This is a genomic window from Burkholderia lata (genome assembly GCF_000012945.1).
Taxonomy (GTDB): Bacteria; Pseudomonadota; Gammaproteobacteria; order Burkholderiales; family Burkholderiaceae; genus Burkholderia; species Burkholderia lata.
The window spans coordinates 3,170,967-3,621,855 of record NC_007510.1; the positions used below are offsets into that span (position 1 = coordinate 3,170,967).

General features: G+C 67.1%; 418 protein-coding genes, 1 tRNA gene and 4 pseudogenes (2 of these 423 only partly in view). 200 read left to right on the plus strand and 223 right to left on the minus strand.

Features of this window, described 5'->3' with window-relative positions; all coding sequences use genetic code 11:
- Positions 1 to 846: the 3' portion of a DMT family transporter gene (locus tag BCEP18194_RS20355; RefSeq protein ID WP_011353139.1), read on the plus strand. It extends 90 nt beyond the left edge of the window; 846 of the gene's 936 nt are visible here — the last part of the coding sequence; its start codon lies beyond the left edge, outside the window; it ends in the stop codon at positions 844 to 846.
- Positions 847 to 946: 100 nt separating this feature from the next.
- Here the strand turns inward: BCEP18194_RS20355 and rsmA are convergent, their stop codons facing one another.
- From rsmA to BCEP18194_RS20375, 4 genes are read right to left on the minus strand one after another with little or no spacing between them, the layout of a single operon-like run.
- On the minus strand, positions 947 to 1,774 hold the full coding sequence (rsmA, locus tag BCEP18194_RS20360) for a 16S rRNA (adenine(1518)-N(6)/adenine(1519)-N(6))-dimethyltransferase RsmA (protein WP_011353140.1): 828 nt from the start codon (positions 1,772 to 1,774) through the stop codon (positions 947 to 949).
- 49 nt (positions 1,775 to 1,823) lie between these two features.
- On the minus strand, positions 1,824 to 2,813 hold the full coding sequence (gene pdxA, locus BCEP18194_RS20365) for a 4-hydroxythreonine-4-phosphate dehydrogenase PdxA (RefSeq protein WP_011353141.1): 990 nt from the start codon (positions 2,811 to 2,813) through the stop codon (positions 1,824 to 1,826).
- 11 nt (positions 2,814 to 2,824) lie between these two features.
- The gene (locus tag BCEP18194_RS20370) at positions 2,825 to 4,183 is read right to left on the minus strand and encodes a peptidylprolyl isomerase (RefSeq protein WP_011353142.1); all 1,359 of its coding nucleotides are present in this window, start codon (positions 4,181 to 4,183) and stop codon (positions 2,825 to 2,827) included.
- A 51-nt stretch (positions 4,184 to 4,234) separates the two neighbouring features.
- The gene (locus BCEP18194_RS20375) at positions 4,235 to 6,595 is read right to left on the minus strand and encodes an LPS-assembly protein LptD (protein ID WP_011353143.1); all 2,361 of its coding nucleotides are present in this window, start codon (positions 6,593 to 6,595) and stop codon (positions 4,235 to 4,237) included.
- 223 nt (positions 6,596 to 6,818) lie between these two features.
- Here BCEP18194_RS20375 and BCEP18194_RS20380 point away from each other — a divergent pair, with 223 nt between their 5' ends.
- Positions 6,819 to 7,868 carry an aminoglycoside phosphotransferase family protein gene (locus BCEP18194_RS20380; protein ID WP_011353144.1) on the plus strand — a complete coding sequence of 350 codons (1,050 nt, stop codon included), beginning with the start codon at positions 6,819 to 6,821 and terminating at the stop codon, positions 7,866 to 7,868.
- Positions 7,869 to 7,899: 31 nt separating this feature from the next.
- Positions 7,900 to 8,619 (plus strand): N-acetylmuramate alpha-1-phosphate uridylyltransferase MurU, encoded by a 720-nt coding sequence (gene murU / locus BCEP18194_RS20385; protein WP_011353145.1) that lies wholly within the window; start codon positions 7,900 to 7,902, stop codon positions 8,617 to 8,619.
- 198 nt (positions 8,620 to 8,817) lie between these two features.
- Here the strand turns inward: murU and BCEP18194_RS20390 are convergent, their stop codons facing one another.
- Positions 8,818 to 10,689, minus strand: coding sequence for an ABCB family ABC transporter ATP-binding protein/permease (locus BCEP18194_RS20390; protein WP_011353146.1), 1,872 nt, complete (start codon positions 10,687 to 10,689; stop codon positions 8,818 to 8,820).
- 175 nt (positions 10,690 to 10,864) lie between these two features.
- On the opposite strand from BCEP18194_RS20390, the gene BCEP18194_RS20395 reads away from it, so the two are divergent.
- A complete protein-coding gene (locus BCEP18194_RS20395; protein WP_041492954.1) occupies positions 10,865 to 11,260 on the plus strand; it encodes an acyl-CoA thioesterase in 396 nt (131 codons plus the stop codon).
- Positions 11,261 to 11,305: 45 nt separating this feature from the next.
- Here BCEP18194_RS20395 and BCEP18194_RS20400 read toward each other — a convergent pair whose 3' ends face one another.
- On the minus strand, positions 11,306 to 11,788 hold the full coding sequence (locus tag BCEP18194_RS20400) for a nitrate reductase associated protein (protein WP_011353148.1): 483 nt from the start codon (positions 11,786 to 11,788) through the stop codon (positions 11,306 to 11,308).
- 115 nt (positions 11,789 to 11,903) lie between these two features.
- On the opposite strand from BCEP18194_RS20400, the gene fdhD reads away from it, so the two are divergent.
- Complete coding sequence (gene fdhD, locus BCEP18194_RS20405; protein WP_423752839.1) at positions 11,904 to 12,746, plus strand: formate dehydrogenase accessory sulfurtransferase FdhD; 843 nt, start codon at positions 11,904 to 11,906, stop codon at positions 12,744 to 12,746.
- 51 nt (positions 12,747 to 12,797) lie between these two features.
- On the opposite strand, the gene BCEP18194_RS20410 is transcribed toward fdhD, so the two are convergent.
- From BCEP18194_RS20410 to BCEP18194_RS20495, 18 genes are all read right to left on the minus strand, one after another.
- Complete coding sequence (locus BCEP18194_RS20410) at positions 12,798 to 13,565, minus strand: enoyl-CoA hydratase (protein ID WP_011353150.1); 768 nt, start codon at positions 13,563 to 13,565, stop codon at positions 12,798 to 12,800.
- Positions 13,566 to 13,656: 91 nt separating this feature from the next.
- A complete protein-coding gene (locus BCEP18194_RS20415; RefSeq protein WP_011353151.1) occupies positions 13,657 to 14,856 on the minus strand; it encodes an acetyl-CoA C-acyltransferase in 1,200 nt (399 codons plus the stop codon).
- 27 nt (positions 14,857 to 14,883) lie between these two features.
- On the minus strand, positions 14,884 to 17,319 hold the full coding sequence (locus tag BCEP18194_RS20420) for a 3-hydroxyacyl-CoA dehydrogenase/enoyl-CoA hydratase family protein (protein ID WP_041492955.1): 2,436 nt from the start codon (positions 17,317 to 17,319) through the stop codon (positions 14,884 to 14,886).
- Positions 17,320 to 17,432: 113 nt separating this feature from the next.
- Positions 17,433 to 19,220 carry an acyl-CoA dehydrogenase C-terminal domain-containing protein gene (locus tag BCEP18194_RS20425; protein WP_041492956.1) on the minus strand — a complete coding sequence of 596 codons (1,788 nt, stop codon included), beginning with the start codon at positions 19,218 to 19,220 and terminating at the stop codon, positions 17,433 to 17,435.
- A gap of 58 nt (positions 19,221 to 19,278) precedes the next feature.
- Entirely contained in the window at positions 19,279 to 19,878 is a 600-nt protein-coding gene (locus tag BCEP18194_RS20430; protein ID WP_006751498.1) for a TetR/AcrR family transcriptional regulator, read from the minus strand.
- A 200-nt stretch (positions 19,879 to 20,078) separates the two neighbouring features.
- Entirely contained in the window at positions 20,079 to 21,353 is a 1,275-nt protein-coding gene (clsB, locus tag BCEP18194_RS20435; RefSeq protein ID WP_011353154.1) for a cardiolipin synthase ClsB, read from the minus strand.
- Positions 21,350 to 21,844 (minus strand): dihydroneopterin triphosphate diphosphatase, encoded by a 495-nt coding sequence (gene nudB / locus BCEP18194_RS20440; RefSeq protein WP_011353155.1) that lies wholly within the window; start codon positions 21,842 to 21,844, stop codon positions 21,350 to 21,352. Before nudB ends, clsB begins: the two co-directional genes overlap by 4 nt.
- A 159-nt stretch (positions 21,845 to 22,003) precedes the next feature.
- Entirely contained in the window at positions 22,004 to 23,806 is a 1,803-nt protein-coding gene (gene aspS, locus BCEP18194_RS20445; RefSeq protein ID WP_011353156.1) for an aspartate--tRNA ligase, read from the minus strand.
- Positions 23,807 to 23,873: 67 nt separating this feature from the next.
- Positions 23,874 to 24,524, minus strand: coding sequence for a DUF502 domain-containing protein (locus tag BCEP18194_RS20450; RefSeq protein ID WP_011353157.1), 651 nt, complete (start codon positions 24,522 to 24,524; stop codon positions 23,874 to 23,876).
- Between the two features lie 61 nt (positions 24,525 to 24,585).
- Entirely contained in the window at positions 24,586 to 24,933 is a 348-nt protein-coding gene (locus tag BCEP18194_RS20455) for an FmdB family zinc ribbon protein (RefSeq protein WP_011353158.1), read from the minus strand.
- 95 nt (positions 24,934 to 25,028) lie between these two features.
- Positions 25,029 to 25,661, minus strand: coding sequence for an SAM-dependent methyltransferase (locus BCEP18194_RS20460; protein ID WP_011353159.1), 633 nt, complete (start codon positions 25,659 to 25,661; stop codon positions 25,029 to 25,031).
- 17 nt (positions 25,662 to 25,678) lie between these two features.
- Positions 25,679 to 27,256 carry a ubiquinone biosynthesis regulatory protein kinase UbiB gene (ubiB, locus tag BCEP18194_RS20465; RefSeq protein WP_011353160.1) on the minus strand — a complete coding sequence of 526 codons (1,578 nt, stop codon included), beginning with the start codon at positions 27,254 to 27,256 and terminating at the stop codon, positions 25,679 to 25,681.
- 13 nt (positions 27,257 to 27,269) lie between these two features.
- Entirely contained in the window at positions 27,270 to 27,896 is a 627-nt protein-coding gene (locus BCEP18194_RS20470) for a ubiquinone biosynthesis accessory factor UbiJ (RefSeq protein ID WP_011353161.1), read from the minus strand.
- 163 nt (positions 27,897 to 28,059) lie between these two features.
- Positions 28,060 to 29,094 (minus strand): Tim44 domain-containing protein, encoded by a 1,035-nt coding sequence (locus BCEP18194_RS20475; RefSeq protein WP_011353162.1) that lies wholly within the window; start codon positions 29,092 to 29,094, stop codon positions 28,060 to 28,062.
- A 41-nt stretch (positions 29,095 to 29,135) separates the two neighbouring features.
- Complete coding sequence (gene ubiE / locus BCEP18194_RS20480; protein WP_011353163.1) at positions 29,136 to 29,867, minus strand: bifunctional demethylmenaquinone methyltransferase/2-methoxy-6-polyprenyl-1,4-benzoquinol methylase UbiE; 732 nt, start codon at positions 29,865 to 29,867, stop codon at positions 29,136 to 29,138.
- Between the two features lie 53 nt (positions 29,868 to 29,920).
- Positions 29,921 to 30,334 carry a gamma-butyrobetaine hydroxylase-like domain-containing protein gene (locus tag BCEP18194_RS20485; protein ID WP_011353164.1) on the minus strand — a complete coding sequence of 138 codons (414 nt, stop codon included), beginning with the start codon at positions 30,332 to 30,334 and terminating at the stop codon, positions 29,921 to 29,923.
- Positions 30,331 to 30,774, minus strand: coding sequence for an HIT family protein (locus BCEP18194_RS20490; protein ID WP_011353165.1), 444 nt, complete (start codon positions 30,772 to 30,774; stop codon positions 30,331 to 30,333). The genes BCEP18194_RS20485 and BCEP18194_RS20490 overlap by 4 nt, the downstream gene beginning before the upstream one ends.
- A gap of 85 nt (positions 30,775 to 30,859) precedes the next feature.
- Positions 30,860 to 34,885: a DUF3683 domain-containing protein gene (locus BCEP18194_RS20495; RefSeq protein WP_011353166.1), complete on the minus strand. Its 4,026-nt coding sequence runs from the start codon at positions 34,883 to 34,885 to the stop codon at positions 30,860 to 30,862.
- Between the two features lie 576 nt (positions 34,886 to 35,461).
- On the opposite strand from BCEP18194_RS20495, the gene ilvA reads away from it, so the two are divergent.
- The gene (ilvA, locus tag BCEP18194_RS20500) at positions 35,462 to 36,985 is read left to right on the plus strand and encodes a threonine ammonia-lyase, biosynthetic (RefSeq protein WP_011353168.1); all 1,524 of its coding nucleotides are present in this window, start codon (positions 35,462 to 35,464) and stop codon (positions 36,983 to 36,985) included.
- Between the two features lie 11 nt (positions 36,986 to 36,996).
- On the plus strand, positions 36,997 to 37,821 hold the full coding sequence (gene queF, locus BCEP18194_RS20505) for an NADPH-dependent 7-cyano-7-deazaguanine reductase QueF (protein ID WP_011353169.1): 825 nt from the start codon (positions 36,997 to 36,999) through the stop codon (positions 37,819 to 37,821).
- Positions 37,822 to 37,948: 127 nt separating this feature from the next.
- Here queF and BCEP18194_RS20510 read toward each other — a convergent pair whose 3' ends face one another.
- From BCEP18194_RS20510 to BCEP18194_RS20525, 4 genes are all read right to left on the minus strand, one after another.
- Entirely contained in the window at positions 37,949 to 38,368 is a 420-nt protein-coding gene (locus BCEP18194_RS20510) for a bleomycin resistance protein (RefSeq protein WP_011353170.1), read from the minus strand.
- Between the two features lie 175 nt (positions 38,369 to 38,543).
- Positions 38,544 to 38,930 (minus strand): RidA family protein, encoded by a 387-nt coding sequence (locus BCEP18194_RS20515; protein WP_011353171.1) that lies wholly within the window; start codon positions 38,928 to 38,930, stop codon positions 38,544 to 38,546.
- Between the two features lie 76 nt (positions 38,931 to 39,006).
- The gene (locus BCEP18194_RS20520) at positions 39,007 to 40,488 is read right to left on the minus strand and encodes an N-acyl-D-amino-acid deacylase family protein (protein ID WP_011353172.1); all 1,482 of its coding nucleotides are present in this window, start codon (positions 40,486 to 40,488) and stop codon (positions 39,007 to 39,009) included.
- 2 nt (positions 40,489 to 40,490) lie between these two features.
- Complete coding sequence (locus BCEP18194_RS20525; RefSeq protein ID WP_011353173.1) at positions 40,491 to 41,429, minus strand: MurR/RpiR family transcriptional regulator; 939 nt, start codon at positions 41,427 to 41,429, stop codon at positions 40,491 to 40,493.
- Between the two features lie 119 nt (positions 41,430 to 41,548).
- Between BCEP18194_RS20525 and BCEP18194_RS20530 the strand changes: the two genes are divergently transcribed.
- Together BCEP18194_RS20530 and BCEP18194_RS20535 are read left to right on the plus strand one after the other, a co-directional pair.
- Positions 41,549 to 42,829: an amino acid deaminase gene (locus BCEP18194_RS20530; protein WP_011353174.1), complete on the plus strand. Its 1,281-nt coding sequence runs from the start codon at positions 41,549 to 41,551 to the stop codon at positions 42,827 to 42,829.
- Positions 42,830 to 42,985: 156 nt separating this feature from the next.
- Positions 42,986 to 43,567 (plus strand): DJ-1/PfpI family protein, encoded by a 582-nt coding sequence (locus BCEP18194_RS20535; protein ID WP_011353175.1) that lies wholly within the window; start codon positions 42,986 to 42,988, stop codon positions 43,565 to 43,567.
- Between the two features lie 79 nt (positions 43,568 to 43,646).
- Here BCEP18194_RS20535 and BCEP18194_RS20540 read toward each other — a convergent pair whose 3' ends face one another.
- The gene (locus BCEP18194_RS20540) at positions 43,647 to 44,093 is read right to left on the minus strand and encodes a MarR family winged helix-turn-helix transcriptional regulator (RefSeq protein WP_011353176.1); all 447 of its coding nucleotides are present in this window, start codon (positions 44,091 to 44,093) and stop codon (positions 43,647 to 43,649) included.
- Positions 44,094 to 44,119: 26 nt separating this feature from the next.
- Positions 44,120 to 45,715: an MDR family MFS transporter gene (locus BCEP18194_RS20545; protein ID WP_011353177.1), complete on the minus strand. Its 1,596-nt coding sequence runs from the start codon at positions 45,713 to 45,715 to the stop codon at positions 44,120 to 44,122.
- A 107-nt stretch (positions 45,716 to 45,822) separates the two neighbouring features.
- Between BCEP18194_RS20545 and BCEP18194_RS20550 the strand changes: the two genes are divergently transcribed.
- On the plus strand, positions 45,823 to 46,665 hold the full coding sequence (locus tag BCEP18194_RS20550) for an EcsC family protein (protein ID WP_011353178.1): 843 nt from the start codon (positions 45,823 to 45,825) through the stop codon (positions 46,663 to 46,665).
- On the opposite strand, the gene BCEP18194_RS20555 is transcribed toward BCEP18194_RS20550, so the two are convergent.
- From BCEP18194_RS20555 to BCEP18194_RS20575, 6 genes and pseudogenes are all read right to left on the minus strand, one after another.
- Entirely contained in the window at positions 46,635 to 47,597 is a 963-nt protein-coding gene (locus BCEP18194_RS20555; protein WP_011353179.1) for an alpha/beta hydrolase, read from the minus strand. The genes BCEP18194_RS20550 and BCEP18194_RS20555 overlap by 31 nt on opposite strands.
- A 137-nt stretch (positions 47,598 to 47,734) precedes the next feature.
- Positions 47,735 to 47,914 (minus strand): annotated as a pseudogene (locus tag BCEP18194_RS39955) (zinc ribbon domain-containing protein); the annotation flags it as partial.
- A 17-nt stretch (positions 47,915 to 47,931) separates the two neighbouring features.
- A complete protein-coding gene (locus BCEP18194_RS20560) occupies positions 47,932 to 48,366 on the minus strand; it encodes a CHRD domain-containing protein (RefSeq protein WP_011353181.1) in 435 nt (144 codons plus the stop codon).
- 367 nt (positions 48,367 to 48,733) lie between these two features.
- Entirely contained in the window at positions 48,734 to 49,507 is a 774-nt protein-coding gene (locus tag BCEP18194_RS20565; RefSeq protein ID WP_011353182.1) for a class II aldolase/adducin family protein, read from the minus strand.
- Between the two features lie 149 nt (positions 49,508 to 49,656).
- On the minus strand, positions 49,657 to 51,282 hold the full coding sequence (locus BCEP18194_RS20570) for a phospholipase D family protein (protein WP_011353183.1): 1,626 nt from the start codon (positions 51,280 to 51,282) through the stop codon (positions 49,657 to 49,659).
- A gap of 225 nt (positions 51,283 to 51,507) precedes the next feature.
- Positions 51,508 to 52,224 carry a FadR/GntR family transcriptional regulator gene (locus BCEP18194_RS20575; RefSeq protein ID WP_011353184.1) on the minus strand — a complete coding sequence of 239 codons (717 nt, stop codon included), beginning with the start codon at positions 52,222 to 52,224 and terminating at the stop codon, positions 51,508 to 51,510.
- A gap of 134 nt (positions 52,225 to 52,358) precedes the next feature.
- Between BCEP18194_RS20575 and BCEP18194_RS20580 the strand changes: the two genes are divergently transcribed.
- From BCEP18194_RS20580 to BCEP18194_RS20595, 4 genes are read left to right on the plus strand one after another with little or no spacing between them, the layout of a single operon-like run.
- Entirely contained in the window at positions 52,359 to 53,159 is an 801-nt protein-coding gene (locus BCEP18194_RS20580) for a (Fe-S)-binding protein (protein WP_011353185.1), read from the plus strand.
- Positions 53,156 to 53,890: a LutC/YkgG family protein gene (locus BCEP18194_RS20585; RefSeq protein WP_011353186.1), complete on the plus strand. Its 735-nt coding sequence runs from the start codon at positions 53,156 to 53,158 to the stop codon at positions 53,888 to 53,890. The genes BCEP18194_RS20580 and BCEP18194_RS20585 overlap by 4 nt, the downstream gene beginning before the upstream one ends.
- The gene (locus BCEP18194_RS20590; RefSeq protein ID WP_011353187.1) at positions 53,887 to 55,332 is read left to right on the plus strand and encodes a LutB/LldF family L-lactate oxidation iron-sulfur protein; all 1,446 of its coding nucleotides are present in this window, start codon (positions 53,887 to 53,889) and stop codon (positions 55,330 to 55,332) included. The genes BCEP18194_RS20585 and BCEP18194_RS20590 overlap by 4 nt, the downstream gene beginning before the upstream one ends.
- Positions 55,333 to 55,382: 50 nt before the next feature.
- On the plus strand, positions 55,383 to 57,095 hold the full coding sequence (locus tag BCEP18194_RS20595; RefSeq protein ID WP_011353188.1) for a lactate permease LctP family transporter: 1,713 nt from the start codon (positions 55,383 to 55,385) through the stop codon (positions 57,093 to 57,095).
- Between the two features lie 100 nt (positions 57,096 to 57,195).
- On the opposite strand, the gene BCEP18194_RS20600 is transcribed toward BCEP18194_RS20595, so the two are convergent.
- The 5 genes from BCEP18194_RS20600 to BCEP18194_RS20620 all read right to left on the minus strand — a co-directional run bounded on the left by BCEP18194_RS20600 (position 57,196) and on the right by BCEP18194_RS20620 (position 61,532).
- Positions 57,196 to 57,957 (minus strand): M48 family metalloprotease, encoded by a 762-nt coding sequence (locus tag BCEP18194_RS20600; RefSeq protein WP_011353189.1) that lies wholly within the window; start codon positions 57,955 to 57,957, stop codon positions 57,196 to 57,198.
- A gap of 196 nt (positions 57,958 to 58,153) precedes the next feature.
- On the minus strand, positions 58,154 to 58,936 hold the full coding sequence (locus tag BCEP18194_RS20605; RefSeq protein WP_011353190.1) for a glycosyltransferase family 2 protein: 783 nt from the start codon (positions 58,934 to 58,936) through the stop codon (positions 58,154 to 58,156).
- Between the two features lie 125 nt (positions 58,937 to 59,061).
- A complete protein-coding gene (locus BCEP18194_RS20610; RefSeq protein ID WP_041492957.1) occupies positions 59,062 to 60,357 on the minus strand; it encodes an endoribonuclease L-PSP in 1,296 nt (431 codons plus the stop codon).
- An 87-nt stretch (positions 60,358 to 60,444) separates the two neighbouring features.
- Positions 60,445 to 61,161: a 3-oxoacyl-ACP reductase FabG gene (fabG, locus tag BCEP18194_RS20615; RefSeq protein ID WP_011353192.1), complete on the minus strand. Its 717-nt coding sequence runs from the start codon at positions 61,159 to 61,161 to the stop codon at positions 60,445 to 60,447.
- A gap of 110 nt (positions 61,162 to 61,271) precedes the next feature.
- A complete protein-coding gene (locus tag BCEP18194_RS20620; protein ID WP_041493123.1) occupies positions 61,272 to 61,532 on the minus strand; it encodes a phosphopantetheine-binding protein in 261 nt (86 codons plus the stop codon).
- Positions 61,533 to 62,104: 572 nt separating this feature from the next.
- On the opposite strand from BCEP18194_RS20620, the gene BCEP18194_RS20625 reads away from it, so the two are divergent.
- From BCEP18194_RS20625 to BCEP18194_RS20670, 10 genes are all read left to right on the plus strand, one after another.
- A complete protein-coding gene (locus BCEP18194_RS20625; RefSeq protein ID WP_011353194.1) occupies positions 62,105 to 62,758 on the plus strand; it encodes a membrane protein in 654 nt (217 codons plus the stop codon).
- Between the two features lie 63 nt (positions 62,759 to 62,821).
- Complete coding sequence (locus tag BCEP18194_RS20630) at positions 62,822 to 64,576, plus strand: acyl-CoA synthetase family protein (protein WP_011353195.1); 1,755 nt, start codon at positions 62,822 to 62,824, stop codon at positions 64,574 to 64,576.
- Positions 64,573 to 65,556: an acyl-CoA synthetase gene (locus BCEP18194_RS20635; protein WP_011353196.1), complete on the plus strand. Its 984-nt coding sequence runs from the start codon at positions 64,573 to 64,575 to the stop codon at positions 65,554 to 65,556. Before BCEP18194_RS20630 ends, BCEP18194_RS20635 begins: the two co-directional genes overlap by 4 nt.
- Positions 65,553 to 66,215 (plus strand): outer membrane lipoprotein carrier protein LolA, encoded by a 663-nt coding sequence (locus tag BCEP18194_RS20640; RefSeq protein WP_011353197.1) that lies wholly within the window; start codon positions 65,553 to 65,555, stop codon positions 66,213 to 66,215. The genes BCEP18194_RS20635 and BCEP18194_RS20640 overlap by 4 nt, the downstream gene beginning before the upstream one ends.
- The gene (locus BCEP18194_RS20645) at positions 66,215 to 68,686 is read left to right on the plus strand and encodes an MMPL family transporter (RefSeq protein ID WP_011353198.1); all 2,472 of its coding nucleotides are present in this window, start codon (positions 66,215 to 66,217) and stop codon (positions 68,684 to 68,686) included. The genes BCEP18194_RS20640 and BCEP18194_RS20645 overlap by 1 nt, the downstream gene beginning before the upstream one ends.
- Entirely contained in the window at positions 68,683 to 69,576 is an 894-nt protein-coding gene (locus BCEP18194_RS20650) for a polysaccharide deacetylase family protein (RefSeq protein WP_011353199.1), read from the plus strand. Before BCEP18194_RS20645 ends, BCEP18194_RS20650 begins: the two co-directional genes overlap by 4 nt.
- Before the next feature lie 63 nt (positions 69,577 to 69,639).
- Positions 69,640 to 70,851 carry a beta-ketoacyl-[acyl-carrier-protein] synthase family protein gene (locus BCEP18194_RS20655; protein ID WP_011353200.1) on the plus strand — a complete coding sequence of 404 codons (1,212 nt, stop codon included), beginning with the start codon at positions 69,640 to 69,642 and terminating at the stop codon, positions 70,849 to 70,851.
- Positions 70,852 to 70,859: 8 nt separating this feature from the next.
- Positions 70,860 to 71,675, plus strand: coding sequence for a beta-ketoacyl synthase chain length factor (locus BCEP18194_RS20660; RefSeq protein WP_011353201.1), 816 nt, complete (start codon positions 70,860 to 70,862; stop codon positions 71,673 to 71,675).
- The gene (locus tag BCEP18194_RS20665; protein WP_011353202.1) at positions 71,675 to 72,178 is read left to right on the plus strand and encodes a hotdog family protein; all 504 of its coding nucleotides are present in this window, start codon (positions 71,675 to 71,677) and stop codon (positions 72,176 to 72,178) included. The genes BCEP18194_RS20660 and BCEP18194_RS20665 overlap by 1 nt, the downstream gene beginning before the upstream one ends.
- Positions 72,162 to 72,509, plus strand: coding sequence for a hypothetical protein (locus BCEP18194_RS20670; RefSeq protein WP_011353203.1), 348 nt, complete (start codon positions 72,162 to 72,164; stop codon positions 72,507 to 72,509). The genes BCEP18194_RS20665 and BCEP18194_RS20670 overlap by 17 nt, the downstream gene beginning before the upstream one ends.
- Positions 72,510 to 72,596: 87 nt before the next feature.
- Here BCEP18194_RS20670 and BCEP18194_RS20675 read toward each other — a convergent pair whose 3' ends face one another.
- The 9 genes from BCEP18194_RS20675 to BCEP18194_RS20715 all read right to left on the minus strand — a co-directional run bounded on the left by BCEP18194_RS20675 (position 72,597) and on the right by BCEP18194_RS20715 (position 80,427).
- Positions 72,597 to 72,803, minus strand: a complete 207-nt coding sequence (locus BCEP18194_RS20675) for a hypothetical protein (protein WP_011353204.1) — start codon at positions 72,801 to 72,803, stop codon at positions 72,597 to 72,599.
- A gap of 108 nt (positions 72,804 to 72,911) precedes the next feature.
- Positions 72,912 to 73,655, minus strand: coding sequence for an acetoacetyl-CoA reductase (gene phbB / locus BCEP18194_RS20680; RefSeq protein WP_041492959.1), 744 nt, complete (start codon positions 73,653 to 73,655; stop codon positions 72,912 to 72,914).
- A gap of 216 nt (positions 73,656 to 73,871) precedes the next feature.
- Positions 73,872 to 75,053: an acetyl-CoA C-acetyltransferase gene (locus tag BCEP18194_RS20685; RefSeq protein ID WP_011353206.1), complete on the minus strand. Its 1,182-nt coding sequence runs from the start codon at positions 75,051 to 75,053 to the stop codon at positions 73,872 to 73,874.
- A gap of 297 nt (positions 75,054 to 75,350) precedes the next feature.
- Entirely contained in the window at positions 75,351 to 75,935 is a 585-nt protein-coding gene (phaP, locus tag BCEP18194_RS20690) for a TIGR01841 family phasin (protein ID WP_011353207.1), read from the minus strand.
- 502 nt (positions 75,936 to 76,437) lie between these two features.
- Positions 76,438 to 77,202: a ParA family protein gene (locus BCEP18194_RS20695; RefSeq protein ID WP_011353208.1), complete on the minus strand. Its 765-nt coding sequence runs from the start codon at positions 77,200 to 77,202 to the stop codon at positions 76,438 to 76,440.
- Positions 77,203 to 77,305: 103 nt separating this feature from the next.
- Positions 77,306 to 77,929, minus strand: a complete 624-nt coding sequence (locus BCEP18194_RS20700) for a DNA-3-methyladenine glycosylase (protein WP_011353209.1) — start codon at positions 77,927 to 77,929, stop codon at positions 77,306 to 77,308.
- Complete coding sequence (gene mug, locus BCEP18194_RS20705; protein WP_041492960.1) at positions 77,916 to 78,464, minus strand: G/U mismatch-specific DNA glycosylase; 549 nt, start codon at positions 78,462 to 78,464, stop codon at positions 77,916 to 77,918. The genes BCEP18194_RS20700 and mug overlap by 14 nt, the downstream gene beginning before the upstream one ends.
- Before the next feature lie 119 nt (positions 78,465 to 78,583).
- Positions 78,584 to 79,138: a single-stranded DNA-binding protein gene (locus BCEP18194_RS20710; RefSeq protein WP_011353211.1), complete on the minus strand. Its 555-nt coding sequence runs from the start codon at positions 79,136 to 79,138 to the stop codon at positions 78,584 to 78,586.
- A gap of 101 nt (positions 79,139 to 79,239) precedes the next feature.
- A complete protein-coding gene (locus tag BCEP18194_RS20715) occupies positions 79,240 to 80,427 on the minus strand; it encodes an MFS transporter (protein WP_011353212.1) in 1,188 nt (395 codons plus the stop codon).
- 264 nt (positions 80,428 to 80,691) lie between these two features.
- Here BCEP18194_RS20715 and uvrA point away from each other — a divergent pair, with 264 nt between their 5' ends.
- Both uvrA and BCEP18194_RS20725 read left to right on the plus strand, forming a co-directional pair.
- A complete protein-coding gene (gene uvrA, locus BCEP18194_RS20720; protein WP_011353213.1) occupies positions 80,692 to 83,577 on the plus strand; it encodes an excinuclease ABC subunit UvrA in 2,886 nt (961 codons plus the stop codon).
- Positions 83,578 to 83,829: 252 nt separating this feature from the next.
- Positions 83,830 to 84,915, plus strand: a complete 1,086-nt coding sequence (locus BCEP18194_RS20725) for an AI-2E family transporter (RefSeq protein WP_011353214.1) — start codon at positions 83,830 to 83,832, stop codon at positions 84,913 to 84,915.
- Between the two features lie 98 nt (positions 84,916 to 85,013).
- On the opposite strand, the gene purU is transcribed toward BCEP18194_RS20725, so the two are convergent.
- From purU to BCEP18194_RS20750, 5 genes are all read right to left on the minus strand, one after another.
- A complete protein-coding gene (gene purU / locus BCEP18194_RS20730; RefSeq protein WP_011353215.1) occupies positions 85,014 to 85,898 on the minus strand; it encodes a formyltetrahydrofolate deformylase in 885 nt (294 codons plus the stop codon).
- 73 nt (positions 85,899 to 85,971) lie between these two features.
- Complete coding sequence (locus BCEP18194_RS20735) at positions 85,972 to 86,838, minus strand: NUDIX hydrolase (RefSeq protein WP_011353216.1); 867 nt, start codon at positions 86,836 to 86,838, stop codon at positions 85,972 to 85,974.
- Between the two features lie 5 nt (positions 86,839 to 86,843).
- Positions 86,844 to 87,458 (minus strand): LysE family translocator, encoded by a 615-nt coding sequence (locus BCEP18194_RS20740; protein ID WP_011353217.1) that lies wholly within the window; start codon positions 87,456 to 87,458, stop codon positions 86,844 to 86,846.
- Between the two features lie 50 nt (positions 87,459 to 87,508).
- Positions 87,509 to 88,075 (minus strand): adenine phosphoribosyltransferase, encoded by a 567-nt coding sequence (locus BCEP18194_RS20745; RefSeq protein WP_011353218.1) that lies wholly within the window; start codon positions 88,073 to 88,075, stop codon positions 87,509 to 87,511.
- Positions 88,076 to 88,157: 82 nt separating this feature from the next.
- Entirely contained in the window at positions 88,158 to 90,164 is a 2,007-nt protein-coding gene (locus BCEP18194_RS20750) for a monovalent cation:proton antiporter family protein (protein ID WP_011353219.1), read from the minus strand.
- 125 nt (positions 90,165 to 90,289) lie between these two features.
- Here BCEP18194_RS20750 and kdsD point away from each other — a divergent pair, with 125 nt between their 5' ends.
- From kdsD to BCEP18194_RS20805, 11 genes are all read left to right on the plus strand, one after another.
- The gene (gene kdsD, locus BCEP18194_RS20755; RefSeq protein ID WP_011353220.1) at positions 90,290 to 91,273 is read left to right on the plus strand and encodes an arabinose 5-phosphate isomerase KdsD; all 984 of its coding nucleotides are present in this window, start codon (positions 90,290 to 90,292) and stop codon (positions 91,271 to 91,273) included.
- Positions 91,273 to 91,809: a KdsC family phosphatase gene (locus BCEP18194_RS20760; protein WP_011353221.1), complete on the plus strand. Its 537-nt coding sequence runs from the start codon at positions 91,273 to 91,275 to the stop codon at positions 91,807 to 91,809. The genes kdsD and BCEP18194_RS20760 overlap by 1 nt, the downstream gene beginning before the upstream one ends.
- Before the next feature lie 3 nt (positions 91,810 to 91,812).
- The gene (gene lptC / locus BCEP18194_RS20765) at positions 91,813 to 92,427 is read left to right on the plus strand and encodes an LPS export ABC transporter periplasmic protein LptC (protein ID WP_011353222.1); all 615 of its coding nucleotides are present in this window, start codon (positions 91,813 to 91,815) and stop codon (positions 92,425 to 92,427) included.
- A 20-nt stretch (positions 92,428 to 92,447) separates the two neighbouring features.
- Positions 92,448 to 93,113 carry a lipopolysaccharide transport periplasmic protein LptA gene (gene lptA, locus BCEP18194_RS20770; protein WP_011353223.1) on the plus strand — a complete coding sequence of 222 codons (666 nt, stop codon included), beginning with the start codon at positions 92,448 to 92,450 and terminating at the stop codon, positions 93,111 to 93,113.
- Positions 93,110 to 93,886 (plus strand): LPS export ABC transporter ATP-binding protein, encoded by a 777-nt coding sequence (lptB, locus tag BCEP18194_RS20775; RefSeq protein WP_011353224.1) that lies wholly within the window; start codon positions 93,110 to 93,112, stop codon positions 93,884 to 93,886. The genes lptA and lptB overlap by 4 nt, the downstream gene beginning before the upstream one ends.
- A gap of 159 nt (positions 93,887 to 94,045) precedes the next feature.
- The gene (locus BCEP18194_RS20780) at positions 94,046 to 95,551 is read left to right on the plus strand and encodes an RNA polymerase factor sigma-54 (protein WP_011353225.1); all 1,506 of its coding nucleotides are present in this window, start codon (positions 94,046 to 94,048) and stop codon (positions 95,549 to 95,551) included.
- 158 nt (positions 95,552 to 95,709) lie between these two features.
- On the plus strand, positions 95,710 to 96,069 hold the full coding sequence (gene hpf / locus BCEP18194_RS20785) for a ribosome hibernation-promoting factor, HPF/YfiA family (protein WP_006477786.1): 360 nt from the start codon (positions 95,710 to 95,712) through the stop codon (positions 96,067 to 96,069).
- A gap of 168 nt (positions 96,070 to 96,237) precedes the next feature.
- A complete protein-coding gene (locus tag BCEP18194_RS20790) occupies positions 96,238 to 96,777 on the plus strand; it encodes a PTS sugar transporter subunit IIA (RefSeq protein ID WP_011353226.1) in 540 nt (179 codons plus the stop codon).
- A 129-nt stretch (positions 96,778 to 96,906) separates the two neighbouring features.
- On the plus strand, positions 96,907 to 97,875 hold the full coding sequence (hprK, locus tag BCEP18194_RS20795; protein WP_011353227.1) for an HPr(Ser) kinase/phosphatase: 969 nt from the start codon (positions 96,907 to 96,909) through the stop codon (positions 97,873 to 97,875).
- 75 nt (positions 97,876 to 97,950) lie between these two features.
- Positions 97,951 to 98,859 carry an RNase adapter RapZ gene (rapZ, locus tag BCEP18194_RS20800; protein ID WP_041492961.1) on the plus strand — a complete coding sequence of 303 codons (909 nt, stop codon included), beginning with the start codon at positions 97,951 to 97,953 and terminating at the stop codon, positions 98,857 to 98,859.
- A gap of 27 nt (positions 98,860 to 98,886) precedes the next feature.
- On the plus strand, positions 98,887 to 99,522 hold the full coding sequence (locus BCEP18194_RS20805) for an LON peptidase substrate-binding domain-containing protein (RefSeq protein ID WP_011353229.1): 636 nt from the start codon (positions 98,887 to 98,889) through the stop codon (positions 99,520 to 99,522).
- Between the two features lie 216 nt (positions 99,523 to 99,738).
- Here the strand turns inward: BCEP18194_RS20805 and mutY are convergent, their stop codons facing one another.
- Together mutY and mutM are read right to left on the minus strand one after the other, a co-directional pair.
- Positions 99,739 to 100,845 (minus strand): A/G-specific adenine glycosylase, encoded by a 1,107-nt coding sequence (mutY, locus tag BCEP18194_RS20810; protein WP_011353230.1) that lies wholly within the window; start codon positions 100,843 to 100,845, stop codon positions 99,739 to 99,741.
- Positions 100,846 to 100,869: 24 nt separating this feature from the next.
- Positions 100,870 to 101,697 carry a bifunctional DNA-formamidopyrimidine glycosylase/DNA-(apurinic or apyrimidinic site) lyase gene (gene mutM, locus BCEP18194_RS20815; protein WP_011353231.1) on the minus strand — a complete coding sequence of 276 codons (828 nt, stop codon included), beginning with the start codon at positions 101,695 to 101,697 and terminating at the stop codon, positions 100,870 to 100,872.
- An 86-nt stretch (positions 101,698 to 101,783) separates the two neighbouring features.
- Here mutM and BCEP18194_RS20820 point away from each other — a divergent pair, with 86 nt between their 5' ends.
- The 8 genes from BCEP18194_RS20820 to hisC all read left to right on the plus strand — a co-directional run bounded on the left by BCEP18194_RS20820 (position 101,784) and on the right by hisC (position 108,945).
- Entirely contained in the window at positions 101,784 to 103,607 is a 1,824-nt protein-coding gene (locus BCEP18194_RS20820) for a tetratricopeptide repeat protein (RefSeq protein ID WP_011353232.1), read from the plus strand.
- Positions 103,607 to 104,227: a lipoprotein insertase outer membrane protein LolB gene (gene lolB, locus BCEP18194_RS20825; RefSeq protein ID WP_011353233.1), complete on the plus strand. Its 621-nt coding sequence runs from the start codon at positions 103,607 to 103,609 to the stop codon at positions 104,225 to 104,227. Before BCEP18194_RS20820 ends, lolB begins: the two co-directional genes overlap by 1 nt.
- Before the next feature lie 25 nt (positions 104,228 to 104,252).
- Entirely contained in the window at positions 104,253 to 105,134 is an 882-nt protein-coding gene (gene ispE / locus BCEP18194_RS20830) for a 4-(cytidine 5'-diphospho)-2-C-methyl-D-erythritol kinase (RefSeq protein ID WP_011353234.1), read from the plus strand.
- A gap of 55 nt (positions 105,135 to 105,189) precedes the next feature.
- A tRNA-Gln gene (locus BCEP18194_RS20835) sits at positions 105,190 to 105,266 on the plus strand.
- Between the two features lie 45 nt (positions 105,267 to 105,311).
- A complete protein-coding gene (locus tag BCEP18194_RS20840) occupies positions 105,312 to 106,274 on the plus strand; it encodes a ribose-phosphate pyrophosphokinase (RefSeq protein ID WP_011353235.1) in 963 nt (320 codons plus the stop codon).
- 161 nt (positions 106,275 to 106,435) lie between these two features.
- Positions 106,436 to 107,041, plus strand: a complete 606-nt coding sequence (locus BCEP18194_RS20845) for a 50S ribosomal protein L25/general stress protein Ctc (protein ID WP_011353236.1) — start codon at positions 106,436 to 106,438, stop codon at positions 107,039 to 107,041.
- A gap of 121 nt (positions 107,042 to 107,162) precedes the next feature.
- Entirely contained in the window at positions 107,163 to 107,762 is a 600-nt protein-coding gene (gene pth / locus BCEP18194_RS20850) for an aminoacyl-tRNA hydrolase (protein WP_006477776.1), read from the plus strand.
- 115 nt (positions 107,763 to 107,877) lie between these two features.
- Positions 107,878 to 108,945, plus strand: a complete 1,068-nt coding sequence (gene hisC / locus BCEP18194_RS20855; protein WP_011353237.1) for a histidinol-phosphate transaminase — start codon at positions 107,878 to 107,880, stop codon at positions 108,943 to 108,945.
- An 84-nt stretch (positions 108,946 to 109,029) separates the two neighbouring features.
- Here hisC and BCEP18194_RS20860 read toward each other — a convergent pair whose 3' ends face one another.
- The 3 genes from BCEP18194_RS20860 to rsmD form a co-directional block, all read right to left on the minus strand.
- Positions 109,030 to 109,296, minus strand: coding sequence for a YfhL family 4Fe-4S dicluster ferredoxin (locus BCEP18194_RS20860; protein WP_011353238.1), 267 nt, complete (start codon positions 109,294 to 109,296; stop codon positions 109,030 to 109,032).
- A 59-nt stretch (positions 109,297 to 109,355) separates the two neighbouring features.
- Positions 109,356 to 109,853, minus strand: coding sequence for a pantetheine-phosphate adenylyltransferase (gene coaD, locus BCEP18194_RS20865; protein ID WP_011353239.1), 498 nt, complete (start codon positions 109,851 to 109,853; stop codon positions 109,356 to 109,358).
- A gap of 111 nt (positions 109,854 to 109,964) precedes the next feature.
- Positions 109,965 to 110,579: a 16S rRNA (guanine(966)-N(2))-methyltransferase RsmD gene (rsmD, locus tag BCEP18194_RS20870; RefSeq protein ID WP_011353240.1), complete on the minus strand. Its 615-nt coding sequence runs from the start codon at positions 110,577 to 110,579 to the stop codon at positions 109,965 to 109,967.
- Positions 110,580 to 110,793: 214 nt separating this feature from the next.
- Here rsmD and ftsY point away from each other — a divergent pair, with 214 nt between their 5' ends.
- Positions 110,794 to 111,960, plus strand: a complete 1,167-nt coding sequence (gene ftsY, locus BCEP18194_RS20875) for a signal recognition particle-docking protein FtsY (RefSeq protein ID WP_011353241.1) — start codon at positions 110,794 to 110,796, stop codon at positions 111,958 to 111,960.
- 85 nt (positions 111,961 to 112,045) lie between these two features.
- On the opposite strand, the gene maiA is transcribed toward ftsY, so the two are convergent.
- Positions 112,046 to 112,690, minus strand: coding sequence for a maleylacetoacetate isomerase (gene maiA, locus BCEP18194_RS20880; RefSeq protein WP_011353242.1), 645 nt, complete (start codon positions 112,688 to 112,690; stop codon positions 112,046 to 112,048).
- A 194-nt stretch (positions 112,691 to 112,884) separates the two neighbouring features.
- Here maiA and ybiB point away from each other — a divergent pair, with 194 nt between their 5' ends.
- Together ybiB and leuA are read left to right on the plus strand one after the other, a co-directional pair.
- A complete protein-coding gene (gene ybiB / locus BCEP18194_RS20885) occupies positions 112,885 to 113,859 on the plus strand; it encodes a DNA-binding protein YbiB (protein ID WP_011353243.1) in 975 nt (324 codons plus the stop codon).
- Between the two features lie 380 nt (positions 113,860 to 114,239).
- Entirely contained in the window at positions 114,240 to 115,886 is a 1,647-nt protein-coding gene (leuA, locus tag BCEP18194_RS20890) for a 2-isopropylmalate synthase (RefSeq protein WP_011353244.1), read from the plus strand.
- A gap of 143 nt (positions 115,887 to 116,029) precedes the next feature.
- On the opposite strand, the gene BCEP18194_RS20895 is transcribed toward leuA, so the two are convergent.
- Together BCEP18194_RS20895 and pagL are read right to left on the minus strand one after the other, a co-directional pair.
- Positions 116,030 to 116,413: a nuclear transport factor 2 family protein gene (locus BCEP18194_RS20895; protein ID WP_011353245.1), complete on the minus strand. Its 384-nt coding sequence runs from the start codon at positions 116,411 to 116,413 to the stop codon at positions 116,030 to 116,032.
- 45 nt (positions 116,414 to 116,458) lie between these two features.
- Positions 116,459 to 117,028 (minus strand): lipid A 3-O-deacylase PagL, encoded by a 570-nt coding sequence (pagL, locus tag BCEP18194_RS20900; RefSeq protein WP_011353246.1) that lies wholly within the window; start codon positions 117,026 to 117,028, stop codon positions 116,459 to 116,461.
- 361 nt (positions 117,029 to 117,389) lie between these two features.
- Between pagL and rpoH the strand changes: the two genes are divergently transcribed.
- The 6 genes from rpoH to BCEP18194_RS20930 all read left to right on the plus strand — a co-directional run bounded on the left by rpoH (position 117,390) and on the right by BCEP18194_RS20930 (position 125,001).
- Positions 117,390 to 118,325: an RNA polymerase sigma factor RpoH gene (rpoH, locus tag BCEP18194_RS20905; protein WP_011353247.1), complete on the plus strand. Its 936-nt coding sequence runs from the start codon at positions 117,390 to 117,392 to the stop codon at positions 118,323 to 118,325.
- Positions 118,326 to 118,692: 367 nt separating this feature from the next.
- Positions 118,693 to 118,971 carry a cytochrome oxidase putative small subunit CydP gene (gene cydP / locus BCEP18194_RS20910; protein ID WP_011353248.1) on the plus strand — a complete coding sequence of 93 codons (279 nt, stop codon included), beginning with the start codon at positions 118,693 to 118,695 and terminating at the stop codon, positions 118,969 to 118,971.
- A complete protein-coding gene (locus BCEP18194_RS20915) occupies positions 118,961 to 120,541 on the plus strand; it encodes a cytochrome ubiquinol oxidase subunit I (RefSeq protein WP_011353249.1) in 1,581 nt (526 codons plus the stop codon). The genes cydP and BCEP18194_RS20915 overlap by 11 nt, the downstream gene beginning before the upstream one ends.
- Before the next feature lie 31 nt (positions 120,542 to 120,572).
- A complete protein-coding gene (gene cydB / locus BCEP18194_RS20920) occupies positions 120,573 to 121,709 on the plus strand; it encodes a cytochrome d ubiquinol oxidase subunit II (protein WP_011353250.1) in 1,137 nt (378 codons plus the stop codon).
- A gap of 61 nt (positions 121,710 to 121,770) precedes the next feature.
- Positions 121,771 to 121,887 carry a cytochrome bd-I oxidase subunit CydX gene (gene cydX / locus BCEP18194_RS38970; RefSeq protein WP_011353251.1) on the plus strand — a complete coding sequence of 39 codons (117 nt, stop codon included), beginning with the start codon at positions 121,771 to 121,773 and terminating at the stop codon, positions 121,885 to 121,887.
- 630 nt (positions 121,888 to 122,517) lie between these two features.
- On the plus strand, positions 122,518 to 125,001 hold the full coding sequence (locus BCEP18194_RS20930; RefSeq protein WP_011353252.1) for a family 20 glycosylhydrolase: 2,484 nt from the start codon (positions 122,518 to 122,520) through the stop codon (positions 124,999 to 125,001).
- Positions 125,002 to 125,155: 154 nt separating this feature from the next.
- On the opposite strand, the gene nagE is transcribed toward BCEP18194_RS20930, so the two are convergent.
- The 11 genes from nagE to BCEP18194_RS20985 all read right to left on the minus strand — a co-directional run bounded on the left by nagE (position 125,156) and on the right by BCEP18194_RS20985 (position 141,296).
- Complete coding sequence (gene nagE, locus BCEP18194_RS20935; RefSeq protein ID WP_011353253.1) at positions 125,156 to 126,925, minus strand: N-acetylglucosamine-specific PTS transporter subunit IIBC; 1,770 nt, start codon at positions 126,923 to 126,925, stop codon at positions 125,156 to 125,158.
- An 87-nt stretch (positions 126,926 to 127,012) separates the two neighbouring features.
- Positions 127,013 to 129,595, minus strand: a complete 2,583-nt coding sequence (ptsP, locus tag BCEP18194_RS20940; protein WP_011353254.1) for a phosphoenolpyruvate--protein phosphotransferase — start codon at positions 129,593 to 129,595, stop codon at positions 127,013 to 127,015.
- 15 nt (positions 129,596 to 129,610) lie between these two features.
- Entirely contained in the window at positions 129,611 to 130,618 is a 1,008-nt protein-coding gene (locus BCEP18194_RS20945; protein ID WP_011353255.1) for an SIS domain-containing protein, read from the minus strand.
- Positions 130,611 to 131,714, minus strand: coding sequence for an N-acetylglucosamine-6-phosphate deacetylase (nagA, locus tag BCEP18194_RS20950; protein ID WP_041492962.1), 1,104 nt, complete (start codon positions 131,712 to 131,714; stop codon positions 130,611 to 130,613). Before nagA ends, BCEP18194_RS20945 begins: the two co-directional genes overlap by 8 nt.
- Positions 131,715 to 131,812: 98 nt before the next feature.
- Complete coding sequence (locus tag BCEP18194_RS20955; RefSeq protein ID WP_011353257.1) at positions 131,813 to 132,547, minus strand: GntR family transcriptional regulator; 735 nt, start codon at positions 132,545 to 132,547, stop codon at positions 131,813 to 131,815.
- A 326-nt stretch (positions 132,548 to 132,873) separates the two neighbouring features.
- On the minus strand, positions 132,874 to 136,080 hold the full coding sequence (locus BCEP18194_RS20960) for an error-prone DNA polymerase (protein WP_011353258.1): 3,207 nt from the start codon (positions 136,078 to 136,080) through the stop codon (positions 132,874 to 132,876).
- A gap of 6 nt (positions 136,081 to 136,086) precedes the next feature.
- Positions 136,087 to 137,583 (minus strand): Y-family DNA polymerase, encoded by a 1,497-nt coding sequence (locus tag BCEP18194_RS20965; RefSeq protein ID WP_011353259.1) that lies wholly within the window; start codon positions 137,581 to 137,583, stop codon positions 136,087 to 136,089.
- The gene (gene imuA / locus BCEP18194_RS20970) at positions 137,516 to 138,223 is read right to left on the minus strand and encodes a translesion DNA synthesis-associated protein ImuA (RefSeq protein WP_011353260.1); all 708 of its coding nucleotides are present in this window, start codon (positions 138,221 to 138,223) and stop codon (positions 137,516 to 137,518) included. Before imuA ends, BCEP18194_RS20965 begins: the two co-directional genes overlap by 68 nt.
- A gap of 275 nt (positions 138,224 to 138,498) precedes the next feature.
- The gene (locus BCEP18194_RS20975) at positions 138,499 to 139,293 is read right to left on the minus strand and encodes an ABC transporter ATP-binding protein (protein WP_011353261.1); all 795 of its coding nucleotides are present in this window, start codon (positions 139,291 to 139,293) and stop codon (positions 138,499 to 138,501) included.
- Between the two features lies 1 nt (position 139,294).
- Positions 139,295 to 140,191: an ABC transporter permease gene (locus BCEP18194_RS20980; protein ID WP_011353262.1), complete on the minus strand. Its 897-nt coding sequence runs from the start codon at positions 140,189 to 140,191 to the stop codon at positions 139,295 to 139,297.
- A gap of 139 nt (positions 140,192 to 140,330) precedes the next feature.
- The gene (locus tag BCEP18194_RS20985) at positions 140,331 to 141,296 is read right to left on the minus strand and encodes an ABC transporter substrate-binding protein (RefSeq protein WP_011353263.1); all 966 of its coding nucleotides are present in this window, start codon (positions 141,294 to 141,296) and stop codon (positions 140,331 to 140,333) included.
- A 333-nt stretch (positions 141,297 to 141,629) separates the two neighbouring features.
- On the opposite strand from BCEP18194_RS20985, the gene BCEP18194_RS20990 reads away from it, so the two are divergent.
- Entirely contained in the window at positions 141,630 to 141,938 is a 309-nt protein-coding gene (locus BCEP18194_RS20990; protein WP_011353264.1) for a VF_A0006 family four-cysteine protein, read from the plus strand.
- A 111-nt stretch (positions 141,939 to 142,049) separates the two neighbouring features.
- Here BCEP18194_RS20990 and BCEP18194_RS20995 read toward each other — a convergent pair whose 3' ends face one another.
- Together BCEP18194_RS20995 and BCEP18194_RS21000 are read right to left on the minus strand one after the other, a co-directional pair.
- Positions 142,050 to 142,865, minus strand: coding sequence for a MetQ/NlpA family ABC transporter substrate-binding protein (locus BCEP18194_RS20995; RefSeq protein WP_011353265.1), 816 nt, complete (start codon positions 142,863 to 142,865; stop codon positions 142,050 to 142,052).
- Positions 142,866 to 143,077: 212 nt separating this feature from the next.
- The gene (locus BCEP18194_RS21000; protein ID WP_041493124.1) at positions 143,078 to 144,682 is read right to left on the minus strand and encodes a methyl-accepting chemotaxis protein; all 1,605 of its coding nucleotides are present in this window, start codon (positions 144,680 to 144,682) and stop codon (positions 143,078 to 143,080) included.
- 249 nt (positions 144,683 to 144,931) lie between these two features.
- Here BCEP18194_RS21000 and BCEP18194_RS21005 point away from each other — a divergent pair, with 249 nt between their 5' ends.
- On the plus strand, positions 144,932 to 145,222 hold the full coding sequence (locus BCEP18194_RS21005; RefSeq protein WP_011353267.1) for a YciI family protein: 291 nt from the start codon (positions 144,932 to 144,934) through the stop codon (positions 145,220 to 145,222).
- 171 nt (positions 145,223 to 145,393) lie between these two features.
- Here BCEP18194_RS21005 and BCEP18194_RS21010 read toward each other — a convergent pair whose 3' ends face one another.
- Genes BCEP18194_RS21010 through BCEP18194_RS21030 form a run of 5 tightly spaced genes read right to left on the minus strand, consistent with a single transcriptional unit; the run spans position 145,394 to position 149,475 of the window.
- Positions 145,394 to 146,011, minus strand: coding sequence for an SCO family protein (locus BCEP18194_RS21010; RefSeq protein ID WP_011353268.1), 618 nt, complete (start codon positions 146,009 to 146,011; stop codon positions 145,394 to 145,396).
- Positions 146,012 to 146,029: 18 nt separating this feature from the next.
- Entirely contained in the window at positions 146,030 to 146,932 is a 903-nt protein-coding gene (gene cyoE / locus BCEP18194_RS21015) for a heme o synthase (RefSeq protein ID WP_011353269.1), read from the minus strand.
- A gap of 8 nt (positions 146,933 to 146,940) precedes the next feature.
- Entirely contained in the window at positions 146,941 to 148,053 is a 1,113-nt protein-coding gene (locus tag BCEP18194_RS21020) for a COX15/CtaA family protein (RefSeq protein ID WP_011353270.1), read from the minus strand.
- Between the two features lie 24 nt (positions 148,054 to 148,077).
- Positions 148,078 to 148,704 carry an SCO family protein gene (locus tag BCEP18194_RS21025; protein WP_011353271.1) on the minus strand — a complete coding sequence of 209 codons (627 nt, stop codon included), beginning with the start codon at positions 148,702 to 148,704 and terminating at the stop codon, positions 148,078 to 148,080.
- A gap of 60 nt (positions 148,705 to 148,764) precedes the next feature.
- On the minus strand, positions 148,765 to 149,475 hold the full coding sequence (locus BCEP18194_RS21030) for an SURF1 family protein (RefSeq protein WP_041493125.1): 711 nt from the start codon (positions 149,473 to 149,475) through the stop codon (positions 148,765 to 148,767).
- A gap of 84 nt (positions 149,476 to 149,559) precedes the next feature.
- On the opposite strand from BCEP18194_RS21030, the gene BCEP18194_RS21035 reads away from it, so the two are divergent.
- Complete coding sequence (locus BCEP18194_RS21035) at positions 149,560 to 149,769, plus strand: twin transmembrane helix small protein (protein WP_011353273.1); 210 nt, start codon at positions 149,560 to 149,562, stop codon at positions 149,767 to 149,769.
- 171 nt (positions 149,770 to 149,940) lie between these two features.
- Here the strand turns inward: BCEP18194_RS21035 and BCEP18194_RS21040 are convergent, their stop codons facing one another.
- From BCEP18194_RS21040 to BCEP18194_RS21075, 8 genes are all read right to left on the minus strand, one after another.
- Positions 149,941 to 150,798, minus strand: a complete 858-nt coding sequence (locus BCEP18194_RS21040) for a cytochrome c oxidase subunit 3 (RefSeq protein ID WP_011353274.1) — start codon at positions 150,796 to 150,798, stop codon at positions 149,941 to 149,943.
- A gap of 141 nt (positions 150,799 to 150,939) precedes the next feature.
- Entirely contained in the window at positions 150,940 to 151,140 is a 201-nt protein-coding gene (locus tag BCEP18194_RS21045) for a DUF2970 domain-containing protein (protein WP_011353275.1), read from the minus strand.
- A gap of 16 nt (positions 151,141 to 151,156) precedes the next feature.
- Entirely contained in the window at positions 151,157 to 151,765 is a 609-nt protein-coding gene (locus tag BCEP18194_RS21050; RefSeq protein WP_011353276.1) for a cytochrome c oxidase assembly protein, read from the minus strand.
- Between the two features lie 35 nt (positions 151,766 to 151,800).
- Positions 151,801 to 151,941: a cytochrome oxidase small assembly protein gene (locus BCEP18194_RS41705; RefSeq protein ID WP_006760728.1), complete on the minus strand. Its 141-nt coding sequence runs from the start codon at positions 151,939 to 151,941 to the stop codon at positions 151,801 to 151,803.
- 80 nt (positions 151,942 to 152,021) lie between these two features.
- On the minus strand, positions 152,022 to 153,629 hold the full coding sequence (gene ctaD / locus BCEP18194_RS21060) for a cytochrome c oxidase subunit I (protein WP_011353277.1): 1,608 nt from the start codon (positions 153,627 to 153,629) through the stop codon (positions 152,022 to 152,024).
- Between the two features lie 43 nt (positions 153,630 to 153,672).
- Positions 153,673 to 155,268 carry a cytochrome c oxidase subunit II gene (coxB, locus tag BCEP18194_RS21065; protein ID WP_011353278.1) on the minus strand — a complete coding sequence of 532 codons (1,596 nt, stop codon included), beginning with the start codon at positions 155,266 to 155,268 and terminating at the stop codon, positions 153,673 to 153,675.
- 55 nt (positions 155,269 to 155,323) lie between these two features.
- Positions 155,324 to 155,848, minus strand: coding sequence for a DUF2244 domain-containing protein (locus BCEP18194_RS21070; protein ID WP_011353279.1), 525 nt, complete (start codon positions 155,846 to 155,848; stop codon positions 155,324 to 155,326).
- Between the two features lie 195 nt (positions 155,849 to 156,043).
- Positions 156,044 to 157,009, minus strand: coding sequence for a methyltransferase domain-containing protein (locus tag BCEP18194_RS21075; RefSeq protein ID WP_011353280.1), 966 nt, complete (start codon positions 157,007 to 157,009; stop codon positions 156,044 to 156,046).
- Positions 157,010 to 157,090: 81 nt separating this feature from the next.
- Here BCEP18194_RS21075 and BCEP18194_RS21080 point away from each other — a divergent pair, with 81 nt between their 5' ends.
- Positions 157,091 to 157,882 carry a ComF family protein gene (locus BCEP18194_RS21080; protein ID WP_011353281.1) on the plus strand — a complete coding sequence of 264 codons (792 nt, stop codon included), beginning with the start codon at positions 157,091 to 157,093 and terminating at the stop codon, positions 157,880 to 157,882.
- Positions 157,883 to 157,987: 105 nt separating this feature from the next.
- Positions 157,988 to 158,458: a tRNA (uridine(34)/cytosine(34)/5-carboxymethylaminomethyluridine(34)-2'-O)-methyltransferase TrmL gene (gene trmL, locus BCEP18194_RS21085; protein WP_011353282.1), complete on the plus strand. Its 471-nt coding sequence runs from the start codon at positions 157,988 to 157,990 to the stop codon at positions 158,456 to 158,458.
- A gap of 34 nt (positions 158,459 to 158,492) precedes the next feature.
- Here the strand turns inward: trmL and BCEP18194_RS21090 are convergent, their stop codons facing one another.
- The 5 genes from BCEP18194_RS21090 to BCEP18194_RS21110 all read right to left on the minus strand — a co-directional run bounded on the left by BCEP18194_RS21090 (position 158,493) and on the right by BCEP18194_RS21110 (position 161,407).
- Positions 158,493 to 159,017 carry an O-acetyl-ADP-ribose deacetylase gene (locus tag BCEP18194_RS21090; RefSeq protein ID WP_011353283.1) on the minus strand — a complete coding sequence of 175 codons (525 nt, stop codon included), beginning with the start codon at positions 159,015 to 159,017 and terminating at the stop codon, positions 158,493 to 158,495.
- A 93-nt stretch (positions 159,018 to 159,110) separates the two neighbouring features.
- The gene (locus BCEP18194_RS21095; protein ID WP_011353284.1) at positions 159,111 to 160,109 is read right to left on the minus strand and encodes an NAD(P)H-dependent glycerol-3-phosphate dehydrogenase; all 999 of its coding nucleotides are present in this window, start codon (positions 160,107 to 160,109) and stop codon (positions 159,111 to 159,113) included.
- A 28-nt stretch (positions 160,110 to 160,137) separates the two neighbouring features.
- The gene (gene secB / locus BCEP18194_RS21100) at positions 160,138 to 160,620 is read right to left on the minus strand and encodes a protein-export chaperone SecB (RefSeq protein ID WP_011353285.1); all 483 of its coding nucleotides are present in this window, start codon (positions 160,618 to 160,620) and stop codon (positions 160,138 to 160,140) included.
- A gap of 107 nt (positions 160,621 to 160,727) precedes the next feature.
- Positions 160,728 to 160,988, minus strand: a complete 261-nt coding sequence (gene grxC / locus BCEP18194_RS21105; RefSeq protein WP_039346228.1) for a glutaredoxin 3 — start codon at positions 160,986 to 160,988, stop codon at positions 160,728 to 160,730.
- Positions 160,985 to 161,407 carry a rhodanese-like domain-containing protein gene (locus BCEP18194_RS21110; RefSeq protein ID WP_011353287.1) on the minus strand — a complete coding sequence of 141 codons (423 nt, stop codon included), beginning with the start codon at positions 161,405 to 161,407 and terminating at the stop codon, positions 160,985 to 160,987. Before BCEP18194_RS21110 ends, grxC begins: the two co-directional genes overlap by 4 nt.
- A gap of 135 nt (positions 161,408 to 161,542) precedes the next feature.
- On the opposite strand from BCEP18194_RS21110, the gene gpmA reads away from it, so the two are divergent.
- The 3 genes from gpmA to BCEP18194_RS21125 all read left to right on the plus strand — a co-directional run bounded on the left by gpmA (position 161,543) and on the right by BCEP18194_RS21125 (position 164,967).
- On the plus strand, positions 161,543 to 162,289 hold the full coding sequence (gene gpmA, locus BCEP18194_RS21115; RefSeq protein ID WP_041492964.1) for a 2,3-diphosphoglycerate-dependent phosphoglycerate mutase: 747 nt from the start codon (positions 161,543 to 161,545) through the stop codon (positions 162,287 to 162,289).
- Positions 162,290 to 162,562: 273 nt separating this feature from the next.
- Positions 162,563 to 164,110 (plus strand): S41 family peptidase, encoded by a 1,548-nt coding sequence (locus BCEP18194_RS21120; protein ID WP_011353289.1) that lies wholly within the window; start codon positions 162,563 to 162,565, stop codon positions 164,108 to 164,110.
- Positions 164,111 to 164,214: 104 nt separating this feature from the next.
- Positions 164,215 to 164,967 (plus strand): HesA/MoeB/ThiF family protein, encoded by a 753-nt coding sequence (locus tag BCEP18194_RS21125; protein ID WP_041492965.1) that lies wholly within the window; start codon positions 164,215 to 164,217, stop codon positions 164,965 to 164,967.
- 72 nt (positions 164,968 to 165,039) lie between these two features.
- Here the strand turns inward: BCEP18194_RS21125 and ptsP (BCEP18194_RS21130) are convergent, their stop codons facing one another.
- From ptsP (BCEP18194_RS21130) to BCEP18194_RS21160, 7 genes are all read right to left on the minus strand, one after another.
- On the minus strand, positions 165,040 to 166,812 hold the full coding sequence (gene ptsP / locus BCEP18194_RS21130; protein ID WP_041493126.1) for a phosphoenolpyruvate--protein phosphotransferase: 1,773 nt from the start codon (positions 166,810 to 166,812) through the stop codon (positions 165,040 to 165,042).
- 201 nt (positions 166,813 to 167,013) lie between these two features.
- Positions 167,014 to 167,283 carry an HPr family phosphocarrier protein gene (locus BCEP18194_RS21135; RefSeq protein WP_011353292.1) on the minus strand — a complete coding sequence of 90 codons (270 nt, stop codon included), beginning with the start codon at positions 167,281 to 167,283 and terminating at the stop codon, positions 167,014 to 167,016.
- Positions 167,284 to 167,356: 73 nt separating this feature from the next.
- Positions 167,357 to 167,827, minus strand: a complete 471-nt coding sequence (locus BCEP18194_RS21140; protein WP_011353293.1) for a PTS sugar transporter subunit IIA — start codon at positions 167,825 to 167,827, stop codon at positions 167,357 to 167,359.
- 231 nt (positions 167,828 to 168,058) lie between these two features.
- The gene (gene gshB, locus BCEP18194_RS21145; RefSeq protein ID WP_011353294.1) at positions 168,059 to 169,015 is read right to left on the minus strand and encodes a glutathione synthase; all 957 of its coding nucleotides are present in this window, start codon (positions 169,013 to 169,015) and stop codon (positions 168,059 to 168,061) included.
- Between the two features lie 26 nt (positions 169,016 to 169,041).
- The gene (gene gshA, locus BCEP18194_RS21150; protein WP_011353295.1) at positions 169,042 to 170,331 is read right to left on the minus strand and encodes a glutamate--cysteine ligase; all 1,290 of its coding nucleotides are present in this window, start codon (positions 170,329 to 170,331) and stop codon (positions 169,042 to 169,044) included.
- 244 nt (positions 170,332 to 170,575) lie between these two features.
- Complete coding sequence (locus BCEP18194_RS21155; RefSeq protein WP_011353296.1) at positions 170,576 to 172,090, minus strand: ammonium transporter; 1,515 nt, start codon at positions 172,088 to 172,090, stop codon at positions 170,576 to 170,578.
- 37 nt (positions 172,091 to 172,127) lie between these two features.
- The gene (locus tag BCEP18194_RS21160; RefSeq protein ID WP_027789049.1) at positions 172,128 to 172,466 is read right to left on the minus strand and encodes a P-II family nitrogen regulator; all 339 of its coding nucleotides are present in this window, start codon (positions 172,464 to 172,466) and stop codon (positions 172,128 to 172,130) included.
- A 355-nt stretch (positions 172,467 to 172,821) separates the two neighbouring features.
- Between BCEP18194_RS21160 and BCEP18194_RS21165 the strand changes: the two genes are divergently transcribed.
- Both BCEP18194_RS21165 and BCEP18194_RS21170 read left to right on the plus strand, forming a co-directional pair.
- Positions 172,822 to 173,073: an accessory factor UbiK family protein gene (locus BCEP18194_RS21165; RefSeq protein WP_006489451.1), complete on the plus strand. Its 252-nt coding sequence runs from the start codon at positions 172,822 to 172,824 to the stop codon at positions 173,071 to 173,073.
- Positions 173,074 to 173,455: 382 nt separating this feature from the next.
- Positions 173,456 to 174,490 (plus strand): annotated as a pseudogene (locus tag BCEP18194_RS21170) (YifB family Mg chelatase-like AAA ATPase); the annotation flags it as partial.
- A gap of 215 nt (positions 174,491 to 174,705) precedes the next feature.
- Here BCEP18194_RS21170 and BCEP18194_RS39970 read toward each other — a convergent pair.
- On the minus strand, positions 174,706 to 174,951 hold the full coding sequence (locus BCEP18194_RS39970; RefSeq protein ID WP_081436641.1) for a helix-turn-helix domain-containing protein: 246 nt from the start codon (positions 174,949 to 174,951) through the stop codon (positions 174,706 to 174,708).
- Between the two features lie 88 nt (positions 174,952 to 175,039).
- On the opposite strand from BCEP18194_RS39970, the gene BCEP18194_RS39975 reads away from it, so the two are divergent.
- From BCEP18194_RS39975 to BCEP18194_RS21190, 7 genes are all read left to right on the plus strand, one after another.
- Positions 175,040 to 175,717 (plus strand): hypothetical protein, encoded by a 678-nt coding sequence (locus BCEP18194_RS39975; protein ID WP_011353300.1) that lies wholly within the window; start codon positions 175,040 to 175,042, stop codon positions 175,715 to 175,717.
- Positions 175,718 to 175,800: 83 nt separating this feature from the next.
- A complete protein-coding gene (locus BCEP18194_RS21175; RefSeq protein ID WP_011353301.1) occupies positions 175,801 to 176,484 on the plus strand; it encodes a hypothetical protein in 684 nt (227 codons plus the stop codon).
- 119 nt (positions 176,485 to 176,603) lie between these two features.
- Complete coding sequence (locus BCEP18194_RS21180) at positions 176,604 to 180,644, plus strand: helix-turn-helix domain-containing protein (RefSeq protein WP_244272907.1); 4,041 nt, start codon at positions 176,604 to 176,606, stop codon at positions 180,642 to 180,644.
- A gap of 172 nt (positions 180,645 to 180,816) precedes the next feature.
- Positions 180,817 to 184,155: a VPA1262 family protein gene (locus BCEP18194_RS21185; protein WP_011353303.1), complete on the plus strand. Its 3,339-nt coding sequence runs from the start codon at positions 180,817 to 180,819 to the stop codon at positions 184,153 to 184,155.
- Between the two features lie 447 nt (positions 184,156 to 184,602).
- Positions 184,603 to 185,277, plus strand: coding sequence for a hypothetical protein (locus BCEP18194_RS41245; RefSeq protein ID WP_011353304.1), 675 nt, complete (start codon positions 184,603 to 184,605; stop codon positions 185,275 to 185,277).
- A 25-nt stretch (positions 185,278 to 185,302) separates the two neighbouring features.
- Complete coding sequence (locus BCEP18194_RS41250) at positions 185,303 to 185,524, plus strand: hypothetical protein (RefSeq protein WP_157687197.1); 222 nt, start codon at positions 185,303 to 185,305, stop codon at positions 185,522 to 185,524.
- Positions 185,525 to 185,542: 18 nt separating this feature from the next.
- Complete coding sequence (locus tag BCEP18194_RS21190; RefSeq protein ID WP_157687198.1) at positions 185,543 to 187,111, plus strand: hypothetical protein; 1,569 nt, start codon at positions 185,543 to 185,545, stop codon at positions 187,109 to 187,111.
- 298 nt (positions 187,112 to 187,409) lie between these two features.
- Here the strand turns inward: BCEP18194_RS21190 and BCEP18194_RS38760 are convergent, their stop codons facing one another.
- The 6 genes from BCEP18194_RS38760 to BCEP18194_RS39980 all read right to left on the minus strand — a co-directional run bounded on the left by BCEP18194_RS38760 (position 187,410) and on the right by BCEP18194_RS39980 (position 193,610).
- The gene (locus BCEP18194_RS38760; protein WP_011353306.1) at positions 187,410 to 187,793 is read right to left on the minus strand and encodes a hypothetical protein; all 384 of its coding nucleotides are present in this window, start codon (positions 187,791 to 187,793) and stop codon (positions 187,410 to 187,412) included.
- Entirely contained in the window at positions 187,786 to 188,418 is a 633-nt protein-coding gene (locus BCEP18194_RS21200) for a DUF4145 domain-containing protein (protein ID WP_011353307.1), read from the minus strand. Before BCEP18194_RS21200 ends, BCEP18194_RS38760 begins: the two co-directional genes overlap by 8 nt.
- A gap of 218 nt (positions 188,419 to 188,636) precedes the next feature.
- On the minus strand, positions 188,637 to 188,966 hold the full coding sequence (locus BCEP18194_RS41255) for a hypothetical protein (protein ID WP_157687199.1): 330 nt from the start codon (positions 188,964 to 188,966) through the stop codon (positions 188,637 to 188,639).
- Positions 188,959 to 190,386 carry a site-specific integrase gene (locus BCEP18194_RS41260; protein WP_011353308.1) on the minus strand — a complete coding sequence of 476 codons (1,428 nt, stop codon included), beginning with the start codon at positions 190,384 to 190,386 and terminating at the stop codon, positions 188,959 to 188,961. Before BCEP18194_RS41260 ends, BCEP18194_RS41255 begins: the two co-directional genes overlap by 8 nt.
- 393 nt (positions 190,387 to 190,779) lie before the next feature.
- A complete protein-coding gene (locus BCEP18194_RS41265) occupies positions 190,780 to 192,420 on the minus strand; it encodes a tyrosine-type recombinase/integrase (RefSeq protein ID WP_157687200.1) in 1,641 nt (546 codons plus the stop codon).
- Between the two features lie 38 nt (positions 192,421 to 192,458).
- A complete protein-coding gene (locus BCEP18194_RS39980) occupies positions 192,459 to 193,610 on the minus strand; it encodes a tyrosine-type recombinase/integrase (protein WP_081436642.1) in 1,152 nt (383 codons plus the stop codon).
- An 89-nt stretch (positions 193,611 to 193,699) separates the two neighbouring features.
- Between BCEP18194_RS39980 and BCEP18194_RS21210 the strand changes: the two are divergent.
- Positions 193,700 to 194,299: pseudogene (locus BCEP18194_RS21210) on the plus strand (ATP-binding protein); the annotation flags it as partial.
- Between the two features lie 333 nt (positions 194,300 to 194,632).
- Here the strand turns inward: BCEP18194_RS21210 and BCEP18194_RS21215 are convergent.
- Positions 194,633 to 195,205 (minus strand): hypothetical protein, encoded by a 573-nt coding sequence (locus BCEP18194_RS21215; protein ID WP_011353312.1) that lies wholly within the window; start codon positions 195,203 to 195,205, stop codon positions 194,633 to 194,635.
- 160 nt (positions 195,206 to 195,365) lie between these two features.
- Here BCEP18194_RS21215 and BCEP18194_RS21220 point away from each other — a divergent pair, with 160 nt between their 5' ends.
- Positions 195,366 to 195,902 carry a TlpA disulfide reductase family protein gene (locus tag BCEP18194_RS21220; protein WP_041492969.1) on the plus strand — a complete coding sequence of 179 codons (537 nt, stop codon included), beginning with the start codon at positions 195,366 to 195,368 and terminating at the stop codon, positions 195,900 to 195,902.
- Between the two features lie 97 nt (positions 195,903 to 195,999).
- Here BCEP18194_RS21220 and BCEP18194_RS21225 read toward each other — a convergent pair whose 3' ends face one another.
- From BCEP18194_RS21225 to BCEP18194_RS21265, 9 genes are all read right to left on the minus strand, one after another.
- Positions 196,000 to 197,355, minus strand: coding sequence for a sigma-54-dependent transcriptional regulator (locus tag BCEP18194_RS21225; protein ID WP_011353314.1), 1,356 nt, complete (start codon positions 197,353 to 197,355; stop codon positions 196,000 to 196,002).
- Between the two features lie 95 nt (positions 197,356 to 197,450).
- On the minus strand, positions 197,451 to 199,460 hold the full coding sequence (locus BCEP18194_RS21230; RefSeq protein WP_011353315.1) for a sensor histidine kinase: 2,010 nt from the start codon (positions 199,458 to 199,460) through the stop codon (positions 197,451 to 197,453).
- A gap of 4 nt (positions 199,461 to 199,464) precedes the next feature.
- On the minus strand, positions 199,465 to 200,754 hold the full coding sequence (locus tag BCEP18194_RS21235) for a dicarboxylate/amino acid:cation symporter (RefSeq protein ID WP_011353316.1): 1,290 nt from the start codon (positions 200,752 to 200,754) through the stop codon (positions 199,465 to 199,467).
- Positions 200,755 to 201,112: 358 nt separating this feature from the next.
- On the minus strand, positions 201,113 to 202,807 hold the full coding sequence (locus BCEP18194_RS21240; RefSeq protein ID WP_011353317.1) for a cation acetate symporter: 1,695 nt from the start codon (positions 202,805 to 202,807) through the stop codon (positions 201,113 to 201,115).
- Between the two features lie 11 nt (positions 202,808 to 202,818).
- Positions 202,819 to 203,124, minus strand: coding sequence for a DUF485 domain-containing protein (locus BCEP18194_RS21245; RefSeq protein WP_011353318.1), 306 nt, complete (start codon positions 203,122 to 203,124; stop codon positions 202,819 to 202,821).
- 121 nt (positions 203,125 to 203,245) lie between these two features.
- Positions 203,246 to 204,451, minus strand: a complete 1,206-nt coding sequence (locus BCEP18194_RS21250) for a CaiB/BaiF CoA transferase family protein (RefSeq protein WP_011353319.1) — start codon at positions 204,449 to 204,451, stop codon at positions 203,246 to 203,248.
- 30 nt (positions 204,452 to 204,481) lie between these two features.
- Complete coding sequence (locus BCEP18194_RS21255) at positions 204,482 to 205,618, minus strand: acyl-CoA dehydrogenase family protein (protein WP_011353320.1); 1,137 nt, start codon at positions 205,616 to 205,618, stop codon at positions 204,482 to 204,484.
- Between the two features lie 14 nt (positions 205,619 to 205,632).
- On the minus strand, positions 205,633 to 206,841 hold the full coding sequence (locus BCEP18194_RS21260; protein WP_011353321.1) for an acyl-CoA dehydrogenase family protein: 1,209 nt from the start codon (positions 206,839 to 206,841) through the stop codon (positions 205,633 to 205,635).
- A gap of 29 nt (positions 206,842 to 206,870) precedes the next feature.
- Positions 206,871 to 209,003 (minus strand): 3-hydroxyacyl-CoA dehydrogenase NAD-binding domain-containing protein, encoded by a 2,133-nt coding sequence (locus BCEP18194_RS21265; protein WP_011353322.1) that lies wholly within the window; start codon positions 209,001 to 209,003, stop codon positions 206,871 to 206,873.
- A gap of 249 nt (positions 209,004 to 209,252) precedes the next feature.
- Here BCEP18194_RS21265 and BCEP18194_RS21270 point away from each other — a divergent pair, with 249 nt between their 5' ends.
- The 3 genes from BCEP18194_RS21270 to BCEP18194_RS38765 all read left to right on the plus strand — a co-directional run bounded on the left by BCEP18194_RS21270 (position 209,253) and on the right by BCEP18194_RS38765 (position 212,767).
- Positions 209,253 to 210,215, plus strand: coding sequence for a LysR family transcriptional regulator (locus BCEP18194_RS21270; protein ID WP_011353323.1), 963 nt, complete (start codon positions 209,253 to 209,255; stop codon positions 210,213 to 210,215).
- A gap of 72 nt (positions 210,216 to 210,287) precedes the next feature.
- Entirely contained in the window at positions 210,288 to 212,165 is a 1,878-nt protein-coding gene (gene ggt / locus BCEP18194_RS21275; protein ID WP_011353324.1) for a gamma-glutamyltransferase, read from the plus strand.
- A 5-nt stretch (positions 212,166 to 212,170) separates the two neighbouring features.
- A complete protein-coding gene (locus BCEP18194_RS38765) occupies positions 212,171 to 212,767 on the plus strand; it encodes a hypothetical protein (protein WP_011353325.1) in 597 nt (198 codons plus the stop codon).
- Positions 212,768 to 212,793: 26 nt separating this feature from the next.
- Here the strand turns inward: BCEP18194_RS38765 and BCEP18194_RS21285 are convergent, their stop codons facing one another.
- From BCEP18194_RS21285 to BCEP18194_RS21320, 8 genes are all read right to left on the minus strand, one after another.
- Positions 212,794 to 213,756: an ABC transporter permease subunit gene (locus BCEP18194_RS21285; RefSeq protein WP_011353326.1), complete on the minus strand. Its 963-nt coding sequence runs from the start codon at positions 213,754 to 213,756 to the stop codon at positions 212,794 to 212,796.
- Positions 213,756 to 214,553, minus strand: a complete 798-nt coding sequence (locus BCEP18194_RS21290) for a taurine ABC transporter ATP-binding protein (protein ID WP_011353327.1) — start codon at positions 214,551 to 214,553, stop codon at positions 213,756 to 213,758. The genes BCEP18194_RS21285 and BCEP18194_RS21290 overlap by 1 nt, the downstream gene beginning before the upstream one ends.
- A 28-nt stretch (positions 214,554 to 214,581) precedes the next feature.
- Entirely contained in the window at positions 214,582 to 215,598 is a 1,017-nt protein-coding gene (gene tauA / locus BCEP18194_RS21295) for a taurine ABC transporter substrate-binding protein (RefSeq protein WP_011353328.1), read from the minus strand.
- Between the two features lie 182 nt (positions 215,599 to 215,780).
- A complete protein-coding gene (locus BCEP18194_RS21300) occupies positions 215,781 to 217,106 on the minus strand; it encodes a type II toxin-antitoxin system HipA family toxin (protein WP_011353329.1) in 1,326 nt (441 codons plus the stop codon).
- A 7-nt stretch (positions 217,107 to 217,113) separates the two neighbouring features.
- Positions 217,114 to 217,482 (minus strand): helix-turn-helix domain-containing protein, encoded by a 369-nt coding sequence (locus BCEP18194_RS21305; protein WP_050781607.1) that lies wholly within the window; start codon positions 217,480 to 217,482, stop codon positions 217,114 to 217,116.
- Between the two features lie 334 nt (positions 217,483 to 217,816).
- Positions 217,817 to 218,809, minus strand: coding sequence for a lipoyl synthase (lipA, locus tag BCEP18194_RS21310; protein WP_011353331.1), 993 nt, complete (start codon positions 218,807 to 218,809; stop codon positions 217,817 to 217,819).
- Positions 218,802 to 219,560: a lipoyl(octanoyl) transferase LipB gene (lipB, locus tag BCEP18194_RS21315; RefSeq protein WP_011353332.1), complete on the minus strand. Its 759-nt coding sequence runs from the start codon at positions 219,558 to 219,560 to the stop codon at positions 218,802 to 218,804. Before lipB ends, lipA begins: the two co-directional genes overlap by 8 nt.
- Before the next feature lie 84 nt (positions 219,561 to 219,644).
- Positions 219,645 to 219,971, minus strand: a complete 327-nt coding sequence (locus BCEP18194_RS21320; RefSeq protein ID WP_011353333.1) for a DUF2917 domain-containing protein — start codon at positions 219,969 to 219,971, stop codon at positions 219,645 to 219,647.
- Positions 219,972 to 220,073: 102 nt separating this feature from the next.
- Between BCEP18194_RS21320 and BCEP18194_RS21325 the strand changes: the two genes are divergently transcribed.
- A complete protein-coding gene (locus tag BCEP18194_RS21325; RefSeq protein WP_011353334.1) occupies positions 220,074 to 221,060 on the plus strand; it encodes a transcriptional regulator GcvA in 987 nt (328 codons plus the stop codon).
- Here the strand turns inward: BCEP18194_RS21325 and BCEP18194_RS21330 are convergent.
- The 10 genes from BCEP18194_RS21330 to BCEP18194_RS21375 all read right to left on the minus strand — a co-directional run bounded on the left by BCEP18194_RS21330 (position 221,044) and on the right by BCEP18194_RS21375 (position 230,225).
- Entirely contained in the window at positions 221,044 to 221,352 is a 309-nt protein-coding gene (locus tag BCEP18194_RS21330; protein ID WP_011353335.1) for an HP0495 family protein, read from the minus strand. The genes BCEP18194_RS21325 and BCEP18194_RS21330 overlap by 17 nt on opposite strands.
- Positions 221,352 to 222,278: a D-amino acid aminotransferase gene (locus BCEP18194_RS21335; protein WP_011353336.1), complete on the minus strand. Its 927-nt coding sequence runs from the start codon at positions 222,276 to 222,278 to the stop codon at positions 221,352 to 221,354. The genes BCEP18194_RS21330 and BCEP18194_RS21335 overlap by 1 nt, the downstream gene beginning before the upstream one ends.
- A 48-nt stretch (positions 222,279 to 222,326) precedes the next feature.
- A complete protein-coding gene (locus BCEP18194_RS21340) occupies positions 222,327 to 223,640 on the minus strand; it encodes a D-alanyl-D-alanine carboxypeptidase family protein (protein ID WP_011353337.1) in 1,314 nt (437 codons plus the stop codon).
- Positions 223,641 to 224,127: 487 nt separating this feature from the next.
- Positions 224,128 to 224,772: an alpha/beta hydrolase gene (locus BCEP18194_RS21345; RefSeq protein ID WP_011353338.1), complete on the minus strand. Its 645-nt coding sequence runs from the start codon at positions 224,770 to 224,772 to the stop codon at positions 224,128 to 224,130.
- Between the two features lie 13 nt (positions 224,773 to 224,785).
- Positions 224,786 to 225,103 carry a (2Fe-2S) ferredoxin domain-containing protein gene (locus BCEP18194_RS21350; protein ID WP_011353339.1) on the minus strand — a complete coding sequence of 106 codons (318 nt, stop codon included), beginning with the start codon at positions 225,101 to 225,103 and terminating at the stop codon, positions 224,786 to 224,788.
- A gap of 305 nt (positions 225,104 to 225,408) precedes the next feature.
- Positions 225,409 to 226,560 carry a VanZ family protein gene (locus BCEP18194_RS21355; protein WP_011353340.1) on the minus strand — a complete coding sequence of 384 codons (1,152 nt, stop codon included), beginning with the start codon at positions 226,558 to 226,560 and terminating at the stop codon, positions 225,409 to 225,411.
- A gap of 19 nt (positions 226,561 to 226,579) precedes the next feature.
- Positions 226,580 to 227,218, minus strand: coding sequence for an ABC-type transport auxiliary lipoprotein family protein (locus tag BCEP18194_RS21360; protein ID WP_425128738.1), 639 nt, complete (start codon positions 227,216 to 227,218; stop codon positions 226,580 to 226,582).
- Between the two features lie 23 nt (positions 227,219 to 227,241).
- Complete coding sequence (locus tag BCEP18194_RS21365) at positions 227,242 to 228,171, minus strand: MlaD family protein (protein ID WP_011353342.1); 930 nt, start codon at positions 228,169 to 228,171, stop codon at positions 227,242 to 227,244.
- A gap of 18 nt (positions 228,172 to 228,189) precedes the next feature.
- A complete protein-coding gene (locus tag BCEP18194_RS21370; protein WP_011353343.1) occupies positions 228,190 to 229,104 on the minus strand; it encodes an ABC transporter ATP-binding protein in 915 nt (304 codons plus the stop codon).
- On the minus strand, positions 229,101 to 230,225 hold the full coding sequence (locus BCEP18194_RS21375; protein ID WP_011353344.1) for an MlaE family ABC transporter permease: 1,125 nt from the start codon (positions 230,223 to 230,225) through the stop codon (positions 229,101 to 229,103). The genes BCEP18194_RS21370 and BCEP18194_RS21375 overlap by 4 nt, the downstream gene beginning before the upstream one ends.
- A gap of 305 nt (positions 230,226 to 230,530) precedes the next feature.
- On the opposite strand from BCEP18194_RS21375, the gene BCEP18194_RS21380 reads away from it, so the two are divergent.
- The 6 genes from BCEP18194_RS21380 to BCEP18194_RS21405 all read left to right on the plus strand — a co-directional run bounded on the left by BCEP18194_RS21380 (position 230,531) and on the right by BCEP18194_RS21405 (position 236,484).
- Positions 230,531 to 232,600: a bifunctional 2',3'-cyclic-nucleotide 2'-phosphodiesterase/3'-nucleotidase gene (locus tag BCEP18194_RS21380; RefSeq protein ID WP_011353345.1), complete on the plus strand. Its 2,070-nt coding sequence runs from the start codon at positions 230,531 to 230,533 to the stop codon at positions 232,598 to 232,600.
- A gap of 8 nt (positions 232,601 to 232,608) precedes the next feature.
- Positions 232,609 to 233,454 carry a tetratricopeptide repeat protein gene (locus tag BCEP18194_RS21385; RefSeq protein ID WP_011353346.1) on the plus strand — a complete coding sequence of 282 codons (846 nt, stop codon included), beginning with the start codon at positions 232,609 to 232,611 and terminating at the stop codon, positions 233,452 to 233,454.
- 228 nt (positions 233,455 to 233,682) lie between these two features.
- Positions 233,683 to 234,222: a hypothetical protein gene (locus BCEP18194_RS21390; RefSeq protein ID WP_011353347.1), complete on the plus strand. Its 540-nt coding sequence runs from the start codon at positions 233,683 to 233,685 to the stop codon at positions 234,220 to 234,222.
- A gap of 110 nt (positions 234,223 to 234,332) precedes the next feature.
- Positions 234,333 to 235,253 (plus strand): biotin--[acetyl-CoA-carboxylase] ligase, encoded by a 921-nt coding sequence (locus tag BCEP18194_RS21395; protein WP_011353348.1) that lies wholly within the window; start codon positions 234,333 to 234,335, stop codon positions 235,251 to 235,253.
- Positions 235,250 to 236,050: a type III pantothenate kinase gene (locus BCEP18194_RS21400; protein WP_011353349.1), complete on the plus strand. Its 801-nt coding sequence runs from the start codon at positions 235,250 to 235,252 to the stop codon at positions 236,048 to 236,050. Before BCEP18194_RS21395 ends, BCEP18194_RS21400 begins: the two co-directional genes overlap by 4 nt.
- 191 nt (positions 236,051 to 236,241) lie before the next feature.
- Positions 236,242 to 236,484, plus strand: a complete 243-nt coding sequence (locus tag BCEP18194_RS21405) for a hypothetical protein (protein ID WP_011353350.1) — start codon at positions 236,242 to 236,244, stop codon at positions 236,482 to 236,484.
- Between the two features lie 16 nt (positions 236,485 to 236,500).
- Here BCEP18194_RS21405 and rfaE2 read toward each other — a convergent pair whose 3' ends face one another.
- From rfaE2 to BCEP18194_RS21435, 6 genes are all read right to left on the minus strand, one after another.
- Complete coding sequence (gene rfaE2, locus BCEP18194_RS21410) at positions 236,501 to 236,986, minus strand: D-glycero-beta-D-manno-heptose 1-phosphate adenylyltransferase (protein ID WP_011353351.1); 486 nt, start codon at positions 236,984 to 236,986, stop codon at positions 236,501 to 236,503.
- A gap of 150 nt (positions 236,987 to 237,136) precedes the next feature.
- On the minus strand, positions 237,137 to 238,015 hold the full coding sequence (locus BCEP18194_RS21415) for a diiron oxygenase (protein WP_011353352.1): 879 nt from the start codon (positions 238,013 to 238,015) through the stop codon (positions 237,137 to 237,139).
- Positions 238,016 to 238,482: 467 nt separating this feature from the next.
- Positions 238,483 to 239,709 (minus strand): patatin-like phospholipase family protein, encoded by a 1,227-nt coding sequence (locus BCEP18194_RS21420; protein ID WP_011353353.1) that lies wholly within the window; start codon positions 239,707 to 239,709, stop codon positions 238,483 to 238,485.
- A 24-nt stretch (positions 239,710 to 239,733) separates the two neighbouring features.
- Complete coding sequence (locus BCEP18194_RS21425) at positions 239,734 to 240,492, minus strand: PhaM family polyhydroxyalkanoate granule multifunctional regulatory protein (protein ID WP_011353354.1); 759 nt, start codon at positions 240,490 to 240,492, stop codon at positions 239,734 to 239,736.
- A gap of 88 nt (positions 240,493 to 240,580) precedes the next feature.
- Positions 240,581 to 241,408 (minus strand): enoyl-CoA hydratase/isomerase family protein, encoded by an 828-nt coding sequence (locus BCEP18194_RS21430; protein WP_011353355.1) that lies wholly within the window; start codon positions 241,406 to 241,408, stop codon positions 240,581 to 240,583.
- A 137-nt stretch (positions 241,409 to 241,545) separates the two neighbouring features.
- On the minus strand, positions 241,546 to 242,538 hold the full coding sequence (locus tag BCEP18194_RS21435; RefSeq protein WP_011353356.1) for a fumarylacetoacetate hydrolase family protein: 993 nt from the start codon (positions 242,536 to 242,538) through the stop codon (positions 241,546 to 241,548).
- Between the two features lie 155 nt (positions 242,539 to 242,693).
- Between BCEP18194_RS21435 and BCEP18194_RS21440 the strand changes: the two genes are divergently transcribed.
- The 5 genes from BCEP18194_RS21440 (at position 242,694) to metH (ending at position 249,496) form a co-directional block, all read left to right on the plus strand.
- Positions 242,694 to 243,560 (plus strand): IclR family transcriptional regulator, encoded by an 867-nt coding sequence (locus BCEP18194_RS21440; protein WP_011353357.1) that lies wholly within the window; start codon positions 242,694 to 242,696, stop codon positions 243,558 to 243,560.
- Positions 243,561 to 243,674: 114 nt separating this feature from the next.
- On the plus strand, positions 243,675 to 244,955 hold the full coding sequence (locus BCEP18194_RS21445; RefSeq protein WP_011353358.1) for a DUF3108 domain-containing protein: 1,281 nt from the start codon (positions 243,675 to 243,677) through the stop codon (positions 244,953 to 244,955).
- Positions 244,956 to 245,209: 254 nt separating this feature from the next.
- The gene (locus BCEP18194_RS21450; RefSeq protein WP_006477667.1) at positions 245,210 to 245,467 is read left to right on the plus strand and encodes a BTH_I0359 family protein; all 258 of its coding nucleotides are present in this window, start codon (positions 245,210 to 245,212) and stop codon (positions 245,465 to 245,467) included.
- Positions 245,468 to 245,668: 201 nt separating this feature from the next.
- Positions 245,669 to 246,736, plus strand: a complete 1,068-nt coding sequence (locus BCEP18194_RS21455; RefSeq protein ID WP_041492970.1) for a homocysteine S-methyltransferase family protein — start codon at positions 245,669 to 245,671, stop codon at positions 246,734 to 246,736.
- Positions 246,737 to 246,778: 42 nt separating this feature from the next.
- Positions 246,779 to 249,496: a methionine synthase gene (gene metH / locus BCEP18194_RS21460; protein WP_041492971.1), complete on the plus strand. Its 2,718-nt coding sequence runs from the start codon at positions 246,779 to 246,781 to the stop codon at positions 249,494 to 249,496.
- A gap of 115 nt (positions 249,497 to 249,611) precedes the next feature.
- On the opposite strand, the gene BCEP18194_RS21465 is transcribed toward metH, so the two are convergent.
- Positions 249,612 to 249,935 carry a DUF1840 domain-containing protein gene (locus tag BCEP18194_RS21465; RefSeq protein ID WP_011353361.1) on the minus strand — a complete coding sequence of 108 codons (324 nt, stop codon included), beginning with the start codon at positions 249,933 to 249,935 and terminating at the stop codon, positions 249,612 to 249,614.
- Between the two features lie 200 nt (positions 249,936 to 250,135).
- Here BCEP18194_RS21465 and argS point away from each other — a divergent pair, with 200 nt between their 5' ends.
- The 6 genes from argS to BCEP18194_RS21495 all read left to right on the plus strand — a co-directional run bounded on the left by argS (position 250,136) and on the right by BCEP18194_RS21495 (position 258,395).
- Complete coding sequence (gene argS / locus BCEP18194_RS21470) at positions 250,136 to 251,917, plus strand: arginine--tRNA ligase (RefSeq protein WP_011353362.1); 1,782 nt, start codon at positions 250,136 to 250,138, stop codon at positions 251,915 to 251,917.
- Between the two features lie 107 nt (positions 251,918 to 252,024).
- Entirely contained in the window at positions 252,025 to 252,930 is a 906-nt protein-coding gene (locus tag BCEP18194_RS21475; RefSeq protein ID WP_011353363.1) for an SPOR domain-containing protein, read from the plus strand.
- Positions 252,931 to 252,999: 69 nt separating this feature from the next.
- A complete protein-coding gene (locus tag BCEP18194_RS21480) occupies positions 253,000 to 253,638 on the plus strand; it encodes a thiol:disulfide interchange protein DsbA/DsbL (RefSeq protein WP_011353364.1) in 639 nt (212 codons plus the stop codon).
- 19 nt (positions 253,639 to 253,657) lie between these two features.
- Positions 253,658 to 254,431, plus strand: a complete 774-nt coding sequence (locus BCEP18194_RS21485) for an SDR family oxidoreductase (protein ID WP_011353365.1) — start codon at positions 253,658 to 253,660, stop codon at positions 254,429 to 254,431.
- A gap of 522 nt (positions 254,432 to 254,953) precedes the next feature.
- Positions 254,954 to 256,549, plus strand: coding sequence for an ABC transporter substrate-binding protein (locus BCEP18194_RS21490; RefSeq protein WP_011353366.1), 1,596 nt, complete (start codon positions 254,954 to 254,956; stop codon positions 256,547 to 256,549).
- Positions 256,550 to 256,748: 199 nt separating this feature from the next.
- Positions 256,749 to 258,395, plus strand: a complete 1,647-nt coding sequence (locus tag BCEP18194_RS21495) for an ABC-F family ATP-binding cassette domain-containing protein (RefSeq protein ID WP_011353367.1) — start codon at positions 256,749 to 256,751, stop codon at positions 258,393 to 258,395.
- Positions 258,396 to 258,411: 16 nt separating this feature from the next.
- Here the strand turns inward: BCEP18194_RS21495 and BCEP18194_RS21500 are convergent, their stop codons facing one another.
- Complete coding sequence (locus BCEP18194_RS21500; protein ID WP_011353368.1) at positions 258,412 to 259,491, minus strand: MBL fold metallo-hydrolase; 1,080 nt, start codon at positions 259,489 to 259,491, stop codon at positions 258,412 to 258,414.
- 303 nt (positions 259,492 to 259,794) lie between these two features.
- Here BCEP18194_RS21500 and aceK point away from each other — a divergent pair, with 303 nt between their 5' ends.
- The 9 genes from aceK (at position 259,795) to bioB (ending at position 270,105) form a co-directional block, all read left to right on the plus strand.
- Complete coding sequence (gene aceK, locus BCEP18194_RS21505; protein ID WP_041492972.1) at positions 259,795 to 261,612, plus strand: bifunctional isocitrate dehydrogenase kinase/phosphatase; 1,818 nt, start codon at positions 259,795 to 259,797, stop codon at positions 261,610 to 261,612.
- A 55-nt stretch (positions 261,613 to 261,667) separates the two neighbouring features.
- Positions 261,668 to 262,435, plus strand: a complete 768-nt coding sequence (can, locus tag BCEP18194_RS21510; RefSeq protein WP_011353370.1) for a carbonate dehydratase — start codon at positions 261,668 to 261,670, stop codon at positions 262,433 to 262,435.
- 111 nt (positions 262,436 to 262,546) lie between these two features.
- Positions 262,547 to 263,224, plus strand: coding sequence for an SDR family oxidoreductase (locus BCEP18194_RS21515; protein ID WP_011353371.1), 678 nt, complete (start codon positions 262,547 to 262,549; stop codon positions 263,222 to 263,224).
- Between the two features lie 37 nt (positions 263,225 to 263,261).
- A complete protein-coding gene (locus BCEP18194_RS21520; protein WP_011353372.1) occupies positions 263,262 to 263,699 on the plus strand; it encodes a YchJ family protein in 438 nt (145 codons plus the stop codon).
- A gap of 106 nt (positions 263,700 to 263,805) precedes the next feature.
- Positions 263,806 to 265,077: a dienelactone hydrolase family protein gene (locus BCEP18194_RS21525; protein WP_011353373.1), complete on the plus strand. Its 1,272-nt coding sequence runs from the start codon at positions 263,806 to 263,808 to the stop codon at positions 265,075 to 265,077.
- Positions 265,078 to 265,765: 688 nt separating this feature from the next.
- Entirely contained in the window at positions 265,766 to 267,112 is a 1,347-nt protein-coding gene (gene bioA, locus BCEP18194_RS21530; protein ID WP_011353375.1) for an adenosylmethionine--8-amino-7-oxononanoate transaminase, read from the plus strand.
- Positions 267,109 to 268,311, plus strand: a complete 1,203-nt coding sequence (gene bioF / locus BCEP18194_RS21535) for an 8-amino-7-oxononanoate synthase (RefSeq protein ID WP_011353376.1) — start codon at positions 267,109 to 267,111, stop codon at positions 268,309 to 268,311. The genes bioA and bioF overlap by 4 nt, the downstream gene beginning before the upstream one ends.
- Positions 268,308 to 269,027, plus strand: a complete 720-nt coding sequence (gene bioD, locus BCEP18194_RS21540) for a dethiobiotin synthase (protein ID WP_011353377.1) — start codon at positions 268,308 to 268,310, stop codon at positions 269,025 to 269,027. The genes bioF and bioD overlap by 4 nt, the downstream gene beginning before the upstream one ends.
- Before the next feature lie 55 nt (positions 269,028 to 269,082).
- A complete protein-coding gene (gene bioB, locus BCEP18194_RS21545; RefSeq protein ID WP_011353378.1) occupies positions 269,083 to 270,105 on the plus strand; it encodes a biotin synthase BioB in 1,023 nt (340 codons plus the stop codon).
- A gap of 79 nt (positions 270,106 to 270,184) precedes the next feature.
- On the opposite strand, the gene BCEP18194_RS21550 is transcribed toward bioB, so the two are convergent.
- On the minus strand, positions 270,185 to 271,102 hold the full coding sequence (locus tag BCEP18194_RS21550; protein WP_011353379.1) for a LysR family transcriptional regulator: 918 nt from the start codon (positions 271,100 to 271,102) through the stop codon (positions 270,185 to 270,187).
- 259 nt (positions 271,103 to 271,361) lie between these two features.
- Between BCEP18194_RS21550 and BCEP18194_RS21555 the strand changes: the two genes are divergently transcribed.
- The 6 genes from BCEP18194_RS21555 (at position 271,362) to BCEP18194_RS21580 (ending at position 277,305) form a co-directional block, all read left to right on the plus strand.
- Positions 271,362 to 272,144 carry a 5-oxoprolinase subunit PxpA gene (locus tag BCEP18194_RS21555; RefSeq protein WP_011353380.1) on the plus strand — a complete coding sequence of 261 codons (783 nt, stop codon included), beginning with the start codon at positions 271,362 to 271,364 and terminating at the stop codon, positions 272,142 to 272,144.
- A 16-nt stretch (positions 272,145 to 272,160) separates the two neighbouring features.
- Positions 272,161 to 272,403: an acetyl-CoA carboxylase gene (locus BCEP18194_RS21560; protein ID WP_011353381.1), complete on the plus strand. Its 243-nt coding sequence runs from the start codon at positions 272,161 to 272,163 to the stop codon at positions 272,401 to 272,403.
- A gap of 4 nt (positions 272,404 to 272,407) precedes the next feature.
- Complete coding sequence (locus BCEP18194_RS21565) at positions 272,408 to 273,871, plus strand: acetyl-CoA carboxylase biotin carboxylase subunit (protein ID WP_011353382.1); 1,464 nt, start codon at positions 272,408 to 272,410, stop codon at positions 273,869 to 273,871.
- Entirely contained in the window at positions 273,868 to 274,743 is an 876-nt protein-coding gene (locus tag BCEP18194_RS21570; protein ID WP_011353383.1) for a 5-oxoprolinase subunit B family protein, read from the plus strand. Before BCEP18194_RS21565 ends, BCEP18194_RS21570 begins: the two co-directional genes overlap by 4 nt.
- Positions 274,733 to 275,728, plus strand: a complete 996-nt coding sequence (locus tag BCEP18194_RS21575; protein WP_011353384.1) for a biotin-dependent carboxyltransferase family protein — start codon at positions 274,733 to 274,735, stop codon at positions 275,726 to 275,728. Before BCEP18194_RS21570 ends, BCEP18194_RS21575 begins: the two co-directional genes overlap by 11 nt.
- A 221-nt stretch (positions 275,729 to 275,949) precedes the next feature.
- The gene (locus BCEP18194_RS21580; RefSeq protein ID WP_011353385.1) at positions 275,950 to 277,305 is read left to right on the plus strand and encodes a purine-cytosine permease family protein; all 1,356 of its coding nucleotides are present in this window, start codon (positions 275,950 to 275,952) and stop codon (positions 277,303 to 277,305) included.
- Between the two features lie 25 nt (positions 277,306 to 277,330).
- Here BCEP18194_RS21580 and BCEP18194_RS21585 read toward each other — a convergent pair whose 3' ends face one another.
- From BCEP18194_RS21585 to BCEP18194_RS21605, 5 genes are all read right to left on the minus strand, one after another.
- Positions 277,331 to 278,419, minus strand: a complete 1,089-nt coding sequence (locus BCEP18194_RS21585; RefSeq protein WP_011353386.1) for a suppressor of fused domain protein — start codon at positions 278,417 to 278,419, stop codon at positions 277,331 to 277,333.
- Between the two features lie 77 nt (positions 278,420 to 278,496).
- Complete coding sequence (locus BCEP18194_RS21590; RefSeq protein ID WP_011353387.1) at positions 278,497 to 279,222, minus strand: copper homeostasis protein CutC; 726 nt, start codon at positions 279,220 to 279,222, stop codon at positions 278,497 to 278,499.
- Positions 279,223 to 279,342: 120 nt separating this feature from the next.
- Positions 279,343 to 279,747 carry a hypothetical protein gene (locus BCEP18194_RS21595; RefSeq protein ID WP_011353388.1) on the minus strand — a complete coding sequence of 135 codons (405 nt, stop codon included), beginning with the start codon at positions 279,745 to 279,747 and terminating at the stop codon, positions 279,343 to 279,345.
- Positions 279,744 to 280,127: a hypothetical protein gene (locus BCEP18194_RS21600; protein WP_041493131.1), complete on the minus strand. Its 384-nt coding sequence runs from the start codon at positions 280,125 to 280,127 to the stop codon at positions 279,744 to 279,746. Before BCEP18194_RS21600 ends, BCEP18194_RS21595 begins: the two co-directional genes overlap by 4 nt.
- Positions 280,128 to 280,283: 156 nt before the next feature.
- Entirely contained in the window at positions 280,284 to 281,570 is a 1,287-nt protein-coding gene (locus BCEP18194_RS21605) for a sensor domain-containing phosphodiesterase (protein WP_011353390.1), read from the minus strand.
- Between the two features lie 296 nt (positions 281,571 to 281,866).
- On the opposite strand from BCEP18194_RS21605, the gene BCEP18194_RS21610 reads away from it, so the two are divergent.
- Positions 281,867 to 283,534, plus strand: coding sequence for a Na+/H+ antiporter (locus BCEP18194_RS21610; RefSeq protein WP_011353391.1), 1,668 nt, complete (start codon positions 281,867 to 281,869; stop codon positions 283,532 to 283,534).
- A 92-nt stretch (positions 283,535 to 283,626) separates the two neighbouring features.
- Here the strand turns inward: BCEP18194_RS21610 and BCEP18194_RS21615 are convergent, their stop codons facing one another.
- Together BCEP18194_RS21615 and BCEP18194_RS21620 are read right to left on the minus strand one after the other, a co-directional pair.
- Positions 283,627 to 287,199, minus strand: coding sequence for an indolepyruvate ferredoxin oxidoreductase family protein (locus BCEP18194_RS21615; protein ID WP_011353392.1), 3,573 nt, complete (start codon positions 287,197 to 287,199; stop codon positions 283,627 to 283,629).
- A 2,179-nt stretch (positions 287,200 to 289,378) separates the two neighbouring features.
- The gene (locus BCEP18194_RS21620) at positions 289,379 to 289,936 is read right to left on the minus strand and encodes a sugar O-acetyltransferase (RefSeq protein WP_041492973.1); all 558 of its coding nucleotides are present in this window, start codon (positions 289,934 to 289,936) and stop codon (positions 289,379 to 289,381) included.
- A 370-nt stretch (positions 289,937 to 290,306) separates the two neighbouring features.
- Between BCEP18194_RS21620 and BCEP18194_RS21625 the strand changes: the two genes are divergently transcribed.
- The gene (locus BCEP18194_RS21625; protein WP_011353395.1) at positions 290,307 to 290,921 is read left to right on the plus strand and encodes a glutathione S-transferase family protein; all 615 of its coding nucleotides are present in this window, start codon (positions 290,307 to 290,309) and stop codon (positions 290,919 to 290,921) included.
- 51 nt (positions 290,922 to 290,972) lie between these two features.
- On the opposite strand, the gene BCEP18194_RS21630 is transcribed toward BCEP18194_RS21625, so the two are convergent.
- On the minus strand, positions 290,973 to 291,935 hold the full coding sequence (locus tag BCEP18194_RS21630; RefSeq protein WP_011353396.1) for an ion channel: 963 nt from the start codon (positions 291,933 to 291,935) through the stop codon (positions 290,973 to 290,975).
- Between the two features lie 179 nt (positions 291,936 to 292,114).
- Positions 292,115 to 293,134 (minus strand): sulfate ABC transporter substrate-binding protein, encoded by a 1,020-nt coding sequence (locus BCEP18194_RS21635; RefSeq protein WP_011353397.1) that lies wholly within the window; start codon positions 293,132 to 293,134, stop codon positions 292,115 to 292,117.
- Positions 293,135 to 293,586: 452 nt separating this feature from the next.
- Here BCEP18194_RS21635 and dapA point away from each other — a divergent pair, with 452 nt between their 5' ends.
- Positions 293,587 to 294,480 (plus strand): 4-hydroxy-tetrahydrodipicolinate synthase, encoded by an 894-nt coding sequence (dapA, locus tag BCEP18194_RS21645; protein WP_011353398.1) that lies wholly within the window; start codon positions 293,587 to 293,589, stop codon positions 294,478 to 294,480.
- Positions 294,481 to 294,501: 21 nt separating this feature from the next.
- Here the strand turns inward: dapA and BCEP18194_RS21650 are convergent, their stop codons facing one another.
- The 3 genes from BCEP18194_RS21650 to BCEP18194_RS21660 all read right to left on the minus strand — a co-directional run bounded on the left by BCEP18194_RS21650 (position 294,502) and on the right by BCEP18194_RS21660 (position 296,252).
- Entirely contained in the window at positions 294,502 to 294,882 is a 381-nt protein-coding gene (locus BCEP18194_RS21650; protein WP_011353399.1) for a type II toxin-antitoxin system VapC family toxin, read from the minus strand.
- A complete protein-coding gene (locus tag BCEP18194_RS21655) occupies positions 294,882 to 295,109 on the minus strand; it encodes a type II toxin-antitoxin system Phd/YefM family antitoxin (protein WP_041493132.1) in 228 nt (75 codons plus the stop codon). Before BCEP18194_RS21655 ends, BCEP18194_RS21650 begins: the two co-directional genes overlap by 1 nt.
- A 96-nt stretch (positions 295,110 to 295,205) precedes the next feature.
- Entirely contained in the window at positions 295,206 to 296,252 is a 1,047-nt protein-coding gene (locus tag BCEP18194_RS21660) for a LysR substrate-binding domain-containing protein (protein ID WP_011353401.1), read from the minus strand.
- Positions 296,253 to 296,358: 106 nt separating this feature from the next.
- Here BCEP18194_RS21660 and BCEP18194_RS21665 point away from each other — a divergent pair, with 106 nt between their 5' ends.
- Positions 296,359 to 297,633 (plus strand): MFS transporter, encoded by a 1,275-nt coding sequence (locus BCEP18194_RS21665; protein ID WP_011353402.1) that lies wholly within the window; start codon positions 296,359 to 296,361, stop codon positions 297,631 to 297,633.
- A 55-nt stretch (positions 297,634 to 297,688) separates the two neighbouring features.
- On the opposite strand, the gene BCEP18194_RS21670 is transcribed toward BCEP18194_RS21665, so the two are convergent.
- A complete protein-coding gene (locus tag BCEP18194_RS21670) occupies positions 297,689 to 298,327 on the minus strand; it encodes a glutathione S-transferase family protein (protein WP_011353403.1) in 639 nt (212 codons plus the stop codon).
- A 112-nt stretch (positions 298,328 to 298,439) separates the two neighbouring features.
- On the opposite strand from BCEP18194_RS21670, the gene BCEP18194_RS21675 reads away from it, so the two are divergent.
- The 3 genes from BCEP18194_RS21675 to BCEP18194_RS21685 all read left to right on the plus strand — a co-directional run bounded on the left by BCEP18194_RS21675 (position 298,440) and on the right by BCEP18194_RS21685 (position 302,089).
- Positions 298,440 to 299,360 (plus strand): LysR substrate-binding domain-containing protein, encoded by a 921-nt coding sequence (locus BCEP18194_RS21675; protein ID WP_011353404.1) that lies wholly within the window; start codon positions 298,440 to 298,442, stop codon positions 299,358 to 299,360.
- Positions 299,361 to 299,626: 266 nt separating this feature from the next.
- Positions 299,627 to 299,920, plus strand: coding sequence for a hypothetical protein (locus BCEP18194_RS21680; protein WP_041492974.1), 294 nt, complete (start codon positions 299,627 to 299,629; stop codon positions 299,918 to 299,920).
- Positions 299,921 to 299,968: 48 nt separating this feature from the next.
- A complete protein-coding gene (locus BCEP18194_RS21685) occupies positions 299,969 to 302,089 on the plus strand; it encodes a phosphocholine-specific phospholipase C (protein ID WP_011353406.1) in 2,121 nt (706 codons plus the stop codon).
- Positions 302,090 to 302,138: 49 nt separating this feature from the next.
- Here the strand turns inward: BCEP18194_RS21685 and BCEP18194_RS21690 are convergent, their stop codons facing one another.
- Positions 302,139 to 302,762: an RBBP9/YdeN family alpha/beta hydrolase gene (locus tag BCEP18194_RS21690; RefSeq protein ID WP_011353407.1), complete on the minus strand. Its 624-nt coding sequence runs from the start codon at positions 302,760 to 302,762 to the stop codon at positions 302,139 to 302,141.
- A 376-nt stretch (positions 302,763 to 303,138) separates the two neighbouring features.
- Between BCEP18194_RS21690 and BCEP18194_RS21695 the strand changes: the two genes are divergently transcribed.
- Genes BCEP18194_RS21695 through BCEP18194_RS21710 form a run of 4 tightly spaced genes read left to right on the plus strand, consistent with a single transcriptional unit; the run spans position 303,139 to position 305,781 of the window.
- The gene (locus BCEP18194_RS21695) at positions 303,139 to 304,080 is read left to right on the plus strand and encodes a 2-hydroxyacid dehydrogenase (protein ID WP_011353408.1); all 942 of its coding nucleotides are present in this window, start codon (positions 303,139 to 303,141) and stop codon (positions 304,078 to 304,080) included.
- 26 nt (positions 304,081 to 304,106) lie between these two features.
- A complete protein-coding gene (locus BCEP18194_RS21700) occupies positions 304,107 to 305,039 on the plus strand; it encodes a hydroxymethylglutaryl-CoA lyase (RefSeq protein ID WP_011353409.1) in 933 nt (310 codons plus the stop codon).
- 26 nt (positions 305,040 to 305,065) lie between these two features.
- The gene (locus BCEP18194_RS21705) at positions 305,066 to 305,572 is read left to right on the plus strand and encodes a YbaK/EbsC family protein (protein WP_041493133.1); all 507 of its coding nucleotides are present in this window, start codon (positions 305,066 to 305,068) and stop codon (positions 305,570 to 305,572) included.
- Positions 305,569 to 305,781 carry a DUF1289 domain-containing protein gene (locus tag BCEP18194_RS21710; RefSeq protein ID WP_011353411.1) on the plus strand — a complete coding sequence of 71 codons (213 nt, stop codon included), beginning with the start codon at positions 305,569 to 305,571 and terminating at the stop codon, positions 305,779 to 305,781. The genes BCEP18194_RS21705 and BCEP18194_RS21710 overlap by 4 nt, the downstream gene beginning before the upstream one ends.
- A 242-nt stretch (positions 305,782 to 306,023) precedes the next feature.
- On the opposite strand, the gene BCEP18194_RS21715 is transcribed toward BCEP18194_RS21710, so the two are convergent.
- On the minus strand, positions 306,024 to 306,926 hold the full coding sequence (locus BCEP18194_RS21715; RefSeq protein ID WP_011353412.1) for a DMT family transporter: 903 nt from the start codon (positions 306,924 to 306,926) through the stop codon (positions 306,024 to 306,026).
- Positions 306,927 to 307,038: 112 nt separating this feature from the next.
- On the opposite strand from BCEP18194_RS21715, the gene BCEP18194_RS21720 reads away from it, so the two are divergent.
- On the plus strand, positions 307,039 to 307,530 hold the full coding sequence (locus BCEP18194_RS21720) for an Lrp/AsnC family transcriptional regulator (RefSeq protein WP_011353413.1): 492 nt from the start codon (positions 307,039 to 307,041) through the stop codon (positions 307,528 to 307,530).
- A gap of 40 nt (positions 307,531 to 307,570) precedes the next feature.
- Here the strand turns inward: BCEP18194_RS21720 and BCEP18194_RS21725 are convergent, their stop codons facing one another.
- On the minus strand, positions 307,571 to 308,467 hold the full coding sequence (locus tag BCEP18194_RS21725; protein ID WP_011353414.1) for an alpha/beta fold hydrolase: 897 nt from the start codon (positions 308,465 to 308,467) through the stop codon (positions 307,571 to 307,573).
- Positions 308,468 to 308,733: 266 nt separating this feature from the next.
- On the opposite strand from BCEP18194_RS21725, the gene BCEP18194_RS21730 reads away from it, so the two are divergent.
- A complete protein-coding gene (locus BCEP18194_RS21730; RefSeq protein ID WP_011353415.1) occupies positions 308,734 to 309,693 on the plus strand; it encodes an NAD(P)H-dependent flavin oxidoreductase in 960 nt (319 codons plus the stop codon).
- Between the two features lie 115 nt (positions 309,694 to 309,808).
- Here BCEP18194_RS21730 and BCEP18194_RS21735 read toward each other — a convergent pair whose 3' ends face one another.
- The 3 genes from BCEP18194_RS21735 to BCEP18194_RS21745 all read right to left on the minus strand — a co-directional run bounded on the left by BCEP18194_RS21735 (position 309,809) and on the right by BCEP18194_RS21745 (position 312,857).
- Positions 309,809 to 310,771, minus strand: coding sequence for a LysR family transcriptional regulator (locus BCEP18194_RS21735; RefSeq protein WP_011353416.1), 963 nt, complete (start codon positions 310,769 to 310,771; stop codon positions 309,809 to 309,811).
- Between the two features lie 181 nt (positions 310,772 to 310,952).
- Positions 310,953 to 312,029, minus strand: a complete 1,077-nt coding sequence (locus BCEP18194_RS21740) for a porin (protein WP_011353417.1) — start codon at positions 312,027 to 312,029, stop codon at positions 310,953 to 310,955.
- 345 nt (positions 312,030 to 312,374) lie between these two features.
- Entirely contained in the window at positions 312,375 to 312,857 is a 483-nt protein-coding gene (locus tag BCEP18194_RS21745; RefSeq protein WP_011353418.1) for a hypothetical protein, read from the minus strand.
- Positions 312,858 to 313,203: 346 nt separating this feature from the next.
- Between BCEP18194_RS21745 and BCEP18194_RS21750 the strand changes: the two genes are divergently transcribed.
- The 6 genes from BCEP18194_RS21750 to BCEP18194_RS21775 all read left to right on the plus strand — a co-directional run bounded on the left by BCEP18194_RS21750 (position 313,204) and on the right by BCEP18194_RS21775 (position 320,280).
- Positions 313,204 to 314,235, plus strand: a complete 1,032-nt coding sequence (locus tag BCEP18194_RS21750) for a bile acid:sodium symporter family protein (protein WP_011353419.1) — start codon at positions 313,204 to 313,206, stop codon at positions 314,233 to 314,235.
- 318 nt (positions 314,236 to 314,553) lie between these two features.
- Positions 314,554 to 316,392, plus strand: a complete 1,839-nt coding sequence (locus BCEP18194_RS21755) for an EAL domain-containing protein (RefSeq protein WP_011353420.1) — start codon at positions 314,554 to 314,556, stop codon at positions 316,390 to 316,392.
- Between the two features lie 363 nt (positions 316,393 to 316,755).
- On the plus strand, positions 316,756 to 317,775 hold the full coding sequence (locus BCEP18194_RS21760; protein ID WP_011353421.1) for a LacI family DNA-binding transcriptional regulator: 1,020 nt from the start codon (positions 316,756 to 316,758) through the stop codon (positions 317,773 to 317,775).
- On the plus strand, positions 317,772 to 319,052 hold the full coding sequence (locus BCEP18194_RS21765) for an AGE family epimerase/isomerase (RefSeq protein WP_011353422.1): 1,281 nt from the start codon (positions 317,772 to 317,774) through the stop codon (positions 319,050 to 319,052). The genes BCEP18194_RS21760 and BCEP18194_RS21765 overlap by 4 nt, the downstream gene beginning before the upstream one ends.
- The gene (locus tag BCEP18194_RS21770; RefSeq protein ID WP_011353423.1) at positions 319,049 to 319,957 is read left to right on the plus strand and encodes a carbohydrate kinase family protein; all 909 of its coding nucleotides are present in this window, start codon (positions 319,049 to 319,051) and stop codon (positions 319,955 to 319,957) included. The genes BCEP18194_RS21765 and BCEP18194_RS21770 overlap by 4 nt, the downstream gene beginning before the upstream one ends.
- Positions 319,958 to 320,058: 101 nt before the next feature.
- On the plus strand, positions 320,059 to 320,280 hold the full coding sequence (locus BCEP18194_RS21775) for a hypothetical protein (RefSeq protein ID WP_011353424.1): 222 nt from the start codon (positions 320,059 to 320,061) through the stop codon (positions 320,278 to 320,280).
- Positions 320,281 to 320,618: 338 nt separating this feature from the next.
- Here BCEP18194_RS21775 and BCEP18194_RS21780 read toward each other — a convergent pair whose 3' ends face one another.
- Both BCEP18194_RS21780 and BCEP18194_RS21785 read right to left on the minus strand, forming a co-directional pair.
- Complete coding sequence (locus tag BCEP18194_RS21780; RefSeq protein ID WP_011353425.1) at positions 320,619 to 320,813, minus strand: DUF2905 domain-containing protein; 195 nt, start codon at positions 320,811 to 320,813, stop codon at positions 320,619 to 320,621.
- A gap of 10 nt (positions 320,814 to 320,823) precedes the next feature.
- The gene (locus BCEP18194_RS21785) at positions 320,824 to 322,017 is read right to left on the minus strand and encodes a class I SAM-dependent methyltransferase (RefSeq protein ID WP_011353426.1); all 1,194 of its coding nucleotides are present in this window, start codon (positions 322,015 to 322,017) and stop codon (positions 320,824 to 320,826) included.
- Between the two features lie 13 nt (positions 322,018 to 322,030).
- Between BCEP18194_RS21785 and BCEP18194_RS21790 the strand changes: the two genes are divergently transcribed.
- From BCEP18194_RS21790 to BCEP18194_RS21830, 9 genes are all read left to right on the plus strand, one after another.
- Positions 322,031 to 322,774 carry an SDR family oxidoreductase gene (locus tag BCEP18194_RS21790; protein ID WP_011353427.1) on the plus strand — a complete coding sequence of 248 codons (744 nt, stop codon included), beginning with the start codon at positions 322,031 to 322,033 and terminating at the stop codon, positions 322,772 to 322,774.
- 79 nt (positions 322,775 to 322,853) lie between these two features.
- Entirely contained in the window at positions 322,854 to 323,258 is a 405-nt protein-coding gene (locus BCEP18194_RS21795; RefSeq protein WP_041492975.1) for a dihydroneopterin aldolase, read from the plus strand.
- Positions 323,255 to 324,250 carry a tRNA 2-thiocytidine(32) synthetase TtcA gene (gene ttcA / locus BCEP18194_RS21800; protein WP_011353429.1) on the plus strand — a complete coding sequence of 332 codons (996 nt, stop codon included), beginning with the start codon at positions 323,255 to 323,257 and terminating at the stop codon, positions 324,248 to 324,250. Before BCEP18194_RS21795 ends, ttcA begins: the two co-directional genes overlap by 4 nt.
- A gap of 135 nt (positions 324,251 to 324,385) precedes the next feature.
- Positions 324,386 to 325,747 (plus strand): bifunctional UDP-N-acetylglucosamine diphosphorylase/glucosamine-1-phosphate N-acetyltransferase GlmU, encoded by a 1,362-nt coding sequence (gene glmU, locus BCEP18194_RS21805; RefSeq protein WP_011353430.1) that lies wholly within the window; start codon positions 324,386 to 324,388, stop codon positions 325,745 to 325,747.
- Between the two features lie 55 nt (positions 325,748 to 325,802).
- Positions 325,803 to 327,620: a glutamine--fructose-6-phosphate transaminase (isomerizing) gene (gene glmS / locus BCEP18194_RS21810; protein ID WP_011353431.1), complete on the plus strand. Its 1,818-nt coding sequence runs from the start codon at positions 325,803 to 325,805 to the stop codon at positions 327,618 to 327,620.
- A gap of 129 nt (positions 327,621 to 327,749) precedes the next feature.
- Positions 327,750 to 328,115: a type II toxin-antitoxin system RelE/ParE family toxin gene (locus BCEP18194_RS21815; RefSeq protein WP_011353432.1), complete on the plus strand. Its 366-nt coding sequence runs from the start codon at positions 327,750 to 327,752 to the stop codon at positions 328,113 to 328,115.
- Positions 328,108 to 328,428, plus strand: a complete 321-nt coding sequence (locus BCEP18194_RS21820; RefSeq protein ID WP_011353433.1) for a helix-turn-helix domain-containing protein — start codon at positions 328,108 to 328,110, stop codon at positions 328,426 to 328,428. The genes BCEP18194_RS21815 and BCEP18194_RS21820 overlap by 8 nt, the downstream gene beginning before the upstream one ends.
- Positions 328,429 to 328,495: 67 nt before the next feature.
- Positions 328,496 to 328,957 carry a hypothetical protein gene (locus BCEP18194_RS21825; RefSeq protein WP_041493134.1) on the plus strand — a complete coding sequence of 154 codons (462 nt, stop codon included), beginning with the start codon at positions 328,496 to 328,498 and terminating at the stop codon, positions 328,955 to 328,957.
- Positions 328,957 to 329,175: a hypothetical protein gene (locus BCEP18194_RS21830; RefSeq protein WP_011353435.1), complete on the plus strand. Its 219-nt coding sequence runs from the start codon at positions 328,957 to 328,959 to the stop codon at positions 329,173 to 329,175. Before BCEP18194_RS21825 ends, BCEP18194_RS21830 begins: the two co-directional genes overlap by 1 nt.
- Before the next feature lie 118 nt (positions 329,176 to 329,293).
- On the opposite strand, the gene BCEP18194_RS21835 is transcribed toward BCEP18194_RS21830, so the two are convergent.
- Together BCEP18194_RS21835 and BCEP18194_RS21840 are read right to left on the minus strand one after the other, a co-directional pair.
- On the minus strand, positions 329,294 to 330,130 hold the full coding sequence (locus BCEP18194_RS21835) for an FTR1 family iron permease (RefSeq protein ID WP_011353436.1): 837 nt from the start codon (positions 330,128 to 330,130) through the stop codon (positions 329,294 to 329,296).
- 12 nt (positions 330,131 to 330,142) lie between these two features.
- On the minus strand, positions 330,143 to 330,475 hold the full coding sequence (locus tag BCEP18194_RS21840) for a cupredoxin domain-containing protein (protein WP_011353437.1): 333 nt from the start codon (positions 330,473 to 330,475) through the stop codon (positions 330,143 to 330,145).
- A 349-nt stretch (positions 330,476 to 330,824) separates the two neighbouring features.
- Here BCEP18194_RS21840 and BCEP18194_RS21845 point away from each other — a divergent pair, with 349 nt between their 5' ends.
- Positions 330,825 to 331,025, plus strand: coding sequence for a heavy-metal-associated domain-containing protein (locus BCEP18194_RS21845; RefSeq protein ID WP_011353438.1), 201 nt, complete (start codon positions 330,825 to 330,827; stop codon positions 331,023 to 331,025).
- A 65-nt stretch (positions 331,026 to 331,090) separates the two neighbouring features.
- Here the strand turns inward: BCEP18194_RS21845 and BCEP18194_RS21850 are convergent, their stop codons facing one another.
- Together BCEP18194_RS21850 and BCEP18194_RS21855 are read right to left on the minus strand one after the other, a co-directional pair.
- The gene (locus BCEP18194_RS21850; protein WP_011353439.1) at positions 331,091 to 332,581 is read right to left on the minus strand and encodes an aldehyde dehydrogenase; all 1,491 of its coding nucleotides are present in this window, start codon (positions 332,579 to 332,581) and stop codon (positions 331,091 to 331,093) included.
- A 97-nt stretch (positions 332,582 to 332,678) separates the two neighbouring features.
- Complete coding sequence (locus BCEP18194_RS21855) at positions 332,679 to 333,230, minus strand: cupin domain-containing protein (protein ID WP_011353440.1); 552 nt, start codon at positions 333,228 to 333,230, stop codon at positions 332,679 to 332,681.
- Positions 333,231 to 333,685: 455 nt separating this feature from the next.
- Here BCEP18194_RS21855 and BCEP18194_RS42115 point away from each other — a divergent pair, with 455 nt between their 5' ends.
- From BCEP18194_RS42115 to BCEP18194_RS21910, 11 genes are all read left to right on the plus strand, one after another.
- Positions 333,686 to 333,871, plus strand: a complete 186-nt coding sequence (locus BCEP18194_RS42115; RefSeq protein WP_041492976.1) for a hypothetical protein — start codon at positions 333,686 to 333,688, stop codon at positions 333,869 to 333,871.
- Between the two features lie 283 nt (positions 333,872 to 334,154).
- The gene (locus BCEP18194_RS21865; RefSeq protein ID WP_011353442.1) at positions 334,155 to 334,943 is read left to right on the plus strand and encodes a gamma-glutamyl-gamma-aminobutyrate hydrolase family protein; all 789 of its coding nucleotides are present in this window, start codon (positions 334,155 to 334,157) and stop codon (positions 334,941 to 334,943) included.
- 27 nt (positions 334,944 to 334,970) lie between these two features.
- Entirely contained in the window at positions 334,971 to 336,308 is a 1,338-nt protein-coding gene (locus BCEP18194_RS21870) for a glutamine synthetase family protein (RefSeq protein ID WP_011353443.1), read from the plus strand.
- Between the two features lie 37 nt (positions 336,309 to 336,345).
- Positions 336,346 to 337,788 carry an aspartate aminotransferase family protein gene (locus tag BCEP18194_RS21875; protein WP_011353444.1) on the plus strand — a complete coding sequence of 481 codons (1,443 nt, stop codon included), beginning with the start codon at positions 336,346 to 336,348 and terminating at the stop codon, positions 337,786 to 337,788.
- A 61-nt stretch (positions 337,789 to 337,849) separates the two neighbouring features.
- The gene (locus BCEP18194_RS21880; protein WP_011353445.1) at positions 337,850 to 338,968 is read left to right on the plus strand and encodes a polyamine ABC transporter substrate-binding protein; all 1,119 of its coding nucleotides are present in this window, start codon (positions 337,850 to 337,852) and stop codon (positions 338,966 to 338,968) included.
- A 188-nt stretch (positions 338,969 to 339,156) separates the two neighbouring features.
- Positions 339,157 to 340,311: an ABC transporter ATP-binding protein gene (locus tag BCEP18194_RS21885; RefSeq protein WP_011353446.1), complete on the plus strand. Its 1,155-nt coding sequence runs from the start codon at positions 339,157 to 339,159 to the stop codon at positions 340,309 to 340,311.
- 10 nt (positions 340,312 to 340,321) lie between these two features.
- The gene (locus BCEP18194_RS21890; protein ID WP_011353447.1) at positions 340,322 to 341,308 is read left to right on the plus strand and encodes an ABC transporter permease subunit; all 987 of its coding nucleotides are present in this window, start codon (positions 340,322 to 340,324) and stop codon (positions 341,306 to 341,308) included.
- Positions 341,305 to 342,144 carry an ABC transporter permease subunit gene (locus BCEP18194_RS21895; protein ID WP_011353448.1) on the plus strand — a complete coding sequence of 280 codons (840 nt, stop codon included), beginning with the start codon at positions 341,305 to 341,307 and terminating at the stop codon, positions 342,142 to 342,144. The genes BCEP18194_RS21890 and BCEP18194_RS21895 overlap by 4 nt, the downstream gene beginning before the upstream one ends.
- A gap of 116 nt (positions 342,145 to 342,260) precedes the next feature.
- Positions 342,261 to 343,844, plus strand: coding sequence for a DUF3138 family protein (locus BCEP18194_RS21900; RefSeq protein ID WP_011353449.1), 1,584 nt, complete (start codon positions 342,261 to 342,263; stop codon positions 343,842 to 343,844).
- Positions 343,845 to 343,955: 111 nt separating this feature from the next.
- Positions 343,956 to 345,260: an NAD(P)/FAD-dependent oxidoreductase gene (locus tag BCEP18194_RS21905; RefSeq protein ID WP_011353450.1), complete on the plus strand. Its 1,305-nt coding sequence runs from the start codon at positions 343,956 to 343,958 to the stop codon at positions 345,258 to 345,260.
- Positions 345,261 to 345,284: 24 nt separating this feature from the next.
- Positions 345,285 to 346,586 carry an NAD(P)/FAD-dependent oxidoreductase gene (locus BCEP18194_RS21910; RefSeq protein WP_011353451.1) on the plus strand — a complete coding sequence of 434 codons (1,302 nt, stop codon included), beginning with the start codon at positions 345,285 to 345,287 and terminating at the stop codon, positions 346,584 to 346,586.
- Positions 346,587 to 346,662: 76 nt separating this feature from the next.
- Here BCEP18194_RS21910 and gor read toward each other — a convergent pair whose 3' ends face one another.
- From gor to BCEP18194_RS21940, 6 genes are all read right to left on the minus strand, one after another.
- Complete coding sequence (gor, locus tag BCEP18194_RS21915) at positions 346,663 to 348,021, minus strand: glutathione-disulfide reductase (protein WP_011353452.1); 1,359 nt, start codon at positions 348,019 to 348,021, stop codon at positions 346,663 to 346,665.
- 244 nt (positions 348,022 to 348,265) lie between these two features.
- Positions 348,266 to 348,493, minus strand: coding sequence for a hypothetical protein (locus BCEP18194_RS21920; RefSeq protein WP_011353453.1), 228 nt, complete (start codon positions 348,491 to 348,493; stop codon positions 348,266 to 348,268).
- A 375-nt stretch (positions 348,494 to 348,868) separates the two neighbouring features.
- Positions 348,869 to 349,990, minus strand: a complete 1,122-nt coding sequence (locus BCEP18194_RS21925) for a porin (RefSeq protein ID WP_011353454.1) — start codon at positions 349,988 to 349,990, stop codon at positions 348,869 to 348,871.
- Positions 349,991 to 350,345: 355 nt separating this feature from the next.
- A complete protein-coding gene (locus tag BCEP18194_RS21930; protein ID WP_011353455.1) occupies positions 350,346 to 351,044 on the minus strand; it encodes a YoaK family protein in 699 nt (232 codons plus the stop codon).
- Positions 351,045 to 351,101: 57 nt separating this feature from the next.
- Positions 351,102 to 351,629 (minus strand): chromate transporter, encoded by a 528-nt coding sequence (locus BCEP18194_RS21935; RefSeq protein WP_011353456.1) that lies wholly within the window; start codon positions 351,627 to 351,629, stop codon positions 351,102 to 351,104.
- Entirely contained in the window at positions 351,626 to 352,264 is a 639-nt protein-coding gene (locus tag BCEP18194_RS21940) for a chromate transporter (RefSeq protein ID WP_011353457.1), read from the minus strand. The genes BCEP18194_RS21935 and BCEP18194_RS21940 overlap by 4 nt, the downstream gene beginning before the upstream one ends.
- Before the next feature lie 96 nt (positions 352,265 to 352,360).
- On the opposite strand from BCEP18194_RS21940, the gene BCEP18194_RS21945 reads away from it, so the two are divergent.
- Positions 352,361 to 353,245 (plus strand): transcriptional regulator GcvA, encoded by an 885-nt coding sequence (locus tag BCEP18194_RS21945; protein ID WP_011353458.1) that lies wholly within the window; start codon positions 352,361 to 352,363, stop codon positions 353,243 to 353,245.
- Positions 353,246 to 353,303: 58 nt separating this feature from the next.
- On the opposite strand, the gene BCEP18194_RS21950 is transcribed toward BCEP18194_RS21945, so the two are convergent.
- The 13 genes from BCEP18194_RS21950 to flgB all read right to left on the minus strand — a co-directional run bounded on the left by BCEP18194_RS21950 (position 353,304) and on the right by flgB (position 366,852).
- The gene (locus tag BCEP18194_RS21950; RefSeq protein WP_011353459.1) at positions 353,304 to 354,611 is read right to left on the minus strand and encodes a solute carrier family 23 protein; all 1,308 of its coding nucleotides are present in this window, start codon (positions 354,609 to 354,611) and stop codon (positions 353,304 to 353,306) included.
- A gap of 291 nt (positions 354,612 to 354,902) precedes the next feature.
- Positions 354,903 to 356,144 carry a flagellar hook-associated protein FlgL gene (gene flgL / locus BCEP18194_RS21955; protein WP_011353460.1) on the minus strand — a complete coding sequence of 414 codons (1,242 nt, stop codon included), beginning with the start codon at positions 356,142 to 356,144 and terminating at the stop codon, positions 354,903 to 354,905.
- A gap of 22 nt (positions 356,145 to 356,166) precedes the next feature.
- Complete coding sequence (gene flgK, locus BCEP18194_RS21960) at positions 356,167 to 358,149, minus strand: flagellar hook-associated protein FlgK (RefSeq protein WP_011353461.1); 1,983 nt, start codon at positions 358,147 to 358,149, stop codon at positions 356,167 to 356,169.
- 197 nt (positions 358,150 to 358,346) lie between these two features.
- Positions 358,347 to 359,102 carry a flagellar brake protein gene (locus BCEP18194_RS21965; RefSeq protein ID WP_011353462.1) on the minus strand — a complete coding sequence of 252 codons (756 nt, stop codon included), beginning with the start codon at positions 359,100 to 359,102 and terminating at the stop codon, positions 358,347 to 358,349.
- 218 nt (positions 359,103 to 359,320) lie between these two features.
- On the minus strand, positions 359,321 to 360,304 hold the full coding sequence (flgJ, locus tag BCEP18194_RS21970) for a flagellar assembly peptidoglycan hydrolase FlgJ (protein WP_011353463.1): 984 nt from the start codon (positions 360,302 to 360,304) through the stop codon (positions 359,321 to 359,323).
- Positions 360,305 to 361,483: a flagellar basal body P-ring protein FlgI gene (locus BCEP18194_RS21975; RefSeq protein ID WP_011353464.1), complete on the minus strand. Its 1,179-nt coding sequence runs from the start codon at positions 361,481 to 361,483 to the stop codon at positions 360,305 to 360,307. It abuts the gene before it with no gap.
- Between the two features lie 5 nt (positions 361,484 to 361,488).
- Complete coding sequence (gene flgH / locus BCEP18194_RS21980; RefSeq protein ID WP_011353465.1) at positions 361,489 to 362,181, minus strand: flagellar basal body L-ring protein FlgH; 693 nt, start codon at positions 362,179 to 362,181, stop codon at positions 361,489 to 361,491.
- A 20-nt stretch (positions 362,182 to 362,201) separates the two neighbouring features.
- Positions 362,202 to 362,990 carry a flagellar basal-body rod protein FlgG gene (gene flgG, locus BCEP18194_RS21985; RefSeq protein ID WP_011353466.1) on the minus strand — a complete coding sequence of 263 codons (789 nt, stop codon included), beginning with the start codon at positions 362,988 to 362,990 and terminating at the stop codon, positions 362,202 to 362,204.
- Between the two features lie 34 nt (positions 362,991 to 363,024).
- Positions 363,025 to 363,783, minus strand: a complete 759-nt coding sequence (gene flgF, locus BCEP18194_RS21990; RefSeq protein ID WP_011353467.1) for a flagellar basal-body rod protein FlgF — start codon at positions 363,781 to 363,783, stop codon at positions 363,025 to 363,027.
- 19 nt (positions 363,784 to 363,802) lie between these two features.
- Complete coding sequence (flgE, locus tag BCEP18194_RS21995) at positions 363,803 to 365,044, minus strand: flagellar hook protein FlgE (protein WP_011353468.1); 1,242 nt, start codon at positions 365,042 to 365,044, stop codon at positions 363,803 to 363,805.
- 33 nt (positions 365,045 to 365,077) lie between these two features.
- Positions 365,078 to 365,833, minus strand: a complete 756-nt coding sequence (locus BCEP18194_RS22000) for a flagellar hook assembly protein FlgD (protein ID WP_011353469.1) — start codon at positions 365,831 to 365,833, stop codon at positions 365,078 to 365,080.
- Positions 365,834 to 365,897: 64 nt separating this feature from the next.
- Positions 365,898 to 366,323 (minus strand): flagellar basal body rod protein FlgC, encoded by a 426-nt coding sequence (flgC, locus tag BCEP18194_RS22005; protein WP_011353470.1) that lies wholly within the window; start codon positions 366,321 to 366,323, stop codon positions 365,898 to 365,900.
- A 40-nt stretch (positions 366,324 to 366,363) separates the two neighbouring features.
- Entirely contained in the window at positions 366,364 to 366,852 is a 489-nt protein-coding gene (flgB, locus tag BCEP18194_RS22010) for a flagellar basal body rod protein FlgB (RefSeq protein ID WP_011353471.1), read from the minus strand.
- A 204-nt stretch (positions 366,853 to 367,056) separates the two neighbouring features.
- On the opposite strand from flgB, the gene flgA reads away from it, so the two are divergent.
- From flgA to BCEP18194_RS22030, 4 genes are all read left to right on the plus strand, one after another.
- Complete coding sequence (flgA, locus tag BCEP18194_RS22015) at positions 367,057 to 368,322, plus strand: flagellar basal body P-ring formation chaperone FlgA (protein WP_041492977.1); 1,266 nt, start codon at positions 367,057 to 367,059, stop codon at positions 368,320 to 368,322.
- Between the two features lie 118 nt (positions 368,323 to 368,440).
- Entirely contained in the window at positions 368,441 to 368,770 is a 330-nt protein-coding gene (gene flgM, locus BCEP18194_RS22020; protein ID WP_011353473.1) for a flagellar biosynthesis anti-sigma factor FlgM, read from the plus strand.
- 74 nt (positions 368,771 to 368,844) lie between these two features.
- Complete coding sequence (locus BCEP18194_RS22025; protein WP_011353474.1) at positions 368,845 to 369,285, plus strand: flagella synthesis protein FlgN; 441 nt, start codon at positions 368,845 to 368,847, stop codon at positions 369,283 to 369,285.
- Between the two features lie 179 nt (positions 369,286 to 369,464).
- Positions 369,465 to 370,829: an SGNH/GDSL hydrolase family protein gene (locus BCEP18194_RS22030; protein WP_011353475.1), complete on the plus strand. Its 1,365-nt coding sequence runs from the start codon at positions 369,465 to 369,467 to the stop codon at positions 370,827 to 370,829.
- Between the two features lie 19 nt (positions 370,830 to 370,848).
- Here the strand turns inward: BCEP18194_RS22030 and BCEP18194_RS22035 are convergent, their stop codons facing one another.
- Positions 370,849 to 372,699, minus strand: a complete 1,851-nt coding sequence (locus tag BCEP18194_RS22035; protein ID WP_041492978.1) for a M24 family metallopeptidase — start codon at positions 372,697 to 372,699, stop codon at positions 370,849 to 370,851.
- A 426-nt stretch (positions 372,700 to 373,125) separates the two neighbouring features.
- Here BCEP18194_RS22035 and BCEP18194_RS22040 point away from each other — a divergent pair, with 426 nt between their 5' ends.
- Complete coding sequence (locus BCEP18194_RS22040; protein WP_041492979.1) at positions 373,126 to 373,911, plus strand: helix-turn-helix domain-containing protein; 786 nt, start codon at positions 373,126 to 373,128, stop codon at positions 373,909 to 373,911.
- 40 nt (positions 373,912 to 373,951) lie between these two features.
- Here the strand turns inward: BCEP18194_RS22040 and BCEP18194_RS22045 are convergent, their stop codons facing one another.
- The 4 genes from BCEP18194_RS22045 to BCEP18194_RS22060 all read right to left on the minus strand — a co-directional run bounded on the left by BCEP18194_RS22045 (position 373,952) and on the right by BCEP18194_RS22060 (position 379,143).
- Positions 373,952 to 375,193 carry a multifunctional CCA addition/repair protein gene (locus tag BCEP18194_RS22045; protein WP_011353478.1) on the minus strand — a complete coding sequence of 414 codons (1,242 nt, stop codon included), beginning with the start codon at positions 375,191 to 375,193 and terminating at the stop codon, positions 373,952 to 373,954.
- The gene (locus BCEP18194_RS22050; RefSeq protein ID WP_011353479.1) at positions 375,190 to 375,837 is read right to left on the minus strand and encodes a glutathione S-transferase family protein; all 648 of its coding nucleotides are present in this window, start codon (positions 375,835 to 375,837) and stop codon (positions 375,190 to 375,192) included. Before BCEP18194_RS22050 ends, BCEP18194_RS22045 begins: the two co-directional genes overlap by 4 nt.
- Before the next feature lie 47 nt (positions 375,838 to 375,884).
- Positions 375,885 to 376,844, minus strand: coding sequence for a complex I NDUFA9 subunit family protein (locus BCEP18194_RS22055; protein ID WP_011353480.1), 960 nt, complete (start codon positions 376,842 to 376,844; stop codon positions 375,885 to 375,887).
- A 346-nt stretch (positions 376,845 to 377,190) separates the two neighbouring features.
- Positions 377,191 to 379,143, minus strand: a complete 1,953-nt coding sequence (locus BCEP18194_RS22060) for a lytic transglycosylase domain-containing protein (RefSeq protein ID WP_041492980.1) — start codon at positions 379,141 to 379,143, stop codon at positions 377,191 to 377,193.
- An 8-nt stretch (positions 379,144 to 379,151) separates the two neighbouring features.
- Here BCEP18194_RS22060 and BCEP18194_RS22065 point away from each other — a divergent pair, with 8 nt between their 5' ends.
- Complete coding sequence (locus tag BCEP18194_RS22065) at positions 379,152 to 379,760, plus strand: 5-formyltetrahydrofolate cyclo-ligase (protein WP_011353482.1); 609 nt, start codon at positions 379,152 to 379,154, stop codon at positions 379,758 to 379,760.
- Positions 379,761 to 379,834: 74 nt separating this feature from the next.
- On the opposite strand, the gene BCEP18194_RS22070 is transcribed toward BCEP18194_RS22065, so the two are convergent.
- Positions 379,835 to 380,347, minus strand: a complete 513-nt coding sequence (locus BCEP18194_RS22070; protein ID WP_027788908.1) for a winged helix DNA-binding protein — start codon at positions 380,345 to 380,347, stop codon at positions 379,835 to 379,837.
- Between the two features lie 148 nt (positions 380,348 to 380,495).
- Here BCEP18194_RS22070 and pxpB point away from each other — a divergent pair, with 148 nt between their 5' ends.
- From pxpB to pxpA, 3 genes are all read left to right on the plus strand, one after another.
- Positions 380,496 to 381,152, plus strand: coding sequence for a 5-oxoprolinase subunit PxpB (gene pxpB, locus BCEP18194_RS22075; RefSeq protein WP_011353484.1), 657 nt, complete (start codon positions 380,496 to 380,498; stop codon positions 381,150 to 381,152).
- On the plus strand, positions 381,149 to 382,216 hold the full coding sequence (locus tag BCEP18194_RS22080) for a biotin-dependent carboxyltransferase family protein (protein ID WP_011353485.1): 1,068 nt from the start codon (positions 381,149 to 381,151) through the stop codon (positions 382,214 to 382,216). Before pxpB ends, BCEP18194_RS22080 begins: the two co-directional genes overlap by 4 nt.
- 73 nt (positions 382,217 to 382,289) lie before the next feature.
- Positions 382,290 to 383,054 carry a 5-oxoprolinase subunit PxpA gene (gene pxpA / locus BCEP18194_RS22085; protein WP_011353486.1) on the plus strand — a complete coding sequence of 255 codons (765 nt, stop codon included), beginning with the start codon at positions 382,290 to 382,292 and terminating at the stop codon, positions 383,052 to 383,054.
- 560 nt (positions 383,055 to 383,614) lie between these two features.
- Here the strand turns inward: pxpA and BCEP18194_RS22090 are convergent.
- The 10 genes from BCEP18194_RS22090 to BCEP18194_RS22135 all read right to left on the minus strand — a co-directional run bounded on the left by BCEP18194_RS22090 (position 383,615) and on the right by BCEP18194_RS22135 (position 395,042).
- Positions 383,615 to 384,760, minus strand: a complete 1,146-nt coding sequence (locus tag BCEP18194_RS22090; RefSeq protein ID WP_011353487.1) for a TraB/GumN family protein — start codon at positions 384,758 to 384,760, stop codon at positions 383,615 to 383,617.
- Entirely contained in the window at positions 384,753 to 385,769 is a 1,017-nt protein-coding gene (locus BCEP18194_RS22095; RefSeq protein ID WP_011353488.1) for a peptide ABC transporter ATP-binding protein, read from the minus strand. The genes BCEP18194_RS22090 and BCEP18194_RS22095 overlap by 8 nt, the downstream gene beginning before the upstream one ends.
- Positions 385,766 to 386,764 carry an ABC transporter ATP-binding protein gene (locus tag BCEP18194_RS22100; RefSeq protein ID WP_011353489.1) on the minus strand — a complete coding sequence of 333 codons (999 nt, stop codon included), beginning with the start codon at positions 386,762 to 386,764 and terminating at the stop codon, positions 385,766 to 385,768. Before BCEP18194_RS22100 ends, BCEP18194_RS22095 begins: the two co-directional genes overlap by 4 nt.
- A 2-nt stretch (positions 386,765 to 386,766) precedes the next feature.
- Entirely contained in the window at positions 386,767 to 387,684 is a 918-nt protein-coding gene (locus tag BCEP18194_RS22105) for an ABC transporter permease subunit (protein ID WP_011353490.1), read from the minus strand.
- Positions 387,685 to 387,688: 4 nt separating this feature from the next.
- Positions 387,689 to 388,699 (minus strand): ABC transporter permease subunit, encoded by a 1,011-nt coding sequence (locus BCEP18194_RS22110; protein WP_011353491.1) that lies wholly within the window; start codon positions 388,697 to 388,699, stop codon positions 387,689 to 387,691.
- A 117-nt stretch (positions 388,700 to 388,816) separates the two neighbouring features.
- Complete coding sequence (locus BCEP18194_RS22115; RefSeq protein ID WP_011353492.1) at positions 388,817 to 390,445, minus strand: ABC transporter substrate-binding protein; 1,629 nt, start codon at positions 390,443 to 390,445, stop codon at positions 388,817 to 388,819.
- Between the two features lie 335 nt (positions 390,446 to 390,780).
- Positions 390,781 to 392,088 carry an MFS transporter gene (locus BCEP18194_RS22120; RefSeq protein WP_011353493.1) on the minus strand — a complete coding sequence of 436 codons (1,308 nt, stop codon included), beginning with the start codon at positions 392,086 to 392,088 and terminating at the stop codon, positions 390,781 to 390,783.
- 191 nt (positions 392,089 to 392,279) lie between these two features.
- Positions 392,280 to 392,591, minus strand: a complete 312-nt coding sequence (locus BCEP18194_RS22125; RefSeq protein ID WP_011353494.1) for a high-potential iron-sulfur protein — start codon at positions 392,589 to 392,591, stop codon at positions 392,280 to 392,282.
- A gap of 183 nt (positions 392,592 to 392,774) precedes the next feature.
- On the minus strand, positions 392,775 to 393,884 hold the full coding sequence (locus BCEP18194_RS22130) for an NAD(P)/FAD-dependent oxidoreductase (RefSeq protein WP_041492981.1): 1,110 nt from the start codon (positions 393,882 to 393,884) through the stop codon (positions 392,775 to 392,777).
- Positions 393,885 to 394,061: 177 nt separating this feature from the next.
- Positions 394,062 to 395,042 carry an AAA family ATPase gene (locus BCEP18194_RS22135; RefSeq protein ID WP_011353496.1) on the minus strand — a complete coding sequence of 327 codons (981 nt, stop codon included), beginning with the start codon at positions 395,040 to 395,042 and terminating at the stop codon, positions 394,062 to 394,064.
- A 229-nt stretch (positions 395,043 to 395,271) separates the two neighbouring features.
- On the opposite strand from BCEP18194_RS22135, the gene BCEP18194_RS22140 reads away from it, so the two are divergent.
- The 10 genes and pseudogenes from BCEP18194_RS22140 (at position 395,272) to BCEP18194_RS22185 (ending at position 405,041) form a co-directional block, all read left to right on the plus strand.
- Positions 395,272 to 396,000: a nitroreductase gene (locus tag BCEP18194_RS22140; RefSeq protein WP_011353497.1), complete on the plus strand. Its 729-nt coding sequence runs from the start codon at positions 395,272 to 395,274 to the stop codon at positions 395,998 to 396,000.
- 146 nt (positions 396,001 to 396,146) lie between these two features.
- Entirely contained in the window at positions 396,147 to 396,635 is a 489-nt protein-coding gene (locus BCEP18194_RS22145) for a hypothetical protein (RefSeq protein ID WP_011353498.1), read from the plus strand.
- Between the two features lie 5 nt (positions 396,636 to 396,640).
- The gene (locus BCEP18194_RS22150) at positions 396,641 to 397,456 is read left to right on the plus strand and encodes an endonuclease/exonuclease/phosphatase family protein (RefSeq protein ID WP_011353499.1); all 816 of its coding nucleotides are present in this window, start codon (positions 396,641 to 396,643) and stop codon (positions 397,454 to 397,456) included.
- A 130-nt stretch (positions 397,457 to 397,586) separates the two neighbouring features.
- Positions 397,587 to 398,234 (plus strand): LysE family translocator, encoded by a 648-nt coding sequence (locus tag BCEP18194_RS22155; protein WP_011353500.1) that lies wholly within the window; start codon positions 397,587 to 397,589, stop codon positions 398,232 to 398,234.
- A gap of 235 nt (positions 398,235 to 398,469) precedes the next feature.
- Positions 398,470 to 399,240, plus strand: coding sequence for a ferredoxin--NADP reductase (locus BCEP18194_RS22160; protein WP_011353501.1), 771 nt, complete (start codon positions 398,470 to 398,472; stop codon positions 399,238 to 399,240).
- 415 nt (positions 399,241 to 399,655) lie between these two features.
- Positions 399,656 to 400,471: a quorum system sensor histidine kinase RqpS gene (rqpS, locus tag BCEP18194_RS22165; protein ID WP_011353502.1), complete on the plus strand. Its 816-nt coding sequence runs from the start codon at positions 399,656 to 399,658 to the stop codon at positions 400,469 to 400,471.
- A 7-nt stretch (positions 400,472 to 400,478) separates the two neighbouring features.
- Positions 400,479 to 401,132, plus strand: a pseudogene (locus BCEP18194_RS22170) (response regulator); the annotation flags it as partial.
- 223 nt (positions 401,133 to 401,355) lie between these two features.
- Positions 401,356 to 402,762, plus strand: a complete 1,407-nt coding sequence (locus tag BCEP18194_RS22175) for an amino acid permease (protein WP_011353504.1) — start codon at positions 401,356 to 401,358, stop codon at positions 402,760 to 402,762.
- A gap of 540 nt (positions 402,763 to 403,302) precedes the next feature.
- A complete protein-coding gene (locus BCEP18194_RS22180) occupies positions 403,303 to 403,806 on the plus strand; it encodes a hypothetical protein (RefSeq protein ID WP_011353505.1) in 504 nt (167 codons plus the stop codon).
- 209 nt (positions 403,807 to 404,015) lie between these two features.
- The gene (locus tag BCEP18194_RS22185) at positions 404,016 to 405,041 is read left to right on the plus strand and encodes an XdhC family protein (RefSeq protein WP_041493137.1); all 1,026 of its coding nucleotides are present in this window, start codon (positions 404,016 to 404,018) and stop codon (positions 405,039 to 405,041) included.
- Positions 405,042 to 405,151: 110 nt separating this feature from the next.
- Here BCEP18194_RS22185 and BCEP18194_RS22190 read toward each other — a convergent pair whose 3' ends face one another.
- Positions 405,152 to 405,886, minus strand: coding sequence for a PepSY-associated TM helix domain-containing protein (locus BCEP18194_RS22190; RefSeq protein WP_011353507.1), 735 nt, complete (start codon positions 405,884 to 405,886; stop codon positions 405,152 to 405,154).
- A 76-nt stretch (positions 405,887 to 405,962) separates the two neighbouring features.
- Between BCEP18194_RS22190 and BCEP18194_RS41270 the strand changes: the two genes are divergently transcribed.
- Positions 405,963 to 406,103, plus strand: coding sequence for a hypothetical protein (locus BCEP18194_RS41270; protein WP_157687202.1), 141 nt, complete (start codon positions 405,963 to 405,965; stop codon positions 406,101 to 406,103).
- A gap of 52 nt (positions 406,104 to 406,155) precedes the next feature.
- Here the strand turns inward: BCEP18194_RS41270 and BCEP18194_RS22195 are convergent, their stop codons facing one another.
- From BCEP18194_RS22195 to fliE, 5 genes are all read right to left on the minus strand, one after another.
- Positions 406,156 to 406,473 (minus strand): EscU/YscU/HrcU family type III secretion system export apparatus switch protein, encoded by a 318-nt coding sequence (locus tag BCEP18194_RS22195; RefSeq protein WP_011353508.1) that lies wholly within the window; start codon positions 406,471 to 406,473, stop codon positions 406,156 to 406,158.
- Entirely contained in the window at positions 406,470 to 407,825 is a 1,356-nt protein-coding gene (locus tag BCEP18194_RS22200; protein WP_011353509.1) for a flagellar hook-length control protein FliK, read from the minus strand. Before BCEP18194_RS22200 ends, BCEP18194_RS22195 begins: the two co-directional genes overlap by 4 nt.
- Before the next feature lie 130 nt (positions 407,826 to 407,955).
- A complete protein-coding gene (locus BCEP18194_RS22205) occupies positions 407,956 to 408,288 on the minus strand; it encodes a flagellar protein FliT (protein WP_011353510.1) in 333 nt (110 codons plus the stop codon).
- A complete protein-coding gene (gene fliS / locus BCEP18194_RS22210) occupies positions 408,285 to 408,719 on the minus strand; it encodes a flagellar export chaperone FliS (RefSeq protein WP_011353511.1) in 435 nt (144 codons plus the stop codon). The genes BCEP18194_RS22205 and fliS overlap by 4 nt, the downstream gene beginning before the upstream one ends.
- A gap of 195 nt (positions 408,720 to 408,914) precedes the next feature.
- Positions 408,915 to 409,259 (minus strand): flagellar hook-basal body complex protein FliE, encoded by a 345-nt coding sequence (gene fliE / locus BCEP18194_RS22215; protein WP_011353512.1) that lies wholly within the window; start codon positions 409,257 to 409,259, stop codon positions 408,915 to 408,917.
- 249 nt (positions 409,260 to 409,508) lie between these two features.
- Between fliE and fliF the strand changes: the two genes are divergently transcribed.
- The 6 genes from fliF to BCEP18194_RS22245 are packed head-to-tail and all read left to right on the plus strand — an operon-like array spanning position 409,509 to position 416,325.
- Complete coding sequence (gene fliF / locus BCEP18194_RS22220) at positions 409,509 to 411,272, plus strand: flagellar basal-body MS-ring/collar protein FliF (RefSeq protein ID WP_011353513.1); 1,764 nt, start codon at positions 409,509 to 409,511, stop codon at positions 411,270 to 411,272.
- The gene (fliG, locus tag BCEP18194_RS22225) at positions 411,262 to 412,257 is read left to right on the plus strand and encodes a flagellar motor switch protein FliG (protein ID WP_011353514.1); all 996 of its coding nucleotides are present in this window, start codon (positions 411,262 to 411,264) and stop codon (positions 412,255 to 412,257) included. The genes fliF and fliG overlap by 11 nt, the downstream gene beginning before the upstream one ends.
- Positions 412,250 to 412,933: a flagellar assembly protein FliH gene (gene fliH, locus BCEP18194_RS22230; protein ID WP_011353515.1), complete on the plus strand. Its 684-nt coding sequence runs from the start codon at positions 412,250 to 412,252 to the stop codon at positions 412,931 to 412,933. The genes fliG and fliH overlap by 8 nt, the downstream gene beginning before the upstream one ends.
- A 32-nt stretch (positions 412,934 to 412,965) precedes the next feature.
- Positions 412,966 to 414,486, plus strand: coding sequence for a flagellar protein export ATPase FliI (gene fliI / locus BCEP18194_RS22235; protein WP_425266338.1), 1,521 nt, complete (start codon positions 412,966 to 412,968; stop codon positions 414,484 to 414,486).
- A gap of 5 nt (positions 414,487 to 414,491) precedes the next feature.
- Positions 414,492 to 414,950 carry a flagellar export protein FliJ gene (gene fliJ, locus BCEP18194_RS22240; protein ID WP_011353517.1) on the plus strand — a complete coding sequence of 153 codons (459 nt, stop codon included), beginning with the start codon at positions 414,492 to 414,494 and terminating at the stop codon, positions 414,948 to 414,950.
- 31 nt (positions 414,951 to 414,981) lie between these two features.
- A complete protein-coding gene (locus tag BCEP18194_RS22245) occupies positions 414,982 to 416,325 on the plus strand; it encodes a flagellar hook-length control protein FliK (protein WP_011353518.1) in 1,344 nt (447 codons plus the stop codon).
- A gap of 27 nt (positions 416,326 to 416,352) precedes the next feature.
- Here BCEP18194_RS22245 and BCEP18194_RS22250 read toward each other — a convergent pair whose 3' ends face one another.
- Positions 416,353 to 417,993 (minus strand): GMC family oxidoreductase, encoded by a 1,641-nt coding sequence (locus BCEP18194_RS22250; protein WP_011353519.1) that lies wholly within the window; start codon positions 417,991 to 417,993, stop codon positions 416,353 to 416,355.
- 331 nt (positions 417,994 to 418,324) lie between these two features.
- Here BCEP18194_RS22250 and BCEP18194_RS40790 point away from each other — a divergent pair, with 331 nt between their 5' ends.
- Complete coding sequence (locus BCEP18194_RS40790; RefSeq protein WP_157687203.1) at positions 418,325 to 418,681, plus strand: hypothetical protein; 357 nt, start codon at positions 418,325 to 418,327, stop codon at positions 418,679 to 418,681.
- A 39-nt stretch (positions 418,682 to 418,720) separates the two neighbouring features.
- Positions 418,721 to 420,163, plus strand: a complete 1,443-nt coding sequence (locus tag BCEP18194_RS22260) for a coniferyl aldehyde dehydrogenase (RefSeq protein WP_011353521.1) — start codon at positions 418,721 to 418,723, stop codon at positions 420,161 to 420,163.
- A 79-nt stretch (positions 420,164 to 420,242) separates the two neighbouring features.
- Here BCEP18194_RS22260 and BCEP18194_RS22265 read toward each other — a convergent pair whose 3' ends face one another.
- Together BCEP18194_RS22265 and BCEP18194_RS22270 are read right to left on the minus strand one after the other, a co-directional pair.
- Positions 420,243 to 421,265 (minus strand): serine/threonine protein kinase, encoded by a 1,023-nt coding sequence (locus BCEP18194_RS22265; RefSeq protein WP_425266330.1) that lies wholly within the window; start codon positions 421,263 to 421,265, stop codon positions 420,243 to 420,245.
- A 58-nt stretch (positions 421,266 to 421,323) separates the two neighbouring features.
- Positions 421,324 to 421,536 carry a hypothetical protein gene (locus tag BCEP18194_RS22270; protein WP_011353523.1) on the minus strand — a complete coding sequence of 71 codons (213 nt, stop codon included), beginning with the start codon at positions 421,534 to 421,536 and terminating at the stop codon, positions 421,324 to 421,326.
- 796 nt (positions 421,537 to 422,332) lie between these two features.
- Between BCEP18194_RS22270 and BCEP18194_RS22275 the strand changes: the two genes are divergently transcribed.
- Entirely contained in the window at positions 422,333 to 423,214 is an 882-nt protein-coding gene (locus tag BCEP18194_RS22275; protein ID WP_011353525.1) for a DMT family transporter, read from the plus strand.
- Positions 423,215 to 423,516: 302 nt separating this feature from the next.
- On the plus strand, positions 423,517 to 423,702 hold the full coding sequence (locus tag BCEP18194_RS22280) for a hypothetical protein (protein ID WP_011353526.1): 186 nt from the start codon (positions 423,517 to 423,519) through the stop codon (positions 423,700 to 423,702).
- Positions 423,703 to 423,812: 110 nt separating this feature from the next.
- Here the strand turns inward: BCEP18194_RS22280 and mgrA are convergent, their stop codons facing one another.
- Entirely contained in the window at positions 423,813 to 424,856 is a 1,044-nt protein-coding gene (gene mgrA / locus BCEP18194_RS22285; protein WP_011353527.1) for an L-glyceraldehyde 3-phosphate reductase, read from the minus strand.
- Positions 424,857 to 425,049: 193 nt separating this feature from the next.
- Between mgrA and BCEP18194_RS22290 the strand changes: the two genes are divergently transcribed.
- Positions 425,050 to 425,256 carry a DUF3185 family protein gene (locus BCEP18194_RS22290; RefSeq protein WP_011353528.1) on the plus strand — a complete coding sequence of 69 codons (207 nt, stop codon included), beginning with the start codon at positions 425,050 to 425,052 and terminating at the stop codon, positions 425,254 to 425,256.
- A gap of 149 nt (positions 425,257 to 425,405) precedes the next feature.
- Here the strand turns inward: BCEP18194_RS22290 and BCEP18194_RS22295 are convergent, their stop codons facing one another.
- Positions 425,406 to 426,179 carry a phytanoyl-CoA dioxygenase family protein gene (locus BCEP18194_RS22295; RefSeq protein WP_041492983.1) on the minus strand — a complete coding sequence of 258 codons (774 nt, stop codon included), beginning with the start codon at positions 426,177 to 426,179 and terminating at the stop codon, positions 425,406 to 425,408.
- Between the two features lie 354 nt (positions 426,180 to 426,533).
- Here BCEP18194_RS22295 and BCEP18194_RS22300 point away from each other — a divergent pair, with 354 nt between their 5' ends.
- Entirely contained in the window at positions 426,534 to 426,875 is a 342-nt protein-coding gene (locus BCEP18194_RS22300) for a hypothetical protein (RefSeq protein WP_011353530.1), read from the plus strand.
- A gap of 130 nt (positions 426,876 to 427,005) precedes the next feature.
- On the opposite strand, the gene metK is transcribed toward BCEP18194_RS22300, so the two are convergent.
- Positions 427,006 to 428,193 (minus strand): methionine adenosyltransferase, encoded by a 1,188-nt coding sequence (gene metK, locus BCEP18194_RS22305; RefSeq protein ID WP_011353531.1) that lies wholly within the window; start codon positions 428,191 to 428,193, stop codon positions 427,006 to 427,008.
- A 265-nt stretch (positions 428,194 to 428,458) separates the two neighbouring features.
- On the opposite strand from metK, the gene BCEP18194_RS22310 reads away from it, so the two are divergent.
- Positions 428,459 to 429,343, plus strand: coding sequence for a lipid A biosynthesis lauroyl acyltransferase (locus BCEP18194_RS22310; protein ID WP_011353532.1), 885 nt, complete (start codon positions 428,459 to 428,461; stop codon positions 429,341 to 429,343).
- A gap of 21 nt (positions 429,344 to 429,364) precedes the next feature.
- Here the strand turns inward: BCEP18194_RS22310 and BCEP18194_RS22315 are convergent, their stop codons facing one another.
- On the minus strand, positions 429,365 to 429,667 hold the full coding sequence (locus BCEP18194_RS22315; protein ID WP_011353533.1) for a HigA family addiction module antitoxin: 303 nt from the start codon (positions 429,665 to 429,667) through the stop codon (positions 429,365 to 429,367).
- A gap of 13 nt (positions 429,668 to 429,680) precedes the next feature.
- Positions 429,681 to 429,959 (minus strand): type II toxin-antitoxin system RelE/ParE family toxin, encoded by a 279-nt coding sequence (locus tag BCEP18194_RS22320; protein WP_011353534.1) that lies wholly within the window; start codon positions 429,957 to 429,959, stop codon positions 429,681 to 429,683.
- 383 nt (positions 429,960 to 430,342) lie between these two features.
- Between BCEP18194_RS22320 and dapF the strand changes: the two genes are divergently transcribed.
- From dapF to BCEP18194_RS22365, 9 genes are all read left to right on the plus strand, one after another.
- Positions 430,343 to 431,212 (plus strand): diaminopimelate epimerase, encoded by an 870-nt coding sequence (gene dapF, locus BCEP18194_RS22325; RefSeq protein ID WP_011353535.1) that lies wholly within the window; start codon positions 430,343 to 430,345, stop codon positions 431,210 to 431,212.
- A 37-nt stretch (positions 431,213 to 431,249) separates the two neighbouring features.
- Positions 431,250 to 431,978 carry a DUF484 family protein gene (locus BCEP18194_RS22330; protein ID WP_011353536.1) on the plus strand — a complete coding sequence of 243 codons (729 nt, stop codon included), beginning with the start codon at positions 431,250 to 431,252 and terminating at the stop codon, positions 431,976 to 431,978.
- A gap of 14 nt (positions 431,979 to 431,992) precedes the next feature.
- Positions 431,993 to 432,913: a tyrosine recombinase XerC gene (xerC, locus tag BCEP18194_RS22335; protein WP_011353537.1), complete on the plus strand. Its 921-nt coding sequence runs from the start codon at positions 431,993 to 431,995 to the stop codon at positions 432,911 to 432,913.
- 76 nt (positions 432,914 to 432,989) lie between these two features.
- A complete protein-coding gene (locus tag BCEP18194_RS22340) occupies positions 432,990 to 434,204 on the plus strand; it encodes a class I SAM-dependent rRNA methyltransferase (protein ID WP_011353538.1) in 1,215 nt (404 codons plus the stop codon).
- Positions 434,205 to 434,404: 200 nt separating this feature from the next.
- Positions 434,405 to 435,484, plus strand: coding sequence for a CobW family GTP-binding protein (locus tag BCEP18194_RS22345; RefSeq protein WP_011353539.1), 1,080 nt, complete (start codon positions 434,405 to 434,407; stop codon positions 435,482 to 435,484).
- A 495-nt stretch (positions 435,485 to 435,979) separates the two neighbouring features.
- Positions 435,980 to 436,396, plus strand: a complete 417-nt coding sequence (dksA, locus tag BCEP18194_RS22350; RefSeq protein ID WP_006477498.1) for an RNA polymerase-binding protein DksA — start codon at positions 435,980 to 435,982, stop codon at positions 436,394 to 436,396.
- A 235-nt stretch (positions 436,397 to 436,631) separates the two neighbouring features.
- On the plus strand, positions 436,632 to 437,168 hold the full coding sequence (hslV, locus tag BCEP18194_RS22355; protein WP_011353540.1) for an ATP-dependent protease subunit HslV: 537 nt from the start codon (positions 436,632 to 436,634) through the stop codon (positions 437,166 to 437,168).
- A gap of 10 nt (positions 437,169 to 437,178) precedes the next feature.
- The gene (gene hslU, locus BCEP18194_RS22360) at positions 437,179 to 438,522 is read left to right on the plus strand and encodes an ATP-dependent protease ATPase subunit HslU (RefSeq protein ID WP_011353541.1); all 1,344 of its coding nucleotides are present in this window, start codon (positions 437,179 to 437,181) and stop codon (positions 438,520 to 438,522) included.
- A gap of 178 nt (positions 438,523 to 438,700) precedes the next feature.
- Positions 438,701 to 439,063, plus strand: coding sequence for a hypothetical protein (locus BCEP18194_RS22365; protein WP_011353542.1), 363 nt, complete (start codon positions 438,701 to 438,703; stop codon positions 439,061 to 439,063).
- Positions 439,064 to 439,073: 10 nt separating this feature from the next.
- Here BCEP18194_RS22365 and BCEP18194_RS22370 read toward each other — a convergent pair whose 3' ends face one another.
- From BCEP18194_RS22370 to BCEP18194_RS22380, 3 genes are all read right to left on the minus strand, one after another.
- Complete coding sequence (locus BCEP18194_RS22370) at positions 439,074 to 439,616, minus strand: response regulator transcription factor (protein ID WP_011353543.1); 543 nt, start codon at positions 439,614 to 439,616, stop codon at positions 439,074 to 439,076.
- Between the two features lie 13 nt (positions 439,617 to 439,629).
- Complete coding sequence (locus BCEP18194_RS22375; RefSeq protein WP_011353544.1) at positions 439,630 to 441,048, minus strand: ATP-binding protein; 1,419 nt, start codon at positions 441,046 to 441,048, stop codon at positions 439,630 to 439,632.
- Positions 441,049 to 441,140: 92 nt separating this feature from the next.
- Positions 441,141 to 441,365, minus strand: coding sequence for a cysteine-rich CWC family protein (locus BCEP18194_RS22380; RefSeq protein WP_041492984.1), 225 nt, complete (start codon positions 441,363 to 441,365; stop codon positions 441,141 to 441,143).
- A 318-nt stretch (positions 441,366 to 441,683) separates the two neighbouring features.
- Between BCEP18194_RS22380 and argB the strand changes: the two genes are divergently transcribed.
- From argB to BCEP18194_RS22415, 7 genes are all read left to right on the plus strand, one after another.
- Positions 441,684 to 442,583, plus strand: a complete 900-nt coding sequence (argB, locus tag BCEP18194_RS22385; protein ID WP_006490510.1) for an acetylglutamate kinase — start codon at positions 441,684 to 441,686, stop codon at positions 442,581 to 442,583.
- The gene (locus BCEP18194_RS22390) at positions 442,580 to 443,371 is read left to right on the plus strand and encodes a pyrimidine 5'-nucleotidase (protein ID WP_011353546.1); all 792 of its coding nucleotides are present in this window, start codon (positions 442,580 to 442,582) and stop codon (positions 443,369 to 443,371) included. The genes argB and BCEP18194_RS22390 overlap by 4 nt, the downstream gene beginning before the upstream one ends.
- Entirely contained in the window at positions 443,338 to 444,003 is a 666-nt protein-coding gene (gene slmA / locus BCEP18194_RS22395; RefSeq protein ID WP_011353547.1) for a nucleoid occlusion factor SlmA, read from the plus strand. Before BCEP18194_RS22390 ends, slmA begins: the two co-directional genes overlap by 34 nt.
- A gap of 267 nt (positions 444,004 to 444,270) precedes the next feature.
- Positions 444,271 to 445,416, plus strand: a complete 1,146-nt coding sequence (metX, locus tag BCEP18194_RS22400; protein ID WP_011353548.1) for a homoserine O-succinyltransferase MetX — start codon at positions 444,271 to 444,273, stop codon at positions 445,414 to 445,416.
- On the plus strand, positions 445,413 to 446,021 hold the full coding sequence (metW, locus tag BCEP18194_RS22405) for a methionine biosynthesis protein MetW (RefSeq protein WP_006755281.1): 609 nt from the start codon (positions 445,413 to 445,415) through the stop codon (positions 446,019 to 446,021). The genes metX and metW overlap by 4 nt, the downstream gene beginning before the upstream one ends.
- Positions 446,022 to 446,140: 119 nt before the next feature.
- On the plus strand, positions 446,141 to 447,562 hold the full coding sequence (locus tag BCEP18194_RS22410) for an AmpG family muropeptide MFS transporter (protein WP_011353549.1): 1,422 nt from the start codon (positions 446,141 to 446,143) through the stop codon (positions 447,560 to 447,562).
- A complete protein-coding gene (locus BCEP18194_RS22415) occupies positions 447,552 to 448,613 on the plus strand; it encodes a M48 family metallopeptidase (protein ID WP_011353550.1) in 1,062 nt (353 codons plus the stop codon). The genes BCEP18194_RS22410 and BCEP18194_RS22415 overlap by 11 nt, the downstream gene beginning before the upstream one ends.
- Positions 448,614 to 448,677: 64 nt before the next feature.
- Here the strand turns inward: BCEP18194_RS22415 and BCEP18194_RS22420 are convergent, their stop codons facing one another.
- The gene (locus tag BCEP18194_RS22420) at positions 448,678 to 449,634 is read right to left on the minus strand and encodes an AraC family transcriptional regulator (protein WP_011353551.1); all 957 of its coding nucleotides are present in this window, start codon (positions 449,632 to 449,634) and stop codon (positions 448,678 to 448,680) included.
- 227 nt (positions 449,635 to 449,861) lie between these two features.
- Between BCEP18194_RS22420 and BCEP18194_RS22425 the strand changes: the two genes are divergently transcribed.
- Positions 449,862 to 450,889, plus strand: partial view of an NAD(P)-dependent alcohol dehydrogenase gene (locus BCEP18194_RS22425; protein WP_011353552.1) — the 5' portion only. It continues 25 nt past the right edge of the window; only the first 1,028 of its 1,053 coding nucleotides appear in the window; it begins with the start codon at positions 449,862 to 449,864; its stop codon lies off the right edge, out of view.

Consider the following 450,889-nt stretch of genomic DNA (forward strand, 5'->3'; position numbering starts at 1 on the left):
CAGCAGGTCGCGATCAAGAGCACCAACGCCGCGATCGCGCCGATGTTCCAGGCCGGGCTGCGCTCGGTGATCGCGGCGGTGCTGCTATGGGGCTGGGCGCGCTCGCGCGGTACGCCGCTGTTCCAGGCGGACGGCACGTTCGGCGCGGGTCTCGCGGCCGGTGCATTGTTCGCCGGCGAATTCATCTGCGTGTTCTTCGGGCTGACGCTGACGAGTGCGTCACACATGGCGATCTTCCTGTACACGGCGCCGTGCTTCACCGCGCTCGGCCTGCACCTGTTCGCACCGGGCGAACGGCTGCAGCGCACGCAGTGGGCCGGCGTCGGCCTGGCATTCGCCGGCATCGCGCTCGCATTCGCGGACGGCTTCCTGAAACCGCGCGCACCCGGCGCATCGGTACTGGCCGGGCTCGCCGGCGACGCGCTCGGGATCCTCGGCGGCGCGATGTGGGCTGCGACGACGGTCGTCGTGCGCTCGACGGCGCTTGCGCGGGCGAGCGCGAGCAAGACGCTGTTCTACCAGCTCGCGGTATCGGCGGTCGTACTGGTCGCGCTTGCCGCACTGTTCGGCCAGGTGTCGTTCGCGCACGTCACGCCGGTCGCGGTGGCGAGCCTCGCGTACCAGTCGGTGATCGTCGCGTTCGTCAGCTACCTGTCGTGGTTCTGGCTGCTGACGCGCTACAGCGCGTCGCGGCTGTCCGTCTTCACGTTCCTGTCGCCGCTGTTCGGCGTTGCGTTCGGCGTGCTGCTGCTCGGCGAATCGGTCGGCTGGCGCTTCATGTCCGCGGCTGCGCTCGTGCTGACCGGCATCGCGCTCGTCAACGCGCCGACACGCCGGCGGGCATGACGACCCCGCGCAACACGCGCCCGTCCACGCAATAAAAAAGGCTGCCCCACGGGGCAGCCTCTTCCGCACATCCGCTCCGGCGCGGCGCGCGAGACTCGCCTTAGCCGGCCTTGCGCACCGCCGCGAGCGCCTGCGCGACGCCGACGTATTCGGCCACGCTCACATCCTCCGCGCGGCGCGCGAGATCGAAGCCGAGCGCGTCGAAATCAATCGTCTCGCGATAGTCGCCGAGCGTATTGCGCAGCATCTTGCGGCGCTGCGAGAACGCAGCGGTGACGACTTCGCCGAGCAGCACGGGATCGACGTCCGGCAGTTCGTGCGGCTCGTACGGAATCATCCGGACGATCGCCGAATCGACCTTCGGCGGCGGCTGGAACGATTCCGGCGGCACGTCGAGCATCTTCTCCATCACGTAGCGGTACTGCAGCATCACCGACAGCCGCGAAAACGCCTTCGTGCCCGGCTCCGCGACCATCCGTTCGACGACTTCGTTCTGCAGCATGAAGTGCTGGTCGATGACCGCATCGGCGAACGTCATCAGGTGAAACAGCAGCGGGCTGGAAATGTTGTACGGCAGGTTGCCGACGATCCGCAGCGACGGCTTGTCGCCGGGCGCCGCGAGCGACCGGAAGTCGAACGCGAGCGCGTCGCCCGCGTGCAGTTCGAGCAGCGCGCCGAAGCGTTGCTGCAGGCGCCCGATCAGGTCGCGGTCGAGCTCGACCGCATGCAGCGGCGACTCGGGCGTCGCGAGGCGCTCGATCAGCGGCTCGGTCAGTGCGCCGAGCCCGGGGCCGATCTCGACCATGCGCTGGCCGCGCGCGGGGCCGATCGTCGAGACGATCGAGTCGATCACGCCGTGATCGACGAGGAAGTTCTGCCCGAAGCGCTTGCGCGCGAAATGGCCTTGGTGCTGTCTGCTGTTCGACATCGACTGAGTAAAACGAAAAATACGACGAAAGAGGTAAAGCCGGGCCGCGTCAGGCCGTGCGGCGATGGCGCGCCATCGTGACGGCCGTGTCGAGCGCGGCGATCATGCTGCCCGGATCCGCGCGGCCCGTGCCGGCCAGATCGAGCGCCGTGCCGTGATCGACCGACGTCCGGATGATCGGCAGCCCGAGCGTCACGTTGATGCCCTCGCCGAACGTCGCATACTTCAGCACGGGCAGCCCCTGGTCATGGAACATCGCGAGCACGCAATCGGCATCGGCGAGATGGCGCGGCTGGAACAGCGTGTCGGCCGGATACGGGCCGCGCGCGTCGATGCCCTGCGCATTCGCGCGGGCCAGCGCCGGCGAGATCACGTCGATCTCCTCGCGGCCGAGATAACCGTTCTCGCCCGCGTGCGGGTTCAGGCCCGTCACGAGGATGCGCGGTGCGGCCAGGCCGAAGTCGCGCCGCAGATCGCGATCGATGATCGCAAGCGTCTCGACGAGCCCGTCGATCGTGAGTGCGGCCGACACGTCCTTCAATGGCAGGTGCGTGGTCGCGAGCGCGACGCGCAGCGGCTGGTGGCCGGTACCGGCCAGCATCATCACGACACGCGGCGTATGCGTGCGCTCCGCCAGGTATTCGGTATGGCCGGTGAACGGCACGCCCGCATCGTTGATCGTGCTCTTTTGCAGCGGCGCGGTGACGATCGCGTCGTACCGGCCTGCCAGTGCGCCGTCGATCGCCGCGTCGAGCAACCCGAGCACGTACGGGCCGTTCGCAGCGTCCAGCCGGCCCGCCTGCACAGGCACGGCGAGCGCGTGATGCGCGACCGACACCGGCCCGCTGCCGGCCAGCGTGGCCCGGTCGGCGCCGACGGCCGCCGCGCGCGCGTCGAGCAGCGCCGCATCGCCGAGCACGGTGAAATGTGCGTCGGGCCAGCGCTGCGCGGCATCACGCAGCGCCTGCACGGTCAGCTCCGGGCCGACCCCCGCGGGTTCGCCAGTCGTGATCGCGATCTGCAGCGCGGGCGTGGTCATCTGAAACTCGCTCAGTTCGCCGGACCGACGCCGCCGATCTTGTACTGCACGTACGACGAATCGCGCAGCTCGCGCAGCCAGTCGGCATACGCCTGCTCGGCCTTGCGCTGGCCGATCGCCTGACGCGCGATATCCATCTGCTGCTGCACCGAACCTTCCGCTTCGCGGCGGCTCAGCACCTGGATCAGGTGGTAACCGTACTCGGTACGGATCGGCTGGCTGATCTGGCCGTCCTGCAGGTTGTTCATCGCGCGCTCGAATTCCGGCACGGTCTCGCCCGGGCTGATCCAGCCGAGATCGCCGCCCTGCGACGCCGAACCGTCCTGCGAGTAGGTGCGCGCGAACTTCGCGAAATCGCCGCCGGCCTCGACCTGGTTGCGGATGTCGGCCAGTTGCTGGCGCGCCTGGCCTTCCGACTTGCCCTCACCCACGCGCAGCAGGATGTGGCGCACGTGCGTCTGGACGATCTTCGGTGCGGCGGCAGTCGCGCCCTGGCTCTGGCGGCGGTCGACGAGACGCACGATCTCGAAGCCGTCCGGCACGCGGATCAGCGTCGGGTTGACCTGGCCCGGGCGCAGCTTCGACGCGGCGTCGACGACGTCCGCCGGCAGCGCGCTCGGCGCCTTGAAGCCGAGGTCACCGCCCTTCTTCGCGTCGTTCGCTTCCGAATTGTTCTTCGCGAGCTTCTCGAAATCGGCGCCCGACTTCGCCTGCTGCAGCAACGCGTCAGCCTTCTTCTGCGCGGCTTCGATGTCGGCCTGCGGCGCGTTGGTCGGCGCCTTGATGAAGATGTGCTGGAAGCGCAGGTCCTGCTGCTGCGACGCGTTCGGCCCGCGCTGGCTCGCGATGTAGTTCGCGACTTCGGCGTCCGACACGGTGATCTTGCCGTCGACCTCGCGCTCGCGCAGCTTCGACAGCATCAGTTCGGTGCGCGCGTCGCTCGTGAAGACGCTCCAGGGCACGCCTTGCGCCTCGAGACGCCCGCGGTACTGCTCGAGCGTCATGCCGTTCGCCTGCGCGAGACGCTGCAGCGTGGACTGCACGGTCGCGTCGTCGATGCGGATCCCGTCGTCCTTGGCCTTCTGCACCTGGATACGTTCGAGCACCATCTGGTTCAGCACCTGCGCGCGCAACTGGTCGGTCGGCGGCACGGGGGCATTCTGCTGCTGCAGCCGGCGCGCGATCAGGCCGGCACGCTGGTCAAGTTCGCGGCCCGTGATCACGTCGTTGTTGACGACCGCGACGACTTCGTCGGCGAGCTGCGCACCTTGCGAACCGAGCGCCTGCGCCGCGGCCGGCGCGGCGGCGAGCAGCGCGGAGGCCGCAGCGAGGCTGGACACGACTGCCGCGAAACGAAGGGTTTTCTTCATTGCCACTGGAACTCCATTGAAATCGTGCTGACCGGTGCAGACAAGCCGGCGTTACTCGTAGTTGCTGAAGCGGGACATCGGCGGCGGCGGCGGCGGCAGCGGCGTGTAGCCCGGCACCCCGGCGCGGAATGCGGACACGAGGCCGTTATCGACGGTCGACAGGCCCTTGAGCGTCAGCTGCATCATGACTCGCGTCGACGAGTTCTGCTGTCCCGACGAATTGATGCCGTTCGCTGCCCGTTGCACCCCGACCCCGAGCGCCCAGCAGTCCGCGTCGTATTGTAAGCCGACCAGACCGTCGACTACGCGATCGCCCGCGAGGTCGTAGTTGAAGCGGCCGATCGCATACAGGCGGCGCGTGAGCGGCCATTGCGCGGAGATCAGGAACTGGTTGATCGGCTGGTTGTCGAGCGTGGTGTTCGATCGCGTGTAGCGGTAGCCGACGTTGATCACGCGGCGCTCGCCCGGGCTGTAGCCGAAACCGACGCTCGACTTCACGAGCTGGTTGTTGTTCTGGTTGTACTGGAACGCCGTCTCCGACATGAAGCCCGAGCCGAGCTTCAGCGCGGCGCCGACGATCAGGTCCGAGTGGCGCGCCTGCACGGCGGACTGCCCGGAATTCAGCGTGACGCGCTGATCGGCGAAGTAGTACTGCTGCGCGATCACGAAGCGCGCACGCTCGTCGCCGGTGCGCGGATCGATGAAGCGCGACGTCAGGCCGGCCGTGATCCGGTTCGCATCGGCGATCCGGTCGTTGCCGACGAACGTGTTCGGCTGGTAGATCTCCGCGAGGCCGAAGTCCGATTCCGCGGAGTCGAACAGCGGGGCGTTCGACTGGTCGCGATACGGCGTGTACACGTAGTACAGGCGCGGCTCGAGGGTCTGGATGAAGTCCTGGCCGAACAGGCGCACCGAGCGGTCGAAGATCAGCCCCGTATCGAAGCTCACGGTCGGGATCGACTCGGTGAAGCGCTTCGGGCTGTTCGGCGTGGTCGACGACAGGTAGTTCAGGTCGTACGACGCGAAGTGGTACTGGACCTTCGGCACGACGAAATAGCCGGGGCCGTACACGCCGTATGCGATATACGGATTGAAGACGATCCGGTCGCCTTCGGTCGCATCGGCCGTCGTGATGCGGAACCGCGAATAGTCGGCTTCCGCGCCGAAGTCGAAGCCGCCGACGTTGTACTTCGTGTACTTCACGTTCAACTGCGGCTCGCGGCTGTAAGGCGCGATCGACGGCGGCAGCGTCTGCCAGTGCTGGTAGCGCGCGAGCACCGACCACGGGCCGTTGTTGTACGTGAGGCCTGCTTCCTGCTGGTACAGCGTCTGCGTCCCGTTGACGAACTGGTTCGTCGACCCGAGGTCTTCCGGATACGTAGTGTCCGAGACCTTGTTGTAGTAGACGTAGCCGCCGAAGCCGCCGCCGAAGTTCTGCTGGTGCTGCCAGTAGATCGCGTAACGGTTGCGGTGCGCGAGCCGGTCATCCGGCAGGTAATTCGCCGTAAACGTGCCCGAATACGACGGCGACAGGTAGCGGAACGTCGCCTCGGTCATCACGCCGCGCCGCGAGATGATGCGTGGCGTGAGCGTCAGGTCGCGGTTCGGCGCGATGTTGAAGTAGTACGGCAGCGACAGTTCGAAGCCGTTGCTCGAGTTCATCGCGAACGTCGGCGGCAGCAGGCCGCTGCGCCGCTCGCCCGACAGCGGGAACGTCATCCACGGGCTCGCGAAGATCGGCACGCCCTGGAAGAACAGCACGCCGTTACGCGCGGTGCCTTCGTCGGCGCCCGTATCGAAGTCGAAGCGGCTGCCCTTGATGTACCACGCGGGGTTCGTCGAGCACTGGCACGCGGTGTAGGTGCCGTTGACGAACACCGAGCGCTCGTTGTCGACCATGTCGACGCGTTCCGCGCTGCCCGACCCGCCCGTCATGTTGAAGTGATACTTCGGCGCCGTCATGAAGCCCTGGTTCGCCTCGATCTTCAGGTGCGCCTCGGGGCCCGCGAACGACGTGCCGGAATTGTTGATCCTGACCTGGCCGTACGCATCGGCCATGTCGGTATCCTGATCGTAGTGGATCGCGTCGGCCTTCACGACCACGTCACCGCGCCGCAGTTCGGCCGAACCCTTCGCGGCAAGATCCTGCTCGGCCGTGCCGCTCGTGTGGTCGGCGATCACGAAGGCGGCGGGCTTCGCGCCGTCCTTCAGCGGGCGATCCTCGAGCTGGGGCGCGAGACGCAGATCCCACGGCGAGTCGAGCGGCTGCGGCTGCGCGGCCGCGCCCGACAGCTGCGCGTACGACACGGCCGGCACGAGGCCAGGCACGGCCAGGAGCGCGAGCGCGAGCCGCCGTTTGCGCGGCGCCCCGTCACCGGGGAAAACATTCGGGAATAGCGGTTTGGGCGGCATCTATCGTTTGGCGAATCGCCCCTTGTCAACCGCGCCGTCGCGGCACATTCGCGCGCGGCGGGCCGCACCGTCGCACCGCGACTGCGGCTGAGCGCAAACCGGGGAGGCGTTCGGGTGACGGCGCGACAGGCGGCGGGCCTGCACGGCGGAAAGCTGACGCGGGGCGCGTCAAAAAAGTCGTGGGGTATTATATGGCAAGACGTTCCCCCCTCCTCCGAGTTTCATGACGCCCCCATCCGCCGCATCCCAGCCCGACACCCGCCTCGAAGCGCTCACCGCGTGGCTGCACCCGCTCGCCGAACGCTATGCGCTCGACCTGTCGACCCTCGCGCCCGCATCGTCGGACGCCAGTTTCCGCCGCTATTTCCGTGTCGCATCGGCCACGAGCGCCGGCGGCACGCTGATCGCCGTCGACGCGCCGCCGCCCGAGAAGTGCCGCGAATTCGTCCAGGTCGCGCAACTGCTCGCCGCGGCCGGCGACCACGTGCCGGACGTGCTGGCCCACGATTTCGATGCAGGTTTCATGCTCGTGACCGATCTCGGCCGCACGTCGTACATCTCGGTGCTCGATCCGGCCGACCCGGCCGCCGCGAAGCCGCTGATGCGCGCGGCGCTCGACGCACTGATCCGCTTCCAGCTCACGTCGGCGCCCGACGTGCTGCCGCCGTTCGACGAGGCATTCCTGCGCCGCGAGATGGAGCTGATGCCCGAATGGTTCGTCGGCCGCCACCTCGGCAAGCCCGTCACCGACGCGATGCGCGGCACGCTCGACCGCACCTTCGCGCTGCTGGTCGCCAGCGCGCACGCGCAGCCGCAGGGTTTCATGCTGCGCGATTTCATGCCGCGCAACCTGATGGTGTGCGAGCCGAACCCGGGCATCCTCGACTTCCAGGACGCCGTCTACGGGCCGCTGACGTACGACGTCGTGTCGCTGCTGCGCGATGCCTTCATCAGCTGGGACGAGGAGTTCGAGCTCGACTGCTTCGCGTACTACTGGGAAAAGGCGAAAAAGGCCGGCCTGCCGGTCGACCCCGATTTCGGCGAGTTCTACCGCCAGCTCGAATGGATAGGGCTGCAGCGCCACATCAAGGTGCTCGGCCTGTTCGCGCGGATCAATTACCGCGACGGCAAGCCGCACTACCTGAACGACCTGCCGCGCTTCATCGCCTATGCGCGCAAGGTCGCGCTGCGCTACCGCCCGCTCGTGCCGTTCGCGAAGCTGCTCGACGAGCTCGAGGGCAGCGCGCCGGCCGACGTGGGCTACACCTTCTGATCGCTCCGACTCTCCTGACACCCGGCCGAACATGAGCACCACCCTGACCACGGCGATGATCTTCGCCGCCGGGCGCGGCGAACGGATGCGCCCGCTCACCGACACCCGCCCGAAGCCGCTGCTCGAAGCGGGCGGCAAGCCGCTGATCGTGTGGCAGATCGAAGCGCTCGCCCGCGCGGGCATCGAGACGATCGTGATCAACCACGCGTGGCTCGGCGAGCAGATCGAGGCTGCGCTCGGCGACGGCTCGCGCTGGGGCGTGCGGCTCGTGTATTCGGCCGAGGGCGAGGCACTGGAAACCGCGGGCGGCATCGCACAGGCGTTGCCGCTGCTCGAGCACGACGGGCAGCCGGCCGTGTTCGCGGCGGTCAGCGGCGACGTGTACTGCGCGTTCGACTACCGGTCGCTCGCACCGCGCGCCGCCCGGATGGCCGCGCTCGACGCACCGGCGATGCACCTCGTGATGGTGCCGAACCCGCCGTTCCACCCGGCCGGCGACTTCGCGCTCGGCGACGACGGCCGCCTTGCGCTCGACGGCGCCGCGCGCTTCACGTTCGGCAACATCGGCCTGTACGACACGCGGATGTTCCGCGATCTCGCGCCCGGCACGCGGCGCGCGCTGACGCCGTACTATCGCGCGGCGATCGAGGCCGGCCGCGCGAGCGGCGAACTGTATGAAGGAATCTGGGAGAACGTCGGCACGCCCGCGCAGCTCGGCGAGCTGGATGCGCGGCTGCGCGCCGTGAAGTGACCGGCTGACGGGTCGTCGGGCCGATCGATCAGACGGCTGGTGAGCTGACGGGCGGGTTGGCCGGCAAACCGGCCGGGTCGGCCTGGCTGATCAATAGGTTAGCCGGCCCCGAGCCTGCCCGCCCCTCCTGCCCGCCCGACTCCCGCGCATCAGGCACGCCGCCTTCCCGCTGCGCGCCCCCGTGCGCGGCACCGCCGCTCACGCGGCTTCCGCCTCTTCCCCGCCCGCCGCCGCACGCTGCTGCTGCAGCGCCCACATCTGTGCATACAACCCGTCGGCACGCACGAGTTCGTCGTGCGTGCCACGCTCGACGATCCGCCCGTGGTCCATCACGAGGATCTGCTGCGCATGCACGACCGTCGACAGCCGGTGCGCGATCACGAGCGTCGTGCGATGCCGCGCGATCTGGTCGAGTTCGTGCTGGATCGCGCGCTCCGAGCGCGAATCGAGCGCCGACGTCGCTTCGTCGAACAGCAGCACCGGCGGATCCTTCAACAGCGTGCGCGCGATCGCGACGCGCTGCTTCTCGCCGCCCGACAGCTTCAGCCCGCGCTCGCCGACCGGCGTGTCATAACCCTTCGGCAGGCTTTCGATGAAATCGTGGATGTGCGCGGCGCGTGCGGCCGCGATCACCTCGTCGCGAGTCGCGGTCGGCCGGCCGTACGCGATGTTGTAGTAGATCGAGTCGTTGAACAGCACGGTGTCCTGCGGGACGATCCCGATCGACGCGCGCAGCGAGTCCTGCCTGACGTCGCGGATATCCTGCCCGTCGATCCGGATCGCACCGCCCGCCTGCCGGTCGAGATCGTAGAAGCGGAACAGCAGCCGCGACAGCGTCGACTTCCCGGAGCCGCTGTGGCCAACCACCGCGGTCGTCGTGCCCGCGTCGATCGTGAACGACACGTCGTGCAGGATCTGCCGCGCCGGCTCGTACGCAAAATTCACGTGCTCGAAGCGCACCTGCGCGCCGGCCACCGCGAGCGGCTGCGCATCGGGCAGGTCGGCCACTTCCTTCGCGGCCGACAGCAGCCCGAACATCCGGTCCATGTCGGTGAGGCTCTGCTTCAGCTCGCGATAGACGACGCCGAGAAAGTTCAGCGGGATGTACAGCTGCAGCATGAACGTGTTGATCAGCACCAGATCGCCGAGCGTCAGCTTGCCCGCGAGCACGCCCTGCGTCGCGCGCCACAGGATGAACACGAGCCCCGTGCCGATGATCGCCTGCTGGCCGAAGTTCAGCACCGACAGCGAATTCTGCGAGCGAATCGCGGCCTTCCGGTAGCGCTTCAGGTTCTCGTCGTAGCGCTGCGCTTCCCACTCTTCGTTGCCGAAATACTTGACCGTCTCGTAGTTGATCAGCGAATCGATCGCCCGCGAATTCGCGCGCGAATCGAGCTCGTTCATCGTGCGACGGAAATGCGTGCGCCAGTTGGTGACTTTCACCGTGAACACGATGTACGTGACCAGCGCCGCGAACGTCACGTACGCGTAATAGGCCTCGTACTTGACCACGAAGAAGCCGAGCACGAGCCCGACCTCGACGAGCGTCGGCAGGATGCTATACAGCGAATACGAAATCAACTGCTGGATGCCGCGCGTGCCGCGCTCGATGTCGCGCGACATGCCGCCGGTCTGGCGCTCCAGGTGAAACCGCAGCGACAGCCCGTGCAGGTGCCGGAACACCTGCAGCGCGAGCTGGCGCACCGCGCTCTCGGTGACCTTCGAGAACAGGATCTCGCGCAGCTCGGTAAACAGGGAAGTGGACAGCCGCACGAGCGCATACGCGACGACCAGCAGCCCCACGCCGCCCGCAAGCACGATGCCGGCCGACTGTTCGGCGCGGCCGATCGCGGTGATCTGCTGGACGTAGGACAGGTGGTCGACGATGCGCTTCATCACGACCGGCACGCCGAGGTTCGCGACCTTCGCGCCGATCAGGCAGCCGAGGGCGAGCGCGACGCGCCATTTGTAGGTGGTCAGGTACGGCAGCAGCGACCGGATGGTCTGCCAGTCGTTGCGGGGCCCGGTTGAAGCCGGCGCGGGCTCACCGGAAGCAGGAAATCGGCGCATGGGGGGAAGGATCGGCGGCGGTGCCGGACGCGTGCGACGGCGGCCGGCTCGCTCACTTTCTCGTACAATTTGCGAACGTTGTATTGTCGCAGAAGCCGCTTCGCGCCGCTGCCGGCGCCCTCGCCGGCCGGCATGCGCGCGGCGGCGTATTTATTACAGGATGAAAGCCCCCGTCATGACCGATTCGACCCTCGAACTCCCGCAAAAGCAGCCCGCGCTGCGCGTCGTCCCGCAACCGCACGACGCGAACGTCCACGGCGACGTGTTCGGCGGCTGGATCATGTCGCAGGTCGACATCGCCGGCTCGATCCCCGCGAGCCAGCGCGCGAACGGTCGCGTCGCGACGGTCGCGGTCAACTCGTTCGTGTTCAAGCAGCCGGTGTTCGTCGGCGATCTGCTGAGCTTCTACGCGACCATCACGCGCACCGGCAATACGTCGATCACGGTCGACGTCGAGGTGTACGCGCAGCGCATGCGCCTGATGGGCGAAGTCGTAAAGGTCACCGAAGCGACGCTCACCTACGTCGCGACCGGCACCGACCGCAAGCCGCGGCAACTGCCACCGCTCTGACGGGCGAGCGCCGCACGGCGGCGCTTCCCCCTGCCTTCGGCCAGCTCAGTGCGTGGCCGTCAGCCCGAACTCCCGCATCGCGGGCAGGAAATCGTGGTTCAGCTTCGGCTTGCGCGACAGCTTCACCAGCACGTAGCGCTGGAACGGCGCGAGCCGCTGCCACTGCGCAAGCTCGGGCGCCATCAGCCCGGCCAGCGCGCTCTGCTGTACGAGCGACTCCGGCACGATGTCGGTGGCGCGCCAGGTCGGCTGCTCGTCCGGCTGGAACCACGATGGTTCCAGATCCGCGTGCGTGCGCAGCATTTCGAACAGCGCGTGATCGAAGTTGGGCTCGATCGCGGTGTCGTCGTCGGCCGGAAAGCGCGCGAGCAGCTTGCGGTCCTCGAGCGGCAGCAACTGCCACTGCTCCAGTGAAATCCGCAGACCAAAACGGTCGAGATTGAAACGCACGATCATCGGGATGTACGTGAAGTTTTCCGATGAATCGTGTTCGAAGGTGAATAGCAGTGGAGCGTCGCTGAGTCCCATGATCGTTACCTGACGTGGCGGATACCGGCGCGGCCGGCTTGCCTGAGGTATTTTAGAACCTCTGCGCGCGGGCGGCGGATACGATTGCCGCCGGCCTCGCGCCGAATCAACGGGAGTGCTCGTGAATCCGACCGAATCCGGTGACATGCGCGACGAACCGCGCGGCGCGATCGAACTGTCCGTGCGCCGCACGCGCGGCGGCGCCGTCGAAACCGCCCACGACTACGTGGGCCAGGAATGGCCCGTCGCGCTCGTCTTCAACGGCATCTCGCATGCGGTGATGATGTGTACGCCGTGCGACCTCGAAGCATTCGCGGTCGGTTTCGCGATCTCGGAAGGGATCGTCGCGCGCGGCAGCGACATCAAGGACATCGACGTGATCCTGCACGCCGACGCGCCGCTGCCACACGCGGAAGTCCACCTGGAAGTCGTCCAGCAGGCGTTCGCCGCGCTGAAGGATCGGCGCCGCGCGCTCGCGGGGCGCACCGGCTGCGGCGTATGCGGGATCGAAAGCATCGACCTGCTCGACCTCGCGCCCGAACGCGTGCCCGATACGGGCTTTCTTGCGCGCCTCGCACCCGACGCGCTGACGCGCGCCGCGCAGGCGCTGCCGGCCCACCAGGCGCTCACGCGGCTCACGGGCGGCCTGCATGCGGCTGCGTGGTGCGACGCAACAGGCGCGATCCGGATGGCGTTTGAAGATGTTGGCCGCCACAACGCACTCGACAAGCTGATCGGCTCGCTCGTGCTGTCGCGCGCCGACGCGACCGACGGCTTCGTGTTCCTGTCTAGCCGCGCGAGCTACGAGCTCGTGCGCAAGGCCGCACGGGTCGGCATCCCGCTGGTGGCAACCATCTCCGCGCCGTCGTCGCTCGCGATCGAGATCGCGAAAGCGGCCGGCTTGCGGCTCGTCAGCTTCTGCCGCGAAACCGGCCACGTCGACTACGGCACGGCCTGATCGCGCTCGCGGGAGTGCGCCGGCGGTCCGCCGCCGGCGTGCCCCGCTCCGTCAGTCGAACTGACGGAAATCCGGCTTGCGCTTCTCGAAGAACGCCGTCATCGCCTCGCGCGCTTCCGGTGCGCGCAGCATCGCGGCGAAGTGGCCCGCTTCCTCGGCCATCCGCGCCTGCGTCGCCACACCGCCCGTATCCTTGAGCAGCGCCTTCGTCACGCGCAGCGATGCCGCCGGCAGTGCCGCGAGCTTCGCCGCCTGCTTCGCCGCGAACGCGTCGAGCTCGGCCGCCGGCAGCACGCGGTTGACGATGCCGATCCGGTGCGCTTCCAGCGCGTCGAACGCCTCGCCGAGCAGCAGCTTCTCGGCCGCCACCTGATGGCCGGCCAGACGCGGCAGCAGCACGCTCGACGCAGCTTCCGGGCACAGCCCGAGCTGCGTGAACGGCAGCGAGAACGTCGCGGTGTCGGCCGCGTAGACCAGGTCGCAGTGCAGCAGCATCGTTACGCCGACGCCGATCGCCAGGCCCGGCACCGCAGCCACGATCGGCTTGCTCGCGCTGCTGATCCGCGCGAGAAACTGGAACACCGGCGCGGTGTCGTCCTTCGGCGGCGACTTCAGGAAATCCTCGAGATCGTTCCCCGCGGTGAAGTTGCCGTCGCCACCGCGCAGCAGGACCACGCGAACCGCCTTGTCTTCCTGCGCTTCGGCGAGTGCGTCGGCCATCGTCTGGTACATCGCCGCCGTCAGCGCGTTCTTCTTCGCCGGGCGCGCGATCGTGATCGTCATCACGCCATCGGCGCGTTCCACTTGAATTTCGGCCACAACCGTCTCCTTTGACTTTCCTCTATCGGAATGAAAAAACGGTGCGCGAGCTCGTGGCCCGCGCACCGTCGTCGCTCTTGTCCCGCTCCGCTTACAGGCGTTCGATGATGCCTGCGGCGCCCATGCCGGTGCCGACGCACATCGTGACCATCCCGTACTTCAGGTTACGGCGACGCAGGCCGTGCACGACGGTCGCCGCGCGGATCGCGCCGGTCGCGCCGAGCGGGTGGCCGAGTGCGATCGCGCCGCCCATCGGGTTGACCTTCGACGGGTCGAGGCCGAGATCGCGCATCACCGCCAGCGATTGCGCGGCGAACGCTTCGTTCAGCTCGATCCAGTCGAGATCGTCCTGCTTCAGGCCGGCGGCCTTCAGCGCGGCCGGAATCGCTTCCTTCGGACCGATGCCCATGATTTCCGGCGGCACGCCACGCACCGCGAAGCTCACGAAGCGCGCGAGCGGCGTCAGGTTGAATTCCTTGAGCACCTTCTCCGACACGACGAGCAGCGCGCCCGCGCCGTCCGACGTCTGCGAGCTGTTGCCGGCCGTGACCGAGCCCTTGTTCGCGAACACCGTGCGCAGCTTCGCGAGGCCTTCGATCGACGTATCCGCACGCGGACCTTCGTCGAGCGCGATCTCGCGCGTCTTCACGTCGACTTCACCCGTCGCGAGGTTCGGGAAACGCTCGGTGATCGTGTACGCGGCGATCTCGTCGTTGAACTCGCCAGCCTGCTGGGCGGCAAGCGCCTTGCGGTGCGACTCGACCGAGAACGCGTCCTGGTCTTCGCGGCTAACCTTCCATTGCTCCGCGACGCGCTCGGCCGTCAGGCCCATCCCGTACGCGATGCCGAAGTCTTCATTGCGATCGAAGATGTGCGGCGACATCGACGGCTTGTTGCCCATCATCGGCACCATGCTCATCGATTCGCAACCACCCGCGAAGATCGCGTCCGATTCGCCGACGCGAATGCGGTCGGCCGCCATGGCCAGCGCCGTGATGCCCGACGCGCAGAAGCGGTTGACCGTCACGCCGCCGACCGTCTGCGGCAGGCCTGCGAGCAGCGCACCCATCCGCGCGACGTTCAGGCCCTGCTCGGCTTCCGGAATCGCGCAACCGATGATCGCGTCTTCGATCAGCTTCGTGTCGAAGCCCGGCACCTGCGCCACCGCCGACTTCAGCGCGTGGACCAGCAGCTCGTCCGGGCGCGTGTTCTTGAAGACACCGCGCGGGGCCTTGCCGATCGGCGTGCGGCTGGCGGCGACGATGTATGCGTCTTGCAATTGTTTGCTCATTTGAGACTCCTTGCCTTATCCGCTCGCTCAGTTACGCACCGGCTTGCCGGTCTGCAACATGCCCATGATCCGTTCCTGCGTCTTCTGCGTGCCGAGCAGCTCGACGAACGCACGACGCTCCAGCGCGAGCAGCCACTGCTCGTCGACCAGGCTGCCGGCTTCGACGTCGCCGCCGCACACGGCTTCGGCGATGCGGCTCGCGATCAGGTAGTCGTGGTCGCTGATGAAGCGGCCGTCACGCATGTTGACGAGCGATGCCTTGATCGTCGCGATCGCCGAACGGCCTGCGACCGGCACGTCCTTCGCGCGCAGCGGTGCGCGATAGCCGGTTGCGGCCAGCGCACGCGCTTCCTTCTTCGCGGTGTCGAGCAGTTCGAATACGTTGAAGATGATCGTGTCGGACGGCTTCACGTAGCCCATCGCACGCGCATCGTGCGCGGACGCCGACACCTTCGCCATCGCCGCGTTCTCGAACGACTTCGTGACGAACTTCAGGATGTCGGTGGTCGCGTTCGCAGCCGTTGCGGCATCCGCTGCGCGCAGCGCCGCTTCCTTCAGGCCGCCGCCCGCCGGCACGAGGCCGACACCCACTTCGACGAGACCGATGTAGCTCTCGACGTGCACGACGCGCTTCGCGCTGTGCAGCATCAGCTCGCACCCGCCGCCGAGCGCGATGCCCGACACGGCCGCGACGACCGGCACGTTCGCGTACTTCACGCGCAGCATGCCTTCCTGGAACTTCTTCACGAACGGCTCGATGCCCTTCGCGCCGCCCATCATGAACGCGGGCATCGCCTCTTCGAGGTTCGCGCCGGCCGAGAACGGGCCGCCCGGCGTGCCGAGCTTCAGCGACGTCGGCTGCCAGATCACCACGCCCTTGTAGTCCTTCTCCGCGAGTTCGATTGCCTGCACGAGGCCGTCGATCACGCTCGGTCCGATCGTGTTCATCTTCGACTTGAACGACACGATCACGACGTCGTCTTCGCCCGCGCGGTCGTCGACCCATGCACGCACGGCGTCGGTCTCGAACAGCGTCTTGCCGTACGTCTTCGGATCGGCACCGGCTTCACCGAGCAGCGGCGCGCGGAATACCTGCTTGTCGTAGACCGCGAGGTCCGAACGCGGTACGAAGCGCTTCGCTGCCGGCGCCCACGAGCCTTCGGCCGTGTGCACGCCACCCTTTTCTGCAACCGCGCCCTCGAGCACCCATGACGGCAGCGGCACGTTTGCCAGTGCCTTGCCGGCCGCGATGTCTTCCTGCACCCACTCGGCGACCTGCTTCCAGCCGGCGGCCTGCCAGCCTTCGAACGGGCCTTCGTTCCAGCCGAAACCCCAGCGGATCGCGAGGTCGACGTCGCGCGCGTTGTCGGCGATCGATTCGAGATGCACGCCGATGTAGTGGAACACGTCGCGGAAGATCGACCACAGGAACTGCGCGTGCGGATGGTCCGTTTCACGCAGCAGCTTCAGGCGTTCCGCCGGCGGGCGCTTCAGGATGCGACCGACGGTTTCGTCCGCCTTCGCGCCCGAATCCACGTAGGTGCCCGTCTTCGCGTCGAGCACCTTGATCGCCTTGCCTTCCTTCTTGTAGAAACCGCCGCCCGTCTTCTGGCCGAGCGCGCCCTGCTTCACCAGTTCGGCGAGCACGGCAGGCGTCTGGTAGACCGGGAAGAACGGATCGTCGGCGAGGTTGTCCTGCATCGTCTTGATCACGTGCGCCATCGTGTCGAGGCCGACCACGTCCGCGGTGCGGAACGTCGCCGACTTCGCGCGGCCGAGGCGGCTGCCCGTCAGGTCGTCGACTTCGTCGAAGCGCAGGCCGAACTTGGCGGCTTCGGTGATCACGGCCAGGATCGAGAAGATGCCGACGCGGTTCGCGATGAAGTTCGGCGTGTCCTTCGCGCGCACGACACCCTTGCCGACGATGCTCGTCAGGAACGTCTCGAGCTGGTCGAGGATCTCCGGACGCGTATGCGCGGTCGGGATCAGTTCGACGAGGTGCATGTAGCGCGGCGGGTTGAAGAAGTGCACGCCGCAGAAGCGCGACTTCAGCTCGTCCGAGAAACCTTCGGACAGCTTCGTGATCGACAGGCCCGACGTGTTGGTCGCGAAGATCGCATTCGGCGCGATGTGCGGCGCGACCTTCTTGTACAGGTCGTGCTTCCAGTCCATCCGCTCGGCGATCGCTTCGATCACGACGTCGCACTCGGCGAGTTTCGCGATGTCGTCTTCGTAGTTCGCTGCTTCGAGGTACTTGGCGTCGTCCTTCACGCCGAACGGCGCGGGCGACAGCTTCTTCAGGCTCTCGATCGCCTTCAGCGCGATCGCGTTTTTCGGACCTTCCTTGGCCGGCAGGTCGAACAGCAGCACGGGCACGCGCGCGTTGATGAGGTGCGCGGCGATCTGCGCGCCCATCACGCCGGCGCCCAGCACGGCGACCTTGCGAATCAGGAAATTGCTCACGGGATGTCTCCGGATAGTGTCGTGCAGCGCGGGAGGTGTGGGCTGCACGGAGAAGTGAGTACCAGGAACCGTTGCGTTCGGGCGGCGCGCATCGCGCCCCGCCCGGACTCGCATCAGAACAGCGATTCGTCGACTTCCATCATCGTCTTCGAACCGGCGCGTGCGGCGCGGATCGTCGACGCCGTCTCGGGCAGCAGGCGCGCGAAGTAGAAGCGTGCCGTCGCGAGCTTCGACTTGTAGAACGGATCGCCCGACGCTTCGTTGTCGAGTGCGAGGCGCGCCATGCGCGCCCAGAAGTACGAGAACACCAGGTGACCGACGGTACGCAGGTACGGCACGGCCGCAGCGCCGACTTCGTCCGGGTTCTGCATCGCCTTCATGCCGATTTCCATCGTCAGCTTCTGCACCTTGTCGCCGATGTCGGCGAGCGGGTTGATGAACTCGGCCATTTCCGGCTTCACGCCTTCGGCTTCCGCGAATTCCGTGACGAGCTTGCCGAACTTCTTCAGCTTCGCACCCATGTCGCCGAGCACCTTGCGGCCCAGCAGGTCGAGCGACTGGATCGAGTTCGTGCCTTCGTAGATCATGTTGATCCGCGCGTCGCGCACGTACTGCTCCATGCCCCATTCGGAGATGAAGCCGTGGCCGCCGTAGATCTGCATCGCGTGGTTCGTGCACTCGAACGCGTTGTCGGTCAGGAACGCCTTGATGATCGGCGTGAGCAGCGCGACGAGGTCGGCCGCTTCCTTGCGCACCGCTTCATCGGCGTGCGACAGTTCCTTGTCGATCTGCAGCGCGGACCAGTACGTGAACGCGCGCGCGCCTTCCGCGTAGGCCTTCTGCGTGAGCAGCATGCGGCGCACGTCCGGGTGCACGATGATCGGGTCGGCCGGTTTGTCCGGTGCCTTCGGGCCCGTCAGCGAGCGCATCTGCAGGCGCTCCTTCGCATACGTCAGCGAGTTCTGGTACGCGACTTCCGTGAGGCCGAGGCCTTGCGCACCGACGCCGAGGCGGGCCGCGTTCATCATCACGAACATCGCGTTGAGGCCCTTGTTCGGCTCGCCGACCATCCAGCCCTTCGCGTTGTCGAGGTTCATCACGCAGGTCGAGTTGCCGTGGATGCCCATCTTGTGCTCGATCGAGCCGCACTTGATGCCGTTGCGCTCGCCCGGCGCGCCAGCCGCATCCGGAATGAACTTCGGCACGATGAACAGCGAGATCCCCTTCGTGCCTTGCGGCGCGTCCGGCAGGCGCGCGAGCACGAGGTGGATGATGTTCTCGGCCATGTCGTGCTCGCCGCTCGAGATGAAGATCTTCGTGCCGCTGATCGAGTACGAGCCGTCGCCGTTCGGTTCGGCCTTGGTGCGCAGGATGCCGAGGTCGGTGCCACAGTGCGGTTCGGTCAGGCACATCGTGCCCGTCCATTCGCCCGTCACGAGCTTCGGCAGGTAGGCTTTCTGCAGTTCCGGCGCGCCGTGCGCGTGCAGGCACTCGTAGGCGCCGTGCGACAGGCCCGGATACATCGTCCATGCCTGGTTCGCCGAGTTCATCATTTCGTAGAGCGCGTTGTTCACGAACGCGGGCAGGCCCTGGCCGCCGTAGTCCGGATCGCAGCCGAGCGCCGGCCAGCCGGCCTCGACGTACTGCTGGTAGGCCTCCTTGAAGCCGGTCGGGGTCTTCACGACGCCGTCGCCTTCATACGTGCAGCCTTCGCGGTCGCCGACCTGGTTCAGCGGGAACAGTACCTCGGAGCAGAACTTGCCCGCTTCCTCGAGGACCTGGTTGATCGTGTCGGCGTCGAGGTCCGCATGCTTGGGCATTTGCTTGACTTCGGCTTCGACGTTCAGAAGCTCGTGCAACACGAATTGCATGTCGCGCAGCGGCGCGGCGTACTGTCCCATGACTCTCTCCAAAGGTGGGCAAAACGGCTCGAGCTCCTGGCGGGCGGATCACGCTCCGCTAACGGCTCTCGCTCTGATACGAAACAATCGTCTTTTCCAGCGCGGCCCACGTGAGGCGCACGGCGTCCGGCGAATGCAGGAAGCGCGCGTCGTGATGCAGGCCGAGCGTGAAGCTGTACAACTCGAAGAGCATCAGGTCCGGATCGGTATCCGCACGCAGATGGCCTTCTTCCTTCGCCTGCGAAATGGCACGCAGCATCGCGGCACGCCAGGCCGTCACGCTTGCGATCAACTGCTCGCGCACGGGGCTGTCAGGCCGGTCGTCGTACTCGACGGCACCGCTGATGTAGATGCATCCGGTCGTTACCTCCTGGATGCGCTTCTCCGTCCAGCGGGCCAGCATCGCCCGAAGGCGCGGCAAGCCTCGCGGCTCGCGCAGGCTCGGAAAGAACACCTCGTTTTCGAAACGATGGTGATACTCGCGGACGACCTCGACCTGCAGGTCCTCACGCGATCCGAAGTGCGCGAACACACCGCTCTTGCTCATCTGCATGCGCTCGGCCAGCAGGCCGATCGTCAGCCCCTCCAGCCCGTCCCGGCTGGCGAGGTCCAAAGCAGCTTCAAGTATCGCGGCACGCGTCTGTTCGCCTTTTCGCATAGCTATTTCTGTAACCGTTCGGGGGTTCGAATAAAATCGAACGGCCGTACTATTATTGAGTGCAGCCGCTCGCGAAACAAGGAAATTATTAGAAACCGGTGTCTAACCGAGCCGCTATTTTGCGCGATTCCGGCGGGACCGGAGCGGCTTTTCCGCACGAACGTGCGGACAGATTTTTTGAAGCGAACGCTTAGTCTTCGTCAGTCGTAACCACCGACCGTCAGCGCCTTCATCACGAGACGATACGCCGTATAGGCAAGCCAGTTCAGCATGCGCTCGATACGCGGGCGCGCGGCGAATCGGGCGGGGTCGATTTCCCGGCCGTCGGCGAATGCGGCCGCGATCGCGTCGCGCAGTTCGTTCGTGACAGCATCGTAGCGCACCAGCACGACATTCGCTTCATTGTTCAGCATCAGGCTCAGCGCGTCCAGGTTCGACGAACCGACCGTCGCCCAATTGTCGTCGATCACGGCCACCTTGCCGTGCAGCATCGTCTTGTCGTATTCGGCCACGCGCACGCCTGCGCGCAGCAGCGCGTGATAGAGGAACGGCACGGCCGTATCGAGTGCCGCGAACTCCTTGCGGCCGATCAGGATCCGCACGTCGACGCCGCGTCGCGCGGCGCCCGTCAGCGCGCGGCGCAGCTTGCGGCCCGGCATGAAGTACGGATTAGCGAGCAGGATCCGCTGGCGCGCCTGGCCGATCGCCGCGAGATACGCCTTCTCGATCGCGCGGCGATTCACGACATTGTCGCGCGCGACGAACGCGACGCTCGGCTCCGTCACGACCCGCAGCGCGCCGGCCTTGATCCACCGATGGCTGCGCATCCAGCGCCGGAACATGTCGGGGAATGCTTCGCCGCCATGCAGCCCGGCCGCGTATTGCGCATACGGCTTGTGGCCGAACATGATCCGGTGCCACTGCAGTTCGAACGCGGCGCGCACGTCGGACACCGCGGGCCCCGCCATCTCGACCGCGAAATCCCAGCGTGGAAACGGCAGCGTCGTGCCGTTCTGCGCATAGTCGTCGATGATGTTGATGCCGCCGCAGAATGCGACCGCGTGATCGATCACCGCAAGCTTGCGATGCGTGCGCGAGAAGCCGAAGCGGCCGAACAGGAAACGGTTGTAGATGCAGTGCTCGACGCCGGCCGCGACCCACGTGTCGAACAGCGGCAGGCGTGCGGTGCCGATGCCGTCGGTGATCACGCGCACGCGCACGCCGCGCTGCGCCGCGCGGATCAGCGCGTCCGACACCGGCCGGCCGGCCGCGTCGTCGCAGAAGATGTAGGTTTCGAGCATCACCTGCTCGCGGGCGGCATCAATCCGCTCGATCAATGCCCGGAAGAACGCGCCGCCGCCTTCGCACAGCCGCACGGTATTGCCCGACGTGAAGGCGAGCCGCGACGCGGAACCGCGTTCCTGCAGGAACATCTGCCGCAATTGCGCGAAGCGCTTGCGGGCTTCCGCCGTCATGCGGACGAGCCGTGCGGCGCGCGCGAGAGTGCCACGCGGGCGGGCAGTTGCAGGATCGCTTCGGCGTTCGACGGCGAGAAGCAGCGCGCGGCCGCCTCGCGGAACGGCAGCCACGCATGGTCGACATGCTCGCGCGGCGACAGCGTCACGTCGACGCGATGCGGCACGCACAGGCCGAACCAGTGCTCGACGTTGCGCGTGACGCCCGGTGCGTAGCGGTGCAGGTATTGCGGATAGATCGCGTATTCGATCTTGTGGCGCCAGTCGACGAGCGCACTGGCCGGCACGTCCGGCGCGCCGGTCACGATGCCGGTTTCCTCGGCCACTTCGCGCGCGGCGGTGATCGCGAGCGGCTCGTCGAGCGCGTCCTTCGAGCCGGTCACCGATTGCCAGAAATCGGGCTGGTCGGCACGCTTGATCACGAGCACATCAAGGTCGGGCGTGTAGATCACGACAAGAACGGATTCGGGGATTTTCGGCGGCTTCGTCATCGTTGTTTCATGCAGCTCGGGGCCGCGCGCCGGGCATGTGCTCCGAACGGGCGGCAAGTGCTGCGACTGTACCGCAAAAAACGAAAAAGGCGCATCGCTGCGCCTTTTTCATGTGCGTCGTGTGCGCGCGAACGCACACACGACCGGATACGAAGCGCGTTACGCCTTCGGTTGCTCCGGCTGACGCAGACGGATGTGCAGTTCGCGCAGCTGACGCTCGTCGACCGGGCTCGGTGCTTGCGTGAGCAGATCCTGCGCACGTTGCGTCTTCGGGAATGCGATCACGTCGCGGATCGAATCGGCGCCGGCCATCATCGTGACGATGCGGTCGAGGCCGAATGCGATACCGCCGTGCGGCGGCGCGCCGTACTGCAGCGCGTCCAGCAGGAAGCCGAACTTCAGTTGCGCTTCTTCCGCACCGATCTTCAGCGCGCGGAACACCTTGCTCTGCACTTCCTCGCGGTGGATACGCACCGAGCCGCCGCCGATTTCCCAGCCGTTCAGCACCATGTCGTACGCCTTCGCGAGGCAACGGCCCGGGTCGGTCTCGAGGTACTCGAGGTGCTCGTCCTTCGGGCTCGTGAACGGGTGGTGCGCCGCGACGTAGCGTGCATCTTCGTCGTCGTATTCGAACATCGGGAAGTCGACGACCCACAGCGGCTTCCAGCCGGCATGGACGAGGCCGTTCGCCTTGCCGAATTCCGAATGGCCGATCTTCAGGCGCAGTGCGCCGAGGCTGTCGTTGACGACCTTCGCGCGGTCGGCCGCGAAGAAGATGATGTCGCCGTCTTCAGCGCCGGTGCGCTCGAGAATCGCCGCGATCGATGCGTCGTGCAGGTTCTTGACGATCGGGCTTTGCAGGCCGTCACGGCCCTTCGCCTTCTCGTTGACCTTGATCCATGCGAGGCCCTTCGCGCCGTAGATGCGCACGAATTCCGTGTAGCCGTCGATGTCGCCGCGCGACAGCTCGCTGCCCTTCGGCACGCGCAGTGCTGCGACACGGCCGTCCTTCGCGTTGGCCGGCGTGCTGAACACCTTGAAGTCGACGTCCTTCATCGCGTCGGTCAGCTCGGTGAATTCGAGCTGCACGCGCAGGTCCGGCTTGTCCGAACCGAAACGCGCCATCGCTTCCGAGTACGGCATCACCGGGAAGGTCGCGTCGAGTTCGACGTCGATCGTCGTCTTGAAGATGTGACGGATCATGTCTTCGAACAGGTCACGGATTTCCTGCTCGCCGAGGAACGACGTTTCGCAGTCGATCTGCGTGAATTCCGGCTGACGGTCGGCACGGAGGTCTTCGTCGCGGAAGCACTTGGTGATCTGGTAGTAACGGTCGAAGTTCGCGACCATCAGCAGCTGCTTGAACAGCTGCGGCGACTGCGGCAGCGCGAAGAACTGGCCCGCGTTCGTGCGCGACGGCACGAGGTAGTCGCGCGCGCCTTCCGGCGTGCTCTTGGTCAGCATCGGCGTTTCGATGTCGATGAAGCCCTGCTCGTCGAGGTACTTGCGCGCTTCGATCGCGACGCGGTAGCGCAGGCGCAGGTTGTGCTGCATCTGCGGACGGCGCAGGTCGAGCACGCGGTGCGTGAGACGCGTCGTTTCCGACAGGTTGTCGTCGTCGAGCTGGAACGGCGGCGTGACCGATGCGTTCAGCACGTTCAGTTCGTGGCACAGCACTTCGATCTTGCCGCTCTTCAGGCCGGCGTTGACCGTGCCTTCCGGACGGTTGCGCACGAGGCCCTTGATCTGCACGCAGAACTCGTTGCGCACGCCTTCGGCGGTCGCGAACATTTCCGCGCGATCCGGGTCGCACACCACCTGCACGAGGCCTTCACGATCGCGCAGGTCGATGAAGATCACACCGCCGTGATCGCGGCGGCGCTGCACCCAGCCGCACAGCGACACGGTTTGGCCCAGCAGGTGTTCGGTCACGAGACCGCAGTATTCAGTACGCATCGACATGATGTTTGCTTTCGTTCGGTTTGATCAACGGGCGCCGCAACGCGCGGCCCGGGCGATGATTCTTTACTTACAGCGGCGGCTCGACGGGGCGGCGTGCAGGCGCCGGAGCCGGCGCCGGGGGCGCCACCACGCCCATCGAGACGATGTACTTGAGCGCGGCATCGACCGACATGTCGAGTTCGATGACTTCGCTCTTCGGCAGCATCAGGAAGAAGCCCGACGTCGGGTTCGGCGTGGTCGGGATATAGACGCTCACGTACTCTTCCGTCAGATGATTCAGCACGTCGCCGCCCGGCGTGCCGGTCAGAAACGCGATCGTATACGAGCCGCGACGCGGGTATTCGATCAGCAGCGCCTTGCGGAACGCGTTGCCGCTGCTCGACAGCAGCGTGTCCGACACCTGCTTGACGCTCGTGTAGATCGGCCCGACGACCGGGATGTGACGCACGACGGCGTTCCACCACGTGACGAGCTTCTGGCCGATGAAGTTCCGCGTGGCCAGCCCGACGACGAAGATGAACGCGAGCGTCAGCACCGCGCCGATCCCCGGCAGATGGAAGCCGAGCATCCGCTCGGGCTGCCACGATTCGGGCAGCAGGAGCAGTGTCTGGTCCATCGTGCCGATGATGAGACCGAGCACCCACAGCGTGATCGCGAGCGGGACGAGAACCAGCAGGCCGGTCAGAAACACCGATTTCAGGGTCGTCTTTTTCATCATCTGCCGTCAATGAACCGCGCCGGCGGCGCGGGTTGGTCGCAGCCCGGCCGGGCCGCGACGGTCAACTGCTGGCGGCGGGCGCTGCAGCCGGGGCGGGCGCGGCGCTCGTCGTCGTGCTTTCGGAACTGCTCGATGCAGCCGGCGCAGCCGCAGCGGGCGCGGCTTCCGTCGCTGCAGCCGGGGCGGCGTCGCCCGACGCCGTCGCCGGCGCGCTGGTGCCGCCCGAACCGCCACGGAAATCGGTGACATACCAACCCGAACCCTTCAGCTGGAAGCCCGCAGCAGTGACCTGCTTGCGAAATGCATCCTTCCCGCATTCCGGGCACTGCGACAGCGGCGCGTCGCTCATCTTCTGGAGCACGTCCTTAGCGAAACCACACGCTTCGCATCGATAGGCGTAGATCGGCATGATATTTTTCCCGCGGAAACTGGAAACGGCTTGCAAAACCTTGAATTATAGCCGAAACCCTGCCGCGCTCCGGCAATGGCCGCGACACCCGCGCATCAGCGGCGACGCCACGTGAGCCAGCGCTCGTGTCCTTCGAACACCGCGAGTGAATCGGTCACGGGCAAATCCTCGATCAGCTCGAAGTGCGGCGTGAGCAGCGCATCGAGTTCGGCACGCTCGATTCCGAACGGCGGCCCCTTCGGTTTCGCCATCAGGAAGAAATAGCCGGCCAGCAATCCGTCAGCAGGCAGCAGCTCGGCCATGCGCGCCGCATAGTCGGCACGCATGGCCGGCGGCAGCGCGCACAGGAACGCGCGCTCGTACACCCACTGCACGTCGAACGGCGGCCGGTACGCAAAGAAATCGGCCTGCTCGACGACGCCCGCATGCGCGCCGAGCTGCGCCTTCGCGGCAGCCACCGCCTGCGCGGCGAAATCGATCGCACGCACGGGCCAGCCGGCTTCGGCCAGCCATCCGGCTTCCTGCGCACTGCCGCAGCCGGGAATCAGCACCGCGCACAGCTCGAGCCGGTGTGCGAACACGCTAAAACCCTCGGGCACGCCGCCGAATTCCCACGGCGTCACGCCACGCTCGAAACGCTCGTTCCAGAACGATGCGTTGCCGGGATCGCGCGTCGTGAAATCGGCGGCGGCCGGCGCATTCGGCTTCGGTTGTTTCGGATCGGACATCGCCGTACTCCTTTCAGTCAGGCGCCGTACGCGAGCAGGATCAGCACACGCGCAACGAGCGCCCCGACGCCAACGGCGAGACCGAAGATCAGCAGCGCCTGCAGCAGCCGGTTCGTCCGCTTCTGCTCGACGAGGATCTGGCGCATCAGGTCTTCGCTCGCGGCGCGCGGTGCATCATGGCGCGCGGCCATCGCATGGTGGATCAGGCGCGGCAATTGCGGCAGCGTCTTGCTCCACTGCGGCGCCTCGACCTTGAAGCGCTCGTACCAGCCGCGCAGGCCGATCTGCTCGGTCATCCAGCGCTCGAGGTACGGCTTCGCGGTCTTCCAGAGATCCAATTCAGGATCGAGCGAGCGGCCGAGGCCCTCGACGTTCAGCATCGTCTTCTGCAGCAGCACGAGCTGCGGCTGGATCTCGACGTTGAAGCGGCGCGACGTCGAGAACAGGCGCATCAGCACCTGGCCGAGCGAGATGTCCTTCAGCGCGCGGTCGAAATACGGCTCGCACACCGCGCGGATCGCGCTTTCGAGCTCCTCGACGCGCGTTTCGGGCGGCACCCAGCCCGATTCGAGGTGAAGCGTCGCGACGCGGTGATAGTCGCGCTTGAAGAACGCGAGGAAGTTCTGCGCGAGGTAGTTCTTGTCGAAATCGGACAGTGCGCCGACGATCCCGAAATCGAGCGCGACGTAGCGGCCGAACGTGTTCGGATCGAGGCTCACCTGGATGTTGCCCGGGTGCATGTCCGCGTGGAAGAAGCCGTCGCGGAACACCTGCGTGAAGAAGATCTCGACGCCTTCGCGCGCGAGCTTCTTGATGTCGACGCCGGCCGAACGCAGCGTCTCGACCTGGCTGATCGGCACGCCGGTCATGCGCTCCATCACGAGCACCTGCGACGTCGAGAAATCCCAGAACATCTCGGGCACGAGCAGCAGGTCGAGGCCCGCGAAGTTGCGGCGCAGCTGGCTGCCGTTGGCGGCCTCGCGCATCAGGTCGAGCTCGTCGTGCAGGTACTTGTCGAATTCGGCGACCACTTCGCGCGGCTTCAGGCGCCGGCCGTCGGCCCACATGCGCTCGGTCCAGATCGCGATGTCGCGCATCAGCGCGAGGTCGGAATCGATCACGGACAGCATGTTCGGGCGCAGCACCTTGACGGCGACGGCCTTGCCCGCGTGCTGGCCCTGCTTCAGCTTCGCGAAATGCACCTGCGCAATCGACGCGCTTGCGATCGGCTCACGCTCGAATTCGTCGAACAGCTCGTCGACCGGTGCACCGAGCGACTTCTCGATGATCCCGATCGCGACCGCCGAATCGAACGGCGGCACCTGGTCCTGCAGCTTCGCGAGTTCGTTCGCGAAATCGACCGACAGCAAGTCGCGGCGCGTGGACAGCACCTGGCCGAACTTCACGAAGATCGGGCCGAGACTTTCGAGCGCGTGACGCAGCCGCACGGCAGGCGGATCGGAATAACGGCGGCCGATCGTCGTGATCCGCAGCAGCAGCTTCACGCGCCGGTCGTCGATCCGGGACAGCATCACTTCGTCGAGACCAAAGCGGATGACGGTGTAGACAATCTTGATGAAACGGAAAATGCGCATGCCCTGCGGCCCCTCAGTGCGCGCCGCGCGGGCCGGAACCCGTGCGCGCGCCGATTTTTTGTTCGAGTCGCTCGACCCGCTTTTCGACCCGCGCGAGCGCATCGCGTGCGCGCGCCAGCTCGGCATCGAAGCCGCCGAGCGACGCGCGCCGGACGACTTGCGGGTTCTCGTCGAGCCAGTATTCGGCGACGGAATCGAGCACGTTGCGGCCGGTGCGTCGCGCGCGCGCACCGGCGTCGCGCACGACCGTCGCGATCCGGTACGCCGCCGCGTCGCCGACCAGCTTCGCGAGATCTTCTTCAGGTTCCCAGCGCAGGTGCTCGGCCAGCTTCGCGATCTGCGTCGCGAACTCCGCGTCGCCCTCGATCTTCACGTGCTTCATCACGGCCGCCTGGCCGCCCTGCAGGAACGCGGCGACGGTATCGCCGGCGAGCGCGATCGACACGTCGACCTGTTGCGCATCCTGCGCGTCGACGGCCGACAGATAGCCGTCGGGCTGCACCAGCAGCGTGAGCGTGACGGGTTGCACGTCGATCCGGGCAGTCTTGCCCGCATAGGGAATCAGGCGGTCGCGCGCCCACGATTCGCGGGCGAGCAGGTGATTGACAGCGGCAGCAAAAGGCTTGGCGGCAAAGGTCATCGGGCTGGGAAAGAAAAAACCCGCGCAGGCCGGGCGCCCACGCGGGTTTCTATTGTAACGTCGGATCGTCGGCAGACCGTGCCTGACCGCACACCCGGGCGGCAAGCGGTCGCAGTGCGGCGGCCGTTGCCCGGGTGCCGGCGGCGCGGGCCGCCGGTCACGCTCAGTGCGTGTTGATCTGCTGGATGCCCGCGAGCAGCCAGCCCTGACTGCCCGACTTCGACAGGTTCCACACCTCGTCGAACGGCGCAGCCGACGCATTCGCCGATTCGCGGATCAGGCCGTGGAAGCGCACGCTCGCCGACTGCTCGATGCCGCGATCCTCGATCGCGACCAGTTCCGCGTCGAGCTGCACGACGTCGGTCTGGTTCGACTCGTTGCCGCGCGAATCGAGGTCGATCTTGATCTCGGCGAACATTTCGGGCGTCGTGAACTCGCGGATGTCGGCCAGGTTGCCCTGGTCCCACGCGGCCTGCAGGCGCACGAAATAGACCTTTGAGCTGCGCAGGAACGCTTCGGTGTCGAAACCGGCCGGCACCTGGAGCGGTGCTGCCGCAGCAGCCGCTGCCGCGCCGGTGGCCGCGGCACCGCCGCCGAACACACCCTGCGCTTCGTTCGCGTAGCTGCTGCCGCTACCCGCATAGTTGCTGCCGGTGCCGCCCTGCTGGAACGACGGGCTTTGCGAGTAACCGCCCGACGACGACGCCGAACCGCCGACCGAGTATGCCGGCTCCTGCGGACGACGGCGGTTCATGAACTTGCGGATCAGCCAGATACCGACCGCCGCGAGCAGCGCGATCACGATGACGTTCGCCATCATGCTCGCAAATGCACCGCCCAGGCCGAAGTGCGACAGCAGCGCCGCGATACCGAGACCGGCCGCGAGGCCGGCGATCGGCCCGAGCCAGCGCGAGCGGTTGGGCTGCGCGGCCGGTGCGGGTGCGGCCGGATTCGCACGCTGCGCCTGCGACGGCGCGGCCTGCTGCATCGGCTGCTGCGCGGGCGGCGTGGCCTGGCGCTGCGTGACGGTGGAGTTCTGGCGGCCAATGCTGCGCCCGCCGCCCATGCGCTTGGCTTCGGCGTCGAGCGATGCGAACGTGCCGGCCGTGAGCAGGCCGACCATCAGCAACGTGCCGACCCGTCGAGCCCACGGCTTCGACGGCTTGCTACGGTTGAACAACGAACGCGATTCGAACATCAGTTTCTCCAGATGTAAGACAAATGTATGGAAAGAGCCCCTTAGTACTTGGCTCCCATGTGTAAAGCTACCACGCCACCTGACAAATTGTAATATTTGACGGCATCGAGGCCCGCTTGTTCCATCATCGTCTTCAGCGTGTCCTGATCGGGGTGCATCCGGATAGATTCAGCAAGATACCGATAACTTTCAGCATCTTTCGCGAACTTGTCGCCAAGCCACGGTAATACTTTGAAAGAATACAGATCGTACGCCTTTTTCAGCGGATCCCAGACTTTCGAGAATTCCAGCACCATCACGCGGCCGCCGGGCTTCGTCACACGGCGCATCTCGGCCAGAGCGGCATCCTTATGCGTCATGTTGCGCAGCCCGAACGCGACCGTGACCAGATCGAAGTAGTTGTCCGGAAAGGGAATTTTCTCCGCGTCGCACAGCAGCGACGGCGTCACGACACCCTTGTCGAGCAGCCGGTCGCGGCCGACGCGCAGCATCGATTCGTTGATGTCCGTGTGCCAGACCTCGCCCGTCGGCCCGGCCGCCTTCGCGAACGCCTTGGTCAGGTCGCCGGTGCCTGCCGCGAGGTCGAGTACCTTGAAGCCGGGGCGCACGTTCGCCTGCGCGATCGTGAACGCCTTCCACGCGCGGTGCATGCCCGCCGACATCAGGTCGTTCATCAGATCGTAGTTGCTCGCGACCGAATGGAACACACCCGCCACTTTCTTCGCTTTTTCGTTTTCCTCGACGCTTTCGAAGCCGAAGTGGGTTTTGCTCATCGCGTTGATCCTCAGTAAATGGCAAGACGGCGCCGAGCGGGCGCCGTCGAATTTCAGTGGCAGTGGCCGTGCGACGCGCTCGCCGCCTGCATCGGGGCGTCGCGCTCGACGCCCGCCGCCTTCAATTTGTCGAAATAGTCGCGCCATAGCGCGTCCTGCTGCGTGGCCAGTTCGTACAGCAGGTCCCACGAGTAGATGCCGGTCGAATGGCCGTCGGAAAACGTCGGCTGCAGCGCGTAGTTGCCGACACCCTCGAGCGCGGTGATCGTCACTTCGCGCTTGCCCGTCTGCAGCGTCTCCTGGCCGGGCCCGTGGCCGCGCACCTCGGCCGACGGCGAATACACGCGCATTAGCTCGAACGGAATCCGGAAACTGTCGCCGTTCGGGTACTGCAATTCGAGCACGCGCGACACCGCGTGCACGACGACGCCGGACGGAATCGGCGTCGTGGAAGTCAAACCGCTCATGGCTGCCTCGAATCGGTCATGCGTTGAATTTCCTCGCGAACCGCATTGTGCAGCAGCGAGGCCTGCGCTGCGCGCGAGCGCAGCAGCGCCTCGGACACGCTGCGCTGGCGCGGCGCCCATACGGGCTGCGGGAAGTGTGCGTCGTTGGAAAAGCGCGGGATCACGTGCCAGTGCACGTGCGGCACCATGTTGCCGAGGCTCGCGAGATTCACCTTGTTCGGCTGCATCACGCGGCGCACGGCCCGCTCGACCGCGTAGACCACGCGCATCAGATGTGCCCGGTCGGGCTCGCCGAGATCGGAGAATTCGGCCACATGCGCGCCCCAGATCACCCGGCAGAACCCCGGATACTCGTGCTCGCCCGTCGCGAGGACGACACGCACCGCTTCGTCCTGCCACAGCACCTCGCCGCCGTCTTCACGGCAAAACACGCATTCCATCGTCGCTCCCATGTGGACGGGCGCCGGCATTGCTGCGCCGGCGCCCGCTCATTCCTGGCCCGGTCGGGCGGTCGTCATGCCCGCATTAGACCAGCACGCGCTCGATCCCGCCATTGTTCGCACGTGCGACATAATCGGCCATCCAGTTCTCGCCGAGCACCTGGCGCGCGATTTCGACCACGATGTAGTCGGCTTCGAGGTTCGCGTCCTCGCCGTAGCGCGACAGGCCCTGCAGGCACGACGGGCAGCTCGTCAGGATCTTCACGTCCGGGCCGTTCGCGGCCGCAGCGGCCGGCGCCGGCGCGTTGCCGGCCACGACCGGGATGCTGCGCAGTTTCGCGGCACCCTTGCGGATCTCCTCTTCCTTGCGGAAGCGGACCTGCGTCGAAATGTCCGGGCGCGTGACCGCGAGCGTGCCCGATTCACCGCAGCAGCGCTCGTTCTTCTCGATCTTGTAGCCGTCCTTCTCCGCGCCCATCAGCTCGTTGACAAGCTTCACCGGGTCCATCGTCTTGATCGGCGTGTGGCACGGGTCGTGATACATGTAGCGCGTGCCCGTCACGCCATCGAGCTTCATCCCCTTCTCGAGCAGGAACTCGTGGATGTCGATGATCCGGCAGCCCGGGAAGATCTTGTCGAATTCGTAACCCGCGAGCTGGTCGTAGCAGGTGCCGCACGACACGACCACCGTCTTGATGTCGAGGTAGTTCAGCGTGTTCGCGACCCGGTGGAACAGCACGCGGTTGTCGGTGACGATCTTCTCGGCCTTGTCGTACTGGCCCGAGCCGCGCTGCGGGTAGCCGCAGCACAGGTAACCCGGCGGCAGCACGGTCTGCACGCCGGCTTCCCACAGCATCGCCTGCGTCGCGAGGCCGACCTGCGAGAACAGGCGCTCGGAGCCGCAGCCCGGGAAGTAGAACACCGCTTCCGAATCGACGGTGGTCGACTTCGGGTTGCGGATGATCGGCACGATCTTGTTGTCCTCGATGTCGAGCAGCGCGCGCGCCGTCTTCTTCGGCAGGTTGCCCGGCATCTTCTTGTTGACGAAGTGGATCACCTGCTCGACCACGGGCGGCTTGCCGACCGTCGCCGGCGGGTGCTGCGTCTGCTTCGTCACGACCTTCTTCAGCATGTCGTTCGCGAAGCGCTGCACCTTGTAGCCGGCGCCCATCATCACGCTGCGCGCGACGTTGATCGTCTGCGGGTTGGTCGCGTTCAGGAAGAACATGCCCGCCGCATTGCCGGCGTTGAACTTCTTCTTGCCCATCTTGCGCAACAGGTTGCGCATGTTCATCGTGACGTCGCCGAAGTCGATCTTCACCGGGCACGGCGTCGCGCACTTGTGGCATACCGTGCAGTGGTCGGCCACGTCGTTGAACTCGTCCCAGTGCTTGATCGACACGCCGCGGCGCGTCTGCTCTTCGTACAGGAACGCCTCGACCAGCAGCGAGGTTGCAAGGATCTTGTTGCGCGGGCTGTACAGCAGGTTCGCGCGCGGCACGTGCGTCGCGCACACCGGCTTGCACTTGCCGCAGCGCAGGCAGTCCTTCACCGAATCGGCGATCGCGCCGATGTCGGACTGCTTCATGATCAGCGACTCGTACCCCATCAACCCGAAGCTCGGCGTATAGGCGTTGCGCAGATCGGCGCCTTCGAGCAGCTTGCCCTTGTTGAAGCGGCCGTTCGGGTCGACGCGCTGCTTGTACGCGCGGAACTCGGCGATCTCGTCGTCGGTCAGGAACTCGAGCTTCGTGATGCCGATGCCGTGCTCGCCGGAAATCACGCCGTCGAGCGAACGCGCGAGCGTCATGATGCGTGCGACCGCCGCGTGGGCGTCCTGCAGCATCTCGTAGTTGTCGGAGTTGACCGGCAGGTTGGTGTGGACGTTGCCGTCACCCGCGTGCATGTGCAGCGCGACGAACACGCGGCCGCGCAGCACCTGCTTGTGGATCGCCTGCGCCTCGTCGAGGATCTGCTTGAACGCGCCGCCGTTGAAGATCGCACGCAGCTCGGCACGGATCTCCTGCTTCCACGAGATGCGCACCGTGCGGTCTTGCGTGATGTGGAACACGGTCGCGCCCGGCTGCTCGTCCGCGCGATCGGCGAACTTCTCGGCAAGCGCCTCGTAGCCGAGCTGCACCAGGTAATGCTGCGCCTCGCGCAGCGGCTGGTCGAGCCGGTCGCGCACGAATTCCCAGCGTGCCCGCACGCGCTTGAGCAGCTCCAGCGCCTGCTGGACCCGGTCTTCGAGCAGTTCGGCGCTCGGGATCTCGTTCGCGTCGTCGGTCTTGCCGAGCGGCAGGTTGCCGGCACGGAAAAAGGCTTCCAGCGCGTCGACGAGCTGCAGCTTGTTCTTCAGCGACAGCTCGATGTTGATCCGCTCGATGCCGTCGGTGTACTCGCCCATCCGGTTCAGCGGGATCACGACGTCTTCGTTGATCTTGAACGCGTTCGTGTGCTTCGCGATCGCGGCCGTACGGCTGCGGTCGAGCCAGAAGCGCTTGCGCGCCTCCGCGCTGACCGCGACGAAGCCTTCGCCGCTCTTGCCGTTCGCCATCCGGATCACTTCGGACGTGGCGTGCGCGACCGCATCGGCATCGTCACCGACGATGTCGCCGATCAGCACCATCTTGGGGAATGAATTGCGCTTGCTCTTGGTCGCGTAGCCGACCGCGCGCAGGTAGCGCTCGTCGAGGTGCTCGAGGCCTGCGAGGATCGCGCCGCCCTGCTTCGACGTTTCGAACAGGTAATCCTTGATCTCGACGATGCTCGGGATCGCTTCGCGCGCCTGGCCGAAGAATTCGAGGCAGACGGTGCGCGTGTGTGCGGGCATCTTGTGCAGCACCCAGCGCGCGGACGTGATGAGCCCGTCGCAGCCTTCTTTCTGCACGCCCGGCAGGCCGGCGAGAAACTTGTCGGTCACGTCCTTGCCGAGCCCTTCCTTGCGGAACCGGCGGCCTTCGATCTCGAGCATCTCGCTCTTCAGCAGCTTCTCGCCCGGCGCGTATGCGCCGTCGAACCACTTCAGCTCGAAACGCGCGACCGCGATGTCGTGGATCTTGCCCTGGTTGTGCTCGTGGCGCGTGACTTCGAGCCAGTTGCCGTCCGGGTCGACCATCCGCCACCAGGCCAGGTTGTCGAGCGCGGTGCCCCACAGCACGGCCTTCTTGCCGCCCGCGTTCATCGCGACGTTGCCGCCGATGCACGATGCGTCGAGCGAGGTCGGATCGACCGCGAACACGTAGCCGGCCGCTTCCGCCGCCTCGGTCACGCGGCGCGTGACGACGCCCGCGCCGGAGAAGATCGTCGGCACCTTGTGCGCGACGCCCGGCAGCTCGGTCAGCTCGACCGCGCCGAGCTGTTCGAGCTTCTCGGTGTTGATCACGGCGGAGAACGGCGTAAGCGGCACCGCGCCGCCCGTGTAGCCGGTGCCGCCGCCGCGCGGGATCACGGTCAGGCCGAGCTCGAAGCAGGCCTTGATGAGGCCGGCGATCTCGGCTTCGCTATCGGGGGTCAGCACGACGAACGGGTATTCGACGCGCCAGTCGGTCGCGTCGGTCACGTGCGACACGCGCGACAGCCCGTCGAAACGGATGTTGTCCTTCTGCGTGCAGCGGCCGAGCGCCTTGGTCGCGCGGCGGCGCAGGTCGGCCATTTTCTCGAATTCGTCGGCGAACTCGTTGACCGCGCGCTGCGCGGCGGTCTCGAGCATCTCGACACGCGACGCGCGTTCGCGGCCCGCGTCGTCGCGGTGCTCGGTGAGATCCGCGCTGCGGCGCTTGCCGATTTCGGTCAGGCGGTGGTTCAGCGCCTCGATCAGCAGCGCGCGGCGCTTCGGGTTGTCGAGCAGGTCGTCCTGCAGGTACGGATTGCGGCGCACGACCCAGATGTCGCCGAGCACTTCATACAGCATCCGTGCCGAGCGGCCCGTGCGGCGCTCGGCACGCAATTCGTCGAGCACCGACCACGCCTCTTCGCCGAGCAGGCGGATCACGATCTCGCGATCCGAGAAGGACGTGTAGTTGTAGGGAATCTCGCGCAAGCGGGGCGCGGGGTCAGAGGCGACGGCGGCGGCCGCGCCATGCGGATCGAAAACTTGTGGTGCGTTCATGTTCGGACGACTCGGAGGGCCGATACACCGTGCACGGGCGTCGGCAAGCGCGTGGGCGCAATCTTGGGGAAATCTGTTCTGTTACCAGGCGCGCGGCTGTCCTTCTTGGGGCCGGAGCGGGCGACTCGCCCCTCCTGGCCGGCGACAGGGCCTGGCGGCACTCGGAACGATCAGCACGATCGCGCGCGGCGCGCATGCCGTTCGGCCGCGGGGCTGGCTGCGCGCGGCGTCGGCTTCAACGGTGCGATCCGAGGGTGCCTCTGCATCTTCCGATCCTTGATTCAAAACGGAATTCTAACCCATGATCGGGCCATGCGTGACACGTCGGACAGGTCGTGGGGCTATCGCCGCGAGCCGCGCCAGGACTGGCTCGGCGCGATTTCACGCGACCATTCGCCGTCCGTCCGGTCGGTAACCATGCGGTTAAACCGGTAAAAAAGGGCCGTGCGAGCGCGCCGACGCCCCGCCCGCGCGGCCCGGCGGGCACGCGCTCGGCATGCCGCTTGCATGCAGGCGGACCCTTGGCGCTATCATTGATCTTTTACCGTCTGCTTTCCGCACTGCACGCGAACGCCCATGGCATCCCACGATTACCTGAAGAAAATCCTCACCGCGCGCGTCTACGACGTCGCGATCGAGACGGAACTCGAATCCGCCCGCATCCTGTCGGCCCGGCTGCGCAATGCGGTCTACCTGAAGCGCGAGGACAACCAGCCGGTGTTCTCGTTCAAGCTGCGCGGCGCATACAACAAGATGGCGCACATTCCGGCGGACGCGCTCGCGCGCGGCGTGATTACGGCATCGGCCGGCAACCACGCGCAGGGTGTCGCGTTCTCGGCGGCCCGGATGGGCGTGAAGGCCGTGATCGTCGTGCCCGTCACGACGCCGCAGGTGAAGGTCGATGCGGTGCGTGCGCACGGCGGCCCGAGCGTCGAGGTGATCCAGGCCGGCGAGTCGTACAGCGATGCGTATGCACACGCGGTCAAGGTGCAGGAAGAGCGCGGCCTCACGTTCGTCCACCCGTTCGACGATCCGTACGTGATCGCCGGCCAGGGCACGATCGCGATGGAAATCCTGCGCCAGCACCAGGGCCCGATCCATGCGATCTTCGTGCCGATCGGCGGCGGCGGGCTCGCGTCCGGCGTCGCGGCCTACGTGAAGGCGGTGCGCCCGGAGATCAAGGTGATCGGCGTGCAAGCCGAAGATTCGTGCGCGATGGCGCAGTCGCTGGAAGCCGGCAGGCGTGTCGAGCTGAGCGAGGTCGGCCTGTTCGCGGACGGTACCGCCGTGAAGCTGGTCGGCGAGGAAACCTTCCGCCTCTGCAGCGAATACCTCGACGGCGTCGTGACGGTGAACACCGACGCGCTGTGCGCGGCGATCAAGGACGTCTTCCAGGACACGCGCAGCGTGCTCGAGCCGTCCGGCGCGCTCGCGGTCGCGGGCGCGAAGCTCTACGCGGAACGCGAAGGCATCGAGAACCAGACGCTCGTCGCGGTCACGTCCGGCGCGAACATGAACTTCGACCGGATGCGCTTCGTCGCCGAGCGCGCGGAAGTGGGTGAAGCGCGCGAAGCCGTGTTCGCGGTCACGATCCCCGAAGAGCGCGGCAGCTTCAAGCGCTTCTGCTCGCTCGTCGGCGATCGCAACGTCACCGAGTTCAACTACCGGATCGCCGATGCGCAGGCCGCGCACATCTTCGTCGGCGTGCAGATCAAGCGTCGCGGCGAATCGGCCGAGATCGCCGCGAACTTCGAATCGCACGGCTTCAAGAGCGTCGACCTGACGCACGACGAGCTGTCGAAGGAACACATCCGCTACATGGTGGGCGGCCGCTCGCCGCTCGCGCTCGACGAGCGCCTGTTCCGCTTCGAATTCCCGGAGCGGCCGGGCGCGCTGATGAAGTTCCTGTCGTCGATGGCGCCGGACTGGAACATCAGCCTGTTCCACTACCGCAACCAGGGCGCGGACTACAGCTCGATCCTCGTCGGGCTGCAGGTGCCGCAGGCCGATCGCGCCGAATTCGAACGCTTCCTCGCGGCACTCGGCTATCCGTATGTCGAGGAGAGCGCCAACCCGGCTTACCGCCTCTTCCTGTCGTAAAGGCGTCACGCATGAATCCCGAACATTCCCCGCTCGGCAAGGCCACCGTCTACGCCGCCCAGTACGACGCGTCGCTGCTGTTCCCGATCCCGCGCGCCGGTGCGCGCGAGCAGCTCGGCATCACGTCGGCGCTGCCGTTCTTCGGCACCGACATCTGGAACGCCTACGAGCTGTCGTGGCTCAACGCGCGCGGCAAGCCGCAGATCGCGGTTGCGACGTTCTACGTGCCGGCCGAATCGCCGAACATCGTCGAATCGAAGTCGTTCAAGCTGTATCTCGGCTCGTTCGCGCAGACGACGTTCGACTCGATCGACGCGGTGCGCGATACGCTGAAGCGCGACGTGTCGGCCGCATGCGGCGCGACCGTCTCCGTGCAGCTCGTGTCGCCGCACGATTTCGGCAAGCTCGAAATGGAAGAGCTCGACGGGCTGTCGCTCGACCGGCTCGACCTCGACACCGACGTGTACGAACCCGATCCGTCGCTGCTGAAGGCCGCCGAGGACGAAGCGCCGGTCGAGGAGACGCTCGTATCCGACCTGCTGCGCTCGAACTGCCCGGTCACCGGCCAGCCCGACTGGGGCAGCGTGCAGATCCACTACGTCGGGCCGCAGATCGATCACGCGGGCCTGCTGCGCTACATCATCTCGTTCCGCAATCACACGGGCTTTCACGAGCAGTGCGTCGAGCGGATCTTCCTCGACATCCTGCACGCGTGCAAACCGGTGAAGCTCGCGGTGTATGCGCGCTATACGCGCCGCGGCGGCCTCGACATCAATCCGTTCCGCACCAACTACAACCAGCCGATGCCGGACAACGCGCGCAACGCGCGGCAGTAACGGCGGCGGGTAGCCGCCGCGTTGTGCAGTCGGCAACGCGCGGCAACGACCCCAGACAAAACAGCCCGGCCGGGTTCAACCGGCCGGGCTGTTTTTCATTGCGCGGAGCAGCGCGGACGGCCTGCACTCACCCGCTCACCGGCCGCTCCGGCAGGATCTCCACCAGGCGCAACAGGTAGCCGTCGGGATCCTGCACCAGCATCTCGACCTGGCCATGCTCGATCTCGTCTTCCCGATACCAGGACGTGCGCGGCTCGACGAACAGCGTCACGCCCGCGGCGCGAATCCTGTCGACGATGGGATCGAGCGCATCGACCTCGATCTGAAAATTGATCCCGCGCCCGAACGGCGGCTCCAGCGAGCCGGTCACCCAGCTCTCCGGGCTGTGCTGTTCGAGCATCAGTTGAGCGCCGCCGATCTCGAGATAGGCGAACCCGTCTTCCGGACGCTCGAAGCGAATCCGGAATCCGAGCACGTCGCGATAGAAGCGAATGCTTCCGGCAAGGTCCGAGCAAATCAGCTCCGGCACCAGCGCAGCCCATTCCATGCATGTCCTCCCCGTATGGTCATGCGGCACCTTACATGAACGAGCGGGATGCGTTGCGGCGGTTGCTGCCTCGGGCACACCGCCCGCCGCTCGACTGGCGTCCCGCACATGACAAAACGGGCCCGGCGCACGTGAATGCGCCGGGCCCGTTGCGTAGCGGTTCGCCGTTGCGGTGTTACTTCGCCGGCGCCTTGTACGCGATGCAGTCGACTTCGACCTTGCAGTCGATGACCATGCTCGACTGCACGCACGCGCGTGCCGGCGGATGCTCGCCGAAGTACGAAATGAACACCTTGTTGAACGACGCGAAATCGCGTGCGTCGTCGAGCCACACGCCGCAGCGCACGACGTGCTCGAGGCCGTAGCCGGCTTCCTTCAGGATCGCGATCACGTTCTCGATCGTCTGCTTCGACTGCGTGACGATGCCGCCTTCGACGACCTCGCCGTTCACCATCGGCGTCTGGCCCGACACGTACAGCCAGCCGTCAGCCTCGACCGCGCGTGCGAACGGCATCACCTGGCCGCCCGTCCCCTTCGCTTCGCCTACGCCATATCGCTTCATCGTTTCACTCCTTGTTTCGGTTACGGATGCGCGCACCGACAGCGGCACGCGCGGCAGATCGGAACAACCACCGCGTTCAGAACGCGGCGTCGGCACTCGCCGGCACGCGCTCGCCGCGCGCGACGAAGCCGCCGGCGCGCTCGCCGGTCGGCTGGCCGTTTTCATACGTAAGCACGCCGTTCACCCACACGGCATCGATCCCGTGCGCGGGCTGCTGCGGCTTCTCGAACGTCGCGGCGTCGATCACGCTCGCCGGGTCGAACAGCACGAGATCCGCGTGGTAGCCCACATGCACCTCGCCGCGCTTCGCGATCCCGTAGCGGCGCGCGGACAGCGACGTCATCTTGCGGATCGCCTCCTCGAGCGGCAGCAGGTTCGTGTCGCGCACATAGTGGCCGAGCACGCGCGGGAACGCGCCCCACAGCCGCGGGTGCGGCAGCGGATCGTTCGGCAGGCCGTCGGAGCCGACCATCGTCGCGGGATGCGACAGGATCCGGCGCACGTCGTCCTCGGACATGTTGTGGTAAACGGCGCCGGCCGGGCGGATGCGCTGCGCAGCCTCCTGCTCGGTCACGCCCCAGTCGGCCGCGATCGCCTTCAGCAGCTTGCCCGCCACTTCCGGGTGCGGCTCGGACCACGTGATCGTGATGTCGATGTCGCCTGTCACCTGCTTCAGGTCGAGCGTCGACGAGCTGCGGCTGTACGGATAGCAGTCGCAGCCGACCGGCTGGTAGCGGCGCGCACCTTCGAGCGATGCAAGCACCTCGGTGCTGCGCCCCCAGTTCGACGGGCCCGCGCACTTCAGGTGCGAGATCACGACCGGCACGCGCGCATGACGGCCGACCTGATACGCCTCTTCCATCGCATCGAGGATCGCGTCGAACTCGGTGCGCATGTGCGTCGTGTACAGCGCGTCCGCGTTCGCGAGCGGCTCGGCGAGTGCCATCACCTCTTCGGCCGGCGCCGCGAACGCGGAGCCGTACGCGAGGCCCGACGACAGGCCGAGCGCGCCGTTCGCGAGCGCCTCCTCGAGCTGCGCGCGCATGCCGGCAATCTCGCCGTCTGTCGCCGCGCGGTCGAGGCGGTCCATCTGGTTGTTGCGCAGCGCCGTATGGCCGACGAGCGCCGCGACGTTCACGGCTGGACGCGCATGGTTCACGGCCGCGACGTAGTCGGCGAAGGTCGGGTACTGGAACGCACCGCGCTCGCCGAGCAGGTTCATCGGGTCGGGCGGATCGCCCGCGAGCGTCACCGGCGACGCGCTGATCCCGCAGTTACCGACGATCACGGTCGTCACGCCCTGCGAGATCTTCGGGATCATCTCCGGTGCGCGGATCACGTGCGTGTCGTCGTGCGTGTGCACGTCGACGAAGCCCGGCGCGAGCGCGCGGCCGTTCGCATCGACGACGGTCTCGGCAAGCCAGTTCGACAGGTTGCCGATCGCCGCGATCACGCCGTTGCGGATCGCGACGTCGCGCGTGACGGGCGGCGCGCCGGTACCGTCGTAAAGCTGCGCGCCGACGATCAGCGTATCGGCGGCTTCGGGATGCGAATGCATGGTCAGTCTCCTACCGGTTGACGGTCTCCGCCGCCGCGATGCGCATCGAGCGCGTGCTTGATGCGACGCAGCGATTCTCGGCCCGCATCGCCGAGCCGCAATGCGACTCCGGTGACGAGCACGTCGATCGCCATCATCATCGCGTAACGCGATGTCGACGGCTTGTAAATGAAATCGGTTTCGAACGCGACGACCGGGATCAGGTGGTCGGCCAGCTTCGCGAGCGGCGACGCCGGCGCGGTAATCGCGATCAGCTTCGCGCCGTAGCGCTTCGCGAGCCGGCAGCTCTCGAGCAGCTCGGGCACGCGGCCGCTCACCGACAGCGCGACCACGACGGTGTCGCGCGACAGCGTCGCGGCCACCATTCGCTGCAGCACGCTGTCCTGATAGCTCGCGACCGGCCGGCCGAAACGCACCAGCCGGAAGCGCAGCTCGTCGGCAAGCGCGGTCGAGCCGCCGCCCTGGCCGTACACATAGGTCATCTTCGCGGCGGCGAGCAGGTCGGCCGCCGCCTCGAACGACGTATTGCGCAGCAACTGATGGTTGTGCGCGAGCGCCAGGCGGATCTCGTCGTAGACCATCGACGCGGGGCTCGGGTCGTCGGCCGGCGCGTCGTCGGACGGCACCAGGAAGCGCTGGCCGACGGCCGCCGCCTGCGCGACCAGCACCTTCAGTTCGCGCACGTCGCGGCAGCCGACCGCTTTCGCGAAACGCGTGACCGTCGCGACGCTGACCTCCGCGTCGCGTGCCAGCGCGCCGATGCTGGCATGCGCGGCGCGCGCCAGGTCGGCGAGGATGAACGCGGCGACCTTGCGCTCGGCTTCGCGCAGTTCGGGCGCGCATTCGGCGATCCGCGCGACGATGTCGAGGACCGGCGGTGCGGCCGGAGCCGGATGAAGCTCGGCCGCGAGCGGGACGGACGGAGTGGCGGGCGTATTCATCTGCGGAAAAAGGTGTGAAGCTCGATGTTACTAAATAACATCACCGCGCCGATGCTACTTTCTGTACCATCGGCGTGTCAACTTCAGTGCAATGCATAGTGATGATGGAGCGGGATGACATGAAAGTTACAAACTATCAGGAAGCAACGATCGATCCGTTCGGCAAGGGTCTCGGCAATCTGCCGAGCGCGAGCGTGCCGCTCGGCGACGCCGGCCGCCTCGAGTGGAACCTGCTTGCGGAAGACGTCAGCCTGCCGGCCGCCGTGCTTTACGAAGATCGCATCGAACACAACCTGAACTGGATGCAGGCCTTCGTCCAGAAGTACGGCGTCAAGTTTGCGCCGCACGGCAAGACGACGATGGCGCCGCAACTGTTCCGCCGCCAGCTCGACGCCGGTGCCTGGGGCATCACGCTCGCGACCGCGCACCAGACGCAGGCCGCGTATCACGGCGGCGTGCGGCGCGTGCTGCTCGCGAACCAGCTGGTCGGCCGCCAGAACATGACGATCATCGCCGGGCTGCTGTCCGATCCCGACTTCGAATTCTTCTGCCTCGTCGATTCGGCGGAGAGCGTCGACCAGCTCGGCAGCTTCTTCGGCGCACTGAAGAAGCCGCTGAACGTGCTGCTCGAGCTCGGCGTGCCGGGCGGCCGCGCGGGCGTACGCGATGCCGCGCAGCGCGAGGCCGTGCTGGCCGCGATCGCGCGCTATCCGGACACGCTGAAGCTGGCCGGTATCGAACTGTACGAAGGCGTGCTGAAGGAGGAAGGCGAGATCCGCACGTTCCTGCAGGAAGCGGTCGCGCTCACGCGCGAGCTCGCCGAAGCAGGCCGCTTCGCGCGCACGCCGGCGATCCTGTCCGGCGCCGGGTCGGCGTGGTACGACGTGGTCGCGGAAGAATTCGCGAAGGCGTCCAACGCCGGCTTCGCGGAAGTCGTGCTGCGTCCGGGCTGCTACCTGACGCACGATGTCGGCATCTACAAGAAGGCGCAGACCGACGTGTTCGCGCGCAACCCGATCGCACGCACGATGGGCGAAGGGCTGCTGCCCGCGCTGCAGCTGTGGGCCTACGTGCAGTCGGTGCCGGAGGCTGATCGCGCGATCGTCGCACTCGGCAAGCGCGACGCGGCGTTCGACGCGGGGCTGCCGGAGCCGGCGCGCCACTTTCGCCCGGGCCGCGACACCGCGCCGCGCGACGTCGCCGCCGCCGAAGGCTGGGCCGTCACCGGGATGATGGACCAGCACGCGTACCTGCAGATTCCGCCGGGCGCAGACGTGAAGGTCGGCGACATGGTCGCGTTCGACATCTCGCACCCGTGCCTGACGTTCGACAAGTGGCGCCAGGTGCTCGTGCTCGATCCGAAGTTCAGCGTAACGGAAGTCGTCGAAACCTTCTTCTGATACCCGTCGCGCGCCCCGCCCCGCCGCTCGTGCGGGGCGGCCGTCACGCGCGCTTCAAGCGGCCGGAGTACACTGCGCTTTCGTCCTCGGGGCCCCAGGCGGGCGTTGCACACGCCTGTCGCGCGGGTCCTCAATGCAGCTCCACTGGAGAAAGCCATGGCCGCGAAGAAGATCCTGTTCCTGACCGGCGATTTCGCCGAAGACTACGAAACGATGGTGCCGTTCCAGGCGCTGCAGGCCGTCGGCCACCACGTCGATGCAGTCTGCCCGGGCAAGCGCGCGGGCGACAAGATCAAGACCGCGATCCATGATTTCGAAGGCGACCAGACCTACACCGAGAAGCCCGGCCACCAGTTCACGCTGAACGCGGCGTTCGACGACGTCGACGCATCGCGCTACGACGCGCTCGCGATCGCGGGCGGCCGTGCCCCCGAATACCTGCGACTCGATCCGAAAGTGATCTCGCTCGTGCGCGAGTTCGCCGAAGCCGGCAAGCCGATCGCCGCGATCTGCCACGCGGCGCAACTGCTCGCGGCCGCCGACGTGATCCGCGGCAAGCGCATCTCGGCCTACCCGGCCTGCGCGCCCGAAGTGAAGCTCGCGGGCGGCGAATACGCGGACATCACGGTCGACGCGGCCGTGACCGACGCGCCGTTCGTCACCGCGCCCGCGTGGCCCGCGCATCCGGCCTGGCTCGCGCAGTTCCTCGCGCTGCTGGGCACGCGCATTGAGCTTTGAACCCGCGTTGAACCGCAAGTGAATTGAGATGAGATGAAGGGCCGGGCCGGCGGCGTATGCGCGCCGCCCTGCCCGTGCTTCAGCGCGCGACCGGCGCCGAGCCGACGTCCGCGATTCGCGACTCCAGCATCGCCAGCGCGCCCGACAGTGAATTCAGCACGTCGTCCGGCAATTGCGCCATCGTCTGTTCGAGAAACGCCTTGCGGCGCGGCAGGCACGCGTCGAACGCGGCGCGGCCGTCGTCCGTCAGCGTCACGTTGGTCACGCGATTGTCGCGAGCGTCGGATTCACGCTGGATCCAGCCGAGCGCGTCGAGCGACTTCAACTGGCGCGTGAGCGCGCCCGGATCGACGCGCAGCACTTCGACGAGCTTCTTCTGCGACGAATGCCCGCCCATCGTGTGCAATGCGACCATGATGCGCCAGCGCGGCATCGGTTGCCCGACGTGCGCCTCGAACGCGGTCATGAACGCGCGATACGTGCGTCCGAATTGCTGCAAGATCGCGACGCGGTCCTGTTCTTCCATGCGCTCAGTTCTACTCGTTCAATCGTTCAGTCGGCCGCGACATGCGGTTCGATCTTGTGCCGCAACGCGATCGGCGGCACGCGGCGGCACTGCCACACCGACACCACGGCGACGACAGCCGCCATCGCGACGCCCAGGTGAATCGCGCCGACGAGCGATTCGCGGGCCGCTTCCAGCAGCAGCGCGCCATTATGCCCGGCACGCGTCAGCTCCGCGACGAGACCGCCCTGCGCGGCGCGATCGATCAGGATCTGCGGATCGGCGAGCTGCGCATGCCACTGCATCGCATGATCGGCCGACAGCGCACTGCGCACGCCGCTCGAATACATCTGGTTGACGAGGGTGCCGGTCAGCGCGGTGCCGACCATCCCGCCGACCATCCGTAGCGACTGCAGCAGCGCGGTCGCGATGCCGAGATGCTCGCGGCCGGCCGTCTGCTGCGCGAAGACGGTGAGGTTCGGCAGCACGAAGCCGAGCCCGATGCCGCCCGCGACCATCAGCGCCATCAGCACCCACTTCGGCGTCGTGTGGGTCGACACGACGATGCCCGCGCAGGTGATCGCGAACAGCACGAAGCCGACGTGCAGCATCGCGTTCGGATTGCGGATGCGCGTGACGACCCGGCCGTTCATGATGCTGCCGATCGTGATGAACACGACGAGCGGCGTGATCACGAGCCCCGCTTCCTTCGGCGACATCCCGAACCCGCCCTGGAACAGCAGCGGCGCGTAGAACAACAGCGAGAACATCGAGAAGCCGGCGAGGATCGCCAGCACGAAGAGCGCCGACAGCGCGCGGTTGCCGAACATGTCGAACGGCAAAATCGGCTGCGCGCAACGCTTCTCCCAGCGCCACAGGCCGAAACCGGCCGCGACCGCGACGACGAGCAGCAGCGACGCCCAGCTCGCGACGCCGTACTTCGGCAGCCATTCGACGAACAGCTGCAGCGCGCCGAGCGACAGCGCGATCAGCAACGCGCCCGGCCAGTCGAGCCGCATCTTGCGATCGTGCGCGACGTGGCGCAGGTGCGGCAAGTAGCGCCACACGAACAGCAGCGACAGCAGGCCCACCGGCAGGTTCACATAGAACACCGAACGCCAGCCGAACGACTGGGTCAGCACGCCGCCGAGCGACGGGCCGACCGCGTTCGCGATGCCGAACGCGGAGCTCATCAGCACCTGCCAGCGCAGCCGCACGACGGAATCGGGGAACAGGTCGGGAATGCATGCGAACGCGGTGCCGACCAGCATCCCGCCGCCGATCCCCTGCAGCCCGCGCGCGAGCACGAGCATCAGCATGTCGTTCGCCATCCCGCACAGCACGGACGCGGCGGTGAACACGACGATCGACGCGATGACGAACGGCTTGCGGCCGTAATAGTCGCCGAGCCGGCCGAAGATCGGCACCGTGATCACGGAACTGAGCAGGTACGAGGTCGCGACCCATGCGTACAGGTCGAATCCGCGGAGCTCGGCGACGATGGTCGGCAGCGCGGTGCCGACGACGGTCTGGTCGAGCGCGACCAGCATGGTGACAAATGAGATCCCGATCATCGCCAGCAGCGATTCGCGGAATGGCAGGACTTGCCCGCTTGAATGGTGGGCGGCAGTATGGACGGCCATTTTTTGTTGGCGCAACTTTTGACGTGTCAAACAATCTCAAAATTCTAGCACGCCGGAGTAATCTAGGCTGACGACGGTCAAATCGAACCAGACCGCCAAGGAGAAAGATGGAACCGATTTCAATTACCCCCGCGACCACGCTGTCGCCGGAGGATCGGGACGCGCTGTGGCGCGCGAAGCAGGTGCTCGAAAGCCCGTCGCTGACGATGAAGCTGACGGGCATGCTCGGCGCGCCGGTCGAGAAAATGATTGCCCGGCTGCCGGATTTCGCGACCGGCAAGATCAACGATGCGACCCAGCTCGCGCTGCGCAAGTGCCTGAACATCGCGCTGCGCACGCTCGGCAAGCCACCCGCGCCCGACGCCGAGCCCGACAAGCCGAGCAACCTGCTGCACAAGCTCGCGGTCGCGACGACCGGCGCGGCGGGCGGTGCGTTCGGCTTTCTCGCGCTGCCGGTCGAATTGCCGGTCACGACCACGCTGATCTTCCGCTCGGTGTGCGACATCGCACGCAGCGAGGGCGAAGACCTGAGCTCGGTCGATACGCAGCTGCAATGCCTGGCCGTGCTCGGCATGGGCGGCAATCCGGACAAGCAGGAAGAGGACGCCGATCTCGGCTATTTCGTGCTGCGCGGCGCGCTCGCGCAGGCGATCTCGAAGGCATCGTCCGACATCACGACGAAGGGGATCGCCGCGCACAGCTCGGCGGCCGTGTTCAAGCTCGTGCAGACGGTGGCGTCGCGCTTCTCGGTGCAGGTGACCGAGCAGATGGCCGCGAAGTCGATTCCGGCGATCGGCGCCGTGCTCGGCGCGACCGTCAATACGCTGTTCATCGACCACTTCCAGCAGATGGCGCACGGCCACTTCACCGTGCGCCGGCTCGAGCGCAAGTATGGCTCGGTGGCCGTCAAGGCCGCCTATCAGGCGATCGACGCCTCGCCGGCCCGCTGAACCGCACGTTCGACCGCGACGCGGCGCAGGAACGCGGCCGCGCGGTCGAGCGCGTCGCGCGCTTCGGGCACCATCGGCGCGTACAGCTGCCACACGTGCGGCATGTCCGGCCACACCTCGATCTCCACCGCTACCCCGGCCGCCTTTGCCTTCTCGGCGACGCGGCGCGAATCGTCGAGCAGCACCTCGGTGCTGCCGACCTGGATATACAGCGGCGGCAGGCCCGCGAAATCCGCATAGAGCGGCGATGCGTACGGATTCGTGCCGGGCTCGTCGCCCAGGTACAGCTTCGCGGCCTTCGGCAGCGCCGCACCCGCGAACATCGGATCGGCGCCGTCGTTCGTGCGCAGCGTGGCGCCGGTGGCGGCCAGGTCGGTCCACGGCGAGAACAGGATCGCGCCGGCCGGCAGCGGCTCGCCGCGGTCGCGCAGCGCAACGAGCGTCGCAAGCGCAAGGCCGCCGCCCGCCGAATCGCCGCCGAGCACGATCGACTCGGGCGGCGTGCCGAGCGCCAGCAGTTGCCGGTACGCGGCCAGCGCATCGTCGAGCGCGGCCGGGAAGCGGTTTTCGGGCGCCAGCCGGTAGTCGAGCGAGAACGAGCGCACGCCCGCGCGCTTCGTCAGGCCGAACACGAGCGGACGGTGGGTCTTCGTCGAACAGAAGTAATAGCCGCCGCCGTGGAAGTACAGCAGCGTGCGGCCGGGCCCGCGGCCCGCGCCCGCGTCGGTGCGTTCGAGCCACTCGCCGCGCAGCGGCGCGTCGCCCGGGCCATAGCACTGGCGCAGCCGGTAGCCCGACGGCGCACGGCGCGGCACGACCATCCGCAGGTCGGTAAAGCGCCGTGCGCGGGCAGGATCCAGCACCTCGCGCGTGGTCTCGGGCCGGAACTGCCAGCGCAGCAGCCAGCAGGCGAACTTGCTTTGCCAACTCATCGGACGCACTCCGTAATCACAGTGTGACGATGGTACGTGCGAACGTTCCCGCACCGCTCGACAAGTGCCTCTACTTGACATCCTCCCGCGCCTGAAGGCTCGGGATTCCTACCGCGTTTGAAACGATGATGCTTGTCTCAGATCGCCTCGGCGGGTTCCTGCTTCACGGAGCGGCCCGACTGCACCGGCTCTCCACAGGCTGCAACGCGGTGCCCCCGCGCCAGTATGTTGATCGCACCGACCACATCGGCATGGCCCTCATGCCCGCACCCGACACAGCGGAATGCCGCCTGCGTCTGCCGATTTCCGGCGCTCACGGATCAAACGCCGGCACTCAGTTCGCCGGCATCACCTGGCCGCGGATCTCGCCGGACGGGTGGTCCTTCGTATGGACGTTGAAATACCACTTGCCGCCCATCAGGTCGGTGACCTGCGCGTCGGTGAGTTCCTTCGAACCGTTGATCGGGCTCGCCAGTTCGTCCTTCGGAATCGGCACCTGCACGCCGGCGTTCTGGCCGACCGGTGCGGGCCCGTGGAAGTGCGCGGCGGTGGCCGGCCCCGTGAGGTGTTCGTACGTGACCTTCCATTGCAGCATGTGGGTGGCCGTGTCGTAGGTCGCCTCGACGTCGCCCGAGCCCTTGGTCGCCGTCGGCGGCACTTCGCTCGACGGCTGGAGATTGGCGGACAGGCGCACCGTTTCGGCAGCGGCGCTGCCGGCGGCCAGCACGCCCGCGAGTAACGCGACCTGGAGCAAACGCAGCTTGAGCATGGACTCTCCTTGTACGACGTTGTACGCCGCCCGAGCGGGGGCGCCAGACATGATGGTAGTCGATCGCCGCCGCGCCGGGAGCCCACCGAACGGCCATGCAGCGAATCGCCGCATCGCGCCCGGCCGGCCCGCTCGCGCGGCGTGCGACGCGTCAGTCTGCGTCAACCTGGAATGGACCTTTGCAGCCCGGTGACTGAATCCGCGCGCAGCCTTTCGCTACACTTCGTCTCACAGTTGCTTGTTTCCTTCGTCCGAAGGAGTCTGCGAGTATTCACGCGGCCGCCCGGCCGCGTTTTTTTTGCGCACGCCCCAGTCGGGTCCGGTTCACACCGTATCAAGCATGACGAAGCGATCGCGCCGCGTCACATCACGCGCGATAGCCGGGATCGATGCAGTCGACGATACGCTGCAGCGCGTCGAACGCATCCTGCCCCGCGCCATGCTTCGGATCGAAATTCAGCGAATCGCGCACGCACCCTTCGAGCACGGGCGGCGCAATCGGCAACGCATCGCCGATCGCATGCGTGGCGATCTGCACCTCACACGCGCGATTGAGCAGCCACATCAGCGAGAACGTCTGCGCAAGTGTTGCGCCGATCGTCACGGGCCCATGGTTTCGCAACAGCAGCACGGGCCGCCCGCCGGCGCTCTCGACGATGCGCCGCCCCTCTTCGAGATGCACGGTGATGCCCTCGAAGTCGTGATACGCGATCTTCCCGTACAGCTGCGCCGAATAGAAGTTCGAGAACGACAGCCCGTCGCGCGAACAGCACACGGCCATCGTCGGTGTCGTGTGCACGTGCATCACGCAGTGCGCATCGGGCAGCGCCGCATGGATCGCGCTGTGGAACGTGAAGCCGGCCGGATTGATCGGCCAGTCGGAATGACCGATCACGTTGCCGTCGATGTCGATCTTCACAAGGTTCGACGCGCACACCTCGCGGTAATGGAGCCCGAACGGATTGATCAGGAAATGCCCGTCCTCGCCCGGCACGCGCAGCGAGATATGGTTGTAGATCAGCTCGGTCCAGCCGAGATGATCGAAGATGCGGTAAGCCGCCGCGAGCTGCACGCGCGCCTGCCATTCGGCTTCGGAGAAACGGGCGGGACGCGTGAACGGCTGGTTCGGGACACGTTGCATGGGGGAACTCCGGTTACGGGTGTGCGCGGCCCGCGTGGTACGGGCCGCCTGGCGGCACCGACTTGCGCGCCACATTAGTTGCGCGCACAACCATATCACCATTCCCCGCGCACCGGAAACGCGGGTTTAGCCGGAGCGCTTCCGTCCCCTTAAAGCTGGTCGTCGACCGGCAGCAGCATGAACATGCCGGTCATCAGGTTGCGCAGCAGCCCCGCATGCGGATCGACGTGATAGGTGGTCGGCCGGCCGTCGTCGATGCCCGTCCATTCGAGTTCGGGCGACCCGCCGTTCGCCGGCGTCACGAGACTCACGCGGTAGCTGTCGTCCGGCTGCGTCACGCGCGCGAAGATCGTCGCGACCTGCTGTGCGAGCGCCGGGCTGTGGATAACGAGCGCCAGTTCGGTATTCAGGTGCGCGGACCGCGGATCGAGGTTCATCGAGCCGATCACGAGGATCTTCCGGTCGATCACGTACGCCTTCGCATGCAGGCTCGCCCGCGAGCGCGACCCGAACAGGCGCGCGCGCTGCCGGCCCGGCTGGGCCTTGAACTCGTACAGCTCGACGCCGTGCTGCAGCAGCGGCACGCGATACGGCCCGTAGCCAGCCTGCACGGCGACCGCATCGGTCGCGGCGAGCGAATTGGTGAGAATCGCGACCCGCACGCCGCGTGCGGTCGTCTCGCCGAGGATCTTCACGCCCGCGTCGTGCGGCACGAAATACGGCGAGAACGCGAGGAATTCCTGCTGCGCGCCGCGCGTGAGCTCGACGAGGCGCTGCATCGGCGGGCTCACGTATGCGTCGGTCGGCCGCGCGACCTTGTCGGGCGCGTCGACCTTGAACTCGGCCGGCGCCCATACGAGCGCGAGCTCGTCGCGCGCAATCTGCTGCGCGAGCGGCGTCGCGTTCAGCGGCTTCGCGTTGTACGGTTCGGCGTTCTGGCGCCAATGGCTGCGCAGCTCGTCGCGCGTCGCGTCGAGGTCCTTCGGATCGAACGACTGGTGATTCAGCACACTCAGCGGATAGCTGCTCGCGCTCGACCAGTACGTGTCGAAGCTCGCCGAGACGTCGTTCGTCACGGGGCCGGCGGCCAGCACGTCGAGATCGCGGAACTGCAGCGTCGGGCTCGCGCTGAAGTATTCGTCGCCGAGATTGCGGCCGCCGACGATCGCGATCTGGTTGTCCGCGATCATCGCCTTGTTGTGCATCCGGCGCGTGAAGCTGTCGATGCGCGTGAAGAAGTTGGCCGTGCGCTCGACCATGCCGTGCTGCGTCGCGCCGAACGGGTTGAACACGCGGATCTCGATGTTCGGGTGCGTGTTCAGTGCGGCCATGATGCGATCGATGTCGCGGAAATTCAGGTCGTCGACCAGCATCCGCACGCGCACGCCGCGATCGGCCGCGTACAGCGCAGCGGCGAGCAGCAGCTTGCCGGTGGTGTCCTCGGTCGCGATGTAGTACTGCATGTCGAGCGTCTTCGTCGCGGCCCGTGCGAGCGCGATGCGCATCTGCAGCGCCTCGGCGCCTTCCGGCAGCAGCCGGAAACCGGACTGGCCCGGATGCGCGGCCTCGGGCGCGGCCAGCGCGTCGTGCAGCGGCGTCGCGGTATCGGGCGGCAACGCGTGGGAGACCGGGCGCTCGAGCGTCGTGGCGGGCGGATGCGTCGCGCAGGCGGCAACGAGCGACAGCAGTGCGCCGGCGGCCAGCGCACGGGCCGGGCGGCATGCGGCGCGCCACGACAGCGCGGCCGATGCGCGCCGGATCAAAGAGGTGAACACGGAAACTTCCTCGACTGGCGGAACAAAGGGCCCGCATGCGCCGCGACGCGCGGCTGGCGCGCGGTTCCGGCCGATTCTAGAGGGCGCCCGATGAACCGGTCAATCGCGCGGGGCAGCGCCGACGGCTTCGGACCGCGGACGGGAACCCGCCTGCCGGGCATCGATGCCTCGCCGCACCGGAGGTGCCCGCCGCACGGGCCACGCGTCGAAGCGGTCCGACCAATCTCAGGCTCCGTCGCCGCTGCGCTCGAAATGGCTGCGCACGTAGTCGATGTGCGTCTGCATCGCGGTGCGCGCCTCTTCGGGACGTTGTGCGCAGATGGCTTCGCACACGACGCGGTGCTGCAGCAACAGCAGCTCGGACGCCTGCTCGTCGTGCGTCGTCATGCCCGCCACGTTGATCGAGATGTGTTCGCGCAGCATCCCGATCACGCTCGTATGCAGGTGCAGGAACATCGTGTTGTGCGACGCGAGCGCGATCGCCTCGTGCAGCTTCGCGTCGGTCGCGGCTTCGACGGCCGCGGCGCCGTTCGCGTGCGCGGTTTCGAGCTCGCGCAGCAGCGTACGGATCCGGCGCCGGTCGTTCGTATCGGCGCGCAGCGCGGCGAAATAGGCGGTCGCGCCTTCGAGCACGCGGCGGAACTCGAGGATGTCGTCGCGCAGCGCCGGATGATCGGCAACCAGCTGGCCCCACGGTGACGCGATACCGGCACGCAACTGGTCGGTCACGTAGACGCCCGCGCCGCGCCGGCTCTGCAGCAGCCCGCGCGCGACGAGCCGCTGGGTCGCCTCGCGCACCGTATTGCGCGCGACGCCGTATTCCTGCGCGAGCACGCGCTCGGCCGGCAGACGCGCGCCGGCCGGCCAGGTGCCGTCGAGCAGCGCCGTCTCGATCTTGCGCATCACCACTTCGGTCCGGCCCCGTGCCGTCATCGCTGCCATCGTCGCGTCTCCCTGCGGAATGCGTGCCGCGCCGATTGGCCCAACCAATTTGAGCTACGGCGCCGTCGCGGGAATTATGCAGCGAAATCGTCGTCCCGCATCCGCATGCCGGGCCGTCGCATCTGGAGCGAGACATGAACGAAAGGCAGTACCCCGCCGCCGTCCCCGCGAACGTCTACCTGTTCGCGACTTGCCTGGTCGACCTGTTCGTCCCCGAAGCCGGGCTCGACGCGGTCCGCCTGCTGGAACGCGAAGGCCTGACCGTCCACTATCCGCGCGGCCAGAGCTGCTGCGGGCAGCCGGCCTACAGCAGCGGCAATCCCGACGAAGCGCGCCGCGTCGCGGCCGCGCAGCTCGACCTGTTCGCGCAACCGTGGCCCGTGATCGTGCCGTCCGGCTCGTGCGGCGGAATGATCCGGCACCATTGGCCGGCGCTGTTCGCCGACGATCCCGTCCACGGCCCCAAGGCCCGTGCGATTGCGGAACGGACCTACGAACTCACCGAATTCCTCGTGCACGTGCTCGACGTGCGGCTCGATGCGCTCGCCGCGCCGGCCGGCGCCGACGAGAGCGTGGTGCTGCACACGTCGTGCGCGGCTCGCCGCGAGATGGGTACCCGTGGCCACGGCGTCGCCCTCGTCGACGCACTGCCGGGCGTGACGCGCATCGAACACGAACGCGAATCCGAATGTTGCGGCTTCGGCGGCACGTTCTCGCTGAAACACCCGGACATCTCGGGCGCGATGGTGCGCGACAAGGTCGCGTCGGCCTGCGCGACGGGCTGCGACCGGCTCGTGTCCGCCGACTGCGGCTGCCTGCTGAACATCGGCCACGCGGCCGACAAGGCCGGCGCGCCGCTGCCGGTCGAGCACCTCGCCAGTTTCCTGTGGCGCCGCACGGCCGGCGCCGCATCGCTGCGCGGAGACAAGCAATGAGCGCGCGCGACGCAATCCTCCAGCGGCTGCGCGCCGCCGCCCCGGGTGTCGCGGCAGCGGCCGCCCCCACGCTCGACGCACGCATCGACACGCATTACGACACGCGCCGCGCGCAGAACGAGGCCGCGCACGATCCGCACACGCTTGCCCACACGATGCAGGCCGCGCTCACCGCGTCGCACGCGGAGGTCTGGTGCGCGACCGGCGACGAATGGCCCGCGCAACTCGCTGCACGGCTCGCCGACGCCGGCGTGCGCCGCCTGCTGCTCGACCCGGCTCGCGCCGAATCCGCGGCGCTCGCCCGCGCGCTGCCCGACACGGTCGCGCCCGTGCCGTTCGACCGGCCGATCGACGCGTGGAAGACCGAACTGTTCGACACGATCGACGCGGGCTTCACCGTCGCGCGCTCGGGAATCGCGGCCACCGGCACCGTCGTGCTCGCACCCGATGCCGGCACGCCGCGCACGGTGTCGCTGGTGCCGCCGCTGCATGTCGCGCTCGTTCATGCGAGCACGCTGCATCCGGACCTGCACGCGGCCGTGCACGCGGAGCGCTGGCACGCCGGCATGCCGACCAACCTCGTGCTGGTGTCGGGCCCGTCGAAGACCTCCGACATCCAGCAGACGCTCGCGTATGGCGCACACGGCCCACGCCGTCTGTGGGTCGTGATCGTCACCGATACGGCAGCCGCCCGCCCGGCCGCCACCGCCAGCGAGGACTTCCCGCGATGAGCGACCACACTGTGCAATTCGTCGCCCCCGGCGACTTCAAGGCCCGCGCGCGCGCCGCGCTCGACGATCCCGCGCTGCGCCAGAGCTTTCGTGGCGCGATGGACTTCCTGCAAGGCAAGCGTTCATCGCAATTCCCCGACGACACCGAATTGCAGCAACTGCGCGACCTCGGCGAAGCGGTGCGGCAGCATGCGCTCGCGCAGTTGCCCGCGCTGCTCGAACGGCTCGAGACGAAGCTCACCGAAGCCGGCGTGCACGTGCACTGGGCCGAGACGGCGGCCGACGCAAACGCGATCGTGCTCGGCATCGCGCAGGCGAAGAAGGCGCGCCGCGTGATCAAGGGCAAGTCGATGGCGAGCGAGGAAATCGAGCTGAACCATTACCTCGCGGAGCACGGCGTCGACTGCATCGAATCCGACATGGGCGAATTCATCGTGCAGCTCGCGGGCGAGAAGCCGTCGCACATCGTGATGCCGGCGATCCACAAGACGCGCGGCGACATCGCCGAGCTGTTCGAGGAACACATCCCCGGCACGCGCTACACGGAGGACGTCGACGAGCTGATCCAGACCGGCCGGCGCGCGCTGCGCCGCGCGTTCGCCGAGGCGGACATCGGCCTGTCGGGCGTGAACTTCGCGGCCGCCGACACGGGCACGCTGTGGCTGGTCGAAAACGAGGGCAACGGTCGCCTGTCGACGACGGTGCCCGACACGCACGTGGCGATCATGGGGATCGAGAAGGTCGTCGAGAAGCTCGAGCACATCGTGCCGCTGTCGAGCCTGCTCACACGCTCGGCCACCGGCCAGGCGATCACGACCTACTTCAACCTGATCTCGGGCCCGCGCCGCGACGGCGAACGCGACGGCCCGCGCGAGCTGCACCTCGTGCTGCTCGACAACGGCCGTACGCAGGCCTACGCGGACGAACAGCTGCGCGCGACGCTGCAGTGCATCCGCTGCGGCGCGTGCATGAACCACTGCCCCGTCTATACGCGCATCGGCGGCCACGCATACGGCACGACCTACCCGGGCCCGATCGGCAAGATCATCTCGCCGCACCTGCTCGGCCTCGACGCGACGGCCGACCTGCCGACCGCATCGACGCTGTGCGGCGCATGCGGCGAGGTGTGCCCGGTGCGAATTCCGATCCCGCAACTGCTCGTGCGGCTGCGCACCGAAGCGAACCGCAAGCCCGACGAACCCGTCGCGCATCCGCTGCGCGGCCAGGGCGCGAACTACAACCGCGCGGAAGACCTCGTGTGGCGCTTCTGGTCGGGCGCGTTCGCACATCCACGCGCGTACCGCGCGTTCCGCTGGACCGCAACCCGGCTGCGTGCGCTGACGCCCGCGAAACAGATGGGCTGGACGCAGCACCGCACGCCGCTCGAACCGGCGCCGCGCAGCCTGTCCGACCTGCTGCGCGCACGCGGCCAGCCCGAATAGCCGTTTCGTTTTTCAAGCCGTACCGACAAAAACCTATGGAGGAGACATCCATGCAGGCCTGGCATCAGATCTACACCCCGCTCGGCAGCCTCGGGCTGTCGGCGTTCGTCGCCGCAATCCCGATCATCTTCTTTTTCGTCGCGCTGGCCGCGCTGCGGCTCAAGGGCCACGTCGCGGCGGCGATCACGCTGCTGCTGTCGCTCGGCGTCGCGATCCTCGCGTACGGGATGCCCCTGCCGCAGGCGCTCGCGGCGGCCGGCTTCGGCGTCGCGTACGGCCTGTGGCCGATCGCGTGGATCATCGTCGCGGCCGTGTTCCTGTACAAGATCGTCGTGAAGACCGGCCAGTTCGACATCATTCGCGCGTCCGTGCTGTCGATCACCGACGACCAGCGCTTGCAGATGCTGCTGATCGGCTTCTCGTTCGGCGCGTTCCTCGAAGGCGCGGCCGGTTTCGGCGCGCCCGTCGCGATCACGGCCGCGCTGCTCGTCGGCCTCGGCTTCAAGCCGCTGCACGCGGCGGGATTGTGTCTGATTGCAAACACCGCGCCGGTCGCGTTCGGTGCGATGGGCATCCCGATCATCGTCGCCGGGCAGGTGACGGGCATCGACCCGTTCCATATCGGCGCGATGGCCGGCCGCCAGTTGCCGCTGCTGTCGCTCGCGGTGCCGTTCTGGCTCGTGTTCATGATGGACGGCCTGCGCGGCGTGCGACAGACCTGGCCGGCCGCGCTCGTCGCGGGCGGCAGCTTCGCGGTGACGCAGTACTTCACGTCGAACCACATCGGGCCCGAGCTGCCGGACATCACGTCGTCGCTCGTCAGCCTCGTCGCGCTCGCCGCGTTCCTGAAGGTCTGGCAGCCGCGCACCGCGAAGCAGACGGCCGACGGCTTCGTCGCGTCGGGCGGCGGCGCCGCGCTCGCGGGCTTCGGCGGCGCAAGCTCGGGCAACGGCTTCGGCACCGGCACGCGCCGGCAGGCGTCGCCGTACACGCTCGCGCAAACCGTGCGCGCGTGGTCGCCGTTCCTGATCCTGACGGCCGTCGTCACCGTGTGGAGCATTGCGCCGTTCAAGGCGCTGTTCGCTGCTCACGGTGCACTCGCGTCGACCGTATTGAAGTTCCATGTGGCGGGGCTCGACCAGCTCGTCGTGAAGACCGCGCCGATCGCCGTAACGCCGAAGGCGCTCGACGCGGTGCTGAAGATCGATCTCGTGTCGGCGGTGGGCAGCGCGATCCTCGTGACCGCGCTGATCTCGATGGCGCTGCTGCGGATGAAGCCGCGCGACGCGCTCGTCACGTTCGGCGAGACGCTGAGGGAGCTGACGCGCCCGATCCTGTCGATCGGCCTGGTGCTCGCGTTCGCGTTCGTCGCGAACTATTCGGGGATGTCGTCGACGCTCGCGCTGATGCTGGCTGCGACCGGCGCCGCGTTCCCGTTCTTCTCGCCGTTCCTCGGCTGGCTCGGCGTGTTCCTGACGGGCTCGGACACGTCGTCGAACGCGCTGTTCTGCTCGCTGCAGCAGGCCACGGCCCATCAGCTCGGCGTGCCCGAGACGCTCGCGGTGGCCGCGAACACGACCGGCGGCGTGACTGCGAAGATGATCTCGCCGCAATCGATCGCGGTCGCCTGCGCGGCGACGGGCCTCGTCGGCAAGGAGTCCGAGCTGTTCCGCTTCACGGTGCGGCACAGCCTGCTGTTCGCAGTGATCGTCGGGTTGATCACGCTCGCGCAGGCGTACGTGCTGCCAGGCATGGTGCCGTAAGCAGCGTACGCCCCAAAAACAAAACCCCACGCCCGGAAGAGCGTGGGGTTTTTCATTTCGCCGGTCGATCGCCCGCCGCGGCAGGCGCTCGGTTGCGCGATCAGCTGCCCTTCGCGATGCGATCTTCGATGTGCTGCGCACGGCTCGCCGACGACGGGTGCGAGCTCATCATCGAGCTCTGGCCGCCGTCGAGCTTCGCGAGCTTCTGGAACGCGGTGACGAGGCCCTTCTGGTTCATGCCCTTCTGCTTCATCAGGTCGAACGAGTAGTCGTCGGCCGCGCTTTCCTGCGTCTGCGAGAACTGCGCGTTGATGAACTTCTCGGTGATGTCGCCGAGCTGCGAGCTCGACAGTGCCGCCACGCCCGGCGATGCCGCGCCGGCCGCGGTGCGCGCCGCGCTGACCGCGTAGGCCGTCTGCATCGCCTTCTTCGAGTGACCCAGTGCAACGTGGCCCATTTCATGGCCGATCACGCCGCGCAGCTCGTCGTCGTTCATCTGGTCCATCAGGCCGCTGTACACGCGCACGCAGCCATTGCCCATCGCCCACGCGTTGACGTCCTTGGTCATGTAGACCTTGTAGTTGATCTTCTGGCCGTTCAGCGTCATGTCGCCGAAGCCCTTCATCACCTTCGTCAGGCGCTTCGCGTACGCGCTGTTCGCCGGCGCGATCTTCGATTCGGCGTCGCTCGACTTGCACGAGTCATTCGACAGTGCGGCGATGTCGGCATCCGACAGCGTCGCTGCCTTGTACAGGCTGGTCCCCGCCGACGTCAGGCTGTTCGCGTCAAGGCTCTGTACCCCGCCGCACGCGCTCAACAGAAACGCCACGCCACACGCTGCCACCGCTTTCTTGAGTTGCATCCCGGAATCCCTCGATAGTTGTATTTGGGAGCGGCGATTTTGCATAATCCGGCAGAAAATTACCAGATGTTTACATCCGATGACACGTTCATTACCGGTCGGATTGGAACGAAGCGGCACGCCATCGCGGGATTGACGACAAAAAGCAGCGCAATCGCCGCAACCGGGCGACGATCGGAATGGAAGGCGGGCCCGTTCAGGCGGTCTGGTCGTGGCGCCGCGTCAGCCGCCGCGCGACCAGCATCGGCAGCCGCACCGCGAAGCCGGTGAACAGGCGCAGGTGCATCCACGCGAGCAGTGCGTTGTCGCGGCCGTAATGGAAGTGCGAGACACCGCCCTCGTGCCGGCCGAAATAGCGCACCGGCGCGTCGATGCGGATCGGCCGCACGCCGGCCCAGCACAGCCGCACGGCCGCCTCGGGATCGAAGTCGAAGCCGCGCATCCACGGCTGGCGGCGCATGATCGCGGCCAGCGGCGCGACCGGATACACGCGAAACCCGTACAGCGAATCGCCGATCCCGGCCCACAGCGTCTCGAGGTCGGCCCATGCGTTCGACAGCCGGCGGCCCTGCACGCGCAACTGCGGCGCGCTCGCGTCGAACTTCGGCACGCCCAGCACCATCGCGTCGGGTGCGGCCTGCGACGTGCCCATGAACGCGGGAATCAGGTCGGCCGGATGCTGGCCGTCGGAGTCCATCGTCAACACATGCGTGAAGCCGCTCGCGGCCGCCGCGTCGAGCCCGGCGAGCACCGCGGCGCCCTTGCCGCGATTCTCCGGCAGCACGATCACGCGCAAGCCCGGGTCGCGCTCGGCCATCGCCTGCAACTGTTCGGCGCTGCCGTCGGTGCTGCCGTCGACGACGACCCACACCGGATTCCACTGCGCACGGGCATTGCGCACGGTCGTGTCGACCTTGGTGCCCGGGTTGTAGCTCGGAATCAGGACGAGATGGGTGGACGAGGCGTGCAGCTTGGACATGGAAACGGCCGATTGCGAAGACGGGGATCCTGACAAAAGTTTATGACTTGCCGGCGAACGCCGGCAGGCTTCGTCGACGTCGCCCGCGTGCGGGGCCGGTTGCTCGATCGTGAGGTTTTCTCGCTTCATGACAGCCACGCCTCCTCATGACCCGCGCTGGCCTCGATCTCGACCAGCAGGTCGTCGCGGCACACGTCCGCATGAACGACGAGCGGACGCACGCCGGGGCCGGCCGCCTCGCGCAGCACGCGCTCGATCGCGGCCAATGCCTCGGTATCGCCGGCATCGCGCACGTAGACGCGATAGCTCAGGTCGGCGAGCGAGAACGGGCCGTGCCCCTGGCGCGCGGCCTGCTCGAGCACGGCCGCGAGGTTCGCGACCGTCTCGCGCGTTTGCGCGACGACGTCGCCGTGATGCACGGTGCGGTGCCCGACGATGCTCGCGGTGCCCGATACGAACAGCACCGGCGCGGCGTCGCCCTCCGACCATGCGGCTGCGCGCGCGAACGTCGGCGCGCGCGGGCCGTACTCCGCCGGATAGTGATACGCGCTGACCTGGCGCGGGTTCTCGACCGGATCGGCCGGCGTACGGCTCGCGAGGAAGTGGATCGCGAGCGGCGCGGCCGGCGACGCATCGCCCGCGACCGGCACGACCGAACCGAGCGCGCATGCGGCCGGCACGCCGCCCGTCAGCGCGCGGCGGCACGCGTCGAACGCGTGCTGACGGCCGATATTGAACTGACGATAGCGCTCGATCCCGAACTGCACCGCGTTGATCGCCGGCACGGTATTCCAGATGCGCAGCGGATGCGGCATGCCGAGCGAATCGAGCACGTCGAACAGGGCGCGGTACGCGTCGTGCGTCGCGCGTTCGAGCGGTGTGCCGCCGTCGGGCGCTTCGTTCGCCTCATGTGCTTCTTCTTGCACGACGATGCTGCCGAACACGAGGCCCGCCGTTTCGCTGTACCGATAGTGCAGCGCGCCGCGCCGTTCGCTGCGCAGGTCGTGCGCATCGCATTGCCAGATTTCGCAGACGGCGTCGTCCGGCGCGATGCCGGCACCGAGCAGCGCCATCGGCACCGGCGCGATCGGCAGGCCGGGCACGACATCGGCCAGCATCCGTGCCGCCGCGTCCGCGTGCGATTCGTCCTGAAGGCAGGCCGCGCCGATGCACACCGCACCCAATGCGCCCGGAAACGCGCGCTCGAATCCGTCGCCACGACCACGCGCATCGTCCAGCAACGCGGCAAGCCGCGCATGGCTCATCCGGACGAGCCGCAGTGCGCGGTCGTCGCCGCGCGCGAGCGATTCGCCCGATCGCGATGCGGCCGGCCCGGCCGTCGTCCGTCCGCGCACGACCGGCTCGGCAGAGGACGACAGGGAACACGGGCGCCGTTCGGCGTCGACTGGATGCACGGACACTTCGATTTCCTCACTATGCGGCGCAGGCCGCGCAACATCGCGGCCTGCGCCGCGTTGCGTTACGTCACGCCGACGCTGCGCGCTTCGTCATGCGAGCCCGCCGTTGACGGACAGCACCTGCCCCGTCACATAGGCCGCGGCGTCGGATACCAGGTACGCGACCATCGCCGCGACTTCGTCGGGCCGGCCCGCGCGCTGCGCGGGCACGAGCTGCTTGATGCGTTCCGCGGGAAACGCCTGTTCGGCCATCGGCGATTCGATGATGCCGGGCGCGACCGCGTTCACGGTGATGCCGCGCGACGCGAGCTCCAGCGACAGCGACTTCGTCGCGCCGATCAGCCCCGCCTTCGCGGCCGCGTAGTTGACCTGCCCGCGATTGCCGGTCACGCCGGCCACCGACGCGATGTTGACGATCCGTCCGCGCCGCGTGCGGATCATCGGCAACAGCAGCGGCTGCGTGACGTTGAAGAAACCGTTGAGCGTCACGTCGAGCACGCTGTGCCACTGCCGGCGCGACATGCCGGCCATCGGCGCGTCGTCGTGAATGCCCGCGTTGTTGACGAGGATCTGCACCGGCGCATCGTCGATGAACGGCTGCAGCGCGGCGAGCGTCGCATCGGCGTCGGTCACGTCGAACGCGATCGCGTGCGCGGTGCCGCCGGCCGCGACGATCTGCTGCGCGACCGCCTCCGCCTGCGCGAGATGGCGGTTCGCATGCACCCACACTTCATGGCCGGCCTGCGCGAGCGCCGTGCAGATCGCCTGCCCGAGTGCGCCGCTGCCGCCCGTCACGAGCGCCCGCATCGAATTGCTCCGTTCATCGCGTTCCACCTTGATCGACGCGGCCGCGTATCGTCTGCCGATCGCGGCCGCGTGCCGTCATCATCTGCGCGCCGCGCCCGTGCGCGACGCCGTCACTTCGTGCGGTGCCCGGCGACGTACGCAGCCAGTGCACCGAGCGTCGCAAAAATCTTCTGGTTGTCCGGATTGTCCGAACGCAGCTCGAAGCCGTATTTCTTCGAGATCAGCAGGGCGATTTCCAGGATGTCGATGGAGTCGAGCCCGAAACCCTCGCCATACAGCGGGGTCTCGGCCGTCACTGTTTCGAGCGGGACGTCTTCGAGATTCAGTTCGCCGATGATCAGCGTGGCGAGCTCTTGTTCCAGTGCGTTCATCATGCGTGCGGGCAGGCGGCCCGTGGCAGCGGAAGGCGCCCGGAAACGGCAATCGCCATGCACGCCCGGCGCGTGCGAATCTCCGTCCCTTCGGCGTCTGCCGGCGTCCCCGCCTGCGTTATTTGGGGATCGTTTGTAAAAGTTACGCGGATTCTAGACGAAGGGGTATCGGGCCGTATACCGCCAATGGTTACAGACTGGCGAGCCCGCGCCGCGGCCGGTTTCGGGACCCGAATGCACGAGACGCTTGAGCCGCTTTGGATGGAAATGGACCGACCCCGAGAAACCGTTCGTCCGGCGCCATACAATCGGTTACAAAACCCGTTCGCGCCCGCCCCGAACACGCGGTGCCGCGGCCCTAAAATGAGCGTGCCCGACCACCGGCCCGGACCCGCGTCCCGGCCGCCATTCATATGATGTTTGACGGCCTGACCACCGCGTCCGGCCACGATCCGCCCGATGTCGCCAGTCATGCCGCGCCCGTCCTTCCGCTCCGTTCCGGTTCGCCCGTCCGTCCGCTGCCGCCCGGCCGCCGGTCGCGCGTTCGTGCGCCGCGTGTGCGGAGGCCGCCGATGAGCCGGCTGCTGCCCGTCGCGCGCGGCCTCGCCGCAGTCGGCGCCGTCGCGGCATACCAGGCCGGCGCGCACTACGCGGCCGCGACGCCCGGCGCGCACGGCTTCGGCCTCGCGATGGCGCTCGTGCCGCCGCTGCTGCTCGCGCTCGGCGCGGCGCTGCGCTCGCCGCATCGCGCGTGGCTCGTGCCGGCGTGGCTGCTTGCCGCCGCCGCGCTGTGGGCCACGCGCGTGCCGCTCGCCCGGCATTTCGAATGGGGCCTGTATCTGGAACACGCAAGTTTCAACCTCGCGATGGCGCTGCTGTTCGGCCGCACGCTCGCGGCCGGCCAGGTGCCGCTGTGCACGCGCTTCGCGACGATGATCCACGGCACGATCACGCCGGCCGTCGCGCGCTACACGCGGCGGATCACGCTCGCATGGACGCTGTTCTTCGTCGCGATCGCCGCCGTGTCGACGCTGCTGTTCGCGACCGCGCCGATCGTCACGTGGTCGACGTTCGCGAACTACCTGTCGCTGCCGCTCGTCGCCGTGATGTTCGCCGCCGAGCATGCGTGCCGGCGCTTCGCACTGCCGCACGAAGCGCGGCCGCGCATGGTCGATGCGGTGCGCGCGTATCGCGCGACGACCCACGCATCGCAGCCGTCACGATGAATTCACGGCCGGCGCGGCGCCGCCGTGCGGCGCACCGGCCTTCGCTCCCGTTTTGACCGATTTATGCCGACTCACCCGCTGGTTTTTCATTCGTCTCCGGACCAGACGATCGCCTGGCGCGACGGCGCGCCCGTCACCGTGCGCGCGTTCGTCGCCGACGTCGCACGCGTGGCCGCCGCGCTGCCCACCGGCGGCCACGTGTTCAACGTGTGCCGCGACCGCTACCGCTTCGCGGTCAGCCTGTGCGCCGCGCTCGTGGCCGGCAAGATCAGCCTGCTGCCGTCGACGCACACGCCGGAAATGGTCCGCCAGCTCGCCTCGTTCGCGCCCGACGCGTTCTGCCTGCACGACGCGCCCGACTGCGCGATCGACCTGCCGCGCTTCGCGTACCCCGATGCCGCCCCCGGCGCGCTCGCGAGCGATGCGCCGTTCGTCGTGCCGCAGATCGATGCGGCGCGGATCATGGCCTACGTGTTCACGTCCGGCTCGACCGGCGCGCCGGTGCCGCACCGCAAGACCTGGGGCTTCCTGGTCGGCTGCGTGCGCGCGGCGGCCGACCGCCTCGGGCTGCTCGACGGCCGCGCGGCCACGCTGATCGGCACGGTGCCCGCGCAGCACATGTACGGCTTCGAGTCGACGGTGCTGCTCGCGCTGATCGGCGGCCTCGCGTTCAGCAACCGCCAGCCGTTCTACCCGGTCGACATTCGCGACGAACTCGACGCGATCCCGCAGCCGCGCGTGCTCGTCACGTCGCCGATCCACCTGCGTGCGCTGCTGGCGGCCGGCCATGCGCTGCCACCCGCGGCGCTCGTGCTGTCGGCCACCGCGCCGCTGTCGGAAAAGCTCGCGTGCGAAGCCGAGGCCGCGCTCGACGCGCCGCTCGTCGAGATCTACGGCAGCACCGAAACCGGCCAGATCGCCACGCGCCGCACGTCGCAAGGCGCGACGTGGGCGTTGTTTCCGGATATCCGGCTCGACGCGCGCGACGACCCGGAGAGCGACGACGGCGAGCCAACGATCTGGGTGTCGGGCGGGCACGTCGAGGCGCCCGTGCCGATGGGCGATGCGCTCGAACTGCTCGGCGACGGCCGGTTCCTGCTGCACGGCCGCAAGGCCGACCTCGTCAACATCGCCGGCAAGCGCACGTCGCTCGCGTACCTGAACCATCAGCTCAATGCGATTCCGCAGGTGATCGACGGCGTGTTCTTCATGCCCGACGAAGCCGCGCCCGCACACGCCGACGCGGGCCTCGAACCGGTCACGCGTCTCGTCGCGCTGGTCGTCGCACCGACGCTCGCGGCAGCCGACCTGCAGCGCGCGCTGCGCGAGCGAATCGACCCCGCGTTCATGCCGCGCCCGCTCGTGTTCGTCGACGCGCTGCCGCGCAACGAAACGGGCAAGCTGCCGCGCGACGTGCTCGCCGCGCTCGTTGCGCAACATGCGCGCACCGCAGCCGCGCCGACGCCCGTATGCGACCCGGCCGGCACGCCCGCGCCTGCACCCGCGCTCGGGTTCACGATCCCCGCCGATCACCCCGCACTGCCAGGCCACTTCCCCGGCCATCCGGTCGTGCCGGGCGTCGTGCTGCTCGATCACGCGATCCAGGCGATCGGCACGGCGCTGAACCGCCCGCTGCACACGTGGCGGCTCGGGTCCGCGAAATTCCTGAGCCCGGTCGCCCCCGGCGAACCGCTCGATCTCGCCTACGACGCGGCCTCCAGCGGCGCGATCCGCTTCACGCTGCGCGCCGGGGCGCGTGAAGTTGCGAGCGGTGTGCTGTCCGCACCGCCGGCCGCGCAGGATGGCGCGCAGCCATGAAGCGCACCGCGTGGGCCGAACGCCAGGAGCGCAGCAATGCCGGCTTGCTGCGCGCGATGACGTGGATCTCGCTGCGCTTCGGCCGGCAGCGCGCGCGCGTCGTGCTGCACCTGATCGCGACGTATTTCGTGCTGTTCTCGCCGGTCGCATGCGCGGCATCGCGCGACTACCTGCGCCGCGTGCTCGGCCGCCCCGCGCGCTGGCGCGACGTGTACCGGCACGTGTTCACGTTCGCGGCAACGATCCACGATCGCATCTACCTGATGAACGGGCGCTTCGACCTGTTCGACATCCGGCTGCACGGCGAAACGCTCGTCGATGACGCACTCGCGGGCGGACGCGGCGCATTCCTGATGGGCGCGCACCTCGGCAGCTTCGAGGTCGTGCGCGCGATCGGCCGCACGCACCCGGACCTGCGCGTGGTCGTGACGATGTACGAGAAGAACGCGCGCAAGATCAATGCAACGCTCGCCGCGGTGAATCCCGCCGCGCAGCCGGAAGTGATTCCGCTCGGGCAGGTCGACTCGATGCTGAAGGTGCGCGAGCGCCTCGACGCGAACTGCATGGTCGGCATGCTCGCCGACCGCACGCTGCTCGACGACGCGGCCGCGTCGCTGCGGCGGCTGCCGCTGCTCGGCGCGCCGGCCGCGTTCCCGCTCGGGCCACTCTACATGGCCGCGATGTTGAAGCGTCCGGTGATCTTCATGACGGGCCTCTATCGCGACGGCAACCGCTACGATGTGCACTTCGAGACGCTCGCCGATTTCTCCGACGTGCGGCGCGACGCACGCGCGGCGGCCGTCGACGCGGCGCTCGCGCGCTACGTCGCGCTGCTCGACAAGTACTGCCGCGCGGCACCGTACAACTGGTTCAACTATTTCGATTTCTGGCAAGGCGGCGATGCCGCGACCGTGACCGCGCGCAGCGACGCGGCGCGCGCCGGTGCCGGCCTGTCCGCCACGAGGGATTCCGACGCATGACCGCCGTTCGCCGCCGCCTGCCCACGCTCCCGTCCGCGCTGCGTCGTGCCGTCCGCATGCTGGCCGTCGCCGTCGCCGTCGCGGCAACCCCCGCCGCGATCGCGCTGGCTGCCGCGCCCGTGCAGGCGGCCGATACGGTGCCCGCGTGGACGCTCGACCGGCTGATGTCGACGCTCGCACAGCACAAGTCGGGACGCGCGACGTTCACCGAGACGAAGTACCTATCGATCGCGACGCAGCCGGTCGAATCGTCAGGCGAACTTGTATTCGTCGCGCCCGATCATCTCGAGAAGCACACGCTGAGCCCGAAGCCCGAACACCTCGTCGTCGACGGCGACATGCTCACCGTCGAGCGCAACAACCGCAAGTACACGCTCGCGCTCGCACGCTATCCGGAACTCGGCGCGTTCATCGACAGCATCCGCGCGACGCTCGCCGGCAACCGCTTCGCGCTCGAACAGGTGTACAAGGTCGCGCTCGCCGGGCGCGGCGACGACTGGACGCTGACGCTCACGCCGCTCGACTCGCGGATGCTGAAGGTTGTCAGCACGATCACGCTCGACGGCACGCGCGACGTGTTGCGCAGCGTCGCGATCCGGCAGGCCGACGGCGACCGTTCGGTGATGCGCCTGCAACCCGTTCCGGCGAACGCCAACTGATGGACGAACGCACACGATCCTCACCCGTCGCCCACCGCCTGCACGCGCTGCGGCAGCGCGCGGTGCTCGTGTGGCTGCTTGTGCTCGTCGCGTGCGGCGTCGCGATCGGGCGTGCGCACTTCACGGCCGACCTGTCCGCGTTCCTGCCGAGTGCGCCGAGCGCCGGGCAGCGCGTGCTCGTCGACCAGTTGCGCGACGGCATCGTGTCGCGGCTGATCCTCGTCGCGATCGACGGCGGCGATGCCACCACGCGCGCCGCGCTGTCGCGACGCGTCGCCGGCACGCTGCACACTGATCCGCAGTTCGCGGCCGTTCACAACGGCGAAGCCGCGAACGACGCGCGCGATCGCCAGTTCATCTTCGATCACCGCTACCTGCTGAGCCCGGCCGTCACGCCGCAGCGCTTCAGCGCCGCCGGCCTGCATCAGGCGCTCGGCGACAGCCTCGACCTGCTGAGCTCGTCGGCCGGCCTCGTGGCCAAGGCGATGCTGCCGCGCGACCCGACCGGTGAAGTCGCCACGCTCGTCGACCAGTTCGACAGCGCGGCGGAACCGGCGAGCCGCGACGGCGTGTGGGCGTCGCGCGACGGCACGCGCGCGGTGCTCGTCGTGCAGACGGCCGCCGCCGGTTCCGATACCGACGCCCAGGCCCGCGCGATCGACACCGTGCGCCGCGCGTTCGCCACTGCGAAGCAGGCCATGCCGAATGCCGCCGCGACCACGCTCGCGATGACGGGGCCCGGTGTGTTCTCGGTCGACACGCGCGACACGATCCGGCACGACGTCGAACGGCTGTCGACGGCGAGCGTCGTGCTGATCGTCGCACTGCTGCTGACGCTGTACCGCTCGCCGCGCACGCTCGCGCTCGGGTTGCTGCCGGTGCTGACGGGTGTCGCGGCGGGCATCGCGGCGGTCAGCCTCGCGTTCGGCACGGTTCACGGGCTGACGCTCGGCTTCGGTACGACGCTGATCGGCGAAGCCGTCGACTATTCGATCTACCTGTTCGTGCAGTCGGCGCAGGCCGGCACGCGCGGCGCAGCGCGCCCGGCCGACGCGACGCGCGCATGGGTCGCCGCGTACTGGCCGACGATCCGGCTCGGCGTGCTGACGTCCGTGTGCGGTTTCGCGTCGATGCTGTTCTCCGGATTTCCGGGCCTCGTGCAGCTCGGGCTGTACTCGATCGTCGGGCTGACGGCCGCCGCGCTCGTCACGCGCTTCGTGCTGCCGCACCTGCGCGGCGAGCATGTCGCGATCCGCGACGTGTCACGCGTCGGCGCCGTGCTCGCGCGCGCAGCCGACGCCGCGCCGCGGCTGCGCTGGCCGCTCGCCGTGCTCGTGATCGCCGCGGGCGCGACGCTCGTGCTGCATCGCGACGGCCTGTGGAGCCGCGAACTCGCCGCGCTCAGCCCCGTGCCGGCGCAAGCGCAGGCGCTCGACGCACGGCTGCGCGCGGACGTCGGCGCACCCGACGTGCGCTACCTCGTCGTGATTGCCGCATCGACCGAACAGGCCGCGCTCGAAGGTGCCGAAAAAGTGGCCGCGCAATTGCAACCGCTCGTCGACCAGGGCGCGCTCGCCGGCTTCGAAAGCCCCGCGCGCTACCTGCCGAGCGACGCCGCGCAGCGCGCGCGCCGGGCGAGCCTGCCGGATACCGGCGCGCTCGCCGCGCGGATGCACGACGCCGTCGCGAACCAGCCGATCGCGGTCAAGCCCGACCTGTTCGCGCCGTTCATCACCGACGTCGGGGCTGCGCGCCACGCGCCGCTGCTCACGCGCGCGGACTTGCGCGGCACGTCGATGGCGCTCGCCGTCGATGCGCTGCTGACCGAACGCGACGGCCGCTGGAGCGCGATGCTGCCGCTGCGCGCGCCGGACGCCGCTCGCACCGCGCAACCGGCATCGAGTCTCGACGCGACGCCGATTCGCGCGGCCGTCGCGCGCGCGGGCGTGCCCGATGCGCTGTTCGTCGACATGAAGGCCGAAGCCGATCGCCTGTACGTGAGCTACGTGCACGAGGACATCCGGCTGTCGCTCGCGGGCTTCGCCGCGATCGCCGTGCTGCTGCTGATCGCGCTGCGCTCGCCGCGTCGCGTCGTGCGCGCGCTCGCGCCGCTCGTCGCGGCCGTGCTGGTCGTGACGGCCGGCTTCGCGCTCGCCGGCGTGCAACTGACGATCCTGCATCTCGTCGGGATGCTGCTGATCGTCGCGGTCGGCTCGAACTACGCGCTGTTCTTCTGCAAGCGCGACGACGCGCAGCCCGTCACGCCGTACACGCTCGTGTCGCTGCTGATCGCGAACCTCGCGACGGTCGCGGGCTTCGGGTTGCTGGCGCTGTCACACGTGCCGCTACTCGAAACCTTCGGGCTGACCGTCGGCCCGGGCGCGATGCTCGCGCTCGCGTTCGCGGCGATTCTTGCGCCGCGCGAGGCTGCGTCCGCAACCGGCAACCGTCATCAAGGAGGCCGCGCATGAGCGCGCCGTCGTCCGTTCCGTCGCGACAGCCCGGCGATGCGCGCCGCTGGAAGCCGACGCCGCTGATCGCGGGCACGGCCGCGCTGCATGCGGGCGCGGCCGCCGCCGTCGTCGCGCAGCCGGCCGCGTGGCCGTGGGCGGTCGGTGGCGTGGTCGCGTCCCATCTTGCGCTGACCGCCGCCGGCCTGTGGCCGCGCAGCACGCTGCTCGGCCCGAACTGGACGCACCTGCCACCGGGTGCGGGCCGCCGCATCGCGCTGACGATCGACGACGGCCCGGACCCGGACGTCACGCCGCGCGTGCTCGACCTGCTCGACCGTTACGATGCGCGCGCGACGTTCTTCTGCATCGGCGATCTCGCGCGCCGTCATCCGCGCTGGATCGAGGCGATCGTCGCGCGCGGTCACGCGATCGAAAACCACAGCCAGCGGCACCGGCACACATTCTCGCTGTCGGGGCCCGCCGCGCTGCGGCGCGAGATCGCGGCCGCGCAGCAGACGCTGACCGAGCTCACCGGCACGCGCCCGCTGTTCTTCCGCGCGCCGGCCGGCCTGCGCAACCCGTTTCTCGAACCGGTGCTGTGCGAACTCGGCCTGCAGCTGGCCAGCTGGACGCGGCGCGGTTTCGACACGCGCGCACGCGATGCCGCGACCGTCACGCGCCGCCTGCTGCACGGTCTCGCGGCACGCGACATCCTGCTCGTGCACGACGGCCATGCGGCGCGTGACGCGCGCGGTGAACCGGTCGTGCTCGACGTGCTGCAGGCGGTGCTGCGCGCGGCCGTCGATGCGCAACTGCACTGGACCACGCTGCGCGCGGCGCTCGCGCCGGAACCGCCCGGCGGGCCGGCCGAGCCGGCCGGCTCGGCCCACCCGTTTGATAAAATCTGACTTCGAGCGGCGCGCCTGCCAGCCCTGCTGCGGCGCCCGTTCCGGCCACCGGATGCGACCCTCGTGAAACCTCTCCTGCTCTCGCACTTCACCGCCACCAGCTGCATCGGCCGCGGCCTCGATGCGACCCTCGATGCGCTGCGCCACGCGCGCGGCGGGCTCCAGCCCTGCGACTTCGAGCATGCGGATCTCGACACGTGGATCGGCGCGGTGGACGGCGTCGATGCGCAGCCCGTGCGGGCCGACCTCGCCGACTTCGCGTGCCGCAACAACCGCCTCGCGCAGCTCGGCCTCACGCAGGACAACTTCGACGCACGCGTCGCGGCGGCTGTCGCGCGCTACGGTGCAGCGCGCGTCGGTGTGTTCATCGGCACGAGCACGGCCGGCATCCTCGAAACCGAGCACGCCTATCAGCGCCGCGATCCGGCAAGCGGCGCGCTGCCTGCCGACTTCCGCTACGCGCACACGCACAACCCGTATTCGCCGGCCGCATTCGTGCGCGCGTTTCTCGCGCTGCGCGGGCCGGCGATGGCGATCTCGTCCGCCTGCTCGTCCGGCGCGAAGGTGTTCGGCTCCGCGCGCCGCATGATCGAGGCAGGCTTGATCGACGCGGCCGTCGTCGGCGGCGTCGATTCGTTGTGCCTGACGACGCTGTACGGCTTCAATTCGCTCGAACTGCTGTCGCGCCAGCCGTGCCGTCCGTTCGACGTCGCGCGCGACGGTATCTCGATCGGCGAGGCCGCCGCGTTCGCGCTCGTCGAACGCGTGCCCGACTCGCCCGCCGCACTCGACGCCCACGCGATCCTGCTGCTCGGCATCGGCGAATCGAGCGACGCGCATCACATGTCGTCGCCGCATCCGGACGGGCTCGGCGCGCGCGTCGCGATCGAGCAGGCGCTCACGGCCGCCAGTCTCGGCGCGAACGATATCGACTACGTGAACCTGCACGGCACCGCGACGCCGAGCAACGACGCGGCCGAAAGCCGCGCGATCGGCGCGCTGTTTGCCAGCACGCCGTGCAGTTCGACGAAGGGCGCGACCGGCCATACGCTCGGCGCGGCGGGTGCGCTCGAGGCGGTCGTCGCCGCGCTCGCGCTGCGCGAGCAGTTCGTGCCGGCCGGCGTCAACACGACGCAACCCGACCCGGCACTCGCCGCCGACTACGTACTCGCAAGCCGCGATGCGCGCGTGCGTGCCGTCCTCTCCAATTCGTTCGGCTTCGGCGGCACGAATTGCAGCCTGATCCTCGGCCGCGCCGACCACGCACGCCGTTGAGGCCCGCCATGACACTCACCGCCTTCATCGAAAGCATCGGCCTGATCGGCCCCGGATTGACCGACTGGCCGCACGCGGCCGACGTGCTCGCGGGCCACGCACCGTATGCGCCCGCCCGCACCGAGCTGCCGCCGCCAGCCGGCCTGCCGTCGGCCGAGCGGCGCCGCACCGGCCCCGTCGTGCGCGTGGCGCTCGCGGCCGGCCACGAAGCGGTGGCCGCGAGCGGACGCGACGCCGCGACGCTCGCGACCGTGTTCAGCGCATCGGGCGGCGACGGCCAGAATTGCCACGCGATCTGCGAGACGCTCGCCGGTGACGATCGCCAGCTGTCGCCGACGCGCTTCCACAATTCCGTGCACAACGCACCGGCCGGCTACTGGAGCATCGCGACCCGCGCGATGGCGACGTCGAACGTGCTGTGCGCGCACGACGGCAGCTTTGCCGCGGGCCTGCTCGAAAGCCTGTGCCAGGTCGTGGTCGATCGCGTGCCGAGCCTGCTGATCGCGTACGACACCGACTATCCTGAACCGCTGCGCGCGGTGCGCCCGATCGGCGACGCATTCGGCGTGGCCCTCGTGCTCGCGCCCGAACCGAGCGAACGCGCGCTCGCCCGTATCGACGTGCAACTCACCGACGCGCCCGCCACGACGCTCGCGCATGCCGAGCTCGACACGCTGCGCGCCGGCAATCCGGCCGCGCGCGTGCTGCCGCTGCTCGACGCGCTCGCCGCACGGCGTTCGACGCGCGTCGTGCTCGATTACCTGGCCGACACACGCGTACAAGTCGACGTCGCGATGCCGGATACGTTCACGGAGCGCGCGTGATGACCGCGACGATCCCGCTCGCGCCGCCGCTCAACCACGCGTGGATCGCCTCGCACATTCCGCACGACGGCGCGATGTGCATGCTCGATACGGTCGACGCATGGGATGCCGACCGCATCCGCTGCACCGCGACGAGCCACCGCGATCCGCACAACCCGCTGCGCGCACACGACCGGCTCGCCTCCGTCTGCGGCATCGAATACGCGGCGCAGGCGATGGCCGTGCACGGCGCGCTGCTCGGTGCGCATGAAGCGCGCCCGCGCGTCGGCTACCTCGCGAGCGTGCGCAACGTCGACGCGTTCGTCGACCGGCTCGACACGTTCGCGCAGCCGCTCGTCGTCGAAGCGGAGCGCGTGAGCGGCGACGCCCGCTCGGTGCTGTACGGCTTCGCGCTGCGCTGTGGCGATCGCGTGCTGCTGTCCGGCCGCGCGGCGGTGATGCTGGATGCATCGACGTCCGGCGCGTTTCGCCCGGCGCCAGCCGGCGATGCGAATCCTCGATGAAGCCGCTTACTCAAGAGAAGGAAACCAGGTCGTGAAAGTTCGTCAGTTCATTGGCACCGCGCTCGTTCTGGCGCTGATCAGCCCGATCGCGCACGCGGACATGTCGGAAGTGAAGCAGGACATCAAGCGCGATTCGAAGGAAGCCGCGCACAAGACCGGCGAGGCGGCCCGCAGCTTCGGCCACGCAACCGCAAGCGCCGCGAAGGCGGTCGGGCACGGGGTCGCACACGCGTCGCGCGAAGGCTGGGATGCCACCAAGCGCACGACGAAGCGGATCTTCCACAAGAACGACTCGGGCGAGTCGGGTGGAAAGAGCGAAAAGAGCGATTGACCACGGGCATCGCGCGCATCGCCGGAGGCCTGCGCGCGATGCGTGACCGCTCGTCAATCGTGACGCATCACTGCCGCAATGCCGCCGTCAACGCGCGCCGCGCATGCGGCGTGCCGGCCTGGCCCGCACGCGCGCGAAGCACTTGCCGTACGCGACGAGCCAGCAATCGCGATGATCGAAGTTCCGCAGCAGACGCGCACGGCGCCGCTCGAGCCAGTAGAGCGAGACCGCCATCGTCAGCGCGACGGCCAGTGCCGTGCCGCCGATCGCGAGTCCCATCCAGGTGTCGCCCATGCCTTCTCCGGAATGCGAAGCCGAAGCGGCGCGTCTGCCGCCGCCCTGGCACTGGATATTGCGGAACGCGGCCCGCCACGTGCGCGCACGCCGCCGGGCCGCTGCGGGTCAGTGCATGTGCTGCCCGCCGTTGATCGCGATGTTGGAGCCCGTGACGAAGCCGGCCTCCTCCGAGCACAGGTAGGCCACCAGCGCCGCGACTTCCTCGGGCTTGCCGAGCCGGCCCGCCGGAATCTGCGGGAGGATCTTCGAGTCGAGGATGTCCTGCGGGATCGCCGTGACCATCTTCGTCGCGAGGTAGCCCGGCGACACCGTGTTCACCGTCACGCCCTTGCGCGCGATCTCGAGCGCGAGCGATTTCGTGAAACCGTGCATGCCGGCCTTCGCGGCCGCGTAGTTGGTCTGGCCGACCGAACCCTTCGAGCCGTTCACCGACGAGATGTTGACGATGCGGCCCCAGCCGCGCTCGACCATGCTTTCGCAGACCGGCTTCGTCATGTTGAACACGGAATCGAGGTTGGTGCGGATCACCGCGTCCCAGTTGACCTTGTCGAGCTTGCGCAGCGTCATGTCGCGCGTGATGCCCGCGTTGTTCACGAGAATGTCGACCGGGCCGACGTCCCGCGCGATCTTCTCGATGCATTGCTGGCACGAATCGTGATCGGCCACGTCCACCGGGTACGCGTGGAACTCGCGACCGGCCGCGTGCATCTCGGTCAGCCAGCGGTCCGCGCCGGTGTTGTTCGGCGAATACGTGACGACTACCCGGTGGCCCGCGTCGTTCAACCTGATGCTGACCGCTTCGCCGAGGCCGCCCATTCCACCAGTCACAACTGCAATTCGCTTAGTCATCCTATAAATTACCGACAAGAAAGTAATCGATGAAGGCGGGGCGACGGCATCGCTCAGGCTGCCGCCCCACCGCTTCGATGCGCAGCCGCCCGCGTCGCGGGCGCGGCACGCACCGGCACCTCGCGCTTGTTATTGACTGCTTGTCGTGCGCGAAATCCGCTTCGCCCGCGTGCGGCGCTGGCCGGCGCCGTACGCGGAATGTACGTCAGACCCTGCTCAGGCGCGCTCGACCGCGAGTGCGACGCCCATCCCGCCGCCGATACACAGCGACGCCAGCCCGCGCTTCGCATCGCGCTTGGCCATCTCGTGCAGCAGCGTCACCAGGATCCGGCAGCCCGACGCGCCGATCGGGTGGCCGATCGCGATCGCCCCGCCGTTCACGTTCACCTTCGACGTGTCCCAGCCCATCTGCTTGTGCACCGCCAGCGCCTGCGCCGCGAACGCCTCGTTGATCTCCATCAGGTCCAGGTCGCCCGGCGTCCAGCCCGCGCGCTCCAGGCACCGGCGCGAGGCCGGCACCGGGCCCATGCCCATCACGCTCGGATCCACGCCCGCGTTCGCATACGCCTTGATCCGCGCCAGCGGCGTCAGGCCGAGTGCCGCCGCCTTCTGCGCCGACATCACCAGCACCGCCGCCGCACCGTCGTTCAGCCCCGACGCGTTCGCCGCCGTCACCGAGCCGTCCTTCGAGAATGCCGGCTTCAGCCCGGACAGCGATTCCGCCGTCACGCCGTGACGCACGAATTCATCGGTGGCGAACTGCAGCGGCTCGCCCTTGCGTTGCGGAATCGCCACCGGCACGATCTCGTCGTTGAAGCGGCCGGCCTTCTGCGCGGCTTCCGCCTTGTTCTGCGACAGCGCCGCGAAGGCGTCCTGCTCTTCGCGCGTGATCCCGTACTCCTTCGCGACGTTCTCCGCCGTGATGCCCATGTGGTACTGGTTGTACACGTCCCACAGGCCGTCGACGATCATCGTGTCGACCAGCTTCGCGTCGCCCATGCGGAACCCGTCGCGCGAGCCCGGCAGCACGTGCGGCGACGCGCTCATGTTCTCCTGGCCGCCCGCGATCACGATCTCGGCATCCCCCGCGACAATCGCGTTCGCCGCCAGCATCACGGCCTTCAGGCCCGAGCCGCACACCTTGTTGATCGTCATCCCCGGCACTGCCGTCGGCAGCCCGGCCTTGATCAGCGACTGCCGTGCCGGGTTCTGCCCGGAACCGGCCGTCAGCACCTGGCCCATGATCACTTCGCTCACCTGCTCGGGCTTCACGCCCGCACGCTCCAGCACCGCGCGGATCACCGTCGCGCCCAGTTCGGGCGCCGCAATCTTCGCAAGCGAACCGCCGAATTTGCCGACCGCGGTCCGCGCGGCCGATACGATCACTACATCCGTCATGTCCAGTTCCTGCATCGAAATCAGTTCGTCGTTCTGACGCCGGCGCGAGCCGGCCTCGGCTGGCGATCGCGCATCTCGGGCCGTCGGGCGCGATGGCGGTCGCACGCCGCCGTACGGCGCGCGGCACCCGTTCGAACGGGCGGCACACCGATACGGCTCGCCGGTTCACCGGCGTCTTCCGGCAAACCGGACGTGCGCCGGACGCCACGCGGCACACGCGGCGTCTGGCGCCATCCGGCGCCGATCAATCGTGTCGCGCTCATGCGCGACACGTGCTTGCTTGGCTTGGCTACGCGATTACGCAGCCGATTCGCGTGCGGCCGCTGCGTCCTTGCGTGCGGCGGCAGCCGTTTGCTTCGCACCACGCGTTGCCGTTTCGCTGACCGCGTCGAAACCGCTCTGCGCGGCTTCGATCGCCTGGCCCGTCGCGGCGCGAACCGAATCGGCCGCGGCGGTCGCCGCCGACAGCGCCGAGTTCAGCGCGGCCACCACCGGCGCCGAGCCGGCCGGTGCGTGCTTCGACAGTTCGCCAAGCGCGTCCTTCAGGCGCTTGTCGTTCTGTTCGTATTGCGCTTGTGCGACCTTCGCCCATTCGGACTGCGTCGACACGGCGATGTCGAACAGATGGCGGCCGTACGACACGACCTTGCCGGCCGCTTCCTGCGGCGCGGCGACCTGCTGTGCGAAGCCCGCGGCCGGGTTGCTGCTGTTGAATGCGTTCTTCAGCTTGTCCTCGTATTCCTCGAGCGCCGTCCGGGCCGCTTGCAGGTTGAGTTCGACGACAGCCTCGAAACCTTGGATCGCCGGACGGGCGATCGCAAACCACGCGGCGATACCGGATTGATATTCGGCGTTGAGTTTTTCGGGGGCAAATACGGACATCGGGCACGCTCCTGTTAGCAATGCGAGAGACGACGTAAGGAAAATGGGAAGCCGGATCGACAGCAGACTTCCTTATTGACAACCCGTCACTTATTTGAGTACGGGAAGCTGAAGGAGCCCATTCTAGATCGATTAATTGTCAATTAAATGGCATTAATACTAGGTGTAAACCCTTAATCTAATCAGAAGTGACCGCTGGAACCCATGATGCGCCGACATCGCAGACGAGGCCGCGCATCACTCTGTCCCGCAATGCATTTTTACCTTTTTACAGGATACCGGGTCATGACGTCGCGCAACATTTACCAATCCATTATTCCGTTTATTAGAAAACCGGAGCACATTGAAAATGGAGTGGTCACTTATGTAATCGTTTTTTCTGGATTTATTATGAAATCGTTTTCGGGATTATTAATGACGGAATCAATGATCGGATGAATTGCGGGTCGCAATAAAAAACGGCCGCATGATGCGGCCGCGGGTTCGTCAGGCAGGCGCGGGATCAGCCGGCCAGTTCGCGATGCAGCGCGAGGAACTCCTGCGCGAGCTTGTGCCCGGGTTCCAGATGGATCACCGGTTTGGACTGCTGATGCGACTCGCGAATCTTCACCGACGCCGACAACCTCGACGCGAGCACCGGCAGCCCTTCTTCGACGAGTTCGTCGACCAGGCGCTGCGGCAGGCTCGCCCGCGGCTGGAACTGGTTGATCACGATCCCTTCCACCTCGAGCGCCGCGTTGTGGTCCTGCTGGATTTCCTTCACGTTCTCGAGCAGCGTGTACAGCGCGCGGCGCGAGAAATCGTCGCAGTCGAACGGGATCAGGCAGCGCTCGACCGCGATCAGCGCCGAGCGCGTATAGAAATTCAGCGCGGGCGGCGTGTCGATGTACACGGCGTCGTAGGTGTCGAGCTCGTTCAGCGCATCGCGCAGCTTGTAGATCTTGTAGCGCGACTCGAGCTTGCCGTGCAGCGTGTCGAGCTCCGGATGCGCAGGCATCACGTCGAGCCCTTCGAACGGGGTCGGATGAATGAACGACGCGACGTCGACCGGGCGGAAGTTGAAGGTCAGCGCGGTTTCGAAGAAATCGGCGACGCCCGGCTGCGCGTCGGGCGCGGCGTCGCCGAGCAGGTAGCGCGTCGAGTTCGCCTGCGCATCGAGGTCGATGACGAGCGTGCGCAGCCCTTCGCTCGCGCTGATCGCCGCCAGGTTGCAGACGATCGTCGATTTGCCCACGCCGCCCTTCTGGTTGAATACGACCCGCCGCATTGTGTCTCCTCGATCGAACACGTCGAAAAGACAAGCTTAGCCGGTCAATTGTGGCGGTCGCGTGACGCAGGTCGAATTGTGCGCATCTTGGCACGGGGCCGTATCAGCGGCGCGTCACCGGCCCCGACACATACCGGTTGCCCGGCACGCTCCACCGCCATGGCAGATCCGTGCCGACGCGAATGCCGATGCGCGGCCCGCCCGCCAGATCGGCGGGCGGCGCGCTGCCGTCGTCGACGATCGCGAACCCTTCGTGCGCGCCGATCAGGTCGACCCCATCCTGCGCGCCGCCGATCCCCATCGCCTGGGTCAGCCGCGCCGGCCCCCGGCACAGGTCGCGATCGCGCGTCTGCGGCGGCCGTGCCGCACGCATCCGTTCGAGCCCTTGCAGCGGCTCGAGCGCACGGATCAGCACGCCCGTTCCCGTGCCATCGGGGCCGCACACGCAGTTGCAGCACCAGTGCATGCCATAGGTGAAATAGACGTACAGGTGCCCCGGCGGCCCGAACATCGTCGCATTGCGCGGCGTCTTGCCGCGATAGGTATGCGCGGCCGGGTCGATCGCGCCGGCATAGGCTTCCACTTCGACGATCCGCCCGGCCCGGCCGTCCGCGGCCGCAAGGATCTTGTTCAGCAGTTGCGGCGCGACGTCGGTGGCGACGCGGTCGAAGAATGCGCGCGGCAGCACGGCGCCCGGCCACCGAGGCGCGGGGTCACCGCGCCGCATCCTGCCCCTCCGGTTGAAGACCGGAACCGGCCTTCACCTGCAGACGAAGCTGACGATATGCGTCGACGAGGTCGTCGAGACTGAACGCGAGATTTCGCCCGCTGGGATTGGGCAGCACCCAGACGCTCGATCCCTGCATCCGGGCCGGCTGCAATCCCCACTCGATTTCCCGCTGCCCGGAAAGCGCCGAGTACGCTGCCTTGCCGAGAAAAGCGACGAAGCGCGGCCCATAACGCGCCACCTTGTGCTCGAACTCGGCAGCCGCGGCGACGAATTCCGCGCGCGAAAGCTGGTCGGCGCTCGCGGTCGGCCGCTTCACCACCGCCGTCAGGCCGCAGCCATATTGAAGAATCGCGTGATCGTCCTGCGGCGAAATTTCCGCCGGCGTGAAGCCCGCGAGATGGATCACGCGCCAGAAGCGGTTGCTCCTCCCCGCGAAGTGATGGCCGGTGGCGGCCGCGGTCAGGCCGGGGTTGATCCCGCAGAAGAGCACGTCGAGTTGCGGCGCGATGAGGTCGGGAAGTTCGTCAGCCACGTTTTGCCTGGTGCGCAAGGAACATCGACGTAAACGAAACAAGGCCCGAAGACCCGGGCCAAGCAACTGGCTTGACTCGGACATTCGGGCCCATCGTGATGCGGATGCCGACTTGCCGATCAGAACGGGATATCGTCGTCCATCTCGTCGAAGCCGCCGCCTGCCGGTGCGCTCGGACGGCTTTGCGCGCCGCCGCCTGCACCGCCACGCGCTGCGCCGCCGGCACGACCACCGCCGCCACCGCCGCGCTCCATCTGCTCGCCACGGCCACCGCCGCCGCCACCACCGTAGCCGCCGCCGTAACCGCCTTCGTCACCGCCGCCACCGCCGCCGCCCGCACCGCGGCCGCCGAGCATCTGCATCTGGTCGGCGACGATTTCGGTCGAGTAACGATCCTGGCCGTCCTGGCCCTGCCACTTGCGCGTGCGGATGCGGCCTTCGATATAGACCGACGAACCCTTCTTCAGGTACTCGCTGACGATTTCCGCCAGACGGCCGAAGAACGCGACGCGGTGCCACTCGGTCATTTCCTTGAAATCGCCGCTCGCCTTGTCTTTATAGCGGTCGGTCGTTGCGAGACGGATGTTCGCAACCGCGTCGCCGCTCGGCAGGTAACGGACTTCAGGATCGGCGCCGAGATTGCCGACGAGGATGACCTTGTTGACGGATGCCATGTGTTTCTCCAGTAAATTCGATGCCGGGCCGCCCGCTCATGCTGTCGGTGCGGCCCGCCGGGCAAGCCGGCGAACGCCGCCGGTACCTGCCCGAAATGAGTTCAGGCCTTGCGCGGCGGCGCTTTCATGCTGGCCGCGATTATAAGCCACGCGGCAACGAGCCCCGAGCACGTGTAGAACACCGTATTGGCGCCCCCGTGCTTCAGCAGCCAGCCGCCCACGATGCCGCCGAGCGCGAGCCCGATCGACTGCGTGGTGTTGTAAACACCTGTGGCCGCGCCCTTGCGCGAACCGGGCGCGAGCTTCGATACGAGCGACGGCTGCGACGCTTCCAGGATGTTGAAACCGAGGAAGTAGACGAAAAGAACCGCTGCCACAATCAGGATGGTATGCGGCGCGCTGCCCAGCAGCAATTGGCCGATCAGGATAGCCAGGATGCCGCCAAGCAGCACCGGCTTCATCTTGCCCCGTTTTTCCGCGACGATGATCGCCGGGACCATCATCACGAACGCGAGCCCCATCACCGGCAGGTAGACCTTCCAGTGCGCGGCGACCGGCAGGCCGCCGTCAACGAGCAGGCGCGGTACGACAAGGAACAGCGCCGTCTGAGTCGCGTGCAGCACCAGCACGCCGAAGTTCAGGCGCAGCAGCTCGACGTTGTGCAGCACCTCGGCGAACGGCGCGGGCACGTGCACGGGCTTCGCTGCGTCGGGCACGATCCACAGCACGACGCCGATCGCGAGGATCGACAGCACGCCGACGATCGCGAACAGCCCGCTCATCCCGACCCAATGGAACACGATCGGCGCGCCCACGATCGCGACCGCGAACGACACGCCGATCGAGCCGCCGACCATCGCCATCGCCTTCGTGCGGTTCTGCTCGGAGGTCAGGTCGGCGATGAACGCGAGCACCGCGGACGACACCGCGCCCATCCCCTGGATCACGCGGCCGACGATGATCCACGTGATGTCATGCGCGGACGCGGCGACGAAGCTGCCGATCGCGAAGATCACGAGACCGGTGGCGATCACCGGCTTGCGGCCGAACTTGTCGGACGCCCAGCCGTAGAAGATATAGAACAGCGATTGCGTGACGCCGTAGGCCCCGAGCGCGATACCGACGAGCAGCACGTTGTCGCCGCCCGGGATGGTTTTCGCGTAGACCGAGAACACCGGCATGATCATGAACAGGCCGAGCATGCGCAGCGCGAAGATCGCCGCGAGCGACGTGGTCGCGCGCAATTCGGGCGCAGTCATGCGGGAAGACGTGGCAGACGGATTGGACATCGGGAATGAATTTCGAATGATCGGAATGACCGCCCGACACCGGGCGGCGGAAGATCAGGACCAGCGGCCCGGGAGGCTTGGCCGGCAACACGTCGGGGCAGGATTCAGGCAGCCCGCAGGCCGCCCGGAACCGCGCGGCGCGGCCGCTTTCCCGGCGCAGGCGCCATCTTGCTGCCACCTGCTGCTAAGGCTGGGGACCCCAAACGACGGCCTCGAAAAGCCGTTATAGTAGCAGGTTTGGTTCCCTCCATTTTCGCCAGGTTCATGGAACAGATCCGCATCCGTGGGGCTCGTACCCACAACCTGAAAAACGTCAATCTCGACCTGCCGCGCCACAAGCTGATCGTGATTACCGGGTTGTCCGGGTCGGGCAAGTCGTCGCTCGCGTTCGATACCCTTTATGCCGAGGGCCAGCGCCGCTACGTCGAAAGCCTGTCCGCGTATGCCCGCCAGTTCCTGCAGCTGATGGAGAAACCCGACGTCGACCTGATCGAAGGCCTGTCGCCGGCGATCTCGATCGAGCAGAAGGCGACGTCCCACAACCCGCGTTCGACCGTCGGCACGGTCACGGAAATCCACGACTACCTGCGACTTTTGTTCGCACGTGTCGGGACGCCGTACTGCCCCGACCACGACATCCCGCTGGAAGCGCAGAGCGTGTCGCAGATGGTCGACGCGGCGCTCGCGCTGCCCGAGGAAACCAAGCTGATGATCCTCGCGCCCGTCGTCGCCGATCGCAAGGGCGAGCATGCCGAGCTGTTCGAGGACATGCAGGCGCAGGGTTTCGTGCGCTTTCGCGTGCGCTCGGGCGGCGGCGCCGCGAACGAAGGCGTCGCGAAGATCTACGAGGTCGAGTCGCTGCCGAAGCTGAAGAAGAACGACAAGCACACGATCGACGTCGTCGTCGACCGCCTGAAGGTGCGCCCGGACATGAAGCAGCGCCTCGCCGAATCGTTCGAGACGGCACTGCGCCTCGCCGACGGCCGCGCGATCGCGCTCGAAATGGAGTCCGACCGCGAGTACCTGTTCAGCTCGAAGTTCGCGTGCCCGATCTGCTCGTACTCGCTGCAGGAGCTTGAGCCGCGCCTGTTCTCGTTCAACAACCCGATGGGCGCGTGCCCGGAATGCGACGGCCTCGGCCAGATCACGTTCTTCGACCCGAAGCGGGTCGTCGCGCACCCGTCGCTGTCGCTCGCCGCCGGCGCCGTGAAAGGCTGGGACCGCCGCAACCAGTTCTACTTCCAGATGCTGCAGAGTCTCGCGGCGTTCTACGAATTCGACATCGACGCCGCATTCGAGGATCTGCCGGAAAAGATCCGCAAGGTGCTGCTGTTCGGCTCGGGCAAGCAGACGATCCCGTTCTCGTACATCAACGAGCGCGGCCGCACGACGATCCGCGAGCACGTGTTCGAAGGGATCATCCCGAACCTCGAGCGCCGCTACCGCGAGACCGATTCGGTCGCGGTGCGAGAAGAGCTGTCGAAGTACCAGAACAACCAGCCGTGCCCGTCCTGCGACGGCACGCGCCTGCGCCGCGAAGCGCGCCACGTGCGGATCGGCACGGGCGACTACGCGCGCGGCATCTTTGAAATCAGCGGCTGGCCGCTGCGCGACGCGCTCGGCTATTTCGACGGCCTGTCGCTCGAAGGCGCGAAGCGCGAGATCGCCGACAAGGTGATCAAGGAAATCGTCGCGCGCCTTACCTTCCTGAACAACGTCGGCCTCGACTACCTGTCGCTCGAGCGCAGCGCCGAAACCCTGTCGGGCGGCGAGGCGCAGCGCATCCGGCTCGCGTCGCAGATCGGCTCGGGCCTCACGGGCGTGATGTACGTGCTCGACGAGCCGTCGATCGGCCTGCACCAGCGCGACAACGACCGCCTGATCTCGACCCTCAAGCATCTGCGCGACCTCGGCAACTCGGTGATCGTCGTCGAGCACGACGAGGACATGATCCGCACGGCCGACTACGTCGTCGACATGGGCCCGGGCGCCGGCGAGCACGGCGGCGTGATCGTGGCCGAAGGCACGCCGAAGCAGGTGCAGTCGAACCCGCAGTCGCTCACCGGCCAGTACCTGGTCGGCAAGCGCACGATCGAGTACCCGGACGAGCGGCTTGCCCCCGATCCCGAGCGGATGCTGCGCATCGTCGACGCGCACGGCAACAACCTGAAGCATGTCGATCTCGAGCTGCCGGTCGGCCTGCTGACCTGCATCACCGGTGTGTCGGGCTCCGGCAAGTCGACGCTGATCAACGACACGCTGTATCACGCGGTCGCGCGCCACCTGTACGGTTCGTCGGCCGAGCCGGCGCCGCACGAGGCGATCGAGGGCCTCGAGCACTTCGACAAGGTGATCAACGTCGACCAGTCGCCGATCGGCCGCACGCCGCGCTCGAACCCGGCCACCTACACGGGCCTGTTCACGCCGATCCGCGAGCTGTTCTCGGGCGTGCCGACCTCGAAGGAGCGCGGCTACGATCCGGGCCGCTTCTCGTTCAACGTGAAGGGCGGCCGCTGCGAATCGTGCCAGGGCGACGGCGTGCTGAAGGTCGAGATGCACTTCCTGCCGGACGTCTACGTGCCGTGCGACGTGTGCCACGGCAAGCGCTACAACCGCGAAACGCTCGAAGTGCAGTACAAGGGCAAGAACATCAGCGAAGTGCTCGACATGACCGTCGAGCATGCGTACGCGTTCTTCAGCGCGGTGCCGGTCATCGCGCGCAAGCTGAAGACGCTGCTCGACGTCGGTCTCGGCTACATCCGCCTCGGCCAGTCGGCCACGACGCTGTCGGGCGGCGAGGCGCAGCGCGTGAAGCTGTCGCTCGAACTCTCCAAGCGCGACACCGGCCGCACGCTGTACATCCTCGACGAGCCGACCACCGGCCTGCACTTCCACGACATCGCACTGCTGCTGGAAGTGATCCACCGGCTGCGCGACCAGGGCAACACGGTCGTGATCATCGAGCACAACCTCGACGTGATCAAGACGGCCGACTGGGTGATCGACCTCGGCCCCGAAGGCGGTGCCGGCGGCGGCCAGATCATCGCGCAGGGCACGCCCGAGCAGGTCGCGAAGACGAAGGCGAGCTTCACCGGCAAGTACCTCGCGCCGCTGCTCAAGCGCACGACCCGCAAGGTCGCGGCCGGCTGACGCGCCCCGCCTGACTCCCCTCCCGCGCGCGGCCGCCCGGCCGCGCGCGCCCTTCCGCACCGCGAATCCGGCCCCTTCTCGTTTTCCCTTCTGCGTTTACACCATGCGCCAAACGGCCCCGTTGCGGACCATAATGGCGGCTATACTTTACGGTCGTAAGGTTCGCCGTACGCACCAATCCGGTGCGGCGCCGGGCGAACACGGCTCTGCCGCGCATTCCGCGGCATGACACACGAACGACAGGAATCCACAATGGAGAAGCAACCAGACTCGTCTCGCGACGCGCAGAATCGCGAACCGCACCTGCGCAGCGTGCGGCTGACGAGCGATTTCAGCCTGCCGAAGCTGTCGGCACTCGAGATCGGCAGCTATGTGTTCGCGATCCTTGCCATGTGGCTCGTGATCGAGCTCAAGCTGCTCGGCGGGCTGCTGGCCGGCCTGCTCGTCTACCAGCTGATCCACACGATCGCCCCCGTGATCGAACGCCACACCACGAGCATGCGCGCGCGCTGGGTCGCCGTCGTGCTGCTGTCGATCGTGATCGTCGGCGCGCTGACCAGCCTGACGATCGGCATCATCGAACACTTCGAGCGCACGGTGCCGAACCTGCAAAGCCTGCTCGACCAGCTGATGCAGATCGTCGAGCAGACCCGCGCCCGTACGCCGGCCTGGATCGCGAACCTGCTGCCCGTCGACGTCGAGCAGATGAAGACGAAGGCGGCCGTGCTGATGCACTCGCACATGGACCAGCTCCAGCAAAGCGGCAAGAGCGTCGCGCGCGGCTTCGGCCACGTGCTGTTCGGGATGATCATCGGCGCGATGATCGCGATCGGCGTCGAGCACGGCAAGGTGCGCCGGCCGCTGTCCACGGCGCTCGTCACGCGCGTGTCGCGCTTCGCCGACGCATTCCGCCGGATCGTGTTCGCGCAGATCAAGATCTCGGCGATCAACGCGGTGTTCACGGGCATCTACCTGCTCGTCGCGCTGCCGATCTTCCACCAGCGGCTGCCGCTGTCGAAAACGCTCGTGCTCGTCACGTTCATCGTCGGCCTGCTGCCCGTGATCGGCAACCTGATCTCGAACACGCTGATCGTCGCCGTGTCGCTGTCGGTCAGCATGGGCACCGCGATCGCGTCGCTCGCGTTCCTCGTGATCATCCACAAGCTCGAATACTTCCTGAACGCGAAGATCATCGGCGGCCAGATCGAGTCGCGCGCATGGGAGCTGCTGCTCGCGATGCTGATCATGGAAGCCGCGTTCGGGCTGCCGGGCGTGATCGCCGCGCCGATCTTCTATGCGTACCTGAAGCGCGAGCTGTACCTGCTGCGGCTGATCTGAAGCAGCCCGCGCGTCAGAAGCAATAAAAAACGCCGTGCCCCGTGAAGGGCGCGGCGTTTTTGTTTGTGATTGCCAGCCGACGCCCGGCAATCAGCAAATCAGCGGAACACGACCGTCTTCGTCCCGTTCAGCACGACCCGGTGCTCGACGTGCCACTTCACTGCGCGCGCAAGCGTCACGCATTCGACGTCGCGGCCGATTGCGGTCAGCTGGTCGGGCGTCATGCTGTGGTCGACGCGCTCGACTTCCTGCTCGATGATCGGGCCTTCGTCGAGATCGGTCGTCACGTAGTGCGCGGTCGCACCGATCAGCTTCACGCCGCGATCGAACGCCTGATAGTACGGCTTCGCACCCTTGAAGCTCGGCAGGAACGAATGGTGGATGTTGATCGCGCGGCCGGCGAGCTGCTTGCACAGGTTCGGCGACAGGATCTGCATGTAGCGCGCGAGCACGACCAGATCGGCCTGGTGCTCGTCGATCACTTCCAGCACGCGCGCTTCCTGCGCGGCCTTCGCGGCATCGGACGAACCGCCGATCAGCGGGAAATGATGGAACGGGATGTTGTAGCTCGCGGCGAGCTGGTAGAACTCCTTGTGGTTCGACACGATCGCCGGGATCTCGATCGGCAGCTGGCCGGTGCGATAGCGGAACAGCAGGTCGTTCAGGCAGTGGCCGATCTTCGACACCATGATCACGACGCGCGGCTTCACGGCCGCGTCGTGCATTTCCCAGCGCATCGCGAACTGCTCGGCGAGCGGGGCGAACTCCCGGCGCAGCGTGTCGAGCGCCGTCGCGGCATCCGCGCCGCCGCCGTCCTGCTCGAAGTGCACGCGCATGAAGAATTCGCTGGTGCGGCTGTCGCCGAACTGCGCCGAGTCGAGGATGTTGTTGCTGCGCTCGAACAGGAAGCCCGAGACCGCGTGGACGATGCCGTGCCGGTCGGGGCACGACAGTTTCAAGATAAAGCTGTGATCGGTCGGCATGACCGCTACTCCCTTCGTTTCCGTATTCGTCAAATTGCCCGTTCGCGCCGCCAGGCTGCATGCGCGGCACGCGTCACGCGGCCGGTGCGAACAGTGCGTCGATGCCTGCCGCGTCGGCCGCCGGGATCCAGCGGTGGCGCAGCAGCGTGTCGAGCGTCGCGAGGCTTGCATCCATCGTCGCGCGGCCGGCGAGCAGCCAGCCGATCACCTCGGGCACGCCGGCCAGCAGGTGCTCGGCCACTTCGCCGTCCTGGTTGCGCGGCGCGAAGTCGCGCGGCAGCGGCAGGTCGTACACGAAGATCAGTTCGGACTGCGTGCCTTCTGGCAGCGAGCACAGCACCTGCACCGCGCGGCCCGCGATCGCGCGCGCGGCCAGTTCGGGCGGAATGCCGGCTTCTTCCCAGCACTCCTTCGCGAGCGTCTCGTGAACGCCCAAGCCCCAGCCGATCCCGCCCGCGACGACGTTGTCGAGCATGCCGGGGTCGGTTGCCTTGGTCTCGCTGCGGCGGCCGAGCCACATCTGCGGGACGGCCGCGGCGGACGGCTCGCCCGGCGCAACCGCATATTCTACGATGCCGTTCAGATGCACCGCGTAAGTCTGCGTACCGAAGAAGCGCGACGCGGCGCGCTCGATGTACGCGAGCGGCGGATCGTCGAAGCGGTTGCGGATCGCGTAGATCTCGTCGCGCCAGCCGGGAATCGCGCCTTCGGCCGCGAGCGCGCCGATCGCGCTCGCCAGCGCCATGCTGCGTGCGTCGACCGAGTCGTAGCGCGACGACAGCACGACGCGCGCGTCGGTCAGCTCGAACACGTCGGGCCAGCGGGCGAGCATCGCGACGTCCTCGCGGCGCACCCAGCCGACCGCCTGGCCGGCAATCTCGAAACGCAGGTGCGCGGCCGGATCGAAGCGACGCGCGGCCGCAATGCACGGAAACGTCATCGCGATCAGTCCTTCAGCGCGACGCGGATGCCGATCGCGATGAACGTCGCGCCGGCGATCCGGTCGAGCCACACGCCGGCCTTCGGGCGGCGCTTCAGCCACGCGCCGATCATGCCCGCGCCGACGCCGAACAGCGAGAAGACCACGGCCGTCTGCAGCATGAACAGCGCGCCGAGTTCGAACATCTGCAGCGTCACGCTCTGCGCGCCGTGCGGATCGACGAATTGCGGCAGGAACACGACGAAGAACAGCGTGACCTTCGGGTTCATCAGGTTGCCGATCACGCTCTGCCGGAAGATCGTGCCGAGCGGCTGCGGCGGACGCGCATGCGCATTCGCGAGGCCCTGGCTGCGCAGCGCCTTGATGCCGATCCACACGAGGTACGCGGCGCCCGCGAGCTTCAGGATCTCGAACGCGACCGGCGACGAACGCAGCACGGCCGCGACGCCGAGCGCCGCGAGCGTCGTGTGGAACAGGATCCCGGCCGTGAAGCCGAGCGCGGCGACGAAGCCGGCCGCGCGGCCCTGCGAGATGCCGCGTGCGAGCACCTGCAGGTTGTCGGGACCCGGCGCGAACGTGATCGCGATCGACGTGGCGAGAAACAGCATGAAGTTGGGCATCGTGACCTCGCTGCTAACGTGGAATCAGGTGGATTCAGGCCAGCCGGCGTTCAGTGGCCGGCGAATTCGGTGACGGTATAAACCGGCAGTCCCGCGTTGCGCAGCAGCGCCGAGCCGCCGAGATCGGGCAGGTCGATGATCGCCGCGCCTTCGACGACTTCCGCGCCGAGCCGCTGCAGCAGGTTGCGCCCCGCCATCATCGTGCCGCCGGTCGCGATCAGGTCGTCCATGATGATCACGCGGTCGCCGGGGCGGCATGCGTCTTCGTGGATCTCGACCGTCGCGCTGCCGTATTCGAGGTCGTACGATTCCGAGCGCGTCTTGTACGGCAGCTTGCCGACCTTGCGGATCGGCACGAAGCCGACGCTCAGCTCGTACGCGACGATCGGCGCGATGATGAAGCCGCGCGCATCGAGGCCCGCGACATAGTCGAGCTTCGCATCGACATAGCGCTCGACGAACAGGTCGACGAGGATGCGCAGCGCCTTCGGGCTCTGCAGCAGCGTCGTGATGTCGCGAAACATCACGCCCGGCTGCGGCCAGTCGGGCACCGTGCGGATCTGGCTGTGGATGAAGGCGACCGGATCGAGCGGTGCGCCCGACGACGAATGCGGCATGAAACTCTCCGAAAAAAACGGTGCGCGAAGATCGGGCACCGTTTCGAATAAATACGGGTCAGGTTATCAAACCAAGCACGGCTCAGGCAGCCGCGGCCGGCGGATCGCGCCGATGGCGCGACAGCCGCTCCTCCGCGAGCGCGAGCGCCTCGGGCAGCCCGCGCAGCACGACGATGTCGCTCGCGCGCAGCTTGGTTTGCGGATCGGGTTCGACGCCGCGGATGCCGTGCCGGCGGATCGCCGTGACTTCGAGCCCGAGTGCATACAGCCCCAGTTCTTCCAGCGAACGCCCGACCGCGTCCGCGCGCGCATCGACCGGCACCGATTGTAGCCGCACCTGCTCGTGGTCGTCGTCGTCCGCGTCGTCCGCGCCGCGGAAATAGCCGCGCAGCAGGCTGTAGCGTTCGTCGCGCATTTCCTCGACGCGCCGCACGACCTTGCGCATCGGCACGCCGACCAGCACCAGCGTGTGCGACGCGAGCATCAGGCTGCCTTCGACGATTTCCGGAATCACTTCGGTCGCGCCGGCCGCGAGCAGCTTCTCGAGATCGGCATCGTCGACGGTACGCACGATCGCGGGCAGCGTCGGCTCGAGTTCGTGCACGTGATGCAGCACGCGCAGCGCGGACGGCGTGTTCGCGTAGGTGATCGCCACCGCCGCCGCGCGGTGGATACCGGCCGCGAGCAGCGACTCGCGGCGCGCCGCGTCACCGAACACGACCGATTCGCCGGCCGCCCCGGCCGCGCTCACGCGATCGGGGTCGAGGTCGAGCGCGACGTACGGAATGCCTTCCTGTTCGAGCATCCGCGCCAGGTTCTGCCCTGCGCGGCCGTAGCCGCAAATGATCACGTGGCCGCGCTGCTTGAGGCTTTGCGTCGCGATCCGCGTCATCTGCAGCGACTGCTGCATCCATTCGGTCGACGACAGCCGCATCACGATCCGGTCGGCGTTCTGGATCAGGAACGGCGCCGCGAGCATCGACAGCAGCATCGACGCGAGGATCGCCTGCAACAGCGTCGAATCGACGAGATGCCGGTCGAGGATCAGGTTCAGCAGCACGAAGCCGAATTCGCCGGCCTGCGCGAGCCCGATGCCGGTACGCATCGCGACGCCCGGCGTCGCGCCGAACAGCCGCGCGAGCCCGGCGATCATCGTCCCCTTGAACAGGATCTGCCCGACGAAGAAACCGAGCACGAGGAACGGGTGCTCCCAGATCACGCGCGGATCGAGCAACATCCCGGTCGTCACGAAGAACAGGCCGAGCAGCACGTCGCGGAACGGCTTGATGTCCTCCTCCACCTGATGGCGGAACGGCGTCTCGGAGATCAGCATCCCCGCGATGAACGCGCCGAGCGCGAGCGACAGGCCGAAGCGGTCGGTGATGAACGCGGCGCCGAGCGTGACGAGCAGCAGGTTCAGCACGAACAGTTCCTGCGAGCGGCGCCGCGCGACGACGTTGAGCCAGCGCGTCATGAAGCGCTGGCCGATGACCAGCAGCAGCGTGAGCGCGATCACGATCTTGACGGCCGCGAAGCCGAGCGTGATCGCGAGGTCCTTCGACGATTCGGCGCCGAACGCGGCGATCACGATCAGCAGCGGCACCACCGCGAGATCCTGGAACAGCAGTACGCCGAAGATGTTGCGGCCGTGCTCGGTCTCGATCTCGAGCCGCTCGGCGAGCATCTTCGACACGATCGCCGTCGACGACATCGCGAGCGCGCCGCCGAGTGCAATGCTGCCCTGCCAAGTGATATGTACCCAGTGCTCGAACAGCATGCCGAGCACGAGCGCGAGCACGAGGGTCGCGACGACCTGCAGCAGCCCGAGCCCGAACACGAGCCGCTGCATCGCCCTCAGCTTCGCCAGCGAGAACTCGAGGCCGATCGAAAACATCAGGAACACCACGCCGAATTCCGCAAGGTGCTCGGCCCGCTCCAGATCTGCCGCGATGCCGAACGCATGCGGGCCGACCAGGATGCCGACGGTCAGGTAGCCGAGCATCGGCGGCAGGTTCAACGAGCGGAATACGACGACGCCCACCACTGAGGCCAGCAGCAGCAGCAGGGTCATTTCGAGCGGGGAAATCACGGGCGAAGCGTCCTCGTTCGTCGGGGCCACGGCAATGCGGGCGCGGGTGGTGGCGGTGGTCGGGCGACCTCGGACGAGTCCGAAGGCCCGGCGCGGCGAACAAACGCCTTTGCTATACTCCGCGCATGATAGCGAAAATCAATGATGACCGGGCGCTCGCGCTCGCCCGCGACGTGCTCGACATCGAGGCGGACGCCGTGCGCGCACTGCGCGACCAGCTCGACGGCGGCTTCGTCCAGGCCGTCGCGCTGCTGCTCGGCTGTCGCGGCCGCGTGGTGGTGTCCGGTATCGGCAAATCGGGGCATATCGCCCGCAAGATCGCGGCCACGCTGGCCAGCACCGGCACGCCGGCCTTCTTCGTCCACCCTGCCGAGGCCAGCCACGGCGACCTCGGGATGGTCACCTCCGACGACGTCTTCATCGGCATTTCCTATTCCGGCGAATCCGAAGAACTCGTGGCGATCCTGCCGCTCGTGAAGCGGATCGGCGCGAAGCTGATCGCGATCACGGGCCGCGCGGAATCGAGCCTCGGCACGCTCGCCGACGTGAACCTGAACGCCGCGGTCTCGAAAGAGGCCTGCCCGATGAACCTCGCGCCCACGGCGAGCACGACCGCCGCGCTCGCGCTCGGCGACGCGCTCGCCGTGGCGGTGCTCGACGCGCGCGGCTTCGGCTCGGAAGATTTCGCGCGCTCGCACCCGGGCGGCGCACTCGGCCGGCGCCTGCTCACCTACGTGCGCGACGTGATGCGCTCGGGCGACGACGTCCCGTCCGTCGGGCTCGACGCGACGCTGTCGGACGCGCTGTTCCAGATCACCGCGAAGCGCCTCGGCATGACGGCCGTGGTCGACGCCGACGGCAAGGTCGCGGGCATCTTCACCGATGGCGACCTGCGCCGCGTGCTCGCGCGCGACGGCGACTTCCGCACGCTGCCGATCACCGACGTGATGACGCGCGGCCCGCGCACGGTTGCACCGGATCACCTGGCGGTCGAGGCCGTGGAACTGATGGAGCGCCACCGGATCAACCAGATGCTGGTGGTCGATGCCGACGGCGTGCTGATCGGCGCGCTGAACATGCACGACCTGTTTTCGAAGAAGGTGATCTGATGAGCGCAGCGCTGACTGCGGCCGAGCGCGCGAGCCGCGTGAAGCTGATGATTTTCGACGTCGACGGCGTGCTGACCGACGGCGGCCTGCTGTTTACCGCGGCCGGCGACACGATGAAGTCGTTCAATTCGCTCGACGGCCACGGCGTGAAGCTGCTCGGCGAAGCCGGCATCGCGACCGCGATCATCACGGGCCGCCGCTCGGAGATCGTCGCGGCGCGCGCGAAGGAAATGAAGATCGCGCACCTGTTCCAGGGTGTCGAGAACAAGCTCACCGTGTTCACCGACCTGATCGCGTCGCTCGGCCTCACCGCCGACCAGTGCGGCTACATGGGCGACGACTGGCCCGACCTGCCCGTGATGCTGCGCTGCGGCTTCGCGACCGCCCCCGCGAACGCGCACCCTGAGGTGATCGCCCGCGCGCACTGGGTGGCCGAGGCTCGCGGCGGCCAAGGCGCCGTCCGCGAAGTCTGCGACGCGATCCTGCGTGCGCAGCGCCGCTACGACGCGCTGCTCGCGGCCGCCTGCGGAGCCTGACGGATGAACAAGCATTTCCGCTGGACCCAGCTGCTGCCGCTCGCCGCGGTCGCCGCGCTCGCAGGCATCACCTGGTGGCTGCTGCAGGCCACGCTGCCGCCGCCCGGCGAGGGCACCGTGCAGCCGAAGCGCCATACGCCCGACTATTTCGCGGACAACTTCTCGGTCACCGAGCTCGACCAGTCCGGCTCGACCCAGTACCGGCTGACGGCCGCGAATCTGATCCATTACGAAGACACCGAGGACAGCGACTTGACCGATCCGGCCATGCGCGCGTTCCAGCCCGGCAAGCCGGTCGTGACGACCACCTCGAAGCGCGGCACCGTCAACGGCGACGTGTCGATCGTCGACTTGTACGACGACGCGCGTATCCTGCGCGCGGCCGGCGGCGGCGATCCGCAGATGCAGGCCGATTCCCAGCATTTCCGGATCTTCGTCAATGACGATGTGATCCAGACCGAAAAGCCGGTTAAACTCCAACGCGGCCTGTCGCTCGTCAACGCGACCGACGGCATGAAGTACAACAACGTCACCCGGGTCATCGAGCTTTACGGCAACGTGCGCGGCACGATCGCCGCGGCGGGCACGTCCGGCGGCTCGAAAGGTCAACCCAAGTGACGCATCCCTCACGTGACTGCATGAACGAACCGTTCCCTCGACAGATTTCCGGCGGCGCTGCGCGCGCCGTCCGCGCCGCGCTTGCCGCGACGCTCGTGGCGCTCCCGCTGGTCGGGCTGGCGCCGCTCGCCCATGCCGAGAAGGCTGACCAGAGCAAGCCGATCAACGTCGAGGCAGACAACCTGACCTATGACGACCTGAAGCAGGTCACGGTCGCAACCGGCAACGTCGTGATCACGAAGGGCACGATCATCATCAAGGGCGATCGCGTCGAAGTGCGCCAGGACCCGGAAGGCTATCAGTACGCCACTTCGTTCGGCAGCGGCAAGAAGCACGCGACGTTCCGCCAGAAGCGCGAAGGCCTCGACGAGTACATCGACGGCGACGCCGAGCGCATCGACTACGACGGCAAGCAGGACCTGACCACGCTGACCACCGCCGCGACCGTGCGCCGCCTGCAGGGCACGACGACCATCGCAGATACCGTGCACGGCAGCGTGATCACGTACGACGGCCAGCGCGACTTCTACACCGCGAAGGGCGGCAAGGACGTCGCTGCGCCGGGCAACCCGAACGGCCGCGTGCGCGCGATGCTGTCGCCGAAGAACGGCGGCCCCGCGCCACTGAACGGCGCGCCGGCAAAGCTGTCGCCGTCGACCACGATCCAGGGGGCGCCGGGCCAATGAACGCGCTACCGAACCGCCAGCCGGCCGGCACGACGAGCTCGCTCGTCGTCCGCAACCTGAAGAAACGCTACGGCTCGCGCACGGTCGTCAAGGACGTGTCGCTCGACGTGAAGAGCGGCGAAGTCGTCGGCCTGCTCGGCCCGAACGGCGCCGGCAAGACCACGTCGTTCTACATGATCGTCGGCCTGGTGCCGCTCGACGCGGGCGAGATCTCGCTGAACGGCAGCTCGATCAGCCTGCTGCCGATCCACAAGCGCGCATCGCTCGGCCTGTCGTACCTGCCGCAGGAAGCATCCGTGTTCCGCAAGCTGACCGTCGAGGAAAACATCCGCGCGGTGCTCGAGCTGCAGCACGGCGAAGACGGCAAGCGGCTGTCGAAGGATGCAATCTCGTCGCGCGCCGAAGCACTGCTCGACGAGCTGCAGATCGGCCACCTGCGCGAGAACCCCGCACTGTCGCTGTCGGGTGGCGAACGGCGCCGGGTCGAAATCGCGCGCGCGCTGGCAACCAATCCGAACTTCATCCTGCTCGACGAACCGTTCGCCGGCGTCGACCCGATCGCGGTGCTCGAGATCCAGAAGATCGTCAAGTTCCTGAAGCAGCGCAACATCGGCGTGCTGATTACCGATCACAACGTCCGCGAAACGCTCGGCATCTGCGACCACGCCTACATCATCAGCGACGGCTCGGTGCTTGCCGCCGGTGCGCCGAGCGAAATCATCGAAAACGAAAGCGTGCGCCGCGTATACCTCGGCGAACACTTCCGGATGTAACTCTTCCTCGTGGCTGGCTGCACCCCGCCCGGCATCGCCGCGCGGGGCCGCGCCCCGCTTCGCGGCCATGCCCGCGACCGGGCGGCGCGCCGCGCGTAATCGCGGATGGCTCAACGCGCCTGGGTCGTGGCAAACTGCCGGTATGACTCCCTCCTTGCCATGAAAGCCAGCCTTCAACTCCGCCTGTCGCAACATCTGGCGCTGACGCCCCAGCTACAGCAGTCGATCCGGCTCCTGCAGTTGTCGACGCTCGAATTGCAACAGGAAGTCGCGATGGCCGTCGCGCAGAACCCGCTGCTCGAGAACGACGACGAATGGATCGCGAGCCCGCTGCGCGTCGCAGCGGACGGATCGTTGATCGCGCAGACGCCTCCCGCGCAGAACACCGAACCCGCTGCGACAAACAGCAGCAGTTCGTCGAGCGATCGCGCCGAGCGCGACGAGCCGGCCGGCGCGGACGAATACGACGGTTACGGCTCCGGCGACGGCAACGATGGCCCGCAGTGGAACCTCGACGAATTCGGGCGCTCGAGCGGCGCATCCGACGACGACGACCTCCCGCCGCTGCAAGTGCAGGAAGCGGCGACGTCGCTGCGCGACCACCTGTCCGCGCAGTTGCGCGTCACGCAGGCGAGCCCGCGCGATCGCGCGCTCGTGATGTTCCTGATCGAATCGCTCGACGACGACGGCTACCTGACGGCCACGCTCGACGAAGTGCTCGCCGACCTGCCGCCCGAGCTGGAGATCGATTGCGACGAACTGAACGCGGCGCTCGCGCTGCTGCACAGCTTCGACCCGGCCGGGGTCGGTGCCCGCTCGGCATCCGAATGCCTGAAGCTGCAGTTGCTGCGTCTCGATCCGTCCCCGACACGCACGCTCGCGCTCGAGATCGTGTCGCAGCATCTCGAACTGCTCGCCGCCCGCGACTTCACGCGGCTGCGCAAGCACCTGAAGGCGAACGACGATGCGCTGCGCGACGCGCACACGCTGATCCGTTCGCTGGAGCCGTTCCCCGGCGCCGCATACGGCAAGGCCGAGGCCGACTACGTCGTGCCCGACATCATGGTGAAGAAGGTCGGCCAGGGATGGCTCGCGGAGCTCAATCCGGAGGTCGTGCCGCGCCTGCGGATCAACAACCTCTACGCGAACATCCTGCGCAACAGCCGCGGTGATCCGTCGGCCGGTTCGCTCAAGCAACAGCTGCAGGAAGCACGCTGGCTGATCAAGAACATCCAGCAGCGATTCGACACGATCCTGCGTGTCGCGCAGGCCATTGTCGAGCGTCAAAAGAACTTCTTTGCGCACGGTGAAATTGCCATGCGCCCCTTGGTTTTGCGGGAAATAGCTGATACGCTGGGCCTACACGAGTCGACTGTCAGCCGTGTGACAACCGGGAAGTACATGCTGACCCCGTTCGGGACGCTTGAATTTAAGTACTTCTTCGGATCTCACGTCTCGACCGACACCGGTGGCGCCGCTTCGTCGACGGCCATCCGAGCCCTCATCAAGCAACTGATAGGAGCTGAAGACCCTAAATCGCCACTTTCGGACAGCCGCATTGCCGAGCTGCTGGCAGAACAAGGATTCGTGGTCGCGCGCCGCACGGTTGCGAAGTATCGCGAAGCCCTCAAGATCCCGGCAGTGAATCTGCGCAAGTCTCTTTAAGCCTGCTGCCTGCCCGGCGGCAGGCGTGTTCCGGCCACCGCGCATACGGGGAACAGGCCGGGCGACCTGTCCGCGATACACCGCCTCGTGCGGGTCGGGCAAGTCGACCGGAGCGCCGCCTCGATGCGGCCGGGTGGTCACTCGCTTGGAGAAGCACTATGAACCTGAAGATCAGTGGACATCATCTCGAAGTCACGCCTGCAATTCGCGAATACGTGATCACCAAGCTGGACCGGGTGCTACGGCATAGCGATCAGGTGATCGATGGCACTGTGATCCTCTCGGTCGACAACCACAAGGAAAAGGACAAGCAGCAGCGCGCGGAAATCAATCTGCACCTGAAGGGCAAGGACATCTTCGTCGAAAGCGCGAACGGTAACCTGTATGCAGCGATCGACCTGCTGATCGACAAGCTGGACCGCCAGGTCGTCAAGCACATGGAGCGCCTGCAAACGCACGCGCACGACCCGATCAAGCTTCAACCGTCGATCGACCAGATCGAACTGCCGCCGCAGTAACCTTCACCGCAACACATACGTCGCCCGGTTCGCCGGGCGTTTTTTTTGCGACTCCGCGCAGTGGTGCAACCGGTCCGTCCGCGCTGCGCCACGCACGCGGCTGTGCTCTATAATGTTCCGGTTATCGCCGGGGGGCGCGGGATGCGGTAGCTGCCTTGCAGGTTGCCTATGCCGAACGCCTTGATATCGCCGAACATGGATAATCAGTCTGCCGCCGCAAGGAGACCCCAGGCCGCCCAATCGCCTGCCAACATGAATCGCCTAGCCAAAATCCTGCCCATAGAGAACGTCGTCATCGACCTCTCAGTCACCAGCAAGAAACGCGTGTTCGAACAAGCCGGGCTGATGTTCGAGAATCAGAACGGCATCGCCCGCAGCACCGTCACGGACAACCTGTTCGCGCGCGAGCGCCTCGGCTCGACCGGGCTCGGCGAAGGCGTCGCGATTCCGCACGGGCGCATCAAGGGTCTCAAGCACCCGCTCGCCGCGTTCGTCCGGCTCGCCGATGCGATCCCGTTCGAAGCCCCCGACGGCCAGCCGGTCGGCCTCCTGATCTTCCTGCTCGTGCCCGAGCAAGCCACCCAGCAGCACCTCGAGATCCTGTCGGAAATCGCGCAACTGCTGTCCGATCGCGACGCGCGCGAGCGTCTGCACAACGAAACGGATATCGCCGAGTTGCATCGCCTGCTCACTCAGTGGCAACCTTGAGTTGATCCGGGCGGATTATTTTCCCGTACGCGGCGGCGCACGCCGCCGTTCAGGGCCGCCCGGCGCCGGCCCGGCATGGCGACGTCCGTCGCCGCGCGCACGCACCGGCCCATTGGAGTGACGAGAGTCATGGATACGTCCAGCATCAACGCCCAGAGCATCTTCGACGACAACGCGGCCACGCTGAAACTGAGCTGGCTGACGGGGCATGAAGGCTGGGAGCGCGGCTTTTCGGCCGACACCGTCGGCAATGCAACCTCGAGCGCCGACCTCGTCGGCCACTTGAACCTGATCCACCCGAACCGGATCCAGGTGCTCGGCGAAGCCGAAATCGACTACTACCAGCGGCAAACCGACGAAGACCGCTCGCGCCACATGGCCGAGCTGATCGCGCTCGAACCGCCGTTCCTCGTCGTCGCCGGCGGTGCCGCGGCCCCGCCCGAACTCGTGCTGCGCTGCACGCGCTCGTCCACCCCGCTGTTCACGACGCCGATGTCGGCCGCCGCGGTGATCGACAGCCTGCGGCTCTACATGTCGCGCATCCTCGCGCCGCGCGCGACGTTGCACGGCGTGTTCATCGACATCCTCGGGATGGGCGTGCTGCTGACCGGCGATTCGGGCCTCGGCAAGAGCGAGCTCGGCCTCGAGCTGATCAGCCGCGGCCACGGCCTCGTCGCCGACGACGCGGTCGATTTCGTCCGACTTGGCCCCGATTTCGTCGAAGGGCGCTGCCCGCCGCTGCTGCAGAACCTGCTCGAAGTGCGCGGCCTCGGCCTGCTCGACATCAAGACGATCTTCGGCGAAACCGCCGTGCGGCGGAAAATGAAGCTGAAGCTGATCGTCCAGCTCGTGCGGCGCCCCGACGGTGAATTCCAGCGCCTGCCACTCGAAAGCCAGACCGTCGACGTGCTCGGCTTGCCGATCAGCAAGGTCACGATCCAGGTTGCGGCCGGCCGCAACCTCGCGGTGCTCGTCGAGGCGGCCGTCCGGAACACGATCCTGCAGTTGCGCGGAATCGACACGTTGCGCGATTTCATGGATCGGCAACGACTCGCGATGCAAGATCCCGACAGTCAGTTCCCCGGCAAACTGGTGTAACCCGCACGCGCCGGCCACGCAACGCCGACGCGTCTGGCCGGTGCTATGATGAAACGTCAGGATTCACTGCTTCCCATGCGCATCGTCCTCATCACCGGCATCTCCGGCTCAGGCAAGTCCGTCGCGCTGAACGCGCTCGAGGACGCAGGCTATTACTGTGTCGACAACCTGCCGCCGCACGTGCTCCCCGAACTCGCCCGCTACCTCGCCGGAGAGGGCCAGCACCGGCTCGCGGTCGCGATCGACGCGCGCTCGAGCGCGTCGCTCGACGAAATGCCCGGCCTGATCCGCGACCTGTCGCGCGAGCACGACGTGCGCGTGCTGTTCCTCAACGCGAGCACCCAGGCGCTGATCCAGCGCTTCTCCGAAACGCGCCGCCGCCACCCGCTGTCCGGTTCGCTGTCGCACGATGCGGACGTCGGCCTGCTGTCGTCGCTCGAGGAAGCGATCGAGCGCGAACGCCACCTCGTCGCGCCGCTCGCCGAATTCGGCCACCAGATCGACACGAGCACGCTGCGCGCGAACGCGCTGCGTACGTGGGTCAAGCGCTTCATCGAGCAGAAGAACAACGACCTGATGGTGATGTTCGAATCGTTCGGCTTCAAGCGCGGCGTGCCGCTCGACGCCGACCTGATGTTCGACGTGCGCGCGCTGCCGAATCCGTACTACGACCACGAGTTGCGCCCGCTCACCGGGCTCGACCAGCCGGTTATTGCCTTTCTCGACGCACTGCCGATCGTCCACCAGATGATCGACGACATCCATGCGTTCCTGATGAAATGGCTGCCGCACTTCCGCGATGACAACCGCAGCTACCTGACCGTCGCCATCGGCTGCACGGGCGGGCAGCATCGGTCGGTGTTCATCGCGGAAACGCTCGCCGCGCGCCTTGCGCACGAGGCGAACGTGATCGTGCGGCATCGTGATGCGCCAGTGGATGTCGACGCGTCGTCGCGGCTCGTCTCCGAGGTCGACCGACCCTAGCGACACCCGCCCCTTCATCAGCGCGCCATGTCCTCCCTATCGACCACCCTGATCGACCTGCCGCTGTTTCCGCTGCACACGGTGCTGTTTCCGGGGGGCCTGCTCCCGCTCAAGGTGTTCGAGGCGCGCTATCTCGACATGTCCCGCGCGTGCCTGCGCGACAATGCACCGTTCGGCGTATGCCTGCTGAAGAGCGGGCCGGAAGTCGCGCAGGACGGCGCGGTGTCGGTGCCCGAAACCATCGGCTGCATGGCGCGCATCACCGAATGCGATACCGGTGAATTCGGCATGCTGTACCTGCAGGCGGTCGGCACGCAGCGTTTCGAGCTGCTGTCGTATCGCGTCGAAGGCAACGGGCTGCTGGTCGGCATCGCGGAGCCGCTGCCCGACGACATCCCGCTCGAAGGCGAGCAGACGCTCGCGCAATTCGGCTCGTGCGCCGAGGTGCTCGAGCGCATCATCGCCGCACTGAAGAAGACCGATCCGGAGAAAATGCCGTTCGGCGAACCGTTCCGCCTCGACGATCCGAGCTGGGTGTCGAACCGTCTCGCGGAACTGCTGCCGCTCGACCTGCGCGCGCGGCAGAAGCTGATGGAGTTTCCGGACGTCGGCGCGCGCATCGACGCCGTGCACCACGTGCTCGACCGGCACGGCTGGTTATAGGCGCCTCGGACCTTTCGCTTCCCGCGAGCCATCCGGGAGGGGGCGTCTCACGAGCGGCTTCCTTCCAAGCGAAAGACCGGGTCGGCGTTTTTCGGAGCGCCGCCCGGACAACCACGTCGCGCCAGGCCCCCAAGGGCCACTTCCGTCGGCGCGAAAAACCACGGGCGTCCGACGTTTCCTTGAAAGCGCGGCATGCGCCGCGCCCCTCCCCCTTCGTTACAGCAACGGCCCGCTCAGTGCATCGAGCAGCTTGCGCACGGGTGCCGGCACGCCATACGCGTCGAGCCGGCTCAGCGGCACCCAGGCGGTGTCCGCGTCCCGCGCGCCCTCAGGCAGGCCACCGCCGTCGGCCATGTCGCTCAGCCGCGGCTCGATCTCGAGCCGGAAATGCGTGAACGTGTGCGTGAGCGGCGCCAGCGGCACCGTGCCGCCACCGCCGAAGCCGCGCGCGAGTTCCGCGAGCGCGGCGTCGCCATCCGCCTGCGGCAGGCTCCACAGCCCGCCCCAGATACCGGTCGGCGGCCGCCGCTCGAGCAGCACGGCGTCACCGTCGCGCAGCACGAGCATCCAGGTCTTGCGGGTCGGCACGGCCTTCTTCGGCCGCGCGGCCGGCAGTTCGCGCTGGCGGCCCGTCGATTGCGCGACGCAGTCGCCCGCGAACGGGCAGCGCGCACAATCGGGCTTGCCGCGCACGCACAGCGTCGCGCCGAGATCCATCAGCCCCTGCGTATACGCGCTCACGTCGGCCGCGTTCGCGGCATCGGGCAACAGCGATTCGGCGAGCGCCCACATGTCGTTCTCGACGCGCTTCTCGCCCGGAAAGCCCTCGACGCCGAACACCCGTGCAAGCACGCGCTTCACGTTGCCGTCGAGAATCGTCGCGCGCGCGCCGTACGCAAACGACGCGATCGCCGCGGCCGTCGAACGGCCGATGCCCGGCAGTTCGGCCAGCGCGTCGGGCGTCGCGGGAAACGCACCGCCGTGCTCGGCAACGACGACCTGCGCGCAACGGTGCAGGTTGCGCGCGCGCGAGTAGTAGCCGAGCCCCGCCCACAGCGCCATCACGTCGTCGGTCGGCGCGGCCGCGAGCGCGGCGACGTCGGGGTAGCGCTCGAGAAAGCGCGTGTAGTACGGAATGACGGTCGACACCTGCGTCTGCTGCAGCATGATTTCCGACAGCCAGATCCGGTACGGATCACGGGTGTTCTGCCACGGCAGGTCGTGGCGGCCATGCTCGCGCTGCCACGCGACCAGGCGCGTGGCGAACGTGCGATGCAGCGGCGTGACGGGGAACGGAGCGGGGGCGATGCGGGGCGGCTTCAAGTTATCTAATCGTGGAAAAAGGTTTCAACGCTGGCAGGTCGGGCAGAAATAGGTCGACCGCTGGCCCTGTACGATCTGGCGGATCGGCGTGTTGCATACGCGGCATGGCTGGCCCGCACGGTCGTAGACGAAGCAGTCGAGCTGGAAATAGCCGCTTTCGCCGTTGCTGCCGACAAAATCGCGCAACGTGCTGCCACCGCGCTCGATCGCGTCGGCAAGCGTCGCGCGCACTGCGTCGGCCAGCCGCTCGTAGCGCGGCAGCGACACCTTGCCGGCGGCCGTCGTCGGCCGGATGCCGGCGCGAAACAGGCTCTCCGACGCATAGATGTTGCCGACGCCGACGACCATGTCGCCCGCGAGCAGCGCCTGCTTGACCGACACGGTGCGGCCGCGCGTGCGCGCGTGCAGCAGCGCGCCGGTGAACGCCGGCGAGAACGGCTCGACGCCGAGGCTCGCGAGGAGCGGATGCGCATGGACATCGCCCGCTTCGCGCGGGTGCCACAGCACCGCACCGAAGCGGCGCGGATCGCGGAACCGCAGCACGAATTCGTCGAAGATCCAGTCGATGTGGTCGTGCTTCGCGGCAACCGGCAGCCCGTCCGCGGGCAGCACGCGCAGCGTGCCCGTCATGCCGAGATGGACGATGAACCAGCCCGCGTCGACCTCGAACAGCAGGTACTTGCCGCGACGCTCGACGGCGAGCACCTCGCGCGCGCGCAACTGCTCGGCGAGCCCGGCCGGCACGGGCCAGCGCAGCATCTCGGTACGGACGTCGACACGCTCGACGCGGCGGCCCGCGACAAAGGGCTCGATGCCCCGGCGCGTGACTTCGACTTCTGGCAACTCTGGCATGTTTTGCGGGTCTGAGACTGGATTACCGATCGTGCGTGTATTGTAGCGAGCGCGTTACAATCGGTTGAAACATCGAACGGATTTCCATGACCCTGCCCTCGAAGCTGCTTCAGAAGCGCCCCGCCGCCGCGCGCGGCGCGCGCGCCTTCCCGGTCCGCCGTGCACTCGGCGCCGCGCTGTTTGCCGCCTGGACCCTCACCGCCTTCCCGGCCCACGCGCAGGATCCGGCATCGGACGGCGCGGAGTCGCAGGGCGCGTTCGAGCATGTGATGCCGGACGAGAAAAAGGATCTCCCCGGCGTTCCGCTGACGAGCCAGATCGTCTATCAGGTGCTCGCCGCCGAGGTCGCGCTGCAGCGTAACCAGCCCGCGCCGGCCTACCAGACCTACCTCGCGCTCGCTCGCGACACGCGCGATCCGCGCATGGCGCAACGTGCGACCGAGATCGCGCTCGGCGCGCAGAGCCCGGCCGACGCGTTGTCCGCCGCGAACCTGTGGCGCCAGTACGCACCGGATTCGAATCGCGCATCGCAGGTCGACGCCGCGCTGCTGGTGCTTGCCGGCAAGCCGGCCGACGCGCAGCCGATGCTCGCGCGCGAGCTGGCCCGGGCGACCGGCGAGACGCGCGGCCCGGCGATCCTCGCGCTGCAGGCGTTGCTGGTACGCGGCTCCGACCGCGTCGGCGGCCTCGCGGTGCTGAAGGACATGCTGAAGAACGACCTGAACCGGCCCGAAGCGCAGCTCGCGATCGCGCGCCAGCAGCTCGCGGTCGACGACAAGGACGGCGCCGCGCAGTCGCTGAAGCAGGCGCTGCAGATCCGCCCCGACTACCTGCCGGCGGCCCTGATGCTGTCGCAGATGGGGCCCGCGGAACGCGCGGCGGGCATCGCGTCGTTCGAGAAGTATGTTCAGCAGAATCCGAAGTCGCGCGACGCGCGGCTCGCGCTGTCGCAGCTGTATCTCGCCGACGATCGCCTCGACGACGCGCAGAAGCAGTTTGAGACGATGCGCAAGCTCGACTCGAAGGACCCGACGCCGCTGATGGCGCTCGCGCTGATCAAGATCCAGCAGAAGAAGCTCGACGAAGCAACGGTCTTCCTGAAGCAGTACGTGCAGCTCGGCGACAAGCAGCCGAACCTCGACGTCGGCCAGGGCTACATCTACCTCGCGCAGATCGCGATCGACCAGAACAACGACGCGCAGGCGTCGCAGTGGCTCGACAAGGTCGACCAGACGAGCCAGCACTACCTCCCCGCGCAGATCACGCGCGCGCAGCTGCTGCAGAAACAGGGCAAGACCGACGAGGCGCGCAAGGTGCTCGACGACCTGCCGATCACGGATCCGCGCGATGCGGCCGTGGTCGCACGCACCGACGCGTCGATCCTGTTCACCGCGAAGCGCTATCCGGAAGCCGAGGCACGGCTCGGGCAGGCGGTCCAGGACTTCCCCGACGATCCCGACCTGCGCTACGACTATGCGATGGCGGCCGAAAAGACCGGCCACTACACGACGATGGAAAAGCAGCTGCGCGAGCTGATCCGCACGCAGCCCGACAATCCGCAGGCGTACAACGCACTCGGCTATTCGCTCGCCGACCGCAACCAGCGGCTGCCCGAAGCCAGCAAGCTGATCGACAAGGCGATGACGCTCGCGCCGAACGACGCGTACATCATGGACAGCCTCGGCTGGGTGAAGTACCGGATGGGCGATACGGCCGGCGCGACGAAGGTGCTGCGACGCGCGTACGAACTGCAGCCGAACGCCGAAATCGGCGCGCACCTCGGCGAAGTGCTGTGGAAGAGCGGCGCGCAGGACGACGCGCGTTCCGCGTGGCGTGACGCGCAGAAGCTCGAGCCGGACAACGACACGCTCGTGCAGACGCTGAAACGCCTCCAGATCAACGGTCTCTGATGCAGATGTTCCCGACGTTTTCCCTGTCCTTCCGCGCGCAGCGCACGCTGGCCGCAGCCGGCGCGGCGCTCGCGCTCGCCGGCTGCGCGAGCACGCCGCCGTCGGCCAGCGCGCCGACCGGCGCGGCGCTGCAGACCGCCGCAACCCACGCTTACCACGGCCGCTTCGCGGTGCAGTACGACGACCGTCTCGGCAAGCAGCAGAACGTGTACGGCAACTTCGACTGGCAGGAGCACGGCGACGACGTGTCGCTGGAGCTGCGCAGCCCGCTCGGCCAGACGCTCGCGGTCGTGAAATCGACGCCGCAGGCGGCATCGCTCGAATTGCCGAACCGTCCGACGCAATATGCGCCGGACGTCGGCGACCTGATGCAGAAAACGCTCGGCTTCGAACTGCCGCTCGCGGGCCTGCGCTACTGGCTACTGCCGACAGCCGCGCCCGCCACGCCCGCGGAGACGGTGCGCGATCCGGCCGACGGTACGCGCGTCAAGCAGATCCGCCAGGACGGCTGGACGATCGACTACCTTGCCTACGCGGATGCCCCGGCCACGGGCGTCAAACGCGTCAACCTCGTGCGTGCGACACCGCCGCTCGACATCAAGCTAGTGCTCGATCAGTGAGCACCCGCCTAGCCCAGACCTACGCATGACCGATTCGACCCGCTCGCTGCGCAACTGCCTTGCGCCCGCGAAACTCAACCTGTTCCTGCACATCACCGGCCGCCGTCCGAACGGCTATCACGACCTGCAGAGCGTGTTCCAGTTGCTGAACTGGGGCGACACGCTGCACTTCACGCTGCGCGACGACGGTCGCGTTGCACGCGTCACCGACGTGCCCGGCGTGCCCGAGGAAAGCGATCTCGTCGTGCGCGCGGCCAACCTGTTGAAAGCGCATACGGGCACCGCGCACGGTGTCGACATCGAGATCGACAAGTGCCTGCCGATGGGAGCCGGCCTCGGCGGCGGCAGCTCCGACGCGGCCACGACGCTGCTCGCGCTGAACCGCCTGTGGCAACTCGACCTGCCGCGCGCCGAACTCCAGTCGCTCGCGGTAAAACTCGGTGCAGACGTCCCGTTTTTTATTTTTGGAAAAAATGCGTTCGCAGAGGGTATCGGAGAAGAATTAGCTGAGGTACAATTGCCGACTCGCTGGTTCTTGGTTGTAACGCCCCGCGTTCACGTCCCAACCGCTGAAATATTTTCAGATGAGTTGTTGACAAGAGATTCGAAGCGCGTCACAATTACGGACTTTCTTGCACAGCAAAACAGCGACGCGGGATGGCCAGATAGTTTCGGTCGGAACGATATGCAGCAAGTTGTGACAAGTAAGTACGCGGAAGTTGCGCAGGTGGTCAAATGGTTGTATGATGTGACCCCCGCGAGGATGACCGGCTCCGGAGCAAGCGTGTTTGCAGCGTTTCGCAGCAAGCATGAGGCAGAAGCGGCGCAAGCCAAGCTGCCCACCGGTTGGAACGGTGCAGTTGCCGAGAGCCTGAACGAGCATCCGCTCTTCGCTTTCGCGTCATGAAGTTTTACTTTGCCGAACGGCCTACACAAGTTCGGTGAAGTTATCAGTTAAGTGTAGGGGAGTCGCCAAGTTGGTCAAGGCACCGGATTTTGATTCCGGCATGCGAGGGTTCGAGTCCTTCCTCCCCTGCCAAAAATTTTTCCCGCATTTCCCGCCCAAGCCTGAAGCAGGTGCACGATGAGCAGCCACAGCCATGATGGCCTGATGGTCTTTACTGGCAACGCGAATCCCGCGCTCGCCCAGGAAGTCGTCAATATCCTTGGAATCCCCCTCGGCAAAGCAATGGTCAGCCGTTTCTCCGACGGCGAGATCCAGGTCGAGATCCAGGAAAACGTGCGCGGCAAGGACGTCTTCGTCCTGCAATCCACGTGCGCGCCGACGAACGACAACCTGATGGAACTGATGATCATGGTCGATGCGCTCAAGCGCGCATCCGCTGGCCGGATCACTGCTGCCATCCCCTACTTCGGCTACGCCCGTCAGGATCGCCGCCCGCGTTCGGCGCGTGTCGCGATCTCGGCGAAGGTCGTCGCGAACATGCTGGAAATCGCCGGCGTCGAGCGGATCATCACGATGGATCTGCACGCCGACCAGATTCAGGGCTTCTTCGACATCCCGGTCGACAACATCTACGCAACGCCGATCCTGCTGGGTGACCTGCGCAAGCAGAACTACTCGGATCTGCTCGTCGTGTCGCCGGACGTCGGCGGCGTGGTACGTGCCCGGGCACTCGCGAAACAGCTCAACTGCGATCTCGCGATCATCGACAAGCGTCGCCCGAAGGCGAACGTCTCCGAAGTGATGAACATCATCGGTGAAGTCGAAGGTCGCACCTGCGTGATCATGGACGACATGGTCGATACGGCAGGCACGCTCTGCAAGGCCGCGCAAGTGCTGAAGGAACGCGGCGCGAAGCAGGTCTTCGCGTACGCCACGCACCCGGTGCTGTCGGGTGGCGCTGGTGATCGAATCGCCGCATCGGCGCTCGACGAACTGGTCGTCACCGATACGATCCCGCTGTCCGCCGAATCGCTCGGCTGCTCGAAGATCCGTGCGTTGACGAGCGCGAGCCTGCTGGCCGAAACGTTCTCGCGGATCCGCCGCGGCGACTCGGTGATGTCGCTGTTCGCGGAATCCTGATCGCGAATCGACTGAACAAAGCATGCGCAGAAAGCGAAGCGGCAACGCTTCGCTTTTTGCACAATCGGACGGGATAGACGAAACCCCGGCCGTTTCATCGGGGGCCGCAGTTTGACGGCCCCGTTTTACTGCCTGGTCGCGGGCAGCTATTGGAGAATCACATGAAAGTCGTCGCTTTCGAGCGCCAAGAGCAAGGTACGGGTGCGAGCCGCCGCCTGCGCAACGCTGGTAAGACCACGGGTATCGTTTACGGTGGCGAAGCAGCCCCGCAAAAGATCGAACTCGATCACAACGCCCTGTGGCATGCCCTGAAGAAGGAAGCTTTCCACTCGTCGATCCTCGACCTCGAAGTGGCTGGCCAGTCGCAACAGGTTCTGCTGCGCGACGTGCAATACCACCCGTTCAAGCAACTGGTGCTGCACGTGGACTTCCAACGCGTTGACGCGAAGAAGAAGCTGCACACGAAGGCTCCGCTGCACTTCCTGAACGCTGAAATCAGCCCGGCCGTGAAGCTGTCGAGCGCGATCGTTTCGCACGTCGCGACGGAAATCGAAATCGAGTGCCTGCCGGCTGACCTGCCGGAGTTCCTCGAAGTCGACCTGTCGAAGATCGAAGCCGGTCAATCGCTGCACGCGAAGGACATCACGCTGCCGAAGGGCGTCGTGCTGGTCGCGCACGTCGACGCGGAAAACCCGGTTGTCGCATCGGCGACGGTCCCGGCTGGTGCCGTGTCGGACGCAGCAGAAGGCGAAACGCCGGCTGCCTAAGCGGGCTGCCTGCGCACCTCATCGATCCGTTTCACGAAACGGTCGACGCAACCCGCCGCGGCTTGCCCGGCGGGTTTTTCTTTTTCTGCGCCCAGGCGGCCGTTGCCGCCTTCGAAACGTCATGATCAAACTGATCGTCGGCCTCGGCAATCCCGGGGCGGAATACACCGCGACGCGCCACAACGCCGGCTTCTGGCTGATTGACCAGCTCGCCCGCGAAGCCGGCACGACGCTGCGCGACGAGCGTCGCTTCCATGGCTTCTACGCGAAAGCGCGCCTGCACGGCGAAGAAGTCCACCTGCTCGAGCCGCAAACCTACATGAACCGCTCCGGCCAGTCGGTCGTCGCGCTCGCGCAATTCTTCAAGATCCTGCCCGACCAGATCCTCGTCGCGCACGACGAGCTCGACCTGCCGCCCGGCACCGTGAAGCTGAAGCTCGGCGGCGGCAGCGGCGGCCACAACGGCCTGAAGGACATCACCGCGCACCTGTCGTCGCAACAGTACTGGCGGCTGCGGATCGGCATCGGCCATCCGCGCGACCTGATTCCGGAAAGCGCGCGCGCCGGCGCGAAGCCCGATGTCGCGAACTTCGTTTTGAAGCCGCCGCGCCGCGAAGAGCAGGACGTGATCGATGCGTCGATCGAACGCGCGCTCGCGGTGATGCCGATGGTCGTCAAGGGCGAACTCGACCGCGCGACGATGCAGTTGCATCGCAACTGACCGCATCGCACCGCTCCGGCGCATCGAGCCGTCCGGCGCCGCCGGGCGGCCCCGCCGGCCCCTCCCTGCGCGCACATGCGGTAATCTGGTCGCTTTGCCCGACAGGAGCCAAGCGGTGAGCCGTTACTGGAGCGACATCGTTCAGCAACTCGTGCCTTACGTGCCGGGCGAGCAGCCCGCGCTCGCACACCCCGTCAAGCTGAACACCAACGAGAATCCCTATCCGCCGTCACCGCGCGTCGTCGCGGCGATCGCGCGCGAACTCGGCGAGACCGGCGACACGCTGCGCCGCTATCCCGACCCGGTCGCGCGCGCGCTGCGCGAGACGGTCGCGACCCATCACCGCATCAAGCCCGAGCAGGTGTTCGTCGGCAACGGCTCCGACGAGGTGCTCGCGCACACGTTCCAGGCGCTGCTCAAGCACGACCGGCCGCTGCGCTTCCCCGACATCACCTACAGCTTCTATCCCACCTATGCGCGCCTGTACGGCGTCCAGACGTCGAACGTGCCGCTCGCGGACGATTTCTCGATCCGCGTGGACGACTATCTCGACGACGCCGGCGGCGTGCTGTTTCCGAACCCGAACGCGCCGACCGGGCGCGCACTGCCGCTCGCGGACGTCGAGCGGATCGTGGCCGCGAATCCGTCGTCGGTCGTCGTGATCGATGAAGCCTACGTCGACTTCGGCGCGCAGTCCGCGATTACGCTGATCGACCGCTACCCGAACCTGCTCGTCGTGCACACGACGTCGAAGGCGCGCTCGCTCGCGGGCATGCGCGTCGGCTTCGCGTTCGGCGAAGCAGCGCTGATCGACGCGCTGAACCGCGTGAAGGACAGCTTCAATTCGTACCCGCTCGACCGGCTCGCGCAGGTCGCCGCGCAGGCTGCGTACGAAGACACCGATTATTTCAACGCAACCTGCCGGCGCGTGATCGACAGCCGGACACGTCTCACGCATGCGCTCGACGCGCTCGACTTCAACATCGTGCCGTCGGCCGCGAATTTCGTGTTCGCGCGCCATCCCGCGCACGACGCAGGTGCGATTGCGGCAAAACTGAAGGAACGGGAAATTTTCGTGCGGCACTTCCGGCTGCCGCGGATCGACCAGCACCTGCGCATCACCGTCGGCACCGACGCCGAATGCGATGCGCTCGTCGCGGCGTTGCGCGAGCTGCTGGCCTGAAATGAACGAACCGGCGCCAGGCGGCGCCGGTCCGGATGCGTGACGTGCGTGCCGAAGAACCCGGGCACGCGCGCCACCGCGGGGTCACGACGCGTCGTCGCCCTTTACGGCGGTCAACGCGTGATACTTCTCCATCAATTGCGCGTGCGATTCGTCATGCTGCGGATCGCGCGGAATGCATTCGACCGGACACACCTGCTGGCACTGCGGTTCGTCGAAATGGCCGACGCACTCGGTGCACTTGTTCGGGTCGATCACGTAGATATCCGGGCCCATCGAAATCGCGCCGTTCGGGCACTCGGGCTCGCACACGTCGCAATTGATGCACTCGTCGGTAATCATCAAAGCCATACTGATCTCACTTCTTCAGGCCGGCGGCCGGCTTCGCAACGAAACCGGCCGGTGCCGCGTTACGCGACAGGGCCTCCCATCGCAGCGACTTTCTCGGTCAGCCACTTCTCGACGGACGGGAACACGAACTTGCTGACATCGCCGCCCAACTGCGCGATTTCGCGCACGATCGTCCCCGAGATGAACTGGTACTGATCGGACGGCGTCATGAACATCGTCTCGACGTCGGGCAGCAGGTAGCGGTTCATCCCCGCCATCTGGAACTCATATTCGAAATCGGACACGGCACGCAGGCCGCGCACGATCACGCGCGCATTGTTGGTGCGGACGAAATCCTTCAGGAGGCCGGTGAAACTCATCACCTTCACGTTCGGATAATGGCCGAGCACCTCGTTCGCAATCGTCAGACGTTCTTCCAGCGAGAAGAACGGCTTTTTCGCGCGGCTGTCGGCAACACCGACCACCAGCGTATCAAAAATGCTCGACGCACGCCGCACGAGGTCTTCGTGCCCGCGCGTCAGCGGATCGAACGTACCGGGATACACGGCGACTACCATGTCGCTCCTCCTGTCATCACGCAAACGGGATGGCAGCCGTGCGATGCGCACGCCGCTGCCGAGATGGGCATGCGTCGCCTTTGCGGCGCGCCGCCTCGTATGGAACGCGCATTATTCATCATTTTCGCGCCGCAGCAAATGATAGTGAACCGCACCGGCCTTGCCGTGCTTCACGACCTCCCAGCCGGCGAGCGCTTCGTGCGCGGCCGGATCGAGCTCCGCCCCCGTCTCGACGTACAGCGCGCCGCCTGCCGCGACGAGCGGCGCCGCCAGCGCAATCGCGCGCTCGAGGACGGCCAGCTCGTCGAACGGCGGATCGAGAAACACGACGTCGAACGCGCCCGGCGTGAGCCCGGCCGCGAGCCGCAACGCGTCCGCCTCCGCGACTTCGACCGCGCGCGCGCCGAGCTTGTCCTTGATTGCACGCAGCTGCTGCGCGGCACGCGGATGGCGCTCGACCATCACGACGCTTGCCGCGCCGCGCGACGCGGCCTCGAAGCCGAGCGCGCCGGTGCCTGCGAACAGGTCGAGGCAGCGCCAGCCTTCGAGATCCTGGCCGAGCCAGTTGAACAGCGTCTCGCGCACGCGATCGGGCGTCGGCCGCAGGCCATCGAGATCGAGCACCGCGAGCGGCGTGCGTTTCCAGTCACCGCCGATGATGCGGATCGTGTGCGGCTTGCCGCGGCCGGAAGGGGCCGCCGGGCGGCCGGGAGAGGAACGGGACATACGGAATATCGACGACGGAGGGACCGGGCGCGCGCGGGGGCGCACCGCTAAACAGGCGCACGTTACCACAGCGGCGGCGCACACTGACGCGAGCGCCCCGCCGCACTGATAAAATGCACGGTTTCGGCCGCCGTGCGCCGCGCCCGCGCGAACGCAGAACGGCCCGTCCGGTGCCCCGCCCTGGCGGCGGCCCGCCCTCTTCCCGACGTAGACCATGTTCAGCTTCTTCAAACGATTCAAGAAAACGCAGGAGCCCGATCCGGCGGAATCGCAATCGGCCGACGCGCAGCAAACGGACGAACCGTCCGATGTGCCCGCGGTCGAGGCTCCGCCTGCGCCCGACGTGCCGCAAGCGCCCGCGCAACCGGTCGCGCAACCGGCCGTGCCGGCCGTCGTGATGACGGTCACGCCGACCAACGACGGCCGCGACGAAGTCGTCGAGACGGTCGAAATCGTCCCGCCGCCGCTGCAAGACGCCTCCGCGAAGAAATCATGGCTCGCGCGCCTGAAAACGGGGCTCGCCAAGACGGGCTCGAGCATCACCGGCGTGTTCGTCAACACGAAGATCGACGAGGATCTGTACGAGGAGCTCGAAACCGCGCTGCTGATGTCCGACGCGGGCGTCGACGCGACCGAGTACCTGCTCGGCGCGCTGCGCGAGAAGGTGCGCACGGGCCGCCTGACCGACCCGCAGCAGGTGAAATCCGCACTGCACGACCTGCTCGTCGAGCTGCTGACGCCGCTCGAGAAATCGCTGATGCTCGGCCGCGCGCAGCCGCTCGTGATGATGATCACCGGCGTGAACGGTGCGGGCAAGACGACCAGCATCGGCAAGCTCGCGAAGCATCTGCAGAGCTTCGACCAATCGGTGCTGCTGGCCGCGGGCGACACGTTCCGCGCGGCCGCGCGCGAACAGCTGGCGGTCTGGGGCGAACGCAACAACGTGACGGTCGTGCAGCAGGAAAGCGGCGATCCGGCCGCGGTGATCTTCGACGCGGTCAGCGCCGCGCGCGCGCGCAAGATCGACGTGATGATGGCCGACACGGCCGGCCGCCTGCCGACGCAGCTCCACCTGATGGAAGAGCTGAAGAAGGTGAAGCGCGTGATCTCGAAGGCGCATGACGGCGCGCCGCACGAAGTGCTGCTGGTGATCGACGCGAACACCGGCCAGAACGCGCTCACGCAGGTCAAGGCATTCGACGACGCGCTCGGCCTCACCGGCCTCATCGTCACGAAGCTCGACGGCACCGCGAAGGGCGGGATTCTCGCCGCGATCGCGCGGCAGCGCCCGGTGCCGGTCTACTTCATCGGCGTCGGCGAGAAGGTCGAGGACCTGCAGCCGTTCAGCGCGGTCGAATTCGCGGACGCGCTGCTCGGCTGAACACCGCCGGCACGCATCGCACAGGGCGCCTTCGGGCGCCCTTTTTCATGCGCGCCCGGTCATGCAAGTCCCGGGCGCGCCGCGATCATTCGGCGTCGGGCTGCACGCCGGGTTCGGCGGCCTTGAACGCATCGAGCGTCGACGCATGGTCGACGATCCGCTGGATCGTCGGATAGCGCGTCGTGTCGATCGAGAAGCGGTTCGCATTGAACACCTGCGGCACGAGGCATATGTCGGCGAGCGTCGGCGTGTCGCCGAAGCACAGCTTGCCGGTGCGCGGATCGCTCGCGAGACGCGTCTCGAGCGTGTCGAAGCCCGCCTCGATCCAGTGCCGGTACCACGCGTTCTTCGCCTCCTCGGGCACCTGCAGCGTGTGCTTCAGGTACTTCAGCACGCGCAGGTTGTCGAGCGGATGGATTTCGCACGCGATCTGCAGCGCGACCGCGCGCACATACGCGCGATCGACCGGCTGCTTCGGCAGCAACGCCGGTTCCGGATGGGTTTCCTCGAGATATTCGATGATCGCGAGCGACTGCTGCAGCGTCGCGTCGCCGTCGATCAGTGTCGGCACGACCGCATCCGGATTCAGCGCGCGGTACGCGTCCTTCAGTTGCTCGCCGCCGTCGCGCAGCATGTGCACGGGGACATAGTCGAACGGCAGCTGCTTCAGGTTCAGGGCGATCCGCACGCGATACGACGCGGAACTGCGGAAATAGCTGTAAAGCTTCATGGGATGTCTCTCGTAGTCGTATTCGGCCGGCGACGGCACGGGCGCGGCGCAGCCGGCGCGCGCACCGCCGGGAACCAGAGTGTAGCGCGCCGCGCCGCGCGGCCTCGCTTGCGACGGCCGCGCCCGTGCGATACTCGGGGCATTCCTCACCGCTCACAGCGCGGCCCGATGCTGGCCGCCCGCCCCACGCCCCGATGACCGCTTCCCACGATCCCGCCGCCGTTCCGTTCCCGTGCGCCCGCTTCATCAAGGAGATCGGCCGCGGCCCGCACGGCGCACGCGCGCTGTCCGCCGAGGACACGTTCGAGCTCTACCGCGCGATGCTCGACGCACGCGTGTCGGACGTCGAACTCGGCGCGATCCTGATCGCCTATCGGCTGAAGGGTGAATCCGCCGACGAGCTGGCCGCGATGCTCGCCGCCGCGCAGGCATCGTTCGAGCCGGTGCACGTGCAGGACGCCGCGTTCCGCCCCGTGTCGATCCCGAGCTACAACGGCGCGCGCAAGCAGCCGAACCTCGTGCCGCTGCTCGCGCTCCTGCTCGCACGCGAAGGCGTGCCGGTGCTCGTGCATGGCGTCGAGCAGGATCCGGGCCGCGTGACGAGCGCCGAGATCTTCTCGGCGCTGTCGCTCGCGCCGTCGACGTCGCACGATGCGATCGAGGACACGCTCGCCGAGCGCCGCGTCGCGTTCGCGTCGATCGAGGTGCTGGCGCCGCGCATTGCCCACCTGCTGTCGATGCGCAGCGTGCTCGGCGTGCGCAACTCGACGCACACGCTCGTGAAGATCCTGCAGCCGTTCGCGCCGGCCGGCCTGCGGCTCGTCAACTACACGCACCCGCCGTACCGCGACAGCCTGGCGCAATTGTTCCGCGACCATCCGGACGCCGCGCTCGGCGGCGCGCTGCTGGCACGCGGCACCGAGGGCGAAGCCGTTGCCGACACGCGGCGCCAGGTACAGGTCGACTGGCTGCACGACGGCGTATGCGACACGTTGATCGAGGCCGAACGCTCGTCGACCGATACGCCGCCCGTTGCGCTGCCCGAATCGCGCGATGCGGCCACGACGGCCGCGTGGACCGACGCCGTCATGCGCGGCGAGGTGCCGGTGCCCGACACGGTCGCGCGGCAGGTCGCGACGATCGTGCAGATCGCCCGCATCGCACGCTGACGGCACGCTCGCGAACCGGCCCCGCTTGCAGGGCATTTGACACGCGAGCGCATCCTGGCATAGAGTGGCCCTCATGCGTTCCTTTCCGAACACCCTCCGAATTACCTCCGGCCGCCTAGCGCGGCCGCTATCGCTACGACTAGCCTAAGGCTTTCGTAGCGCCGTGTGCTGTCCGCACGGTCCCTCCCAGCAGTTCCTCGCAGTACCCCTCTCGTAGTTTTTACAACCCGAAGTCGTCAGCATTCGTCCGTCTATCCGTCGGCCGACTCGCGAAGATCATCCGCATCCGCAGCGCGTTCACGTGCCGCGGAGCGAGGCAGCGCCAACCGTCGCCCATGCCGCCCGTCTTCGCTCGCGACTTGAGACCCGAGGTCCAGAAGATGCAGCGCAATCCGCAAGACAAGTACCGTCCGTTCGAGCCCGTCCGCCTCAATGGCCGCAAATGGCCGTCGCGCACCATCGAGCGCGCACCCGTCTGGATGAGCACCGACCTGCGCGACGGCAACCAGTCGCTGATCGAGCCGATGAGCATCGAGCAGAAGCTCGAATTCTTCGAGATGCTGGTCGCGATCGGGTTCAAGGAGATCGAAGTCGGTTTTCCGTCGGCGTCGCAAACCGACTTCGATTTCGTCCGCAAGCTGATCGACGACAAGCGGATTCCCGACGACGTGACGATCGAAGTGCTCGTGCAGGCGCGCGAAGACCTGATCGCCCGCACGTTCGACGCGCTCGAAGGCGTGCCGCGCGCGATCGTGCACCTGTACAACGCAGTCTGCCCGTCGTTCCGCCGCATCGTGTTCGGGATGTCGAAGGCCGACGTGAAGGCGCTCGCGATCGACGGCACGCGCATCATCAAGGAACACTGCGCCGCGCGCCCCGACACGCAGTGGACCCTCCAGTACTCGCCGGAAACCTTCAGCATGACCGAGCTGACGTTCGCGCGCGAAATCTGCGACGCCGTCGCGCAGACCTGGCGCCCGACCCGCGATCACAAGATGATCGTCAACCTGCCGGCCACCGTCGAAGCCGCGGGCCCGAACGTATTCGCCGACCAGATCGAGTGGATGGACCGCAACCTCGCGTATCGCGACAGCATCGTGCTGTCCGTGCATCCGCACAACGATCGCGGCACCGCGGTCGCGGCAGCCGAACTCGCGCTGCTCGCGGGTGCCGACCGCATCGAAGGCTGCCTGTTCGGCAATGGCGAGCGCACCGGCAACGTCGATCTCGTCACGCTCGCGCTGAATCTCTACACGCAGGGCATCGATCCGGGCCTCGATTTCTCCGACATCGACGCCGTGCGCCGCGTCGTCGAGCGCTGCAACCAGATTCCGGTACATCCGCGCCATCCGTACGCGGGCGACCTCGTGTTCACCGCATTCTCGGGTTCGCACCAGGACGCGATCCGCAAGGGCTTCGCGCAGCAGCGCCCCGACGCGGCCTGGGAAGTGCCGTACCTGCCGATCGACCCGGCCGACCTCGGCCGCAGCTATGACGCGGTGATCCGCGTGAACAGCCAGTCCGGCAAGGGCGGCGCGACGTTCCTGCTCGAACGCGGGATGGGCTTCACGCCGACGCGCCGCGTGCAGATCGAATTCAGCCACGCGGTGCAGACGCTCGCCGACGCGTCCGGCGAGGAAGTGACGGGCGACGCGATCTGCGCGCTGTTCGCGCGCGAATTCTTCGATACCGACGGGCCGGCCACGCGCCACGGCAACGGCGCGCGCTGGCAGAACCGCGAGATCGCGGCAGCGCCCGTGGCCGATACGACGCCCGACGAGGCCGTGCGACGTTTGGCCGCGGCGTTCGCGGCGGCCGCCGGCGCGGCGATCGACGTCGCGTCGTGCGAACACGCCCGCACGACGGACGGGCGGATCGCGGTATCGGTCGGCTGCCGGGTCGGCGATGCGCCGCTGCGGCACGGCGTCGGCCTGCACGCCGATGCGGCGAGCGCCGCACTCGATGCCGTCGTCAGCGCGATCAACCGCTCGGCCTGGCACTGCGCGGATCATCGCGCGGCGGCCTGAGCGCCGGGCTCCGTTTCAGGGTTCAAACGTCAGCGAGCGGAGCGTGACCGCCCGTGCGCCGCGCGATCCGCGCCGCACGAGGCAGCAAAAAGCGGCCCAGAAGGCCGCTTCGGTCGGGACATGAAAAGGAGCGCCACGCGCGCTCATGTCTCGGTCGCGCACCGCGTCGCCTGCCACGCGAACAGGCTCCAGCGGCCCTGTTCGTGGGTGTGGACGGAGGTATAGGCAATCGGGAAGACCAGGCCGCCGTTGTTCGTTTCCATCTCGATCAACGCGCGCCCGGTGACGATGCAGGTTTCATCGCCGACGGGCAGCACGTCCTGCGACTGGATTTCGATCTGGCGATAGCGGCGGCGGCCGGCGACGATGGCGTCGATGAACTGCTGCTTGGTTTCGCGTTTGCCGTTGGTGTGCACGAAGAACACCTTGTCCGACAAAAGCGCGTCGAGCGCCTCGCCGTCCCCGTCCACCATCGCCCGGAACCGATCGCGCTCGAGCGCGCGGATCGCATCGACCACCTTCGCCATCGCCTGACTCCTCGGCAACGCGCACGCCGTGCGCGGGCATGCGGATCAGAAGTTGTACTGCAAGTAGAACTGGTGGAAATTTATACCAGGATTCGGCTCTTTGATACCCGCGTTAGACACATGTTCAAAACGGTAGCCGACCTGATACTGTTGCCGTTGGCCGAACTGCACGCCCACCCCCGCCGTCGGCGCGAACTGGAACGCGGTCCCCATCGAGAAGCGATCCGAAATCGTCGGGTGCGTCAGCAGCCTGACGCCGCCGCCGGCCTCGATGAACGGGCGGATCTCCCCGGCGCTCTTGATGAAGCGGAACATCGGCGTCACGCCGAATTCGCCAATGCTGCTGTGCACGTTGCCGCCCGTGTGCCAGTAGCCGGCGTGCCCTTCCACGACGAACGCGAAGTGCCAGCCGCCGATTTCCCACCAGTTCCAGCCCGGATCCCACACCACGCCGAGATCGGCCTTGTCGACCCCGTGGCGATCCGAAAAACCGCCGCCCGCCTGAATCCCCCATCGATCCGCGCATGCCGCACCCGATCCGCCCAGAAGGGACGCCGCCAGCATCGCGTGCAGCGCAAGCCGGCTGCGGGGCCGGCGATTCTTCTTATTGTTCATCTGTCACTCCAACTTTGTGGGTTGAATGGAGCCCGCCGCTTCGGCCGGCTCAAGCGAACTGAATGGTATGGTAAAGGACTTTTCGGATCGGCATCACAAAGCGAAATGGCTTCCTTCCAAAACGACAAAAATTGAAATCGTCTACTGATTACCATCAGAAACAACGGCTTACGGAACTTCGCCTCGCTCCCTCTGTCGCAGATTAGACTATCGACTCGACACGCTCGATAGAAAAAGTGGGAACTCCGATGCCCACGCAAGCTCTAAGGAATTAGCACTCGTCTTGCGGGAGTGCTAAGATGGCCCACGGAATTTCATTCAAGACCGGGGGTTTGTCCCTGATTCCAAAGGAGTTTTTTTAGTGAGCAACGCCCTGACCCTCCCGAACACCCTGAGCCCGACGCCGGCCAAGGCCGCATCGGCAGGCTCGCTGGCGCTCGCAGCTCAATCGATGTTGCCGGGCCAGCTTGGCAACATCGACGCGTATATCCAGGCCGTCAATCGCATTCCGCTGCTGACGGTCGAAGAGGAACGCCAGTACGCGACCGAATTCCGCGAAGGCAACAACCTCGACTCGGCACGCCGCCTCGTGCTGTCGCACCTGCGGCTCGTCGTGTCGATCTCGCGCAACTATCTCGGCTACGGCCTGCCGCACGGCGACTTGATCCAGGAAGGCAACATCGGCCTGATGAAGGCCGTGAAGCGCTTCGATCCGGCCCAGAACGTGCGTCTCGTGTCGTACGCGATCCACTGGATCAAGGCCGAGATTCACGAGTACATCCTGCGCAACTGGCGCACGGTGAAGGTCGCGACGACGAAGGCGCAGCGCAAGCTGTTCTTCAACCTGCGCAGCCACAAGAAGGGCCTGCAGGCGATGACGCCCGAGGAAATCGACGGCCTCGCGAAGGAACTCAACGTCAAGCGCGAAGACGTGACCGAAATGGAAACGCGCCTGTCGGGCGGCGACATCGCGCTCGAAGGGCAGGTCGAAGACGGCGAGGAGTCGTACGCGCCGATCGCCTACCTGGCCGACTCGCACAACGAGCCGACCGCCGTGCTCGCCGCGCGTCAGCGCGACACGCTGCAGACGGACGGCATCGCGCAAGCACTCGACGCACTCGACGCGCGCAGCCGCCGCATCATCGAGGCGCGCTGGCTGCACGTCGACGACGACGGCTCGGGCGGCTCGACGCTGCACGATCTCGCTGCCGAGTTCGGTGTGTCGGCGGAACGCATCCGCCAGATCGAAGCGAGCGCCATGAAAAAGATGCGCACTGCCCTCGCCGAATACGCGTAAATCGCTGCGATTTAGAGCGCTTCATCAAAAACCGCTGCCCGACCGGCAGCGGTTTTTTTTCGCCCGTATTTTCTCCTGCATTTCATTCGCTTCTCCGCTCGCTTCATCACTCGCTTCTGCGCCGATTAATTGACCTGATTCGTCAGGTAATACGCAGTTTGCGGGCCCCTTCCGCATAACCTTGATCTGCCTCAAGTTTCGGCCCGTGTTTCGCGACGGTCTGCCGCAGCGCAGCACTCGGCATCCGAAAGCCGTCCTTTTAAAATTGGCATGTCAGGCGCAAAAGGATTAAAACAGCTTCACGGCCGTCATAAATCCGACGTAAAGTCGCCCCAAATCAGACTTAAATCGATTCAGGATAATCGCCTTGATCTCGATCAATAAAGAGCCTGCGCCGCCTCCCCCGCGGCCGGCCGGTACGATCGGCTGGCGCGCACGCATCGCCGCGTGGGCACGCGGCCCGACCCTCGCTCGCGACATCACCCTGGTGCTGATCGTCAAGCTGATCCTCCTGATGTCGCTCAAATACGCATTCTTCAATCATCCGCAGGCCGAGCACATGTCGTTGCCGCCTGCCGCCGTCGCCGAGAAACTGCTTTCGGTACCGGCGCCTGCATCTACCGAGGGAGACCACCATGATAAGTAGTGAAGTCGTCGATCTGTCACGTCTGCAGTTCGGCATCACGGCGCTCTACCACTTCCTGTTCGTGCCGCTGACACTCGGCCTGTCCTGGCTGCTCGTCATCATGGAAGCGGTTTACGTGATGACCGGCAAACAGGTCTACAAGGACATGACCCAGTTCTGGGGCAAGCTGTTCGGCATCAACTTCGCGATGGGCGTGACCACCGGCATCACGCTCGAATTCCAGTTCGGCACGAACTGGTCGTACTACTCGCACTATGTCGGCGACATCTTCGGCGTGCCGCTCGCGGTCGAAGGCCTGATGGCGTTCTTCCTCGAATCGACGTTCGTCGGCCTGTTCTTCTTCGGCTGGAACCGCCTGTCGAAGGTCAAGCACCTGATGGTCACGTTCCTCGTCGCGCTCGGCTCGAACCTGTCCGCGCTGTGGATCCTCGTCGCGAACGGCTGGATGAACAACCCGGTCGGCGCCGAGTTCAACTACCAGACGATGCGCATGGAGATGACGAGCCTGTTCGACGTGCTGTTCAACCCGGTCGCGCAGGTGAAGTTCGTGCACACCGTGTCGGCCGGCTACGTGTCGGCGGCGATGTTCGTGCTCGGCGTGTCGTCGTGGTACCTGCTGAAGAAGCGCGACGTCGACTTCGCGCTGCGTTCGTTCGCGGTCGCGGCCGGCTTCGGCCTCGCGGCGACGCTCTGCGTGATCGTGCTCGGCGACGAATCGGGTTATACGACGGGCGAAGTGCAGAAGATGAAGCTCGCCGCGATCGAATCCGAATGGGAAACGCAGCCGGCACCCGCCTCGTTCACGCTGATCGGCATTCCGAACCAGGAAGAACAGCGCACCGACTACGCGATCAAGATCCCGTACGCGCTCGGCCTGATCGCGACGCGCTCGATCGACGAACCGGTGATCGGCCTGCGCGAGCTCGCGAAGCACAGCGAGGAGCACATCCAGAGCGGGATGGTCGCGTACGGCGCGCTGCAGAAGATCAAGCAGGGCGACACGAGCGACGCAACGCGCGCGCTGTTCGACCAGCACAAGCAGTATCTCGGCTACGGGCTGATGCTCAAGCAGTTCACGCCGAACGTGGTCGACGCGACGCCTGAGCAAATCAAGGCCGCCGCGAAGAAGACGATCCCGCCGGTCGCGCCCGTGTTCTTCTCGTTCCGGATCATGGTGGCTCTCGGCTTCCTGTTCGTCGCCACGTTCATTGCCGCGTTCTGGTTCTGCGCGCGCCGCGAGCTGCTGCAGGACAACCGCCGCTGGTTCCTCCGCTATGCGGTGTGGGCGATCCCGCTGCCGTGGATCGCGATCGAATTCGGCTGGATCGTCGCCGAGCTCGGCCGCCAGCCGTGGACGATCGCCGGCGTGCTGCCGACGCACCTGTCCGCGTCGAGCCTGCAGCCGAGCGACCTGTACCTGAGTCTCGCGGGCTTCATCCTGTTCTATACCGCGCTGTTCGTCATCGAGATCAAGCTGATGTTCAAGTACGCGCGCCTCGGCCCGTCGTCGCTGCATACCGGCCGCTATCACCACGAAATCGCGGCCGCCAGCGAGCGCGCCCCGGCGTGAGCACGCACCTGAAACGGAACAAGGAATCGCTATGGACTATGCAACTCTCAAGCTGATCTGGTGGCTGCTCGTCGGCGTGCTGCTGATCGGCTTCGCCGTCACCGACGGCTTCGACATGGGCGCGACCGCGCTGCTGCCGTTCCTCGGCAAGACCGACGAGGAACGCCGCATCATCGTCAACACCGTCGGCGCGACGTGGGAAGGCAACCAGGTGTGGCTGATCACGGCCGGCGGCGCGATGTTCGCGGCCTGGCCGCTCGTCTACGCGGCGTCGTTCTCCGGCTTCTACTTCGCGATGCTGCTCGTGCTGTTCGCGTTGTTCTTCCGGCCGGTGGGCTTCGACTACCGCAGCAAGCGGCCCGACCCGCGCTGGCGCGCGGGCTGGGACTGGGGCCTGTTCGTCGGCGGCTTCGTGCCGGCGCTCGTGTTCGGCGTCGCGTTCGGCAACCTGCTGCAAGGCGTGCCGTTCAAGTTCGACAGCGACCTGCGCGTGACCTACTACGGCAGCTTCTGGGCGCTGCTGAACCCGTTCGCGCTGCTGTGCGGGCTCGTCAGCCTCACGATGCTCGTCGCGCACGGCGCGGCCTTCATCAAGATGAAGACGGAAGGCGTGATCGCGCGCCGCGCGTCGGTCGCATTGCGGGCGGCGTCGTTCCTCGCGGTCGTGCTGTTCATCCTGGCCGGCGTGCTGGTCGCGTCTTATATCGGTGGCTTCCACATCACGCACGCCGCGCCGACCGACACCGTCGCGAACCCGCTGCTCAAGGACGTCGCCGCCGGCTCGGGCCTGTGGCTCGCGAACTACAGCGAATTCCCGTGGATGATCGCGGCGCCCGTCGTCGCGATCGCGGGTGGCCTGATCGCGCTGCTGCTCGCCGGTTCGAAGCAGGAGAAGACGGCGTTCTTCTGCACGGGCCTGATGATCACCGGCGTGATCCTGACTGCCGGCTTCTCGATGTTCCCGTTCATCATGCCGTCGTCGCTCGACCCGCGCAGCAGCCTGACCGTGTGGGATTCGACGTCGAGCCACATGACGCTGCAGGTGATGCTGTTCGCGGTGATCGTGTTCCTGCCGCTCATCCTGCTCTACACGAGCTGGGTGTATCGCGTGATGCGCGGCAAGGTCACGCGCGAAGTGCTCGAAGAGAACAAGCATTCGATGTATTGATGCTTTGAACCGGGCGGGGTGCGCACGCGCCCTCGCCCACCGTTTCGCAAGGAGTCGGATCATGTGGTATTTCAGCTGGATTCTCGGTATCGGCGTCGCGCTGTCGTTCGGCATCGTCAATGCGATGTGGCTCGAAGCGCGGCAGAAGACGCAGGAAGCACGCGTTCGCCACGACTGATGCGTGTGCGGCCGATCGCGCCGCTACCGTCCGGAAGGAACCTCGCCTCAGGCGAGGTTTTTTTTCGCCCCGGCCGGCCGGACAGGCCCGTCACATCGATGCCAATTTAGCGCCAGATTGATACCACTTGAATACCAATAAAAGGTTTCATAAGATCTTTGGACACGGCCGCAGACAGGCCGAATCCTTCTGGGTGGGGGAGACATGCGAATCCCGTATGAGGCGCGCGCGTGCGCGCTATCTCGTCGTCGGCGTGCGGCGGTCGGTTGTGCATCGCCGGCGAGCGTTGCCGTCATCGACCGCGTAGGTCACGCGCGCGCATTGGCCAACGGGCGCGCCGCCACGGCGTCGGCGTCGGCGTCAGCGTCGGCGTCAGCGTCAGCGTCGGCATCCGCAGCCGCAGCCGCAGCTGCCGTGCGCCGCCGATGAAGACGCGCACCCGCCCGCGCCGATCCGACCGGCACGCCTGCCCGCCACCCGTTCCGTAACACACGCGCCCGCGTGCCGACTGCGCGCAGGGCAGCCGCATCGCCCGCGCACCCTGTTGTCCCCGCAGCTCCGTTGAAAGACCCGCTCGCAGCGACGTCATCCCGTGACGCCGCTATGCCCCCTTTTTTCTCAGGAGTCCGCATGAACAGAACCTTGTCCACCCTGTTTGCCGGCCTGCTGATCGCGGCACTGTCGCCGGTCGCGCACGGCGCGCTGCCCGCGTCGAGCGCGGCGGCCGCGACGGCCGGCGCCGTCCGTCCACCCGTGCCGCCGGCCGATCTCGCGGCGCGGCTGTCGAACGGCCTCGCGCTGCGCGTCGCCGTCGACAACAATCACGCGGCCGCGGCCGGCGTGCCGTGCGCCGATCTCGGCGCCGACGGCGCGGCCTGCGCGACGGGCCGCCTGATCCTGCAGAACCGCGGCCACCAGGCGATCGCCGACGGCGGCTGGAAGCTCTACCTGCACAGCATCCGCCGCCTGCTGCGGATCGACCGCCCCGGCTTCGCGCTGCGGCGGCTCACCGGCGACCTGTACGAACTGACGCCGCAACCGGGCTCGGTGCGGCTGGCACCGGGCGAGCGCATCGAGCTGCCGTTCGTCGCCGAATACTGGTTGCTGCGGTACAGCGACGTGATCCCGCGCCCGTACGTGGTCGTCGATGGCGCGCCGCCCGCCGTGCTCCGCTACAACGACACCGACGACGAGCTGCGCTACGTCGAATCGCTGCCGGCCGACGCGCAGAACAACTCGACCGGCAATGCGCCGCCCGTGGCCGCACGACCCGATGCGAGCCGCGCGCTGCCGAGCGTGAAGCGCGAGCAGCCGCTGCCCGGCATGCTCGACCTGCGCGGCGTCGAGCTCGCGTTGCCCGATCTGCCGGACGCTCAAGTCGCGGCGCTGCGCGAGCGCGCGACGACACTCGGGCTCGACGGCGCGCGCGTGCCGGTGCGTGGTGCCGTCGCGCCGCGCCGGCTGCCGGCCGATATCGCGACGCCGGGCGGCTACCGGCTCGCGATCGGGCCGCGCGGCGTGCTGATCGAAGGCTACGATCGCGCCGGCCTCTACTACGGCGTACAGACGCTCTACTCGCTCGCCCCCGCCGGCGGCGGCCCGATCCCGGCGATGCTCGTCGAAGATGCACCGCGCTTCACGCATCGCGGGATGCACGTCGATCTCGCCCGTAACTTCAAGCACCCGGCGACGCTGCGCCGCCTGATCGACCAGATGAGCGCATACAAGCTCAATCGCCTGCACCTGCACCTGTCCGACGACGAGGGCTGGCGCATCGAGATTCCCGGCCTGCCCGAACTGACCGGGATCGGGGGACGCCGCTGCCACGATCCGAGCGAGACGCGCTGCCTGCTGCCGCAGCTCGGCTCCGGCCCCGACAACCGCTCGGGCGGAGGCTACCTGACGCGTGATGACTACGTGTCGCTGGTGCGCTACGCGGCCGCGCATTTCGTCGAGATCATCCCCGAGATCGACATGCCCGCGCATGCACGCGCGGCCGTCGTGACGATGGAAGCACGTTACCAGCGGCTGCATGCGGCCGGCCGCGAGCAGGAAGCGAACGCATACCGGCTGCTCGATCCGCAGGACACGTCGAACCTGACGACGGTGCAGTTCTACGACCGGCGCAGCGACCTGAACCCGTGCGTGCCGGGCGCGCTCAATTTCGCGTCGAAGGTGATCCGCGAGATCGCCGCGATGCATGCGGACGCGCAGGCGCCGCTGCACACCTGGCATTACGGCGGCGACGAGGCGAAGAACATCTTCCTCGGCGCGGGCTTCCAGCCGCTGAACGGTACCGATCCGAACAAGGGGCGCATCGATCTCGCCGCGCAGGACAAGCCGTGGGCGCGTTCGCCCGCGTGCACGGCACTGCTCCAGCGCGGCGAGATCAAGTCGATCGACGAGCTGCCGACGCGTTTCGCGCAACAGGTGAGCGCGGCGGTCAACGCGAACGGGATCGACACGATGGCCGCATGGCAGGACGGCATCAAGCATGCGAACGGGCCGCAGGACTTCAGCACGCGCCACGTGATGGTGTCGCTGTGGGACACGATCTTCTGGGGGGCATCGGATAGCGCACGCGACCTGAGCGGCAAGGGCTACCTGACGGTGCTGGCCCTGCCCGACTACCTGTATTTCGACTTCCCGTACACGCTCAACCCGCGCGAGCGCGGCTACTACTGGGGCTCGCACGCGACGGACGAGTACAAGGTGTTCTCGCTCGCGCCCGAGAACCTGCCGCAGAACGCCGAAGTGATGGGCGACCGTGACGGCAACACGTTCGAGGTGACGGGCACGGGCCCCGCGCCGCGCATCGAAGGCATGCAGGGGCAGGCGTGGGGCGAGGTGATGCGCAACGACACCTTCCTCGAGTACATGGCCTATCCGCGGCTGCTCGCGCTCGCCGAGCGCGCGTGGCACCGGGCCGACTGGGAGCTGCCGTATGCGGCCGGCGTGCGCTTCAAGCGCGGCGACACGCATCATGTCGACACGGCCGCGCTGCAGCGCGACTGGGCCGGCTTCGCGACGCTGCTCACGCAACGCGAACTGCCGAAGCTCGACCGGGCCGGCGTCGGCTACCGGAAGCCGACCTTCACGCTGACGAATCCGTGAACGGCTGAGCGACCAGGCGATGCGCGATGCAGGCGGGCGCATCGCACCCTCCATTGCCCGCACCAAAGAAAAACGGCTTGCGACGCATCGCAAGCCGTTTTCGTTTTGCCGGCCGGCCCGAACCCGCATTGCGGATCAGGCTGGCTTCATCGCATCAGGCCGGTTGTACGGCCGCCCCGCTGCCCGACGGCGGCAGGCGCGCGCCGAGCTGCTCGGCATAGCGTGCCGCCGCGTTGCCGCAGACGATGTGGAACGTGTCGAGCGACACCCACGCGACGTCGAGCGCACCGAGACGATCGCGATCGACCGCCGACGGATCGCGTACGACCACACGCAGGCGCGTGGTCGCAACCGCATCGAGCGACGCGACGTTGGTCGCGCCGCCGAACACCGCGAGCCAGCGCGTCGGCTCCGGATCGAGCGGGCCGGCGGCCGCGCCCGTGACGGGCTGCGCGGCGGCGGCCGTCGCCGTCGATGCTGCGCCTGCCGCACCGCTGCCGATGGCGGCACGCATCTCGTCGGCAATGATGTCGGCCTCGGGCCCGATGATCACCTGCACGCTGTTGCCGCCGCGCTTGAGCACGCCGCGCGCGCCGATCGATTTCAGTTCCGGCTCCGAAACCTTCTCCGGATCGACGACGGTCAGGCGCAGGCGCGTCGTGCACGCGTCGACGACCGACAGGTTGCCTGCCCCGCCGAGCGCGGCGATATAGCGCTGCGCGCGCGGTGCTGCGGCAACCGCAGCGGCGCCGGCAGCCGGCGCAACGAAGCCGCCCGATGCGTACGATTCAGCAGCCGCATCGGCCGATGCCGGCTCACGGCCCGGCGTGGCCATGTTGAACTTGCGGATGAAGAAGCGGAACAGCCCGTAGTACGCGGCGCCGTACGCGATGCCAAGCGGAATCGCGATCCAGCCCTTCGTCGACAGCCCGTAGTTCAGCACGTAGTCGATCGCACCGGCCGAGAACGTGAAGCCGAGCTTCACGCCGAGGATCTGGCAGATCGCGAGCGACAGCCCCGTCAGCACCGCGTGGATCACGTACAGCACCGGTGCGAGGAACATGAAGCTGAATTCGATCGGCTCGGTCACGCCGGTCAGGAACGACGTCAGCGCCATCGACAGCAGCAGGCCGCCGACCATCGCGCGGCGTTCCTTCGGCGCTTCGTGCAGCATCGCCAGACACGCCGCCGGCAGGCCGAACATCATGATCGGGAAGAAGCCGGCCATGAAGGTGCCCGCGGTCGGGTCGCCCGCGAAGAAGCGGTGCAGGTCGCCGTGCACGATCTCGCCGCCGGCGGGCGGCGTGAAGTTGCCGAACACGAACCATGCGAGCGAGTTGAGGATGTGGTGCAGGCCCGTGACGAGCAGCAGGCGGTTCAGGAAGCCGAACACGAACGCACCGATCGCGCCCGCCGTCGTCAGCCACTGGCCGGCCGCGTCGATCAGATGCTGGACCGGCTGCCAGACGTATCCGAACGCGATGCCGAGTATCACGCAGACCAGCCCCGTGATGATCGGTACGAACCGTTTGCCGCCGAAGAACGCGAGGTAGTCCGGCAGCTTGATGTCTTTATAGCGGTTGTACAGCAGGCCCGCGACCACACCCGCGATGATCCCGGACAGCACGCCCATGTTCAGCTTGGGATCGATGTCCTTCATGATCGCGGTTTCGATCAGGTAACCGATCGCGCCCGCGAGCGCCGCGACGCCGTTGTTGTCCTTCGCGAAACCGACCGCCACGCCGATCGCGAACAGCAGCGGCAGGTTGTCGAAAATCGCGCCGCCGGCGTCGGCGATCATCTTGATGTTGAACACGTCCGGCTGGCCGAGTCGCAGCAGGATGCCGGCAACCGGCAGTACCGCGATCGGTAGCATCAGTGCCCGGCCCAGGCCCTGTATTTTCAGAAACGGATTCCCGTTCATTCAGTCCTCCAATCCTTGTCTCGTCATTAATCGTCGTTGACCTAATTGCTTTCGTCTTGAAACCGGTCGCGAACCTGCCGTCGACGCTCAGTCGAGCGGCCAGACCTCGCGGCTTGCTGCCCTTACCGCCTGTGCCGAATCGAGCGCGAGCAGATCCTGCGCGCGCTGACGGCACAACTGGTAATCGAGACGGCGCACACGCGCCTTGATGCCCGGCACCGATACGGGGTCGACCGACAGCTCGGTCACGCCGAGGCCCACCAGCACCGGCACCGCGAGCGGATCGCCGCCGAGCGCGCCGCACACGCCCACCCACTTGCCGTGCTTCGCGGCGCCGCGCACCGCGATGTCGATCAGGCGCAGCACGGCCGGATGCAGGCCGTCGGATTGCGCAGCGAGATCGGCCTGGCAGCGGTCCATCGCGAGCGTGTATTGCGTCAGGTCGTTGGTGCCGATCGACAGGAAGTCCGCGTGCTGCGCGAGCTGGTCGGCCAGCAGCGCGGCCGACGGCACCTCGATCATCACGCCGACTTCGATCGGCTCGGTGCGGCCCTGCGCGCGGGCGAATTCGTCGATGCGCTTGCGCAGCCGCACGAGCTCACCCGCATCGGTGACCATCGGCAGCAGGATGCGCACCGCGCCGAGCGGCTTCACCGCGAGCAGGCCCTGCAATTGATCGTCGAGCAGATCGGGGCGCACCTGCGCGAGACGGATGCCGCGCAGGCCGAGCGCCGGGTTCGGTTCGGGCGGCAGCGTCAGGTAGTCGACTTCCTTGTCGGCGCCGACGTCGAGCGTGCGGATGATCGCCGTGCGGCCCTGCAACGCGTCGACGATCGACTGGTAGCTCTGCTGGTGTTCGACGACCGTCGGCGCGGCCTGGCGATGGATGAACATCAGCTCGGTGCGCAGCAGGCCGACTGCATCGGCGCCGTTGTCGACCGCGGTGTTCGCATCGTCGAGCGTCGCGATGTTCGCGGCGACCTCGATCGCGCGGCCGTCGACGGTCGAGGCGGCTTCACCGGCCAGTTGCCGGTTCGCCTCGCGCACGCCGTCCAGGCGCTGGCGCTCGTGCCGCGCGCGCTCGACGTCGAGCGCGGTCGGCGCGTGTTCGAGCCGGCCCGCGCTCGCATCGACGACAACCTGCGTGCCGTCCGGAATCGCGTACAGCGCATCGCCGACCGCAACCAGCGCCGGAATGCCGAGCTGCCGCGCGATGATCGCCGCGTGCGACGTCGCGCCGCCGCGCGCCATCACGAGCGCGGTCACGCGCTGGCGATCGAGCGACGACAGGTCGGACGGCGTGAATTCCTCGGCCGCGAGCACCGCTTCGTCGGGCAGCGCACGCGCGGCACCGTTCGTGTGGCCGAGCGCGCGCAGCACGCGCTTCTCGATGTCGCGCAGGTCGGCCGCACGTTCGGCGAGCAGCGCATCGTCAAGCTTCGACAGCGTGTCGATCTGCGTGCGGATCGTCGCGCGCCATGCGAAGCCCGCGCTCTTGCCGAGGCTGATCAGGTCGCGCGCCGCGTCGATCAGCGTCGGGTCTTCCAGCAGCACGCGGTGCACCGCGAAAATGCCTGCTTCGCCGACCGCGCCACGCGCCGATGCGTTGCGCACCGTTTCGTCGAGCTCGCCGTCGACGGCCTTCAGCGCCTGGTCGAGCTGGCGGCTTTCCGCAGCCGGCGTGCCGGAGGCCTGCTCGGGCGGCACGATTTCCGCATCGTCGAGACGCACCAGCGTGCCGACCGCGATGCCGGGCGCCGCGCACACGCCCGCGAGCGTGTTCGGGTCGATCGGCACGCCGACGTTGCGCGCGACCATCTGCGGCGCGGGCGACTTCAGCCGTGCCGGCTTTTCTTCGACTTCACCGTGCGCTTCGCGCAGCAGCTCGTGCTCGACTGCATCGACGGCCTGCTGCGCGTGCGCGCCACGGCCGACCAGTTCGACCGTCGCGCCTTCGCCGGCGCCGAGGCCGAGCAGGCCGACGACGCTCGCGATCGACGCCTTGCGGCCGTCGAACAGCACGTCGACGGTCGCGTCGAACCCGCGTACGGCTTCACGTGCCCGCGCGGCCGGCCGCGCATGCAGGCCGCCCGGTTGTGCCAGCACGATTTCACGGCGCACTTCGTTCTGCGCCGCCGCGCCGGTTTGTGCCGCCTGCACGGCCGCTTCGCCCTTGCCGCGCAACACGAGCAGCGGCGTCTCGCCGGCCGTCGCGAAGCCGCTCGCGCGATCGACAACCTCGAACGCATCCGAGTTCGCGATCGCGATCACCGACACGAGCGAATGCGCGCTGCGCGCCACCGCGTCCTGGTCGAACTCGATCAGCAGCGTGCCGGCCTCGACGCGTGCACCAGCCTCGACGTGCGCGATGAAGCCCTGCCCGTTCAGCTCGACCGTGTCGATGCCGATGTGCAGCAGCACTTCCGCGCCGTGCGGCGTCGTGATCGTCACGGCATGGCCCGTGCGCGCGAGATGCGACACGACGCCCGCGCACGGCGCGACGAGCCGGCCCGCGAGCGGGTCGATGCCGATGCCGTCGCCGAACATCCCGCCGGAGAACACCGGATCGGGCACGTCGGCCAGCGCGACGATCGGCCCCGTCAACGGGGCAAGCAGGACGATCTGATCGTGGGTGGGGCTCTTCAACTGGGACTCCTCGGCGCGTCTCATCGGCTGTCTCGGCTATCAGTGCGTTTCGGTGACTTTGTTCAGGTGGCGCGGCGTGTCGGGATTGCGGCCGCGCGCGACGGCGAGATCCGCCGCCATCACGTAGAACGAAAGAATGGCGGCGATCGGGTCGAGCGCCGAATGGGCGGACCGCGCAAGCGGCAGCGTCGCGCCGGGCGTGCCGGCGGGTGCCGCGAGCAGCACGGCGGCGCCGCGGGCGCGCATGTCTGCGGCGAGCTGCAGCAGGCCGGCCTGCTCGGGCCCCGGCGGCGCGAACACGAGCAGCGGATAGTCGCGGTCGATCAGCTCCATCGGGCCGTGACGGACTTCGGCGCTCGAGAACGCCTCGGCCTGGATGCCGGACGTTTCCTTCAGCTTCAGCGCGGCTTCCTGCGCGATCGCGAGGCCCAGGCCGCGGCCGATCACGATCATCCGTTCGACGCCCGCCAGCGCGGCAACGGCCTGCGACCAGTCGAGCTGGCCGGCCTGCGCGAGCACGTCGGGCAGGCCGCGCAGCGCGGTCATCAGCGCGGCGTCGCGCTGCCAGTACGCAACGATCTGCGCGGACAGCGACAGCATCGCGATATAGCTCTTGGTCGCGGCCACCGACAGTTCGGGGCCGGCGAGCAGCGGCAACTGATGCTCGCATGCGTCGGCGAGCGGCGACGGCAGCACGTTCACGGCGGCGACGGTGCGCGCGCCGGCTTCGCGCAGCGCGGCCATCGTATTGACGAGATCGGGGCTCTTGCCCGACTGGGAGAAGGCGATCGCGAGCTGGTCCTGCACCTTCAGCGGCGCCTGCTGCAGCGTCGCGACCGACATCGGCAGCGATGCGACCGGCACGCCGAGGCGGCTCATCGTCAGGCTCGCGAAATAGCTCGCGGCGTGATCCGAGCTGCCGCGCGCGACCGTCAGCGCGACGGCCGGCGGGTGATCGAGCAACTGGCCGGCGAGCGCTTCGACGCGCGTGGTGTCGGCGATCTGCGCGGCGACGACCTGGGCGGACTCGCGCGCTTCCTTAAGCATATTCGACAATCGATTCTCCTTCGACATAGGTCGCGGTGAGGTTCAGGTCGCGATCGAACACCGCGAGGTCGGCCCATGCGCCGCGCTCGAGGCGGCCGCGATCGGTGACGCCGAGGTAGTCGGCCGCGTAGCGCGACATCCGGTTCGACACGTCGGCGATCGGCAGGCCGAGCGACACGAGGTTGCGCAGCGCCTGGTCCATCGTCAGCGTGCTGCCGGCGAGCGTGCCGTCGGCGAGACGCACGCCGCCAAGGCACTTCGTCACGTGCTGGCTGCCGAGCCGGTATTCGCCGTCGGGCATGCCCGTTGCGGACGTGCTGTCGGTCACGACGTACAGGCGCGGGATCGCGCGCAGCGCCGCACGAATCGCGCCCGGGTGGACGTGCAGCAGGTCGGGGATGATTTCCGCGTATTCGGCGTGAGCAAGCGCCGCGCCCACCAGGCCCGGGTTGCGGTGATGCAGCGGCGACATCGCGTTGAACAGGTGCGTGAAACCGCATGCGCCGTGCTTGAGCGCGGCCACCGCGTCGTCGTAGGTCGCGAGCGAATGGCCGAGCTGCACGCGCACGCCGCGCGCGGCCATCTCGCCGATGATCTCGATGTGGCCGGCGATTTCCGGCGCGAGCGTGACGACGCGGATCGGCGCGATCGACAGGTACTTCAGCACTTCGTCGAGCACGGCCGACACGGCCGCGTCGGGCTGCGCGCCGAGCTTGCCGGGGTTGATGTACGGGCCTTCGAGATGCACGCCGAGCACGCGCGCGCCGCCCGGCGTGCGGGTGCGCGCGACGCTGCCGAGGTTGCCGACGACTTTCATCAGTTCGTCGCGCGGCGCGGTCATCGTCGTCGCGAGCAGGCTCGTCGTGCCGAATTGCGCGTGCGTGCGGGCGATCGTCTCGATCGCGTCGCCGCCTTCCATCACGTCGGCGCCACCACCACCGTGCACGTGCAGGTCGATGAAGCCGGGCAGGATGTAAGGCGCGTCGTTCTTCGCGGGATCGACGGGCTTGCCGTCGAGGGTCGTAATGCGGCCGTTCTCGCTATCGAGCGAACCGTGAATCCAGCCGTCGGGGGTAAGGATGTTTCCAGTCAGCATGACGTTCTCTTGATGATCTGGTGACGCGGGCATCCGCGTCGTGATTTGCAAATCCGTGTCGTTGCTTCACGCGTGTCGCGCGCGGGCAGTCTCGCGCGTCAGCGTTTCAGTTCGGCGACGAAGTCGTAGTAATCGTCGCGGCAATACGTTTCACTCATTTCGATCGCGCGCTGATCGGCGCCGTAGCCGATCCGCGTGATCACCAGCAGGGCCGAACCCGGCTTCACCGCCATCCATTTCGCGATCGCGTGGGTGGCGTTCGCCGCGCGAAAGTGCTGCAGCGCGCGCACGACGGTCATCCCGCGCGCTTCGAGGTATTCGTACAGCAACGCACCGAGCACCTGCGGATCGGGCACCACCGCGGCCGGCAGCGTCGAGTGCTCGACCGCCATCACGATGCCGTCCGCGCGGCGCAGCCGTTCGAGCCGCGCCACCGTCGCGCCGGGCGCGAGGCCGAGACGCGTGATCTCGTCGCGGTTTGCGGCGCGCAGCGTGCGCGACAGCCACACCGAATCGGGCACGAAGCCGCGCTGCTGCATCTTCGCGGTGAAGCCGACGAGACGCGACAGCGGATCGGCGACGCGTGGCGTGATGAAACTGCCCGCCCCGCGCGCCCGCTTGATCAGCCCCTGCTCGACCAGCAGCGCGAGTGCGCGACGGGCCGTGATCCGCGATACACCGACCGACACCGACAGTAGCCGCTCCGACGGGAGCGCCTCGCCGGCTCGCCACGCGCCGGCGTGGATCGCGCTCGCCAGGTTGCGGGCGAGCTGCAGATAGAGCGGCGTGTCGCTGAGGGGATCGGGCGCCAGTTCGGACCAGCCGGTTTCCATGTGCCTCCGGGTGTCGGACGACGACCTCGGGCCGTCGAAAGTGAGGGCATTATATAACCACCATAATACCAGTCAACGAACTGGTATTAGTGGTTCGGAAATCGCCGAAAGCCTTGCCCGGCAAGCGTTTTAGTCCTCACAAACCCTTTGTTTACAACGAAGTACGGGATAGGGATTTACCCGGATTGGTATGCAAGGGGACAGTTCCGGTACTCGGTTCAGCCAGGTTTTGGGCGCGAATATGAGACCTGAATAGGACCAGTTGAGCCGACTGGTATGCACGGACGGCGAGGCACCGCGCGTTCGGCGGCATGCGCCGGTTGCCGTCAGTGGAATTCGCGACTCGAGGTGCGCAGGCCGCCGAGCAGCGGCGTCAGATCCTCGAAGTGCTGCACGACGAGATGCCTCACGTCGCTCGCGACCTGCCACACGCCGGACGCGGCAAGCAGCCGCGAATCGAGGGTTTCGCGGCGCTGCCGCGCGAGCAGTTCGGGCCGGACGATCAGGTTCACGCAGCCCGTTTCGTCCTCGAGCGTCATGAACATCACGCCTTTCGCAGTGCCCGGCATCTGCCGCGCGGTCACGAGCCCGCACGCGCGTGCGAGCCGGCCGTCGGGGCGGTCGTGCAATTCGGCCGCGGACGACAGCCGCCGCGCGCGCAGCTCGGGCCGCAGCAGCGCGACGGGATGGCGGTCCAGCGTGAGGCCGGTGGTGTGATAGTCGGCGAGGATGTCGTCGGCTTCCGACGGCGCGCCGAGCGCGGGCTTCTCTGCTTCGTCGATCGGCGCGGTCGCGAGCAGGTCGCGTTCGGGGGCGGCTGCAACCGCTTGCCACAGCGCATCGCGACGATGGCCGGCGAGCGTTGCAAGCGCGTTCGCGGCGGCGAGCGCTTCGAGATCGCGGCGTTCGAGCTGCGCGCGGCGTGCGAGGGTGTCGACGGTGTCGAACGGGCCGGCCGCCGTGCGTGCGGCTTCGATGCGGCGTGCGGCGGCTTCGCCGAGCCCGCGCACGAGCGACAGGCCGAGCCGCACGGCCGGCTGGCCGTGCGGAGGCGGCTGGTCGGGCAGTGCTTCGAGCGAGGCGTCCCAGTTGCTTTGCGTCACGTCGATCGGCAGCACCTGCACGCCGTGACGCTTCGCGTCCTGCACGAGTTGCGACGGCGGGTAGAAACCCATCGGCTGGCTGTTCAGCAGCGCGGCGAGGAAAATTGCCGGTTCATGGCATTTGAGCCAGCTGCTGGCGTACGCGAGTTTCGCGAAGCTTGCTGCGTGGCTTTCAGGGAAACCGTAATCGCCGAAGCCCTTGATCTGTTCGAAGATCTGTTCGGCGAAGTCGGGCGGGTAATCGCGCTCGCGCATCCCGTCGACGATCTTGCGGTGATATTGCTCGAGATTGCCCTTGCGCTTCCACGCGGCCATCGCACGGCGCAGCTGGTCGGCTTCGCCCGGGGTGAAACCTGCCGCGATCATCGCGATCTGCATCACCTGCTCCTGGAAGATCGGCACGCCGTATGTACGTTCGAGCGCGGGCTTCAATTCCTCCTTCGGATAACTGACCTTTTCGATTCCCTGGCGCCGCTTCAGATAGGGGTGTACCGCCCCGCCCTGGATCGGCCCCGGCCGCACGATCGCCACCTCGATCACCAGGTCGTAGTAGGTCTGCGGGCGCAGGCGCGGCAGCATCGACATCTGCGCGCGTGATTCGATCTGAAACACGCCGACCGTGTCGGCACGACAGATCATGTCGTAGGTCGCCTTGTCATCCTGCGGAATGTGCTTCAGCGTGAACGGCTCGCCATCCGGCTCCGGCGGCCCGCGCCACGCGGTACGCATGTCGAATGCGCGATGCAGCGCCGACAGCATGCCGAGCGCGAGCACGTCGACCTTCATCAGCCCGAGCGCTTCGAGATCGTCCTTGTCCCACTGGATCACGCGCCGCCCGTCCATCGCCGCGTTCTCGACCGGCACGAGCCGCGTGAGCTTGCCGCGGCTGATCACGAAACCGCCCGAGTGCTGCGACAGGTGGCGCGGAAAATTCAGCAGCCGCGCGGCGAGCCGGGCCCACGCCAGGATGAGCGGCGTCTCGGGATCGAGTCCGATCGTCGAGAATTGCTGCAGCAGGTCGCGGCTGCCGTCGAACCAGCGGTGCGCTTTCGCGACGCGATCGACCAGCATCGGATCGACGCCGAGCGCCTTGCCGGTTTCGCGCAACACGCCACGCGGGCGATAAGTCGATACGGCGGCGGCGAGTGCTGCGCGGTTGTGTCCGTATTTTTCGTAGATATGCTGGATCACCTCTTCCCGGCGCTGATGCTCGAAGTCGACATCGATATCAGGCGGCTCACCACGTTCCGCGCTGATGAAGCGCTCGAACAGCATCGTGCTCTGCTCGGGATTCACCTCGGTGATGCCGAGGCAGAAGCAGACGACCGAGTTCGCCGCCGAGCCGCGACCCTGGCACAGGATGTTCTGGCTGCGCGCGTATTTGACGATGTCGTAGACGGTCAGGAAGAACGGTTCGTAGCTCAGTTGTGCGATCAGGTCGAGTTCATACCGGATCTGCTTCGACACCTTCTCCGGCACACCTTGCGGATAGCGCGTGGCCGCCCCGGCCATGGTTTCCTGTTCCAGATAGCTCGTCGGCGTGAGCCCCTTCGGCACGATCTCGTCGGGATACTCGTAGCGCAGCGTGTCCAGTTTGAAATCGCACGTATCGAGAATCGTGCAGGTCTCCTCGATCTCCGCCGGCGAATACAGATTCCCGATCCGGTTCCGCCCACGCAAATGCTGTTCCGCATTCGGCGCAAGCGCATACCCGCACTCGGAAACCGGCATGCCGACGCGAATCGCCGTCATCACGTCCTGCAGCTCCTTGCACGAGCGTCGGTGCATCGTCACGTCGCCGAGTGCGACGATGCGCACGCCACGCCGTTCGCCCGCAGCACGAATCTCCTCGCGCTGCGCACCGTCCAGCGCGCGCTGCAATTGCACGAGCCCGAGCCGTGCACGTTCGCCGAACGTCGTGCGGAACCACGCGACCTGCGCATCGAGTACGTCGGCACGCACCGGATACGTGGGCACGAGAATCGCGAAGCAGTCAGGGATGCCGCGCAAGTGCGCAAACTCGGCAGGCGGCGCCGACAGCATCCGCGACGTCAGCTGGTAAGTGCCCTTCGGCGCTGCCATCCGCCGCCACGAGATCAGCTCAGACAGGTTGCCGTAGCCCTCGCGGTTCTGCGCAAGCAACACGAGCCCGAACGCCCCGGGGCCCGGATCGTGGCCGGGCGCGACTTCATCCGGCGTGACGTCGAAATACGAACCGATGACGAGCGGCAGCCCTTTCGCCTTCGCCGCGACGTGCATGCGCGGTGCGCCCGCAAGCGAGCATTCGTCGGTGATCGCGATCCCGCGATAGCCGAGCTCGAACGCACGCTCGACCAGTTCCTCCGCATGCGACGCGCCATGCAGGAACGAAAAGTTCGAACGGCAGAACAACTCCGCGTAATCGGGCAGCCAGCTGAATTCCGCAACCATGACCGTTCACCCGAACAGACCGTGCAGGAACCAGCGCGGCTCGGCCTCGCTGCCCGCCCGCTCCTTGAACACCCAGTAGCACGCACCGGCCTCGTCCTGCGCGACGCAGTAATCACGCGCCGCGAGCTGACCGTCGAACCACCCGGCCTCGATCCGCTCCACCGACGACATCATCCTGAGCGGCGTATGAAATACCGGCCGCTCCCCGCGCATCAGCAACGGCAGCGGCTCCGCGAGCAACCACGCGGGCCTCGGCGGCACGGCCGGCGGCCCGGCAGCCGGCTTGCCGGCCTGCGCATCGAGCGGCAGCCAGCGGTTCGCCGCCTCGGGCCGGTGATCGGCGACGGGCGCCGCGCGTAGCACGTTGTCCGCGCCGAGCCGCGCGACCAGCAGCTCGAACAGCCGCGCACGCGTCTCGCGCGTGCCGCCCGGCTCGGGGAACAGATCGTCGGCCGGCGGCGCGACCGATTCGACCCGCGTGGCCTTCAGACGCACCGCAATCACCGCGGCCGGCAACTCGACGCGCGCGAGCCGCTCGCCGAGCAGCCGCATGAAATGCGCCTCGTCACGCACGGGCGACGCGAACGCGAGCTCGAGCGGCGTCGGCGGCACGGCCTGGCGGCCGCGCTCGTGTTCGAGATCGAACGTCATCGCGGCCAGCGACAGGTGCCGCGCGACCAGCCAGCCGCAGAGCTGCACGACGAGCCGCCGCGCCACGAACAACACGGCTTCCGCGTATTCGACACGCTCCTGCAATTCGAGCCGCACGTCGAACACCGGCGGCACCGCCATCCATGCAAGCGGCTCGACCTCATCGCCATACGCGCGATCGAGCGCGGCCAGCAACGCGGGACCGCAGCGGCGCTGCAGCCCCGCGCGCGGCAGGCCGCGCAGATCGGCGAGCGTGCGGCAACCGAGGCCGTCGAACCAGCCCGCATACGGACGCGCATCGGGCAGCAGCACGCACGGCAGCCTGTCGAGCGCGCGGACAAGCGAGGCCGGGCTCGCGACGCGGCGCCGGATGCGCGCACGAGCCGACACGCGCGCGAGCAGCCACGCGCCGCCCCCGGTCGGCGCGGCGGACAGACGCGCCGCATAGCCGAGCGCCGCGAGCGTCGCACGTACCTGGCGGCACAGCGACGGCAACCCGCCGAACAAGCGCAGGCTCGGGCCGACGTCGACGAGCAGCGTGGCTTCGTCGTCGAGCGCGACGCACGGCGAGAAGCGCAGCAACGCGAGCGTGACCGCGCGCAGCGCATCGGCCTCGCGCGCGGGATCGCGTTCGACGAGTTGCGTGTGCGGTGCGAGCGTGAGCACGCCGCCGCGCTTCATGCCCGCGCGCACGCCCTGCCGGCGCGCGGCCGTGTCGGCGATCAGCACGACACCCTGCTCGAGCACCGCACAGCCTGCGCCACCGGCCTCGCCCGCCTCGCCGTCAGACGGAAGCGCGACGCACACGTCGAGCGGCAGGCGCGGCAGATGGATGCCGAGCAAGACGCGCATAGCGGCTCTCCACGATGGGCGACGGCAGGTCGAGCACGAGCGGCTCGCTGCGGGCGGGGCCGCGACGCTTGACGATATCGAGCGACACGCCGCCCGGCACCGGGTACAGCGCGATGCGCAACACGGCCGGCGACGGCTGCCGCTCGGCCGACAGCGGGCGCAGCATCACGAACAGCGTGTCGCCCGTGCGCGCGGCCGCGAGATGCAGGCGCCGCAGTGCATCGGGCCGCGCGTCCTGCCACAGCAGCAGCGCGCCGCAACAGCCGGTCTTGAGCGCCTGCTCGGCAGCCCACAACGCATCCGTGTGGCTGCCGGCACGCAGCCACAGCAGCGCGTCGGCCGGCACGCCGAGACTGGCGAGCGCGGTCGCGTGCGGCGACTGCGGCGGCGCGACGAGCGCGAGTGGCCGCCGCGCGCTGACGGTGCGTGCGAGCGCGGGCGCGAGCAGCCGCATCTCGCCGCAGCCCGGCTGCGCGGCCAGCAGTTCGACGAGCCCGCCGACCGGCCAGCCGCCGCCCGGCAGCTCGGCGGATAGCGGCGCGAAGCCGGTCTCGATCGTGCGCGAACCGCCGCGCGCGAGCTGCGAGCCGCGCCACAGCGACGGATGAAGGGATTCGGGAGAAATGGAGGATGCGAGCATGATGCCACCCACAACTGTATGGATATACAGTATATGGCAATGCGCTCGCGTCGCACAGCACCGGTGCAAAACCGGTTTTCGTCAGAAGATAAACAGCCGGAAAGCCGGTGCGGCCGTCATGTTACGCCGCACCGGAGCGGGCGTGGCCGGATCGTGTCGCCCGAACGCGTGCCACCGCCATCGTGCCCGAATCGCCCGGCCGGGCCGGCACGCCAACCCGCAGGCAAACCGGCACGATGCAGCACCCCGCACCGCGCCGGCCCGCCTGCCGCCCGTCAGCCGAGCAGCAACGCGTCGTCGTCGAGCTGCTCGTGGCGCACCTTCTCGAACATCTGCAGCAGGTCCGGCACGTCGAGCCCCTTGCGCGCGTCGCCCGACACGTCGAGCACGACCTGCCCCTGATGCAGCATCACCGTGCGGTCGCCGTAGTCGAGCGCCTGCCGCATGCTGTGCGTGACCATCATCGTCGTCAGCTTGCTCTCGGCGACGATGCGCGCGGTCAGCTCCAGCACGAATGCGGCCGTCTTCGGGTCGAGCGCGGCCGTGTGCTCGTCGAGCAGCAGGATCCGCGACGGCCGCAGCGACGCCATCAACAGGCTCACCGCCTGCCGCTGGCCGCCCGACAGCAGCCCGATCCGGTCGGTCAGCCGGTTCTCGAGGCCGAGGTTCAGGAGCCGCAGCTTGTCGCGGAACAGCTCGCGCGACGGCCGGTCGAGCGCGGCCCGGAAGCCGCGCCGCGCACCGCGCGCCATCGCGAGCGCCATGTTCTCCTCGATCGTCAGCGCCTCGCAGGTGCCGGCCATCGGATCCTGGAACACGCGCGCGACGAGGTGCGCGCGATCCCACGCGGCCTTGCGCGTCACATCGGTGCCGTCGATCGAAATGCGTCCCGCATCGACGGCCTGGTCGCCGCTGACCGCATTGAGGAAGGTCGACTTGCCGGCGCCATTCGAGCCGATCACCGCGACGAACTGGCCGTCGGGGATCTCGAGCGACAGCCCGCGCAGCGCGCGCGTCTCGATCGGCGTGCCGGGATTGAACGTGAGTTTCAGGTCTTGTGCGGACAGCATGTCAGGCCCCTCCGTTCTTGCGCGCGAACAGTTTCTTGCGCGTCGCCGGCAGCACCAGCGCGATCGTGACGAGCGCGGCCGTCACGAGGTTCAGATCCTGCGCCTTCAGCCCGATGAATTCGCTGTTGAGCGCAAGCGCGATGAAGAAGCGATAGACGATCGCACCGAGCACGACGGCAAGCGTCGTCAGCACGAGCCGGCGCGCCGGCAGCAGCGTCTCGCCGATGATCACCGCGGCCAGCCCGATCACGATCGTGCCGATCCCCATCGAGATATCCGCGCCGCCCTGCGTCTGCGCGAACAGCGCGCCCGCGAGCGCGACGAGCGCGTTCGACAGCGCCATCCCGGCGAGCGTCGCGCGGCCGGTCGCGATGCCTTGCGCGCGCGCCATCCGCGGGTTCGCGCCGGTCGCGCGCATCGCGAGGCCGAGTTGCGACGAGAAGAACCAGTCGAGGCCGAGCTTCGCGACCACGACGACGATCGCGAGCAGCGCCGGGCGCAGCACGTAGTCGGGCATCCAGTCGGGCTGCAGCACGGTGAAGATGGTCGGCTCGGTGATGAGCGGCACGTTCGGCCGGCCCATGATCCGCAGGTTCACCGAATAGAGCGCGATCATCATCAGGATACTGGCGAGCAGATCCATGATCTTCAGGCGCACGTTGAGCCAGCCGGTGATGAAGCCGGCCACCGCGCCCGCGACGATCGCGATGCAGGTCGAACTGAACGGGTCGTAGCCGGCCGAGATCAGCGTCGCGGCGACGGCGCCGCCGAGCGGAAAGCTGCCGTCGACGGTGAGGTCGGGGAAATTGAGGATGCGAAACGAGATCAGCACCCCGAGGGCGACGAGACTGAAGATCAGGCCGATCTCCAGGGCGCCCAGTAACGAGAACAGAGACATGATGGGGAAATCCTGTTGCTTCCCGGCCGGACGTGTACGGCCGGGCGAAGCGAACGGGCGGCCCCGGGTGGGAGCCGCCCGTCCGGCGGTGTCGTTCAGGCCCGGATCGGGCCCGCAAGCGCGGCGGTCGGACCGCGGCTTACTTGATGACCGTCTTCGCGTCCTTGAGCAGATCCGGCGACAGCGTCACGCCCTGCTTCGCGGCCGCGCCCGTGTTCGCGAACAACTCGAGGTTGCTGCTCGTTTCCGACGCGATCGCGCCCGGCTTCTCACCCTTCAGGATGCGCGCGACGACCTTGCCCGTCTGGCGGCCGAGGTCGCCGTAGTTGATGCCGAGCGCCGCGATGCCGCCGCGCTTCACGCTGTCGGTGTCGCCGGCGACGAGCGGGATCTTCGCTTCGTTCGCGACCTTCACGAGCGCTTCGTACGCGGACACGACGTTGTTGTCGGTGTTCGTGTAGATCACGTCGACCTTGCCGATCAGGCTCTTCGCGGCCGGGCCGATGTCGACGGTACGCGGCGCGGCCGCTTCCTTCAGCGTCATCCCCTGCTTCGCGAGGATCTCCTTGAGCTCCTTCACGACGACGACCGAGTTCGCCTCGCCCGGGTTGTAGACCATGCCGACCGTCTTCGCATTCGGCACGACGCGCTTGATCAGCGCGACCTGGCGATCGAGCGGCAGCTTGTCCGACACGCCCGTCACGTTGGTGCCCGACGGGCCCCAGCCCTTCACGAGCTGCGCGGCGACCGGATCGGTCACGCCCGAATAGACGACCGGCACGCTCTTCGTCGATGCGACCACCGCCTGCGCGGCCGGTGTCGCGATCGCGACGATCACGTCGGGCTGGTCGCCGACGAACTTGCGCGCGATCTGCGCGGCCGTGCCAGTGTTGCCCTGCGCGCTCTGGTATTCCCACTTGAGCTTGTCGTCGCCGTAACCTTCCGCCTTCAGCTCGGCGCGCACGCCGTCGCGGATCGCATCGAGCGCCGGGTGGTCGACGATCGACAGCACCTTGACGGTCTGGGCGTGCGCGGCACCTGCCAGCGCGAGTGCGGCCACGCCGGCCGTGATCGAACGGATCGCGAAAGTCTTGAAACGCTTCATGGGTGTGTCTCCCCCGTATTGTGTCGGTTCTGGATGATGGATTCCCGCCGCCGTCAGGCGGGCGCCGCCATGCGTATGGCACGCTGGCGAACGGCCCGCGCACGCTCCGGGAAAGCGTGCAGCGGCGAACGCACGAGGATACCATTTCCGCAGACCACCGCCTGACTCTGCGCTTTCGCGTCACGCACCGGATCGCCGCGCCCGCCGAAGCCCGCGAGCGCCCGCGAAGCCCGGCCGGCGGCGGTTCCCGACGGCCCCGGCACAACGCGTCAGCCGCGCTCGCGGCTTTACGTTATGCTGTCGGCCGACCCAGTCCACTCCATCGGAGAGCACATGAAACGGGGAGTCCGAACCATCGCATTCGCGGCCGTCGCGCTGGTGCTGCCGGGTGCGGCGTTCGCGCTGACCGACGGCAGTGCGCAATACGACGACTGCATGCTCAATGCGCTGCGCGAAAGCCGCAACGGCGCGGCGGCCCAGTTGATCCAGCGCTCGTGCGACACGCTGTACCGCAACAACGCGATGCTGCTGCCGCGCGAGCGGCGCTTTCACGAGTGCGTGGTGCAGTCGCTGCCGGGCGTGCGCGACAACTATGCGATCCAGCAGATCATGTCGATCTGCTCGCGGCGCGGCGAGATGTGAGCCGGCGTTGAACGCGACACACCGCGCGACCGTCGATCGGCCGCGCCCATGAAAAAAGGGCCTGCGCGATGCAGGCCCTTTTCGTTCAGCGGGTCGACCGGTGTGCGGCGTTCAGAACGACGCGACCATCGAGCCCTTGAACTGCTTCTTGATGAATTCCTTCACTTCCGGCGACTGGTACGCCTTGACCAGCTTCTTCACCCACGGCTGGTCCTTGTCCTTCGCGCGCACGGCGATCAGGTTCGCGTACGGGCTCGTCAGCGATTCGAGCGCGATCGCGTCCTTGGTCGGCTGCAGGTTCGCGGCGAGCGCGTAGTTCGTGTTGACCACGGCTGCGTCGACGTCCGACAGCACACGCGGCAGTTGCGCGGCGTCGAGTTCGGAGATCTTCAGCTTCTTCGGGTTGTCGGCGATGTCGAGCACCGTCGCGTTGTTGCCGCCCGTGCCGGCGCCCGCCTTCAGCTTGATCAGGCCTTGCGTCTGCAGCAGCAGCAGCGCGCGGTTCTCGTTCGACGGATCGTTCGGCACCGCGAGCTTCGCGCCTTGCGGCAGGTCCTTCAGCGCCTTGAACTTCTTCGAGTACACGCCCATCGGCGAGATGTAGGTCAGGCCCGCGCTGACGATCTTGTAGCCGCGCTGCTTCACCTGGCTGTCGAGGTAGGGCTGGTGCTGGAAGCTGTTCGCGTCGAGGTCGCCCGAGTCGAGCGCCGCGTTCGGCTGCACGTAGTCGTTGAACTCGATGACCTTCACGGTCAGGCCTTCCTTCTCCTTCGCGACCTTCTGCACGAGCTGCCACACTTCCGAATCCGGGCCGGCAACGGTACCGACCTTGATCACCTTGTCTTCGGCGTGCGCGCCTGCCGACAGCGTCAGTGCTGCACCGGTGGCCAGCACGGAAAATACCTTCAGGAGACTGCGACGCTTCATCTGTTTCTCGCTTTCTTGCTTACTGGATGGCTGAAAATGGGGCGCGATACGGGTATGCCCCGACTCGCAGGAAGGGGCAAATGGTGTCACAGGATCGGCGGGAAGTGAAATACATCCCGCTCATATGGGTATGCACCGCAGCGGTGCTGGCGGCGCCTTCGCGGTTCGGCCGTTAGTTGCGTTTGCGCGAATCGCGCATCAGCCCGCATGCGTCACGCCACCGCTGCCCGGTCGGCCGCCCTCGTATCGAATACAGGCTCGCCCACCTGCCCGCCGACCCGGAACGCGCCGACCGCATCGCGCAGCCGCGCGGCCTGTTCCTGCAGCGACGCGGCAGCCGCGGCAGCCTCCTCGACGAGCGCCGCGTTCTGCTGCGTCACCTGGTCCATCTGCGTGACCGCGCGCCCGACCTGCGTGATGCCGCTCGCCTGCTCCTCGGATGCCGCCGCGATCTCGCCCATGATGTCGGTCACGCGTGCGACGGCCTGCAGGATCTCGCCCATCGTCGTGCCGGCCTGGCCGACCAGCGTCGACCCGTTGCGCACGCGCTCGACCGAATCGACGATCAGCTCGCGGATCTCCTTCGATGCCGTCGCGCTGCGCTGCGCGAGCGAGCGCACTTCGCCCGCGACCACCGCGAAGCCGCGGCCCTGCTCGCCGGCACGTGCGGCTTCGACCGCCGCGTTCAGCGCGAGGATGTTGGTCTGGAATGCGATGCCTTCGATCACGCCGATGATGTCGGCGATCTTGCGCGAACTGTCGTCGATCTCGCCCATCGTGCCGATCACGCGGTTCACGACGTCGCTCCCGGTGCGCGCGATCTCCGATGCGCTGTTCGCCAGCCCGCTCGCCTGCCGCGCGTTGTCGGCGTTCTGTTTCACCGTCGCGGTCAGCTGCTCCATGCTCGCGGCGGTTTCCTCCAGCGAAGCGGCCTGCTCCTCGGTGCGCTGCGACAGGTCGTCGTTGCCGGCCGAGATCTGGCGGCTCGCCGACGCGATCGATCCGGCCGACTGGCGAATCCCGCCGATCGTCGCCTGCAGCCGTGCCTGCATGTCGTGCATCGCGGCCATCATGCTCGTGCGATCGCCTGCGCGCACCGGCACCGGCTGCGTCAGGTCGCCCTGCGCGATGCGCGTCGCGAGCGCGGCCGCTTCGTCGGGCTCGCCGCCGAGGCTGCTGCGCACGTTGCGGATGATCACCAGCATCGCCGCGCTGATCACGAAGCCGATCACGAACACGACCGCGAGGTGGCCGAGCAGCGTCCGGTAATAGATGGTGTCGATGTCCTTCAGGAAGACGCCGCTCGAGATGTTCCAGTCCCACGGCGTAAAGCGCGTGACGTAGCTGATCTTCGGCACGGCGGTCTCGCTGTGCGGCAGGCGCCCGCGATACTCGGCGAAGCCGCTGCCGGTTTCCTTCGCGGCGTTCAGGATCGTGACGAACAGCGGCTTGCCGTCCGGGTCGAGATAGTCGCCGACCTGCGTGCCGACCAGCTTCGGCAGCGTCGGATGCATCAGCACGACCGGCTTCGAGTCCATCACGAACACGTAGCCCGAATCGCCGTAGCGCATCGCGGCCAGGCTCGCGAGCGCGTCGCGCTTCGCGTCGGCCTCGGGCAGCGTGCCGTTCTGCGCGAGCGCGTGATACGCCTTCACGATGCCGGCCGCCGAATCGACGAGATTCGCGATGCCGGCCTTGCGTTCGGCGAGCATCGTCGCGCGCGTCTCGTACGCGCTCCATGCGCCGACGCCCAGGAGACCGATCCATACCAGCGCAAGCGCGAGCCACAGCTTGCGGTTCAAACTCATTCTGCTCATCTGCGTGCCTTTGTCGATGTCGATGCGCACGCTGCGCGCGAACGGCCTGCCGCGCGCAAACGCTTGCCCATTTATTTACGGCATCGAGGCTTACAACTTGAATACGAGCGGGCACCGCGAACCGGCGCTCGACATGCCGACTGCGCACCGCCCCGCACCGCGCCTGCCGGCGCGACAGCCCGCATCCGCTGTGCTAAAAAGACCGGCTAGCCGGCACACGAAGAGCCGGCACCATTCCGGGGGCCACCCATGTACATCATCGACATTCATTACACCGCATCGCTCGAGCGCATCGACGACGCGCTCGAACGCCATCGCGCATTTCTGCAGCCGCAGTTCGACAAGGGCATCTTCATCGCAGCGGGGCCGAAGGTGCCGCGCGAAGGCGGCGTGATCCTCGCGGCCCGCATCGACCGCGACGAGCTGGACGCGATCCTGAAGACCGATCCGTTCGTCATCGAGGGGCTCGCCACGTATCGCGTGACGGAATTCCGGATCACGCGTGCCGCATCCGGCTTCAACGTACCCGCGCTGCCGTAACGCGACGCCTGCGCGACATCTGCGCGACATCTGCGCGACATCTGCGCGAGGCGCGCGCAGGCCGACACGCCGCCTGACGGGCGGCGCATGCCAACAACGAAGAGAGCGGGAAAGCGTGACGGCGCGTGGCGGCCGTCACGTGATCGCCGGGCGGGCGCCCGGCGGCTGCGGTCAGTCGACCAGCAGCTTCAGGTCGTGGACCCACGGGCCGGGGCCCTGGCCGTCGCGCACGAACAGGCGCAGCTTGCCGTCGCGGTCGAACACGTAGCTCGCGGCCGTGTGATCCATCGTGTAGCTGCCGGGCGTCTTGCCGGGCACCTTCGCGTAGTACACGCGGAAATCCTTCGTGACCTTCTTCAGTGCCGCTTCGTCGGCCGGCCGCAGGCCGATGAACGACGGATCGAACGCGGGCACGTACTGGCCGAGCAGCGCCGGCGTATCACGCTCCGGGTCGACAGTGACGAACAGCACCTGCACGCGCTTCGCGGCATCGGGCCCGAGCTGCTTCAGCGCTTCGGACAGCTCGGCCATCGTCGTCGGGCACACGTCCGGGCAGTGCGTATAGCCGAAGAACATCACGACGGCACGGCCCTTGAAGTCGGCGAGCGTGTGCACCTTGCCGGCCGTATCGGGCAGCGAGAAGTCGCTGCCGAACTGCGTGTTGCCGGTGATGTCGAGATTCTGGAATTTCGGCGCGTTGTCGCATCCGGCGAGCAGCAGTGCTGCCGTGAATGCGCATGCGAGCATCCAGCCTTGGCGCGCGCGGCGCCCGAACCGTGAGTGGAGCATTGCGTTCAAACCGTGCGGTTACACGCCGAGCAGCGGGCGTGCATAGTGATCGACGAGCAGCGCGGCGAACAGCAGCGACAGGTAGACGATCGAGTAGCGGAAGGCCTTGCGGGCGAGTTCGTCCGAATAGTCGCGATGGATCTTCCACGCATACGCGAGGAACACCGCGCCGAGCAGCACCGCGCTCGTCAGGTAGACGGCCCCGCTCATCCCGGAGATGAACGGCATCAGCGTGACCGCGAACAGGATCACCGTGTACAGCAGGATGTGCAGCCGCGTGAACTTCTCGCCGTGCGTGACGGGCAGCATCGGCAGCCCCGCGTTCTCGTAATCCTTGCGGCGATAGAGCGCGAGCACCCAGAAATGCGGCGGCGTCCACACGAAAATGATCAGCACGAGGATCCACGCGTCGCCCGGCACCGCGCCGGTGACCGCGGCCCAGCCGAGCGCCGGCGGCATCGCACCCGATGCGCCGCCGATCACGATGTTCTGCGGCGTCATCGGCTTGAGCAGCAGCGTGTAGATCACCGCATAGCCGACGAAGGTGGCGATCGTCAGCCACATCGTCAGCGGGTTCGTGAACGTATAGAGCGTCCATGCGCCGACGCTGCCGAGCACGGCCGAGAAGATCAGGATCTGCGGGGTCGTGATCTCGCCGCGCGCAGACGGGCGCCACGCGGTGCGACGCATCATCGCGTCGATCTTCTGTTCGACGAGGCAGTTGATCGCGAACGCGGCGCCGGCCAGCAGCCAGATGCCGACCGTACCGCCGATCAGCACGTGCCACGGCACCATGCCCGGCGTCGCGAGGAACATGCCGATCACCGCGCAGAACACCGCGAGCTGCGTGACACGCGGCTTCGTCAGCGCCATGTATTGCGAAAACCGGCTACCGGGCGATTGGGAGAGGGTGCTTTGCATGGGGGCGGTCACGCCGGGGCGACGTCGCGCGCAGGCTGCGCGACACGGCCGGGGCGGCTTGAAAGGATGCGAAAGTTTAACATGACGACGAGCAGCAGCAGGATCGCGGCCCCGCCGTTGTGCGCGACGGCGACCGGCAGCGGCCACTGCAGCACGATGTTGGTCAGGCCCGTCACGAACTGCAGCAGGACGACCAGCAGCACGCCGTTCGCGGGCCGCCGCAGCGATTCGAAGCGGCGCATTTTCAGCGCGAACGCGACCAGGTACGCGACCACGACGAACGCGAACGTGCGGTGCGTCCAGTGGATCGCGACCAGCGCGTCCTGCGTGATCGCGTCGCCGTCCTTCGTCATCCCGAGCGCGCGCCACAGGTGGAAGCCGTGCTGGAAGTCCATCGGCGGGATCCACTGGCCGTTGCAGGTCGGGAAGTCGGTGCACGCGAGCACCGCATAGTTGGTGCTCACCCAGCCGCCGAGCGCGATCTGCACGACCAGCAGCACGAGCGCCGCGAGCGCGGCCGCGCGATAGCGGCCGGCTTCGGGGTCATACGACGGCAGCGGCGTCTGCCGCGCCGCAAGCCAGCCGAGCGTGCCGAGCAGCGTGAGGCCGAGCAGCAGGTGGATCGTGACGATCACCGGTTGCAGCTTCATCGTGACCGTCCACGCGCCGAATGCGCCCTGCACGAGGATCAGCAGCAGCAGGCTCGTCGGCCACCACGGCGACACGTGCAGCGGGCGGCGGCGCAGCCGCGCGGTCCACGCGATCACGACCTGCGCGATGATCAGCACGCCGATCGCCATCGCGAAATAGCGGTGGATCATCTCGATCCACGCCTTCGACATGCTGACGGGGCCCGTCGGCATCGCCTGGTGCGCGGCCGTGATCGCGGCGTGCGCGATGAACGGCGACGACGTGCCGTAGCAGCCGGGCCAGTCCGGGCAGCCGAGCCCCGAATCGGTCAGCCGCGTGAAGCCGCCGAACATCACGAGGTCGAGCGTCAGGAAGGTGGTGATCCACACCAGCTTGCGAAACTTGTTGTCGTCGGCCTTCACCCATACGTACGACAGCGGCAGCAGCGCGATGCAGAAGCCGATCAGGCCGAGTTGCAGTAGATACGACATCGGTTCATTGCCTCTCGTGTTGCCTTAGCCGATGCTCGACCACTTCAGCAGCTTCGTCACGTCCGCCTTGATCTTGCCGGGATTCGGATCCTTCGGGAAACGCATCATCAGGTTGCCGTTCGGATCGACCATGTAGATGTGGTCGCTGTCCTTCGTGCCGGCGTCGGCCGGCAGCCACGCGGCCACCGCGGCCGGATCGGCGACGAGACGGCGCGTGTCCGGGTACGCGTCCAGCACCTTCTGCGGCATCGCACCCGCATCGCTGCGCAGCCACACCATCGTGAGCCGGTGCCGCTCGCCCGCCTGCGTGACGCGGATCTGGCGCATGAAATAGAGCTTCTTCGCGCAAGCTTCGTCGCACGCGCTGCTGTCGGTCATCACGAACAGCCACACGCCGCGCAGCGACGACAGCGGCACGGTCTTGCCGGTTTCGTCGGTCACCTGCAAATCTGCGGGGATCGGGCGCTGCGGCTCGATCAGCGTGCCGTAGTTGGTCGAGCCGCCCTTCGGCTTGATCACGTAATAGGTGAAGTACGACGCGATCATCGGTGCGGCGCACACGAGACCCAGCAGCACGAGCATCCAGCGGCCGCGCTTGCGGGCCGCGGGCGAGATCGGCGCAGCGGCCGGACCCTGACGGGAAGATTGCATGGACAAATCAGACCTCTCGAAACGAACCCGCGGCGCCGGCGCCGCGTCCTGGCATGGCGCTCACGCGCCGGCCGACTTCTTCGCCGCACGCCGCGCGGCGTACAGGCCGAAGCCGAGCGCGGCCGCCGCCATCGCCCACCACTGAAACATGTAACCGTAATTGCGCTCGACGCCGGTCGTCGCCGCCGGCCAGTCGCGCACGAGCTTGTCGCCGTCGTCGCTCGTCTGCTGGATCACGAACGGCTGCAGCGGCAGCCCCGTTTCCTTCGCATACGCGGCGACGTCCAGGTTCTGCCGGATCTTCTGGTGCGCCGCCGACCCGCCTTCACCGAGCTCGAACGCCCGCGACGCGTCGGCGCGCGCGATGCCCACGATCTCGACGTCGCCCGCGGGCGTCGCGAACGGCTCGATCGCCGTGCGATCGGAAATATTGCGCGGCAGCCAGCCGCGGTTCACGAGCACGACGCCGCCGCCCGTGAGTTTAAACGGCATCACGACGTAAAAACCCGGCTGGTCGTTATACGGCCGATTGTCGAGGAACACGGCCTGCTCGGGCAGGAAGCGGCCCGTTGCACGCACGCGATGAAACTCGATCGACGCGAGCGGCATCGGCTGCGCACCGACGTCGACGGGCACCGCCTGCTCGTAGCGCGCGATGCTCGCCTGCAGCGCTTCCTTCTGGTGCGCGCGGTCGCGCTGCCAGAAACCGAGACGGATCGTGACCGCGACGACGACGAGAATCAGCAGCGCAGGCAGCCAGCGTATCTTCATCATGCGGCCCGCCCGGCACATGCCTGAAAGCGAAGTGCGATAATTATCCTCTTCCTTTCGAATTGCCGTCGTCCGGTTCGTGTCATGCACATACTCGTTCCCATCGCCTTCGTCCTCATCATTGCCAGCATGGGCTCGGCGCTCTACTTCATGATGCACGACCGCGGCCACACGAAACGCATGGTCTGGTCGCTCGCCACCCGCGTCGGGCTGTCGGTGTCGCTGTTCCTGCTCATCCTGATCGCGAACTGGATGGGCTGGATCCATTCGACCGGCCTGCCGATCGGGCGTTGATCGATTTGCCGCCGCGGCTGCTGTGACATTTCGCCGCACGGCCACGGCACCAAGCAAAAGCGCCGCCTGACTGAGTCGCGGCGGCGCCCGGGTGGTGAAGACCGGCAGTCACGCTGCCCGGCCAACCCAATGAAAACGGCCCGCGCATTGCTGCGCGGGCCGTTGTTCCATTTACAGCCAGTAGACGACGACGTACAGGCCGAGCCAGACGACGTCGACGAAGTGCCAGTACCACGCGGCGCCTTCGAATGCGAAGTGGTGATCGGGCTTGAAGTGGCCGCGGATCATCCGCACCAGCACCACCGCGAGCATCGTGCCGCCGAGGAACACGTGGAAACCGTGGAAGCCGGTCAGCAGGAAGAACGTCGAACCGTACACGCCCGAGTTCAGCGTCAGGTTCAGTTCGTTGTACGCGTGGTAGTACTCGAAGCCCTGCAGGAACAGGAAGCAGATACCGAACGCGAGCGTCGCGGCCAGCCAGGCGATCGCCTTCTTGCGATGATCGTCACGCAGCGCGTGGTGCGAGATCGTCAGCGTCACGCCCGACGACAGCAGGAATGCGGTGTTCAGCGTCGGGATCGGCCACGGGCCCATCGTCTTGAAGTGACCGGCGAGCGCGGCGGGGCCTTCGTTCGGCCACACGGCGGAGAAATCCGGCCAGATCAGCTTGTAGTCGAGACTGCCGAGCTGGTGCAGCGCGATTTCACGTGCATAGAACAGTGCGCCGAAGAACGCGCCGAAGAACATCACTTCCGAGAAGATGAACCAGCTCATGCTCCAGCGGTACGACTTGTCGACGTTCTTGCCGTAGTGACCGCCTTCCGATTCGGCGATCGCGTCGCCGAACCAGTGATACAGCGTGAAGAGCAACCAAAGCAGGCCGAGCAGCGCCGTAAACGGCGCCCAGTCGTGACCGTTGATCCACAGCGCTGTCGATCCGAGCATGACCAGCAGGCCGATGGCCGCGCTGATCGGATGCTGCGACGGATGCGGCACGAAATAGTACGGGGTCTGGTTTTGACCGCTCATGCTTGATTCTCCACTTCAGTCCAATTTGTGTACCGGAAACCGCTCCGGCTTTATTTCTTGCGCGGCGTGACCACCACCGCTCCTTCCTGCACGCGGCGCCGTGACGCCGCGCACTGCATTCTTCCTTCGTGGCCGCGGGCTTCAGCCCACGACGGCACGCACGATCAGGATCAGCACGCCGATGAACACAGCGGCTGCCAGCAACGCGACGATCAGCACGTGCAGCGGATTCAGCTGCGTCGCGTCGGCCTCCAGGTCGCGCCGCTTGCGCACCCCGAAGAACGACCACAGCACGGCCTTCAGCGCCTGGCCGAACGACCCGCCCCGCTTGGTCTCCGTCATCGCCCCGCCTCCGTCGTCATGCGTCCGGCTTCGCCGCGCCCTGCGCCGCGGTCTTGCCCGGCGCGGGCGCCGGCGTGGCCGGCGTATTCAACTCGAAGAACGTGTACGACAGCGTGATCGTCTTCACGTCCTTCGGCAATTTCGGATCGATCACGAACACCACCGGCATCTTGCGCGATTCGTTCGCGGCCAGCGTCTGCTGCGTAAAGCAAAAGCACTCGATCTTCTTGAAGAACTCCGTCGCCTGCTTCGGCGCGTAGCTCGGAATCGCCTGGGCAACGACCGGCCTGCCCTGCCCGTTCGTCACGTCGTACACGATCGTCGTCAACTCACCCGGATGCACGTCGAGGCTGTTGTGCTCCGGCTTGAAACCAAGCGGGCCGCGCGCATTCGCATCGAACTCGACCGACACCGTGCGGCTGGTGTCGACCTGCGAATTCTTCACCTCGCGCTCGCTGACATCGCGCTGCACCAGGTTGTTGATGCCGGTGATCTGGCAGATCGCCCGATACATCGGGATCAGCGCGAAGCCGAAACCGAACATCAGCCCGGCCACGACGAAGAGCTTCACCAGCATCGAACGATTGAACGCGCGATCGACGGCGCCCTCTTCCGGCTTCGACATACGACAACTTCCTCGCTACTGCGTCTGTTGCTGCATCAGTGAGTGGACAGCCACCACTGCTTGATCACGACACCCACAAAAAAAACGGCGGCGATGACGAGCAGGATGAGGCCGAGCCGCTTGTTGCCCGCGCGGATCTGCTCGGGCGTTCGTCTTTCTTGTGGATTCCGGTTCATCTGAAACTTCGCTGAAATTTCAATTCGGCGCCCGCCGCGCCTGCCTGCGCGGCAGGCAGCGGCGGAACGCACTGTGAAACTTAATCGACGTGCGGCGGTTGCTCGAACGTGTGGAAGGGAGCCGGGCTCGGCACCGTCCACTCGAGGCCTTCCGCGCCATCCCACGGCTTGTCCGACGCCTTTTCCAGCTCGCCGCCGCCACGGTAGGCCGGCAGCGCGACCGCGAACAGGAAGTACACCTGCGCGAGGCCGAAGCCGAATGCGCCGATCGTCGCCACCTGGTTGAAGTCCGTGAACTGCGCCGGGTAGTCCGCATAGCGACGCGGCATGCCTGCGAGACCGACGAAGTGCATCGGGAAGAACGTCAGGTTGAAGAAGATCATCGACGCCCAGAAGTGGATCTTGCCGCGCGTCTCGTTGTACATCCAGCCCGTCCACTTCGGCGCCCAGTAGTACCAGCCCGAGAACAACGCGAACAATGAGCCGGCCACCAGCACGTAGTGGAAGTGCGCCACCACGAAGTAGGTACCGTGATACTGGATGTCGAGCGGCGCCATCGCGAGCATCAGGCCCGTGAGACCGCCGAACGTGAACACGAACAGGAAGCCGATCGCGAACAGCATCGGGGTTTCGAACGTCATCGAGCCGCGCCACATCGTCGCGAGCCAGTTGAACACCTTCACGCCCGTCGGCACCGCGATCAGCATCGTCGCGTACATGAAGAACAGCTGGCCGGTGACCGGCATGCCCGTGGCGAACATGTGGTGCGCCCAGACCATGAACGACAGGATTGCGATCGAAGCCGTCGCGTACACCATCGAGCTATAGCCGAACAGCGTCTTGCGTGCGAACGCCGGGATCACCTGCGACACGATCCCGAACGCCGGCAGAATCATGATGTACACCTCGGGGTGGCCGAAGAACCAGAAGATGTGCTGGTACATCACCGGATCGCCGCCGCCTGCCGCGTTGAAGAACGACGTGCCGAAGTGGCGGTCGAACAGCACCATCGTGATCGCGCCTGCCAGAACCGGCATCACCGCGATCAGCAGGTACGCCGTGATCAGCCACGTCCATGCGAACATCGGCATCTTCATCAGCGTCATGCCCGGTGCGCGCATGTTCAGGATCGTCACGACGATGTTGATCCCGCCCATGATCGACGATGCGCCCATGATGTGGACCGCGAAGATCGCGAAGTCCATGCCCGGGCCCATCTGCGTCGACAGCGGTGCGTAGAGCGTCCAGCCGGCGGCCGTCGCGCCACCCGGCGCGAAGAACGAACCGACCAGCAGCACGGCCGCAACCGGCAGCAGCCAGAAGCTGAAGTTGTTCATCCGCGCGAATGCCATGTCGGACGCGCCGATCTGCAGCGGAATCATCCAGTTCGCGAAGCCGACGAACGCCGGCATGATCGCGCCGAACACCATGATCAGGCCGTGCATCGTCGTGAGTTCGTTGAAGAACTCCGGACGCATGATCTGCAGGCCCGGCTCGAACAGCTCGGCCCGGATGGCGAGCGCCATCACGCCGCCCGACAGGAACATGATGAACGAGAACAACAGGTACAGCGTACCGATGTCCTTGTGGTTGGTGGCGAACAGCCAGCGCCGCCAGCCGTGCGGCATTTCGTGCGCGTGGTCGTCGTGCGCGTGGTCCGCGGCTACGTCGTGCCCGATGCTAGACATGAGAATCTCCTAATGCGAATACGTCGACTAACTCAGCGACACGTCAAGCCGCCGGGCCGATCTCGACACGCCGGGCTTCCTTCGCGTCAGCCCCGCCCGTGATCGTTTCCGGCTTTTTGAGAATAATGTGGTCTTCCGCCACGCCTGCTGCCTTCAGCGCGTCGCGCACGGCTTGTGCGCGATGCTTCGCCAGTTCGGCGTTTGCGTCGGCCGAGCCCGACTTGTCGGTAAAGCCCGACAGCGCGAGCTTCGCGTCCGGATGTGCCTTCGCATAGTCGGCCGCGGCGGCGATCGCCGCTTTCGCGTCGGCCGGCAGCACGCTCTTGCCCGTCTCGAAGTAGATCGTCGACAGTGCGGCCGATGCCGCTGCCGCCGGCTGCTCTGCACCCGACGCGGCTTGCGCCGGCGCCGAAGCGGCTTCCGCCGGTGCCGCTGCCGCTGCGCCCGCCGCGTCTTCCGGCATCTTGCCGTTACGCGCGTCGGCCACTTGCTTCGGCTGCAGCAGGTCGTTCTTGTGGTTGCCCCACGAATTGCGTTCGTACGTGATGACCGACGCGATGTCGAGATCCGACAGCGACGCCCACGACGGCATTGCACCCTTGCCGTGCAGCACGCGCTCGACGTGGCCGGCGATCGGGCCGTTCACGATCGGGCTGCCGTCCATGGCCGGGAAGGCGCCGAGGCCCTTGCCGCTCACCTGGTGGCAGGCCGCGCAGTTCGCCTTGTAGACTTCCTCGCCGTGCGCGACGAGTTCAGCCATCGTGTAGACCTTGTTCGGATCGACTGCGGCGCTGGCCAGCTTGGCCTTCTGCGCGGTGACCCACTTCGCGTAGTCGTCATCCGACAGGACTTCGACGACGACCGGCATGTACGCGTGTTCCTTGCCGCACAGCTCGGTACAGAAACCGCGGAACGTACCGACCTTGTCGGCCTTGAACCACGTGTCGCGCACGAAGCCGGGGATCGCATCCTGCTTCACGCCGAACGCGGGCACGTACCACGAGTGGACGACGTCGTTCGCGGTCGTGATGATGCGGATCTTCTTGTTGACCGGCACGACGAGCGGGTTGTCGACTTCCTGCAGATAGGTGTCGGTGATCGGCTTCTTGCCCATCACTTCGTCACGCGGGGTGCTGAGCGTCGACAGGAAGCCGATGCCCTCGCCCGGGCCCTTCACGTAGTCGTAGCCCCACTTCCACTGGTAGCCGGTAACCTTGATCGTGAGATCGGCGTTGGTCGTGTCCTTCATCGCGACGACGGCCTTCGTCGCCGGCAGCGCCATCAGCACGACGATGACGAACGGCACGATCGTCCAGATGATCTCGACGGTCGTGCTTTCATGGAAATTGGCGGCCTTGTGGCCCTTGGATTTGCGGTGCGCGAAGATCGAATAGAACATCACGCCGAACACGCCGACGAAGATCACCGTACACAGGATGAGCATCATCGTGTGGAGATCGTAGAGCTCCTCGGCGATCTTCGTGACAGGCGGCTGAAAGTTGATCTCGTTGACGCGGGGGCCGCCCGGGCTATCACCGACCGCCAGGGCGGCACCGGCAAAGAGCAATCCGCTGCATGCCAGCACGCCCGTGAGGGCTCGCTTGATTGTTTTCATAGCATCCTTACCCAAAATTTCCATTCAAACCCTCCCCCGTCGCAAGCTACCGGCCATATCCGCCGGTGCCCGCGCCTCGTCAGCCGCAGCGCCTGAGCGACACGCGCAGTTCGTCGGCGAACTGCGCACGCTTGTACTGCGCGAGATGCTGCCCGATTACGACGGTCTGCCCGCGCGATACCAGCCGAATCGGATCGCGTGGCGTCGCACCCGGCTCGACCCGCACCCAGCGCGGGTTGAATTCGATCTGCGTGAGCCGCTCCGCATCCATCCGCTCGATCACGAGCCGGTGCGGATACAGCCTGATGCGTTCGTAATCGACCGCATGGCGAGCATAGATCGCAAATGCGACACCCACAGCCAGCAACTCGATTCCGGTGAAGGGCATGACGAGCCAAGCCCCTTGCCACATCAGCAATGTCGCGATCACCAGCGAGAAACCCGCGAGCGACGCGTAAAACAGCACGAACTGGCGCGGCGACACCGAACAATTGCGTTTCATCAGCCAGTCTTCGAGGACCGGCTCGCCGTTCGTCGTCTCCGCCAAAACCCTCGCTGCTTCCATCGCCGCCTCACGCGAATGGCATGCGATGCATGCCTGCATCGGACTCGTCGCCCCGTATTGCGGGGACCCCGGGACGACAAGCTGACGCATTATAGGCGGGTTCAATGGCATCCACAAGCAAGCGACTATCGGCCCGCGAGCCAAGCGCGACAAGCTTTTCGGCCATTTTAGGCGCCAATTCGACCCCGCTTTGCGCCGCTAATTTCAGACATAACAAAACCCCTCTTTACCGCTTTACCGATTCTTCGGACGCCCCTTGCCGATGTCCTCGATGCGCACGATCCCATGCCCTTCGGCTGTCGTGCGCGGTACGGCCTTCCACGCGTGGCCGTAGATCACTTCGAACGTCAGCGGAATCGTGCCGTCCGCGCGCCGGCGGGCCTCCAGCGCATCGCCGAGCGCCGCGCGGAAGCGCCGTGTCGCGCGCTGCGGCGCCTCGCGGTCGAACGGATAGGCGCCCCAGCGGCGCACGTCGGCCAGCAGGGAGTCGGGGGATTTGTAGGTGACGGTCAGCACTTCCTGATCCATCACGGGAATCTCGAAGCCGCTCTCGACGAGCATGTCGCCGAGGTCGTGCATGTCGACGAAATCGATCACGCGCGCGGCGGGCGGCGCCATGCCGAGCGCCGCCTCGGCGTCCGCGCAGGCCGCGCGCAGTTCACGCAGCGTATCGGGGCCGAGCGTGCTGAACATCAGCAGCCCGTTCACGCGCAGCACGCGCTGCCATTCGGGCAACACCGCGTCCGGGCGCGAATGCCAGTGGAGGGCGAGATTCGACCAGATCAGGTCGAATGCGCCGCCGGGGAACGGCAGCGCGGCGAAATCGGCCTGCGCGACGCGCGGGCCGCGCTGGCCCAGGGCGCGGCCGAGCGAGGCCGGCAGCCAGCGGCGCCAGCTCGTCTGCTCGACCTCGCGCTGCCCCGCTCGTGCGAGCATCGCACCGGACAGATCGACGCCGAATACGGGCGCCTCCGGAAAGCGTGCGCGCAGCGCCGGCAGATCGTCGCCCGGGCCGCAACCCGCGTCCAGCACGGCTGCGGGGCTCACCTTGATGTATTCGAGGCGCTCGTTCATGCGCTGCGCGATCTCGCGCGGCAGGAACGCGACCGCATCGAACGTGGCGGCACGGCGGTCGAAAATCCGCCGCAGGCGCCTTGCGTCATTGGCCGGACGGCCGGTTGAAGTCGAAGCTGGGGACATGTCGGGCACACTGGCGAAGAGCCCGAAGTATACTCGCTCGCCCCGCGGGCTTCATTGAGGCGGGGTGTCAGGAGTGTTGCGATGATCCGCAGTTCCGCCCGACGCACGATGCGCGTCGCTTTGTCGCAGGTTCGCGCGCTGGGAGCGCGCGTCGCCGCGGTCGCGCTGCCGAATCGCTGCGCACTGTGCGGCAATATGTCACACGCCGTGGTGTGCGGCGCTTGCGATGCCGCGTACTGGAATGAAGCACGGCTGCGCTGCGACGTCTGCGCGCTGCCGCTGGGTATCGGGCAACCGCGCTCGCCCCGCGGCGCTCGCGCCGGCCGAGTTGCCGCGTACCGGTGCGACGCGTGCCGTGCAGCGCCGCCGCCGTTCGACGCGACGCTCGCGCTGGCGGATTACCGCGCGCCGCTCGACGGGCTCGCGCGCGGCCTGAAGTTTCACCGGCAACTCGCGCTCGGCACCGAATTCGCGGCACGGCTCGCCCGGTTGATCGACGATACGCCCGGCGCCGGCGGCTTCGACCTGGTGGCGCCGGTGCCGCTGTCGCACCGGCGGCTCGTCGCGCGCGGCTACAACCAGGCGTGGGCAATCGCCCGCCCGCTCGCGCGGCGGCTCGGCGTGCGCGCGGACGCGGCGCTGCTCGCGCGGGTCGCCGAGACCGCGCCGCAGTCGCGGCTCGACCGGCACGCGCGGCGCGACAACGTGATGGCGGCATTCGCGGTGGCGGGTGGCGTCGCCGGCCGCCACGTCGCGCTCGTCGACGACGTGATGACGTCCGGCGCGACGCTCGCGGCCGCCGCACACGCGCTGAAGGCGGCGGGCGCCGCGCGCGTGACGAATCTGGTTGCGCTGCGCACCGCCAGGGATTAATTAGATAGAGAGGCCAGCCGCCCGAACACGGCGGCGGCCGCCACGAACCGGCCGGCCGGGAACGCGCGCATTGCGCCGCCCCGGCCGGCCCAGCCAGACCGAAACATGTTCAACGTCGTCCTCGTCGCCCCCGAAATTCCGCCGAACACCGGCAACGTGATCCGCCTGTGCGCCAACACGGGCGCGCGCCTGCACCTGATCGAACCGCTCGGCTTCCCGCTCGACGACGCGCGGATGCGCCGCGCGGGCCTCGACTATCACGAGTATGCGCAGATGCGCGTGCACCGCGACTGGGACGCGTTCGTCGCGGCAGAAACGCCTGACCCCGCGCGGATGTTCGCGTTCACGACGCGCGGTTCGGGCCGCTTCCACGATCATGCGTTCCTGCCCGGCGACTGGTTCGTGTTCGGCTCGGAAACGCGCGGCCTGCCCGCCGAGCTGCTCGAGCGCTTCCCGAACGAACAGCGCGTGCGCCTGCCGATGCGGCCGGACAACCGCAGCCTGAACCTGTCGAACACGGTCGCGGTGGTCGTGTTCGAAGCGTGGCGCCAGGCCGGCTTCGAAGGCGGCGCATGACGCTTGCGCGGCGCATCCCGCACCGCGTGACGCGTCACGTCCGCGCGAGCCATGCGCGATACAGGTCGTAGATGTCGGGAGAAAAGCACGCGAACACCACGCGTGCGAGGTTCGGCGCCTGCGGCAGCATTTCGGCGACGGTGCCCACCGCGATCTCCACGGCCTCTTCAGCCGGATAGCGATAGATGCCGCAACTGATCGCCGGGAACGCGATCGATGTCGCCGCGACCTCTTCGGCCAGCTCGATCGCGCGCCGGTAGCACGACGCGAGCAGGTCGGCCTCGCCGCTCCCGCCGCCGTGCCACACCGGCCCGACCGCATGGATCACGTAGCGCGCCGGCAGCCCGTGGCCGCGCGTGAGCTTGGCGTCGCCTGTCTCGCAGCCGCCGAGCGTGCGGCATTCGGCAAGCAGGCCGGGGCCGGCCGCGCGATGGATCGCGCCGTCGACGCCGCCCCCGCCGAGCAGCGAGCCGTTCGCGGCGTTGACGATCGCATCGACATCGAGCGTCGTGATGTCGACGACCTGCGCATCGAGCGTGGTGGAATGGATCTGCAGCATGACAACCTCCCGGAACGCCGGAGACTGTTCAAGCGTAGCGCGCTTTGACGCCGCGCGCCCGACGCGAACACGGCGCCAGGCGGCGCCGGCGCCCTACTCGGCGCGCGCGTCGCGCCGCAGCAGGCCGCTGACGGCGTCGCGCGGCGCGATGCCGTCGAACAGCACGCCGCACACGGCTTCGGTGATCGGCATTTCGATCGACTGCGCGCGCGCGATGGCCAGCACGGCCTGCGCGCAGCGCACGCCTTCGGCCACGTGGCCGAGCGCGCCGAGGATGTCGTTCAGCGTGCGGCCGGCCGCCAGTTGCAGGCCGACCGTGCGGTTGCGCGACAGGTCGCCCGTGGCGGTGAGGATCAGGTCGCCCAGGCCCGTGAGGCCCGTGAAGGTTTCCGCACGGCCGCCGAGCGCGACGCCGAGGCGCGACATTTCGGCGAGGCCGCGCGTAATCAGCGCGGCGCGTGCGTTCAGCCCGAGACCGAGGCCGTCGGCGATGCCGGTCGCGATCGCGAGCACGTTCTTCACCGCGCCGCCGACCTCGACGCCGACCACGTCGTCGCCCGTATAGATCCGCATCGCGCCGTGATGGAACGCGGCGAGCGTGCGCTCGCGGCATTCGGCGGACGTGCTCGCCACCGTCAGCGCGACGGGCAGCGACTGCCCGACCTCGCGGGCGAAGCTCGGCCCCGACAGCACGCCGTTGCTGTGCTGTTCGGGCAGCTCGGCCGCGATCACCTGATGCGGCAGCAGATGCGTGTCGGCCTCGAAGCCCTTGCAGACCCAGACGACGTGCGCGGGCACGCAGCCTGCGTCGCGCATCGCGTGGCACAGCGTGCGCAGCCCGGCCACGGGCGCGGCGATCACGCACAGTGCGTCGTCCGCGGCGCCATGCGCGAGCGCGGCGCCGAGATCGGCGTCGTAGCGCAATGCGTCAGGCAGCGCGATGCCGTCCAGATAGCGGGAATTTTCGTGCCGGGCTTGCAGCCCGGCGATGAGCGCGGCGTCGCGCGCCCACAGAAGCGTATCGTGCCGCGCGGCCAGATGGCCCGCGAGCGCGGTGCCCCAGGCACCGGCGCCGAGAACGGCTACTTTCATACCCAGCACCGGTCCTCCGAGTAAAACGTCAGTTCAGCGTCGTGCCGTTCGGTGCGCCTGCTGCGGCACCGGCCTGCTGCTGAAGCTGCGCGAGGCGCTGTTCGTACAGCGCCTGGAAGTTGATTTCCGCCAGGTGGATCGGCGGGAAGCCCGCGCGCGTGATCGCGTCGGCGATGTTCGAACGCAGGTACGGGAACAGGATCGTCGGGCAAGCGATGCCGACGAGCGGGTCGAGTTGTTCGTCCGGAATGTTGCGGATGTCGAAAATGCCGGCCTGCTTCGCTTCGATCAGGAACGCGACCTTGTCCTTCACCTTCGCGGTGACGGTGCCCGACACGACGACTTCGAACACGCTTTCCGCGAGGCGGTCGGCCTTGACGTCGACTTCGACTTCAACCGACGGCATGTCCTGCTCGAGGAAGATCGCCGGCGAATTCGGCTGCTCGAGCGACATATCCTTCAGGTAGACGCGCTGGATGTTGAAGAACGGTTGGTTTTCGACGTCGGACATGGTGTATCCCTAAAAGTGGTGACGGGGCGGCCCGGCTTCGCGCCGGCCGCCACGGATGAATCCTGCGCGCCCAAGCCGCGGCGCGGCCGGCGGCCATTCTGCCCTAATCAGGCCGCTTGCAGAAGCGGTACGAGCCCGCCTTCGCGGTCGAGCTTCGACAGATCGTCGTAACCGCCGACGTGCGTGTCGCCGATATAGATCTGCGGCACCGTGCGGCGCCCCGTGCGCGTCATCATTTCGTCGCGGCGGGCCGGATCGCGGTCGATCAGCACCTTCTCGATCTGCTCGACACCGCGCAGCTTCAGCAGGCGCTCGGCCTGGATGCAATACGGACACACCTGCGTGCTGTACATCAAAACCTTGTTCACTTCGCCACTCCTTGTTTGACGACCGGCATCCCGGCCTGCTGCCAGGCGGCCACGCCGCCCTCGAGCACGTGCACCTCGGCGTAACCCGCCGCCTCGACCTCGCGCGCCGCCTTCTGCGACTGCTGGCCGTTCTGGCAGACGAGCAGCACCGGGGTGCTCTTGTTCTTCGCGACTTGCGCGATCTTCGTGCCGATCTCGCCCGCCGCGACCTGACGTGCCGACGGCAGGTGGCCGGCAGCGAAATCGGACGCGGCGCGCACGTCGATCACGACCGCGTTGCGGCGGTTGATGAGTTGCGTCGCCTCTGCGGCGGACAGGCCGCCACGGCCGCGGCGCAGCGCGGGCCAGGCCAGCAGGCCGCCGGATACCACCAGGATCGCGATAAGGGCCAGGTTGGTGTAATCGGTAAAGAACGTCACGGAATTCCGCCGGAAAAAGAGAAATCGGATGAGGACAATCCCGCCATTATAAAATAACCGTCTTGCGCGATGGCGGGCCCGGGTCGGGTCCTGCTCGACGCGCCACAGCTTCCTTCACTACCGACCGCAAGATCCATGTACAAACTCGTTCTCATCCGCCACGGCGAATCGACGTGGAACAAGGAAAACCGCTTCACCGGCTGGGTCGACGTCGACCTGACCGAACAGGGTCGCAACGAGGCCTACCAGGCCGGCGAATTGCTCAAGGAGGCCGGCTACACGTTCGACATCGCGTACACGTCGGTGCTCAAGCGCGCGATCCGCACGCTGTGGCACGTGCAGGACAAGATGGACCTGATGTACCTGCCGGTCGTCCACTCGTGGCGCCTGAACGAGCGCCACTACGGCGCGCTGTCGGGCCTGAACAAGGCGGAAACGGCCGCGAAGTTCGGCGACGACCAGGTGCTCGTGTGGCGCCGCAGCTACGACACGCCGCCGCCCGCGCTCGAGGCGACCGACGAACGCGCGCCGTTCAACGACCCGCGCTACGCGAAGGTGCCGCGCGAGCAACTGCCGCTCACCGAGTGCCTGAAGGACACGGTCGCGCGCGTGCTGCCGCTGTGGAACGAGTCGATCGCCCCGGCGGTCCGCGCCGGCAAGCAGGTGCTGATCGCCGCGCACGGCAACTCGCTGCGCGCGTTGATCAAGTACCTCGACGGCATCTCGGACAGCGACATCGTCGGCCTGAACATCCCGAACGGCGTGCCGCTCGTGTATGAGCTCGACGAAAACCTGAAGCCGATCAAGCACTATTACCTCGGCGACCAGGACGCGATCGCGCAGGCGCAAGCCGCCGTCGCGAAGCAGGGCAAGGCGGGCTGACGCCCGTCGGCCGGGTGAGCCGGGTGAGCCGCGTCCGGTGCGGCCCGCCCGGCCCCGGCCCTTGCCCGGCGCACCGCGCGAACCTTCGCGGCCCCGGCGCTGTCGAATCCGCTTTCGAACCCGCAGCGCGGGCGGCGGTGCCCCGCCGGGCCGGCTCCGGGCCCTTTTCGACGCTTTTCGCGCCGTTCCACTGAGTTATCGGACGAACAGTTATACTTGTCCGCTACATCATCCCCGCTACCGCCACGCGCTTCCCGACCGCACCAGATCTCTATGCGAATGAAATTGAAGAACATCGGCCTGATTGCCGCGGGCCTCGCCACGGGCGTGTTCGCCACGCTGCAGGTTTCCGCATCGGCCGAGCAGACCGCCACGGCGCCGCTTCCCCTCGACCAGCTCCGCCTGTTCGCGGAAGTCTTCGGACAGATCAAGCGCGAGTACGTCGAACCGGTCGACGACAAGAAGCTGCTGACGGCTGCGATCAAGGGCATGGTGTCGAGCCTCGACCCGCACTCGTCGTTCCTCGACAAGACCGACTATGACGAGCTGCAGGAGCAGACGAAGGGCCGCTTCGCGGGTCTCGGCATCGAGATCTCGCAGGAAGACGGCCTCGTCAAGGTGATCTCGCCGATCGAGGATACCCCCGCGTTCCGCGCCGGCATCCGTCCGGGCGACCTGATCACGCGCATCAACGACAAGCCGGTGCGCGGCATGACGCTCGACAAGGCCGTGAAGCAGATGCGCGGCGAGCCGGGCACCAAGGTCACGCTGACGATCTTCCGCAAGAGCGACGACCGCACGTTCCCGGTCACCGTCACGCGCGCGATCATCAAGGTCCAGAGCGTGAAGATGAAGATCCTCGATCCGGGCTACGCGTATGTCCGCATCACGAGCTTCCAGGAGCGCACGACGCCCGATCTCGCCCAGAAGCTGCAGGACATCGCACGCCAGCAGCCGAACCTGAAGGGCCTCGTCCTCGACCTGCGCAACAACGGCGGCGGCCTGCTGCAGAGCGCGGTCGGCGTGGCCGGCGCATTCCTGCCGCCCGACTCCGTCGTCGTGTCGACCAACGGCCAGATCGCCGATTCGAAGCAGGTCTACCGCGATACGTATGACAACTATCGCCTGCCGTCCTTCGACGGCGATCCGCTGAAGAACCTGCCGCCGGTCTTCAAGACCGTGCCGATGATCGTGCTGACGAACGCCTATTCGGCGTCCGCGTCGGAAATCGTCGCCGGTGCGCTGCAGGATTCGAAGCGCGCGCAGATCATGGGCAAGACGACGTTCGGCAAGGGTTCGGTGCAGACGGTCCGCCCGATGACGGCCGACACCGCGCTGCGCCTGACCACCGCGTACTACTACACGCCGAGCGGCCGTTCGATCCAGAACAAGGGCATCACGCCGGACGTGCCGGTCGATCAGTACGCGGACGGCGATCCGGACGACGTGCTCGTGACGCGCGAGGTCGACTACTCGAACCACCTGGCGAACACGCAGGATCCGAACGAGAAGAAGGAACAGGAAGACCGCGAGCAGCGCCGCATGGATCAGCTGCGCATTCTCGAAGAGCAGAACGACAAGAAGACGCCGGAGCAGCGCCAGAAGGATCGCGATCGCAAGCCGATCGAGTTCGGCAGCGCCGACGACTTCATGATGCAGCAGGCGCTCAACAAGCTCGAAGGCAAGCCGGTCCAGGAATCGAAGTCGCTGCTCGCCGAGAGCACGACGAAGAGCCCGGCCGGCAAGGCCACGGCCTCGAAGGCATCGGGCGCAAGCGCGAAGCCGGCAGCCGCACCGAAGCCCGCGTCAGCGCCGCAGTAAGCGCCGGCCGGCATCCGACGGGCCATCGCGGGAAGACCGCGATGGCCCGTTTTTCATGCGCGCCTAAAATAACGACACCTCCGCCGCCTCGCCCACGACTCCCCATGAACGACGATCAACTCCTTCGCTACTCCCGTCACATCCTCGTCGACGAAATCGGCATCGAGGCGCAGCAGCGCTTTCTCGATGCGCATGCGATCGTGGTCGGCGCGGGGGGCCTCGGCTCACCCGCCGCGATGTACCTCGCGGCATCAGGCGTCGGCACGATCACGCTCGTCGACGCCGATACGGTCGACCTCACGAACCTGCAGCGGCAGATCCTGCACGTGACGGCATCGGTCGGCCGCCACAAGGTCGAATCGGGGCGCGACGCGCTCGCCCAGCTGAACCCCGACGTGAAGGTGAACGCGGTCGCGGAGCGCGTCGACGACGCGTGGCTCGACGCGCACGTGCCGCATGCGACCGTCGTGCTCGACTGCACCGACAACTTCGCGACGCGGCATGCGATCAACCGCGCGTGCGTCGCGCACGGCGTGCCGCTCGTGTCGGGCGCCGCGCTGCGTTTCGACGGCCAGATCAGCACGTTCGATTTCCGCGACCCGGCCGCGCCCTGCTATGCGTGCGTGTTTCCGGAAGACCAGCCGTTCGAGGAAGTCGCGTGCGCGACGATGGGCGTGTTCGCGCCGACGGTCGGGATCATCGGCGCAATGCAGGCCGCCGAGGCGCTGCGCGTGATCGGCGAAATCGGCAAGACGCTCAACGGCCGGCTGATGATGCTCGATTCACTGCGGATGGAATGGACGACGATGAAAATCGCGCGCCAGGCCGACTGCCCCGTGTGCGGGGGCCGGCACTGACGCGCGACGGGCATGCGCCGGGCGGCGCATGCTTGGTGACACTTCGCTACGATTAGCGGCGCCGCCCGCGCGTCAAGCAGCCGCGTCCGCGCGCGGCTCCGCAACCGACAGGCGCTGCAACGCGGCCTGCACTTCCTCCGGCTCGAACGCGGCGAGCACGTCGGCCGTCGGCTTTTCGAGCGCCTTCAGGTGCGCACGCAGGATCTCCTGCTTCACGACGAGCAGCTGGCTCGGGTGCATCGAGAACTCGGTGAGCCCCATCCCGAGCAACAGGCGCGTGAGCGCCGGATCGCCGGCCATCTCCCCGCACACCGACACGGACACGCCCGCGCGCTTCGCTTCGCGCAGCGTATAGGCGATCAGGTGCAGCACCGCCGGGTGCAGCGGGTCGTACAGGTGCGCGACCGCGTTGTCCGCGCGATCGATCGCGAGCGTGTACTGGATCAGGTCGTTCGTGCCGATCGACAGGAAATCGAACCGCTTCAGGAACAGCGGCAGCGCGATCGCCGCGGCCGGAATCTCGATCATCGCGCCGAGGCGCACGTTCGGGTCGTACGCGAGCCCCGCGTCGTCGAGCTGGCGCTTCGCCTCGCGGATCAGGTCGAGCGTCTGGTCGATCTCCTGCGCGTGCGCGAGCATCGGGATCAGGATCTTCACCTGGCCGAACGCGGACGCGCGCAGGATCGCGCGCAACTGCGTGAGGAACATCTGCGGCTCGGACAGGCTCCAGCGGATCGCGCGCAGGCCGAGCGCCGGGTTCGGCGCCGTCTCGTAGCCTTCGTCGAGTGCCTCGAGCGGCTTGTCCGCGCCGACGTCGATCGTGCGGATCGTCACCGGCATGCCCTTCATCCACTCGACAGCCCGCTTGTACGCGGCGAACTGCTCCTCCTCTTCCGGCATCTCCTTCTGATGCATGAACAGGAACTCGGAACGGAACAGCCCGACGCCGACCGCGCCGGCGTCGACAGCCGCCTTCGCGTCGTCGGGCAGCTCGATATTCGCGTACAGCTCGATCTTGGTGCCGCACAACGTTTGCGTCGGCGAGAACTTCAAACGCTGCAGCTTGCGTTGCTCCAGCAGCTTCTCGGACTGCCGGTACGAATATTCCTCGAGGACGATCGGCGCCGGATCGACGATCACGATGCCCTGGTCGCCGTCGACGATGATCAGGTCGTCCTGGCGGATCAGCGCGCTCGCGTGCTGCACGCCGACCGCGGCCGGAATGCCGAGGCTGCGCGCGACGATCGCCGTATGCGACGTGCGCCCGCCGAGATCGGTGACGAACGCCTGGAACGACTGCGACTTGAACTGCATCATGTCGGCCGGCGCGATGTCGTGCGCGACGACGATCATCTCGTTCGTGCCGTTCCTGGCCGCGCGGTCCAGTGCCTGCGACGCCGACGGTGCACCGGCGAGCGCCTTCAGCACGCGCTCGACCACCTGCTCGATGTCGGCCTTGCGCTCGCGCAGGTATTCGTCCTCGATGTCGTCGAAGTGGCGCGTGAGCAGCTCGAGCTGCTCGGTCAGCGCCCATTCGACGTTGTAGCGACGCGTGCGGATCAGGTCGATGGTTTCCTGCACGAGCATCTCGTCGCTCAGGATCATCGCGTGGACGTCGATGAATGCACCGACTTCGCTCGGGGTGTCGTCGGTCAGGTCGGCGCGCAGCGCTTCGAGTTCGTGATGCACGACCTCGAGCGCCGTGCGGAAGCGCTCGACCTCCGCATCGATCTGGTTTGCCTCGACCAGGTAATGGGCGACGTCGAGCGCCGCCGGCGCGATCAGATACGCTCGCCCGATCGCGATACCACGTGAGACGGGAATGCCATGCAGCGTGAAGGACACGCGCACCTCCTCTGTACAAGTAAAGCCGCGGCACACTGCTGCGATGCGCTTATGACCCCGGTTAGCGATTATAAATTCCGCGACTCCCCGCTGACTGCATGCACCGCAGCATTGCGCATTCCGCATCAATGCTTCCGACGAAAAAAATGCCGCGGATTCCGCGGCATTCTGGCTGGAAACGGCAACGATCCCGCGTACGGATCACTGGCCTTCGCCGAACTTGTCGGCGATCAGCTTCAGCAGCGCGTCCATCGCTTCCTGCTCGTCGGACCCTTCGGTCTCGATCGTCACGGTGCTGCCGATGCCCGCCGCCAGCATCATCACGCCCATGATGCTCTTTGCATTGATCTTGCGCCCGTTGCGCGTCATCCAGACTTCCGACTGGAAGTTGCCGGCCAGTTGCGTAAGCTTGGCCGATGCGCGCGCATGGAGCCCCAATTTATTGACGATGGTGGTTTCTTGTTGAAGCATGATTCTCGGTCGGGTCGGTCGGGGCCGCCGGCGGCGCGCGTCGGCGGTGCTGTCTAAAACGGAAAACGGGAAATCAGTGCGATTCGGTGCGCGGCTGCGGTTCGGGCGGAATCGGCGCGCACTGGCCGCAGCCGGTTTCCGTCGGCGGCGGCGGCGTACCGGCCGACACCTCGTGGACGCCCTTCGCGCCGCCGGACAGCGCCTTGTCGACCAGCTTGTCGAGCGGCACGGTGCGGTAGCAAACGGCCCGCACGAGCATCGGCAGGTTCACGCCCGCGAGCACGCGCACGTTGTCGATCTTGGCCAGCTGGCCCGCGATGTTCGCGGGCGTCGCGCCGTACATGTCGGTCAGCACGACCACGCCGTTCTCTTCCTTGAGCCGCGCGAGTTCCGCGTGCGCGAACGCCATCACCTGGGTCGGATCGCTGTCCGCCGTCACGTCGATACAGCCGATGCGGGCGGGCACGCCGCCATAGATGTGCGCGATGCAGTCCCGCAGCGCGGTGGCGAGCGGAGCGTGCGCGATGATCAGGATCCCGGCCATGTCAGATCGCTCCCGGCCGCCCCTGGCGGGCCGACACCCCGCGGCGGGGCAATGAGCGTAGCGAGTGTGGGAAACGTTCCATGTTCAGCCTTGCAACAGTTTCGGCCCGACCGCCGGGCCTTTGGTGCGCGATCGCGGCACCGGGCAAGCGGGCATTGTAGCAGGCCGGTCGAACTGCTCCGGCGACGGGGGACCTGCGCGGCCGCCGCCGGGGTTGCGCGGGAAAGCGGCCTACGCGGCCGCACGCTCCAGCGCGTCGATGAACATCGCGGCGACGTCGAAGCCCGTCTGCTCCATGATCTCGCGGAAGCACGTCGGACTCGTGACGTTCACCTCAGTCAGCCAGTCGCCGATCGCATCGAGGCCGACCAGCAGCAACCCGCGTGCCGCAAGCACCGGCCCGAGCGTTTCGGCGATCTCGCGATCGCGCGCGGTCAGCGGCTGCGCAACGCCGAGCCCGCCCGCCGCCAGATTGCCGCGCACTTCGCTGCCCTGCGGAATCCGAGCGAGCGAAAACGGCACCGGCTCGCCGCCGATCAGCAGGATGCGCTTGTCGCCGGCCTTGATCTCGGGGATGAATTTCTGCGCCATCACCGAACGCGTGCCGTCGTGGCTCAGCATCTCGATGATCGAACCGAGGTTCATGCCGTCCGGCTTCACGCGGAACACGCCCATCCCGCCCATCCCGTCGAGCGGCTTCAGGATCACGTCGCCGTGCTCGGCGTGGAACGCGCGCAGCCGTTTCGCGTCGCGCGTGACCAGTGTCGGCGCGACGAACTGCGGAAACTCGCCGATCGCGAGCTTCTCCGAATGATCGCGGATCGACTGCGCCTTGTTGAACACGCGCGCGCCAGCACGCTCGGCCAGCTCCAGCAGCCAGGTCGACGTCACGTATTCCATGTCGAACGGCGGATCCTTGCGCATCAGCACCGCGCCGAACGATTCGAGGCGCCGTGCGTCGACCGGCCCGGCCTCGTACCACGTCTCGCGATGCAGGTCGTCCGGGTCGCCGACGAACGTGATGCGGCGCACGTCGGCCTCGACGGCCGAACCCGTCCACGCGAGGTGGTTCGGCTCGCACGCGTACACCGCGTGCCCGCGCCGCGCCGCCTCGGCCATCATCGCGTAGGTCGAATCCTTGTAGATCTTGAAGCGCTCGAGCGGGTCGGCGATAAAGAGAATGTCCATGAGGTCCTGTACTTGGCGAAGGTCCGTTACACCTGGATGGCTTCGGGATCGGTCTTTTCCAGTTCGATCGACGACGCGATCAGCGACAGCCGCGCGACGACGCCGTACATGTAGAAACGGTTCGGCGGCGCGGCACCCGGCTTCGCGCCCGCATCCGGCAGCGCGGTGTGCTCGAAGCCGAGCGGCACGTAGTGCATGCCGGGCGCGTTCAGGTTCTGGTCGCGCTCACGGCCGGCATGCGTGCGGTAGAAGCCGCCGACCACATAGCGGTCGATCATGTACACGACGGGTTCGGCGACTTCATCGCCGACGCGCTCGAACGTATACACGCCTTCCTGCACGATCACGTCGCGCACCGCGAGGCCGGCCTTCGACTCGGCCATCTGCGCGCGCTCGGCCTTCGACATGCGGCCGATCTCGGCCGCGTCGTGCACGGTCATCACGCCGCGCCCCGCCGTGCCCGCGTCGGCCTTGACGACCACGTACGGCTTTTCGCTGATCCCGTATTCGCGGTACTTGCGCGCGATCTTCTTCAGCACGCCGTCGATCGCGTCGGCGAGCGCCTGCTCGCCTTCATGCGCCTGCCAGTCGACGCCTTCCACGTGTGCGAAATACGGATTCACCATCCACGGATCGACGCCGACCATCTTCGCGAACTTCTTCGCGACGTCGTCGTAGCACGAGAAGTGCGTCGACTTGCGGCGCACGGCCCAGCCCGCATGCAGCGGCGGCAGCAGGTACTGCTCGTGCAGGTTTTCCAGCACGGCCGGGATGCCGGCCGACAGGTCGTTGTTCAGCAGGATCGAGCACGGATCGAAATTCTTCAGGCCGAGGCGGCGCTGCGAACGCTCGAGCGGTTCGAGCACGATCTTCTGGCCATCGGCCAGCGTGATCGGCGTCATGTCGGTGATGCTCGGGTCGAGCGAGCCGAAGCGCACGTTCAGGCCGGCCTGGCGCATGATCGTCGCGAGCCGTGCGACGTTCTCGAGGTAGAACGCGTTGCGGGTCGGCAGCTCGGGAATCACGAGCAGGTTCTTCGCGTCCGGGCAGATCTTCTCGATCGCGGCCATCGCGGCCTGCACGGCGAGCGGCAGCACTTCGGACGGCAGATTGTTGAATGCGCCGGGAAACAGGTTTGCGTCGACGGGCGCCAGCTTGAAGCCGGCGTTGCGCAGGTCCACCGAACAATAGAACGGCGGGGTATGTTCCTGCCATTCGAGCCTGAACCAGCGTTCGATCGCAGGCGTCGCGTCGAGGATCTTCTGCTCGAGTTCAAGCAGCGGACCGTTCAACGCCGTAACGAGGTGGGGAACCATGAATCACTCGCGAGCGGGAGAAGGAAGATTGTAGAGCAATTGCCCTGCCCATTTGGGGATTGTTCCCGGCTTCGCAAGGGTTTGGAGGAAGTTTTCGGCTATTGACCCGATAGCGCGAAGGGTTATGCGCTACGGCAGTGGGTGACAGGAGAAAAAAAGCCCGCCGGGTGGGGCGGGCCGAAGTCGCTGCGCTCATTCATGGCGGGCGCCGTCGTCGCGGCGGCCCGCCGGTCATTCTTGTGACTTATTCGACATGCTCGCCGTGCAGGACCACGTCGAGGCCTTCGCGCTCTTCTTCTTCCGACACGCGCAGGCCGATCGTGAGATCGATCAGCTTCAGCAGCACGAAGCTCAGCACGCCGCTGTAGACCAGCGTGATCAGCACGCCCTTGGCCTGCAGCAGCAGGCTGCCGTCGGCGCCGCCGATGTCCTTGACCGCGAACACGCCTGTCAGCAGCGCGCCGAGAATCCCGCCCACGCCGTGCACGCCGAATGCGTCGAGCGAATCGTCGTAGCCGAGCTTCGACTTGAGCCACGTCGCCGACCAGAAGCACACGACGCCGGCTGCGATGCCGATCACGAGTGCACCCGTCACGCCGACGAAGCCGGCTGCCGGCGTGATCGCGACGAGACCCGCGACCGCACCCGACACGATGCCGAGCACCGACGGCTTGCCGTGCGAGATCCACTCGGCGAACATCCAGCCGAGCGCCGCGCAGGCGGTCGCGACTTGCGTCGTCAGCATCGCGAAACCGGCACGGCCGTCGGCCGCGACTGCGGAACCCGCGTTGAAGCCGAACCAGCCGACCCACAGCATCGAGCCGCCGATCATCGTCAGCACGAGGTTGTGCGGCGCCATCGATTCACGACCGAAGCCGATGCGCTTGCCGAGCATCAGGCATGACACGAGGCCCGCGATACCGGCGTTGATGTGCACCACCGTGCCGCCCGCGAAGTCGAGCACGCCATCCGACGACAGCCAGCCGGTCGGCTCCCACACCATGTGCGCGATCGGCACATAGACGATCAGCGACCAGAGCGTCATGAACACGAGCATCGCCGAAAACTTCATCCGGTCGGCGAACGCGCCGCAGATCAGGGCCGGTGTGATGATCGCGAACGTCATCTGGTAGACGAAGTAGACCGATTCCGGAATCGTCGTCGCCAGGTGGCTGACGGTCAGCGTCGTCGCCTTGTCGCCCTTGACGTAGGTCATCCCGTGCAGGAACGCACGCGACAGGCCGCCAATGAAGCCGTTGCCCGGCGTGAACGCGAGGCTGTAGCCGACCACCGTCCACAGCACCGTGATCACCGCGGTGATCGCGAAGCTCTGCATCACCGTCGCGAGCACGTTCTTCTTGCGGACCATGCCGGCGTAGAACAGCGCGAGGCCGGGGATCGTCATGAACAGCACGAGCGCGGTGGAGGTCAGCATCCACGCGGTGTCGCCCGCACTGATCTTCGACGAATCGACCGTGAACGGCTCGGTCGGCGCGGCCGGTGCGGCCGGGGCCGAAGCGGCAGCGGCGGCCGATGCATCGGTGGCGCCCGAGGCCGGTGCGGCGGCAGCGGCCGTGGCGGATGCGTCGGTGGCAGCCGGTGCCGAAGCGGCCGGAGCGGCGGCAGCCGAAGCGTCGGAAGCCATTGCGGCGGGGGCGGACGCGGCCGCGGCGGACGCCGCGTCGTCGGCGAGCGCGGAGCCGACGCCGGCCGCGATCAGCGAGCCGGCCATCAGCAGGGACATCAGAAGTTTGCGCATCTTGGGTTTCCTCTTGTCGCTTGTCTTGTCTGTTCTGTTACAGCGCGTCTGCGCCGGTCTCCCCGGTGCGAATCCGGATTACCTGTTCGATCGCCGTGACGAAGATCTTGCCGTCGCCGATCTTGCCCGTGCGCGCGGCCCGCTCGATCGCCTCGACCGCCTGGTCGACGAGATCGTCGGACACGGCTGCCTCGATCTTCATCTTCGGCAGGAAATCGACCACGTATTCGGCGCCGCGGTACAGCTCGGTGTGCCCCTTCTGGCGTCCGAACCCTTTCACCTCCGTCACCGTGATGCCCGAGACGCCAAGCGCCGACAGCGCTTCGCGCGTCTCATCGAGCTTGAACGGCTTGATGATTGCGGTAATGAGTTTCATGAAGTCCTCTCGCTGGGTTGTCCCGTCGAATTGGTTGGAATGTTGTAACGGACTCTTCTCAGCAACTCGCATGCCATGTCGGTTCGCGCACCGTTTCAAAAGGCTTCATCAAGGGGTCGCATCCCGTGATGTAAGGTGCGGAAGCCCGGCCGAATGGCCAACGTGGCCCGGTTTGCTGGCGCGGCGAAAGGATCGTTGCTAGAGTGCACGCACGTCCCGGATCCCCGGGCCATTCACCCATGCGGGCGCCATGCCCGGAATTCGCGCCCAGGGCGCACCATTTCCGGTCATGCGTGCATCATGGGCACGTACGCAACTGAAGATGCACATTTTTTGTGCAAGGAAGGGGAATCACATGAAGCAACCCAGCGACGTTTTCAACGATCTGCAGTCGCGCGTCAGCGATCTGCTGAAAAACTCGCCGGCCAAGGACGTCGAGCGCAACGTGAAGGCCATGCTGTCGCAAGGCTTCTCGAAGCTCGATCTCGTCACGCGCGAGGAATTCGACACGCAGGCGCAGGTGCTCGCCCGCACCCGCGTGCGCCTCGAGGAACTCGAGAAACGCGTCGCGGAACTCGAGCAGAAGCTCGCCGCGCCGCAAGCCTGACGCCCTACCCGGCCACAAGGTCCGGGCGCGGGCCGCCTCGTGCGGCTCGCGCCCGCCGCCCTCGAAGCATTGAAGTACTGAAATCGTCCCCGCTCTTCGTCGGCCGTCGTTCTCCGCAGCACCCCGCTCTTCGCTGTTCATCGCTCTTCGCAGTCTCCCCGCTCTTCGTTGTCCCTCGCTCTTCGTTGTCCCTCGCTCTTCGCTGTCCGTCGCTCTTCGCAGTCTCCCCGCTCTTCGCTGCCCCTCGCTCTTCGCAGTCCGTCGTTCCGCTGTTCCTCGTTCTTTCCCCGCGCCACGCCGGCAAGCGCGCACCGATTCCTCCGATTCCCGCGGCATGCGGCCCCGAACGGCCGTCGTCCGTCTTGTTTACAGGAGCCTCGCCATGTCGCTCGCCGTGGTGCGCAGTCGCGCGCCCGCCTCCGGCCGTGCGCCGGACGTCACCGTCGAAGTCCATCTCGCCAACGGGCTGCCGTCGTTCTCGATCGTCGGCCTGCCCGATCTCGAAGTCCGCGAAAGCCGCGAGCGAGTCCGCGCCGCGCTGCAGAACTGCGGCTTCGAATTTCCCGTGCGCCGCATTACCGTCAACCTCGCGCCGGCCGACCTGCCGAAGGAGTCGGGGCGGTTCGACCTGCCGATCGCGCTCGGCATCCTCGCCGCGAACGGCCAGATCCCGGCCGGCGCGCTGGCCGGCCGCGAATTCGCGGGCGAACTGTCGCTGACGGGCGCACTGCGGCCGATGCGCGGCGCATTCGCGATGGCCTGTGGGGTCGCGCGGGACTGGCAGTCTGCGGAAAGTGGCGCGGCTTCCGGTTTCGGTTCCGGCACGCTCTCCGGTTCAGGCAGCGGTGGCCAACGGGCCGGCCCGGAGGCGGGCTCCGCCGCTGCGTCGAACACCCCCGAGCTGTACCTGCCGCTCGCCAGCGCCGCCGAGGCCGCGCTCGTGCCGGGCGTCACCGTATTCGGCGCGCCGGACCTGCCCGCGCTGTGCGCACACCTCACCGATGCGCCGGACGGGCAGCTCACGCCGGTCGCCGCGCCGTGCCTCGACGACCTGCCGATGCCGGCCGCCCCCGATCTCGCCGATGTGGTCGGCCAGCGCGGCGCCCGCCGCGCGCTGGAAGTCGCGGCCGCGGGCGGCCATCACATGCTGATGGTCGGGCCACCGGGCGCCGGCAAGTCGATGCTGGCCGCCCGGCTGCCGGGCCTCCTGCCGCCGCTGACCGACGACGAGGCGCTGACGTCGGCGGCGCTCCTCTCCGCGAGCCGCCTCGGCTTCTCGCCCGCGCAGTGGCGTCGGCGGCCGTTCCGCGCACCACATCACTCGTCGAGCGCCGCCGCGCTGGTCGGCGGCCGCAACCCGCCGCAACCAGGCGAGATCACGCTCGCGCACCTCGGCGTGCTGTTCCTCGACGAGCTGGAGGTTAGGTATTGAAATTGTTGTTTGTCCGCATGGATCTACCCTTCTTACGGTATCGAGGGGCGGCGAAGAGCCAGCCCACTATCACGCAGGGATAACATGGTCTCCGCACACGCCTGAGTAGCTACCCGTAACCGGGCAATCATCGATATGACGCAACGAAAGACAAGGACCAGCGAGTGTGGGCTATTGATCCACGGAAATCGCGCGGAAGTTCACAGGCCAGCGGCCCCCAACAGTTCCGAGGGACGGCAGGAAAGTGCGCGCGCAATTTTGAGCAGGTTCAGCAGCGTAACGTTACGCTCACCACGTTCGATTTTGCCCATATGACTTCGGTCAATGTTGGCAAGATGAGCAAGCGTTTCCTGAGAAATGTCGAGCTCTAGCCGACGAACGCGAATAGCCTTCCCCACTTCCTTAAGGTTCGCCTCCGTATCGCTTCGACCAGATACCCTTTCCATCGGGATATGGTCGATGTACCATGCCAGATTGGCCACGGCATTTACGACCCATTTTCGCCACTGGCCCATCACTTGGGATGACTGAGGTTTGATCAAACAAGACGAAGTGCGGTCGGCACTCGCGGATGTTCGAAGCGGGCTGGCCTATTTTGAGCGCGTGCTCGATACAGTCGATACGGGGAATGGACCAATTTCTCGCGGCCACATCGACCTGGTCGGCGCTCTCATGATCAGAGGCTCCGTGGACGTCTGGTACCGAGGTGAATACATAGCCGTTCCGTTTCGGCGGCTTTCGGAGTGGTTTAGAAACCCGATGACCATCACCGCGGAACGCCATCTAGTCGACGAGGCCACGATCCGTCGATGGGCGGACCGAGAAATCGATGAAAGCGGCGGAACGATGGACCTCCCCTGCAACCACCCAGGTTGCCGCCGAGTGCGTACCTTGGCCTTCTATGGCCCGCAAGAGATGCAAGCTGCAGAAGTCAAATCGGCCTCGGCAATGTGGTATTGCCACCGCCATCGACTACTGGCCTGGCAATCACAAAAGGCTCTTGGTGACGATCACGTCACGGCACTGAAGCGCGTGCATGATCTTCCTGGCTGCAGTCGCCAGCAGCTTGGCGCGAAAAAGAGTGACACCGACTTCCTTGTATCACTTGGTCTTCTATCAATGTCTACACATAACGCGCATATCGGGGGCCGATCACTCGCGTTCTACCTTACTGACGAAGGCCAGAGATATGTTCTAAAGTTTTCGACGTAATACATGCAGACACATCGATACATAGCTGGAAGTGATTACTCGACGGCTATTCGGCATCTCTGGCCGACCAGCACAGGAGAAAAATGGATAGCTTTGACCTGTCCGACCTCGATAACGTCTCGCTCGATGGTCTCGAATTTTGCCTACACGTATATCGCATATTCGAAGGTCTCAGACAGACTGAAGAGGGACGAGTTAAGCTCCGCATGCGCGCATCGGATGTCGAAAAGAAAATCCTGGAAGAACTACTGCCGATATGCAAGTTCGTGCAGGCTCGCTATCGTCCGGGACGATACATTTCGGTACGGTGGATAGACGGAAATCAGGCCTTCGATGCCGAGCTGGAGCAGCACGGAGACTATGTATCCAAAGGGCACCACCCGTCTCGAGTGTACCTAGAAGTAACCTGCGCCGTGCACAGCAACGACCATCTATGCAGAGAGCTAATCACGAAGAGTGGAGCTTGCTTCAGCCCCGACGGCGTAAAGCGCCGCAAGTCCGGCGAGATTGCCTCAGACCCAGTCGTCTACGCCGGCGTCGAGTACGCGCAGAGCTTCAGCAATATTGTTCTTGATCGGATATCGAAGAAGATCAAAAAAAACTACCCGCCTGGAACAATCCTGGTAATCCCGTGCACGCCCGGCAACCTCTGCTTCCAAGATGATTGGGACGCGCTTGTCAGCAGCGTCAAATGCCGACTCCCGACTCATTCGTTCGGCGAGATATTTATCTATGACACCACTCTCGAGCACATGACGTCGCTATGACTCGTCACACCCATGTGTCGTGCTGCCTCAAATCAACAATGCCTACCCTACACAAATACGCTTGACTAACCAGTATCAGCATTCTAGATTGATCTCATATTTTAAATATGAGGTTGGCATTGGGCGACGAACTAGTTCCGGAGCAGGTCAAAGCTGCTCGCGCACTTCTGGCTTGGTCTCAGCAGGAGTTAGCCAGAAAGGCCCGCGTCGCCACATCGACAATCGCGGACTTCGAGCGTGGGGTTCGTACGCCGGTAGCCAATAACGCCGAGGCCATCCGAAACGCCCTCGAAGCTGAAGGGCTTCAATTTGTTGCCGGCGGTGTTGTTGAAAAGAGCAGACTCCCGTCCTCCCCTCGAGCTGCGAGCCCGGGCGGATTGATGCGCTGGGTGAATGCAACAGACCTCTCCCAGTGGGGAGAGCGACGGGACGCGCAGGGCGCTATGCCGGAGCTGCTCCGCCGCTTGATTTTTGCGACGGTAGGGCCAGCCGCAGACGTCCGCTTCCCTTCGGACGAAAGCGTCCAGCACGGCGGATGGGACGGTCAGTGCATAAGCGATATCGGGGCGACCTATGTCCCAACCGGAAATTCAGCATGGGAAATCGGGACGCAACGCACAAGGATTAGCAAGAAAGCTGACGACGATTTCGAGAAGCGCACGAAGGACCCGCTCGGGCACGATCCTTCGCAAACGATCTTTGTCTTCGTAACGCCACAACGATTTCCCAAAAAGGATGACTGGATCGCGAAGCAAAAGGCACGCGGCGTGTGGAGAGATGTTGCGTTAATCGATGGCGACGATCTTGTGCATTGGCTAGAAATGTGTCCGGCAGTAGCACAATGGCTATCGATCAAGACAGGTCGTCGCCCCCAAGGACTGCGGACCCTGGAAGAAGTTTGGTCCGAATGGATCGGGGCGAGCACGATACCCATTACCACGGATGTGCTTCTTGCCGGACGTGATGAAGATCAGATCGCAGTACTTAGGTGGCTACGAGAACAGCCGCAGCTTCTTTCGCTGCAGGCAGACGACCCAGAAGAAGCAATGGCTTTCCTGTATGCCGCAATCAGTCCGCTGCCCGAGCACTACAAGTTGTGGCATTGGAGCCGCAGTGTTGTCGCTGAAAACAGTGATATAGCAAGGCAACTTGTCGGGCTCGGAACGCCGCTGAATATTGTCCTCTCCGATCCGGAACCCGGACTTGCGCAACGCCTGGTGGATGAGGGACATCACGTTTTCGCCGCATATGGCTCCAGCACAAGCAACCATTCAAGCGGCATGCGACGGCTCCGTCGGCCATGGAAATTCGATCTCAAACTGGCGCTTGTCCAAGCCGGCATAGAAGAGGAAAACGCCCACGCGTATGCACATGCAGCGGGGCGAAGTATTACTGTACTGCGGCGGTTGAAACCCGCCGCCCCGCACCAGCAGCTTGAATGGGCAAAAAAAGCTGACCCGGCACTGATCGCGGCCATGTTCGCCGGGGCATGGGTGGGAACGTCAACACAAGATCAAAAGGTACTCAGTGAACTGGCTGACCGCCCGTACGAGCAAATCGAGGAAGCCCTTATCCCGTTAGCGGCTTCGGCCGGCGGCCCGCTGGTTCGCTCGGGCGAACTCTGGAAAGTCGTGTCACTCCGCGATCTCTGGATGCAGCTCGGCAACAGGGTTACGCCAACCCAGCTAGACCGATTTGAACAGACCTTTCATAGGGTACTCGGTGCGGTCAATCCACGCTTCGCGACGCGCCCGAAGAGTATCTATTACGAAGCGGATGGCGAATTCGAGGAACAACCGTCTGCAGCGACCCGCAGTGGCCTGACGGAGGCAATGATCGCGATCGCCGTTCTTCCAGAGGGAGTTGCCTTCGCCCCCGATCTCCGGGGACGTGCCGACCGCGCAGTTCGCAAGCTCTTCGATAAGGCTGGGCCGTCCCTATGGTGGTCACTTTCCGGCGACTTCATAAATCTGGCCGAAGCTGCACCTAGCGCGTTCCTGGATGCCATAGAAGCGGGCCTCGATGGAAATGCCCCACCGATCATGTCCCTGTTCCGTAGCGATGAAGGGATGTTACATCCCACGGAATACCTGTCGAACTTGCTATGGGCATTGGAGATACTGGCTCGAAGTCCGGATTACCTCGCGAAATCCGCGCTGCTGCTCGCACGCCTCCATGAAATTGATCCGGGAGGAAAGTGGAACAACAGGCCTTTTGTTTCTCTTCGACGCATTTTTGTCAGTTGGTCTCCGCAGACGTACGCGACTCCCGCCGAGCGACTCAAGGTAATCGACACAATCACGCGACAACATCCGGCAGTCGGATGGTCACTCTTGCTGAAGCTGGCACCCAGTTTTCATGACGTGACGGAGCCTTCAGCGAAGCCCAAATGGCGCGATTTCACACCGGATAGGCGCGAAGAAATTACCGTGCAAGCACTCGGTGAAGCAGGCCGCAATATCGGCCAGCGTCTACTGCAGAACGTCGGAAATGATTTGGCGCGGTGGACTCAACTGCTGGATCACTGGCCGAATTTTGATTCCGAGTGGCGCAAACAGGCGACCGAACAATTGACCGTCATGGCCCGCGGACTTGACGACCCAAAAGAGATTGAGGCAATGCGCGACCAGCTACGGTCCTTACTGTCTCAACACCGCGCTTTTTCGGACGCGCAATGGGCAATGCGTGAAGATGATCTGAAGCCGCTGGACGCAGTTTTCGAGACGCTACAACCAGCCGGCACGCAGGAGCGCGTCCGATGGCTTTTCCGCCCCGGCGCGGCGACGTTGGGACCGAATGTTGACTGGAATCTCGAGCAAGCCGACTTGGCAAAAAAGCAGATTGAGGCGGCAAACCAGTTATTGGCTGAGTTGCCCGAGGACGATCTATTCGCTTTCGCGTCGACAGTTACGATGCGACACGCTCTCGGCATCGGGATCGCAAACGCTGATGCACAAAGTGAACTCAAGCATGCGTTGATGAAGAGAGGCATCTCCGCTGCTGAACCTTTAGAAGCAGAGGTCGGGCTGGGTATCTTCCAGGGGCTAATGACACAAGCCGGCACGGATGGAGCTTCCTGGACCCGGCGTTTGTGGCAGCAAGCCATAGCTGAAGGATGGGGACCGGAAGCCGAGGTCCGAATCGTTCGAGGACTTCCCGTAGAAAGATCAACATGGGAAGAGATAGACCATCGTGGCCTAACGTTGAGTGAGGCCTATTGGCGTTCATTGCCTGTGTACTGGATTCCTCGAGAAGCAGAGGCTGGTGACGTTGTCGAACGATTGCTGAAATGGGACCGTGCTGTTGACGCCATTAGTTGGCTATCCCAACATATTCAGACAAAGCCCGCTGGGCACTTGCTCATCGCAGCATTACGCGCGGCGACAAAACTCGCGCAGCCGCTTGAAGGAAACGCTGCAACAATGCTCAGCCATAACGTCGGAGTGATCCTTGACCATCTCGATACCGATCCAAGCGTAAGCGAGCAAGATATCGCCAGCCTCGAGTTTATCTATTTTGATGCACTGCGTTACTCACGGCGCTCCACGCGAACTCTTCACCGTGCCTTGGCCCGCGACCCAGAATTTTTTGTCTACCTGATCAAGCTGATTTTCCTTCCTGAAGAAGGAAGCGGCATTGTCGAGACGGATTCTGTCGATCCGGCAAAAGCGCAGGACTTGGCGAGTCACGCATATAACGTGCTCGATGAATGGTCGCATGTACCTGGCGCAGATGATCACGGAGAAGTCGACGGGGAGTCGCTGGAGCTTTGGATAAAACAGGCGCGCAAACTTCTCTCCGAAGCAGGACGCACAACCATCGGGGACCAGAAGATCGGTGAGATTCTGTCAGCGGCAAAGCGCAAAGCCGGCGACCCGTGGCCGCCCGAGCCAGTGTGTGCAGCCATCGAACTTGTCAGGAGCAAGGAATTGGAACGAGGCTTGGAACTCGGCGTGTATAACCGGCGTGGCGTAACGGTGCGAATGCCCCACGATGGAGGCGATCAGGAGCGTGCTCTCGCGCACCAATATCGGCGCGATGCCGGCGAGCTTCGTTTTGACTGGCCACGAACTGCGGCATGTCTGGAGCGAATAGCCGAAATGTACGAAGCCGATGCAAATCGGGAGGATATTGGGGCGGACCAAAGAGACTGGCTTTAATCCAGTTGAGCGAGCCGCATAATACAGGCAGGTCAAAAGCGCCGATTCCGCTCGGGCTGTTGACAATGAATTTCAGCAGTATGTATGCGCAACAATGCCACGAGATGAGACAACACTTCTCGAAGAACAACACAAGGCCGGTCGTCGCGGCCACTAGACCTACTGAAAAAACATGCATTTGAACGATATTCTTTCGGAAAAACGACTCGCACGTCTCTTCGACTCCGGAGAAGCGCCATGTATGGTCGAGATGTGGATCCTCCAGATAAAGTCTGTGGATGGTGTTACCACCCAGATGGTGTACGGGCGTATCTTGCCGTCCGACTTCGTGAACAATACGTGGAACACTCAGCGCGAGGATTCGTTCAAGCCTGTCGAGGAATTGTTCGAAGCACAGGTCAAACGCGTTACTACCTTTGTCGAATCGAATCGGGTACGTGACCTTCTGACACTTCTAGTCGAAGGTAAGTCCCTTGGCGACGCAAGCCAGAGCACCGGCATCAAACTCTCACAAGCAGCAGTCCGATTTGCCGGTGTCACGCTGAGCAGCGCGCTCGCGCTACGACCGGTAATGCACCTGCCGACCCGCGACTACTTCCTGTTCAGGACCAAGAGATTAAGTCAGGCGAGCAATGCAAGCATGGACAGCGCTGCCGTTACGTGTCTGTCAAAAGGTGAGATGTTTACCCTGGATGGCTATGCGCGACCTGAACTGGCCAAACTGGTAACCGACGCTCTGAAGGCTGGTACTGGACTTGACTTCTCAAGCGTGGACGCGTGGAGACTTGGCGACATCGAACTTGGAGTATTCCCCGCGCTGGATGACGCCGAACGGCAACTTGTGAAAGTTCAGACATCGCTAAAGTCTGATCCCCCGGGTGTACGGGTATCCATTGCAAAGGACCTGCTGCCAGGTGTTGCAGGTGATATTGAAATAGAGTTGCAGCTTCTCAACGACGACTGTGCATTTTACGTTAGCCGTACGAAAACGTCAGAGACCGGGCGGTGGCCACGGGAGGTTTGGCTCGATGTTCCTGCGCATCAAGTCGGCATGGTGGATGCACTCACCGTGCTGGTTGAGACGCGGGAACATGGCTCTGTCACGTCGTTTCGACGCTTTCATTGGGGCGCGCATCTGGTTCGGGAAGTAGGAGTGCAGATGCAAATGCAAGGCAATATCACTCGTGTCAATTTCGATTGGCTAAAAATAGCTTTGCATCGTTCACATACCGAGCGTCTCGAGGCAGCACAGACAATCTCTCGAAGCAATCACACATCACTCAACGTCGTAGGTGGCCGCAAGGCTGATCCATGGGTAACAGCCAATCGACTGGTAGCCGACGTAACATCGAAGCTCGTACCTCCCGCTTCAGAAGCACAATTTCTCGAACGGTATTCGGAGGGCGATAACACGGGACGGCTTGCGCTTGCAGAGTGGCTCAAGCGTCTCTTCGCGGTGCATCAAGACAAACATATCGTCTGGTTTGATCCGTTCATGGAGGATGTCGGGATCACGCTCATCAACAAGTATGGCTTCACGAACGGAAGCTACGTCATATTTACGCATGCTCTGAAACCGCAGACCATTGATAACTGGTACGAGCACATCCTGCACAGGAACGCGCACGGCCACATTGACGATGAGCCAGATACTCCGGTTGGCACCCGCGTCTCCCGACTGGTCTCCGCCTGTAAAGCCTGGAACCGTCAAATGAAGGGCGTTCGACTGCAGGTTGTAGGTCTTCCCGACGAAACGCTCCACGACCGGATGATAGTTATCAGAGATGTAAAAATGGAACCGGTGGTGGGATTCCATCTGTCGAACTCGATTCAGAAGGCGAACGAGAATTTCCCATTGCTCATCACGCCGATTCCCTTCGATGTGCTACGGCAAGTTTGCGACTACACCGACAGGATGTTGCAGCGTGTAGCCGAGCGCGCGTCCGACGTACCACACGAAGGCGTCGATGCAATGGTACTGTTCGATTCGAACGATGAGCCAAATATACGCGAGACAGGCTCGCATCCAGACCTTTTTTCCATGCAACGCGCTGGAGACGTACTTTCCTGGTGGACCGGGTACGACTCGCTGGCTCATTTGACTGGGAATACGCTACAAAATTTACTTCAAGGTCTTTCTTTGCTCGATGAAAGCGAGAGATTTCATACGGAGGCGTTTGATCATGTGCCGGAGAAATTCTGGTCGCACGGGCAGGATGTATCCGATTTCAATTCATGGTGGGACGCAATGGCAACCTTGCTGGCCCACTCACCAGCGGGGGTTTATGTTACGGAGTTGAGCACCAATCCGCCCGCGCCCAATGACGCACTAAGTAATTTGCTCGTGGAGTTCCTGCGCGTGGATCGTGCAGACGCAATTCAACCACTGCACAGCGGCCCGATTGCAGACACAATGAAGGAGATGCAAAGTTCGCACGAAGAGCTTCTGCGGACACATCGTTATCGCCATCATGCGTATCACGAGCGTTTCACCAGGCTTTCATGGGGCGACCAATACGCTTTGAAAGTGCTGTGGTACTTCGCACCCCAGGCGCTAGTGCGATGGATGGAGCAGCAGGCTGAGGGGCCTAACGACGATAATCGTCGACGCCAGTTATTGCTGTTCCAGGCGATATCGCACATCTCCCTCGGGACGGGGTTCGGTTGTTCGAATGCCCAGCTCGACGCGCTCCTGTCGAGCAGCAATCACTATGTCCAATGGCTGGGTTTCGTAGCACTGGAAACCCTTCTTCAGGACGACCACAAGTTACTCCCTCGGATCCAGGACGTCGGACATCTTTCTCAGGTTCAGAAGGCCTGCGTTCTGGGATGGCTTCTTGCACGAAGCGGCCGCGGCACAACGCCATTGCGGATTGCAATAATTGCCGAGTTGCATCAGATGCTTCCGCAGGAGATTGACAAGGGTGCACTGGATGCTCTTCTCGATTCGATGCGGAACCCTCTCGGCAGGATCTACGAAGCTAAACCATGGATTCTGGCCGACGTAATCGCTCCCTTGGTTGAAGCCGAAAGACTTTCTCCCGACGATGTTGCACAGGCATGGGTGGATGAGCTTTTTGCGTACTGGAAACAGTCCGAATCGCGTGGCACCCTGCTATTCGACGTTCAAAGCGAAGGTGTGTTTACTGAGCAAATTGCAGCGCTTCTGCTGTGCTGCTCGGCCTCCAAACAGAAGGAACTTCTGAAACGATTCTCAACCGAAGCGGACTCCATCCATCGGACGGTCACGCAAATTCTCGCGCACCAAGTGAATTACTCACGCACCCGCGACGAATATCACAAGGCAATGTGGATCGGAAGCCTAGTTCGTCTTATGTTCGCGAACGCAAGTGGCCCGATACCACGCGCTCAGATGGAAGAGATGGGGAAGATATATAAAAAAACAGCTGGCATTGTCGATCGGACAGATTGGTCCGAATCTAGTACAGTCGAGGGACCTTTGCTTCGGTATTGGAAAGTCGTTACGAATCTACTCGAATTTAAAAAATAGGTCTTTGTCCTGCCGCTATGACGGCAGAGCGATTAGGCTAGTTATGTAGTCCGTCAACGATGAACAAAAACATTGTTTTCACGGCAGGAGCATCCATATTGAAAAGGTATCTGCCGGCCAGAGCACCAGCGACCGGCCGCACGGCGAATTTTGAAAGGTACGGTTCTCGCCGGGACACGGGTGTGATTGGCCGTTGGCATGACCGCCATGCGCTCTGGCTTCTACACTTCGACACCGTAGCTGAGTTGGGACGTCCCGACTGTCTAACGCAAGCCAATTAGCACTCAATGGCCCGACTTGGGAGTATGTCGCGCAGAGGTCGGCCGATATAAACTAGGTCCCTGTACCGTCAGGGTTAGGGATACGCTGCAATTATCATTGATTGCATCGACCCGACGAGAGATACCAAATACAAGTCACTTTCATTAACGATGACGGGGTAACAGGATGTCGAACGAAATTCCACCAGAGACCGAAGAGGCATTGGACAGTAGAGAACCGGCCCACGCCGGCGCTCCGCCAATTGACAGCGCTTCGGGCGACGAGCCAGACACGCCCCCGGTCGACGTCGACGCCGACAGGGAGTGGAATTGGCCGCGTCGAGCAAAGGTGCAGGCTTGGCCGGACCTAATCCAGTGGGCGGCCGTGTCATTTTTTGTTTCAGTCGCCATAGTATGGGTGGCAGCAGGGATTTCCAGTTCGCTCACCTTGCAGCCCGATCAGTACGGAATCTTACTTGCCGTATTGTCTGCCATTACCGGACTTGTTGTCGGCGCGTTTGACGACAGACCGAAAAAAATCGAAGACATGGAGACTTACAATGACGAAGAGGCTAAAGCAATCGCGTTGACTGCAAAAGAGGACGGCAATTGGTGTGCCGCCGGAATGGCAGCCTTCGGTCTTCCTGCTCTCCTTGCTCGCATTTATGCACCAGCTGGTGGAAGTCACTATTGGAACGCGATCGGAGTCACAATGGCTACCTTCGTTGTTTTTTTTGGCGCGACGATTGCTGTCCGGACAACAAGGGCAGAGATCGCGCGTCAGAAAGCGAAGTTTGATGCTCACAATCTCGCGCTCCGGAAGCAGAATCCGCCGGCAAACAGCGGCCTGAATAAAACATAGTCTCGCCTGGCGGAAGCATTGTCCCATGGCAGTCGGCGAACGCGACGAACAGTTGGTGTTCAATGACGGGCCGGCGATCTGCACGACACGGTGGCCGGGTGAATTCTTCGTCGGATCGATCGCGCCGTCGTTCCCGACACCGGACCACCTCGCATTAAATCCATGCAGGATCGTTGAAGAACCCATATCTATGGAACTGGCAGCAGGGTTGCTGTTGCAACACAGCGCGGCCCGTAAAAGCGCCTAGGCCTAGGCCCGAGACGAAATGAAAAATCAGAGAGAGTCAGTCGTTCAGCTACCCACGAAGGTCGTTGCGCGGCGGATGGCGGAGGAAGATGCCAAGGTGCTTCGCCGTGCGCCCGTTTCGCCGTTGGACAAGTATCAGCAGTCGATCGCCCGCTGTGCGGACTGGAATATCCAGGAAATGCCGGTGATGACGTTGCCGCGCGGACTCACGGATTTTCTCAGCCTCGAGCTCCGGGACTGCGGGAACGCGCTGATTGAGGAGACACGGCAACTGAACAACGGCTTCGTCGGGGTTTCGATGTCCGAGGTGGTGGCCCTGATGGTCGCCGACTTCGAGCTTCACGATTTGCGTGAGCGAGTCCTCAAATGGACCGAGGAATCTATCTCGGAGGTGGTGTATCGATATCGGCGCCAGATTCAACGTTCGCCCTTCGACGCGTACATGCACCTGTCACACACGTTCCTCAGTGATATCGATACCCGCATTGCCCACGGTGAAGACCGGATGTACCAACGAGTCTGGGGTAGCGTGATTGATTGCATGGCCTATCTGATGATCGAGGCCTGCTTCATGAAGACCGGATACGCCTCGTTGGAATTCGACGATAGTCCGGCACATCGCACGAGTCTGATCGGGCCGATCGTCGCGAATCAGGGTGAGGCCCATGCGTTTGGTGGCATCCTGAACTTGTTCGGGGTTGAGCCGGCCGCGTATCTAAAAGAGGTAGTGCTAGCCCCTCTCGCGAAGGTACTCCGCAGCGACAGGTTCGCTGAATCTCGCGGCGATCTCAGGACGCGGCTGAATACGTACCTTGGCGACCTCTTGGAAGCGTGGCCCCGTCTCTGCGGGTCAGCGAGATCCTGGAGGTATATCTTCGCGATTCCCGGAACCGGCTGTTCGGCCGCATTCCGATTCATTGCGTCACAGGGAGTCGGAACGATTTACGTCTCCGACAGCGAAGAGAGTCTGCGCCGAGGCCTGGAAACGAACTTTTTTAGAGGTGCGTTCAACATCGGTCTTGACGGGGCGCTCAGTGTCATCCCGCATCCGTGGTTGACCGTCGATCGCATGCTCGACGAAAGAGATGCCCTGAGCGTCTCTGTGTGGTTTCTGGAGCAGGTTCACGGGAGGGTCGTAGAAGACTATCTGAAGATCCGACATGCCGAACCGGCTCATCCAGATAATGCGTCAGACCTCGACGAGTCCGCGCCCGAGTCAGACCAGATCGAAGCTGGTGAGATCGCGACCTACGCGGCTTGGCTTGACGAAGTACGCCGGGACGAGGGGGAAGATGGCCAACCATCGAGCGAGGGCGGGAGATCGGGCGACGACGCGGCGCAGATCACGATCCACGCCCTGCCTCAAATTCGCCAAAGCCGCTTCTTCAAGATCCTCAGGGCATGCGGCGTCGAGGTTGTGCAAGGGAAAGGATCAGAGAAGAAGCTGTTGAGAGCGGGAGCGCACCCATTTCGACTCGGCAGTCATTACGGTCCGAATCCAACGATCCCGTCCTTCCTAGCCTGCCAGATTCTCCGGCGCCTTGAGATCAGCCGTTCGGAGTGGGTCGCCGCGGTCAACGATCTCTAGATTGTGGCGACGGCCCGTGGCGCGGGGCAGATTGGCGCCCGGTCCCGGGCTCTCAACCATCCTGTCCGCGATGTGCCCAGGGGCGTAGTTGGCCAGCGGTCCAGATGGTGAGGGGGGCACGCTTAGCGGCATTGAAAAGGCCCACTCGACGAGTGGGCCTTTGAGAGGTGGGGCGGAATACATACTGCGGAACAACGTCCAGGCCTGTATGCCCCGCTCCCTGTTTTCTTTGGTAAAAACGAATCACTTGCCGCGCGGGCGAAGCGACATTGCGCGGATTCACGATGCGCTCGCTGGCTCATCCAACCGCGCCCGCCTCAAGGGCCTTTATGTAACGCAGCACGTCGTCGGCACGTCCGTTTGAGACGAGCTGTTCGGCGGTCTGGCCTTCAAAGATAGGCAACCGTTCGTTCCGAAGCCAACCAATAGTACTACATAGGTTACCCGAAATTTGGGTCGCCGCGCAGATGATAAGAAGCGCATCCCGCCTCCATTTCCTGGCATCCGCAGGGTAGGGCACGTGGTCAGCAGCCCAGCCAATCTGGCTCGGCAGCACCCTTCTCTGTACTGCCATGTCGGCCATCACGTACTCGCGAAAGATCGATGTGATGTTCTCGTCGTCCGCCTCTTTCACCGCTTGCAGGATCTGCTCGCGAAACCACGCCTCGTAATCGTCACTCATTGGCCATTGCCCCCTGACCGTCGCCCCCCGCTTTCCGGCGTCGATACTTTTCGTACTTTTCAGCTAGCGTGTAAACATAGTCGAAAATCGCCACCGTAAAGTCGATGATATCTTGAGCGTCTTCCTTCGTGGTTTCGACATCAGAGGCGTGCGCTCCGATATTGCGCTCGACGCGCAACGCATCGGCCCACTCGTGAAGACGCTGGTCAATAACACCCCTCGACTTCAGGTCGGCTAGCCCTTTTGCGAGCATTTGCGGTTTTCCGGTCTTTTCTTTGATGAGCCGCTCAAGTGCGCGCCCACACATAACTGCAGCAGCGGGATAAATTCCATGACTAAAGCATTTTTGGGCGGCGCTAACGTCACGCCTAGCGGCTGCTGGGACCGACGGCCCCAGGTCCGCCAGCGCAGGGACCGGCCACAACCGTTCCGCCGTATCCCATGCCCAATTTCCGAATTGATCTCTGAACAGCACCGTGGCGCCGAAGAGCGCCTGTTGGCAAGAAGGACACGCGACGAGGATGTACGCCCGATCCTCGGCGTCACCAACCCAAGAAGTCACCTCAGACTTCACGCGAACCTCGCACTGCGGGCAGTCGATAACGATTATCTGTTTTTCGCTCATCAGCTCCTCACTGGCCTCCACCGCGACCACACACACTCGACATTCGACTCAGCAGCCATGATGTCACGTTGCCGACGAATCTGACCCCGCCCCGAATTTCGTCGGTGGCGTCCAAGTGAGTGTCGTGGACCCCGCCAGAACTTACACCAGCTTCGAGAGCCGCCGCTGCGGTGCTCATTGTCGCTATCCTTCATGCATTTTCAGATTATTTATCACCTTTAAGCACCGCTCTCCAAGCCCACCAACCTTGACTTCAATTCAACACAAAGATACAAAAGCGCTCGGTTTTGCCGTTTAAGCATCTCATTTTCCGCCAAAACGCTTTGTAAATTTGGAGCAAGCTTTGGCGGCCTGGATTTTTGTGGTTGACGTAGAGATCTTACGCGACTAACAAAATCTGGATGATTTTCATAGAGACTAGCCCGACTAACCTTTGCCAATTTACAGACCTGTGATAGAGATATCGAGGCATCCCCTTCCGCGACAAGATACTCCAATGCAACCTCCGCACGAGTTATCGCAGGCAAGCGCATATCATCGTTACTCATGCTGCTCTCCATCATCGACAACTCCAAAACTGTTTGCGTTAATCTGACGAAGCAACATGGTAGAGCGCGCCAATCTCTGCTCCACGAAATGTCTCGTCTGATCCGGGAGAGATTTTTTTTGGAGAAATACTTCGTCCGCGCGAAATCGCGCTTCCCACCATGGCCTATGAGCCTCAGTTACCGCGAAGTTGCTGCATCGCGCACAGACATCTGGCGAGCGCTCAATCTCATTTGGCCCCGACTCATCCCCGTGGCACGCAGAGAGTTGCTCGACGTACACACAGTATCCCCAATGACATGGAGCCAATTTTATACCTTCGCCAATCATCTTTTCGACCAACGAGGCTAGTGACCGCTTACCGCGAAATGAATGATTCTCATAATACTTAGATTTCAAGGACATAAGTGACGCCCCCGCCTTACCACCCACTATATCGGCTGCAATCAGGTCCATCAAATGTAGCGCAAGATCCTCTTGATTTGCACGATCAAGGAGTTCATCAAGTTCAATGTCTACCCCAACGTAAAACTTGTCGGTAATTCCGCTATGGACATGTCCATAGTGTTGCGCCAGCGCCTCCAACGCTCGCTTGTCGCGGGTAACCGCAAACCGTGCGAATGTCTTTCTTCCCTGATGGGGATGTAGTCGCGCCCCTGTAGGAAGAGGATGCTCACGCCATGAGGATCGAGCAAAATTGCGTAAAAGAATCGCCGCATGGGCTTCGCTCATACGACGGAACGACTGTGCTCGACGCGGCAAGGATCCGTTACCGCCCGGCGATAAAAGCAACGCATTTCTTTGCTCGCCAAGAAATGCGAATATTTTCTCTGCCAATTGCAAAGATCTGCAAACCGGCGACGGCGCTATCCATTTATGGCCTCTTCCATTTGATTTCGCAACCGTTCCTTCAATATATATATATTTATACCCACCAGAATGCGTATGTTCAGTCAGACACCCACGTCTAAGGGTAACAAGCTCGCTTACGCGGAGCCCGCACAGGAATAACACCTGAACAACAATCGAGCCAAGCGTCAAACGCAGTGCCTCACGAACCACCTCATAGGTGGGGCGTCCCTGCAGTCTTGTCGCACTTAAGAGTTCACGAAATTCGGGGGTCTCGGCGAGCGCCGCGAGAAAACGATCCGTATCTCTTCGAAGAGCTGTTCTCGACTTGAACGCGGTCTCGTGATGTACCTTCCAAATTTGCTCCAGTATCGGAATAAGCATGGGACCAATCTGGTCGGCCCAGTTTATGGCATCCTCAATTAGTGGAACCGAGAATTTTTCCTGGAGTGGTGCCCATCTCGATAAGGGAGCCCCCGCATTTCGCCATTTTATGAAGGACTCGTGCATCATCGGATTGAAACGCAGACCGGTCCGACAGCGATCGCGAACCAACCACATATCGTTAAACATTGCACACCATGCCTGGACGGTTTTTTTGTGAGAACACCTCTCGGCCGCCCAACCACACCCCGCATGAAATTGTTCACTGACTCGGGAGTCAGATCGCTAAAGCGCCACAGACCGCGCTTAGACATCCATTTGACGAGCGTGCGAACCTTTGAGAATCGGTTATTTATCGAACGCGCGCCGATTCCGCCTAGACGCTCCTCTCTCCATGCAATGACAGCTTCAAGATATTCCTTTGCGTTGTCTCTGATCAATTGCCTTTGGTAAGCACTCGCGTCGCCATGAATGTCAAGGCTCTGCCAATTAATGATAACCGGCCCTTCTTGCAGCTTGTCGTTCTGCAAAAGCCAAGTTGAGCGATCAACTCTCTTGATTAGATCAGGTTTCCGCATATCGCTAGTCCACCCTAGGAAGAGGCCAGTGATTCCGCATGTGTGAGGCTGCATCCAAGATGACGGGGCTGACCTTCTGAATTAGCTCGTCCTGCAAAATCGATATCGTCGCCCCATACAAGAGATCAAAACGCCTTACCCATCCCTCAACTTCCGCCTCGGCACGCCTGTTCCGAAGTTGATCCAGCGAATCCAAGAGACGGGCAACGATCTTCGGGTCGTCAAGCGGCACTATTGCGCCTGGACACGTCGCACACTGTTGGAAATGCTCGCAGAGTTGTCCGCGGACGGATCCCGTCGCAAGTCCCGCAAGTGGATCTCGGCATAGAAAACCGAAAACTGTTTCCGAAGGGTTCTTCGAAATGCTGGTACGCTGATCGGTCGCGCTGGCTTGGAGCCTGCTGTTCATCGACATAGAAATCAGTTCGCCCTGAAAGCGATGGATGAGCTGGTCATGGACCTCGCGGAGTAGTGGCTCGTCTATATATCGCCTGGTTGTAGCGGTAGACCGATGATTTAGCCTCTCCTTAACGACACGCACATCGCCCGTCTCACGGAAAATTATGGTGGCACCCGTCTTTCTCAACTGCTTGAAGTCGAAGTGCTCGAGCTTGTGCTCTCGAATGAACTCGTCGAGCATGATATGAAAAAGTTGGATGCACGGAACCGCCGCTCGTCCATTGCAGTACGCCACAAATAATCTGTCTGAGAATCTTTCTCCCGACCACGGACGGAGTGGATCGTTGAGCGTCTTCAGTCGATTTATCAAATTTGGAGCAGACCATCGATGCGCGATTGGAAAGTCGGCTTTTTGTTCGCGCTGAGATCGAGGTTTTGACCAAACGACTGACGCAATGTCGGCACGTAGAGGGTGATCGCGGATGCAGTCGCAGCCAATGTCAAGAATGGCCATGGGGTTTCCGCTGGTCTGTGCCAGAATAGCAAGATAAAAGGGCAATATATCTCTTGCTGTTACGTGTAGCTGACTTATGATAGCTCGCACCCCGCCCAGCGCATCGACCTGTCTCGAGAACGCCTTACCCATTGCAATAACGTCACGTTTCTTCGGTATCCCGTTGCTCGTGAGCGCTACAAACCTACGCATAACCTCGCGACGAGCCTTGTCGCTGTCATCCTTGCAATCGTTGTCCAGCAGACTTCGCCCCGCCATGAGCCGTTGCTCGATCGCCGAGATCTCCTCATAGCACGCTTGCAGTACTTGCTTCATAGACTGCTCAGATAGAGCCGGTGATGGCTTCGGAGCACCTCGCTCGAAAGATCTCACATCAAGCCTAAAGCCCGAACTCACTATCCCTGGGTCAATTCTTGAGCTGGCAGTCACGATCGAAATGCCGACATTAAGAACGCTTTGTCTGGTGGCATTACATAGCGTGGTCTTTTCAAGCCAAATTCGGTAACGCAGGAGCATATCGGAAGGAAGTGGCATCTTCCTGTCCAAGCCTTCATCCTGCATAAACATGGACAGCTTCTTGCAGCAACGCCACACTTGTCTTTGCGTTTCGACCGCAAGATGACCACATTCAGTTTCGAACGCAACTCGAAGCGCCCGAGTCATCCGGTCAGAAAGATTCAGCTCTGAGAAATCGAGTAGCGTGCGAGAGTTTCCTTGGCGATCTTTGATCACGAAGGTGACTGGTGGGACATCGAGACTTGATCCATCGCTCACAATGTTCCTCCGTACAAAAAGTCCAGCGCTTCCTGAACCGCTGCCGAGTTGGCGTCCAACGCGCGAAGATAAATTTCTGTGGTTTCGATTGCCGTGTGTCCCAGCAGCATCTGGAGAGTTTTCAGAGGATTGATTGAGTCTCCGTTGTGCGCTCGCTCCTGAAGGTACTTGAGTGCCGTGACCGCATATGTATGCCGCAGGTGATGTAACGTTGCATCGATTCCCGCCGCATCTGCCGCTCGCCGAAATGCTGCCGAAAGTGCCGTTCGGTCGATTCTTCGGCCTCGTGCATTCAGAAAAATAAACGATTCATAGGTCGGTGCAGCTTTTGGTCTATCAGATAGCACGTACCAGCGCGTCTCGTCGATAAGCCGTGACGGCGCATACACTGTTACAGTTCGACCACCTTTTCTGACGAGATTAAGCTGCTCGATTGTCGACTTTTTCGCGGCGCCCAATGGCAAGTCCGATTTCCTGAGTCCGCACAATTCGAAGCGACGCAGTCCAGTGCAGACAGCCCATCGGAAAATCAGTCGATAGGGCTGAGGGGTACATGAAAGCAACGCGCGCAACTGCTCCGCTCCGAGTATCCGAGGCAACCTGCTTTCAGGGGCCCGAACGATCTGCCTCCGATGCGGCGCGTATGCTGCGAATCGACGGAACAGGCGACCACGATCTCGCCCGACAGCCCACTCGCCAAGTGGGCTCGGCATCTGTCGAGATAGCTGGCCCCACATATGAAATCGGACCGCTGTCATAGTCCGCAGATTCACCGTTGAGGCAGAGTAGCGGCGGTATTCGTCTGTCGAAGAACCGTGGATTAACTTGTTGCGGTAAAGCTTGACGTCTTGCTCCGTTGCGTCCTCCAAGCACTTCTGCACGCTCTGCAAATACTGCAACCACGCCACAATAGCTTCTCCATACGTGCGGACAGTGTCTCCTGTGACGCTGTTGCTATTTAGTGCCTGATCTAATGCGTAAAACGTTGCTGCCCAGTGTGGCAAACCATCTTCACCAACAATGATTGCCAGAGCTGGGAGGTCTTTGAACTGAAACGATGGGATCCCGCCGACACCAATCGCATCGACCAGTTCTGTCAAGCGGATTACTGCTTCACACGGATCACACAGCACCAAATGAATCTTCATTTTTCGGCGCCTCCAGGTCGTTCGCTCAGAACCTAAGGTTAATCGAGCTCGAAAAGTCGACGGAACGGACAGACAAAATACATAACCTAATCCCGGAATTCGACCGGCATGTGCTCGAGATGCTGCGCGAGCCGCTGGAGGCCGGCCGCATCACGATTTCACGCGCGGCCCAGCAAGCCGACTTTCCGGCCGCATGCCAGCTGATCGCCGCGATGAATCCGTGCCCGTGCGGCTGGCACGGCGATCCGTCGGGGCGCTGCCGCTGCTCGCCGGACGTCGCCGCGCGCTACCTGCGCAAGCTGTCGGGGCCGCTCGTCGACCGCATCGACATCCAGATCGACCTGCCCGCGCTGTCGCCGGCCGAGCTGGCGACGCGCGCGTCGGCGCCTGGCGAGCCGAGTGCCGCGGTCGCCGCGCGGGTTGCGCAGGCGCGTGCGCTGCAACTCGATCGGCAGGGCAAGACGAATCACATGCTGAGCGGCCGCGAGACGGACGACCTGTGCCGGCCGACCGACGAAGGCGAACGGCTGCTGCGCGAGGCCGGCGAGCGCTTCGGCTGGTCGGCGCGCGCGTATTACCGCGTGCTGAAGGTCGCGCGGACGATCGCCGACCTGGCCGGCGACCCGCTGCCGACGGCTGCGCAGATCGCCGAAGCGATCCGCTACCGGCGTGCGCTGACGGCGCTCTGAACGCCCTCGGAGGACAAAATCCGGCTGTCAAGACTTGACTTATGCACAATTTCACGAATCCGGCCCCGGATCGGGGCTCGGCGAGACCTTTGCGGCACGGAATCCGTATCTCGTTGTTTTAATTGATTTTTCTCAAAACGCGAGCGAGCGACCAAACGGGCCGGAAGGCCGTCCCGCGCGGCTTGGCGGGAAATCCGGGCAACTTTTCAACAAAGTTATCCACATGCGCTGTGGATAGTCGAAAAAACCCCGCAAAATCCGGCGACTAGCGTCGAAAGCTGCGAATGAACTTTCAGTTGTCACAGAGTGTCTGAGCGCCCTCTCCGGCCGCCGTCAGTCGAGTTTGAACGACCCGAAAAACTGGTCCAGCTGCTCCTGCGTCAGCGGCCCGTCGGCAATCACGACGGCCTGGTACGCGTGCCGGCCGCGCGCGGCGAGCCGTGCGACGATCGTCTTGTGCGTGCGATCGCCGCCGGCGGCCGCGCCCGCGATGCGCAGCTCGAGCCCGTTCACCGCGCCGCCGGCCGCGAGCGGCACGGGCACCGAAGCCGTCTGCGGCGCGCCTTCGAGGTTGCGGGACAGCCCGGCGCGCAGGAATTCGAGCGCCGCGCGGCGCGTGTCGTCACGGTCGTCCGGCAGCGTCAGCGTGCCGACCGCGAACACCGCGCCGTCCACGTGCGCAGCCTGCATCCGCATCGGCATCGACGCGCCGCCGATCGCCACCGGCTGCTCCTCGACGGTCGGCTTCGCCGGCAGGTCGATCGTGTAGCCGGCATCGTTGTGCAGCGTGCGCCAGTCGTACGACGGCGAGCACGCGGCCAGCACCGCGCTCAGGCACGCAAGCGCGGCGAAGTGTCGCAGCGGACGAAAAAGGGGGCGCAACGAAACGGTGACTTCCTTCGGCATGGCGTGGATCGGGCAGGCAAAACGGGCATTATCCGCTGAAGCTGAAATCCGGGATGCGTGGCCGCCGTCGGTACGCTTGCCGCATTCGCGCTAAAATGAGCGCCGAATTTCGATGTCCTTTGCATTGATCCGCGTCATCGACCGACTCCGAGAGCACCAGATGAACACCACGCCTCCCGTCCGGCGCAGCGCCGGCCCCGTCCGCTACATCGTCGCCGCCGTTGTCGTCGCGGCGATCGCCGTCGCCGGCTTCTTCGCGTTCAACGGCAAGTCCACCGTGCCGGACGCCACGTTCACGCTGCTGTCGGGCCAGAAGGTCTCGACTGCAGGCGACCTGAAAGGCAAGGTCTATCTCGTGAACTTCTGGGCGACGAGCTGCGCAACCTGCATGCAGGAAATGCCGCAGATGGTCGATACCTATAATCGTTTCAAGGGTCAGGGGCTGGAATTCGTCGCGGTCGCGATGAACTACGATCCGCCGATGTATGTCGCGAACTACGCGCAGACGCGCCAGCTGCCGTTCAAGGTCGCGCTCGACGACGGCAGCGTCGCGAAGCAGTTCGGCAACGTGCAGCTCACGCCGACGACCTTCGTCGTCGACAAGGACGGCAAGATCCTGAAGCGCTACGTCGGCGCACCGCAGTTCGCGGAACTCGACGCGCTGCTCAAGAAGGCACTCGGCAGCAACGCGGCCTGAGCGCCGCCCGATCCGGCTCGAAGGGCCGCGCGCCGCGCCCTTCCCCGCACGACGGACCGCACGACCGGGCAACCCGGTTCCGCGGTCCGTTTGCTTTTCAGCGCTCGGTTTCGCCTTTCGCCGACAGCCCGTAGCGCTTCATCTTCTCGTACAGCGTCGCCTTGCCGACATGCAGCCGGTCGGCCGTCGCGGCAACCGCGCCACCCGTCTGGTTCAGCGCCTCGGCGATCACCGCGCGCTCGAATTGCTCGATGCGCTCCTTCAGCGTCTGCTCGTTGTCGGCCTCGTCGCCGCTCGCGCCCGTCTCCTGCGGCATGTCGGCCACGCCGAGCACGAAGCGGTCGGCCGCGTTGCGCAGCTCGCGCACGTTGCCGGGCCAGTCGCGCTGCATCAGGCTCGCGCGCTGCCGGTCGGTCAGCACCGGCGCGGGCCGCGCGTAACGCACGGCCGCATCGAGCATGAAGTGCTCGAACAGCGGCACGATGTCCTCGCGGCGCTCGGCCAGCGGCGGCAGCGCGATCGTCACGACGTTGAGACGGTACAGCAGGTCGCGCCGGAACGTGCCGGCCGCGACGAGCTCGCTCATGTCGCCCTTCGCGGCCGCGACGACGCGGCAGTTCACGCGGATCGGCTGGTTCGAGCCGAGCCGCTCCAGCACGCCGTCCTGCAGCACGCGCAGCAGCTTCACCTGCAGCGCGAGCGGCATGCTTTCGATTTCGTCGAGGAACAGCGTGCCGCCCGACGCGTACTCGAGCTTGCCGACGCGGCGCTTCGCGGCGCCGGTGAACGCGCCGGGCTCGTAGCCGAACATCTCCGACTCGAACATCGGCTCGGGCAACGCGCCGCAATTCACCGCGATGAACGGCTTGTCGCGGCGCGGCGACAGCTCGTGCAGGCTGCGCGCGATCAGCTCCTTGCCGGCGCCGGTGTCGCCGTTGATCAGCACCGACGCATCGGTCGGCGCGACGTTCGCGATCAGCTTGCGTACCTGTTCGATCGCGGGGCTGCGGCCGATGATGCGCGGCGCGACGACGTTCTGCCCGGCCAGCTCGCGCCGCAGCGCGTGGTTCTCGAGCACGAGCTCGCGGCGCTCGAGCGCGCGGCGCACCGTCTCGATCAGGCGCTCGGCCGCGAACGGCTTTTCGATGAAGTCGTACGCGCCGTCGCGCATCGCCTGCACGGCCATCGAAATGTCGCCGTGCCCCGTGACAAGGATCACGGGCACGTCGGGCACGCGCTCGCGGCACTGCGCGAGCACGTCGAGCCCGCTCGCGCCGGGCAGCCGGATGTCGCTGACGATCGCGCCGGCGTTATCCGCGACGATCGCCTTCTCGGCCGCTTCAGCCGACTCGAAGCCGGCGACGTCGAACCCCGCCAGCTGAAGGCTCTGCACGCTTGCCCGGCGAACGAGCGCATCGTCTTCGATATAGATCACTTGCAGCCGGTTGGCCATCGTACTCACTTGCTCCTGACGGGCCGCGCGGCGGCAGCGCGCGCGGCGTCGTTGATACCGATCGTGCGCCGATCGGGCGGGTGGCGGGACGCCGCCTAGCGCGAATTCGCCGACTCGGACACGGAGTCCGGATGATGCGTGCGTGCGCGTCGCAGCGTCAAGACGAACAGCGCGCCGCCCGACGGCGCGTTGCGCGCTGTGAGCGCACCGCCCGCGTCGCTCGCGATCGACGACGAGATCGCAAGGCCGAGCCCAAGCCCGCGCCCCATTTCCTTCGTCGTGAAGAACGGCTCGAACAGGCGCGGCAGCAGGTCGGGCGCAATGCCGTAGCCGTTGTCGCGCACTTCGACCGCGAGCGTCGCCGCCGACACCGCGATGGTCACCTCGATCGCCGGCACCGCCACCCCGGCGACCGCATCGAGCGCGTTGCCAAGCAGGTTGATCAGCACCTGCTCGAGGCGCAGATCCTCGCAACGGGCGACGAGCTCGGGATAGTCGCGCGCCAGGTCGAGCGGCGCATCGTGCGCAGGCGACACGGTCGCGTCCTGCAGCGTCAGCGTGAGCGCGACGCCGCGCATGCGCTCGTCGAGCAGCGACAGCACGCTGCGCAGCGCGCGCACGACGAGCGCCTGCTCGTTGCGCGGCTTCGCGCGGCCGACGAACAGCTTCAGCTGGTTCGTGATCTTGCCCATCCGCTCGGTGAGCGCGGCGATCGCCTCGAGGTTTTCGCGCGCGGCCGCCTGCTCGCCGCGGTCGAGCAGCACGCGCGTGTTGTCCGAGAAGCTGCGCAGCGCCGCGAGCGGCTGGTTCAGTTCGTGTGTGATGCCGGCCGCCATCTGGCCGAGCGCGGCGAGCTTGCTCGCCTGGATCAGTTCGTCGTGCGCAGCGCGCAGCTCCTGCTCCGCGCGGATCCGGTCGCCGACTTCCTTCTGCAATTGCTCGTTCGCTTCCGACAGGTCGGCCGTGCGCTCCTCGACGCGCCGGTTCAGTTCCGCATACGCCTGCTGCAACAGCGCGCGGCCGCGGATCATTTCACGCACGCGCGCCCGGCGCATCCGCCAGTAGAACGCAAGCAGCGCGACCGACACGAAGCCGAAACCCGTGACGATCGTCGCGTTGCGCGCATCGGCGTCGACGGGTGCGATCGGCGCGAGCGTGACGAGCAGCCAGTCGGGCTCGCCGATCCGGCGCTTGCTCGCGAGGAAGCGCGGCGCGCGCAGGCCAGGGCCGAGGCGCACGATCTCCGCATCGGGGCCGCGCACCTGCTCGATGCGCAGCGGCAGCGGCGTGACCGGTTGCTGCGCATACTGGCGCGTCTCGTAGATCGACGCGGCGACGGGGCCCGTCAGCGGGCGCAGCGTGTGGTACTTCCAGGCGGGCACCGACGACAGGAACACGACGCCGTGGTCGTCCGCGACGACGAGCGGCTCGGACGCATCGGCGCCCTGGAACCATTCGAGGTTGAGCTTCACGACGACGACACCCGCGATCTTGCCGTCGCGCCACACCGGTTGCGAAATGTAGTAACCGGGATCGCGCGAAATCGTGCCGATCCCGAAGAAGCGGCCGACCTGGCCGTTCATCGCATCGAGGAAATACGGGCGGAAGCGGTATTCGATCCCGACGAAACTGTCGGGCGCGCGCCAGTTGCTGGCGGCGACGCACAGGCCGTCCGCGCCGATCACGTAGGTGACGGTCGCGTGCGCGTGTTCGTTGAGGTCTTCGAGATAGCGGTTGACGCGCGCGGTGTAGTCGGCGCGCTTCGGCTCGGCGAGCAGGTCCTGCACGTACGGATGGCTGCCGAGCAAATAGGGCAGCGATTCGTAGCGGTCGAGCGTGCTCTTCAGCGCGTTGGTGGTGCGGTCGACGCGCACCGCGGCGTTGCGCTGCAGCTCGGCAACGCCGCGCCGCCAGGTGATCGTCCACGTCAGCGTGCACGCCGCGGCGAGCGCGGCGGCAAGCACGACGAGAATGAGCAGACGGCGCGTCACGGTCGAGGCTTCCTGGCGATGCGGATCGCCTATTGTGTCATAGGCCTCCGCCTCCCTGCCCTGGCCGCCGCGGGCCGTGCGGCCGGCGGGCGGTGCCGCCGCCTGCTCCTTCATGACGTCAGACGCCGGCCGTCTCGGTCGTCGTGACCTCGCCGCCGCCGGTCAGCGCCTGGCGCAGCTTGTTGCGGTCGAGTTCCTTCTCCCAGGCCGACACGACGACCGTCGCGACGCCGTTGCCGACGATGTTGGTCAGCGCACGGCACTCGCTCATGAAGCGGTCGATACCGAGGATCAGCACCATGCCCGACAGCGGGATCGTCGGCACGACGGCCAGCGTCGCAGCGAGCGTGATGAAGCCCGCGCCCGTGACGCCGCTCGCACCCTTCGATGTCAGCATCGCGACGGCCAGCAGCGTGAGCTGCTGCATCCACGTCAGCTCGATGTTGGTCGCCTGCGCGATGAACAGCACGGCCATCGTCATGTAGATGTTGGTGCCGTCGAGGTTGAACGAATAGCCGGTCGGCACGACGAGGCCGACGACCGAACGCGAGCAGCCTGCCTTCTCGAGCTTTTCCATCAGTTGCGGCAGCGCGGCTTCCGACGAGCTCGTGCCGAGCACGATCAGCAGCTCTTCCTTGATGTACGACACGAAGCGGATGATCGAAAAGCCCGTGAAGCGCGCGATCGTGCCGAGCACGACGAGCACGAACACGACCGACGTCAGGTAGAACGTGCCGATCAGCTTGAGCAGCGGCACCAGCGAGCCGACGCCGTACTTGCCGATCGTGAACGCCATCGCGCCGAATGCGCCGATCGGTGCGAGCTTCGTGACGATGTGCACGATGCCGAACAGCACGCGCGTGAGGCCGTCGATAAAGTCGGTGACGACCTTGCCGCGCTCGCCGAGGTGCGCGAGCACGCTGCCGAACAGCAGTGCGATCAGCAGGATCTGCAGGATTTCACCCTGCGCGAACGCATCGACCATCGTGTTCGGGATGATGTGCATCAGGAAGTCGACCGTCGACTGCCCGTGCGCCTTCGCCGCGTACGACGCGACGGCCTTGCCGTCGAGCGTCGCCGGATCGATGTTGAAGCCGACGCCCGGACGCAGGATGTGCGTGGCCGCGAGGCCGAGCAGCAGCGCGAAGGTCGACACGATCTCGAAGTACAGCAGCGCCTTGCCGCCGACGCGGCCCACCTTCTTCATGTCCTCCATGCCGGCGATGCCGGTAACGACCGTACAGAAGATGATCGGGCCGATCACCATCTTGATCAGCTTGATGAAGCCGTCGCCGAGCGGCTTCATGTCGGTGGCGAGCGCCGGATAGTAGTGGCCGAGGATCACGCCGACGATGATGGCGAAGATCACCTGCACATAGAGCACTTTGTAGAAGGGTTTCTTCTTCACGATGGTTCCTGCAGAAGTAGATGAGCCGATTGAAACGGCGTCACGCGCGCGGACGAATGTCACAGGGGAAGATTCACTCGCCCGCGCGGCTGCCGTGCCGCAACAAGCGATGCCTCAGGACGTCCGGAGGGGGAGGAAGGCAGTGGTCATCGATTGTCTCCTTGCTTGCTGTAGTAGTTCGGCCGGGGGATGGCCGTGCCTTTTATATTGCAAGGTCGATGCCAGGTTCCCGGAACCCGTCAAACCTTTGTTTTCATTGTATTTCTCATAATGCGACAGGCAAGGAAATCCGGGATTCCGGATTTCCGGAAAATATCCGTCCGGCGATCCGGACGGACAAGCACATTCATCAGATGAATCAGTGCTGCACGGCGCGGCCGGCCAGCACGCCCGTCTGCGCGTAGAACTCCTGCTGCGCGAAGGCCTCGCGCTCGCGCCGCGCACGCTCGCCGCGATCCGCGAGCGAGCCGACGACGATCCCGATGAACGCAAGCGGCACCGACACGAGCGCCGGGTTGTCGAGGAACACCGGCGCGTGCGCGTGGTGCAGCACGTCGACCCACACCGACTTCGACAGCACCGTGAGCGTGACCGCCGACACAAGGCCGAGGCTGCCGCCGAGCACCGCGCCGCGCGTCGTCATCCCGCGCCAGAAGATCGACATCGCGAGCACCGGGAAATTGGCGCTCGCGGCCACCGCCGCGACGAGGCCGACCATGAACGCGACGTTCACGTGCTCGAACAGGATCGACAGCCCGATCGCGACCGCCGACAGCACGATCGTCGCCGCGCGCGAGATGCGCATCTCGACGCGTTCGTCGGGCTTGCCGCGCGCCCACATCTGCGCATACAGGTCGTGCGAGATCGTCGTCGCGCCGGCGAGCGTCAGGCCCGCGACCACCGCGAGGATCGTCGCGAACGTGACGGCCGCGATGAAGCCGTAGAACCAGTTCCCGCCGACCGCCTGCGCAAGCTTCACCGCGACCATGTTCGAGCCGCCGAGCAGGTCGTGCGTCAGGTTGAACGTGCCGTTCGCGCCGAGCTTGAAGAACTCCGGATGCTGCGCGAGCAGCACGATCGCCGAGAAGCCGATCACGAAGGTCAGCAGGTAGAAGTAGCCGATGAAGCCGGTCGCGTAGAGCACCGACTTGCGCGCCTCCTTCGCGTTCGGCACCGTGAAGAAGCGCATCAGGATGTGCGGGAAGCCGGCCGTGCCGAACATCAGCGCGATCCCGAGCGACAGCGCGTTGGCCGGATCGCGGATCAGCTTGCCCGGGCCCATGATCGACAGCGCGCCCGGATGCACGGCCACCGCGCGGCGGAACATCTCGTCGATGCTGAAGCCGAATTCGCCGAGCGCGAGCACGACGAGCAGCGTTGCGCCGCACAGCAGCAGCACGGCCTTGATCACCTGCACCCAGGTGGTCGCGGTCATCCCGCCGAAGAACACGTAGACGACCATCAGCACGCCGACGATCAGCTCGGCCGTGCCGTACGACAGCCCGAACAGCAGCTGGATCAGCTTGCCCGCGCCGACCATCTGCACGACGAGGTACAGCACGACGATGGTCAGCGAATTCGCGGACGTCAGCAGCCGGATCGGCCGCTGCGCGAAGCGGTACGCAACGACGTCGACGAACGTGAACTTGCCGAGGTTGCGCAGCGGTTCGGCGATCAGGAACATCACGAACGGCCAGCCGACCAGAAAGCCGATCGAGTAGATCAGCCCGTCGAAGCCGAACATGAACACCATCCCGGACAGCCCGAGGAACGACGCGGCCGACATGTAGTCGCCCGCGATCGCGAGCCCGTTCTGCAGCCCGGTGATGCCGCCGCCGGCCGTGTAGAAGTCGCGCGTCGAGCGTGTGCGCCGTGCGGCCCAGCGCGTGAGCGCGAGCGTCGCGAACACGAACGCGAAGAACATCCCGATCGCGACCGGGTTCAGTTCGACCTTGTCGGGCATCGGGCCCGCGACCGATACGGCATGCGCGGCGGAAGAAGCGAGAGCGAAGGGAACAGCAAGCGCGCCGGGCGCGATCGAGAGTCGTCGCATGTCGGCCTCCGTCACGAACGCTGCAGGATCGCGTCGACGCGGCGGTCGAACGCACGGTTCGCGCGCAGCACATAGCACGCGGTCAGGCTGATCGCGACCAGGATGATCGCGACGCCGGTGGCGATCCCGACCGTCGTCGTCGCGCCGCGGTACAGCGGCGCCGCGAGCACATGCGGCGCGAGCGCGACGAGCAGGATGAAGCCGTAGTACGTGGCGATCATCAGCGCCGTCAGCGTGAAGCTGAAGCGGCGCCGCGCACGCACGAGTTGCTGGTAGTCACGGCGCGCCGTGACCGATTCGATGACGGAAAGCTCCATGGTGTCTCCATTTCCTCCTCGTCATTGCGAGGGGTGTCTTGTGGATGGATGGCGCGTCTACCGATCCGCCCGCGCCGCGGCGGTGCAATGCGATGTGTCCTGCCCGTGTGTGGGCTTGCGTTCAGACCACGCGATCCGCCCGCAACCGCGCGACCTCGTCGGCCGACATCCCGAGCCAGCCGCCGAGCACCGCATCCGTATCGGCGCCGAGCACCGGCGGCGCACCACGCACCGGCAGCCGCGCGCCGTCGAACCGATACGGCGGCGCAAGCACGTCGACGCCACCCGCGACCGGATGCGGCTGCCGCGTGACGAGCCCCGCGCTCGTCGCGCGTTCCGACTTCAGCGCTTCGTGCAGCCCGAGCACTTCGCCGCACGGAATGCCCGCATCGGCGAGCGCCGCGAGCAACGTCGCGCGCGACCGGCGCGCGAGTTCGCCGCGAATCTCGGGCAGCAGTTCAGCGCGGTTTTCCGAACGGCCGAGGTTGGTCTTGTAGCGCGCGTCGGCCGCGAGATCGGGCCGCTCGATCGCGTCGCAAAAGCGCGCGAACTGCGTGTTGTTGCCGACCGTGATCACGAGCGGGCCGTCGGCCGCGTCGAACACGCCGTACGGCACGATCGACGGATGCGCGTTGCCGTAGCGCGGCGGGTCCTCGCCCATCAGCAGCGCGTCGAGCCCGTAGTACGCGGTGATCATCAGCCCGCAATCGAACAGCGCCATCTCGATGCGCCGCCCGCGCCCCGTCGCATGGCGCTCGTACAGCGCGGCGAGGATCGCCTGCGCCGAATACATGCCGGTGAACAGGTCGACCGCCGCGACGCCGAACTTCAGCGGCGGCTGGCCGGCCTCGCCGTTCAGCGCCATCAGCCCGGCCTCGCCCTGCACGACGAGGTCGTAGCCGGGCCGCGCGGCCTCGGCGCCCGAACGGTCGTAGCCGGAAATCGCGCAGTGCACGAGGCGCGGGTTCAACTCGGACAGCGCGTCGTAGCCGAGCCCGAGCTTTTCCGCGCCGCCGAACTTGAAGTTGTGAAGCACCACGTCGGCCTGCGCGGCCAGCTCGCGTGCGAGCCGCTGCCCTGCTTCGGTCTGCAGGTCGAGACAGATCGAGCGCTTGCTGCGGTTCACGCTGTTGAAGTAGGTCGTTTCGGTGTCGCCGATCCGCAGGCCCCAGTCGCGCGTGTCGTCGCCGCGCGCCGGATGCTCGACCTTGATCACTTCCGCGCCGAAGTCGGCGAGCACCATCGCGCACCACGGGCCCGCGAGCACGCGCGAGAAATCGAGCACCTTCACGCCGGCCAGCGGCAATGCGCGCGATTCGTTCGTCATCCTTGTCTCCTCCATTCGCGTGATTTGCTTTTACTGTTTCGACAGCGCGATGTAGCGCGCGAGATGGTGATCCTCGTCGCCGAGCTGGTGATCGATCATCACGAGGCGCTTCGCGTAGTGCGACAGCGGCAGCTCCCACGTCATCCCGATCCCGCCGTGCAACTGGATGCTCTCCTCGGCAACGAGCGTGCCGATCCGGCCGATCGTGACCTTCGCCGCCGCCAGCACGCGTTCGCGCACCGCGCGCGGCGCATCGAGCTGCGCGGCCGCGTTGATCACGGCCGAGCGCGCCTGCTCGACTTCGAGCAGCAGGTCGGACATCCGGTGCTGCAGCGCCTGGAAGCTGCCGATCGGCAAGCCGAACTGCTTGCGCGTGCGCAGGTAGTCGAGCGTGTACTCCTTCGCGACGTCCATCGCGCCGAGCGCCTCCGCCGACAGTGCGAGCAGCCCGTAGCCGAGCACGCGTTCGAGCAGCTCGGTGCCCGCTTCACCATCGTGCGCGCCGAGCGCGGCATCGGCCGGCAGCGCGACGCGCTCGAAGCGCACTTCGGCCGCGCGGCCGCCGTCGATCTTTTTGTAGTCGCGCAGCGACACGCCCGGCGCGTCGGCCGGCACGACGAACAGGCCGATGCCGGCCGCATCGTCGTCGTGACCCGACACACGCGCGCTGACGACGAAGAACGCTGCCTGAGCGGCCTGGTCGACAACACCCTTCGCGCCCGTCAGCACCCAGCCGTCGCTCGAGCGTTCGGCGCGCGTGCGCACGGTCGTCAGTTCGTAGTGCGAGCCCGGCTCGTCATGCGCGAACGCGGCGCTCGCGCTGCCGTCGATCAGCGCGGCCAGCCGGTCGCGATGCGCAGCGCCACCGGCGAGCGACAGCGCACGGCCCGCGAGCAGCGCGCCGAGGAACGGCTCGACGACGAGCCCGCGCCCAAGGCATTCGAACACCACGGCGATGTCGAAACCCGCGCCGCCGAACCCGCCGTCGGCTTCGGGAAACAGCGCGCCGACGGTGCCAAGTTCGGCAAAGCGCTGCCACATCGCGCGATCGAACCCTTCGGCCGACTGCGCGATGCGATCGCGCACCGGGAACGCGTACTGTTCGGCGATGAAGCGGTTCAACGTATCCGCCAGCATCCGGCGGTCTTCTGTGTGCTGGAAATCCATCGTCGCGTCCCTCGTTACAGCCCGAGCATCATCTTCGCGATGATGTTCTTCTGGATCTCGTTCGAGCCGCCGAAGATCGACAGCTTCCGGTTGTTGAAATACTGCTGCGCGGCGCTCGCGGCTTCGTCCGGGCCGACCGGCTCGCCGTCGTAGTCGCCGTCGAGTGCTTCCTCGACGAACGGCTGCGCGTACGGCCCCATCGCGCGGCGCATCAGCGCGGTGATCTCCTGGCGGATCTGCGTGCCGCGAATCTTCAGCATCGAGCTTTCCGCACCGGGCGCGCCGCCGCCCGCGACCGCGGCCAGCACGCGCAGGTTCGTCGTGCGCATGTTCTCGAGTTCGATCTCGACCCGCGCGACGCGCGCCGCGAAGAACGGATCGTCCGCGAGCGGCCGGCCGTTCTTCTTGACCTTCGCGGCCACCGCGCGCAGCCGGTCGAGCGCGGCCGTCGAGAAGCCGATTCCGGCGATGTTGGTGCGCTCGTACGTGAGCAAGTATTTCGCGTAGGTCCAGCCGCGGTTCTCTTCGCCGACGAGGTTGGCCGCCGGCACGCGCACGTCGGTGAAGAACACCTCGTTCACCTCGTGCTCGCCGTCGAGCGTGATGATCGGGCGCACTTCGACACCCGGCGTGTTCATGTCGATCAGCAGGAAGCTGATGCCTTCCTGCTTGCGCACGTCGGTCGCGGTGCGCACGAGGCAGAAGATCATGTTCGCGTAGTGGCCGAGCGTGGTCCACGTCTTCTGGCCGTTCACGAGGTAGTGCTCGCCTTGCGCGTCGATGCCGCGCACCGCGGTCGTCTTCACCGCCGCGAGGTCGGAACCGGCGCCTGGCTCCGAGTAGCCCTGGCACCACCAGTCGGTGCCGTCGAGGATGCGCGGCAGCCAGTGGCGCTGCTGCGCTTCGTTGCCGTACTTGATCAGCACGGGGCCGAGCATGTTCACGCCGAACGGCACGATGCGCGGCGCACCCGCGAGCGCGCATTCGTTGTCGAACAGGAACTTCTGCGCGACGCTCCAGCCAGGGCCGCCGTATTCGCGCGGCCAGTGGCTCGCGAGCCAGCCGCGCGCGTTGAGGATGGCATGCCATTCGCGCATGTCGTCGCGCGTGAGATGCAGGCCGCCCTTCACCTGGCGCGCGATGCGCGCGGGCAGTTCGGCTTGCAGGAAGCGCTGCACTTCCGTGCGGAAGGCTTCCTCTTCAGGAGTGAAATTGAGGTCCATCTTCGGTCCGTGGCGAATGCGGTGGGCGTTCAGTCGATGCGGTTCAGGCTCGCGAAATCCGCGCCGCGCGCGACGAGATCGACGAGCAGCGGCGACGGCTTCCAGAACAGCGGATCTTCCTTCGCGAACGTGCGGATATCGGCGAGCACGTTCGCGAGGCCGACCGTGTCCGCGTAATGCATCGGGCCGCCGCGATAACGCGGGAAGCCGTAGCCGTACAGGAACACCGCATCGACATCGAGCGGGCGCAGCGCGATCTTCTCGTGCACGACGTTCGCGCCTTCGTTGATCATCGCGGCGAGGTAGCGGCGCATGATCTCGTCGTCGGTGAACGTGCGCGGCGTGACGCCCTTCTTCGCGCGCTCCTCCGCGACGATCGTCTCGACTTCCGGGTCCGGCGTGCCGACCCGCGCGCCGTCCGGGTACAGGTAGTAGCCGCGCGCGGTCTTCTGGCCGAACCAGCCGCGCTCGCACAGCCGGTCGGAAATCTCCACGTAGCGCGCACGCGGGTCGCGCGTCGCCGCGCGGCGCTTGCGGGTCGCCCAGCCGATGTCGCCGCCCGCAAGGTCGACGACCTGGAACGGCCCCATCGGGAAGCCGAACTCGCGCACCGCACGATCGATCTGGTACGGCGACGCGCCGTCCTCCATCAGGTAGTCGGCCGCCGTGCGATAGACGGCGAGGATCCGGTTGCCGATGAAGCCGTCGCACACGCCCGCGCGCACCGGCGTCTTCTTCAGCTGCTTCGCGAGCGCGAACGCGGTCGCGACGACGTCCGCACTCACGCGCGCCGGCACGACGATCTCGAGCAGCTTCATCACGTTGGCCGGCGAGAAGAAATGCAGGCCGATCACGTCGGCCGGCCGGTCGATGCTCGCGGCCAGTTCGTCGATGTCGAGATACGACGTGTTGGTCGCAAGCACCGCGCCCGGCTTGCACACGCGCGCGAGTTCGGCGAACACGGCCTTCTTCACGGCCATGTCCTCGAACACGGCCTCGATCACGACGTCGGCCTGCGCGAGCGCGTCGTACGACGTGCCGCCCTTGAAGCGCGCGAGCCGCGCGGCGTGCGCGGCCGGTGTCATCCGCCCTTTCGCGACGAGGCCGTCGTATACCTTCTCGACGTGCGCACGGCCGCGCGCGAGCGATGCTTCGTCGCGTTCGATCATCGTCACCGGCAGCCCGGCATCGAGCGCCGAGACCGCGATACCCGCGCCCATCGTGCCGCCGCCGACCACGCCGATCCGCTCGACCGGCCGCGCGCTCGCGCGCCGCGATTCGGGCGCCTTGGCCGCTTCGCGCTCCGCGAAGAACGCGTGCACGAGGCCCGCGCGCTGCGGGCTGTCGATGCACTGCAGGAACAGGCTGCGCTCGAACGCCATCCCCGCGTCGAACGACTGCGTGAGCGCGGCCTCGACCGCGTCGACGATCTTCGCGGGCGAGAACAGGCCGCGCGATTTCTTCGGCAGCTCCGCACGCGCCGCATCGATCGCGGCCTGTGCGGCCGCGCGGTCGACGAGCCCCTGCGCATCACGCGTGCGGCGCACCGGTGCGCCGAGCGACACGAGCTCCTGCGCATAGGCGAGGCCCTCGGCGAGCGTGTCGTCGCTGTGCGCGACGCGGTCGACGAGGCCGAGCGCGAGCGCTTCGTCCGCGCTCACATGACGGCCCGTCAGCATCAGGTCGAGTGCGGCCTTCGCACCGATCAGGCGCGGCGCGCGCTGCGTGCCGCCCGCGCCAGGCAGCAGGCCGAGCGTGACTTCGGGCAGCCCGAGCTTCGCGCCGGGCACCGCGAGCCGGTAATGCGCGGCGAGCGCGACTTCGAGGCCGCCGCCGAGGGTCGCGCCGTGCAGCGCGACCACGACCGGCTTCGTGCCCGATTCGATCCGCTCGCACACGTCGGGCAGCGACGGCGGCACGATCGGCTTGCCGAATTCGCGGATGTCGGCACCCGCGATGAAATTGCGGCCGGCGCCGACGATCAGCACCGCGCGAATCGCGTCGTCGGCCTGCGCAACGTCGAGCGCGTCGGCGAGGCCGCGCCGCACATCGGCGGACAGCGCGTTGACGGGCGGATGGTCGATCGTGACGACGAGCACCTTGTCGCGCCGTTCGCGCGTGACGGTGCTGGCCGGGCTGGTGGGGGAAGCGGGTGAGTTCATCGTGTCTCCTTGACGCGGCAGCCGGTGCGTCGACGCCGGTTCGTGGCTCGCGGCCACGCAAGCGGCGCCGGGGCACCGGCCCCGGTCCCGCACGAAGCAGGACAAGATCCGGCCGTACGCCGGGCATGACCCGATTCTCGATTGATCGAGATTCATTGACAATTCCCTCCTGCTTTTACAAGCTGTCAAGTCTGACTTGACACTGAATGCTTCCGACCATTAAACGGGACGGATCAGGAGACGCGACGCATGGACCTGAACGCGCTGACGCTGCTCGTCGAGATCCTCGACGCCGGCAATCTCAGCAAGGCCGCGCAGCGGCTCAAGATGAGCCGCGCGAACGTCAGCTACCGGCTGAACCAGCTCGAGCGCTCGATCGGCCAGCAGCTCGTGCGGCGCACGACGCGGCGCATCGAGCCGACCGAGATCGGGCTGAAGCTGTACGAGCACGGCCGGCGCATCCGCAACGAACTGCTGGCCGCGCAGGAATCGGTGACGACGCTCGGCCAGGACCTGCAGGGCCGCGTGCGGCTGTCGGTGCCGAGCGGCTACGGGCAGATGGTGATGTCCGACTGGCTGCTTGCATTCAAGCGGCTGCATCCGGGCATCGTGCTCGACGTCGTGTTCGAGAACCGCGTGGAAGACCTGATGCGCGACGAGATCGACATCGCGGTGCGCGTGATGCCGGAGCCACCGCAGAACCTCGTCGCGCGCGACATGGGCGCGGTGCGCTACGTCGCGTGCGCATCGGCCGCCTTCGCGGCCGAGCACGGGATGCCGGCGAGCCTCGGCGCGTTGTCGGCCTCCCCCGTCGTGACCGCGACGGTCATGGGCCGGCAGCTCAGGATCGCCGCGTATCTCGGCGACGAGCGCCACGAGGTGCTGCTCGAGCCCACGCTGATTTCGGAGAACTTCCTGTTCCTGCGGCAGGCGATCCTCGGCGGGATCGGCGTCGGCATCGTGCCCGACTACGTGATGCAGGACGACATCCGGCGCGGCACGGTCGTCACGTCGCTCGACGCGTACCGGCTCAGCATCTTCGGCACGCACATGTACATGCTCTACATGCCGAACCGGCACCACACGCGTGCGACCTCGACGTTCATAGAGTTCATCCTCGAACAGGCCGGAAAGACCGGCCGGGGCGGGCCCGGCGCGATGCGTCAGGGTTTCCTGTCGGGTGACAAGCCGCCGGCCGCGCGGCGACAATAGCGCGCCCGGGGCGGGCAGCCGCGTTGCGCCGGCACCGTCGCCTCCTTCGAATTCACTGCTGCCGAGGGTTCAATGTTCGACCGGATTCGTCCGCATTCGCGCTCCTGGACGCTGCTCGCCGCCGTCGCGCTCGTCGCGTTCAACGCCGGCTGCACGTCCCCGTCCACGCCGCCGTCGGGTGCAGTGGTGCCCGTCGCCGCCGCATCGGGCGCCGCCGTGCCGCTGCCCGGCTTCCACGCGCCCGAGCTGTCGTCCGGCTGGACCGACAAGCCGGGCTGGACCTCGCAGCACTTCATGATCGCCGCCGCGAACCCGCTCGCGACGCAGGCCGGCTACGACATGCTGAAGGCGGGCGGCACCGCGATCGACGCGGCGATCGCGACGCAGATGGTGCTCGCGCTCGTCGAGCCGCAATCGTCGGGAATCGGCGGCGGCGCGTTCATGCTGTACTTCGACGGCAAGGCGACACAGGCCTACGACGGCCGCGAAACCGCACCGGCCGCCGCGACCGACCGCCTGTTCTACGGGCCGACCGGCCAGCCGATGAGCTTCTACGAAGGTGTCGTCGGCGGGCGCTCGGTCGGCACGCCGGGTGTGCTGCGCATGCTCGACGCCGCGCACCGCGCGCACGGCAAGCTGCCGTGGCGCCGGCTGTTCCAGCCGGCGATCCGGCTCGCCGAGCACGGCTTCACGATCAGCCCGCGGCTCGCGATGCTGATCGCGAACGACAAGTACCTGAAGAACGACCCGGCCGCGCGCGCGTACTTCTACAACCCGGACGGCACGCCGAAGGCGGCCGGCACGGTGCTGAAGAACCCCGCGCTCGCGACCGTGCTGCGCCAGGTCGCCGACCGCGGCGCGAACGCGTTCTACAGCGGCGCGATCGCGCGCGACATCGTCACGAAGGTGCGCAAGCACCCGACCAACCCGGGCCTGCTGTCGCTCCAGGATCTCGCGCGCTACAAGGCGAAGGTGCGCACGCCGCTGTGCGCCGACTACCGGCGCTCGGTCGTGTGCGGGATGCCGCCGCCGTCGTCGGGCGGCCTCGCGATCGCGCAGATGCTCGGCATCCTCGAAGCGATGCCCGACTGGCAGCAGATCGGCGCGCAGAAGCCGGTGCGCAACGACGTCGGCTTCGAGCCCACGCCGTTCGCCGCGCACCTGTTCAGCGAAGCCGGGCGCCTCGCGTATGCGGACCGCGCGCGCTACGTGGCCGATCCCGATTTCGTGCCGCTGCCGGGCGGCAGCTGGGCAAGCCTCACCGACAAGACCTATCTCGCGCAGCGCGCGCACCTGATCGGCGACAGCAGCATGGGCGTCGCGCAGGCCGGCACGCCGCAGGGCGCGACGCTCGCGATGGCCGACGACCGCAGCCCCGAGCTGCCGTCGACGTCCGACATCGCGATCGTCGACCGCTACGGCCAGGCGCTGTCGATGACAACGAGCATCGAGGACGCATTCGGTTCGCGGCTGATGGTACGCGGCTTCATGCTGAACAACCAGCTCACCGATTTCTCGTTCGTGTCGAACGACAACGGCCGGCCGGTCGCGAACCGCGTGCAGGCCGGCAAGCGGCCGCGCTCGGCGATGTCGCCGGAGCTCGTGTTCGACAAGAAGACGAAGCAGGTGACGATGGTCGTCGGCTCGGCCGGCGGCCCCGCGATCATCAATCACGTCGCGAAGACGCTCGTGGGCGTGCTCGACTGGGGGATGACGATGCAGCAGGCGATCGCGCTGCCGAACTTCGGTTCGATGAACGGGCCGACGCAACTCGAACGCGGCCGCGTGTCGGACGCGCTCGCCGATGGGCTGAAGGGCCGCGGGCACGACGTGCAGGTCGTCGAGATGAACTCGGGGCTGCAGGGGATCCAGCGGCTGAACGTGCAGGGGCAGACGGTGTGGTTCGGCGGGGCGGATCCGCGGCGGGAAGGGATGGCGATGGGGGATTGAGGGCGATGAGCGACAACTTTACCTATCTGGTCGATCCGGTGGTTTCGCTCGCGGAAGCCCCTGCCGCGGCGCAACGCATGATCGCGTGGCTGCAGGCGCATGAAATCGTCGGTGCGGCGACGCGGGTCGGCGACCTGTATCGCGACTGGTGCCGAACGTATGGACTCGATGGAACCGGCCTCACGGAACGCAACGAGACGGGTTATCCGCCCGGACCACGTTACACCCGTGCGTGCGATGCCCGTGCAGCCTTGCCACCGCCGGTTCCGAACTGGCTGACAGTGATCGTCGAGCGACGCATTTTCGATGCAGGCGGAAACGGTCTCGAGGTATTCTGCCCGTCATGCGAAGCGGAGCAGACGGCATTCGGCCAGGCGTGGAGCGATGCATTCACGCGCTGGTTCCACGGCGACGACGACGCGCCGCTCGTGTGCGCCGCATGTGGCCATCGGCAGCCCGTCACACAGTGGCGATACGACCCGCCATGGGCGTTCGGCCATCTCGGCTTCTGCTTCAAGAACTGGCTGCTGAGTGATGCGTTCATCGCCGAATTCGGCGCCGCATACGGTCGGCCGCTTTCCGTCGTCCATCAGCACATCTGAATACGCGGCCGACCACCGATCGCGCGTCAGCCCCGCCCCTTCCACGGCACGATCCGCCGCTCGACCCACCGCATCGCGAGATCGAACAGCCACGCGATTGCGCCGATGATCAGGATCCCCATCACGACGATGTCGGTACGCAGGAAGCTCGACGCGTTGAGCACCATCTGCCCGAGCCCGGCCGTCGCGGCGACCATCTCGGCCGCGACGAGCGTCGTCCAGCCGAAGCCGATCGCGATCCGCAGCCCGGTGAGGATCTCCGGCAGCGCAGCCGGCAGCACCACGTGTCGCACGATCTGCGCGAAGCTGCCGCCGAGCGAATACGCGGCGTTGATCTGCTCGACCGTCGCCGCGCGTACGCCGGCGCGCGCGGCCATCGCGATCGGCGCGAAGCACGCGAGGAAGATCACGACGAGCTTCGCCGTTTCATCGATGCCGAACCAGATCACGACGAGCGGCAGGTACGCGAGCGGCGGCAGCGGCCGGTAGAACTCCAGCAACGGATCGAGCACGCCGCGCGCAACGCGGCTCACACCCATCAGGATGCCGGCCGGCACGCCGATCGCGGTCGCGAGCAGGAACGCGCCGAACACGCGCGCGGCGCTCCATAGCAGGTGCTCGGATAAAGGCAGCCCACCCTGAATGCGACCATGCCAAGCGTCGACGAATGCCGCCCACACGGCTTCCGGCGAGGGCAAGAACAGCGGCGGCAGCCACTGGCGATGCGTGGCGACCCACCACAGCACGGCCAGCACCGCGACCGTCGCCGTGCTCAAGGCCGCCGTCTTCCCCTCCCCCGGCAACCGGTAGCGGCGCGACGACGGTGCACGACGTTCCGTCGCCCGAGTCCCCGTGCGATCGCCCTGCCCGAAACCTGCGGCCGTCCCGTCGGCCGCCCACGAATCCTGCGTGCTCATGCTGTCCTGCCTCTGCAAAGTGCTGATCCGACCGCGTCCGACCGACGCGCCCTGTCGCACGAGTTCGTGCATCACGCGGCCACCTCGGCCGCCTCGTCGCGATGCAGGTATGCGATCAGCCGCTCGCGCCACGCGATGAAATCCGGTGAAGACTTCACCGCACGCGCATCGCGCGATTCGACGTAGCGGCGTGCGAACGGCAACTCGAAAGTTTCCGCGATCCGGCCGGGGCCGGGCGTCATCACGACGAGACGCGTCGCGAGGAATAGCGCCTCCTCGACATCGTGCGTAATGAAGAACACCGTCTTGCCGGTGCGCGCCCACACGTCGAGCACGAGCGCCTGCATCGTGCCGCGCGTCATCGCGTCGAGCGCGCCCATCGGCTCGTCCATCAGCAGCACGCGCGGGTCGCTTGCGAGCGCGCGCGCGATGCCGACACGCTGCTGCATCCCGCCCGACAGCTCGTACACGCGCGCATGCGCATGACCGTCGAGCCCGACGAGTGCGAGCATCTCCCGCGCCCGTGCTTCGCGCTCGGCCTTCGACACGCGTGCGAAGCGCAGCCCGAGCGCGACGTTGTCGAGCACGTCGAGCCACGGCAGCAGCGCGTACTTCTGGAACACGACGCCGCGGTCGGCGCCGGGGCCCGTGACGGGCACGCCGTCGACGCACACCTCACCGGTCGTCGGCGCGACAAAGCCGGCCATGCAGTTCAGCAGCGTCGTCTTTCCACAGCCTGACGCGCCGAGCGCGACGACGAATTCACCGGCATCGATGCGCAGGTCGACGCACGCGAGCGCCTGTGTCGTCGGCCTGCCGCGCTCGCCTGGATAGGCAACCGATACCTGACGGACTTCCAGCGTGCTCATGCTCAGGACTCCGCGATGATCGCCGCGCTCAGCGCGCGGCCTTCTGCACGAACTGCGGATCGACGCCGGCCGAATAGTCGGCGAGCACCGTCTGGATCGTGCCTTGCGATTTGAGGAAGGTGGCAGTCGCCGCGAGCGACTTCGCAGCGCCCGACTGCGCGCCGCCACCGAGCCACGTCGGCGATGCCTGCTCGGCCGCCGTCGGGAATGCATAGAGCGCGAGGCTCGCCGGCACGTCCTGCGTGTTCGCGCCCGATACCTTCGCGACCGCCGCGACCTGCGGCGAGCCGACCTTCCACGCCGCCGCATGCGCACGGTAATCGGCATCGGCGGCGGCGAGCACCTTCACGAAGCGCGTGACGAACTCGGGGTTCTCGCGCGCGAACTTGCGGCTCACGACGAAGCCGTCGAACGTCGCCTTGCCACTTTCTTTCGCAACCTGGCCCGACGTCGTCAGCACGGTGCCCGACTGCTTGACCTTCGCGAGCACCGGATCCCAGATGTAGGTCGCGTCGATGTCGCCGCGCGCCCACGCCGCCGCGACTTCGGGCGGACGCAGGTTGACGATCTTCACGTCGTTCGGATTGACGCCCGCGGCCTGCAGCGCGACGAGCGTGTGGAAATGCGACGTCGACACGAACGGCACGCCGATCTTCCTGCCCTTCAGCGAGGCGACGTTCGTGACGCCCGAGCCGTTGCGCGCGACGAGCGCCTCGGCATCGTTGATGTTGTCGAGCACCCAGAACAGCGAGATGTCGAGCCCCTGCGACAGCCCGGCCGCGATCGGGCTCGAGCCGGCTTCGCCGAGCTGCACGGAGCCCGATGCGAGCGCGCGGATCACGTCGGCGCCGCTGTCGAGCTTGCGGAACGTGACCTTGTAACCGGTCGCCTTTTCGACTTCACCGCTCGCCTGCGCGTAGCGCCACGGCACCACCATGTCCTGGTACGCGATCACGACTTCGCGCGTTTCGGCGTGCGCCGCGCCGAGCGCGGCAAAGGCGGTCAGCGCGACGACGGCGCGGCGGATGAAGCTGAAACGGGACATGCGGCTCTCCTTCGGAATGCGGGCATTGCTGCGGGAGAGCCGACTATAGGAGCTTTGCGCGCGGCGGGAGCGAACTTATCCTGCGAAGCTATCGATGCCGTTTCAGCTTTGCTTTCCACGCTCGACCGGATTGCGCGTCCGGTCGGGTGGCGATTGTCGTGCCGGGACGCGGAACGCGTGTGTCAGCGTTCGCCTGTCCCGCGTCGCACCGGCCTGCCGAGATACCTGCGCGCTTGCTCGGTCTGCGGGTGCTCGAAAGCGTCTTCGAGATCGTCGAGCTCCCGTACCGTCAAACCGATATCCGCCAATTGACCGATGCGCCGCCAGCTCTGGACGGCATCGAACACGACGCCCAGCACGTCAAGCGCCTGTTCACGCGTCAACGAAAAATGACCGCAGGCATCGAGCAGCATGCCAATCGAATCGATCGGACCCGTATCCTCGGTTAGCCACGTCTTCGATTCGCGCAGCTTGCCGGGCATCGGATTGACGTCGAAGGCCGGTGCCAACCGCCATCGTCGATTGCCGTCATACAGGAAGCCGAGATTCTGCAGATGGTCGTCAGTGTTCGTGATAAGGAGGTTGAACACGAGACGCCGCCAGAGCTCGCGCGCATCATCGAGCGGCCGAGCGCCATGCTGGCGCATCGCATCGACGATCTCCGTATAGGCATGCTCATCGTCACGGGACGCCTGAAGCATCGATGCGGCCGACAGATACGGAATACGAAGATCGTCGCCGGTGCGGTCGAACCGGTCGATGAGCGCGACAGGCGTCTCGCCCACCATCACGCATCGTGCGCCCGCCGCATCGATACCGGCCGTGCGAGCGAGACGCAGTGCCAGCACCTCGGCTCGCGTTACGTTGATCGTATCCCCGATGCTGGGAAACTTGCCGATGGCGAGTCTGCCGTTCTCGTCCAGCACCGTGCATTTCGGGCGCATACCGCCCAGCGACGTACCCTTGCCCTGCAGATAGCGCAGATCGGCGGCCGTGTCGGTGCCCGCCTCGAGCGCGCGAGTGGCATCGGCGATCCGCTCGAGTTCGATGAAAGGCGGCGTGGTCCGCCGCCCGTCCTCCTCGGTCCGCAAATACCGGCCCGAACGACACAGCCTCAGTGCACCGACCCGGCTGAAGTCATCGACCGCACACAAATAATCCAGCTCGTTGAGTGGCCTGAGGTCGGGCTGGGTTCGACGCAGCTTGGCATGCGCGCGATCGATGACGCGCCTCCCCCATGCATCGGGCTCCGTATCGGCAAGCGCGAAGTGAAAGACCGAATCCACCGCGCGCGGTGCGCGACGCGTCTGATAGCCGGCGTGCAGCGGCAGGTCGGGCGAAATCTCGAAGTGATCGGGATGCGTCAACCAGCGCTCGTCATAGACGAACTGGGACAATTCGCGCCGCCCTTGGCTCACATACAGCAAGTGCCCGACCGGCAGCCCGGACGTACCGATGTGCAAGTCCAGTGCTTCGCTGACATCCGGCTTGATCGCTTTACCGTTCATTCGCTGCTCAAAATGCGTGGGGAGTCTTCTTGGACGTGCGAACCCGTCGGGGCAATTGCTCGTCCATCAGCGCGAGCCCGACGTCGTCCTGTGCGCTGTCGAGCAGATCGCTCAGCCGGTCGAGTTCGCCGAACACCTGAAGCACGCGCGCAAGCACATGCAACTGCATGCGCGGATCACCGGCCTCCAGTCGCTTGATCGTGCTGAGTCCCGCTCCGACACGCTCGGCCAACGCCTGCTGCGTCAACCCGCGCCGACGCCGGCCACGATTGATGTCGCCACCCAGTTTCTTGAGCGTACGCTGCACAATGACAGGCAAAGGTCGTTCAACCTTATGGTTCTCAACCGAGCCCTTATCCGATTTAATGGTTTCCATGAGACCCATTATAGGTCGACACTGCCAGATCTCAAGGCAAGCGATCATTAAGAGCTCCAATGAGAACCATTAACCGTTATAAGAGTTCTCATTCGACACCTTAAAGGGTACTCGTTGATGGGCAATACGCTACCGTACCCAACGCTGGCACCGTCGACAGCACAACTCTGGCGTGTTGCGTAGCCCGACACTTCGTCGTCGCATACATCATCGACGGCACCCTGCCGGCACACAATTCGGCCGTTCGGCTAGGCTCCGCGTCCGCACCAACAAAAAAGCCCGCATCGCTGCGGGCTTTTTTCGTGATCGCCGGAAGACGGCGAAGCAACGGCGCTCAGACCACCCCGGCCCCGTGCGCCTGCAGATCGGCGTGATAGCTCGACCGCACCATCGCGCCGACGGCCGCGTGCGTGAAGCCCATCTTGTACGCCTCTTCCTCGTACATCTTGAAGGTATCGGGATGCACGTACGCACGCACCGGCAGGTGGTGCTCGGACGGTTGCAGGTACTGGCCGATCGTCAGCATGTCGACGTCGTGCGCGCGCAGGTCGCGCATCACCTGCAGGATTTCCTCTTCGGTTTCGCCGAGGCCGACCATCAGGCCCGACTTCGTCGCGACGTCCGGATGCAGCGCCTTGAAGTCCTTCAGCAGCTTCAGCGAGTGCGCGTAGTCCGAACCCGGGCGCGCTTCCTTGTACAGGCGCGGCACCGTTTCGAGGTTGTGGTTCATCACGTCCGGCGGGGCGGCGTTCAGGATCGAGATCGCGCGGTCGAGACGGCCGCGGAAATCCGGCGTCAGGATCTCGATGCGCGTTTCCGGCGACTGCTCGCGCACTTCGCGGATGCACTCGACGAAGTGGCCGGCGCCGCCGTCACGCAGGTCGTCGCGGTCGACGCTCGTGATCACCACGTACTTGAGCTTCAGCGCGCCGATCGTGCGTGCGAGGTTCTTCGGCTCGTCCGGATCCAGCGGATCGGGACGGCCATGACCGACGTCGCAGAACGGGCAGCGGCGCGTGCACTTGTCGCCCATGATCATGAACGTCGCGGTGCCCTTGCCGAAGCATTCGCCGATGTTCGGGCAGCTCGCTTCCTCGCACACCGTATGCAGGTTGTGCTCACGCAGGATCGTCTTGATCTCGTTGAAGCGCGAGCTGCCGGTGGCCGCCTTCACGCGGATCCACTCGGGCTTCTTCAGCTTCTCGATCGGAATGACCTTGATCGGGATGCGCGCCGTCTTCGCCTGCGCCTTCTGCTTGGCGGTCGGATCGTAGGCAGGGGTCGCGGCCGAATCGGCCAGTGCGGGGGAAGCGGTAACGTCAGTCATTCGAATGTTGTTCCAGTGCCTGCGGCTTGTCGGCGGCCGCGGATGCGCCGTCGAGGTTGGCGATCAGACGGCGCACCAGCGTGTGGGCGACGTCGTTCCAGTCGGCGGCAACCTCGAGGCTCGCCATGTCGACAGTTTCCAGTCCGGCATAGCCGCACGGGTTGATCGCAAGAAACGGGCGCAGATCCATCTTCACGTTCAGGCTCAGCCCGTGATAGCTGCAGCCGTTGCGGATCTTCAGGCCGAGGGCCGCGATTTTCGCGCCCTCGTGCACGCCGGATGCCACGTAGATCCCGGGCGCACCCGCCTTGCGGACCGAAGCGAGATTATACGCCGCGAGGGTTTCGATCACGGCCTCCTCGATCTTCGTCACCAGCGTGCGCACCATCAGCTTGCGCCGGCGCAGGTCCAGCAGCAGGTACGCGACGATCTGGCCGGGGCCGTGATAAGTGATTTGCCCCCCGCGGTCGACCTTCACGAGCGGCACGCCGCTGTCGGCCACCAGCAGGTGGGACGGGTCGCCGGCCTGGCCGAGCGTGTAGACGGGCGGGTGCTCGACCAGCCAGATCTCGTCGCCGGTGTCGGCCGTGCGCGCGTCGGTGAACGCGCGCATCGCGTCGAAGCTCGCCTCGTAGGTCTCGACACCCCGCCAGCGCACGGTGACCGGCGGGGCCGGCTGATCCGGGGACCCGGCGGGCGATGCGGAAACGGCAACAGGCGTAGACACGATGGAAACCGGCGAAACGGACATGGGCGGTAGTTTACCGAAAACCCGTGGGTCTCGCCGGCCTTGGAGAGGGGACGGATCGCCGGTATCCGTCGGAGGAAATAGTGGTCAGACGGTGCGCCATCCGTCATGGAGCAGCGCGGTCACGCGTTCGCGCAGCCGTGCCAGCCCGCCGAGCGCGACTTCCCGGGGCGGCCGCGATACCGAGAACGCCACGCACGCGCCCTCGCGACCTTCCGCGCTGAGCCACAGCCGCTCGCCGCGGCGCAGCTTCAGCGTCTCGCCGTCGACCAGGAAGTAGTCGTCGACGTCGTTGCTGCGCGTCGCCCACACCGGCCCGCACTGCACCACCAGCCGCGTGCTGCGTTGTACCTTCATCGGCACGGTTTCGCCCGCGGGGATTTCGAACGTGATGCTTGAAGAAATTTCTTGCATGATCGACTCCGCCAATAAGTGCTTCGATGGCTACAATCGTAGTCACTTCAAGGCGTCTGACAAAACGACCAATTTTCACGTCGATGTGAGGAAAATTAGCAAATGGACCTCCGCCAGCTACCTGCGCTGAACGCGATTCGCGCGTTCGAAGCCGCCGCCCGTCACGAGAATTTCTCGCGCGCCGCCGACGAGCTGTACGTCACGCACGGCGCGGTCAGCCACCAGGTACGCGCGCTCGAGGAGGAGCTCGGCGTGCAGCTGTTCACGCGCAACGGCAAGCGGCTGTGCCTGACCGACGCCGGCATGCGCTACGCGCAGCAGATCCGCACCGCGCTGATGGTGATCGCCGATGCGACCCGCGACGTGCGCGCGAGCGACCGCGACCGACGGCTCGTGGTGTCGATGCTGTCGTCGTTCGCCGCGCGCTTCATCACGCCGCGCATCGGCACGTTCATCGAGCGGCATCCGGAAATCGACGTCGAGCTGCAGTCGACCAACTCGCTCACCGATTTCGCACGCGACGACGTCGACATCGCGATCCGCTTTGGTCAGGGCAACTATCCGGGGCTCCATGTCGAGCCGCTGTTCGACGAGGTGTTCTTTCCGGCGTGCGCGCCGACGCTCAATGGCGGCAAGCTGCCGCAAACGCCCGCCGATCTCGCGCACTACAACCTGCTGCGCTCGGACGACGAGCTGTGGCGGCCGTGGTTCGACGCGGCCGGGCTCAAGACGCTGACCGAGCCGAAACGGGGGATTCTGTACCAGGATTCGTCGAACCTGCTGCTGGCCGCGATCGACGGCCAGGGCATCGCGCTGGTGCGCCGCTCGCTCGCGGTGCACGACCTGCTCGACGGGCGCATCGTGCGCCTGTTCGACATCGACGGGCCGAGCCCGTGGCACTATTTTTTCGTGTGTCCGCCGCCGCTCCTGAACACGCCGCGCGTGCAGGCGTTCAGGACCTGGCTGCTTCAGGAAGTCGCCGAATACAAGCGGCTGTGCGACGAGCTGGACGCGCGGCGCGCGGCGGGGAAGACCCCCGCCGAGTGCGCGCAGGAAGGAGGCTGGAAAGCGCTTAGAGTACGACCTTGACCATCGGATGGCCGGTCAGTGCGCGGTAGATGTTGTCGAGCTGTTCCTGGCTCGTCGCCCGCACGGTGATCGTGAGGCCCGTGTAATTACCGCCGCTCGACGCGCGCTCCTCGATCTTCTCGACATCGATCTCGTTGTCGTGAACCGCGACGACCTTGAAGATCGTGTCCTTGAACTCGGGGTGCGCCTTGCCCATGATCTTGATCGGGAAATCGCACGGGAACTCCAGCAGCGACTCCTTCCGGGTATCGATCGCGCCGGTCACCTCGATGGTTTTGGTCGGTTCGCTCATCATTTGCTCCGGGTTAGGTCAAACTGTTCAAACTCGCGCGCTTTCGCGCGCTGGTACGCGTCATACAACGCCGCGAACACGGGGCCCGGCTTGCCGCCCTGCACGGGCAGATCGTCGAGCGACGTGACGGGCAGCACTTCCTTCGTGGCCGACGTGATCATGATTTCGTCGGCTGCGCGCAACTCCACTTCGCTGATCTCGCGTGCAACGAACGGAATCTTGCATTCGTCGGCCAGCTCCTCGATCAGCGCGTAGCGGATCCCCTCGAGGATCTTGTTGCTGCGCGGCGGCGCAAGCAGCTCGCCGTTCTTCACGATCCACACGTTCGACGACGAACCTTCCGTCAGGTTGCCGTCGCGCAGCTGCAGCGTCTCGAACGCATCGCGTTCGGCCGCATGCTGCGCCATCAGCACGTTGCCGAGCAGCGAGATCGACTTGATGTCGCAATGCAGCCAGCGACGATCCTCGGCCGTCACGCAGCGCACACCCTGCGCGCGTTCTTCGGCGGACGGCAGGCGCAGCGGGCTCGTCATCACGAACACCGTCGGCACCGCGTTCGCCGGGAACGCGTGGCCGCGCTTCGCGACACCGCGCGTCACCTGCAGGTAGACGAGCGCGTTGCCTTCGCCGAGCCCTTCGGCATTCGCCGCGACGACGCGCTCGATCAGCGCACGCCAGCCCGCGTCGTCGTGCGGGCTCGCGATGCCGATCTTCTTCAGGCTGCGCTCGAGCCGGGCCAGATGCTGCTCGATCCGGAACGGCACGTGCGCGCCGTCGTGCGCATAAACGGGGACGACTTCATACACGCCGTCGCCGAAGATGAACCCGCGGTCGAGCACCGGTACACGGGCTTCCGACAGCGGCACCATTTCCTCCTGCGACGACACGCTGAGGTAGACGATCGGTTCAAATTCGGCTTGGCTCATAGCTATGACAGATGGGGATGAAGTCGTAAAAACAAAGGCCCGTCGTGCTTACTTCTTCTTGCTGAACATCAGCAGGATCGAGTCCCAGATACGCCCGAAGATACCCGCTTCCGGCACGGCCTGCAGTGCCACAACCGGGAATTCGGACAGCGTCTTGCCGTCGGCGACGATCTTCACGGTGCCGACCTGCTGGCCTTCCGCGAGCGGCGCGATCAGCGGCGCATTGACGTCGACTTCCGTCTTGATCTTGTCGCCGAGGCCGCGCGGCACGGTCGCCCACTGGTCGCCCTTCACGCCGACCTGCACGGTGTTTTCCTTGCCCTTGTAGATGCGCGGCGTCGACATCGCCTGGCCGCCCTTGAACAGGCGCACCGAATCGAACGCGCTGTAGCCGTAGTTCAGCATCTTCATGCTGTCCTGCGTGCGCTCGCCTTCCTTCTGCTCGCCCATCATCACCGACACCAGGCGGCGCTGGCCGTCCACACCCGGGATCGCGCGCTTCGCCGACGCGATCAGGCAGTAGCCGGCCGCTTGCGTATGGCCCGTCTTCAGGCCGTCGACCGTCGGGTCGAGCCACAGCAGGCGGTTGCGGTTGCCCTGGCGGATGTTGTTGTACTTGAATTCCTTCTCCGAGAAGATGCTGTAGTACTGCGGAAAATCGCGGATCAGGTGCGCGGACAGCTTCGCGAGGTCGCCGGCCGTCGTGTAGTGGTTCGGGTCGGGCATGCCGTTCACGTCGGCGAAGTGCGTGCCCTTCATGCCGAGGCGCGCAGCCTCGTCGTTCATCAACGTGACGAACTGCCCTTCGCTGCCGCCCACGAGTTCGGCCAGCGCGATCGCGGCGTCGTTGCCCGACTGGATGATCATCCCGTACACGAGGTCGTGCACGGACACCGGCTTGTTCGCCTCGATGAACATGCGCGACTCGTCGCGGCCGACGCGGCGCACGGCCTCGCTCGGCGTGACGATCTGCTCCATCGAGATCTTCTTCTTGTCGAGCGCCTCGAACACGAGGTACGCGGTCATCAGCTTCGTCAGCGACGCGGGCTCGACGCGTTCATCGGCATTGCCCGACGCGAGCACCGTGTTGCTGGTCGCATCGACGAGCACCCACGAGCGCGCATTCACGCCCGGCGGCGGTACGGCGCCCGGCATGTAGGTCGCGGGCGCGCCGGTGAACTGCTCGGTGGCGGCCGGCGCCGCATGCGCGGCCTTGGCCTTGGCGGCCGGCTTCGCCTCGGCGACGACGATCGTCGACGCGAGCGCGACGGGCAGCATCACGCCGAGCGCGACGTTGCGCGCGGCGGTGCCGAAGGCGATGGAGGAAGCGAGGGACTTGAGGCCTTGGGGAGACAGACGCATGATCGATTCAGGCTGATGGCAGAAAGTGCGGTGCGAAACGCGCAGGGTTGAACGGCAAGGCGGCGGGCGTTTCGGGCACTCGCCCGAAATCGTCGGGCGACGCGAAACGCGCCGGTTGGACTCGTGCGGACGCGTTCGGTTCGCGGCCGTCGCGAGCGGGCGGACAGGCGGCGAAACGAGCGCCGCAATGGGCCCAGCCGGGCCGCGGGCGACGCGGAATCCGGCCATTATACGTGGCCGCGCAGGGCGTTTTCGCGAACCTGACGCCGGACAGTTGCACATCCGCATCGGGTGCAGGGTGACGGCAAGCTGCACGTCATCGCACGCGAAGGTGTGCGAAAGGCATGCGCAGGCGAGGTGGAAGTCGGATTGCGCCGCACGCTGCGGCGCGATGTCGCGCGGGGAGAACGCGCGTCCGGCGTGGGCCGGAGATCCTGTGTGAGAGGCGACGCGGGCTGCCGGCGTTACGCCGGCCCCCGCGCACTGGCTAGCGCCAGGCGTCGACGATGATGCGCTTCAGCACGTGCAGCTTGCGATGCAGGAAATGCTCGGCACCGGGGATCACGACGACCGGCAGCTCCTGCGGCCGCGCCCAGTCGTACACGGAAGCGATCGGCACCGTGTCGTCGGTTTCGCCGTGGATCACGAGCGTGTTCTCCGGCACGTCGGCCACCTGCCAGCGGCTCGCGGCCGTGCCGACGAACACCATCCGCTCGATCGTCTCGCCCGCGTCGCGCAACCGCTTCGCGACGTGCGACAGCACGAAGGTGCCGAACGAGAAGCCCGCGAGCACGAGCGGCAGGTCCGCATACGCGGGCTGCGCACGCATGTGCGCGAGCACCGCGAGCAGGTCGTCGGCCTCGCCGGTGCCGTTGTCGTGCACGCCATCGGTCGCGCCGACGCCGCGGAAGTTCGACCGGAACACGACGTAGTTCAACTGCACGAGCGTGCGCGCGAGGGTTTGCGCGACCTTGTTGTCCATCGTGCCGCCGAACAGCGGATGCGGATGCGCGACCAGCGCGATGCCGCGCGGCGCGGCGCCGCTTTCGCGCACGGCGTCGGGAAGGTCGACCGCGATTTCGATCTGCCCGACCGGGCCCGCGATCAGCGACTTCTGCGTATGAACGTTCATTCGGCCGGCCCGCTCAGATCTTCAGGCGGTCGACGACCTTGCCGTCGCGCAGGTGCGATTCGACGATCTCGTCGATGTCGGCCTGGTCGACGTACGTGTACCACGTGCCTTCCGGATACACGACCATCACGGGCCCTTCCTCGCAGCGGTCGAGGCAGCCGGCCTTGTTGATGCGAACCTTGCCGGGCCCCGCGAGGCCGAGTTCCTTCACGCGCTTTTTCGCGTATTCCTGCATGCTCTGCGCGTCGCATTGCGCGCAGCTCGGGCGCTCGGCGCCCGGTTCGCGCTGGTTCAGGCAGAAGAAGACGTGGTGCTGGTAGTAGGAATCCATGATGGTGACGAGCGGCCCGGCGCGAGGCCGTGCGGAAAGAGGGGTGGTTGCCGCTGCGCGGGGCAGCGGGCGTGTAGTGTTCGGTGCCAAGCGGCGCTTATGTGCTAGCGGATTCGTGCTCGGGGCAAGGCGCAAACCGCAGCGATGCCTGGTGGCATCGCGAGGATTTGCAACGCGGCCACGGGCGCGAAGGCGCCGCACATAAGTGCCGATTGGTGCCGAACACTGCACTCATGCGGACGATTATAGCGAGCGGCGCGCACGGCTGCCCGCGATACGGCCGCCGCGTGGCCCTGACCACCACGTCAGCGGCGCAACACGGCCGGCAGCCACGCATGCTCGACGCGCTGGCCGAGCCAGATCAGCGCCGCGTAGGGCCAGATCCACGCGAGCCAGCGCGCGAGGCTGTTGAAGTGCACGTAGCGGCCCTGCCGCCAGCCCGACAGCGTGAAGTCGAAGAACGGATTGACCGGCAGCAGGTTCACGAGCGCCACGCCGGCCAGCAGCGCGAGCGCCGCAAGCGTCGCGCGCCACGTCGCCGGCACGTGCAGCGCGACGAGCGCGGCCGCGAAGCCGAGCTCGATCCCGAGCCGCGCGCCGGGCGTCGCCCACACGACGACGAGGCCGGTGGCCGACTGCATGAACGTCGCGGCCGCCTTCAGCACGAGCGTCGCGGCGACGAGCGCGATCAGGAGCCGGATGCGCGGCGCGCGCGGCCGCATCGCGAGCGATGCGATCGTCAGCGCGGCGAACAGCATCAACCCGCCGAGCGCGGCCTCCCACCCGGAGTCGGACAGCCAGCCGTCGACGCGCTCCGGCCATTCGCCCACCCGCCACGCGGCCGGCAGCCACGCGAGCAGCGCGTCCTGCATCGACGCGTCGGCGCGCTCCCACAACGCAGCCGGCCAGTCGCCGATGCCGAACAGGAACGGCGACGGAAACAGGATCGCGAAGGGCCACAGCCCGGCGAGCAGCAACGGCGTCGCGCCGTCGTCCTCGAACCACGCGAAGCGCAGCCGGCGCAGCGCGCCGCGATCGAGCAGTGCACCGGTGGCCGGCGCGACGAGCGCCGCGCCCAGCAGCGCGCCGAGCGCGTTGGCCGCGAGATCGAGATTCGACGCGACGCGCGTCGGCAAGTAGGTTTGCAGCGCTTCCATCGAGCCCGACAACAGCACGCCGAGCCCGGCCGCGATCAGCGTCGCGGCCACGCCGCGCCAGCGCGGGTGCAACGCGAGCACGGCGAGCGCGCCGAACGGCAGGTAGCCGAGCACGTTCGTGACCACGTCGAAGGCGGTCACGTAGCGCTGCATCGGCGCGAACAGGTAGTCGAACGGCCCGATGCCGAGCGACACCCAGCCTTCGAACGGATACAGCGATGCGTAGACGATGAGTGCCGCGTAAGCGGCAAAGGCCTGCCGCGCGAGCGGCGATGCACGAGGGGTGCCGGTCGCGCTCATCGCGGCTGCGCGGCACGCGTCACGGCGTGCCCGCGTACGCCTGCATGCCGACCCACGCGGCGATCTGCGACACGAGCTGGTCGCTCGCCGTCGCGAGCGCGCGGGCGCCGCCCGCCGCGTCGGGCGTGCTCGACGGCGCGCGTGCAACGAACGTGCGCTGGCCGAGCACCTTGCCGTCGAGCGTCAGCGTCGCGCGCGCGGTGACGGCGCCGTGGCTCTGCGACTGGCCGTCGAACACCTGTTCGAATTCGTTCAGGTCGACCTTGAGCGTCGGCGCGCGCACGCCGTCGGACCCTTCGAGCACCGTGCCGCGCGACGACAGCGCGCCGCGCAGCCGCTGCGTGAGCAGTTGTGCGGGCGGCGCGGTCCAGCGGCTGTCGCGATAGACGGCCACGTGCTGCGCGTCCACGTACGCGAGGCGGTAGGCGAACTTGTCGGAGTCGAGCGCGTCGGGCGCGGCGACGTCGAGCACCTTCAGCGCGGGGCCCGGGCCCGCGGTCACGACCGACGTGGCCGGCCCGAGGTCATAGCGGACATTCGACAGCACCGCGCTGTTGCCGGCGCAGCCGGCCGCGAGCGACAGCGTCAGCACGGCAAGCGCGGCCGCGGCGGGACGCAGCGCGCGGTCAAGGATTCGTGGCATGGCGTGTTCCTGCATGATGTTTCCGGTTTCGATGGGTATCACTGCCCGGCCGTCGCACCCGGCCAGACGAAGCCCGGCTCGCCGGGCCCCGGCGCCGCGCCGGGCGAACCGAACAACAGACTGCGCGGATTGCGGCCAAGTTCACCGGCCACGTCCTTCAATTGCCGCGATGCGTCGCCGACGCTGCCGGCGAGCGCATTGAAGCGCGGCAGCGTGTCGTACTGCACGCGCGCGTTGAGCCCGTTCAGCGCGACGCCGATCTGCTCGGCGGCCGTGCCGGCCTTGTTCAGGTTCGACACGAGCGGCCCGTTCGGCTGCAGCAGCGTGTTCGCCGACGCCATCGCGCGGTTCACCTCGTGCATCGTTTCCGGCAGCGCGGTCACCGCCGGGCCGAGCTGCTTCGTCAGCGTGGTGGCGCCATCGGCCGCGTGCTGCAGGCTTTCGGCTGTCGCGCGCAACTGCTCGCGCATCTCGGGCGACATCAGCGCATTCGCGCTCTTCGCCGCCAGCTCGAGCTGCCGCAGCAGCACGTCGCCACGCTCCTGGATCTGGTCGAACAGGCTCGGCCGCATCGGGATCTGCGCGATCGCCTTGGTCGACGACGGCAGCGGCGCCAGGTCGCGGCCCGTGTCCTCGAGCTGCACGAACGCGATGCCCGTCACGCCCTGGAAGCCGAGGCTGCCGTAGGTCGACTGCGTGATCGGCGCGTCGTGGTCGACGAGGATCCGGATCCGGATCTGGCCCGGGTGCGAGCGATCGAAGCCGATCGACTGGACCTTGCCGACGTCGAGGCCGCGAAAGCGCACGGCCGCGTCCGGGAACAGCCCCGTCACGTTGGTGCGCGCGAGCAGGTCGTACGGCACGCGCACGGTGCGGTCGACGTTGAACCAGAACACGGTGCCCGCGATCGCGAGCGTCAGCGCGATCGTGAACAGGCCGGCCCAGAACGCATGTGATTTGTTTTCCATTCGCGGATTCCTTCGTGCCTACAGCTCGACGCTCGACAGCGCCGGTTCGAGGGCCGCCTTCGGCAGCTTCGCGCGCCGCTCGGGCGGCAGCGCCTGCAATGCGCGGCGCCCGCGCAGCCCCAGGAAATATTCGTGGATGAACGGATGGTCAACGTTCGCGGCCTCCTCGACCGGCGCCGCGACCAGCACCTTCCGGTCGGCCAGCACCGCGACGCGCGTCGACAGCGCGACCATCGTGTCGAGATCGTGCGTCACCATCACGACGGTCAGCCCGAGCGTGCGGTGCAGCGTCGCGATCAGCTCGACGAATTCGTCCGACGCCTGCGGATCGAGGCCGGCCGTCGGCTCGTCGAGGAACAGCAGCTCGGGCTCGAGCGCGATCGCGCGCGCGATGCCGACCCGCTTGACCATCCCGCCCGACAGCGCGGCCGGCATCTTCGACGCGTGCTTGCACGGCAGCCCGACCATCTCGAGCTTCAGCATCACGATGTCGTGCAGCAGATCCGGCGGCACGCGGCCGAGCTCGCGCAGCGGCTGCGCGACGTTGTCGAACACCGTCATCGACGAGAACAGCGCGCCCTGCTGGAACAGCATCCCGGAGCGCGTGCGCATCATCCGCGCGCTCGCGTCGTCGATGGTCGCCGTATCCTCGCCGAACACCTTGATCGTGCCCGAGGTCGGCCGCTCGAGGCCGAGGATCTGCCGCACGAGCGTGGTCTTGCCGGAGCCCGAGCCGCCGACGATCGACACGATCTCGCCGCGCCGCACATCGAAGTCGAGCTTCTGGTGAATGATGTTGCGCCCGTAGCGCTTGGTCAGGTTGCGCACCTCGATCACGAGGTCGTCGGCATCGGCCGACGCCGCCGGCCCGGTACCGACCGACCCGGCACCGATGGCCGCGGCGTGGGCGTCCGTTTCGTTCGATGCGTTCATCCGAGCCCCACGTTCTGGAACAGGATCGCGAACACCGCGTCGGCGAGGATCACGACCGTGATCGACGACACGACCGACGTGGTCGTGCCTTCGCCGAGGCTCTGCGAGTTCGCCTTGATCCGGAAACCGAAATGGCAGGCGACCAGCGCGATCAGCATGCCGAACACGATGCCCTTGCCGACGCCGATGTACAGGTTCGCGATCGGCACGACGCCCGGCAGCGAGCGCACGAAATAATTGACGTCGATGCCGAGCACGAGCTTCGCGGCGAGCGCGCCGCCCGTCAGCGCGACGATGTTGGTCCACATCACGAGCAGCGGCATCGCGATGCCGAGTGCGAGCACGCGCGGCAGGATCAGCCGCAGCCCGTGCGGGATGCCCATCACGCGCATCGCGTCGAGCTCCTCGGTCACGCGCATCACGCCGATCTGCGCGGTGATCGCCGAGCCCGAGCGGCCCGCGACGAGAATCGCCGACAGCACCGGGCCGAGCTCGCGGATCACCGACAGCCCGAGGATGTTCACGATGTAGCGGTTCGCGCCGAACATCTGCAGCTGCTGCGCGGACAGGTAGCTGAGCACGATGCCGATCAGGAACGCGACGAGCGCGGTGATCGGCAGCGCCTGCGCGCCGGCGCTGTAGATGTTCGCCGAGGTTTCCTTCCACGGCATCGTCTTCGGGCGGCGCAGCACCGACAGCGCATCGAGGATCACGAGGCCGAACATCGCGATGCCGCCCTGCAGGTGTTCGCCGAACCCGAAGATCGCCTGGCCGAGCCGCGTGACGGGATCGAAGCGCACCACGCGCTCGGGCGCCTCGCGCTCGCTGTCGAGCCGCTCGATGCGCTCGAAGATCGTGCGCTGCGTCACGCTCAACGCGACGCCGGGCGGCAGCTTGCGGCCCCACACGCGCCACAGCGCCTGGCCGCCGACGTGGTCGAGCCGCTCGATGCCGGACAGATCCCATTCGCTCACGCGCCCGGACGCGATGCTCGCGACACGACGCGCCACCGCGCCGCGATTGCGTGCAAGCGCGAGCGCGGTCCACTGGCCGTACAGCCGCACCGTCTGGCCCTGGCCGCCGGCGTCGACCGACAGGCCGGGAGGAGTCTCGAAGTCCAAGGGCAGGTTGTTTGCAAAAAGGTGACAGCGGCCATTGTAGCGAACCGCCCGGCGACGCGACGTGAGGATTTCCGTGGGGGCGCCGCGCTGGAGCGCCGGGCCGGAGACGCCTGGCCGAGTCGCCCGCCCCGGGGTGCGCGCGGGCGTCGTCGCCCCCTGCCCGCCGCCGGCTTCACCACCTTTCATTCTTCCGTCACGTTTCCTTTCGATACTCTCACGCGCCGCACATCAGGCCGTCGGCGCCCCGCGCCGCCATTCGTTGCGTACTCGCATTTCATAAAACAGAACACCGAACAGGACAACCGATGCGTCTCCCCCTGCTTTCCCGCCGTCGCGTGCCGGCCATCGCCGCGCTCGCCAGCCTCGCCTTCATCCTCGCCGCCTGTGGCGGCGACGACGTCACCTCGCCGCCGGTGACGCCGCCGGCAGCCCAGGCGCCTGTCGGCACGACGGCCACGCTCGCCCTGCTCGAGACGACCGACCTGCACACCAACGTGCTGTCGTATGACTATTTCAAGCTCGCCGCCGACAATTCGCTCGGCTTCGAGCGCGTGTCGACGCTGATTGCACAAGCGCGCAAGCAGTATCCGAACACGCTGCTGCTCGACAACGGCGACACGATCCAGGGCACGGCGCTGTCGGACTACCAGGCGCTCGTGAAGCCGGTCAGCTGCGACCAGACGCTCGCGATCTACAAGGTGATGAACGCCGCGAAATTCGACGGCGGCGGCATCGGCAACCACGAATTCAACTACGGGCTGCCGTACCTGTCGCAGGTGACCGGCAACACGTTCGAGGTCGACGGCCTGCCGGCGCCGGCCCAGCAGAAGAAGTGCGCGGGCCCGAACTTCCCGCAGGTGCTGGCGAACGTGATCAGCGCGAAGACCAACGCGCCGCTGTTCACGCCGTACACGATCCTGACCCGCACCGTGACCGCGACGACGCCGGACGGCAAGACGGTCAGCGCGCCCGTGAAGATCGGCATCATCGGCTTCACGCCGCCCGCGATCATGAACTGGGACAAGCGCTGGCTCGACGGCAAGGTCTACACGACCGGCCTGAAGGAAGCGGCCGAGAAGTACGTTCCGGAGATGCGCGCGAAGGGCGCCGATCTCGTCGTCGCGATCTCGCACGGCGGCCTCGACAATTCCGCGTATTCGCCGACGATGGAGAACGGCAGCTGGTGGCTGTCGAAGGTAACCGGCATCGACGCGATGCTGATCGGCCATTCGCACCAGGTGTTCCCGGACGCGAACAGCACCGTGTCGCAGTTCAACCTGCCGGGCGTCGACAAGGTCAAGGGCACCGTCAACGGCGTGCCGACCGTGATGGCCAACTACTGGGGCAAGCATCTCGGCGTGATCAAGCTCGGCCTGAAGTTCGACGGCAAGACGTGGAGCGTCGACAAGTCGCAGACGACCGTCGAGGCGCGCCCGATCCAGAACGCCGACAAGAGCTACGTCGCGGCCGATCCGTCGGTTTCCGCCGCCATCGCCGCCGAGCACCAGGCGACGATCGACTACGTGAAGACGCCGATCGGCTCGACCGACTACCGGATGAACTCGTACTTCGCCGATGTCGGCGATCCGGGTGCGATCCAGATCGTCAACGAAGCGCAGGCCGACTACGTGAAGACCTACGTGCAGGCGAACCTGCCGCAATACGCGTCGCTGCCGGTGCTGTCGGTCAGCGCTCCGTTCAAGAGCGGCTTCGGCGGCGGCACCGACTACACCGACGTCGCGCCGGGCGCACTCGCGATCAACAACGCGGCCGACCTGTACCTGTACCCGAACACCGTGTACGCGGTGAAGGTGAGCGGCGCCGACGTGAAGAACTGGCTCGAAACCGCGGCCAAGCGCTTCAACCGCATCGACCCGACCAAGGCGACCGTGCAGCCGCTCGTCAGCACGTTCCCCGGCTACAACTTCGACATGTTCACGTCGGCCGATCTCGCGTATGAAATCGACGTCACGCAGCCGGTCGGCAGCCGGATCAAGAACCTGACGTACAAGGGCGCGGCGATCGACCCGAACGCGCAGTTCATCGTCGCGACCAACAACTACCGCGCAAGCGGCGGCGGCAACTTCCCGGGCCTCGACGGCAGCAAGACGATCTTCGCGTCGCCGGATGCAAACCGCGACGTGCTGATCGCGTTCGTGAAGCAGCGCGGCAAGATCACGCGCACGGCCGACGGCGCGCAGCGCAGCTGGCGCTTCACGAAGCTCGCGAGCTCGGTCGCGCACGTGCAGTTCGCGTCCGCGCCGAACCGCCTCGGCGACGCGGCGGCGGCCGGCCTGACCGGCATCACGCAGGTCGTGGCCGACGACGGTTCGGGCAAGAACCTCGCCACCTACGAAATCGACCTCACGCAATGAGGCCCGCGATGCAACCGATCCGGACGATGCGGCCGGCCGAAACCGGCCTCGCCGCCGCCGCGCGGCGCCTGCTGCGCGCGAAACTCCCGCCGGCCGCGCTGCTCGCGGCGGCGGCCGTGACCGTCGCGGCCGTCGTCGCGGCAACCGGCCTGCGAGGCGCCGGCCCCGCGCCGAGCGCCGCGCAGCTCGACGAGTGGCAGGCGATGGTCACGCAGGCCACCGAGCCGCACGCGCTCGCGCAGTTGCGCACGCTGGCACGCCGCGGCTCGGGCGACGCGCAGGCGGCGCTCGGCATCGCGCTCGCCGACGCGCGCGAACCGGGGCTGCGCGACGAGGGGCGCGGCTGGCTGGAAACGGCCGCGGCGGCAGACGGCAAGGCCGACGCGCCGGCTGCCCGGCGTGCGCAGCTCGCGCTCGGCAAGGCGTTGCTGCTCGGCAGCAGCGACATGCCGAAGGACTACGCACGCGCCCGCACGCTGCTCGGCGAAGCGGCCGCGCAGGACGACCCGGCCGCTGCGTATTACCTCGGGCTGATCTATCGCAGCGGTTATGGCGTCGCCGCCGATCCCGTTCAGGCCGCGCACTGGTTCGACGTCGCGTCGCGCGCGGACATCCCGGCCGCGGACTTCATGCTCGCGAACGCGTACCGGGACGGCAGCGGCGTGCCGCGCGACGAGGCGCGCGCGCTGGCGCTGTATCGCCGCGCCGCCGAGCACGAGCTGCCGGAAGCCGTGCAGACGCTCGCAATGGCCTATCGCAACGGCGAGCTCGGGCTCAAGCCCGACGCGGACGAATTCCACGCGCAGTGGATCGAGACCGCGCATGCGCTGAAGCACCCGGTCGTCGCGCCGTAGCGGTTCGTCCGCGAGCAAGCGCACGCGCACGAACCGGCATCCCGCCGGCTGCATGACGCGCGTGCCCCGCCGCCCCGCGCATCGATCACCCGGCAACGGAATCGATCGCGGGGCGCGGGCGCGCACGCCGGTTGCCTTGCCGCCATCCGGCCGCTCCCAGCCGATCGTTCGGCGCGCGGCAATGCATTACCATGCAGCCTCACAATAAAACCTGAGAGAACTGCATCCATGTCCCATCGCCTTTCCAGGCTTGGCGCCGCTGCCGTCGGCGCCCTTGTCATTGCCGGCGCGCCGCTCACCGCACTCGCCGCATCGCCCGCCCAGCCCGACATCTTCAATGCCGCACTTTGCAAGCCGCCGTTCACGTCGGACCTGATGGACTCGATCTACAACACCGCCAAGGCGGCCGATCCGAAACCGGACGAGTCGATGCTGGGTGCCGCGGTCTATCGCCTGCCGGAGCCGATCCATCGCGACGGCTTCACGACGCAGCAGGTCGTGTTTGTCAGTACCGGAATCGGCGTGCTGGTGGACGGCGAGGTCGCCGACCAGCTCGCGAAACGCTACCAGCTCACCCTCGAGAAGGGCCACCTGCTGGGCGCGTCGTCCGTCGGCTATTCGCGCCGGCTGACGGTCCGTGGCCCGGGCGGTGCGCTGATCCTCGTGTCGGCCCGCCAGGGCCCGGCGCTGAAGGGCAAGACGCTGCTGGCCTGCGAAATGACGTCCGAGGAAGACATCAAGGCGCTGGAGCGGATGGAAAAGCATTGAGCGGTGCGGCGCCGCGGCGCCGCTCGCATGCGGGCGGCCGCGCGCCGCCCTCCCCGGTCGCGCGCGGCGCTCGACGCGCGCCATCGCCCCCTGTCGCTACAATAGGCGCCATGAACGCCCCCACCTCCTCCGACACGCCCGATTCCGGCGACGCGCACATCGCGCGCAACCGGCTCGAGGCGCACCTGGACGCCGCGCCGCGTGCGTGGCCGCTCGACATCGTCGCCGCCACCGGCTCGACCAACGCCGACGTCGCCACCCGGCTCAAGGCGCTGCCACGCAACGCGAACGCGCTGCCCGCGCCGCTCGTGCGCGTCGCGTTCGAGCAGACGGCCGGCCGCGGCCGGCAGGGCCGCCCGTGGTTCGCGCAGCCCGGCAATGCGCTGCTGTGCTCGGTCGGCTGCATCGTGCCGCGCCCCGTCGACGCGCTCGGCGGCCTCAGCATCGCGATCGGCGTTGCACTCGCCGAAGGGCTGGCCGCGCTGCCGCTCGACGCCCGCTCGCGCGTCGCGCTCAAATGGCCGAACGACCTGCTGCTGACGGCCACCGACGACGGCACGCCGCGTATCGTCGGCAAGCTCGCCGGGATCCTGATCGAAACCGCGTGGGCCAGCGCCGATGCCACCGCCGTCGTGATCGGCTTCGGCATCAACGTGCGCGGCGCGGAAGCCGTCGCCGCGCAGGTCGATGCGCTGCGTGCGCGCGAAGCGACGCTCGCGAGCGGGCTGCCGCCCGCCGCGCTGTCGATCGCGTGCGCATCCGCCAACCTCACCGATACGCTCGCCGCGTCGCTGAACGCGCTCACGCCCGCGCTCGCGCAGTTCGGCGCCGAAGGGCTCGCGCCGTTCCTGCCCCGTTGGCATGCGCTGCACGCGTACGCGGGACGCGAAGTCGTCCTGCTCGAACAGGGCGTCGAACGTGCGCGCGGCATCGCGACCGGCATCGATGCGACCGGCCAGCTGCTGCTCGATACGCCGGACGGCATGCAGGCCATCGCCGCCGGCGACGTGTCGCTGCGCGAAGCGCAATGAACGAGCCGCACCTGCTGATCGACGCCGGCAACAGCCGGATCAAGTGGGCGCTCGCCGATGCGCAGCGCACGCTCGTCGAGACGGGCGCGTTCGGCCACACCCGCGACGGCGGCGCCGATCCCGACTGGTCGACCCTGCCGCGTCCGCGCGGCGCGTGGATCTCGAACGTCGCGGGCGCCGACGTGGCCGCCCGGCTCGACACGCTGCTCGACGCCCGCTGGCCGGGCCTGCCGCGCACGACGATACGCTCGCGCCACACGCAATGCGGCGTGACGAACGGCTATACGACGCCCGACCAGCTCGGCAGCGACCGCTGGGCCGGCCTGATCGGCGCGCACGCGGCGTTTCCAGGCGAACACCTGCTGATCGCGACGTTCGGCACCGCGACGACGCTCGAAGCACTACGCGCGGACGGCCGCTTCACGGGTGGGCTGATCGCACCGGGCTGGGCGCTGATGATGCGCGCGCTCGGCACGCACACCGCGCAGTTGCCGACGCTGACCACCGACATCGCGAGCGGCCTGCTTGCTGGCGCGCAGGCCGAACCGTTCCAGGTCGACACGCCGCGCTCGCTGTCGGCCGGCTGCCTGTACGCGCAGGCCGGGCTGATCGAACGCGCGTGGCGCGATCTCGCCGACGCATGGCAGGCGCCCGTGCGGCTCGTGCTGGCCGGCGGCGCGGCGGACGACGTCGCGCGTGCGCTGACGCTCCCGCATACGCGTCACGATGCACTGATCCTGTCCGGGCTCGCGCTGATTGCCGCGGAAGCGGCGGCCGCAACGGCGGCGCAGGCGTGACGGAAAGCGCCGGCATCGCGCCGGCGCACGGCGACGCGAGCCCATGCGGGCCTGCGTCACGATGACGGTGAAGGGCCGCGCCACGACGGCGACCCGCACGCACGGTCAACGGCAGGAATGAAAAAGCCGGCGATGCGGCCGGCCCGATTGAATGACGTGAACCACGTCAATGACGACGAGGAGTATCGACGATGCTGCGCTGGCTGATCGCTGTTCTCTTTCTCGCCAACATGCTGGCGTTCGTGGTGGCGCGCGGCGTGTTCGGGCCGCTGCCGGCGGCCGGCCCGCGCGAACCCGGCGTGCTGGCGCGGCAGGTGCGGCCCGATGCGCTGCGCGTGACGCCGCTTGCGCAGGCCTCCGACCAGCCCGTCATCGGCGGCCCGATCGCGCCGCCGGCCGTCACGGCCGAGCCGCTCGCGGCGTCCGCGCCCTGACGGCGCCAGGCGGCGCTCAGGGCTGCTGCGCGCGTACCTTCTTCAGCAACGCGGTGGTCGAGCGATCGTGCTCGAACGGAATCGCCAGCGCGCGGCCACCCCAGCCACGCACCAATGCCGACTCCGGCAACGCATCCATGTCGTAGTCGCCGCCCTTCACGAGAATGTCCGGCCGGACGGCCTCGATCAGCGACACGGGCGTCTTTTCCTCGAACGTCACGACCCAGTCGACGCTTTCCAGCGCCGCGAGCAGCGCCGCGCGATCTTCCTGGCGATTGATCGGCCGGTCGTCGCCCTTGCCGAGCATGCGTACCGACGCGTCGCTGTTCACCCCGACGATCAGGCATGCGCCGAGCGCTTTCGCATCGGCGAGATACGTGACGTGGCCGCGATGCAGGATGTCGAATACGCCGTTGGTGAACACGACGGGTGACGGCAGCGACGCGCGCAGGGCGACGAGGGCATCACGGGTGATCAGCTTGCGTTCGAAGGTGGCGGACATGATGGAAGTCGGACGGAATGGGCAACGGCGCGCGCGGCGGCGGCGCCAGATAAAAAGCCCGCCGGACTGACCGGGCGGGCTTCATGCAACGGGTACGACATCGCGCGACGCGGCCGGCGCGATTCACGCCGGCTGCGGCACCAACCGGCCTCAGGCCGGCTGCGCGGCCGACGACGGGCCGCTTTCGGCCTGCAGGCGGCCGGTGACTTCCTTGCGGTAGCGGTTCAGCTCCTGCGCGGTCGCGAACGTGCGCTCGAACAGGATCGACAGGTTGTGCAGGATCCGCTCGACAACCTTCTTTTCCCACTCGCCGTCGAAACGGATCTGCTCGTCGAGCCAGCGCTCGAGCCATTCCGGATCGGGCAGGCGCGATTGCACGGTGTCGCGCGGGAACAGCGCCTGGTTCACGTGCAGGTTGGTCGGGTGCAGCGGCTTCTCGGTGCGGCGCGCCGACGCCATCAGCACGCCGATCTTCGCGAACGCGGCACGTGCGACGTCGCCGCAGTTGTTCAGCGCCTTCTTCATGTAGCGCAGGTATGCGCCGCCGTGGCGTGCTTCATCGCGCGAGATCGTTTCGTAGATCTGCTTGATGACCGGCTCGGTGTGCCAGTCGGCCGCGCAACGGTACCAGTGGTTCAGGCGGATCTCGCCGCAGAAGTGCAGCATCAGCGTCTCGAGCGGCGGCGCCGGGTCGAACTGGAAGCGCACCGCGTGCAGTTCCTCTTCGGTCGGCACCATTTCCGGCTTGAAGCGGCGCAGGTATTCCATCAGCACGAGCGAATGCTTCTGCTCTTCAAAGAACCACACGCTCATGAACGCGGAAAAGTCGCTGTCGTGCTGGTTGTCGCGCAGGAACATTTCCGTCGCGGGCAGCGCCGACCATTCGGTGATCGCGTTCATCTTGATCGTCTTCGCCTGCTCGTCGGTGAGCAGCGAAGCGTCGAACTTGTCCCACGGAATGTCCTTCTCCATGTCCCAGCGGACGGCTTCGAGCGATCGGTAAAGTTCCGGATAAAGCATCGTGTTCATGATGGTCCCACCCCTGTTCTGCGCAATGCGACTTCTCTAAACGTGACTGTTGCCGCGCAAGCACGCCCGAGCGCGCTTTTTGCAGCCAAGACTCTAATTTTACGCGGGAAACCGGCCCGCCGGACGGGGATTCCTCGTCCGGCAGCCGGGCGGCCGCGCCGCCGCTGTTGCAGCATGCCGCAGCCACGCTCCGCGAACGGAACCGGCTGCACGCTTGCCTGAGTGGGGGCCGGCGCTGGCCGGCTCGTTGGCGCGCCCGTCCCCTGCCCCAGGCGGGTTCCCCGAAAGGTCCCGTGCGGATGCCGGATCGGCGGGCTGCTCGATATGGTGTATACGGCGGCGGCCATGATATCACGCGTGCATGACGGTTCCGAGACGCCTGGCCGGTCGTGCGCCGCCAATCGCGGTGCGGCGATCGGTCGCGGCCGACCGTCGCGAAAACGCAACCTTACATTGCCCTGTACGCATCAGACCCGTATTTCGCCGGTCGCGAGACCGTCTTCCGGCGGCATGCCGGCAGCCGGCGCGCTGCCGCCGTCCGCCCGCGCAATCCAGCCGGCCAGCGTGTCGCGCTGCGCGCGCCCGTCGCGGTAGCCGAGCTCGATCAGTTCGCGCGTGAACGCCTCCTCGAACAGCAGGTAGCTCGCGAACGACGCGCCGGCCGGCTGGCTGCCGCCGATCGCGCCGAGCAGCCCGCGCATCGTCGCCGGCATCTGCTTCAGGTGCTTCGCGGCGATCAGCTCGATGCGCTCGGACGGCGCGATCGCGAGCACGTCGACGTGCCGCCAGCCGCTGTCCACCTCGACCTGGTGCGGCAGGTGCTCGATCATCCGGTTGATGTGCTCGATGCGCTCGATGTCCGAGCCGATCGAGTCGAGGAACACGCTCGCGAGCACCTGCTGGCCGATCTGCGCGAGCGTCGGGTAGCCGCGTACCAGCCCGGTGCCGTTCGCGGCCGGGATCTCGGGCCGCGGGTCGGCCGCGCCGACCACGACGATCCGGTCCGCGCCGAAGTGGATCGCCGGTGACAGCGGCGCGATCTGCCGGATCGACCCGTCACCGAAGTATTCGATCTGCCCGTCGAGCACGAGCGGGACGGCCGGGAACACGAACGGAATCGCCGACGACGCGAGCAGGTGCGACGCCGACAGGTCGACGAGCCGCGCGGTGCGCTGCGCGCGCCGCCATGCCTGGATCGGCTGGGCCGCCTGGTAGAACGTGAGGTGCCGCCCGCTCGAATAGCTGAGCGCCGTCACCGAAAGCGCGTGCAGCAGGCGCGCCTCGAGCATCTGTTCGATCCGGTGGAAACTCAGCTCGCGCTGCAGCAGGTGCGCGAGCGGCGCGTTGTCGAGCAACCCGCGCGGCGAGCGGCGGGCCGCCCAGCCGAAGGTCATCGCCGCGAGCCAGCGTGCGCCGGCGGCCGCGATGCCGAGCCAGTCGGTGCGATACACGTAGTCGGCGCGCAGCGGCTCCCAGAATTCGAGCAGGCGCCGCACGCCGTGGGAAAAATCGTCTGCATGGCTCGCGATCGACGTCGCGTTGATCGCGCCGGCCGACGAGCCGCACACGACCGCGAACGGCAGCGTGTGCCGCTGCGGATCGGCCTCGCGCGCGATCTCGGCCAGCGCCTTCAGCACGCCGACCTGATATGCGGCACGTGCGCCACCTCCCATCAGAACGAGCGCGAGCCGCATGATCGACCTGCTACCTGCGCCGCGTCACGTCGAGCGCTTCGGCGGACGGGTTTCGGGCGACGAAGCGGCTGCCGCGCGCGCCGCGGCCGAACCGGCCGCACCGGCCGACTTCGCGCGCTTCGTGGCGGGCTTGCGCGGCGCGGCGGCGGCCGGTGCCGGCTTCGCCGCGGGCTCCGGCTCCGGCTGCGCCGCCGCGTCCGCCGGCGCAGCGCCCGGCGCGGCGGGCTGCATGCCCGGCTGCGTCATCGCGAGGCTCGCGAGCTGGTTGAACTGCGACTGCAGCAGGTTCCACCAGCCGGAGGGATCGAAGGCCTGCTGCGCGGCGTCGCCCGCCGCCGCATCCGACGCGTCGGCATCCGGTGCCGGCGACGCGTCGCCCGACGCCTGTTTCGCCGCATGCGCGGCCGCGACGGCCGCTTCCTCGGCCGCCGACATCGAGCTCTGCGCGAACGCGCCGAACGCACGCAGCGTCGCGAGCGTCGCACGCTGCACCTCGAGCGCCTGGATCGCCGACTGCAGCATCCCGAGATTGAGCTTCAGCCACTGCTCGACGGCGCGCAGATCGGTGATCCGCTTGTCGAGCTCCTCGACGCTCGTGAGCGGCGCCATCATGTCGGACATGCTCGACAGCGACGGCGGCAGCCCTTGCGTGGCGCCCGGAAACGACGTCATCCCGCCGAACGGCGACATCCGCATCATGTCCCACATGCGGTCCATCATGTCGGCGGGCTTGAAGCCGGCAAAGCCGGCGAAAGGGTTGGAGCCGGAGGCATCGGTCGTCATACGGGCGTCCTGGTTGACTGGGTGAGAACGAGGCGGCCGCCATGCATCGCGCGAGCCGCGCCTGGATCGATCATAGCGCCAGCGCGTGTCAGAACGGCGCGTCGCCGGGGAACTCGGGCGGACGGCGCTCGCGCAGCGAGCGGATGCCTTCCTGCACGTCGGGCCCGGCAAACCCCATGAATTCGAGCGCGAGCGACGTATCGAAGGTCGGCCCGGCCGTGCGCAGCCAGTTGTTCAATGCGTACTTGGTCCAGCGGATCGCCGACTGCGAACCGTGCGCGAGCCGCTCGGCCACTTCGTAGGCCTTCGGCAGCAGGTCGGCCGGCTCGACCGCGAGCGATACCAGCCCGATCCGCTCGGCCTCCTCGCCGCTCACCGGCTCGCACAGCATCAGGTAGTACTTCGCCTTCGCCATCCCGCACAGCAGCGGCCACACGATCGCCGCGTGGTCGCCTGCCGCGACGCCGAGCCGCGTGTGGCCGTCGATGATGCGTGCATCCTTCGCGGCGATCGAGATGTCCGCGAGCAGCCCGGCGACGAGCCCCGCGCCGACGGCCGGGCCATGCATCGCCGAGACGATCGGCTTGCTGCAGTTGATCACGTTGTAGACGAGGTCGCGCGCCTCGCGCCACACGCGGGCGCGCACGTCGAAGTCGTTCGCCATGTCCTCGACGAGCGCGAGATCGCCGCCCGCCGAGAAGCCCTTGCCTTCGCCACGGATCACCGCGACGCGCGTGTCGGGATCGCGGTCGACGTCGCGCCAGATGTCGGCGAGCTCGCGATGCATGCGCGCGTTCGCGGTCGCGAGGCCGCTGCGGTTCGTGCCCTCGCCGCTCATCACGATGTCGAGCACGCCATGATCGCGGCGCGTCACCTTCAGTGCTTCGTAACCGCCGTACGCGGCGAGATTGGCCATGCGCTGCTCCTTGCTCGAGGCTCTCGCGCCCCTGAATCGAGTGTAGCCAAGCCCGCGCGGGCAAACATCAGGCGAAACCCGGCGCGCGGGCCGGGCCCGGGTTTCGCGAACGCGGAGCGCTACGCGCTCCGCGTGACTTACGCCGCGCCGTCCGGCGGGGCGACCGACTGCTCGATCGCACCGAAGATCGACTTGCCGGCCGTGTCGAACATCTCGATGCGCACGGTATCGCCGTAGCGCATGAATTCGGTCTGCGGCGCACCGTGCTCGATCGTCTCGAGGCAGCGCTTCTCGGCGATGCAGCAATAGCCGCGCTTCGCGTCCTTGTTCGACACCGTGCCCGAGCCGACGATCGAGCCGGCGCGCAGGTTGCGCGTCTTCGCCGCATGCGCGACCAGCTGGCCGAAGTGGAACACCATGTCGGTGCCCGCATCGGGCTGGCCGACCTTCTTGCCGTTCCAGTGGACGATCATCGGCCGGTGCACGCGGCCTTCGCGCCATTCGTCGCCGAGCTCGTCGGGCGTCACGGCGACCGGCGCGAACGCGGTAGCCGGCTTGCTCTGGAAGAAGCCAAAGCCCTTCGCGAGCTCGGCCGGAATCAGGTTGCGCAGCGACACGTCGTTCACGAGCGTGACGAGCCGCACGGCCTTCAGCGCTTCGTCGGGCGTCGCGCTCATCCGCACGTCGCCGGTGATCACCGCGACTTCCGCCTCGAAATCGACGCCCCATTCCTCGGACGGGCACACGACGTCGTCGCGGGCCCCGAGAAAATCGTCGCTGCCGCCCTGGTACATCAGCGGGTCGGTCCAGAATTCGGGCGGCATCTCCGCGCCGCGCGCGCGGCGCACGAGCTCGACGTGGTTCACGTACGCGGAGCCGTCGGCCCACTGGAACGCTCGCGGCAGCGGCGCCATGCAGTTGGCCGGATCGAACGTGAAGGCATTGCGCGCGCGGCCGTGGTTCAGCGCGTCGTACAGGTCGCGCAGCTGCGGCGCGTAGAACGCCCAGTCGTCGAGGACGCGCTGCAGCGTCGGCGCGATCGCGTCGGCGATCGCCGCGGTGTGCAGGTCGCGCGACACGACGATCAGCTGGCCGTCGCGCGTGCCGTCCTTCAGCGAAGCAAGTTTCATAAGGGGACTCTGGCGTTGTAGTGACGATGGAGGGAATCTATTTTACGATGGTGAATCCCTGCGGCGCGCCGCGATTGTGCGCGCCGTTTTCGCCCCGATTTTTCGGCCCGGTTTTTCAGCCCGACTTCTACCGCCTTTTCGCGCACCTGCCGCCCATGCCTGCCAGCCCGCTTCCCGACGACGATCTCGCCGACTCCGACACCGACGACGCCGCTTCCGGCGAGCACGGCGAGAAGGTCCGTTCCGGCATCCAGTCGATCGAGGTCGGCTTCCGCCTGCTCGACGTGCTGACGAGCGAGCCGCGCGCGATGATGCTGCGCGACCTCGCGCAGCGCGCGGGCATGAGTCCTGCGAAGGCGCACCGCTACCTGGTCAGCTTCTCGCGGCTCGGCGTGGTGTCGCAGGATCCCGTCTCGGGCCGCTACGAGCTCGGCGGCTTCGCGCTGCAGATGGGGCTTGCGCGGCTCGCGCGCGTCGACGGCGTGAAGCTCGCGCGGATCGCGCTGACCGAATTCCGCGACCGCCTCGACCAGACGGTCGGCATCGCCGTGTGGGGCAACCAGGGGCCGACGATCGTCCACTGGATGGAATCGAGCCACCCGGCGAAGGCGTCGCTGAAGCTCGGCGACGTGATGCCGCTGCTCGGCTCCGCGACGGGGCTGCTGTTCGCCGCGTACCTGCCGCGCAGCAAGACCGCCGCGATGCTCGAGCGCGAACTCGCCGATACGCGCCGCTCGCCGCACCACGGCGGCCCGCGCACGCTCGACGAGGTCGACGCGGTGCTCGCCGACGTGCGCCGGCACGAGGCCGCGCGCGTCGAGGGGATGCTGCTGCCGACGATCCACGCGTTCTGCATGCCCGTGTTCGATGCGGTCGGCGAACTCGCGCTCGCGATCGTCGCGCTCGGCCAGGAAGGCTCGTTCGACATTGCATGGGGCGGCGAGATCGACACCGCGCTGCGCGCATGCGCGCAGAAACTGTCTTACGAACTCGGCTATAGTCCCGACGCGCGCGACGCCTGACGCATCCGGTACCCACCCCGTCACGCAGCGCGAACGCGCGGCGCATTCGACAGTCCGATTCCTGTGGCGCGCGCGGCGCGCCCGACGTCATGCGAACGCCCCGATCCTGTTCCGATGCCCATGCAGCCTGCCGACACCCGCCCGAGTCACGCTTTGCCCCGCCACTGGCTGCGCGTGGGCATTGCGCTCGTCGTCGTGCTGGTGCTGCACGCGCTCGCCGCGTTCTGGCTGATGCGCAACCGCGAAGCGTTCACGCCGCCCCCACCCGCCGAAATCCCCGTGCAGATCGAGCTGCTGAAGCCGCAACCGATCGAGCGCCAGCCCGCGCCGCCTGCGCCGAAGCCGGTCGAGCAGCCGGCCGCGCCCGCCCCGGCGGCCCCGAAGGCCGCCGCACCGAAACCCGCGCCTGAGCCGGTCCTCACGTCGACGCAAACGGCCGAACACGGCGAGCCGCCGGCCGCCGCGTCCGCGGCGAGTGGCGTACCGGGCGCATCGGGCGCACATGCCGCGTCGGCTGCCGGCGCTGCCAGCGCCGCAACGCCGGGCCCCGCGACGAACGGCGTGAAGTTCAGCGCGCCGCCGTCCGGCGACCTGCAGTACGACACGTTCTACAACGGCATGCAGAACATGATCGGCACGATCCGCTGGCGCACCGACGGGCACACCTACGACCTGTCGGTGTCGATGCCCGTGCCGTTCGTCGGCCCGTTCACCTACCGCAGCGAAGGCCGCATCGACGCGTTCGGCGTCGCGCCCGACCGCTACGTCGAGAAGCGCGGCAAACGGCCGGAAGACATCGCGATCTTCAACCGCGAGATCCGGCAGGTCGTGTTCACGCGCACGCCGAACAACGCGCCGCTGCCCGACGGCGTGCAGGACCGCTTCAGCATGCTGATGCAGTTGTCGGGGCTCGTGCGCGGCAATCCGTCGGCGTACAAGCCGGGCGTCACGCAGCAGTTCTTCGTGATCGACAACAACAGCGGCGAGACCTGGCCGATCACCGTGATCGGCGACGAGCAGGTGCAGACGCAGGCCGGCATCATCGGTGCGCGGCACTTCATGCGCCTGCCGCGGCGCGACGGCGATACGCGCCGCATCGACATGTGGCTCGCGCCGTCGCTCGGCTGGCTGCCCGCGCGGCTCGTGCAGTCCGAACCGAACGGCGCGCAGATCGAGCTGTTGTGGCATGGCCGGCTCGCGGCGCCGGACGCGCCTTCCGATGAAGAACCGGCAGGCGGCGCAACGCATGCGCCCGCCGGTGCACCGACGCCTGATGCATCGGGCGCTCCCGCCGCGGAACCGGCACAACCCGCGCCGCCGGCCACCGTGCAACCGCCGGCACAACCGGCTGCACCGCCCACGCCTTCGCCTGTCACATCGCCTGTCACACAGTGAACTCACGTGCGCATGCACGCGATTCGGCAATTTCGACCGATTACAGATTTCCGTGAAATGGCCGATGACACTCTTTAACAACTATTTCAGTCCACCGGCAGACAATGGGAAACGTTTCATAGACATCGGCTTCTAACCGATACACCCCATGCAGACGGGAACGGGGTGTGCAGCGCAAGCCCCTTGAAACCGGCAAGGCTCGCCCCACCTAGGGGACAACAAGGCCAGATGCCACTGCGAAGAGGAGTGCCGCCATGCAAATGATCTACAACAGCCCCAACTACTGCGTCGTCGAATTCGCGCCGCAGGCCGGCCACCACCTGATGAATGCCGGCGGATATGAAATCGTCGACAAGAACGCGCAGCGCGAAATCTTCATCGACGGCGAACTTGCCGAACGATTCCGCGCGCACGTGAAACAGTTGATCGAGGATGAGCCATCGCTCGACGAGGTCGACGAATTCCTCGGACAATTCGACAGCCTGATGATGATGCCCGTCGTACTGCACTGACGACCCGCGGCCCGGCGCCTCGTGCGGCCGGGCCATTCGCCGCGCATCGACGCGGCGCCGCGAGCACTCCGATCATGCCCCCGCCCGGTTCGCCGGCGGGGGTTTTCATTTGGCGGCCCGGCCGGCGCGGCGCAAGGCCGGGCGGTGCCCATGCGCACCGGCTACAATGACGGCTTTCCCGTCTTCGCCGGTCTTTCGCCCATGTCTGCGACTCCTCTCGCCGCTTCCGTCCCGCTCGACGCGCCCTACACGCGCGGCGCCGCTCTGCCTGCGCTGCTGAAATCGCGCATCCTGATCCTCGACGGCGCGATGGGCACGATGATCCAGCGCTACAAGCTCGACGAAGCCGCGTATCGCGGCGAGCGCTTCAAGGATTTCCCGCGCGACATCAAGGGCAACAACGAGTTGCTGTCGATCACGCAGCCGCAGATCATCCGCGAGATCCACGACCAGTACTTCGCGGCCGGCGCCGACATCGTCGAGACCAACACGTTCGGCGCGACGACCGTCGCGCAATCCGACTACGAGATGGAAGATCTCGTCGTCGAGATGAACATCGAATCGGCGAAGCTCGCGCGCGAAGCGGCCGAGAAATACGCGACGCCGGAAAAGCCGCGCTTCGTCGCGGGCGCGATCGGGCCGACGCCGAAGACGGCCAGCATCTCGCCGGACGTCAACGACCCGGGCGCACGCAACGTCACGTTCGACGAGCTGCGCGCGTCGTACTACCAGCAGGCGAAGGCGCTGCTCGACGGCGGCGTCGACCTGTTCCTCGTCGAGACGATCTTCGACACGCTGAACGCGAAGGCCGCACTGTTCGCGCTCGACGAGCTGTTCGAAGACACCGGCGAGCGCCTGCCGATCATGATCTCGGGCACCGTCACCGATGCGTCGGGCCGGATTTTGTCGGGCCAGACGGTCGAGGCGTTCTGGAATTCGCTGCGTCATGCGAAGCCGCTCACGTTCGGCCTGAACTGCGCGCTCGGCGCGGCGCTGATGCGCCCGTACATCGCCGAGCTCGCGAAGCTGTGCGACACGTACGTGTCGTGCTACCCGAACGCGGGCCTGCCGAACCCGATGGCCGAGACGGGCTTCGACGAGACGCCGGACGTCACGTCGGGCCTCCTGAAGGAATTCGCGCAAGCCGGGCTCGTGAACCTCGCGGGCGGCTGCTGCGGCACGACGCCCGAACACATCGCCGAGATCGCGAAGGCGCTCGCCGACGTGAAGCCGCGCCGCTGGCCGAACCAGTACAGCGACAACGCCTGACCCGACCGCCCCACGTCCTTCATCACCAGAATCCGCACCGCCATGACCGATCACATGATGCGCCTCGCCGGCCTCGAGCCGTTCAACGTCACGCCCGGGACGCTCTTCATCAACGTCGGTGAACGCACCAACGTCACCGGCTCGAAGGCGTTCGCACGCATGATCCTCAACGGCCAGTTCGACGAGGCTCTCGCGGTCGCGCGCCAGCAGGTCGAGAACGGCGCGCAGGTGATCGACATCAACATGGACGAGGCGATGCTCGATTCGAAGGCGGCGATGGTGCGCTTCCTGAACCTGATCGCATCGGAGCCGGACATCGCGCGCGTGCCGATCATGATCGACTCGTCAAAGTGGGAAGTGATCGAGGCGGGCCTGAAGTGCGTGCAGGGCAAGGCGATCGTGAACTCGATCTCGCTGAAGGAAGGCGAGGACGCGTTCCGCCACCACGCGCACCTGATCCGCCGCTACGGCGCGGCGGCCGTCGTGATGGCGTTCGACGAAACCGGCCAGGCCGATACCTACGAGCGCAAGATCGAGATCTGCACGCGCTCGTACAACTTCCTCGTGAACGAAGTCGGCTTCCCGCCGGAAGACATCATCTTCGACCCGAACATCTTCGCGATCGCGACCGGCATCGAGGAGCACAACAACTACGCGGTCGACTTCATCGAGGCGACCCGCTGGATCAAGCAAAACCTGCCGCACGCGAAGATCAGCGGCGGCGTGTCGAACGTGTCGTTCTCGTTCCGCGGCAACGACCCGGTGCGCGAGGCGATCCACACCGTGTTCCTGTACCACGCGATCCAGGCGGGGATGGACATGGGCATCGTCAACGCGGGCCAGCTCGGCGTGTACGCCGACCTCGACCCGGAGCTGCGCGAGCGCGTCGAGGACGTGATCCTGAACCGCCGCGACGATTCGACCGACCGCCTGCTCGAAATCGCCGACAAGTTCAAGGCGGGCGGCGCGAAGAAGGAAGAGAACCTCGAGTGGCGCAACCAGCCGGTCGAGAAGCGGCTCTCGCATGCACTGGTGCACGGCATCACGAACTTCATCGTCGAGGATACCGAGGAAGTGCGCGCGAAGATCGACGCGGCCGGCGGCCGCCCGATCAACGTGATCGAAGGGCCGCTGATGGACGGGATGAACATCGTCGGCGACCTGTTCGGCCAGGGCAAGATGTTCCTGCCGCAGGTCGTGAAATCGGCGCGCGTGATGAAGCAGGCCGTCGCGCACCTGATTCCGTTCATCGAGGAAGAAAAGCGCCTGCTCGCGGAAGCGGGCGGCGACGTGCGCGCGAAGGGCAAGATCGTCATCGCGACCGTGAAGGGCGACGTGCACGACATCGGCAAGAACATCGTGTCGGTCGTGCTCCAGTGCAACAACTTCGAAGTCGTCAACATGGGCGTGATGGTCCCGTGCAACGAGATCCTCGCGAAGGCGAAGGTCGAGGGCGCGGACATCATCGGGCTGTCGGGCCTCATCACGCCGAGCCTCGAGGAAATGGCGTACGTCGCGTCCGAAATGCAGCGCGACGACTACTTCCGCGTGAAGAAGATTCCGCTGCTGATCGGCGGCGCGACGACCTCGCGCGTGCACACGGCCGTGAAGATCGCGCCGCACTACGAAGGCCCGGTGGTCTACGTGCCGGACGCGTCGCGCTCGGTATCGGTCGCCTCCAGCCTGCTGTCCGACGAAGGCGCGACGAAGTACCTCGACGAGCTGAAGTCCGACTACGAACGCATCCGCGACCAGCACGCGAACCGCAAGGCGCAGCCGATGGTCACGCTCGCCGAAGCGCGCGCGAACAAGACCAAGGTCGACTGGGCGGGCTACCAGCCGGTGAAGCCGAAGTTCATCGGCCGCCGCGTGTTCAAGAACTACGACCTGAACGAGCTCGCGCAGTACATCGACTGGGGCCCGTTCTTCCAGACCTGGGATCTCGCGGGCCCGTACCCTGCGATCCTGAACGACGAGATCGTCGGCGAATCGGCGCGGCGCGTGTTTTCCGACGCAAAATCGATGCTCGCGCGCCTGATCCAGGGCCGCTGGCTGACCGCGAGCGGCGTGATCTCGCTGCTGCCGGCGAATACCGTCAACGGCGACGACATCGAGATCTACAGCGACGAGTCGCGCTCGGAAGTGCTGCTCACGTGGCGCAACCTGCGCCAGCAGAGCGTGCGCCCGGTGGTCGACGGCGTAATGCGGCCGAACCGCTCGCTCGCCGACTTCATCGCGCCGAAGGAATCGGGCGTCGCCGACTACATCGGGATGTTCGCGGTGACGGCCGGCCTCGGCGTCGACGTGAAGGAAAAGCAGTTCGAAGCCGACCACGACGACTACAGCGCGATCATGCTGAAGGCGCTCGCCGACCGCTTCGCGGAAGCCTTCGCGGAAGCGATGCATGCGCGCGTGCGGCGCGAGCTGTGGGGCTACGCGAGCGGCGAAACGCTCGACAACGATGCGCTGATCGCCGAAAAGTACGCGGGCATCCGCCCGGCGCCCGGCTACCCGGCCTGCCCCGACCACCTCGTGAAGCGCGACATGTTCGACGTGCTGCGCGCGGACGAGATCGGCATGAGCGTGACCGATTCGCTGGCGATGCTGCCGGCCGCGAGCGTGTCGGGCTTCTATCTCGCGCATCCGGACAGCACGTACTTCTCGGTCGGCAAGATCGGGCAGGATCAGCTCGAGGACTATGCGCAGCGCATGGCGCTGTCGCTCGACGACGCGCGCCGCGCGCTTGCGCCGCAGCTGTAATCGGCCCTTCGACGGGCGCGCAGCCGCCCGCTATTGTCAGACAAAAGAAAAAGCCCGCTCGGAAGCGGGCTTTTTCCTACCTTTCGATCCTTTCGGACCGGCCGGGCAAGCAGGCTCAGAAGCCCCAGTGCACGTCGGCTTCGCCGGCTTTCGCTTCGCGCAGCATCGTGAGGAAGGGGGCGACGCGCTGTGCCAGGCTCGGCGGCACTTCGTGGTGCGCGTGGTCGGCTTCATCTTCGTGGAAATGGCCGGCGTGCTCGGCGCGTTCCTGCTTCGCCTGCGCAACGGCGCCTTCCAGCTTGGCGATCGCGTGGTCCAGCTCATCGTGCGTAATCACACCGCGCTCGCCCAGCTGCTTGCCGACGAGACCCAGCACATACACGGCGAAATCCTTCAGCACGTCGAGATCCTGTGCCGCCTTGCTCTTGAACGTAATCATGACAATTCCCTTTTCATCTTGTTGTGCCTGCGCGGCGCGGTTGGGGAACGCCGGCAGACCGGCGTCCGGCCTCGCGGACGCGGGCCGCCTGAGCGGCATATTAGCACCTGTTAAAATTCTGCGATCCCTGAAACGCGCGCTTAAAAAGCGCGCCGGCGGGCCGGCGTTTCCGGCCGCCACCAACGAAGCCTTCTACCAGCATGCTGCCAGCACACAAACAGACCCTCGAAGCCCTGCTCGCGGATAGCGTCAAGCAGGTCGCACACGCGCTGAAAGGCGCCGACGCCGCAACCGTCGCCCCCGTCATCACGCTGGAGCGCCCGAAGGTCGCCGCGCACGGCGACGTCGCGTGCAACGTCGCGATGCAGCTTGCGAAGCCGCTCGGCACGAACCCGCGCCAGCTCGCCGAGCAGATCGTCGCCGCCCTCACCGCCCAGCCGGGCGCGCAAGGCCTCGTCGAAGCCGCCGAGATCGCCGGCCCCGGCTTCATCAACCTGCGCCTGTCGGCCGCCGCGAAGCAGGCGGTGATCGCCGCCGTGTTCGACCAGGGCCGCGCGTTCGGCACGTCGGATCGCGAGAAAGGCAAGCAGGTGCTGCTCGAATTCGTGTCGGCGAACCCGACCGGCCCGCTGCACGTCGGCCACGGCCGCCAGGCCGCGCTCGGCGACGTGCTCGCGAACGTGATCGCGAGCCAGGGCTACGCGGTGCACCGCGAGTTCTACTACAACGACGCCGGTGTGCAGATCGGCAACCTCGCGATCTCGACGCAGGCGCGCGCACGCGGCCTGAAGCCGGGCGACGCGGGCTGGCCGGAAGCCGCGTACAACGGCGAATACATCGCCGACATCGCACGCGACTTCCTGAACGGCGAAACGGTCGCCGCGTCCGACGGCGAGCCGGTCAAGGGCACGGGCGACGTCGAGGATCTCGACGCGATCCGCAAGTTCGCGGTCACGTACCTGCGTCGCGAGCAGGACATGGACCTGCAGGCGTTCGGCGTGAAGTTCGACCAGTACTACCTCGAGTCGTCGCTGTACAGCGAAGGCCGTGTCGAGAAGACGGTCGACGCGCTGATCAAGGCCGGCATGACCTACGAGCAGGACGGCGCGCTGTGGCTGCGCACGACCGACGAAGGCGACGACAAGGATCGCGTGATGCGCAAGTCGGACGGCACGTACACGTACTTCGTGCCGGACGTCGCATACCACGTGACGAAGTGGGAGCGCGGCTTCACCAAGGTGATCAACATCCAGGGCTCGGACCACCACGGCACGATCGCGCGCGTGCGCGCCGGCCTGCAGGGCTTGCACATCGGGATCCCGAAGGGCTACCCCGACTACGTGCTGCACAAGATGGTCACCGTGATGCGCGAAGGCCAGGAAGTGAAGATCTCGAAGCGCGCGGGCAGCTACGTGACGGTGCGCGACCTGATCGAATGGTCGGGCGGCGCGGCGGCGGGCCAGGAAGCGGCGCCCGACCTGATCGACGAAGCGACCATCACGCGCGGCCGCGACGCGGTGCGGTTCTTCCTGATCTCGCGCAAGGCCGATACCGAGTTCGTGTTCGACATCGACCTCGCGCTGAAACAGAACGACGAAAACCCGGTCTATTACGTCCAGTACGCGCATGCGCGGATCTGCTCGGTGCTCAATGAGCTGAAATCGCGCTACAACGTCGACGTCGCGCAGCTGCCGGGCGCCGACCTGTCGCAGCTGACGAGCGCGCAAGCGGCGTCGCTGATGCAGAAGCTGGCCGAGTACCCGGACATGCTCACGCACGCGGCCAACGAGCTGGCACCGCACGCGGTCGCGTTCTACCTGCGCGACCTCGCTGGCGAATTCCACTCGTTCTACAATGCGGAGCGCGTGCTGGTCGACGACGAAGCGCCGCGCAATGCGCGCGCCGCACTCCTCGCCGCGACCCGGCAGGTGCTCGAGAATGGTCTGGCGGTGCTCGGCGTGTCCGCGCCCGCCAAGATGTAAGGCAGCAAGCGGCCCGAACCGGGCAGCGAATGGCTGCGGCTGGGCGCCTGCCGTCGGGTGCCCCAGCCGCAGCCTTTTCACGATTCTTTTTGCAGGTGACTCAAGCAATGGCACAACCACGCCGAACTTCGAAGCAATCGAAACAAGCCGGAGGGACATTTCTTGGAATCGTGCTGGGCCTGATCGTCGGCCTCGCGATCGCCGTGGTGGTGGCGCTCTACATCACGCGTTCCCCGTCGCCGTTCGTGTCGAAGGTCGCGCCGCCGCCGGCCGACAACGGCGCGAGCCAGCCGCAGCAGTTCGATCCGAACCGCGCGCTGCAGGGCAAGACGCCGGGCCAGCCGGTGCCGCAGGCCGCGCAGCCCGCGCCGCCGAACACCGCGCCCGGCCAGGCCGCGAACCAGACCCAGGGCGGCCTGCTGCCCGAACCGCAGATCGTCGAAGTGCCGCCGCAGGCCAACGGGTCGAGCGGGTCGAACAACACCGGCAGCTCGAACAACACGACCGCGTCGAACAATACGTCGTCGGGTAACGGCGTCGCCGTCGCACCGAAGCCGGCCGACACCACGCCGCCGCCGAAGAAGACGCAGCAAGCGCAGCAGCAACAGCAGCAAGGCGGCGAGGACGACCTCGCCCGCTTCGCCGCGCAGAAGCAGGCGCAGCAAGCCGCCGCGCAAAAGCAGCAACAACAGCAACTGGCCGCGAACACGCCGAAGCCGACCTCGTCGGCCACGGCCGCCGCGGCAGCGAAGCCGCCGACCGCGAACGACGCGAATACCGGCTACTTCCTGCAGGTGGGCGCGTACAAGACGGAAGGCGACGCGGAGCAGCAGCGCGCGCGCCTCGGCTTCCAGGGTTTCGAGTCGAAGGTGTCGAAGCGCGATGTCAGCGGCGTGACGTATTTCCGCGTGCGTGTCGGCCCGTTCTCGAAGTTCGAGGATATGAACTCGGCCCGCCAGCGCCTGTCCGATGCAGGTGTCGACACGGCGGTGATCCGTTTCACGAAGCAGTAAGCAACCGGCCGAGCCCACTCAGAACCCGTTACGTTTCGTAACCCGAGCAACTGATTCGACGTTCACAACATGAAAAAACTGCTTAGCACGCTCCTTCTGTCCCTGGGCCTGGCCGCCGGCCTCGCGCAGGCTTCGCCCGCCGCACCGGTCGCCGGCAAGGACTTCGAGGTGATGAAGTCGCCGCAGCCGGTGTCCGCGCCGGCCGGCAAGGTCGAGGTGATCGAGTTCTTCTGGTACGGCTGCCCGCACTGCTACGAATTCGAGCCGACGATCGAAGCCTGGGTGAAGAAGCAAGGCAACAACATCGACTTCAAGCGCGTCCCGGTCGCATTCCGTGACGATTTCGTCCCGCACTCGAAGCTGTTCTACGCGGTGTCCGCGCTCGGCATCTCCGAGAAGGTCACGCCGGCGATCTTCAATGCGATCCACAAGCAGAAGAACTATCTGCTGACGCCGCAGGCGCAGGCCGACTTCCTGGCCACGCAGGGCGTCGACAAGAAGCAGTTCATGGACGCGTACAACTCGTTCAGCGTGCAGGGCGAAGTGAACCAGTCGGCCAAGCTGCTGAAGGACTACGCGATCGACGGCGTGCCGACGGTCGTCGTCCAGGGCAAGTACAAGACGGGCCCCGCTTACGCGAACAGCATCCCGGGCACGGCCCAGGTGCTCGACTTCCTCGTGAAGCAGGTTCAGGACAAGAAGCTCTGATCCCCGCCCGCGCGCCGGCATGACTACTCCGCTGAAGGTCTTCATCACCGGCGCATCGAGCGGCCTCGGCCTCGCGATGGCCGAGGAATACGCCCGCCAGGGCGCCACGCTCGCACTCGTCGCGCGACGCACCGAGGCTCTCGATGCGTTCGCGCGGCGCTTCCCGAAGCTGTCCATCTCCGTCTATTCCGCCGACGTGCGCAACGCCGAAGCGCTCGCGACGGCCGCTGCGTCGTTCATCGCGACGCACGGCTGCCCCGACGTCGTGATCGCGAACGCAGGCATCAGCCAGGGCGCCGTCACGGGCCAGGGCGATCTCGCGACGTTTCGCGACGTGATGGACATCAACTACTACGGGATGGTCGCGACGTTCGAGCCGTTCGTCGCCCCGATGACGGCCACGCGCCACGGCACGCTGGTCGGTGTCGCGAGCGTCGCCGGCGTGCGCGGGCTGCCCGGCTCCGGTGCGTACAGCGCGTCGAAATCGGCCGCGATCAAGTATCTCGAAGCGCTGCGCGTCGAGCTGCGGCCCGCCGGCGTCGGCGTCGTGACGATCGCGCCCGGCTACATCCGTACGCCGATGACCGCGCACAACCCGTACCGGATGCCGTTCCTGATGGACGCCGACCGCTTCGCCGCGCGTGCGGCCCAGGCGATCGCGCGGCAGCACGCGTTCCGCGTGATTCCGTGGCAGATGGGCGTCGTCGCGAAGGTGCTGCACGTGCTGCCGCGCTGGCTGTACGACCGCCTGTTCGAGAAGGCGCCGCGCAAGCCGAAGGCGGGGGCGCACTGACGCTCCGGTGAGCACCGGCCCGCGCGAAGCTTCGCGGGCCGTCTCTCCGCTTCTCCGCCTTCCGCCTTCCGCCTTCCGCCTTCCGCCTTCCGCCTTCCGCCTTCCGCCTTCCGCCTTCCGCCCTCCGCACCGACACAGACGCAAACGCCAAGCCGCTTCGACGCGTCGATTCGCAGACCGCTCCCACGCCGCCTCTCCGCCCCTGTGCATCACCGAACCCGCCGGCCGTTTCGACATTTCGATTCGACACCCGCACCGCTCCTGCGCCGTCCCTGACGCGCCACCGTCCAGCGCCCCCCAAGCGCCAGCGTTCCTCCGCCCGCAGCCTCCCTCGCCGCCCCAACACCCGTTCCGTCGCGAACGCAGCCGTTTTTCGGCCAATTCACCGCGTTCAGGCGCCTTTTTTCACGCGTCTTGCGCTTTGACGGTATGCTATTCGCCAGCCGCGCCGGCCCTGTCCGCTTCCGGGCCGCGCCCGCATCCCGTCACCCAGCAAAAAACACAAGCCACGTGGGAGATCCTATGCAGGTCAAGCTGTTCGCCGCGGCCACGCTCGCCGCCGCCCTCGCCGCCCCCGGCCTCGCCGCCGCCAAGCCGCTCACCGTGTGCACGGAATCGAGCCCGGACGGCTTCGACGTCGTGCAGTACAACTCGCTCGTCACGACCAACGCATCGGCCGACGTGATCTTCAACACGCTCGTGTCGTACGACGAAGCCGCGAAGAAAGTCGTGCCCGCGCTCGCCGACAAATGGGACGCGAGCGCAGACGGCCTCACGTACACGTTCCACCTGCGCCCGAACGTCGCGTTCCAGACCACCGACTATTTCAAGCCGAGCCGCTCGCTCGACGCGGACGACGTCGTGTTCACGTTCTCGCGGATGCTCGACGATTCGAACCCGTGGCACAAGGTGGCCGGTGCAAGCGGCTTCCCGCACGCGCAGTCGATGAGCCTCGTGAAGCTCGTGAAGTCGGTCACGAAGGTCGACGACAGCACCGTGAAGTTCGTGCTGAACGAGCCGAACGCGACGTTCGTGCCGATCCTGACGATGGGCTTCGCGTCGATCTACTCGGCCGAATACGCGGACCAGTTGCTGAAGGCCGGCAAGCAGGCCGACCTGAACGCGAAGCCGGTCGGCACCGGCCCGTTCGTGCTGAAGAGCTACACGAAGGACGCGCTGATCCGCTACGACGCGAACCCGACCTACTGGGGCACGAAGCCGAAGGTCGACCGGCTGATCTACGCGATCACGCCCGACCCGTCGGTGCGCCTGCAGAAGGTGAAGGCCGGCGAATGCCAGATCGCGCTGTCACCGAAGCCGCAGGACGTGCTCGCCGCAAAGGGTGAAAGTGCGCTGAAGGTCGTGCAGACGCCCGCGTTCATGACCGCGTTCGTCGCGCTGAACACGCAGAAGAAGCCGCTCGACAACGACAAAGTGCGCGAAGCGCTGAACCTCGCGTTCGACCGCGCGACCTACCTGAAGGTCGTGTTCGACAACACCGCGACGGCCGCGAACAACCCGTATCCGCCGAACACGTGGAGCTACGCGAAGGACGTCGCGCCGTACGCATACGATCCTGCAAAGGCGAAGCAGCTGCTCGCGCAGGCCGGCTTCCCGAACGGCTTCTCGACGACGATCTGGACGCGCCCGACCGGCAGCGTGCTGAACCCGAACCCGAAGGTCGGCGCGGAGCTGCTGCAGGCCGACCTCGCGAAGATCGGCGTGAAGGCCGAGGTCAAGGTGATCGAATGGGGCGAGCTGATCAAGCAGGCGAAGCTCGGCCAGCATGACATGCTGTTCATGGGCTGGGCCGGCGACAACGGTGATCCGGACAACTACCTGTCGCCGCTGTTCAGCTGCAACGCGGTGAAGTCGGGCATCAACTTCGCGCGCTTCTGCGACACGCAGCTCGACAAGCTGATCGCCGACGGCAAATCGACCGCCGACCAGGCCAAGCGCGCGAAGCTGTATGAAGCCGCGCAGAAGATCATCCACGACCAGGCGCTGTGGATTCCGCTCGGCTACCCGACCGCGGCCGCGCTCACGCGCACAAACGTGAGCGGCTATCACGTGAGCCCGTTCGGGCGGCAGAACTTCACGTCCGTCGCGGTGCAGTAACGCGACCCTCGCGCGTGGCGCGCAAGCGACGGTGCGTCGGGCCGTCGCTTGCGGCCCGCGCGCCGCGCTTGCTACACTGCGCGCTCATTCCTCATACCGGACGCCAGCCAAAGTGAACAACTAAGCCTTCCCGAAATGTTTTCGCCGCCGTGCCACGCACGCCGCGCGCGAAGGTCTTCACGCATTTTTGGAGGTGCTTATGGCTGCTGCCACGCCCACCGGCGCGCTCGTCGCGCTTCATCACGTTTCCTTCCGCTTCGACGACGGCTTCACGCTGTTCGATTCGCTCGACCTTTCCATCGACCGCACGCCGACCGGCATCGTCGGCCGCAACGGCATCGGCAAGAGCCAGCTCGCGCAATTGATCGCGGGCCGCTGCGCGCCGAGCGCGGGGACGATCGACCGGCATACGTCGATCGTCTACGTCGCGCAGCAGCACGACGACGGCGACGCGTCGGCCGGCCCGCGAACCGTCGCGCAGATTGCCGCGCTCGATGTGCCGCTCGGCGCGCTCGCGCGTCTCGCCGACGGCCGCGCGGAACCGCACGACTTCGACCTGATCGGCGATCGCTGGGATCTCGTGGAACGGTTGCGCATCGCGCTCGACGCAGCCGGCCTGCACGACGTGCAACCCGACACGCCCGCGCAGGCCCTGAGCGGCGGGCAGCTCGCGCGCGTCGCGCTGATCGGCGCGCTGCTGTCCGGCGCGGGCCTGCTCGTGCTCGACGAACCGACCAACCATCTCGACGCGACTGGCCGCGCGTGGCTGCGCGCGGCGCTCGACGGCTGGCGCGGCGGCCTCATCATCGTGAGCCATGACCGTGCGCTGCTCGCCGACGTGCAGCGCATCGTCGAGCTGACACCGCAAGGCGTGCGCTCGTACGGCGGCAACTACGCGCTCTACCGCGCGCAGCGCGACGCGGAACAGGATGCCGCGCAGTCTGCGCTCGACAACGCGCGTGCCGAACGCGGACGCGTCAGGCGCAGGCTCGAACAGGAACACGACACGATCCAGCGACACGCGGCCGCGTCGCTGCGCGAGGCGAAAACGGCCAACTTGTCATCGATGGCAAAACAGAGCCGCAAGGGCGCGGCGCGCAGCATCATGGGCACGGTGCGGCGCCACCAGAATGAATTCAAGGCGACGCTCGACGAACGCGTGCAGGAAGCGGCCGCGCGCGTCGAAGCCGATGCGCCGGTGCTCGTGTCGCTGCCGGGTACCGAAGTCAGCGCACGTCGCCAGTTGTTCACGCTCGAAGGTGCGCAACTGCCGTGGCACATCGCAGGCAATGCCGATGCGATCACGTGGTCGGCGAGCGGCGCCGTGCGCATCGCGCTGACCGGCCCGAACGGCTGCGGCAAATCGACGTTGCTGCGGATGCTCGCGGGCGAGCTTGCGCCGCGTTCAGGCGCATGCACGACCCACGTGAGCGCCGCGTATCTCGACCAGCGGCTCGCGCTGCTCGATCCCGATCGTTCGATCGTCGAGCAACTGGGGCTGCTCGATACGCCGCTCGCCGAAGGCGACCTGCGCAGCCGGCTCGCGCTATTGCAGCTCGACGCGGTGCGCGCGACGCAGCCGGCACGGCAGTTGAGCGGCGGCGAACGGTTGAAGGCCGCGCTCGCGTGCGCGTTGTGGCGCGGCACGCCCGCGCAACTGCTGCTGCTCGACGAGCCGACCAATCACCTCGATCTCGAATCGGTGCGTGCGATCGAAGGTGCACTGACCGGCTTCCCCGGCGCGATCGTGGTCGCGTCGCACGACACCGCGTTTCTCGCGGCGCTCGACCCGACGCACACGATGCAATGGCATCGCGACGGGTGGCGCTACGAACCCGTCGCGTGAGGAAAACGAAGCGGTGTCAGCCGGCGGTACGGAACCGCAGCACGCCGTCGTCGCCCTGCTCGCGCACGAGTTCGCCCGCGAGCCACAGCAGGTTCAGGTGCGCGAGCGCCTCGCCGAGCGCGAACGTCATCTGGTGGATGTCGAGTTCGCGGCGGCGGAACATGATCGGCACGATGTCGGCCGCGCTCATCGGCTTTTCCGCGCACGCGACGCGCACTTCGGCCAGGCGCGCGTCGTGGTGTTCGCGCAGTTGCGTGATGCGCGTGCGCACGCCGCGGAACGGCTTGCCGTGCGACGGCAGCACCAGCGTATCGGGCGCCATCGTCTCGTAGCGGCCGAGCGACTGCAGGTACAACGCGAGCGGGTTCGCTTCCGGTTCGAGGTCGAACACGGACACGTTCGTCGAGATGCGCGGCAGCACCATGTCACCGGAGATCAGCACGCCGTCCGCTTCGCTGTGCAGCGCGCAATGTTCAGGCGAATGGCCGAAGCCGGTCACGACGCGCCACGTGCGCGTGCCGATCGTCACCGCGTCGCCCTCACGCAGGCGCCGGTAGCGCGGCGGCACGGCCGGCACGAGATCCGCGTAGTAGCTGCGGCGGTTGCGCAGCTTGTCGAGCGCGGCCGGATCGGTCAGCCCGTGGCGCGCGAAGTGATCGGCGGCCGCCGCGCCGCCCGCGTTCGAGCCGTTGCCGGCCGCCATCAGGCAGCCGAACATGTACTCGCCGAGCGTCATCCACAGCCGCACGTTCCAGCGGCCCTTGTCGCCGCCTTCGCACAGCCAGTTCGCGAGGCCGAAGTGATCGGGATGGCAGTGCGTGACGAGCACGCGCAGCACGGGCAGGCCGTCGAGATGCGTGTCGAAGATCTGCTCCCAGTGCGTGCGGATCGCCTCCGACGAGATCCCGCAATCGACGATCGTCCAGCCGGCCTGCCCGTCGATCTCGTCGCGCAGCAGCCAGAGGTTGATGTGATCGAGCGAGAACGGCAGCGGCATGCGCAGCCAGCGCACGCCGGGTGCGACCTCGAACGTGTCGCCCGCGGCGGGCAGCGTGTCGGCGAAGGGGTAGTCGAGTTGGTGTTCCAGTGCGTTCATCGGGGGGCGTCTCGTCGTTATCGGTGCGAATGCGCGCCGGCGGCAGGCCGCGGCGGGCGTTCCGTCGATTCTATCGCCGTCCCGAGGAACGCGTGCCCGGCGGCCAGCGCCCCGTCAAAAAAAGTTCGTGCCAGAATCGGTTCCGTACCCGTATCTTTACGCGAAGATGCACCGAACGGCCCCCAACGGCGGATAACCCGCCGCTTGCCGGCCGGCCGCGCATCGCCGCGAAGCCCTTGAACCGCCCGCTTGGGCGCTAAAATGGCGAGTGCTTACAGCCCCTCCCGAACGAGCCTGCACGCGATGAATCACTTCCCCAAACTGCTGTCTTCGCAGATCGGTTTCGACGTCGCGCAGACGATGCTCGAAAACTTCGACCGCCACTACCGGATCTTCCGCGAGGCGGCCGTCGAGGCGAAGACGCTGTACGAGCATGGCGACTGGCACGGGCTGCAGCGGCTCGCGCGCGAGCGGATCACGTCGTACGACGATCGCGTGAAGGAATGCGTCGAGGTGCTGGAAGACGAATACGACGCGGAAAACATCGACGACGAAGTGTGGCAGCAGATCAAGCTGCACTACATCGGCCTGCTCACGTCGCACCGCCAGCCCGAGTGCGCGGAGACCTTCTTCAATTCGGTGTGCTGCAAGATCCTGCACCGCTCGTACTTCAGCAACGATTTCATCTTCGTGCGCCCGGCGATCTCGACCGAGTATCTGGAGAACGACGAGCCGGCCGCGAAGCCGACCTACCGCGCGTACTATCCGGGCACCGACGGGCTCGCGACCACGCTCGAGCGGATCGTCACCAACTTCCAGCTCGAGCCGGCGTTCGACGATCTCCCGCGCGACATCGGGTGCGTGATGCAGGCGATCCACGACGAATTCGGCCACTTCGACGAAGCACCGAATTTCCAGATCCACGTGCTGTCGTCGCTGTTCTTCCGCAACAAGAGCGCGTACATCGTCGGCCGCATCATCAACGCCGACCGCGTGCTGCCGTTCGCGGTGCCGATCCGCCACGTGCGTCCGGGCGTGCTGTCGCTCGACACCGTGCTGCTGCGCCGCGACCAGCTGATGATCATCTTCGGCTTCTCGCACTCGTATTTCCTCGTCGACATGGGCGTGCCGTCCGCGTACGTCGACTTCCTGTGCACGATCATGCCCGGCAAGCCGAAGGCGGAGATCTACACGTCGGTCGGCCTGCAAAAGCAGGGCAAGAACCTGTTCTATCGCGATCTGCTGCACCACCTGTCGCATTCGAGCGACCGCTTCATCATCGCGCCCGGGATCAAGGGCCTCGTGATGCTCGTGTTCACGCTGCCGTCGTTCCCGTACGTGTTCAAGATCATCAAGGATCACTTCCCGCCGCCGAAGGAAACGACGCGCGCGCAGATCATGGAGAAGTACCAGCTCGTGAAGCGCCACGACCGCCTCGGGCGGATGGCCGACACGCTCGAATATTCGAGCGTCGCGCTGCCGATCGCGCGGCTCGACCACGCGCTCGTGCGCGAGCTGGAAAAGGAAGTGCCGTCGCTGCTCGAATACGAGGACGGCAATCTCGTGATCGAGCACCTGTACATCGAGCGCCGGATGACGCCGCTCAACCTGTACCTGCAGAACGGCTCCGACAGCGACGTCGAGCACGGCGTGAAGGAGTACGGCAACGCGGTGAAGGAGCTGATGAAGGCGAACATCTTCCCCGGCGACATGCTGTACAAGAACTTCGGCGTGACGCGCCACGGCCGCGTGGTGTTCTACGACTACGACGAAATCGAGTACCTGACCGACTGCAACGTGCGCCGCGTGCCGCCGCCGCGCAACGAGGAAGACGAGCTGTCCGGCGAACCGTGGTATACCGTCGGCCCGCACGACATCTTTCCGGAGACCTACGGGCCATTCCTGCTCGGCGACCCGCGCGTGCGCGACGTATTCATGAAGCATCACGCGGACTTTTTCGATCCCGCGCTGTGGCAAGCCAGCAAGGACAAGCTGATCCAGGGCGAATTGCCCGACTTTTACCCGTACGACACCGCGCTGCGCTTCTGCACGCGCTACCCCGCGCGCTTCGGCGCGACGGACCAGAACGATGGCGCAGGCGACGCGCAGCGCGCCGCCTGACGCCCGCTACACCGCACCGATTGCGACCTGATTTCCGCCAACGGAATCCACACCGATGAACACCCAAGACCATCCGCTTTCACACCTGTTCGACAACAACGACGCCTGGGTCAAGCACAAGCTCGAAGACGACCCGCAATTCTTCGCGCGTCTGGCCGACCAGCAGGCGCCGGAGTATCTGTGGATCGGCTGCTCGGATTCGCGCGTGCCCGCGAACGAGATCATCGGCCTGCCGCCGGGCGAAGTGTTCGTCCACCGCAATATCGCGAACGTGGTCGTGCACAGCGACCTGAACTGCCTGTCGGTGATCCAGTTCGCGGTCGACATCCTGCGCGTGAAGCACATCATGGTCGTCGGCCACTACGGCTGCTCGGGCGTGAACGCCGCGCTGCTCAACCGTCGCGTCGGCCTCGCCGACAACTGGCTGCATCACGTGCAGGACGTGCGCGAGCGCCACACGGCGCTGCTCGACGCATGGCCGGTGGGCGAAGCGCGCTATCGCCGCCTGATCGAGCTGAACGCGATCGAGCAGGTGGTCAACGTGTGCCGCACGACGATCGTCAACGACGCGTGGGCGCGCGGCCAGTCGCTCACCGTGCACGGGCTCGTGTACGGCGTGCACGACGGCCGGATGCGCAACCTCGGGATGGCCGTGTCGAACTTCGAAGCGCTCGACGAGACCTACACGCGTTGCGTGGCCGCACTCGTCGCCGGCGGCGAGCATGCGCCGGACAATGACATGATCGCGGCAGACGCCGCACGGCTCGAAGGCGTCGCGCAGGCTGTCGCCGCCACGCTGAAGCCGTGCGACGACGCGAAGTAACGCCACGGCCTGCACGGCGGCCGCTGCGCAGGCGTACAGTCGTGCCACCCCTCGAATGGATCTGATCCCGGCGCTGCCGCCACGGCGGCGCCAAGCAAAGGAGCGACGCGCATGAAAACCGCATTGATCGTCGGTGCATCGCGCGGCCTCGGCCGCGAATTCGTCCGCCAATACCGGCGCGACGGCTGGAACGTGATCGCCACCGCGCGCGACGACGCGTCGCTCGACGCGCTACGCGCGCTCGGTGCGCACGCGCATGCGCTCGACATCACGCAGCCCGAGCAGATCGCGGCGCTCGGCTGGAAACTCGACGGCGAGCGGCTCGATGCGGCCGTGCTGGTGTCGGGTGTGTACGGGCCGCGCACCGAGGGCGTCGAGACGGTCACCGCCGAGGATTTCGACGCGGTGATGCATACGAACGTGCGCGGGCCGATGCAATTGCTGCCGATCGTGCTGCCGCTGGTCGAGGACGCGCGCGGCGTGCTGGCCGTCGTGTCGAGCCGGATGGGCAGCATCGCCGAGGCGACCGGCACGACCGGCTGGCTGTACCGCGCGAGCAAGGCCGCGCTGAACGACGCGCTGCGCATCGCGTCGCTGCAGACGCGCCATGCCGCCTGTATCTCGCTCCATCCCGGCTGGGTGCGCACCGACATGGGCGGCGCGCAGGCCGCGATCGACCCGGAAACCAGCGTGACCGGCATGCGCCGCGTGATCGCCGAATCCGGCGCGGACGTGTCGCAGGCAAACGGCCGTTTCTTCCAGTACGACGGTATCGAGCTGAGCTGGTAGGCAGCCGACAACCTTGCGTCGTTAATTCCCGATTCGCATGATTTCGAACCGACCTGACGCGTGCCCGTGCGGCGGCGCGTCCCCCGCTCCCGCCGGCAAAGCGCCGGCGCCCCGCTATGCGGCCTGCTGCGGCCGCTTCATCGACGGCGGCGAAGCCGCACCGACCGCGCTCGAGTTGATGCGTTCGCGGTACAGCGCGTACGTGCTCGGCGCGACCGACTACCTGCGCGCGACCTGGGCCGCGCGCACCTGCCCGGCCGATCTCGACACCGACCCCGAAGCGCCCGACGCGCCGCGCTGGCTCGGCCTCGCGGTCAAACGCCACGCGCCGCTCGACGAACGGCACGCGGAGGTCGAATTCGTGGCCCGCTACAAGGTCGGCGGACGCGCTTACCGGCTCCACGAGACGAGCCGTTTCGAGCGCGACGAGCACGGTTTCTGGCGCTACGTCGACGGCGAAGTAAGTGAACGTTGACAAATAGTTGCTGTGTCAGACGCCGGGTAATTCCCGCATTGCACAACCCCATTTTGTCCGGCTACGATGACCTCGAATTGGTCATGTTGCATGGCAGGGCTTACGAATGGCGTTCAGCAAGGTATTGGTGGGATGGATGGCGGCGTGTGCGCTGTCGGCCGCTCAGGCCGGTACGCTGCCGAGCGCCAATACGGGGACGGGTGCCGGCGCCAGCGGGTCGCTCGCCCACGCCGAACGCTTCGACTACGGCAATTCGAACCTGCCGCAGGTCGCCGCCGACCTGAACGAACAGATCCTCCGCATTCCGGCCGACGCATCGGGCTCCGTCACGCTCGAGGCCACGCTCTTCAAGCCGAACGGCCCCGGCCCGTTCCCGCTCGTCGTCTTCAATCACGGCAAGAACACCGGCGATCTCCATCTGCAGCCGCGCAGCCGGCCGCTCGCGTTCGCGCGCGAATTCGTGCGCCGCGGCTATGCGGTGATCGCACCGAACCGCCAGGGCTTCGCGGGGTCGGACGGCACGTACCAGCAGGAAGGCTGCAACGTCGGCAAGAACGGCCTCGCGCAGGCGGCTGACGTCGACGCGACGGTGCGCTACATGTCGCGCCAGTCGTATGTCGATGCGTCGCGCATCGTCGTCGCCGGCACGTCGCACGGCGGCCTCGTGTCGGTCGCATACGGCACCGAAGCCGCACCGGGCGTGCGCGGCATCATCAACTTCTCCGGCGGGCTGCGCCAGGACCTCTGCGACGGCTGGCAGAAGAACCTCGTCGACGCGTTCGACCAGTACGGCGCACATACGGCCGTGCGGTCGCTGTGGCTGTACGGCGACAACGACTCGGTGTGGACGCCCGGGCTCGTCGCACAGATGCACGACGCGTACGTTTCGCACGGCACGCAGGCCCAGTTCATCGATTTCGGCCGCTACAAGGACGACGCGCACCGGCTGATCGTCGATCGCGACGGCGTGCCCGTGTGGTGGCCGGCCGTCAACGCGTTCCTCGCGCAGCTGAACCTGCCGACCTCGGTGCGCTACGCGGTCGCGAACCCGCACGAGCCGAAGGCGAGCGGCTATGCGTCGATCGACTCGGTCAACGCGGTGCCGTATGTCGACGAAGCCGGCCGCGAAGGCTATCGCCGCTTCCTGAACCAGCATCCGAGCCGCGCGTTCGCGGTCTCGTCGGAAGGCGCATGGTCATGGGCCGAAGGCGGCGACGACCCGATGGCGCTCGCGCTCGACAACTGCGCGAAGCAAGGCGCGGGGTCGTGCCGGCTGTATGCGGTCAACGACCGGGTCGTGTGGAACACGACGCAGACGGCCGACAACGACGACAGCAACGCACGCGACACCGATACGCCGGCACTGGCTTCGCGTTGACGAGCGGCGGCCTTCGCCGCCGTTTTTCGTTTTTCTCCCCTCACCCATCGCGCCGAGGCCATCGCAGCGCCTCACTCATCGCTTGCACTCGTAAAATCGAGCACAATCCGCATAACGCTCGCTTTTACGAGCATCCAGCTTGCGGAAGTCTGGCAACCGACCCGCGAGTGGAGACGTGTTTCGAGGAGCGCGGCGTGCCCGGCAAGGAAATCGACAAGATCACGCCGGCGTTCCGCCACATCGAGCACGTGTCCCACCCCACACTGCGCAAAGCGTTGCCCTGACCTGACCTCACCTTCCATCGGAGTCCGTCCCGGCGCCTTGCCATGCATGGCCCCCGTTGATCGGGCAACGCGAGACGCTGGATCTTTCGATCTCCCAGTGTCGCCACAAACCACCCATTTCATCATTCCCCATATTTCTGCGCCGTCACACCCCACCCGGCCCACGATTTTTTTCGGTTGGGGGGTCTCACTCGAACGTCGTCATCTGCGGTCATTTCGAGACATCTGAACCGTACCGTCCCGAGCCGCTCCGATCTGCGCGGAACTCCCGCCCGGCAAGGCTTTGCGGCGTTTGTAACCGGTAGTGCAACGGGTCGCGGAACACGCTAATCTCAGCGCGATTCGTGTCTCGCCGCGCGGCATCCCGTCGATGCCGCGCAGCCGTTTTATCCCCCGGAGCCGCCTTGAGTACGCCAGCCACCGACGACTGGGTCGCGCGCAGCCTGCGCGCGGTCTGGCATCCCTGCACCCAGATGAAGCATCACGAGCGCCTGCCGCTCATCCCCGTCGCGCGCGGCGCGGGCCTGTGGCTGTACGACCGTGACGGCCGCCGCTACTTCGATGCGATCAGCTCGTGGTGGGTCAACCTGTTCGGCCATGCGAACCCGGACATCAACGCGGCGCTGAAGGACCAGCTCGACACGCTCGAGCACGCGATGCTCGCCGGCTGCACGCACGAGCCCGCGATCGAGCTCGCGGAGCGGTTGCACACGCTCACCGCGCGCACGCTCGGCCATGCGTTCTTCGCATCGGACGGCGCATCGGCGGTCGAGATCGCGCTGAAGATGAGCTTCCATGCGTGGCGCAACCGTGGCCGCGCGAACAAGCAGGAATTCGTCTGCGTAGCGAACAGCTATCACGGCGAGACGATCGGCGCGCTCGGCGTGACCGACGTCGCACTGTTCAAGGACGCGTACGACCCGCTGATCCGCCATGCGCACGTGGTCGCGTCACCCGACGCGCGCGGCGCGCTGGCAGGCGAAACGGCCGCCGACGTCGCCGGCCGCGCGCTGGCCGACGTGCGACGCCTGTTCGTCGAACGCGGCGACCGGATCGCCGCGCTGATCGTCGAGCCGCTCGTGCAGTGCGCAGCCGGCATGGCGATGCACGATCCGTCGTACGTGCGCGGGCTGCGCGCGCTGTGCGACGAATTCGGCGTGCACCTGATCGCCGACGAGATCGCGGTTGGCTGCGGCCGCACCGGCACCTTCTTCGCGTGCGAGCAGGCCGGTGTCTGGCCCGATTTCATGTGCCTGTCGAAAGGCATCAGCGGCGGCTACTTGCCGCTGTCGCTCGTGCTCACGCGCGACGACGTGTTCAACGCGTTCTACGACGACGACACGACGCGCGGCTTCCTGCACTCGCATTCGTACACCGGCAACCCGCTCGCGTGCCGCGCGGCGGTCGCGACGCTCGACCTGTTCGAGCGCGACGACGTGATCGCGGCCAATGCCCGCAAGTCGGCGACGCTGCGTGCGGCGCTCGCGCCGCTCGATGCGCACCCGCAGGTACGCCACCTGCGCGAGCGCGGCACGCTGTTCGCATTCGACGTCGCGCTCGACGGCGACGGGGCGCGCGGCTTCTCGCGCCGCTTCTTCGAACGCGCGCTGGAACGCGAGCTGCTGCTGCGCCCGATCGGCACGACCGTGTACCTGATGCCGCCGTACGTGATGAGCGACGACGACATCGCGTGGCTCGCGCAAAGCACGCGCGACACGCTCGACGCAACGCTGGAGGACATCACCCGATGAGTCTGCTCGATACCCTGCAACGCGGCCTCGCCGATCTCGACGCGCAAGGGCTGCGCCGCGTGCGCCGCACCGCCGACACCGCGTGCGATGCGCACATGACCGTCGACGGTCGCGAGATCGTCGGCTTCGCAAGCAACGACTATCTCGGCCTCGCCGCGCATCCGGCACTCATCGCCGCGTTCGCCGAAGGCGCGCAGCGCTACGGCTCCGGCAGCGGCGGCTCGCACCTGCTCGGTGGTCATTCGCGCGCGCACGCGACGCTCGAAGATGAACTCGCGGCCTTCTCGGGCGGCTTCTCCGACGCACCGCGCGCGCTGTACTTCAGCACCGGCTACATGGCGAACCTCGCCGCGATGACGGCGCTCACCGGCAAGGCCGCGACGATCTTCTCCGACGCGCTGAACCACGCTTCGCTGATCGACGGCATGCGGCTGTCGCGCGCGAACGTCCAGGTCTATCCGCATGCGGACACGGCCGCGCTCGCCGCGTTGCTCGACGCATCGGATGCCGAAACGAAGCTGATCGTCAGCGACACCGTGTTCAGCATGGATGGCGACCTCGCCCCGCTCGCCGAACTCGTCGCGCTGGCCGAACGCCACGGCGCATGGCTCGTCGTCGACGACGCGCACGGCTTCGGCGTGCTCGGCCCGCAGGGCCGCGGCGCGCTCGCGGCCGCCGCGCTGCGCTCGCCGAACCTCGTGTACGTCGGCACGCTCGGCAAGGCCGCCGGCGTCGCAGGCGCATTCGTGATCGCGCACGAGACCGTGATCGAATGGATGATCCAGCGCGCGCGCAGCTACATCTTCACGACGGCCGCGCCGCCTGCCGTGGCGCACGCGGTATCCGCCAGCCTGAAAGTGATCGCGGGCGACGAAGGCGACGCGCGACGTGCGCATCTCGCCGCGCTGATCGAACGCACGCGCGCGCTGTTGCGCAACACGCGCTGGCAGCCGGTCGATTCGCACACGGCCGTGCAGCCGCTCGTGATCGGCAGCAACGACGCGACGCTCGCGGCGATGCGCTCGCTCGACGCGCATGGCCTGTGGGTGCCCGCGATCCGGCCGCCGACGGTGCCGGTCGGCACGTCGCGGCTGCGCGTGTCGCTGTCGGCCGCGCATTCGTTCGACGATCTCGCGCGGCTCGAAGCCGCGCTGATCGAAGCCAGCGAAGCGCAGGCCGTGCAGAAGGCCGCCGCATGACCGCTCCGCTCTCGCTGTTCGTCACCGGCACCGACACCGAAATCGGCAAGACCTTCGTGTCGGCCGCGCTGCTGCACGGCTTCGCGCGCCACGGCCTGCGCGCAGCCGCGCTGAAACCTGTCGCAGCCGGCGCGTATGAACGCGACGGCGTGTGGCGCAACGAAGATGCCGACCAGCTCGACGCGGCCGCGAACGTCGTGCTGCCGCCCGAGCTGCGCACGCCGTTCCTGCTGAAAGCACCGGCCGCGCCGCATATCGTCGCCGCGCAGGAAGGCGTGACGCTCGACATCGACACGATCGTCGCGTGCCATCGCGAAGCGCTGACGCGCGCGGATGTCGTCGTCGTCGAAGGCGCCGGCGGCTTCCGCGTACCGATGAACGACACGCAGGACCTGGCCGATCTCGCAGTCGCGCTCGGCGTGCCGGTCGTGCTCGTGGTCGGCGTGCGGCTCGGCTGCATCAACCACGCGCTGCTCACCGCCGATGCGATCGCCGCGCGCGGCCTCAAGCTCGCCGGCTGGGTCGCGAACCACGTCGACCCGGCGATGTCGTTCCCCGACGAGAACATCGCGACGATGCGCGACTGGCTCGCCCGCGAGCACGGCGCACCGCTGCTCGGCCGCATTCCGCACATGAGCCCGGCCGCCCCCGAATCCGCCGCGGCGATGCTCGACATCGCCGCGCTCGTCGAGACGCTGCGCACCGCGCAGCCTTGACCCAACAGAAACAGATCCCCCGATCCCTCATCCCCGACCAGGACAGGAAAACGATATGACCCAAGCCCAGACTGCCGCCACCGTGCAACCCGACGCGATTCCCGTGGCCGCTCCGGTCTCGCAGCGCTGGCGCGTCGCCGACGTCGTCGCGCTGTTCGAGCTGCCGTTCAACGACCTGCTGTTCCGCGCGCAGCAGGTGCACCGCGAGCACTTCGACGCGAACGCGGTGCAGCTGTCGACGCTGCTGTCGATCAAGACGGGCGGCTGCGAGGAAGATTGCGGCTACTGCTCGCAGTCGTCGCACCACGACACGGGCCTGAAGGCCGAGAAGCTGATGGACGTCGACGCGGTGCTCGATGCCGCGCGCGCGGCGAAGGCGAACGGCGCGAGCCGCTTCTGCATGGGCGCCGCGTGGCGCAACCCGAAGGAGCGCCACATGCCGGCGCTGACGGAGATGGTGCGCGGCGTGAAGGAACTCGGCCTCGAGACCTGCATGACGCTCGGCATGCTGGAAGACGAGCAGGCGCAGGAACTCGCGAGCGCGGGCCTCGACTACTACAACCACAACCTCGACACGTCGCCGGAGTTCTACGGCCAGGTGATCTCGACGCGCACCTACCAGGATCGCCTCGACACGCTCGACCGCGTGCGTGACGCGGGCATCAACGTGTGCTGCGGCGGCATCATCGGGATGGGCGAATCGCGCCGCGAACGCGCGGGCCTGATCTCGCAGCTCGCGAACCTGAACCCGTATCCGGATTCGGTGCCGATCAACAACCTCGTCGCGATCGAAGGCACGCCGCTCGAAGGCACCGCGCCGCTCGACCCGTTCGAATTCGTGCGCACGATCGCGGTGGCGCGGATCACGATGCCGAAGGCCGTCGTGCGCCTGTCGGCCGGCCGCGAGCAGCTCGACGACGGCCTGCAGGCGATGTGCTTCCTCGCCGGCGCGAACTCGATGTTCTACGGCGACCAGCTGCTGACGACGAGCAACCCGCAGTCGCAGAAGGACCGTGCGCTGTTCGAGCGCCTCGGCATCCGGTCGAGCGATGCGGACGCGATGTCGGCGAACGCGTAAGCGCCACGCACGGCGGATTCGTTCGCCGCATGAAAAAGCCGGGATACGTCCCGGCTTTTTTTACGTGTGCGCCGCGCACTCAGCCCGCCACGCCCAACGCGCGCGGCTCCATGAACGTGTGCCGGAAATAGTCGCGCACCGCGTGCATCGCGGGGCTCAACTCGATGTCCTTGCGCCAGGCGAGACCTACACTCATCGGCGGCACCGGGTCGCGCAGCACGATCGTCTCGATCCGCCGGCCCTCGAGCGACCACGGGCGGTACACCATGTCGGACAGGATCGCGACACCGCTGCCGTTCGCGACCATGCTGCGCACCGCCTCGACGGACGACGTGCGCAGGATCACGTTCGGCCGGTACGGCGTCTCGTTCCAGTAGCGCAGCGCCGTCTGCCCGGCCTCGTCGACCGTCAGCATCACGAACGGCTCGCGCGCGACTTCCGCGAACGTGACGCTCTCGTGCCTGAGCAGCGGGTGATGCGCACCGACCCACAGCCGCCGCACCGAATGGATCACCGGCTCCAGCACGAGCGCCGGATTCGACACGTTCGACGTGAGCAGCACGGCCATGTCGTAGCGGCCCGCGATCAGCCCTTCCTCGATCGACTCGCGGTTCAGCTCGTGCAGGTGGATCGTCAGCCGCGGGTACAGCGTGTTCAGGCGCAGCACGTGGTGCGGCAGGAAGTAGCCGAGCACCGTGTAGCTCGCGGCGATCGCGAGCGTGCCGGTCAGCGTGCTTTCGAGGTTCGGGATCCGCATCGCCTCGTCGACCGACGACAGGATCGTGTACGCGTGATTCAGGAAGCGCCGCCCCGTGTCGGTGAGCGTCACGCCCGACGGCGTGCGCAGAAAGAGCTGCGTGCCGAGGCTGTCCTCCAGTTCCTTGATCGCGCTCGTCACGGCCGACTGCGAAATCGTGAGCTGGATCGCGGCCTGCGAGATCTGGCCGAGCTCGGCGGTCGCGACGAAATACTTGAGCTGTCTGAGGGTCAGGGCCATGGTCGATGAGAAAACAGATGGGCACGCGATAAACATCATAACAACCGGGCGGCGCCCATCAACCTGACTGCGTGGAAACCCTGCCACCCCTGCTGCAACGGCCCTTGGCAGCCGCTCTCCGGGGTATCGAAAAAATCGATACGGCTGCATACAAAAATAGAACTTTTTTGACGCACCCCACGCGGCTAACCTGCGTTCAACACGGTTTCGGCATGCGCCACGACGCACGCGAACCGGAGAACCTGGAGGAGCACACCGTATGAGGAAGCACAGCGTCGACCTGAACTCCGACATGGGAGAGGGCTTCGGTCCGTGGACGATCGGCGACGGCGTCGACGAGCAGATCATGCCGCTCATCAGCTCGGCAAACATCGCCACCGGCTTTCACGCCGGCGATCCGAACATCATGGCGCGCACGGTGCAGCTCGCGCGCGACGCCGGCGTCGGCATCGGCGCGCACCCGGGCTTTCGCGATCTCGTCGGCTTCGGCCGCCGCACGATCGCCGAAACGCCGCAGGCGCTCGTCAACGACATCCTGTACCAGCTCGGCGCACTGCGCGAGTTCGCGCGCCTGAACGGCGTCACCCTGCAGCACGTGAAGCCGCACGGCGCGCTCTACATGCATGCAGCAGGCAACGAAGCGTTCTCACGGTTGCTGATCGAAACGCTGCAGCGCGTCGACCCGGGCCTGTGGCTGTACTGCATGGAAGCGTCGGTCACGTACCGCGTCGCCGTCGAATACGGGCAGCCGGTGATCCGCGAGTTCTACGCGGATCGCGACTACGACCGCAGCGGTTCGATCGTGTTCACGCGTCGCGTCGGCCGCCTCGATCCGCGCCAGGTCGCCGACAAGGTGCTGCGCGCGTGCATCGACGGCAAGGTGCGCACGATCGACGGCGACGACATCGACATCGACTTCGACTCGGTCTGCATCCACAGCGACACGCCGGGCGCGCTCGACCTCGTGCGCGAAACGCGCCACGCGCTGATCCGCGAAGGCATCCGGACCGCCGGGCCGCAACCGCTCGCCGCCCATCACTGATTCAAGGAGACCCACGATGGCATTGCACGATATCGTCAGCCCGCTGCCGGGCACCTTCTACCGGCGTCCGTCGCCCGATGCGGACTACTACGTCGCGGTCGACGCGATGGTTGCCGCCGGCGCGGTGGTCGGCCTCGTCGAGGTGATGAAGCAGTTCACCGAGATCGAAACCGATGCGGCCGGGCGCGTGGTCGAGCTGCTCGTCGAGGACGGCGAGCCGGTCGACGCGGGCCAGGTACTGATGCGGATCGAGGGGTGATGCGATGAAACCGGCAACTTCCCCCGACACGTTCTACCGCCCGTCGCGGATCCGGACCGTGCTGGTCGCGAACCGCGGCGAGATCGCGGTGCGTGTGATCCGCGCCGCGCGCGAGCTCGGCATGCGCGCGGTCACCGTGGTCAGCGACGCGGACCGCGACAGCCTCGCCGCGCGCATGGCCGACGACGCCATCCACATCGGCTCGTCGCACGCGGCGAAAAGCTACCTGAATCCCCCCGCGATCCTCGACGCCGCGCGGCAGTGCGGCGCGGACGCGATCCATCCCGGCTACGGCTTCCTGTCCGAAAACGCCGCATTCGCCGCGCAGGTCGAAGCGGCCGGCCTGATCTTCGTCGGCCCGGATTCGCAGGTGATCGCCACGATGGGCGACAAGGCCCGCGCACGCGAAACCGCGCGGCGCGCCAACGTGCCGACCGTGCCCGGCAGCGACGGCGTCGTGCAATCGCTCGACGAGGCACGGGACGTCGCCGCGCGCATCGGCTACCCGATCATGATCAAGGCAGCCGCCGGCGGCGGCGGGCGCGGCATCCGCGTCGCGCACGACGCCGCGCAGCTCGACGCCGAGCTGCCGCTCGCGCAGCGCGAGGCGCAGGCCGCGTTCGGCGACGGCGGCGTGTACCTCGAACGCTTCATCGCACGGGCGCGCCACATCGAGGTGCAGGTGCTCGGCGACGGCCGCAACGTCGTCCACCTGTTCGAGCGCGAATGCTCGCTGCAGCGGCGGCGCCAAAAAATCCTCGAGGAGGCGCCGTCGCCTTCGCTCACGCCCGCGCAACGCGACGCGCTGTGCGCGTCGGCCACACGCCTCGCGCAAGAAGTCGGCTATCGCAGCGCGGGCACGCTCGAATACCTGTTCGACGACGCACGCGGCGAGTTCTACTTTATCGAGATGAACACGCGCATCCAGGTCGAGCATCCGGTGACCGAAGCGATCACCGGCATCGATCTCGTGCGCGAGACGCTGCGCATCGCCGACGGCGAGCCGCTGCGCTTCGCGCAGCAGGACATCGCGATGCGCGGCGCGGCGCTCGAATGCCGGATCAACGCGGAAGATCCGCTGCAGGATTTCCGCCCGAACCCCGGCCGGATCGACGAACTCGTGTGGCCGACCGGCCCCGGCGTGCGCGTCGATTCGCTGCTCTACCCGGGCTACGTCGTGCCGCCGTTCTACGATTCGCTGCTCGCGAAGCTGATCGTGCACGACGAGAGCCGTGCGGCCGCGCTGCGGCGGATGGCCCGCGCGCTGGGCGAGCTGCACGTCGGCGGCCTGAAGACGACCGCGCCGCTGCACGTCGCGCTGCTCGCGGACGACGACGTGCGCGCCGGGCGCTATCACACGAATTTCCTCGAGGCGTGGATGCCGCGCTGGCGCGAAGCCGCCACCGCCGCCGCGCAACGACACGCAACCGACAATGCAGACGCCGTGCGCGTCGGGGAGGCGATGTGACGACCCGTTATACGTTCGGCGGCGACGAGTTCGTGTTCGTCGAAATCAGCGAATCGATGTCGCTCGATGCGTTCTTCAAGGGCACGGCAATCACGCGCGAACTACAGCGCCGCGCGGTGCCGGGCATCACCGAGATCTGTCCGGCGAATGCGTCGTACCAGGTGCGCTACGACCCGGACGTGATCGAGCCCGACGCGCTCGTCGCGCTGTTGAAGACGATCGAGGCCGAAGTCGGCGACGCGCCGCTCGAACTCGACACGCGCATCGTCGAGGTGCCGGTGCTCTACAACGACCCGTGGACGCACGAGACGCTGATGCGGTTCCGCGAACGCCATCAGGATCCGTCGTCGACCGATCTCGAATACGCGGCCCGCATCAACGGCAAGCGCGACGTCGACGCATTCATCGCCGCGCACTCGGGCTCGCCGTGGTTCGTGTCGATGGTCGGCTTCGTCGCGGGCCTGCCGTTCATGTACCAGATGGTCGAGCGCGAACGCCAGCTCGAAGTGCCGAAGTACCTGCGGCCGCGCACCGACACGCCGAAGCTGACGGTCGGCCACGGCGGCTGTTTCGGCTGCATCTACTCGGTGCGCGGCGCGGGCGGCTACCAGATGTTCGGCGTGACGCCGGCGCCGATCTTCGACCCCGCGCAGCGGCTCGACTACCTGCACGACTTCATGGTGTTCTTCCGGCCCGGCGACATCGTGAAATTCCAGCCGATCGATCGCGATGCGTACGACGCGGCAGTGGCGGCCGTCGAGGCCGGCACCTTCTCGCTGCGCGTGCGCCCGGTGAAATTCTCGCTCGACGCATTCCTGCGCGATCCCGATGCGGTCAACCGCTCTCTCGTCGAGGTGCTGCATGCAAACTGACGCGCACAACCTGATCGAAGTCGTGAAACCCGGCCTCGCGACGTCGGTCCAGGACATGGGCCGGCAAGGCTATTACCACGTCGGCATTCCGCCGTCGGGCTCGCTCGACCAGTACGCGTCGCGCGCGGCGAACCTGCTGGTCGGCAATCCCGAAGACGCGGCCGTGCTCGAATGCACGCTGCTCGGCCCCGAGCTGATGTTCCATACGGACGCGCTGATCGCCGTCACCGGCGCCGAGATGACACCGAAGATCGACGGTGTCGGACAGCGCTGCAACGTCGCGCTGTGGATCCGCGCGGGCAGCGTGCTGTCGTTCAATTACGTGAAGGCGGGCGCGCGCGCGTATCTCGCCGTCGCGGGCGGCATCGACGTGCCGGTCGTGCTCGGCAGCCGCTCGACCTACACGCTCGGCGCGATCGGCGGCCACGCGGGCCGGCGCCTGCAGAAAGGCGACCGGCTGCCGATCGGCATCCCCGTCGGCACGCACCGCGAAGGGCGCGAGCTGCCGGCGGCCGTGAGCCGGCCGCTCGACAACCAGGTCGAGCTGCGCGTGCTGACGGGCCTGTACCACTACCGGCTCACCGACGATTCGGCGCGCACCTTCTTCGACGACGAATGGACGGTCGCGCCCGAAGCCGACCGCATCGGCTACCGCTACAAGAACGGCCGCGCGCTGCAGTTCCGGCCGCGCGAGCAGCCGTTCGGCGCGGGCGCCGATCCGTCGAACATCGTCGATGCGTGCTACCCGATCGGCTCGATCCAGGTGCCGGCCGGGCTCGAGCCGATCATCCTGCACCGCGACGCGGTGTCGGGCGGCGGCTACGCGACGATCGGCACGGTCATCAGCGCCGACATGGACCTGATCGGCCAGATGCAGCCCAACCACCGTGCGCGCTTCGTGCGCGTGACGATGGCCGACGCGCTCGCCGCGCGCCGCGAGTATCAGCGGCGCCTCGCGCTGCTGCGCGCCGTGCTGCGGGACTGAGCACCGGGCGCCCGGCCCGCGTGCCGGGCGTCGTTCGCCACCACCCTTTTTTCGCTGTCGTTTCCCGCCCGCACGGCTGTGCGCCGCGCGGCGGGGACGCTTGCGCGCTGTTTCCGTTCCTGTCGAACCGGTTGCCCGCCCGACGTCGGGGCAACCCTGCGGATCGCATGTGCCGCGGCCGAGACGTCGTTCGCAGTTTCCGCTCATCAAGGAGCACGATCATGGCCAACCTGGCTCAGGGCCGCCCCGACGAGGATCTCGACCTGTCGACGCTCGCCGTTCCCGACCACGCGCGCATGCCGCCCTTTTCGCTGACGATGGCGTGGTGGGCCGTGTGCAGCGCGGTGTTCTACATCGTCGTGGGCGCCACGCTCGCGCTCACCTACGGCGCGCGCAACGCGCTGATCGGGATGGCGCTGTCGGTCGTGTCGTACGGCCTCGTCAACACGATCATCAGCCGCTATGCGATCCGCACGGGACTCTCGGTCGCGCTGTTCTCGCGCGTGCTGTTCGGCAGCGCCGGCGCGGCGCTCGCGACGCTGATCTTCTTCGCGACGGCGATCTACTACGCGGTGTTCGAAGGCTCGGTGATCGCGGTGGCCGCGCATCACCAGTTTCCCGGGCTCGACTACAAATGGGCCGCGCTGATCGTCGTCTGCTACAGCGTGCCGCTCGTGTTCGGCAGCGTGCAGCACTGGCTCGACAAGTTCAACGGCGTGCTGCTGCCGTTCTACCTGCTCGGGCTGCTCGCGGCGGTCGGGCTCGCGACGGCCGAATACGGGTATAACGCAGCGTGGCTCGATTTCGGGCCGACGGGAGCCGCACCGGCCGGCGGCTGGTGGCACTGCTTCGTCTACTACATGGGCGTGTGGGTGCTGATGATGTTCACGTTCGACTACGCGCGCTTCGGCCGCAAGGAGGACGCGGGTTATCACGGCCGCTTCAACTTCGGGATGCCGTTCTACCTCGTCACGTTTCTCGTCAACGGCGCCGCCGGCATCTATCTCGTCAGCACGATTCCAGGGCTCGGTACGCTCTCCGAAGTATCGGTCGTGCTCGCGCTGCTGAAGCTGATGAGCGTGTGGGGGCTGCTGTTCGTGTGGGTCACGCAATCCCGCATCAACACCGCGAACTACTACCTCGCGACCGTCAACATGCAGGCGTTCTTCCTGAAGCTGGCCGGCCTGCGCGCGCCGAAGTTCGTGTGGGCGCTCGTGGTCGGCGCGGTCGTCTATGCGCTGATGATGGCGGACATCTTCTCGCGGATCCTGCAGGCGCTCGCGTACCAGGGCATCTTCGTCGTCGCCTGGGTCGGCGTCGCGCTCGCGCACATCCTGTCCGACCGGTACGGGCAACTCGTCGGCGACGACGTCGAATGCCGCGACGCGCATGTGCCGACCTTCAACCCGGGCGGGCTGGCCGCCTGGTTCGCCGGCGCGTTCACGGGACTCGCGCTGAACCAGGCGACGGGGTTCGCCGCGTCGCTGTCGGCGCCCGCGACGTTCGTCGTGTCGTGGGTGGTCTATCGCGCGCTGCTGGGCACGGCCAAGCGGACCTGGTTCGTGCGCAATACGTGACGGGACGCCCGCGCGCCGCCGCGCCTCATCCGATCGTCTGCACCGCGTTGCCCTGCGCATCGCGGATCACGGTCTTCTCCACGCGCCAGCGCACGCCGTCGAGCCCGTCGACCGCATACTCGCCGGCGCGCGGCTGCAGCGTGCGCGCCAGCGCCTGCACCGTCGCGTCGGTGAGCTGCAGCGTCAGCGTGCCGTCCTCGTCGGTCACGCCGTTCGCGTCACCGTGCACGAAGCGCACCGCGACGTCGTGACCGACCAGGCGGAACGGCCGGTCGAACGGCAATCGCAGCGGCAGCAGCGTGACGAGTTCGTCGACCTGCCGCGCGCCGACGGTGATCTCGATCACGGGCGCGCGCAGCAGCCGCTTGCGCGTTTCCCATCCGAGCACGTCGGTGAACAGGTAGCCGCTCGACGAGCCGTCGCGCTGCGTCCCGGCGTCGACCGCGGCGCGCACGTCCGCGCGTTCGAGCAGCGACGTGCGACCGAGATCGGTCACCCATAGCGGCATATGCGGCAGCAGCGTGTCGAGCAGCGCGCGCGTGCGCCAGCGCTTCGCGGCACGCTCCTCGTCGAGCGTCAGCCCGACGATCTGCAGGAACGCCAGACTGCCGTGCGGCGTCTCGATCGCCGGCAGTTCCGGATCGAATGCGAAGCCCATCGAGCAGAGCTGCGTATCGGTATCGAGCGCGATCGGGCCGTTGGCCGTCATCCAGTGGCCGTCGTCGAACGCGTTGCCGCTCTGGAACACGTAGCGCGCGAGGTTCTGCAGGAAGCTGAACACCCAGTTCGGCGGTTCTTCGTCGGCGGCGCCGCACGCGACGCGCATCGTCAGCTCGAATCCGAAGCCGCTGACGGCCGGATCGTCCGACTCCTTCGCATACAGCTCGGAGAGCCCGTACGTGACGAAATGCCAGTGCGGCACGGGTTCCGCGCGCTTCCATACGCTGACGCCGTCGAGCGGGTCGCGGCCGCCGAGCCGCCACTTGAGCAGCGTGCCGTAGTGCTTCGGCTCCTGCCCCGGATAGAGGCGCGCCAGCGCGCCGTCGATCGCGTCCCAGCCTGGCGCGCTGTCGTCGGCTGCGCCGTCCTGCGGGTCGTGTGATGCGTCCGTCATGTGGCCCTCTCTCCCGGGTGGCGCCCCGGTGGGTGGTGTCGGTGCGTGCGGCGGCGGCCAGCAGGCCGCCGTATGCGTCACACGTGTGCCGCCGCGCCGTCGATCGATGCGCGCACGCGCTCGACGAGTTGTTGATCGACCGGCGCCAGCACCTCGCCGCGCGGCCGTACGCCCGAACCGAAATGCACCGCGCGCACGCCGGTGGCACGGACGAAATCGCCGACCGCGTCGACCGTGAGCCCCGAGCCGGCCAGCACCGTGCAGGTCGAGCCGGCCGCCTGCCGCACCAGCCGCGTGATCGTCGCGACCGCGTCGAGCACCGACGGATGGCCGCCCGACGTCAGCACCGACGTGACGGCCGGCACGCGCAGCAGCGCGTCGAATGCGGCGTTGAGGTCGCGCGACACGTCGAACGCACGGTGGAACGTCAGCGCGCGGCCGTCCGCCGCAGCCGCAATGCGGGACAGTGCGTCGAGATCGACGTCGCCGCGCGCGTCGAGCGCGCCGAACACGACGCCGTTCGCGCCGGCCGCGACGGCCGCGCGCACGTCGCGTTCGATCACGCGCAGATCGTCGGCGTCATAGACGAACGACCGGCTGTGCGGTCGCACGATCACGTTGACGGGAATCTGCACCGCGGCCACGACGGCTTCGATCAGGCCGACGCTCGGCGTCAGCCCGCCTTCGGTGATCGCGGTCACGAGTTCAAGGCGGTCGGCGCCCGCGCGGGCGGCGGCCTTCGCATCGCCGACGGTCGTGGCGATCACTTCGAGGAGAACGGAAGAGGCGGCGTTTCGGTTCATGGGCGGCCCGCGAATCGTCTGGACAATTCGCGCATCCTAGCCGAGCCGCGTGACGGACGCCAGCGTGCCGGCCGCCGCGCCGTCAGCCGCACGCCATCAGTCGCACTGTCGGTCGCGCTGTCAGCCGCGCCGCGCGAGCCACACGCCGACGAGCGCGGACAGGCCGGTCACCGCGACGCCGGGTGCGAACCGGAACATCCGCGCGTTCACGTCCACGCCCTGCTGCTGCAACACGTCGACGATCCCAGGCGCCAGCAGCAGCGTCACCCAGCCGATCATCCCGAACGCGGTGGTCGCGGTCGCGACGAGGAGCGCGATGCCCGCGCCGCGCGCGCGTGGCCGGAACGCGCCGGCAAACGCACCCACGGCCAGGAGCACGGCCGACAACCCGATCAGCACGGCGACGAACACGAGCATCGCCCCCGCATGGCCGAGTTTCATGAACGCCATCATCTGCGCGGTGATCACGCACATGCCCGCGATCGTGAACATCACGATCGCCAGCGCATTGCGCACGAAGCTCACGCGTTCGCCTGGAAATACGCGGTCGCGGGGCGCCGGAACATCAGGTAGACGAACAGCGCGAACAGCAGGACGCCCGGAATCAGCACCGCGTACATCGACGCCGGCATGTTGATGAACGAGAACGCGAAACTGAACACGGCCGTCGCGATGTAGGTCTTGCGCGACCATTCGCGGCCCTTGAGGATCGCGATGCCGACCACGACATTCACGACTTCGAGGATCACGCTGATGCCGAGCGTCGCCCAGACGGGCAGCAGGTATTGCGACAGCAGCGCCTGGGTGGTCGGCATGCCGATCGTGAAGGGCGTATAGATGCACGTGATCGCGTTGGTCACGATGATGATCCACGCGAGAATGGTCAGCGAAATCGGTCTTTTCATTGTGTTTTCCTTGTTATTCGCCGCCATGGTGGCCCCCGGGACGGCGCGCTCGCGGTCACGATGGCCGCAGTCGGGCCATTGTCGGGGAAGCGCACGGCGAACGCAACGGACGGCCCGCGCCGCTCGCGCCGTCCGCCGCCTGCGGTGCGCGCGGCGCTAGCCGGCGTCCGCTTCGTCGTCGCGCCAGTCGATATCGCCGCACAGCACGCGCTGCGCATCGCCGACCCGCACGGCCACCGACAGCGTCACGCACGGCTGCGCCTCGTTGATCGACAGGTACGGCCGCGTGACCTGCACGCGCCCCGGCTCGGCGATCGCCGAGCGGAAATACGGCCGGCGCAGCCAGTTCGCGCCCTGCGCGTCCGCCAGCGGCGAGAAGCGCGCCTCGGCGAGCGCGCGGTCGGCGCGCAGCACGACGTTGCGGCCCGACTGGCGGCCGTGCGCGTCGAGCAGGAAGCAGCGCGCGGCCGCGTCGAGCGCGAGGAAGTTCCAGCACACCTCGTCGAGCGGCTCGCCGGCCGCGAGACGCTCGGCCGCGCGTTCGAACGCGCGCAGGTACGGCGCGATCCGCTGCGCATCGCGCCGCTCGCGCGCGTCGGTCTGCTGCCGAAAACGCTCGGTCAGCTCGCCGATGCAGCCCGTCGCGGCCGCGCTGTCGGGCAGCCCCGGCGCCGGCCGGCCGAAGTAGTAGCCCTGTACGAAATCGGCCTCGCACGACAGCGCGATCTGCGCCTCGTGCTCGGTCTCGATGCCCTCGACGAGCACCAGCTTGCCGGCCTCGTGCAGCAGCGTCACGAGCCCGTGCAGGATCGCGGTGAGCCCGGTGCGGTGCGCTGCGTGCGACAGCATGATCCGGTCGAGCTTCACGATGTCCGGGTTCAGCTGCCAGATCCGCTCGAGGTTCGAGTGACCCGCGCCGAAATCGTCGAGCGCGATCAGGAAACCGTGCGTGCGGAATTCGCGCACGGCCTCGGCAAGCCGCTCGACGTCTTCCGCGCGCTGTTCGAGCACTTCGAGCACGATGCGGCGCGGCGGCATGCCGAGCCGCTTCAGGTTCGCGAGCAGCGCGGCCGCCTGGAACGGGTCGGTGAGCACGCCCGGATGGACGTTGAGGAACAGCCATTCGCGCTCCGCGCCGAGCAGCGCGAAGTTCTCGAGATGCAGCGCCTGCGCGAGCCGGTCGAGCTGCAGCAGCTCGCCCTGGCGCGCGGCTTCGCCGAACACGTCGAGCGGCGACACGGCGCGGTCGAGCGCATCGTGCGCGCGCAGCAGCGCCTCGTAGCCCACCGCACGCTGGTGCGACAGGCTGAATATCGGCTGGAACACGGTCGTGAGCGTCAGGTCGCGGTGCTGCGTCGCCAGACGTTCGAAGCCGGAACTCACCTCCCGCTCGAACCGGTACGGCGACGCGGCGGCCGGACGCTCCTGTTGCACGATCGTCATGCCTTCCTCCTGGTATTGCCTTCGAACGCGGCGCCCGACGAAGCGAGCGGCGCGTGCAATGTCATGGTTGGACCCTCGGTTGCCCGGTCGGCGCCGGACGGCTGACCAACATCAAGCAAGCTCCGTGCAAGGCTCGGACAATCCGTGCGCGGCGCAGGCCCACCGGGCTGCCGCACCATCTCGGCGCATCTCCGACGCACCATTTTCGTGCACACGCACCGGCCTCTCGAACGCACCCGTCACGCTGTCACGCTACACTCCGTACGATCGTTTCATTCCCCGTATTCGCCGTATCGATGGAAATCGTCTTCACCGTCCTGATCCTGCTGCTGACCGTCGCGCTGTCCGGCGCCGTCACGCGCATCCTGCCGTTCCAACTGCCGTTGCCGCTGATGCAGATCGCGTTCGGCGCGATGCTCGCGTGGCCGAAGCTGAACCTGCACGTCGCGTTCGATCCCGAAATCTTCATGCTGCTGTTCATTCCGCCGCTGCTGTTCGCGGACGGCTGGCGGATTCCGAAGCGCGAGCTGTACCTGCAGCGCCGCGCGATCCTGATGCTCGCATTCGGGCTCGTGTTCATGACGGTACTCGCAGTGGGCTACTTCGCGCACTGGCTGATACCCGAGTTGCCGCTGCCGATCGCGTTCGCGCTCGCGGCCGTGCTGTCACCGACCGACGCGGTCGCGCTGTCCGGCATCGCCGGCAAGGGCCGGATCCCGCCGCAACTGATGCACATCCTCGAAGGCGAGGCGCTGATGAACGACGCGTCGGGCCTCGTCGCACTGAAATTCGCGATCGCGGCCGCGCTGACGGGCATGTTCTCGCTGCGCGACGCGTCGGTCACGTTCGTGATCGTCGCCGCCGGCGGGCTCGCGACGGGCGCGATCGTGTCGTGGGCATTCAGCGCGCTGTCGACGCGCTTCCTGAACGCCGAGCAGGAAGGCGATCCGGCCCCCGGCATCGTGATGACGCTGCTCGTGCCGTTCGCGGCCTACCTGTTCGCCGAGCACCTCGACCTGTCGGGCGTGCTGGCGGCCGTGTCGGCCGGGATGATGATGAACTACACGAGCTTCTCGCGTAAAAGCACCGTCGCGTCGCGCGTACGCGCCGAAAGCACGTGGGCGATGATCGAGTTCGTGTTCAACGGCATGGTGTTCATCATGCTCGGGCTGCAGCTGCCGCACATCATCGGCCGCACGCTCGTCGACGCGCACCACACGAGCGACGCGCTCGTCGGCCGGATGGTCTTCAACGTCTGCGCGATGATGCTCGCGCTGTATGCGATCCGCTTCCTGTGGGTCTGGCTGCTGCGCTGGTTCGCGAGCCGTCGCGCCGCACGCCAGGGCCTCACGGGCACGATGGCCGGCGTGCGCACGATCGCGGTGATGACGGTCGGCGGCGTGCGCGGCGCGGTCACGCTCGCCGGCGTGCTGTCGATTCCGGTCGCGCTGTCCGACGGCGTGCCGCTGCCGGGCCGCGACACGGCGATCTTCGTTGCATCGGCCGTGATCCTCGGCTCGCTCATCGTCGCGGTGATCGGCCTGCCGCTGCTGCTGCGCGGCGTGCGTTCGTCGCGCAGCCCGCTCGGCGACGAGGAACGCGCCGCGCGCGCCGCCGCCGCTCAGGCCGCGATCCGCGCGATCGACTCGTCGCACGACGCGATCTCGGTCGATCTCGACGAATCGGGCGCCGCACGCTGCGCGGATATCTCCGCACGCGTGATGGACCAGTACCGCCGCCGCCTCGCGACGCTCGCCGAGGACGGCCCCACGCCGCGCGCGGAAGCGAAGCAGGCCGAAACGATGGAACTGCAGATGCGGATCGCGGCCGTGCGCGCGGAACGTTCCGCGCTTTATCGGCTGCGCAGCGAGAGCAAGATTTCCGACGAGACGCTGACGAAGCTGCTCCGCGAGATCGACCTGTCCGAGACCGCGCTGTCGACGCGCAAGAAAGGCATTCTCTGAAGGTCCGGCCGCTGCCTGTACGCAGCAGCTTGGACCCAACAAAAAACGGCGACGCTCAAGCGTCGCCGTTTTCACATCCGACCGCGTTCGCGTTACTTCGCGACGACGACCGGAATCCCCTTCAGCATTCCCGCGCCCTTCATCTCGTCGAGCGCGTGCTGCACGGCCGCGCTCGTCGCCGCTTCGATGCCGAGCTGCAGTGCCAGCTCGCGCTCCGCGCGCTTCACGCCGGCAAGATTGCGCACCTTCACGTGCCCGAAGCCGCGCACGCGGGCATGCAGGTCGGCCAGTTGCACGACCTGCGCCGCATTGCCGGCGGTCGTCGCGGCGAGCGCACGCGCGAGCGTCGTCTCGTAGTCGTCGGCGAGCGCACGCTCCATCCTGCGCTCGACGGTGCGGCCGAACGGATCGAGCCACGTGCCGCGCAGGCTGCGCACGCGCGCCAGCATGCCGAACACCGGCCACATCCACTGGCCGAACACGCGCTTCTTCGGCGCGCTGCCGTCGCTGCCGGCCTTCGCGACCGTCGGCGGCGCCAGGTTGAACTTCACGCGATAGGCCTGCCCCGGCACGCCTTCGAACTGCGCTTCAAGCGCCGTGCGGAACGCGTCGTCCGTGTACAGCCGCGCGACCTCGTATTCGTCCTTCACCGCGAGCAGCCGGTAGAACGTCGTCGCGACCGCGCGCGTCAGCGCTTCGTCGCCCTTCGCGCGCGCCGCGCTCACGAGCGCACGGTAGCGCTCGACGTAGCGTGCGCCGCCGTACGCGTCGAGACGCGCTTCGCGATCGGCGATCAGTTCGGCGAGCGTCTCCGGCGCGGCATGCGCGGCCACCGTGTGGCGCGCGTTCCACAACGCATCGAGGCCTGCCGCGTCGCCGGCCGCCATCCGGCCGATCGAGAACGCGAGCTTGTTCATCGGCACCGCGACGTTGTTCAGCTCGATCGCGCGCATCATCGCCGCGTGCGACACCGGCACGAGGCCGAGCTGCCACGCGTAGCCGAGCATGAGGATGTTCGCGCCGATCGAATCGCCGAGGAACTTCGCGGCGAGCGCCTGCGCGTCGCAGCTCGACAGGTAGCCGTCACCGGCCGCGTGGTGCATCTTCTCGAGCAGCGCATCCGCATGCAGGTTCGCGTCGGGGTTCTGCACGAACGACGCGTTCGGGATCCGGTGCGTGTTGACGACGATCCGCGAACGCTCGTGACGCACCGTCTGCAGCGCCTCGGCGCTCGCACCCACGACCATGTCGCACGCGAGCAGCACGTCGGCCTGCTGCGTGTCGATACGCACCTGGTTCAGCCAGCGGTCGCTCGACGCGATCCGCACGAACGACAGCACCGAGCCGCCCTTCTGCGCGAAGCCCATGAAGTCGAGCACCGACGCGCTCTTGCCTTCGAGGTGTGCAGCCATGCTGATCAGCGCGCCGACCGTCACGACGCCTGTGCCGCCGACGCCCGTCACGAGCATGTCGAACGGCGCCGCGTCGAGATGCGTGGCCGGCACCGGCAACGCGTCGACGCGCGCAGCGAGCGCGGCTTCGTCGAATGCGGCACCGGCGGCCTTCTTCAGCGCCGCGCCTTCGACCGTCACGAAGCTCGGGCAGAAGCCGTTCACGCACGAATAGTCCTTGTTGCACGACGACTGGTCGATGCGGCGCTTGCGGCCGAGCGGTGTTTCGAGCGGCTCGACCGACAGGCAGTTCGACTGCACGCCGCAATCGCCGCAGCCTTCGCACACCGCGTCGTTGATGAACAGGCGCTTGTCCGGGTCGGGGAATTCGCCTTTCTTGCGACGGCGGCGCTTCTCGGCCGCGCAGGTCTGGTCGTAGATCAGCACGGTGACGCCCGGCGTTTCGCGCAGCTCGCGCTGCACGGTGTCGAGTTCGCTGCGGTGATGGAACGTCGTGCCCGTCGGGAACTGGCCATGATGGCCGTCGTACTTCTCCGGTTCGTCGGACACAACGACGAAGCGCGACACGCCTTCCGCCTCGACCTGCCGCGCGATCTGCGGCACCGAGATGCTGCCGTCGACCGGCTGGCCGCCCGTCATCGCGACCGCGTCGTTGTAGAGGATCTTGTACGTGATGTTCGCTTTCGCGGCCACGGCCTGGCGGATCGCCAGGATGCCCGAGTGGAAGTAAGTGCCGTCGCCGAGGTTCTGGAACACGTGCTTCGTGTTGGTGAACATCGCGTGCGCGGCCCAGTCGACGCCCTCGCCGCCCATCTGGATCAGCCCCGTCGTGTCGCGCTCCATCCACGACGCCATGAAGTGGCAGCCGATGCCGGCCTGCGCGATCGAGCCTTCCGGCACCTTCGTCGACGTGTTGTGCGGGCAGCCCGAACAGAAATACGGCGTGCGCTTCACCGCATCGGCCTCGTTCGACAGGATCTGCGGCGCGACGAGATCGACCACGCGCTCGCGGCGGTCGAGCGCCGGCTTGTGGCGCGCGAGCCAGTCGGCGAACACCGGCAGGATGCGCGACGGGCGCAGCTCGCCGAGCTCGGACAGCAGGCAGGCGCCGGCGGCGTCATGCTTGCCGAGCACGCGCGGGCGCGCGCCTTCCGTGCGGTTGTACAGGTAGTCCTTGATCTGCTGCTCGATGACGGGGCCCTTCTCCTCGATCACGAGCACTTCGGCCAGCCCGTCGACGAAGGTTTCGACGCGGGTCATTTCGAGCGGATACGACAGGCCGACCTTGTAGATCCGTACGCCGGCCGCGTCGAGGTCGGCCACCGTCAGGTCGAGGCGGCGCAGCGCTTCCATCAGGTCGAGGTGCGCCTTGCCGCAGGTCACGATGCCGACGTTCGCCTGCGCGCTCGGCGCGATCCACTTGTCGATGCTGTTGGTGCGCGCGAAATGGCGCACCGCGTCGAGCTTCGCGGCGAGCCGTGCCTCGATCGTGAGGCTCGGCAGGTCGGGCCAGCGGTTGTGCAGGCCGCCCGCCGGCGGCGTGAAGCCTTCCGGCGCCGGCCACTGCGTCTGCAGCGCGTCGAGATCGACGGTCGAACCCGATTCGACCGTTTCCGAGATCGCCTTGAAACCGACCCATGCGCCCGAGTAGCGCGACAGCGCCCAGCCGTACAGGCCGAATTCGAGCATGTCGGCGATGTTCGCCGGGTTCACGACCGGCATGTGCCACGCGATCATCGCGAAGTCGCTCTGGTGCGGCATCGACGACGACACGCAGCCGTGGTCGTCGCCCGCGACGACGAGCACGCCGCCATGCGGCGACGAACCGTACGCGTTGCCATGCTTCAGCGCGTCGCCCGCGCGATCGACGCCCGGGCCCTTGCCGTACCACATCGCGTACACGCCCTCGACCGTGCGCTCGGGGTCGGCCTCGACGCGCTGCGTGCCGAGCACGGCCGTGCCGCCGAGTTCCTCGTTGATCGCGGGCAGGAAGCGCACGCCGCCGGCGTCGAGCAGTTTCTTCGCCTTCCACAGCTGCTGGTCGACCATGCCGAGCGGCGAACCGCGATAGCCGCTGACGAAGCCGGCCGTGTTCAGCCCCTGTTCGGTATCGACCGTGCGCTGCATCAGCAGCAGACGGACCAGCGCCTGCGTGCCGGTCAGGAAGATCCGGCCGCGCGTCGCGGTCAGGTTGTCGGTCAGGCGGTAGTCGGACAGGGCAGGCGTGCCGTCGACGGGCAGGCGGGCAGTCATGGGGGGATGTCTCCGGATTGTGCTGTTCTGGGCTGCTCGGCAGGGCGTCGGGTGACGCGTGACTGGCGGCAGCGAATGGCTCTATTTTTTCGTGCGCGGCCGAGAATGTTTTTTCTCATCTTGCTCGGATGGGTCCTGAGTGAGAAAAACTGCGCAGCTTTTTGCCGGGATTTGAGAGAGTTTTCGCGCATGGTGGCCGGACGGGATCGGCGACCTGTCGGGGCGGGCGGGTCGTTTGCCGGGAAAGCTCGCGGCCGTCCGACGGCGGCCGGGGTAGGCGGCAGCTGACGCTCGCGCCCCGCTGGACAAGGGTTTCAGCGGCTGGAGGCGGTCATCCTCACCGTTGAGTTGCACAGCGTTCCGATTGGTCGGTGGCGCGGGATGTCCACAATGCCGCGCCCTTCCCGCAGACCTGGCTCGCGCGCTCACCGTTCGATTGCACAGCGTTTCGAGTGGCCTGGGAGACAGGGTTTCCACATCGTTGTCGACATGCGTTTGGCGCTTGCCGCGACGCTCACCGTTCGAAATCACAGCGTGGCGAGTGGGTTTCAAGCGTGGATATCCACATTGACGGGGACGTATTGCGTCGATGGGAGGCTCGTCTTCAGCGCTCGAATGCTCGGGGGCGCGGGTGGGTTTGCTGGCTGGAAGGGTGAGCCGGAACGCGCATGCCGGGCAATCGCGGACTCGTACTCATCGTGGAAATACATTGAGTCGCGAGTGGGTTTGTCGGCCGGACAGGCACGCTGGCACATGCATGCCGGGCAATCGCGGGCTCGTGCTCATCGTGGAAATACATTGGGTCGCGAGTGGGTTTGTCGGCCTGACAGGCACGCCGGAACCCGCATGCTGAACAACCGCGGACTCACACTCACTGTGGAAATACACCAGGTCGCGAGTGAGTTCGTCGGCCGGACAGGCGCGCTGGTACACGCATGCGGCACAATCGCGGGCTCGCGCTTATCGTGGAAATACACTCGGTCGAGAGTGGGCTTATCGGCCGGACACGCACGCCGGAACCCGCATGCTGCGCAATCGCGGGCGTGCACCCACCGTTGAAACACACTGGGTCGCGAGCACGTTTATCGGCCGGACACACACGCCAGAACCCGCATGCGGCACAATCGCGGGCGGGCGCTCACCGTTGAAATACACAGGGCTTCGAGTGTCTGTAAAGGCGGTTATCCACGCCCGATCCGGCATTGCCGACCGGCCACGCGAGCACCCTCACCGTTGAAAACCACAGCCCTTCGAGTGATTCGGGACGCAGGATATCCACATGGATGAGCATCCGAGGAGCGATCTCTGATCCGCGCCCCGGAACGAGCAACCGGCCGGCAAGCCATGCTGGAAGCGGCTCACCGGCCGATCGGCACTCACCCTCACCATCGAAATGCACAGTGCGGCGATTCGTTTCGGCGGCCGGATATCCACAAGGAAGTTCGTGTTGTCCCCGTTCGCATGCTCGCGCGCGAGCCTGAGATACGCGACACGTCGGACGGCACCGGTGGCCGAATGATGGCATCCTGGCGCGCTGACCGCCGGTCGCGTGTTCACGCTCACCCTTGCGTTGCGCAGCGCTTCGAGCCGCTCGCGAACGCGGCGATGCGCAGCGAAATCTGCGTATTGCGGACCACATGCCCGCGCGCACCGTTAAAATGCACGGCCTTCCGGGTAGCTGCCGGAACCGGATCTCCACGTCGCGGCACACGCGCGGTTCGACCACGCTTGCGCGCGTTCGGCTAGAATGCGCGGCGCTCCGAACCACGGCAACGATCGGAAAACCGCGCCAGGACAGGCGCATCGCCCGATCGGACACCACCCCTCACCGTTGAATTCCACAGCATTTCGCCTCGTTCCAGGGCGAGTTGTCCACAACCCGCTTCATGCATTCCGCATCATCCGGTGACCCTCACCTGTGAAATGCACAGGGCGCCGAGTCGTTTCAGTGTGGGGATATCCACAACCGATCGCGCGGCGCGACCTTCGCCGGACCCTCGGCAGGGGCGGCTCACGCATCCGCCGGCGGCTATCGGGCAATCACCGGAAAACCCCGTCCAGACGGCCTCGGCGGCACGCTCACCATTCAAATGCACAGCGTTTCGAGTCGCCTCGATGGCGGGTTATCCACATCCGTCCGGCCTGGCTGCATCGAACGGACATGCGCCCGCGCGTTGCGTTACTCGTCGATCGACCGAATGACCGCTGCCGGATTGCCGCCGACCAACACGTTCGGTGGAACATCCCGCGTGACGACGGCACCGGCCGCGACCACCGAATTCTCGCCTACCGTCACACCGCCGATGATCGTCGCACCGGCGCCGATCCAGACGTTCCGTCCGATCACGATCGGCTTCGCGATAACGGCGTCATGCCGCCGCGAAGGCTCGACGGGATGGCCGGACGTGATGAGGCTGACGTTCGGCCCGATCATCACGTCGTCGCCGATCTCGAGCCCGCCGAGATCGTAGAACGTGCAGTTCTGGTTGACGAACACGTTGCGCCCGATTTTCATGCCGGTGCCGCCTGTCGCATGGAACGGCGGGATCAACACGAAGCCGTCGTCCACCTGCGTGCCGATCAGTTCTCCGAATAATGTGCGAACCTCGGCGGCATCGTCGAATGTCAGGCGATTGATCCGCACGGCGATCGACATCGCCCGCTTGACCTCGGCCACCATCGCCGCCGATTCCGGCGTTCTTCTCGGAATGATCGTGATGCGATCGTCGTTTGCCATGCGTGAGTTGTCTCCCATGATTTCCCTGTTTCGCGATGCATCGGCGCTTGCGGAAAGATGCCGGCGTTGCCGCAGGCGCGGGCGCTGCGGACTCCGTGATGTCGTGCAAGAAACGCCGGCTCACGCCGGAATCTCCACCTATTTATAACTAGTCTTCACATAACTAGTTATCGACATACATCATTACGCCATAAGGCTTTTCCCAGTTTTCTGCACGATGCACGCACGACACACAACGCATCCTGCCATCCCCGCAGATAGCCGCCCCTGGCCGAGCGCCCCTAGCCGGGCGCCCCTGTCCGAACCGCCGGCGCTCGGGTACGCTTGAGCATCCACCGGACCGACAGCTGCACCCAAACGCGGAGGCACGATGAAGCTCTACTACTGGCCGAAAACCCGGGCATTCCGGGCCTTGTGGATGCTTGAAGAACTCGGCGTGGTGTACGAACTCGTGCCGATCGACCTGCGTTCGCACGAACAGGGCAGCGACGCGTTCGTGCAGGTCAACCCGATGGCCAAGCTGCCCGCGCTCGACGACGGCAGCGTGCCGTTCGCCGAATCGGGCGCCGTGCTGCTCTATCTTGCCGACCGCTGCCCGGGTGCCGGGCTCGGCGTCGCGCCCGACGATCCGCTGCGCGGCCGCTTCCTCCAGTGGATGTTCTTCACGCCGACCTGCCTCGAACCGGCGATGGCCGAAAAATTCACCGGCGCGTCGGGCAATCCGGTCGCGTTCGGCTGGGGCAACATCACGCGCGTGCAGCGCGCACTTTCGCAAGCGCTCGCCCATAGTCCGTGGCTCGTCGGCGACCACTTCACCGCGGCCGACCTGCTGCTCGCCAGCACGCTGAAGATCGCGTTCGACGCGCATCTGCTGCCGCACGAAGGCGTGCTCGGAGACTACGTCGCGCGCGCCGAGGATCGCGACGCCTTCCGCCGCGCGGTCGCGATCGAACAGCGCGAAGCGTCGCGTCTGCTGCATGCGTGACGTATAGACGTGTAGCGCATGGGCGGCGCGACCAGCCGCCCGCGAGCGCATCTACGCGGCCGGGCCCGACGCCGCGGTCCCGGCATTGACCACCGCGCCCGGCGAGCCGCGCTCGTCGGTGTCGGCGTCGACCGGCACCACTTCATGAAAATGCGTGTAGTCGATGTGCGTGATGCCGTCTTCGTCGTGCATCAGGTCGACATAGCGGTGGCGCCAGCGGATCTCGCCATGCTCCCAGGAATGACGCGCCTGCATCACCTGCGCGGTCGTCTCGTCCGAGCCTTCGATCGTGATCAGCAACGATGCGTCGCGCGCGGCGAGCGACTCGGGCGTCTCGCCAAACAGCGCGCTCGATTCGTCGATCACGTGCATCAGATTCCAGCCGAGCAGGAAGATCGGATGCTCGCTGCGCACGAGCGGCAGGTCGTGGATCTTGCGCAGCGTGTAGCCCTCGTGCGTGCCTTCGACGCGCATCAGCCGCAGTTTCGCCTGCGCCTCCGCAATCACGTTCTGGCGCGCATTCGCGGCGCGCACCATCAGCGTCATCCTGCCGTCCAACGGCCGCACGATCGCGTAGCGCGCGAACAGGATCTTCGCCTGCGGCCGCGAAAACCGCGCGAATACGAGCCCCGTGGCCATCGCAATCCCCGACATCCCGACGAAGATCTCGAACGTAGCGACCAAGTGCGCATAGACGGTCTGCGGATGCATGTCGCCGTAGCCGACGGTCGCGAGTGTCTCGACGCTGAAGAAGAACGCGCCGCCGAAGCCGGCCGGCGACTGGTTTGCGATCGGCGTATGGCCGAGCAGGTAGAGCGTCGCAAAACCGCCGTTGAGCAGTAGAAACAGCGCGGCGAGCGACAGGAAGAATACGGGCCAGCTCACCGTCAGCGCGCGGTGATAGAGGTCGCGCCAGCCGAGCGGCGGCATCCCGTACGCGATGACCAGGCGCGTGCCCGACCAGATCTTGCGGCCACGGCCGCGGGAGGCTGGGGAGGACGAATCGACATTCATCGCGTGGTGCCGGAAGCAGGGAGGCGATGAGCGTAGCACGCGCGGCGGCGGCCGGGTATGCGTGCCGGTTCGGAATGGAAATCCTGCGCACCGCCGGCCGCGCGGCGCAAAAAAAACCGGCCGCGGAAGCGGCCGGCTGCGTCGTCAGCGTGAGGACCAGCGCGCCGTGCGCGCGGCGCTCACTTGCGGTCGACGATCACCTGGTCGAACGTGCCGCCGTCCGCGAAGTGCGTCTTCTGCGCGTTCGCCCAGCTGCCGAAGACCTGCTCGACGCTGAACGTCTTCAGCGGCTTGAATTCGGCCGCATGCTTCTTAAGCACGTTCGCGTCGCGCGGGCGCAGATGATGTTGCGCGATGATCTCCTGCGCTTCCGGCGTGTACAGGTAGTCGAGATACGCCTGCGCGACCTTGCGCGTGCCCTTCTTGTCGACGACCTTGTCGACGACGGCGACGGGCGGCTCCGCGAGGATGCTCGCCGACGGGTACACCGCGTCGAACTGCGCGCCCGATGCGCCGGTGTCCATCAGCGCGCCTTCGTTCTCGAACGTGACCAGCACGTCGCCGATGCCGCGCTGCGTGAACGTCGTCGTCGCGCCGCGGCCGCCGGAGTCGAGCACCGGCACGTTGCGGAAGATCGCCTTCTCGAAATCGATCGCCTGCTGGTCGGTCGCGCCCTTCTGCTTCTGGAAGCCCCACGCGGCGAGATACGCATAGCGGCCGTTGCCCGACGTCTTCGGGTTCGCGATGACCACCTGGACACCCGGCTTCGCGAGATCGCTCCAGTCCTTGATCGCCTTCGGGTTGCCCTTGCGCACGAGGAACACCATCGTGGTCGAGTACGGCGAGCTGTTGTCCGGGAAGCGCGCGCGCCAGTCCTTCGGCAGCAACTGGCCACGCTCGGCGAGCAGGTCGATGTCGTTCGGCTGGTTCATCGTCACGACGTCGGCCTGCAGCCCTTGCAGCACCGACAGCGCCTGCGCGCTCGACGCGCCGTGCGACTGCTTGATCGCGATCGTCTCGCCGGTCTTCTGCTTGTAGGCAGCGGCAAAACCCGCGTTGATGTCCTTGTACAGTTCGCGCGTCACGTCGTACGACACGTTCAGGATCGACGTATCCGCGTGCGCGGCCGTCGCCGCCACGACCAGCGCCGCCGCCGCGCCCGTGTGCAGCCAGCGACCGATCCCCTTCATGCTTGCCATCGTGATATGCCCCGTTTCCAGTGGTGGTGAATGTGCGTGACGGCACGCGTACGCGCTGTCATCGAAACGTAAGCGGGCATTCTAGCGGCCGTGCGCGGCGCCCTTTCCAATCAGTCGTGGAAAGCAAATCTCGAATCCTGCTAAACGGCAGCGGACGCTCGCGTGCGGATCGGATCCGGTGTTAAGATCGCCGCTCAACCCATTTCCCGGTTCCTCCATGTCCGCTGCCCTGCGCTCGCTTCCGATCCTCGCCGCCGTCGCGGCAGGTGCGCGCGCGGTCGGGCTGAAACTGAAAAAACGACTCCTCGACTGACGGGGACGTCGCGTCCCGTCAGGCGAATGCCGGACGGGATGCCCGCAGGTCGTTTCTTTCTCCTTGCTCGCACGCCTCGCTCCGGCTCTCCGCCGGCGGAACGGTTCCTTCCCACTCCGTTTCCACCATGAGGCTTTGCATGAACACACGTTTCGAAGGTATCTGGCTGCCGATCATCACGCCGTTCCACCACGGCGAAGTCGACCATGCCGCGCTCGCGCGACTCGCGCGCCACTATGCGGCCGCGGGCATCGCCGGTTTCGTCGCGGGCGCGACGACTGGTGAAGGCGTGCTGCTCGACGCGCGCGAACAGGACGCGGTGTTCGCGACGCTGCGCGACGCGGCGCCCGGGCTGCCGATCGTCGTCGGGCTGACCGCGAGCGCGACGCATTTCGCGGCCGCCCGCGCGCGCGAACTCGCGGCGTTGCGGCCCGACGGGCTGCTCGTCACGCCGCCCGTCTACGTGCGGCCGACGCAGGACGGCATCCGCCGCCACGTCGAGGCGATCGTCGACGCGGCCGACCTGCCGGTGCTCGTCTACAACATCCCGTACCGCACCGGCGTGAACGTCGAACTGGAGACGCTGCAGGCGCTTGCGCGCGACCCGCGCGTCGCGGGCATCAAGGAATGCGGCGGGTCGCTCGACCGGATGAGCCGGCTCGTGCACGACACGCCGCTCGCGATCCTGTCCGGCGACGACAACCAGAACTTCGCAGCGATGTGCACCGGTGCGCACGGCGCGATCGCGAGCAGCGCGCACGTGCTGCCCGAATGGCATGTGCGCATCCATGCACTGCTGCGCGACGGGCGGCTCGCCGATGCAAGGCGCCTGTCGGTCGCGCTGCAGCCGCTCGTCGCGGCGCTGTTCGCGGAGCCGAACCCGGCGCCGGTGAAGGCCGTGCTGGCCGCGCAAGGGTGGTGCGAGGACGGTTTGCGACTGCCGTTCGTGCCGGCGAGTGAAGGGTTGAGGGCGCGGCTGGCGGCCATTTGTGCGGAACTGGAAACGCCCACGCAAGCTGTCGCGGCAGCGTAGGATCTCGCTCCCGAAACTGTTTCAGACTGTCAGTATTCGGGACGCGCCATACTGCGCGAGGTGGCTGTCTGCCGTGACGAGCAGCAGCGGTTCACACCACGCTTGTGCAACGAGCAACCGGTCGAACGGGTCGCCATGATGGTGTGGCAGATGACGCACGGCGGCGCCATGCGTGGCCCTGACCGGTAGCTCGCGATACTTGCTCGTCTTGATCTCACCGACGAGCAGATCCACGTCGACGTCCAGCTTTCCCTTCCCGGCTTTGATCGCCATTTCCCAGATGCTCGCGCTGCTGACGAACACGACATCGGCGCAGGTGATCAGCCTGCGCGCACGTACGCTTAGTTTTGGATCATCACCCCACATCCACAGGAAGATGTGCGTATCGATCAACAACCGCATTACTTCCCTTCGAACTCGGCCAATTCTTCGGCGGAGAGGGGCGCATCGAAGTCGTCGGCAATCCATATCTGCCCCTTGAGGGCGCCGAACCGATGGATGGGTTCAAGCGGCACCAGCCGGACCGACTGTTTGCCGTCCTGCGCAATCACGACGCGTTCGCCCGCGATCGCGGCATCGAGCAGCCGCTGCAGATCGAGCGCGGCTTCGGGGACAGTGGCAACTTGCATGATGGGCTCCATTGAGTGAGCCACCATTGTCACGACCTTCGCTCCGTTCCTCCAATAGGCCGATTGTCCAGCCGAGCGCATACGTGTCGATCGATGTCACGCCGCCAGCGCCGCCCGCGCTCCCTCCGTCGCATCCTGCACCGCCTGCGTCACGATCCGCGCGAGCCGATCGACGGTCGGCGTCGCCGACGACGTGCGTCGCAGCAAAATCAGCGGCAAACTCGGCAGGGCCGGCAGCCCGCACGAAGCCGCATCGAGCACGCGCACCGACGCGGGCAGCCCGTACTGCGAGCGCACCGTCAGCCCGAGGCCGGCTGCCGCCGCGGCCCATAGCCCGGCGAGACTCGGTGTCGTGAACGCGACGCGCCACGGCACGCCTGCGCGATCGAGCGCGCCAGTCGCCGCGCCGAAGAACCGGCACGGCCGGTCGAACACGACGAGCGGCAGCGGCTCGCCCGGCACGCGCACCGCACGGCCGCCCGTTTCGTCCGCTCCGCCTTCCACGCGCTCCTCCGCACCGCCACCCGGCATGCCGAAGCCACCCGCTGCCCCGACCCACTGCATCGGCACCTGCGCGATCGCTTCGCTCTCGATCCCCGCGCGCGCCACCAGCGCCGCCGACGCCGGATCGCCCCACACCAGCGCGAGATCGAGCTGGTTCGCATCCAGCCGGTCGAGCAGGTCGGCATTGCGCGCCACGCGTGCCTCGATCCGCACCTTCGGATGTGCGCGCGCGAACCGCCCGAGCACATCGGGCAGGATCGCCTCGCCGAAATCCTCCTGCAGCCCGACGCGCACCCAGCCGTCGAGATTCATGCCGCGCACGGCCGCGGCCGCCTCGTCGTTCAGCTCGATCATCCGCCGCGCATAGCGCAGCATCGCGTCGCCAGCGTCGGTCAGCGCGAGCCCGCGCCCGGACTTCACGAACAGCGGCGTGCCGGCCTGCTCCTCGAGCTTGCGGATCTGCGCGCTCACCGCCGACGACGAGCGCGCGACGCGGTCGGCCGCCTTCGCAAAACTGCCGAGATCCACCCCCGCGACGAGACTGCGCAGCGCCGCCACGTCGAAGTTGGGCCGGGCCAGCGTGGCATCGGCCAGCGCGAGCGACTCGCCGTCGTCGCGCGGAATGTCTTGTCCTGACATATCAACCATCCTGTTTTATCGAACGATTCATCAAGAACTTTCCGATTTTCAGGATGAATGTAGGTGGCCAGACTGTCGATGTCAATTTCCAACCGGGCCTGCCGTCATGGATACCTCGTACGTCGCTTCCCCCTCCTCGCCAGCCCGCGATGCGCGCGGCCCGGCCCATCGCTGGCGCGTGCTGGCCGCCGGCGTCGCCGCGAACATGAGCTTCTCGGCCGCGGCGGCCGGCATTCCGACCACGGCCGTGTGGATGCGCACGGCCTATCACCTCGACAACGGCGCACTCGGCCTCGTGCTCGGCGCGCTCGGCTTCGGCGTCGCGCTGTCCGAGCTGCCGTGGGGGATGGCCGCCGACCGCTTCGGCGACCGCCGCGTGCTGCTCGCCGGGCTCGTCGCGACGGCCGCGATGTTCGCGCTGATGATGTGCACGATCGTGCCGACCGCACACGGCGTGCCGCCGCTGGCGCGGGTCGTCGTGGCGATGTGCTGTGTCGGCCTGCTCGGCGGCAGCGTGAACGGATCGAGCGGACGCGCGGTGATGCGCTGGTTCGGCGAGCGCGAACGCGGGCTCGCGATGAGCATCCGCCAGACGGCCGTGCCGCTCGGCGGCGGTGTCGGCGCGGCGCTGCTGCCGTCGCTCGCTTCGCACCTGGGCTTCGCCGCGGTCTTCGGCACGCTGATGCTGCTGTGCGCGGGATCGGCCGCGCTGACCTGGCGCTGGCTGCACGAACCGCCGCCCGCACCGGCCACCGTGGACGTCGCTGCAACACGTGCGCCCGAGCAACCGCATCGTGCGGCCCCGCGCACCCGCGGCCCGCTGACGAGCGGCCCGGTATGGCGCATCGTGCTCGGCATCGGCGCGCTGTGCACGCCGCAGTTCGCGGTGCTCACGTTCGCGACGGTGTTCCTGCACGACTTCGGCCGGCTCGGCCTTGCCGGCATCAGCGCGGCGATGGTCGTACTGCAGCTCGGCGCGATGGTGACGCGCGTCTGGAGCGGCCGCCATACCGACCGGCACGGCAACCGGCGCGCGTACCTGCGCCGTTCGGTGCTCGTCGCGGCCGGGTCGTTCGCGCTGCTCGCCGCGGCAACGGCCGGCAGCCCGCACGTGCCGCTCGCCGCGATCGTCGTGATGCTCGTGTTCGCCGGCATCTGCGTGTCGGCGTGGCACGGCGTCGCGTACACGGAGCTCGCGACGCTTGCGGGTGCGAACCACGCGGGCACCGCGCTCGGGATGGCGAACACGGTCTGCTATCTCGGGCTGTTCGCGACGCCGCTCGCGATCCCGCCGCTGCTCGCCGCAAGCACCTGGAGCGTCGTGTGGCTCGTGGCCGCGCTGATCGCGGGCGCCACCTATCCGCTGTTCGCCGCGCGCTAGCGGCCGTGCGTTGCCCGCGGGCATCGCGGCGCCCGCCGCGACGCCCAAGCTTGCGTCAGGCCGCTTCGCGCGCCAGCGCGCGTCGGGCGGCCGGTCGTTCGGCCTCGCGCTGCGCGTGGGCCGTCCACGCAGGATACCGCGTCATGTCGAGCCCGATCGCGACACCCCAGCGATACAGCACGAACAGGAACGGATCGACGATCGAATGCGCGCCCGGCTCGGCCCACGGGCGGCCGTCGGCGAGCGCTGCTTCGATCGTTTCGTTCGCGGCTTCGATCGTGCGTCGCCCGTGCGCGCTGACCTCACCGTGCAGGGCCGGATCGCCGATGAAGCGGCCCGGCCGCCACAGCGCGCCATAGCCGACGCCATGCACCCAGCCGACCAGCCAGGCGAGCCACTCGTGGCACCGAGCCTCGCGCAGCGGATCGCCGAGCGGCAGCAATTGCGCATCCGGGTAACGGCGCGCGAGATACGTGAGGATTGCGGGCGTTTCGGTCAGCACGTGCGGCTCGCCCGGAATCGCGAGTACCGGCACGCGCGCCTTCGCGTTGATCGCGAGATAGTGCGCTTCGAGGTTCTGCTGCTGCTGCACGGAGACGATCTCGACGTCGAACGGTGCGCCGGTTTCCTCCAGCGCGATGTGGGCGGCAAGCGAGCAGGCGCCTGGCGAAAGATAGAGACGATAGGCGTTCATGGTGGTGTGGCCCGACGGGGCTGTGGAAGACGGAACCGAGTGTAGGAACGCGTGCATGCCCGCCGCAAACGATGAATTGTCGTGCTCGGGCATTAGTGTTACTAATACCCGCATGCGACGCATCCACCTTCCTCCGCTGCAGACGCTGCGCGCGTTCGAGACCGCCGTGCGGCTGCAGAGCTTCACGCGTGCGGCCGACGAACTCGCGCTCACGCAAGGCGCCGTCAGCCAGCACATCCGCGCACTCGAGGCGCAGCTCGGCTATCCGCTCTTCACGCGCGAGCGTAACGGCGCGACGCCGACGCACGCCGCGCACGCGCTCGCACTGCAGGTGCGCCAGGGCCTCAGCGTGCTCGAGCGCGCGTTCGAGCCGGCACTCTCCGTACGCAGCCGCCCGCGCACCGGCGACGTCACGCTGAACGTCAGCGTGCTGCCGAGCGTCGCCGAGCGCTGGCTTGCGCCGCGCCTGCCGCGCTTCTCGGCCGCGCATCCGCACATCGCGATCGCGCTGCACCCGGACGTGGCGCTTGCGCCGCTGCGCAAGCGCGACCGCATCGACGTCGCGCTGCGCTACGGGCCCGGCACGTGGCCGGGCGTCGTCGCCGAGAAGCTGATGAACGAGACGATCTTTCCGGTGGCGAGCCCCACGTACCGCAATCGCGACGGCGTCGCGCCGCGCGCGCCGGCGGATCTCGTGCGCGCGACGCTGTTGCGCCATCCCGCGCAACCGTGGGAACCGTGGCTCCAGGCCGCGCGGCTCGACCTCACGGAATCCGCACGCGCGCCGCGTTTCACCGATGCAAATGCGCTGATCGACGCGACGCTGAAGGGGCGCGGCGTCGCACTCGCGCGCCGCTCGCTGATCGAGCCCGAACTCGCGAACGGCACGCTCGTGCGCGTATCGACGGTGCGCGTGACCGACGTGTATGCGCACTACGTCGTGTGGCGCCCGGGCCATCCACATGAAGCGGCGATCCGCACCTGGCTGGACTGGCTGCGCAGCGAGGTGCGGCGACGCACACCGCGTCGCTGAGGCCACGCGATCGGCCGCACACGTCCATCATGAACGGTCAAGCCACCGTGGACGCGCGCGTGCATTGCATCGCGCACCCGGGTAAAAGTGCCCGGCCCGCATCATCCACCGGGAAATATTGCATCCCTTCGACCGCGCGAAAGTACTTGGTCAGGATATCGAAAGCATTCCGCGATCACGTGCCGGTCGCAAACGATTCACCGAAACGTCGCATCGCATCGGCATACTCGAAAACGTTTCCCGATCAGCCTGCCAGGAGAGAAGTCATGCGTTGCGTTTCCGTCGTCGTCGTTCTTTGTGCCGCCGCTTTCGTCGCCGCCTGCAGTGACGACGCGCCGCACGACGCACACGCGACCGACGCTTCGCAGCAGGCCGGCGCATCGGCCGGCTCCGCCAGCGCATTCAACAACGACGCAGCCGCGAATTCCGCCGCGTCCGATGCCGCGCCGCTCGCGCCGCCCGTCGTGCACTACCCGCCCGATGACGACGACGACGCGAAGCCCGCGGCAAATGCTGCGAACGCAGCCGCGTCGAGTGTTGCAGCGTCGTCACCCGGCTGATCCCTCCGCTTCCGTCCCCCGACCGCAGCAGAACCGAGGTGAAATAACATGACGTCATCGAGCCGCCGCCGTTTCCTGCATACCGTCGCACAATCCGCGGGCGCCGCCGTCGCGCTCAATGCCTTCCCCGAATCGATCCGCCGCGCGCTCGCGATTCCCGCCGCGCGCGGCACCGGCACGATCCGCGATGTCGAGCACATCGTCGTGTTCATGCAGGAAAACCGCTCGTTCGATCATTACTTCGGACACCTGCGCGGCGTGCGCGGCTACAACGACCGCTTCCCGATCCCGCTGCCGAACGGCAAGCCGGTGTGGTACCAGCCGTCGAAGGCCGACCCGGGCAAGCCGGTGCTGCCGTTCCGGCTGAACACGCTGACGACGAGCGCGCAGTGCGTCGGCGACCTCGACCACTCGTGGTACAAGACGCACGCGGCGATCGACGGTGGCCGCTACGACCAGTGGCCCGCGAACAAGACCGACATGACGATGGGCTATCACGTGCGCGAGGACATCCCGTTCCACTACGCGCTCGCCGATGCGTTCACCGTGTGCGACAACTACTTCTGCTCGCTGCCGGGGCCGACGCACCCGAACCGCTCGTACCTGATGACGGGCACCGTCGACCCGACCGGCAAGTTCGGCGGCCCGCTGCTCGACAACAGCGACTATGTCGACGGCGACGGGCCGCCCGCCTACCAGCTGCTGTCGTGGACGACCTTTCCCGAGCGTCTCGAAGCACACGGCGTGTCGTGGCAGATCTACCAGCAGGGCACGACGGGCAACGATCCGTACAACGGCAACTACGGCACGAACGTGCTGCAGAACTTCGCGAACTTCATCAACGCGAAGCCCGGTTCGTCGCTGTACCAGCGCGCGCAGACGGTGCGCACACTCGACAACCTGAAGGACGACGTGATCAACGACCGGCTGCCGCAGGTGTCGTGGCTGTGCCCGCCCGCGGCGTTCTCCGAGCATCCGAAATACACGCCCGCGTACGGCGCGAACTACACGTCGCAGATCCTCGATGCGCTCACGTCGAACCCGGACGTATGGCGCAAGACCGTGCTGTTCATCATGTACGACGAGAACGACGGCTTCTTCGACCACGTCGTGCCGCCGCAGCCGCCGACGTCGGCCGCGCAGGGCGCATCGACCGTCACGACCGACGGCGAGCTGCACACGGTCGTGAACCCCGGTCGCGGCGGCAGCTACACGGCCGACGGCCTGCCGTACGGCCTCGGGCCGCGCGTGCCGATGACGGTCGTGTCGCCGTGGACGAAAGGCGGCTTCGTGTGCTCGCAGGTGTTCGACCACACGTCGGTGATCCGCTTCATCGGCGAGCGTTTCGGCATCGACGAACCGAACATCACGCCGTGGCGTCGCACGGTGTGCGGCGACCTCACCGCCGCCTTCGACTTCCGCTCGTCCGACGCATCGTTCCCGCCGCTGCCCGACACGAGCCAGTACCGCTCGATCGCCGACCAGCAGTGCACGTCGCAGCCCGCGCCGACGGTGCCCGCGACGCCGTCGCCGATCGACCCGCAGGAGCCCGGCGTGCGGCCGGCACGTGCGCTGCCGTACGAGTTGCACGTGAACGCAAGCATTGATGGCGGCACCAGGCTGCGCATCGAGTTCGCGAACCGCGGCAACCAGGGCGCGCATTTTCACGTGTATTCGACGAACCGCACCGACGGCCCGTGGCGCTATACGGTGGGCGCGCGCCGCGTGCTACATGCGGACTTCGACCTGACCGTGACGAACGGGGCATATACGTTCTCGGTGTACGGGCCGAACGGCTTCGTGCGCGTGTTCTCGGGCAACGTGTCGGCCCCGGCCGCGCCGCATCGCAACCCGGCGCAGCCGGAAGTGAAGGCCGGCTACGACGTCGCGAACGGCAACCTGTACCTGAAGCTGCGCAACCCTGGCGGGGCCCACGTCACGCTGACGCTGACCGACAACGCGTACGGTGCGCCTTCGCGGCAAGTCACGCTGCATGGCGGCGACGAGCGCGTCGAGCAGTGGGCGCTCGCGGCGAGCCACCAATGGTATGACGTGACGGTGAGCGACGGCGCGGCCGGTACCTTCTCGCGCCGTTTCGCGGGCCACGTCGAGAACGGCCGGCCGAGCTATTCGGATCCGGCGGCGGTACAGCCCGTCTCCGCGGCGTAAGCGCGACGGCGCGGTGTGGCACGGCACCCGCCGTGCCGCCCGCCCGGTGTCAGACCGCGTGCGCGAGCGCGCGGTCGACGAGTGCGGCTTCGAAGCCGTCGTCTGCGTCGCGAAAGCGCAGCGGTGCCGCGCAGTGGACGAGCGTGTCGATGAAGTACTTGGCGCGCGGCCACGGCCCGAAGCCGGCCGCGGTATTGATGTGTCCGGCGTCACCGAGGTTCACGAACGCGCTGCCCAGGTGCTGCGCGAGCGTGCGAGCGTCTCCGAGCGGCATCCACGGATCGGTCTCGCTACCGATCACGATCGACGGCACGGCGAGCCGGCGCGCGTCGAACGGCCCGGCAAACGTGAATTTCTTCGGACTGGCGGGCGCGACGAGCAGCACGCCCGCGACGTCGCCCGTATGCGGCCGCTGCGCGAGCGCATGCGCGGCCGCGAGGCAACCGAAGCTGTGCGCGGCCAGCACGAACGGGCCGCGTTCGCGGTCGAGCAAGGCGCGCACCGATTGCGCCCAGCGCGCGAGATCGGGCGCGTCCCAGTCGTCCTGCTCGACGCGCAGCGCGCGCGGGAACTGGCGTTCGAGCCAGGTCTGCCAGTGAGCGCCTTCGCTGCCGTGCAGGCCCGGAACGGTCACGAGCCGCGGCGGCCACGCCGATTTGCTGCATGCGCGCATGATTGCCCTCGCTTGCTTGAAGACGGGATTCGATTGTGGCGCGGCGCCCCCGGCGGCCGAACCAATATTTTGTGCTTTGCTTTTGCGTGGGGCGGCCATCCGGCGGACGGCGCCCCGGGGACGGCCATCCCCGGATCGCTACCCAAAGCGGCCGCCCACGCCCGTCTCCGGCCCCGCGCACCGGCGCGCGATGCGCCGCGAGACCGTAGAATGTGGGCTTCCCGTCAGCTTCACACGGAACCGGGGCCGGGCGTCGACGCGTCGGGCGCCCGGTCGTCAGGAGACGCCCGATGTCCGCTACGCCCGCCGGCGCGCTGCGCCCGGCCCCGCTCGCCGTTCCCGTGACGCGCCTCGCCGGCGCGCGCGCCGTCATCCAATGAAGATCCTGTTCCACTCCCCGCACCAGGAAGCCAGCGCGTGGCGCGACGAGATCGCGCATGCGCTGCCGGAAGCCGAATTGCGCGCGTGGCAGCCGGGCGACACGGCCGCCGCCGACTACGCGCTCGTCTGGCGCGCGCCGCGCGAATTCTTCGCCCCGCGCGACGGCCTGCGCGCGATCTTCAACCTCGGCGCCGGCGTCGACGCGCTGCTCGCGCTCGAGCACGCGCATCCGGGCACGCTGCCGCGGCACGTACCGCTCGTGCGGCTGGAAGATTCGGGCATGGCGCAGCAGATGGTCGAATACGTGGCGCACGCGGTGCTGCGCTACCTGCGCCGCTTCGACGAATACGAAGTGCTGCAGCGCGAGCGGCGCTGGCAGCCGCTCGAACCGCATGCGCGCGCACGCTTCACCGTCGCCGTGCTCGGCCTCGGCGTGCTCGGCGCGCAGGTCGCGCGCGCGCTCGCCGCGCTCGGCCTGCCCGTGCGCGGCTACAGCCGCAGCGCGAAGCAGCTCGACGGCGTCACGACCTTCGCCGGCGAAGGCGCATTCGATGCGTGCATCGACGGCGCAAAGGTGCTCGTCAACCTGCTGCCGAGCACGCCCGACACCGACGGCATCCTGTCGTCGCGCGCGTTCGCGCGGCTCGCGCCCGGTGCGTATGTCGTCAACGTCGCACGCGGCGCGCACCTCGTAGAAGCCGATCTGCTCGACGCACTCTCGAGCGGCCAGGTAGCCGCCGCGACGCTCGACGTGTTCCATCGCGAGCCGCTGCCGGAAGACCATCCGTTCTGGCACGCGCCGCGCATCACGATCACGCCGCACAGCTCGGCCGAGACGCTGCGCGACGAGGCCATCGCGCAGATCGCCGGCAAGATCCGCGCGCTCGAGCGCGGCGAGCGCGTCGGCGGCATCGTCGACTACGCACGCGGCTACTGAACCTACAAGCAAACCAGGAGACAACCATGACGTTCCCCACCGCCGTCAAGATCGTCGAAGTCGGCCCGCGCGACGGGCTGCAGAACGAGAAGACCTTCGTGCCGACCGACGTGAAGATCGCACTCGTCGACCGGCTGTCGCACGCCGGCTTCCGCAACGTCGAGGCCGCGTCGTTCGTGTCGCCGAAATGGGTGCCTCAGATGGCCGACGGCGCCGACGTGATGGCCGGCATCGAGCGCCGCGCGGGCACCGTATATTCGGTGCTCACGCCGAACCTGAAGGGCTTCGAGAATGCGGTCGCCGCGCGCGCCGACGAGGTCGTGATCTTCGGCGCGGCGAGCGAGGCGTTCTCGCAGCGGAACATCAACTGCAGCATCGCCGAAAGCATCGCGCGCTTCGAGCCCGTCGCGAAGGCGGCGAAGGATGCGGGTCTGCGGCTGCGCGGCAGCGTGTCGTGCACGCTCGGCTGCCCGTACCAGGGTGAAGTGCCGGTCGCATCGGTCGTCGACGTCGTCGAGCGCTTCGCGGCACTCGGCTGCGACGAGATCGACATCGCCGACACGATCGGCGTCGGTACGCCGAAGCGCACGCGCGAAGTGCTCGCGGCCGTCACGCGCGTGTTCCCGCGCGAACGCCTGTCGGGCCACTTCCACGACACCTACGGCCAGGCGCTCGCGAACATCTACGCGGCGCTGTTCGAAGGGATCGAGATCTTCCACGCGTCGGTCGCCGGCCTCGGCGGCTGCCCGTACGCGAAGGGTGCGACAGGCAACGTCGCGACCGAGGACGTGCTGTACCTGATGCAAGGCCTCGGCATCGACACCGGCATCGATCTCGCGGAGGTCGTCGCCGCCGGCGACTTCATCTCGAACGCGATCGGCCGCGCGAACGTGTCGCGCGCCGGTCGCGCACTGCTCGCCAAGGCGCAGAGCGCGGCCGACGCCGCGAATTGCGTATGACCCCGGTATTCGACGGATTCCTCAACATGACGACACCTGCTTCATTCGATTCCCTCCCCGATTCCGCGCGACGCGTCGCGCTGCTGCTGCGCGAGCGCGGCCATGCGAAAGGCATCGTGATGCTCGCCGACACCGGCAAGACGTCGGCCGAGGCCGCAGCCGGGCTAGGCTGCTCGGTCGCGCAGATCGCGAAGTCGATCCTGTTTCGCCGGCAGTCGGACGGCGTGCCGGTGCTCGTGATCGCGAGCGGCGTCAATCGCGTCGACGAGAAGAAGGTTGCCGCGCAAGTCGGTGCGGTCGGCCGCGCGGACGCGAAGTTCGTGCGCGACAACACCGGCTATGCGATCGGCGGCGTCTGCCCGATCGGCCACCTCGTCGAACCCGTCACGCTGATCGACGCCGACCTGCTCGAGCTCGACAGTCTGTGGGCGGCCGCCGGCCATCCGCACGCGGTGTTCAACCTGTCGCCGAACGAACTCGTGTCGCTGACGGGCGCGCCGGTCGCGGACGTCGCGTTGCGGGAGCCCGCATGAGCGACGTGCCGGTGACGGTGCCGGTCGGCACGGTCGCGTCGCCGTGCACCGATGTATGCCGGATCGATCCGCGCACCGACTGGTGCGCGGGTTGCCTGCGCACGCGCGACGAGATCAAGGGGTGGCGTGCGTCGGACGACGACGCGCGGCGCGCGCTGCTCGCGCGGCTCGATGCGCGGCGGCGTCTGCTGGCGAGAAGCGGCGCATAAAAAAAAGCCGTTCAGCCTGACGGGCGAACGGCATGAGATCGGAATCCTGTGAACGTGATCAACGTCACAGCCCGCATCATACGAGCGACGCGGCCGCATCGCATCGGGTGTTTCCCTACAACTTCTTACAGCATATTCCACGCGTGCGTGCGCACGGCTTCTGCTCGCAATACGCGTTCCCGAAATACGCCTTCGATGAACCGCTGCACCGCCCCGCCGCGGCGCCGAATCGTACGACCGTTTCAGTTGCCGACGGCCGCGCGACGGGCGGGCACGATGCGCCAGCCGAGATTCACGCCGGCCGCCGCGAGCAGGATCAGCAGCGCGCCGGCCACCTGCGTCCACGCGAGCGTCTGCCCGAACGCGACGTGATCGACGACGATTGCGACGACCGGATAGACGAACGACAGCGCGCCGGTCATCGCGGTCGGCAGCTTCTGGATCGCGCCGTACAGCAGCACATACATCAACCCCGTGTTCACGACGCCCAGCACGACGAGGTCGAGCCACTGCCCGGCGCTCGTCGGCAACGTGCCGAAGTGCGCGAACGGCGCGAGCAGCAGGACACCGAGGCCGGCCTGCAGCAGCGCGAGCAGGTGCGGCGGCGTGCCCTTCAGGTGCTTCGTGACGATCGACGAAATCGCATACAGAAAGGCGGCACCGAGCGACAGCGCGACACCTTCCAGATATTCGCCCGGCACCGCGAGCACGGCCGGCTCGACGCGCACCACCGCGACGAGCCCGACGAAGGCGAGCGCGAGCCACGCGACCGTCGACGCGGTAATCCGCTCGCGGAACACGATCGCGCCGAGCGCGACGAGCATGAACGGCTGCGTGTTGTAGACGGCGGTCGCCATCGAGATCGACGCACGCGAATAGGCGGCGAACAGCAGCAGCCAGTTCGCGACGATCGCGACGCTGCCGAGCGTCGCCAGCGCGAGCATCCGCGGCGAGAACAGCGCGCGGCGCAGGAACCCGAACGCCGCGCAGACGATCGCGAGCGTCGCGGCGCCGAACAGGCAGCGGAAGAACACGACGTTCGTCAGCGGCTGCTGCGAAGACATCACGAGCCAGCCGATCGTGCCGGACATCATCATCGCGACGACCATCTCGGCGGCGCCGCGGCGAATTTCATTCGAAGCCATCGTGAACTCCGTTCAGAAGAGTGGATGACTTCGATTCTAGAAACTTGCTTTCACGGCAACCACGGCTAAACTGAAGTGAATCGACCGATTCACCTTCGAAAGCAAAGCGATCATGCCGAAACGCCTTTCCCCGCCTGCCGTCGCGTCGCTCGACGCGACCGACCGCGCGATCCTCGCGGCGCTGGCCGACGACGCGCGCATCGCGACCAGCGAACTCGCCCGGCAGATCGGGCTGTCGGCGCCCGCGACGGCCGACCGCGTGCGGCGGCTCGAAGCGCAAGGCGTGATTGCCGCGTTCACCGTCGAGCTCGACCCGCGCGCGCTCGGCTACACGCTGCAGGCGATCGTCCGAGTCAAGCCGCTGCCCGGCCAGCTACATCTCGTCGAAGAGATGCTGCGACGGATTCCCGAATTCGTGGAGTGCGACAAGGTCACCGGCGACGACTGCTTCATCTGCCGGCTCTACCTGCGCACGATCGCGCACCTCGACGACATCCTGTCGAAAGTGACGGAGCGCGCCGAGACGAGCACCGCGATCGTGAAATCGACGCCGGTGCCGCGCCGGCTGCCGCCGCTCGTCGAAGACGACGGCGCGCACCGCTGACTGGCGGGTACACGCGCCGCCCGCGTGCCCGCGCGCAGCGTCACGCAGCCGCGTCGCGCGCCTCGAAGAAGGCCAACAGTTCGTCGATCAGCGCGACAGGCGCCTCTTCCGGAATGTAGTGCCCGCACTCGAGCGCACGACCGCTGACGTCGCGCGCAACGCGGCGCCATTCGTCGAGCGGATCGAAGCAACGGCCGACGATGCCGTGCTCGCCCCACAGCACGCGCAGCGGACACGCGACCTTGTTGCCACGCTCGAGATCCGCACGGTCGTGCTCGAGATCGATCGTCGCGGATGCGCGGTAGTCCTCGCACATCGCATGCACGGCGCCCGGCTGCGCGAGCGCGGCCCGGTACGCGGCGAGCGCCTCGGGCGCGAACGGCGCGAGCCCGGCGGACCGGTTGCCCATCACGCGCTCGATGTACGCATCGGTATGCGCGCCGACCAGCGTTTCGGGCAGCGGCTCTGGCTGGATCAGGAAGAACCAGTGGAAATACGCGGTCGCGAACGCGCGATCGGTTTTCTCGTACATCGCGAGCGTCGGTGCGATGTCGAGCAGCATCATCCGCTCGACGGCGTCCGCGTGATCGAGCGCCAGCCGGTGCGCGACCCGCGCGCCGCGATCGTGCGCGCACACATGGAAGTGCTCGAAGCCGAAATGCCGCATCACGGCGACCTGGTCGGCCGCCATCGCACGTTTCGAATACGGCGCATGCTGCGCGTCGCTCGGCGGCTTGCCCGACGCGCCGTAACCGCGCAGGTCGGTGGCAATCACCGTGAAATGATTCGCGAGCGTCGCGGCAACGCGATGCCAGATCATGTGGGTTTGCGGATGTCCGTGCAGCAACAGGAGCGGCGGACCCGCGCCTCCTTTGACACCGAAAATGTCGGTGTCCTGCACCGTCACGCGAAACGGTGCAAACGCCTCAAACGACATGGTTTGTTTCTCGTTGGTTTGTTATGGCGGCTATTTTAGGAGCGCTTGCGCCTCTGCACAGCGGGGCAACAGCCAGAATCCCTAGAAAGAGAACACTCACTCGATTGCCGGCACACCGCGCATTTTGTTAAGCTCGCGTAGAATCGCACGATCGTTCGTATTAATAAGAGCGACCTCGTTTCGCAGCTACACTCGAATCACCGTTCGACCGCAAAGCATGGCGTCGGCGCGACCGCGCGGCCGCCCCTGGAGACTGGAGACATCACATGGCATTGCCCACCGTCCTGCAGAACCTGACGCTGCCCGTCATCGCGTCGCCGATGTTCATCGTCAGCTACCCCGAACTCGTGCTCGCGCAATGCAAGGCGGGCATCGTCGGTTCGTTCCCCGCACTCAACGCCCGTCCGGCCGAACTGCTCGACGAGTGGCTCACGCAGATCCAGTCCGAACTCGCCGACCACCAGGCAAAAAATCCCGACGCGGTGATCGGCCCGATCGCGGTCAACCAGATCGTCCATCAGTCGAATGCGCGGCTCGAGCACGACGTGCGCGTGTGCGTCGAGCACAAGGTGCCGATCTTCATCACGAGCCTGCGCGCACCGGCGCGCGAGATCGTCGACGCGGTGCACAGCTACGGCGGCATCGTGCTGCACGACGTGATCAACCTGCGTCACGCGCAGAAGGCGCTCGAAGCCGGCGTCGACGGGCTGATCCTCGTCGCGGCCGGCGCAGGCGGCCATGCGGGCACGACGTCGCCGTTCGCGCTCGTCGGCGAAGTCCGCAAGGTCTTCGACGGCCCGATCGTGCTGTCCGGTGCGATCGCGAACGGCGGCTCGATCCTCGCGGCGCAGGCGATGGGCGCCGACTTCGCGTACATGGGCACGCGCTTCATCGCGACGCAGGAAGCGCACGCGATCGATGACTACAAGCACGCGATCGTGAACGCGAAATCGTCGGACATCATCTACACGAACCTCTTCACGGGCGTGCACGGCAACTACATCCGCGAGAGCATCGAGAAGGCCGGCCTCGATCCGGAGGCACTGCCGGAATCCGACAAGACCAAGATGAATTTCGGCAGCGACAAGACGAAGGCGTGGAAGGACATCTGGGGTGCAGGCCAGGGTGTCGGCCTGATGGACGACCTGCCGAGCGTCGGCGCACTCGTCGAGCGCCTGAAGCGCGAGTACGACGACGCGAAGGCGCGGCTCGGCATTCCGCGCTGACGAATGCGGCGGCCATCACGGCCGCCGCCGGCACGCATTCCGTCGGACCAAACAAAAAGCGCGAACCGCAGCGGTTCGCGCTTTTTTATTGCCCCACTGCCACGGGAAAGACGGCTCAGACCGCGCGCTTCATCCGCGTGATCGGCAGCACGCGCAGGCGCGATTCGATCGACGGGCACAGCGACTGCCCTTCGAAACGCGCCGCCAGGAAATCGACGAACGACCGCACCTTCGCGGACACGTGACGACGGCTCGCGTAGACCGCATAGATCGGCGCTTCGTGCGGCGGCACCGCATCGAGCAGCACCGGCACGAGCCGGCCGGACTCGATGTCGTCGCCGACCACCTCGGTGCCGAGCAGCGCGATGCCCGCGCCCGCGAGCACGGCCGCACGCAGCCCTTCGAGATGATTGACGATCAGGTTGCCGTTGAGGTTCACGCGCGACGCGGCGGCCGCGTCGATCACCAGCGAGTCGAGCATCGTCGAATTCGAGTCGCGCCGCAGGTAGTTGTGATGCGCGAGATCGGCGATCGTCGCGGGCGTGCCGTGCTTCTCGAGATACTCGGGCGACGCGACCAGCAGGATGTGCGCGGTCGCAATCTGCCGCGCAACCAGCGACGACGATTTCAATCCGTTCGGCGCCGCACGCACCGCGACGTCGTAGCCTTCCTCGATCAGGTCGACCACGCGATCGGACAGCGTCATGTCGACGGTCACGTCCGGGAACCGGCCCGCATAATCGGTGACGGCCTGCATCACGTGCCGCAGCCCGAATGCCGATAGCGACGTGACGCGCAGCCTGCCTTGCGGCACCACGCTCGCGGCGCCGACGGCCTGCCCGGCTTCGTCGAGTTCAGACAGCGCCTGCACGAGGCGCTCATAGTATTCGCGTCCTGCCTCGGTAGGGGCGACGCGTCGTGTCGTGCGATGCAGCAGCCGCGCACCGAGCTGCTGCTCGAGATGCATCACGTGCTTGCTCGCCATCGCAGCCGACATCTGCATGCGCTCGGCCGCGCCGACGAAGCTGCCCACTTCGACGACGTAGCGAAACACATTCATGCTGACGAGGGTATCCATCGAACTAGCTCGTAATGACGGGGGAATGGTCCAATTACGAGATAGGGTAACAAAGGCCGGGAAACAGAAAGGTCAAGAAAGGCAAAACGGCGCCGCGGGGTCGCGGCGCCGTTTGGGCGGGAAAACATGCAGTTCGGACGCGCTTTTCACGCGCGTCCGGCGCAGCGGTCGTGCGTGCGCGTCAGAACTTCGCGCGGATGCCGGCGCCGAACGTGTTGCCGGTCGACAGGCCGCTGATGTGGTCGTTCATGTACGCAGCGTAGACGTCCGTGCGCTTGGACAGCGGATAGTCGTAGCCGACGGCCCAGGTCTGGCGCGTCTGGTCGAGGCCGCCCGAATCGCGCGAGTACGCGTACGACGCCATCGCGTTGCCGACGCCGAGCGGCACCGACACGCCGCCCTGCGCGGTATTCACGTGCCAGCTGCCCGCGACCTGGTCATTCTTCGTATACATGTACTGGCCGAACAGCTTCACGTACTTCAGGTCGTAGGTCGCGCCGACTTGCGCGATGCCCTGGCTCTTCATGCCGGCCACCAGCGCGCTCAGGTCGCGCGGGCCGTTGTTGAAGTTCACGTACTGGTAGACCGCGGTCGCCGCGAACGGGCCGTTCGCATAGTTGAACTGCGCGCTCCACTTCTTCGAGCCGTTGTCGCCGGCCTGGTTGCCGAGCGCGTACATCGCGCCGAAATTCAGGCCACCGAACGACGGCGACGTGTACGACAGCGCGTTGTTCCAGCCCGAATCGCCGACGGCACCCTGGTCGCTCGGGTAGGTCGGGAACGTGCCGAGGCCGAGGAACACGTGGTACACCATCGGCGAGAAGGTGTACGAGTCGTAGAACGGGTTGAACAGGATCGTCGACAGGAACAGGTGCGTCGTCAGGCGGCCGGCCGTCACCGTGCCGTACGGCGAATCGATGCCGACGTATGCGTTGCGTGCGAAGAACGTGTCACCCTGGAAGCGGCCGAACTGGCCGTTCTGCGCGCGGAAGAAGCTTTCCAGCGTGAAGATCGCCTTGTAGCCGTTGCCGAGATCCTCGGCGCCGTGCAAACCCCAGTACGACGTCGACATCCCGCCGCCGCTCACGTTCCACGCGCGGTCTCCGCCCGGGAACTTGGTTGCGCCGACCCATTCGTCGACCTGACCGTAGAGCGACACGCTCGACTGTGCATGGACGGGAGCGGTAGCCGCCACGCAGGCAGCCGCGGCGATCAGCTTGACGGACGTGCGCGACGCACGGCGAGCGAATGCTTTCATTGGATCTCCAGATTTTGTCGAATTGTCGATAAGTGGCGCGAGCGTTGTTTTTTGGAGCCGAGTGCTTGCGTCGTATGGGGCGCAGCCATCTTTACGGATCATTCGTCCGGTCAAAATTGCGCACACTTATTGCTGGTATAGCGGCAGCATTAACTTCGCGGAATTGATACATGGCCGGGTACCCGCCGGCGGCCCCGCGTGAACGCGGTCGCGCGGCGGGACGGCAGCGTGGCACACGCGAGCCGGGCGCGAAAGATAGCGCAATGCGACGGGAAAATCAGCGGAAATCTGTGCGCGACTGTGGCGAATTCGCATCAGCCGGCGGAGGGACGAGCGCGCGGGCGCTCAGTTTCGGTAGAACGGGGAGAAAAACGGCGAGTGTGCAGGCTCTTCCTGCGAGCGGGGCGGCGGCATCGGACGTCCGCCGCGCTCCTCGTTGTAGCGTGCGACGTCGGCGCGGATCGACCCGGCGCGCAGCGGCACGTTGCCGCCGCCCGGCGGGCGCGGCACCTGGCGCACGTCGGCGCTGATCGGGCGATACGGGCTTTGCGCGGCGTAATGGCCATACGACGGCGTCGGCCGCAGCCCCCAGCGGGAACCGTAGCCGTTCACGCCGCCGGTGCGTGCACCGGCAGGGGGCGCCACGCGGCGCCAGACGGGGGCACCGCCAGCCGGCTGACCGTACGCGCGCATGTCGCCACCACCGAAGCCGTGGCCGCCGAACCCATGACCGCCGTGGGGCGGTTGCGCGAGCGCGAGCGGCATCAGCAGCGCGCCGAGCACGCCTGCCACCCATCGTCCGATCTTCCGTTTCACCCGTTCCGTCATCGTTCAGTGCCTGTCCACGCCCGCCGCCGGCTCCTTTCGGCCGACGCAAGGCTTTCAGCAGTAATTTATGAGCGGGCCGAAAGCGTGTCGAGCCAAAAAGTGTTATGTCGCCGGCATCGGTGTAACACCATGTTACTGCTAGGTTTTTTCACTTCTGCGGGCGACCGCGACAGAACATTCTTCTGCCGTTTTGCGCATGGCCGGGCCGGTGCCGTGAGCGCTGTTGCATGAGATTGAATCATCAATCGATTCCCACAATGAATTTGTGTAGTTAATCGCCAACCCGGACAATGGCGCCATCCGCGCGCGCGACGCGCATCTCCGTCGTTTCCGAATCGAGTTCCCGATGGCCCGTCCCCGTTTTCTTCCCGACAACTTCACGCTCGCGCTCGTCGGCACCGTCGTGCTCGCGAGCCTCCTGCCGTGCCGCGGCCCGGCCGCTCACGCGTTCAACTGGGCAACCAACATTGCCGTCGGCCTGCTGTTCTTCCTGCACGGCGCGAAGCTGTCGCGTGAAGCCGTCGTCGCGGGTGCGACGCACTGGCGGCTGCACGCGGTCGTGCTGCTCAGCACGTTCGCGCTGTTCCCGCTGCTCGGCCTTGCGCTGAAACCCGTGCTGCAGCCGCTCGTCACGCCGACGCTGTATGCGGGTGTGCTGTTCCTGTGCACGCTGCCGTCGACGGTCCAGTCGTCGATCGCGTTCACGTCGATCGCGAAGGGCAACGTGCCGGCCGCCGTGTGCGCGGCCTCCGCGTCGAGCCTGCTCGGGATCTTCGTCACGCCGGCGCTCGTCGGGCTGATGATCACGTCGCAGTCGGCGGCCGCCGCGTCGCCGTGGAGCACCGTCGGCAGCATCGTGATGCAGCTGCTCGTGCCGTTCATCGCCGGCCAGTTGCTGCGGCCCGTGATCGGCGGCTGGATCGACCGCAACCGCGGCGTGCTGCGCTTCGTCGACCAGGGCTCGATCCTGCTCGTCGTCTACGTCGCCTTCAGCGAGGCCGTCAACGAAGGCCTGTGGCACCAGATCCCGCCGCGCGCGCTCGGCGGCCTGCTCGTCGTCAACCTCGTGCTGCTCGCGATCGCGCTGTTGCTGACCGCGTTCGTCAGCAAGCGGCTCGGCTTCAACCGCGCCGACCAGATCACGATCATCTTCTGCGGGTCGAAGAAGAGCCTCGCGGCCGGCGTGCCGATGGCGAAGGTGATCTTCTCGGCGAACGCGGTCGGCGCGATCGTGCTGCCGCTGATGCTGTTCCACCAGATCCAGCTGATGGCGTGCGCGGCGCTCGCGCAGCGCTGGGGGGCGCGCGACATGAGCGGCGAGCACGACGAGGGCGACGCGACGTCGGCGCCCGGCGCGCTGAGCGCAGGCAAGCGCTGACGATCCAGGGCGACGGGACGGCCAGCGAGTGGTGCCGTCCCGGTGTTTCCGCTTTTCCGCTTTTCCGCTTTTCCGCTTTTCCGCTTTTCCGCTTTTCCGCTTTTCCGCCTTTTCGCCTTTTCGCCTTTTCGCCTTTTCGCCTTTTCGCCTTTTCGCCTTTTCGCCTTTCCGCCTTCCGCCTCCCCCCTTCCCAATACACACCGATGTGCCCCAGGCGCGATGCACCAGCAGCGCCCATCGCGTCACGAAATCTTCATTCAATTCTCCGCGAGCGATGCCGTTAAGTCGGGCGTCCTGTCGATTCGGCTGCCCTCGCCCATGCCCGCGCCCCACCCCGACTCCGCTGCCGCCAGCATCACGCGCCTGATCGCGGATCGCGCGCTCGCCGCCGTCTTCCAGCCGATCGTCGATCTCGGGTCGGGAACGGTCGTCGGATACGAGGGCCTGATACGCGGCCCGCGCGGCACCGACCTCGAGCCGCCCGTCGCGCTGTTCGCGCAGGCCGCGCGCGAAGGCGAAACCCTCGCGCTCGAACAGGCAGCCGCGCTCACCTGCCTCGACGCGTTCGCGGCACTCGGCTGCGACGGCAAGCTGTTCCTCAATTTCAGCGCCGGGACGATCCTGAAGCTCGCCAGCGAACGCGAGCGCGTACGCCAGCTCCTCGTCCGCGCGCGGATCGCCGCCGAGCGCATCGTGATCGAGCTGACCGAGCAGAACGCGATTCCCGACGTCGCCCACATCGGGCCGGCCGTCGCGTCGCTGCGCGACGCCGGCGTCCAGTTCGCGCTCGACGACTACGGCACCGCGAACGCGAGCATGAACCTGTGGCTGCGCCTGCATCCGGACGTCGTGAAGATCGACCGCTTCTTCATCCACGACATCGCCCGCGACCCGCTCAAGTTCGAAGCCGTGAAGGCGATGCAGCACTTCGCTCAGGCGAGCGGCGCGCAACTGATCGCGGAAGGCATCGAGAACGAATGCGACCTGATCGTCGTGCGCGACATGGGCATCTGCTGCGTTCAGGGCTTCCTGCTCGGCCGGCCGAACGCGCAGCCGTCGCGGGTCGTCGCACCGGCCGCGCGTGACGCGATCCGCGCGCCGCACATCGCGGTGTTTCCCGGCGCGACGCGCTCGGTGCGGCCGGCCGGCACGATCGCCGGGAAGATGCTGGTGCCGGCGCCGGCACTGCCGCGCGACGCGACCAGCAACGACGTGCTCGACCTGTTCAACCGGATGCCCGACCTGCACGCGGTCGCGCTCGTCGAACGCGGGCGGCCCGTCGCGCTCGTGAATCGCCGCGGCTTCATCGACCGCTTCGCGCTGCCGTACCACCGCGAGGTGTTCGGGAAGAAGCCGTGCCTGCAGTTCGCGAACGACGCGCCGCTGATGATCGACAACGCGACGACGTTCGAGCAGCTCGCGATGCTGCTCGCGAGCCACGACCAGCGCTATCTCGCGGACGGCTTCGTGATCACCGAACACGGCCGCTACGTCGGGCTTGGCACCGGCGAGAGCCTCGTGCGGGCGGTGACCGAGATGCGCATCGAGGCCGCGCGCTACGCGAATCCGCTGACGTTCCTGCCCGGCAACATCCCGATCAGCGCGCACATCGACCGCCTGCTCCAGCGCGACGCCGGCTTTCATGCGTGCTATGTCGACCTGAACCAGTTCAAGCCGTTCAACGACCAGTACGGCTACTGGCAGGGCGACGAGGTGCTGAAATTCGCGGCGACGGTGCTGGCCGGCGTGTGCGACCCGCAGCGCGACTTTCTCGGGCACGTCGGCGGCGACGATTTCCTCGTGCTGTTCCAGCGCGCCGACTGGCGCGAACGCGCCACCGACGCGATCGCGCGCTTCAACGACGGCGCGCAACTCTTCTACACGCAGGCCGACCGGCAGGCGGGCGGGCTGCACGGCGAAGACCGCCACGGCAACCCGGCGTTCTTCGGCTTCGTGACGATGGCGATCGGCGCGGTCGGCGTGCCGGCCGGCGCGCACGGCGCGAAGCGCTACGGCAGCGACGAGATCGCGTCGGTCGCGGCGCTCGCGAAGCGGCGCGCGAAACAGCAGCCGGATGGGCTCGCGGTCGTCGACCTCGATGCGGGGCGCGCCGCGCTGCGCCATCGCGGCGAGCCGTCGGCCGTGGCAATCCGCTGAACGGCGGGCGGCCGCCGTTTGCAGACACGGCGGCGCCCGGTGCGGCGGTGGCGCGCATTCGCCCGCCAGGCAGCGAGACCGTTAGTTGCCCATCAGCCTCCCGGCGGCCCGCGGAGGCAGTCGGGCACGGCTCCCGCGGACGCGTGGAGCCGGCCCGCTTGCCACCCACTTCCCGCTCGCCAGGCACCCGCACGTCCACCTTGCCTTTTTCGCGTTTTGTTTAGTATTTTTAGTAACGGTGTTTTCGCAGATTAGCGCTTAAAAACCGGGAATTCGCGGGTATTCCCCGGCTATCCGGCCCGAATTCCGCGATATGTTTTACTATACAATCGCTTTCACCCTAAACAAACCGGACCCCGAACGATGGGTACGACCATTCGCGATGTGGCGCGGGCGGCAGAGGTCTCGATCGGCACCGTCTCCCGCGCGCTGAAAAACCAGCCGGGCCTGTCCGAAGCGACGCGGGCGCGCATCGTCGAGATCGCGCAACGACTCGGCTACGATCCCGCGCAACTGCGGCCGCGCATCCGCCGGCTCACCTTCCTGCTGCACCGCCAGCACAACCGCTTTCCGGCCAGCCCGTTCTTCTCGCACGTGCTGCACGGCGTCGAGGACGCGTGCCGCGAGCGCGGCATCGTGCCGACGCTGCTCACGGTCGGGCCGAACGACGACGTGCTGCGCCAGATGCGCCCGCACGCGCCCGACGCGATCGCGGTGGCCGGCTTCATCGAGCCCGAGACGATCGAAGCGCTCGCCGCGACCGGCCGGCCGCTCGTGCTGATCGACCTGTGGGCGCCCGGGCTGCGTTCGGTGAATATCGACAACGCGACGGGCGCGGCGCTCGCGATGCGCCACCTGCTCGCCACCGGCCGCACGCGGATCGCGTTCATCGGCGGCTCGCCCGCGCACTACAGCATTGCGCAGCGCGCGATCGGCTACCGCCGCGCGTTCTTCGAAGCCGGGCGGCTGTTCGATCCCGCGTACGAAGTGACGATCGACGCGGGGCTCGATCCCGACACCGGTGCCTCGCGAGCGATGGAGCAGTTGCTCGACGCGCCGGGCCCGCGCCCGGAAGCCGTCTTCGCGTACAACGACGCGGCCGCGCTCGCCGCGCAGCGCGTGTGCACCGCGCGCGGGCTGCGCATTCCCGACGACATCGCGATCGTCGGCTTCGACAACATCCCGGCCGCCGCGCACGCAAGCCCGCCGCTCACGACGCTCGCGGTCGACAAGGAGGCGCTCGGCCGCCGCGGCGTCGAGCTGCTGCTCGCCGACTCGCCCGAGCGCACCGAGATTTCCCTGCCCGTCGAGCTGATCGTGCGGGCCAGCAGCCAGCCCGCCGGCTCCCCGGCACTCGATACCGCCACGGTCACCGAATCATGAACATGCCCCCGGTCCAACCCTGCACGGCCGCGCCGGCCACCCACACCCAAGCCGCGCCGTTCGTCGCGAGTTTCCGCGATCCGTCGTTCCTGTTGTCGCACATCGAGGACACGCTGCGCTTCTACGCCACGAACGCGTTCGACCCGACGGGCGGCTTCTACCACTACTTCCGCGACGACGGCAGCATCTACAACCGCACGTCGCGCCACCTCGTCAGCAGTTGCCGGTTCGTCTTCAACTACGCGATGGCGTACCGGCATTTCGGCGATCCGCGCCACCTGGAATACGCGCGCCACGGGCTGCGCTTCCTGCGCGACGCGCACTGGGACGACGAACTGCAGGGCTACGACTGGGAACTCGACTGGCGCGACGGCGCGAAACGCGCGACGCTCGACGGCACGCGCCACTGCTACGGGCTCGCGTTCGTGCTGCTCGCGGCCTCGCACGCGACGATGGCCGGCCTCGACGAGGCCCGCCCGCTGATCGCGGCCACCTTCGAGCTCGCCGAGCACCGCTTCTGGGATGCGGCCGCGGGCCTCTATGCGGACGACGCGACGCCGAACTGGATCGTGTCGTCGTACCGCGGCCAGAACGCCAACATGCACATGACGGAGGCGCTGCTCGCCGCGTACGAAGCGACCGGCCACCTCACGTACCTCGATCGCGCGGAAAAGCTCGCGTCCCACATCACGCAGCGCCAGGCCGCACTGTCGGGCGGGCTCGTGTGGGAGCACTACCATGCGGACTGGTCGGTCGACTGGGACTACAACAAGGAAGACAGTTCGAACATCTTCCGTCCGTGGGGCTTCCAGCCGGGGCACCAGACGGAATGGGCAAAGCTGCTGCTGATCCTGGAGCGGCACCGCCCGCTAGACTGGCTCGTGCCGCGCGCGGCCGAGCTGTTCGACGCCGCGCTCACGCACGCGTGGGACGCCGATCACGGCGGCCTGTACTACGGCTTCGGCCCCGACTTCACGATCTGCGACCACAACAAGTATTTCTGGGTGCAGGCGGAAACCTTCGCGGCGGCCGCGATGCTCGGCGCGCGCACCGGCAGCGAGCGTTTCTGGGACTGGTACGACGAGATCTGGCGCTATAGCTGGACGCACTTCGTCGATCACCGCTACGGCGCGTGGTACCGCATCCTCACCTGCGACAACCGCAAATACAGCGACGAGAAGAGCCCGGCCGGCAAGACCGACTATCACACGATGGGCGCGTGCTACGACGTGCTCGCGACCCTCGCGCGCGCGCAGCGCAGCGAGCCGACGCAATGAGTGGCGGCACGTTTCCGGCTTTCGTGTCGGCGGGCGACATCCTGACCGACATGGTGCGTGCGGGCGATGCGCAATGGACCTCGGTGCCGGGTGGCGCCGGCTGGAACGTCGCGCGCGCGGTTGCGCGGCTCGGCGTGCCGAGCGCGCTCGCGGGCTCGATCGGCGAAGACTGCTTCTCCGACGTGCTGTGGCACACGAGCGAAGCGGCCGGGCTCGACCTGCGTTTCCTGCAGCGCGTCGCGCGGCCGCCGCTGCTCGCGATCGTCCACGAGACCCGCCCGCCCGCGTACTTCTTCATCGGCGAAGCGAGCGCCGACCTCGCGTTCGATCCGGCGCAACTGCCGGCCGGCTGGACCGACCACGTGAAATGGGCGCATTTCGGCTGCATCAGCCTCGTGCGCGAGCCGCTCGCCGGCACGCTGGCCGCGCTCGCGGCCGACCTGCATGCGCGTGGCGTGAAGATCAGCTTCGACCCGAACGTCCGGAACCTGATGACGGCCGCGTTCCAGCCGACGCTCGCGAAGATGGCCGCGCTCGCCGACCTGATCAAGGTGTCCGACGAGGACCTGCGGCACCTGTTCGGCGGCGACGGCCCCGACGCGATCGGCGCGGTGCGCGCGCTGAACCCGCACGCGGCGGTGCTCGTCACGCGCGGCGCGCAGGCGGCGACGCTCTACGCGGACGGCGACGTGCATGAAGCCAGCCCGCCGCGCGTCGAGGTGGCCGACACCGTCGGCGCGGGCGACGCGTCGATCGGCGGCATGCTGTTCAGCCTGATGGCCGCGCCGCAGCGATCGTGGCGCGAGCATCTCGTGTTCGCGCTGGCGGCGGGCGCCGCCGCGTGCCGGCATACGGGCGCGCACGCGCCAACGCTCGACGAGGTCGTCGCACTGATCGAACGATGATGGAAAAGACGGCGACCGGGCACCGTTCGGTCACCGATAAGCCGCGCTGTACATGCTGCGCCGCAGTGCTACGATGAAGTGTCCTTTTGCGGGAGAGCACGATGGACACCAACACGTTCACGAAGGGCATCTACACGGCCAAGGCGCATACCCAGCATGCGGGCAACGGGCAGTTCCAGGGTTACGTGATCCTCGCGCGGGACGACGGGGACGACACCGAGAACACGCGCTACGACGTCCACTCGACGAGCCCCAGCGAGGAAGAAGCGTTCGACGAGGCAAAAGCGCTCGCGCACCGGATCCTCGGCGAAATCGAGCTGTAACGCGCCGCCATTCAGGCGCGGCTTAGGGCCTGTTCACGCTAATAACGGGCTTGCGCTGGCCACCAGAAGGGCCGAGCGCAAGGATTGCGACGAAGCGAATACTCAACGTATTCGCGAGGAGCATGACGCAGCGATCGGCCCTTCTGGTGGCCAGCCCCACAAATGAATTTTCCCGAACAGGGGAACGTGCCTTTCCGCCCGCATTGCGGCGTCGTTCGTCGCTTGTCCCCCAAGGGGACTTCCTTCGGGGCGTTTGGCACGGCCAAACGGCGCTCCTTACTTCTTGCACTGCGAGCGGAAAGGCACGTTCGCAAGCCCGTTATTAGCGTGAACAGGCCCTAAAGCAGCCGCGCCACCATCGACAGCAGCATCGTCAGCACCAGCGTCGACATGAACGGGAATGGGTAGCGTCGCCCACCGAGCGTCAGCGTGACGTCGCCCGGCATCCGCCCGATGCCGAGCTTGCCGAGCCACGGCCAGCAGCGCGTCAGGATCATCACCGCGACGAACGTCGTCATCAGCCAGCGCAGCATGTCGGCTCCGTCAGAGTGCGTGCGAGCGGTCGCCGCGCGCGAACGCGTCGAGCGTGCCGTCGATGCCGCGCGAGAACGCGATCACCTTGAACAGCTCGCCCATCTCGGCTTCGGAGATCAGCTTCTGCACCGCGTTCGCGGCCGGCAGGAATGCGCGGATGTCCGACGGATCGATCGCGGCCAGCGCGTCGGTGATGCCCGCGTTCAGCAGGAAGCGCGCCTGCGACGTGTAGCCGAGCAAATCAGCGCCAGTCGCGACGGCCGCATCGTAGATGCCGGTGAATTCGACGTGCGCGGTGATGTCCTGCAGCCCCGGGTACAGGAACGGATCGTCGTGCGCGTGGTGGCGGTAGTGGCACATCAGCGTACCGCGGTCGCGCTGCGGGTGGTAGTACTCGTGTGCGGGAAAGCCGTAGTCGACCAGCAGCACCGCGCCGCGCCCGAGCATCGTGCAGACGGTGCGCGTGAACGCCAGCGCGGCCTCGTGCGTCTCGGTCACGTAGCCGTCCGCCGCATCGTCAAGACCCGCGAGCACCGGTGGCAGGCCGGCCGGCGCCGCCGCACGGTCTTCGAACACGAACGCCTGCTGCGCGTCGAGCGCGACGCCGCGCTCCTGCCATCCGCCACCCGCCTTCGCGAACAGGCGCACGGGCATCGCATCGAGCACCTCGTTGCCGACGACGACGCCGTCGAACCGCTCGGGCAGCGCGTCGAGCCAGCGCACCTTCGCGGCGAGCACCGGTGCGGCGGCCGTGATCGTGTCGCGCTGCCGCTCGCGCAGCTCGCCGGACAGGTCGACGATCAGGTATTCGTCGAGTTCGGCGCCCAGCGCGTCGAGCGCCGCGAGCAACCCGGCCGCGAGCTTGCCGGTACCAGCGCCGAATTCCATCACGCCGCGCGTGCCGCTCGCCGCGAGCGCTTCCGCGACCGGTTGTGCGAGCGTCTGCGCGAACAGCGGCGACAGCTCGGGCGCGGTGACGAAGTCGCTGCCGTCGTCGGCGCGGCGCCCGAACTTGCGCGCGCCGCCGCTGTAATAGCCGAGGCCGGGCGCATACAGCGCGCGCTCCATGAAGCGGTCGAACGGCAGCCAGCCGCCAGCCGCCGCGATCTCGTCGCGCAGTTGCGTGGCGAGGGTTTCGGACTGCGCAAGCGCGTCAGGGCCGGGAGCAGGTAAACTAGCGGGTTCGTGAGCTTTCGGGTTCATCCCGGCATTGTAAATGACCGTTTCAGCCGATACGTCGACCCAGCGCGTGGCGCTCGTCACCGGTGCCCTGGGCAGCGCGGCCGACGCCGCGTCGATCGGCCGTGCGCTGGCGACGGGATTCGCCCGGCGCGGCTGGGACGTCGCGCTGCAGCGCAGCCACGGCACGCCGCATGCGGCGGCCGACGCACTTGTCGCCGAAGTCGCGGCGCTCGGCCGCCGCGCGGTCGTGCTCGACGCCGATCTGGCCCTGGAAGCCGACGCCGCCGGCCTCGTCGCCGCGTGCGGCGCAGCGCTCGGCCGGCCCGCGTGCGCGGTGTTCGTGAGCGCCAGCGCAGGCGCCGACGATGCGCACACGGTGGACGGCGCGTCGCTCGCCAGCGCCCTCGCGCGCAATGTGACGGCGCCGCTCGCGCTGGCCCGCGCGCTCGCCGATGCGACGCCCGACGCCGCGCGCGAGCACGAAGCGCTGCGCGCCTGCGCGATCCACGTGCTGGATCAGGCCCTGTTTCACCCTGCGCCGGCGCAGATGTCGCACGCGCTGATGCAGGCCGCGCTGAACCGCGCGACGTCGGCGCTGGCGCTGGCGCTCGCGCCGAAAGTGCGGGTCGCGGCGCTCGTGCGCGGCCACGCGCCGCACGCGGACGACATCGCGGCGGCCGCCTGTTATCTCGCGTGTGCGCCGGGCGTCACCGGCGCGACGCTGACCGTCGACGGCGGCGAGCACCTCGTGCCGCCCGCCGCCGGCCCGAATGAATGAACTGCGCGGAAAGGCGCGGCCTGACTGCCGCCACCCGCGCCGCTTTGCGTGTGCGCACGCCAATTTGACTGGAACGACCATGTTTTCCGCTCTCCTGCACCCCCGCCTCGCGGACTGCCGCAGGCTCTACCTGCGCGACTACGAAGTGCACATCAACATCGGTGCCTTCGAACACGAGAAGCGCGGCGAGCAGCGCGTCGTCATCAATGTCGACCTGTTCGTGCCGCTCGCGCTGTCGACTCCCGTCGACGACCGTCTGCATGAAATCGTCGACTACGATCTGATGAAGCAGAGCGTCGCGCAATGTCTGGCGCGCGGCCACATCCACCTGCAGGAAACGCTGTGCGACGCGATCGCCGCGCGCCTGCTGGCGCACGATGCCGTGCGCGCGGTACGCGTCTGTACCGAGAAACCGGACGCTTATCCGGACTGCGACGCCGTCGGCGTCGAAGTCTTTCGCATTAAGGACGAGGAGCGCGCATGAACGCCCCCCACATGAATGACACGACGGCCGATGCCGCCACCCTCGACGCGACCGCCGCCCCGGCCGGCCGCCCGGCGCTGACGCGCCGCGAACAGAAGGACGCGTACGAGAACAACAAGCTGTTCAAGCGGATCGTGCGCCAGGTCGGCCAGGCGATCGGCGACTTCAACATGATCGAGCAAGGCGACAAGGTGATGGTGTGCCTGTCGGGCGGCAAGGACAGCTATGCGATGCTCGACGTGCTGCTGCGCCTGCGCGAGCGCGCGCCGATCGATTTCGACATCGTCGCGGTGAACCTCGACCAGAAGCAGCCGGGCTTCCCCGAGCACGTGCTGCCGGAATACCTGAAGCAGGTCGGCGTGCCGTTCCACATCGAGAACCAGGACACCTACAGCATCGTCAAGCGGCTCGTGCCCGAGGGCAAGACGACCTGCTCGCTGTGCTCGCGGCTGCGCCGCGGGATCCTGTACCGCGTGGCCGGCGAGCTCGGCGCGACCAAGATCGCGCTCGGCCACCACCGCGACGACATCGTGCAGACGCTGCTGCTCAACATGTTCTACGGCGGCAAGCTGAAGGGAATGCCGCCGAAGCTGCAGTCGGACGACGGCAAGAACATCGTGATCCGCCCGCTCGCGTACGTGAAGGAAACCGATCTCGAGAAATACGCGGAGTTGCGCGAATTCCCGATCATCCCGTGCAACCTGTGCGGCAGCCAGCCGAACCTGAAGCGCGCGGAAATGAAGGCGCTGATCCGCGAATGGGACAAGCGCTTCCCGGGCCGTGTCGAGAACATGTTCAACGCGCTCGCGAAGGTCGTGCCGTCGCACCTGATGGATACGACGCTGTACCCGTTCCAGTCGCTGCGCGCGTCAGGCGTTGCCGATCCGCAGGGCGACATCGCGTTCGACGAGGAACCGTGCGCGTCGGGCGACGACACCGCGGCGCCGGGTGGCGCCCAACCGATCTCGATCGTCCAGTTCGACGACCTGTAAGCGGGGCCCGAACACCCGTCGGAACGGGGCCGCAAGGCCTCTTTCCGGCGCTGTCGCCCCGCCGCGACAGGCCCGGAACGGCGGGGGCCGCATGCTAAAATAGGCGGCTTCGAACTCCTCTGACAAGCTGGCGCCATGAATATCGTGATTTTGGCGGCAGGCACCGGCAAGCGCATGCGTTCCGCGCTGCCGAAAGTGCTCCATCCCCTGGCCGGCAGGCCGCTCCTCTCCCACGTCATCGACACCGCGCGCACGCTGCAGCCGTCCCGGCTCGTCGTCGTCGTCGGTCACGGCGCCGAGCAGGTTCAGGCAGCCGTCGCCGCCCCTGACGTCCAGTTTGCCGTGCAGGCCGAACAGTTGGGCACCGGCCACGCGGTGCGCCAGGCGCTGCCGCTCCTCGATCCCGCGCAACCGACGCTCGTGCTGTACGGCGACGTGCCGCTCACGCGCGCGTCGACGCTGCAGCGCCTCGTCGACGCCGCGCGCGAGGGCCGCTACGGGATTCTGACCGTCACACTCGACGATCCGACCGGCTATGGCCGCATCGTGCGCGACGCGGCCGGCTTCGTCACGCGCATCGTCGAACAGAAGGACGCGTCGCCCGAGCAGTTGAAGATCGCCGAGATCAACACCGGCATCATCGTCACGCCGACGGCACAGCTGTCGATGTGGCTCGGCGCGCTGAAGAACGAGAACGCGCAGGGCGAGTACTACCTGACCGACGTCGTCGAACTCGCGATCGAGGCCGGTTTCGAGGTCGTCACCGCGCAGCCCGACGAGGAATGGGAGACGCTCGGCGTGAACAGCAAGGCGCAGCTCGCCGAGCTCGAGCGCATCCACCAGCGCAATATCGCCGAAGCCCTGCTCGTCGACGGCGTCACGCTCGCCGATCCGGCGCGCCTCGACGTGCGCGGCACGCTGCGCTGCGGCCGCGACGTGTCGATCGACGTGAACTGCGTGTTCGAAGGCAACGTGACGCTCGCCGACAACGTGACGATCGGCGCGAACTGCGTGATCCGCAACGCGTCGGTCGGCGCCGGCACGCGCATCGACGCGTTCACGCACATCGACGGCGCCGAGCTCGGCGCGCACACCGTGATCGGCCCGTACGCGCGGCTGCGCCCCGGCGCGCAGCTCGCGGACGAAGCGCACGTCGGCAACTTCGTCGAGGTGAAGAACGCGGTGATCGGCCACGGCTCGAAGGCGAACCACCTGACGTACATCGGCGACGCCGACATCGGCGCGCGCGTGAACATCGGCGCCGGCACGATCACCTGCAACTACGACGGCGCGAACAAGTTCCGCACCGTGATCGAGGACGACGTGTTCGTCGGCTCCGACACGCAGCTCGTCGCGCCCGTGCGCGTCGGCCGTGGCGTGACGATCGCCGCCGGCACGACGATCTGGAAGGACGTAGCCGACGGCTTGCTCGCATTGAACGAGAAGACGCAGACCGCAAAGAGCGGCTACGTCCGCCCGGTCAAGAAGAAAAGCTGAACCTTTTGCGGGCGCCCTGGCGGCGTCTGCATCGACTTACAGGACTGACTCATTCATGTGCGGCATTGTCGGCGCAGTTGCGCAGCGTAATATCGTTCCGGTGCTGATCGAAGGATTGCGGCGCCTCGAATACCGTGGCTACGACTCGTGCGGCGTTGCCGTGCTCGAGCCGGGCGCACCGAAGCGCGCGCGCAGCGTCGCGCGCGTCGCCGATCTCGACGCGCAGGTGCGCGAATCGCACCTCGAAGGCACCACCGGCGTCGCGCACACCCGCTGGGCGACGCACGGCGCCCCCGTCACGCACAACGCGCACCCGATCTTCTCGTCGAACGCGCTCGCGCTCGTCCACAACGGCATCATCGAGAACTTCGAATCGCTGCGCGAAGCGCTGCGCGCGAAGGGCTACGAATTCGTGTCGCAGACCGACACCGAAGTGATCGCCCACCTCGTGCACAGCCTGTATCGCGGCAACCTGTTCGACGCGGTGCGCGAAGCGGTGGGCCAGCTGCACGGCGCGTACGCGATCGCCGTGATCCACAAGGACCAGCCGCACACCGTCGTCGGCGCGCGCCAGGGTTCGCCGCTCGTGGTCGGCCACGGCGACGGCGAGAACTTCCTCGCCTCCGACGCGCTCGCGCTCGCGGGCAGCACCGACCGCTTCACGTTCCTCGAGGAAGGCGACGTGTGCGAGCTGTCGCTCGACGGCGTGAAGATCGTCGACCGCGACGGCGCGCTCGCGCAGCGCGAGATCCGCGTGGTCAGCGCCTACGGCGGCGCAGTCGAACTCGGGCCGTATCGCCACTTCATGCAGAAGGAAATCTTCGAGCAGCCGCGCGCGATCAGCGACACCGTGCCGCAAACGGACGCGTTCGACGCGACGCTGTTCGGTGACGCCGCGCCCGCCGCGTTCGCGGAAATCGACAGCCTGCTGATCCTCGCGTGCGGCACGAGCTACTACTCGGGGTTGACCGCGAAATACTGGCTTGAATCGATCGCGAAGATCCCGACGCAGGTCGAGATCGCGAGCGAATACCGCTACCGCGAATCGGTGCCGAACCCGCGCCAGCTTGTGCTGGTAATCTCGCAATCGGGCGAGACGGCCGATACGCTCGCGGCGCTCAAGCACGCGCAGTCGCTCGGCCATACGCACACGCTGGCGGTCTGCAACGTCGCGACGAGCGCGATGGTGCGCCTCACCGAAATGCAGTTCCTGACGCACGCGGGCACCGAGATCGGCGTCGCATCGACGAAGGCGTTCACGACGCAGCTCGTCGCGCTGTTCGTGCTGGCGGCCACGCTCGGCAAGCTGCGCGGGCACGTCGATGCCGCGCAGGAAGCCGAATTCCTGAAGCAGCTGCGCCACCTGCCGGCCGCACTGAACAGCGTGCTCGCACTCGAGCCGCAGATCATCGCGTGGTCGGAGGAATTCGCACGCAAGGAAAACGCACTGTTCCTCGGCCGCGGGCTGCACTACCCGATCGCGCTCGAAGGCGCGTTGAAGCTGAAGGAAATCTCGTACATCCACGCCGAGGCCTATCCGGCCGGCGAACTGAAGCACGGGCCACTCGCGCTCGTCACGGAAGCGATGCCGGTCATCACGGTCGCGCCGAACGACACGCTGCTCGAGAAGCTGAAGTCGAACATGCAGGAAGTGCGTGCGCGCGGCGGTGAGTTGTACGTGTTCGCCGATGCCGATACGCAGATCGTCAACGACGACGGCCTGCACGTGATCCGGATGCCGGAGCATTACGGGCAACTGTCGCCGATCCTGCACGTCGTGCCGCTGCAATTGCTCGCGTATCACACCGCGTGCGCGCGCGGCACCGACGTCGACAAGCCGCGGAACCTCGCGAAATCGGTGACGGTGGAGTAAAACCGGTCGCCGGGATGGCCCCTGCCGGGCCGTCCCGGGCGCGTACCGGCGTGAAGCAGGCCATTCGGCCAGGTCGAAATATATACCACGTAGTGGTATATAATCCTGTGCAAACTCGAACGGCCCGACATGCCTGCTTCCGTACGACGCGTCTTCAAGACGAAGTGGTTTCACAAGGCAGCGAGAAAATCAGGCATCGCCGATGCCGAACTCTGCCGCGCGGCGCAGGAACTGGCACGCGGCCAGGGCATCGCGCTCGGCGGCAACGTCTGGAAAATGCGCCTGGACGGCAATCGGCAGCGCGGCATCGTGCTGAGCAAGGTCGGGCGGGCGTGGGTGTTCGTGTTCCTGTTCGCGAAGCGCGATCGGGACAACATCGACGCACGCGAACTGCGCGCCTTCAGAAAGCTCGCCGCGGATATCGGCTGCCGCAGCGACACCGAGATCGCGACGCTGATCGCACTGAAAGAGCTTGTGGAGATTTGCAATGGCTAAGAGTCGATTCAAGAGCGATGCGACGGAGGCGATCCACAGCGCCGCGTCGGGCCTCTATCGCGCCAAGCTGATCGACAAGAAGACGATGCGCGAGTACGACGATCTCTGCATCGAGGCCGCCCCGCAGTTCGATCCGGAAGCGATCGCCCGCATCCGCAAATCCGTCAACGTCAGCCAGAGCGTGTTCGCGCTCTACCTGAACACGACAGCGTCGACGATCCGCCAATGGGAACAGGGCGACAAGCGGCCAAGCGGCATCGCGGCCCGGATGCTCCAGATCGTCGAGAAGCATGGGCTCGAGGTGTTCTCCTGAGCCGCTGCCCCGAATGCGCATGCACGGCCGGCCGAACGCGGGTCGCAAGGAATATGACGGAGAGACAATGGTGAGACTGATTGGATGCGGTGTGCTGGCGCTGACGTTCGCGTCGACGGGCTGGGCCGCCGAGCATTATGTCGAGGTCTGGAACCCGCCCGAGGCGCGGCATCCGGCAGCTCATGCGCCGGATGCCCGTACCCCGGCCGCGCACACGGGTGCCGACGCGCGCGCTGGCAAGAGCGCCGAGAAGCACGCGAATGCGACGCCCAAAGCTGCCGTGAAGCCGCACAAGCGCCGCGTCGCGCAGGCCGTGAAAGCCGGTTCGCATCGTCCGCCCGCGGCCGAGACGCCGGCCGCCCCGCGCCCCGTCGCGCAGCCCGCACCGGGTCGCCTGACGGTGATGCAACCGGCTGCGCCCGATGCGCAGCACGCACTGAATTACTCCAACATCCCGCGTCAATACACGCCGGACGGCAACGTGCTGCAGGTCGGCACGCACGGCCGCTCCGCGGAGGTGACTCGATAATGGAAGCGCAAACCTACCACGGCTACCAGATCTGGGGCCACGCGATCCTGCAGCAGGACGAGATCCTGCAACCCGAGCGCTTCGCGGCGAGCGGCACGATCACGCAGAACAACAAGCTGGTCGAGGCATCCGGCGTGCTCGGCGTGTTCGACACCGAAGACGACGCGCGCGACGCGGGGCTCGAATGGGCTCGCGCCTGGATCGACAGCCACCGCTGAGCAGGCACGGCGTGCGCAATCGGCACGCCGTCGTCACCGCATTGCACGGGCCGGCCGCGAAACGCACATGAAAAAAGGGGCGTCATGGACGCCCCTTTTTTATTCGAACCCGGACCGCTCAGGCTGCAGGCCGTGGCGGGCGCACCGCCGCCTGCGGCCGGCCGACGAGCCGTGCCAGCCCGACAATCGCGGCCAGCGTCGCGAGATACGCGACGATCTGGATGCCCGCCGGTCGTGCGGTATAGCCGATCAGCGTATGCAGCGCCTTGCCGACGATGCTGGTTTCCTTGAGCAGCCACGACGTATCCCAGATCACATCGCCCCATGACGGCACGAGGCCGGCCGCGAGCAGGAAGCCGACGCACTGGCTTGCCATCCCTGCCGCGAGCAGCACGATCAGCCAGTTGGTGACGGAGAACAGGCGCTTCAGCGGAATCTGCAGCAGGCCCGCATACATCCCGTAGCCGAGCCCGGCGCCGCCCAGCACACCCAGCAACCCGCCGACGATCATCTGCGGCGTCTGCCCCGGATCGCCCGCCGCGATGCCGTACAGGAACAGCACGGCCTCGGAGCCTTCGCGCAGCACCGCGACACCCACCACGATCGCCAGCCCCGTCAGCGGCTTGCTGCCGGCCGCGACGGCACGCCCGACCTCGGTCATCTGCATCGCCATCTCGCGGCCGTGCCGGCTCATCCAGATGCTGTGCCACGCGAGCATCAGCGTCGCGACGAACATCACGCCCGCGTTGAAGACCTCCTGCCCCATGCCGGACGCCCACTGCGAAATCACGTCGGCGAACGCGGCGATCAGGCCGGCGCCGATCACGCCGCCCACCAGCCCGCTGCCGACCCACCAGCCGCGCCGCGGCACGCCCTTCGTGGCGGCCATCACGATCGACACCACCAGCGCGGCCTCGAGCACTTCACGAAAGACGATCAGGGCAGTAGACAACATGGCGATATGGCCTTACTTGACGGTCAGGTGCGTCTTCGACTGCGCTTCGTGATACTCGTCGTGGAATTCGTACGTGCCGGCCTTCAGCGGCCCGACCAGGATCTCCACCGACTTGCCGGCGGGCACGACCTTCTCCGCCTTGAAGTCGTCGCTCTCGAATTCGGCGGGCGTCGCGTCGAGGTTCTTCACGACGAACTTCACCTTCTTGCCGGCCGGGATCGTCACGCCGTCCGGCGAAAACTTGTGGTCCTTCAGGGTCAGGTTGACGACATCGTCGGCCGCGAAGGCGGACGTTGCCGATGCGCCCAGCAGTGCCAGCGCGAAGCCGAAAGCAAAACGGTTCATGTGGGTAACGAATTGAAATATCGAAGGGAGCTGATACTAAGATCGATTCGCATTTCCAACTCGCGTACCCTTACTGGCGGCATGGTGATCCCGCTTCATGGATCGCCGTCGCGCGTTGCCCGGCAAGGCATCCGCGCCGCTTGGCCCGGAACGTTGCGCCGTCAATCGGGAGAAGTTCCGAATGACGTCAACGGCCCGATCGCGATTCATCAGACTTCACGTTTACAACATGCTGTCGCCGCACCATGCCCACGACACCGATTTTCGGCGACACGCGTACGCTTGACCTTCCCACCGTGGCAAGCTTCATGCTGTCGATGCTTGTCAATCGTCAACTCAGGAGAACACGATGGAATTCGAAGTCCAGGACATGACCTGCGGCGGCTGCGCCAACGCCATCACGCGCGCGGTGACGGCCGCCGATCCCGCCGCGAAGCTCGACATCGACGTCGCGGCGAAGATCGTCAAGGTCGAATCGGCACAAGGCGCCGAGCGCGTGCAGTCGATCATCGAAGCCGCCGGCTTCCACCCCGCGCTGCGCGCCGCCTGACGCCCGCGCGCCGCGACCCGCGGGCACACCGCCGTAAGGCGCTGCGCCCGCGGCCCGGTTTCGCGTCAGCGCAGCCGGATCAGCGTCGACTTCAGCTCGGTGTACTTCTCGAGCGCATGCAGCGACTTGTCGCGGCCGTTGCCCGACTGCTTGTAGCCGCCGAACGGGAAGTTCATGTCGCCGCCCTCGTCGTAGCAGTTCACCCAGACGGTGCCCGCACGCAGCCGGCGCGACACGTCGTGCGCGGTCGTCAGGTTCGACGTCCACACGGCCGCGGCCAGCCCGTATTCGGTGTCGTTCGCGATCCGCACGGCCTCGTCGACATCGTCGAACACGATCACCGACAGCACGGGCCCGAAGATCTCCTCGCGTGCGATCTTCGCATCGGGCTTCACCTCAAACACGGTCGGCTCCACGTAGAAGCCACCCGTTTCCTCCTTCACGCGCGCACCACCCGTGACGAGCTTGCCTTCGCTGCGCCCGGCTTCGATATAGCCGAGCACGCGCTCGAGCTGGATGCCGTCGACGATCGCCCCCATCGACACCGACGGATCGAGCGGATTGCCGGGCACGTACGCGCGCGCGGCCGCGACGAGCTTCTCGATGAACGCATCCTTGATGTCGCGATGCACGAGCAGCCGCGAACCTGCCGTGCACATCTCGCCCATGTTGTAGAAGATCGCGCCGGCGGCTGTCTGTGCCGCGCGGTCGAGATCGGGACAATCGGCCAGCACGATGTTCGGCGACTTGCCGCCGAGTTCGAGCCACGCGCGCTTCAGGTTCGACTGCGCGGCGTACTGCATGATCAGCTTGCCGACCGCCGTCGAGCCCGTAAACGCGATGCAGTCGACGTCGCGATGCAGCGCGAGCAGCTTGCCCGGCTCGCCCGCACCCGGCACGACGTTGAACACGCCGGCCGGAATGCCCGCCTCGTAAGCGAGCTGCGCGACGCGGATCGCGGTGAGCGGCGATTTCTCCGACGGCTTCAGCACCACGCTGTTGCCGGCCGCGAGCGCCGGGCCGAATTTCCATGCGGCCATCAGGATCGGGAAATTCCACGGCACGACGGCGGCCACCACGCCGACCGGCTCGCGCGTGACGAGGCCGACGAGATGATGATCGGCCGGCGCAACCTCGCCGCCCACCTTGTCGATCGCTTCCGCAAACCATTCGACGCAATACGCGGCGCCCGGCACGTCGACCGTCGTCGTGTCGCCGATCGGCTTGCCGGCGTCGAGCGTTTCGAGCAGCGACAGCTCGTCGAGATGCTCGCGCATCAGCGCGGCCCAGCGCAGCAGCACGGCCTTGCGCGCACGCGGGTTCAGCCCGGCCCACACGCCCGCGTCGAACGCGCGGCGCGCGGCCGCGACGGCCGCGTTCACGTCGGCTTCGCCGCAGTCGGCGACCTTCGCGAGCACGCGGCCGTCGATCGGGCTCACGCAGTCGAACGTCTTGCCGCCGTGCGCGTCGCGCGACGCGCCGTCGATGAATGCGCGCCCTTCGATCTTGAGCGACGCCGCCTTGTCCTGCCAGTCAGCCAAAGTCAACTTGTTCATCAGGATGCCTCAGTTTTTTGGCATTCGCGATGCAGCACGCCGCTGCGCATGACGCGCAGCCGGCCGGCAGCGAATGCAGTGACGCGCGGTGGGAAGGTCAGAAGGTCGCCGGCGAATTGGCCGAGACGACCTCGCAGATCAGGTCCGCGCTGGGATTGCGAAAACGGTGCGGCAAACGGCTTTCGAAGTAGTAGCCGTCTCCGGGGTCGAGCAGCCACGTCGCGCCGTCGACGGTCAGCTCGAGCCGCCCCGACACGACGCCCCCGCCCTCGTGCCCCGCGTGCACGAGCATCTCGGGCCCCGTATCGGCCTGCGGCTGGTAGATCTCGCGCAGGATGCACATGTTGCGGTCCTTCATGCTCGCGCCGACCAGGTGAAACGCGAGCGTGTCGTTGCCGAGGTTCGGCATCTCGTCGCGACGCGACACGACCGTACGCGATTCGACGAGCTCGAACGTGAAGAACTCCGCGAGACTCATCGGGATGCATTCGAGCAATTTCTTCAGCGAGCCGACCGACGGGCTCACGCGGCCCTGTTCGATCAGCGAGATCGTGCCGTTGGTCACGCCGGCCCGCTTCGCGAGTTCGCGCTGCGACAGGCCATGCTTGTTGCGCACGAAACGCAGGCGCTCGGCGACTTCGGTGGACATCGATTCGGTTTCGGACACGATAAGTGCGATGACAAAGTGAAACGACGCGGTGGACAGCCGTTGAATATTCTAATCACTTTATGCCGCACATCAGCGGGGAAAACCCTGAAAGGCGTTCGAAATAATGAACACCGCGCACATTATTCCGTTTGCGAATCTTTTGTTCGCACTGCTCGGGAAAGCCCTGATGCAGCACCGTTAAAAAACATTTGACGCCGTTTTTGGCTCGTATATGCTGGCTCTCAGGTTAGCGTCATCAAGCTTTCATGGGCAGCAAAAAACGTTATCGCAACGCAAAAATTGATGCCCATCAATGTAAATAACGCGTAACCGGCGCCTTGATTATTTTAAACGCCCAGCGCGTCGAAACGGTCAGGTGTTCAATACTTTCAACAACCCAGTCGAGTGTAATCGTGAGAGTCCGTGGCCCTCTGGTGAGGTGGGATCGAGGCGATGTGCGAAGTTTGCGCAGCGCGGCGCCCGCTTCCGACGACGGCAGTTGCGGCTGGCATAGTCCTCGCCTGCTTCATCTGTCGATCTACACCATCCTGTCCCGTCGTTCCGTTCGGCGTCACAACGCCGTTTCCGCACGCGCATTCGTCGCCGTCGATACCGACGAAGTGGCGTCGCTGCTGCCGTAGCGCCTCTCCTTTCTTTACGTCGTTCGTTTCGCCTGCTGATTCGCCAACCGCATCGTCCGTGCGGTGACGGAACGCGTTCGCGCATTCGTTGCCGCGTCGCGTGTCGCAAAGAAACGAACGACGGCCTGATCGTCGCGCGCAGCGCGGATCGCCACGTCATCCCGTTGCGCCCATTCACCAGCGGCCCTGCGTCTCACGCAAGGCTGCGGGGTTGTTGCACGCCGGCGTTTCGCCACATCCGGCAAGACGGACGCAACAACCCTCCGGATAACTGATTGACGTCATGGAAAGAAGGAAACCCCTCGTCGGCATCACCGCCGACCACACGCAAATCGGCGCGCACGCGTCGCATACGGTCGGCGACAAATACGTCGCCGCGATCGTCGACGGCGCGCAAGCGTTCGCGATGGTGCTGCCCGCGCTCGGCGAGCGCCAGTCGGTCGACGACGTACTCGACACGGTCGACGGCCTGCTGTTTACCGGCAGCTACTCGAACGTCGAGCCGCACCTGTACGGCGGCGAACCGAGCGCACCGGGCACGAAGCACGACCCGGCCCGCGACGCGACCACGCTGCCGCTGCTGCGCGCGGCGATCGCCGCGGGCGTGCCCGTGCTGGCCGTCTGCCGCGGCTTCCAGGAGCTGAACGTCGTCTGCGGCGGCACGCTGCACCAGCGCGTGCATGAAGTGCCGGGCTTCGCCGACCACCGCGAGGACGACGACGCGCCGATGGATACGCAGTACGGCCCCGCGCACGTCGTGCGCCTCACGCCCGGCGGCAAGCTGCACGCGCTCGCCGGCGGCCGCGACGAAGTGCACGTGAACTCGCTGCACAAGCAGGGCATCGCGCAGCTCGGCTCCGGCCTCGCCGTCGAGGCCGTCGCGCCAGACGGGCTGATCGAAGCCGTGAGCGTCGTCGATGCACCGGCTTTCGCCCTCGCCGTCCAGTGGCATCCGGAATGGCGCCATGCGCAGGACCCGCTGTCGAGCGCGATCTTCCGCGCCTTCGGCGATGCCTGCCGCGCCCGCCGCGCCACCCGCACGCGTGCCACGGCCGCTGCCGCGCTCGCCTGAGCGCCGACCCAACCAACGAGAACAGACATGCATGACATCGAAGATTTTCTGAAGCAGCACCGGATCACTGAAGTCGAAGCGATCATTCCCGACATGGCCGGCATCGCGCGCGGCAAGATCACGCCGCGCAACAAGTTCACTTCCGGCGAATCGATGCGCCTGCCGCAGGCCGTGATGGTGCAGACCGTCACCGGCGAATACCCGGAAGACGGCTCGCTGACCGGCGTGACCGACCCCGACATGGTGTGCGTGCCCGACGCATCGACGATCCGCCTGATCCCGTGGGCCATCGACCCGACCGCGCAGGTCATCCACGACTGCGTGCACTTCGACGGCTCGCCGGTCGAGATCTCGCCGCGCTACGTGCTGCGCCGCGTGCTCGACCTGTACAAGGCGAAGGGCTGGAAGCCTGTCGTCGCGCCCGAGCTCGAGTTCTACCTGGTCGACATGAACAAGGATCCCGACCTGCCGCTGCGCCCGCCGGTCGGCCGTACGGGCCGCCCCGAAACGGGCCGCCAGTCGTATTCGATCGAGGCCGTCAACGAGTTCGACCCGCTGTTCGAGGACATCTACGAGTACTGCGAAGCGCAGAACCTCGACATCGACACGCTGATCCACGAAGTCGGCGCCGCGCAGATGGAGATCAACTTCATGCACGGCGACGCGCTGTCGCTGGCCGACCAGGTGTTCCTGTTCAAGCGCACGGTGCGTGAGGCCGCGCTGCGTCACAACATGTACGCGACGTTCATGGCCAAGCCGATGGAAGACGAACCGGGTTCGGCGATGCACGTGCACCAGAGCATCGTCGACGAGGAAACGGGCCAGAACCTGTTCACGTCGCAGGAAACCGGCGGCGCGACGTCGATGTTCTACAACTACCTCGCGGGGCTGCAGAAGTACACGCCGGCGCTGATGCCGATCTTCGCGCCGTACATCAACTCGTATCGCCGCCTGTCGCGCTTCATGGCCGCGCCGATCAACGTGCAGTGGGGCTACGACAACCGCACGGTCGGCTTCCGCATCCCGCACTCGGGCCCGTCGGCACGCCGCATCGAGAACCGCATTCCGGGCGTCGACTGCAATCCGTACCTCGCGCTCGCCGCGACGCTCGCGGCCGGCTATCTCGGCATGACCCAGCGCCTGGAGCCGACCGAGCCGCTCGTCAGCGACGGCTACGACCTGCCGTACCAGCTGCCGCGCAACCTCGAGGAAGGGCTGACGCTGATGGCCGCCTGCGAGCCGCTCGGCGAGATCCTCGGCCACAAGTTCCTGAAGGCGTATTTCGCGCTGAAGGAAACCGAATACGAAGCGTTCTTCCGCGTGATCAGCTCGTGGGAACGCCGCCATCTGCTGCTGCACGTCTGAGCGTGCACCCAACCGAATACGGAATCACGGAGGAAACATGACGTACCGCAACGAATCTGCCTGGATCCAGCCGGCCGCACCGAGCGCCACGGCCGCCGCACCGCGCGCGACGCAGGCGCGCACGACCGCCGAATACCGCGCGCTCGACGCCGCGCACCACATCCACCCGTTCTCGGACATGGGCGCGCTGAATCGCGCAGGCAGCCGCGTGATCGTGAAAGCCGACGGCGTCTACCTGTGGGACTCGGACGGCAACAAGGTGATCGACGGGATGGCCGGCCTCTGGTGCGTGAACGTCGGCTACGGCCGCAAGGAACTCGCCGACGCCGCGTATCGCCAGATCCAGGAACTGCCGTTCTACAACACGTTCTTCAAGACCACGCACCCGCCGGTGATCGAACTCTCCGCGATGCTCGCGGAAGTCACGCCGAAGGGCTTCAACCACTTCTTCTATTGCAACAGCGGCTCGGAAGGCAACGACACCGTGCTGCGCCTCGTGCACCAGTACTGGCGCGTGCAGGGCCAGCCGCAGAAGAAGTTCGTGATCTCGCGCAAGAACGGCTATCACGGCTCGACGATCGCCGGCGGCACGCTCGGCGGGATGGGCTACATGCACGAGCAGATGCCGTCGAAGGTCGAGAACATCGTGCACATCGACCAGCCGTATTTCTTCGGCGAAGCGGCCGCCGGCGAAACGCCGGAAGCATTCGGTCTTGCCCGCGCGCAGCAACTCGAAGCGAAGATCCTCGAACTCGGCGCGGAGAACGTCGCCGCGTTCATCGGCGAGCCGTTCCAGGGCGCGGGCGGCGTGATTTTCCCGCCGTCGACGTACTGGCCGGAAATCCAGCGGATCTGCCGCAAGTACGACATCCTGCTGGTGGCCGACGAAGTGATCGGCGGCTTCGGCCGTACCGGCGAATGGTTCGCACACCAGCATTTCGGCTTCGAGCCCGATCTCATCACGATGGCGAAGGGCCTCACGTCGGGTTACGTGCCGATGGGGGCCGTCGGCATTCACGAGCGCGTGGCGCGACCGATCATCGACAACGGTGAATTCAACCACGGCCTCACGTACTCGGGCCACCCGGTGGCGGCAGCCGTCGCGGTCGCGAACCTGAAGCTGCTGCGCGACGAAGGGATCGTCGAGCGCGTGAAGAACGACACGGGCCCGTACTTCCAGGCGCTGATGCGCGAAACCTTCGCGCGTCACCCGATCGTCGGCGAGGTGCACGGCCACGGCCTCGTCGCGAGCCTGCAGCTCGCCGAATCGCCGGCCGAACGCCGCCGCTTCGCGAACGGCGGCGACGTCGGCACGATCTGCCGCGATTTCTGCTTCAACGGCAACCTGATCATGCGTGCGACCGGCGACCGGATGCTGCTGTCGCCGCCGCTCGTGATCTCGCGGCCGGAAATTGATGAACTCGTATCGAAGGCGAAAAAAGCAGTCGATGCAACCGCCCAGCAATTGGGTATTTCGTAACGGTTTTGCCTATAGGCGTGCGGCGGGCGCCGCACGCCGCCATAACCAGGGGAATTCCACCATGCGTGCCTGCTTTCTTCGCCAAGCCTGTTCCGTTGCCGCCCTTGCCGCCGCGGCCGCGTTCACGTCGGTCGCCAGCCCGACGGCACACGCGGCCGACGAGCTGAATGTCTACAACTGGTCCGACTACATCGCACCGGACACGATCCCGAACTTCCAGAAGCAGACGGGCATCCACGTCAAGTACGACAACTACGACAGCGACGACACGCTTCAGGCGAAGCTGCTGGCCGGCAGTTCGGGCTACGACATCGTCGTGCCGACGTCGAACTACATGGCCAAGCAAATCCAGGCCGGCGTGTACCAGAAGCTCGACAAGTCGAAGCTGCCGAACCTCGCGAACCTCGACCCGCTGCTGATGAAGATGATCGCGGATGCCGATCCGGGCAACCAGTACGGCGTGCCCTGGGCGTACGGCACGGACGGCATCGGCTACAACGCGCAGGCAGTGAAGAAGGCACTCGGCGACAAGGCGCCGGTCGACAGCTGGGCACTCGTGTTCGACCCGGCCAACATGGAAAAGCTGAAGGGCTGCGGCGTATCGTTCCTCGACCAGGCCGTCGACGTGTTCGCCGCCACGCTGCAATACATGGGCAAGAACCCGAACAGCACGAATCCCGGCGACTACCAGGCTGCGTTCGAAGTCCTGAAGAAAGTCCGCCCGTACATCACCCAGTTCAACTCGTCCGGCTACATCAACGACCTCGCGAACAACGACGTGTGCGTCGCGCTCGGCTGGTCGGGCGACGTCGGCATCGCGCATCGCCGCTCGGCCGAAGCGAAGCGTTCGTACGACATCAAGTTCTCGAACCCGAAGGAAGGCGGCCTGCTGTGGTTCGACGTGATGGTGATCCCGAAGGATGCACCGCACCCCGAGGCCGCCCTGAAGTGGATCAACTACGTGTCCGATCCGAAGGTCAACGCGGCGATCACCAACACGGTGTTCTACCCGACCGCGAACAAGGCCGCACACCAGTTCGTCACGCCGGCCGTCGCGCAAGACCCGACCGTCTACCCGCCGGAAGACGTGCTGAAGAAGATGGTGCTGATGAAGCCGATGCCGGCCGACATCCTGCGCCTCCAGAACCGCCTGTGGGCCCAATTGAAGACCGGCCACTGATCGCCCAGCATTCCGGCGGTGCAGGCAACGCTTCACGCCTGCCCGCCTGAGATCCGCGGACCTCCGTCCGCCCGCGCGCGCCGCGCGCACTGTTCCATCCGGCACGAGCCGTCGTCCGTGAGTCGCATTGCGCGCCTCGCGCGGGGACGCTCACGCCTGCAATCCGTGAAGAACGAATGGTGAATCCCATGCAATCGATACCCTCTTCCGCTGCTGCACGACAGACCCAACCGGCCCCCGCGGCCCGTACGCAAAACGACGCTTTCGTGCGCATCGAAAACGTCGTGAAGAAATTCGGCGACAGCACCGCCGTCGACAACGTGAACCTGACGATCGCGAAGAACGAGCTGTTCGCGCTCCTCGGCAGCTCGGGCTGCGGCAAGTCGACGTTGCTGCGCATGCTCGCCGGTCTCGAGACGGCCACCTCCGGCAAGATCTTCGTCGACGGCGAAGATCTCGCGTCGCTGCCGCCGTATCGCCGCCCGGTGAACATGATGTTCCAGTCGTACGCGCTGTTCCCGCACATGACGGTCGAATCGAATGTCGCATTCGGCTTGAAGCAGGAAGGCACGCCGAAGAATGAGATCAAGGAGCGCGTGGCCGATGCGCTCGCACTCGTGCAGATGAGCAAGTACGCGCAGCGCAAGCCGCACCAGCTCTCCGGCGGCCAGCAGCAGCGCGTCGCGTTGGCCCGCTCGCTGGTGAAACGCCCGAAGCTCCTGCTGCTCGACGAGCCGATGTCCGCGCTCGACAAGAAGATCCGCCAGAAGACCCAGCTCGAACTCGTGAACATCATCGAGAAGGTCGACGTGACCTGCGTGATGGTCACGCACGACCAGGAGGAGGCGATGACGATGGCGAGCCGCCTCGCGGTGATGAGCGAAGGCAAGATCGTGCAGATCGGCGCGCCGGGCGAAGTCTACGAATTCCCGAACAGCCGCTTCTCGGCCGAATTCATCGGCTCGACCAACCTGTTCGAAGGGCGTGTGGTCGAGGACGAGCCGGATCACATCTTCGTCGAAAGCGACGACCTCGAAGCGCGCATGTACGTGAGCCACGGCATCACGGGCCCGCTCGGCATGCCGGTCGGCATCTCGGTGCGTCCGGAACGCATTCACGTGTCGCGCGAGAAACCGGGGTCGAAGCATAACTGGGCGCGCGGCGTCGTGACCGACATCGCGTACATGGGCAGCTACTCGCTGTATCACGTGCGCTTGCCGAGCGGCAAGACGGTGGTGTCGAACCTGTCGAGCTCGCACCTGATGACCGACAACGCACCGGCGTGGAACGACGACGTGTTCGTGTCGTGGTCGCCGGCCAGCGGCGTCGTGCTGACGCAGTGAGGACACCACGATGAGAACCTCCGCCTCCAATCCGTCCGCGCCGGTGCCGACCGGCGCCGCGAGCGCCGGCTCCGGTCGCGCCCGCCCGGGCCGCTTCTCGATGCTGCAGCGCTTCCTGCCGTCGGGCCGCAGCGTCGCGATCGGCGTGCCGTTCGTGTGGCTCGCCGTGTTCTTCGCGCTGCCGTTCGTGCTGGTGCTGAAGATCAGCTTCGCCGACCAGGTGATGGGCATCCCGCCGTACACGTCACTCGTCGAGTTCAAGGACGGCGTCGTGCACTTCGCGCTGCAGCTGTCGCACTACGCGTTCCTGCTGCAGGACGACCTGTACATCGCGACCTACCTCAGCTCGCTGAAGATGGCCGCCGTATCGACGGTGCTGTGTCTGCTGATCGGCTATCCGATGGCGTACTACATCGCGCGCTCGGAACCGAACCGCCGCAACGTGCTGATGATGGCCGTGATGCTGCCGTTCTGGACGTCGTTCCTGATCCGCGTGTACGCCTGGATCGGCATCCTGAAGGATGACGGCCTGCTGAACCACACGCTGATCGCGCTCGGCATCATCCACACGCCGCTGCGCCTTTACCACAGCGATGCAGGTGTCTACATCGGGATGGTCTATTCGTACCTGCCGTTCATGGTGATGCCGCTGTACGCGCACCTCGTGAAGATGGACCTCACGCTGCTCGAAGCCGCGTACGACCTCGGCGCGAAGCCGTGGGTCGCGTTCACGCGGATCACGCTGCCGCTGTCGAAGAACGGGATCATCGCCGGCAGCCTGCTGGTGTTCATCCCGGCAGTCGGCGAGTACGTGATTCCGGAACTGCTCGGCGGCGCCGACACGCTGATGATCGGCCGTGTGATGTGGGATGAATTCTTCAACAACATGGACTGGCCGATGGCGTCCGCGGTGACGGTCGCGATGGTGATGCTGCTGCTGGTGCCGATGGCGCTGTTCCAGTACTACCAGGTCAAGGAACTGGAGGACGCGAAATGATCAAGCCGAGCAAACCGCTGTCGACGGGCGTCCTCGCCTTCGGCTTCCTGTTCCTGTACATCCCGATCATCAGCCTGGTCGTGTACTCGTTCAACGAGTCGAAGCTGGTGACGGTGTGGTCGGGCTTCTCGCTGAAGTGGTACTCGGCGCTGCTGGACGACGATGAGCTGCTCACTGCCGCATGGCTGTCGCTGAAGATCGGTCTCTTGACCGCGACCGCGTCGGTCGTGATCGGCACGTGGGCCGGCTTCGTGCTCGCACGCTTCGGCCGCTTCAAGGGCTTCACGCTGTACACGGGGATGATCAACGCGCCGCTGGTGATTCCGGAAGTGATCCAGGGCATCTCGCTGCTGTTGCTGTTCGTTGCGCTGGAGCAGATGTTCGGCTGGCCGAAGGGACGCGGGATGGTGACGATCTGGATCGGTCACGTGATGCTGTGCGTGTCGTACGTGGCGATCATCGTGCAGTCGCGCGTGAAGGAGATGAACAAGTCGCTGGAAGAGGCGGCGCTGGATCTGGGGGCGACGCCGCTGAAGGTGTTCTTCGTGGTGACGCTGCCGCTGATCTCGCAGGCGCTGCTGTCGGGGTGGCTGCTGTCGTTCACGCTGTCGATCGACGACCTGGTGCTGTCGGCGTTCCTGTCCGGGCCGGGCTCGACGACGCTGCCGCTGGTGGTGTTCTCGCGCGTGCGGCTGGGGCTGAACCCGGAGATGAACGCACTGGCGACGCTGTTCATCACGGCGGTGACGATCGGCGTGATCGTCGTGAACCGGATGATGATCGCGCGCGAGCGGCGCCGCATCGCCGACATGAAGGCGGCGTTCGCGGTGGCGTGACGCCCGGCCTCCTGCTTCAACGATAACAAGCACTGCAGACAAGCAATACGCGCTGCCCCAGGGGGGGCGCGCGATTCGATTCCGATTTGACAGGCGCACGACAAGGAGAATCCGCAATGAAGAAGAAACTGATCTGCCTGCTGGTGGCCGGCGCGTTGCCGGGCATCGCGCTGGCCGGTTCCACATCCGCCGAGATCAAGGCGTTGCAGGCGCAGGTCGCCGCGCTGCAGAAGCAGATGAAGGCGATGCAGGCGCAACTGTCGGTGAAGGGCGGCACCGCGACCGCGCAGGCCGGCACGAAGGCCGGGGCCAGCGCCGGCGCGGCGCCGGTCGCCGTGGCCGTCGACCCGGGCTCGCCGGACTACGGCAAGGCGCAGGCCACGCTGACCAACGACGAGGTCGGCGAGATGAAGCAGCAGATCGCGAACCAGCAACTGAAGGTCGACTCGCTGACGGACGCGGCCAACACGGGCCCGCTCGCCGGCCTGTCGGTGACGGGCTACATCGACCCGACCTACATGTACAACCGCGCGGCCGGCACGTCGTCGTTCCTGTTCGCGAACCACGAGAACGCGTACAACTACTTCAACAGCACGTTCGGCGATCTGTACCTCGACATCAAGAAGACGTTCGGCGTCGGCCCGATGGCGCCGTCGGCGGAAATCACGCTGATGCCGAACCGCGGCAACGGCATCACGCTGCTGCAGAACTCGCGCGGCTCGATCACCGACAACCTGCTGAACACCGCGGTCATCAACGTGCCGATCACCGCCGAGACGACGCTCGTCGCCGGCTTGATCCCGAGCTTCGGCGGCTACGAGGTGCAGCAGTCGAACCAGATGCTCACGCTCACGCACAACCTGCTGTACGACTTCTCCGACCCGGGCAGCTACGTGGGTGCCGGGGCGAACTACACGAAGGGCAACTGGGCGTGGAAGTTCTTCGTCGGCAACGAGCAGTACCGCACGTACGGCTCGGTCACGACGACGGGCACCAATGCGCTCGGCGATCCGATCACCACCAGCAACAAGGTGCCGACCTTCACCGCGCGAGCCGACTACACGTGGTCAAGCGCACTCGACATCGGCGGGTCGTTCAACATCGGGCGCCAGACGCTCGCGAGCTCGATCGATTCGAACGGTGTCGTGCACTACGGCCCCGGCGCCAACGCACCGAGCGGCTACGGCACGTTCTTCTTCGCGGAAGCCGACGCGACCTACACGCTCGCCGACATCCAGTACAACGCGGAACTCGATTACGGCCAGCAACAGCATGCCGCATACAACGGCGGTCTCGCGCAGTGGTACGGCCTGTCGCTGCTCGCGCACCGCAAGTTCAACGCGCCGGTGGTCGGCCGCATGGGCGTGACGCTGCGCTACGATGCGCTCGTGAACAGCAAGAACGGTGGCGGCGGTGGCGGCATCGCGCTGAACGGCAACGGGATGGATCCGAACAACGGCTTCGGTATCGATGCGGACTGTCTCGCCACGTCGAAGGCGGGTGGCGGTCTCGGCTTCGACTGCAAGGGCGCGATCCGCCAGGATGTCGCGCTCGACCTGCTGTTCTATCCGACCCAGCAGATCACCGTGAAGGTCGAATACCGCCACGACTGGGCGAACAACAAGGTGTTCCTGCGCAACGACGGGTCGTATGGCAAGTCCAACGACCTGCTCGCGACGCAGTTCATCTATTCGTTCTGACGCAGCTCGCGCGGGACGCCGTGCCGCGCGCACGGCGTCCCGCGCCGTTTCTACCGGCCGGATGACGGTGCGCGATGCACCGCCGCCGGCTGCAACGAGGGAGTCGGATTCATGACGCAGTCTTTCACCCGCCGCGCCGATGCGCTCGCGCGCGACTCGTACTACGAAGCGACGGCCGTGCGCCCCGCCGTGGACGACCCCGTGCTCGACGGGACGATCGACGTCGACGTCTGCGTGATCGGCGCCGGCTTCGCGGGCCTGTCGACGGCGCTCGACTGCCGTGCTCGCGGGCTGTCGGTCGCGGTGATCGACGCACACCGCCCCGGCTGGGGCGCGTCGGGCCGCAACGGCGGCCAGGCGATCACCGGCTTCGCGAAGGACGAGGAGATCGAACGGCAGCTCGGCGCCGACGGCGCGCGCGCCGCGTGGTCGCTGTCGCTCGACGGCGTCGCGCTGATCGCCGAGCGGATCGCGCGCTACGGGATCGACTGCGATTTCACGCGCGGCTACCTGACGGTCGCGACGAAGCCGCGCCGCATCGACGACCTGCACGCATGGATGGACGCCGCAACCCAACGCTGGGGCCATCCGTCGCTGTCATGGCTCGACACGGGCGAGATCCGCTCGCGCATCGCGTCCACGCGCTATCTCGCGGGTGTCTACGATCCGCTGTCGGGCCACCTGCATCCGCTCAAGTACTGCCTCGGCCTTGCCGATGCCGCCCGGCGCGAAGGCGTCGCGCTGTACGCGCATACGCCCGCGCTCGACGTCGTGCGTGGTGCGCGGCCCGTCGTGCGCACGCCGTCGGGCGACGTGCGCTGCCGCTTCGTCGTGTCGTGCTGCAACGCGGGCCCCGGCGGCGTGCTGCCGGCCGCGACGGCCGCCCGCATCGCACCGATCGCGTCGTACATCATCGCGACCGAGCCGCTCGGCCAGGCGCGCGCCGACGCGCTGATCGCGCAGCGTGAAGCCGTGTGCGACAACAACTTCTTCCTCGACTATTTCCGGCTGTCGGCCGACCACCGGATGCTGTTCGGCGGCCGCGCGAATTCGGCCGGCGCGTCGCCCGCCACGCTCGCCGAAACGATCCGGCGCCGCATGGTCGGCGTGTTCCCGCAGCTCGGCGACGTGCGCGTCGACCACGCGTGGGGCGGCTTCGTCGACGTCACGCGCAACCGCGCACCGGATTTCGGCACGCTCGATCCGAACTTCTTCTACGTCCAGGGCTTCAGCGGCCACGGTGTCGCGCTCACCGGCATCGCCGGACGCGCGGTCGCCGGTGCGATCGCGGGCGACACGCGCGCGTTCGACCTGTTCGCACGTATGCGTCACCGGCGCTTTCCCGGCGGCGACGCCTGGCGGCAGCCCGCACTCGAGCTCGGGATGCTGTATCACCGCGTGCGCGAGCTATTCTGAGCCAACTCCTCCGTTATCCTGACCATGCAGACATTCGCCAACCAGCCGCACGTCGCGTCCTACTACGCGGCGACCGCCAACGATACGACTCGCCACGCGCCGCTCGCCGGCACGATCGATGCCGACGTGTGCGTGATCGGCGCGGGCCTCACGGGCCTGTCCGCCGCGCTCAACCTCGCCGAGCGCGGCCATTCGGTGACCGTGCTCGAAGCGTCGCGGGTCGGATGGGCGGCGAGCGGCCGCAACGGCGGCCAGCTGATCGGCGGGTTCGCGTGCGACATCGACACGTTCGGGCAATTCATGCCGGAAGGCGACGTGAAGCGCGTCTGGGACATGGGGCTCGAAACGCTGTCGCTCGTGAAGTCGCGCATCGCGCAGCACGACATCGACTGCGCGCTGGTGCCCGGCTACCTGACCGCCGCGAACACCGAGCGCGACGCCGATGCGCTGAAACGCTGGCGCGACGAAGCCGCGAAACGCTTCGGCTACGACCGCTTCCACTTCGTCGAAGCCGACGAACTCGGCGACTACGTGCAGTCCGAGCGCTATTGCGGCGGCCTGTACGACCCGGACAGCGGCCACCTCCATCCGCTCAACTACACGCTCGGCCTCGCCCGCGCGGCGATCGATGCGGGTGTGCGCATCCACGAGGACAGCTGCGTGACGCGCGTGCGCGACGTCGCGGGCGGCCATGTCGTCGAGACGAGCGGCGGCAACGTGCGCGCGCGCTTCGTCGTGCTCGCATGCAATACCTTCGTCGGCACGCTTGCGCCCGCGCTGTCGAAGAAGATCATGCCGGTCGGCACCTACGTGATCGCGACCGAGCCGCTCGGCGACGCGCGCGCCGCCGCGCTGATGCCCGCGCGCGCGGCGATCTGCGACAGCCGCTTCGTGCTCGACTATTTCCGGCCGGCGCCCGACTCGCGGCTCGTGTGGGGCGGCAAGGTCAGCTACTCGACGCGGGAGCCGCGCGATCTCGCCGCGGCGATGCGCGCGGACATGCTGAAGACGTTCCCGCAGCTCGCCGACGTGAAGGTCGACTACGCATGGGGCGGCTTCGTCGACATCACGATGAACCGCGCGCCGCACTTCGGCCGCATCGCGCCGACCATGTACTTCGCGCAGGGGTTCTCGGGGCACGGCGTGAACACGACCGCGCTCGCGGGCAAGCTGATCGCCGAGGCGATCAACGGACAGGCGAGCCGCTTCGACCTGTTCGACAAGATCCGCCATCGCGACTTCCCCGGCGGCGAGGCGCTGCGCACGCCGGCGCTGGTGCTCGCGATGAGCTGGTACCGGCTGCTCGACGCGTTCGGCGTGCATTGAGCGGCGGCCACATCAACGAGAAACGGCCGCGCCGACACGCAGCCGTTCCCTTGCCGCCGCGCGCGACGCGCTCCCGCTAGTCGGCCACCTTCTGCCGCATCGTCACGAACTCCTCGGCCGCGGTCGGGTGAATGCCGATCGTGTCGTCGAACTGCGCCTTCGTCGCGCCCGCGCGAATCGCGATCGCGATGCCCTGGATGATCTCGCCCGCATCGCGGCCGACCATGTGTGCACCGACCACGCGCTGGCTGTCGCGCGCAACGACGAGCTTCATCAGCGTGCGCTCGTCGCGGCCCGACAGCGTATGACGCAGCGCCTTGAACGACGTGCGGTAGATGTCGACGTCGCCGTCGTACAGGTCGCGCGCGGTCGACTCGGTGAGGCCGACCGTCGCGACTTCGGGTTGGCTGAACACCGCCGACGGCACCCATTCGTGATCGGCCGCGACGCGCGACCCGCCGAACAGCGTGCGGGCGAGCAACGCGCCGTCGCGCGTCGCGACCGGCGTGAGCTGCGGCCGCGACGTGACGTCGCCGATCGCATGGATCGACGGCACCGACGTCGCCGAATACGCATCGACGGCAATCGCGCCGCGCGCATCGAGCGCCACACCCGCCTGCTCGAGCCCGAGCCCGTCGACGTTCGGTACGCGCCCCGTCGCATAGAGCACCTGGTCGTACGGCCCGTGCCGCGCATCGCCGACGCGCACGCTCAGCGTGCCGTCGTCCGCGCGCTCGATCGACTCGACCACCGAGCGCGCGTGGATCGTGACGCCCTGCTTCGTCATCTCGTCGGTCAGGAACTGGCGCACGTCGTCGTCGAAGCCGCGCAGGATTTTCTCGCCGCGATAGAACAGGTCGACGTGGCTGCCGAAGCCGTTGAAGATGCCCGCGAACTCGACCGCGATATAGCCGCCGCCGACCACCGCGATACGTTTGGGCAGCGCGGCAAGCGACAGCGCCTCGCGCGACGTGATCGCGTGCTCGATGCCGGGCCGCGCGGGCATCGACGGACGCGAGCCGGTCGCGATCGCGATGTGGCGCGCGCGGATCGTGCGGTCGCCGATCGCGACCGTGTGCGCATCGACGAGCGTCGCGCGCCCCGCGTGCATCTCGACGCCCGATTGCCGCAGCAGGTTGATGTAGATGTCGCTCAGCCGGTTGATCTCGCGATCCTTCGCGGCGATCAGCGCGGGCCAGTCGAGCGTGCCGGCGCCGAAGCGCCAGCCGAAGCCCTTCGCGTCCTCGACTTCATGCGGGTAGTGCGATGCGTAGACGAGCAGCTTCTTCGGGATGCAGCCGCGCAGCACGCAGGTGCCGCCGATCTGCTCTTCTTCCGCTATGCCGACACGCGCGCCGTATGACGCGGACATGCGCGCAAGCCGCACGCCGCCCGAGCCGGCACCGATGACGAACAGGTCGTAGTCGAAATCCATCGCATTCCCTCATCGCAGTTCGGATGAAGGCACGATAGCAAGATTCCGGAATTCTTGCGGCGCACGGTGCCGCCCGGCGCGCGCCCAATAAAAAACGGCGAGAGACGTTGCCTCTCGCCGGTCAAACCGGCTGCCGGGTGTGTCATGCGTCACCGATCGACCGCATGCCCGACCTGCCGGCTGCGCGGCACCGGTCCGGCCGGGCGCGCGAAGGGCGCGCCCACGGCCGGACCAGCCGCCATGCTCATGCCTGCGACGTGTCGCTGCCGTCCGTCGCCTGCGTGTCGTCTGCCTGCTGCGGCTGCTCGTCCTTCTTCTTTTCGAGCATGCCTTCGATCGCTTCCGCACCCTTGAAGCCGGCGACGGCGGCTGCCGCCTTGGTCAGCAGGCCCGCATCCGGATCCAGCTTTTCCGCACCTTCGACAGCGGCGACTGCGCCAGCGATTTCACCCACGGTGTCCAGGATACCCATCGTCATCCCCTTTCAAGAAAATCGTGAGCGCATCGTCCCACGAAAAAAACCGGCGGACCGCAATTGTCATCACCGGATACACAAGTTACGCACCAGGCCGGCCGCACTCGCCGAGCGCAACCGGAACGACGCACGCGCGCGCCTGACGGCACGCAACGGGCGATGCACGCAGCGTAGCGGAAAGGCTTCGCGCGCACTGTAAAAGTATGTTCTGGATTGCCGACGGAACCCTTACGGCGCGGGGGTCTCGTGATGAAGCATTCGCCGAATAGTCGAATGCGCGTATGAAGGTCGCGCGACGAAAAAAAAGAGGCGCCTTGCGGCGCCCCTTCGATGCATGCCGGACGACTGCCGGCCCATGCGTTCCGACGTTCGTCAGAAGATATTGCGCAGGCCGATCGCGATGCCGGTCTGGTTGCTGCGGCCCGGCAGCTCGACGTTCGCCGCGCCGTTCGTCTTGTTGAAATCGACGGTGCCGTAGACTTCCGTGCGCTTGCTGAGTGCGTACTCGGCGATGCCGACGATCGCGTAGCGGTTGCCGCTCGCGAGCGTGCCGTTGGTGGTCATCGCATTGCGCATATGGTCGTAGTAGAACGCGCCCGTCAGCGTCAGCGGCGCGCTGACCTGCCAGCTCACGCCCGCGAACGGACCGTCGTCGATCCGGCCGGTGCCCTTCGCGACCGGAATCGACTGCTGCGCGAGCAGGCTGTCGACGAAGCCCGTGTCGTCCTTCGAGCGCAGGTAGCCCGCATAGATCTTCGCCTTGCTGAACGCATACACGACGTTCGCGTGGTAGATCGTCTGCTTGCGCGCCGAGTTGTCGCTGTTCTGCTGCGCGCCGGCTGCGATGCTGAGCGGGCCCATCACGTACGACAGCGACACGCCCCACGCATTGCCCTTGCCGAGCGAGCCCGGGATCTGGCCCGAGAAGCCGCCGGCGCCGGTCGATTCGTAGTTGGTGCCGGTCGAGTACATCGCCTTCGCGGTCAGGCCTTCGAACTTGCCCGTGTACTTGATCTGGTTGTCCGCATACAGGCCGCCGCCGAGTGCGACCGGCAGCCACGCGTTTTCGAGGTAGTTACCGACGGTCAGCGGATCGTAGGTGTCCGACAGCAGGTCGAACAGCGGCGTCTTCTGGCGGCCGAGGGTCACCGTGCCGTACGGGCTCTGCAGGCCGACGTACGCTGCGCGGTTGAACAGGCGGCCGCTGTCGGCGAATGCGCCGTTCTGCAGGTTCACGCCGCTCTCGAGGTTGAACACGGCCTTCAGGCCGCCGCCGAGATCTTCCGTGCCGTAGATGCCGAAGCGGCTGTTCGTGATCGCGCCGTTGGTCATCGACAGCAGGCCGTCGTTCTTGGCGTTGGCGTTGGTCAGGTAGCGGATGCTGGCGTCGGCGACGCCCCAGAGCGTGACCGAGCTTTGTGCGGCCGCGTACTGGCTGGCGAATGCGAGCGCGGCGCCCCCTGCGATGGCTGCGAGTCGGGTGGTCTGCTTCATGAGCTTTCCTTTTTGTAGGTGTCTCCATTCATGGCCGGCCGCGTGCGCAACCGGGTGGCGATCGCTCGCGTTCTTGGCGCGCGCGATGTGGGCTGAATCATATGACGAGTGCAATCGCTGAAAGAAATTGAAATGCGCGGTAACGGCGGAACTGTCGCCCGCGCACAACGCTGCGCGCGCGAGGCTTGCCCGGCGGGCGTCGGGCACCACATGGCAGCGCCCGCCTGCGCGGTTTACGGCATGTCGGGTCTGTAAGGATCGCGCGGCGAGTGCCGCGACACGGGCGCACGCGGGGGGCGCACGCGGGGGGCGCATGCGGGGGGCGCACGCGGGGGTGCGCCCGCAGGATGCGCGGTCAGGCCGCCGCCGGCCCGCCGTCGGCCGTGTGCCGACGCCACGCCCGTCGCACGATTTCCGCGAACGCGCCGACGAGCAGCAGCACGGCGCCCCACAGCGCGACCTCCGGCACGAGCCGCGTGACGAGGCCGCCGACCACCGCGCCGGCCAGGAAGCAGAAGCTGATCGTCGCGAGCAGTGCCGAGTCGTGCAGCGCGCCCGCGTCGTAGCGCGGGATCAGCCCGACGAACAGCTTCTGCGCGGCGCGCCGCAGGTTGCCGGTGGTCATCACCGACGTGTACGACAGTTCCTCGAGGTGGGTGAACGACAGCGTCTGCAGCGTCGCGACGAACGAGATGCCGGGAATCAGCCAGGCACTCGATGCGCCCACGAGGCCGCTCGCGGCGACGCCGAGAAAGGCGATCTCGACGAGCAGGCACGCGAACGCCGTGTGCTTCATCCAGCCGCGCTGCGCGGCGATGCCGAGCAGGTGCGCGACGAACACCGCGATCACGAAGCCGACGAGCGGCGGCACGTGATGCAGCGCGGCGGCCCATTCGCCGGCCGACAGGTTGATGCCGAGCAGCGCGACGTTGCCGGTCATCGTGTTCGCGAACACGTGGCCGTGGCCGACATACGTGTACGCATCGAGATAGCCGCCGGACAGCGTCAGCAACGCGGCGACAGTGAGATTGCGGCTGGCGCCGTCGAGATCCATCGAGCCTCCCGTGAAGAATCGCGCCAGTATGGCGCACGGGCGGTCAGTGTGCGCCGGTCACTGCCCGATACCCGTGAGCCCGATCAGCGCGCCGCCCGCGAGCAGCCACAGCGGATGAATGCGTGTGCGCCACGCGAGCACCGCGCACGCAGCCGTGATGCCCCACTGGATCGCCGTGCGGTTCGACGCCTCGGAAATCAGCACCGCGCTCGCCGCGACGAGCCCGGCGGTGACGGGCATCATCCCCTGCTGCACGTAGCGGCGCCACGGCCGGTCGCGAAAGCGCTCCCACGCATGCAGCGCGAGCACGGTGACGATCGACGACGGCCCGAACTTCGCGAGCGACGCGACCAGCAGCCCGCTCCAGCCGGCCACGTGCCAGCCGACCAGCGACACGATCATCATGTTCGGCCCGGGCGCGGCCTGGGCCAGCGCGAACAGCGAAGTGAACTCGTGCGCGCTCATCCAGTGATGGACATCGACGACCTGCCGCTGCATCTCCGGCAGGATCGTGTTGCCGCCGCCGAACGCGAGCAGCGACAACTGGCTGAAAATCGTCGCGATGGCGATCAGCGTGTCGTTCATGGCCGCCCCCCTTGCTGCGTGTCGCGCGCCGCGGCCGGCGCGGGCTGCGGCGTGCCCGCGTCGCGGCGCCGCGACGCAAGCCAGATGCTGACCGGTGTCAGCACGAGCATCGCGGTCAGCAGCGGGATGCGCAGCACCGCGATCGCGACGAACGCGAGCGCCGCGATGCCGGCCGCCGCCCGCGCGTGCCGCAGCGGCTTCAAGACCTTCACGGCCATCGCGACGAGCAGCCCGGCCGCCGCGGCCGCGAGCCCCGCGAACAGGTGCTGCACGCGCGGATCGTTCTGCGTCTTCGCGTACAGCACGCCGAGCGCGACGACGACGAGCGTCGGGCCCGCGATCAGCCCGAGAATGCCGGCGAACGCGCCGGCGACACCGCGAAAGCGCATGCCGACGGCCACCGACAGGTTGATCACGTTGCCGCCCGGCAGGAACTGGCACAGCCCGAGCAGATCGGTGAATTCGTCGGCGGAGAGCCACTTGCGCTCTTCGACGATGGTGCGCCGCGCGAACGGCAGCGCACCGCCGAACGACATGAGGCCCAGCGACAGGAAACCGGTGAACAGCTCGGCAAGGCCGACGCTGCGGGGGGATGTGGCCGGCGGCGGAGCGGCCGGCGGAGAAGCGGATTGCATGGGGTTCCTTATCAAACGGTGACCCGAGGTTACCGCCGTTCGGAATACCGGCAAAACGATTTTATCGGCGCGTCCTTGTGATCTAGAATCACAAGCATGGCACGCGATCTCCCACCCTTTTCCGCGCTTCGGGCCTTTGAAGCCGCGGCACGACATGAAAGCTTCAGCGCCGCCGGCGACGAGCTGCATGTGACTCACGGTGCCATCAGCCGGCAGATCGCCGGGTTCGAGGCCTGGCTCGGCAAGCCCGTGTTCCACCGCTATGGCAAGCGCGTGAAGCTCACCGACGAAGGCCGACGCTACCTGGACACCGTGCGCGCGGCATTCGACAGCATCGCGCTCGCGACCGAGCAGCTGCGCAACACGGGCGCGGCACGCGTGCTGCGCATCAATGCGCTGCCGACCTTCGCGATGAAATGGCTGCTGCCGCGCCTGTCGCGGTTCCAGCGTGACGTGCCGAACGTCGAGCTGAAGCTGTCGACGTCGAATGCGCCGCTCGACACGCTCGACGGCTTCGATGTCGCGATCCGCCGTGGCCCCGGCCACTGGCCGAACTGCACGAGCGGCCACTTCCTCGACGAAAGCGTGATCCCCGTCTGCAGCCCCGCGCTGCTCAAGCGCATGCCGATCGCGCGCGCGGACGATCTCGCGCGCCATGTGCTGCTGCATTCGGATACGCGGCCGGAAGGCTGGCGCGACTGGTTCGCGGCGGCCGGCGTGACGATGAAGGGGCGCAAGCGGCAGTCGTTCGACCACTTCTACCTGGCACTGCAGGCGGCCGTCGACGGCCTGGGCGTCGCGCTCGGCCCGTTGCCGCTGATCGACGATGAACTCGCGAGCGGCCGGCTGGTGATGCCGCTGGAGGGGCCGCGCATCGCGACGCGCAGCTACTGGTGGATCGCGCCGCGCGCGCCGGCCGACGATCCGCTCGTCGCGCAGTTCTGCGCGTGGCTGCAGACGCAGTCGAACGTCGGCGCGTAGCGCCGCGACGTTCGACGCCGAAGATGACACGGGCGGCACGACACCGCCCGCCGGAAGCTCAGACCACCGGGCCCGGTTCCTTTTCCTTACGCAGGATCGCGTACAGGATGATCGCGCCGAACGTCGCGGTGCCGATCCCGCCGAGCCCGAAGCCGCCGATCTTCAGCGAGAAGTCGCCGGCGCCGAGCACGAGCGTGACGGCTGCGACGATCAGGTTGCGGTTGTCGGAGAAGTCGACCTTGTTGACGACCCAGATCCGCGCGCCCGTCACCGCGATCAGCCCGAACACGACGATCGACACGCCGCCGAGCACGGGGCCCGGAATCGTCTGGATCACCGCGCCGAACTTCGGCGAGAAGCCGAGCACGATCGCGATCACCGCGGCGACCGCGAACACGAGCGTCGAGTAGATCCGCGTGACGGCCATCACGCCGATGTTCTCCGCGTAGGTCGTCACGCCCGTGCCGCCGACGCTGCCCGACACGATCGTCGCAAGCCCGTCGCCGATGAACGCGCGGCCCACGTAGCGATCGAGGCTGGTGCCCGTCATCGCGCTGACGGCCTTGATGTGGCCAAGGTTTTCCGCGACGAGGATCACCGCGATCGGCGCCAGCATCAGCATCGCGTGCGGATCGAACACCGGCGCGCGGAAGCTCGGCACCCCAAACCAGGCCGCATGCTCGACGATCGAGAAATCGATCGGCTTGCCGAGCGCCATCCCGTTGGTCACGACCGCGTAGATCGCGTAGGCGATCACCAGCCCGACGAGGATCAGCAGGCGCTGCACCATGCCGCGCGAGAACACCGCGACGCCGCCGACGCACAGCACCGTGACGAGCGCCATCACCGATTCGAAGGTCGACCCGGACACGCCCTTGACCGCGATCGGCGCCAGGTTCAGCCCGATCACCGCGACCACCGCGCCGGTCACGACGGGCGGCATCAGCGTCTCGATCCAGTTCGTGCCGATCGCCTGCACCAGCGCGCCGATCGCGACGTACACGACGCCGCACGCGATGATCCCGCCGAGCGCGACCGGGATGTTCGGGTTCGGGCCGCTGCCGCCGTAGCCGGTCACCGCGATCACGAGGCCGATGAACGCGAAGCTCGAGCCGAGATAGCTCGGCACGCGGCCGCCGACCAGCACGAAGAACAGCAGCGTGCCGATGCCCGACATGAAGATGCACAGGTTCGGGTCGAAGCCCATCAGCAGCGGCGCGAGCACGGTCGAGCCGAACATCGCGACGACGTGCTGCACGCCCATCGCGACCATCTGCGGCCACGCGAGGCGCTCGTCGGGGCCGACCACGCGCGAGGCCGCGCCGGTCGATTGCACCCGCCAGCGCGGGAAGTAGGAATCGGACATGGGGAAAAGGGCTCCTGTCAGTCGGTCGCCGGCTGCGGAGGATGCGCCGGTCTGGAATCTGGCGCGAGTTTACGGAGCGGAAATGGGGCTGGCAAGCGGGCTGATGGACGGGCTGAAAAGCGGGCCGCCGAGCGGGGCCGCGAGCACGATGCGCGGCTTGCGGCGTGTGTGAAACGGGGCACGATGGCGCGCCCCGGTGAAGCGCCTGCCCGCGCGGGGAAATACGCGTGCAGCGACCGACGCCGGCGGCGATGCAAGCGTGCGCTCACATCGCAGCCGGCGCGGCGACCATCAGGGGTTGATGTACTGGAACAGCGACAGGTTCTGCAGCTGCGCGTACGCCTTCTGCGAGCCCGTCAGCGCGTTCTGCATCTGCAGGAACTGGCTGATCGTCGACACCATGTTGGTGCTCGTCAGGTCGGACAGGTTGCTGGTGACCTGAAGCGACGCAGTCTGGTTGACGGCCTGCATCGCCTTGACTTCCTGCTCGCGGCCACCGACCGATGCCTGAATCGTCGTGACGTTGCGCAGCGTGTTGCCAAGCTTGGTCGAGCCGGTCATCAGCGCGTTCTTCAGCGTCGCAGCCGCCACCGGGTTGCCCGTCACGGGCGTCTTCAGCGCCGCGACCATCGCGTCGAGCGTCGAGAACACGTCCGAGCCGCCGCTCGCTTGCGGCGCCGGCTCAACAGCAAATTTGTCGCCGGCGGCCGGCGTGCCCGACACCGCCACGGTCATGCCGCTGCCGAGCGAGATCGCCGAGCCCGACGAATAGGCCTGCGCCGGCGTAGTGGTTGGCGGGCTGACCGAGTTGTCGGTCACGGTGTAGGTCGGCGCGGCGGCCGTGCCGCCAAATGTGATCGAGAACTGATGGCCGTTCGTCGCGATCGACGGGTTCGTCACCGTGACCGCGCCGATCGTGCCGGTGCCCGTGTTGCCCGCGCGGGCCGACGGCACCGGCGAGCTGCCGATCGCCGGCACCGACATGAAGACGGCCGCGCCCGTGTCGCCCTGCGACACGGTGCTCGAATCGGTGATCTGCACCTGGCGCGTGCCGGTGTCGCCGACATAGGCAACGCTGCCGCTCGGCGTCGTCGAAAACGGCGCCGCCGAATTCTTCGTGCCGGCGAACAGGTAGTTGCCCGCGCCGTCGTTGGTGTTCGCGAGCGTCATCAACTGGTCGCGGTAACCCTGCAGCTGCGTTGCGAGCGCCGAGCGGTCGCTGTCGGACATCGAACCGTCGCCGGCGCGCACGAGCAGCGACTGCGTGTTCGTCAGCACGGTGCTCACGTTCTGCAGCGTCTGGTCCTCGGCCTGCAGTGACGCGAGCGCCGCGTTCTGGTTGGTCGCGTACTGCGACAGCGTCGCCGACGCCATCGACAGCTGCACGGCCTGCGCCGCGCCCGCCGGGTTGTCCGCCGCCGTCTGCAAGCTCACGCCACTCGAGATCTGTTGATACAGCTGCGCAAGCTGGGCCTGCTGATCGTTCATTTGTGAAACGTTCAGCTGGAAGAACTGGGCGCTGGAAATCCGCATCGCTTCTATCCCTCGAATCCGGTCAATTGAACAGGCCGAGCACGGTCTGGAACAGCGTCGCCGCCGTCTGGATCACCTTCGCGTTCGCCTGGTAGAACTGCTGGTACTGCATCAGGTTGGCCGCTTCCTCGTTGGTGCTCACGCCCGACACCGACTGCTGCGCCTCGGTGATCTGGCCGATCAGCCCGGTCTGCGCGGCGCTCGACGATTTCAGCTGGGTCGTCGTGTTGCCGATGCCGTTCACGTAGCTCGCATACGCGCCCGTGAGCGTCGTCGTGCCGTTGCCGAACGCCTTCGCGTTGACCAGCTTCGACAGCGCGAGCGCGTTGGAGCCGTCGCTGGTGCCGCCCGCATACGGCCCGATCGTGAACGAGTCGCCGGTCGCCGGTGCGCCGGACAGCGTGACGCTCACGCCGTTGAGCGCGCCCGCGGCCGTTCCCGACATCGTCATCGTCGCGCCGGCCGCCGGATCGTACGGGACGGTGTCCGTCGGGTTGTTGATCGTGACCGACGTCGGCGGCGTGGTGCCGATCGTCACCGTGGTGCCGACCGGGAACCCCGTCAAAGTCTTCGCCGTCGCGTCATAGGTCAGCTTGGTCGTCGGCACTTGATAGCCCGAGGTGACGCCGCCCAGCGTGATCTTGCCCGTGCCGGTGTTGGTGCTCGCCGCCGACGTGACCGCCGGCGAGGCTGCCGCGATCGCCAACGCGCTCGTCGTGGCGAGGCCGAAGCCGTTCAGCGCGCCGCGCGTCGGCAGCACGGTGAACTTGTCACCGGCACTCATCGAGCCCGACGGGATCGAGAAATTCAGCCCGCCGAGCGAAACCGGCATCGGCCCCGCCTTCTGGTCGACCACCGCGCCGCTCGCGCGGTCGGTCAGCGTATAGTTCGCGCCGTCGAAGGACAGCGTGTAGTCGCTCGTCGTCGGCTGCGACGCGTTCGCGAACGACACGGACAGCGACGCGTTGCCGGTATTGCCCTGGTTCGCGTACACGGTCGGCGACGGCGTCGTGAACAGGTTGCCGCCCTTGTTGCCCGACAGGTCGATGCCGAGCGCGTTCTGCGCGTTGACCTGCGCGGCGAAGCTGGTCGCGATCGCGCCGAGCTGAGCCTGCGCGGGGTCGAGCGTCTGGCTGCGGAACGCGAGCAGGCCGCCGAGCGTGCCGCCCGACAGCGACGAATCGGGCAACGGCTGGTTCGGCCCCTGCGGCTTCGCGCCGGCGATCCCCTGCGACACGACGGTCAGTTCGCTCGGATCCGACGGCGACGTGACGGCCGCAAGCTGGTAGCTCTTGTCGGCGACGACGAGCGGTTGGCCACCCGACATGAACACGCTGTAACCGCTGTCGTTGCGCACGACCTGGATACCGGTCAGGCCCGACAGGTTCGACACCGCGAGGTCGCGCTGGTCCAGCAGCTGGTTCGGCGGCTGCCCTTGGCTGCTCGCCGCTGCGATCTGCTGGTTCAGCTGCGCGATCTGCGCGGTGTACGTGTTGATCTGCGACACGGTGCTGGTGAGCTGCGTGTTCACGCTCTGGCGCAGCGCGTCGTACTGCTGGCCGGCCGCGTTGAGCTGGTTGGCCAGCGTCTGCGCGTTGCTGATCGCGGTCTGTCGCACCGACGGGTCGGACGCGTTGTTCGCGACGTTCTGCAGCCCGGTGAAGTAGCTCGTGATCCCGGTCGAGATCCCCGCCGTCGGGCTGCCGATGTAGTTGTTCAGCTGCGCGACGAGCGTGTACCACGTCGACAGCGCACCGCCCTGCGTCTGCGCGGTGTTCAGCTGGTCGCTCAGGTACTGGCTGTACTGCCGCTGCACGGTGACGGTGTTCACGCCTTGCGGCATGTAACCGCTGCCCGAGTATTGGCTGCTCGCTTCCGCATACACGGGCCGCTGGACCGAATAGCCGGGCGTCGCCGCGTTGCTGATGTTGTTGCCGGTCGTCGTGAGGCCCCAGAGCGCGGCATTCAGGCCGCTGACGCCGAGGTTCATGAGTGTGTTGGACATGCGCGATCCTGATGAGCCGACCGCACGTCGCGGCCGCCGGGTTGCGTGACTCCCGGTATAACGGCCGCCAATCGAAAAAATTGAGGAAAAAATGCACGTGCGACGCACACTCGCGCGTCGCCGGTTCAAGCGTGCGGCCGAGGGTGCCGCAAACGCCGTGCGGGCCGCCCCGGGCGGGGCCGGCCGCCGCTTGCGCGTCAGGCCCGCGCGAGCGAGCGGCGCTTCATTTCGAGCTGCGTGATCAGCCGCTGCAGCGTGTTTTCCGCGCTGCCCGGCAGCGACATGTAGCGGAAGCCGAGCTGGTAGCGTCGCGACCCGTTCGGCATCTGCGTCGAACGCTGCGACACGAGCTGCAGGTCGAGCGACAGCTTGCCGTGGCCGGTCAACTCGAGCTCGACGTCGGGCAGCGTCGTGCCGACCTCGAGCGCCTCGACGCGTTCGTCGGCCGTGCGCAGCCCCACGCCGCCGAGCGACAGGTTATGCACTTCGAACAAGAAGCTCTCGCCGTCCGGCAGCTTGCCGCGGCACAGGAACGGATCGACGATCGGCGCATCGACGCGGAAATACTCGCGACGCTGGATGCACATCAGCACGTCGGGGAAATCGGCGACGAACGCGGGCAGCCCCTCGTAGCGCGTCTCGCGCGGCGTGCCCGTGGAGAATTCGACCCGCACGCCCTCCGGCGCGGCCGCGAACGTGCAGTGCGACGCGCCGAGGATGCTGGCGTTCTGCTCGGATAGCGCACCCCAGTCGAACGTGAACGTCCGCGCGCCGACATCCACCTCGAGCAGGCGCGTGACAAGCTGGCCACCCGGGTACTGGACGGTCAGGAAATCGCCGCGATTGACGAGGTTGCGCAGCTGCACGCCGATTTCCAGCGGATTGCGGCGGGCATAGTCGGGCCCGGAGTGGCCTGCATCCAGGCTGGGGTCCGTCGACGTTTCGATATTCATGGCTAGCCGGTCTTTCTTGTCATGGGCGCCCGGGCAACCGGTGCGCAATAAAACCGGGCCAGAACGGGGGCCCGGTCGCAGGTCTCTCACACTTAGCGGCAGTGCTGACCGAAAGTTTAGATCGAATTGGGGATTTTTTTCGCGCAAACGTTGAAACCGCGCGCGGCGGGCTGCCGGGCGCGGTCCAGAGGGTACAACGGCGGTCGCCGGCGGGCCGGTCAGCCGATCTGCTGCATGATCGAAATCAGCTTCTTCGCGTAGTTCGGGTCGGTCGCGTAGCCGGCCTTCTGCATCCCGTGCGCGAAGCCTTCGACGCTGCGGCTCGCGCTCAGCACGCCCGAGTAGCGCGGGTTGTTCTTCAGCAGGTTCGCGTAATCGGTCATCGCGTGCTCGTACGAATCGTACGCACGGAATTTCGCGACCACGCGGCGCGGCGTGCCGTTCACGTACTCCGTGGTCAGCGCCGACACCGTGCGACCGGTCCAGCCCTTGGTCGCCTTGATGCCGAACACGTTGTAGCTCGTCGAACCGTCGCCCGCGCGGATCTCGCGCTTGCCCCAGCCCGATTCGAGCGCGGCCTGGCCGACGATGAAGCGCGCCGGAATGCCGGTCGACGCGCTAGCCGCCTGCGCGGGGCCCGCGAGCCGGTCGACGAACGCGTCGGCGTCCTGCACGCCGCTCGCGCCCTTCAGCGGCGGCGTCAGCGCGCTGCCGGCCGAGTAGCCGCGCGTGCCGGCGAGCCCGCCGTTGTTGGCCGAGTTCGCGTAGGCCTTCGCCATCGCGTTCATCGCGGCGAGGCCACCTTCGTTACCGGACGCGCCGAAGCCGTCCGCGCCCAGGCCGGCCGCGCCGACGTCGGCCGCCGTGTCGCTGCCCGCGCCCTGCCCCGCATTGCGCAGCAGCTGCTTCATCAGCGCGTCGGCGACACCGATCCCGCGCGTCGACATCTGCTGCGCGAGCTGCTGGTCGAGCATCGACGTGTACATCTTCGACGTATGCGAATCGAACAGCCCGCCGTCGGGCGACGCGTCGCGCATGCTCTTGAGCATCATCTGCGTGAACATCGCGTCGAACTGGCCGGCGACCGCCTTCGCGCCGGCCTGCGGCGACTGCTTCGCCTGCGCGCGCAGGGCGTCGAAACCCTGCACGTCGAGCGCAAAGCGCTGCGTGAGGTCGTTCGCGTTCGGGAGACTGGCTGCCATTTAGATGATCTCCAGGTCGGCGCGCAGCGCGCCGGCGGCCTTCATCGCCTGCAGGATCGACATCAGGTCCGCGGGCGTTGCGCCGAGCGTGTTCAGCGCCTTCACGACGTCGGCGAGATTCGCGCCGGCCGTCACCATCTTCAACGCGCCGTTGTCCTGCTTGAGCTGGATCTGCGACTGCTGCGCCACCACCGTCTGCCCGTTCGAGAACGGCCCCGGCTGCGACACCACCGGTTGCGTGTTGACGACGACCGACAGGTTGCCGTGCGCGACCGCGCAGCTCTGCAGCGTGACCATCTGGTTCATCACGATCGAGCCGGTGCGCGCGTTCAGGATCACCTTCGCCGCGGCCTTGTCCGGGCTGACGTCGAGGTTCTGCAGCCGCGCCATGAACGCGACCTGCTGCGCCGAATCGGCCGGCGCGGTGAGCTGGATGGTGCGGCCGTCGAGCGCCGTCGCGGTGCCCGGGCCGAAGCTCGAATTGACCGCGGACACGATCCGCTGCGCGGTGCCGTAGTCCATGTCGTTCAGTTGCAGCTGCAGCACGCCGTTCATCTGTGCGATCGCGTTCGGCACGCCGCGCTCGACGATCGCGCCGCCGACGATCCGGCCGGCCGCGAGCTGGTTCACCTGCACGCGGCTGCCGTTCGCGCTGGCGCCCGCGCCGCCGACCGCCATGTTGCCCTGCGCGAGCGCGTAGACCTGGCCGTCCGCGCCTTTCAGCGGCGTCAGCAGCAGCGTGCCGCCGCGCAGGCTCTTCGCGTTGCCGAGCGACGACACGGTGACGTCGAGCGCCTCGCCCGGCCGCGCGAACGGCGGCAGCGTGCCGGTCACCATCACGGCCGCGACGTTCTTCAGCTGCATGTTGCTCAGCTGCGACGCGCCGCCGTTGGCGGAACCGTTGTTGATCGAGATGCCGAGGTTCGCGAGCATGTTCGCGAGCGTCTGCGTCGTGAACGGCGTCTGCATCGTCTGGTCGCCCGTGCCGTCGAGGCCGACGACGAGGCCATAGCCGATCAGCGGGTTGTCGCGCACGCCCTGGATCTGCGCGAGATCCTTCAGGCGTTCCGCGTGCGCGGGCGTCGCGCCGAACACGCAGGCCAGGGCCATGAACGCGACGGCGAGCCGCGCGGCGGCATGCGCGCGGGCCGACAGGCGGTCGAGAAGCGTCTTCTGCATCGTCATCACCACGGCGCGATGTTGAGGAAGAAGCGCTGCAGCCAGCCCATCGTCTCGGCTTCGTTGATGTAGCCCTTCGCAGAATATTCGATCTTCGCGTCGGCCACCTGCGTCGAGTAGACGGAGTTCGCGCCCGAGATCGTGTTCGGGTTGACGACACCCGAGAAGCGCACGAATTCGTTGCCCTGGTTGATCAGCATCTGCTTCTCGCCGCTGACCACGAGGTTGCCGTTCGGCAGCACGTTGGTGACGGTCACCGTGATCGTGCCGTTGAACGTGTTCGCCGCGCTCGCGCCGCCGGTCGCCGCGAACTTGTTGTTGCCGGTCGCCGACAGGTTCGCCTTCGCGAACAGTCCGCCGAGGAAGCCGGCCGTCGGCACGTTGAAGTCGGTGTTGCCTTGCCGGTTCGTGTTCGCGCCCGACGACTTGGTCGCGTTGATGTTCTCCGCGATCATGATCGTCAGGATGTCGCCGACGTTGCGTGGACGCTGATCCTCGAAGAGCGGCCGCCCCGCATAACCGGGGTTGTAGATCGAGCCGGGCGCCTGCATCGACATCGGCGTCGGCGGCTGCGCCGTCATCGGCTGCTGGATGATCGGATCGCGCGGAATCTGCGCGCAACCGGCGGCGAACGCCGCCACCGCGACCGCGCATGCGGCGCGGACGGTGGCTGACGGGAGGAGGCGAACCTGCTTCATGGCGACGACGGATGTTCCGGTTAGCTCTTCATCTGCGTGACGGTCTGCAGCATCTGGTCGGACGTCGTCACGGCCTTGCTGTTGATCTCGTAGGCACGCTGCGTCTGGATCATGTTGACGAGCTCCTGCACGACGTTCACGTTCGACGATTCGACGTAGTTCTGGCTGAGCGTGCCCGCGCCGTTCAGGCCCGGCTGCGACACGTTCGGCGCACCCGACGACGTCGTCTCGGAGAACAGGTTCTCGCCGCGCGCTTCGAGACCGGCCGGGTTGATGAAGGTCGCGACCTGCAGCGAGCCGATCTGCACCGAATTGGTCGAGCCCGCCTGCGTGACCGTCACGACACCGTCCTTGCCGATCGTCAGCGAGGTCGCATTCTGCGGAATCGTGATCGCCGGCAGGACCTGGTAGCCGCTCGACGTGACGAGCTGGCCCTGCGCGTTGGTCTGGAACGAGCCATCGCGCGTGTAGGCGTTCGTGCCGTCCGGCATCAGCACCTGGAAGAAGCCCGCGCCGTTGATCGCGACGTCCTTCGAGTTGCCGGTCTGCGTGAGGCCGCCCTGCGTGTACAGGCGCTCGGTCGCGACCTGCTGCACGCCGGTGCCGAGCTGCAGGCCCGACGGCAGTTCCGTCTGCTGCGTCGAGTTCGCGCCCGGCTGGCGGATGGTCTGGTACAGCAGATCCTCGAACACCGCGCGCGACGCCTTGAAGCCGTTCGTGCTGGTGTTCGCGAGGTTGTTCGAAATCACGTCCATCTGCGCCTGCTGCGCATTCATGCCGGTGGCGGCGATGTAGAGCGAACGGTTCACTTGTCAGTTCTCCTGCGTAGGCTGGCGCGGGCGCTCAGCTGAAATTGAGCAGCTGGTTCGCCGACTGCTCGTTCTGGTCGGCCGTCTGGATCAGCTTCGACTGAAGCTGGAACGCGCGCGCGTTGTCGATCATCGCGACCATCGCGGTCACCGGGTTGACGTTGCTGCCTTCGAGCGAATTCGGCGTGACGACCACGTTCGGGTCGGCATCGGCCGGATTGCCGTCGGCGGTGCGGAACAGCCCGTCGTTGCCGCGCGTGAGCGTGGCCGGATCGGGATTCACGAGCTTCATCTGGTCGACGATCGCGACCGCCGTCGGCGGGTCGCCCGGCATCAGTGCGGAAATCGTGCCGTCCTTGCCGATCGTCACTTCCGCGTTCGGCGGCACCGAGATCGGGCCGCCGTTGCCGACCACCGGCAGGTTGCTCGCGTTGACGAGCTGGCCGTTCTCGTCGACGTGCAGGTTGCCGGCGCGCGTGTACGCCTCGCTGCCGTCGGCCGCCTGCACCGACAGCCAGCCCGCGCCCTGCACGGCGACGTCGAGCGGGTTGCCGGTGCGCGTGATCGGACCCGGCGCGTAGTCGGCGCCGGGCGTCGACGCGAGCACGTAGGTGCGCGTCGTCGTCGGGTCGCTCGTGCTGCCGTCGCCGAAATTCATCGGCACCGCGCGATACGTCGCGAGCTGCGCGCGAAAGCCCGTCGTCGACGCGTTCGCGAGGTTGTTCGCGACGATCGCCTGCTGGTCGAGCGACTGCGACGCACCCGTCATCGCCGTGTAGATCAGTCGGTCCATGGCTGCTCGTTGTCCGCGCTTACAGGTTGATGATCGTCTGGTCGACGGCCTGCTGCGTCTTGATCGTCTGCGCGTTCGCCTGGTAGTTGCGCTGCGCGGTGATCAGGTTGACGAGCTGCGACGTGAGGTCGACGTTCGAGTTTTCCAGCGCGCTGCCCTGCAGCTTGCCGTGGTTCGTGCTGCCCGGCGCCGAGATCTGCGGCACGCCCGACGCGGCGCTTTCCGCGTACTGGTTGCCGCCGAGGTTCACCAGCCCGTTCGGGTTGTTGAAGTTGGCGAGCGCGATCTCACCGAGCACGGCGGTCTGGCCGTTCGAGTAGTTGCCGGTCAGCTTGCCGTCGGCGCCGATCGTGTAGGTCGTCAGCGTGCCGCTCGCGTAGCCGTCCTGCGCGAGGTTGTTCACGCCGTCCTTGCCGCCGTACTGCGTCGTGCCGGTCAGGTCGAGCGTGAGGCTCTGCGGCGTCGCCGAGCCGTCGGTGTTCGGCACCGTGAACTGGAACTGGCCGACCGACGTGGTCGGCGTGGCCGGCGTGCCCGTCGTCGTGCTCTTGATCGCGCCCGACGAGTCGAACGTGACCGTGCCGAGATCCGTCGTGGAGCCGCCCTGCACGCCCGCGTACGCTTCCCACGTGCCGGCCGCCGACTTCACGAAGTACATGTTGACCGCCTGCGAACCGCCGAGCGAGTCGTACACCTGGATCGACGTCGAGTAGTTGTAGGTCGTGTTGTCGGTCGCGCTGAACGGCGTCTTGGTCGGCGTCGTGTCCTGCGAATTCAGGTTGAACTGCGCGGAGATCTTGGTCGTCGCGGTCGGCGCGATGTTGGTCGTCGGCGCCTGCAGCGGCACGGTCTGCGCGGTGTTGATCACGCCGCCCGCGTTGGCCGCATAGCCCATCAGGTTACGGCCTTGCGAGTCGACGATGAAGCCGTTCTTGTCGCGCTGGAACGTGCCGTCGCGCGAGTAGGTCGTCACGCCGTTGTTCGACATCTGGAAGAAGCCGTTGCCGTTGATCGCGACGTCGAGCGACGAGCTCGTCGTGTTGATCGTGCCCTGGCCGAAGTTCTGCTGCACCGCGTTCAGCGACGTGCCGATACCGATCTGCGTGTTGGTCGACGTCGCGACCGAGTTCGCATACATGTCGGCGAACTGCGCGGTGCTCGACTTGAAGCCGACCGTGTTCGCGTTCGCGATGTTGTTGCCGATCACGTCGAGCGCGTTCGATGCACCCGCGAGGCCGCTCAGACCCTGTTGATAACCCATTTCGGTCTCCGTTTCGAGATTGCTCGATCAGTATCAGTTGGAGGTGGTGCCGCTGCCGGACGAATTCGACGCGGACGACGTGGTGTTCGGGAAAATCGACGCAACCTGGGTCAGCCCCACGGTCGTGCCGTTCGACAGCACGAGCCCCGCCGTGCCGTCCGCCTGCTTGATCACGCTCTGCACGGTCGACGCCGCGAGCGTCGTGGCCGGCTGCGGCGTGCCGTTGCTGTCGGTGTACGACGCGCTGACGGTGTACTTGCCGTCCGGCAGTGCGTTGCCCGCCGCGTCGGTCGGCGTCCAGTTGAACGGCACGGTGCCGGCCGACTGCGCGCCCGCGTTGATCGTGTTCACCACGGTGCCCGCCGCGTTCTTCACGGTGATCGTCAGGTTCGACACTGAACTCGCGAGCGACACGCCGAACGGCGACGCCGCGCCGCTCTTCACCGCGACCGCGTTGCCCGGTGCGAGCACGTTCGTGCCGATCAGCAGCGCGGCCTGCGTCTGCTGGCCGGCCGTGAGCTGCGTCGACAGCGACGTGAGCGACGTGTTCAGCTGCGCGATGCCGCTCACCGTGTTGATCTGCGCGAGCTGCGACGTCATCTGCGAGCTGTCGACCGGGCTGGTCGGGTCCTGGTTCTGCAACTGCGTGACGAGCAGCTTCAGGAACGTCGCCTGCAGGTCGCTCGCCGACGTGCCGTTGGTCGACACTTTGTTGGTGTTCATCGTGTCGGTCGGCAGGTTCGACACGTTCGTGCCGTTGCTGCCGATCGTCGTGTTGGAGGAAGTCATCCTGGGTGGCCTTCTGTCGGGACTGTCGGAACTGTCGAGTCTGTAAGGTCGGTCGACGCGCGGCTTACGAGCCGATCGTCAGCGTCTTGAGCATCAGCGTCTTCGCGGTGTTCAGCGTCTCGACGTTGGCCTGGTACGAGCGCGACGCCGAGATCATGTTCACCATCTCCTGCACCGGATCGACGTTCGGCATCTGCACGTAGCCGTTCGAATCGGCAGCCGGGTTCGACGGGTCGTAGGTCGACTTCATCGGCGACGGGTCATCCATCACCTTCGTCACGCGCACGCCGCCCACGCCCTGGCCGGACGCGGTGCGTGCGCCGCCGATCGGGTCGGTCGCGAACACGACCTGCTTGGCCTTGTACGGCTTGCCGTCCGGGCCGGTTGCGCTATCGGCGTTCGCGAGGTTCGACGCGGTGACGTTCAGGCGCTGCGACTGCGCGGACAGCGCCGAGCCGGCGACGCCGAAGATGTTCATCAACGAGGGCATGGAAGCTCCTTTTGCTCGGATTCGGCGGCGGTACGCGCCGTCACTGGTTCGACGTGATCGCGGCGATCATCGCCTTGATCTGCTGGGTCATCACGGTCATCCCGGTCTGGTAGTGCAGCGCGTTGTTCGCGAACTGCACGCGCTCGACGTCGAGATCGACCGTGTTGCCGTCGAGCGCCGGCTGCAGCGGCATCCGGTATTGCGCACGGCCGTAGTCGTCCGACGGGCCGCCCGTCGGGATCAGCTTCGCGGTGCCGGCCATGTGGCCCGCCGCCGTCGACACCATCGACATCCCGCTCGTCACGCCGGCCGGCTGCGCCATCGGCAGTTGCGCCGCGTTGCTCGGCGCGAGGCCGCCGCCCGTCTGCTTCAGCGAGCGCGCGAGCGTCGACGCGAAATCGACGTCGCGGGCCTGGTAGCCGGGCGTGTCGGAGTTCGCGATGTTCGACGACAGCAGTTCCTGCCGGTAGGCGCGTACGTCCAGCGCCTGTCGGCCGAACGCGAATTCCGCATCGAGTTTGTCCAGCATGTGTGCGTCTCTCCGTATGAAGCGCTGCACGCCCCTCGCGCCGGATGGCGACTCGAGAGGCTTTTTTCCATGACAGCGATGGTAGGCGTCGGACGCAACCGGCAATCGGGCGAATAACGCGGCAAAGGCCCCCTCTATTCATCGTTTGCGCGACCGCCCCGCTCCCTAGAATGCGAAGCGGAGCAACGGATCGGGGATACAGCGATGACTGGCAGCGCACTTCGCGGAAGGAACGGGCGGCTCACGCACGTCCGGCGTGCGTTTGCGCTCGCCGCGGCGCTGTGGATCGCCGCCCCGGCCGCGCACGCGGACGACGGGATGATCGTGATTCCGGGGCGCGGCGAGACGGCCGAAACCGCGCTCGCGCACGCCAATGCGGCGAGCGGCGGGAATGCGGCGATGGCGCCGGGTTCGGTTGTGGCGCCCGACGCCGGGCGCGCGGCGAGCAGCACGGGCGCCGCTGCCGGCGCGTCCGGCACCGGCTACGCGGCGCAACCCGCGGGCACGATGGTCGTGACGACCGTCCCGCCGCCGGCTGCCGTACCCGCCCCTGCGCCGGCCCCGGCGCCTCGCCCCGTCTACGCGACCGCCCGCATGAACGCCGGAACCGGAACCGGATATGGCGCGCCGCGCGCCGCCGATCCGAACGCGATCGCGACGGTCGTCGCCGGCACGGCCGAGCCCGCATCGAATCCCGCACGACCGACCCCGCAGCAGGCCATGGCCGCGCGCCTGGCGGCGGCCCGCGCCGCGTCCGCCGCGCCGGCGCCGCGCGCCGTACCGGTTTCCGCGAGCCCGGCCCCGGCGGCCAATGCCGCCAACGCGGCCCAGCCGGCGACGCCGCCCGGCCAGCAGGATCCCGAGTCGATCCGCCGCGCGGCCCTCGCGTTCCTGCAGCAACAGGTCGCGGGCCTGCCCGGCAAGACCACCGCGACCGTCACGACCGCGTTTCCGCGCGGGCTCGCCGCGTGCACGACGCTCGAACCGTTCATGCCGACCGGCGCACGCCTGTGGGGCCGCACGACGGTCGGCGTGCGCTGCGCGGGCGAGCGGCCGTGGACCGTCTACCTGCAGGCGAAAGTCACCGTGCAGGCCACCTACTACGTCGCCGCGCGCCAGATCGCGCCCGGCGAGCCGCTTTCCGCGGCCGACCTGGTCGCCCGCGACGGCGACCTGACGGTGCTGCCGCTCGCGGTGATCACCGATCCGGCGCAGGCGATCGGCGCGACCGCGCTCGCGCGCATCTCGGCCGGGCTGCCGCTGCGGCAGGACATGCTGAAGAGCGCGGCGTCGGTGTCGGCCGGCCAGACGGTGCGGGTGGTCGCGGCCGGGCCCGGCTTCACGATTTCGGCCGAGGGCAGCGCGCTGGCGAATGCGGCGCCCGGCCAGTCGGTGCGGGTGCGGATGGCGGCGGGCCAGATCGTCACGGCGATCGTCAAGGACGCCGGCACCGTGGAAATTCCGCTGTAGGGGCGGATCCCGCCCCAAGAATGTAAAGAATTGTTTATTCGGGGCATTTCGGGCTCGCGATGCTAAAGTTCGGGCCGACCCGGCCGTTATCTGGGTCAAACCGAACAGGAAACCCATCGTGAAGATCGATTCCACTCCGAACCCGAGCCCCCTGGCGCCGACCGGCAACGGCGCGACCCGTGCGCAATCCGGCGCGGCTTCGTCTTCGTCCGCGCAGGCGGCCGACGGCGGGTCGACCGGCGGCGACCCGAGCGTGAACCTGTCGGGTCTGTCCGGCCAGCTGCGCTCGGTATCCGCGTCCGGCAACGGCGATATCGACACGGGCCTGGTCCAGTCGATCAAGGACGCGCTGAACAACGGCACGCTGACGATCGACGCGAACAAGATCGCCGACGGCGTATTGAATACCGCCCGAGAGCTGCTGCAGCAGCAGCGCCCGGGCAACTGAAGCGGGCCTCGCGGGGCCCGCCCCCCCCCCCGGTTTGCCGGCGCTACCCGCGCCGGCGCGACGAGCATGACGCGATGAGAGAAGAGCTGCTGGCCACGGTCAACGACGAACACGCGACGGTCGAGGCGTTCGCGTCCCTGCTCGCGTACGAGGAAAAGGCGCTGACGATGGCGCAGCCGCTCGAGATGCTGCCCGGGATCGTCGAAAAGAAAACCGAGCTGATCGACCGGCTCGCACAGCTCGAACGCACGCGCGACACGCAGCTTTCCGCCCTCGGCTTTCCGTCCGGCAAGAAGGGAATGGACCAGGCCGCCGAGCGCGATGCCCGCCTCGCCGGCCGCTGGCAGTTGCTGCAGCAGTCCGCCGAACGCGCGCGCCAGGCCAATGCGAACAACGGGATGCTGATCCGGATCCGGATGGACTACAACGAGCGCGCGCTCGCGGTCCTGCGCTCGGCGCCCGCGCCGGCCGGCATCTACGGCGCCGACGGCCGCGTGTCGGCTCTCACGCGCTGAAGCACTCACTGACTGACTGATCGGCGGCAGCGCCGCCACCGCACGTTCCGCCTCTCGCCGCCCTGCGCGGCATCTCACGTTTCGACAGACCGGGCCCGAGCCCGGCACTCACGGTCCCTTCCGATACACGGCCGCGCAGCCGCGCCGTCGTCCCGTCACAACAATCAGAAGAGGGCCGCATGCCATATTTCCGCATTCCGTTTTCACACCGCGTCGCCGCCGTGTCCGCCGTCGCGGCGCTGGGCACCGCCTTGACGCTCCCCGTCGCACAGGCCGCCGGCCCCGCGCCGCTGCCCACGCCGACGGGCGACATGTCGCTGTCGCCGGCCGGCCCCGACATCGTGCCGCCGGCCGCCTCGAGCGCGCCGGGCACGCCGGGCACGACACAGCGCGCGTCGCGCCGCGGGTCCGACACCTACACGTACCTGCGCTGCTGGTACCGGATCGACGCGGATCCGCTGAAGCCGGCCTCGACCTACGAATGGGCGCGCAACCCCGCCGGCGGCGACTGGTATCGCGTGTCCGGCTACTGGTGGGCGGACGGCATCAGGCAGTGGAAGAACATGTTCTACAGCACGACGTCGCAGGACGCGCTCGCCGACGTGTGCCGCAAGACGCTGGCCGCGAAAGGCATCAAGACCGACCTCGTGCAGGCGGTCGCGGCCAACAACGCGCTGTCGTTCAACTACACGGTGTGGACCATCGATGCCGCGCAGCAGGACGCGCGCGTCAACAAGCTGATCGTGTTCGGCGACAGCCTGTCCGACACGCAGAACATGTTCAACGCGAGCCAGTGGAAGCTGCCGAACGGCACGAGCTGGCAGGCGGGACGCTTCAGCAACGGCCCGGTGTGGGCCGAATATCTCGCGAACACGCTGCGGCTGCCGTTCTACAACTGGGCTATCGGTGGCGCGGCGACCGACCAGTATCTCGTCGTGCCGGGCCTCGTGCAGCAGATCGACTCGTGGCGCGAATACATGGATCGCGCGCCCGACTACCGGCCCGCCAACACGCTGTTCGCGGTGTTCGCAGGCGGCAACGATCTGGTGAACTACGGGCGCTCGCCCGAGCAGGCGGCGAATGCGGTGCGCGACAGCCTCGAGCGGCTCGCCGCGGCCGGCGCGACGCGGATCATGCTCGTCACGCTGCCGGACGTGTCGCGCGCGCCGGTGTTCGCGACCCGCACCGACACCGCGAGCGTCGCCGCGCAGGTGAAGGACTACAACCAGCGCCTCGCCGACGCGGCCGCCGCGCTGCGCGCCCGCTACGGCGCGACGCTGCGGCTCGAGGTGTTCGATGCGTACGCGCTGTTCGACGACCTGCTGAGCCACCCGGCCCAGTACGGCTTCGACGACGCGAAGCGTGCATGCCTCGACATCCCGAAACCGTCGTCGCTCACCTACCTGAGCGCGCAGACGCCGCGCGCGGACTGCCGCGATCCGGCGCGCTTCGTGTTCTGGGACACGCTGCACCCGACCACGCGCACGCACGCGTGGCTCGCCGAGCGGATCGCGCCGTTCGTGCGTGCGCGCCTGCTGAACTGACCGGCGCGGGCGGCGGTGCTTACAGCAGCGGACACGCGGTGACCTGCGTGCCGCGTTCGACGCACAGCCGCTCGTAGTCGCGCAGGTACGCGCGCTCGTCGTCGTCGAGCAGGTCGAGATCGATCAGGTCCCAGTCGTAGCCGACCGTCACGATGTTCTCGAACGTGACGGTATCCGGCTGCGCGTCGTCCCGGTGGATGATCACGATGTTCTCGATCCGCACGCCGCCCTTGCCCGGCACGTAGATGCCCGGCTCGACCGAAATCACCGCATTCGGCACGAGCCCGTACTTCGCGCCCGGCGCGAACCGGACGCCGCCCTCGTGTACGTGAATCCCGACGCCGTGCCCGGTGCCGTGGCCGAAATCGTGGCCGTGGTCGCGGCACACCTGCCGCACGAGCGCATCGACGTCGCCGCCCTTGGCGGTGCTCGGGAAGCGCGTGACGAGCCCCTTGATGCAGGCCTTCAGCGCGACCGTGTAGATCTCGCGCTGCCACGGCTGCGCGACCGTATCCGGGTCGGTCCGGCGCAGCACCACGCGCGTGCAATCCGTCGCGAAGCCGGCTTCGTAATAGGCGCCGCTGTCGAGCAGCACGAGTTCGCCTTCCGTCAGCTCGACGTCGGCGCTCGCCGCCGTGTAGTGCGCGAACGCGCTGTTCGCGCCGTTCGCCGCGATCGACGGAAACGTCAGCGCCACCGCCGAGCGTGCGCCGTATGCGTCGTTGATCGTGCGCGCCAGGTCGTATTCGGTGTGGCGCGTGCCCGGCTCGCCGGCCTTCGCCCAGCGCATCGTCTCGGCGATCGCCGCGGAGCTGCGCGCGAACGCGTCGCGAAACCGGTCGAGCACCGCCGGCGTCTTGCCGGCCCGCATCGCCTCGACCGGGTTGAAGTCGGCATGCTGCGCCTGAGGCCACACCCGCTTCACCGCGTCGACGAGCGCGCAGTTCACCGATTCGTAGCCGTAGCACACGTGCTCGACGTCGAACTGGGCGAGAAAGCGCTCGAGCGCCGCGACATCGCGCCGGATCACGTGCAGCGCCGGATACGACGCGAGCGTGACTTCGCAGCGGTCGCAGCCTTCCGGCAGGAACAACGCCACCTGCTGGCCGACCGTGAACAGGAAGCCGAGGTGCGACGACGCATTCGGGATGTGATAGCCGCGGCTGTTCAGCAGATACGCGAGGTCGTCCGACGCGCAGGAGAAAAACGCCGTCTTGCCGTCCGGCGCGCCGGTATGCGCGGCGAGCTGGCGGTTCAGCGTGTCGAGGTTCTGCGCGACGCTCAGGCCGGTCGCCGATTCCGGCACTTCGAAGATCGGCCGCTCGACGACCCAGCCCGGCAACGCGATCGCGCGATCGATTTCCCGGTCGGCGAGGCTCGTCCAGTCGAGCGATGCGGCCTGCGTCTGTTCGAACAGGCGATCGCGCTGCCCGACGCTGATCCGCAGCGCATCGTAGCCGACCCGTGCGAGCCGGCTGCCGTGCGCGACCAGCCAGTCGGCCATCGCCTGCCAGATCGTCACGTTCATCCCGAGCTTCTCGATGCGCACGCGCGCCGGATCGCACTGCTGCTCGGCCTGCAGGTGATAGCGGCCATCGACGAACAGGACGAACGGGGGCAGATCGAGCGCCTGCGCGGTCGCCGCGCTCAGGAAGATCCCGCAGCCGGCCGAGCCGTCGAAACCCGACACCGCGTAGCGCGGATTGTTGGCGAGCGGCAGGTACTCGGTCACGTATTCGTCCTGCGACGTGACCAGCACCGCGTCGAGCCGCGCGGTATCGAGCAGGCGCGACAAACCAGCCTGCGTGTCGGCGACGGACGCGTCGTACGGGGGAAGGCCGGAGAAGCTGTATTTCAGTCGATCGATCATCGGAAGCCCGTTATGCATTGTTGTCGGCGGCCGGCGGTGACGCGGCGGGGAGCAAGCCCGAGGCAGGCCTGACACGGCACGGCGCCGCTGCACGGTCGGCGCTCGACCCCGCATGGCGCCGGGCCGCCGTTCCGTTCCGGCGGCAGGCCCTTGAAAAATTTTCGTCCCACTTAACTTTGTTTGATGCGCGCAGCAGAATCTAGAGCACGCCGAAATTGAGGTCAAGATAAAATTTTCGTAGGGCTAAAATCGGCGTGACGCCTGCGCATCCTGGCACAACGTGAATTCGCCCGGCGACACCGCGCGGTACAATGCGCCGGCATCGCCGTCCCGACGGCCGTGCTTCGTGCGATGCGCGGAATCCCCTGTCCGGCGACTGCACCGCCCGTCCGCTCGCCTCCCGACTCGTTGCCACGAAAGAGATTCATGGATTCAGACCTCATGCGTATCGGCCAGCGCATTCGCCGCCTGCGCCGGGAAGCGAAGAAGACGCTGCTGGAAGTCGCGACCGAAGCGAAGCTGTCGGTCGGATTCCTGTCCCAGGTCGAGCGCCACCTCACGGGCATCTCGCTGTCATCGCTCGTCAACGTCGCGAAGGCGCTCGACGTGCCGCTCAGCGCGCTGATCGACCAGCCGCGCCAGGCCCAGCCCGATTCTCACGAGGGCCGCCGCAAGCCGTACGCGCTCGACGCCAGGTCGCAGTGGTACGAACGCCTGTCCACCACGTTCGACGGCAGCCAGATCAACGCGCTCAAGGTGCAGATGATGGAAGGCTACCGCTCGGAATGGGTCGCGCACGGCGGCGACGAATTCGTGTACGTGCTGGCCGGCCGGATCTGCTACACGGTCGGCAAGAAGGATTACCCGCTGTCGCCCGGCGACTCGCTGCACTTCGACGCGCGCAAGCGGCATCGGGTCGCCAACGTGGGCGACGGGCCGGCCGAGGTGATCGCGGTCGGCACGCTGCCGCTGTTCGACGACCGTGGCGCCGGATTCGTGTCCGCGACGATGGACCTCCGGAAACCCGCGCCCGTCGCGCGTGCGACGCCGGCCGAGCCGCGCGCGGGCCGCCGCGGGCCGGCGCCCAAGCGGGCGGAGCGCGATCGCGACGCCGGCCCGGCAGGAAAGGAAAAGAAGGCAGCAGCCAAGCCGCGCGCATCCGCCGGCAAACGTCCGGCGGCCGCCAAGCCGGCGCGCAAGAAGAAGTCGTAACGGTTATCGGGAGGCAGGCGCGGGATGCGCGCCCTTCCCCCTATTCGCCGATCTCGAGCGCCTGCGCGACGGCCTCGATCCGTGCGCGATGCACGGCTTCCTTGATCTTCTCCGTATCGTTGCCGATGCCGCGCGCGATTGCACCGGCATCGACGCTGCGCGCGGCCGCGAGCGCGACGCGCAGCCGCTCGGCCTGCGGATACGGCTGCGCGTCGAGCCCAAGCCGCCCGCGCGCATCCGATTCGCACGCCTGCAGCATCTCGGCGAAACGCGCCGGCTTGCGCAGCGCGTCGCTGCGCTCGAACAGCCGCACCAGCGCGGCCGCGCCCATCTCCATCACGCGATGCAGGTTGCCGTGCTCGCGCGCGACCACCAGCGCGAGATCGCGGCATTCGTTCGGCACGCGCAACCGCTCGCACAACGGCTTGAGCAGGTCGACGCTGCGCCCCTCGTGGCCGACGTGGCGCGGCAGCACGTCGGCCGGCGTCGTCGCCTTGCCGAGATCGTGCGTGAGCGCCGCGAAGCGCACCGGCAGCGAATACCCCTGCTTCGCCGCATAGTCGACGACCATCATCACGTGCACGCCCGTGTCGACCTCCGGGTGGTAGTCGGCGCGCTGCGGCACGCCCCACAACGCATCGACTTCCGGCAGGATGCGCGCGAGCGCACCGCACTCGCGCAGCACCGCGAACATCCGCGACGGCTTCGCTTCCATCAGCCCGCGCGCGATTTCCTGCCACACGCGCTCGGGCACGAGCGCGTCGACCTCGCCCGCGTCGACCATCCGCCGCATCAGCGCGAGCGTTTCGTCCGCGACCGTGAAATCCGCGAACCGCGCGGCGAAGCGCGCGATACGCAGGATCCGCACCGGGTCCTCGACGAACGCATCGCTCACATGCCGGAACACGCGCGCGCGCAAATCGGCCTGCCCGTCGAACGGATCGATCACCGGCCCGACCAGCTCGCCCTCCGGGCTCACCTCGCGCGCCATCGCGTTGACCGTCAGGTCGCGCCGCGCGAGATCCTCGTCGAGCGTCACGTCCGGCGCGTAATGGAACTGGAAGCCGTGATAGCCGGCCGCCGTCTTGCGCTCGGTGCGCGCCAGCGCGTACTCCTCCTGCGTGCGCGGATGCAGGAACACCGGGAAATCCTTGCCGACCGGCCGGAAACCCTGCGCGGCCATCTGCTCGGGGGTCGCGCCCACCACCACGTAGTCGCGGTCCTGCACGGGCACGCCGAGCAATTCGTCGCGGATCGCGCCGCCTACTGCGTAGATATTCATGGCGTCGGCTCGTACTCGGCGATCACGTTCGTTTCGCGGCGCGCGGCGTCGATCCAGCGCTGCACGGCCGGCAGCGCCGTCACGCGGGCCGCATAGCCGGCCGCTTCCGGCGACAGGCCCGGCGCATACGTGTTGAAGCGCATCACGACCGGCGCGTACATCGCATCGGCGATACCGAATTCGCCGAACAGGAACGGCCCGCCCGACGCCTCGAGACACTCGCTCCACAGCGCATCGATGCGCGCGACATCGGCGAGCGCGTCGGGCGTCGCACCGCGTCCCGGCATCGACGCGCGCACGTTCATGCCCATCTGCGTGCGCAGCGCCGCGAAGCCCGAATGCATCTCGGCCGCGACGCAACGCGCATGCGCGCGCTCGAGCGGATCGGCTGGCCACATCGGGAATTGCGGATAGCGTTCGGCGAGCGTTTCGGCGATCGCGAGCGAATCCCAGATCGCGACGCCGTGGTCGTCGACCAGGCACGGCACCTTGCCGGTCGGCGAATACTCGCGGATGCGTGCGGCCGTGTCATCGTGGCGCAGTTCGATGGCGATCTCGTCGAACGGGATGCCGAAATGCGCGAGCAGCAGCCACGGGCGCATCGACCACGACGAGTAGTTCTTGTCTCCAATGACGAGTTTCATGGCGGTATTCCGGAAAACGCGAAGGTGAAAAGGAGGACGCTGCCGGCCTAGCGGCGCGAGCGGAACCAGTCGAACCGGGACCGCTGCGCGGTATTGCCGAGATACGCGGGCGCGATGCTTTCGAGGCTCGCGGGCGAGATCCCGAGCTCCGGCGCGAGCGGCCCCGACAGCACGTTCGGCACCGACATCGTCGCGAGATTGTCGCGCGTGAGCACGGGCTCGCCGGGCAGGCATTCGAACACGCTTGCCTGCAGCCGCGCGAGCGCGTCGGGCAGCCGCACGATGCGTGCCTGCCGGCCGACCAGCGTGCCGCAATAGCGCACCAGCTGCTCGAGCGTGTAGACGGTCGGGCCGCCGAGTTCGTAGGTCTTGCCGTGTGAGGCCGCGAGATCGAGCGTGTTGACGAACGCGCGCACGACATCGCCGACGAACACCGGCTGGAAGCGCGCGTCGGGCATCGCGAGCGGCAGCACCGGCACCGAGCGCTGCAGATTCGCGAACGTGTTGAGGAACGCGTCGCCGGGGCCGAACACGACCGACGGGCGGAAGATCGTCAGCGCGAGCGAATCGGTCGCCGCGATCGCATGCAGCGCGGCCTCGCCGTCGCCCTTCGAGCGCTGGTACATGCTCGCGCCGTGCGAATCGGCGCCGAGCGCGCTCATGTGCAGCACGCGCCGCACGCCCACCTCGGTGCAGGCGGTCGCGAGCGCGGCCGGCAGCGTGACGTGCGCGCGTTCGAAGCCGGGCCCGTACGGCGTGCCGCGGCCGCCGTGCAGCACGCCGACCAGGTTGATCGCCGCGTGCGCACCGGCGACGAAGCGCGCGAGCGTGCGCGTGTCGAGCGCTTCGAGCTCGACGACTTCGACCGGCAGCATCTGCAGGTGACGCGCGTGGTCGCGCCGGCGCGTGCCGATCCGTACCTGCTTGCCGGATTCGATCAGCGCATTGACGAGCCGGCTGCCGATGAAGCCGGTGCCGCCCAGCAGCGCGACGGTCTGGCGATCCATGATTCGAGACCTCTAAGGGGCTGTTCACGCTAATAACGGGCTTGCGAACGAGCCTTGCCGGCTGCAGTGCAAGAAGTAAGGAGCGCCGTTTGGCCGAGCCAAACAAGCGACGCGCGACGCCGCAATGCGGCCGGCAAGGCTCGTTCCCCTGTTTGGAAAAAAACGTTCGCGGGGCTGGCCGCCAGAAGGGCCGAGCGCTGCGTCATGCTCCTTGCGAATACGTCGAGTATTCGCTTCGTCGCAATCCTTGCGCTCGGCCCTTCTGGCGGCCAGCGCAAGCCCGTTATTAGCGTGAACAGCCCCTTAAACACTGCCGCGTCTCGCGCGGCAGTGTGAAGATTGCGTATCAGGGCGAGATCATGCCTAGACGTTTCTTCAACGACTGCGGTTTGCCCTCGAAGAGCGCCGCGTAATAGACGGTGTTCGACAGCACGTTCTTCACGTAGTCGCGCGTCTCGTTGAACGGAATCGTTTCTGCGAAGATCGCGCCTTCGACCGGCTGCGTCAACACCTGGCGCCACTGGCGCGGCCGGCCCGGGCCCGCGTTGTAGCCGGCCGTGGCGAGCACCGGCGAGCTGTCGAAGTTGTTGTAGATGTCCGCCAGATACCAGGTGCCGAGCTGGATATTGGTATCGATGTCGTGCATCTGCGCACGCGAGATCGTGCCCATGCCGAGCTTCTTCGCGACCATCTGCGCGGTGGCCGGCATCAGCTGCATCAGGCCGCCCGCGCCCACCGACGAACGCGCGCTGATGATGAAGCGCGATTCCTGGCGGATCAGCCCGTACGCCCACTCGATGTCGAGGCCCGTCGATTGCGCATAGCGCTCGACGATATTGCGGTACGGCGACGGGTAGCGCAGCGTGAAGTCGTGCTCGGCCTTCGTGCGGTCGGCCGTGTTGACCGTGCGGTCGAGCAGCTCGACGCGCTTGCCGTATTCGGCTGCGGCCAGCAGCTGGCGATCGGTCATCCCGCGCAGCGGCCAGTTCCATTCGCGGTTGCCTTCGAGGCGCAGGTTCAGCGCGTAGAAACGCTGCGCGAGCGCGAAGCCCGGAATCTTGCTCATCGCGTCGATCTCGGCGTCGCTCACCTTCGTGCGCGGCGGGATCGTCGTGCGCTGGCCGAGCTCTTCGCCGGCGAGCTGCCCGTAGAAGTTGAACTGGCCCGCGACCTGCTCGAATTCCTGGTTCGCCTGCAGCGTGTCGCCGCTCTGCTTGAGCGCGCGCGCATGCCAGTAGATCCAGGCCGGATCGTCGCGCAGCGACGGCGGCATCTGCTCGATCGACCAGCGCACCATCGGCCAGTTGCCGGCGAGCAGCGCGGCGCGCGTGCGCCATTCGTAGCCCGGGTTCGACAGCGGCGCATTCGTGGATTTCGCGTACCAGACCGATGCGAGCGGCGAGCGCTTGATCGCGCCCTGGTAGCCGATCGCGCCCCACGCGATCGCCTGTTCCTGCTTGGTCAGCGAGGCGGCGACCGACGTCAGCATCCCGGCTGCCGCGTCCGGATCGTTGCGCGCCATGCGGCTGAGCGCGATCAGCGCGAGCTGGTGCGAGGTCGCGTCGGGGCCGACGCCGCGCGCGAGGTACAGCGGCGGCGCACTCGTCGCCTGGTCGAAGCCGACCGGGCGCGGGCCGAGCGCATCGACGATCTTGCCGCCGAGCGTCGTGTAGTTCTGCTCGTACGCGAGACGCGCCTGCTGCCACACGTCGTCGCTCGTGAACTGCTGGTTGACCGTCAGCGCGGTGATCAGGTCGACGCACGCGTCGCCGTAATTCTTCGGCTCGACGAGCAGCGCACGTGCCGCATCCGCGACGTTCTCGCCGCGCGCCGCGCGCGATTCGAGCGCATAGCACTTGACCTGCGTGTCGTCGTCGAGCACGAAGCGCTTGTACTGGTCGTCGAAGTTGCGCCAGTCGTGGCGCGCGCCGAGCACGAGCAGGTAGTCGTTGCGCAGGCGGTCGGCGATCGCCTGGCCGTCGTAGCGCTGCAGGAACGACTGCACGGGCGCGTCCGGCGCGTCCACGCGCGCGCGGCCCGTCGAATCGAACAACTGCGGCTTGATCTGGAAATACTCGACGTAGGACGGTACCGGATAGTTCGGGATCATCGACGCGAGCTGCGCGGCTTTCGCAGCGTCGTTGCGACGCGCGGCTTCACGAAGCTGCACGAAGGTCTGGTCGTCCCCGGAGACCGTATCGTCGTTCGGTGCGGCGCACGCAGCCGTGCCCGCGACGAGCGCGGTGGCCGAAAGCGTCAGCGCGACCGCGCGATATACTCGGAAAAGGCTGTTCGACATCGTTTTGAATGGAGCACGAAGTGAGCGAAAGCATAGCACGCAACCCTGTGCCAAACCCGAAGGTTGCGCTACGCAAAACGCTGTCCGGCGCGCGCCGCGACGCCGCGTCGCAACCCGCCGCGAACGCCGCGCTCGACGCACGGCTGCGCACGCTGCTCGAACGGCTCGCGCCGCGCACGGTCGGGTTCTACTGGCCGCTGCCGGGCGAATTCGATGCACGCGAGGCAGTGCTCGCGTGGTGTGCGGCCGGTGCCGGCCGGCAGGCCGCGCTGCCCGTGATCGACGAGCGGCACACGCCGCTCGAGTTCCATGCGTGGGACGCGCACACGCCGATGCGCGAAGGTCATCACCGGATTCCGGAACCGGCGTCGGGAATCGTCGTCGTGCCCGACCTGTTATTGATTCCCTGTGTGGGATTCGACCTGGAGCGCTACCGGCTCGGCTACGGCGGCGGCTACTACGACCGCACGCTGGCCGCATGGCCGGGCACCGAGCTGCCCGTGACGGTCGGCATCGCCTACGATGCGTGCCGCGTCGACGCACTGCCGGCCGAAGCGCACGATCTCGCGCTGCGCTGGATCGTGACCGACGCCGCGCTGTACCCGGCCGCCGGATGATGCGGCGGGCGGCGCCGCATCCGTCGTCGCACGCCCGTCAGCGCCCCGCCTCGCGCCACCTGCGGCGCAACCGTTTACAGCGATGCCGCCGCGCGCGCAGCCGTGTCGTACAGGCCCGATGCGTTGCGCAGCAACTGCGCCGCGTCGCCGATCTGCTCGTTGGTGAGCCCGCTGTCCTTCAGCGTCTCGATCAGGCAGTGCTCGCGCACCTCGCGGTACTTCAGGCACAGGTCGCGGCCCGCGTCGGTCGCGAAGAAGAACACTTCCTTGCCGTTCTTCTCGCTTTTCACATAGCCGCGGGCGATCAGTTTTTTCAGCGCATAGGTCGCGACGTGCGTATCCTCGATATTGAGCACGAAGCAGATGTCGGCGAGCTTCTTCTTGCGTTCGCGATGGCTGACGTGATGCAGCAGCGACACCTCGACCGCCGTCATGTCCTTCGCGCCGGCCGCCGACATGCAGCGCACCATCCACCGGTTGAAAGCATTGCCTGCCATGATGAGCCCGTATTCGAGCTCCGACAGCTCCGCGCTCGAATCGGAAACGAGGTGTTCGGATGACACGATCTTGGTCGCAGGACGCTTCATGGAAAGGCGGAGCAAGCCGGATGACAGGGTGTGCCGAGTGTACGCCAGAAGCCTCGACATACGGGCTAGGCGAAAACGCTTATTGGGAAGTTGTCGATATTTTATTGACAATGTGCGCTAACATTGCCGTCCGAACCGTGCCAGTCCGATGACGCAACCCCGCATTTATCCGCTCGGCGATGCCGCCCTCGTCTGCGAGGTGCCGCCGCCCGCCACGCTCGATTGCCAGCGCCGCGTCTGGGCCGTTGCCGAGGCCGCGCGCGCGTGGCCCGACGTGATCGACGTCGTGCCCGGCATGAACAACCTGACGATCGTGTTCGACGCGCTCGCCACGACGGCCGAGTCGCTCACGCCGGCGCTGCGCGACGCGTGGGAGACGGCCGACGTCGAGCACGCGGACGGCCGCGAGGTCGAGATCCCGGTCGAATACGGTGGCGCCGCCGGCCCCGACCTGCCGGCCGTCGCCGCGCATACCGGCCTGTCGGCCGACGAGGTCGTCGCGCGCCACGCGGCCGGCGCCTACGTCGTGTTCTTCGTCGGCTTCCAGCCGGGTTTCGCGTATCTCGGCGGGCTCGACACCGCACTGCACACGCCGCGCCGCGCGGCGCCGCGCCTCGAGGTGCCGGCCGGCTCGGTCGGCATCGGCGGGGCGCAGACGGGCATCTATCCGGCCACGTCGCCCGGCGGCTGGCAACTGATCGGCCGCACGTCGCACGTGCTGTTCGATCCGGCGCGGCCGCAGCCGACGCTGCTGCTGCCCGGCGACCGCGTGCGCTTCACCATTGCGGGAGTCGACGCACGATGACCCAGAGCAACGTACCGGCCACCATCGAGGTGGTGCGGGCCGGCCCGCTGACCACCGTGCAGGATCTCGGGCGCCGCGGCACGCGCCATCTCGGCGTCGCGCAGGGTGGCGCGCTCGACGGCCTCGCGCTCGAAGTCGGCAACCGGCTGGTCGGCAACCGCCCCGATGCGGCGGCCGTCGAGATCACGATCGGCCCGGCCGCTTTCCGCTTCCCGCGCGCGACCCGCATCGCGATCACCGGCACCGAGTTCGGTGCAACGCTCGACGGCCAGCGCGTATATTCATGGTGGAGCCTGCCGGTCGAGGCCGGGCAAACGCTCGTGCTGCCCGCCGCGAAACGCGGGATGCGCGGCTACCTGTGCATCGCCGGCGGCATCGACGTGCTGCCGATGCTCGGCTCGCGCAGCACCGATCTCGCATCGCGCTTCGGGGGCCTCGGCGGCCGCGCGCTGCGCGACGGCGATCGCCTCCCGGTCGGCGTGCTTCCGGCCGGGATGGGTTGCCTCGCGGCCGACGCGCCCGAATTCGGTGTCAAGGCGCCCGCGTGGTGCGCATTCGTGCGCGTCGACGAGCCGCCGCGCCGTCACCGCCCCGCGCACGCGCCGTGGGCGATGCCCGTGCGCGTGCTGCCGGGCCCCGACTACGCGTCGTTCGCCGCCGATTCGCAGCAAGCGTTCTGGGATGAAGAATGGCTGGTCACGGCAAACAGCAACCGCATGGGCTACCGGCTCGCCGGCGTCGAGCTCGCGCGCGAGCGGCCGGCCGAACTGCTGTCGCACGCGGTGCTGCCCGGCACGATCCAGGTGCCGCCGAACGGCCAGCCGATCGTGCTGATGCACGACGCGCAGACCACCGGCGGCTACCCGAAGATCGGCACGGTGATCCGCGCGGATCTGTGGAAACTCGCGCAGGCGCGGCTCAACCTGCCGATCCGCTTCGTGCGCACGACGCCCGATGCCGCGCGCGCCGCGCTGGCCGCGGAACGTGCGTATCTGCGGCAGATCGACGTGGCGATCGACATGCGCGAGGAAGCGCGCCGCCGCGCCCAGTCGCGTGCGGCATGACAATAGCGGTAGCAGTACCGAAGGCAGTAGCAGTAGAGAAGACGGGCCACGCAATCAGTGGACGAGGAACATCATGCAAATCGATCTGAATGCCGATCTCGGCGAAGGATGCGGTTCGGACGAGGCGCTGCTCGACCTCGTGACGTCCGCGAACATCGCATGCGGGTGGCATGCGGGCGGTGCGAACGCGATGCGCGACTGCGTGCGCTGGGCCGTGCAAAAAGGCGTGGCGATCGGCGCGCACCCGAGCTTTCACGATCCGGAGAATTTCGGCCGCAAGGAAATGCAGCTGCCGGCCAGCGACATCTACGCGGGCGTGCTGTACCAGCTCGGCGCGCTGTCTGCGATCGCACAGGCCGAAGGCGGGCGCATCGCGCACGTGAAACCGCACGGTGCGTTGTACAACCAGGCCGCGCGCGACCCGATGATCGCCGATGCGGTGGTGTCCGCGATCCGCGATTTCGATCCGTCGCTCGCGGTGTTCGGGCTCGCGAACAGCGTGTTCGTCGCGGCCGCGCGGCACGCGGGGCTCGCCGCGGTGGAGGAAGTGTTCGCCGATCGCGGCTACCGCGCCGATGGCTCGCTCGTGCCGCGCAACCAGCCCGGCGCACTGATCGACGACGAGGACACGATGATCGCGCGCACGCTGGACATGGTGCGCAGCCGGCAGGTGCGTGCGATCGGCGGCGAATGGGTGATGCTCAATGCGCAGACCGTCTGCCTGCACGGTGACGGGCCGCATGCGCTGGTATTCGCGAAACGGATTCGCGCCGCGCTCGAGGCGGTGGGCGTCGACGTGGTTGCGCCCGGCATGCTGCAGGCCGACGAACGCGCCTGATTCGCCGGTCGCGCCAGCGGATCCACATTCGGTCGTACAAAAGAAAAAAGCGCCCTCGTGGCGCTTTTCCGTTGGCGCAATCGCTGCGGCTTTGCCGTCTGTCGATTCGCCCCCCGAAACCGTCTTGCGACGGTGGCCGGAAAAATCTTCCGGATTAAAAAACGTCCGCCGCCGCCCGATTACTGCCTTTCCCCGGTGGGACGACGGAACGTCGCTTTATCTCGCAAGTCGGCCTGCATGCCTAGTTGTTGTCCGACGATGATTGGCCCCGCCGTACATGCAGACACTTCCGCGGCCGGCACGTGCATCACGTGCCGGCAACGCGCTAACCCCGCGCTTTATTTTCTGCTACCCCGTAGAACTTTTTCTATTCTTTTCATTTTTTCAACTTGTGGATCGAAGAATAGATATTGGCAGATCGGGATGTCAATCGTTTGAAACGCTATTTTCTGACGATTCGAGGGTTTTCCTTATCGAATCGCGTGCCCATACAGGCGTTTAAGGCGCTCGCACAACGTCAATCAAACAGGGGAGGATCGGTTCGGGCGAGGTGACGGCGATCAGTTCGCGTCGACCCTGTAACCTTGTTGACGCAACAATTCGAGCACGCCGCGCGGGCCACCCAGGTGCAGCGCGCCGATCGCGACGAACAGCGGCCGGTTCGGCGCGGCGATTGCCGTCATTCGTGCAACGAAGCGGCGGTTGCGCTCGTACACGATCTTGTTGTCGATCGCGTCCGACAGCGCCTTCGAACGCGCGAGTCGTTCGCTCTTCGCGACCGCCCATGCCGAGATCGCATCGGCGTCGCCAATTCGCCACAGTCGGTGCAGCGCCTTGATGTCGTCGGCGTTCTGCGCGGGGGTCTGCACCATGTCCTGCGCGAGCATCTCGCGCTGCTCGGCGAGCGTCAGCCCGGTGAACGCGCGCATCTGTTCGGCGAGCGTCTCGAGCCCGATCACGCGGCCGCCCTTCTTCTTCAGGAACACGTTCTGTAGCTGCGCCTCGGTGCCGTACTCGGTCTGCAGGCCGGCCGACAGCGAATCGTAGGTCTCGACGACGAGCGCCGCGAGCCACGGCCGCATCTTGCGGATCTCGGTGAGCGCGGCCGGGTTACCGCGCAGACGCGCCGCGAGCCGCTGCCACAGCGGCTCGGGCAGCAGGCGCTGCAGGCACGGGTAGCGGCAGACGCCGTACTTCGACACGTCGTCCTGCGATTCGAGCAGGTCGTCGGGCGACAGCTCGAGCGCCAGTGTGGGCGACGCGGCGAGCGCCGCGAGGATGCGCGGCCGGAACGGCTGCGCGCTCGGGTAATCGGACGGGTCGCCCGTGTGCAGCGTGCCGAGCACGTACAGCGTGACCTTGCCCTTGGTTGCAACGTAGAACGGCATGCGCGCGGGCTGCACGCGCACGGTGCCGCGCGACACCGTGCCGTCCGACACGGCGGGCGCGTGAAAGCCCGGCAGGCTCATGCCGGGCGGCGGGACTTGCGACGGATGGATCGGTGAAGTGGCCGGCGCGCGCCCTTCGGCGCGCGCGGATTCGACAGGAACCACGAGGCTGGCCGCCACGCACGCGCCGGCCAGCGCCGCGCCCGTGACGGTACGCACGCTCCAGCGCCGCGCGTAGCGGTACGCGCGCATCACGCGCGCGCTGCTTGCCCCCGCACGGCGCACGCCGGACGCGCGCGCCGCCAACGCTTCAGGCATTCGCCTCCCCTACCTCCTCGGCCCGATGGCAGGCCACGCGCCGGCCGTCGACCTCGCGCAGCTGCGGCTCCTCCGCCCGGCAGCGCTCGACCGCATACGGGCAACGCTGGTGGAACGCGCAGCCCGACGGCGGATTGAGCGGCGACGGCAGTTCGCCCTGCAGCTTGATCTGCACGCGGCGGTCTTCCTCGAAGATCGCCGGCGTCGCCGACATCAGCGCGCGCGTGTACGGATGGCGCGGCCGTGCGTAGATCGTTGCCTTGTCGCCGAGCTCGGCGACGCTGCCGAAGTACATCACCATCACGTCGTCGGCGACGTGCTCGACCACCGACAGGTTGTGCGAGATGAACACGTAGCTCGTCTTGAACTGCTCCTGCAGATCCATGAACAGGTTCAGGATCTGCGCCTGGATCGACACGTCGAGCGCGGACACCGGCTCGTCGGCGACGACGATGCGCGGATCGAGGATCATCGCGCGCGCGATCGCGACACGCTGGCGCTGGCCGCCCGAGAACATGTGCGGATAGCGCTTCGCGTGCTCGGGCCGCAGGCCGACCGTGCGCATGATCTGCGCGATGCGCTGCGCGCGTTCGGCGGCCGTCAGGTTCGCGTTGATCTCGAGCGGTTCGGACAGCGTCTGCTCGACGGTCTTGCGCGGGTTGAGCGACGCGAACGGGTTCTGGAACACCATCTGCACGCGGCGGCGCAGGTCGGCAACCGTCTCGCGGCTGGCGCCGGCCACGTTCTTGCCGTCGATCGTCAGGCTGCCCGAGGTGGGCGTCTCGATCATCGTGAGCTGGCGCGCGAGCGTCGACTTCCCGCAGCCCGATTCGCCGACGACGGCGAGCGTCTTGCCGCGCTTCAGCGAGAACGACACGCCGTTCAGCGCCTTCACCGTGCCCTGACCGAACATCCCGCGCTTCACCGAGTAGTGTTTCGCGAGGCCGTCGGCCACCAGCACGGCTTCCTCGTCGTTCGACACGCGAGGCGTTTGATTGACTGCATTCATCGTGCACCTCCCGTCAGGTCGAGGTTGGAAACGTTGAGCGGCTTGATGCAGCGTGCGCGCATCGCCTCATTGCCGGACACCAGCGTGTCGAGCGCCGGCCGCGCCTTGAAGCAGTCGTCGACGACGTACTTGCAGCGCGGCGCGAACAGGCACCCGGACGGGCGATCATCGCGGCCCGGCACCATGCCGGGCAATGCGGCAAGGCGACGCGCCCCCTTATTGTGCTCGGGAATCGCCGCGAGCAGCGCTTCGGTGTACGGATGATGCGGCGCGCGGAAGATGTCGGGCACGCTGTTCGTCTCGATCACCTCGCCCGCGTACATCACCGCCACGCGCTGCGCGACCTCCGACACCACGGCCAGGTCGTGCGAGATCAGCACGAGCGCCATCCCGCGCTCCTTCTGCAGCTTCACGAGCAGGTCCATGATCTGCGCCTGGATCGTCACGTCGAGCGCGGTGGTCGGCTCGTCGGCGATCAGGAGCTTCGGGTTGCACGCCACCGCCATCGCGATCATCACGCGCTGGTTCATCCCGCCCGACATCTGGTGCGGGAACGACGTAATGCGGTTCTTCGCATCGGGAATGCCGACCTGGTCGAGCAGTTCGAGCGCGCGCCGGTGCAGCGCGTCGCCGCGCAAGCCCTCGTGCAGCTTCAGCACTTCCTTGATCTGATAGCCGACCGTGTAGCTCGGGTTCAGGCTCGTCAGCGCGTCCTGGAACACCATCGCGATGTCCTTGCCGACGATCTTGCGGCGCGCCTTCGGCGACGCCTTCAGCAGGTCGACGCCGTTGAACGTAACCTCATCGGCCGTCACCTTGCCCGGCGCATCGATCAGGCCCATCAGCGCCATCATCGTCACGCTCTTGCCCGAGCCCGATTCGCCGACGACGCCCACCACCTCGCCCGGAGCGATCGACAGGTTGATCCGGTCGACGGCAGGCAGGCCGTTGAAATTCACCGCGAGATTGCGGATGGTCAGAAGATCTTGGCTCATGATTAGGCCATCCGTTTCAGTTTGGGGTCGAGCGCGTCACGCAGCCCGTCGCCGAGCAGGTTGATCGCGAGCACCGAAATCAGGATCGACAGGCCCGGCATCGTCACGATCCACCACGCGTTGTCGATGTAGTCGCGCGCGGACGCCAGCATCGCGCCCCACTCGGCGGTCGGCGGTTGCACGCCGAGGCCGAGGAAGCCGAGCGCGGCCGCGTCGAGGATCGCCGACGAGAAGCCGAGCGTCGCCTGCACGATCAGCGGCGCCGTGCAGTTCGGCAGCACCTGCGAGAACATCAGGCGCAGCGTGCCGGCACCGGCCACGCGCGACGCCGTCACGTATTCCTTCTGCAGCTCGCCGAGCGCCGATGCGCGCGTGAGACGCACATAGGCCGGCAGCGCGACGATCGCGATCGCGAACATCGTGTTGGTGAGGCCCGGGCCGATGATCGCGACGACCGCGACCGCGAGCAGCAGCGACGGCAGCGCGAGCAGCACGTCCATGATGCGCATCACCGGCGTGTCGGCCCACTTCTGGAAGAACGCGGCGACGAGCCCGAGCACGATGCCGGGGATCAGCGCGAGCACGACCGACACGAAGCCGATCCAGAACGACATCCGCGCGCCGTACATCAGGCGCGAAAGGATGTCGCGGCCCGCTTCGTCGGTGCCGAGGATGAATTTCCAGTTGCCGCCGTCGAGCCACGCGGGCGGGATTTTCACGAAATCGCGGTATTGCTCGGCCGGGCTGTGCGGCGCGAGCAGCGGCGCGAGCAGCGCGATCAGGATCAGCACGAGCACGACGATGCCGGCGCCGACGGCGCCGCGGTTGCGCGAGAAGTTGGCCCAGAACTCGCGCAGCGCGAGCGCACGGCCGCCGGCCGGCGCGGATTCGGTCGGCAGGGTATTTTGCAGATTGCTCATGGGATTACCTCGTGTGGCGGATGCGCGGATTCAGCACGCCGTACAGCAGGTCGACGACCAGGTTCACGACGATCACGAGCGTCGCGATCAACAGGATGCCGCCCTGGACGACCGGATAGTCGCGGCGGCCGATCGCATCGATCAGCCACTTGCCGACACCGGGCCACGAAAAGAGCGTCTCGGTCAGCACGGCGCCCGCGAGCAGCGTGCCGATCTGCAGGCCGATCACGGTGACGACCGGGATCAGCGCATTGCGCAGCGCATGCACGACGACCACGCGCGCGGGCGACAGCCCCTTCGCGCGTGCGGTGCGGATGTAGTCCTCGCGCAGCACTTCGAGCATCGACGAGCGCGTCATCCGCGCGATCACCGCGAGCGGGATCGTGCCGAGCACGATCGCGGGCAGGATCAGGTGGCTGACCGCCGACTTGAACGAGCCTTCATCCGGCGCGAGCAGCGCGTCGATCAGCATGAAGCCCGTCGGGTGCGGGAAGTCGTATTCGACGGCGATGCGCCCCGACACGGGCGTCCAGCCGAGGTACGACGAAAACACCATGATGAGGATCAGCCCCCACCAGAAGATCGGCATCGAGTAGCCGGTGAGCGCGGTGCCCATCACGCCATGGTCGACGACCGAGCCGCGCCGCAACGCGGCGATCACGCCGGCCGGCAGCCCGACCGCGAGCGCGAACACGAGTGCGCACAGCGACAGCTCGACGGTCGCCGGGAAGCGCGCGAAGAACTCGCCCGCGACGCTCGTGTTGGTAATGATCGACGTGCCGAGGTCGCCATGCAGCGCCCGGCCGATGTAGTGGAGGTACTGCATGGGCAGCGGCTGGTCGAGCCCGAGGCGTTTCATCGCCTCCGCATGCATCGCGGGATCGACGCCGCGCTCGCCCATCATCACTTCGATGGGGTCGCCCGGTATCAGGTGAATCAGCGCAAACGCCAGGATGGTGATACCGATGAAAGTCGGGATCACCATGCCCACGCGGCGCAACACGAATGTGAACATGATGCGTCTCGTATTTTCTTGTGGGAAATGTGCGACCGGCGACGGGAAGCTTTTGGCCTCCCGCCGCCGGATGAATTAGCCGGTCTCGGTCTTCGTAGACAGCTTACGCCGGGCGTGTTACTTCACGCTAACACCGTCGAAGCGGGCATAGCCGAGCGGCTCGATACGCATGTCGACCACGGTCTTGCGCACCGGCTGGTAGACCGTCGAGTTCGCGATCGGCGAGAACGGCAGCTGTTGCGCGAAGATCTGCTGAGCCTGCGTGTAGAGCTTCGTCCGCGCGTCCTGGCCCGTCGTCGTGCGGCCCTTCTGGACCAGATCGTCGAACGGCTTGTAGCACCAGTGCGAAAAGTTGTTGCCCTTGATCGCGTCGCAGCCGAGCAGCGTGCCGAGCCAGTTGTCCGGATCGCCGTTGTCGCCCGTCCAGCCGATCAGCATCGTGTCCTGCTCGCCCGCGTGCGCGCGCTTGATGTACTCGCCCCATTCATACGTGACGATCTTCGCCTTCACGCCGATCTTCGCCCAGTCGGCCTGGATCATCTCGGCCATCAGGCGGGCGTTCGGGTTGTACGCGCGCTGCACCGGCATCGCCCACAGCGTGATCTCGAAACCGTTCGGGAAGCCGGCCTTCGCGAGCAGCGCCTTCGCCTTCGCGGTGTCGTTCGGCGCCATCTTCAGGTTCTTGTCGTACGACCATTGGGTCGGCGGCATCGGCGCGGTAGCAGCCTGGCCGGCACCCTGGTAGACGGACTCGAGGATCGCCTTCTTGTTGATCGCCATGTCGAGTGCCTGACGCACCTCGAGCTTGTCGACCGGCTTGTGCTCGACGTTGTACGCGAGGTAGCCGAGGTTGAAGCCTGCCTGCGACGGCATGTCGACGTTCGGATCTGCCTTCAGCGTCGCGATGTCGGCCGGACGCGGATAGCTCATCACCTGGCATTCGTTGCGCTTGACCTTCTGCACGCGCACGCCCGGATCGGGCGTGATCGAGAAGATCAGCTTCGAGAGCTTCACTTCGCCCTTCTTCCAGTAATCAGGATTGCCGTCGAACCGGATCGTCGCATCCTTCGTGTAGCTGCGGAAGATGAACGGGCCCGTGCCGACCGGCTTCTGGTTGATGTCGGCGGCCTTGCCTGCCTTCATCAGCTGGTCGCCGTATTCGGCCGACAGGATCGACGCGAATTCCATCGCCATGTTCTGGATGAACGGCGCATTCGGCTCGGCGAGCGTGAACTTCACGGTGTACGGATCGACCTTCTCGACCTTCGTGATCAGCTTGTCGAGGCCCATGTCGGTGAAGTACGGGAACGACACCGGGTACGCCTTGCGGAACGCCTGGTTCGGGTCGAGCATGCGCTGGAACGTGAACAGCACGTCGTCCGCGTTGAATTCACGCGTCGGCTTGAAGAAGTCGGTCGTGTGGAACTTCACACCATGGCGCAGGTGGAACGTGTACACCTTGCCGTCCGGCGACACGTCCCATTTCTCGGCGAGGCCCGGCTCGACCTTCGTGCCGCCGCGCTCGAATTCGACGAGGCGGTTGTAGACGGTGAACGTGGCGGCGGTGAAATCGACGCCGGTCGTAAACTGCGCGGAATCGAAACCCGCCGGGCTGCCTTCTGAGCAGTAGACGAGCGTTTTGTTCGGGATCTGTGCGAATGCAGAACCCGCGACGCCGAGCGATGCCGCTGCCACGCCTGCAATGGCGGTAACACGCAGGGTGTGCAACAGACGGTTGTATTCCATGTTTCCTCCAGGTCTCCAGATCGGAACCGGCCCGCCCGGGGCCGGTGTACGCGGATATTACTTGAGCTAACGATGTGGCAACAAGCTGGAGAAAAAACTCTTCTAGATGCCCCGCCGGGTTTTTGCCGATGTTTAGTGTGGGTAAAAAATGCGACAACGCGCGCGAGCGACAATTCCGTTCATTTCGCGCAAGTTTCGTTCGACGACTAAACAATTCGGGCGCGAACACGAAGGTTCGACGCACCGTTTTCCCGCGTTCTGCAGCACATCATTGCGTTTTGCGAAACGATCCGGTGATCGTCTTTAAATCGTCATGTCGTCGCGTCGTCGCATCGTCACGCCGGCGCGTCGAGGTCGGCACTGCGCGCGGGCACGAACGCGACCGCGACGATCGACAGCGCAATCCCGGCCATCACATAGTAGGTCGGTGCGAGCGGCGTGCCCGTGACCTTGATCAGCCACGTGACGATGAACTGCCCGAAGCCGCCGAACAGCATCACCGCGACGTTGTACGCGATCGACAGTCCGGTCGAGCGCACGTTGGCCGGAAACAGCTCGGCGATCATCGCGCCGAACGGCCCGTAGTAGCCCGCGAGCGTGACCGACAGCACGGCCTGCACCGCGATCAGCCGCGCGATGCTCGGCGCCGCGTCGAGCCACGCGAACAGCGGATACATCAGCACGAGCGTCAGCACCAGCGACCACAGCGACAGCCCTTTGCGGCCGATGCGATCCGACCACGCGCCCGCGATCGGCGACAGCACCATCAGCAGCAGGTTGCCGACGATCACCGCGTAGAACGATTCCGCGTAGGGCAGCTTCAGCTGCTTCACCGCGAAGGTCGGCAGATAGCTGATCAGCACGTAGATCGTCACCGTCAGCGCGATCACCGAGCCGAGCCCGCACAGCACCTCGCGCGGGTGGCGCGTGAACACTTCGCCGAGCGTCGCGCGGCGCGCGCTTTGCTGCGCATGCAGGAACGCTTCGGAATCGGCGAGATGGCGGCGGATGTAGAAGCCGATCGGGCCGATCACGAGCCCGAGGATGAACGGCACGCGCCAGCCCCAGCTGCGCAGCGCATCGTGCGACAGCCCGCGCGTGACGGCCGCGCCGACGAGCGCGCCGATCAGCAGCGCGGCCGCCTGGCTCGCCATCTGCCAGCTGCCGTAGAAGCCGCGTTTCGAGAATGGCGCGGCCTCGATCAGCAGCGCCGTCGCACTGCCGAATTCGCCGCCCGCGGAGAAGCCCTGCAGCAGGCGGCCGAGCACGATCAGGATCGGGCCGCCGATGCCGATCGCCGCATACGGCGGCGCGACCGCGAGCAGGAAGATGCCGGCCGTCATCAGGAGGATCACGAGCGACAGCGCGGCCTTGCGGCCCGCGCGATCCGCGTACAGCCCGAACACGATGCCGCCGATCGGGCGCATGAAGAACGCGACGCCGAACGTCGCGGTGGTCAGCAGCAGCGACGAGTATTCGCTGGAGGTCGGGAAGAACAGCTCGGCGATCACGACCGTCATGAAGCCGAACACCGTGAAGTCGTACCACTCGAGCGCGTTGCCGATCACGGCGGCCGCGACCGCGCGCCGGTTCAGCGCACGCTCGGGCCGGATCGTTTTCGTTGAATTCGCAATCGTCGCCATGCGTGCCTCGTCCTCGTCAGTACGCCGTGTCGGGCTGCGCGGCGCGCGGGGTGCCCGCGGCGCGCTGGTTTGCAGCGAGTGTAGAAAGCGACGGAACCGATTTCAAGCAATAAAAAACGCCCGCCGTCTTTCGACGGCGGGCGTTTTGCGGTTTTCGCCACAATGCGGCATCGCACGATGCCGCACGGGCCTCAACCCATCTTCGAGAAGGCGCTGCACCAGCCCTTCGCCGACACCTGCTTGCCGGGGAAGGCGCCGCACGGGCCCGAGGCCGAGCCCTTCTTGCCTTGATACAGCATGCAGGCCGCGCAATCCTGGCCTGCTGCGTATTTCGGATACTTCGTCTTGTCGACCTTCGTGGCATCGGCCTTGTAGCCGAGTGCCGTCGCGGTCGGGTCGCTTTCCGTGAGCATCGGCGCATCGGCCAGCGCTTCACGCGACAGCGCCAGCGCGGACACGGCACCAATGCTCGTAATCAGGAAACTCCGACGGGATGTTTTCATGGGGGACTCGCTCCAACGTTATCGGTTTGAAAGCTGTTCTGGCGACAGCCGTTCGACAGAATAACGCTCATGCGAATAAATGTGCGCGCCGAAATTCCAGAGATAAGGAATTTCACACAGCCGCCACACGGCCGATACGCGCCCGCCACGGTTCCACCACACCCCCGCCACACACGCGCCGCGTCAGTGGTAAGCCGCCATGTCGCCCACGCGCTGCGCGAGCGCGAGCGACGCGGTGAGCCCCGGCGACTCGATGCCGAACAGGTTCACGAGCCCGCGCACGCCATGCTGCGCGGCGCCCTGCACGATGAAATCGGCCGGCGGCTCGCCGGGCCCCGCGACCTTCGGCCGGATGCCCGCGTACGCCGGCTGCAGCGCGTCGTCGGGCAGGCCCGGCCAGAATGCGCGAATCGACGCGTAGAACGCGGTCGCGCGCGCGGGATCGACTTCGTAGCGCAACGCATCGACCCATTCGACGTCCGGGCCGAAGCGCGCCTGCCCGCCGAGATCGAGCGTCAGGTGCACGCCGAGCCCCGCGCGGTCGGGCATCGGGTAGATCAGGTGCGAGAACGGTGCACGCCCCGACAGGCTGAAATAGTTGCCGCGCGCGAGATACAGCGGCGGCACCCAGCGCGGGTCGAGGCCGCGCGTGCGGCGCGCCAGCGCCTGTGCGCCGAGGCCCGCGCTGTTGATCACGCAGGCGGCCTCGATCTCGGTCGGCGCGTCGCCGCCCGTGCGCACGACGAAGCGGCCGCCGCGCAGCACGTCGATCGATTCGACCGGGGATTTCAGCGCACACACCGCGCCGTCGCGCTCCGCGTCGCCGAGCAGCGCGAGCATCAGCTGGTGGCTGTCGACGATGCCGGTGGACGGCGAGAACAGCGCCTCGACGCACTCGAGCGCAGGCTCGAGCGTCTGCGCTTCGGCGCGCGTGAGCGGCATCAGGTCGAGCACGCCGTTTTCGGTCGCGCGTACGGCAATCGCCTTCAACTGCTTCACCTGCGCGGCGCTCGTGGCGACGAGCAACTTGCCGGCACGCCGGTGCGGCACGTGACGCGTCTCGCAGAATTCGTACAGCAGGTCGCGCCCGTGCACGCACGACATCGCCTTCAGCGACCCGCGCGGATAGTAGAGCCCCGCATGGATCACTTCGCTGTTGCGCGAACTCGTACCGGTGCCGATCGCATCGGCAGCCTCGAGCACGAGCGTTTCACGCCCGCGCGCGGCCAGTTCGCGCGCAATCGCAAGACCGACGACACCCGCGCCGATCACGACACAATCCATCTGCTCCATGACGTTTCGCGCCGCTAGCGCGTCGAGGGGAGAGAAGAGAATTGTACGTCCCGGTTCACCCGCTTGCCGAAGGTCGTGCAGCGTATCGCGACGACGCCGTGCATGACGCGCGACGCACGGCACGATTCGCGGCACTGCACGGCGCGCACGCCGCCGAGGCGTGCGCGCGCCGCTCGTTCAGAAACCGATCGGCCGGCGCTTCGCGGCGCCCTCGTCGGCCCGGATGTCGCGCGGCCCGATCGCATCGCGGCCGTCGAGCCGCGCGGCACCGAATGCGTGCAGCAGCGCGCGGCGCATCGTGCGCGGCGCGGTCGCGGCCAGCACGTCGAGCGCGTCGTCGCCGAGAATGTCCGGGAAGCGCCGCCCCCACGCATGCGACGTGCGGATCTCGTCGTAGATCGTCTGCGCAATCCGGCGCGCGCCGGCCGCATCGGGCGGCTCGATTTCGTACACGTTCATCCGGTTGAGCAGCGGCTCCGGAATCGCGTGCGCGTCGTTCGCGGTCGCGATCCAGATCACGTTGCCCGCATCGATCGGCACTTCCGCGAATTCGTCGATGAATGCGCGCGCGGTGTCGTGCTCGAGCAACGCGTACAGCGCGCCGAGCGGATCGTATTGCGCATCGCTGCCGGCCTTGTCGATCTCGTCGACCGCGATCACTGGGTTCGCGTAGCTGCCGTTCACGAGCGCATCGAACACCTTGCCGGGCTTCGCGTTCTTCCATTGCGACGACGCACCCGACAGGATCCAGCCGGCCGTCAGCGAACTCATCGGCACGTAGTGGTACGCGGTGCCGAGCAGTTGCGCGAGCGCCTTCGCGAAGTGCGTCTTGCCGATGCCCGGGGGCCCGAGCAGCAGGATCGGCATCAGTTCGAGCCGGTCGTCCGTTTCGAGGCACAGTGCGACCTGCTTGCGCACGTCGTCGAGCGGCTCGGCGAAATTGGGTAATGCCTCGCCGAGCGCGTCGAACGACGGCATCCGGTTCGGCTTCACGCAGAAGCGCAGATTGCCCGTCTTGAGCATCCTCTCGTAGGTGGCGCGCAGTGCGTCGCTCGCGCTCTCGTTCAGGTCACTCAGCGCCGTCTCGACCTGCTCGAGGTCGTACACCGTGCTGAAGGACGCCACCGCCAGTTCCTGTTTCACCATCGCCGTCGTCATACCAACCTCGCTGCCGCTTGCTGTCACACGACCATCAGACCCTTACGATTTCAGTGTAGCGATCCCGCATTCCCGCGCAAGCAAGCAGCCGCGTGCGTCTGCTGCTAACACCCGCGCGCACTGCACGCCGGCGCACCGCGGCGTATGATCGTCGGTTCACCCACCCGCCGCACCGGCCTGGCCGACGGCGCCCGCGCGGCGCGTCGGACCCCGTCCCGAAGGTATGCCGATGTCCGTCCCCACTGCTGTCCCGCGCGTCGATGCCGATGCGACCGGTGCCGTCGACACCGTCGACGCGGCGCTCACGTCGCGCCGCGCGATCCGCGCATTCCTGCCGACGCCCGTGCCGCGCGACACACTCGAGGCGATCCTCGAAGCCGCGAGCCGCGCGCCGTCGGGCACCAACATCCAGCCGTGGCGCGTGTACGTCGCGACGGGCGCGACGCGCGATGCGCTGGCCGCCGCGCTCACCGCGGCCCACGACGATCCCGCGCGCGACGAGAAATACGTCGCCGAATACGACTACTACCCGCGCGAATGGGTGTCGCCGTATATCGACCGGCGCCGCAAGGTCGGCTGGGACCTGTACGGCCTGTTGAACATCGGCCGCGACGAGAAGGCGCGCATGCATGCGCAGCACGCGCGCAACTTCCGCTTCTTCGATGCGCCGGTCGCGCTGTTCTTCACGCTCGACCGCGTGATGACCTACGGTGCCTGGCTCGACTGCGGGATGTTCCTGCAGGGCGTGATGACGGCCGCGCGCGCACGCGGGCTCGATACCTGCCCGCAGGCCGCGTTCGTGCCGTTTCACCGGATCGTCACCGAACACCTCGGCATTCCCGCCAACGAGCAGCTGGTCTGCGGGATGTCGCTCGGCCATGCGGACCCCGACGCGATCGAGAACCGCCTCGTCACCGAGCGCGCGCCGGTCGCCGAGTTCACGCGCTTTTTCGCTTGAAAACGCATGGCGCGGCCCTACCTTTCGGACAGGACCGCATCTTGCGGCGAACCTGCCGCGGCGCGTCCCGTCACATCGCGATCGAAATCGATCGGGCGTAAGATGTGCGTCCGTTCCCCGCTATTCCGCGTTTCCGGAGACGTTTCATGCTGAAACACGGCCTGGCCGTCCTGCTCGCGAGCATCGCGCTCGCCGCCCATGCGCAGAGCCCCGCACCGGCCTCCGTCGCGTGGGAGATCCAGGTGGTACGCGACGGTCAGACCATCGACACGTTCCAGCAGCGCACCACCGTGGGTCAGACCCGTACCGATACCCATCGCTATCCGTCCGCCGTGCCGGTCGGCTGCGGCAATGCCGCGCGCGTCGTGCCGACCGAGCGTTCGCGCTCGGTGACGGTCGCGCCGCTCACCGTCGATGCCAGTGCGAACACGGTGTCGCTCGCGCTCGACGTGCAGGAAACGATCGACGACGAGGGCGCGAAGCCGGCCGATCCGTGCCTGCCCGCGTCGCCGCGGCAAATCGTCGCGAGCCACCCCGGCCTGACGGTCGGCGGCGACGCGTGGACCGACTGGACGCTCGTCGAACAGCATCCGCACCTCGTGTACCGCGTGCGTGCGCACGTCGCGAAGGATTGAGCGTCATGTCCGCCGACGCCCTGTCCCTGCCGTTCGCCGAACCGCACGCCGCCCCCGACGAACTCACCGCGGTGAGCTGGAACCTGCACAAGGGCCGCTCGCCGCTCGGCTTCACCGCGTGGAACGCGATGCGCAACTGGATGCAGTCGACGCACGCCGACGTGTATTTCCTGCAGGAAGCGATGGCGCGCCGCATGCCGCGCCCCGTGCTCGCGCCCGGCTTCGGCGCGCCGATGGACGATGCGGTCGACGACGTCTGGCACTGCCAGGCCACCGAGATCGCGCATGCCCTCGACTGGCAGATCGCGCTCGGGCCGAACGTGTTCAAGCCGTCGTGGCGGCACGGCAATGCGATCCTGTCACCGCATCCGCTCGACCTCGGCGGCCGCTGGGACATCTCCGCGCACCGCTTCGAGCGGCGCGGGCTGCTGGTCGCGCGCGCGACGCTCGCGGGCGCCCGCCCGGTCACGCTGCTGTGCGCGCACCTCGCGCTCACGCGCGCCGCGCGGCTGCGCCAGATGCACTGGATCGCGCACTGGATCGTGCGCAACGCAGGCGACGGCCCGCTGATGCTCGCCGGCGACTTCAACGACTGGCGCAACGATTCGGTCGCGCTGTTCGGCGAGATCGGGTTGTCCGAGGTCGCGACGCTGCTCGGCGAATCGGGCCGCACATTCCCCGCGTTCTCGCCGGCGCTCGCGCTCGACAAGATGTTCGTGCGCGGGCTGACGCCGCTCGAATGGCGCGCGCCGTCCGGCGAGGCCGCGTGGCTGTCGGACCACCTGCCGTACATCGCGCGCCTGCGCCTCGATCCGCAATAACGTTCCCGATCCCGGCCGGATATCAACCGGATATCAACCGGATTGCGCGCCGCCAAAGCGCGGCCGCGCGGCGCGCGCTACATTAACGCCTTGCCCATTCCGCTCCGCCCCGCCGCCGGGCCGCGCCGCCATGACCTACCTGCCGATCCTGCTGCAAATCGCCGTCGTCTATCTCGTCGCGGCGATCACCCCCGGCCCGAATTTCTTCATGATTTCGCAACTGTCGCTCGCGGGCAGGCGCAGCCTCGGTGCCGCGTCGGCGCTCGGCGTCGGCACCGCGTCGATCGCGTGGGCGACGCTCGCGATGCTCGGCCTCGCGGCCGTGCTGCACCAGGTCGAATGGCTGTACGAGGCGATCCGGATCGGCGGTGCCGTGTACCTCGTGTATTTCGGCTTCAAGCTGCTGCGGGCGGGCGTGCGCCGCGACACGGCGCCGGCCGACGCGCCCGACGAACGTGCGCCGCTGGCCGCGCCGCACGCGCGCGACTACCTGCGCGCGTATCGCAGCGGCCTGTTCACCTGCCTGACGAACCCGAAATCGTGCGCGTTCTGGACCAGCGTGTTCGCGGCGATGCTGCCCGCGCACGTGCCGCTGTGGTTCAACGGCGCGGTGCTGGTGACGATCGGCGTGCTGTCGGCCGGCTGGTATTCGTGCGTCGCGTACCTGTTCGCGAGCCCGCGCGCGCAACGCGGCTATCGGCGCGTGCGACGCCCGCTCGACGCACTGTGCGGCGTGGCGCTCGTCGGCCTCGGCGCGAAACTCGCGGCCGAGCGCTGAAAAACTGAAAGCTTATTGAAATAATTCGTTGCGCCAAATCCGCGCGGCCACGGGGGTCAAGCCCGCGATCCGCGTCAACAGGGTAAAATAACGAGTTCCTCAATCGTCTGTCATCGAGAAGGCGCGTGTCCGACGCGCCGGCCGGCCGATCCGCGATCAGGCCGTCGCACTCGGTTTTTTTGCCCGTTTTTGGGCCCGTTACTCGCGTTCGCTACGCGCGTCCGTTTTCAAAGCCATGAGCAAATACGACACCGCCACCGTCCAATCCGTCCATCACTGGACCGACACGCTGTTCAGCTTCACCTGCACCCGTGAGGCGAGCCTGCGCTTCAACAACGGCGAATTCACGATGGTCGGCCTCGAGGTCGACGGCAAGCCGCTCGCGCGTGCCTACTCGATCGTCAGCCCGAACTACGAAGAGCATCTCGAATTCTTCAGCATCAAGGTCCAGAACGGCCCGCTGACGTCGCGCCTGCAGCACCTGAAGGTGGGCGACACGGTGCTGATCGGCAAGAAGCCGACGGGCACGCTGGTCGCCGACAACCTGCTGCCGGGCAAGACGCTGTGGATGCTGTCGACGGGCACGGGCCTCGCGCCGTTCATGTCGATCATCCGCGATCCGGACATCTACGAACGCTTCGACAAGGTGATCCTGACGCACACGTGCCGCCTGAAGGGCGAGCTCGCGTACATGGACTTCATCAAGCACGACCTGCCGGGCCACGAGTACCTGGGCGACATCATCAAGGAAAAGCTCGTCTACTACCCGACGGTCACGCGCGAAGCGTTCGACAACGAAGGCCGGATCACCGACCTGATCGCAACGGGCAAGCTGTTCACGGACCTCGACGTCCCGCCGTTCTCGCCGGAAAACGACCGCGTGATGCTGTGCGGCAGCACCGCGATGCTGAAGGACACGACCGACCTGCTGAAGCAGGCCGGCCTCGTCGAAGGCAAGAACAGCGCACCGGGCCACTACGTGATCGAGCGCGCGTTCGTGGACTGATCGATCCCCAAATTTGCGCGTCATCAAGAACCGGAGCGAAAGCTCCGGTTTTTTTTCATCCCTACTTGGCGAATTCGTAACAAATTGGGATCATCCCATCTCAAATAGTTACATTTGGATACGTCATCGTCCGGTGCTCGGGTGTCAGTGTTTTTCCTACAACACCTTCATTCCGATTATTCACATTTACCCTTAAATGTCCGCCCGACATGACCTTTTCAGAAATTTTGAGATATTATTCGCCGCGCGTGGTTGCCGTTCGGATGAGAGTGGAAGGGTCGGATGCAAGTGTTACAAGACGTAACTTTTGTTACCTCGGCAGGGGGCGATTCTCTGGCGGCGACCGTCATCAAAACGGCCGCCGTTCCACGCAGCCAGCCGGTGTCTGAACCGCTTTCTGACAGCAGGGAGAGTCATGGATACGTCGCTTAGCGCGCCTTTGGGCGCCCACGCCCCGTTCCCGTCGCAACAGCTCGTGCCGGGCTGCGTCGCGACTCCGCCCATTGCCGACGCCGCGTCGAAACGCGGTGCCTCCGCCGCGCGGATCGCAGCGCTGTCTGCCCAGTTGCTCGCCGCCGACGAAGCGGCCCGCCGCCACCTGGCAGGCGAGCTGCACGACGGACTCGGTGCCGAACTGACCGCTGCTCGTTTCGCGCTCGCAAACGTTCAAACGTGGCTACCGGCCGATGCGCCGGAGGGTTGCCTGCGCGCGCTGGCGCTTGCGCAGCAGGCACTCGACTCCGCGACCGACGCGAATCGCCGGCTGATCGACGAACGCGACACGCCGGCGCTCGACGCGGGCCTGGTCGGCGCGCTGTCGTCGTGGGCCGACACCCATGCGGCACGCACCGGCCTGCGCACAAGCTTCGTCTGTGCGGCCGACGCACGCCTGACGCAGATCGCCGGCGCCAGCGCGCTCGCGGTGTTCCGCGTCGCGCAGGAAGCGTTGTCGAACGTCGCGAAGCATGCCCGCGCGACGTCGGTCGACGTGCGGATCGCCACCGACGGCACGCACCTGTCACTGATTGTCTCCGACGATGGGACCGGTTTCTCCCGAAGCCGTCGCACCGGCTACGGTCTCGCCGGCATGCGCGCCCGCTGCGAGGCGTTCGCCGGCAGCTTCGAGACGGCCACGCCGGACGCCGGCCACGGCACGCGCGTCACCGCCCGCTTCGCTTGGGATTCGCTGCTCGCGGTGCCCGTCGCGGCCCGCCGCGCGTCGCTTTCGTGAGGTCGTCATGAGCCTGAACATCCTGCTCGTGGACGATCACGCGATCGTCCGGCAAGGGATCCGCCAGTTGCTGATCGACCGTGGCGTCGCACGCGACGTCACCGAGGCCGAGAACGGCGGCGACGCCGTGGCCGCCGTCGACAAGCAGGAATTCGACGTGATCCTGCTCGACATCTCGCTGCCGGACACGAACGGCATCGAAGTGCTCAAGCGCCTCAAGCGCAAGCTGCCGCGCACGCCGGTGCTGATGTTCTCGATGTACCGCGAGGATCAGTACGCGGTGCGCGCGCTGAAGGCCGGCGCCGCCGGCTATCTGTCGAAGACGGTCAACGCCGCGCAGATGATCGGCGCGATCCAGCAGGTCGCGGCCGGCCGCAAGTACGTGAGCCCCGCGATGGCCGAGGCGCTCGCCGAATACGTGTCGTTCGAGAACGAGCCGCTGCCGCACGAGAAGCTGTCCGATCGCGAATACCAGACGCTCTGCATGCTCGCGTCGGGCAAGCGGCTCACCGACATCGCGAACACGCTGTCGCTGTCCGTGAAGACGGTGAGCGTGTACCGGTCGCGGCTGCTCGAGAAGATGCGGCTGTCGAACAACGCGGAGCTCACGTTCTACGTGATGAGCAACCGGCTCGTCGACATGGCGCCCACGGCCGGCGCCGGATCTTCCCGCCCGACTCACCCGGTTCACCCGATCCCGCGACGCGGCGCATGCCGCGCCGCCGCCCGCGGCCGCCCGCCCGATGCGCAAGCGCTTGTTTTATCGGACGATTTTGTGACGCACCGCTGCGCTGCAGCGGGTCTTGTGCGCCAAATCGGCTAAAATTACGGGTTTTCACTCAGTCAGCGCTACCGCGCCTGCGCGCGCTGGCGATTCATCCGCAATGTCTCTCTTCCGCAAGAAAAACGTCGATCGCATGATCGCCGGCGCGCATGCCGCCGGGCTCAAGAAAGCGCTCGGCGCGATCGACCTCACCTTCCTCGGCATCGGCGCAATCATCGGCACCGGCATCTTCGTGCTGACCGGGACCGGCGCCGTGCAGGCCGGCCCTGCACTGATGCTGTCGTTCGTGATCGCCGCGATCGCGTGCGGCCTCGCCGCGCTGTCGTACGCGGAGTTCGCGTCGACGATCCCCGTCGCCGGCTCGATCTACACGTATTCGTACGCCACCCTCGGCGAGCTCGTCGCGTGGATCATCGGCTGGGACCTGATGCTCGAATACGGCCTCGCGTCGTCGGCCGTGTCGGTCGGCTGGTCGGGCTACCTGCAGTCCCTGCTGCAGGGCTTCGGGCTGACGCTGCCCACCGTGCTGACGGCCGCGCCCGGCGCGGTGCCGGGTGTCGTCACGTGGTTCAACCTGCCCGCGTTCCTCGTGATGATCGTGATCACGACGCTGCTGTCGATCGGCATCCGCGAGTCGACCCGCATCAACAACATCATGGTGTTCATCAAGGTGTCGGTCGTGCTGCTCGTGATCGCGGTCGGCGTGTTCCACGTGACGCCCGCGAACTGGAAGCCGTTCATGCCGCACGGCTGGAACGGCGTGTTCGGCGCGGCGGCCGTGATGTTCTTCGCGTTCATCGGCTTCGACGCAGTGTCGTCGGCGGCCGAGGAAGTGAAGAATCCGAAGCGCGACCTGCCGATCGGCATCATCGCGTCGCTCGCGGTGTGCGCGGTGCTGTACGTGACGGTCGCCGCGGTCGCGACCGGCATCGTGCCGTCGGCCCAGTACGCGAACATCTCGCACCCGATCTCGTACGCGCTGCAGAAGGCCGGCGAGACGTGGGTCGCCGGCTTCATCGATCTCGGCGCGGTGCTCGGCATGCTGACCGTGATCCTCGTGATGAGCTACGGCCAGACGCGCGTGATCTTCGCGATGTCGCGCGACGGGCTGCTGCCGGCGGCGCTGTCGCGCGTGCACCCGCGCTACGCGACGCCGTTCCTGACGACCTGGCTCGTCGGCCTGTTCTTCGGGCTGATCGCCGCGCTCGTGCCGCTCAACGTGCTCGCCGAGCTGATCAACATCGGCACGCTCGCCGCGTTCTCGATGGTGTCGATCGCGGTGCTCGTGCTGCGTCGCACGCACCCCGACCTGCCGCGTGCGTTCCGCTGCCCCGGCGTGCCCGTGGTGCCGATCCTCGCGGTCGCGTCGTGCCTGTTCCTGATGCTGAACCTGCAGCCCATCACGTGGGCCGCGTTCGGCATCTGGCTCGTGATCGGCCTCGTGATCTACTTCCTGTACTCGCGTCACCACTCGAAGCTCGCGCACGGTCACCACGACGCGCACTGAGCGCCGCCGTGCCGCACGCGGCACGGTGCGCACCCGCGGGGCCGGATACCGGCCCCGCACCCTCCCTGCCTTCACCCGCCCCGCCGCCACGTTGCTTTTCCTGCAACGATCCGCGCGTCAATTCCCGTTCCCGCCGTTCATTTTCCGAATGCCGATATATTCGATTCGGATCGCCATATTAATCGATTAAAAATGTAATTCAATTGAATTGAATATGAATAGAAGAAAATAATCACGCGACCGGCATTGAACTCTTGCATTCGCCAACCTAGTATTCAGGTCGGCCGATCGCATACGCCCGCCCCGCTTGGACCAGACGGGGCACAAGCCGCAGCAGGAGCGCGGCGGGATGCAATCGATTTCATCGAAGCGCCTTTTTATAAAACACAAATTCATCGCGCATTCATAAAAGAATTTTCAGCATCTTTTTAATTAAAATCATTACGACCGGATAATCCGGTCGAGGGTATTTTATTGCCTCCATCCGGAGGCATGTCGCTGCACCTGTCCGAAGTTCAACAAGAACCAGAGAGGTCTGTCATGAGCAATACATTGGTCAACGTCACGGCGAAGGTCGAAATCAGCGCGGCCAACCAGACGATCGCGGGGCTCAGGGATTATCAAAGCAAGAACTGGGCGATCGGACTGAACGGGGATACGCTGGCGCCGGACGGTTTCCTGACGTTCTTCACCGAGCGCAACCTGCCGTTCAGCTACTACGTTCGTGCGCGTGGCGTGTCGGTCGGCGAACCGAGCGCATACCAGGCGAACATCGAGACGCTGACGCAGCGCATCGCCGCGATTCGCGCATCGGAAACGAACCAGGTCCAGGCGACGATCCGCGAACTCGAGCTGTACAAGTCGCGGAACTGGGCAATCGGCCTGAACGGCACAACGCTGCAACCGGACAATTTCCTGCCGTTCTTCGGCACCCGCTCCGTGCCGTTCGAGTACTACGTGCGCAGCGGCGGCGTCGAGCTCGGCTCGCCGAACGCGTACGACAACAACATCCGCAACCTGACGCAGTACCTGGGCTCGCTCTGATGTAGCGACCCGCCGGGCGGAGGCGTCCGCCCGGCGACCTGCCGGCGGCCCGCCACAGGCCGCCTTGCCCGCCTTCCACGCCGCTCCGCTTGTCCCTTCCCCGTTTTGCGCGTTCCCCGTCGCCTGCACGCTTGCCGTGGCCGGTTCATAATCGCGCCATCAAACGGCGGCCCGCATCGGCGATGTCGCCCGGCAACAGGAAGAAGATGATGGAAAGCGTCGATCTCGATGTATTGAAATCCAGCGCGCGCTGGCTCGACGAAGGGCGCCGCGTGCTGCTCGTGACGGTCGTGAAGACGTGGGGCTCGTCGCCCCGCCCCGAAGGCGCAATGCTCGCGGTGCGCGAAGACGGGCTCGTGGTCGGTTCCGTGTCCGGCGGATGTATCGAGGACGACCTGATCGCCCGTGTGCACGCAAGCGGGATCGCGGCCGACGCGCGCCCGGAAGCGCTCAAGTACGGCGTGACGGCCGAGGAAGCGCATCGCTTCGGGCTGCCGTGCGGCGGCACGATCCAGCTCGTGCTCGAGCCGCTCACGCGCGACAGCGGGATTGCCGCGCTGTGCGCGGAAGTCGAGGCCGGCCGCCTCGTTACGCGCACGATGACGCTCGCGACCGGCCGCGCATCGCTGTCGCCCGCGCAGGCGGCCGACGGGCTCGCGTTCGACGGCGAACGGCTCGTGACGATCCACGGGCCGCGCTACCGGATGCTCGTAATCGGCGCCGGCCAGTTGTCGCGCTATCTGTGCCAGATCGCGGTCGGGCTCGACTACCAGGTGACGGTGTGCGATCCGCGCGAGGAATACACGGATGCGTGGGACGTGCCGGGCACGCGCGTCGTGCACACGATGCCCGACGATACGGTGCTCGACATGAACCTCGATGCGCGTTCGGCCGTGATCGCGCTCACGCACGATCCGAAGCTCGACGATCTCGCGCTGATGGAGGCGCTGAAGACGCCCGCGTTCTACGTGGGCGCGCTCGGCTCGCGGCGCAACAACGCAGCGCGGCGCGAGCGGCTGCGCGAATTCGACCTGAACGAAGCGGAACTGGGCCGGCTGCACGGGCCGGCCGGCATCTACATCGGCAGCCGGACGCCGCCGGAAATCGCGATCTCGATCCTCGCCGAGATCACCGCCGCGAAGAACAACGTGTCGCTGCCGACGATCCTGCAGGTCGAGGGCGCGAAGGCCGCGCGCGAGATCGCGGCGAACAGCGGCGCGGCCTGCGGCCTCTGATCGCGATCGACGCCGGCGCACGGTCGCGCCGGGTATGCGTCCGCGACGGGCGAAGCGGACGAAACCAGTGAAACGACACGCGCCGGCGCCAGGCCGGCGCGGGTCGCCGATCAGGTCAGGCCGGCGGCAAGCGCCGCGGCAATCGAACCGACCACCAGCACGACGCCGACCGTGCGGCGCTTGTTCAGCTCGGTCCACAGCAGCACGCCGGTCAGCGACAGCAGGATCAGCGAGCCCGCGATCGTGTCCATCAGCAGCACCCAGCCGAGATTCATCCCGACGCCGCGATGCAGGTTGTTCAGCGTCGTCAGGAACGTGTTGCCCGTGCGCTTCACCGCGACGTAGCCGTTGCCGACCCAGTATTCGGCCTGCAGGTTCTGGTGCGGGCCGAACAGGCCCATCTGCCAGTGCTCCGGCTGCATCACGTGTTTATCGCCCCACGCGACGGGCTGCGCGGGCTCCTTGCGCATGCGGCCCGGCTTGCCGTCGAAATGCAGTTCGTGCTGCAGCCACTTCGTCATCGCGGCGGGCGTCTTCGGCGCCGGATCCGGCAGTGCGATCTGCATCTCCTCGACCTGCGGCTCGCCGGTCGAAATCTTCAGCGGCGGCGCGCGGTGGTTGAGCAGCACGCCCGTCACGCCGAACAGCAGCCCGAGCACCGCGCCCCACAGCCCGACCCAGCCATGCACCTTGCGCAGCCACTTGATGAAGGTCGCGCGGCGCGAACGCTGGCGGCGCGCCGCCAGTTCGTCGTCGCCCAGCGGGCGGGCCGCCGGGTGCAGCACGGTGACGCCCGCGCGGGAAGTACCCGTCTGGGGCGGATTGATCGTTTCGGGCGCGTTCACGCGAGAGTTTCCATTCGTTCAAAACAACGGGCGGCGCGCAAAGCGTGCGCGCCGCCCGAGCAGCATGAAAATGAGAATGGATATCATTACACAAATTAATTGCCGGCTCAATCTGCCCGGTTACGTGGCGGCCAGCCCGACAACAGGGGAAAATCAGACGAAGCAAGCACGTTGCGGCGTGATGCCGGCCGATAAAAGAAGAATATCGACAGAATGACCTTGCAAGGTCAAGACGGCATTTCGTAAGAAATCGCGCAGTGTCGGCCCGTTCAGCGCAGCGGCGGCAGCGGAAAGCGCGGTGCGGCGTCGTCCGGCGCGGGCTCGGTCCGGTCGAGCGAGTACAGCCACGCGAGCAGATCCGCGACCGCCTGGTAGAGCTGCGGCGGAATCCGGTCGTCGAGGTCGACCTGCATCAGCAGCGACACCATCTCCGGCGCCGTATGCACGTACAAGCCGGCGTCGTGCGCACGCGCGACGATCATCTCGGCGAGCGCGCCGTAGCCCTTCGCGACCACGCGCGGCGCCGCATCGCCGCCCTTCGGATCGTAGACGAGCGCGGCCGCGCGCTTGCGGGACGTCATGCTCATGACAGCGCCTCGTCGTCGGTATCGGGCGCACGTGTCGCCGGGCCGCTGGCCGCCGCCGACGCCGAACCGCGCGCATACGCGGCGGCGGCCGCCTGGGCCGCAAACAGGTCGAAGCCGTCCGGGCCGTCATCGACCGCGCGGATCGACAGCCCGCCCACCTTGAGCCCCGACACTTCGAGCCGCTGCCGCAACGCCGCCTCGTGCCGCGTGAGACGGTCAGCACCCGCCTGGTTCGCACGCAGCCGCGCGACGAGCTGCGTGCCGTTCAGCACCAGCTCCGCGTCGACCGTGCCGAGCGACGGCAACGTCAGCGTGAGGCGCGTGCGCCAGGCAATGCCGTCGCCCGTGTCGACGTCGCTGCGCGGCGCACGGTTGCCCTGATCGTCGGGTTCGATCGTCCAGTCGAGCCGCGCGCCGGGCCATGCCTCGCCCGCCCAGCGAAACTGGTCGGTCGCGAGCGCGTCGAGCTGCTGCCTGACGAGCGGCACGGCGGCCGGATGCACGGTCGCCAGCGTCTGCGCCTGCGAATCGGACGACGCGGTAGCCAGCTCGGCCCGCGCGGGCGTCCAGCGTGTATCGGCACGCTCGCCGAGCGGATCGGCCGTATCGGGCGGCAGCGACGCGCCCTGCCGCGTGACTGCCGGCAACGCCTGCGCAGGATCGCGAGCCGACGCGCCGCCCTGGGCCGGCGTGCCCGGCTGCGCCGTTGCCCGCGCGGCCGCCGGCAAAGACGGGCGCTGCGCGAGCAGCTCGTCGAGCAGGTCGGTCGAGCCGTGCTGTGCGGCGTCCGGATCGGCCGGCGCGAGCGCGGCCGCGAGGCGCGCCTGCGGCTCGCGCATCAGCGCCGCGAGCGGACGCTGGCCGGCCAGCCACTGCGCGAGATGGGATTCGTAGAAAAGGCCGCTTTCGCTCACCGCCTGGGCGAGCGCTGCGCGCAGCGCCGCGACCGGCAAAGTCGCAGCCGCTTCGCGCGCCGCAGCAGCCGACGACGCAGCAGCGGAAGCCGGCGTGGAAGACGCAGCAAGATTGGAAGCGGCCGGCGCAGCCGTGTCGGTCAGCAGCACGGTGGGGTCGGCCAGCAGCGGCGCGCGCCCGGCAATGGCCGGCGTCGAGTCGCCGCCCACGCGCGAAATCGCGTCGAGCACGCGCCCGACATCGGATAGCGCAGTCTGGGTGGAAGCGGGCGGCGCAGCAGGCGGGCTGCCGGCCGAAGGCGTGGACGACGCGCCGGTGCCCGGCGTGCCGACCTGCGAGGTCGCGCCGCCGCCGGCGGGCGCCGACACGGTGCCGGTCAGCAAGCTGTCGAGGCGGCTCGCCAGCAGCGCGGCCGCAACGGAGTCGATACCGGTCATGATCGGAGCCTGCTTATCTCAGCCACATCGTTGCGAATCCGGGAACGGCACATTGGTGCCGCCCGCGGGAACTGCGCGCCTGCCACAGCGGATTCGTGCGCTCCCGCGCCCGTTTCCCCGGAAACGGGCCCTACCCGCGCGCGCGGTAGAGATCGGTCAATACCTTGGTCGAGCGCCGCGCCTCGAACAGCGCGGACAGCCGCGCGACGTCCGGGCTCGCGAGATCGCGAATCGCGGCGTCGTCGGCCAGGATGCGGCGGATCAGGTCGAGCTTGCGGCCGAGATCCGATTCGTCGAGCACGACGCCCGGATCGGCTTCCTTCAGCCCGTCGACCAACCGCATGAATTCGGCCTGCAACCCCGGCAACGCGCTCCAGTCGGCGCTGCGGGCGGCGCCCAGCATTCGGCCCGACACGGCGGCGAGCGCCTCGTAACGTTCGAAGTATTCGGCCTTGCGATTCATCGTGATGCTTCCACTGCCTGTTGCGCGGCCATCCGCGCGACTTCCGGGGCGATCCCCGTCCATGCTTCCTCGAGCGTCGCGAGCAGCCCGTCGACTTCGACCAGCATCGCGTCGCTCGCCTGAGCATTCGCTTCGAGCAGACGCCGGCCGATATACGCATACAGCGCGTCCAGCCGCTCGGCGATCTCGCCGCCCGCGTCGAGGTTCAGCGACGCCTTCAGCCCGCTGTCGACGATCCGGATCGCCTTGCCGATCGCTTCGCCGCGCGCGGACACATTGCCCTGCTGCAAATGCAGGCGCGCCAGCGCAATCGCCTGCCGCGCGCCCTGGTACAGCATCGCGATCAACCGGTGCGGGGAGGCGCCCATCACCCCCGTCTCGACGCCGACACGCGCGTACGCACTGGCTCCAGCGTGCCCTGGGGAAAACATGCGCTTCTCCTTGTTATGCCTTGGCTATACGGGAACCGCGGCCGTGCATCGCACGACGCGGCCTTCACCGGAGTTATCGGAAGGGATTTGGAAAGCTTTAGGCAAGCGGAGCGTGCCGCCTGGCGCAGAAGGGCCGGTCCGCAGACCCGCCCGGATGGCCGTCCACGGACAGCTTTCCCCGCATAGCCGCCCTTATCACACCGACATCTGCATGATGTCGTTGTAAGCGCTCACTAGCTTGTTGCGGACCTGGAGCCCGAACTGGAAGCCGATGTTGGCTTTCTGCATGTCGACCATCACGTCGTTCAGCGACACGTTCGGCGCGCCGACCTCGAACGCCTGCGCCTCGCCGAGCGCGTGCTGCTGGTCGCCGCTGATCTTGTCGAGCGACGCCTTCATCGCGCTGGCGAACGTGCTGGCCGTCGCCGCGCCCGAGCCGGCCAGTGCCGCCGTCGGGCTCGCGACGCCGCCGGACGCCTGCGCGGCCATCGACTGCATCTGTTGCAACACCGAACCGATTCCGCTGACGTTCGCCGTCATGCTGTCCCCGAAACTGAGAGAAGAGACCCGGACGCACCGGGAGATCCGCCGGCGCCGCACCACGCGCGCCATGCCGGATTCCGAAAAAGGATAGCAGCGTGACGCGCGTCAAAGCCGAGAAAGTACGGGGGAAACCCCGCTCTTTTCGGTCGATCGGAGTACGGCCCGGGTCACGATAATCGCATCGTGTCATTGTCCGCCCGCTCGTCCGAGCGAGCTCAGTCGTCCCGCTCCGGAGAAACTCGACGCATGGATTCGCAGGCCAACTCGCTGATCAACCCAGACGCCCGCGCGGGCCTCGCCAGCCCGGCGCCCGGCGCCGCCGCGGCCGCCGCGTTGCCGGGCGCGGGTGGCGCAGGCGCGGACTTCGGGCTTGGCGGCTTCGCGGAACGCATCCCCGGCATCTCGCGGATGAAGGGCAACCCGAAGCTGCCGTTCCTGATCGCCGTCGCATTCGCGGTCGCCGTCATCACCGCGCTCGTGCTGTGGAGCCGTGCGCCCGACTACCGCGTGCTGTACAGCAACCTGTCGGATCGCGACGGCGGCGCAATCATTGCCGCGCTCCAGCAGGCAAACGTTCCCTACAAGTTCGCCGATGCCGGCGGCGCGATCCTCGTGCCGTCGAACCAGGTGCATGAAACGCGCCTGAAGCTCGCCGCGATGGGGCTGCCGAAAGGCGGCTCGGTCGGCTTCGAGCTGATGGACAACCAGAAATTCGGCATCAGCCAGTTCGCCGAGCAGATCAACTACCAGCGCGCGCTCGAAGGCGAGCTGCAGCGCACCATCGAATCGATCAACGCCGTGCGCGGCGCGCGCGTGCATCTCGCGATCCCGAAACCGTCGGTGTTCGTGCGCGACAAGGAAGCGCCGAGCGCGTCGGTGTTCGTCGACCTCTACCCGGGCCGCGTGCTCGACGAGGGCCAGGTTCAGGCAATCACGCGGATGGTGTCGTCCGGCGTGCCCGACATGCCCGCGAAGAACGTGACGATCGTCGACCAGGACGGCAACCTGCTGACCCAGACCGCGTCGGCATCCGGCCTCGACGCGAGCCAGCTCAAGTATGTACAGCAGGTCGAGCACAACACGCAGAAGCGCATCGACGCGATCCTCGCGCCGATCTTCGGCACGGGCAACGCGCGCTCGCAGGTCAGCGCGGACCTCGATTTCTCGAAGATCGAGCAGACGTCGGAAAGCTACGGCCCGAACGGCAATCCGCAGCAATCCGCGATCCGCAGCCAGCAGACCAGCAGCGCGACCGAACTCGCGCAGGGCGGCGCGTCGGGCGTGCCGGGCGCGCTGTCGAACACGCCGCCGCAACCGGCTTCCGCGCCGATCGTCGCCGGCAACGGCCAGAACGCGCCGCAGACAACCCCGGTGAGCGACCGCAAGGACCAGACGACCAACTACGAAGTCGACAAGACGATCCGCCATCTCGAGCAGCCGATGGGCAGCGTGAAGCGGCTGTCGGTCGCGGTCGTCGTCAACTACCAGCCGGTCGCCGACGCGAAGGGCCACGTGACGATGCAGCCGCTGCCGCCCGCGAAGCTCGCGCAGGTCGAACAGCTCGTGAAGGATGCGATGGGCTACGACGAGAAGCGCGGCGACTCGGTGAACGTCGTGAACAGCGCGTTCTCGACCGTGAGCGACCCGTACGCCGACCTGCCGTGGTGGCGCCAGCCGGACATGATCGCGATGGCGAAGGAAGCGGCGAAGTGGCTCGGCATCGCTGCGGCCGCCGCGGCGCTCTACTTCATGTTCGTGCGCCCGGCGATGCGCCGTGCGTTCCCGCCGCCCGAGCCGGTCGCACCGGCGCTCGCGGCACCGGAAGATTCCGTCGCGCTCGACGGCCTGCCGGGACCGGAGAAGTCCGAGGAGCCCGACGCGCTGCTGCTCGGGTTCGAAAGCGAAAAGAACCGTTACGAACGCAACCTCGACTACGCGCGCACGATCGCCCGCCAGGATCCGAAGATCGTCGCCACCGTCGTGAAGAACTGGGTGTCCGATGAACGCTGAAGGCTTGACCAAGAGCGCGCTCCTGCTGATGTCGATCGGCGAGGAAGAGGCCGCGCAGGTATTCAAGTTCCTCGCGCCGCGCGAGGTCCAGAAGATCGGCGCCGCGATGGCCGCGCTGAAGAACGTCACGCGCGAGCAGGTCGAGGACGTGCTGCACGAATTCGCGAAGGAAGCGGAGCAGCACACCGCGCTGTCGCTCGATTCGAGCGACTACATCCGCTCGGTGCTGACGAAGGCACTCGGCGAGGACAAGGCCGGCGTGCTGATCGACCGCATCCTGCAGGGCAGCGACACGAGCGGCATCGAGGGCCTGAAGTGGATGGACTCGGGCGCCGTGGCCGAACTGATCAAGAACGAGCATCCGCAGATCATCGCGACGATCCTCGTGCACCTCGACCGCGACCAGGCATCCGAAATCGCGTCGTGCTTCACCGAGCGGCTGCGTAACGACGTGATCCTGCGGATCGCGACGCTCGACGGCATCCAGCCGGCCGCGCTGCGCGAACTCGACGACGTGCTGACGGGCCTGCTGTCCGGCAGCGACAACCTGAAGCGCAGCCCGATGGGCGGCATCCGCACCGCGGCCGAGATCCTGAACTTCATGACGAGCGTGCATGAGGAAGGCGTGCTCGAAAGCGTCCGCCAGTACGACGCCGAACTCGCGCAGAAGATCATCGACCAGATGTTCGTGTTCGAGAACCTGCTCGACCTCGAGGATCGCGCGATCCAGATGGTGCTCAAGGAAGTCGAGTCGGAAACGCTGATCATCGCGCTGAAGGGCGCGCCGCCGGCACTGCGCCAGAAGTTCCTCGCGAACATGTCGCAGCGCGCGGCCGAACTGCTCGCCGAGGATCTCGACGCGCGCGGCCCGGTACGCGTGTCCGACGTCGAGACGCAGCAGCGCCGCATCCTGCAGATCGTGCGCAACCTGGCCGAGAGCGGCGCGATCGCGATCGGCGGCAAGGCGGAAGACGCATATGTCTGATTCGGCGAGCGATCGCGCGGGCACCCTCACCGCGTACCAGCGGTGGGAGATGGCGTCGTTCGACCCGCCGCCGCCCCCGCCGCCGCCCGACGACGCGGCAGCGGCCGCCGCCGCGCTCGCCGAGGAACTGCAACGCGTGCGCGACGCCGCGCACGCCGAAGGCCATGCGGCCGGCCACGTCGAAGGCCAGGCGCTCGGCTACCAGGCCGGCTTCGACCAGGGCCGTGAACAGGGTTTCGAGGCTGGCCAGGCCGACGCACGCGAACAGGCCGCGCAGCTTGCGGCACTTGCCGCGTCGTTCCGCGAGGCCGTGTCGACCGTCGAACACGATCTGGCCGCCGACATCGCGCAGCTCGCCCTCGACATTGCGCAGCAGGTCGTGCGCCAGCACGTGAAGCACGATCCGGCTGCGCTGGTTGCCGCCGTGCGCGACGTGCTCGCGGCCGAACCCGCGCTGTCCGGCGCGCCGCATCTCGCGGTGAATCCGGCCGACCTGCCCGTCGTCGAAGCCTATTTGCAGGACGATCTCGATACGCTCGGCTGGAACGTGCGCACCGACGCGTCGATCGAGCGCGGCGGCTGCCGCGCGCACGCCGCGACCGGCGAGGTCGACGCGACGCTGCCCACGCGCTGGCAGCGCGTCGCCGCCGCGATCGGCAAGGTGAGCACGTGGTGACGCGGCCGCCCGAGGCGCTCGCGCACGACGGCATGACGCCGCTGGAGCGTGAGCTCGCGCTCGCGTCGTTCGGCCCGGAGCACCACACCGCTCACGACACCGCACAAGACACGACTCCGCACATCGCCGCTGCCGCGTCCGACGCGGCCGGCGCCACGCCGCGCGCACCCAACAACCCGCATCTCGCGCACTGGCGCACCCACCTGAACGGGCTCACAGCGCGCAGCCGCCGCGCGCTGCCGCTGCGGCCGTGCGGGCGTCTCACGCGCGCGGCCGGCCTCGTGCTCGAGGCGATCGGGCTGCGCCTGTCGGTCGGCGCCGAATGCACGATCGAATTGCCGCCCGGCAGCACGCTGCCGCACGCGGAGGCCGAAGTCGTCGGCTTCGCCGGCGACCGCCTGTTCCTGATGCCGACCACCGACGTCGCCGGCGTGCTGCCCGGCGCGCGCGTGTGGCCGCGCGAAAGCGCGCCCGTCGCCGATCCGCTCGCGGGCGCGAAGCGGCTGCCGGTCGGCTGGGAGATGCTCGGGCGCGTCGTCGACGCGTCGGGCCGCCCGCTCGACGGCCTCGGCCCGCTCGCGTCGAAGGTCGACGCGCCGCTGTCGGCGCCGTCGATCAACCCGCTCGAGCGCGAACCGATCCACCACGTGCTCGACGTCGGCGTGCGCGCGATCAACGCGCTGCTCACCGTCGGCCGCGGGCAGCGGATGGGCCTGTTCGCGGGCTCGGGCGTCGGCAAGTCGGTGCTGCTCGGCACGATGGCGCGCTATACGAGCGCGGAAGTGATCGTGATCGGGCTGATCGGCGAACGCGGCCGCGAAGTGAAGGAATTCATCGAACAGATCCTCGGCGAGGACGGGCTCGCGCGCTCGGTCGTCGTCGCGGCGCCGGCCGACGTGTCGCCGCTGCTGCGGATGCAGGGCGCGGCCTACGCGACGTCGCTCGCCGAGTATTTCCGCGACCAGGGCAAGCACGTGCTGCTGCTGATGGATTCGCTTACACGCTACGCGATGGCGCAGCGCGAGATCGCGCTGGCGATCGGCGAGCCGCCCGCGACCAAGGGCTACCCGCCGTCGGTGTTCGCGAAGCTGCCCGCGCTCGTCGAGCGCACCGGCAACGGGCCGGAAGGCGGCGGCTCGATCACCGCGTTCTACACGGTGCTGACCGAAGGCGACGACCAGCAGGACCCGATCGCCGATTCGGCGCGCGCGATCCTCGACGGCCACGTCGTGCTGTCACGCGCGCTCGCCGAGGCCGGCCACTATCCGGCGATCGACATCGAGGCATCGATCAGCCGCGCGATGACCGCGCTGATCGACGAAACGCACCTCGACCATGTCCGGCAGTTCAAGCAGATGCTGTCGCGCTACCAGCGCAACCGCGACCTGATCGCGGTCGGCGCGTACGCGCCCGGCCGCGACGCGCAGCTCGACCGCGCGATCGCGCTCTATCCGCGCATCGAGGCGTTCCTGCAGCAGGGCTTTCGCGAATGCGCGCCGTTCGCGTCGAGCCTCGCCGGGCTCGATGCACTGTTCGACGCTTACGGAGGCTGATCCCGATGGCACACGGCTTTCCCCTTCAGTTGCTGCTCGACCGCGCGCAGGAGGATCTCGACTCCGCCACGAAGCAGCTCGGCACTGCGCAGCGCGACCGCACCGCGGCCGCCGAGCAGCTCGACGCGCTGCTGCGCTACCGTGACGAATACCACGCGCGCTTCTCGCAATCCGCGCAGCACGGGATGCCGGCCGGCAACTGGCGCAATTTCCAGGCGTTCATCGACACGCTCGACGCCGCGATCGCGCAACAGCGCAGCGTGCTGGCCGCGGCCGAAGTCCGCATCGACGAAGCTCGCCCCAACTGGCAAAACAAGAAACGCACCGTCGGCTCGTTTGAAATCCTGCAGGCGCGCGGCATCGCGCAGGAAGCCAAGCGCGACGCCCGGCGCGAACAGCGCGACGCCGACGAACACGCCGCGAAGATCCTGCGCATGCGGGCCGACGCGGCCCGTTCGTCGTAACCGACCACCGCATTCGAACGAGAGAACCGACATGCCTCCCCTGCCCCTGCTCGGCGCGCTGCTCGACACCGCCGGCACCGCACTCAAGGCCGCCCGCGGCTCGGGTTCGTCCAGCGCCGCCGGCAACGATGCCGCGAGCGCGACGACCGCCGTGCCGTTCGCGCAGACGCTGAAGCAAAGCGTCATCACCCGTCACGATGCGTCGAATTCCCGCGTGCCGGATGCGTCGACGAAACAGGCTTCGTCGAAGCCGGCCGCCGGCACGAAGCCGTCCGATGACGACGACACGACCGACGATACGACCACGAACGCCGCCACCAACCCCGACGCCGCCGCGCTCGCGGCCGCCGCGGCGGTGCAGGCGCAACTGCAGGCGCGCACGGACAACGCGACGCCGACCGATGCGGCAGCCGCCGCGGCCGCGGCGCAAAAGGCGGCCGTGTCCGGCCAGCCCGATGCCACGGCTACGCTGGCGGATCACGCGGCCAAGGATGCGGCCGCGGCCACCCAGGCCACGCCGGCAACGAGCCGCGATGCGCTGCAGGACGCGCTCGCCAAGCTGACGGGCGGCTCGGGCGCGATCGCGATGCCCGCGACCGGTACGACGGCATCGACACCCGCCTCGACCGCAGCGACCGGCACCGCCGCGCCGCTGACACCGAAGGTGCCGACCTTCGACCGCACGCTCGCCGACGCGAAGGGCGCGCTCGCCACCCAGCAAACACCGGCGCAAGCCACCGCACAGGCACTGCAGGCCAACGCGAACGCGCAGTCGGGCGAGCAGCACGCGCTCGCGGCAGCCGGCGACGCAATGGATCCGGCCGCCAGCGCGACGCTCGCGGCCGGCGCCACGGCTGCGGCCGCGGCCCAGGCGAACCTGCAGCTGTCGCCGGCCGCAGGGGCGATCGCCGCCGCGAACGCGCACGTGCTCGCGCCGCACATCAGCACCCCGGACTGGACGGACGCGTTGAGCCAGAAGGTCGTGTTCCTGTCGAACGCGCACCAGCAGAGCGCCGAACTGACGCTCAATCCGGCCGATCTCGGGCCGCTGCAGGTCGTGCTGCGCGTCGCGGACAACAACGCGCATGCGCTGTTCGTATCGCAGCACGCGCAGGTGCGCGAAGCGGTCGAAGCCGCGCTGCCGAAGCTGCGCGAGGCAATGGAAGCGGGCGGGCTCGGGCTCGGGAGCGCGACCGTCAGCGACGGCGGCTTCGCTTCGCAGCAGCAGAACCCGCAACAATCCTTCGCCGGCGGCCAGTCGGCGCGGCGCGGGAGCGGCGGATCGTCAGCCGTCGATGCACCGGTCGGCGCTGCGCAATCCGCACCGGCCGCCGCGAGCGTGAGCCGCGCCGGCCTCGTCGATACGTTTGCCTGAGCATGGCCGCCGCCGTGCGCGCGCCGCTCAGCGGCCGTGCACCGCAGCGGCTGCCTCGCCGCGCGGCGCCGCGCCCTTGCGCGTGGCGACGATGAAGTCCGCCGCGCGTTCGCCGATCATCACCGACGGCGCATTCGTGTTCCCGCCGACCAACGTCGGCATCACCGACGCATCCACCACGCGCAACCCTTCGACGCCGCGCACGCGCAGTTGCGGATCGACGACCGCGCGCGCATCCGAACCCATCCGGCAGGTGCCGACCGGGTGGTAGATCGTGTCGGCGTGCTCGACGATCGTCTTGCGCAGCTCCGCTTCGCTCTGGTCGGCCCGCGTGTACAGCTCGCGCCCGCCCTGCGACGCGAGCGGCGCCTGCGACAGGATCGTGCGCATCGCCTGCGTGCCGCGCACGAGCAGGTCGAGATCCCGCGAATCGCTGAAGAAGCGCGGATCGATCAGCGGTGCGTCGCGCGCATCGCCGCTCGCGAGCGCCACCGTGCCGCGGCTGAACGGCCGCAGCGCGCACACGTGCAGCGAATAGCCGAAGCCCCAGTGCATCTTGCGGTTGTGGTCGTCCACGAGCGCCGTGCAGAAATGCAGTTGCAGGTCGGGACGCTCGAGCGACGGATCGCTCTTGATGAAGCCGCCGGCCTCCGCGACGTTGCTCGTCATCATCCCGGTGCGGCTCGAGAAATAGCGCGCGAGCGCGGGCGTCATCTTCGCGATCCCGCGCAGGCACACACCGACCAGTTCCGATGAATTCACGCGCGTATTGATGATGAAATCGATATGGTCGATCAGGTTCGTGCCGACGTCCGGCGCATCCTGCACGACCGCGATCCCGTGCCGGCGCAGCTGCTCCGCCGGCCCGATCCCCGAACACATCAGCAGTTGCGGCGAATTGAACGCGCCGGCCGACAGGATCACTTCCGCGCGCGCGTCGAGCGTCTCGACGCGCCCGTTGCGCGCAACCGCGACGCCGGCCGCGCGCTTGCCGTCGAACCTGACCCGCAGCACCGTCGCATCGGTGATCACGTGCAGGTTCGGTCGGTTGCGGCCGTAGATGTACGCGCGGGCGACGCTGCAGCGCGAGCCGTCGCGATGCGTCACCTGATAGAAACCGACGCCTTCCTGCGTCGCGCCGTTGAAGTCGTCGTTCAGCGGATAGCCGGCCGCATGCGCGGCCTGGATGAATCGTTCGGAGAACGGATTGCGAAAGCGCAGATCCGACACCGTGAGCGGGCCGTCTGCACCGTGCCACGCATCGGCACCGCGCGCGTTGCCTTCCGCCCGGCGGAAATACGGCAGCACGTCCTGCCAGCCCCAGCCGGTCGCGCCGAGCTGCGCCCATTCGTCGTAGTCTCCCGGGTGGCCGCGCGTGTAGATCATCGCGTTGATCGCGCTCGAGCCGCCCATCCCGCGCCCGCGCGGCTGGTAGCCGCGCCGCCCGCCGAGGCCCGGCTGCGGCACCGTCTCGTAGCCGTAGTTCGTACCGAGCTTGAACGGCACCAGCGCCGCGATGCCGACCGGCATGTTGACGAGCAGGTTGCGCTCCGTATGCGAACCGGCTTCGATCAGCGCGATCGTCGCATCGGGGCAGGCATCGGCGAGACGGCCTGCCAGGCTCGACCCGCCCGAACCGCCGCCGACGATGATGTAGTCGTATTGCATGTCACGTCTCCGTCGTGTCATGGAAGGCGCCCGGCACCGCCGCGCGACCGCGTCCCCTCTTGTAATTCGGGCATTGTAGGAATGGCCGTCGCACGCGCGGCGCGCGGATTCAAGAGCGATTCCTCTAAACGCCCGCGTGAACTAAATTTAAGATGTATCGATTCGCTTTGCGCGACGCGCCGGCCACCAGAAGCCGATCCGTCGTGAAACGGGAGTGACGACGATGCAGCGCCAGGTTCTGCAGGCCGCGTGCCGACCGGGTTGTCCGGATGCGATGCGCGCAGCCCGCATTTCATTTCAAACGGCTGCCCGCATGGAGAGGCTCGACGTCATGCGCGCAGTCGGTCGAAATCGAACGGCACGTGTCGTCGCCGACCGTTTGGACGGTTTCTCGTCGCAGCTGCACGATGCGCTGCGGCACGATCTGGCGTACACGTCGCGCCGCGCTGTGTCGGTGCACCAGCAGGCGCTCGCGGCGCAGCGATGCGTGCCGGTCGGCAGCCACATCGCGCCGCACGCGCATGCGCCAACAAGCGGTTTCCGGATGCGCACACCGTCGCGTGGATGCGACGCCCGCTGCACGCTTCAACCGTTTTTCGAGCACACGTCGCATCCGGCCCCGCGCCGCGCGACACGCACCACCCCGATCCGCGTCGCCGCGCTCGCCGAGCGTGCGCGTGCGGCGTGACGGCCGGCCGACCAGCCAGGCCCAACTGGAGGAGACGACATGAAGAACGACCTGCCCGAACTGGCCCCGCAAGCCCTGCCGTCGGTGGATGCACTGACGGCGCTGCTGCGCGACCAGCGCGCGGCCTACCTGCGCGCGCCGTATCCGGCATGGGAAACGCGCGTGCAGCACCTGCGTGCGCTGCGCACGATGCTGATCGACCATGCGGACGCGCTCGCCGAAGCGATCAGTGCCGATTTCGGTCATCGCGCGAAGCAGGAAGTGCTGCTGTCGGAAATCTGGATGGCGAAGGAAGAGATCGACGACGCGCTCAAGCACGGCAAGCGCTGGATGAAACCGATCCGCAAACCGATGAACAAGTGGCTGCGCCCGGCGCGCGCAAAGGTGATTCCGCAGCCGCTCGGCGTGATCGGCATCGTCGTGCCGTGGAACTATCCGGTGCTGCTCGCGGCCGGCCCGCTGATCTGCGCGCTCGCGGCCGGCAACCGCGCGATCATCAAGATGTCCGAACTGACGCCGCGCACGTCGGCGCTGTTCGAGCAGCTCATTGCCAAGACCTTCACGCGCGACCACGTCGCGGTCGTGAACGGCGATGCGGAAGTGGGCGCCGCGTTCAGCGGGCTGCCGTTCGATCACCTGCTGTTCACCGGCTCGACGCATGTCGGCCGCCACGTGATGCGCGCGGCTGCCGACAACCTCACGCCCGTCACGCTCGAACTCGGCGGCAAGTCGCCGGCGATCGTCGGCCCGAACGCACGCTTCGATGCGGCCGTCGACGCGATCGTCGCGGGCAAGACACTGAACGCCGGCCAGACCTGCATCGCACCCGACTACGTGCTGCTGCCGCGCGGGATGGAAGCCGCGTTCATCGAGCGCGCGCGCGCACGCTTCGCGAAGATGTATCCCGACCTGTCGGCCAACGGCGACTACACGACGATCGTGTCGCCGCGCCACTACGCGCGGCTGCAGCAGCTCGCGAGCGACGCGCAGTCGGCCGGCGCGCAGCTGCATCCGCTGTCCGACGCGCAATCCGATCCCGCATCGCGTCGCTTCGTGCCGTGCGCGGTCACGCAGGTGCCGGCTGCATCACAACTGATGCAGGAGGAAATCTTCGGGCCGCTGCTGCCGCTCGTGCCGTACGAACGGCTCGACGAAGCGATCGCATACGTGAATGCGCGCCCGCGTCCGCTTGCGCTCTACCTGTTCGACGAGGACGGCGGCACGATCGACCGCGTGATGCGCGAAACGATCTCGGGCGGCGTGTCGATCAACGAAACGCTGATGCACATCGCGTGCGGCAGCTTGCCGTTCGGCGGGGTCGGGGCGAGCGGCATGGGTGCGTATCACGGCTACGATGGCTTCGTGACGTTCTCGAAGATGAAGCCGGTGCTCACGCAGCCGCGCCTGAATGCACGCAACCTGCTCGCGCCGCCGTACGGCAAGCGCTTCGCCGCGCTGATCAAGCTGATGCTGAAGTTCTGAGCCAAACGGGAAACGGGCCGCGCGCATCGCGCCGCGGCCCGCACCGGCATGCCGCGCGGCGAGGATGCCGCGCGCGCCGTCACACGGGCCAGAGCGGCCCTTCCTGCATCGCGCCGATCTGCTCGCGCAACTCGAGCACGCGCGCTTCCCAGTAACGATGCGTGTTGAACCACGGGAACGCGGCCGGAAACGCGGGATCGTCCCAGCGCCGCGCGAGCCATGCCGCGTAGTGGATCAGCCGCAGCGTGCGCAGCGCTTCGACGAGATGCAGCTCGCGCGGCTCGAATTCGCAGAAATCCTCGTAGCCGGCCAGCAGGTCCGCCAGCGCACGCGACGCGCCTTCGCGATCGCCCGGCAGCAGCAGCCACAGATCCTGGATCGCGGGCGCCATCCGGCTGTCGTCGAAGTCGACGAAGTGCGGGCCGGCATCGGTCCACAGCACGTTGCTCGGATGACAATCGCCGTGCGTGCGCAGCAGGCGGATCTCGCCCGCCCGCTCGAACGCGGCCTCGACGCCTTCGAGCGCGAGCGTCACGGCCGTCTCGTACGCGGGCCGCACATCGTCCGGAATGAAATCGTGCGCGAGCAGGTAGTCGCGCGGCTCGTAGCCGAACGTCCTGATGTCGAGCACGGGGCGCGCGACATACGGCTGCGTCGCGCCGACCGCATGGATCCGGCCGATGAAGCGGCCGAGCCATTCGAGCGTGTCGCTGCGATCGAGATCGGGCGCGCGGCCGCCGCGCCGCTCGAAGATCGAGAAGCGGAAGCCGTCGAACGCGTGCAGCGTGCGGCCGTCGAATGTGCGCGCGGGCACCGCCGGAATCTCGCGCGCGGCGAGTTCGGCGACGAACGCGTGCTCTTCGAGGATCGCTTCGTCCGACCAGCGCGCCGGACGGTAGAACTTCGCGACGACCGGCGGGCCGTCTTCGATGCCGACCTGATAGACGCGGTTTTCGTAGCTGTTGAGCGCGAGCAGGCGCCCGTCGGTGCGCAGGCCAGCCGGAATCAGCACGCTGTCGAGCGCGTCGAGCACGCACTCGGGCGTGAGTCCGGCGAACGGCGGGCCGGCGGGAGAAGCGGGAGCGGAAGTGACGTCTTTCATGCCCCGCATTGTGCCGCCAGCCGGGCCGAAAGACGAGCGCCCGGTGCGGTGGTTGCGCTTAGTGAAGCGCCGCGCCGGCCGGCAGCACGGATTCGCCGGTGTCGATCAGGTCCTCGAGAAAGAACGGCTCGGTGTTGAGTTCCTTGGACTCGCCCGGTACGCCCGCGTACCAGGTCACCATGGCCATGTCGCCCAGGACGCGCTGGACGATGCCGCGCGCGCCCTTCGGCACCGCGATATGGGTAGTGCAGACAATCGACCCGACATGCATGATGGTTCCCCACTCTTGAATCTTGAAACCCGGCCCGCTGGAGGCCGGCAAATGCACGATCCGCGCGCTCTCGACGGAGCGTTGCGCGTAATCCCATTGTTCACGGTTTATCGAAGCACGAAAAGAAGAAGAAGCAGGCGAAGTGCCGCGAATTCGTCGAATGTCTCCAATCAACCACTGCACCGGGGTAGACGCTTGCCCGCCCGGTTACCCCCATCATACCCTGTCGAATGTGACTGCCCGCCGAATCCCCGGCATCACCGCGGCACACGCGTGACGGACGCCACGCGCGCATCGTGGGTCCGGCCCCGGGTCGCCACGCACATTCGCGCGACTGCGGTTGACGAACCACGTTGCACCGTCATCGCCCTCCCCCTGCATCGAACGCGGCCCGCGCAGCGATGGTTGCGCACGCATCGCCTTCGCTCTTCGCCCTTCGTCATGCAATGCCGCCGGCAGGTGTTGCGTCCGATGCCGGCCTTGCGGTACCTTTGATGCTCATTCGCGTTCAAGCGCATTCCGACACGATGCATCCGTTCACGTCCGCCCTTGCAAAATCCCGGCCGCAGTTCGACTCGCGGCCGCAGGCGTGCGCGCATCCGTCGGTCCTTCCTCCTCCTGTCGCACCGCCGCTCGTCGGCGCCGCGCCGCCCCCTCCGGCGGCACGCGCCGGCTGACCAGCCGGCTCCGTTTCGTCTTCCATTCGCCCGCAGGCCTGCATTCGTGCGTCGTGACGCACGGCGTGTTGCTGCGCGCGCGAATGGAACATTTCGATCCGTTCGACAGGTGGATTCACATGGTTTCGTTCAAACGCGCGCTCGCCGCGCATGGCGCGACGTCGCTCTTCGTGTTGCTGTGGAGCAGCGGTGCGATCTTCGCTGAACTCGGTCTGCGTCACGCATCCGCGTTCGTCTTTCTCACCGCACGTTTCGCACTGGCATCGCTCGTGCTGCTCGGGCTGGCCTTCCTGCGCAAACGCTGGCTGCCGCCGCGCGGCGAGCGGCGCATGGCCGCGCTGACCGGCTTGCTGATGATGGGCGGCTATTCGATCTTCTACCTGCTCGCGCTCGAACGCGGGATCGCACCGGGCGTGCTCGCGACGATCCTCGGCGTGCAGCCGATCCTCACGCTCGCGATCGTCGAGCGGCGCTGGCAGCCCGTGCGCATCGCGGGGCTCGCGCTGTCGCTGGCCGGCCTCGCGCTCGTCGTGTTCCGCGGCACAGGCGACGGCGGCCTGTCGCTCGTGGGCATCGCGTGCGCGCTCATCGCGCTCGTCGCGCTGACCGCCGGCTCGCTGCTGCAAAAGCGCGTGCGTGCGGCGCCCGCCGACGTGCTGCCGCTGCAGAATGCGATCGGCCTCGCGCTGTGCGTGGCGATCGTGCCGTTCCGGCCGGTGTCGTTCGACATGAGCTGGGCATTCGTGATCCCGCTGCTGTGGCTCGGCATCGTGATTTCGGTGATCGCGCAACTGCTGTTCTACCGGTTGATGCAGCGTGGCGATCTCGTCAACGTGACGAGCCTGTTCTATCTCGTGCCCGTCGTCACCACGCTGATGGATGCCGTGTGGCTCGGCAACCGGCCCGAGCCGCTCGCGCTCGCCGGCATGGGCGCGATCATCGCGGGGCTCGCACTCGTGTTCCGCGCACCGGCCGCCCGCGTGCAACCCGACCGCGCGTGAGCGGGCGTGCCGCCGCGCCCGCGGGTACGGCGGCACGCATCGGACACATACGACGAATCCGCAAAAATCGAAAGGCACGGGAAAGATACGTGCAAGGCGTTCGTCGAACTTGCGGGAAAAATGCGCGATTCGCCGGGCTTTCCGCTGATTTTTAATGGTTCGGATAGCGAAAAGCGTCGTCGTTTGCCTATACTCGAATTGACCGCCCCGCTCGCAATCGGGTCGGACCAATACTAGAAACACCCGGCATGGGGCCGGAGCACGCGCGCAAGCGCCCACTCCGGTCGACCTTGGAGACACGCATGACGACCTACTTCACGATCGGCGACTTCATCCTGTTGATTCCGATGGCGCTGGCCGGAGCGCTATTTCTCGGCGCGGTGCCGTGCGCAACCGAATTCCGCCACAACCTGCTACGCGTGCTCGGCGTCATCCTTGGCGTCGGCGTCGCGGTGTTGCTTGTCGAAGGCCTGCCTGCGCTGATCTAGCGGCGCACCACCCGTGCGTGGCGTGCATCGCTGCATTGCAGCGATGCGATGTGCTGCGCGCAGGCCATTGATACGGCACGCGATGTTTCGCATGCCGTATCGACCGCCGGTCAGATCGCCTGATCGGTGGACGGCTTTTCCCACAAATTGATGCCGCCTTCCGTCGCGTGACGATCGATCTCCGCGAGTTCTTCCGCCGAGAATTCGAGGTTCTTCAGCGCGCCGACGTTCTCACGCACCTGTTCCGCCCGGCTTGCGCCGATCAGCGCGGACGTCACGCGGCCGTTGCGCAACACCCATGCGAGCGCCATCTGCGCGAGGCTCTGCCCGCGCCGCTCGGCGATCGCGTTGAGCTTGCGCACGTGGTCGAGGTTGTCCGCGCTCAGGTGATCCTGCTTCAGCGAGCCGCCGCCCGGCTTGTTCACACGCGCGTCGGCCGGCACGCCGTTCAGGTACTTCGACGTGAGCAGCCCCTGCGCGAGCGGCGTGAACGCAATGCTGCCCGTGCCGATCTCGTCGAGCGTGCCGAGCAGTTCGGTTTCGACCCAGCGGTTCAGCAGGTTGTACGACGGCTGGTGGATCAGCAGCGGCACCTTGTACTGCGCGAGCAGCTCGGCCATCTCGCGCGTCTTCGCCGCCGAGTACGACGAAATGCCGATGTAGAGCGCCTTGCCTTGCTGCACGGCCGACGCGAGCGCGCCCGCCGTTTCCTCGAGCGGAGTATGCGCGTCGAAGCGGTGCGAATAGAAGATGTCGACGTAGTCGAGCCCCATCCGCTGCAGGCTCTGGTCGAGGCTCGCGAGCACGTACTTGCGCGACCCGCCGCCGCTGCCGTACGGCCCCGGCCACATGTCCCAGCCGGCCTTCGTCGAGATCAGCAGCTCGTCGCGATACGGCCGGAAATCTTCCTTCAGCAGCCGGCCGAAGTTGGTTTCCGCGCTGCCGTACGGCGGCCCGTAGTTGTTCGCGAGATCGAAGTGGTTGATGCCGAGGTCGAACGCGGTGCGCAGAATGTCGCGCTGCGTCGAGATCGGCGTCGAGTCGCCGAAGTTGTGCCACAGGCCGAGCGACAGCGCGGGCAGTTTGAGCCCGGATTTGCCGCAGGTGCGGTATTGCATGCCGGCATAACGTTCGGAAGCTGCTTCGTAGGCCATGAGTCGGTTCCGTCAGGACATCGGGAGAGGAGACGCGCGCCGGCCGCGCATGCGGCGCGGCGGCGGCGAAGGAGTCATACGACGACTATGGTAGCGAAAGCGGCCGGAACGCGCTCGGCGGCACGGCGATGGACGCAGCCGCGGTCGTCGCCTACACTGCGGCGTCTCGAATCACCGTTTCAGCGAGGTTGGTATGTCCCGGGTCATCTCGGTTGCGCTGCTCGTCGGCGGCGTCGTGCTGCTGTATTTCGGCGGCCAGTCGTTCCATTCGATCAACGACAACGTGTCGCGCTTCTTCACCGGCTCGCCTGCAACGAAGACGATCCTGCTGATCGTGGGCGGCGCCGTCGCGTCGTTCATCGGCCTGATCGGCCTCGCGATGCCGGGCGGCAAGCGCTGAGCGCGCAGCCGCGCGATGCGCACATGGCCCGCGTCATACGTTCGGGCCACACCAAACGAAACGGGCGGCCAGGCCGCCCGTTGCTTCAAACGCCCGCGATGCGCCGCATCGCGTGATCGCGGCGGTGTCACCGCCCGTCCGATCCGAACCTAGAACTGCACTTCCGGCCTCGACGCCGAGCGCGTGCCCGGCACCGGCCGGTTGCTCGCGCCGTGGTACGTGTACACGAGCGAAAACTTCACCTGGTCGGAACGGTTCTGCCCGGCCGAATGCAGCGTGTTGCTGTGGAAGAACACGACGTCGCCCGTCTGCAGCGACGGGCACGTGGCCGCGTCGATCATCTTCTTGTTCGCCGGCAGGTCGCTGCGGAAGAACTTCGCATCGTCGAATGCTTCTGGCCCGAATTCGGCCGTATGCGACCCCGGTACGAGCCACAGTGCGCCGTTCTCGTTCGTTTCCGGCCCGAGCGCGAGCCACACCGACACCATGTCCGGGCGCTCGAACGACCAGTAGCGGAAATCGCGATGCCAGCCGGTCAGGCTGCCGTACGCGGGGTGCTTCGTCATCATGCAGTTGTGATGCGCGCGCGACAGCACCGGTTCTTCACCGAAATACGCACGCATCCACGCACCGATTTCAGGTGCGATCGCACGCTCGGCGAAGGCCGGATCGCGCGAGTACGCATCGAGCAGCCGCCGCACCGTATGCCCGCCCGGCGCATGCTTGGACTCGGGTGCGCCCGGGTAGCGCAGGTCCGCCTCGAACTCGATCGGCTCGGCCGCCTCCCGCAACTGGCGCTCCGCGATCTGTCTGAGCGCGGCGCATTGTTCCTCGCCGACGAGGCCACGCGCGACGACAAAGCCGCGCTCGCGCAATTCCGCGACTTGCGCGCGGATCGATTCCGACTGCAATGGAGACGACATGGGATGCCAGACGCTTATTGTGTGAATGTGACACGATTGTAAATCGGCGCCGGATGCCGCGAACAGCACCATTGTCGTGCGCAGGGGCATGCCAATCGCGGATTTGATCCGGCTCAAGGGAACTGTTCGCCGCGGCGCTGGCCTCACCGACAGGCGGTATGCGGCACACGCCTTGTGGCACAAGGGTTTATCGCGACTTTTGCCCGTCATGAATCCCCTGTAGCCTGTCGCGGCCTGTCAATTCTGGCGGGCGCGGCGCGCAGCGAGTTTCGGTAAGATCCGTTGCGCCATCCGAGGCCGTTCATACCAGTGCGCTCTCAAGGGCGCCATCCATACAAGCGAAGCATCGTTCACATGCCATTCCGTCTGACTTCCCGTCTCAGCCGCGCTGCGAAGCGCGTTGTGCCGCCCGCTCCTGCCCGCTCGCTGCGCCATCACCGCGCACGCACGCAGGCGCTGGCCGAGCGTACGCCCGCACATAGCCGGCTGGACGGTATCCGTGCGTGGTTCCACGCATTTTTCTCGATGATGAGCGCGCAGGCGTTCTCGCGCCGTGCGGGCCTGCGCTCGCTGCTGCAGAAGCCGTCGTCGCTGCGCGCGCTTGCGCTGCGCCGCGCGCTCGGCCCGCAGCGCCGCGTCAACCGCCCGCGCCGCCTCGCGGCCAGCAACGGCTGGTTCGGGTTCGGCGCGCGCTGAGCACACGCCGGCGGGCACCGCACGCGACGATCGCCGTCGCGCTGCCGCCCGCCGGTCCGATTGCCACGACGATCGGAACCCATAAAAAACCCCGGCTTTGCCGGGGTTTTTCATTTGCAGCGAACGACGCTTACGCGACGCGTGCCGTCGGCTCGACGCCGGCCGCTTCGGCCAGGGCGAGCGCCTTGTCGGTCGCTTCCCACGAGAATTCCGGCTCTTCGCGGCCGAAGTGGCCGTAAGCAGCGGTCTTCTCGTAGATCGGGCGCAGCAGGTCGAGCATCTTGATGATGCCCTTCGGACGCAGGTCGAAATGCTCGCGCACGAGCTTCGTGATCACCGCATCCGACACGCGGCCCGTGCCGAACGTGTTGACCATCACTGAGGTCGGCTCGGCAACGCCGATCGCGTACGACACCTGGATCAGCGCGCGCGACGCGAGGCCGGCGGCGACGATGTTCTTCGCGACGTAGCGGCCTGCGTATGCAGCCGAACGGTCGACCTTCGACGGATCCTTGCCCGAGAACGCGCCGCCGCCGTGCGGTGCGGCACCGCCGTACGTATCGACGATGATCTTGCGGCCGGTCAGGCCGCAGTCGCCCTGCGGGCCGCCGATCACGAACCGGCCGGTCGGGTTCACCAGGAACTTGATGTCACCCTTGATCAGGTCGGCCGGCAGCGTCGGCTTGATGATTTCCTCGATCACGGCTTCGCGCAGCGCCGGCAGCTCGATGTCCGGTGCGTGCTGCGTCGACAGCACGACGGTGTCGATCGAATGCGGCTTGCCGTCGACGTAGCGGACCGTCACCTGCGACTTCGCGTCCGGGCGCAGCCATTGCAGGCGGCCGTCGCGGCGCAGGCTGGCCTGGCGCTCGACGAGGCGGTGCGACAGGTAGATCGGCAGCGGCATCAGTTCCGGCGTTTCATCGCACGCGTAACCGAACATCAGACCCTGGTCGCCCGCGCCTTGGTCGAGGTTGTCGTCGTGTGCACGATCGACGCCCTGGGCGATGTCCGGCGACTGCTTGTCGTACGCGACGAGCACGGCACAACCCTTGTAGTCGATGCCGTAGTCGGTGTTGTCGTAGCCGATGCGCTTGATCGTGTCGCGCGCGATCTGGATGTAGTCGATGTTGGCCGTCGTGGTGATTTCACCGGCCAGCACGACAAGACCCGTGTTGCACAGCGTTTCCGCCGCAACGCGGGAATACTTGTCCTGCTCGAGGATGGCGTCGAGGATCGCGTCCGAGATTTGGTCCGCGACTTTGTCCGGATGGCCTTCAGAGACGGATTCGGACGTAAAGAGATAATCGTTTGCCACTTTTTCAGGCTCCTGTGTGGTTACGGTTGGTTTCACGTAGCCAGCTTCGTTGGGCCTGAAGCGGCGACGCTTTAGCGGATTACCAGGACCGGGCAGCGCGTGTAACGCTAACCGGCTTCGCCCCGCAAGTTGTCAGTTAACTCGGCGAAGCCCGTATTATAGCGGCTTTCCTGAATTGTCACAGAGCGCCGCCCGTGCTGCATCTTCCGCTGTTTCACCATCCTGTTTGCAAAGCGCCGGCCAGCCGGTCCCACGGAGGTTTCGCATGCTAGGTCGTCTAGGCACGCACCTCGCCATTGGCTTGCTGAAACTGCTCGCCCTGTTGCCGTACGGCCTGACCGCACGGTTCGGCGATGGTCTCGGCTGGCTGCTCTACAAGATCCCCAGCCGGCGAAAACGCATCGTACACACCAATCTGAAGCTCTGCTTCCCGGATTGGAGCGACGAGCGTCGCGAGGAAGTCGCCGGGCAGCATTTCCGCCATGCGATCCGCAGCTACGTCGAGCGCAGCTACCAGTGGTTCGCGTCGGAACAGGCCTACCGCAAGCTGTTTACGGTCGAGAGCGAAGTCGATCTCAGCGATCCGGACATGCCCCCGACCCTCCTGCTCGGCTTCCATTTCGTCGGCATCGAGGCCGGCTCGATGGCGATCAATCTCGCCCTCAACCGGCCATGCGGCTCGCTCTACACGCCGATGAAGAGCCCGGAAATCGAAGCCGCGGCCAAAGCCGGCCGCAGCCGCTTCGGCGCTGAACTGGCGAGCCGTGCCGACAGCGCGCGTACCGTGCTGCGCTGGCTGCGCGACCGCAAGCCGGTGATGCTGGGTGCAGACATGGATTACGGGCTGCGCAACTCGACGTTCGTACCCTTCTTCGGCATACCTGCCTGCACGCTGACGGCGGTCGGCCGGTTCGCAAAGACCGGCCACGCGCAGGTTCTGCCCTTCATCGGCGAGGTGCTGCCGAACTACAAGGGCTACCGTCTGAAGGTCTTCAAGCCGTGGGCCGACTACCCGACCGGCGACGACGATCTCGACGCGCGGCGGATGAACGAATTCCTCGAGGAACAGATCCCGCTGATGCCCGAGCAATACTATTGGGTCCACAAGCGCTTCAAGACGCGCCCGGCCGGTGAGCCGAGCCTGTACTGAGCCATGCTCGCGGGCGCGCGGTCACGTGCGTGCCCGCGCTCTCGCTACCTTGGGCACGCCTTTCGCGCGTGCCTGCCACAAGTCGTAAGCGGATTGCTGCGCGAGCCAAAGATCCGCGCGACCGCCGTTCTCCTCGCCGAGCCACGCCTCGATGCGCAACGCCATTTCCGGCGAAATCCCCGCATGACCATGCAGAATGCGCGATAACGCCGCACGCGTGACGCCGAGTTGCGCCGCGGCCTCGGTGACAGTCAGGCCGAATGCCGGCAGCACGTCGTCGCGCAGCGCTTCGCCTGGGTGCGGCGGATTGAAGATGCGAGTCATGGCTTGAATCACCTCAGTGGTAGTCCTGGTAATCGACCAGGACGGCATCGGCGCCCTCGAAACTGAACGTCAGACGCCAGTTGCTGCTCACGCTCACCGCGAAATGGCCGTCCAGTCCCCTGGCAAGACCGTGAAAGCGCCAGCCCGGCACGTTCATGTCGAGCGGCCGGCTCGCGACGTCGAGACGCGCAAGCTGGCGCTGTAACCTTGGCGCATGGTCGGGCCGGATGCCGGCCTTGTTCCCGTTCGTGAAAAACGCTTCCAGCCCCTTGTGCTGCCACGACTTGATCATGGATCTCCCAGATGCGAGTCGCGATGCCGACAGCATGGCCCATGCGTATAGCCACACTATACGAATCGCTTGATTGCCTCGTCAATTTGACCTGTACGAAAGTACGCGCCCGCGCCATCCCGTGTTTTCGCCGCCCCCTGCTCGCACGACGACAGGTCCGCCACACCGCATCAATCTGCCCGCCTGTCGCACACGCGACCAGTCGACCGATCGGCAGATGCACCCCATTTCACCCTCACCCGCCCCCGCCCGCGCAGGACGCCCCTGTCGGCTGCATGTATCATTTGCGGTTGAGATCAGCACGACGAACGAGGCCGCCCGGCATGGCGCGGCGTCGCGCGCACCGCGCTGACCGCCTTGTTCGCCATGGAAATCCGGACCCAGTGAAACTCTCGTTCACCAAGATGCACGGCGCGGGCAACGACTTCGTCGTGCTCGACGGCTATTCGCGCGCGTTGCCGCCGCTCACCGAAGCGCAGGTGCGTGCGCTCGCCAATCGTCACTTCGGCATCGGCGCCGACCAGCTGCTGCTCGTCGAAAAACCGACCGTCGACGGCGTGGATTTCAAGTACCGGATCTTCAATTGCGACGGCGGCGAGGTCGAACACTGCGGCAACGGCGCACGCTGCTTCGTGAAATTCGTCAGCGACCGCGGCCTGACCGACAAGCGCAGCGTGCGCGTGCAGGTGATGAAGGGCCTGATCACGCTGACGATGCAGGACAACGGCGAAGTCGTCGTCGACATGGGTGCGCCCGTGTTCACGCCGGCGCAGGTGCCGTTCGACGCAGCGGGCCTCGACGGCCGCACCGAGGGCCACGACACGCTGTGGCCGCTCGACGTCGGCGGCGCGACGCGCTGGATCTCGACGGTGACGATGGGCAACCCGCACGCGGTGCAGGTCGTCGACGACGCCGAGGCCTATCCGGTGCTCGAAGAAGGCCCGCTGATCGAGCACCATGCGCGCTTTCCGGAGCGCGTGAACGCCGGCTTCATGCAGGTCGTGTCGCGCAGCGAAGTGAAGCTGCGCGTGTACGAACGCGCGGCGGGCGAGACGCTCGCGTGCGGCACCGGCGCGTGCGCGGCGGTCGCGGCCGGCATCCGGCGCGGCCTGCTCGATTCGCCCGTGACCGTGCACACGCACGGCGGCACGCTGACGATCAGCTGGGACGGCGCGCGCGACGAAGCCGCCGCGCTGATGATGGCCGGGCCCGCCACGACCGTGTTCGAAGGCGAGATCGACCTGCCCGCCTGACCCCGCAACGTCCTTGATAACTGAACGCTCCAGCCACATGAACGATCGCGAAGTCGCCGACTACCTGCTCGCCAATCCCGAATTCTTCGCGCAGCACGCCGAACTGCTCGCGACGATCCGCCTCGCGAACCCGCACGGCAAGGCCGCGATCTCGCTGCAGGAGCGGCAGATGGAGATGCTGCGCGACAAGAACAAGCATCTCGAGCGCCGGCTCGCCGAACTCGTGCGCTACGGCCACGAGAACGACAGCCTGTCCGCGAAATTCAGCCGCTGGACCGCGCGCGTGATCGCGGAACGCGATCCGTACGCGCTGCCGCGCACGATCGCCGACGGCATCGCCGAAGTATTCGACGTGCCGCAGACGGCGCTGCGCGTGTGGGACGTCGCCGACACCTACTCGCAGGCCGATTTCGCGCGCCAGGTCGGCGAGGAAGTGCGTCTGTTCACGAACGGGCTGTCGACGCCGTACTGCGGCGCGAACACGGGCTTCGAAGCCGCGCAGTGGCTCGCGCCCGCGGTCGCCGCCTCGGCCGCGAATGCGGCGGAAGGCGCGGAAGCCACGCCGCCGGCCGGCGACGGCTCGGCCGCGTCGGTCGCGCTGCTCGCGCTGCGCGCGCCGCTCGCCGGCACCGATGCGCCCGCGTTCGGCCTGCTCGTGCTCGGCTCGCCCGATCCGCGCCGTTTCCACGACGGGATGGCCACCGATTTCCTCGCGCAGATCGCGACGCTCGCAAGCGCCGCGCTCACGCGCCTGCTGCCGCACTGATCCTTCCGCCCGCGATGACAGACGATCCGATCGCCGCCTACCTGTCGAACCTGAAGCACGTCAGGCAGCTGTCGGAACACACGCTGCGCGGATACACGCACGAACTCGACGAGCTGAAGAAGCTCGCGAACGGCCGGCCGCTCGAAGCGCTGACGGCCGCCGACATGCGCGGCGCGGTTGCGCGCGCACATTCGGGCGGGCTGTCCGCGCGGTCGATCTCGCACCGGCTGTCCGCGTGGCGCGCGTTCTACCGCTGGCTCGCGCAGCGCATCGAGATGCCCGCGAACCCGGTCGCCGCGGTGCGCGCGCCGAAACGCGCGAAGACCTTGCCGAAGGCCCTGTCGGTCGACGATGCTTCCGCATTGATGAACGCGCCGCTCGCCAACACGACCGAAGGCATCCGCGATCACGCAATCCTCGAGCTGTTCTATTCGTCGGGGCTGCGCCTCGCCGAGCTGATCGGGCTCGACGTGATGTACACGCAGGCCGACGGCTACCGCTCGGCCGGCTGGCTCGATCTCGCCGAAGCCGAAGTCACCGTGCGCGGCAAGGGCAACAAGGAGCGCAAGGTGCCGGTCGGCCGCAAGGCGATCGATGCGCTGAACGCATGGCTCGCTGTGCGCGGCGAGTTCGTGAAGCACGATCCGCATCCGCTGTTCGTGTCCGTGCGCGGCAACCGGATGTCGCCGGGCGTCGTGCGCGAACGCGTGAAGCGCGCGGCGCTCACTGCGGGCATCCCCGCCAACGTCCATCCGCACGTGCTGCGCCACTCGTTCGCGACGCACGTGCTGCAGTCGAGCGGCGACCTGCGTGCGGTGCAGGAACTGCTCGGCCACGCGAGCGTCTCCGCGACGCAGGTCTATACGTCGCTCGACTTCCAGCATCTCGCGAAGATTTACGACAGCGCGCATCCGCGCGCGAAGAAGCGCGACTGACGCGCTTCCCGTGTTACCCGCCGCGCGCGGCGACCGGCCACGGTCGGCTTCGCGCCCGGCCCATTTCGATCTCATCATGCAAACCGTCACCCTCAAGCCGTCCAAGGAAAAATCGCTGCTGCGCCGCCATCCGTGGATCTACGCCAATGCGATCGACCGCGTCGACGGAAAGCCCGCGCCCGGCGCGACCGTGATCGTGCGCGCGCACGACGGCCGCTTCCTCGCGCGCGGTGCGTACAGCCCGCAATCGCAGATCCGCGTGCGCGTGTGGAGCTTCGACGAGAACGAGCCGATCGATCACGCGTTCTTCAAGCGCCGCGTCCAGCGCGCGGTCTCGCACCGCACGACGATGGTGTCGGGCACGGGCGCGGTGCGGCTCGTGTTCGGCGAAGCCGACGGGCTGCCGGGGCTGATCGTCGACTACTACGTCGCGGACACCGCCGAAGCCGGCGCAACGCCGCGCGGCCAGCTCGTCTGCCAGTTCATGGCCGCGGGCGTCGAGGCATGGAAGGACGCGATCGTGAAGGCACTCGTCGGCGCCACGGACTGCCCGAACGTCTACGAACGCTCGGACGTCTCGATCCGCGACAAGGAAGGGCTCGAACAGACGACCGGCGTGCTGGCCGGCGATGCGCCGCCCGCGACGCTGATCTCGAACGAAAACGGCGTGCGCTATCACGTCGACGTGCCGAACGGCCACAAGACGGGCTTCTACGTCGACCAGCGCGACAACCGCGCGCTGGTCGCGCAGTACGCGGCCGATCGCGACGTGCTGAACTGCTTCTGCTACACGGGCGGCTTCTCGCTCGCGGCGCTCAAGGGCGGCGCGAAGCGCGTCGTGTCGATCGACTCGTCGGGCGATGCGCTCGCGCTCGCGCAGCAGAACGTCGTCGCCAACGGCTTCGACGCCGAACGCGCGACCTGGCTCGACGCCGACGCATTCAAGACGCTGCGCCGCCTCGTCGACGAAGGCGAGCGCTTCGACCTGATCGTGCTCGATCCGCCGAAGTTCGCACCAACCCGCGACAGCGTCGATCGCGCGGCCCGCGCGTACAAGGACATCAACCTGAGCGGCTTCAAGCTGCTGCGTCCGGGCGGCCTGCTGTTCACGTACTCGTGCTCGGGCGCGATCGACATGGACCTGTTCCAGAAGATCGTCGCAGGCGCGGCCGCCGACGCGAAGGTCGACGCGCGCATCCTGAAGCGCCTCGGCGCGGGTGTCGATCACCCGCTGCTCGCCGCCTTCCCGGAAGGCGAATATCTGAAGGGCCTGCTGTTGCAAATCGTCTGATCGCCCCGATCTACGCGCGTAACCGTCCGCCGGCCGCTACCTTGCACCCGGCGGATCCGCGCTCCCGCCTGTCGTTCGGACGACGGGCGAGGGCTTGACAGGTATGTTTCAATGGATGGTTGTGCGCCCCGGCTGGCAAAGCCCCGGGCGCGACGCACATCCTGGTTTTGACCCCGATTCACGAACCACAGGCGATTGACATGGCCACTCCCGTCACCATCCTCACCGGCTTCCTCGGCAGCGGCAAGACGACGCTGCTCAAGCGCATCCTGAACGAACAGCACGGCATGAAGATCGCCGTGATCGAGAACGAGTTCGGCGAAGAGAACATCGACAACGAAATCCTCATCCAGGATTCGAACGAGCAGATCATCCAGATGAGCAACGGCTGCATCTGCTGCACGATCCGCGGCGACCTCGCGCGCACGCTCGGCGATCTGGCCGCGAAGAAGCGCGAAGGCAAGCTCGACTTCGACCGCATCGTGATCGAGACCACCGGCCTCGCGAACCCGGGCCCGGTCGCGCAAACCTTCTTCATCGACAGCGAAATCGCCGACGATTTCCTGCTCGACGCGGTCATCACGCTGGTCGACGCGAAGCACGCGAACGCGCAGCTCGACGAGCACGAAGTCGTGCAGCGCCAGGTCGGCTTCGCCGATCGCCTGTTCATCACGAAGTCGGACCTGGTCGACGACCAGACGGTGGCCGGCCTGAAGCACCGCCTGATGCACATGAACCCGAAGGCCGTGATCAAGGTCGTGAACTTCGGCGAAGCGGACATCAAGGAAATCTTCGACCTGCGCGGCTTCAACCTGAACGCGAAGCTCGAGATCGACCCCGACTTCCTCGCCGAAGACGATCACGCGCATCACCACCACGATCACGACCATGATCACGATCACGCCAATTGCGACCACGATCACGGTCAATGCGCGCACGATCACGACCACGGCCACCACCATCACCACCACGCGCACCACGACGACAAGATCAAGTCGTTCGTGTACCGCAACGACCGCCCGTTCGACCCGAACAAGCTGGAAGACTTCCTCGGCGGCATCCTGCAGATCTACGGCGAGCGGATGCTGCGCTACAAGGGCGTGCTGTACATGAAGGGCGTCGACCGCAAGGTCGTGTTCCAGGGCGTGCACCAGATGATGGGCAGCGACCTCGCCTCGAAGTGGCTGCCGGTCGAGAAGAAGACGAACAAGATGGTGTTCATCGGCGTCGATCTGCCGCAGGACCTGATCACCGACGGCCTCGACGCCTGCCTCGCCTGACGCGCGCGGGCAACCGTCGCGCCCCCGCCGCACGGCCGCCTCGCGGGCGGTTGCTGCGGCCGCGGGGCGCCTTTTCCGGGCAGGGTTTCGCCGTCATCGCTTTTTCGCGATTTGCGCGTTATATTTTCTAGATATTGGCGCAGCCGACGGGGATCGACCCGATACGGCGCCCGCTTGCGATTCAGTTACAATACGTGCCCGCTGGAGTACGGCAACAAACAGGCCCGGTTCTTGCTGAACCAGTTTTCCGGGCATCGCAACCGCGCCGGATCGCCAATCCGCCTCCCGGCCGCGGCCGATGCGATGTGCCGCGCAGCACACCGGTTCGCAGCGCGCGCAACTCCGCGCCAGGCCTATCCTGGTATTTGAGAACCGGTTTTCCAGAGGCTTTCGGCCCCGCGGCGGCAAATCGCAAATGATTGCAAGCGCGGTTGCGGGTAATCCCAAAGTGCAGGCAATATCTCTTGATTTGCCGCACATTGAAGAAGCAAGCAGATGACGAAGAAACTCTTGACCGAAGCCGAAATCCTGAAGATGAGCGACAAGGATTACATGAATGAGGATCAGCTCGCCTTCTTCAAAAATCGGCTCGAACAGTTGCAGGCGGACATCCTCAAGAATGCAGGCCAGACGACCGAGAACCTGCGCGAGACGGTGATCGTGCCCGATCCCGCCGATCGCGCGACGATCGAGGAAGAGCACGCGCTCGAGCTGCGTACGCGCGATCGCGAACGCAAGCTCCTCAAGAAGGTTCAGCAGTCGCTCGCCCGCATCGATTCCGGCGATTACGGCTGGTGCGAGGAAACCGGCGAGCCGATCGGCATTCCGCGCCTGCTCGCGCGTCCGACCGCCACGCTGTCGCTCGAAGCGCAAGAGCGCCGCGAGTTGCGCCAGAAGCTGTTCGGCGACTGATCGAGCGGCGTTCCGCTCAGACACGCTGCTTCCCGAAAGCGCGCGGCCTGCCGCGCGCTTTTTGTTTTTCCGGCACCGGTTCCCGGTCCGCCGATTTACCCCCCCACCTCTTGATATCCCGGCGCCCGCCCTAAAATGAAACGGACGCGCGCCGGGCTGCTTCCCGGCGCACTGCGAGTTACGCGGCGGCGCCTCGCGCCGCCCGACTCTTCCCCGATTTTCTCAAGGAACGCAGATGGAGCAATTTCACGGCACGACCATCGTTTCGGTCCGACGCGGCGACAAGGTCGCGCTCGGCGGCGACGGCCAGGTAACCCTCGGCAACATCGTCATGAAGGGTGGCGCGCGGAAAGTGCGGCGGATCTACAACAACCAGGTACTGGTCGGATTCGCGGGCGGCACCGCCGATGCGTTCTCGCTGCTCGACCGCTTCGAGGCGAAGCTCGAGAAGCACCAGGGCAACCTGACCCGCGCGGCCGTCGAGCTCGCGAAGGACTGGCGCACCGACCGGATGCTGCGCCGCCTCGAGGCGATGCTGATCACGGCCGATGCCACCACCACGCTCGTGATCACGGGCAACGGCGACGTGCTCGACCCCGAAGAAGGCATTTGCGCGATCGGCTCGGGCGGCGCCTATGCGCAGGCCGCGGCCCGCGCGCTCGCGGAGAACACCGAGCTGTCGCCGCGCGAGATCGTCGAGAAGTCGCTCGAGATCGCCGGCGACATGTGCATCTATACGAACCACAACCGCATCATCGAAACGATCGAGTAAGGACCGCACCATGAGCACCATGACCCCTGCCGAGATCGTCTCGGAACTCGACAAGCACATCATCGGCCAGGCGAAGGCGAAGAAAGCCGTCGCGGTTGCGCTGCGCAACCGCTGGCGCCGCCAGCAGGTCGCCGACCCGCTGCGCCAGGAAATCACGCCGAAGAACATCCTGATGATCGGGCCGACGGGTGTCGGCAAGACCGAAATCGCTCGCCGCCTCGCGAAGCTCGCCGACGCGCCGTTCATCAAGATCGAAGCGACCAAATTCACCGAAGTCGGCTACGTCGGCCGCGACGTCGACAGCATCGTGCGCGACCTGATCGAGATCTCGGTCAAGCAGACGCGTGAAACCGAGATGCGCAAGGTGCGCAGCAAGGCGACCGACCAGGCGGAAGACCGCATCCTCGACATCCTGCTGCCGCAACCGCGCGCGGTGGGCTTCGGCGGCAACGCCGAACACGCGAACGACGACAACAACGCGACGCGCCAGACGTTCCGCAAGCGCCTGCGTGAAGGCCAGCTCGACGACAAGGAAGTCGAGCTCGACATCGAGCAGCCGTCGGCCGGCATGGACATCATGGCGCCGCCGGGGATGGAAGAGATGACCGAGCAGATCCGCTCGATGTTCTCGAACCTCGGCAGCGGCAAGAAGCAGCGCCGCAAGGTGAAGATCAAGGAAGCGCTGAAGCTGCTGACCGACGAGGAAGCGGCGAAGATGCTCAACGACGAGGAAGTGAAGACGAAGGCCGTGCAGAACGTCGAGCAGAACGGCATCGTGTTCCTCGACGAGATCGACAAGATCACGTCGCGCAACAACGAAGGCAGCGGCGGCGAAGTGTCGCGCCAGGGCGTGCAGCGCGACCTGCTGCCGCTCGTCGAAGGCACGACGGTCAACACGAAGTACGGGATGGTGAAGACCGATCACATCCTGTTCATCGCGAGCGGCGCGTTCCACCTCGCGAAGCCGAGCGACCTGATTCCCGAACTGCAGGGCCGCTTCCCGATCCGCGTCGAACTCGACTCGCTGTCGGTGAACGACTTCGAAGCGATCCTCGTCGCGACCGACGCCAGCCTCGTCAAGCAGTACCAGGCGCTGCTCGCGACCGAAGACGTGCAGCTCGAATTCGCCGACGACGGCATCCGCCGTCTCGCGGAGATCGCTTATTCGGTCAACGAGAAGACCGAGAACATCGGTGCGCGCCGGCTTTACACGGTGATCGAGAAACTGCTCGAGGAAGTGTCGTTCTCGGCCGGCAACCATGCAGGCGAGCGCGTGACGATCGACGCGAAGTATGTCGATCGCGCACTCGGCGAAGTGTCGCAGGACGAAGACCTGTCGCGCTACGTGCTGTAACGCGCACGGCGTCGGACGAAAAACGGGCGGCCCCTTCCGGGGTCGCCCGTTTTTTTATAGCCATGCGATGTGGCGCACGCGCCTGCCGCTGGAACGCGGCTGATGGCAGGCTCGGTGGTGCGTCCCTATAATCCGGATTCCTCAGACTACGACCAGACGCATCCGTCACCGCTTTCGAATGACCATCTACCCGTCCATCGCCGGCCGAATCGTGCCGGCCCTGCTCACGCTCACGCGCGCCGACATCCTGTCGCTCATGCGACGGATCAGGCGGGAGTCGCTGCGGCGCTACAACGTTGCGTTCGTGCTCGCGTGGCTGGGCACGCTGGCGGGTATCGCGCTCGCCGGCGTCGCGTTCAGCATCGGCATCCAGTCCATCGCGAGCGGCGTATCGGCAAAGCCGTGGCCGATAGCCGCTCCGATCGTGATCGGCGGGTTCGCACCATTCCTCGCGAACCTCATCTACTCGGCGCTCATCGCGCTCCTGCTGAAACGCGAGATCGTCGCCTGCCTGTCGCGAACCTCAAGCTCGCCCCGCTGACGCGCCCCGCTTACTGCCGCACCGGCTTCTTCGCGAGCTTGCGCTGCAGCGTGCGGCGGTGCATGTTCAGTGCGCGCGCCGTCGCCGAAATATTGTTGTTGTTCTCGGCCAGCACGCGCTGGATGTGCTCCCATTCGAGCCGGTCGACCGACAGCACGACCGGATTCTCGAGCGCTTCGTCGGCCTGCACTTCGGTCGCGTTGGTCTGCAGCGCGGCCAGGATCGACTCGACGTTCGCGGGCTTCGCGAGATAGTTGTCGGCGCCTTCCTTCACCGCCTGCACGGCGGTCGCGATGCTCGCGTAACCGGTCAGCACCAGGATCCGCGCGTCGGGCTGCAGGTCGCACAGCGGCGCGATCAGGCTCAGGCCCGAATCCTCGCCGAGATGCAGGTCGACGGTGATGAACTGGAACTTGCCGCCCGCGGCGAGCCGCAGCGCCGATTCCTTGTCGTGCGCCTGCTGGACCGCGTAACCGCGGCGCTCGAGGCCGCGCGCGAGCGTGCCCGCGAACACCTCGTTGTCGTCGATCACCAGGAAATTATTCTCGCTCATGTGGTTTCTCCGTCTACGTGTTGGTTGAGGCGGCCGACGCCGCGACGCGCACGACCGGCAGCCGCAGCACGGCCCGCGTGCCGCGCGCGGCGGTCGCACCGGCCGGGCGGCCGTCCGGCGTGCCGGTTGTCCGTTCGGCAACGCGCTGGCCCGCGCGCTGTGCCGATCCTGCCGCGGCGTGACCATTCGCCGCACTACCGGCCCGCCCGTTGCCGCCCGCCGCGCGCGGCACGACATCGGACAGTTCGATCTCGCCGCCGAGCCGCGCGGCCGCGCTGAACGCCAGATACAGGCCGACCCCGTGCCCGCCCTGCGTGCTGTCGACCGGCATCGCGCCGAGCGATTCCCGCAACGAGGCCGGAATGCCGGGCCCGTCGTCGCATACCTCGAATTCGATTTCGTCGGCCGTGCCGGCGTGCGCGACCTTCGCGGCCAGCGTCACGCGCTGCGGGCTCGCGCGCGCGGCGTTGTCGAGCAGGATCGTCAGGATCTGGCCGGCCGCGACCGTGTCGTCGAGCGCGACGCCCGCCGGGCGCGCGCCGAGCGATTCGAACTGGACGTGCGGATGCCGCAGGCGCCAGTGCTCGACGAACGTGTCGAGCCAGTCGTCCACCGGCTGGCGGCTCGCCGGCGCGCTCGCACGGCTGCGCAGACGCGCGAGCGCCGACGTGCAGAGCGTCATCTGTTCCTCGAGCACCTTCAGGTCGGCCTCGTAGCGGGCCAGCCCCGGATCGTCGCGGGCGGCGTCGCGCAGCTCTTCGGCGAGCATCGCGATCGTCGACAGCGGCGTGCCCATCTCGTGCGCGACGGTGGCGGCCTGCACGCCGAGCGCGACCGCCCGCTCGTCGCGCAGCAGGTGCTGCTGCGCTTCGCCGAGCGCGGAATCGCGCTGGCGCAGCGCCTTCGACATGCGCGCGACGAACCACGCGATCAGGCCGACGCTGACCATGAAGTTCGCCCACATCCCGGTACGGTAGTAGTCGAACAGGTTCGCGGGATTGTCCATGTTGAGCGGCACCGAGTCGAAACCGAGCGCCGCGTAGCACGCGACCGCGAACGCCGCGAGCCAGATCATCAGGTGCCACGGCAGCACGGCCGCGGCGATCGCGAGCGACGGCAGGTACAGCGACACGAACGGGTTGGTCGTGCCGCCCGACAGGAACAGCAGCGCGGACAGCGCACCGAGGTCGACCCACAGTTGGCCGAGCAGCTCGAAATTGGTTTCGGGCCGCGCGCGCAGCACGCGCACCCAGGTCAGCGCGTTGAAAACGATTTCGAGCGCGATGACCATCAGCATCGCCGGCAACGGCAGATGCACGCCGAAATAGGTCTGCACGACGCCGATCGTCACCAGCTGGCCGATGATCGCGAGATTGCGAAGCCAGAACAGGTGACTGAGGTTGACGCGCCCGGTGGTGGTAATTCGTTGCATCCGAGCAGTTTACCCGTTTAGCGGGCGGCGCCTCTAGCGGGGCCGGATCGGCGTGCGGCGAACGGGATACCCCGCGTGCGCGGCCGATGCCGTCAGCCGGCCGCGCCGGCCATCCGCTGCGCGATCTCGTCGGCCAGGCACTCGGGGCACCGGCAACGTGCGCCAGCCGCAGGCGGCGTACCGCCGGGCAAGACCGGCATCGACGCGCACCAGCATTCGAACGGCTGCGTGCGGGCGCCGCAGTCGAAGCTGCGCCCGCAGTGCGGGCACCGCGCGCGGCGCGGGGCGGAACGGGCGTCAACGACAGAATCGGTCATGGCGGAAACGCTCGAGCGGGCGGGAAGCCGCCCTACGCGACAAGCATAGCGCGGCGAACGGATTTTGCGCGCCGGCCTTTTGGCCGATGGCCATCGCGAACGCTCGCGAACCGCCCCGCCGCCACCGCCCGCGCAGCGCTGCCCGGATCGCGGCCCACATCGCCGCCCAAATCGCGCCGCGCCATAGCCGGCGGGCCGCCGCGTGCGGTGCCCGGGCCGCGCCGCCGGTGTTCCGGCCCGCCCAAAAACCCGATGCTGCGCTGCGCCACTCCTGTACAATTCGCCGTGTTTCAACCGTTCCCAGCCTGAGCCGCCGCCATGTCCGAGCCCATCGACCTCTCGCAGATCGCCCCCACGCTGAAAGCAGAAATCCTCGCCGAGGCACTGCCGTACATTCGCCGTTACCACGGCAAGACCGTGGTCATCAAATACGGCGGCAACGCGATGACGGAAGAGCGGCTCAAGCAAGGCTTCGCGCGCGACGTGATCCTGCTGAAACTGGTCGGCATCAATCCGGTGATCGTCCACGGCGGCGGTCCGCAGATCGATCACGCACTGAAGAAGATCGGCAAGGCCGGCACCTTCATCCAGGGCATGCGCGTCACCGACGAAGAGACGATGGAAGTCGTCGAATGGGTGCTGGGCGGCGAAGTGCAGCAGGACATCGTGATGCTGATCAACCACTTCGGCGGCCACGCGGTGGGCCTGACGGGCAAGGACGGCGGCCTGATCCACGCGCGCAAGCTGCTGATGCCGGACCGCGACAACCCGGGCCAGTACATCGACATCGGCCAGGTCGGCGAAGTCGAGGCGATCAACCCGGCGGTCGTGAAGGCGCTGCAGGACGACGCATTCATCCCGGTGATCTCGCCGATCGGTTTCGGTGAAGACGGCCTCTCGTACAACATCAACGCCGACCTCGTCGCAGGCAAGCTCGCCACCGTGCTGAACGCCGAGAAGCTGCTGATGATGACCAACATCCCGGGCGTGATGGACAAGGACGGCAACCTGCTGACCGACCTGTCCGCGCGCGAGATCGACGCACTGTTCGAAGACGGCACGATCTCCGGCGGCATGCTGCCGAAGATCTCGTCGGCGCTCGACGCGGCGAAGAGCGGCGTGAAGTCGGTGCACATCGTCGACGGCCGGATCGAGCACTCGGTGCTGCTGGAAATCCTGACCGAGCAGCCGTTCGGCACGATGATCCGCTCGCATTGAGCACCCGCAGCAAGACCGCCACACCCGACTTGCCGGCCCCGCTGCGGCGCCGGCGCGTGTCGCGCAGCCGGCCCCGCGCCGGCGCGCCGGTGTGGCTGTTCGATCTCGACAACACCCTTCACCACGCATCGCACGCGATCTTTCCCGAGATCAACCGCGCGATGACGCAGTACATCATCGACGCGCTGCAGGTCGAGCGCGCCGAAGCCGACCGCCTGCGCAACGGCTATACCGAGCGCTACGGCGCCGCGCTCCTCGGCCTCACGCGCCATCATCCGATCGACCCGCACGACTTCCTGCGCGCGGTCCACACATTTTCCGACCTGCCCGCGATGCTGCGCGCCGAACGCGGGCTGGCGCGCATCGTCGCCACGCTCCCCGGGCGCAAGTTCGTGCTGACCAACGCGCCGGAGAACTACGCGCGCGCGGTGCTGCGCGAGTTGCGCATCGAACGGCTGTTCGAGCGCGTGATCGCGATCGAGCACATGCGCGACCGCCGCACGTGGCGCGCGAAGCCCGATCACACGATGCTGCGCCGGACGCTGCGCGCCGCGAACGCACGCATGGCCGACGCGATCCTCGTCGAGGATACGCGCGGCCACCTGAAGCGCTACAAGCGCCTCGGCATCGGTACGGTCTGGATCACCGGCCACCTGCCCGGCCATTTGCCGACCACCGGTCGCCCGCACTATGTCGATCATCGCATTCGTTCGCTAAAATCGCTCCGACTGGGCACACGATCGGGGCGACAAAAATGCAGCCGACTTACCCGCAGGACCAAGCCGTAACGGAAAGCCAGGCCACACCGACTCGCGCGCGCCCGAAGCCGGGCGAGCGCCGCGTGATGATCCTGCAGACGCTCGCGGCGATGCTCGAGGCGCCGAAACCCGAGAAAATCACGACGGCCGCGCTCGCGGCCCGGCTCGACGTGTCGGAAGCCGCGCTGTACCGGCATTTCACCAGCAAGGCGAAGATGTACGAGGGGTTGATCGAGTTCATCGAGCAGGCGCTGTTCGGGCTCGTGAACCAGATCGTCGCGAAGGAGCCGAACGGCGTGCAGCAGGCGCGCACGATCGCGCTGACGATGCTCAACTTCGCCGCGAAGAACCCCGGCATGACACGCGTGCTGACCGGGGAAGCGCTGGTCGGCGAGGACGAGCGGCTGACCGAGCGCGTGAACCAGCTGCTCGACCGCATCGAGGCGACCGTCAAGCAATGCCTGCGCGTCGCGCGCACGGAGGCGAACGCGCCGCCGGACGGCGCGACGCCGTTCGTGCTGCCGGCCGACTACGATCCGGCCGCCCGGGCGAGCCTGCTCGTCAGCTACGTGATCGGCCGATGGCACCGCTTCGCGAAGGGCGGGTTCCAGAAACCGCCGGGCGAGCAGGCCGACGCGCATTTGCGGCTGATCCTTCAGTGAGATGGCGCGGGCGCTGCGGCCCCGCCCGCGCGCCCGAATCCGCGCTCCCCAATTTCCGCTATACTTTGCCGACTGTCGCCCCTCGGGCGGCAGCCAGAAACGCGCCGATTTGCTGACTCGATTGCGGGCGCGTGAACCAGCCGGGGCCTTGATTCGTCCTTGTCCCGGCGGTTCACTACAAATGCGGCTAAAGAGGTCGTCAGCCGCGCATCTCCGACTCCGCGCATCGCCGACACCATTTAGCTGCCCAGTCATAAGGCGGAACGAATGGAATCGATCGGCATCGTCGCTCCACAGACCATGCACTTCGCCGAACCGCTGCGCTTGCAAAGCGGCAGCGTGATCGGCAACTATCAGCTCGTCGTCGAGACCTACGGCGAACTCAACGCCGCGCGCTCGAACGCGGTGCTCGTCTGCCACGCGCTCAACGCGTCGCACCACGTCGCCGGCGTCTACGCGGACGATCCGCGCAGCACCGGCTGGTGGGACAACATGGTCGGCCCCGGCAAGCCGCTCGACACCAACCGCTTCTTCGTGATCGGCGTGAACAACCTCGGCTCGTGCTTCGGCTCGACCGGCCCGATGAGCGCCGACCCGTCGACCGGCAAGCCGTACGGCGCGAGTTTCCCGGTCGTCACCGTCGAGGACTGGGTGCACGCGCAGGCGCGCGTCGCCGACGCATTCGGCATCGAGCGCTTCGCCGCCGTGATGGGCGGCAGCCTCGGCGGAATGCAGGCGCTCGCGTGGAGCCTGATGTATCCGGAGCGCGTCGCGCACTGCATCGACATTGCGTCGACGCCGAAACTGTCCGCGCAAAACATCGCGTTCAACGAGGTCGCGCGCTCGGCGATCCTGTCCGATCCCGACTTCCACGGCGGCGACTACTACGCGCACGGCGTGAAGCCGAAGCGCGGCCTGCGCGTCGCACGGATGATCGGCCACATCACGTACCTGTCCGACGACGACATGGCCGAGAAATTCGGCCGTGCGCTGCGCCGCGCCGACGGCGCGCTCGACGCGTACAACTTCAGCTTCGACGTCGAATTCGAAGTCGAGTCGTACCTGCGCTACCAGGGCGACAAGTTCGCCGACTACTTCGATGCGAACACGTACCTGCTGATCACGCGCGCGCTCGACTACTTCGACCCGGCGAAGGCATTCGACGGCAACCTGACGGCCGCGCTCGCGCACACGCAGGCGAAATACCTGATCGCGAGCTTCTCGACCGACTGGCGTTTCGCGCCGGCCCGCTCGCGCGAGATCGTGAAGGCGCTGCTCGACAACAAGCGCACGGTCAGCTACGCGGAAATCGATGCGCCGCACGGCCACGACGCGTTCCTGCTCGACGACGCGCGCTATCACAACCTGATCCGCGCGTATTACGAACGAATCGCCAACGAGGTGGGAGCATGAACCAGCAAGCGCTGAATTCCCTGTCCGCGCGCGCGGACTTCCGCACGATCGCGCGCTGGGTCGAGCCGCGCTCGACGGTGCTCGACCTCGGTTGCGGCGACGGCTCGCTGCTCGCGCTGCTGATGGAAGAACTGGACGTGACCGGCTACGGGATCGAGCTGAACGACGCGGGCGTGCTCGCGAGCGCGAAGAACGGCATCAACGTGATCCAGCAGAACCTGGAAGACGGCCTGCGCCTGTTCGAGGACCACAGCTTCGACATCGCGATCCTGTCGCAGACATTGCAGACGATTCACCAGACGGCCGCGATCCTGCGCGAAACCGCGCGGGTCGGGCGCGAATGCATCGTGTCGTTCCCGAATTTCGGCTACTGGCCGCACCGGCTGTCGGTGCTGAACGGCCGGATGCCGGTGTCGAAGTCGCTGCCTTACCAGTGGCACAACACGCCGAACGTCCGGGTGCTGACGATCGAGGATTTCGAGGCGCTCGCGCCCGAAGTCGGCGTGACGATCCTCGACCGCGTGGTGCTGCACGAAGGCCAACCGATTCGATGGGGAGCGAACTGGCGTGGTAGTCTTGCTGTCTACCGCGTCAAGCGCAGCTGAGCCGGGAAGCCGTTGACGGACGCCGACGGCCCGCACGCACGTGCGGCCGCACCGCTGCGCTACCCGCGCCGCCGCCTGCGCTGTCGCCGCAATCAGTCAACGCTATCCAGTTCCAGTCCATGTCGAAAACGCCACACGAGGCGCCCGCACTCACCGCTCACGAGGATCACCCCGGCTGGCGAGCCTACCTGAACACGCACATGCTGATCTGCGTGTTCCTGGGCTTCACGTCGGGCCTGCCCCTCTTCACGCTCGTCTACCTCGTGCAGGCATGGCTGCGCTCCGAGGGCGTGAACCTGAAGGAAATCGGCCTGTTCGCGCTGATCCAGTTCCCGTACACGTGGAAGTTCCTGTGGGCGCCGCTGATGGACCGCTACGTCCCGCGCCTGCCCGGCTGGCGGCCGGGCCGCCGGCGCGGCTGGCTGCTGCTCACGCAGCTGCTGGTGGCGGGCGCGATCGCCGCGCTCGGCTTCGTGTCGCCACGCGACTCGATCTGGACGGTCGCCGCGCTCACCACGCTCGTCGCGTTCTTCGGCGCGAGCGCCGACATCGTGATCGATGCCTATCGCCGCGAGCTGCTGCGCGATACCGAACAGGGCCTCGGCAACGCCATCCACGTGAATGCGTACAAGCTCGCCGCGCTGATCCCCGGCTCGCTGGCGCTGATCCTGTCCGACCACCTGCCGTGGGACGTCGTGTTCGCGATCACCGGTGCGTTCATGCTGCCGGGCATCCTGATGACGCTCGTCGTGCGCGAGCCCGAAGTGGTCGGCACGCCGCCGCGCAACCTGCGCGACGCAATCGTGCTGCCGTTCCGCGAATTCATCCAGCGCGACGGCTGGGCCGGCGCGCTGCTCGTCATCGCGTTCATCTTCCTGTTCAAGATCGGCGACACGATGGCCACCACGCTGTCGACGTCGTTCTTCCTCGACATCGGCTTCTCGCGCACCGAGATCGGCATCGTCGCGAAAACCACCGCGCTCGTCGCGAGCGTTGCTGGCGGCATCATCGGCGGCGTCTGGCTCGTGAAAATCGGCATCGGCCGCGGGCTGTGGATCTTCGGTGCGCTGCAGATGGTGTCGACGCTCGGCTTCGCGTGGCTCGCGCAGCTCGGCCCCGGTTCGCCCGTGCTCGCGATGCTCTACGACTTCACCGTGTCGAGCAGCCATGCGATCGCGTCGGCGCTGTCGGTGTTCGGCATTGCCGTCACGCCGCAATTCAGCCCGATGACCGTCGCGCTCGCGATCGTCTACGGCGCCGAAACCTTCACCACCGGCCTGACGATGGCCGCGTTCGTCGCGTACATCGCGAGCACGACCGACCCGCGCTATACGGCCACGCAGTTCGCGCTGTTCACGAGCCTCGCGTCGGTGCCGCGCACGCTCGCGTCGGCCGCGAGCGGCTTCATCGTCGCGAAGATCGGCTGGTTCGACTACTTCATCGTGTGCACCGCGCTCGCGATTCCAGGCATGCTGCTGCTGTTCAAGATCGCGCCGTGGAACGGGGCCGCACGCAACGGCGAGGCCAGCCGTGCGCAGTAACGGCCTGCACCGCCTCGCGCGCGTTGCGGCTTCATTGAGCGTCGGCGCCGCGGCGCTCGCCGCAGGGTTCGCCCATGCGACCGACGCCGGCGCGCCCGCTGCCACCGCCGCAGGTTCCGCGCCGGCCGCGGCACCCGCTTCGCCGCCGGCGACGTCGGCTCCCGCCGCCCCCGCCCAGCCGGCCGCCGCCGAACCCGCGCAACCGACCGGCGGCGCCGCATCGACGAAGGCTTATGCGCAGACGCCGCAGCAGGTCCGCTACGGCGACGCCATTGCCTTCCGCACGCTTATTCCGTCACCGCTGCTCGAGCAGCTCACCGCGAACGAATACGCGCAGATCGTGCAGGCGGCCGCCGACAGCAACCGCCTGCTGCCGGCGAACCAGCCGCGCGTGAAGCGCCTGCGCGCGATCGTCGCGAAGCTCGCGCCGTATTCGGTGAAATGGAACGACCGCGTGAAGAACTGGGCGTGGGACGTCAACGCGATCCGCTCGCGCGACATTCGCCTGACCTGCCTGCCGGGCGGCAAGGTGCTCGTGTACGGCGGCCTGCTCGACCGGGTCCGCCTGAACGACGACGAGCTCGGCGTGCTGCTCGCGCACGGCATCGCACATGCGCTGCGCGAGCACGCGCGCAGCAACTTCAGCGCGACCTCGCAGACGTCGCTGCGCGCGGCTGCGCTGCCGCCGCTGTTCGGCGTCGGCGAGCCGCTGCCGCAGGCGCTGAACCTCGGCGATCGCCTCCAGGCGCTCCACTACAACGCAACCGACGAGACCGAAGCCGACGTGATCGGCGGCGACATCGCCGCCCGCGCGGGCTTCGATCCACGCGCGGCGATCACGCTGTGGGACAAGCTCGCGGTCGCGACGCGCGGGAACAAGGCGACGGGCTTCATCTACACGCACCCGTACAGCACCGCCCGCCGCCAGGATCTGCTGAACCGCCTGCCGGATCTCATGCCGCTGTACGCGAAGGCGGTGGGCAAGCGCGTCGACACGCTGCCCGATTACGCGGGCATCAGCGCGCAGCGTCGCAAGGTCGTGCGGCGCTGAGCACGCGGCAGCGCTGCACACCGCTTCCCCGCGCGTGGCACCCCCGCTGCGCGCCGCCGTTCGCTCAGGTCGTCAGGTCGATCGCCGCCCGATCGCCAACCGGCCGGCTTCCGCTTTCGCGCATCCAGCGCACCTCGTCACCCGGACTGCGGCCGAACAGCCGCTTGAACTCACGGCTGAACTGCGACGCGCTCGCATAGCCGACGCGCGCGGCCGCCGCGCCGGCGCCCACCCCGTCCTGCACCATCATCAGCCGCGCCTGGTGCAGCCGCGCGGTCTTCACGTACTGCATCGGCGAGGTTGCCGTCACGTGCTTGAACTGCGCATGGAACACCGCGAGACTCATGCCGGCCTCGCGCGCGAGCGTCTCGACGTCGAGGTCGGCCTTCAGGTCCGCATGGATGCGCCGCAGCGCCTTCGCGATACGGCCGAAGTGATGCTGCTGGACGAGCGCCGCGCGGATCGCATCGCCCTGCTCGCCCGTCAGCACCCGATACGCGATCTCGCGCATGATCGCGGGGCCCAGCACACGTGTGTCGTGCGGCGACGCGAGCGCTTCGAGCAACCGCACGACCGCATCGGCCAGCGGCGCGTCGAGCGGCGTCGAATCCACGCCGAGCGGCTCGCTGACGGGCACTCCGAGCGTCTCGTCGAGCAGGATCGCGAGCTCGGCGATCACCGCGAGATCGACGCGGATCGAGATCGCGAGAAACGGCTCGTCCTGGCTCGCGAAGGTCTCGCATTCGAACGGCAGCGGCACCGACAGCACGAGATATTGCTGCGCGTCGTACACGAACGAGCGCTCGCCGAGATAGCCGAGCTTGCGCCCCTGGCACACGACGACGATGCTCGGCTCGTACAACACGGGCATGCGCGGCCCCGGCCGGCTCACGCGGATGAAGCGCACGCCGTCGAGCGCCGCGAGCGTGTCGCCCTCGTTCGGCGCGAGGCGCGTATGCAGCTCGACCATGCGGCGCTGCACGCGGTCGCCTGTATCGGCGAAAAGGGGCTCGAAGCTCATCTGCGTGGTCCTGTCCGGCAAGAGAATCCGGCTCGCAATGTAGCACCTTGAACAGGTTTTGACGGCTGTTTGGACGCACTTAGAGAGGAATAGGCAAATCTTCCAGACCTTCGTGTATTTCGCTGCGGCGCCGCGCTCCTTACGATGACGTCCTGCCTCGCCGCATCGCCACATGATGCGACGGCAGTCTGTTTCGCCGGATGCTTTCCGGACAAGGAGCCCATCGCATGAGCACTACCTATGCCTACGCGGCGACCGATTCGCAGTCGCCGCTCGCCCCGTTCGAATTCCAGCGTCGCGCGCTGCGCGACCTCGACGTCCAGATCGACGTCCTCTACTGCGGCGTCTGCCACTCGGACCTGCACCAGGCCCGCAACGAATGGCGCAACACGATCTATCCGGTCGTGCCGGGCCATGAAATCGTCGGCCGCGTGACCGCGACCGGCCCGCAGGTTTCGCGCTTCAAGGTCGGCGAGCTGGTCGGCGTCGGCTGCCTCGTCGATTCGTGCCGCACCTGCCCGAGCTGCGCCGACGGCCTCGAGCAATATTGCGAGAACGGCTTCGTCGGCACCTACAACGGCCAGGATCGCGTGACGGGCGACATCACGTTCGGCGGCTATTCGACGCAGCTCGTCGTCGACGAGGCGTTCGTGCTGCGCGTGCCCGACACGCTCGACCCGGCCGGCGCCGCACCGCTGCTGTGCGCGGGGATCACGACCTACTCGCCGCTGCGGCAGTGGAACGTCGGCCCCGGCAAGAAGGTCGGCATCGTCGGGCTCGGCGGCCTCGGTCACATGGGCGTGAAGCTGGCGCGCGCGATGGGTGCGCACGTCGTGCTGTTCACCACGTCGCCGTCGAAGATCGAGGACGGCAAGCGGGTCGGCGCGCACGAAGTCGTGATCTCGAAGGACGAAGCGCAGATGAACGCGCACCTGAACAGCTTCGACTTCATCCTGAACACGGTCGCCGCGCAGCACGACCTGAACCCGTTCCTGCACCTGCTGAAGCGCGACGGCACGATGACGCTGGTCGGCGCGCCGGAGCACGACCATCCGTCGCCGCAGGTGTTCAACCTGATCTTCAAGCGCCGCCGCCTCGCGGGCTCGCTGATCGGCGGGATCGCGGAAACGCAGGAAATGCTCGACTTCTGCGCGGAGCACGGGATCACGTCGGATATCGAAACGATTCCGATGCAGCAGATCAACGCGGCCTACGAGCGGATGCTGAAGAGCGACGTGAAGTACCGGTTCGTGAT

Excerpts from the sequence above, each read along its gene's own strand:
- rsmA (WP_011353140.1), bottom strand. The coding sequence starts at position 1,774 with ATGTCGAACAGCAGACAGCACCAAGGCCATTTCGCGCGCAAGCGCTTC.
- pdxA (WP_011353141.1), bottom strand. The coding sequence starts at position 2,813 with ATGACCACGCCCGCGCTGCAGATCGCGATCACGACTGGCGAACCCGCG.
- BCEP18194_RS20370 (WP_011353142.1), bottom strand. The coding sequence starts at position 4,183 with ATGAAGAAAACCCTTCGTTTCGCGGCAGTCGTGTCCAGCCTCGCTGCG.
- BCEP18194_RS20375 (WP_011353143.1), bottom strand. The coding sequence starts at position 6,595 with ATGCCGCCCAAACCGCTATTCCCGAATGTTTTCCCCGGTGACGGGGCG.
- BCEP18194_RS20380 (WP_011353144.1), top strand. The coding sequence starts at position 6,819 with ATGACGCCCCCATCCGCCGCATCCCAGCCCGACACCCGCCTCGAAGCG.
- murU (WP_011353145.1), top strand. The coding sequence starts at position 7,900 with ATGAGCACCACCCTGACCACGGCGATGATCTTCGCCGCCGGGCGCGGC.
- BCEP18194_RS20390 (WP_011353146.1), bottom strand. The coding sequence starts at position 10,689 with ATGCGCCGATTTCCTGCTTCCGGTGAGCCCGCGCCGGCTTCAACCGGG.
- BCEP18194_RS20395 (WP_041492954.1), top strand. The coding sequence starts at position 10,865 with ATGACCGATTCGACCCTCGAACTCCCGCAAAAGCAGCCCGCGCTGCGC.
- BCEP18194_RS20400 (WP_011353148.1), bottom strand. The coding sequence starts at position 11,788 with ATGGGACTCAGCGACGCTCCACTGCTATTCACCTTCGAACACGATTCA.
- BCEP18194_RS20415 (WP_011353151.1), bottom strand. The coding sequence starts at position 14,856 with ATGAGCAAACAATTGCAAGACGCATACATCGTCGCCGCCAGCCGCACG.
- BCEP18194_RS20425 (WP_041492956.1), bottom strand. The coding sequence starts at position 19,220 with ATGGGACAGTACGCCGCGCCGCTGCGCGACATGCAATTCGTGTTGCAC.
- BCEP18194_RS20430 (WP_006751498.1), bottom strand. The coding sequence starts at position 19,878 with ATGCGAAAAGGCGAACAGACGCGTGCCGCGATACTTGAAGCTGCTTTG.
- clsB (WP_011353154.1), bottom strand. The coding sequence starts at position 21,353 with ATGACGGCGGAAGCCCGCAAGCGCTTCGCGCAATTGCGGCAGATGTTC.
- nudB (WP_011353155.1), bottom strand. The coding sequence starts at position 21,844 with ATGACGAAGCCGCCGAAAATCCCCGAATCCGTTCTTGTCGTGATCTAC.
- aspS (WP_011353156.1), bottom strand. The coding sequence starts at position 23,806 with ATGTCGATGCGTACTGAATACTGCGGTCTCGTGACCGAACACCTGCTG.
- BCEP18194_RS20450 (WP_011353157.1), bottom strand. The coding sequence starts at position 24,524 with ATGATGAAAAAGACGACCCTGAAATCGGTGTTTCTGACCGGCCTGCTG.
- BCEP18194_RS20455 (WP_011353158.1), bottom strand. The coding sequence starts at position 24,933 with ATGCCGATCTACGCCTATCGATGCGAAGCGTGTGGTTTCGCTAAGGAC.
- BCEP18194_RS20460 (WP_011353159.1), bottom strand. The coding sequence starts at position 25,661 with ATGTCCGATCCGAAACAACCGAAGCCGAATGCGCCGGCCGCCGCCGAT.
- ubiB (WP_011353160.1), bottom strand. The coding sequence starts at position 27,256 with ATGCGCATTTTCCGTTTCATCAAGATTGTCTACACCGTCATCCGCTTT.
- BCEP18194_RS20470 (WP_011353161.1), bottom strand. The coding sequence starts at position 27,896 with ATGACCTTTGCCGCCAAGCCTTTTGCTGCCGCTGTCAATCACCTGCTC.
- BCEP18194_RS20475 (WP_011353162.1), bottom strand. The coding sequence starts at position 29,094 with ATGTTCGAATCGCGTTCGTTGTTCAACCGTAGCAAGCCGTCGAAGCCG.
- ubiE (WP_011353163.1), bottom strand. The coding sequence starts at position 29,867 with ATGAGCAAAACCCACTTCGGCTTCGAAAGCGTCGAGGAAAACGAAAAA.
- BCEP18194_RS20485 (WP_011353164.1), bottom strand. The coding sequence starts at position 30,334 with ATGAGCGGTTTGACTTCCACGACGCCGATTCCGTCCGGCGTCGTCGTG.
- BCEP18194_RS20490 (WP_011353165.1), bottom strand. The coding sequence starts at position 30,774 with ATGGAATGCGTGTTTTGCCGTGAAGACGGCGGCGAGGTGCTGTGGCAG.
- BCEP18194_RS20495 (WP_011353166.1), bottom strand. The coding sequence starts at position 34,885 with ATGAACGCACCACAAGTTTTCGATCCGCATGGCGCGGCCGCCGCCGTC.
- ilvA (WP_011353168.1), top strand. The coding sequence starts at position 35,462 with ATGGCATCCCACGATTACCTGAAGAAAATCCTCACCGCGCGCGTCTAC.
- queF (WP_011353169.1), top strand. The coding sequence starts at position 36,997 with ATGAATCCCGAACATTCCCCGCTCGGCAAGGCCACCGTCTACGCCGCC.
- BCEP18194_RS20510 (WP_011353170.1), bottom strand. The coding sequence starts at position 38,368 with ATGGAATGGGCTGCGCTGGTGCCGGAGCTGATTTGCTCGGACCTTGCC.
- BCEP18194_RS20515 (WP_011353171.1), bottom strand. The coding sequence starts at position 38,930 with ATGAAGCGATATGGCGTAGGCGAAGCGAAGGGGACGGGCGGCCAGGTG.
- BCEP18194_RS20520 (WP_011353172.1), bottom strand. The coding sequence starts at position 40,488 with ATGCATTCGCATCCCGAAGCCGCCGATACGCTGATCGTCGGCGCGCAG.
- BCEP18194_RS20525 (WP_011353173.1), bottom strand. The coding sequence starts at position 41,429 with ATGAATACGCCCGCCACTCCGTCCGTCCCGCTCGCGGCCGAGCTTCAT.
- BCEP18194_RS20530 (WP_011353174.1), top strand. The coding sequence starts at position 41,549 with ATGAAAGTTACAAACTATCAGGAAGCAACGATCGATCCGTTCGGCAAG.
- BCEP18194_RS20535 (WP_011353175.1), top strand. The coding sequence starts at position 42,986 with ATGGCCGCGAAGAAGATCCTGTTCCTGACCGGCGATTTCGCCGAAGAC.
- BCEP18194_RS20540 (WP_011353176.1), bottom strand. The coding sequence starts at position 44,093 with ATGGAAGAACAGGACCGCGTCGCGATCTTGCAGCAATTCGGACGCACG.
- BCEP18194_RS20545 (WP_011353177.1), bottom strand. The coding sequence starts at position 45,715 with ATGGCCGTCCATACTGCCGCCCACCATTCAAGCGGGCAAGTCCTGCCA.
- BCEP18194_RS20550 (WP_011353178.1), top strand. The coding sequence starts at position 45,823 with ATGGAACCGATTTCAATTACCCCCGCGACCACGCTGTCGCCGGAGGAT.
- BCEP18194_RS20555 (WP_011353179.1), bottom strand. The coding sequence starts at position 47,597 with ATGAGTTGGCAAAGCAAGTTCGCCTGCTGGCTGCTGCGCTGGCAGTTC.
- BCEP18194_RS20560 (WP_011353181.1), bottom strand. The coding sequence starts at position 48,366 with ATGCTCAAGCTGCGTTTGCTCCAGGTCGCGTTACTCGCGGGCGTGCTG.
- BCEP18194_RS20565 (WP_011353182.1), bottom strand. The coding sequence starts at position 49,507 with ATGCAACGTGTCCCGAACCAGCCGTTCACGCGTCCCGCCCGTTTCTCC.
- BCEP18194_RS20575 (WP_011353184.1), bottom strand. The coding sequence starts at position 52,224 with ATGGCAGCGATGACGGCACGGGGCCGGACCGAAGTGGTGATGCGCAAG.
- BCEP18194_RS20580 (WP_011353185.1), top strand. The coding sequence starts at position 52,359 with ATGAACGAAAGGCAGTACCCCGCCGCCGTCCCCGCGAACGTCTACCTG.
- BCEP18194_RS20585 (WP_011353186.1), top strand. The coding sequence starts at position 53,156 with ATGAGCGCGCGCGACGCAATCCTCCAGCGGCTGCGCGCCGCCGCCCCG.
- BCEP18194_RS20590 (WP_011353187.1), top strand. The coding sequence starts at position 53,887 with ATGAGCGACCACACTGTGCAATTCGTCGCCCCCGGCGACTTCAAGGCC.
- BCEP18194_RS20595 (WP_011353188.1), top strand. The coding sequence starts at position 55,383 with ATGCAGGCCTGGCATCAGATCTACACCCCGCTCGGCAGCCTCGGGCTG.
- BCEP18194_RS20600 (WP_011353189.1), bottom strand. The coding sequence starts at position 57,957 with ATGCAACTCAAGAAAGCGGTGGCAGCGTGTGGCGTGGCGTTTCTGTTG.
- BCEP18194_RS20605 (WP_011353190.1), bottom strand. The coding sequence starts at position 58,936 with ATGTCCAAGCTGCACGCCTCGTCCACCCATCTCGTCCTGATTCCGAGC.
- fabG (WP_011353192.1), bottom strand. The coding sequence starts at position 61,161 with ATGCGGGCGCTCGTGACGGGCGGCAGCGGCGCACTCGGGCAGGCGATC.
- BCEP18194_RS20620 (WP_041493123.1), bottom strand. The coding sequence starts at position 61,532 with ATGAACGCACTGGAACAAGAGCTCGCCACGCTGATCATCGGCGAACTG.
- BCEP18194_RS20625 (WP_011353194.1), top strand. The coding sequence starts at position 62,105 with ATGAGCCGGCTGCTGCCCGTCGCGCGCGGCCTCGCCGCAGTCGGCGCC.
- BCEP18194_RS20630 (WP_011353195.1), top strand. The coding sequence starts at position 62,822 with ATGCCGACTCACCCGCTGGTTTTTCATTCGTCTCCGGACCAGACGATC.
- BCEP18194_RS20635 (WP_011353196.1), top strand. The coding sequence starts at position 64,573 with ATGAAGCGCACCGCGTGGGCCGAACGCCAGGAGCGCAGCAATGCCGGC.
- BCEP18194_RS20640 (WP_011353197.1), top strand. The coding sequence starts at position 65,553 with ATGACCGCCGTTCGCCGCCGCCTGCCCACGCTCCCGTCCGCGCTGCGT.
- BCEP18194_RS20645 (WP_011353198.1), top strand. The coding sequence starts at position 66,215 with ATGGACGAACGCACACGATCCTCACCCGTCGCCCACCGCCTGCACGCG.
- BCEP18194_RS20650 (WP_011353199.1), top strand. The coding sequence starts at position 68,683 with ATGAGCGCGCCGTCGTCCGTTCCGTCGCGACAGCCCGGCGATGCGCGC.
- BCEP18194_RS20660 (WP_011353201.1), top strand. The coding sequence starts at position 70,860 with ATGACACTCACCGCCTTCATCGAAAGCATCGGCCTGATCGGCCCCGGA.
- BCEP18194_RS20665 (WP_011353202.1), top strand. The coding sequence starts at position 71,675 with ATGACCGCGACGATCCCGCTCGCGCCGCCGCTCAACCACGCGTGGATC.
- BCEP18194_RS20670 (WP_011353203.1), top strand. The coding sequence starts at position 72,162 with ATGCGAATCCTCGATGAAGCCGCTTACTCAAGAGAAGGAAACCAGGTC.
- BCEP18194_RS20675 (WP_011353204.1), bottom strand. The coding sequence starts at position 72,803 with ATGGGCGACACCTGGATGGGACTCGCGATCGGCGGCACGGCACTGGCC.
- phbB (WP_041492959.1), bottom strand. The coding sequence starts at position 73,655 with ATGACTAAGCGAATTGCAGTTGTGACTGGTGGAATGGGCGGCCTCGGC.
- BCEP18194_RS20685 (WP_011353206.1), bottom strand. The coding sequence starts at position 75,053 with ATGACGGATGTAGTGATCGTATCGGCCGCGCGGACCGCGGTCGGCAAA.
- phaP (WP_011353207.1), bottom strand. The coding sequence starts at position 75,935 with ATGTCCGTATTTGCCCCCGAAAAACTCAACGCCGAATATCAATCCGGT.
- BCEP18194_RS20695 (WP_011353208.1), bottom strand. The coding sequence starts at position 77,202 with ATGCGGCGGGTCGTATTCAACCAGAAGGGCGGCGTGGGCAAATCGACG.
- BCEP18194_RS20700 (WP_011353209.1), bottom strand. The coding sequence starts at position 77,929 with ATGCGGCGCGGTGACCCCGCGCCTCGGTGGCCGGGCGCCGTGCTGCCG.
- BCEP18194_RS20710 (WP_011353211.1), bottom strand. The coding sequence starts at position 79,138 with ATGGCATCCGTCAACAAGGTCATCCTCGTCGGCAATCTCGGCGCCGAT.
- BCEP18194_RS20715 (WP_011353212.1), bottom strand. The coding sequence starts at position 80,427 with ATGTCCAATCCGTCTGCCACGTCTTCCCGCATGACTGCGCCCGAATTG.
- uvrA (WP_011353213.1), top strand. The coding sequence starts at position 80,692 with ATGGAACAGATCCGCATCCGTGGGGCTCGTACCCACAACCTGAAAAAC.
- BCEP18194_RS20725 (WP_011353214.1), top strand. The coding sequence starts at position 83,830 with ATGGAGAAGCAACCAGACTCGTCTCGCGACGCGCAGAATCGCGAACCG.
- purU (WP_011353215.1), bottom strand. The coding sequence starts at position 85,898 with ATGCCGACCGATCACAGCTTTATCTTGAAACTGTCGTGCCCCGACCGG.
- BCEP18194_RS20735 (WP_011353216.1), bottom strand. The coding sequence starts at position 86,838 with ATGACGTTTCCGTGCATTGCGGCCGCGCGTCGCTTCGATCCGGCCGCG.
- BCEP18194_RS20740 (WP_011353217.1), bottom strand. The coding sequence starts at position 87,458 with ATGCCCAACTTCATGCTGTTTCTCGCCACGTCGATCGCGATCACGTTC.
- BCEP18194_RS20745 (WP_011353218.1), bottom strand. The coding sequence starts at position 88,075 with ATGCCGCATTCGTCGTCGGGCGCACCGCTCGATCCGGTCGCCTTCATC.
- kdsD (WP_011353220.1), top strand. The coding sequence starts at position 90,290 with ATGATAGCGAAAATCAATGATGACCGGGCGCTCGCGCTCGCCCGCGAC.
- BCEP18194_RS20760 (WP_011353221.1), top strand. The coding sequence starts at position 91,273 with ATGAGCGCAGCGCTGACTGCGGCCGAGCGCGCGAGCCGCGTGAAGCTG.
- lptC (WP_011353222.1), top strand. The coding sequence starts at position 91,813 with ATGAACAAGCATTTCCGCTGGACCCAGCTGCTGCCGCTCGCCGCGGTC.
- lptA (WP_011353223.1), top strand. The coding sequence starts at position 92,448 with ATGAACGAACCGTTCCCTCGACAGATTTCCGGCGGCGCTGCGCGCGCC.
- lptB (WP_011353224.1), top strand. The coding sequence starts at position 93,110 with ATGAACGCGCTACCGAACCGCCAGCCGGCCGGCACGACGAGCTCGCTC.
- BCEP18194_RS20780 (WP_011353225.1), top strand. The coding sequence starts at position 94,046 with ATGAAAGCCAGCCTTCAACTCCGCCTGTCGCAACATCTGGCGCTGACG.
- hpf (WP_006477786.1), top strand. The coding sequence starts at position 95,710 with ATGAACCTGAAGATCAGTGGACATCATCTCGAAGTCACGCCTGCAATT.
- BCEP18194_RS20790 (WP_011353226.1), top strand. The coding sequence starts at position 96,238 with ATGCCGAACGCCTTGATATCGCCGAACATGGATAATCAGTCTGCCGCC.
- hprK (WP_011353227.1), top strand. The coding sequence starts at position 96,907 with ATGGATACGTCCAGCATCAACGCCCAGAGCATCTTCGACGACAACGCG.
- rapZ (WP_041492961.1), top strand. The coding sequence starts at position 97,951 with ATGCGCATCGTCCTCATCACCGGCATCTCCGGCTCAGGCAAGTCCGTC.
- BCEP18194_RS20805 (WP_011353229.1), top strand. The coding sequence starts at position 98,887 with ATGTCCTCCCTATCGACCACCCTGATCGACCTGCCGCTGTTTCCGCTG.
- mutM (WP_011353231.1), bottom strand. The coding sequence starts at position 101,697 with ATGCCAGAGTTGCCAGAAGTCGAAGTCACGCGCCGGGGCATCGAGCCC.
- BCEP18194_RS20820 (WP_011353232.1), top strand. The coding sequence starts at position 101,784 with ATGACCCTGCCCTCGAAGCTGCTTCAGAAGCGCCCCGCCGCCGCGCGC.
- lolB (WP_011353233.1), top strand. The coding sequence starts at position 103,607 with ATGCAGATGTTCCCGACGTTTTCCCTGTCCTTCCGCGCGCAGCGCACG.
- ispE (WP_011353234.1), top strand. The coding sequence starts at position 104,253 with ATGACCGATTCGACCCGCTCGCTGCGCAACTGCCTTGCGCCCGCGAAA.
- BCEP18194_RS20840 (WP_011353235.1), top strand. The coding sequence starts at position 105,312 with ATGAGCAGCCACAGCCATGATGGCCTGATGGTCTTTACTGGCAACGCG.
- BCEP18194_RS20845 (WP_011353236.1), top strand. The coding sequence starts at position 106,436 with ATGAAAGTCGTCGCTTTCGAGCGCCAAGAGCAAGGTACGGGTGCGAGC.
- pth (WP_006477776.1), top strand. The coding sequence starts at position 107,163 with ATGATCAAACTGATCGTCGGCCTCGGCAATCCCGGGGCGGAATACACC.
- BCEP18194_RS20860 (WP_011353238.1), bottom strand. The coding sequence starts at position 109,296 with ATGGCTTTGATGATTACCGACGAGTGCATCAATTGCGACGTGTGCGAG.
- coaD (WP_011353239.1), bottom strand. The coding sequence starts at position 109,853 with ATGGTAGTCGCCGTGTATCCCGGTACGTTCGATCCGCTGACGCGCGGG.
- rsmD (WP_011353240.1), bottom strand. The coding sequence starts at position 110,579 with ATGTCCCGTTCCTCTCCCGGCCGCCCGGCGGCCCCTTCCGGCCGCGGC.
- ftsY (WP_011353241.1), top strand. The coding sequence starts at position 110,794 with ATGTTCAGCTTCTTCAAACGATTCAAGAAAACGCAGGAGCCCGATCCG.
- maiA (WP_011353242.1), bottom strand. The coding sequence starts at position 112,690 with ATGAAGCTTTACAGCTATTTCCGCAGTTCCGCGTCGTATCGCGTGCGG.
- ybiB (WP_011353243.1), top strand. The coding sequence starts at position 112,885 with ATGACCGCTTCCCACGATCCCGCCGCCGTTCCGTTCCCGTGCGCCCGC.
- leuA (WP_011353244.1), top strand. The coding sequence starts at position 114,240 with ATGCAGCGCAATCCGCAAGACAAGTACCGTCCGTTCGAGCCCGTCCGC.
- BCEP18194_RS20895 (WP_011353245.1), bottom strand. The coding sequence starts at position 116,413 with ATGGCGAAGGTGGTCGATGCGATCCGCGCGCTCGAGCGCGATCGGTTC.
- pagL (WP_011353246.1), bottom strand. The coding sequence starts at position 117,028 with ATGAACAATAAGAAGAATCGCCGGCCCCGCAGCCGGCTTGCGCTGCAC.
- BCEP18194_RS20915 (WP_011353249.1), top strand. The coding sequence starts at position 118,961 with ATGATAAGTAGTGAAGTCGTCGATCTGTCACGTCTGCAGTTCGGCATC.
- cydB (WP_011353250.1), top strand. The coding sequence starts at position 120,573 with ATGGACTATGCAACTCTCAAGCTGATCTGGTGGCTGCTCGTCGGCGTG.
- cydX (WP_011353251.1), top strand. The coding sequence starts at position 121,771 with ATGTGGTATTTCAGCTGGATTCTCGGTATCGGCGTCGCGCTGTCGTTC.
- BCEP18194_RS20930 (WP_011353252.1), top strand. The coding sequence starts at position 122,518 with ATGAACAGAACCTTGTCCACCCTGTTTGCCGGCCTGCTGATCGCGGCA.
- nagE (WP_011353253.1), bottom strand. The coding sequence starts at position 126,925 with ATGAACGGGAATCCGTTTCTGAAAATACAGGGCCTGGGCCGGGCACTG.
- ptsP (WP_011353254.1), bottom strand. The coding sequence starts at position 129,595 with ATGAGACGCGCCGAGGAGTCCCAGTTGAAGAGCCCCACCCACGATCAG.
- BCEP18194_RS20945 (WP_011353255.1), bottom strand. The coding sequence starts at position 130,618 with ATGCTTAAGGAAGCGCGCGAGTCCGCCCAGGTCGTCGCCGCGCAGATC.
- nagA (WP_041492962.1), bottom strand. The coding sequence starts at position 131,714 with ATGCTGACTGGAAACATCCTTACCCCCGACGGCTGGATTCACGGTTCG.
- BCEP18194_RS20955 (WP_011353257.1), bottom strand. The coding sequence starts at position 132,547 with ATGGAAACCGGCTGGTCCGAACTGGCGCCCGATCCCCTCAGCGACACG.
- BCEP18194_RS20960 (WP_011353258.1), bottom strand. The coding sequence starts at position 136,080 with ATGGTTGCGGAATTCAGCTGGCTGCCCGATTACGCGGAGTTGTTCTGC.
- BCEP18194_RS20965 (WP_011353259.1), bottom strand. The coding sequence starts at position 137,583 with ATGCGCGTCTTGCTCGGCATCCATCTGCCGCGCCTGCCGCTCGACGTG.
- imuA (WP_011353260.1), bottom strand. The coding sequence starts at position 138,223 with ATGCTCGCATCCTCCATTTCTCCCGAATCCCTTCATCCGTCGCTGTGG.
- BCEP18194_RS20975 (WP_011353261.1), bottom strand. The coding sequence starts at position 139,293 with ATGCTGTCCGCACAAGACCTGAAACTCACGTTCAATCCCGGCACGCCG.
- BCEP18194_RS20980 (WP_011353262.1), bottom strand. The coding sequence starts at position 140,191 with ATGTCTCTGTTCTCGTTACTGGGCGCCCTGGAGATCGGCCTGATCTTC.
- BCEP18194_RS20985 (WP_011353263.1), bottom strand. The coding sequence starts at position 141,296 with ATGAAGCGTTTCAAGACTTTCGCGATCCGTTCGATCACGGCCGGCGTG.
- BCEP18194_RS20990 (WP_011353264.1), top strand. The coding sequence starts at position 141,630 with ATGAAACGGGGAGTCCGAACCATCGCATTCGCGGCCGTCGCGCTGGTG.
- BCEP18194_RS20995 (WP_011353265.1), bottom strand. The coding sequence starts at position 142,865 with ATGAAGCGTCGCAGTCTCCTGAAGGTATTTTCCGTGCTGGCCACCGGT.
- BCEP18194_RS21000 (WP_041493124.1), bottom strand. The coding sequence starts at position 144,682 with ATGAGCAGAATGAGTTTGAACCGCAAGCTGTGGCTCGCGCTTGCGCTG.
- BCEP18194_RS21005 (WP_011353267.1), top strand. The coding sequence starts at position 144,932 with ATGTACATCATCGACATTCATTACACCGCATCGCTCGAGCGCATCGAC.
- BCEP18194_RS21010 (WP_011353268.1), bottom strand. The coding sequence starts at position 146,011 with ATGCTCCACTCACGGTTCGGGCGCCGCGCGCGCCAAGGCTGGATGCTC.
- cyoE (WP_011353269.1), bottom strand. The coding sequence starts at position 146,932 with ATGCAAAGCACCCTCTCCCAATCGCCCGGTAGCCGGTTTTCGCAATAC.
- BCEP18194_RS21020 (WP_011353270.1), bottom strand. The coding sequence starts at position 148,053 with ATGTCGTATCTACTGCAACTCGGCCTGATCGGCTTCTGCATCGCGCTG.
- BCEP18194_RS21025 (WP_011353271.1), bottom strand. The coding sequence starts at position 148,704 with ATGCAATCTTCCCGTCAGGGTCCGGCCGCTGCGCCGATCTCGCCCGCG.
- BCEP18194_RS21030 (WP_041493125.1), bottom strand. The coding sequence starts at position 149,475 with ATGAAGATACGCTGGCTGCCTGCGCTGCTGATTCTCGTCGTCGTCGCG.
- BCEP18194_RS21035 (WP_011353273.1), top strand. The coding sequence starts at position 149,560 with ATGCACATACTCGTTCCCATCGCCTTCGTCCTCATCATTGCCAGCATG.
- BCEP18194_RS21040 (WP_011353274.1), bottom strand. The coding sequence starts at position 150,798 with ATGAGCGGTCAAAACCAGACCCCGTACTATTTCGTGCCGCATCCGTCG.
- BCEP18194_RS21045 (WP_011353275.1), bottom strand. The coding sequence starts at position 151,140 with ATGACGGAGACCAAGCGGGGCGGGTCGTTCGGCCAGGCGCTGAAGGCC.
- BCEP18194_RS21050 (WP_011353276.1), bottom strand. The coding sequence starts at position 151,765 with ATGTCGAAGCCGGAAGAGGGCGCCGTCGATCGCGCGTTCAATCGTTCG.
- BCEP18194_RS41705 (WP_006760728.1), bottom strand. The coding sequence starts at position 151,941 with ATGAACCGGAATCCACAAGAAAGACGAACGCCCGAGCAGATCCGCGCG.
- ctaD (WP_011353277.1), bottom strand. The coding sequence starts at position 153,629 with ATGTCTAGCATCGGGCACGACGTAGCCGCGGACCACGCGCACGACGAC.
- coxB (WP_011353278.1), bottom strand. The coding sequence starts at position 155,268 with ATGGAAATTTTGGGTAAGGATGCTATGAAAACAATCAAGCGAGCCCTC.
- BCEP18194_RS21070 (WP_011353279.1), bottom strand. The coding sequence starts at position 155,848 with ATGCAGGCATGCATCGCATGCCATTCGCGTGAGGCGGCGATGGAAGCA.
- BCEP18194_RS21075 (WP_011353280.1), bottom strand. The coding sequence starts at position 157,009 with ATGTCCCCAGCTTCGACTTCAACCGGCCGTCCGGCCAATGACGCAAGG.
- BCEP18194_RS21080 (WP_011353281.1), top strand. The coding sequence starts at position 157,091 with ATGATCCGCAGTTCCGCCCGACGCACGATGCGCGTCGCTTTGTCGCAG.
- trmL (WP_011353282.1), top strand. The coding sequence starts at position 157,988 with ATGTTCAACGTCGTCCTCGTCGCCCCCGAAATTCCGCCGAACACCGGC.
- BCEP18194_RS21090 (WP_011353283.1), bottom strand. The coding sequence starts at position 159,017 with ATGCTGCAGATCCATTCCACCACGCTCGATGCGCAGGTCGTCGACATC.
- BCEP18194_RS21095 (WP_011353284.1), bottom strand. The coding sequence starts at position 160,109 with ATGAAAGTAGCCGTTCTCGGCGCCGGTGCCTGGGGCACCGCGCTCGCG.
- secB (WP_011353285.1), bottom strand. The coding sequence starts at position 160,620 with ATGTCCGACGTCGAAAACCAACCGTTCTTCAACATCCAGCGCGTCTAC.
- gpmA (WP_041492964.1), top strand. The coding sequence starts at position 161,543 with ATGTACAAACTCGTTCTCATCCGCCACGGCGAATCGACGTGGAACAAG.
- BCEP18194_RS21120 (WP_011353289.1), top strand. The coding sequence starts at position 162,563 with ATGCGAATGAAATTGAAGAACATCGGCCTGATTGCCGCGGGCCTCGCC.
- BCEP18194_RS21125 (WP_041492965.1), top strand. The coding sequence starts at position 164,215 with ATGAACGACGATCAACTCCTTCGCTACTCCCGTCACATCCTCGTCGAC.
- BCEP18194_RS21135 (WP_011353292.1), bottom strand. The coding sequence starts at position 167,283 with ATGCTTCAACAAGAAACCACCATCGTCAATAAATTGGGGCTCCATGCG.
- BCEP18194_RS21140 (WP_011353293.1), bottom strand. The coding sequence starts at position 167,827 with ATGGCCGGGATCCTGATCATCGCGCACGCTCCGCTCGCCACCGCGCTG.
- gshB (WP_011353294.1), bottom strand. The coding sequence starts at position 169,015 with ATGGACATTCTCTTTATCGCCGACCCGCTCGAGCGCTTCAAGATCTAC.
- gshA (WP_011353295.1), bottom strand. The coding sequence starts at position 170,331 with ATGGTTCCCCACCTCGTTACGGCGTTGAACGGTCCGCTGCTTGAACTC.
- BCEP18194_RS21155 (WP_011353296.1), bottom strand. The coding sequence starts at position 172,090 with ATGCGCAAACTTCTGATGTCCCTGCTGATGGCCGGCTCGCTGATCGCG.
- BCEP18194_RS21160 (WP_027789049.1), bottom strand. The coding sequence starts at position 172,466 with ATGAAACTCATTACCGCAATCATCAAGCCGTTCAAGCTCGATGAGACG.
- BCEP18194_RS21165 (WP_006489451.1), top strand. The coding sequence starts at position 172,822 with ATGAAGCAACCCAGCGACGTTTTCAACGATCTGCAGTCGCGCGTCAGC.
- BCEP18194_RS39970 (WP_081436641.1), bottom strand. The coding sequence starts at position 174,951 with ATGGAAAGGGTATCTGGTCGAAGCGATACGGAGGCGAACCTTAAGGAA.
- BCEP18194_RS21175 (WP_011353301.1), top strand. The coding sequence starts at position 175,801 with ATGGATAGCTTTGACCTGTCCGACCTCGATAACGTCTCGCTCGATGGT.
- BCEP18194_RS21185 (WP_011353303.1), top strand. The coding sequence starts at position 180,817 with ATGCATTTGAACGATATTCTTTCGGAAAAACGACTCGCACGTCTCTTC.
- BCEP18194_RS41245 (WP_011353304.1), top strand. The coding sequence starts at position 184,603 with ATGTCGAACGAAATTCCACCAGAGACCGAAGAGGCATTGGACAGTAGA.
- BCEP18194_RS41250 (WP_157687197.1), top strand. The coding sequence starts at position 185,303 with ATGGCAGTCGGCGAACGCGACGAACAGTTGGTGTTCAATGACGGGCCG.
- BCEP18194_RS21190 (WP_157687198.1), top strand. The coding sequence starts at position 185,543 with ATGAAAAATCAGAGAGAGTCAGTCGTTCAGCTACCCACGAAGGTCGTT.
- BCEP18194_RS38760 (WP_011353306.1), bottom strand. The coding sequence starts at position 187,793 with ATGAGTGACGATTACGAGGCGTGGTTTCGCGAGCAGATCCTGCAAGCG.
- BCEP18194_RS21200 (WP_011353307.1), bottom strand. The coding sequence starts at position 188,418 with ATGAGCGAAAAACAGATAATCGTTATCGACTGCCCGCAGTGCGAGGTT.
- BCEP18194_RS41255 (WP_157687199.1), bottom strand. The coding sequence starts at position 188,966 with ATGAGTAACGATGATATGCGCTTGCCTGCGATAACTCGTGCGGAGGTT.
- BCEP18194_RS41260 (WP_011353308.1), bottom strand. The coding sequence starts at position 190,386 with ATGTTTAACGATATGTGGTTGGTTCGCGATCGCTGTCGGACCGGTCTG.
- BCEP18194_RS39980 (WP_081436642.1), bottom strand. The coding sequence starts at position 193,610 with ATGAAGATTCATTTGGTGCTGTGTGATCCGTGTGAAGCAGTAATCCGC.
- BCEP18194_RS21215 (WP_011353312.1), bottom strand. The coding sequence starts at position 195,205 with ATGCCGAAGGAAGTCACCGTTTCGTTGCGCCCCCTTTTTCGTCCGCTG.
- BCEP18194_RS21220 (WP_041492969.1), top strand. The coding sequence starts at position 195,366 with ATGAACACCACGCCTCCCGTCCGGCGCAGCGCCGGCCCCGTCCGCTAC.
- BCEP18194_RS21225 (WP_011353314.1), bottom strand. The coding sequence starts at position 197,355 with ATGGCCAACCGGCTGCAAGTGATCTATATCGAAGACGATGCGCTCGTT.
- BCEP18194_RS21230 (WP_011353315.1), bottom strand. The coding sequence starts at position 199,460 with ATGAAGGAGCAGGCGGCGGCACCGCCCGCCGGCCGCACGGCCCGCGGC.
- BCEP18194_RS21240 (WP_011353317.1), bottom strand. The coding sequence starts at position 202,807 with ATGCGACGACTCTCGATCGCGCCCGGCGCGCTTGCTGTTCCCTTCGCT.
- BCEP18194_RS21245 (WP_011353318.1), bottom strand. The coding sequence starts at position 203,124 with ATGGAGCTTTCCGTCATCGAATCGGTCACGGCGCGCCGTGACTACCAG.
- BCEP18194_RS21250 (WP_011353319.1), bottom strand. The coding sequence starts at position 204,451 with ATGACGAACGAATCGCGCGCATTGCCGCTGGCCGGCGTGAAGGTGCTC.
- BCEP18194_RS21255 (WP_011353320.1), bottom strand. The coding sequence starts at position 205,618 with ATGGATTTCCAGCACACAGAAGACCGCCGGATGCTGGCGGATACGTTG.
- BCEP18194_RS21260 (WP_011353321.1), bottom strand. The coding sequence starts at position 206,841 with ATGGACCTCAATTTCACTCCTGAAGAGGAAGCCTTCCGCACGGAAGTG.
- BCEP18194_RS21265 (WP_011353322.1), bottom strand. The coding sequence starts at position 209,003 with ATGAACTCACCCGCTTCCCCCACCAGCCCGGCCAGCACCGTCACGCGC.
- BCEP18194_RS21270 (WP_011353323.1), top strand. The coding sequence starts at position 209,253 with ATGGACCTGAACGCGCTGACGCTGCTCGTCGAGATCCTCGACGCCGGC.
- ggt (WP_011353324.1), top strand. The coding sequence starts at position 210,288 with ATGTTCGACCGGATTCGTCCGCATTCGCGCTCCTGGACGCTGCTCGCC.
- BCEP18194_RS38765 (WP_011353325.1), top strand. The coding sequence starts at position 212,171 with ATGAGCGACAACTTTACCTATCTGGTCGATCCGGTGGTTTCGCTCGCG.
- BCEP18194_RS21285 (WP_011353326.1), bottom strand. The coding sequence starts at position 213,756 with ATGCACGAACTCGTGCGACAGGGCGCGTCGGTCGGACGCGGTCGGATC.
- BCEP18194_RS21290 (WP_011353327.1), bottom strand. The coding sequence starts at position 214,553 with ATGAGCACGCTGGAAGTCCGTCAGGTATCGGTTGCCTATCCAGGCGAG.
- tauA (WP_011353328.1), bottom strand. The coding sequence starts at position 215,598 with ATGTCCCGTTTCAGCTTCATCCGCCGCGCCGTCGTCGCGCTGACCGCC.
- BCEP18194_RS21300 (WP_011353329.1), bottom strand. The coding sequence starts at position 217,106 with ATGAACGGTAAAGCGATCAAGCCGGATGTCAGCGAAGCACTGGACTTG.
- BCEP18194_RS21305 (WP_050781607.1), bottom strand. The coding sequence starts at position 217,482 with ATGGAAACCATTAAATCGGATAAGGGCTCGGTTGAGAACCATAAGGTT.
- lipA (WP_011353331.1), bottom strand. The coding sequence starts at position 218,809 with ATGACTGACGTTACCGCTTCCCCCGCACTGGCCGATTCGGCCGCGACC.
- lipB (WP_011353332.1), bottom strand. The coding sequence starts at position 219,560 with ATGTCCGTTTCGCCGGTTTCCATCGTGTCTACGCCTGTTGCCGTTTCC.
- BCEP18194_RS21320 (WP_011353333.1), bottom strand. The coding sequence starts at position 219,971 with ATGCAAGAAATTTCTTCAAGCATCACGTTCGAAATCCCCGCGGGCGAA.
- BCEP18194_RS21325 (WP_011353334.1), top strand. The coding sequence starts at position 220,074 with ATGGACCTCCGCCAGCTACCTGCGCTGAACGCGATTCGCGCGTTCGAA.
- BCEP18194_RS21330 (WP_011353335.1), bottom strand. The coding sequence starts at position 221,352 with ATGAGCGAACCGACCAAAACCATCGAGGTGACCGGCGCGATCGATACC.
- BCEP18194_RS21335 (WP_011353336.1), bottom strand. The coding sequence starts at position 222,278 with ATGAGCCAAGCCGAATTTGAACCGATCGTCTACCTCAGCGTGTCGTCG.
- BCEP18194_RS21340 (WP_011353337.1), bottom strand. The coding sequence starts at position 223,640 with ATGCGTCTGTCTCCCCAAGGCCTCAAGTCCCTCGCTTCCTCCATCGCC.
- BCEP18194_RS21345 (WP_011353338.1), bottom strand. The coding sequence starts at position 224,772 with ATGAACGTTCATACGCAGAAGTCGCTGATCGCGGGCCCGGTCGGGCAG.
- BCEP18194_RS21350 (WP_011353339.1), bottom strand. The coding sequence starts at position 225,103 with ATGGATTCCTACTACCAGCACCACGTCTTCTTCTGCCTGAACCAGCGC.
- BCEP18194_RS21355 (WP_011353340.1), bottom strand. The coding sequence starts at position 226,560 with ATGAGCGCGACCGGCACCCCTCGTGCATCGCCGCTCGCGCGGCAGGCC.
- BCEP18194_RS21360 (WP_425128738.1), bottom strand. The coding sequence starts at position 227,218 with ATGCAGGAACACGCCATGCCACGAATCCTTGACCGCGCGCTGCGTCCC.
- BCEP18194_RS21365 (WP_011353342.1), bottom strand. The coding sequence starts at position 228,171 with ATGGAAAACAAATCACATGCGTTCTGGGCCGGCCTGTTCACGATCGCG.
- BCEP18194_RS21370 (WP_011353343.1), bottom strand. The coding sequence starts at position 229,104 with ATGAACGCATCGAACGAAACGGACGCCCACGCCGCGGCCATCGGTGCC.
- BCEP18194_RS21380 (WP_011353345.1), top strand. The coding sequence starts at position 230,531 with ATGCGTCTCCCCCTGCTTTCCCGCCGTCGCGTGCCGGCCATCGCCGCG.
- BCEP18194_RS21385 (WP_011353346.1), top strand. The coding sequence starts at position 232,609 with ATGCAACCGATCCGGACGATGCGGCCGGCCGAAACCGGCCTCGCCGCC.
- BCEP18194_RS21390 (WP_011353347.1), top strand. The coding sequence starts at position 233,683 with ATGTCCCATCGCCTTTCCAGGCTTGGCGCCGCTGCCGTCGGCGCCCTT.
- BCEP18194_RS21395 (WP_011353348.1), top strand. The coding sequence starts at position 234,333 with ATGAACGCCCCCACCTCCTCCGACACGCCCGATTCCGGCGACGCGCAC.
- BCEP18194_RS21400 (WP_011353349.1), top strand. The coding sequence starts at position 235,250 with ATGAACGAGCCGCACCTGCTGATCGACGCCGGCAACAGCCGGATCAAG.
- BCEP18194_RS21405 (WP_011353350.1), top strand. The coding sequence starts at position 236,242 with ATGCTGCGCTGGCTGATCGCTGTTCTCTTTCTCGCCAACATGCTGGCG.
- rfaE2 (WP_011353351.1), bottom strand. The coding sequence starts at position 236,986 with ATGTCCGCCACCTTCGAACGCAAGCTGATCACCCGTGATGCCCTCGTC.
- BCEP18194_RS21415 (WP_011353352.1), bottom strand. The coding sequence starts at position 238,015 with ATGAACACGATGCTTTATCCGGAACTTTACCGATCGCTCGAAGCCGTC.
- BCEP18194_RS21420 (WP_011353353.1), bottom strand. The coding sequence starts at position 239,709 with ATGCGGCTCGCGCTCGTTCTGATGGGAGGTGGCGCACGTGCCGCATAT.
- BCEP18194_RS21425 (WP_011353354.1), bottom strand. The coding sequence starts at position 240,492 with ATGACGACCGATGCCTCCGGCTCCAACCCTTTCGCCGGCTTTGCCGGC.
- BCEP18194_RS21430 (WP_011353355.1), bottom strand. The coding sequence starts at position 241,408 with ATGGCCAATCTCGCCGCGTACGGCGGTTACGAAGCACTGAAGGTGACG.
- BCEP18194_RS21435 (WP_011353356.1), bottom strand. The coding sequence starts at position 242,538 with ATGAAACTTGCTTCGCTGAAGGACGGCACGCGCGACGGCCAGCTGATC.
- BCEP18194_RS21440 (WP_011353357.1), top strand. The coding sequence starts at position 242,694 with ATGCCTGCCAGCCCGCTTCCCGACGACGATCTCGCCGACTCCGACACC.
- BCEP18194_RS21445 (WP_011353358.1), top strand. The coding sequence starts at position 243,675 with ATGCCCATGCAGCCTGCCGACACCCGCCCGAGTCACGCTTTGCCCCGC.
- BCEP18194_RS21450 (WP_006477667.1), top strand. The coding sequence starts at position 245,210 with ATGCAAATGATCTACAACAGCCCCAACTACTGCGTCGTCGAATTCGCG.
- BCEP18194_RS21455 (WP_041492970.1), top strand. The coding sequence starts at position 245,669 with ATGTCTGCGACTCCTCTCGCCGCTTCCGTCCCGCTCGACGCGCCCTAC.
- metH (WP_041492971.1), top strand. The coding sequence starts at position 246,779 with ATGACCGATCACATGATGCGCCTCGCCGGCCTCGAGCCGTTCAACGTC.
- BCEP18194_RS21465 (WP_011353361.1), bottom strand. The coding sequence starts at position 249,935 with ATGATTACGTTCAAGAGCAAGGCGGCACAGGATCTCGACGTGCTGAAG.
- argS (WP_011353362.1), top strand. The coding sequence starts at position 250,136 with ATGCTGCCAGCACACAAACAGACCCTCGAAGCCCTGCTCGCGGATAGC.
- BCEP18194_RS21475 (WP_011353363.1), top strand. The coding sequence starts at position 252,025 with ATGGCACAACCACGCCGAACTTCGAAGCAATCGAAACAAGCCGGAGGG.
- BCEP18194_RS21480 (WP_011353364.1), top strand. The coding sequence starts at position 253,000 with ATGAAAAAACTGCTTAGCACGCTCCTTCTGTCCCTGGGCCTGGCCGCC.
- BCEP18194_RS21485 (WP_011353365.1), top strand. The coding sequence starts at position 253,658 with ATGACTACTCCGCTGAAGGTCTTCATCACCGGCGCATCGAGCGGCCTC.
- BCEP18194_RS21490 (WP_011353366.1), top strand. The coding sequence starts at position 254,954 with ATGCAGGTCAAGCTGTTCGCCGCGGCCACGCTCGCCGCCGCCCTCGCC.
- BCEP18194_RS21495 (WP_011353367.1), top strand. The coding sequence starts at position 256,749 with ATGGCTGCTGCCACGCCCACCGGCGCGCTCGTCGCGCTTCATCACGTT.
- BCEP18194_RS21500 (WP_011353368.1), bottom strand. The coding sequence starts at position 259,491 with ATGAACGCACTGGAACACCAACTCGACTACCCCTTCGCCGACACGCTG.
- aceK (WP_041492972.1), top strand. The coding sequence starts at position 259,795 with ATGAATCACTTCCCCAAACTGCTGTCTTCGCAGATCGGTTTCGACGTC.
- can (WP_011353370.1), top strand. The coding sequence starts at position 261,668 with ATGAACACCCAAGACCATCCGCTTTCACACCTGTTCGACAACAACGAC.
- BCEP18194_RS21515 (WP_011353371.1), top strand. The coding sequence starts at position 262,547 with ATGAAAACCGCATTGATCGTCGGTGCATCGCGCGGCCTCGGCCGCGAA.
- BCEP18194_RS21520 (WP_011353372.1), top strand. The coding sequence starts at position 263,262 with ATGATTTCGAACCGACCTGACGCGTGCCCGTGCGGCGGCGCGTCCCCC.
- BCEP18194_RS21525 (WP_011353373.1), top strand. The coding sequence starts at position 263,806 with ATGGCGTTCAGCAAGGTATTGGTGGGATGGATGGCGGCGTGTGCGCTG.
- bioF (WP_011353376.1), top strand. The coding sequence starts at position 267,109 with ATGAGTCTGCTCGATACCCTGCAACGCGGCCTCGCCGATCTCGACGCG.
- bioD (WP_011353377.1), top strand. The coding sequence starts at position 268,308 with ATGACCGCTCCGCTCTCGCTGTTCGTCACCGGCACCGACACCGAAATC.
- bioB (WP_011353378.1), top strand. The coding sequence starts at position 269,083 with ATGACCCAAGCCCAGACTGCCGCCACCGTGCAACCCGACGCGATTCCC.
- BCEP18194_RS21550 (WP_011353379.1), bottom strand. The coding sequence starts at position 271,102 with ATGGCCCTGACCCTCAGACAGCTCAAGTATTTCGTCGCGACCGCCGAG.
- BCEP18194_RS21555 (WP_011353380.1), top strand. The coding sequence starts at position 271,362 with ATGAGGAAGCACAGCGTCGACCTGAACTCCGACATGGGAGAGGGCTTC.
- BCEP18194_RS21560 (WP_011353381.1), top strand. The coding sequence starts at position 272,161 with ATGGCATTGCACGATATCGTCAGCCCGCTGCCGGGCACCTTCTACCGG.
- BCEP18194_RS21565 (WP_011353382.1), top strand. The coding sequence starts at position 272,408 with ATGAAACCGGCAACTTCCCCCGACACGTTCTACCGCCCGTCGCGGATC.
- BCEP18194_RS21575 (WP_011353384.1), top strand. The coding sequence starts at position 274,733 with ATGCAAACTGACGCGCACAACCTGATCGAAGTCGTGAAACCCGGCCTC.
- BCEP18194_RS21580 (WP_011353385.1), top strand. The coding sequence starts at position 275,950 with ATGGCCAACCTGGCTCAGGGCCGCCCCGACGAGGATCTCGACCTGTCG.
- BCEP18194_RS21585 (WP_011353386.1), bottom strand. The coding sequence starts at position 278,419 with ATGACGGACGCATCACACGACCCGCAGGACGGCGCAGCCGACGACAGC.
- BCEP18194_RS21590 (WP_011353387.1), bottom strand. The coding sequence starts at position 279,222 with ATGAACCGAAACGCCGCCTCTTCCGTTCTCCTCGAAGTGATCGCCACG.
- BCEP18194_RS21600 (WP_041493131.1), bottom strand. The coding sequence starts at position 280,127 with ATGAAAAGACCGATTTCGCTGACCATTCTCGCGTGGATCATCATCGTG.
- BCEP18194_RS21605 (WP_011353390.1), bottom strand. The coding sequence starts at position 281,570 with ATGACGATCGTGCAACAGGAGCGTCCGGCCGCCGCGTCGCCGTACCGG.
- BCEP18194_RS21610 (WP_011353391.1), top strand. The coding sequence starts at position 281,867 with ATGGAAATCGTCTTCACCGTCCTGATCCTGCTGCTGACCGTCGCGCTG.
- BCEP18194_RS21615 (WP_011353392.1), bottom strand. The coding sequence starts at position 287,199 with ATGACTGCCCGCCTGCCCGTCGACGGCACGCCTGCCCTGTCCGACTAC.
- BCEP18194_RS21620 (WP_041492973.1), bottom strand. The coding sequence starts at position 289,936 with ATGGCAAACGACGATCGCATCACGATCATTCCGAGAAGAACGCCGGAA.
- BCEP18194_RS21625 (WP_011353395.1), top strand. The coding sequence starts at position 290,307 with ATGAAGCTCTACTACTGGCCGAAAACCCGGGCATTCCGGGCCTTGTGG.
- BCEP18194_RS21630 (WP_011353396.1), bottom strand. The coding sequence starts at position 291,935 with ATGAATGTCGATTCGTCCTCCCCAGCCTCCCGCGGCCGTGGCCGCAAG.
- BCEP18194_RS21635 (WP_011353397.1), bottom strand. The coding sequence starts at position 293,134 with ATGGCAAGCATGAAGGGGATCGGTCGCTGGCTGCACACGGGCGCGGCG.
- dapA (WP_011353398.1), top strand. The coding sequence starts at position 293,587 with ATGAACACACGTTTCGAAGGTATCTGGCTGCCGATCATCACGCCGTTC.
- BCEP18194_RS21650 (WP_011353399.1), bottom strand. The coding sequence starts at position 294,882 with ATGCGGTTGTTGATCGATACGCACATCTTCCTGTGGATGTGGGGTGAT.
- BCEP18194_RS21655 (WP_041493132.1), bottom strand. The coding sequence starts at position 295,109 with ATGCAAGTTGCCACTGTCCCCGAAGCCGCGCTCGATCTGCAGCGGCTG.
- BCEP18194_RS21660 (WP_011353401.1), bottom strand. The coding sequence starts at position 296,252 with ATGTCAGGACAAGACATTCCGCGCGACGACGGCGAGTCGCTCGCGCTG.
- BCEP18194_RS21665 (WP_011353402.1), top strand. The coding sequence starts at position 296,359 with ATGGATACCTCGTACGTCGCTTCCCCCTCCTCGCCAGCCCGCGATGCG.
- BCEP18194_RS21670 (WP_011353403.1), bottom strand. The coding sequence starts at position 298,327 with ATGAACGCCTATCGTCTCTATCTTTCGCCAGGCGCCTGCTCGCTTGCC.
- BCEP18194_RS21675 (WP_011353404.1), top strand. The coding sequence starts at position 298,440 with ATGCGACGCATCCACCTTCCTCCGCTGCAGACGCTGCGCGCGTTCGAG.
- BCEP18194_RS21680 (WP_041492974.1), top strand. The coding sequence starts at position 299,627 with ATGCGTTGCGTTTCCGTCGTCGTCGTTCTTTGTGCCGCCGCTTTCGTC.
- BCEP18194_RS21685 (WP_011353406.1), top strand. The coding sequence starts at position 299,969 with ATGACGTCATCGAGCCGCCGCCGTTTCCTGCATACCGTCGCACAATCC.
- BCEP18194_RS21690 (WP_011353407.1), bottom strand. The coding sequence starts at position 302,762 with ATGCGCGCATGCAGCAAATCGGCGTGGCCGCCGCGGCTCGTGACCGTT.
- BCEP18194_RS21695 (WP_011353408.1), top strand. The coding sequence starts at position 303,139 with ATGAAGATCCTGTTCCACTCCCCGCACCAGGAAGCCAGCGCGTGGCGC.
- BCEP18194_RS21700 (WP_011353409.1), top strand. The coding sequence starts at position 304,107 with ATGACGTTCCCCACCGCCGTCAAGATCGTCGAAGTCGGCCCGCGCGAC.
- BCEP18194_RS21705 (WP_041493133.1), top strand. The coding sequence starts at position 305,066 with ATGACGACACCTGCTTCATTCGATTCCCTCCCCGATTCCGCGCGACGC.
- BCEP18194_RS21710 (WP_011353411.1), top strand. The coding sequence starts at position 305,569 with ATGAGCGACGTGCCGGTGACGGTGCCGGTCGGCACGGTCGCGTCGCCG.
- BCEP18194_RS21715 (WP_011353412.1), bottom strand. The coding sequence starts at position 306,926 with ATGGCTTCGAATGAAATTCGCCGCGGCGCCGCCGAGATGGTCGTCGCG.
- BCEP18194_RS21720 (WP_011353413.1), top strand. The coding sequence starts at position 307,039 with ATGCCGAAACGCCTTTCCCCGCCTGCCGTCGCGTCGCTCGACGCGACC.
- BCEP18194_RS21725 (WP_011353414.1), bottom strand. The coding sequence starts at position 308,467 with ATGTCGTTTGAGGCGTTTGCACCGTTTCGCGTGACGGTGCAGGACACC.
- BCEP18194_RS21730 (WP_011353415.1), top strand. The coding sequence starts at position 308,734 with ATGGCATTGCCCACCGTCCTGCAGAACCTGACGCTGCCCGTCATCGCG.
- BCEP18194_RS21735 (WP_011353416.1), bottom strand. The coding sequence starts at position 310,771 with ATGGATACCCTCGTCAGCATGAATGTGTTTCGCTACGTCGTCGAAGTG.
- BCEP18194_RS21740 (WP_011353417.1), bottom strand. The coding sequence starts at position 312,029 with ATGAAAGCATTCGCTCGCCGTGCGTCGCGCACGTCCGTCAAGCTGATC.
- BCEP18194_RS21745 (WP_011353418.1), bottom strand. The coding sequence starts at position 312,857 with ATGACGGAACGGGTGAAACGGAAGATCGGACGATGGGTGGCAGGCGTG.
- BCEP18194_RS21750 (WP_011353419.1), top strand. The coding sequence starts at position 313,204 with ATGGCCCGTCCCCGTTTTCTTCCCGACAACTTCACGCTCGCGCTCGTC.
- BCEP18194_RS21755 (WP_011353420.1), top strand. The coding sequence starts at position 314,554 with ATGCCCGCGCCCCACCCCGACTCCGCTGCCGCCAGCATCACGCGCCTG.
- BCEP18194_RS21760 (WP_011353421.1), top strand. The coding sequence starts at position 316,756 with ATGGGTACGACCATTCGCGATGTGGCGCGGGCGGCAGAGGTCTCGATC.
- BCEP18194_RS21765 (WP_011353422.1), top strand. The coding sequence starts at position 317,772 with ATGAACATGCCCCCGGTCCAACCCTGCACGGCCGCGCCGGCCACCCAC.
- BCEP18194_RS21770 (WP_011353423.1), top strand. The coding sequence starts at position 319,049 with ATGAGTGGCGGCACGTTTCCGGCTTTCGTGTCGGCGGGCGACATCCTG.
- BCEP18194_RS21775 (WP_011353424.1), top strand. The coding sequence starts at position 320,059 with ATGGACACCAACACGTTCACGAAGGGCATCTACACGGCCAAGGCGCAT.
- BCEP18194_RS21780 (WP_011353425.1), bottom strand. The coding sequence starts at position 320,813 with ATGCTGCGCTGGCTGATGACGACGTTCGTCGCGGTGATGATCCTGACG.
- BCEP18194_RS21785 (WP_011353426.1), bottom strand. The coding sequence starts at position 322,017 with ATGAACCCGAAAGCTCACGAACCCGCTAGTTTACCTGCTCCCGGCCCT.
- BCEP18194_RS21790 (WP_011353427.1), top strand. The coding sequence starts at position 322,031 with ATGACCGTTTCAGCCGATACGTCGACCCAGCGCGTGGCGCTCGTCACC.
- BCEP18194_RS21795 (WP_041492975.1), top strand. The coding sequence starts at position 322,854 with ATGTTTTCCGCTCTCCTGCACCCCCGCCTCGCGGACTGCCGCAGGCTC.
- ttcA (WP_011353429.1), top strand. The coding sequence starts at position 323,255 with ATGAACGCCCCCCACATGAATGACACGACGGCCGATGCCGCCACCCTC.
- glmU (WP_011353430.1), top strand. The coding sequence starts at position 324,386 with ATGAATATCGTGATTTTGGCGGCAGGCACCGGCAAGCGCATGCGTTCC.
- glmS (WP_011353431.1), top strand. The coding sequence starts at position 325,803 with ATGTGCGGCATTGTCGGCGCAGTTGCGCAGCGTAATATCGTTCCGGTG.
- BCEP18194_RS21815 (WP_011353432.1), top strand. The coding sequence starts at position 327,750 with ATGCCTGCTTCCGTACGACGCGTCTTCAAGACGAAGTGGTTTCACAAG.
- BCEP18194_RS21820 (WP_011353433.1), top strand. The coding sequence starts at position 328,108 with ATGGCTAAGAGTCGATTCAAGAGCGATGCGACGGAGGCGATCCACAGC.
- BCEP18194_RS21825 (WP_041493134.1), top strand. The coding sequence starts at position 328,496 with ATGGTGAGACTGATTGGATGCGGTGTGCTGGCGCTGACGTTCGCGTCG.
- BCEP18194_RS21830 (WP_011353435.1), top strand. The coding sequence starts at position 328,957 with ATGGAAGCGCAAACCTACCACGGCTACCAGATCTGGGGCCACGCGATC.
- BCEP18194_RS21835 (WP_011353436.1), bottom strand. The coding sequence starts at position 330,130 with ATGTTGTCTACTGCCCTGATCGTCTTTCGTGAAGTGCTCGAGGCCGCG.
- BCEP18194_RS21840 (WP_011353437.1), bottom strand. The coding sequence starts at position 330,475 with ATGAACCGTTTTGCTTTCGGCTTCGCGCTGGCACTGCTGGGCGCATCG.
- BCEP18194_RS21845 (WP_011353438.1), top strand. The coding sequence starts at position 330,825 with ATGGAATTCGAAGTCCAGGACATGACCTGCGGCGGCTGCGCCAACGCC.
- BCEP18194_RS21850 (WP_011353439.1), bottom strand. The coding sequence starts at position 332,581 with ATGAACAAGTTGACTTTGGCTGACTGGCAGGACAAGGCGGCGTCGCTC.
- BCEP18194_RS21855 (WP_011353440.1), bottom strand. The coding sequence starts at position 333,230 with ATGTCCACCGAAGTCGCCGAGCGCCTGCGTTTCGTGCGCAACAAGCAT.
- BCEP18194_RS21865 (WP_011353442.1), top strand. The coding sequence starts at position 334,155 with ATGGAAAGAAGGAAACCCCTCGTCGGCATCACCGCCGACCACACGCAA.
- BCEP18194_RS21870 (WP_011353443.1), top strand. The coding sequence starts at position 334,971 with ATGCATGACATCGAAGATTTTCTGAAGCAGCACCGGATCACTGAAGTC.
- BCEP18194_RS21875 (WP_011353444.1), top strand. The coding sequence starts at position 336,346 with ATGACGTACCGCAACGAATCTGCCTGGATCCAGCCGGCCGCACCGAGC.
- BCEP18194_RS21880 (WP_011353445.1), top strand. The coding sequence starts at position 337,850 with ATGCGTGCCTGCTTTCTTCGCCAAGCCTGTTCCGTTGCCGCCCTTGCC.
- BCEP18194_RS21885 (WP_011353446.1), top strand. The coding sequence starts at position 339,157 with ATGCAATCGATACCCTCTTCCGCTGCTGCACGACAGACCCAACCGGCC.
- BCEP18194_RS21890 (WP_011353447.1), top strand. The coding sequence starts at position 340,322 with ATGAGAACCTCCGCCTCCAATCCGTCCGCGCCGGTGCCGACCGGCGCC.
- BCEP18194_RS21895 (WP_011353448.1), top strand. The coding sequence starts at position 341,305 with ATGATCAAGCCGAGCAAACCGCTGTCGACGGGCGTCCTCGCCTTCGGC.
- BCEP18194_RS21900 (WP_011353449.1), top strand. The coding sequence starts at position 342,261 with ATGAAGAAGAAACTGATCTGCCTGCTGGTGGCCGGCGCGTTGCCGGGC.
- BCEP18194_RS21905 (WP_011353450.1), top strand. The coding sequence starts at position 343,956 with ATGACGCAGTCTTTCACCCGCCGCGCCGATGCGCTCGCGCGCGACTCG.
- BCEP18194_RS21910 (WP_011353451.1), top strand. The coding sequence starts at position 345,285 with ATGCAGACATTCGCCAACCAGCCGCACGTCGCGTCCTACTACGCGGCG.
- gor (WP_011353452.1), bottom strand. The coding sequence starts at position 348,021 with ATGGATTTCGACTACGACCTGTTCGTCATCGGTGCCGGCTCGGGCGGC.
- BCEP18194_RS21920 (WP_011353453.1), bottom strand. The coding sequence starts at position 348,493 with ATGGGTATCCTGGACACCGTGGGTGAAATCGCTGGCGCAGTCGCCGCT.
- BCEP18194_RS21925 (WP_011353454.1), bottom strand. The coding sequence starts at position 349,990 with ATGAAGCAGACCACCCGACTCGCAGCCATCGCAGGGGGCGCCGCGCTC.
- BCEP18194_RS21930 (WP_011353455.1), bottom strand. The coding sequence starts at position 351,044 with ATGGATCTCGACGGCGCCAGCCGCAATCTCACTGTCGCCGCGTTGCTG.
- BCEP18194_RS21935 (WP_011353456.1), bottom strand. The coding sequence starts at position 351,629 with ATGAACGACACGCTGATCGCCATCGCGACGATTTTCAGCCAGTTGTCG.
- BCEP18194_RS21940 (WP_011353457.1), bottom strand. The coding sequence starts at position 352,264 with ATGCAATCCGCTTCTCCGCCGGCCGCTCCGCCGCCGGCCACATCCCCC.
- BCEP18194_RS21945 (WP_011353458.1), top strand. The coding sequence starts at position 352,361 with ATGGCACGCGATCTCCCACCCTTTTCCGCGCTTCGGGCCTTTGAAGCC.
- BCEP18194_RS21950 (WP_011353459.1), bottom strand. The coding sequence starts at position 354,611 with ATGTCCGATTCCTACTTCCCGCGCTGGCGGGTGCAATCGACCGGCGCG.
- flgL (WP_011353460.1), bottom strand. The coding sequence starts at position 356,144 with ATGCGGATTTCCAGCGCCCAGTTCTTCCAGCTGAACGTTTCACAAATG.
- flgK (WP_011353461.1), bottom strand. The coding sequence starts at position 358,149 with ATGTCCAACACACTCATGAACCTCGGCGTCAGCGGCCTGAATGCCGCG.
- BCEP18194_RS21965 (WP_011353462.1), bottom strand. The coding sequence starts at position 359,102 with ATGAATATCGAAACGTCGACGGACCCCAGCCTGGATGCAGGCCACTCC.
- flgJ (WP_011353463.1), bottom strand. The coding sequence starts at position 360,304 with ATGGCAGCCAGTCTCCCGAACGCGAACGACCTCACGCAGCGCTTTGCG.
- BCEP18194_RS21975 (WP_011353464.1), bottom strand. The coding sequence starts at position 361,483 with ATGCAGAAGACGCTTCTCGACCGCCTGTCGGCCCGCGCGCATGCCGCC.
- flgH (WP_011353465.1), bottom strand. The coding sequence starts at position 362,181 with ATGAAGCAGGTTCGCCTCCTCCCGTCAGCCACCGTCCGCGCCGCATGC.
- flgF (WP_011353467.1), bottom strand. The coding sequence starts at position 363,783 with ATGGACCGACTGATCTACACGGCGATGACGGGTGCGTCGCAGTCGCTC.
- flgE (WP_011353468.1), bottom strand. The coding sequence starts at position 365,044 with ATGGGTTATCAACAGGGTCTGAGCGGCCTCGCGGGTGCATCGAACGCG.
- BCEP18194_RS22000 (WP_011353469.1), bottom strand. The coding sequence starts at position 365,833 with ATGACTTCCTCCAACACGACGATCGGCAGCAACGGCACGAACGTGTCG.
- flgC (WP_011353470.1), bottom strand. The coding sequence starts at position 366,323 with ATGCCCTCGTTGATGAACATCTTCGGCGTCGCCGGCTCGGCGCTGTCC.
- flgB (WP_011353471.1), bottom strand. The coding sequence starts at position 366,852 with ATGCTGGACAAACTCGATGCGGAATTCGCGTTCGGCCGACAGGCGCTG.
- flgA (WP_041492977.1), top strand. The coding sequence starts at position 367,057 with ATGACTGGCAGCGCACTTCGCGGAAGGAACGGGCGGCTCACGCACGTC.
- BCEP18194_RS22025 (WP_011353474.1), top strand. The coding sequence starts at position 368,845 with ATGAGAGAAGAGCTGCTGGCCACGGTCAACGACGAACACGCGACGGTC.
- BCEP18194_RS22030 (WP_011353475.1), top strand. The coding sequence starts at position 369,465 with ATGCCATATTTCCGCATTCCGTTTTCACACCGCGTCGCCGCCGTGTCC.
- BCEP18194_RS22035 (WP_041492978.1), bottom strand. The coding sequence starts at position 372,699 with ATGATCGATCGACTGAAATACAGCTTCTCCGGCCTTCCCCCGTACGAC.
- BCEP18194_RS22040 (WP_041492979.1), top strand. The coding sequence starts at position 373,126 with ATGGATTCAGACCTCATGCGTATCGGCCAGCGCATTCGCCGCCTGCGC.
- BCEP18194_RS22045 (WP_011353478.1), bottom strand. The coding sequence starts at position 375,193 with ATGAATATCTACGCAGTAGGCGGCGCGATCCGCGACGAATTGCTCGGC.
- BCEP18194_RS22050 (WP_011353479.1), bottom strand. The coding sequence starts at position 375,837 with ATGAAACTCGTCATTGGAGACAAGAACTACTCGTCGTGGTCGATGCGC.
- BCEP18194_RS22055 (WP_011353480.1), bottom strand. The coding sequence starts at position 376,844 with ATGGATCGCCAGACCGTCGCGCTGCTGGGCGGCACCGGCTTCATCGGC.
- BCEP18194_RS22060 (WP_041492980.1), bottom strand. The coding sequence starts at position 379,143 with ATGTCGAACAGCCTTTTCCGAGTATATCGCGCGGTCGCGCTGACGCTT.
- BCEP18194_RS22065 (WP_011353482.1), top strand. The coding sequence starts at position 379,152 with ATGGAGCACGAAGTGAGCGAAAGCATAGCACGCAACCCTGTGCCAAAC.
- BCEP18194_RS22070 (WP_027788908.1), bottom strand. The coding sequence starts at position 380,347 with ATGAAGCGTCCTGCGACCAAGATCGTGTCATCCGAACACCTCGTTTCC.
- pxpB (WP_011353484.1), top strand. The coding sequence starts at position 380,496 with ATGACGCAACCCCGCATTTATCCGCTCGGCGATGCCGCCCTCGTCTGC.
- BCEP18194_RS22080 (WP_011353485.1), top strand. The coding sequence starts at position 381,149 with ATGACCCAGAGCAACGTACCGGCCACCATCGAGGTGGTGCGGGCCGGC.
- pxpA (WP_011353486.1), top strand. The coding sequence starts at position 382,290 with ATGCAAATCGATCTGAATGCCGATCTCGGCGAAGGATGCGGTTCGGAC.
- BCEP18194_RS22090 (WP_011353487.1), bottom strand. The coding sequence starts at position 384,760 with ATGCCTGAAGCGTTGGCGGCGCGCGCGTCCGGCGTGCGCCGTGCGGGG.
- BCEP18194_RS22095 (WP_011353488.1), bottom strand. The coding sequence starts at position 385,769 with ATGAATGCAGTCAATCAAACGCCTCGCGTGTCGAACGACGAGGAAGCC.
- BCEP18194_RS22100 (WP_011353489.1), bottom strand. The coding sequence starts at position 386,764 with ATGAGCCAAGATCTTCTGACCATCCGCAATCTCGCGGTGAATTTCAAC.
- BCEP18194_RS22105 (WP_011353490.1), bottom strand. The coding sequence starts at position 387,684 with ATGAGCAATCTGCAAAATACCCTGCCGACCGAATCCGCGCCGGCCGGC.
- BCEP18194_RS22110 (WP_011353491.1), bottom strand. The coding sequence starts at position 388,699 with ATGTTCACATTCGTGTTGCGCCGCGTGGGCATGGTGATCCCGACTTTC.
- BCEP18194_RS22115 (WP_011353492.1), bottom strand. The coding sequence starts at position 390,445 with ATGGAATACAACCGTCTGTTGCACACCCTGCGTGTTACCGCCATTGCA.
- BCEP18194_RS22120 (WP_011353493.1), bottom strand. The coding sequence starts at position 392,088 with ATGGCGACGATTGCGAATTCAACGAAAACGATCCGGCCCGAGCGTGCG.
- BCEP18194_RS22125 (WP_011353494.1), bottom strand. The coding sequence starts at position 392,591 with ATGAAAACATCCCGTCGGAGTTTCCTGATTACGAGCATTGGTGCCGTG.
- BCEP18194_RS22130 (WP_041492981.1), bottom strand. The coding sequence starts at position 393,884 with ATGGAGCAGATGGATTGTGTCGTGATCGGCGCGGGTGTCGTCGGTCTT.
- BCEP18194_RS22135 (WP_011353496.1), bottom strand. The coding sequence starts at position 395,042 with ATGACGACGGCGATGGTGAAACAGGAACTGGCGGTGGCGTCCTTCAGC.
- BCEP18194_RS22140 (WP_011353497.1), top strand. The coding sequence starts at position 395,272 with ATGTCCGTCCCCACTGCTGTCCCGCGCGTCGATGCCGATGCGACCGGT.
- BCEP18194_RS22145 (WP_011353498.1), top strand. The coding sequence starts at position 396,147 with ATGCTGAAACACGGCCTGGCCGTCCTGCTCGCGAGCATCGCGCTCGCC.
- BCEP18194_RS22150 (WP_011353499.1), top strand. The coding sequence starts at position 396,641 with ATGTCCGCCGACGCCCTGTCCCTGCCGTTCGCCGAACCGCACGCCGCC.
- BCEP18194_RS22155 (WP_011353500.1), top strand. The coding sequence starts at position 397,587 with ATGACCTACCTGCCGATCCTGCTGCAAATCGCCGTCGTCTATCTCGTC.
- BCEP18194_RS22160 (WP_011353501.1), top strand. The coding sequence starts at position 398,470 with ATGAGCAAATACGACACCGCCACCGTCCAATCCGTCCATCACTGGACC.
- rqpS (WP_011353502.1), top strand. The coding sequence starts at position 399,656 with ATGGATACGTCGCTTAGCGCGCCTTTGGGCGCCCACGCCCCGTTCCCG.
- BCEP18194_RS22175 (WP_011353504.1), top strand. The coding sequence starts at position 401,356 with ATGTCTCTCTTCCGCAAGAAAAACGTCGATCGCATGATCGCCGGCGCG.
- BCEP18194_RS22180 (WP_011353505.1), top strand. The coding sequence starts at position 403,303 with ATGAGCAATACATTGGTCAACGTCACGGCGAAGGTCGAAATCAGCGCG.
- BCEP18194_RS22185 (WP_041493137.1), top strand. The coding sequence starts at position 404,016 with ATGGAAAGCGTCGATCTCGATGTATTGAAATCCAGCGCGCGCTGGCTC.
- BCEP18194_RS41270 (WP_157687202.1), top strand. The coding sequence starts at position 405,963 with ATGGATATCATTACACAAATTAATTGCCGGCTCAATCTGCCCGGTTAC.
- BCEP18194_RS22195 (WP_011353508.1), bottom strand. The coding sequence starts at position 406,473 with ATGAGCATGACGTCCCGCAAGCGCGCGGCCGCGCTCGTCTACGATCCG.
- BCEP18194_RS22200 (WP_011353509.1), bottom strand. The coding sequence starts at position 407,825 with ATGACCGGTATCGACTCCGTTGCGGCCGCGCTGCTGGCGAGCCGCCTC.
- BCEP18194_RS22205 (WP_011353510.1), bottom strand. The coding sequence starts at position 408,288 with ATGAATCGCAAGGCCGAATACTTCGAACGTTACGAGGCGCTCGCCGCC.
- fliS (WP_011353511.1), bottom strand. The coding sequence starts at position 408,719 with ATGTTTTCCCCAGGGCACGCTGGAGCCAGTGCGTACGCGCGTGTCGGC.
- fliE (WP_011353512.1), bottom strand. The coding sequence starts at position 409,259 with ATGACGGCGAACGTCAGCGGAATCGGTTCGGTGTTGCAACAGATGCAG.
- fliF (WP_011353513.1), top strand. The coding sequence starts at position 409,509 with ATGGATTCGCAGGCCAACTCGCTGATCAACCCAGACGCCCGCGCGGGC.
- fliG (WP_011353514.1), top strand. The coding sequence starts at position 411,262 with ATGAACGCTGAAGGCTTGACCAAGAGCGCGCTCCTGCTGATGTCGATC.
- fliH (WP_011353515.1), top strand. The coding sequence starts at position 412,250 with ATGTCTGATTCGGCGAGCGATCGCGCGGGCACCCTCACCGCGTACCAG.
- fliI (WP_425266338.1), top strand. The coding sequence starts at position 412,966 with ATGACGCCGCTGGAGCGTGAGCTCGCGCTCGCGTCGTTCGGCCCGGAG.
- fliJ (WP_011353517.1), top strand. The coding sequence starts at position 414,492 with ATGGCACACGGCTTTCCCCTTCAGTTGCTGCTCGACCGCGCGCAGGAG.
- BCEP18194_RS22245 (WP_011353518.1), top strand. The coding sequence starts at position 414,982 with ATGCCTCCCCTGCCCCTGCTCGGCGCGCTGCTCGACACCGCCGGCACC.
- BCEP18194_RS22250 (WP_011353519.1), bottom strand. The coding sequence starts at position 417,993 with ATGCAATACGACTACATCATCGTCGGCGGCGGTTCGGGCGGGTCGAGC.
- BCEP18194_RS40790 (WP_157687203.1), top strand. The coding sequence starts at position 418,325 with ATGCGCGCAGTCGGTCGAAATCGAACGGCACGTGTCGTCGCCGACCGT.
- BCEP18194_RS22260 (WP_011353521.1), top strand. The coding sequence starts at position 418,721 with ATGAAGAACGACCTGCCCGAACTGGCCCCGCAAGCCCTGCCGTCGGTG.
- BCEP18194_RS22265 (WP_425266330.1), bottom strand. The coding sequence starts at position 421,265 with ATGAAAGACGTCACTTCCGCTCCCGCTTCTCCCGCCGGCCCGCCGTTC.
- BCEP18194_RS22270 (WP_011353523.1), bottom strand. The coding sequence starts at position 421,536 with ATGCATGTCGGGTCGATTGTCTGCACTACCCATATCGCGGTGCCGAAG.
- BCEP18194_RS22275 (WP_011353525.1), top strand. The coding sequence starts at position 422,333 with ATGGTTTCGTTCAAACGCGCGCTCGCCGCGCATGGCGCGACGTCGCTC.
- BCEP18194_RS22280 (WP_011353526.1), top strand. The coding sequence starts at position 423,517 with ATGACGACCTACTTCACGATCGGCGACTTCATCCTGTTGATTCCGATG.
- mgrA (WP_011353527.1), bottom strand. The coding sequence starts at position 424,856 with ATGGCCTACGAAGCAGCTTCCGAACGTTATGCCGGCATGCAATACCGC.
- BCEP18194_RS22290 (WP_011353528.1), top strand. The coding sequence starts at position 425,050 with ATGTCCCGGGTCATCTCGGTTGCGCTGCTCGTCGGCGGCGTCGTGCTG.
- BCEP18194_RS22295 (WP_041492983.1), bottom strand. The coding sequence starts at position 426,179 with ATGTCGTCTCCATTGCAGTCGGAATCGATCCGCGCGCAAGTCGCGGAA.
- BCEP18194_RS22300 (WP_011353530.1), top strand. The coding sequence starts at position 426,534 with ATGCCATTCCGTCTGACTTCCCGTCTCAGCCGCGCTGCGAAGCGCGTT.
- BCEP18194_RS22310 (WP_011353532.1), top strand. The coding sequence starts at position 428,459 with ATGCTAGGTCGTCTAGGCACGCACCTCGCCATTGGCTTGCTGAAACTG.
- BCEP18194_RS22315 (WP_011353533.1), bottom strand. The coding sequence starts at position 429,667 with ATGACTCGCATCTTCAATCCGCCGCACCCAGGCGAAGCGCTGCGCGAC.
- BCEP18194_RS22320 (WP_011353534.1), bottom strand. The coding sequence starts at position 429,959 with ATGATCAAGTCGTGGCAGCACAAGGGGCTGGAAGCGTTTTTCACGAAC.
- BCEP18194_RS22330 (WP_011353536.1), top strand. The coding sequence starts at position 431,250 with ATGAACGATCGCGAAGTCGCCGACTACCTGCTCGCCAATCCCGAATTC.
- xerC (WP_011353537.1), top strand. The coding sequence starts at position 431,993 with ATGACAGACGATCCGATCGCCGCCTACCTGTCGAACCTGAAGCACGTC.
- BCEP18194_RS22340 (WP_011353538.1), top strand. The coding sequence starts at position 432,990 with ATGCAAACCGTCACCCTCAAGCCGTCCAAGGAAAAATCGCTGCTGCGC.
- BCEP18194_RS22345 (WP_011353539.1), top strand. The coding sequence starts at position 434,405 with ATGGCCACTCCCGTCACCATCCTCACCGGCTTCCTCGGCAGCGGCAAG.
- dksA (WP_006477498.1), top strand. The coding sequence starts at position 435,980 with ATGACGAAGAAACTCTTGACCGAAGCCGAAATCCTGAAGATGAGCGAC.
- hslV (WP_011353540.1), top strand. The coding sequence starts at position 436,632 with ATGGAGCAATTTCACGGCACGACCATCGTTTCGGTCCGACGCGGCGAC.
- hslU (WP_011353541.1), top strand. The coding sequence starts at position 437,179 with ATGAGCACCATGACCCCTGCCGAGATCGTCTCGGAACTCGACAAGCAC.
- BCEP18194_RS22365 (WP_011353542.1), top strand. The coding sequence starts at position 438,701 with ATGACCATCTACCCGTCCATCGCCGGCCGAATCGTGCCGGCCCTGCTC.
- BCEP18194_RS22370 (WP_011353543.1), bottom strand. The coding sequence starts at position 439,616 with ATGAGCGAGAATAATTTCCTGGTGATCGACGACAACGAGGTGTTCGCG.
- BCEP18194_RS22375 (WP_011353544.1), bottom strand. The coding sequence starts at position 441,048 with ATGCAACGAATTACCACCACCGGGCGCGTCAACCTCAGTCACCTGTTC.
- BCEP18194_RS22380 (WP_041492984.1), bottom strand. The coding sequence starts at position 441,365 with ATGACCGATTCTGTCGTTGACGCCCGTTCCGCCCCGCGCCGCGCGCGG.
- argB (WP_006490510.1), top strand. The coding sequence starts at position 441,684 with ATGTCCGAGCCCATCGACCTCTCGCAGATCGCCCCCACGCTGAAAGCA.
- slmA (WP_011353547.1), top strand. The coding sequence starts at position 443,338 with ATGCAGCCGACTTACCCGCAGGACCAAGCCGTAACGGAAAGCCAGGCC.
- metX (WP_011353548.1), top strand. The coding sequence starts at position 444,271 with ATGGAATCGATCGGCATCGTCGCTCCACAGACCATGCACTTCGCCGAA.
- metW (WP_006755281.1), top strand. The coding sequence starts at position 445,413 with ATGAACCAGCAAGCGCTGAATTCCCTGTCCGCGCGCGCGGACTTCCGC.
- BCEP18194_RS22410 (WP_011353549.1), top strand. The coding sequence starts at position 446,141 with ATGTCGAAAACGCCACACGAGGCGCCCGCACTCACCGCTCACGAGGAT.
- BCEP18194_RS22420 (WP_011353551.1), bottom strand. The coding sequence starts at position 449,634 with ATGAGCTTCGAGCCCCTTTTCGCCGATACAGGCGACCGCGTGCAGCGC.